Annotated in this window: 443 protein-coding genes, 4 tRNA genes and 2 pseudogenes (2 of these 449 running past the window's edge); 237 read left to right on the top strand and 212 right to left on the bottom strand. The window is 57.1% G+C overall.

From position 1 onward, the window contains the following. On the bottom strand, window positions 1-167 hold the 5' end (the start) of the coding sequence (locus GRI35_RS02640) for a DUF6607 family protein (protein WP_160612629.1). It extends 865 nt beyond the left edge of the window; only the first 167 of its 1,032 coding nucleotides appear in the window; it begins with the start codon at window positions 165-167; the stop codon falls past the left edge of the window. A gap of 43 nt (window positions 168-210) precedes the next feature. After that, window positions 211-2,472 (bottom strand): TonB-dependent hemoglobin/transferrin/lactoferrin family receptor, encoded by a 2,262-nt coding sequence (locus GRI35_RS02635; protein ID WP_235900110.1) that lies wholly within the window; start codon window positions 2,470-2,472, stop codon window positions 211-213. 328 nt (window positions 2,473-2,800) lie between these two features. Between GRI35_RS02635 and GRI35_RS02630 the strand changes: the two genes are divergently transcribed. Next, window positions 2,801-3,073 carry a ribbon-helix-helix domain-containing protein gene (locus tag GRI35_RS02630; protein ID WP_202390582.1) on the top strand — a complete coding sequence of 91 codons (273 nt, stop codon included), beginning with the start codon at window positions 2,801-2,803 and terminating at the stop codon, window positions 3,071-3,073. 120 nt (window positions 3,074-3,193) lie between these two features. Beyond that, entirely contained in the window at window positions 3,194-4,672 is a 1,479-nt protein-coding gene (locus GRI35_RS02625) for a hypothetical protein (protein ID WP_160612627.1), read from the top strand. A 35-nt stretch (window positions 4,673-4,707) separates the two neighbouring features. On the opposite strand, the gene murA is transcribed toward GRI35_RS02625, so the two are convergent. Further along, window positions 4,708-5,991 (bottom strand): UDP-N-acetylglucosamine 1-carboxyvinyltransferase, encoded by a 1,284-nt coding sequence (gene murA, locus GRI35_RS02620; RefSeq protein ID WP_160612625.1) that lies wholly within the window; start codon window positions 5,989-5,991, stop codon window positions 4,708-4,710. A gap of 103 nt (window positions 5,992-6,094) precedes the next feature. On the opposite strand from murA, the gene galU reads away from it, so the two are divergent. Further along, the gene (galU, locus tag GRI35_RS02615) at window positions 6,095-6,991 is read left to right on the top strand and encodes a UTP--glucose-1-phosphate uridylyltransferase GalU (protein ID WP_160612623.1); all 897 of its coding nucleotides are present in this window, start codon (window positions 6,095-6,097) and stop codon (window positions 6,989-6,991) included. A gap of 244 nt (window positions 6,992-7,235) precedes the next feature. On the opposite strand, the gene GRI35_RS02610 is transcribed toward galU, so the two are convergent. From GRI35_RS02610 to GRI35_RS02565, 10 genes are all read right to left on the bottom strand, one after another. Continuing rightward, the gene (locus GRI35_RS02610) at window positions 7,236-8,141 is read right to left on the bottom strand and encodes a class I SAM-dependent methyltransferase (RefSeq protein ID WP_160612622.1); all 906 of its coding nucleotides are present in this window, start codon (window positions 8,139-8,141) and stop codon (window positions 7,236-7,238) included. 178 nt (window positions 8,142-8,319) lie between these two features. Continuing rightward, window positions 8,320-10,083 (bottom strand): flotillin family protein, encoded by a 1,764-nt coding sequence (locus GRI35_RS02605; protein WP_160612620.1) that lies wholly within the window; start codon window positions 10,081-10,083, stop codon window positions 8,320-8,322. 39 nt (window positions 10,084-10,122) lie between these two features. Next, complete coding sequence (locus tag GRI35_RS02600) at window positions 10,123-10,776, bottom strand: YqiJ family protein (RefSeq protein ID WP_160612618.1); 654 nt, start codon at window positions 10,774-10,776, stop codon at window positions 10,123-10,125. A 167-nt stretch (window positions 10,777-10,943) separates the two neighbouring features. Continuing rightward, complete coding sequence (locus tag GRI35_RS02595) at window positions 10,944-11,681, bottom strand: SDR family NAD(P)-dependent oxidoreductase (RefSeq protein WP_160612616.1); 738 nt, start codon at window positions 11,679-11,681, stop codon at window positions 10,944-10,946. A gap of 11 nt (window positions 11,682-11,692) precedes the next feature. Then, a complete protein-coding gene (locus GRI35_RS02590; protein ID WP_160612614.1) occupies window positions 11,693-12,988 on the bottom strand; it encodes a cytochrome P450 in 1,296 nt (431 codons plus the stop codon). A 1-nt stretch (window position 12,989) separates the two neighbouring features. Continuing rightward, window positions 12,990-14,513, bottom strand: a complete 1,524-nt coding sequence (locus GRI35_RS02585) for an acyl-CoA synthetase (RefSeq protein WP_160612612.1) — start codon at window positions 14,511-14,513, stop codon at window positions 12,990-12,992. Between the two features lie 156 nt (window positions 14,514-14,669). Next, window positions 14,670-15,365: a M23 family metallopeptidase gene (locus GRI35_RS02580; RefSeq protein ID WP_407985039.1), complete on the bottom strand. Its 696-nt coding sequence runs from the start codon at window positions 15,363-15,365 to the stop codon at window positions 14,670-14,672. A 148-nt stretch (window positions 15,366-15,513) separates the two neighbouring features. Further along, window positions 15,514-16,290, bottom strand: coding sequence for a ferritin-like domain-containing protein (locus GRI35_RS02575; protein WP_160612610.1), 777 nt, complete (start codon window positions 16,288-16,290; stop codon window positions 15,514-15,516). 23 nt (window positions 16,291-16,313) lie between these two features. Further along, complete coding sequence (locus GRI35_RS02570; RefSeq protein WP_160612608.1) at window positions 16,314-16,778, bottom strand: peroxiredoxin; 465 nt, start codon at window positions 16,776-16,778, stop codon at window positions 16,314-16,316. Continuing rightward, the gene (locus GRI35_RS02565) at window positions 16,775-19,486 is read right to left on the bottom strand and encodes a bifunctional [glutamine synthetase] adenylyltransferase/[glutamine synthetase]-adenylyl-L-tyrosine phosphorylase (RefSeq protein ID WP_202390488.1); all 2,712 of its coding nucleotides are present in this window, start codon (window positions 19,484-19,486) and stop codon (window positions 16,775-16,777) included. Before GRI35_RS02565 ends, GRI35_RS02570 begins: the two co-directional genes overlap by 4 nt. A gap of 101 nt (window positions 19,487-19,587) precedes the next feature. Here GRI35_RS02565 and GRI35_RS02560 point away from each other — a divergent pair, with 101 nt between their 5' ends. The 4 genes from GRI35_RS02560 (at window position 19,588) to GRI35_RS02550 (ending at window position 23,271) form a co-directional block, all read left to right on the top strand. Beyond that, a complete protein-coding gene (locus tag GRI35_RS02560) occupies window positions 19,588-21,264 on the top strand; it encodes a M28 family metallopeptidase (RefSeq protein WP_160612604.1) in 1,677 nt (558 codons plus the stop codon). A 35-nt stretch (window positions 21,265-21,299) separates the two neighbouring features. Then, the gene (locus GRI35_RS02555) at window positions 21,300-22,283 is read left to right on the top strand and encodes an agmatine deiminase family protein (RefSeq protein ID WP_160612603.1); all 984 of its coding nucleotides are present in this window, start codon (window positions 21,300-21,302) and stop codon (window positions 22,281-22,283) included. A gap of 34 nt (window positions 22,284-22,317) precedes the next feature. Beyond that, the gene (locus GRI35_RS13910; protein WP_268894017.1) at window positions 22,318-22,440 is read left to right on the top strand and encodes a hypothetical protein; all 123 of its coding nucleotides are present in this window, start codon (window positions 22,318-22,320) and stop codon (window positions 22,438-22,440) included. A gap of 72 nt (window positions 22,441-22,512) precedes the next feature. After that, the gene (locus tag GRI35_RS02550) at window positions 22,513-23,271 is read left to right on the top strand and encodes a DUF1223 domain-containing protein (RefSeq protein WP_160612601.1); all 759 of its coding nucleotides are present in this window, start codon (window positions 22,513-22,515) and stop codon (window positions 23,269-23,271) included. A gap of 2 nt (window positions 23,272-23,273) precedes the next feature. On the opposite strand, the gene GRI35_RS02545 is transcribed toward GRI35_RS02550, so the two are convergent. The 3 genes from GRI35_RS02545 to GRI35_RS02535 all read right to left on the bottom strand — a co-directional run bounded on the left by GRI35_RS02545 (window position 23,274) and on the right by GRI35_RS02535 (window position 28,005). Continuing rightward, window positions 23,274-24,023 (bottom strand): sulfite exporter TauE/SafE family protein, encoded by a 750-nt coding sequence (locus tag GRI35_RS02545; RefSeq protein ID WP_160612599.1) that lies wholly within the window; start codon window positions 24,021-24,023, stop codon window positions 23,274-23,276. A 14-nt stretch (window positions 24,024-24,037) separates the two neighbouring features. After that, the gene (gene thrS / locus GRI35_RS02540; protein WP_160612597.1) at window positions 24,038-26,053 is read right to left on the bottom strand and encodes a threonine--tRNA ligase; all 2,016 of its coding nucleotides are present in this window, start codon (window positions 26,051-26,053) and stop codon (window positions 24,038-24,040) included. 245 nt (window positions 26,054-26,298) lie between these two features. Continuing rightward, complete coding sequence (locus GRI35_RS02535) at window positions 26,299-28,005, bottom strand: alkaline phosphatase D family protein (protein ID WP_235900109.1); 1,707 nt, start codon at window positions 28,003-28,005, stop codon at window positions 26,299-26,301. Window positions 28,006-28,201: 196 nt separating this feature from the next. On the opposite strand from GRI35_RS02535, the gene GRI35_RS02530 reads away from it, so the two are divergent. The 8 genes from GRI35_RS02530 (at window position 28,202) to GRI35_RS02495 (ending at window position 39,202) form a co-directional block, all read left to right on the top strand. Then, complete coding sequence (locus tag GRI35_RS02530; RefSeq protein WP_235900108.1) at window positions 28,202-28,888, top strand: hypothetical protein; 687 nt, start codon at window positions 28,202-28,204, stop codon at window positions 28,886-28,888. Beyond that, window positions 28,885-29,076, top strand: a complete 192-nt coding sequence (locus tag GRI35_RS02525; protein ID WP_160612595.1) for a helix-turn-helix transcriptional regulator — start codon at window positions 28,885-28,887, stop codon at window positions 29,074-29,076. The genes GRI35_RS02530 and GRI35_RS02525 overlap by 4 nt, the downstream gene beginning before the upstream one ends. A gap of 159 nt (window positions 29,077-29,235) precedes the next feature. Then, complete coding sequence (locus GRI35_RS02520; RefSeq protein ID WP_160612593.1) at window positions 29,236-29,976, top strand: alpha/beta fold hydrolase; 741 nt, start codon at window positions 29,236-29,238, stop codon at window positions 29,974-29,976. An 18-nt stretch (window positions 29,977-29,994) separates the two neighbouring features. Continuing rightward, window positions 29,995-30,852, top strand: a complete 858-nt coding sequence (locus GRI35_RS02515) for a tetratricopeptide repeat protein (RefSeq protein ID WP_160612591.1) — start codon at window positions 29,995-29,997, stop codon at window positions 30,850-30,852. Further along, window positions 30,849-31,832 (top strand): LLM class flavin-dependent oxidoreductase, encoded by a 984-nt coding sequence (locus GRI35_RS02510; protein ID WP_160612589.1) that lies wholly within the window; start codon window positions 30,849-30,851, stop codon window positions 31,830-31,832. The genes GRI35_RS02515 and GRI35_RS02510 overlap by 4 nt, the downstream gene beginning before the upstream one ends. A gap of 168 nt (window positions 31,833-32,000) precedes the next feature. After that, window positions 32,001-36,785, top strand: coding sequence for an NAD-glutamate dehydrogenase (locus tag GRI35_RS02505; RefSeq protein ID WP_160612587.1), 4,785 nt, complete (start codon window positions 32,001-32,003; stop codon window positions 36,783-36,785). 38 nt (window positions 36,786-36,823) lie between these two features. Beyond that, window positions 36,824-38,050 (top strand): NAD(P)/FAD-dependent oxidoreductase, encoded by a 1,227-nt coding sequence (locus GRI35_RS02500; RefSeq protein WP_160612585.1) that lies wholly within the window; start codon window positions 36,824-36,826, stop codon window positions 38,048-38,050. A gap of 3 nt (window positions 38,051-38,053) precedes the next feature. Next, window positions 38,054-39,202, top strand: coding sequence for a CaiB/BaiF CoA transferase family protein (locus GRI35_RS02495; protein WP_160612583.1), 1,149 nt, complete (start codon window positions 38,054-38,056; stop codon window positions 39,200-39,202). On the opposite strand, the gene queG is transcribed toward GRI35_RS02495, so the two are convergent. Beyond that, the gene (queG, locus tag GRI35_RS02490) at window positions 39,199-40,266 is read right to left on the bottom strand and encodes a tRNA epoxyqueuosine(34) reductase QueG (protein ID WP_290258959.1); all 1,068 of its coding nucleotides are present in this window, start codon (window positions 40,264-40,266) and stop codon (window positions 39,199-39,201) included. The genes GRI35_RS02495 and queG overlap by 4 nt on opposite strands. Before the next feature lie 113 nt (window positions 40,267-40,379). Here queG and GRI35_RS02485 point away from each other — a divergent pair, with 113 nt between their 5' ends. From GRI35_RS02485 to msrB, 4 genes are all read left to right on the top strand, one after another. Then, window positions 40,380-41,348 (top strand): ABC transporter ATP-binding protein, encoded by a 969-nt coding sequence (locus GRI35_RS02485; RefSeq protein ID WP_160614706.1) that lies wholly within the window; start codon window positions 40,380-40,382, stop codon window positions 41,346-41,348. Next, complete coding sequence (locus GRI35_RS02480) at window positions 41,345-42,568, top strand: ABC transporter permease (RefSeq protein ID WP_160612581.1); 1,224 nt, start codon at window positions 41,345-41,347, stop codon at window positions 42,566-42,568. Before GRI35_RS02485 ends, GRI35_RS02480 begins: the two co-directional genes overlap by 4 nt. 146 nt (window positions 42,569-42,714) lie before the next feature. Continuing rightward, window positions 42,715-44,025, top strand: coding sequence for a cytochrome P450 (locus tag GRI35_RS02475; protein WP_160612579.1), 1,311 nt, complete (start codon window positions 42,715-42,717; stop codon window positions 44,023-44,025). A gap of 85 nt (window positions 44,026-44,110) precedes the next feature. Beyond that, window positions 44,111-44,608 carry a peptide-methionine (R)-S-oxide reductase MsrB gene (gene msrB, locus GRI35_RS02470; protein ID WP_160612578.1) on the top strand — a complete coding sequence of 166 codons (498 nt, stop codon included), beginning with the start codon at window positions 44,111-44,113 and terminating at the stop codon, window positions 44,606-44,608. Window positions 44,609-44,611: 3 nt separating this feature from the next. Here the strand turns inward: msrB and GRI35_RS02465 are convergent, their stop codons facing one another. From GRI35_RS02465 to GRI35_RS02435, 7 genes are all read right to left on the bottom strand, one after another. Beyond that, window positions 44,612-46,393, bottom strand: coding sequence for a hypothetical protein (locus GRI35_RS02465; protein ID WP_235900107.1), 1,782 nt, complete (start codon window positions 46,391-46,393; stop codon window positions 44,612-44,614). A gap of 12 nt (window positions 46,394-46,405) precedes the next feature. Then, window positions 46,406-46,816 (bottom strand): GtrA family protein, encoded by a 411-nt coding sequence (locus GRI35_RS02460; protein WP_290258960.1) that lies wholly within the window; start codon window positions 46,814-46,816, stop codon window positions 46,406-46,408. A 93-nt stretch (window positions 46,817-46,909) separates the two neighbouring features. Next, complete coding sequence (locus GRI35_RS02455) at window positions 46,910-48,529, bottom strand: NAD(P)/FAD-dependent oxidoreductase (RefSeq protein ID WP_160612576.1); 1,620 nt, start codon at window positions 48,527-48,529, stop codon at window positions 46,910-46,912. A 91-nt stretch (window positions 48,530-48,620) separates the two neighbouring features. Beyond that, window positions 48,621-49,292 carry a PilZ domain-containing protein gene (locus GRI35_RS02450; protein ID WP_160612574.1) on the bottom strand — a complete coding sequence of 224 codons (672 nt, stop codon included), beginning with the start codon at window positions 49,290-49,292 and terminating at the stop codon, window positions 48,621-48,623. 130 nt (window positions 49,293-49,422) lie between these two features. After that, window positions 49,423-49,507 (bottom strand) — tRNA-Leu (locus GRI35_RS02445). Window positions 49,508-49,618: 111 nt separating this feature from the next. Beyond that, window positions 49,619-49,903, bottom strand: a complete 285-nt coding sequence (locus GRI35_RS02440) for an integration host factor subunit beta (protein ID WP_160612572.1) — start codon at window positions 49,901-49,903, stop codon at window positions 49,619-49,621. 189 nt (window positions 49,904-50,092) lie between these two features. After that, on the bottom strand, window positions 50,093-50,434 hold the full coding sequence (locus GRI35_RS02435) for a GntR family transcriptional regulator (RefSeq protein ID WP_160612570.1): 342 nt from the start codon (window positions 50,432-50,434) through the stop codon (window positions 50,093-50,095). A gap of 205 nt (window positions 50,435-50,639) precedes the next feature. Here GRI35_RS02435 and GRI35_RS02430 point away from each other — a divergent pair, with 205 nt between their 5' ends. From GRI35_RS02430 to GRI35_RS02415, 4 genes are all read left to right on the top strand, one after another. Further along, window positions 50,640-52,283, top strand: a complete 1,644-nt coding sequence (locus GRI35_RS02430) for a peptide MFS transporter (protein ID WP_160612568.1) — start codon at window positions 50,640-50,642, stop codon at window positions 52,281-52,283. 108 nt (window positions 52,284-52,391) lie between these two features. Continuing rightward, on the top strand, window positions 52,392-53,690 hold the full coding sequence (locus GRI35_RS02425; protein WP_407985038.1) for an amidohydrolase: 1,299 nt from the start codon (window positions 52,392-52,394) through the stop codon (window positions 53,688-53,690). Then, window positions 53,687-55,042 carry an amidohydrolase family protein gene (locus tag GRI35_RS02420; RefSeq protein ID WP_160612564.1) on the top strand — a complete coding sequence of 452 codons (1,356 nt, stop codon included), beginning with the start codon at window positions 53,687-53,689 and terminating at the stop codon, window positions 55,040-55,042. The genes GRI35_RS02425 and GRI35_RS02420 overlap by 4 nt, the downstream gene beginning before the upstream one ends. A gap of 22 nt (window positions 55,043-55,064) precedes the next feature. Further along, entirely contained in the window at window positions 55,065-55,565 is a 501-nt protein-coding gene (locus GRI35_RS02415; RefSeq protein ID WP_160612562.1) for an FKBP-type peptidyl-prolyl cis-trans isomerase, read from the top strand. Between the two features lie 5 nt (window positions 55,566-55,570). Here the strand turns inward: GRI35_RS02415 and GRI35_RS02410 are convergent, their stop codons facing one another. Further along, window positions 55,571-55,921, bottom strand: a complete 351-nt coding sequence (locus GRI35_RS02410) for a winged helix-turn-helix transcriptional regulator (protein WP_160612560.1) — start codon at window positions 55,919-55,921, stop codon at window positions 55,571-55,573. A 76-nt stretch (window positions 55,922-55,997) separates the two neighbouring features. On the opposite strand from GRI35_RS02410, the gene GRI35_RS02405 reads away from it, so the two are divergent. Further along, on the top strand, window positions 55,998-56,450 hold the full coding sequence (locus GRI35_RS02405) for a PaaI family thioesterase (RefSeq protein WP_160612558.1): 453 nt from the start codon (window positions 55,998-56,000) through the stop codon (window positions 56,448-56,450). Window positions 56,451-56,498: 48 nt separating this feature from the next. On the opposite strand, the gene GRI35_RS02400 is transcribed toward GRI35_RS02405, so the two are convergent. The 11 genes from GRI35_RS02400 to rpe form a co-directional block, all read right to left on the bottom strand. Beyond that, on the bottom strand, window positions 56,499-57,341 hold the full coding sequence (locus GRI35_RS02400) for a hypothetical protein (protein WP_160612557.1): 843 nt from the start codon (window positions 57,339-57,341) through the stop codon (window positions 56,499-56,501). A gap of 135 nt (window positions 57,342-57,476) precedes the next feature. After that, the gene (locus GRI35_RS02395; RefSeq protein WP_160612555.1) at window positions 57,477-58,274 is read right to left on the bottom strand and encodes a crotonase/enoyl-CoA hydratase family protein; all 798 of its coding nucleotides are present in this window, start codon (window positions 58,272-58,274) and stop codon (window positions 57,477-57,479) included. 9 nt (window positions 58,275-58,283) lie between these two features. Beyond that, on the bottom strand, window positions 58,284-59,105 hold the full coding sequence (locus GRI35_RS02390; protein WP_160612553.1) for an alpha/beta hydrolase: 822 nt from the start codon (window positions 59,103-59,105) through the stop codon (window positions 58,284-58,286). Continuing rightward, the gene (locus GRI35_RS02385) at window positions 59,105-59,266 is read right to left on the bottom strand and encodes a hypothetical protein (RefSeq protein WP_160612551.1); all 162 of its coding nucleotides are present in this window, start codon (window positions 59,264-59,266) and stop codon (window positions 59,105-59,107) included. Before GRI35_RS02385 ends, GRI35_RS02390 begins: the two co-directional genes overlap by 1 nt. Window positions 59,267-59,275: 9 nt before the next feature. Continuing rightward, window positions 59,276-61,201, bottom strand: a complete 1,926-nt coding sequence (gene dxs / locus GRI35_RS02380) for a 1-deoxy-D-xylulose-5-phosphate synthase (protein ID WP_160612549.1) — start codon at window positions 61,199-61,201, stop codon at window positions 59,276-59,278. A 71-nt stretch (window positions 61,202-61,272) separates the two neighbouring features. Next, window positions 61,273-61,737, bottom strand: a complete 465-nt coding sequence (locus GRI35_RS02375) for a Fur family transcriptional regulator (RefSeq protein WP_160612547.1) — start codon at window positions 61,735-61,737, stop codon at window positions 61,273-61,275. Between the two features lie 54 nt (window positions 61,738-61,791). Then, window positions 61,792-62,469: a peptide-methionine (S)-S-oxide reductase MsrA gene (gene msrA / locus GRI35_RS02370; protein WP_160612545.1), complete on the bottom strand. Its 678-nt coding sequence runs from the start codon at window positions 62,467-62,469 to the stop codon at window positions 61,792-61,794. Beyond that, window positions 62,466-62,603: a hypothetical protein gene (locus tag GRI35_RS02365; protein ID WP_160612543.1), complete on the bottom strand. Its 138-nt coding sequence runs from the start codon at window positions 62,601-62,603 to the stop codon at window positions 62,466-62,468. Before GRI35_RS02365 ends, msrA begins: the two co-directional genes overlap by 4 nt. Before the next feature lie 213 nt (window positions 62,604-62,816). Continuing rightward, entirely contained in the window at window positions 62,817-64,406 is a 1,590-nt protein-coding gene (purH, locus tag GRI35_RS02360; RefSeq protein WP_160612542.1) for a bifunctional phosphoribosylaminoimidazolecarboxamide formyltransferase/IMP cyclohydrolase, read from the bottom strand. Window positions 64,407-64,415: 9 nt separating this feature from the next. Then, a complete protein-coding gene (locus GRI35_RS02355) occupies window positions 64,416-66,308 on the bottom strand; it encodes a heparinase II/III family protein (RefSeq protein ID WP_235900106.1) in 1,893 nt (630 codons plus the stop codon). Continuing rightward, window positions 66,308-66,970 carry a ribulose-phosphate 3-epimerase gene (rpe, locus tag GRI35_RS02350; RefSeq protein WP_160612540.1) on the bottom strand — a complete coding sequence of 221 codons (663 nt, stop codon included), beginning with the start codon at window positions 66,968-66,970 and terminating at the stop codon, window positions 66,308-66,310. The genes GRI35_RS02355 and rpe overlap by 1 nt, the downstream gene beginning before the upstream one ends. A gap of 265 nt (window positions 66,971-67,235) precedes the next feature. Here rpe and GRI35_RS02345 point away from each other — a divergent pair, with 265 nt between their 5' ends. Then, window positions 67,236-67,730, top strand: a complete 495-nt coding sequence (locus GRI35_RS02345; protein ID WP_235900105.1) for a DUF2141 domain-containing protein — start codon at window positions 67,236-67,238, stop codon at window positions 67,728-67,730. A 22-nt stretch (window positions 67,731-67,752) separates the two neighbouring features. On the opposite strand, the gene GRI35_RS02340 is transcribed toward GRI35_RS02345, so the two are convergent. Then, window positions 67,753-68,646 carry a hypothetical protein gene (locus GRI35_RS02340; protein WP_160612538.1) on the bottom strand — a complete coding sequence of 298 codons (894 nt, stop codon included), beginning with the start codon at window positions 68,644-68,646 and terminating at the stop codon, window positions 67,753-67,755. Further along, entirely contained in the window at window positions 68,643-69,635 is a 993-nt protein-coding gene (locus tag GRI35_RS02335; RefSeq protein ID WP_160612536.1) for a diacylglycerol/lipid kinase family protein, read from the bottom strand. Before GRI35_RS02335 ends, GRI35_RS02340 begins: the two co-directional genes overlap by 4 nt. A 135-nt stretch (window positions 69,636-69,770) precedes the next feature. Between GRI35_RS02335 and GRI35_RS02330 the strand changes: the two genes are divergently transcribed. The 3 genes from GRI35_RS02330 (at window position 69,771) to GRI35_RS02320 (ending at window position 72,964) form a co-directional block, all read left to right on the top strand. Further along, window positions 69,771-70,979 carry a M20 metallopeptidase family protein gene (locus GRI35_RS02330; RefSeq protein ID WP_160612534.1) on the top strand — a complete coding sequence of 403 codons (1,209 nt, stop codon included), beginning with the start codon at window positions 69,771-69,773 and terminating at the stop codon, window positions 70,977-70,979. A gap of 112 nt (window positions 70,980-71,091) precedes the next feature. Beyond that, window positions 71,092-72,648, top strand: a complete 1,557-nt coding sequence (locus tag GRI35_RS02325) for a long-chain-fatty-acid--CoA ligase (RefSeq protein ID WP_160612532.1) — start codon at window positions 71,092-71,094, stop codon at window positions 72,646-72,648. A gap of 10 nt (window positions 72,649-72,658) precedes the next feature. Next, window positions 72,659-72,964, top strand: coding sequence for a hypothetical protein (locus tag GRI35_RS02320; RefSeq protein WP_160612530.1), 306 nt, complete (start codon window positions 72,659-72,661; stop codon window positions 72,962-72,964). A gap of 431 nt (window positions 72,965-73,395) precedes the next feature. On the opposite strand, the gene GRI35_RS02315 is transcribed toward GRI35_RS02320, so the two are convergent. After that, a complete protein-coding gene (locus tag GRI35_RS02315) occupies window positions 73,396-74,769 on the bottom strand; it encodes a GmrSD restriction endonuclease domain-containing protein (protein ID WP_160612528.1) in 1,374 nt (457 codons plus the stop codon). Then, complete coding sequence (locus GRI35_RS02310) at window positions 74,766-78,626, bottom strand: Eco57I restriction-modification methylase domain-containing protein (RefSeq protein ID WP_160612527.1); 3,861 nt, start codon at window positions 78,624-78,626, stop codon at window positions 74,766-74,768. The genes GRI35_RS02315 and GRI35_RS02310 overlap by 4 nt, the downstream gene beginning before the upstream one ends. 275 nt (window positions 78,627-78,901) lie before the next feature. Between GRI35_RS02310 and GRI35_RS02305 the strand changes: the two genes are divergently transcribed. After that, the gene (locus GRI35_RS02305) at window positions 78,902-79,501 is read left to right on the top strand and encodes a hypothetical protein (RefSeq protein WP_160612526.1); all 600 of its coding nucleotides are present in this window, start codon (window positions 78,902-78,904) and stop codon (window positions 79,499-79,501) included. A 136-nt stretch (window positions 79,502-79,637) separates the two neighbouring features. Here GRI35_RS02305 and GRI35_RS02300 read toward each other — a convergent pair whose 3' ends face one another. The 3 genes from GRI35_RS02300 to GRI35_RS02290 all read right to left on the bottom strand — a co-directional run bounded on the left by GRI35_RS02300 (window position 79,638) and on the right by GRI35_RS02290 (window position 83,087). After that, window positions 79,638-81,698 (bottom strand): bifunctional DNA primase/polymerase, encoded by a 2,061-nt coding sequence (locus GRI35_RS02300; RefSeq protein ID WP_160612525.1) that lies wholly within the window; start codon window positions 81,696-81,698, stop codon window positions 79,638-79,640. A 195-nt stretch (window positions 81,699-81,893) separates the two neighbouring features. After that, on the bottom strand, window positions 81,894-82,889 hold the full coding sequence (locus GRI35_RS02295; RefSeq protein ID WP_160612524.1) for an integrase: 996 nt from the start codon (window positions 82,887-82,889) through the stop codon (window positions 81,894-81,896). Between the two features lie 121 nt (window positions 82,890-83,010). Beyond that, a tRNA-Arg gene (locus tag GRI35_RS02290) sits at window positions 83,011-83,087 on the bottom strand. Between the two features lie 147 nt (window positions 83,088-83,234). Between GRI35_RS02290 and GRI35_RS02285 the strand changes: the two genes are divergently transcribed. The 10 genes from GRI35_RS02285 to GRI35_RS02240 all read left to right on the top strand — a co-directional run bounded on the left by GRI35_RS02285 (window position 83,235) and on the right by GRI35_RS02240 (window position 92,410). Further along, window positions 83,235-83,633, top strand: coding sequence for a hypothetical protein (locus GRI35_RS02285; protein WP_160612523.1), 399 nt, complete (start codon window positions 83,235-83,237; stop codon window positions 83,631-83,633). A 30-nt stretch (window positions 83,634-83,663) separates the two neighbouring features. Continuing rightward, window positions 83,664-84,170: an MmcB family DNA repair protein gene (locus GRI35_RS02280; RefSeq protein WP_160612522.1), complete on the top strand. Its 507-nt coding sequence runs from the start codon at window positions 83,664-83,666 to the stop codon at window positions 84,168-84,170. 51 nt (window positions 84,171-84,221) lie between these two features. Then, a complete protein-coding gene (locus GRI35_RS02275; protein WP_160612521.1) occupies window positions 84,222-84,944 on the top strand; it encodes a sterol desaturase family protein in 723 nt (240 codons plus the stop codon). A 53-nt stretch (window positions 84,945-84,997) separates the two neighbouring features. Further along, window positions 84,998-85,411 (top strand): DUF2141 domain-containing protein, encoded by a 414-nt coding sequence (locus tag GRI35_RS02270; RefSeq protein WP_235900103.1) that lies wholly within the window; start codon window positions 84,998-85,000, stop codon window positions 85,409-85,411. A gap of 104 nt (window positions 85,412-85,515) precedes the next feature. Next, window positions 85,516-87,186 (top strand): PAS domain-containing protein, encoded by a 1,671-nt coding sequence (locus tag GRI35_RS02265; protein WP_160612519.1) that lies wholly within the window; start codon window positions 85,516-85,518, stop codon window positions 87,184-87,186. A 49-nt stretch (window positions 87,187-87,235) separates the two neighbouring features. After that, entirely contained in the window at window positions 87,236-88,348 is a 1,113-nt protein-coding gene (locus GRI35_RS02260; RefSeq protein ID WP_160612518.1) for an App1 family protein, read from the top strand. Between the two features lie 25 nt (window positions 88,349-88,373). Beyond that, on the top strand, window positions 88,374-89,327 hold the full coding sequence (locus GRI35_RS02255) for an alpha/beta hydrolase (protein ID WP_160612517.1): 954 nt from the start codon (window positions 88,374-88,376) through the stop codon (window positions 89,325-89,327). A gap of 9 nt (window positions 89,328-89,336) precedes the next feature. Further along, window positions 89,337-90,713 (top strand): M48 family metalloprotease, encoded by a 1,377-nt coding sequence (locus GRI35_RS02250; RefSeq protein WP_160612516.1) that lies wholly within the window; start codon window positions 89,337-89,339, stop codon window positions 90,711-90,713. Between the two features lie 9 nt (window positions 90,714-90,722). Next, a complete protein-coding gene (locus GRI35_RS02245; RefSeq protein ID WP_160612515.1) occupies window positions 90,723-91,442 on the top strand; it encodes a DsbA family protein in 720 nt (239 codons plus the stop codon). Then, entirely contained in the window at window positions 91,442-92,410 is a 969-nt protein-coding gene (locus GRI35_RS02240; protein WP_160612514.1) for a hypothetical protein, read from the top strand. The genes GRI35_RS02245 and GRI35_RS02240 overlap by 1 nt, the downstream gene beginning before the upstream one ends. On the opposite strand, the gene GRI35_RS02235 is transcribed toward GRI35_RS02240, so the two are convergent. Continuing rightward, complete coding sequence (locus tag GRI35_RS02235) at window positions 92,407-93,015, bottom strand: HD domain-containing protein (RefSeq protein WP_235900102.1); 609 nt, start codon at window positions 93,013-93,015, stop codon at window positions 92,407-92,409. The genes GRI35_RS02240 and GRI35_RS02235 overlap by 4 nt on opposite strands. 124 nt (window positions 93,016-93,139) lie before the next feature. On the opposite strand from GRI35_RS02235, the gene GRI35_RS02230 reads away from it, so the two are divergent. From GRI35_RS02230 to GRI35_RS02215, 4 genes are all read left to right on the top strand, one after another. After that, on the top strand, window positions 93,140-94,393 hold the full coding sequence (locus GRI35_RS02230; protein WP_160612513.1) for a sensor histidine kinase: 1,254 nt from the start codon (window positions 93,140-93,142) through the stop codon (window positions 94,391-94,393). Further along, window positions 94,390-95,187 carry a LytR/AlgR family response regulator transcription factor gene (locus tag GRI35_RS02225; protein WP_160612512.1) on the top strand — a complete coding sequence of 266 codons (798 nt, stop codon included), beginning with the start codon at window positions 94,390-94,392 and terminating at the stop codon, window positions 95,185-95,187. The genes GRI35_RS02230 and GRI35_RS02225 overlap by 4 nt, the downstream gene beginning before the upstream one ends. Then, on the top strand, window positions 95,177-96,046 hold the full coding sequence (gene nadC, locus GRI35_RS02220) for a carboxylating nicotinate-nucleotide diphosphorylase (RefSeq protein WP_160612511.1): 870 nt from the start codon (window positions 95,177-95,179) through the stop codon (window positions 96,044-96,046). The genes GRI35_RS02225 and nadC overlap by 11 nt, the downstream gene beginning before the upstream one ends. A gap of 80 nt (window positions 96,047-96,126) precedes the next feature. Next, entirely contained in the window at window positions 96,127-96,750 is a 624-nt protein-coding gene (locus GRI35_RS02215) for a ribonuclease T2 family protein (protein ID WP_160614700.1), read from the top strand. Here GRI35_RS02215 and GRI35_RS02210 read toward each other — a convergent pair. Beyond that, entirely contained in the window at window positions 96,747-97,202 is a 456-nt protein-coding gene (locus GRI35_RS02210; protein WP_160612510.1) for a nucleoside deaminase, read from the bottom strand. The two genes, GRI35_RS02215 and GRI35_RS02210, sit on opposite strands and share 4 nt — an antisense overlap. Window positions 97,203-97,388: 186 nt before the next feature. Here GRI35_RS02210 and rpmB point away from each other — a divergent pair, with 186 nt between their 5' ends. After that, window positions 97,389-97,688, top strand: coding sequence for a 50S ribosomal protein L28 (gene rpmB / locus GRI35_RS02205; RefSeq protein ID WP_160612509.1), 300 nt, complete (start codon window positions 97,389-97,391; stop codon window positions 97,686-97,688). A gap of 76 nt (window positions 97,689-97,764) precedes the next feature. On the opposite strand, the gene GRI35_RS02200 is transcribed toward rpmB, so the two are convergent. The 4 genes from GRI35_RS02200 to xseA form a co-directional block, all read right to left on the bottom strand. Then, on the bottom strand, window positions 97,765-98,643 hold the full coding sequence (locus tag GRI35_RS02200; protein ID WP_160612508.1) for an esterase-like activity of phytase family protein: 879 nt from the start codon (window positions 98,641-98,643) through the stop codon (window positions 97,765-97,767). A gap of 127 nt (window positions 98,644-98,770) precedes the next feature. Next, complete coding sequence (locus GRI35_RS02195) at window positions 98,771-99,709, bottom strand: M23 family metallopeptidase (RefSeq protein ID WP_160612507.1); 939 nt, start codon at window positions 99,707-99,709, stop codon at window positions 98,771-98,773. Between the two features lie 8 nt (window positions 99,710-99,717). Continuing rightward, a complete protein-coding gene (locus tag GRI35_RS02190; RefSeq protein WP_160612506.1) occupies window positions 99,718-99,921 on the bottom strand; it encodes a DUF2093 domain-containing protein in 204 nt (67 codons plus the stop codon). A 24-nt stretch (window positions 99,922-99,945) separates the two neighbouring features. After that, a complete protein-coding gene (gene xseA, locus GRI35_RS02185; protein WP_160612505.1) occupies window positions 99,946-101,406 on the bottom strand; it encodes an exodeoxyribonuclease VII large subunit in 1,461 nt (486 codons plus the stop codon). Between xseA and purD the strand changes: the two genes are divergently transcribed. Together purD and GRI35_RS02175 are read left to right on the top strand one after the other, a co-directional pair. Beyond that, window positions 101,405-102,697, top strand: coding sequence for a phosphoribosylamine--glycine ligase (gene purD, locus GRI35_RS02180; protein ID WP_160612504.1), 1,293 nt, complete (start codon window positions 101,405-101,407; stop codon window positions 102,695-102,697). The genes xseA and purD overlap by 2 nt on opposite strands. A gap of 9 nt (window positions 102,698-102,706) precedes the next feature. Beyond that, window positions 102,707-103,852 (top strand): cupin domain-containing protein, encoded by a 1,146-nt coding sequence (locus GRI35_RS02175; protein ID WP_160612503.1) that lies wholly within the window; start codon window positions 102,707-102,709, stop codon window positions 103,850-103,852. Here GRI35_RS02175 and GRI35_RS02170 read toward each other — a convergent pair. Further along, window positions 103,849-104,379, bottom strand: coding sequence for a pseudouridine synthase (locus GRI35_RS02170; protein WP_160614699.1), 531 nt, complete (start codon window positions 104,377-104,379; stop codon window positions 103,849-103,851). The two genes, GRI35_RS02175 and GRI35_RS02170, sit on opposite strands and share 4 nt — an antisense overlap. A 12-nt stretch (window positions 104,380-104,391) precedes the next feature. Continuing rightward, window positions 104,392-105,387, bottom strand: a complete 996-nt coding sequence (locus GRI35_RS02165; protein ID WP_160612502.1) for an adenosine kinase — start codon at window positions 105,385-105,387, stop codon at window positions 104,392-104,394. A 99-nt stretch (window positions 105,388-105,486) separates the two neighbouring features. Here GRI35_RS02165 and GRI35_RS02160 point away from each other — a divergent pair, with 99 nt between their 5' ends. Together GRI35_RS02160 and GRI35_RS14015 are read left to right on the top strand one after the other, a co-directional pair. Then, a complete protein-coding gene (locus tag GRI35_RS02160) occupies window positions 105,487-106,248 on the top strand; it encodes an EI24 domain-containing protein (protein ID WP_235900101.1) in 762 nt (253 codons plus the stop codon). 193 nt (window positions 106,249-106,441) lie between these two features. Further along, window positions 106,442-106,699 carry a hypothetical protein gene (locus GRI35_RS14015; RefSeq protein ID WP_407985037.1) on the top strand — a complete coding sequence of 86 codons (258 nt, stop codon included), beginning with the start codon at window positions 106,442-106,444 and terminating at the stop codon, window positions 106,697-106,699. Between the two features lie 183 nt (window positions 106,700-106,882). Here the strand turns inward: GRI35_RS14015 and GRI35_RS02150 are convergent, their stop codons facing one another. The 11 genes from GRI35_RS02150 to GRI35_RS02100 form a co-directional block, all read right to left on the bottom strand. Continuing rightward, window positions 106,883-107,239 (bottom strand): HesB/IscA family protein, encoded by a 357-nt coding sequence (locus GRI35_RS02150; protein ID WP_202390486.1) that lies wholly within the window; start codon window positions 107,237-107,239, stop codon window positions 106,883-106,885. After that, the gene (locus GRI35_RS02145) at window positions 107,236-107,727 is read right to left on the bottom strand and encodes a GNAT family N-acetyltransferase (RefSeq protein ID WP_160612500.1); all 492 of its coding nucleotides are present in this window, start codon (window positions 107,725-107,727) and stop codon (window positions 107,236-107,238) included. Before GRI35_RS02145 ends, GRI35_RS02150 begins: the two co-directional genes overlap by 4 nt. Further along, window positions 107,727-108,218, bottom strand: a complete 492-nt coding sequence (locus tag GRI35_RS02140; RefSeq protein WP_160612499.1) for an SUF system Fe-S cluster assembly protein — start codon at window positions 108,216-108,218, stop codon at window positions 107,727-107,729. The genes GRI35_RS02145 and GRI35_RS02140 overlap by 1 nt, the downstream gene beginning before the upstream one ends. Continuing rightward, a complete protein-coding gene (locus GRI35_RS02135; protein WP_160612498.1) occupies window positions 108,215-109,438 on the bottom strand; it encodes an aminotransferase class V-fold PLP-dependent enzyme in 1,224 nt (407 codons plus the stop codon). Before GRI35_RS02135 ends, GRI35_RS02140 begins: the two co-directional genes overlap by 4 nt. Continuing rightward, window positions 109,435-110,214 (bottom strand): SufD family Fe-S cluster assembly protein, encoded by a 780-nt coding sequence (locus tag GRI35_RS02130; protein ID WP_160612497.1) that lies wholly within the window; start codon window positions 110,212-110,214, stop codon window positions 109,435-109,437. Before GRI35_RS02130 ends, GRI35_RS02135 begins: the two co-directional genes overlap by 4 nt. Next, window positions 110,214-110,972: a Fe-S cluster assembly ATPase SufC gene (gene sufC, locus GRI35_RS02125; RefSeq protein ID WP_160612496.1), complete on the bottom strand. Its 759-nt coding sequence runs from the start codon at window positions 110,970-110,972 to the stop codon at window positions 110,214-110,216. The genes GRI35_RS02130 and sufC overlap by 1 nt, the downstream gene beginning before the upstream one ends. A 20-nt stretch (window positions 110,973-110,992) precedes the next feature. Next, window positions 110,993-111,493, bottom strand: coding sequence for an endonuclease domain-containing protein (locus GRI35_RS02120; RefSeq protein ID WP_160612495.1), 501 nt, complete (start codon window positions 111,491-111,493; stop codon window positions 110,993-110,995). Then, the gene (locus GRI35_RS02115; RefSeq protein WP_160612494.1) at window positions 111,490-111,963 is read right to left on the bottom strand and encodes a hypothetical protein; all 474 of its coding nucleotides are present in this window, start codon (window positions 111,961-111,963) and stop codon (window positions 111,490-111,492) included. The genes GRI35_RS02120 and GRI35_RS02115 overlap by 4 nt, the downstream gene beginning before the upstream one ends. A 76-nt stretch (window positions 111,964-112,039) precedes the next feature. Continuing rightward, complete coding sequence (gene sufB / locus GRI35_RS02110; protein ID WP_160612493.1) at window positions 112,040-113,548, bottom strand: Fe-S cluster assembly protein SufB; 1,509 nt, start codon at window positions 113,546-113,548, stop codon at window positions 112,040-112,042. Continuing rightward, a complete protein-coding gene (locus tag GRI35_RS02105) occupies window positions 113,545-113,985 on the bottom strand; it encodes an SUF system Fe-S cluster assembly regulator (protein WP_160612492.1) in 441 nt (146 codons plus the stop codon). The genes sufB and GRI35_RS02105 overlap by 4 nt, the downstream gene beginning before the upstream one ends. Window positions 113,986-114,097: 112 nt before the next feature. Further along, complete coding sequence (locus GRI35_RS02100) at window positions 114,098-115,900, bottom strand: DUF885 domain-containing protein (RefSeq protein WP_160612491.1); 1,803 nt, start codon at window positions 115,898-115,900, stop codon at window positions 114,098-114,100. A gap of 310 nt (window positions 115,901-116,210) precedes the next feature. Here GRI35_RS02100 and GRI35_RS02095 point away from each other — a divergent pair, with 310 nt between their 5' ends. From GRI35_RS02095 to GRI35_RS02085, 3 genes are all read left to right on the top strand, one after another. Next, the gene (locus tag GRI35_RS02095; RefSeq protein WP_160612490.1) at window positions 116,211-117,242 is read left to right on the top strand and encodes a quinone-dependent dihydroorotate dehydrogenase; all 1,032 of its coding nucleotides are present in this window, start codon (window positions 116,211-116,213) and stop codon (window positions 117,240-117,242) included. A 10-nt stretch (window positions 117,243-117,252) separates the two neighbouring features. Beyond that, window positions 117,253-118,989, top strand: coding sequence for a gamma-glutamyltransferase (gene ggt, locus GRI35_RS02090; protein ID WP_160612489.1), 1,737 nt, complete (start codon window positions 117,253-117,255; stop codon window positions 118,987-118,989). Window positions 118,990-119,092: 103 nt separating this feature from the next. Then, window positions 119,093-120,898: an AMP-dependent synthetase/ligase gene (locus tag GRI35_RS02085; RefSeq protein WP_160612488.1), complete on the top strand. Its 1,806-nt coding sequence runs from the start codon at window positions 119,093-119,095 to the stop codon at window positions 120,896-120,898. On the opposite strand, the gene GRI35_RS02080 is transcribed toward GRI35_RS02085, so the two are convergent. From GRI35_RS02080 to GRI35_RS02070, 3 genes are all read right to left on the bottom strand, one after another. Further along, window positions 120,895-121,422: a hypothetical protein gene (locus GRI35_RS02080; RefSeq protein WP_160612487.1), complete on the bottom strand. Its 528-nt coding sequence runs from the start codon at window positions 121,420-121,422 to the stop codon at window positions 120,895-120,897. The two genes, GRI35_RS02085 and GRI35_RS02080, sit on opposite strands and share 4 nt — an antisense overlap. Before the next feature lie 356 nt (window positions 121,423-121,778). Further along, window positions 121,779-122,762, bottom strand: coding sequence for a sulfur carrier protein ThiS (gene thiS / locus GRI35_RS02075; RefSeq protein WP_160612486.1), 984 nt, complete (start codon window positions 122,760-122,762; stop codon window positions 121,779-121,781). A 16-nt stretch (window positions 122,763-122,778) separates the two neighbouring features. Further along, window positions 122,779-123,162 carry a MerC domain-containing protein gene (locus GRI35_RS02070; protein ID WP_160612485.1) on the bottom strand — a complete coding sequence of 128 codons (384 nt, stop codon included), beginning with the start codon at window positions 123,160-123,162 and terminating at the stop codon, window positions 122,779-122,781. Window positions 123,163-123,256: 94 nt separating this feature from the next. Between GRI35_RS02070 and GRI35_RS02065 the strand changes: the two genes are divergently transcribed. The 5 genes from GRI35_RS02065 (at window position 123,257) to rpsI (ending at window position 126,581) form a co-directional block, all read left to right on the top strand. After that, window positions 123,257-124,333, top strand: coding sequence for a COX15/CtaA family protein (locus GRI35_RS02065; protein WP_160612484.1), 1,077 nt, complete (start codon window positions 123,257-123,259; stop codon window positions 124,331-124,333). After that, on the top strand, window positions 124,330-124,659 hold the full coding sequence (gene cutA, locus GRI35_RS02060; protein WP_160612483.1) for a divalent-cation tolerance protein CutA: 330 nt from the start codon (window positions 124,330-124,332) through the stop codon (window positions 124,657-124,659). The genes GRI35_RS02065 and cutA overlap by 4 nt, the downstream gene beginning before the upstream one ends. A gap of 5 nt (window positions 124,660-124,664) precedes the next feature. Beyond that, window positions 124,665-125,399 carry a hypothetical protein gene (locus tag GRI35_RS02055; protein WP_160612482.1) on the top strand — a complete coding sequence of 245 codons (735 nt, stop codon included), beginning with the start codon at window positions 124,665-124,667 and terminating at the stop codon, window positions 125,397-125,399. 178 nt (window positions 125,400-125,577) lie between these two features. Further along, a complete protein-coding gene (gene rplM, locus GRI35_RS02050) occupies window positions 125,578-126,057 on the top strand; it encodes a 50S ribosomal protein L13 (RefSeq protein WP_160612481.1) in 480 nt (159 codons plus the stop codon). Then, a complete protein-coding gene (gene rpsI, locus GRI35_RS02045) occupies window positions 126,057-126,581 on the top strand; it encodes a 30S ribosomal protein S9 (RefSeq protein ID WP_160612480.1) in 525 nt (174 codons plus the stop codon). Before rplM ends, rpsI begins: the two co-directional genes overlap by 1 nt. A 79-nt stretch (window positions 126,582-126,660) precedes the next feature. On the opposite strand, the gene GRI35_RS02040 is transcribed toward rpsI, so the two are convergent. Next, window positions 126,661-127,413 carry a metallophosphoesterase family protein gene (locus GRI35_RS02040; protein ID WP_160612479.1) on the bottom strand — a complete coding sequence of 251 codons (753 nt, stop codon included), beginning with the start codon at window positions 127,411-127,413 and terminating at the stop codon, window positions 126,661-126,663. Then, window positions 127,410-127,676, bottom strand: a complete 267-nt coding sequence (locus tag GRI35_RS02035) for a hypothetical protein (RefSeq protein WP_160612478.1) — start codon at window positions 127,674-127,676, stop codon at window positions 127,410-127,412. The genes GRI35_RS02040 and GRI35_RS02035 overlap by 4 nt, the downstream gene beginning before the upstream one ends. Window positions 127,677-127,884: 208 nt before the next feature. Between GRI35_RS02035 and GRI35_RS02030 the strand changes: the two genes are divergently transcribed. Continuing rightward, window positions 127,885-128,178 carry a UrcA family protein gene (locus GRI35_RS02030; protein ID WP_160612477.1) on the top strand — a complete coding sequence of 98 codons (294 nt, stop codon included), beginning with the start codon at window positions 127,885-127,887 and terminating at the stop codon, window positions 128,176-128,178. Window positions 128,179-128,524: 346 nt separating this feature from the next. Here the strand turns inward: GRI35_RS02030 and GRI35_RS02025 are convergent, their stop codons facing one another. The 3 genes from GRI35_RS02025 to GRI35_RS02015 all read right to left on the bottom strand — a co-directional run bounded on the left by GRI35_RS02025 (window position 128,525) and on the right by GRI35_RS02015 (window position 132,142). Further along, on the bottom strand, window positions 128,525-129,280 hold the full coding sequence (locus tag GRI35_RS02025) for a LytR/AlgR family response regulator transcription factor (RefSeq protein WP_160612476.1): 756 nt from the start codon (window positions 129,278-129,280) through the stop codon (window positions 128,525-128,527). 5 nt (window positions 129,281-129,285) lie between these two features. Further along, a complete protein-coding gene (locus tag GRI35_RS02020; RefSeq protein ID WP_328598421.1) occupies window positions 129,286-130,518 on the bottom strand; it encodes a sensor histidine kinase in 1,233 nt (410 codons plus the stop codon). A 103-nt stretch (window positions 130,519-130,621) separates the two neighbouring features. Continuing rightward, window positions 130,622-132,142: a fumarate hydratase gene (locus GRI35_RS02015; protein ID WP_160612475.1), complete on the bottom strand. Its 1,521-nt coding sequence runs from the start codon at window positions 132,140-132,142 to the stop codon at window positions 130,622-130,624. Window positions 132,143-132,334: 192 nt separating this feature from the next. Here GRI35_RS02015 and GRI35_RS02010 point away from each other — a divergent pair, with 192 nt between their 5' ends. The 5 genes from GRI35_RS02010 (at window position 132,335) to GRI35_RS01990 (ending at window position 137,607) form a co-directional block, all read left to right on the top strand. Beyond that, a complete protein-coding gene (locus tag GRI35_RS02010) occupies window positions 132,335-132,943 on the top strand; it encodes a protein-L-isoaspartate O-methyltransferase family protein (protein ID WP_160612474.1) in 609 nt (202 codons plus the stop codon). A gap of 4 nt (window positions 132,944-132,947) precedes the next feature. Continuing rightward, on the top strand, window positions 132,948-134,414 hold the full coding sequence (locus GRI35_RS02005) for a TolC family outer membrane protein (protein ID WP_160612473.1): 1,467 nt from the start codon (window positions 132,948-132,950) through the stop codon (window positions 134,412-134,414). Window positions 134,415-134,456: 42 nt separating this feature from the next. Further along, window positions 134,457-134,924 (top strand): DUF2497 domain-containing protein, encoded by a 468-nt coding sequence (locus GRI35_RS02000; protein WP_160612472.1) that lies wholly within the window; start codon window positions 134,457-134,459, stop codon window positions 134,922-134,924. A 75-nt stretch (window positions 134,925-134,999) separates the two neighbouring features. Beyond that, entirely contained in the window at window positions 135,000-137,195 is a 2,196-nt protein-coding gene (locus GRI35_RS01995) for a S9 family peptidase (protein WP_160612471.1), read from the top strand. 7 nt (window positions 137,196-137,202) lie between these two features. Beyond that, window positions 137,203-137,607 carry a (2Fe-2S) ferredoxin domain-containing protein gene (locus tag GRI35_RS01990; protein ID WP_160612470.1) on the top strand — a complete coding sequence of 135 codons (405 nt, stop codon included), beginning with the start codon at window positions 137,203-137,205 and terminating at the stop codon, window positions 137,605-137,607. Here the strand turns inward: GRI35_RS01990 and GRI35_RS01985 are convergent. Further along, the gene (locus tag GRI35_RS01985) at window positions 137,592-137,906 is read right to left on the bottom strand and encodes a hypothetical protein (RefSeq protein WP_160612469.1); all 315 of its coding nucleotides are present in this window, start codon (window positions 137,904-137,906) and stop codon (window positions 137,592-137,594) included. The two genes, GRI35_RS01990 and GRI35_RS01985, sit on opposite strands and share 16 nt — an antisense overlap. 107 nt (window positions 137,907-138,013) lie before the next feature. Between GRI35_RS01985 and GRI35_RS01980 the strand changes: the two genes are divergently transcribed. Genes GRI35_RS01980 through xth form a run of 3 tightly spaced genes read left to right on the top strand, consistent with a single transcriptional unit; the run spans window position 138,014 to window position 139,608 of the window. After that, entirely contained in the window at window positions 138,014-138,445 is a 432-nt protein-coding gene (locus GRI35_RS01980) for a CBS domain-containing protein (protein WP_160612468.1), read from the top strand. A gap of 45 nt (window positions 138,446-138,490) precedes the next feature. Continuing rightward, window positions 138,491-138,820, top strand: coding sequence for an iron-sulfur cluster insertion protein ErpA (gene erpA, locus GRI35_RS01975; protein WP_202390484.1), 330 nt, complete (start codon window positions 138,491-138,493; stop codon window positions 138,818-138,820). Continuing rightward, a complete protein-coding gene (gene xth / locus GRI35_RS01970) occupies window positions 138,820-139,608 on the top strand; it encodes an exodeoxyribonuclease III (RefSeq protein ID WP_160612467.1) in 789 nt (262 codons plus the stop codon). Before erpA ends, xth begins: the two co-directional genes overlap by 1 nt. A gap of 57 nt (window positions 139,609-139,665) precedes the next feature. Here the strand turns inward: xth and GRI35_RS01965 are convergent, their stop codons facing one another. The 10 genes from GRI35_RS01965 to GRI35_RS01920 all read right to left on the bottom strand — a co-directional run bounded on the left by GRI35_RS01965 (window position 139,666) and on the right by GRI35_RS01920 (window position 146,237). Next, on the bottom strand, window positions 139,666-140,325 hold the full coding sequence (locus GRI35_RS01965) for a cell wall hydrolase (RefSeq protein WP_160612466.1): 660 nt from the start codon (window positions 140,323-140,325) through the stop codon (window positions 139,666-139,668). A gap of 192 nt (window positions 140,326-140,517) precedes the next feature. After that, the gene (locus GRI35_RS01960) at window positions 140,518-140,859 is read right to left on the bottom strand and encodes a DUF1491 family protein (RefSeq protein ID WP_160614694.1); all 342 of its coding nucleotides are present in this window, start codon (window positions 140,857-140,859) and stop codon (window positions 140,518-140,520) included. 9 nt (window positions 140,860-140,868) lie between these two features. Beyond that, complete coding sequence (locus tag GRI35_RS01955; RefSeq protein WP_235900245.1) at window positions 140,869-141,333, bottom strand: PaaI family thioesterase; 465 nt, start codon at window positions 141,331-141,333, stop codon at window positions 140,869-140,871. Window positions 141,334-141,337: 4 nt separating this feature from the next. Then, window positions 141,338-141,799 (bottom strand): PTS sugar transporter subunit IIA, encoded by a 462-nt coding sequence (locus GRI35_RS01950; RefSeq protein ID WP_160612464.1) that lies wholly within the window; start codon window positions 141,797-141,799, stop codon window positions 141,338-141,340. Window positions 141,800-141,953: 154 nt separating this feature from the next. Then, on the bottom strand, window positions 141,954-142,529 hold the full coding sequence (gene hpf, locus GRI35_RS01945; RefSeq protein WP_160612463.1) for a ribosome hibernation-promoting factor, HPF/YfiA family: 576 nt from the start codon (window positions 142,527-142,529) through the stop codon (window positions 141,954-141,956). Between the two features lie 71 nt (window positions 142,530-142,600). Continuing rightward, complete coding sequence (gene dnaQ, locus GRI35_RS01940) at window positions 142,601-143,287, bottom strand: DNA polymerase III subunit epsilon (protein WP_160612462.1); 687 nt, start codon at window positions 143,285-143,287, stop codon at window positions 142,601-142,603. Between the two features lie 53 nt (window positions 143,288-143,340). Then, entirely contained in the window at window positions 143,341-143,940 is a 600-nt protein-coding gene (gene coaE / locus GRI35_RS01935) for a dephospho-CoA kinase (RefSeq protein WP_160612461.1), read from the bottom strand. Next, window positions 143,937-144,800, bottom strand: coding sequence for a shikimate dehydrogenase (gene aroE / locus GRI35_RS01930; RefSeq protein ID WP_160612460.1), 864 nt, complete (start codon window positions 144,798-144,800; stop codon window positions 143,937-143,939). Before aroE ends, coaE begins: the two co-directional genes overlap by 4 nt. Next, window positions 144,797-145,381: a Maf family protein gene (locus GRI35_RS01925; RefSeq protein ID WP_160612459.1), complete on the bottom strand. Its 585-nt coding sequence runs from the start codon at window positions 145,379-145,381 to the stop codon at window positions 144,797-144,799. Before GRI35_RS01925 ends, aroE begins: the two co-directional genes overlap by 4 nt. Before the next feature lie 10 nt (window positions 145,382-145,391). Beyond that, a complete protein-coding gene (locus GRI35_RS01920; protein WP_160612458.1) occupies window positions 145,392-146,237 on the bottom strand; it encodes a pyruvate, water dikinase regulatory protein in 846 nt (281 codons plus the stop codon). A gap of 319 nt (window positions 146,238-146,556) precedes the next feature. Here GRI35_RS01920 and hemE point away from each other — a divergent pair, with 319 nt between their 5' ends. The 4 genes from hemE to GRI35_RS01900 all read left to right on the top strand — a co-directional run bounded on the left by hemE (window position 146,557) and on the right by GRI35_RS01900 (window position 150,118). Further along, complete coding sequence (gene hemE / locus GRI35_RS01915) at window positions 146,557-147,582, top strand: uroporphyrinogen decarboxylase (protein WP_160612457.1); 1,026 nt, start codon at window positions 146,557-146,559, stop codon at window positions 147,580-147,582. 44 nt (window positions 147,583-147,626) lie between these two features. Further along, complete coding sequence (locus GRI35_RS01910; RefSeq protein ID WP_160614693.1) at window positions 147,627-148,082, top strand: CopD family protein; 456 nt, start codon at window positions 147,627-147,629, stop codon at window positions 148,080-148,082. 200 nt (window positions 148,083-148,282) lie between these two features. Continuing rightward, window positions 148,283-149,548, top strand: a complete 1,266-nt coding sequence (gene rho, locus GRI35_RS01905; RefSeq protein WP_160612456.1) for a transcription termination factor Rho — start codon at window positions 148,283-148,285, stop codon at window positions 149,546-149,548. 177 nt (window positions 149,549-149,725) lie between these two features. After that, on the top strand, window positions 149,726-150,118 hold the full coding sequence (locus GRI35_RS01900) for a BLUF domain-containing protein (protein ID WP_160612455.1): 393 nt from the start codon (window positions 149,726-149,728) through the stop codon (window positions 150,116-150,118). Window positions 150,119-150,216: 98 nt separating this feature from the next. Here GRI35_RS01900 and GRI35_RS01895 read toward each other — a convergent pair whose 3' ends face one another. Further along, window positions 150,217-151,806: an FMN-binding glutamate synthase family protein gene (locus tag GRI35_RS01895; RefSeq protein ID WP_160612454.1), complete on the bottom strand. Its 1,590-nt coding sequence runs from the start codon at window positions 151,804-151,806 to the stop codon at window positions 150,217-150,219. A 131-nt stretch (window positions 151,807-151,937) separates the two neighbouring features. Between GRI35_RS01895 and GRI35_RS01890 the strand changes: the two genes are divergently transcribed. From GRI35_RS01890 to GRI35_RS01840, 11 genes are all read left to right on the top strand, one after another. Then, entirely contained in the window at window positions 151,938-152,198 is a 261-nt protein-coding gene (locus GRI35_RS01890) for a DUF6489 family protein (protein WP_160612453.1), read from the top strand. Between the two features lie 22 nt (window positions 152,199-152,220). Further along, the gene (gene mnmE, locus GRI35_RS01885) at window positions 152,221-153,495 is read left to right on the top strand and encodes a tRNA uridine-5-carboxymethylaminomethyl(34) synthesis GTPase MnmE (protein WP_160612452.1); all 1,275 of its coding nucleotides are present in this window, start codon (window positions 152,221-152,223) and stop codon (window positions 153,493-153,495) included. 85 nt (window positions 153,496-153,580) lie between these two features. Further along, window positions 153,581-155,437, top strand: coding sequence for a tRNA uridine-5-carboxymethylaminomethyl(34) synthesis enzyme MnmG (mnmG, locus tag GRI35_RS01880; protein WP_160612451.1), 1,857 nt, complete (start codon window positions 153,581-153,583; stop codon window positions 155,435-155,437). Continuing rightward, the gene (rsmG, locus tag GRI35_RS01875; protein ID WP_160612450.1) at window positions 155,434-156,090 is read left to right on the top strand and encodes a 16S rRNA (guanine(527)-N(7))-methyltransferase RsmG; all 657 of its coding nucleotides are present in this window, start codon (window positions 155,434-155,436) and stop codon (window positions 156,088-156,090) included. Before mnmG ends, rsmG begins: the two co-directional genes overlap by 4 nt. Beyond that, entirely contained in the window at window positions 156,087-156,863 is a 777-nt protein-coding gene (locus GRI35_RS01870; RefSeq protein WP_160612449.1) for a ParA family protein, read from the top strand. Before rsmG ends, GRI35_RS01870 begins: the two co-directional genes overlap by 4 nt. After that, entirely contained in the window at window positions 156,860-157,873 is a 1,014-nt protein-coding gene (locus GRI35_RS01865) for a ParB/RepB/Spo0J family partition protein (RefSeq protein WP_160612448.1), read from the top strand. The genes GRI35_RS01870 and GRI35_RS01865 overlap by 4 nt, the downstream gene beginning before the upstream one ends. A gap of 345 nt (window positions 157,874-158,218) precedes the next feature. Beyond that, complete coding sequence (locus tag GRI35_RS01860; protein ID WP_160612447.1) at window positions 158,219-158,584, top strand: hypothetical protein; 366 nt, start codon at window positions 158,219-158,221, stop codon at window positions 158,582-158,584. A 78-nt stretch (window positions 158,585-158,662) separates the two neighbouring features. After that, window positions 158,663-159,169 (top strand): Csu type fimbrial protein, encoded by a 507-nt coding sequence (locus GRI35_RS01855; protein ID WP_160612446.1) that lies wholly within the window; start codon window positions 158,663-158,665, stop codon window positions 159,167-159,169. Between the two features lie 218 nt (window positions 159,170-159,387). Beyond that, entirely contained in the window at window positions 159,388-159,876 is a 489-nt protein-coding gene (locus tag GRI35_RS01850; RefSeq protein WP_160612445.1) for a Csu type fimbrial protein, read from the top strand. A 28-nt stretch (window positions 159,877-159,904) separates the two neighbouring features. Further along, window positions 159,905-160,645: a fimbrial biogenesis chaperone gene (locus GRI35_RS01845; protein ID WP_160612444.1), complete on the top strand. Its 741-nt coding sequence runs from the start codon at window positions 159,905-159,907 to the stop codon at window positions 160,643-160,645. Continuing rightward, window positions 160,617-163,046, top strand: a complete 2,430-nt coding sequence (locus tag GRI35_RS01840) for a fimbria/pilus outer membrane usher protein (RefSeq protein ID WP_160612443.1) — start codon at window positions 160,617-160,619, stop codon at window positions 163,044-163,046. Before GRI35_RS01845 ends, GRI35_RS01840 begins: the two co-directional genes overlap by 29 nt. A 50-nt stretch (window positions 163,047-163,096) precedes the next feature. Here GRI35_RS01840 and GRI35_RS01835 read toward each other — a convergent pair whose 3' ends face one another. Together GRI35_RS01835 and GRI35_RS01830 are read right to left on the bottom strand one after the other, a co-directional pair. Further along, window positions 163,097-164,065, bottom strand: a complete 969-nt coding sequence (locus tag GRI35_RS01835) for a glycine zipper 2TM domain-containing protein (protein WP_160612442.1) — start codon at window positions 164,063-164,065, stop codon at window positions 163,097-163,099. 131 nt (window positions 164,066-164,196) lie between these two features. Beyond that, the gene (locus GRI35_RS01830; RefSeq protein WP_160612441.1) at window positions 164,197-164,679 is read right to left on the bottom strand and encodes a GAF domain-containing protein; all 483 of its coding nucleotides are present in this window, start codon (window positions 164,677-164,679) and stop codon (window positions 164,197-164,199) included. A 61-nt stretch (window positions 164,680-164,740) separates the two neighbouring features. Between GRI35_RS01830 and GRI35_RS01825 the strand changes: the two genes are divergently transcribed. Then, entirely contained in the window at window positions 164,741-166,201 is a 1,461-nt protein-coding gene (locus GRI35_RS01825) for a PQQ-dependent sugar dehydrogenase (protein ID WP_160612440.1), read from the top strand. Here the strand turns inward: GRI35_RS01825 and GRI35_RS01820 are convergent, their stop codons facing one another. Continuing rightward, on the bottom strand, window positions 166,202-167,944 hold the full coding sequence (locus GRI35_RS01820; protein WP_235900099.1) for an acyl-CoA dehydrogenase: 1,743 nt from the start codon (window positions 167,942-167,944) through the stop codon (window positions 166,202-166,204). A 74-nt stretch (window positions 167,945-168,018) separates the two neighbouring features. Between GRI35_RS01820 and GRI35_RS01815 the strand changes: the two genes are divergently transcribed. Continuing rightward, window positions 168,019-168,972 carry an L-threonylcarbamoyladenylate synthase gene (locus GRI35_RS01815; RefSeq protein ID WP_160612439.1) on the top strand — a complete coding sequence of 318 codons (954 nt, stop codon included), beginning with the start codon at window positions 168,019-168,021 and terminating at the stop codon, window positions 168,970-168,972. Here the strand turns inward: GRI35_RS01815 and GRI35_RS01810 are convergent, their stop codons facing one another. The 6 genes from GRI35_RS01810 to GRI35_RS01785 all read right to left on the bottom strand — a co-directional run bounded on the left by GRI35_RS01810 (window position 168,973) and on the right by GRI35_RS01785 (window position 174,260). Then, window positions 168,973-169,329 carry a hypothetical protein gene (locus GRI35_RS01810; RefSeq protein ID WP_160612438.1) on the bottom strand — a complete coding sequence of 119 codons (357 nt, stop codon included), beginning with the start codon at window positions 169,327-169,329 and terminating at the stop codon, window positions 168,973-168,975. A 57-nt stretch (window positions 169,330-169,386) separates the two neighbouring features. Further along, on the bottom strand, window positions 169,387-170,181 hold the full coding sequence (locus tag GRI35_RS01805) for a head GIN domain-containing protein (RefSeq protein WP_235900098.1): 795 nt from the start codon (window positions 170,179-170,181) through the stop codon (window positions 169,387-169,389). A 119-nt stretch (window positions 170,182-170,300) separates the two neighbouring features. Continuing rightward, window positions 170,301-170,837, bottom strand: a complete 537-nt coding sequence (locus GRI35_RS01800; protein ID WP_160612437.1) for a CarD family transcriptional regulator — start codon at window positions 170,835-170,837, stop codon at window positions 170,301-170,303. A 266-nt stretch (window positions 170,838-171,103) separates the two neighbouring features. Beyond that, window positions 171,104-171,442, bottom strand: coding sequence for a ferredoxin FdxA (fdxA, locus tag GRI35_RS01795; protein ID WP_160612436.1), 339 nt, complete (start codon window positions 171,440-171,442; stop codon window positions 171,104-171,106). A gap of 49 nt (window positions 171,443-171,491) precedes the next feature. Beyond that, window positions 171,492-171,749 (bottom strand): RNA-binding S4 domain-containing protein, encoded by a 258-nt coding sequence (locus GRI35_RS01790; RefSeq protein WP_160612435.1) that lies wholly within the window; start codon window positions 171,747-171,749, stop codon window positions 171,492-171,494. A 12-nt stretch (window positions 171,750-171,761) separates the two neighbouring features. Continuing rightward, window positions 171,762-174,260, bottom strand: a complete 2,499-nt coding sequence (locus tag GRI35_RS01785; protein ID WP_160612434.1) for a helicase-related protein — start codon at window positions 174,258-174,260, stop codon at window positions 171,762-171,764. 201 nt (window positions 174,261-174,461) lie between these two features. Between GRI35_RS01785 and GRI35_RS01780 the strand changes: the two genes are divergently transcribed. The 6 genes from GRI35_RS01780 (at window position 174,462) to GRI35_RS01755 (ending at window position 181,055) form a co-directional block, all read left to right on the top strand. Then, on the top strand, window positions 174,462-176,090 hold the full coding sequence (locus tag GRI35_RS01780; protein WP_290258965.1) for a M23 family metallopeptidase: 1,629 nt from the start codon (window positions 174,462-174,464) through the stop codon (window positions 176,088-176,090). Window positions 176,091-176,160: 70 nt separating this feature from the next. Then, window positions 176,161-177,156: a porphobilinogen synthase gene (gene hemB, locus GRI35_RS01775; RefSeq protein ID WP_160612433.1), complete on the top strand. Its 996-nt coding sequence runs from the start codon at window positions 176,161-176,163 to the stop codon at window positions 177,154-177,156. After that, window positions 177,149-177,706 (top strand): GNAT family N-acetyltransferase, encoded by a 558-nt coding sequence (locus tag GRI35_RS01770; RefSeq protein ID WP_160612432.1) that lies wholly within the window; start codon window positions 177,149-177,151, stop codon window positions 177,704-177,706. The genes hemB and GRI35_RS01770 overlap by 8 nt, the downstream gene beginning before the upstream one ends. Further along, complete coding sequence (locus GRI35_RS01765) at window positions 177,688-178,275, top strand: GNAT family N-acetyltransferase (RefSeq protein WP_235900097.1); 588 nt, start codon at window positions 177,688-177,690, stop codon at window positions 178,273-178,275. The genes GRI35_RS01770 and GRI35_RS01765 overlap by 19 nt, the downstream gene beginning before the upstream one ends. Next, window positions 178,276-180,480: a fused MFS/spermidine synthase gene (locus tag GRI35_RS01760; RefSeq protein WP_160612431.1), complete on the top strand. Its 2,205-nt coding sequence runs from the start codon at window positions 178,276-178,278 to the stop codon at window positions 180,478-180,480. It begins immediately after the preceding gene. Window positions 180,481-180,482: 2 nt separating this feature from the next. Next, entirely contained in the window at window positions 180,483-181,055 is a 573-nt protein-coding gene (locus GRI35_RS01755; protein WP_160612430.1) for a gamma carbonic anhydrase family protein, read from the top strand. A gap of 60 nt (window positions 181,056-181,115) precedes the next feature. Here the strand turns inward: GRI35_RS01755 and GRI35_RS01750 are convergent, their stop codons facing one another. The 3 genes from GRI35_RS01750 to GRI35_RS01740 form a co-directional block, all read right to left on the bottom strand. Next, entirely contained in the window at window positions 181,116-181,631 is a 516-nt protein-coding gene (locus tag GRI35_RS01750) for a DUF1993 domain-containing protein (protein ID WP_160612429.1), read from the bottom strand. 111 nt (window positions 181,632-181,742) lie between these two features. After that, window positions 181,743-184,139 (bottom strand): ATP-dependent Clp protease ATP-binding subunit ClpA, encoded by a 2,397-nt coding sequence (clpA, locus tag GRI35_RS01745; protein ID WP_160612428.1) that lies wholly within the window; start codon window positions 184,137-184,139, stop codon window positions 181,743-181,745. Between the two features lie 113 nt (window positions 184,140-184,252). After that, complete coding sequence (locus GRI35_RS01740) at window positions 184,253-184,453, bottom strand: DUF1192 domain-containing protein (RefSeq protein WP_160612427.1); 201 nt, start codon at window positions 184,451-184,453, stop codon at window positions 184,253-184,255. Window positions 184,454-184,615: 162 nt separating this feature from the next. On the opposite strand from GRI35_RS01740, the gene GRI35_RS01735 reads away from it, so the two are divergent. The 6 genes from GRI35_RS01735 (at window position 184,616) to GRI35_RS01710 (ending at window position 191,047) form a co-directional block, all read left to right on the top strand. Next, window positions 184,616-185,626 (top strand): NAD(P)H-quinone oxidoreductase, encoded by a 1,011-nt coding sequence (locus GRI35_RS01735; protein WP_160612426.1) that lies wholly within the window; start codon window positions 184,616-184,618, stop codon window positions 185,624-185,626. Then, entirely contained in the window at window positions 185,619-186,236 is a 618-nt protein-coding gene (locus tag GRI35_RS01730; RefSeq protein WP_160612425.1) for a glutathione S-transferase family protein, read from the top strand. Before GRI35_RS01735 ends, GRI35_RS01730 begins: the two co-directional genes overlap by 8 nt. A gap of 105 nt (window positions 186,237-186,341) precedes the next feature. Further along, window positions 186,342-187,271 (top strand): UDP-2,3-diacylglucosamine diphosphatase, encoded by a 930-nt coding sequence (locus GRI35_RS01725; protein ID WP_160612424.1) that lies wholly within the window; start codon window positions 186,342-186,344, stop codon window positions 187,269-187,271. After that, on the top strand, window positions 187,268-188,347 hold the full coding sequence (locus GRI35_RS01720; protein WP_160612423.1) for a glycosyltransferase family 4 protein: 1,080 nt from the start codon (window positions 187,268-187,270) through the stop codon (window positions 188,345-188,347). The genes GRI35_RS01725 and GRI35_RS01720 overlap by 4 nt, the downstream gene beginning before the upstream one ends. A 134-nt stretch (window positions 188,348-188,481) precedes the next feature. After that, window positions 188,482-189,252 carry a DUF1013 domain-containing protein gene (locus GRI35_RS01715; protein ID WP_160612422.1) on the top strand — a complete coding sequence of 257 codons (771 nt, stop codon included), beginning with the start codon at window positions 188,482-188,484 and terminating at the stop codon, window positions 189,250-189,252. A gap of 82 nt (window positions 189,253-189,334) precedes the next feature. Further along, window positions 189,335-191,047, top strand: coding sequence for a long-chain-fatty-acid--CoA ligase (locus GRI35_RS01710; protein WP_160612421.1), 1,713 nt, complete (start codon window positions 189,335-189,337; stop codon window positions 191,045-191,047). A 30-nt stretch (window positions 191,048-191,077) separates the two neighbouring features. Here GRI35_RS01710 and GRI35_RS01705 read toward each other — a convergent pair whose 3' ends face one another. After that, the gene (locus GRI35_RS01705; RefSeq protein WP_202390482.1) at window positions 191,078-191,476 is read right to left on the bottom strand and encodes a bactofilin family protein; all 399 of its coding nucleotides are present in this window, start codon (window positions 191,474-191,476) and stop codon (window positions 191,078-191,080) included. A gap of 4 nt (window positions 191,477-191,480) precedes the next feature. Continuing rightward, window positions 191,481-192,650, bottom strand: a complete 1,170-nt coding sequence (locus tag GRI35_RS01700) for a M23 family metallopeptidase (RefSeq protein WP_268894016.1) — start codon at window positions 192,648-192,650, stop codon at window positions 191,481-191,483. Window positions 192,651-192,904: 254 nt separating this feature from the next. Between GRI35_RS01700 and GRI35_RS01695 the strand changes: the two genes are divergently transcribed. From GRI35_RS01695 to wecC, 10 genes are all read left to right on the top strand, one after another. Beyond that, a complete protein-coding gene (locus GRI35_RS01695) occupies window positions 192,905-193,552 on the top strand; it encodes a nicotinate-nucleotide adenylyltransferase (protein WP_160612419.1) in 648 nt (215 codons plus the stop codon). Window positions 193,553-193,669: 117 nt separating this feature from the next. Further along, entirely contained in the window at window positions 193,670-194,038 is a 369-nt protein-coding gene (rsfS, locus tag GRI35_RS01690) for a ribosome silencing factor (RefSeq protein WP_235900096.1), read from the top strand. Window positions 194,039-194,062: 24 nt separating this feature from the next. Then, the gene (locus GRI35_RS01685; protein WP_160612417.1) at window positions 194,063-194,485 is read left to right on the top strand and encodes a 23S rRNA (pseudouridine(1915)-N(3))-methyltransferase RlmH; all 423 of its coding nucleotides are present in this window, start codon (window positions 194,063-194,065) and stop codon (window positions 194,483-194,485) included. A 4-nt stretch (window positions 194,486-194,489) separates the two neighbouring features. Then, window positions 194,490-195,704, top strand: coding sequence for a murein hydrolase activator EnvC family protein (locus GRI35_RS01680; RefSeq protein WP_160612416.1), 1,215 nt, complete (start codon window positions 194,490-194,492; stop codon window positions 195,702-195,704). 181 nt (window positions 195,705-195,885) lie between these two features. Then, complete coding sequence (locus GRI35_RS01675; RefSeq protein WP_160614687.1) at window positions 195,886-197,223, top strand: S41 family peptidase; 1,338 nt, start codon at window positions 195,886-195,888, stop codon at window positions 197,221-197,223. A 3-nt stretch (window positions 197,224-197,226) separates the two neighbouring features. After that, on the top strand, window positions 197,227-197,700 hold the full coding sequence (locus GRI35_RS01670) for a disulfide bond formation protein B (protein ID WP_160612415.1): 474 nt from the start codon (window positions 197,227-197,229) through the stop codon (window positions 197,698-197,700). Then, window positions 197,697-198,233 carry a demethoxyubiquinone hydroxylase family protein gene (locus GRI35_RS01665; protein ID WP_160612414.1) on the top strand — a complete coding sequence of 179 codons (537 nt, stop codon included), beginning with the start codon at window positions 197,697-197,699 and terminating at the stop codon, window positions 198,231-198,233. The genes GRI35_RS01670 and GRI35_RS01665 overlap by 4 nt, the downstream gene beginning before the upstream one ends. A gap of 106 nt (window positions 198,234-198,339) precedes the next feature. Further along, window positions 198,340-198,924, top strand: coding sequence for a hypothetical protein (locus GRI35_RS01660; RefSeq protein WP_235900095.1), 585 nt, complete (start codon window positions 198,340-198,342; stop codon window positions 198,922-198,924). 58 nt (window positions 198,925-198,982) lie between these two features. Continuing rightward, window positions 198,983-200,107 carry a non-hydrolyzing UDP-N-acetylglucosamine 2-epimerase gene (wecB, locus tag GRI35_RS01655; RefSeq protein ID WP_160612413.1) on the top strand — a complete coding sequence of 375 codons (1,125 nt, stop codon included), beginning with the start codon at window positions 198,983-198,985 and terminating at the stop codon, window positions 200,105-200,107. A 175-nt stretch (window positions 200,108-200,282) separates the two neighbouring features. After that, on the top strand, window positions 200,283-201,584 hold the full coding sequence (gene wecC / locus GRI35_RS01650) for a UDP-N-acetyl-D-mannosamine dehydrogenase (RefSeq protein WP_160612412.1): 1,302 nt from the start codon (window positions 200,283-200,285) through the stop codon (window positions 201,582-201,584). Here wecC and GRI35_RS01645 read toward each other — a convergent pair whose 3' ends face one another. The 6 genes from GRI35_RS01645 to GRI35_RS01620 all read right to left on the bottom strand — a co-directional run bounded on the left by GRI35_RS01645 (window position 201,585) and on the right by GRI35_RS01620 (window position 208,058). After that, on the bottom strand, window positions 201,585-202,598 hold the full coding sequence (locus tag GRI35_RS01645; protein WP_160612411.1) for a GDP-mannose 4,6-dehydratase: 1,014 nt from the start codon (window positions 202,596-202,598) through the stop codon (window positions 201,585-201,587). A 31-nt stretch (window positions 202,599-202,629) separates the two neighbouring features. After that, on the bottom strand, window positions 202,630-203,931 hold the full coding sequence (locus GRI35_RS01640) for a sugar transferase (RefSeq protein ID WP_160612410.1): 1,302 nt from the start codon (window positions 203,929-203,931) through the stop codon (window positions 202,630-202,632). Window positions 203,932-204,051: 120 nt separating this feature from the next. Next, window positions 204,052-204,918, bottom strand: coding sequence for a 3-deoxy-8-phosphooctulonate synthase (gene kdsA / locus GRI35_RS01635; protein ID WP_160612409.1), 867 nt, complete (start codon window positions 204,916-204,918; stop codon window positions 204,052-204,054). 175 nt (window positions 204,919-205,093) lie between these two features. Further along, the gene (locus tag GRI35_RS01630; RefSeq protein WP_160612408.1) at window positions 205,094-205,900 is read right to left on the bottom strand and encodes a 3-deoxy-manno-octulosonate cytidylyltransferase; all 807 of its coding nucleotides are present in this window, start codon (window positions 205,898-205,900) and stop codon (window positions 205,094-205,096) included. 35 nt (window positions 205,901-205,935) lie between these two features. Beyond that, window positions 205,936-207,051: a glycosyltransferase family 4 protein gene (locus GRI35_RS01625; protein ID WP_160612407.1), complete on the bottom strand. Its 1,116-nt coding sequence runs from the start codon at window positions 207,049-207,051 to the stop codon at window positions 205,936-205,938. Window positions 207,052-207,077: 26 nt separating this feature from the next. Continuing rightward, on the bottom strand, window positions 207,078-208,058 hold the full coding sequence (locus GRI35_RS01620; RefSeq protein ID WP_160612406.1) for a KpsF/GutQ family sugar-phosphate isomerase: 981 nt from the start codon (window positions 208,056-208,058) through the stop codon (window positions 207,078-207,080). A 202-nt stretch (window positions 208,059-208,260) separates the two neighbouring features. On the opposite strand from GRI35_RS01620, the gene GRI35_RS01615 reads away from it, so the two are divergent. Next, window positions 208,261-209,097: an FkbM family methyltransferase gene (locus GRI35_RS01615; protein WP_160612405.1), complete on the top strand. Its 837-nt coding sequence runs from the start codon at window positions 208,261-208,263 to the stop codon at window positions 209,095-209,097. 31 nt (window positions 209,098-209,128) lie between these two features. Here the strand turns inward: GRI35_RS01615 and GRI35_RS01610 are convergent, their stop codons facing one another. The 4 genes from GRI35_RS01610 to GRI35_RS01595 form a co-directional block, all read right to left on the bottom strand. Beyond that, a complete protein-coding gene (locus GRI35_RS01610; protein ID WP_160612404.1) occupies window positions 209,129-210,448 on the bottom strand; it encodes a lipopolysaccharide biosynthesis protein in 1,320 nt (439 codons plus the stop codon). Further along, window positions 210,448-212,418, bottom strand: a complete 1,971-nt coding sequence (asnB, locus tag GRI35_RS01605) for an asparagine synthase (glutamine-hydrolyzing) (RefSeq protein WP_160612403.1) — start codon at window positions 212,416-212,418, stop codon at window positions 210,448-210,450. The genes GRI35_RS01610 and asnB overlap by 1 nt, the downstream gene beginning before the upstream one ends. 79 nt (window positions 212,419-212,497) lie before the next feature. Next, window positions 212,498-213,631: a glycosyltransferase gene (locus GRI35_RS01600; protein WP_160612402.1), complete on the bottom strand. Its 1,134-nt coding sequence runs from the start codon at window positions 213,629-213,631 to the stop codon at window positions 212,498-212,500. Window positions 213,632-213,637: 6 nt separating this feature from the next. Continuing rightward, complete coding sequence (locus tag GRI35_RS01595) at window positions 213,638-214,387, bottom strand: acyltransferase (RefSeq protein WP_160612401.1); 750 nt, start codon at window positions 214,385-214,387, stop codon at window positions 213,638-213,640. Between the two features lie 152 nt (window positions 214,388-214,539). Here GRI35_RS01595 and GRI35_RS01590 point away from each other — a divergent pair, with 152 nt between their 5' ends. Next, entirely contained in the window at window positions 214,540-215,616 is a 1,077-nt protein-coding gene (locus GRI35_RS01590; protein WP_268894015.1) for an EpsG family protein, read from the top strand. Continuing rightward, window positions 215,616-216,674: an acyltransferase family protein gene (locus tag GRI35_RS01585; protein WP_160612399.1), complete on the top strand. Its 1,059-nt coding sequence runs from the start codon at window positions 215,616-215,618 to the stop codon at window positions 216,672-216,674. The genes GRI35_RS01590 and GRI35_RS01585 overlap by 1 nt, the downstream gene beginning before the upstream one ends. Here the strand turns inward: GRI35_RS01585 and GRI35_RS01580 are convergent. Genes GRI35_RS01580 through GRI35_RS01570 form a run of 3 tightly spaced genes read right to left on the bottom strand, consistent with a single transcriptional unit; the run spans window position 216,671 to window position 220,435 of the window. Next, window positions 216,671-218,086, bottom strand: coding sequence for a hypothetical protein (locus GRI35_RS01580; protein ID WP_160612398.1), 1,416 nt, complete (start codon window positions 218,084-218,086; stop codon window positions 216,671-216,673). The genes GRI35_RS01585 and GRI35_RS01580 overlap by 4 nt on opposite strands. Before the next feature lie 7 nt (window positions 218,087-218,093). Further along, window positions 218,094-219,161, bottom strand: a complete 1,068-nt coding sequence (locus GRI35_RS01575) for a polysaccharide pyruvyl transferase family protein (RefSeq protein ID WP_160612397.1) — start codon at window positions 219,159-219,161, stop codon at window positions 218,094-218,096. Then, a complete protein-coding gene (locus GRI35_RS01570) occupies window positions 219,158-220,435 on the bottom strand; it encodes a nucleotide sugar dehydrogenase (RefSeq protein WP_160612396.1) in 1,278 nt (425 codons plus the stop codon). The genes GRI35_RS01575 and GRI35_RS01570 overlap by 4 nt, the downstream gene beginning before the upstream one ends. A gap of 235 nt (window positions 220,436-220,670) precedes the next feature. Here GRI35_RS01570 and GRI35_RS01565 point away from each other — a divergent pair, with 235 nt between their 5' ends. The 4 genes from GRI35_RS01565 (at window position 220,671) to GRI35_RS01550 (ending at window position 226,261) form a co-directional block, all read left to right on the top strand. Further along, window positions 220,671-222,059, top strand: a complete 1,389-nt coding sequence (locus GRI35_RS01565) for an O-antigen ligase family protein (protein ID WP_160612395.1) — start codon at window positions 220,671-220,673, stop codon at window positions 222,057-222,059. 130 nt (window positions 222,060-222,189) lie between these two features. Further along, window positions 222,190-222,915: a polysaccharide biosynthesis/export family protein gene (locus tag GRI35_RS01560; RefSeq protein WP_160612394.1), complete on the top strand. Its 726-nt coding sequence runs from the start codon at window positions 222,190-222,192 to the stop codon at window positions 222,913-222,915. 12 nt (window positions 222,916-222,927) lie between these two features. Next, window positions 222,928-225,087: a GumC family protein gene (locus GRI35_RS01555; RefSeq protein WP_160612393.1), complete on the top strand. Its 2,160-nt coding sequence runs from the start codon at window positions 222,928-222,930 to the stop codon at window positions 225,085-225,087. A 1-nt stretch (window position 225,088) separates the two neighbouring features. Continuing rightward, window positions 225,089-226,261 carry a hypothetical protein gene (locus GRI35_RS01550; protein ID WP_160612392.1) on the top strand — a complete coding sequence of 391 codons (1,173 nt, stop codon included), beginning with the start codon at window positions 225,089-225,091 and terminating at the stop codon, window positions 226,259-226,261. On the opposite strand, the gene fabI is transcribed toward GRI35_RS01550, so the two are convergent. Genes fabI through GRI35_RS01535 form a run of 3 tightly spaced genes read right to left on the bottom strand, consistent with a single transcriptional unit; the run spans window position 226,262 to window position 229,043 of the window. Continuing rightward, window positions 226,262-227,065: an enoyl-ACP reductase FabI gene (gene fabI, locus GRI35_RS01545; protein ID WP_160612391.1), complete on the bottom strand. Its 804-nt coding sequence runs from the start codon at window positions 227,063-227,065 to the stop codon at window positions 226,262-226,264. Next, window positions 227,062-228,078, bottom strand: a complete 1,017-nt coding sequence (locus GRI35_RS01540; protein WP_202390480.1) for a YihY/virulence factor BrkB family protein — start codon at window positions 228,076-228,078, stop codon at window positions 227,062-227,064. The genes fabI and GRI35_RS01540 overlap by 4 nt, the downstream gene beginning before the upstream one ends. Then, on the bottom strand, window positions 228,075-229,043 hold the full coding sequence (locus tag GRI35_RS01535) for a DnaJ C-terminal domain-containing protein (protein ID WP_160612390.1): 969 nt from the start codon (window positions 229,041-229,043) through the stop codon (window positions 228,075-228,077). The genes GRI35_RS01540 and GRI35_RS01535 overlap by 4 nt, the downstream gene beginning before the upstream one ends. A gap of 200 nt (window positions 229,044-229,243) precedes the next feature. Between GRI35_RS01535 and pdxH the strand changes: the two genes are divergently transcribed. Genes pdxH through GRI35_RS01520 form a run of 3 tightly spaced genes read left to right on the top strand, consistent with a single transcriptional unit; the run spans window position 229,244 to window position 231,596 of the window. Next, entirely contained in the window at window positions 229,244-229,846 is a 603-nt protein-coding gene (pdxH, locus tag GRI35_RS01530; RefSeq protein WP_160612389.1) for a pyridoxamine 5'-phosphate oxidase, read from the top strand. Then, window positions 229,843-230,784 (top strand): cation diffusion facilitator family transporter, encoded by a 942-nt coding sequence (locus GRI35_RS01525; protein ID WP_160612388.1) that lies wholly within the window; start codon window positions 229,843-229,845, stop codon window positions 230,782-230,784. The genes pdxH and GRI35_RS01525 overlap by 4 nt, the downstream gene beginning before the upstream one ends. Next, entirely contained in the window at window positions 230,784-231,596 is an 813-nt protein-coding gene (locus GRI35_RS01520; protein ID WP_160612387.1) for a PhzF family phenazine biosynthesis protein, read from the top strand. The genes GRI35_RS01525 and GRI35_RS01520 overlap by 1 nt, the downstream gene beginning before the upstream one ends. On the opposite strand, the gene GRI35_RS01515 is transcribed toward GRI35_RS01520, so the two are convergent. After that, complete coding sequence (locus GRI35_RS01515; protein ID WP_235900093.1) at window positions 231,581-232,717, bottom strand: serine hydrolase domain-containing protein; 1,137 nt, start codon at window positions 232,715-232,717, stop codon at window positions 231,581-231,583. The genes GRI35_RS01520 and GRI35_RS01515 overlap by 16 nt on opposite strands. Window positions 232,718-232,752: 35 nt before the next feature. Between GRI35_RS01515 and GRI35_RS01510 the strand changes: the two genes are divergently transcribed. After that, complete coding sequence (locus GRI35_RS01510; RefSeq protein WP_160612386.1) at window positions 232,753-233,100, top strand: hypothetical protein; 348 nt, start codon at window positions 232,753-232,755, stop codon at window positions 233,098-233,100. A gap of 6 nt (window positions 233,101-233,106) precedes the next feature. Here the strand turns inward: GRI35_RS01510 and mnmA are convergent, their stop codons facing one another. Continuing rightward, the gene (gene mnmA, locus GRI35_RS01505) at window positions 233,107-234,252 is read right to left on the bottom strand and encodes a tRNA 2-thiouridine(34) synthase MnmA (protein ID WP_160612385.1); all 1,146 of its coding nucleotides are present in this window, start codon (window positions 234,250-234,252) and stop codon (window positions 233,107-233,109) included. 148 nt (window positions 234,253-234,400) lie between these two features. Here mnmA and GRI35_RS01500 point away from each other — a divergent pair, with 148 nt between their 5' ends. The 6 genes from GRI35_RS01500 (at window position 234,401) to GRI35_RS01475 (ending at window position 241,878) form a co-directional block, all read left to right on the top strand. Then, entirely contained in the window at window positions 234,401-234,703 is a 303-nt protein-coding gene (locus tag GRI35_RS01500) for a hypothetical protein (RefSeq protein ID WP_160612384.1), read from the top strand. Continuing rightward, complete coding sequence (sciP, locus tag GRI35_RS01495; RefSeq protein ID WP_160605021.1) at window positions 234,703-235,002, top strand: CtrA inhibitor SciP; 300 nt, start codon at window positions 234,703-234,705, stop codon at window positions 235,000-235,002. Before GRI35_RS01500 ends, sciP begins: the two co-directional genes overlap by 1 nt. A gap of 170 nt (window positions 235,003-235,172) precedes the next feature. Then, window positions 235,173-235,436 (top strand): GlsB/YeaQ/YmgE family stress response membrane protein, encoded by a 264-nt coding sequence (locus GRI35_RS01490; protein ID WP_160614684.1) that lies wholly within the window; start codon window positions 235,173-235,175, stop codon window positions 235,434-235,436. Between the two features lie 253 nt (window positions 235,437-235,689). Next, window positions 235,690-236,886 carry an efflux RND transporter periplasmic adaptor subunit gene (locus GRI35_RS01485; protein WP_160612383.1) on the top strand — a complete coding sequence of 399 codons (1,197 nt, stop codon included), beginning with the start codon at window positions 235,690-235,692 and terminating at the stop codon, window positions 236,884-236,886. A 5-nt stretch (window positions 236,887-236,891) separates the two neighbouring features. Continuing rightward, on the top strand, window positions 236,892-240,545 hold the full coding sequence (locus GRI35_RS01480; protein ID WP_160612382.1) for an efflux RND transporter permease subunit: 3,654 nt from the start codon (window positions 236,892-236,894) through the stop codon (window positions 240,543-240,545). Window positions 240,546-240,603: 58 nt separating this feature from the next. Then, on the top strand, window positions 240,604-241,878 hold the full coding sequence (locus tag GRI35_RS01475) for a DUF445 domain-containing protein (RefSeq protein WP_235900092.1): 1,275 nt from the start codon (window positions 240,604-240,606) through the stop codon (window positions 241,876-241,878). Between the two features lie 300 nt (window positions 241,879-242,178). Here GRI35_RS01475 and GRI35_RS01470 read toward each other — a convergent pair whose 3' ends face one another. From GRI35_RS01470 to GRI35_RS01455, 4 genes are all read right to left on the bottom strand, one after another. Beyond that, window positions 242,179-242,982, bottom strand: a complete 804-nt coding sequence (locus GRI35_RS01470; RefSeq protein WP_160612381.1) for an energy transducer TonB — start codon at window positions 242,980-242,982, stop codon at window positions 242,179-242,181. A gap of 132 nt (window positions 242,983-243,114) precedes the next feature. Next, the gene (locus tag GRI35_RS01465) at window positions 243,115-243,990 is read right to left on the bottom strand and encodes an energy transducer TonB (RefSeq protein ID WP_160612380.1); all 876 of its coding nucleotides are present in this window, start codon (window positions 243,988-243,990) and stop codon (window positions 243,115-243,117) included. A gap of 39 nt (window positions 243,991-244,029) precedes the next feature. Beyond that, window positions 244,030-244,959 carry an electron transfer flavoprotein subunit alpha/FixB family protein gene (locus tag GRI35_RS01460; RefSeq protein WP_160612379.1) on the bottom strand — a complete coding sequence of 310 codons (930 nt, stop codon included), beginning with the start codon at window positions 244,957-244,959 and terminating at the stop codon, window positions 244,030-244,032. Beyond that, window positions 244,959-245,705, bottom strand: a complete 747-nt coding sequence (locus tag GRI35_RS01455) for an electron transfer flavoprotein subunit beta/FixA family protein (protein WP_160612378.1) — start codon at window positions 245,703-245,705, stop codon at window positions 244,959-244,961. Before GRI35_RS01455 ends, GRI35_RS01460 begins: the two co-directional genes overlap by 1 nt. Window positions 245,706-245,952: 247 nt before the next feature. Between GRI35_RS01455 and GRI35_RS01450 the strand changes: the two genes are divergently transcribed. Next, window positions 245,953-246,831 carry a DUF6265 family protein gene (locus GRI35_RS01450; RefSeq protein ID WP_160612377.1) on the top strand — a complete coding sequence of 293 codons (879 nt, stop codon included), beginning with the start codon at window positions 245,953-245,955 and terminating at the stop codon, window positions 246,829-246,831. Window positions 246,832-246,893: 62 nt separating this feature from the next. Here GRI35_RS01450 and sucC read toward each other — a convergent pair whose 3' ends face one another. Beyond that, window positions 246,894-248,093 (bottom strand): ADP-forming succinate--CoA ligase subunit beta, encoded by a 1,200-nt coding sequence (sucC, locus tag GRI35_RS01445; protein ID WP_160612376.1) that lies wholly within the window; start codon window positions 248,091-248,093, stop codon window positions 246,894-246,896. A 114-nt stretch (window positions 248,094-248,207) separates the two neighbouring features. Between sucC and GRI35_RS01440 the strand changes: the two genes are divergently transcribed. After that, a complete protein-coding gene (locus GRI35_RS01440; RefSeq protein ID WP_160612375.1) occupies window positions 248,208-248,990 on the top strand; it encodes a 3'(2'),5'-bisphosphate nucleotidase CysQ in 783 nt (260 codons plus the stop codon). A 56-nt stretch (window positions 248,991-249,046) separates the two neighbouring features. On the opposite strand, the gene GRI35_RS01435 is transcribed toward GRI35_RS01440, so the two are convergent. Next, window positions 249,047-249,739, bottom strand: a complete 693-nt coding sequence (locus GRI35_RS01435; protein WP_160612374.1) for an OmpA family protein — start codon at window positions 249,737-249,739, stop codon at window positions 249,047-249,049. A 196-nt stretch (window positions 249,740-249,935) separates the two neighbouring features. Between GRI35_RS01435 and GRI35_RS01430 the strand changes: the two genes are divergently transcribed. Then, entirely contained in the window at window positions 249,936-251,249 is a 1,314-nt protein-coding gene (locus GRI35_RS01430) for a hemolysin family protein (RefSeq protein ID WP_160612373.1), read from the top strand. A 236-nt stretch (window positions 251,250-251,485) separates the two neighbouring features. Here the strand turns inward: GRI35_RS01430 and GRI35_RS01425 are convergent, their stop codons facing one another. From GRI35_RS01425 to GRI35_RS13665, 11 genes are all read right to left on the bottom strand, one after another. Continuing rightward, window positions 251,486-251,899, bottom strand: a complete 414-nt coding sequence (locus tag GRI35_RS01425; RefSeq protein WP_407985036.1) for a DUF3035 domain-containing protein — start codon at window positions 251,897-251,899, stop codon at window positions 251,486-251,488. Window positions 251,900-251,923: 24 nt separating this feature from the next. Next, complete coding sequence (lspA, locus tag GRI35_RS01420) at window positions 251,924-252,445, bottom strand: signal peptidase II (RefSeq protein ID WP_160612372.1); 522 nt, start codon at window positions 252,443-252,445, stop codon at window positions 251,924-251,926. Then, window positions 252,442-255,432, bottom strand: coding sequence for an isoleucine--tRNA ligase (gene ileS / locus GRI35_RS01415; protein ID WP_160612371.1), 2,991 nt, complete (start codon window positions 255,430-255,432; stop codon window positions 252,442-252,444). The genes lspA and ileS overlap by 4 nt, the downstream gene beginning before the upstream one ends. A 74-nt stretch (window positions 255,433-255,506) precedes the next feature. Continuing rightward, entirely contained in the window at window positions 255,507-256,559 is a 1,053-nt protein-coding gene (locus GRI35_RS01410) for a glycerophosphodiester phosphodiesterase family protein (RefSeq protein ID WP_160612370.1), read from the bottom strand. Further along, window positions 256,556-257,482: a bifunctional riboflavin kinase/FAD synthetase gene (locus GRI35_RS01405; protein WP_160612369.1), complete on the bottom strand. Its 927-nt coding sequence runs from the start codon at window positions 257,480-257,482 to the stop codon at window positions 256,556-256,558. Before GRI35_RS01405 ends, GRI35_RS01410 begins: the two co-directional genes overlap by 4 nt. Then, window positions 257,482-258,693: a dipeptidase gene (locus GRI35_RS01400; RefSeq protein WP_160612368.1), complete on the bottom strand. Its 1,212-nt coding sequence runs from the start codon at window positions 258,691-258,693 to the stop codon at window positions 257,482-257,484. Before GRI35_RS01400 ends, GRI35_RS01405 begins: the two co-directional genes overlap by 1 nt. Then, window positions 258,690-259,160, bottom strand: a complete 471-nt coding sequence (locus tag GRI35_RS01395; RefSeq protein WP_160614681.1) for a dihydrofolate reductase — start codon at window positions 259,158-259,160, stop codon at window positions 258,690-258,692. Before GRI35_RS01395 ends, GRI35_RS01400 begins: the two co-directional genes overlap by 4 nt. Window positions 259,161-259,180: 20 nt before the next feature. Then, window positions 259,181-260,242, bottom strand: a complete 1,062-nt coding sequence (locus GRI35_RS01390; protein ID WP_160612367.1) for a 5-(carboxyamino)imidazole ribonucleotide synthase — start codon at window positions 260,240-260,242, stop codon at window positions 259,181-259,183. Continuing rightward, window positions 260,242-260,724 carry a 5-(carboxyamino)imidazole ribonucleotide mutase gene (gene purE / locus GRI35_RS01385; RefSeq protein WP_160612366.1) on the bottom strand — a complete coding sequence of 161 codons (483 nt, stop codon included), beginning with the start codon at window positions 260,722-260,724 and terminating at the stop codon, window positions 260,242-260,244. Before purE ends, GRI35_RS01390 begins: the two co-directional genes overlap by 1 nt. Before the next feature lie 5 nt (window positions 260,725-260,729). Then, window positions 260,730-261,416, bottom strand: a complete 687-nt coding sequence (gene gpmA, locus GRI35_RS01380; RefSeq protein WP_160612365.1) for a 2,3-diphosphoglycerate-dependent phosphoglycerate mutase — start codon at window positions 261,414-261,416, stop codon at window positions 260,730-260,732. A 47-nt stretch (window positions 261,417-261,463) separates the two neighbouring features. Then, a complete protein-coding gene (locus GRI35_RS13665) occupies window positions 261,464-261,607 on the bottom strand; it encodes a hypothetical protein (RefSeq protein ID WP_202390477.1) in 144 nt (47 codons plus the stop codon). A gap of 103 nt (window positions 261,608-261,710) precedes the next feature. On the opposite strand from GRI35_RS13665, the gene GRI35_RS01375 reads away from it, so the two are divergent. The 5 genes from GRI35_RS01375 (at window position 261,711) to GRI35_RS01360 (ending at window position 267,116) form a co-directional block, all read left to right on the top strand. Next, window positions 261,711-261,785: transfer RNA gene (locus GRI35_RS01375), tRNA-Thr, on the top strand. A 445-nt stretch (window positions 261,786-262,230) separates the two neighbouring features. Beyond that, window positions 262,231-262,356, top strand: coding sequence for a hypothetical protein (locus GRI35_RS13905; RefSeq protein ID WP_268894014.1), 126 nt, complete (start codon window positions 262,231-262,233; stop codon window positions 262,354-262,356). Window positions 262,357-262,715: 359 nt separating this feature from the next. Beyond that, window positions 262,716-265,049: a phytanoyl-CoA dioxygenase family protein gene (locus GRI35_RS01370; protein WP_160612364.1), complete on the top strand. Its 2,334-nt coding sequence runs from the start codon at window positions 262,716-262,718 to the stop codon at window positions 265,047-265,049. A 145-nt stretch (window positions 265,050-265,194) separates the two neighbouring features. Then, the gene (locus GRI35_RS01365) at window positions 265,195-265,974 is read left to right on the top strand and encodes a hypothetical protein (RefSeq protein WP_160612363.1); all 780 of its coding nucleotides are present in this window, start codon (window positions 265,195-265,197) and stop codon (window positions 265,972-265,974) included. A 113-nt stretch (window positions 265,975-266,087) separates the two neighbouring features. Further along, a complete protein-coding gene (locus GRI35_RS01360) occupies window positions 266,088-267,116 on the top strand; it encodes a tetratricopeptide repeat protein (RefSeq protein WP_160612362.1) in 1,029 nt (342 codons plus the stop codon). 395 nt (window positions 267,117-267,511) lie between these two features. Here the strand turns inward: GRI35_RS01360 and GRI35_RS01355 are convergent, their stop codons facing one another. The 5 genes from GRI35_RS01355 to GRI35_RS01340 form a co-directional block, all read right to left on the bottom strand. Then, window positions 267,512-268,786 (bottom strand): SGNH/GDSL hydrolase family protein, encoded by a 1,275-nt coding sequence (locus GRI35_RS01355; RefSeq protein WP_160612361.1) that lies wholly within the window; start codon window positions 268,784-268,786, stop codon window positions 267,512-267,514. A 37-nt stretch (window positions 268,787-268,823) separates the two neighbouring features. Beyond that, window positions 268,824-269,723: an SPASM domain-containing protein gene (locus tag GRI35_RS01350; protein WP_160612360.1), complete on the bottom strand. Its 900-nt coding sequence runs from the start codon at window positions 269,721-269,723 to the stop codon at window positions 268,824-268,826. A 65-nt stretch (window positions 269,724-269,788) separates the two neighbouring features. Next, complete coding sequence (locus GRI35_RS13980) at window positions 269,789-271,579, bottom strand: carbamoyltransferase family protein (RefSeq protein ID WP_160612359.1); 1,791 nt, start codon at window positions 271,577-271,579, stop codon at window positions 269,789-269,791. A gap of 9 nt (window positions 271,580-271,588) precedes the next feature. Next, window positions 271,589-271,738 carry a DUF5989 family protein gene (locus GRI35_RS13660; protein ID WP_202390476.1) on the bottom strand — a complete coding sequence of 50 codons (150 nt, stop codon included), beginning with the start codon at window positions 271,736-271,738 and terminating at the stop codon, window positions 271,589-271,591. A 10-nt stretch (window positions 271,739-271,748) separates the two neighbouring features. After that, the gene (locus GRI35_RS01340) at window positions 271,749-272,165 is read right to left on the bottom strand and encodes an SxtJ family membrane protein (RefSeq protein WP_160612358.1); all 417 of its coding nucleotides are present in this window, start codon (window positions 272,163-272,165) and stop codon (window positions 271,749-271,751) included. A 161-nt stretch (window positions 272,166-272,326) separates the two neighbouring features. Between GRI35_RS01340 and GRI35_RS01335 the strand changes: the two genes are divergently transcribed. From GRI35_RS01335 to GRI35_RS01325, 3 genes are read left to right on the top strand one after another with little or no spacing between them, the layout of a single operon-like run. Next, window positions 272,327-273,502: an acyl-CoA dehydrogenase family protein gene (locus GRI35_RS01335; RefSeq protein WP_160612357.1), complete on the top strand. Its 1,176-nt coding sequence runs from the start codon at window positions 272,327-272,329 to the stop codon at window positions 273,500-273,502. A 49-nt stretch (window positions 273,503-273,551) separates the two neighbouring features. Next, window positions 273,552-274,022, top strand: coding sequence for a PH domain-containing protein (locus GRI35_RS01330; RefSeq protein ID WP_160612356.1), 471 nt, complete (start codon window positions 273,552-273,554; stop codon window positions 274,020-274,022). Continuing rightward, complete coding sequence (locus tag GRI35_RS01325) at window positions 274,019-275,566, top strand: PH domain-containing protein (RefSeq protein WP_235900091.1); 1,548 nt, start codon at window positions 274,019-274,021, stop codon at window positions 275,564-275,566. The genes GRI35_RS01330 and GRI35_RS01325 overlap by 4 nt, the downstream gene beginning before the upstream one ends. On the opposite strand, the gene GRI35_RS01320 is transcribed toward GRI35_RS01325, so the two are convergent. Beyond that, a complete protein-coding gene (locus tag GRI35_RS01320) occupies window positions 275,563-275,871 on the bottom strand; it encodes a GNAT family N-acetyltransferase (protein ID WP_202390475.1) in 309 nt (102 codons plus the stop codon). The two genes, GRI35_RS01325 and GRI35_RS01320, sit on opposite strands and share 4 nt — an antisense overlap. A gap of 90 nt (window positions 275,872-275,961) precedes the next feature. Here GRI35_RS01320 and GRI35_RS01315 point away from each other — a divergent pair, with 90 nt between their 5' ends. Together GRI35_RS01315 and GRI35_RS01310 are read left to right on the top strand one after the other, a co-directional pair. After that, window positions 275,962-276,957: a threonine aldolase family protein gene (locus GRI35_RS01315; RefSeq protein WP_160614678.1), complete on the top strand. Its 996-nt coding sequence runs from the start codon at window positions 275,962-275,964 to the stop codon at window positions 276,955-276,957. Next, window positions 276,954-277,874, top strand: a complete 921-nt coding sequence (locus tag GRI35_RS01310; RefSeq protein ID WP_160612355.1) for a DMT family transporter — start codon at window positions 276,954-276,956, stop codon at window positions 277,872-277,874. The genes GRI35_RS01315 and GRI35_RS01310 overlap by 4 nt, the downstream gene beginning before the upstream one ends. On the opposite strand, the gene GRI35_RS01305 is transcribed toward GRI35_RS01310, so the two are convergent. Next, entirely contained in the window at window positions 277,871-278,641 is a 771-nt protein-coding gene (locus GRI35_RS01305) for a Rossmann-fold NAD(P)-binding domain-containing protein (RefSeq protein WP_160612354.1), read from the bottom strand. The genes GRI35_RS01310 and GRI35_RS01305 overlap by 4 nt on opposite strands. Before the next feature lie 52 nt (window positions 278,642-278,693). Here GRI35_RS01305 and pepN point away from each other — a divergent pair, with 52 nt between their 5' ends. The 9 genes from pepN (at window position 278,694) to GRI35_RS01260 (ending at window position 288,289) form a co-directional block, all read left to right on the top strand. After that, complete coding sequence (pepN, locus tag GRI35_RS01300; protein WP_160612353.1) at window positions 278,694-281,360, top strand: aminopeptidase N; 2,667 nt, start codon at window positions 278,694-278,696, stop codon at window positions 281,358-281,360. Beyond that, window positions 281,353-282,111 carry a peptidoglycan editing factor PgeF gene (gene pgeF / locus GRI35_RS01295; protein ID WP_160612352.1) on the top strand — a complete coding sequence of 253 codons (759 nt, stop codon included), beginning with the start codon at window positions 281,353-281,355 and terminating at the stop codon, window positions 282,109-282,111. Before pepN ends, pgeF begins: the two co-directional genes overlap by 8 nt. Window positions 282,112-282,142: 31 nt before the next feature. Then, a complete protein-coding gene (locus tag GRI35_RS01290) occupies window positions 282,143-282,280 on the top strand; it encodes a hypothetical protein (RefSeq protein ID WP_160612351.1) in 138 nt (45 codons plus the stop codon). A 53-nt stretch (window positions 282,281-282,333) separates the two neighbouring features. Beyond that, complete coding sequence (petA, locus tag GRI35_RS01285) at window positions 282,334-282,909, top strand: ubiquinol-cytochrome c reductase iron-sulfur subunit (protein ID WP_202390474.1); 576 nt, start codon at window positions 282,334-282,336, stop codon at window positions 282,907-282,909. A 17-nt stretch (window positions 282,910-282,926) separates the two neighbouring features. Continuing rightward, window positions 282,927-284,219, top strand: a complete 1,293-nt coding sequence (locus GRI35_RS01280; protein ID WP_160612350.1) for a cytochrome b — start codon at window positions 282,927-282,929, stop codon at window positions 284,217-284,219. A gap of 21 nt (window positions 284,220-284,240) precedes the next feature. Then, complete coding sequence (locus GRI35_RS01275; RefSeq protein WP_160612349.1) at window positions 284,241-285,089, top strand: cytochrome c1; 849 nt, start codon at window positions 284,241-284,243, stop codon at window positions 285,087-285,089. A gap of 81 nt (window positions 285,090-285,170) precedes the next feature. After that, window positions 285,171-285,707, top strand: a complete 537-nt coding sequence (locus GRI35_RS01270) for an adenine phosphoribosyltransferase (RefSeq protein WP_160612348.1) — start codon at window positions 285,171-285,173, stop codon at window positions 285,705-285,707. A 90-nt stretch (window positions 285,708-285,797) separates the two neighbouring features. Beyond that, entirely contained in the window at window positions 285,798-287,663 is a 1,866-nt protein-coding gene (locus tag GRI35_RS01265; RefSeq protein WP_160612347.1) for a cation:proton antiporter, read from the top strand. After that, window positions 287,660-288,289, top strand: a complete 630-nt coding sequence (locus GRI35_RS01260) for an OmpA family protein (protein ID WP_160612346.1) — start codon at window positions 287,660-287,662, stop codon at window positions 288,287-288,289. The genes GRI35_RS01265 and GRI35_RS01260 overlap by 4 nt, the downstream gene beginning before the upstream one ends. Here GRI35_RS01260 and GRI35_RS01255 read toward each other — a convergent pair. From GRI35_RS01255 to cysD, 3 genes are read right to left on the bottom strand one after another with little or no spacing between them, the layout of a single operon-like run. Further along, window positions 288,286-289,038, bottom strand: coding sequence for a 3'(2'),5'-bisphosphate nucleotidase CysQ (locus tag GRI35_RS01255; RefSeq protein ID WP_160614676.1), 753 nt, complete (start codon window positions 289,036-289,038; stop codon window positions 288,286-288,288). The two genes, GRI35_RS01260 and GRI35_RS01255, sit on opposite strands and share 4 nt — an antisense overlap. 29 nt (window positions 289,039-289,067) lie before the next feature. Next, on the bottom strand, window positions 289,068-290,990 hold the full coding sequence (cysN, locus tag GRI35_RS01250) for a sulfate adenylyltransferase subunit CysN (protein WP_160612345.1): 1,923 nt from the start codon (window positions 290,988-290,990) through the stop codon (window positions 289,068-289,070). Beyond that, window positions 290,990-291,967 (bottom strand): sulfate adenylyltransferase subunit CysD, encoded by a 978-nt coding sequence (gene cysD, locus GRI35_RS01245; protein WP_160612344.1) that lies wholly within the window; start codon window positions 291,965-291,967, stop codon window positions 290,990-290,992. The genes cysN and cysD overlap by 1 nt, the downstream gene beginning before the upstream one ends. Before the next feature lie 82 nt (window positions 291,968-292,049). Here cysD and GRI35_RS01240 point away from each other — a divergent pair. Further along, window positions 292,050-292,123, top strand: a tRNA-Gly gene (locus GRI35_RS01240). Between the two features lie 559 nt (window positions 292,124-292,682). Beyond that, window positions 292,683-294,617: a DEAD/DEAH box helicase gene (locus GRI35_RS01235; RefSeq protein WP_160612343.1), complete on the top strand. Its 1,935-nt coding sequence runs from the start codon at window positions 292,683-292,685 to the stop codon at window positions 294,615-294,617. A 15-nt stretch (window positions 294,618-294,632) separates the two neighbouring features. On the opposite strand, the gene panC is transcribed toward GRI35_RS01235, so the two are convergent. Next, entirely contained in the window at window positions 294,633-295,496 is an 864-nt protein-coding gene (gene panC, locus GRI35_RS01230) for a pantoate--beta-alanine ligase (RefSeq protein WP_160612342.1), read from the bottom strand. A 108-nt stretch (window positions 295,497-295,604) separates the two neighbouring features. Here panC and GRI35_RS01225 point away from each other — a divergent pair, with 108 nt between their 5' ends. The 7 genes from GRI35_RS01225 to GRI35_RS01195 all read left to right on the top strand — a co-directional run bounded on the left by GRI35_RS01225 (window position 295,605) and on the right by GRI35_RS01195 (window position 304,975). After that, entirely contained in the window at window positions 295,605-296,414 is an 810-nt protein-coding gene (locus GRI35_RS01225; RefSeq protein WP_160612341.1) for a division plane positioning ATPase MipZ, read from the top strand. 3 nt (window positions 296,415-296,417) lie between these two features. Further along, the gene (locus tag GRI35_RS01220) at window positions 296,418-296,717 is read left to right on the top strand and encodes a J domain-containing protein (protein ID WP_160612340.1); all 300 of its coding nucleotides are present in this window, start codon (window positions 296,418-296,420) and stop codon (window positions 296,715-296,717) included. A 9-nt stretch (window positions 296,718-296,726) separates the two neighbouring features. Continuing rightward, window positions 296,727-298,130: a phosphoglucomutase/phosphomannomutase PgmG gene (gene pgmG, locus GRI35_RS01215; protein WP_160612339.1), complete on the top strand. Its 1,404-nt coding sequence runs from the start codon at window positions 296,727-296,729 to the stop codon at window positions 298,128-298,130. Window positions 298,131-298,163: 33 nt separating this feature from the next. Beyond that, on the top strand, window positions 298,164-299,036 hold the full coding sequence (locus tag GRI35_RS01210) for a DUF2059 domain-containing protein (protein ID WP_160612338.1): 873 nt from the start codon (window positions 298,164-298,166) through the stop codon (window positions 299,034-299,036). 76 nt (window positions 299,037-299,112) lie between these two features. After that, the gene (locus GRI35_RS01205; protein ID WP_160612337.1) at window positions 299,113-300,819 is read left to right on the top strand and encodes an Hsp70 family protein; all 1,707 of its coding nucleotides are present in this window, start codon (window positions 299,113-299,115) and stop codon (window positions 300,817-300,819) included. Continuing rightward, a complete protein-coding gene (locus GRI35_RS01200; RefSeq protein WP_160612336.1) occupies window positions 300,816-302,477 on the top strand; it encodes a hypothetical protein in 1,662 nt (553 codons plus the stop codon). Before GRI35_RS01205 ends, GRI35_RS01200 begins: the two co-directional genes overlap by 4 nt. A gap of 50 nt (window positions 302,478-302,527) precedes the next feature. Next, window positions 302,528-304,975 (top strand): ligase-associated DNA damage response DEXH box helicase, encoded by a 2,448-nt coding sequence (locus GRI35_RS01195; RefSeq protein WP_160612335.1) that lies wholly within the window; start codon window positions 302,528-302,530, stop codon window positions 304,973-304,975. A gap of 41 nt (window positions 304,976-305,016) precedes the next feature. Here the strand turns inward: GRI35_RS01195 and GRI35_RS01190 are convergent, their stop codons facing one another. The 5 genes from GRI35_RS01190 to GRI35_RS01170 form a co-directional block, all read right to left on the bottom strand. Further along, window positions 305,017-305,469, bottom strand: a complete 453-nt coding sequence (locus tag GRI35_RS01190) for an ExbD/TolR family protein (protein ID WP_160612334.1) — start codon at window positions 305,467-305,469, stop codon at window positions 305,017-305,019. A 171-nt stretch (window positions 305,470-305,640) separates the two neighbouring features. After that, window positions 305,641-306,075: an ExbD/TolR family protein gene (locus GRI35_RS01185; protein WP_160612333.1), complete on the bottom strand. Its 435-nt coding sequence runs from the start codon at window positions 306,073-306,075 to the stop codon at window positions 305,641-305,643. Window positions 306,076-306,124: 49 nt separating this feature from the next. Then, window positions 306,125-306,655, bottom strand: coding sequence for an ExbD/TolR family protein (locus GRI35_RS01180; RefSeq protein WP_202390473.1), 531 nt, complete (start codon window positions 306,653-306,655; stop codon window positions 306,125-306,127). Window positions 306,656-306,741: 86 nt separating this feature from the next. Continuing rightward, entirely contained in the window at window positions 306,742-307,527 is a 786-nt protein-coding gene (locus GRI35_RS01175; RefSeq protein ID WP_160612332.1) for a MotA/TolQ/ExbB proton channel family protein, read from the bottom strand. Between the two features lie 78 nt (window positions 307,528-307,605). After that, complete coding sequence (locus GRI35_RS01170; RefSeq protein WP_160612331.1) at window positions 307,606-308,334, bottom strand: energy transducer TonB; 729 nt, start codon at window positions 308,332-308,334, stop codon at window positions 307,606-307,608. Between the two features lie 350 nt (window positions 308,335-308,684). Between GRI35_RS01170 and GRI35_RS01165 the strand changes: the two genes are divergently transcribed. From GRI35_RS01165 to GRI35_RS01155, 3 genes are all read left to right on the top strand, one after another. Next, the gene (locus GRI35_RS01165; RefSeq protein WP_160612330.1) at window positions 308,685-309,533 is read left to right on the top strand and encodes a hypothetical protein; all 849 of its coding nucleotides are present in this window, start codon (window positions 308,685-308,687) and stop codon (window positions 309,531-309,533) included. 68 nt (window positions 309,534-309,601) lie between these two features. After that, window positions 309,602-310,012 carry an acyl-CoA thioesterase gene (locus tag GRI35_RS01160; protein WP_160612329.1) on the top strand — a complete coding sequence of 137 codons (411 nt, stop codon included), beginning with the start codon at window positions 309,602-309,604 and terminating at the stop codon, window positions 310,010-310,012. Between the two features lie 11 nt (window positions 310,013-310,023). Next, a complete protein-coding gene (locus GRI35_RS01155; RefSeq protein WP_160612328.1) occupies window positions 310,024-311,334 on the top strand; it encodes a homoserine dehydrogenase in 1,311 nt (436 codons plus the stop codon). Here the strand turns inward: GRI35_RS01155 and GRI35_RS01150 are convergent. Continuing rightward, window positions 311,276-311,893: a hypothetical protein gene (locus GRI35_RS01150; protein WP_160612327.1), complete on the bottom strand. Its 618-nt coding sequence runs from the start codon at window positions 311,891-311,893 to the stop codon at window positions 311,276-311,278. The two genes, GRI35_RS01155 and GRI35_RS01150, sit on opposite strands and share 59 nt — an antisense overlap. A 78-nt stretch (window positions 311,894-311,971) precedes the next feature. On the opposite strand from GRI35_RS01150, the gene glpX reads away from it, so the two are divergent. After that, a complete protein-coding gene (gene glpX / locus GRI35_RS01145) occupies window positions 311,972-312,979 on the top strand; it encodes a class II fructose-bisphosphatase (protein ID WP_160612326.1) in 1,008 nt (335 codons plus the stop codon). A 242-nt stretch (window positions 312,980-313,221) separates the two neighbouring features. Beyond that, window positions 313,222-314,157 carry a ribose-phosphate pyrophosphokinase gene (locus tag GRI35_RS01140; RefSeq protein ID WP_160612325.1) on the top strand — a complete coding sequence of 312 codons (936 nt, stop codon included), beginning with the start codon at window positions 313,222-313,224 and terminating at the stop codon, window positions 314,155-314,157. A 4-nt stretch (window positions 314,158-314,161) separates the two neighbouring features. On the opposite strand, the gene GRI35_RS01135 is transcribed toward GRI35_RS01140, so the two are convergent. Next, window positions 314,162-315,157, bottom strand: coding sequence for a helix-turn-helix domain-containing protein (locus GRI35_RS01135; RefSeq protein ID WP_160612324.1), 996 nt, complete (start codon window positions 315,155-315,157; stop codon window positions 314,162-314,164). Between the two features lie 161 nt (window positions 315,158-315,318). Between GRI35_RS01135 and GRI35_RS01130 the strand changes: the two genes are divergently transcribed. From GRI35_RS01130 to GRI35_RS01070, 13 genes are all read left to right on the top strand, one after another. Further along, window positions 315,319-316,116: an inositol monophosphatase family protein gene (locus tag GRI35_RS01130; RefSeq protein WP_160612323.1), complete on the top strand. Its 798-nt coding sequence runs from the start codon at window positions 315,319-315,321 to the stop codon at window positions 316,114-316,116. Continuing rightward, entirely contained in the window at window positions 316,049-316,390 is a 342-nt protein-coding gene (locus GRI35_RS14010) for an outer membrane beta-barrel protein (protein ID WP_407985035.1), read from the top strand. Before GRI35_RS01130 ends, GRI35_RS14010 begins: the two co-directional genes overlap by 68 nt. A gap of 195 nt (window positions 316,391-316,585) precedes the next feature. Then, window positions 316,586-316,789, top strand: coding sequence for a 50S ribosomal protein L35 (gene rpmI / locus GRI35_RS01120; RefSeq protein WP_160612321.1), 204 nt, complete (start codon window positions 316,586-316,588; stop codon window positions 316,787-316,789). Window positions 316,790-316,825: 36 nt separating this feature from the next. Continuing rightward, complete coding sequence (gene rplT / locus GRI35_RS01115; protein WP_160612320.1) at window positions 316,826-317,185, top strand: 50S ribosomal protein L20; 360 nt, start codon at window positions 316,826-316,828, stop codon at window positions 317,183-317,185. A gap of 202 nt (window positions 317,186-317,387) precedes the next feature. Beyond that, entirely contained in the window at window positions 317,388-318,284 is an 897-nt protein-coding gene (locus GRI35_RS01110) for a helix-turn-helix domain-containing protein (RefSeq protein WP_160612319.1), read from the top strand. A 68-nt stretch (window positions 318,285-318,352) separates the two neighbouring features. After that, the gene (locus tag GRI35_RS13975; protein WP_160612318.1) at window positions 318,353-319,228 is read left to right on the top strand and encodes an AraC family transcriptional regulator; all 876 of its coding nucleotides are present in this window, start codon (window positions 318,353-318,355) and stop codon (window positions 319,226-319,228) included. 65 nt (window positions 319,229-319,293) lie between these two features. Beyond that, complete coding sequence (gene pheS, locus GRI35_RS01100; protein WP_160612317.1) at window positions 319,294-320,394, top strand: phenylalanine--tRNA ligase subunit alpha; 1,101 nt, start codon at window positions 319,294-319,296, stop codon at window positions 320,392-320,394. Then, on the top strand, window positions 320,391-322,775 hold the full coding sequence (gene pheT / locus GRI35_RS01095) for a phenylalanine--tRNA ligase subunit beta (RefSeq protein WP_160612316.1): 2,385 nt from the start codon (window positions 320,391-320,393) through the stop codon (window positions 322,773-322,775). The genes pheS and pheT overlap by 4 nt, the downstream gene beginning before the upstream one ends. Before the next feature lie 4 nt (window positions 322,776-322,779). Beyond that, a complete protein-coding gene (locus GRI35_RS01090; RefSeq protein ID WP_160612315.1) occupies window positions 322,780-324,321 on the top strand; it encodes a peptide chain release factor 3 in 1,542 nt (513 codons plus the stop codon). 31 nt (window positions 324,322-324,352) lie between these two features. After that, window positions 324,353-324,919 carry a pyridoxamine 5'-phosphate oxidase family protein gene (locus GRI35_RS01085; RefSeq protein ID WP_160612314.1) on the top strand — a complete coding sequence of 189 codons (567 nt, stop codon included), beginning with the start codon at window positions 324,353-324,355 and terminating at the stop codon, window positions 324,917-324,919. Between the two features lie 6 nt (window positions 324,920-324,925). After that, window positions 324,926-325,645 (top strand): endonuclease/exonuclease/phosphatase family protein, encoded by a 720-nt coding sequence (locus tag GRI35_RS01080; protein ID WP_160612313.1) that lies wholly within the window; start codon window positions 324,926-324,928, stop codon window positions 325,643-325,645. A 135-nt stretch (window positions 325,646-325,780) separates the two neighbouring features. Further along, entirely contained in the window at window positions 325,781-326,119 is a 339-nt protein-coding gene (locus GRI35_RS01075) for a P-II family nitrogen regulator (RefSeq protein WP_160612312.1), read from the top strand. 29 nt (window positions 326,120-326,148) lie between these two features. Then, window positions 326,149-327,486 carry an ammonium transporter gene (locus GRI35_RS01070; protein WP_160612311.1) on the top strand — a complete coding sequence of 446 codons (1,338 nt, stop codon included), beginning with the start codon at window positions 326,149-326,151 and terminating at the stop codon, window positions 327,484-327,486. 404 nt (window positions 327,487-327,890) lie between these two features. On the opposite strand, the gene GRI35_RS01065 is transcribed toward GRI35_RS01070, so the two are convergent. Genes GRI35_RS01065 through GRI35_RS01055 form a run of 3 tightly spaced genes read right to left on the bottom strand, consistent with a single transcriptional unit; the run spans window position 327,891 to window position 330,851 of the window. Further along, window positions 327,891-329,477 (bottom strand): GMC family oxidoreductase, encoded by a 1,587-nt coding sequence (locus tag GRI35_RS01065; RefSeq protein WP_160612310.1) that lies wholly within the window; start codon window positions 329,475-329,477, stop codon window positions 327,891-327,893. A 20-nt stretch (window positions 329,478-329,497) separates the two neighbouring features. Beyond that, a complete protein-coding gene (locus tag GRI35_RS01060) occupies window positions 329,498-330,430 on the bottom strand; it encodes a sterol desaturase family protein (RefSeq protein ID WP_160612309.1) in 933 nt (310 codons plus the stop codon). Next, complete coding sequence (locus tag GRI35_RS01055; RefSeq protein WP_160612308.1) at window positions 330,423-330,851, bottom strand: hypothetical protein; 429 nt, start codon at window positions 330,849-330,851, stop codon at window positions 330,423-330,425. Before GRI35_RS01055 ends, GRI35_RS01060 begins: the two co-directional genes overlap by 8 nt. A 72-nt stretch (window positions 330,852-330,923) precedes the next feature. On the opposite strand from GRI35_RS01055, the gene GRI35_RS01050 reads away from it, so the two are divergent. Beyond that, window positions 330,924-332,348 (top strand): amidohydrolase, encoded by a 1,425-nt coding sequence (locus GRI35_RS01050; protein WP_160612307.1) that lies wholly within the window; start codon window positions 330,924-330,926, stop codon window positions 332,346-332,348. A gap of 20 nt (window positions 332,349-332,368) precedes the next feature. On the opposite strand, the gene GRI35_RS01045 is transcribed toward GRI35_RS01050, so the two are convergent. Next, window positions 332,369-333,406: a hypothetical protein gene (locus GRI35_RS01045; RefSeq protein WP_160612306.1), complete on the bottom strand. Its 1,038-nt coding sequence runs from the start codon at window positions 333,404-333,406 to the stop codon at window positions 332,369-332,371. Between the two features lie 25 nt (window positions 333,407-333,431). Further along, window positions 333,432-333,869 (bottom strand): TIGR01244 family sulfur transferase, encoded by a 438-nt coding sequence (locus GRI35_RS01040; RefSeq protein WP_160612305.1) that lies wholly within the window; start codon window positions 333,867-333,869, stop codon window positions 333,432-333,434. Window positions 333,870-334,129: 260 nt separating this feature from the next. Here GRI35_RS01040 and GRI35_RS13970 point away from each other — a divergent pair, with 260 nt between their 5' ends. The 7 genes from GRI35_RS13970 to GRI35_RS01005 all read left to right on the top strand — a co-directional run bounded on the left by GRI35_RS13970 (window position 334,130) and on the right by GRI35_RS01005 (window position 341,209). Beyond that, entirely contained in the window at window positions 334,130-334,897 is a 768-nt protein-coding gene (locus tag GRI35_RS13970; protein ID WP_160612304.1) for a cold-shock protein, read from the top strand. A gap of 187 nt (window positions 334,898-335,084) precedes the next feature. After that, window positions 335,085-336,275: an aspartate aminotransferase family protein gene (locus GRI35_RS01030; RefSeq protein WP_160612303.1), complete on the top strand. Its 1,191-nt coding sequence runs from the start codon at window positions 335,085-335,087 to the stop codon at window positions 336,273-336,275. Then, entirely contained in the window at window positions 336,275-337,216 is a 942-nt protein-coding gene (gene argF, locus GRI35_RS01025; RefSeq protein WP_160612302.1) for an ornithine carbamoyltransferase, read from the top strand. Before GRI35_RS01030 ends, argF begins: the two co-directional genes overlap by 1 nt. 70 nt (window positions 337,217-337,286) lie before the next feature. Next, complete coding sequence (gene hslO / locus GRI35_RS01020) at window positions 337,287-338,180, top strand: Hsp33 family molecular chaperone HslO (RefSeq protein WP_160612301.1); 894 nt, start codon at window positions 337,287-337,289, stop codon at window positions 338,178-338,180. 74 nt (window positions 338,181-338,254) lie between these two features. Continuing rightward, entirely contained in the window at window positions 338,255-338,698 is a 444-nt protein-coding gene (locus GRI35_RS01015; RefSeq protein ID WP_160612300.1) for a DUF3617 domain-containing protein, read from the top strand. Between the two features lie 59 nt (window positions 338,699-338,757). Continuing rightward, window positions 338,758-339,453: a 7-cyano-7-deazaguanine synthase QueC gene (queC, locus tag GRI35_RS01010; RefSeq protein WP_160612299.1), complete on the top strand. Its 696-nt coding sequence runs from the start codon at window positions 338,758-338,760 to the stop codon at window positions 339,451-339,453. Then, on the top strand, window positions 339,440-341,209 hold the full coding sequence (locus tag GRI35_RS01005) for an MFS transporter (protein WP_160612298.1): 1,770 nt from the start codon (window positions 339,440-339,442) through the stop codon (window positions 341,207-341,209). Before queC ends, GRI35_RS01005 begins: the two co-directional genes overlap by 14 nt. A gap of 26 nt (window positions 341,210-341,235) precedes the next feature. Here the strand turns inward: GRI35_RS01005 and GRI35_RS01000 are convergent, their stop codons facing one another. From GRI35_RS01000 to GRI35_RS13655, 6 genes and pseudogenes are all read right to left on the bottom strand, one after another. Further along, window positions 341,236-341,805, bottom strand: a complete 570-nt coding sequence (locus tag GRI35_RS01000; protein ID WP_160612297.1) for a superoxide dismutase family protein — start codon at window positions 341,803-341,805, stop codon at window positions 341,236-341,238. Between the two features lie 93 nt (window positions 341,806-341,898). Next, window positions 341,899-343,032 carry an OmpA family protein gene (locus GRI35_RS00995; protein ID WP_160612296.1) on the bottom strand — a complete coding sequence of 378 codons (1,134 nt, stop codon included), beginning with the start codon at window positions 343,030-343,032 and terminating at the stop codon, window positions 341,899-341,901. A 189-nt stretch (window positions 343,033-343,221) separates the two neighbouring features. Then, the gene (locus GRI35_RS00990; protein WP_160612295.1) at window positions 343,222-343,683 is read right to left on the bottom strand and encodes a DUF2793 domain-containing protein; all 462 of its coding nucleotides are present in this window, start codon (window positions 343,681-343,683) and stop codon (window positions 343,222-343,224) included. A 70-nt stretch (window positions 343,684-343,753) separates the two neighbouring features. Further along, window positions 343,754-344,485, bottom strand: a complete 732-nt coding sequence (locus tag GRI35_RS00985; RefSeq protein ID WP_456238407.1) for a GTA baseplate fiber-binding domain-containing protein — start codon at window positions 344,483-344,485, stop codon at window positions 343,754-343,756. A 154-nt stretch (window positions 344,486-344,639) separates the two neighbouring features. After that, a pseudogene (locus GRI35_RS00980) lies at window positions 344,640-345,750 on the bottom strand (DUF2460 domain-containing protein); the annotation flags it as partial. Window positions 345,751-345,942: 192 nt separating this feature from the next. Continuing rightward, complete coding sequence (locus GRI35_RS13655) at window positions 345,943-346,083, bottom strand: hypothetical protein (RefSeq protein ID WP_202390677.1); 141 nt, start codon at window positions 346,081-346,083, stop codon at window positions 345,943-345,945. Between the two features lie 74 nt (window positions 346,084-346,157). Between GRI35_RS13655 and GRI35_RS00975 the strand changes: the two genes are divergently transcribed. After that, on the top strand, window positions 346,158-347,432 hold the full coding sequence (locus tag GRI35_RS00975; RefSeq protein WP_160612293.1) for a hypothetical protein: 1,275 nt from the start codon (window positions 346,158-346,160) through the stop codon (window positions 347,430-347,432). A 40-nt stretch (window positions 347,433-347,472) separates the two neighbouring features. Continuing rightward, window positions 347,473-348,354, top strand: a complete 882-nt coding sequence (locus GRI35_RS00970) for a DNA adenine methylase (protein WP_160612292.1) — start codon at window positions 347,473-347,475, stop codon at window positions 348,352-348,354. 30 nt (window positions 348,355-348,384) lie between these two features. On the opposite strand, the pseudogene GRI35_RS00965 reads toward GRI35_RS00970, so the two are convergent. After that, a pseudogene (locus GRI35_RS00965) lies at window positions 348,385-349,364 on the bottom strand (IS1595 family transposase). Between the two features lie 160 nt (window positions 349,365-349,524). Between GRI35_RS00965 and GRI35_RS00960 the strand changes: the two are divergent. Continuing rightward, window positions 349,525-350,175, top strand: coding sequence for a YqaA family protein (locus tag GRI35_RS00960; RefSeq protein ID WP_160612291.1), 651 nt, complete (start codon window positions 349,525-349,527; stop codon window positions 350,173-350,175). An 8-nt stretch (window positions 350,176-350,183) separates the two neighbouring features. On the opposite strand, the gene GRI35_RS00955 is transcribed toward GRI35_RS00960, so the two are convergent. Further along, window positions 350,184-350,870, bottom strand: a complete 687-nt coding sequence (locus tag GRI35_RS00955) for a Crp/Fnr family transcriptional regulator (protein WP_160612290.1) — start codon at window positions 350,868-350,870, stop codon at window positions 350,184-350,186. 52 nt (window positions 350,871-350,922) lie between these two features. On the opposite strand from GRI35_RS00955, the gene GRI35_RS00950 reads away from it, so the two are divergent. Beyond that, the gene (locus GRI35_RS00950; RefSeq protein ID WP_160612289.1) at window positions 350,923-351,771 is read left to right on the top strand and encodes a sterol desaturase family protein; all 849 of its coding nucleotides are present in this window, start codon (window positions 350,923-350,925) and stop codon (window positions 351,769-351,771) included. On the opposite strand, the gene GRI35_RS00945 is transcribed toward GRI35_RS00950, so the two are convergent. From GRI35_RS00945 to GRI35_RS00935, 3 genes are read right to left on the bottom strand one after another with little or no spacing between them, the layout of a single operon-like run. Next, window positions 351,764-353,230, bottom strand: a complete 1,467-nt coding sequence (locus GRI35_RS00945; RefSeq protein WP_160612288.1) for a cadherin repeat domain-containing protein — start codon at window positions 353,228-353,230, stop codon at window positions 351,764-351,766. The two genes, GRI35_RS00950 and GRI35_RS00945, sit on opposite strands and share 8 nt — an antisense overlap. A gap of 52 nt (window positions 353,231-353,282) precedes the next feature. Continuing rightward, window positions 353,283-354,536, bottom strand: a complete 1,254-nt coding sequence (spt, locus tag GRI35_RS00940) for a serine palmitoyltransferase (RefSeq protein WP_160612287.1) — start codon at window positions 354,534-354,536, stop codon at window positions 353,283-353,285. 4 nt (window positions 354,537-354,540) lie between these two features. Beyond that, window positions 354,541-354,780 carry an acyl carrier protein gene (locus GRI35_RS00935; protein ID WP_160612286.1) on the bottom strand — a complete coding sequence of 80 codons (240 nt, stop codon included), beginning with the start codon at window positions 354,778-354,780 and terminating at the stop codon, window positions 354,541-354,543. A gap of 148 nt (window positions 354,781-354,928) precedes the next feature. Here GRI35_RS00935 and GRI35_RS00930 point away from each other — a divergent pair, with 148 nt between their 5' ends. Next, complete coding sequence (locus GRI35_RS00930) at window positions 354,929-355,498, top strand: Pycsar system effector family protein (RefSeq protein WP_235900087.1); 570 nt, start codon at window positions 354,929-354,931, stop codon at window positions 355,496-355,498. Here GRI35_RS00930 and GRI35_RS00925 read toward each other — a convergent pair. Continuing rightward, window positions 355,495-355,863, bottom strand: coding sequence for a response regulator (locus tag GRI35_RS00925; protein ID WP_160612285.1), 369 nt, complete (start codon window positions 355,861-355,863; stop codon window positions 355,495-355,497). The two genes, GRI35_RS00930 and GRI35_RS00925, sit on opposite strands and share 4 nt — an antisense overlap. Before the next feature lie 136 nt (window positions 355,864-355,999). Between GRI35_RS00925 and GRI35_RS00920 the strand changes: the two genes are divergently transcribed. From GRI35_RS00920 to GRI35_RS00900, 5 genes are read left to right on the top strand one after another with little or no spacing between them, the layout of a single operon-like run. Beyond that, window positions 356,000-356,251 carry a DUF3572 domain-containing protein gene (locus GRI35_RS00920; protein ID WP_235900239.1) on the top strand — a complete coding sequence of 84 codons (252 nt, stop codon included), beginning with the start codon at window positions 356,000-356,002 and terminating at the stop codon, window positions 356,249-356,251. After that, window positions 356,248-356,877, top strand: a complete 630-nt coding sequence (locus GRI35_RS00915) for an HAD family hydrolase (protein WP_160612284.1) — start codon at window positions 356,248-356,250, stop codon at window positions 356,875-356,877. The genes GRI35_RS00920 and GRI35_RS00915 overlap by 4 nt, the downstream gene beginning before the upstream one ends. Beyond that, entirely contained in the window at window positions 356,874-357,335 is a 462-nt protein-coding gene (locus tag GRI35_RS00910) for a RidA family protein (RefSeq protein WP_160612283.1), read from the top strand. The genes GRI35_RS00915 and GRI35_RS00910 overlap by 4 nt, the downstream gene beginning before the upstream one ends. Next, entirely contained in the window at window positions 357,307-358,080 is a 774-nt protein-coding gene (locus tag GRI35_RS00905; protein WP_160612282.1) for a glycerophosphodiester phosphodiesterase family protein, read from the top strand. Before GRI35_RS00910 ends, GRI35_RS00905 begins: the two co-directional genes overlap by 29 nt. A 14-nt stretch (window positions 358,081-358,094) precedes the next feature. Next, window positions 358,095-359,228: a GNAT family N-acetyltransferase gene (locus GRI35_RS00900; RefSeq protein WP_328598420.1), complete on the top strand. Its 1,134-nt coding sequence runs from the start codon at window positions 358,095-358,097 to the stop codon at window positions 359,226-359,228. Here GRI35_RS00900 and GRI35_RS00895 read toward each other — a convergent pair. Then, window positions 359,225-359,554, bottom strand: coding sequence for a sel1 repeat family protein (locus GRI35_RS00895; RefSeq protein WP_160612280.1), 330 nt, complete (start codon window positions 359,552-359,554; stop codon window positions 359,225-359,227). The genes GRI35_RS00900 and GRI35_RS00895 overlap by 4 nt on opposite strands. A gap of 322 nt (window positions 359,555-359,876) precedes the next feature. On the opposite strand from GRI35_RS00895, the gene dksA reads away from it, so the two are divergent. The 7 genes from dksA (at window position 359,877) to kynU (ending at window position 365,605) form a co-directional block, all read left to right on the top strand. Further along, a complete protein-coding gene (gene dksA / locus GRI35_RS00890; protein ID WP_160612279.1) occupies window positions 359,877-360,335 on the top strand; it encodes an RNA polymerase-binding protein DksA in 459 nt (152 codons plus the stop codon). Window positions 360,336-360,469: 134 nt separating this feature from the next. Then, the gene (locus GRI35_RS00885; protein WP_160612278.1) at window positions 360,470-360,847 is read left to right on the top strand and encodes a PilZ domain-containing protein; all 378 of its coding nucleotides are present in this window, start codon (window positions 360,470-360,472) and stop codon (window positions 360,845-360,847) included. A 58-nt stretch (window positions 360,848-360,905) separates the two neighbouring features. Further along, window positions 360,906-362,381 (top strand): ABC transporter substrate-binding protein, encoded by a 1,476-nt coding sequence (locus tag GRI35_RS00880; protein WP_235900086.1) that lies wholly within the window; start codon window positions 360,906-360,908, stop codon window positions 362,379-362,381. A 138-nt stretch (window positions 362,382-362,519) separates the two neighbouring features. After that, on the top strand, window positions 362,520-362,909 hold the full coding sequence (locus GRI35_RS00875) for a DUF4112 domain-containing protein (protein WP_160614670.1): 390 nt from the start codon (window positions 362,520-362,522) through the stop codon (window positions 362,907-362,909). A gap of 61 nt (window positions 362,910-362,970) precedes the next feature. Further along, entirely contained in the window at window positions 362,971-363,762 is a 792-nt protein-coding gene (locus GRI35_RS00870; RefSeq protein WP_160612277.1) for a tryptophan 2,3-dioxygenase, read from the top strand. Then, window positions 363,759-364,385, top strand: coding sequence for an arylformamidase (gene kynB, locus GRI35_RS00865; RefSeq protein WP_160612276.1), 627 nt, complete (start codon window positions 363,759-363,761; stop codon window positions 364,383-364,385). Before GRI35_RS00870 ends, kynB begins: the two co-directional genes overlap by 4 nt. Then, the gene (gene kynU, locus GRI35_RS00860) at window positions 364,382-365,605 is read left to right on the top strand and encodes a kynureninase (RefSeq protein WP_160612275.1); all 1,224 of its coding nucleotides are present in this window, start codon (window positions 364,382-364,384) and stop codon (window positions 365,603-365,605) included. Before kynB ends, kynU begins: the two co-directional genes overlap by 4 nt. Before the next feature lie 4 nt (window positions 365,606-365,609). Here kynU and GRI35_RS00855 read toward each other — a convergent pair whose 3' ends face one another. Further along, window positions 365,610-365,969, bottom strand: coding sequence for a hypothetical protein (locus GRI35_RS00855; protein ID WP_160612274.1), 360 nt, complete (start codon window positions 365,967-365,969; stop codon window positions 365,610-365,612). A gap of 45 nt (window positions 365,970-366,014) precedes the next feature. Next, the gene (locus GRI35_RS00850; protein ID WP_160612273.1) at window positions 366,015-366,620 is read right to left on the bottom strand and encodes an HNH endonuclease; all 606 of its coding nucleotides are present in this window, start codon (window positions 366,618-366,620) and stop codon (window positions 366,015-366,017) included. Window positions 366,621-366,741: 121 nt separating this feature from the next. Between GRI35_RS00850 and gluQRS the strand changes: the two genes are divergently transcribed. The 5 genes from gluQRS (at window position 366,742) to GRI35_RS00825 (ending at window position 369,751) form a co-directional block, all read left to right on the top strand. Continuing rightward, window positions 366,742-367,572: a tRNA glutamyl-Q(34) synthetase GluQRS gene (gene gluQRS, locus GRI35_RS00845; RefSeq protein ID WP_160612272.1), complete on the top strand. Its 831-nt coding sequence runs from the start codon at window positions 366,742-366,744 to the stop codon at window positions 367,570-367,572. Between the two features lie 9 nt (window positions 367,573-367,581). Further along, window positions 367,582-367,812, top strand: a complete 231-nt coding sequence (locus tag GRI35_RS00840) for an HIG1 domain-containing protein (protein WP_160612271.1) — start codon at window positions 367,582-367,584, stop codon at window positions 367,810-367,812. 17 nt (window positions 367,813-367,829) lie between these two features. Continuing rightward, on the top strand, window positions 367,830-368,414 hold the full coding sequence (locus GRI35_RS00835) for a cob(I)yrinic acid a,c-diamide adenosyltransferase (RefSeq protein WP_160612270.1): 585 nt from the start codon (window positions 367,830-367,832) through the stop codon (window positions 368,412-368,414). 70 nt (window positions 368,415-368,484) lie between these two features. Further along, window positions 368,485-369,354 carry a 3-hydroxyacyl-CoA dehydrogenase NAD-binding domain-containing protein gene (locus GRI35_RS00830; protein WP_160612269.1) on the top strand — a complete coding sequence of 290 codons (870 nt, stop codon included), beginning with the start codon at window positions 368,485-368,487 and terminating at the stop codon, window positions 369,352-369,354. A gap of 52 nt (window positions 369,355-369,406) precedes the next feature. After that, on the top strand, window positions 369,407-369,751 hold the full coding sequence (locus GRI35_RS00825; RefSeq protein WP_160612268.1) for a hypothetical protein: 345 nt from the start codon (window positions 369,407-369,409) through the stop codon (window positions 369,749-369,751). A 6-nt stretch (window positions 369,752-369,757) separates the two neighbouring features. Here GRI35_RS00825 and GRI35_RS00820 read toward each other — a convergent pair whose 3' ends face one another. From GRI35_RS00820 to mutS, 3 genes are read right to left on the bottom strand one after another with little or no spacing between them, the layout of a single operon-like run. Beyond that, on the bottom strand, window positions 369,758-370,168 hold the full coding sequence (locus GRI35_RS00820) for a YidH family protein (RefSeq protein ID WP_160612267.1): 411 nt from the start codon (window positions 370,166-370,168) through the stop codon (window positions 369,758-369,760). Next, window positions 370,152-370,634: a hypothetical protein gene (locus tag GRI35_RS00815; protein ID WP_160612266.1), complete on the bottom strand. Its 483-nt coding sequence runs from the start codon at window positions 370,632-370,634 to the stop codon at window positions 370,152-370,154. The genes GRI35_RS00820 and GRI35_RS00815 overlap by 17 nt, the downstream gene beginning before the upstream one ends. 24 nt (window positions 370,635-370,658) lie before the next feature. Further along, a complete protein-coding gene (gene mutS / locus GRI35_RS00810) occupies window positions 370,659-373,286 on the bottom strand; it encodes a DNA mismatch repair protein MutS (RefSeq protein ID WP_202390471.1) in 2,628 nt (875 codons plus the stop codon). A gap of 121 nt (window positions 373,287-373,407) precedes the next feature. Here mutS and GRI35_RS00805 point away from each other — a divergent pair, with 121 nt between their 5' ends. Then, window positions 373,408-375,669 carry an NADP-dependent malic enzyme gene (locus GRI35_RS00805; RefSeq protein ID WP_160612265.1) on the top strand — a complete coding sequence of 754 codons (2,262 nt, stop codon included), beginning with the start codon at window positions 373,408-373,410 and terminating at the stop codon, window positions 375,667-375,669. A gap of 2 nt (window positions 375,670-375,671) precedes the next feature. On the opposite strand, the gene GRI35_RS00800 is transcribed toward GRI35_RS00805, so the two are convergent. The 6 genes from GRI35_RS00800 to lptB form a co-directional block, all read right to left on the bottom strand. Continuing rightward, window positions 375,672-376,721 carry an alpha/beta hydrolase family protein gene (locus GRI35_RS00800; protein ID WP_160612264.1) on the bottom strand — a complete coding sequence of 350 codons (1,050 nt, stop codon included), beginning with the start codon at window positions 376,719-376,721 and terminating at the stop codon, window positions 375,672-375,674. Between the two features lie 30 nt (window positions 376,722-376,751). After that, complete coding sequence (locus GRI35_RS00795) at window positions 376,752-377,390, bottom strand: LytTR family DNA-binding domain-containing protein (protein ID WP_160612263.1); 639 nt, start codon at window positions 377,388-377,390, stop codon at window positions 376,752-376,754. Window positions 377,391-377,458: 68 nt separating this feature from the next. Continuing rightward, on the bottom strand, window positions 377,459-378,160 hold the full coding sequence (trmB, locus tag GRI35_RS00790) for a tRNA (guanosine(46)-N7)-methyltransferase TrmB (protein WP_160612262.1): 702 nt from the start codon (window positions 378,158-378,160) through the stop codon (window positions 377,459-377,461). 191 nt (window positions 378,161-378,351) lie between these two features. Next, on the bottom strand, window positions 378,352-379,047 hold the full coding sequence (gene ctrA, locus GRI35_RS00785) for a response regulator transcription factor CtrA (RefSeq protein ID WP_160604897.1): 696 nt from the start codon (window positions 379,045-379,047) through the stop codon (window positions 378,352-378,354). A 143-nt stretch (window positions 379,048-379,190) separates the two neighbouring features. Next, window positions 379,191-380,645: an RNA polymerase factor sigma-54 gene (gene rpoN, locus GRI35_RS00780; RefSeq protein WP_160612261.1), complete on the bottom strand. Its 1,455-nt coding sequence runs from the start codon at window positions 380,643-380,645 to the stop codon at window positions 379,191-379,193. Between the two features lie 26 nt (window positions 380,646-380,671). Beyond that, complete coding sequence (lptB, locus tag GRI35_RS00775) at window positions 380,672-381,460, bottom strand: LPS export ABC transporter ATP-binding protein (protein ID WP_160614668.1); 789 nt, start codon at window positions 381,458-381,460, stop codon at window positions 380,672-380,674. 193 nt (window positions 381,461-381,653) lie between these two features. Here lptB and GRI35_RS00770 point away from each other — a divergent pair, with 193 nt between their 5' ends. The 3 genes from GRI35_RS00770 (at window position 381,654) to GRI35_RS00760 (ending at window position 384,844) form a co-directional block, all read left to right on the top strand. Continuing rightward, entirely contained in the window at window positions 381,654-382,007 is a 354-nt protein-coding gene (locus GRI35_RS00770) for a hypothetical protein (RefSeq protein WP_160612260.1), read from the top strand. A gap of 87 nt (window positions 382,008-382,094) precedes the next feature. After that, a complete protein-coding gene (locus GRI35_RS00765) occupies window positions 382,095-383,441 on the top strand; it encodes a TldD/PmbA family protein (RefSeq protein ID WP_160612259.1) in 1,347 nt (448 codons plus the stop codon). 2 nt (window positions 383,442-383,443) lie between these two features. Next, window positions 383,444-384,844 carry a mechanosensitive ion channel family protein gene (locus GRI35_RS00760; protein WP_235900085.1) on the top strand — a complete coding sequence of 467 codons (1,401 nt, stop codon included), beginning with the start codon at window positions 383,444-383,446 and terminating at the stop codon, window positions 384,842-384,844. 2 nt (window positions 384,845-384,846) lie between these two features. Here GRI35_RS00760 and ppa read toward each other — a convergent pair whose 3' ends face one another. Next, window positions 384,847-385,374 carry an inorganic diphosphatase gene (gene ppa / locus GRI35_RS00755; protein WP_160612257.1) on the bottom strand — a complete coding sequence of 176 codons (528 nt, stop codon included), beginning with the start codon at window positions 385,372-385,374 and terminating at the stop codon, window positions 384,847-384,849. 117 nt (window positions 385,375-385,491) lie between these two features. Here ppa and hisS point away from each other — a divergent pair, with 117 nt between their 5' ends. From hisS to metK, 6 genes are all read left to right on the top strand, one after another. Continuing rightward, window positions 385,492-386,772: a histidine--tRNA ligase gene (gene hisS / locus GRI35_RS00750; RefSeq protein WP_160612256.1), complete on the top strand. Its 1,281-nt coding sequence runs from the start codon at window positions 385,492-385,494 to the stop codon at window positions 386,770-386,772. Between the two features lie 278 nt (window positions 386,773-387,050). Continuing rightward, a complete protein-coding gene (gene prfA / locus GRI35_RS00745) occupies window positions 387,051-388,118 on the top strand; it encodes a peptide chain release factor 1 (RefSeq protein WP_160612255.1) in 1,068 nt (355 codons plus the stop codon). A 7-nt stretch (window positions 388,119-388,125) separates the two neighbouring features. Next, entirely contained in the window at window positions 388,126-388,947 is an 822-nt protein-coding gene (prmC, locus tag GRI35_RS00740) for a peptide chain release factor N(5)-glutamine methyltransferase (RefSeq protein WP_160612254.1), read from the top strand. Window positions 388,948-389,193: 246 nt separating this feature from the next. Beyond that, complete coding sequence (locus GRI35_RS00735) at window positions 389,194-389,883, top strand: DUF4167 domain-containing protein (protein ID WP_160612253.1); 690 nt, start codon at window positions 389,194-389,196, stop codon at window positions 389,881-389,883. 33 nt (window positions 389,884-389,916) lie between these two features. After that, complete coding sequence (lnt, locus tag GRI35_RS00730; protein WP_160612252.1) at window positions 389,917-391,491, top strand: apolipoprotein N-acyltransferase; 1,575 nt, start codon at window positions 389,917-389,919, stop codon at window positions 391,489-391,491. Between the two features lie 40 nt (window positions 391,492-391,531). Further along, complete coding sequence (metK, locus tag GRI35_RS00725; protein WP_160612251.1) at window positions 391,532-392,743, top strand: methionine adenosyltransferase; 1,212 nt, start codon at window positions 391,532-391,534, stop codon at window positions 392,741-392,743. Window positions 392,744-392,819: 76 nt separating this feature from the next. On the opposite strand, the gene GRI35_RS00720 is transcribed toward metK, so the two are convergent. Genes GRI35_RS00720 through GRI35_RS00710 form a run of 3 tightly spaced genes read right to left on the bottom strand, consistent with a single transcriptional unit; the run spans window position 392,820 to window position 395,320 of the window. Further along, window positions 392,820-393,470: a CoA transferase subunit B gene (locus GRI35_RS00720; RefSeq protein WP_160612250.1), complete on the bottom strand. Its 651-nt coding sequence runs from the start codon at window positions 393,468-393,470 to the stop codon at window positions 392,820-392,822. A gap of 3 nt (window positions 393,471-393,473) precedes the next feature. Continuing rightward, window positions 393,474-394,613: a ribonuclease E domain-containing protein gene (locus GRI35_RS00715; protein WP_160612249.1), complete on the bottom strand. Its 1,140-nt coding sequence runs from the start codon at window positions 394,611-394,613 to the stop codon at window positions 393,474-393,476. Then, window positions 394,613-395,320, bottom strand: coding sequence for a CoA transferase subunit A (locus GRI35_RS00710; protein WP_160612248.1), 708 nt, complete (start codon window positions 395,318-395,320; stop codon window positions 394,613-394,615). The genes GRI35_RS00715 and GRI35_RS00710 overlap by 1 nt, the downstream gene beginning before the upstream one ends. Before the next feature lie 489 nt (window positions 395,321-395,809). Here GRI35_RS00710 and GRI35_RS00705 point away from each other — a divergent pair, with 489 nt between their 5' ends. Next, a complete protein-coding gene (locus GRI35_RS00705) occupies window positions 395,810-398,131 on the top strand; it encodes a CDC48 family AAA ATPase (RefSeq protein WP_160612247.1) in 2,322 nt (773 codons plus the stop codon). 35 nt (window positions 398,132-398,166) lie between these two features. Here the strand turns inward: GRI35_RS00705 and GRI35_RS00700 are convergent, their stop codons facing one another. The 3 genes from GRI35_RS00700 to polA all read right to left on the bottom strand — a co-directional run bounded on the left by GRI35_RS00700 (window position 398,167) and on the right by polA (window position 403,088). Then, window positions 398,167-399,246, bottom strand: coding sequence for a mechanosensitive ion channel family protein (locus GRI35_RS00700; RefSeq protein WP_160612246.1), 1,080 nt, complete (start codon window positions 399,244-399,246; stop codon window positions 398,167-398,169). A 381-nt stretch (window positions 399,247-399,627) separates the two neighbouring features. Further along, window positions 399,628-400,149: an RES family NAD+ phosphorylase gene (locus GRI35_RS00695; RefSeq protein WP_235900084.1), complete on the bottom strand. Its 522-nt coding sequence runs from the start codon at window positions 400,147-400,149 to the stop codon at window positions 399,628-399,630. Window positions 400,150-400,211: 62 nt separating this feature from the next. Next, the gene (gene polA, locus GRI35_RS00690) at window positions 400,212-403,088 is read right to left on the bottom strand and encodes a DNA polymerase I (RefSeq protein WP_160612244.1); all 2,877 of its coding nucleotides are present in this window, start codon (window positions 403,086-403,088) and stop codon (window positions 400,212-400,214) included. Window positions 403,089-403,351: 263 nt separating this feature from the next. Between polA and GRI35_RS00685 the strand changes: the two genes are divergently transcribed. Then, window positions 403,352-403,600, top strand: a complete 249-nt coding sequence (locus GRI35_RS00685; RefSeq protein WP_160612243.1) for a hypothetical protein — start codon at window positions 403,352-403,354, stop codon at window positions 403,598-403,600. 121 nt (window positions 403,601-403,721) lie between these two features. On the opposite strand, the gene GRI35_RS00680 is transcribed toward GRI35_RS00685, so the two are convergent. Both GRI35_RS00680 and GRI35_RS00675 read right to left on the bottom strand, forming a co-directional pair. After that, window positions 403,722-404,792, bottom strand: a complete 1,071-nt coding sequence (locus GRI35_RS00680; protein ID WP_160612242.1) for a serine hydrolase — start codon at window positions 404,790-404,792, stop codon at window positions 403,722-403,724. Between the two features lie 108 nt (window positions 404,793-404,900). Further along, window positions 404,901-405,308 carry a baeRF12 domain-containing protein gene (locus GRI35_RS00675; RefSeq protein ID WP_160612241.1) on the bottom strand — a complete coding sequence of 136 codons (408 nt, stop codon included), beginning with the start codon at window positions 405,306-405,308 and terminating at the stop codon, window positions 404,901-404,903. A gap of 99 nt (window positions 405,309-405,407) precedes the next feature. On the opposite strand from GRI35_RS00675, the gene mtnP reads away from it, so the two are divergent. Further along, window positions 405,408-406,274, top strand: coding sequence for an S-methyl-5'-thioadenosine phosphorylase (gene mtnP / locus GRI35_RS00670; RefSeq protein WP_160612240.1), 867 nt, complete (start codon window positions 405,408-405,410; stop codon window positions 406,272-406,274). Here mtnP and GRI35_RS00665 read toward each other — a convergent pair. The 3 genes from GRI35_RS00665 to GRI35_RS00655 all read right to left on the bottom strand — a co-directional run bounded on the left by GRI35_RS00665 (window position 406,271) and on the right by GRI35_RS00655 (window position 409,332). Then, window positions 406,271-406,792: a hypothetical protein gene (locus GRI35_RS00665; RefSeq protein ID WP_160612239.1), complete on the bottom strand. Its 522-nt coding sequence runs from the start codon at window positions 406,790-406,792 to the stop codon at window positions 406,271-406,273. The two genes, mtnP and GRI35_RS00665, sit on opposite strands and share 4 nt — an antisense overlap. Before the next feature lie 114 nt (window positions 406,793-406,906). Beyond that, entirely contained in the window at window positions 406,907-407,914 is a 1,008-nt protein-coding gene (locus tag GRI35_RS00660; RefSeq protein WP_202390469.1) for a radical SAM protein, read from the bottom strand. Beyond that, the gene (locus GRI35_RS00655) at window positions 407,911-409,332 is read right to left on the bottom strand and encodes a dihydrolipoyl dehydrogenase family protein (protein WP_160612238.1); all 1,422 of its coding nucleotides are present in this window, start codon (window positions 409,330-409,332) and stop codon (window positions 407,911-407,913) included. Before GRI35_RS00655 ends, GRI35_RS00660 begins: the two co-directional genes overlap by 4 nt. A gap of 115 nt (window positions 409,333-409,447) precedes the next feature. Here GRI35_RS00655 and GRI35_RS00650 point away from each other — a divergent pair, with 115 nt between their 5' ends. Both GRI35_RS00650 and GRI35_RS00645 read left to right on the top strand, forming a co-directional pair. Continuing rightward, window positions 409,448-410,503, top strand: coding sequence for a methyltransferase domain-containing protein (locus GRI35_RS00650; RefSeq protein WP_160612237.1), 1,056 nt, complete (start codon window positions 409,448-409,450; stop codon window positions 410,501-410,503). Next, a complete protein-coding gene (locus GRI35_RS00645; protein ID WP_235900083.1) occupies window positions 410,500-411,531 on the top strand; it encodes an SDR family oxidoreductase in 1,032 nt (343 codons plus the stop codon). The genes GRI35_RS00650 and GRI35_RS00645 overlap by 4 nt, the downstream gene beginning before the upstream one ends. A 133-nt stretch (window positions 411,532-411,664) precedes the next feature. On the opposite strand, the gene GRI35_RS00640 is transcribed toward GRI35_RS00645, so the two are convergent. Beyond that, window positions 411,665-412,393, bottom strand: a complete 729-nt coding sequence (locus tag GRI35_RS00640) for a glycosyltransferase (RefSeq protein WP_290258983.1) — start codon at window positions 412,391-412,393, stop codon at window positions 411,665-411,667. Next, complete coding sequence (locus GRI35_RS00635; RefSeq protein WP_160612235.1) at window positions 412,390-412,968, bottom strand: TIGR04282 family arsenosugar biosynthesis glycosyltransferase; 579 nt, start codon at window positions 412,966-412,968, stop codon at window positions 412,390-412,392. The genes GRI35_RS00640 and GRI35_RS00635 overlap by 4 nt, the downstream gene beginning before the upstream one ends. Before the next feature lie 53 nt (window positions 412,969-413,021). On the opposite strand from GRI35_RS00635, the gene GRI35_RS00630 reads away from it, so the two are divergent. Then, the gene (locus GRI35_RS00630) at window positions 413,022-413,813 is read left to right on the top strand and encodes a sterol desaturase family protein (protein WP_160612234.1); all 792 of its coding nucleotides are present in this window, start codon (window positions 413,022-413,024) and stop codon (window positions 413,811-413,813) included. Here GRI35_RS00630 and GRI35_RS00625 read toward each other — a convergent pair. The 6 genes from GRI35_RS00625 to GRI35_RS00600 all read right to left on the bottom strand — a co-directional run bounded on the left by GRI35_RS00625 (window position 413,810) and on the right by GRI35_RS00600 (window position 421,435). Next, window positions 413,810-415,669, bottom strand: a complete 1,860-nt coding sequence (locus GRI35_RS00625; RefSeq protein ID WP_160612233.1) for a DUF885 domain-containing protein — start codon at window positions 415,667-415,669, stop codon at window positions 413,810-413,812. The genes GRI35_RS00630 and GRI35_RS00625 overlap by 4 nt on opposite strands. 73 nt (window positions 415,670-415,742) lie before the next feature. Then, window positions 415,743-416,516: an aspartyl/asparaginyl beta-hydroxylase domain-containing protein gene (locus tag GRI35_RS00620; RefSeq protein WP_160612232.1), complete on the bottom strand. Its 774-nt coding sequence runs from the start codon at window positions 416,514-416,516 to the stop codon at window positions 415,743-415,745. Window positions 416,517-416,612: 96 nt separating this feature from the next. Beyond that, on the bottom strand, window positions 416,613-417,755 hold the full coding sequence (locus tag GRI35_RS00615; RefSeq protein WP_160612231.1) for a hypothetical protein: 1,143 nt from the start codon (window positions 417,753-417,755) through the stop codon (window positions 416,613-416,615). 113 nt (window positions 417,756-417,868) lie between these two features. After that, complete coding sequence (gene groL, locus GRI35_RS00610; protein ID WP_160612230.1) at window positions 417,869-419,521, bottom strand: chaperonin GroEL; 1,653 nt, start codon at window positions 419,519-419,521, stop codon at window positions 417,869-417,871. A gap of 56 nt (window positions 419,522-419,577) precedes the next feature. Then, window positions 419,578-419,865, bottom strand: a complete 288-nt coding sequence (gene groES, locus GRI35_RS00605) for a co-chaperone GroES (RefSeq protein WP_160612229.1) — start codon at window positions 419,863-419,865, stop codon at window positions 419,578-419,580. Between the two features lie 145 nt (window positions 419,866-420,010). Continuing rightward, entirely contained in the window at window positions 420,011-421,435 is a 1,425-nt protein-coding gene (locus GRI35_RS00600) for an MATE family efflux transporter (protein WP_160612228.1), read from the bottom strand. A gap of 155 nt (window positions 421,436-421,590) precedes the next feature. Between GRI35_RS00600 and GRI35_RS00595 the strand changes: the two genes are divergently transcribed. Both GRI35_RS00595 and GRI35_RS00590 read left to right on the top strand, forming a co-directional pair. After that, window positions 421,591-422,022: a c-type cytochrome gene (locus tag GRI35_RS00595; protein WP_160612227.1), complete on the top strand. Its 432-nt coding sequence runs from the start codon at window positions 421,591-421,593 to the stop codon at window positions 422,020-422,022. A gap of 47 nt (window positions 422,023-422,069) precedes the next feature. After that, window positions 422,070-422,489, top strand: a complete 420-nt coding sequence (locus GRI35_RS00590; RefSeq protein ID WP_160612226.1) for a hypothetical protein — start codon at window positions 422,070-422,072, stop codon at window positions 422,487-422,489. Window positions 422,490-422,509: 20 nt separating this feature from the next. Here GRI35_RS00590 and GRI35_RS00585 read toward each other — a convergent pair whose 3' ends face one another. The 9 genes from GRI35_RS00585 to GRI35_RS00550 all read right to left on the bottom strand — a co-directional run bounded on the left by GRI35_RS00585 (window position 422,510) and on the right by GRI35_RS00550 (window position 429,054). Further along, complete coding sequence (locus GRI35_RS00585; RefSeq protein WP_160612225.1) at window positions 422,510-424,771, bottom strand: DUF305 domain-containing protein; 2,262 nt, start codon at window positions 424,769-424,771, stop codon at window positions 422,510-422,512. A gap of 182 nt (window positions 424,772-424,953) precedes the next feature. Further along, complete coding sequence (rplL, locus tag GRI35_RS00580; RefSeq protein ID WP_160612224.1) at window positions 424,954-425,328, bottom strand: 50S ribosomal protein L7/L12; 375 nt, start codon at window positions 425,326-425,328, stop codon at window positions 424,954-424,956. A gap of 83 nt (window positions 425,329-425,411) precedes the next feature. Beyond that, complete coding sequence (rplJ, locus tag GRI35_RS00575) at window positions 425,412-425,927, bottom strand: 50S ribosomal protein L10 (protein WP_160612223.1); 516 nt, start codon at window positions 425,925-425,927, stop codon at window positions 425,412-425,414. 378 nt (window positions 425,928-426,305) lie between these two features. Next, window positions 426,306-426,581: a hypothetical protein gene (locus GRI35_RS00570; RefSeq protein WP_160612222.1), complete on the bottom strand. Its 276-nt coding sequence runs from the start codon at window positions 426,579-426,581 to the stop codon at window positions 426,306-426,308. A gap of 114 nt (window positions 426,582-426,695) precedes the next feature. Continuing rightward, window positions 426,696-426,917 carry a hypothetical protein gene (locus GRI35_RS00565; protein ID WP_160612221.1) on the bottom strand — a complete coding sequence of 74 codons (222 nt, stop codon included), beginning with the start codon at window positions 426,915-426,917 and terminating at the stop codon, window positions 426,696-426,698. A gap of 59 nt (window positions 426,918-426,976) precedes the next feature. After that, window positions 426,977-427,210 (bottom strand): helix-turn-helix domain-containing protein, encoded by a 234-nt coding sequence (locus GRI35_RS00560; protein ID WP_160612220.1) that lies wholly within the window; start codon window positions 427,208-427,210, stop codon window positions 426,977-426,979. Beyond that, entirely contained in the window at window positions 427,210-427,746 is a 537-nt protein-coding gene (locus tag GRI35_RS00555) for a DUF2975 domain-containing protein (protein ID WP_160612219.1), read from the bottom strand. The genes GRI35_RS00560 and GRI35_RS00555 overlap by 1 nt, the downstream gene beginning before the upstream one ends. 25 nt (window positions 427,747-427,771) lie before the next feature. Continuing rightward, window positions 427,772-427,900 carry a hypothetical protein gene (locus tag GRI35_RS13890; RefSeq protein WP_268894013.1) on the bottom strand — a complete coding sequence of 43 codons (129 nt, stop codon included), beginning with the start codon at window positions 427,898-427,900 and terminating at the stop codon, window positions 427,772-427,774. A gap of 122 nt (window positions 427,901-428,022) precedes the next feature. Further along, the gene (locus tag GRI35_RS00550) at window positions 428,023-429,054 is read right to left on the bottom strand and encodes a 50S ribosomal protein L11 methyltransferase (protein WP_235900082.1); all 1,032 of its coding nucleotides are present in this window, start codon (window positions 429,052-429,054) and stop codon (window positions 428,023-428,025) included. Between the two features lie 390 nt (window positions 429,055-429,444). On the opposite strand from GRI35_RS00550, the gene rpoB reads away from it, so the two are divergent. The 6 genes from rpoB (at window position 429,445) to GRI35_RS00520 (ending at window position 439,753) form a co-directional block, all read left to right on the top strand. Then, the gene (gene rpoB, locus GRI35_RS00545; protein WP_160612217.1) at window positions 429,445-433,647 is read left to right on the top strand and encodes a DNA-directed RNA polymerase subunit beta; all 4,203 of its coding nucleotides are present in this window, start codon (window positions 429,445-429,447) and stop codon (window positions 433,645-433,647) included. 3 nt (window positions 433,648-433,650) lie between these two features. Beyond that, window positions 433,651-433,899, top strand: coding sequence for a hypothetical protein (locus GRI35_RS00540; protein ID WP_160612216.1), 249 nt, complete (start codon window positions 433,651-433,653; stop codon window positions 433,897-433,899). 3 nt (window positions 433,900-433,902) lie between these two features. Further along, window positions 433,903-438,243, top strand: coding sequence for a DNA-directed RNA polymerase subunit beta' (gene rpoC, locus GRI35_RS00535; RefSeq protein WP_160612215.1), 4,341 nt, complete (start codon window positions 433,903-433,905; stop codon window positions 438,241-438,243). 118 nt (window positions 438,244-438,361) lie between these two features. Next, complete coding sequence (locus GRI35_RS00530; protein WP_160612214.1) at window positions 438,362-438,592, top strand: hypothetical protein; 231 nt, start codon at window positions 438,362-438,364, stop codon at window positions 438,590-438,592. A 108-nt stretch (window positions 438,593-438,700) separates the two neighbouring features. Then, a complete protein-coding gene (locus tag GRI35_RS00525; RefSeq protein WP_160612213.1) occupies window positions 438,701-439,159 on the top strand; it encodes a hypothetical protein in 459 nt (152 codons plus the stop codon). Between the two features lie 135 nt (window positions 439,160-439,294). Beyond that, complete coding sequence (locus tag GRI35_RS00520; protein ID WP_160612212.1) at window positions 439,295-439,753, top strand: hypothetical protein; 459 nt, start codon at window positions 439,295-439,297, stop codon at window positions 439,751-439,753. A 27-nt stretch (window positions 439,754-439,780) separates the two neighbouring features. Here the strand turns inward: GRI35_RS00520 and GRI35_RS00515 are convergent, their stop codons facing one another. Beyond that, window positions 439,781-440,953: a serine hydrolase domain-containing protein gene (locus tag GRI35_RS00515; RefSeq protein ID WP_160612211.1), complete on the bottom strand. Its 1,173-nt coding sequence runs from the start codon at window positions 440,951-440,953 to the stop codon at window positions 439,781-439,783. An 81-nt stretch (window positions 440,954-441,034) separates the two neighbouring features. Here GRI35_RS00515 and gltX point away from each other — a divergent pair, with 81 nt between their 5' ends. Both gltX and GRI35_RS00505 read left to right on the top strand, forming a co-directional pair. Next, the gene (gene gltX / locus GRI35_RS00510; protein WP_160612210.1) at window positions 441,035-442,420 is read left to right on the top strand and encodes a glutamate--tRNA ligase; all 1,386 of its coding nucleotides are present in this window, start codon (window positions 441,035-441,037) and stop codon (window positions 442,418-442,420) included. A 121-nt stretch (window positions 442,421-442,541) separates the two neighbouring features. After that, window positions 442,542-443,222: a hypothetical protein gene (locus tag GRI35_RS00505; RefSeq protein WP_160612209.1), complete on the top strand. Its 681-nt coding sequence runs from the start codon at window positions 442,542-442,544 to the stop codon at window positions 443,220-443,222. Between the two features lie 18 nt (window positions 443,223-443,240). Here GRI35_RS00505 and pyk read toward each other — a convergent pair whose 3' ends face one another. Further along, a complete protein-coding gene (gene pyk, locus GRI35_RS00500) occupies window positions 443,241-444,710 on the bottom strand; it encodes a pyruvate kinase (protein WP_160612208.1) in 1,470 nt (489 codons plus the stop codon). A gap of 59 nt (window positions 444,711-444,769) precedes the next feature. On the opposite strand from pyk, the gene GRI35_RS00495 reads away from it, so the two are divergent. After that, window positions 444,770-445,108, top strand: a complete 339-nt coding sequence (locus tag GRI35_RS00495) for a DUF1244 domain-containing protein (protein ID WP_160614665.1) — start codon at window positions 444,770-444,772, stop codon at window positions 445,106-445,108. A gap of 21 nt (window positions 445,109-445,129) precedes the next feature. Here the strand turns inward: GRI35_RS00495 and GRI35_RS00490 are convergent, their stop codons facing one another. Then, complete coding sequence (locus tag GRI35_RS00490; RefSeq protein ID WP_160612207.1) at window positions 445,130-446,707, bottom strand: FAD-binding protein; 1,578 nt, start codon at window positions 446,705-446,707, stop codon at window positions 445,130-445,132. Window positions 446,708-446,712: 5 nt separating this feature from the next. Then, on the bottom strand, window positions 446,713-447,258 hold the full coding sequence (locus GRI35_RS00485; protein ID WP_160612206.1) for a hypothetical protein: 546 nt from the start codon (window positions 447,256-447,258) through the stop codon (window positions 446,713-446,715). Between the two features lie 212 nt (window positions 447,259-447,470). Between GRI35_RS00485 and GRI35_RS00480 the strand changes: the two genes are divergently transcribed. The 8 genes from GRI35_RS00480 to GRI35_RS00445 all read left to right on the top strand — a co-directional run bounded on the left by GRI35_RS00480 (window position 447,471) and on the right by GRI35_RS00445 (window position 453,784). Further along, window positions 447,471-447,707 (top strand): DUF2312 domain-containing protein, encoded by a 237-nt coding sequence (locus GRI35_RS00480; protein WP_160612205.1) that lies wholly within the window; start codon window positions 447,471-447,473, stop codon window positions 447,705-447,707. 73 nt (window positions 447,708-447,780) lie between these two features. Further along, entirely contained in the window at window positions 447,781-450,096 is a 2,316-nt protein-coding gene (locus GRI35_RS00475; protein WP_160612204.1) for a S41 family peptidase, read from the top strand. Between the two features lie 76 nt (window positions 450,097-450,172). Further along, window positions 450,173-450,520, top strand: coding sequence for a heavy metal-binding domain-containing protein (locus GRI35_RS00470; RefSeq protein ID WP_202390468.1), 348 nt, complete (start codon window positions 450,173-450,175; stop codon window positions 450,518-450,520). Window positions 450,521-450,604: 84 nt separating this feature from the next. Then, window positions 450,605-451,357: a YebC/PmpR family DNA-binding transcriptional regulator gene (locus tag GRI35_RS00465; protein WP_160612203.1), complete on the top strand. Its 753-nt coding sequence runs from the start codon at window positions 450,605-450,607 to the stop codon at window positions 451,355-451,357. A 26-nt stretch (window positions 451,358-451,383) separates the two neighbouring features. Beyond that, window positions 451,384-451,857, top strand: coding sequence for a crossover junction endodeoxyribonuclease RuvC (gene ruvC / locus GRI35_RS00460; RefSeq protein WP_160612202.1), 474 nt, complete (start codon window positions 451,384-451,386; stop codon window positions 451,855-451,857). Between the two features lie 99 nt (window positions 451,858-451,956). Continuing rightward, complete coding sequence (locus GRI35_RS00455; RefSeq protein WP_160612201.1) at window positions 451,957-452,316, top strand: ArsC family reductase; 360 nt, start codon at window positions 451,957-451,959, stop codon at window positions 452,314-452,316. Between the two features lie 26 nt (window positions 452,317-452,342). Next, complete coding sequence (locus GRI35_RS00450; protein WP_235900081.1) at window positions 452,343-453,362, top strand: glycerophosphodiester phosphodiesterase family protein; 1,020 nt, start codon at window positions 452,343-452,345, stop codon at window positions 453,360-453,362. Between the two features lie 11 nt (window positions 453,363-453,373). After that, a complete protein-coding gene (locus GRI35_RS00445) occupies window positions 453,374-453,784 on the top strand; it encodes a thiol-disulfide oxidoreductase DCC family protein (protein ID WP_160612199.1) in 411 nt (136 codons plus the stop codon). Window positions 453,785-453,791: 7 nt separating this feature from the next. Here the strand turns inward: GRI35_RS00445 and ubiG are convergent, their stop codons facing one another. Then, window positions 453,792-454,562: a bifunctional 2-polyprenyl-6-hydroxyphenol methylase/3-demethylubiquinol 3-O-methyltransferase UbiG gene (ubiG, locus tag GRI35_RS00440; protein ID WP_160612198.1), complete on the bottom strand. Its 771-nt coding sequence runs from the start codon at window positions 454,560-454,562 to the stop codon at window positions 453,792-453,794. Between the two features lie 67 nt (window positions 454,563-454,629). Here ubiG and GRI35_RS00435 point away from each other — a divergent pair, with 67 nt between their 5' ends. Continuing rightward, window positions 454,630-455,913, top strand: coding sequence for an aspartate kinase (locus tag GRI35_RS00435; RefSeq protein ID WP_160614663.1), 1,284 nt, complete (start codon window positions 454,630-454,632; stop codon window positions 455,911-455,913). Window positions 455,914-456,157: 244 nt separating this feature from the next. Next, window positions 456,158-456,168, top strand: the start of a protein-coding gene (locus tag GRI35_RS00430) for a cation:proton antiporter (protein WP_202390466.1). The gene runs 1,225 nt beyond the window's last position; only the first 11 of its 1,236 coding nucleotides appear in the window; its start codon is at window positions 456,158-456,160; the stop codon falls past the right edge of the window.

The following is a 456,168-nucleotide window of genomic DNA, read 5'->3' as shown; positions in this document are numbered from 1 at the left end:
TAGTCGCCGGCCATGGCGAGAATGGCGGCGCGGTCCTGTTCGAATTTCTGCTGTTCGGCGCTGTGTACGGTTTCTGGGCTGTGCGTCACCGCCTGGGCGTAAACCGGGGGCCCAGCCAGACTGGTTGCGCAAAGCGCGGCGGCAAATGTTGCTGTGAGATATTTCATTTGATGTTCCTCCTGGTCAGGGATGCGGGTCAGAGATGTGGAGTCAAAATTGCAGGCTGAGCGAAACGCTGGCGTTACGGCCCGGCTGGGTGAAAGCATCTGTGATGGTCGATGTCGTGGTCAGCCCGCGCACATCGCTCCAATATGCGTATTTCCTGTCGGTGATATTGAAGATGCCGGCGCGAACCGTCAGATGGTCGCCGATGCGGTAGAATGCTGTGGCATCGAAAATGGCGAATTCGCTTGGGCGGAAGCAGGTGCCATTGCAGACACCCACCGCATCATTCGCGGGCTTACGGGCATTATACGTGGTGATCAGCTCTCCGCCGAATGCACTGTCAGGATCACGATATCCGACACCAAACACGACATTGAGCGGATCGATGGTGGACAAAGCCGATGCCGGCGCACCGGGCGAGCGAACTTCGCCATCAGCAAGAGCCAAAGCGAAACGTGCGCGGAAGCCATTGTCGGCTTGGTAAGAGGCCTTCGCCTCGACCCCTTCGACTTTTACGCTGTCGAGATTGACGAACTGGAATACGCTTGGGTCGAACGGCGTACCGGTTCCGCTAACCACTTCCTGACTAATGAAATTGTCATAGTCGGCGGCAAAGCCCGTTAGCGTGATATTGACCGTATCGGTTGTGTAGCGGACACCAAGCTCGAAGGTCTCACTCGTTTCCGGCTCAAGATCCGGGTTCGGCGCAGAGGTGTAGCCGAATGCCAGGTTTTCGAAGAAATTATTGACCTGGCTGGGCGTGGGCGCGCGGAAGCCCTGCGCATAATTACCGAACAAACGGATATTGTCGCCCAGCTTGGCAACAGCACCGACTTTGGGCGACCAGCGCGAGCCGCTTTGTCCCGTTTCATTGAAATTCGGCAGCAGCGGATCGTCGGTGGGGTCGAGATCGTAAAAATCATAGCGGATCGCCGGATAGAGCGTGAATGCACCATCACTGATCTCGATAGCGTCGCCGATAAACACACCGCCCAGAGTGAAATCGGTGACCGGAAAGGCACGCGCAGGAAACACTTCGCCAAATGGCGGTTCCACACCGTCACGAAGACCTTCCTGTGTGGTCCAGCTTACATCACCTCCAAGCGATAGCGTATGCGAGATGCCACCAGTATCGAAGCTGGAGCGGAAGTCAGCTGTTGCGCCATAAACTTCATTGTTGAACGTATTGAGGCGTTCGCGATCCGGACGAGGCCGCGTACCCGTTGGTGAACGGTCTTCATCGGCAAATTGGACATCATTCCCGTCTTGCCAATAGCCCGCAACATGCGCGTAATCGAGGAAGCCTGCTCCCGCCATATCCGCTTGCCATGTCCAGTCGATGGAGGCGCGTTTCCGTTCGGTAGTGTCGGTTGCAGTCAAGCTGTCGACGATCCAGCTCGGGGTCGGGCCGAACAGGAACACGGGACCACGGCCTGACAGCACATCGGAAAAGACCTCGCGCTCCAAATATTCGCCAGTCAGACGGAGGCGGTGATTGCCGCTTGTCCACAGCAGCTTACCGAGAAAGGCATTGGAAAATCCGTCCTGCGGGTTGGGCGCAGTTCGCGTAGGCCCTTCGACATCGACAGTCCCCTGATTGTCCAATTCCTGGAAATCGCGCCGTGAATAGGCCAGCATTCCGGAGAGGTTGCCGGTCATACCCGCAACGGCGATAGTTTCAGCGAACTCGCTGTCGGCAGAACTGTATTGGGCGCGGGCAAAACCGCCTAAGTTTGCCCCCGGTTCGATCAGATCTTCGGGATCGGATGTGGTGAAACTGATGGCGCCTGACAGGCCGTCGCTGCCATAGAAGGCAGATGCCGGGCCGCGCAGGATTTCGACCGATTTGATCAAACCGACATCGGTGGCATTGCCGCGGCCCACGTCTTGCGCGCCGAAGCTGAAGCCTTGTGGCGAGCGGATTCCATCCACTTGAATCAGCACGCGGTTACCGCCGATGCCGCGAATGTTGAAATCCTCATTTCCCGCGCGGCCAGTTGTGCCGAGCGCGGCACCAAACCGAGCCGGGGCACGGCGAACCGTTACCCCCGGCTCGAAACGGACCAGATCACGAATATCGGTGGCAAGCTCATCCGCGATCTGTTCGGAATCGATAACGGTGACCGTAGCCGGGGCATCGGCAATGGTTACCGGTGCGCGTGTCGCCGTGACCGTTATCGTATCTTGGTCATTCGGCTGCTCTTCAGCATCTTCCGCTTTGTCGGCAGCGAAAGCTGCCTGCGATGCCAATAGGGCGAGAGTGCTGACGGCAAGAGCGGCGGGCCGCAGACTACATGGATTTATCAAAGCTCATTCCTCCTCCGACTCGGTGCTATTGCGAGTCAGTTGCATTATCAATTAGTCTTATGCCTAAACTTGTCAACTCGCATCATGCGCGGCTCAGGGAATAGGCTGGGCCGGGGCGGGTGAGGCGAAACGCGGCCGACCCCGAGCTCAAATTATGCGGGTGCTTTCCTACATATGCGCGCCGCGCTATTCTCGGCGAAGCTCTTTCAAATCGTGAAACCAGATGCACCAGAACCCCGCCACCGACGCGGGGTTTTGCCGTTTTGGGCGGCTCCTATGGAGTTAGTTGAAGACGCCGCGCCGAATGTACTTTATCAACTTGCGTGAAATGCAACCCGCTCGCTACCATCCACCCGTCAAACGCTCGGTACAGATCGCGGGCCACAAGACTTCGATCAGTCTGGAGCCGCTGTTCTGGGATATGCTGAAAGAGGCCGCCGCCACGGACGGCCTGCCGATCAATGCTGTGGTCGCACGGATCGATGCCGAACGAATCAAATCCGAGACGCCGCCGGGTCTTGCCAGTGCAGTTCGCATATGGCTGGTCGCTCGTAGATTCGGTGCCAATTCCATTATGAATGGTGATAATACAAAAATTTAGCCGGTTCATTTTCTCTGTCCGTTTTGTACTATCTGCCAGACCGTATTCCTCGCATTATTATTACGAAGCTTGATAATTACTTTTTGTTTTTATCGATGCTCAGTATTGGGGGTATAGGACATGCAGTTTCCAAAGTTTCTCAAGAATGTGAAGGGTTGGGCTTTGGCCATGGCTCTCAGCAGCTTCGTCGCGGTATCGGCCTGCACGCCCGGTGCGAGTGACGATACCGAAACATTGGCGGCGAGTGCGGTAGATTGCCCCAACCGGCTTGGTTGGTCCGAAAATCTTCCGACTTACTTCGCGCCCGATGCGAAATTGCCGACCAGCTTTAGCGATACGGCTGTCGATTGCGATTTTCATGAATGGTCGTGGGAAGCCTTCGCGTGGGCAACGGCGGAGATCGACGGAACCCCGCGCTTTATGACAATGGCAACATTGGATGCACTGACGTCGGACGCCAACCCTTCGGGCGATATGCTGCGCTTGGGCGCACATTCCAACAAGCCGCATGCGATGCCCACGGGCGAGAATGCCGGCGCTATTACCGAAGCTGATGGCAATATGTTGGTCGGCGGCAATGGCTACCCGGTTTACGCCTCGGTCCATATGAACGATTCCTATTTGAAGACCGCCAAAGCCAATATGGTCGAAGGCGGTGCCTATGCCGCCAATGCTGGCAAGGATATTGGCGCTGGCGAAGAGTGCGGCGGCACCGGCAATGCATATTATTTCAATTGCGGTTCGGCAGTGTTCAAAGCGACGTGGTATCGCCTTGCCGATGGCGAGGCTGCACCGGCAGGCGCATACACCACGCAGGCCCAAGTCCCTGTTCTTGCGAATGATTGCACCGGCAGCACGTGCATCGCCAAATCGAGCGGCACGTTCACAACCGTTACCGTCGCGCTCGTTGGCCTGCATGTTGTCGCGTATATTGAGAACCACCCCGAGATGGTCTGGGCCACATTCGAGCATGTGCGCAACTCACCGTCGGTACCCGATGGCACCTTTGCCTATGGCGATCAAAGCGTGGATGAAGACTATACTTTCTACGATGCAGGTACGCCGTTCACTAAGGGCAAGATTTTGGTCAAGAATGACAGCGCTGCAGTGCTGATATTCGACGAAGCATCGCAAACCTTCTCGCCGGTGACGCAAGTGGTCCAGATGAACCGCACCGGCGGCGAGAACCAGGAGAATGGCCCCGCCAATATCGCGGCTGTGAATACGGCATCAATGACGGAATTTGCGAACCAGAATTCGCCTTTCAAGGACTATTTCTTGGTCGGGACTGTGTGGTTTAAACCAAACGTCTACACCGCTGACAATGCCAACATCCAGAACAAGAACTTCAACTGGAAAGGGATTGCACAGGGTAGCGAGGCGTTAGCGAACATGACCGCAGAAACCTTTATGCAAGTGCCAGGCAAAGGCGATCAGCTCAATTGCTTCACTTGCCACAACCCGACATCGTACAGCTTTGAGACCGGATCAACCGAACCGATGCGCAGAGTTGCTATCAGTCACGCGCTCGGCGTTGGATCTGAGTTTGAAGCGAAGAACACGATCCCAGTCGAAGACGGGAGCAGCGCGGCGGAATAACATAACGGGCGGGAGCGTGTGTGCTTCCGCCCTGCTTATTCGTCGCCCACACGCTCGATATCGGCACCGACCAAAGCGAGCTTTTCTTCCAACCGCTCATAGCCGCGATCAAGGTGATAGAGACGGCGGACCTGCGTTTCGCCCTCTGCAGCAAGGCCGGCAATCACCAGACTCATCGAAGCGCGCAAATCGGTTGCCATGACTTCTGCACCGGTCAGCGTTTTGACACCCGTCACCACCGCTTTGCGGCCATCGGTTTCGATATCCGCGCTCATACGGTTGAGTTCCGGGACATGCATAAATCGGTTTTCGAAAATCGTCTCGGTCAGCACGCTGGTTCCCTCCGCCTTGCACAGCAGCGCCATCAATTGCGCCTGCATATCGGTGGCGAGACCCGGATAGGGTGCGGTGGTAAGATTCGTTGCCTTCAGCGGACCATTGGCAGCAATCTTCACGCCATCCTTCACCGCTTCATACTCAACACCGATGGCTTCGAGCGCTTTCAGCGTCGCCATCATCTCGTCCGCGTTCGCGCCTTCGAGGGTAACTTCACCGCCGGTAATTGCCGCCGCGCAAGCATAGGAGCCCGCTTCGATCCGGTCAGCCATCACTTTATACGTTGCGCCGTTGAGCTTCTTGACGCCATGGACTGTTAGATCGGATGTTCCGACCCCTTCGATTTCTGCTCCCATCGCCACCAGAAGATTGCACAAATCGACAATTTCCGGTTCGCGCGCGGCATTGCTGAAGCGGCTGGTGCCATTTGCCAACGCCGCGGTCATCAGAGCGTTTTCCGTCGCACCGACCGACACTACAGGGAAGTCAAAATCACCACCTGGCAACCCGCCATCAGGAGCATGTGCCCGGACATAACCCGCAGCCAATTCGATCTCGCCGCCTATCGCTTCGATCGCTTTGAGATGCAGATCGATAGGACGGTTACCGATGGCACAGCCACCGGGCATCGACACAGTTGCTTCACCAGCCCGCGCCAGCATCGGACCAAGCACCAGGATTGACGCGCGCATTTTGCGAACCAGATCATACGGAGCGACGGTCGAAGTCAGACGCGCCGCTTCATACGTCACCATCCGGCCAAAGTCCTCGGGCCGGTTGCCGCGAATACTGGTCGAGACTCCGAACTGGGTCATCAGATGCTGGAACCCATCAATGTCAGCAAGGCGCGGCAAATTGCGCAGCGTAAGCGGCTCTTCAGTCAGCAAAGCACAGGGTATCAAAGTCAGCGCCGCGTTTTTCGCGCCGGAAATCGGAATAGTGCCGGAGAGGCGTTTGCCGCCTTGTATAATTATCTTGTCCATTCTCGCGGTTTACCGAGAATGGTGGCGGGAGCAAGGCCATGATTGCCCGCAGCATAGCTATCCCGGTTGACGGCACGAAGACCGGCCCCCTATCCCGATCCCCATGACCCAACACAAACCACTTCACCGGCCCATCAAAAAAGCCGTTTTCCCCGTGGCGGGACTCGGCACCCGTTTCCTGCCCGCGACGAAGGCGATCCCGAAGGAATTGCTCCCCATCGTTGATCGCCCGTTGATCCAATATGCGGTGGATGAAGCACGTGAGGCGGGGATCGAACAGATCATCTTCGTCACTGGACGCGGTAAAACCGCCATCGTCGAGCATTTCGATATCGCCTACGAACTCGAATCCACCATGGGCGAACGCGGCAAGGACATGACGGTGCTTGACGCAACCCGCGCGACACCCGGCGATATCATTACGGTCCGCCAGCAAGTCCCGCTTGGTCTGGGTCATGCGATCTGGTGCGCGCGGGCTATCGTAGGCGATGAGCCATTCGCGATCCTGCTGCCGGACGAACTGATGGTCGCCCAGCAAGGTGGCGGGACAGGCTGCATGAAGCAGATGGTCGAGGCCTATAATGAAGTCGGCGGCAATCTGATCAGCGTGCTCGAAGTCCCCCATGAAGAAGTGAGCAGCTACGGCGTAATCGACCCGGGCGCGGCGAATGGCGCGCTGACCGAAGTGAAAGGATTGGTCGAAAAGCCGCCCGTTGATCAGGCGCCATCGAACAAAATCGTTTCAGGCCGCTACATCCTCCAGCCCGAAGTTATGCGTACTCTTGAAAATCAGGAGAAAGGCGCGGGCGGAGAAATCCAATTGACCGACGCCATGGCCAAGATGATCGGCACCCAGCCGTTCAACGCGGTGACGTTCGCGGGCCGCCGCTTCGATTGTGGCAGCAAGCTCGGCTTTGTCGAAGCGACCTTGGCACTGGCCCTCGAGCGTGAGGACATGGGCGAGCAAGTCCGTACGATGGCGCAAAGACTGCTTTGCTAGAGTGACAAAGGTGACACCGTGTCACTTTCGGATCACGAGACTTATATGCTGAATCAAAACGATAATCAGCTTGGCCTGCCCCCCGGACGGACAGGGGATCGCGGGGCTTTTCGGCAAACTATGCTGTGATGAAGAGATCTACTATGGGAAAGAGCGAACCATGAGATAGCAAGCGATAGGCGTGTAGGAAAATGTCACGTGTTAGGGCAGGATGCGGACATTGGAGCGCCACGCTCCGCGGCAACTATTTTAGTCGGAGAATGAGCTCCGTTGGCGCAATCCGTCGACTCGAAATATTGCTGACCATGTTCGCGAGTTTCTTTGGGAAGTCAGCTCCCATGAGAATATGCAATCCGATTACTGGCAAGCCATTGGCTTTACTGCGTCGCTCTTGCGCGGCGAAAAATTCAAGAGCTGTCGTCGTCTTATCTCGGCTTGAAACTTCGGCAAACCCCGCTCGAGTCGCCGCTTCTCGATATGTTTGAAGATCGACGAGAAAGGAGCTTTTTCTGACGCTTGCCCATGGAACCGGAAATGAAATGGGTTCATCTCCAACTTTCATGATGTCGTAAATTGCAAATAGGCCGTTGGGACGCAGAACGCGTGCGGCCTCCCGCATAAGTGCCGGCTTATCGCGTATGTTCATGCCAACATGAAACATCAAGGCAGCATCGAAACTGTCATTATCGAAAGGTAGATTAAGTGCGCTTGCAGTTTGGAAGTCAGTCGCGTCACCCATGCCGACCAACTTGCTTAAGGCTATCGCTGTAGAGGTATATTCTGGCGTTAAGTCTACGCCAGTAACGTGCGCCTCTGTTTCTCCTGCAACGAAACGGGCGGTGCCACCGATACCGGAACCAATATCAAGAACCTTCATATCTGCTTTTAGCGCAAGCTGATCGATTAATGCGGTCGTTGCTGAAATTCCGCCAACGTGAAATTCGTCAACTAACTTCAAATCATTTGCCGTGGCGGAAGTGGGCGAAATCCCAATGTCATCGAGCGCTTCGAGAATTTTCTGATACAGGCCACTCTTACTGTAATGTGCAGATACTTCAGCTTCGAGTTTCATCTGGATCGCTGTACGGTCGGCGCTACGGTAACACAAGCTTGGCAACGGCCTGACAACCTCGTTGATCGAACCGCTCACACATGTCCGCAATTGGGCCGCTTGCGGACATACGGCAACCCTGTCGCGCGAAGACGCCCACCAGTGCAACTCCGCTTTCGCACGAATAATGGAACGAGGCATGGCAACGATGTAAGAAGCCAAAAAGCGGGCGCCACGCCGATTGACGTAGCGCCCAGGTTATTATTTGCTCTTGCGATTAGGCTCCAGCGCCGCCTTTATCGCCTGACGGTTTCGGCTTTTGCGCTACCTTTTTCGGGGCAGCTCTCTCCTCAGCCTCAACCACCTGCTTCTGCACATCCTCGATCACATCGGCGATCGATGACGCGCTTTCAGCGACTGCCGGGCCTTTCACCAGTCCGTTGAGCGACGAACCGTCGAGGCCCAGCTCCTGCATCAGCCCGTCCAGGACCGGTGCCTGCGCACGGTAGGACAGAGCCGCCGACACTGCGTCGGTGGCGAGATTGCCCGATCCGCCGCCGGTTCCAGCTGTACCGGCAGAACCGCCGCCGCCATTGTTGGTAAGCCCGTCGACCTGAACGATCTTGATCGAGTCGATGGCTTCCATCGGTTTTGCGCTTTCCCTGATGACATCCGGCAGCACTTTGAGAAGCGCGAGTTTGGTCTGCAGGCTGATCTGGTCCATCGACAGGATGTTGGCCGCTTCGTTGATCGCTTGCTGACCGGCCGCCTCGACTTCGAACCGGATGCGCGAAGCTTCTGCGCGGAGTTTTTCCGCTTCAGCTTCACCGCTAGCCTCCAGACGGATCGCTTCCGCCCGGTTGGAGGCAGCATCCTTCTCGGCTTCGGCCTCGACCTTGATCTTGATCGCATCGCGCTCGGCAATTTTCGCCGCTTCGATCAGCTCGATCCGCTTGTCACGGTCGGCAATCTCGGTTTCACGAGCGGTCAGAACCCCTTCTTCTGCTGCAACTGCGGTAGCACGGGCCGCGTCGGCTTCGGCTTTGGCCTGGCTTTCCTCACGCGATTTGTTCTGAACGGCGATCTGCTGTTCCTGACGCGCGATTTCGAGCGCGCGAACCTGATCGATCCGGGCTTCTTCAACGGTCCGGTCGGCCTCGATCTGCTGGGCATCGACTTCTTTCTTCGCGGTAATCCGGGCAGCTTCCGCTTCGCGGTTGCGCTCGGCCTGTTCGCGGGCGACTTCGGAAGCCTGCTTGGCGCGGCGCATTTCAACCTCGCGCTCCTGTTCAAGCCGGGCAAATTCATTATCACGCCCGATTTCGAAACTTGCCTTGTCCGCTTCGAGGTTCTTGGTTTCCATCTGGACACGCGTGTCCTGCTCGATATCGTTACGCGCTTTCTTGCGCAGCTCGATCTGCTCGGTCAGCTTGGTCAAACCTTCGGCGTCAAACGCGTTATTGGCGTTGAAATGCTCAATGCTGGTTTGGTCGAGACCGGTCAGCGAAACCGATTCCAGTTCCAACCCGTTCATCGCCAGATCGTTCTGCGAGACTTGCTGCACCTTTTGGACGAAGTCGGCGCGCTGTTCGTGCAATTCGTTCATGGACATACCTGCCGCGACCGAACGCAGCGCATCGACAAACTTACCTTCGACCAGATCTTTCAGCGCTTCCGGGTTCATTGTCCGCAGGCCCAATGTCTGCGCAGCCATCGCGATGGCCTCCGCATCAGGGCGCACGCGAACGTAGAACTCGGCCTTCACGTCGATCCGCAACCGGTCGAGCGTGATCAGCGCGTCGGCATTGTTGCGTTCAACCGCGAGCCGCACCGTGTTCATATTAACCGGCATCGTTTCGTGCAGGACCGGCAGCACCAATGCGCCGCCATTCATGACCACCTTCTCTCCGCCGAAACCCGTCCGGACGAAGCCGATTTCCTTGGTTGCGCGGCGGTACAAACGTGTAACCGTGAAACCGATCACCAATAAGAAGGCAAAGCCTGCTCCAACCCAAATTCCGATGCTCGCCAAATTCTCCATATACTTCCCTCTTTCAAATGGAGCCCCAGATTGGGCTCCCTATTGTGGTGCCAGACGCGGCTCGTCGAGCCGGCTCGCGTAAAAAGTCTCGCCTTCGCGGCGGACCAGCAAGACGGTTTCACCCGCCTGCAATTCTTCTTGTGTGTCATGCGGTTCGACCATCACATTATGCGCCTGGCCATGATAGTCGCGCACACGCGCTCTTGCGGGCGAAGCCGCGCGGGCCGTGCCGTCGAGTATCTGTGCCCGCCGTCCAACCAGGCTCTTGATCGACACTGCTGTAGTTTCGTCCTGCGGCAGGATAGCGCCAAGCGGTCGCGCCACAATGCCATTCACGGGCAATGCAGCGACGCCCGCAATCAGCGCAGCGAGCCAGACATAGAGCGGCGAGCCCGTCAGGCTTTCCGCAAACATCTGGGTGCTCACCCCGATTCCGGCGAAAATAAACAGGAAGCTCGCGAGCCAGATGGTGAAAGGCACACGGCCCAACCCGATCATGCTCATCAGCCCGTCAACTGCACCAACAGTCGACACATCCGCGTCGGCATCGAGGTCAAAATCGACATCGACGTCGATCTCTGCATCGGTCCCGTCGAGCATGTCACTCACGCCCAATATTTGCGCCACTGCAAGTAAAAGCATGATGCCGAGCGCTACTGCAAATGGCAGATTATGGTCGGCAAATAGGCTCACGAAATCATACCCAAGAACTCGCTTCCGAGTTCGGGCCTCCCCTGTTCAATCATTTTCATCATGCGACATTATATATCACAATCCGGACCAAATTGGTAGGAAAATCGGAATTGTGACTGCCGATTTATGACTCTATGTCAAACGCTTATGGGAATTTTCTGACAGTTCTAAGTCAACGTCAGTCCGCCATCGACGCTAATCGTCTGCCCGACAATATAGGTCGCCATCGGCGAGGCAAGGAACAGAGCCGCATCGGCGATTTCCTGCGTTTCTCCGGTGCGGCGCAGCGGAATGGCGCGGAGCGTTCCCTGCTCGCGTTTCTCGTCAGCGAATTGCGCATCGGTCATCTTGGTGCGGACGAAACCGGGCGCGATCCCGTTCACACGAATGCCGTCGCGTGCCCATGCCAGAGCCAGCGCGCGGGTCAGCGCAACGGCGCCCGATTTGGACGCCCCATAGGCCGGATTGGAGAAGGCCGCAGCATAGGCGGCGATCGAACTGATCGTAATGAGCGAACCCTTGCTGGCCTTCAGCGCAGGCTGCACCAGCCGGGCGACGTCCATCAGCGATGTGATGTTTACATCCATCACCGCGTCCCAGCCCTCGCGGGTGTATTCCTCTAGTCCGTACCGCACGATGCCCTGGCTCAGCACGGCTATGTCGAGAGTGCCGGGAATGCCGGCCGCGTCCAGCGACGCACGGTCCGCAACATCCACTTGCGCGTATGTCAGCCCCTCCAGATCGCTGCCATCTACATCGGCATAGTCAGCGGCGCTCGCGCGGGTGCCCCATACGGTGACGTCTGCACCGCGCGCTCGATAAGCCTGCGCGATGGCATTGCCGATACCGCTGGATCCTCCAACAACGAGAGCAGTTTTTCCGGAGAAATCGAGGGGGTCGATCATGCGGTGTTCCTTCAGGAGGGAGTGATACGGAGCGGCAGGGTCTTGAGCCCGCCGACGAAAGTGGATTTGGAACGCTGCGGATCGCCCGCCAGCGCGATACTATCCAGCCGGTCGAGCAGCGCCTCGAACAGGATACGCATTTCCAGCCGCGCCAGATGCAGACCGAGACATTGATGCGCGCCCGCCCCGAAAGCCAAGTGCCGGCTGGGACTGCGCGCGGCGTCGAACCGGCGCGGATCGTCGAATTGCGCGGGGTCGTGATTGGCGGCGACATAATTGATCATCAGCCAATCGCCTTTCCTGATCTGCCGACCGCCGATCTCGGTATCTTGCGCTGCTGTGCGCATGAAATGCTGGACCGGGCTGGTCCAGCGGATCGCTTCCTCGACAATGCCCGGCAGAAGCGACCTGTCAGCTTTGACCCTTGCAAACTGCTCCGGATCCTTCGCCAGAGCGAGCATCGCGCCCGCGGTCGAGGCGGATGTCGTATCATGCCCCGCAGCGGCGAGAATAATGTAATAGCCCATCATATCGCGATCATTGAGCGGTTCGCCGTCGACCGTCGCATTGGCAATCGTGCTGGCAACATCACCCGTGGGATTTGCGCGTTTCTCGGCCGTGATTCCGGCAAAGTACTTTTCGAAGTCTGCAACAGCGCCAGCAACCAATTGCGTGATCTGCTCGGGCGTCATATCTTTCATGCCCGACTGGTTGAGGTCATCATCCTGCCCGCCGAACATTTGCTGCGTCAGCATCAGCATGCGCGGCTCGTCTTCTTCAGGCACACCCATGATCTGCATTACCACATGGAGCGGATAGGGCGCCGAGACCAGCGGAACGAAGTCCACTTCAGGGCCAGAATCCACCAGCTTCTGAACGGTTTTCTCCGCCAATGCACGAATCTCGTCTTCAACCGACCGCAGGTTCTTGGGCATGAACCATTCCTGCGTCAGCTTGCGATATTTCATATGGACCGGCGCATCGAAGGTGACGAGGCTTGCGACCATATGCGGGCTGCCGCCGGTCATCGCTTTGGCGAATTCGATGCCTTCGTTGAGCGAGAATACGACAGTGCGCGGATGATTGAGGAAAGTCTGGTTGTCCTTCGATATGCGCATCACATCATCATAGGATGTGACCAGCCAGAACGGATCGAACACACCCTTGTCTTCGGGCAACACTTTGACCACTCCGTGCTCGGAGCGAATATGGTCAAATGTATCGAGCAAAGTGTCCCATTCGGCATAGGAAGCAGGATCAATGACCGCGCGCGCCAGATCACCCTGGATCACTGCATCGCCTGCCATATCAGCTCGTCCCTGCAGCCTGCAGGTACTCGTCTTTCAGCTTGCGCTTATAGAGCTTGCCATTGGCCTCACGCGGCAGTTCTGCGCGGAAATCAAAGATGCGCGGCATTTTGAGGCGCGCCAATTCGCCGGACAGGAAGTCGGTTAGTTCTGCCTCCAGTGTCTCACCAGCGCCATCCATTGACACCGGCTGCACCACCGCGACGACTTTCTCGCCCATTTCGGGGCAGGGCGCACCAATGACAGCGGCATCCATGACCTTGTCATGCGTGATAAGGAGGTTTTCGATCTCCTGCGGATAGATGTTAACCCCGCCCGAGATGATCATGTTGGAGCGGCGATCGGTCAGATAGAGGAACCCTTCCTCGTCCAGCTTTCCGATATCGCCCAAAGTGGTCCAGCCCTTGGGATGAGTCGCCTCTTTGGTTTTGGCGTCATCCTTGTGATACTCGAACGGATAGGGGCTTTCAAAAAAGACCACACCCTCGTCGCCCACCGGCACTTCATCGCCATTATCATCGCAAATATGGATCGTGCCCAGAATAGCGCGTCCAACGGTGCCTTGGTGAGTCATCCAGTCAGCGCTGCCGACCATCGTCATGCCATTGCCTTCGCTGCCGGCGTAATATTCGAAAATGATCGGTCCCCACCATTCGATCATCTCTTTCTTTATATCGACCGGACACGGCGCGGCCGCATGGAGCGCGCCTTTATGAGTCGAGAGGTCATATTTGGTGCGGATGGCCTCAGGCAATTTGAGCATCCGGACGAAATGTGTCGGCACCCATTGGCTGTCGGTAATGCCGTATTTCTCGATAGTCGCGAGCGCGCCCTCGGGATCGAATTTTTCCATCACCACCACCGTTCCGCCGAGCCGGTGAATGGTGCTCGACCAACCAAGCGGTGCAGCGTGGTAGAGCGGTGCGGGTGACAGATAGACACAGCTTCCATCGCCCTTGATCTGGAAGCCCATAGTGGCGAGGCCCATCAACGGCGTTGGCGCTTCGACCGCCGGATCTTCGGGAGGTGCAGGAAGGATGCCTTTGGGCCTGCCGGTCGTGCCCGAACTGTACAGCATGACCCGCCCAACGCTTTGATCGGCAATCGGTTCGGACGGTTGCGCCGCCAATGTCTGTTCAGCATCCACGCCAAAAATCAGCAGCCCAAGATCACTGCGCTCGGCGCGCACCACATCGGTCACAGCATCAAATTTTCGCGTGGAAACCAGAAGCTTCGCATCACTATCGTCGAGGATGTAGAGAATTTCGGATGCAGTGAGATGGGTGGAGATCGGAACCAGTACCGTACCCGCACGCTGCGATGCCCAATACATCTCGTGATAGCGCGCATTATTTTCCATCAGCACGCCAAACGCGTCACCATCTTGCAGCCCCTGCGAACGCAGCCAATGCGCGATGCGGTTCGCAGCCTCATCCATTTCGCGATAGGTGACGATCTCTCCGCTGCCCGCCATGATGATAGCTGGATGGTCGGGCCTGCTTTGCGCAAATTGAATGGGATGCATGATGTTTCAGTTCCTCTCTGAAACGCATCCTATTCAGGCATACGGCGCGAGCAAGAGGAATCGGCAAAGAAAAGGGGCCGCGGATCGCTCCGCAGCCCCTTTAGACACCCTCTCCCGATGTCTAATTAGATAATCTTTGGATGACTTCGCATTGGACTATTGACCGCCGCGGCCACCCTCTTCGGTTGCTTCGGCATAGGCCAACTGCGCCTTTGATTCGCTCATATATGGAATTGGATTGACTGCTTTGCCTGCGATGCGAACTTCGTAATGGAGATGGGGGCCAGTCGAACGACCGGTCGAACCAACATAGCCGATGATATCACCCTTTTTGACGTTCTGGCCATCAGCAACAGCAATCCGCGACATGTGCGCGAAACGGGTTTGGACGCCTGCGCCATGTTCCATCGAAACATACAGGCCGTAGCTACTGAAGCGCTCTGCCTTGCTCACAATGCCATCCGCAGTTGCGTAAATAGGTGTTCCAGTTGGTGCCGCCAGATCGATACCCTTATGTGCGCGGCGCTGGCGCAAAACCGGATGGGTGCGCATCCCGTAGCCGCTGGTTAGCCGCGCATGATCAAGCGGCATCCGCGAAGGGATCGATACTTTGGCAATAGGTGCCGGGGCTGTAGTGTCATCACCATCAAGCGATTCCCACTGAGCGAAAAGCTGTTTGAAATTCTCGTCACTGCCAGTGATCGAGGAATTGTCTGCATTGCGAACAGGTGCCGGTAATTCAGCTGTTGCAGCAGAAGTATTGGCCAGGGCCGGACTGGCCCCCATTACCGCAAAGCCTGCAACACAAAGTGCCGCTTTTGCGAAACCACGCTTGAATATTGATACGACCACAAACCGTCCTTTTTATCTGGCGCTTTCGCGCCAGGAGGATCCCTGTTGAAGCAATCCGACCCCCCAAGGAAAGACTGCCCGAAACTTTCTGAAACACTGGATGGAACCATTCTTTGCTTCAGTGATTATGGGTTATGGATAGAAAATTTTACGTGGCAAGCTCCGCGTAGAAGTCCCGCGACAAACCGGCTGCAAGACGCGCTGAGTCGTTAAATGGCGCCTTCAGGCCCCCTTTGAAATATTCACGAACCAAGGATTTCCAACGTTTTTCGGGTGATTCTGCTTTTTTTGCGCAGAGTGCGACGAAATGCTTGGTGCCAATCGCAACGTGCCGGATTTCATCGTCAAGGATTCGGTTCAGTATCTTGGCCCCATTCTCGTCTCCTTGGGCACGCACACGTTCGAGTGTGGCCGGGGTGACGTCAAGACCGCGCGCCTCAAGCACCATTGGTACAATCGCCAGTCGCGCTGCCACGTCATGCGATGTCCGCTCAGCCGTTTCCCAAAGGCCGGCATGGGCCGGGAGCGCGCCGTAATGGCTGCCCAAGCGGCGCAGCTTGCGACCCAGAATAGCGAAATGCATCGCCTCATCCGCAGCAACCGACATAAAGTCGGAGACGAATTCCTCGCCCATCTCGCCGCCAAAACGTCCGGCCATGTCGAGCGCCAGATCGATAGCGACAAATTCAATATGCGCCAGCGCATGCCACAGTGCGAGCCGTCCCTTTTCCGAACCGCCTTTGCCCCTGCGCGGCATAAGGCGCGGATCGAGTAGTTCAGGCTCGTCAGGCCAAGATGGGCGGTCAGGCATTGGAGTTTCGAACGCGAAATCGAGCCGCCCCAACCGCCAATTGCGCGCGGCATCACGCGCGGCCATCACCTTTTTATTGGGATCAGATGTAAGCAGCGCGGCACGGATCGCCATGCTCAGGGATAGGTTGGTATCGGTCAAAGGGCTTGTACGGCTGCCAGCACTTCGTCGGCGTGGCCTTTGACTTTCACTTTCGGCCAGACCTGCGCAATTTTACCGCTTTCATCGACCAGATAGGTTGTCCGGACCATGCCCATATAGGTCTTCCCGTACATTGTCTTCTCGGTCCAGATGCCAAGCTCGTCGGACAGGCCGCCTTCTTCAGCGTCGGTCGCTAGAGCAACGGTCAGCTCATGCTTGGCAATAAAGTTCTGGTGTTTCTTGGGCGAACATTTGCTGATCCCGAGAATGGTCGCGCCCGCCTTCTCGAAATCAGCTTTGAGCGCGGAGAAGTCCTTCGCCTCATTGGTACAGCCAGGCGTGTTATCCTTGGGATAGAAAAACAGGACCAGTTTCTGCCCCTCGAAGTCTGACGGCTTCACGCTCCCGCCATCGGGGGTTTCCATCGTAATGTCGGGCATCATCGAACCAGCGTCGGTCATTCGGGTGTCTCCAGTCTAACATCAAAAATCTCGTTCCAGCTTGCCGCAACCACACGTCGGGCTTCGCGGAACCTGCTCAATAGATCGGTGTAATCCGCACAACTGCAAGCCTTGGCAAGTGCTGCCGCAGCGCCCGAAGCGGGCTTCTGGCCATCTGGGGCGAGCAATCGCGCGGAAACCAGCAGGCGAGTCATCAAATCATGCGTATCAATCAAAGCATCGGGCACCAGATTTTGTTCGGCCAATGCCGCAATGGCTCCGCGTAGATCGGGCGTGAATGCAACCCGGTCACGTAATTGCAGATAGTGCACCAGGAATTCGAGGTCGACCAAACCCCCGCGTGAAAGCTTAGCATCCAGTGGCCCTTTGGCTGGTTTATGCGCTGCCATTTCATCGCGCATTGTCAGCACATCGCTACGGAGTTTTTCCGGGCACCGCGGCTGGTCGAGCACAGAGGCAATGATTGTGTCTAAGGCCTCCTTCACAGACGGCGGGCCTGTCAGGACTCGCGCTCGGGTCAGCGCCATATGCTCCCACGTCCACGCATCTTCCCGTTGATAGCGGGCGAAGCTCTCAACGCTGACCGCAAGTGGCCCCTGCGCGCCCTGCGGCCTGAGCCGCGTATCCACTTCATAGAGCGCGCCCTGTGCCGTTGGTACGCTGAGCGCCGCGCTGACCCTCTGGGCCAGGCGGTTATAATAGAGCGTCGCGCCAAGCGGGCGTTCGCCACCGGATTCCTGCGCGTGCGAGCCGCTGAACAGATAGATGATGTCCAGATCGGATGCGTGAGTCAGTGCGCCGCCGCCAAGCCGGCCCAACCCGATAATCGCCAGCTCACTATCCGGAATAAGACCATGCGTTCTGGCAAACGCGTCGCGCGCAGCCTGCGCTGCGACCGATAGCGAGGCTTCCGCGAGCCGCGACAGCGCAGCCGCAATGTCGAGCGGGTCGTGTACCGCTTCTATAAGCTGCACACCCAAGGCAAAGCGCTTTTCCCCGGTTACGACGCGGATGCGGTCAAGGATATGCTCATAATCATCGCTAGCTTCGCGGGCTGCCATTTCGGCAACCAGCTCGGGCACATCGCCGGGCAGATCGAGTGCGCTTCGGTCGATCAGGCTGTCGAGCAATTCCGGGCGGCGGCCCAACTCGTCGGCCAGCGGTTCGGCCAGCATAAGCACGCTGACAAGCTGATCGAACAACCCCGGGCGCGCTTCGAGCAAGCGGAACAGGTTAATCGCGCTCGGGGCTTTGGCCAGAAAGCTCTCCCACCGAAGCAAGGCACGATCAGGATCAGGCGCGGTGGAAAGTGCTTCAAGCAACGCGGGCAATATCGCTTCGAATGCAGAGATTGCAGCGCCACTGCGTAAAGCGCGAATCGTACCGTCAGACCAGGAACGGATGCGTCTGGCAGAAGCGGCTGGATCGGTGAAGCCAAGCTGGTCCAGATCGTCTTTCAGAGTATCACCACGCGGCACCGCGACTGAGCGTGTATTGTCTACGTCGATCAAACTGTCGAAACGGCTGGCCACGCAGCCGGTCAGGATCCTTAAGTCCTCTACCAACGCTGCTCCATCATCATAACCGCCAAGCCGGGCGACATTTTCCAGCGCTTCGCCCCTTGGCAATATGTGGGTCTGGTGATCGTTCACCATCTGCAAGCGGTGTTCAATCACGCGGAGCCGGTCATAGGCCTCGCCCAATTCCTGCGCATCTTCGCCCGGAATAATCTCGGCAGCCGCCAACGCATCGAGCGCTGGCCGCGTGCCGCGCTGACGCAGGGAAAGATCGCGGCCACCATGGATAAGCTGATGCGTTTGCGCGTAGAATTCAACTTCGCGAATGCCGCCGCGCCCTTGCTTCACATTGAAGCCAGGCTGCGGGGTCGCGGGGCCGGAATGGGTGTTGCGGATTTGCGCGGTAAGGCGGCTGATCTCTTCAATCGCCCCGAAATCGAGACTGCGCCGCCATACGAACGGCCGGATCGATTCAAGAAACTCTGCGCCTGCTTCAATATCACCCGATGCCGCGCGCGACCTGATGAAGGCGGCTCTCTCCCACGCCAAAGCGGACGATTCATAGTGCGTCAGCGCCGCACCCAGCGGTATTGCCAGCGGGCTCACTTCAGATGCTGGCCTAAGGCGCAGGTCAACGCGGAAGACAAACCCTTCCGCAGTGCTGTTCGACAATAACTGGACAATTTCCCGTGCATAGCGCTGCGCCGCCTCTCCCGGTTCGTCGCGCTCCCGTCTCGGCAAAGTCTCCGGGTCGAACAGCAGGATCGGATCGATATCCGAACTGTAATTCAGTTCGCACGCGCCGTGCTTGCCCAGCGCGATACCGATCATTCCGGCAGGCTCTGCATCGGGCACACGGCGTTGGATCGCCGCTGAAATCGCCGTATCGAGCGCGCGATCGGCCAGCGATGACAATTCGACCATCACGCGTCCGACGGGAAACTCTCCCGCCAAATCACCGATCGCCAGCGCTGTGGAGTATGCCAGTCGCTCACGCCTGAGAGCAACGCCGATATCGGAATTACCTTCGCTGGCCTGTTTCGCCCATTCCAGAGCCAGCTCGCCGCGCCCATCGGCGAGAAGCTCTGCCAATTCCGGCTGGCGTTCCAAAGCGTTACACAGGAAAGGTGAATGCGCGCGCGCCCGGTCCATCGCTGATTGCCAATCAGGGGAAGATCGCGTGCGGTTCATCCGCATTGCCCTTGCCCCAAATCGCCAGCTTTGCAATGGAGGTGCATCACAAATCCATTGCTGGCTCAACAGAGCCACGCGAGGAGCGAAGAGGAATTCACATGATCCGCAAATGTCTTGCCCTGTCGGCCGCGCTTACGCTGGCTGCCTGCAATACCGCCTCCGCACCCGAACTGGACATTCCCGAGGTTGAACCGGGCGAAATCTCGCAAGAGACTATGGTCGATATCACCCGCACTTTGTCGCTTGACGAGTTCGAGGGCCGGATGCCGGGTACAATCGGTGAAGAGAAGACGGTCGCCCTATTGATCGAGCGCTATAAGGCCGCAGGATTGCAGCCGGGCAATGGTGATAGCTGGGTCCAGAATGTTCCGCTGGTTGAGATCACCGGCAAGGACTTCTCGCCGCTAACGATCAAGGGAGAGGGCACCGAAATCAATCTGGAATCGCGCAAGGACTGGGTTGGCGTGACTTACCGCGAAGACGCGACCACCTCGCTTGAGGATAGCGAACTGGTGTTTGTCGGATACGGTATCAACGCGCCGGAACGCGGCTGGAACGATTATGAAGGTCTCGACATGGCGGGCAAAACTGCCGTTATTCTGGTCAATGATCCCGATTACGGCACCGGCACGCTTGAAGGGGACTTCGGCGGCGACGCAATGACCTATTACGGGCGTTGGACATACAAATACGAAGCAGCTGCGAAGGCCGGCGCAGCAGGCGCGCTCATCATTCATGACACTGAGCCGGCTTCGTATGGCTGGAATGTCGTCGAAAGCAGCTGGTCCGGCCCGCAAGCCTATGCCCAGCGCGGCGAGGACGCGCCCGAGCTAACGCAAGTGAATGGCTGGGTGCAGAAAGACGCCGCCGCCAAAATCATGGAAGCTGCGGGTCAGAATCTGGCAAAGCTGTCCGAAGCCGCCAAAGTGAAAGGCTTCAAAGCGGTTCCGCTTGGCCTGACCGCCAGCGCCAGCTTTTCCAACGATATCAAGAAATATGAAACGCAGAACGTCATCGGCATTCTGCCCGGCGCTGAGCGTCCTGACGAATATGTCATTCACACCGCGCATTGGGATCACCTCGGCCGGTGTACGCCAGCGGATGATGGCGACGACATCTGCAACGGTGCGGTCGACAATGCGACGGGTACTGCGGCCCTGGTCGCTCTTGCTGAAGCGCATGCAAAAGCCGGTGCACCGGCGCGGAGCTTGGTCTTCCTGGCCGTCACAGCGGAAGAGCAAGGTCTGCTCGGCGCGGATTACTATGCGGCGAACCCGATCTTCCCGCTAGCGCAAACAGTTGGCGGGATTAATATGGACGCTTTCCTGGTTGCAGGCGAATCCAAAGATGTGACCGTGGTCGGCCCGGGTAAATCACGCCTGGACGATTTCCTCAGCGCAGCGCTCGAACTGGATGGCCGCACGGCCACACCAAACCCGAACCCGGAAGCAGGATATTACTATCGTTCGGATCACTTTGCTTTCGCAAAACGAGGCGTTCCGATGCTGTATGTCGATGGCGGCGAAGATCTGGTCGATGGTGGCCGCGAAGCGGGTGCTGCAATTGCCAAGGATTATCGCGACAACCGCTATCACGGACCAAAAGACGAGTTCGATGAGAGCTGGGACTGGAGCGGCGTGATGCAGGATCTCCAGCTTTTCTATCGTCTCGGCCGGATGCTCGGCAACAGTACCAGCTGGCCCAATTGGGTCGAAGGTGACGAATTCAAAGGCATTCGTGATGAAAGCTGCGCAGCTGCCGAAACCGGTTGCTGACCGGCTGACAAACACATGCTGACGAGAGCCGGTCCATGACCATAGCTATGCCGCCCGAATGGGCCCCGCAGGATTGGTTGTGGATCGGATTTCCACATGATGCACAGGAATGGCTCGGCTTTCTTGAGCATGCTCAGGAACAGATCGCTGCGTTCGCCAATGCTGTCGCCGATAGCGGGCAAGAGGTGCGCTTGCTTGTCCGCGGTGCAGCCAATGAAGAGCGCGCGCGCGAATTGGTCGGCAGCGCGGTGAAGCTGGAGCGTCGACGCTATGGCGACATTTGGCTGCGCGACACAGGCCCGCTGGTCGTTTCGGATGGCTCGCGGCGCATTGCCAAACGCTTTGGTTTTAATGGCTGGGGCGGCAAATATCTGATGGATGGCGACCAGATGATCGGCGCGGAGATTGCCGCCGATGCCGACCTTCCCGTCGAGACAGCAGACTGGATTCTCGAAGGGGGAGCTATTGATTGTGATGGCACCGGGCTGGTCGTGACGACCGAACAATGCCTGCTCAACCCCAATCGCAACCCCGATCTATCAAGTGAAGAGATCGAGCAGCGACTAAAAGAGGATCTGGGGTTCGAACGCGTATTGTGGTTCGGTGACGGCTTGATCAACGACCACACTGACGGCCATGTCGATAATCTTGCGCGGTTTGTAGCCGCCAACACTCTGCTGATACCCACGCCATCCGGTGCAGGCGATCCCAATGCCGCCATCTATGCCGATGCGCGTGCTCGCGCGGAAGCGGCCGGAGTAAGCATTGTCGATGTGCCGTCGCCCGGGCGGATCGAACGCGGCGGGCAGATCGAGCCAGCCAGCTACGTCAACTTCGCCATCACGACCCATCTGGTTGTAGTGCCCACTTTCGGTTCTGAGCATGATGAGGCGGGCGTCGATGCCATAGCCGCCCTGTTCCCTGATCGGGCAACGATTGGGCTGCCCGCTGATGCCGTTCTGGCAGGCGGCGGCGGCTTCCACTGTGCCAGCCAGCAAATGCCCTCGCTCGAAAGTTAACCAGCGGTTAGGATTTGCCCGCGATAACGGGAGCATGGCGAATGCAATCACAGCCCTGAACATTTCCTCCGATGACATAATCGCGCCTTTGCGTGCGATGCTGGTCAGTGGCTGCGGACTGGCTCTGATTTTCGCAGGGACTTTCCATCCTTTCTGACATTCCGGCGTAACCGAACGGCGTCGATGATCGAATGACCGTGAAACAGCACAGTTTCATGAAGCTCGCCGCATGCAAAAATCGGGTCTTATTGTAGCCAGCGGGATCACCGCCCTTGTTGCCATCGGCGCAGCAACCTTGTCATCCGGACAGGTCGATGCACGCCAGGGAGCAAAGTCCTCCGGCCCGATTGCATCGACCGGTGCCCCCGTGGTGCTGGAGCTGTTCACCAGTCAGGGTTGTTCCTCCTGTCCCCCGGCAGACAAACTCGCCACACGCCTTGCCAAAGACCCGTCGCTGCTCGTGATCTCCCGCCCGGTGACCTATTGGGACCCGCTTGGCTGGAAAGACACGCTCGGCAAGCAAGTGAACACCGATCTTCAGCGCGCTTATGCCCGCAAAGGCAATGAAGGCGCAGGGGTTTATACGCCGCAAATCGTGGTCGATGGCCGCCATGGCGCCGTCGGATCGAACGAGCGTAATGTCACCGCCTTGGCACGCGATGCAGCCATGAAACCGAAGCCCACTCTTATCGCGAAGAAAGGCAGTGATGGTTCAGTGAGGGTGTCGATTGTCGGCAAGTATCCCGCCAACTCGCAGCTTAGCCTTGTAGCCCTGTCTTCACACGAAACCGTAAAAATCGGGCGCGGCGAGAATGGCGGGAGGACGATTAGTTACACCAATGTCTTGATCGACGAGACCCGCCTTGGTGCGGACAAGCGCGCAATCATAATCGCGCCCGGGCAAATGCAGAACCGCGAAGCAGATCGCTATGCAATTATACTGCGTCAAACAAGTGCCGGGCCGATTTTGGCCGGACGGATGCTTTAGGCCTAGCTGCCGAGCAAGCGCGCAAGCGATGCCAGCGCGGTTGCTGCCAAGACGGCCATCACGAAGATACGCCACACCGTATCGCTGACCTTGCCGAAGGCAAGCGCCCCGAGATAGTTTCCGAGAAGAACTGCAGGAAACAGCAGAACGCCCAGAACAATCAGACCCCAATCGAGCACACCAATCACTGCACCCGAAGCAAGGCCGGCCGCAGCGGCAATCGTAAAGATAAGCAGCATCGAAGGCTTGGCGATTTCTTTGGGGATGTCGCGGCCCAGATAATAGGGCACGACCGGCGGGCCAGGCATCCCCGCAAATCCGGTCAACAGCCCGCTGATGAGCCCAACAATGCCGGTTTGCGCCGCGCCCGGTTGCTGTGCGGGACGCTTGGGCAGGAACATCGCGAAGAACGCCGAGAGCGCGATCAATGCGATCAATACGCGTGCCAGCGGCGGAGCAGTGATGCTGAGCAGATAGAGTCCCGGGAACGTGGCGATCACCACCAACATGCTGATGGTCCATGCGGATTTCTCGGCTTCGCGCGTGATGCGTTTGATCTCGCTCAGCCCGATCAGCACGGCCACAACATTGGTCGCAAGCACCGCCTCGACCGGAGACATCGCCAGCGCCAGAACCGGAACCAGCAGAATGGCCAAGCCGAAGCCTGCAAGCCCGCGAATAAAGGCCGCACCGAAAGCGGCGGTCAGCGCAGCTGCAAGTTGCAGAGTCGTATAGCCCGCCAAGAACTCCATCTCAGGTTAGCGGATCAAGCAGGCCGCAGATCAGGCGGCGTGGCGTTTTCTGTCAGCATTGCAATCGCTTCATCAAGCGGGAGAACTTGCTGGTCTTTCTCACCCAACGTCCGGATCGCAACCGTGCTGTCCTCCTGCTCGCGCTTGCCGACAACCAGCAGATGCGGGACTTTCTTCAGCGAGTGCTCGCGAACCTTGTAGTTGATCTTCTCGTTGCGCAGGTCAGCCTCGGCGCGGATGCCAGCGGCCTTCAGTTTCTCTAAAACCTCTCCGGCATAGTCATCGATATCCGAAACAATCGGTGCGACGACCGCCTGTGTCGGAGCAAGCCATAGCGGAACCTTGCCGGCAAAATGTTCGATCAGAATACCGATAAAGCGCTCGTACGAACCGAAGATCGCGCGGTGCAGCATCACGGGGCGGTGACGACCGCCATCCTCGCCAACATAGGTGGCGTCCAGACGGTCGGGTAGTACACGGTCACCCTGGATCGTGCCGACTTGCCACGTCCGCCCGATCGCATCAGTCAGGTGCCATTCGAGCTTGGGTGCATAGAACGCCCCTTCGCCGGGCAATTCTTCCCAGCCATACTCTTCGTTGTCCATGCCTGCTTCGGCTACAGCATCGCGCAGTTCCTGCTCGGCCTTGTCCCAATCGGCATCACTGCCGAAACGTTTCTCTGGACGCAGAGCCAGCTTGACGTGGTATTTGAAGCCGAAATCTGAATAGACCTCGTCCGCCAGCTTACAGAATTTGCGCACTTCCTCGACCACTTGGCCTTCGGTGCAGAAGATATGCGCATCATCCTGCGTAAACTGGCGCACGCGCATCAAACCATGCAGCGCGCCATGCGGCTCATTGCGGTGGCAGCAGCCCATTTCACCAAGCCGGATCGGTAGATCGCGATAGGACGTAATGCCCTGCTTGAAGACCAGCACATGCGCCGGACAGTTCATCGGCTTGATCGCCATCCAGTCGGCATCTTTCGCAACCGTTGGCGCGGCAACGCCTGCGTCTTCTGCAACATCGGGCACCATATCGGGCACGGCGAACATGTTCTCCGCATATTTGCCCCAGTGACCGGATTGCTCCCACTGGCGGATGTCCATTAATTGCGGTGTTTTGATCTCGCGGTAACCACCGCCATCCATCTTGCGCCGCATATAGGCTTCCAGCTCGCGCCAGATCATATAGCCCTTGGGATGCCAGAAGACGCTGCCGTGCGCCTCTTCCTGCAAGTGGAACAAATCCATCTCGCGGCCCAGCTTGCGGTGATCGCGCTTGCCCGCTTCCTCCAGCCGGTGGAGGTGTGCATTGAGCTGTTTCTTGTTCAGCCAGCCCGTGCCGTAAATCCGCGTGAGCTGCGCATTCGCCTGATCGCCGCGCCAGTATGCACCGGCAACGCGCATCAGTTTGAACGCCTGCGGGTCGAGCTTACCCGTGCTGGGCAAATGCGGCCCGCGGCACATATCCATCCAGTCATCGCCAGACCAATAGACCGTCAGCTCCTCGCCTTCGGGAAGCTCCGCAGCCCATTCGGCTTTGAAGCGCTCACCATCGGCATTCCATTTGTCGATCAGATCCTGACGGCTCCATGCTTCGCGGCGCAGCGGTTTGTCCGCCTTGATAATCTCGCGCATTTTCTCTTCGATAGCGGGCAGATCGTCCATCCCAAACGGATCACGGCCTTCGGGTGCCATCACATCATAATAGAAGCCATCATCCGTGGCCGGACCGAACGTGATCTGCGTACCCGGCCATAACGCCTGCACCGCCTCTGCCAGCACGTGCGCAAAATCGTGACGAGCCAGTTCGAGCGCCTCGTCCTCATCGCGATTGGTGACCAGAGCAAGCTCCGCATCGCCTTCAAACGGGCGGCAGATATCGCGCAGTTCACCATCGACCTTGGCCGCAATCGCCGCCTTAGCGAGACCGGGGCCAATCGCCGCCGCGACATCCGCAGGCGTCGAGCCTTCGGGCATTTCGCGCACCGATCCGTCGGGCAGGCTAATTTTGAAAAGTTCGCTCATCGAATTCGTCCGTTCTTATTTCGGAGCGCCATGGCAGATGTGCGCGCGCACCGGAAGAGTCGGTGCCCGATAAAGTGACGATTTCGAGAGGTGGCACCGTACCGCCCGAAACCGGGCGGCAGTGGCTTGCTTAACGCCCGAGGGCGAACAACACCAACAGCCCCCGGACAAAGCCGGTGGTAGTGGTTGTGGTCAAGAAGCATGCTTGTGACATGCCGACCAAATAGCCGCGTAACTCTTAATATTCAACCAATGTCGAGTGCGTGGCTACCGGCATCGCTCGAAATCCGCTGCGTCCCAGCGAGGCCCGTCGACTTCGCTCGGACAGTTTCGAGGAAACGATATTCCGATGTAGCCTTGGTGGGTGTTAGCTCTACAGACATATAGCCGCGGTGCTTGGTGTTCGCCCATTTGAGCTGCTCGTTGGTCTGCACAGATTGTGCAGCCATATCCTCCGGCTTTATCCAGGTGAGGAAGGCTTCCATACCGGGCGATGACACCGAATGGCCAGCAAACTCGATTGCGGCAGGCGCGCCCATATTGGCAAGCTCTGATGCCCAGCCATTATGGCTGTCACCCGCAAGCACAATCAGATTGGCGTCAGCCTCCTGCGCCGATTTGAGCAGCCGTTCGCGCGCAGCCGGATAACCATCCCATGCATCCATATTGAACGGCAGACCCGCCATGCTGGTCAGTACGCCGCCCAAAATCCGGTTGCGGATAAATTCCGGCAGCGCGTCGGTCATGCCGTTTGCAATGTCGGGCGAGGACTTCAAACTCGTCATCACGGTTTGCTGGAGCAATATTTGCCAGACTTTCCCGTCTTCGCGGGAGGCCTTCAGCCCATCGGCCAGCCAGCTCTCCTGAACGTCGCCCATCAGTGTGCGCGATGCCTCGCGCCATTCATCATTCTCAAACGCCTGGAGCGCGGCGAGAATCTTGCCCGGGTCTTTGCCGCCGCGCCCGATGATTTCGCGCAAGTCGAAGGGTTTGGTGCGGCCTTCCAGTCGGGTTTCCAGCCGGAAAAGCGTCGCCAAATCGCCAATCTCGTAAGCCGCCCACGGTTCGTCGGAGACAGGCATCCATTCACGATTGGCACGAACGGAAGCGCGTTTACGCGCATCCCATGGCCCTTCTGTGTCGGGCTGATGGTTCTGTGCACCATCGCGGTACGAATCATTCGCGCTTTCATGGTCGTCGGGCACATGCAGCATTGGGAACAATTGATGCAGTCGCTGCAAATCGGGATCGCTGCGATATTGCGCATAACGCGCGCGATAATCGGCCAGCGCAATAATCTCGCTATCTATACCGCGCATCCGACCCGGCAGTTTCTGCTCTTTGGTCGGATAGACGCCGCGGCCATATTCATAAATGTAGTCGCCAGTGTGCAGCACGAGGTCGGTATCATCCGCTTCCGCAATATGCGCATAGGCGTTGAACCAGCCGAACCCGATATTGGAGCAGCCGACGACCGCCAGCCGGAAACGCGATGTCGGCCCCTGCGGCAGAGTTCGTGTGCGGCCGATCTGGGATGTCTGGCCGTCTGGCGCGACGAAGCGGAAGTAATACCAGCTATCAGGCTGCAAGCCCCTCGCCACCGGTTTCACGCACCAGTCATTTTCGGCGCGCGCCGTAATCGTCCCGCCTGCAACGACATTCGCAAAATTCGCATTGAGCGACGCTTCCCATTCGAGGACACTGTCCTGCGCCGCCTGAAACCGGGTCCAAAGCAACACAGTATCAGCGCTTGGTTCGCCGCTTGCGACACCATAGCCGAAGCCGGACAGCGTCTTTGCGCCCGTCACGCCCGGCATTGCGGTGAGGCCCGCGCCGAGCAATCCATTGCGGAACAACGTCCTGCGATCAAGTTGAGGAATGCGGGCGGCGACGGGCAGTTCGGTTTTCATTCCGAACGCATAGGCCCGCCATATGACAGCGCCAAGACCCATAAGCACCACAAGACAAGCAAGCCAAACTTTATGTCAATGCTGCTTGACTTTGCACGAATCGTATGTAAATGACCCTTTACACAACGCAAAGGGCCATTGACATGACTCAGATATACAAATCCCTTCTTCTCGCTTCCGCGATGCTTGCAATTGCTATCCTTGCAGTGTTGGACATCGTTCCCGAAGGATTCGCCCAATGGGCACCACTTGCTCTACTCGCGCTCTTCCCGACCGCTTGGATGGGACGCCGCAGAAAATGTGGAGCGGCACAATGAACGGCACCGCACAAACACCGCAGCGCAGAGGCCCCATGCTTTATGTGGGACTGATGTTCGCGGCGATTGGTACAGTAATCGCGCTCGCCGCAACCGGGGCTATCAACGGCCCAACCGCGCTCATCGTGATGATCGCGCCTTTGTGGCTGATCATTCCGGCCATCAAAGCAGCCAATCGCAGGGCTGAAGCATCCTGTGGCGGCAAGAACGAAGTGAACCGGCGCTATACCAAGCGCGTTGCGACGTTCACTTCGTTCTATCTCGCCACGCTGGCGCTGATGACATTTGTGTCGAAGGACTATGATCCGTCGCTCGAACTGCGAACATTTCTCGCTATTCTTCCAGGCCTTGCTATCGCGGGTGTTTTCTGGGCGATTGGACGTTTGATAGTCGAGCAAACTGACGAATTCATTCGCATGCTCACCATCCGCCAATCTCTTTGGGCAACCGGCTTCGCGCTAAGCGCAGCATCGGTTTGGGGCTTTCTCGAAAACGCCGAAATCGTGATCCATGTGGACGCCTATTGGTGGGCAGTGGTTTGGTTCCTGGGGCTGGGCCTCGGCGCGATTGCCAACCGCATACAATATGGAACATGGGGTGCCGTGTGAAGAACCGCCTCAAAGTGCTGCGCGCGGAACGCAACTGGAGTCAGCAGGAACTGGCCGACCGGCTCGGAGTATCGCGCCAGAGCGTGAACGCGATCGAAACCGGCAAATATGATCCGTCGCTGCCGTTGGCCTTCACCATCGCCGAAACCTTCGCTATGACTATCGAAGAAATATTCGAGCGGGGCTGATCGGAGGGATCACAGATGCGATATGCTATCCTCTTATGTGTAGCCTTTTTGGGCGGCTGCCATGACGGCCCCACTGGACAATGCGACGAGCCTATGGAGCTTCCGATATTGTATTGATCGCTGCTTGCGTCATGCTGTGTGATCGGGAATGAGCGCCAAATGACCTGCGTTCAATTCTTCCAAATGCCTGATGGTGAGCAGATTGCCTTCCGTCACCATGGGCAAATCAACGACAAACCCACGCTCGTTTTCTTGCCCGGCTACATGTCCGATATGGATGGCGGCAAAGCAACAGCGCTGCTCGAATGGGCAGAGCAACAGTCGGCCGGCTGCCTGCTGCTCGATTATTCGGGCTGCGGCCAAAGCGGCGGCGACTTTGCCGATGGCACATTGTCCAAATGGCGCGATGAAGTGCTCGCCTTGATCGAGGCACGCGGTATTGATCAAGTCGTTTTGATCGGCTCCTCAATGGGCGGTTGGCTGATGTTGATGATTGCGCTCGCTTTGGGTCCGCGTCTCGTCGGGATGGCCGGGATCGCCCCGGCACCCGATTTTACCGAATGGGGCCGCTCCGAAGCTGATAGGACTAAACTGGAGGCGGGCGAAACGGTGTTCGACGAGAACCCCTATGGTCCTGAACCGACCCCAATGCATGCCGAATTCTGGAAAGACGGACAGACAAACCGATTACTAGGTAACGAAATCGCAATCGATTGTCCGGTTCGCTTGCTCCACGGAGAGCGTGACACGGACGTGCCTCACCGCATTAGTCTAGAGCTCGCGAAACAGCTTCGTTCGGACGATGTACAGGTAACCCTGATCAAAGATGGCGATCACCGCCTGTCGCGCGGCAGTGACATAACGCTGTTGCTGAGTCAGGTGCAGAACCTGCTCGTCTGATTCTACGGAGATATTCTGGTGCTATCCGCTACTCTTGCTCTCTTGCTGCAAGTCGGCCCCAATCCGGGCGCTGCGCCTGCTACCGCTGTGCCGCCCGAACTCGATGAGCTTCGCCGCAGACAGAGAGCGGAGCAGAGTACTGGAGACAATAATGGTATCGCGCCTGCTACCGGCCGTCTGCAATCCTGCCTGGCCCGCGCCGAACAAGACAGCACCGCCGCGCGGATCGAATCACAATCGTGGTTCGACAGCGCCATTGGACTGACCCGCGCGCAGGCCTTGCAATGCCGCGGCTATGCCGAGGCCAATCTAGGCCAATGGGCTGACGCGGCGCGCAGCTTTATCGCCGCCAGGGATGACAATGACGCCGTCGATGCCAAATACCGCGCGCGGCTCGGCGCAATGGCGGCAAATGCATTGCTGACTGCGGGGAATTTTGACAGCGCAATATCAGTGCTAGACCAGGCAAAAGCGAATGCGGCTGAAGCAGAATTTACCCAATTGAGCGCAGAGATTGAGATCGACCGCGCACGCGCCTTGGTCAGCCAAAACAATCCTGTCGCAGCAGCAGAAGCGCTGTCAGAAGCACGGACACTCGCACCGCGGAGCGCCCGTGCATGGCTGCTCTCAGCAACATTGTCGCGCAGGACAGAGGATCTGATCGCAGCGCAAAGCCAGATCGAGCAGGCTGCAGCGCTGGACCCGTCCAATCCGGAGATTGGTCTGGAGGCGGGCGTGATCGCGGTGCTCTCAGGCAATGACGAGGCGGCGCGCCTGAGTTGGCAATCGATAGTTGCCCTCGCTCCCGAAAGCTCGCAAGCGGTAACTGCAAAGACCTATCTAAGGCAACTTGAAGAGCCAGCCGAAAAACCATGATTCCGCTCTCCATCCTCGATCTTGTGCCGGTGCGCGAAGGCGGAACACTGTCCGAAGCATATGCGACAGCGGCAAGCCTTGCACAGGCCGCCGAACGCTGCGGCTATGCCCGTTATTGGGTGGCCGAGCATCACGCCATGGAAGGTATCGCAGGTGCCGCTGCATCGGTCGTGCTCGCCTATATCGGCAATGCGACATCGACAATCCGGATCGGATCGGGCGGGATCATGCTGCCCAATCACAATCCGTTTGTGATCGCCGAGCAGTTCGGCACACTCGCCGCATTGTTCCCCGGACGGGTCGACCTAGGGCTGGGCAGAGCTCCGGGAGCAGGCCCTGAATTGCAACGTGCCTTGCGCAAAAACCTGAACCAAGCCGCCGAATATTTCCCGCAGGATGTGACTGAATTGCGGGCGCTGTTCACGGGCGATATGGACTTGCCTGTGACCGCTACGCCGGGGCGCGGTGCCGATGTTGAAATGTGGATGCTGGGATCAAGCCTGTTCGGCGCGCAGCTCGCGGCGAAGCTGGGTATGCCTTATGCGTTCGCTTCGCATTTCGCGCCCGATCATCTCGATGCGGCGCTGGAAATCTACCGGCGCGATTTTCAACCATCGGAGGCTTTCGGCAAGCCTCACGCAATGGCCGCGATGACGGTTATTGCCGCCGATACTGACGAACAGGCAGAGTTGATCGCAACGTCTCAGTTGCAGGCCTTCGTGCGCTTGAGAACCGGTAGTCCGGGCAAGCTCCCGCCGCCAATCGAAGGCTATCGCGCTTCACTACCCGCACAAGCACAAGCAATGCTGGCGCATATCGGACAGGCCAGTGCGATCGGCTCACCGGCGGCCGTGAAAACCAGTGTCGAGGCATTTGTCGAGCGAACCCGGGCGGACGAGATCATCATTGCGGGGTCCACATTTGACCCGGAAGACCGCATCCGTTCGCTCGAACTGACCATGGACGCGCTTGGCTGTTGAAGGCGTGCAGCCGACCCTACGGCTTGGCGGGTCACAGCTTTTCTGCAAACCTATGCAAGAGCCGCTTGCAGGTCTCGCTCGATCGGCCTATCCGCCGCGCATCACTGCCCGCAAACATGCGGCGCGAAGCAATACCAACCGGGCTGCGCGCCCAACGGAGCTTGACGGATGGGTTCGAAAACCACCGGGCCGACCCCCAAAGGCCAAAGTCCCAAAGACAAATCTCGCAATTCTGCCCCCAAACCTGTTCGCCGGAAGGCTGAAAACACAAAGCTGATTGACGCTCTGACCAAGCGGATGCGCGAGTCGCTGTTACCGGGGGACACGCCATTTAAAGCGGACAAACTGCGCGAGGCGGCAGCATTTCTGCTCGATACTGCTGCGCGGCGCGAGACGAAGATTTCCTCCATCTCTCTGGCCTCGGCCAGCGACGGGCACCGCTTCATGCGGATCGCTATCGTCAATGATGATATGCCGTTTCTGGTCGACTCGATCGCAGCGACAATTGCTGCGCAAGGTCTTGCGATTGACCGCCTTGTTCATCCGGTTGTCGCGGTAACGCGCAACGATGCTGGCGAACTCCAGACAATCGCCAAAACATCTTCCAAAGACGAAGCGCATGAATCGATGATCTACATCGAGACGACGCGGATCGATGCCAAGAAGCGCCGCGATCTGGAGAAAGTCCTGCGCGTCACTCTGGGTGATGTACGCGCTGCCGTGAGCGATTGGCCCAAGCTGCGCGAATTTATGATTGCCGATTCTGCCCATGTTCTGGGGCTTGGTGCCGACCAAGAAGGCGCAGCTCTGCTCAAATGGCTCGACAAGGGGATGTTGACCCAGCTCGGTCATGTCACGCGCAAACGCGATGGCAGCGAGGCAGACCGGGTCGGCATTTGTCGCAAAAGCGCCAAGGAACTTTTGTCCGACCAGTCATACGACCGCGCCTTTAAATGGTTCGATGATCCGGCAAACCGTACCAAGCGTGTGCCACTGATAATAAAGGCAAACCAGCTTGCCAATGTGCACCGGCGGGTGCCGCTCGATCTGTTTCTCGTGCCGATGGTCGAGAAGGACAAAGTCGTCGCTTTATCTGTCCATGCGGGCGTTTGGACCAGCGCCGCCCTTGCTGCCAAGCCCGATGAAGTTCCCAGCCTGCGCTCGCATATGCGCCGTCTGATGGACAAGTTCGGCTTCGATGCGAGCGGCCATGCCGGTAAGGCTCTGGTTCACGCGCTAACCGCTTTGCCTCATGATCTGATTATCGGCTTTTCCGATACCGATATTGCGCGGGTCGCGACAGCCATGATGGGCCTTGTCGACCGCCCGCGTCCGCGTCTTGCGATTGTCGAGGCACCGCTATCCCGCCACCTATTCGCATTCGTCTGGCTCCCTCGCGATATGCTGTCCACGCAGGTTCGCGAGCAAATCCAGACATTGCTGAAAAACAGTTCCAATGCCCAATTGCTCGACTGGAGTCTTCAAGTTGAAGGCGGCAATCTCGCGATGCTGCGCTTCGTGCTTGATATCCGCGACGGCGATGCATCTTTTGACGAAGCCGCGATCGAAAACCGCATGCAGAACATGCTGCGCGGCTGGTCCGAAGCGGTTGAGCATGAACTCTCCCAACTGGAAGATTCTGGCCGTGCCGCAGCGATTGCGGCGCGCTATGCCGATATTTTCCCGGCGTCCTATCGTACAACATATGGCGCAGCCGAAGCCGCACGCGATATCCGCCGGATGCGGCATTTACTGACGGTAGACAGTGCGACATCGGCAAGTGAAACACCGCAGCGCGATGCCCGTCTCTATCATCTCGACGGCGATCCAAGCGACTGCCTGCGCCTTAAAATCTACGAGCACGAAGGCGTCTTGCCGCTATCCGACGCGGTGCCTGCGCTGGAGAATTTTGGTTTTGAAGTTCTTTCGGAAATTCCCACCACGCTGGATGACGGCAAATTGGGAACAATACACGATTTCACTCTGGCTCTTCCCACCGGAGTTGCCGTCGAACCAATCCTCGAACGCGCCGATGCAATCGAAGCGGCCATAGCATCTGTTCTGAATGAAAATGCCGAGGATGATCCATTCAACCGTTTGGTTGTCGGCACAGGTCTGGCCGAGCGTGAGGCCAATTGGCTCCGCGCATTTTACCGGTATCTGCGGCAGGCGGGAATGGGCTTCACCATCTATACCGTAGTCGATGCTCTACGCGGCGCACCAGCGGTTACACGCGCGCTGATCGAACGCTTCACTGCTGCACATGATCCGGAATTTTCCGGAAAGCGCGATGATGCCATTGCCAGCGCCGAAGCGGCGATCAAGCAAGGGCTATCCAAAGTCGCAGCGATCAATGATGACCGGCTACTTCGCCTCTATCATGCACTGATCAAGGCGATTTTGCGGACCAATTGCTTCGCACCGGCAGCAGAGGAAGCGCTCGCGTTCAAAATCCAGTCCGATCTCGTGCCTAATCTGCCAAAGCCCGTGCCGTGGCGCGAAATCTTTGTCTACTCGACCCGCGTTGAAGGCATTCACTTGCGGGCAGGTCCAGTCGCGCGCGGCGGATTGCGCTGGTCGGACCGGCGCGACGATTTCCGCACCGAAGTACTCGGCCTGATGAAGGCACAGCGCGTCAAGAACGCAGTGATCGTGCCGACCGGGGCCAAAGGCGGGTTCTATCCCAAACAGCTTCCTTCGCCCACGATCGACCGTGACGGTTGGGCCGCCGAAGGCCGGGCCAGCTATAAAGTGTTTATCCGCACGTTGCTAACCATCACTGACAATATCGTCGATGACAAAGTGGTGCATCCCGAAGCGGTCATCCCGCTCGACGGCGAAGATCCGTATTTCGTGGTTGCCGCAGACAAAGGCACTGCAACCTTTTCCGACATCGCCAATGGCATCGCGGAATCGCGCGATTTCTGGCTCGACGATGCATTCGCGAGCGGCGGTTCGAACGGCTACGACCACAAGGCGATGGGCATCACCGCCAAAGGCGCCTGGGTCTCGGTCCAGCGGCACTTCCTTGAGATGGGCGTCGATGTCCAGAGTGATCCGGTGCGTGTGGTCGGTTGCGGCGATATGTCGGGCGACGTGTTCGGCAATGGCATGCTTCTGTCGAAGAGCATCAAGATCATTGCCGCCTTCGATCACCGGCACATTTTCATCGACCCCGATCCGGACGCGGCAGCAAGCTGGAAAGAGCGAAAACGGCTGTTCGATCTGCCCCGTTCAAGCTGGGAAGATTACAATAGCAAACTGATTTCCAAAGGCGGCGGTGTCTATCCGCGCGCTTCCAAAATCATCAAACTGTCTGCGGCGGCTGCCAAAGCGCTCGGTTTGGAAATGCGCGAGATTGAGCCAGAAGTCTTGATATCCGCGATCATGAAAGCGCCGGTTGATCTGATCTGGTTCGGCGGTATCGGCACCTACATCAAAGGCTCTTCCGAGAACAATGTCCAGGTCGGCGACCCGGCGAATGATGCGCTTCGTGTGGATGCCAACGAAGTGCGCGCCAAAGTGATCGGCGAAGGCGCAAATCTGGGCGTGACGCAAGCCGCAAGGATCGAATTTTCCCTGAATGGCGGCAGGCTTAATGCCGACTTTATCGACAATTCCGCCGGCGTTGATTGCTCGGATAATGAGGTCAACATCAAGATCGCGTTGGCAGCGGCGCGGCGCTCGGGCAAATTGTCCGAGAAGAAGCGCAATACACTGCTGGCCTCGATGACCGATGAAGTCTCCGACCTTGTGCTCGAAGACAATCGGTTGCAGGCGCTGGCCCTGTCGATTGCCGAAGCGGGCGGTGCGGGCGCTATGGCATCACAGCTGCGCCTGATCGAAGCATTGGAAGATCGCGGCGCGCTGGATCGCCGCACCGAAGGCATTGCCGATGGCGAGGCGCTAACACGGCGTGCAAGCGACGGCGTTGGCCTGACCCGCCCCGAACTGGCGGTATTGCTGTCCTCCACCAAGCTGGTGCTTCAAGACGCGATCGAGAAAACAACTCTGCCCGATGATGCAAGCTTGCTTCATTCATTGATTGAATATTTCCCGACCCCGATGCGCAAGAAATATCGCGCAGAGATCGAAGGACACCGTTTGCGCCGCGAAATCATCGCGACTGCACTCGCCAATAAGGTCGTCAACCGGTTGGGGATTATCCATCCGTTCGAATTGGCGGAGGAAGAGGGCGTTGGACTGGGCGATGTATGCGCATCGTTCATCTCGGCCATCGAACTGTTCAATGTCGAAGCGCTGTGGACAAAACTCGAAAACACAAAAATGCCGGAAACCGCGCGGATTTTGCTGTTCCGCCACATTGCAGGCGTTATGCGCAGCCAGATGGCCGATTTGATACGCGCTGGTGCAAGCGTCAAAATGCCGTCGGAAATGATTGCAACCCTGAACAAAGGGGTTGTGGAATTATCGAGCGGAACCGAAGGACTGCTATCGGCAGAGACCCGGCATCAGACCGACAAGCTACGCGAGCAGTTCATGGCTGCGGGTGCGCCCGACTCGATCGCGGCCGAAGTCGCGCATCTCTATGATCTCGATGGCTCGGTCGGGCTGGCTTCTCTGGCACGCACCGCTGAAATCAAGACACGCCCGCTTACCGCCGCGTTCACCGATCTGGGCGAGCGTCTTGGGCTCGATTGGGCACAGGGCACCGCAGCAATGAGCAATCCGTCGGATGTGTGGGAACGGCTGTTGGTGGCCGGGCTTGCGCGCGATTTCCAGCAAATGCGGCTCGACTTCCTGCGCCGCCTCTCGCGCCGCAAAGGGGCGAAAAAAGACCCGCTGGGTGCAGTGGCCAATTGGGCTGGCGAGCATGAGGCTGCCATACGGCAATTCCGCAATATGATCCGCCGCGCACAGGTCCAGAGCATCGTCGCTCCGGCAATGCTCGCTCAGATTGCAAGCCAAGCCAGGAATCTGTTGGGTAGATAGGGTTGACCATGGCGTAATTTGCGCCAATTCACTCTGCCATGGATCATGCAGATGTATTGATTGTCGGCACCGGGCATGGCGGGGCGCAAGCTGCGATTGCCCTTCGCCAGAACGGTCACGAAGGTTCGATCACCATGATCGGACGCGAACGGACTCATCCCTATGAGCGGCCGCCTTTGTCGAAGGAATATCTGGCGGGCGATAAGCCGTTCGACCGGATTTATATCCGCCCGCCGCAATTCTGGGACGACAAGAATGTCGATGTACGGCTTGGCAAGGCGGTGATTGAAGTCGATCCAGTCGGCAAAACCGTGCTGATGAGCGACGACAGCACAATGTCCTATCGCAAAATGATCTGGGCAACCGGCGGAGACGCGCGCCGCCTATCGTGTGGCGGCTGCGACTTGGACGGCATCCACACCGTTCGCAATCACACCGATGTAGAGCGGATGATGGCTGAGCTGGAAGGCGGCGTTGAGCGCACGGTTGTGGTCGGCGGCGGATATATCGGGCTGGAGGCGGCCGCCGTCCTGCGCAAGATGGGCCGCGATGTTGTGCTGCTGGAAGCATTACCGCGCGTATTGGCGCGGGTTGCGGGTGAAGAGCTTTCCGAATTCTACCAGAACGAGCACCGTGCGCAGGGCGTCGATATCCGGCTGGAGGCGATGATCGATTCTATCGTCGGCGAAGGCGGGAAAGTAACTGCTGTGAAGCTCGCAACCGGCGAGGAAATTCCTGCCGATATGGTCGTTGTGGGTATCGGTATTGTACCTTCGGTTGGCCCGTTAATCGCGGCAGGTGCAGCGGGATCAAATGGTGTCGATGTCGACGAGTTTTGCCGCACAACGCTCGATGACATTCACGCGATCGGTGACTGTGCGGCGCATGCCAATGCTTATGCAGACGGCGCAGTTATCCGCGTGGAGTCAGTCCAGAACGCCAATGATATGGCGACCACCACCGCAAAATCGATCATGGGCGACAAGCAGCCTTATCACGCGTTCCCGTGGTTCTGGTCGAACCAATATGATCTGCGCCTGCAAACAGCTGGATTGTCACTCGGCTATGATCAAACAATACTGCGCGGGGATCCGGTAGATCGCAAGTTCTCTGTTCTGTATCTGAAAGAGGGGCGGTTGATAGCGTTGGACTGCGTCAACAATGTTAAGGACTATGCGCAAGGACGTAAACTGGTGGATGCGCGGCTGACAGCCGATCCGGATGTGCTGGCCGATGTGGAAATTCCTCTAAAAAGCCTGCTCTAACCTATGTTCGCACCAAATGACGGAATGCCCATGCTGACGGGGCTGAAAGTGGTCGATATGACCAGCATCGTCTTCGGCCCTTATTGCACACAAATTCTCGCCGATTTCGGCGCAGAGGTAACCAAAATCGAGGCACCGGGCGGGGACTTCTTCCGCTATGCCGGCAAGCCTGCGCAGACGAAGGGCATGGGCCCGGGATTTATCGCGCTTAATCGTGGCAAGAAATCGGTTCTGCTCGACCTGAAAGATGCAGCGGATGCCGAACGGTTGCAAACCATGATCGCCGAAGCGGATATTTTCATTCACAATGTCCGCAGCGAAGCGATTGATCGTCTGGGCTTTGGCGCGGAAGCGATGCGTGCACTTAATCCGGCGCTGATCTATGTCCATTGCGTCGGCTTCGGATCGGACGGCCCCTATGACGGACTGCAAGCCTATGATGATGTGATTCAGGCTGCGAGCGGTGCCACCAGCCTGCTGCCGCGTGTCGATGGCAATCCGGCGCCGCGCTACCTTCCCTCGCTGATCGCGGATAAAGTCGCGGGGTTGCATGCAGCCTATGCGGCAATGGCAGCGGTGATCCACCGGATGCGAACCGATGAAGGGCAAGTGGTCGAAGTGCCGATGTTCGAGGCATTCACCAGCTTTATAATGAAAGAGCATTTGGCCGGCCTGACATTCGATCCACCCAATGCAGGGGCTGGTTACGCACGGCAGATCGATCCGGACCGCCAACCCTTCCCGACCAAGGATGGCTATATCTCTATCGTGCCTTACCGGCCCGGCCATTTCCAGCTTGTGATAGGCCTCATGGGTGACGCGGAATTCGCCGCACAAGAACGGTTTTCTACGCCCCAAGGGCTCACCGCCGCCCTGCCAGAACTCTATGCTAAAATCGCTGAACTTGCTCCATCTCGCACCACCGCTGAATGGCTGGACGTCTTCCGCGAAGCCGAAATCCCGGCAATGGCAGTGCGCGATCTAGATGACATGCTCGATGACCCACATCTGGACGCGACCGGCTTCTTCACGGCGTCACAGCATCCGACCGAAGGGAAAATCCGGCAAACGCGCGAGCCGTCACGGTTCTCCGGATGGAAGGCAGATCGTCTGGGTCATGCTCCCAATTTGGGCGAGCATAGCGAAGACTAGCTTAGTTGAGCTAGCGCCCATCCAGCCGCCTCAGCAACTACTGGATCGGGGTCTATTGCGAGCCCTTCAACCAACGGCACTAGCGCCTGATCATTGCTATTGCCCGCAGCGATCAGACAGTTCCTTACAAACCGGTCACGCCCAATGCGTTTAATCGGCGAGCCAGAAAACAGCGTTCGAAACGCCGCATCATCCAGCACGAGAAAATCCGCCAGGTTGGGCGCAATTAACTCCTCACGCGCAACGAACGCTTTGTGCCGCGCCGCTGTATCTGCAAATTTATTCCAGGGGCACACGGCCAGACAATCATCGCAGCCGTAGATGCGGTTCCCGATCGGTTTGCGGAACTCCTCAGGGATTGGGCCTTTATGCTCGATCGTCAGGTAAGAAATGCAGCGCCGCGCATCGACCACATAGGGCTGCGGAAAAGCATCTGTCGGACAGGCATCATGGCACGCAGTGCATGACCCGCATTGATCGTCATGCGGTTCATCCGGCGCAAACGGAACTGTCGTGTAGATCGCACCAAGGAACAGCCAGCTACCATGCTCGCCGCTGACCAGATTGCTATGCTTGCCCTGCCAGCCGATCCCGGATGCCTCACCCAGCGGCTTTTCCATTACCGGCGCGGTATCGACGAACACCTTGAGCTGCGGCTCTTCGACGCCAAGCGTATTCGCCTCCGCCACCAGCCACCTTGCCAAGGTCTTCAGCGCCTTTTTGACCGTATCGTGATAATCACGGCCGCGAGCATAAACCGATATCCGTGCTTTCTCGGGATACTCCTCCAGTGCCAGCGGATCGCCATCGGGCGCATAGCTCATACCCAGCGCAATCACGCTCTGCGCCTCGGGCCACATGCTTTGCGGGCCCTTTCGCACATCAGCACGGTCCGCCATCCACTCCATCGAACCGTGATGGCCCGCATCCAGCCATTCGCGCAGCCGCTCTGCGCGAATGGGATCATCTTCAGCCGAGGTGAAACCCACGCTGGCGAAGCCCAAGCGCCGCGCCTCTTCTATCAGACGATCCTTAAGCCCAACAATTACTGGCGCGTTAACCACGATTGGGGTTACTCCCGTTCATAGGCAGCGCGTAACCGGCGCGCATGCACATGCCGCTAAGCGATACGCACCCCGAACACAACGGGCGTGGATATGAAGAGACAGACGCCTTTATGGATCAAACCAGCCCGCCAAACGATACGCGCCCGCTAGCCATCGAGGCACGCGGCTTGGTTAAAAACTTCGACGGGACACTGGCAGTTGATGGTGTCGATATTTTGGTGCCCGAGGGCGCGATCTACGGCATCCTTGGCCCGAATGGCGCTGGCAAGACCACAACTTTACGGATGCTGCTGGGCATTATCGATCCTGATGCCGGTGTGCGGAAAATATTCGGCAATGATCGTCCGCACGAGATTGCAAAGCTGGTCGGATATCTGCCCGAAGAGCGCGGCCTATATCCGGCGATGAAAGCAATTGAGGCAATCGCCTTTATGGGCGCGCTGAGAGGATTGCCGCTCGACCAGGGCCGTGCGCGCGGACTGGAATTGCTCAGGAAACACGACCTCGACCATGCTGCTAACAAGCAGATCAGGCAGCTGTCGAAAGGGATGGCGCAGACGGTTCAATTGCTCGGAACGCTGGTCCATCACCCTAAGCTGGTGATACTCGATGAGCCTTTTTCCGGACTCGATGCAATCAACCAAGGCAAGCTCGAACGGATGATCCGCGAACTTGCCGATGACGGCACAACAGTAATCTTCTCGACTCACGTCATTCACCATGCAGAACGGCTTTGTGAAGGCGTAGCGATCATCGCGGGCGGCAAAGTCCCCTATGCCGGATCGGTCGAAGCGGCACGAGACCGTATCCCTGCACAAGTCCGGCTCGAAACGCGCGAACGCGACGGGAAATGGCGTGAGGCATTGCCAGCCGATACCAGGCGGGAAGGAGATTTCTTCTCCTTCCCGCTCCCTGACAGCGGCATTGAAGACCTGCTCCGTTCGCTGATTGAAGGCAATGCGGGAATACAGTCGCTGTCCATCGAACGGGCAGGATTGCACGACGCTTTCGTCCATATCGCCGGTGAGGCGGCCGCGCGTGCGATCGAACAAGACAATGCGAACGAGAACTCCCTATGAGCAATATTGCCCCGAAAAAATCGCGCCTGTCGATCTGGCGCGCAGCGATGGTAATCGCGCGCCGGGACGTCCGGGCCGTTCTGTTCAGCAAGGCGTTCCTGCTGTTCTTGCTGGGGCCGCTGTTTTTTATCGGCATCAGCGTCGGAGCAGGATTGCTCGGCGCATCAGCGTCCGATAGCCAGGCCAGCCCCAAACTCGCAATCTCTCTGGCAGCAAATGAGAGCGATGCATTTGTCGAGGCGCATGGCGCTTTGGCAAAACTCGTACGCTTACCGGATATTGAAGTGGTTCCAGAAGGCGAGGACTTGCTTCCCGATGCGTTGTTGACAGATGGCAGCAAGAATTTCGGAGCCGTTTTAACCGGTAGTCTGGCCCTACCCGAACTGACCGGTACCGAAGGCCGTATAAACAGCTGGGAAGGCGAAGTTGCGCTGGTCGCAGCGCGGGCATTGGGGGAGCCTGAAAACTATCCCGAAGTTGCGCTGGCGCCGACATCGACAAGTATGGCGGTGAAACGCAGTGCAAATTCGGCAACGGCGACTGCTGCAATCACTCTGCTGTTTCTCCTGACAATGCTGCTCGCGGGTATGGTTCTGTCCAATCTTGTCGAAGAGAAGGCCAACAAGATTATCGAAATTCTCGCTGCGGCAATCCCCATGGATGCGGTGTTCCTCGGCAAATTATTTGCCATGCTGGCCGTGAGCTTTGTCGGCATCGGGGTGTGGGGCAGCTTGGGCGGAGCGGTGATGTGGATAGGATCAGACGGACTGCCCGATATCCCCGCGCCAGCGGTCGGCTGGCCGGTCTTTGTCGCGCTGTTCCTGATCTATTTCGCCATGGCCTATCTCCTGATCGGATCGGTCTTTCTCGCCATCGGATCGATGGCTCCCACCGTCCGCGATGTGCAAACGCTGTCCATGCCTGCGACAATGTTGCAGCTCGGCGTATTCTTCCTCGCGACCTATGCGATGAAATTTCCCGGTGAACCGATCGAACTTTTCGCTGTAATTTTTCCGGTTAGTTCGCCCTATGCGATGCTTGCCCGGGCGGCACAGGATGCAGCACTGTGGCCGCACCTTGTTGCACTCGCATGGCAAGGATTTGCTGTAGCGCTGTTCGTCCGTGCCGGCTCAACCTTGTTCAAGCGCAAAGTCATGCAGTCAGGTCCGCGAGGCGCGAAGAAAAGCCGAAAGGGCTTCTGGCGGCGACGCGCGACATGACTCGCCGATGGGCGCAGCATCCTGTCGTCAGGAAGCAAGAATCAGTCGCAAATCGAAACGCACTATTGACAATGGGGTAAGTAAGCGCAGGATGCGGCTGTAACGTTGACGCCTGACAACAGGGTGCGGCGAAGGAGAGAATGTACATGGCCACCATTGCGCCGGAAAAGCCCGAATACCGCACGTCACCGACCGCCTATGAAGTGCTGGTCGAACATCTGAAGCAGCATCCTGAAGACACGCCGCAGCATACGCATCCCTATGATGTCAGCCGCAGTGATATCTATTTCGAAGATCGCTGGCAGCCGATCTTTGCCGAAATGCGCGCAAAAGGGCCACTGCATTACGTCCCTGAAAGCCCCTATGGCCCGTATTGGAATGTGGTTTCCAACAAGGCGATCCAGCATGTCGAGGCGCTCCCCGAGCTGTTCTCTTCCAGTTGGGAGCATGGCGGCATCACTATTCTCGAGCGCGAGGAAGAGGAAGGGTTGGAGCTTCCGATGTTTATCGCGATGGACCGGCCCAAACATACCGGCCAGCGCCGCACGGTCGCCCCCGCTTTTACACCCAAAGAAATGAAGCGGATGGATGAAGAAATTCGCCAGCGCACCGGCGAATTGCTCGACTCGCTGCCGAGGGGCGAAGTCTTCGATTGGGTCGATACAGTCTCGATCGAACTCACCACCGGTATGCTCGCAATCCTGTTCGGCTTCCCTTGGGAAGACCGCCGCTTGCTAACGTATTGGTCCGACTGGGCAGGCGATACAGAGATCGCAACGGTCAAGGATTTGACTGCCGAGCGCGAAAAAGTCCTCCACGAAATGGGCGCTTATTTCCAGCAATTATGGATGCAGCGCGCGCAGGAGGAGCCGGGTCCCGATCTGATTTCCATGATGATCAATTCGCCCGCGATGAACCAGATGGATCCGCGCGAATTTATGGGCAATCTGGTTCTCCTAATTGTCGGCGGTAACGACACCACTCGCAACACGATGTCGGGTATCATCCACGCATTCGACAAGTTCCCCGACCAGCGGAAATTGTTCGAAGAGCAGCCCGATCTGATCCCCAACGCGGTGCAGGAATGCATCCGTTATCAAACGCCGCTCGCGCATATGCGCCGCACAGCGTCAGAAGATACGGAACTGTTCGGAGAGCAGATCAAGAAGGGCGACAAGCTGATCCTGTGGTATCTCTCCGCCAATCGCGATGAAGCTCTATTCGAAGAGGCCGACAAGCTCGACATCACCCGCGAGAATGCGCGGCGGCAATTGGCATTCGGCTATGGTATTCACCGCTGTGTTGGCGCTCGCCTTGCCGAATTGCAGCTCCGCATTCTGCTGGAAGAAATGCACAAACGCCGGATGCGGGTGCATGTAGCAGGCGATGTCGAACGGGTGCGCGCGAATTTCGTGCACGGGTTCCGCAAACTGGAAGTCGAAGTCACCGAATTCTAAGGGCCCGCAAACTTCCCCCGCGTGAAACCTTTCCGGCTGTCTCATCGTATATATGAATGAGACTTCACGCCAAAGGAGGGTTCTGATGTCCGACCTGAAAACGCCGAGCCGCCGATCGTTTATTGCATGGCTGTCTGCGGGCGCGGCAGTGCCAGTGTTGACCGCTTGCGGCAGTGCCCCGGCTGAAGCGAGGAACTTCCCGGTCAAGCTGACCAATGCGCAGTGGCGCGGCAAGCTGACCAAAGCCGAATATTACGTGCTGCGCGAAGCGGGCACAGAACGCCCATTCTCTTCGCCGCTCGACAAGGAGAAGCGCAAAGGCACATTTGTATGTGCGGGCTGCAAAAACCGGCTGTATTCGTCCTCCACCAAATATGACAGCAAGACCGGCTGGCCCAGTTTCTGGAAGCCATTACCCGGCGCCATCGTCACGCAGACCGACTACAAAATCGGTTATCCACGCACCGAAGTGCTATGCGCTGATTGCGGGGGCCATTTGGGGCATGTGTTCAGCGATGGGCCAAAACCAACCGGAAAACGCTATTGCATGAACGGCGTCGCGATGGATTTCATCGCCGCTTAAGCGCTATTTCTCGACCTGCCAGACCTGAAATTCTTCAGGGCCGCCGAAAGTTACAGGCGACAACCAATCGGGCGGATTGCCCGCGATAAGCTGCGCGGCCAATCCGTCCGGATTGGCTTCAGCATAGACTGACGGCTCGACAATATCGGTACACATCACAAGATAATCAGCGCCGTGCTTCGCGGCAATCGCCTGAGCGTTCGCAGGGTCACCGCTGAACGCCAAAATGACATCGCGCATTCCCGCCTCCGCCCGGTGGTGACCCGTCGCGACGACCGCGTGATTGGAGTTGAGCAAGATTGATGGGCCGATATCCAGCGGCGCAAAAATCACGCCCCGCGGCAACGCGCCCAGCTTGGCGGTCTGATCGCGTAGCACGCAGCGCGATTCACCCACTTTGTCTGCCTGCGCGTTGCCCTCTGCAGCAGGCATCACTGATGGAGCAAGCAGCTTGTATAAAGTGACAGGCGTAGCTGGCAGCAGGATCAGAACTATCGCCGCAGCGGACAAAGCCTTGGCGCCCGCGCCTTCCGCCAAACGCAGCCGGCGCAGCAAACGCGTTGCGAGCCAGGCCAGCGGTATCGCGGCAATGACCCCGGCGAGGGCTGTCGAACGCCAGACGAGCAGTGCCAGCACAGTGCCCGCAAGCAGCAGGAGTGTATATTCGGTCCACCAGATGCGGAGCCAGTCACGATTGCGCAAGGCCAAGGTGACGGATGCAGCCAGCGCGATGACCAACTGAGCGAAGCCCGGGATTGCAGGCAGCAGGTCCTGCTCCCACAATGGACGGCCTTCGAGAATGTTGACGTACCAGAAATCGCGCACGACCGGATCAAGTGTCGTAAAAGGCGTTGCCAGACAGTTGGGCGATGACAGTCCGAAGAAGGTCAACCCCGCCGCACCTGCCAGCGCGAACAATCCTGCCAAAGAGAGCAATGGAACCCGGGGAGCTGCGGCAATCGCACCGGTCCCAAGCGCCGTGATCACAAAAAATCCCAGATGCGCTGGCGAAACGGCATCACAATGCTGCGCCAAGTCGCTCACCCCGCGCGCCACCAAAAACAGCACCGCAAGCCCCAGAGCCAGCGCCTGCATATAGGCGGTCAGCCACCAGCGTTCGCTCCGGTCACGAAACCAGCGGAGTGCAAGCACCCCACCAAACGCCGCAACCATGGGCAATATCTCGATCGAGATCGACAGACCCAGTGCCATGGCAAGGCCCGCCGCAGCGCCCCCCTTCCACGGTGCGCGGATGGAAATGCTCCACAAAGCCAGCGCAACAGTGAAAATTTGCCATCCGTGATGGTCCAGCCGCATCGGTTGCAACTGGAACACGACCGGCGCGAGCAATCCAATGCACAGACACGCCAGCCCGGCGACTTGAACGTCGAATTTGCGCCACGCCAAGCGGCCCACAACAAACAAAATCGCACCAAGTGTCAGCAAGGGTACAATTACCAGCGCGGCGGTTTCCGCGGCTGACACACCAAGCAATGGAGTAAGCGCCACAATAACCAGCGCAATCGGAATATCGACTATTCGCGACCAGTGCATCAACGTACCATTCGGCGGATCAATTCGGTATTGATGCAAGTCGAACCAACTCTGGCCAGCGAGCAAGTCGCGAACCTGTACCAATCGCAGCACATCATCGGGGTCAGGGAATTGATTCTGGCTTAGCGATTTGAACCCGACCATCACGAAAATTGTCGATAGCACCAGCCAGGTCAGCGCTATCCGGCGATCGGGACGTTCATTCCCGCGCTGCCTGCGATCAGTTTGCATGGCAGACCGGTTTCACGATGCTGCGCGGAACACTACGCGGCTTCTAAGAAGCCACGTCAGAGTGAAGCTTGCGGCAATAGCAACCAGCTTGGCCGGGCGCGGGTCGATTGCATAGAGATCGGCGGCACCAACAATTGTCGTGGTGAGCGCCAGACCGGCCAGCGCAGAAATCACAAAAAGTACCTTTTGTTTGGTCCGCTGGTGACCTTTTTCCGCAACGGTATCTGTGAAGACCGTGCGGCTTGAGAGGACCCAATGGGCCAATATGCCCAAACTGTACCCGATGGCAGCTGCGGGCGCGGCGGCTATTGAAGCGGACAGCAGCAGCAAGAAGCAGCCGACATCCACTGCCAACGCGCCAACGCTTGCCAGCAAATAGCGTAGCAAACGGATATCGCGCATTTTCAGCAATAGAGCAGTCACTGGCTTGTCACTCCCGTTTCATCACATGGGAGGCATGCTATCCTGCACCGGCTTTCCCCAGAAGCGGCGCAGGATAGCGTCCCCCCAAAGCCCTCAAGCGACTTTTCGACCCTGGTCCCCGGCCGCATTGTCGGGCTTGATCCGTTCGGGCACACCGCGCAGCGAATTCAGCGCGGCGGCCTGATCCTCGGTTATTCCCTTGCTGTCAGTATCGTCCGATGTTTCGCGCGCTGGGATCGCCTTCTCGGCTCCCTCGTCACCCGCCTCGTGATATTCAGCATCTTCGTTGACGCACCATGTGTCATACAGGCGCTTGCCCGCGACGATGTTCTCAGTCGTCAGCATAGCGGTCATCATCGCGTGATCCTGATTGTTGTAGCGGTGCATGCCGTTGCGGCCGACCAGGTGCAGCGTCGGGAATTTCTCTTCCAATTCGGCGCGCATCGCTTCGACATTTGCCGCATAATCTTCGTCATAGACCGGGTAGGCTTTTTCCTGACGCACGACCGCGCCACCAACCACGTCTTTCGGATCACACAGACCGAGTATTTCCATCTCTTGTTTGGCGAGTTCGATCAGATCATCATCATCCGATGCCCACAAACCGTCGCCTTCAAAGCAGAAATATTCGAGCCCAACACAGGCCACGTCCTCGTCAGGGACCATCTCGGGCGACCAGCTGCGGAAGTTCTGCACGCGGCCAACCTGCACCTTGTCATCATGGATATAGATCCAGTTGTCGGGGAAAAGGTCCTCCGATTTGATTTTCAGAGCTACCGTCAGGAAGTCGCGATATTTGAGGTTCGATGCATTGAGCGTCGTGTCAGGTAGAGGGTGCAACCGAGCCGCCAGTTCGCGCATCGGCGCGGAACTGATTGCGTCTTTGGCTTTGATCACAATCTTGCCGCCATCCTTGCTGGTCGCGCTCATGCGCCACCCGCCATTGCCATCACTGGCGAGCTGCTCAAGCCCGTGCCCCATCACGATCGTACCGCCAGCCGCGATAATCTTGTCGCGCGCAGCGTCCCACATCATACCGGGACCGAGGCGCGGGTAACGAAAGGTCTCAAGCAATGTCTTGGCCGCCTGGCCATCATTGGGTTTCTTGTTCAATCCCATCGAGCGCTTCAAGCCATCGACAACCGCACTCCATAGCGACAGGCCTTTGATCCGCTGGGCGGCCCAATCGGCGCTCATTTCGTCGCATGGCATGCCCCAAACCTTCTCGGTGTAGGTCTTGAAAAAGATCGAATAAAGTTTCTTGCCGAACTGGTTGGTAGTCCAGTCTTCAAAGCTCTTCACTTCGGCGATCGGGAACAGCTTGTAACGCAGATAGCTGACCATACAGGCCGTCGAGCGAAGGATACCCAGATTGTGTAGCGCTTCGAATGCACGCAGCGGATAGCTGTAGAATTTGCCTTCATAATAGATGCGGCTCATCCGCGGGCGCTGGATGAAGTCGTCAGGAAGGATTTCATTCCACAGATCGACAACCTGCTGGCTCTTTGAAAAGAAGCGGTGCCCGCCAATGTCGAAGCGGTAGCCTTCATGCTCGACCGTTCGGCTGATGCCGCCAACATAGGTTTCGTCTTTTTCGATAATTGCGACCGTCTTGCCCTGCTTGGTCAGCAAATATCCTGCGGTCAGACCTGCTGGACCTGCCCCGATGATGGCGACATCGACGTTAAGATCCTTGGCTGCAGTGTCAGTCATAAATACCCCCGAGTGAATGTATGATCCGGAGGTGAAGGAAAATGGTTAGGAGATGGTTAACGCGCCCGCTGAAACTTGGCCCGCAACGCGCCTATTGGCCGATTGCTCCAGCTGTCGGCGGCGGACATGCTCGGGCTATTTTACTGCCCAATTTGCTCCGTAGATTCAGATCGCGGATCAACAATGCGAGATTGGCGAGTGAGAATGTGGTGTCGAATACGAGGCCATAAACACCGTCTTTTCTCCACCTTACGCGTGCTTCAATCTCCGGCATTCCAGGCGCTTCGATACGGATCAACTGGTCGATCGAAAGCTTACTGCTGCAGTGAACATTTCCGCCTTGGCGCGAGAGATTGGCGAGATTAGCCTTCAGCCGCATCCCATGGGCCTGAAGGGTCACAGGAAGTTTGAGATCAAAGCGCAAATCACGTTTGGGATAGTCGCTCAGCCCCATCACAATCGCGTCAACCTCGATTGGGGTATGAAACTCGAACCCTGCTTCACCGTCACGCTGCCAGACCATGCTGGCCGGATAGCAATCGCCCGATTGCAGTTCGATCGCGATCCGGTCGCACTTGTTTATCGGATGGAAGCTGCGGATACTGAAGCCAGTGGCAGAGATATCGCGCACCACGCACAGGAATTGCTGGTCATCAATGATCAGCTTTGCGGTACGGATAAGCAAAGTGAAGCGCGGCGCCGCGCGCGGCTCCACGTCTATCGACATTTCCGGACCTTGCGGCATTTCCGGGCTGCTTTTCATCACTTCTCCCAGTTCAACCCCCGCCTGATAGCAAGAGGCGGTGTGCAAAGGGTTAAGGCGGATTGGCTGCCATCCGCCTAGCTGCGGAATAGGGAGAGCTACGTAGGGAGCGGCTTTGCGTGTCGGTCGGTGGTACGGGTGACTGGACTCGAACCAGCACGATCAATGATCAGGGGATTTTAAGTCCCCGGCGTCTACCATTCCGCCACACCCGCATCATCCGATCCGCATAGGACGACAAGCGCCCTAACCGCAATTGCGGAAAAGGCAAATGTCTGATTGTCGAAGGGTTCCCTGCGTTAGGGAAAGGATGTCTTGGCTGGGATTTAGGACGCCGGATTTAAGCGTTCACGCATTTCTTTGCCCGGCTTGAAATAGGGCACACGTTTCGCAGGAACTTGGACGGTTTCACCCGTGCGCGGATTACGTCCGGTGCGCGCTTCGCGTTCACGGGTCGAGAACGCGCCGAAGCCGCGTAGTTCCACACGGCCGCCCTCAGCCAGGCGTTTGGTAATTTCGTCAAAGAAAATGTCGACGACCTGCTCGACCTCCTCCGCGCGAAGATCGGGATTGTCCTTAGCCAAGGCCTGCAAAAGTTCTGACCGTATCATCGTATCTCCCTTGCTTCCCCTGTCCGTCTCGATGGACGAAGCGTGCAGCAAGCTCTGTTAGTCCCCGTACGGGGGTCGGCGCGACCCTGCCGTTCATGTGGCAGAAATATCGCAATCACGCAATCCGCGGATTGCTTAGCAGATCAAAATTCTCGACGAACTGCTTCCCGTGGGCGGGGTATGACACCTCTAGGCAGTTTCCAACAATTCCGCTGGCTTGATGCCCAATCGCTCCATCCTCGCGCGGATTTCAGGCCATTCTTCGGAAACAAACTGATCGCGTTCGGTCGTACGCAGCCTCTCTGCTGCGCCGCTGACCACATACATACCAACCCCGCGCTGCACCTCGACTAACCCGTCGGTCTGGAACTGCTGATACGCCTTTGCGACTGTCAGCGGATTTGCGCCCTGCTCGGCCGCGAAGGCGCGGACCGATGGCAGCATTGCACCCTCTGCATAATCACCCTCGATAATCGCCGCTGCGATTTGATCGCGCAGCTTCAAATAGACGGGGCGGGATTGTTGGGTCATGCCGAATTCCTAGGGGGTTTCCTCAAAGCAGGTGCATCAGTGCCATAATACACTGCGCCGCGTCAAGTTCCCGAAAACTCGGAGAAGGCGCAGGAAATTCCAGTTTCGCGAGAAACTAACGCTTCACATGCCCGATTTGGACGCTAGTGTGCCCGCCATTCGGCCCAACGGGAGTGGGCAACAAATTTGAGGGGGGCTTACGCCCATGCATGAGTTTATTTTCACGTTCGATTCGCTGTTCGAGCTGTGGGCTTTCTGGATCGCAGTTGTCGCGCTGGCAGCCTTTCTCTTAGGCGGCACGTATATCGTGACCCGGCCTCAATCCGAATTTGCGGGTCATCCAAAGGGGCTGTTCTTGCTGTTCCTTGCCGAGATGTGGGAGCGCTTCTCCTATTACGGCATGCGGGCACTGCTGATTTTCTATCTCGTGCAGCATTGGGCCTTCTCGGACGGCGATGCCTCGATCATTTACGGCGCCTACACTGCGCTGGTATACATTACTCCCGTTGTCGGCGGATATCTGGCTGATCGTTATCTGGGGCAGCGCAAAGCCGTTCTGTTTGGTGCCGTCCTACTTACCTTTGGCCACTTCTTCATGGCGTTTGAAGGTACCGGTGGCCAGGATGATCCGACCATCAACGTATTCTGGGCGGCGCTCGCACTTATTATCGTAGGTTCGGGCTTCCTAAAAGCCAATATCTCGGTCATTGTTGGTCAGCTTTATTCGCGCACCGATATCCGCCGCGACCCCGCTTACACCATCTTCTACATGGGCATTAACGTCGGTGCGGCAACAGCATCGATCATCTGCGGTTTCTTGGGTCAGACTTATGGCTGGGAATACGGCTTTGGCCTCGCCGGCGTCGGCATGCTGATCGGTCTGGTCTTCTTTGTCTTGGGCAAACCATTGCTTCTCGGCAAAGGTGAGCCCAAGGATCCTGCAAAGCTCACAGGCGGCAAGGAATGGGGCATCTACGGTGCTGGCCTTGCTATGGTTGCGCTGTGCTGGGCCGCAATCCAGTATCAGGAACTTGTCGGATATGTTTTGGGCGCCTTCGGTGGCGGTCTCGTCTTGTATGTCTTGTTCACCGCAGTCACCAAGCTCGTCCCAGAGGAACGCGACCGAATCTTTGCAGCGATGTTCCTGATCCTGACTTCGATCGTATTCTGGGCCTTGTTTGAACAGGCAGGCTCATCCCTTAACCTATTCACAGATCGCTATGTCGATACTGCAGGCGTGAACGCATCAATGTTCCAGTCCATCAACGCGATCTACATCGTGCTGCTTGCACCGGTGTTCGCGATGATGTGGCAGAGCCTTGCGCGCAGTGGCAAAGAGCCATCTACGCCGATGAAATTCGGTTTAGCGATTGTGCAGGTGGGCCTAGGCTTCTTGGTCCTCGTCTGGGGTTCCGAAGGTGCAGGCGCAGGTGTTCCAACGCCGGTGATTTTCATTTTCTTGATCTATCTGCTGCACACGACCGGCGAATTGTGCCTAAGCCCAGTTGGCCTGAGCGCTATGAACCGCTTGGCGCCTGCTCATATGGCGTCGCTCATAATGGGTACATGGTTCTTCGCATCCGCGCTGGGTAACTTTGCCGCAGGATTGATTGCTCGGGCGACCGGCGGCGAAGGTGTCGGCGAAGAAGCCGGCAAACAGGTCGTCCTAGATGTGTATTGGACGGTTGGCCTTTACGCGGTCGGCATCGGTGTTGCAGCGATGGTGGTCAGCCCACTGATCAAGAAGCTTATGCACCTTGATACGCTGAAGGATGATACGCTTGAGGGTGCAGCCGAAGCTGGACTTGAAGCGCAAGGCGGCGGCGTTCACCCTGCGACAAAGAGCTGATTTGATAAGTGGAGACTAAAGCTGATGCGCTACCGTGCCTTAACCGTTTTGGGGGGCGCGGTAGCGCTCGCTGCATGTTCCGCCTCCGGTCAATCGAAACCGGCTAGCGTGTCCAATACGCCCGCGTCGGCGGAAGCAGCCGAGACACCCTACGCCTCGACGTACACTCCCTATCCGGGCGCGCCGACAGCATTGGTCGGCGCAACGATTTACGATGGCGCTGGCGGCCGGATTGATGGCGGCACCGTGCTGTTCGCGGACGGCAAGATTGTCGGGGTTGGTGGTAGCGAGCTGGCCATCCCATCGGGCTACACGCGGATCGATGGCACCGGAAAATTCGTGACGCCCGGCATTATCGATATTCATAGCCATCTGGGCAATTATCCCAGCCCGTCAGTCCAAGCGCATTCGGACGGTAATGAGGCAACCAGCCCGACCACCCCTGATGTCTGGGCCGAACATTCGGTCTGGCCGCAAGACCCTGGCTTCAGCCGCGCGATGGCAAATGGCGGAATCACAGCGCTACAAATCCTGCCGGGTTCGGCCAACCTGATGGGTGGGCGCACAGCGACCCTGAAAAACGTGCCCAGCAGGACCGTGCAAGGCATGAAGTTTCCTGGTGCGCCCTACGGAATGAAAATGGCCTGCGGGGAGAACCCCAAGCGCGTATATGGCGGCCGAGGCCGGATGCCATCGACCCGAATGGGCAACTTCGCGGTCAACCGCCAGACATGGCTTGATGCCAAAGAATATGCCGAAGGCGATCGGGACAAGCGTAACCTCGCCAAGGAAACTCTCGCGGGCGTGCTTGATGGAGATATCCTGATTCACAACCACTGTTACCGCGCCGACGAAATGGCTCTCGTGCTCGATATGGGCAAAGAGTTCGGCTATAAAGTCAGCGCGTTCCACCATGCGGTTGAGGCTTACAAAATTGGCGATCTGCTGAAAGAGGCAGGGACTTGCTCTGCCATCTGGGCTGACTGGTACGGCTTCAAAATGGAAAGCTATGACGGCATCCCGGAAAACGCCGCATTGCTGCAGAATGCCGATGCCTGTGTCGTCATCCATTCGGACGACGAGAACGGCATCCAGCGGCTCAACCAAGAAGCCTCCAAGGCGCAAGCTGCGGGCAAGCGCATGGGGATCGATATTCCCGATGCGACGGTTATTTCTTGGCTCACTCTGAACGCTGCGAAAGCGATGGGCATCGACGATATGACGGGTAGTTTGGAAAGCGGTAAAATGGCAGACGTCGTACTGTGGAACGGCGATCCGTTGAGTGTGTATTCGCGGCCGGAGAAAGTCTGGATCGATGGCGCGATGCTTTATGATGCGAATGATCCCAAGCGCAGGCCAGTGAGCGATTTCGAGCTCGGCCAGCCCGGTGAAGGAGATGTGAAATGAAGCGTCTTTTCACACTCGCAGCCGCATGTTCAGCGCTCGCCTTCACTGCGTCCGTCGCAGCCCAGGATGTGACAATCATCAACGCCAAATTGGCCATCGGTGACGGAAGCGAGCCGATCAATGGCGGCGTGATACGCATTCGCGGCGGCACCATCGTTTTAGTAGATTCCGGGGACGGTGAGACGCTTGGCAGCAGTGATGATTATCTAGACGTCTCCAGACGCGACGCTTCGGGCCAGCCTTTGGTAATTAGCGTGCCTGTTATTGACGCGAAAGGTGCTTGGGTCACCCCTGGCATCTTCGCAGCCGTGACCGATATCGGCGTGTTCGATGTCAGCGGGGTCAGGAACAGCAATGATGGAGGCGCGAGCGATTCGCGCTTCAGCGCCGCATTGGATATCAGCCAAGCCATTAATCCCGCCTCAGAGCATATCGCGGTCAGCCGCGCTGGCGGCGTAACCCGAGCGACAGTGGCGCATGCTCCCGGCGATTCGATCTTTGCCGGACAAGGCGCAACGATTGATCTGGGCGTCGATCCCGAGCCGATCACGCAGGCCCGCTCGTTCCAAATGGTAGTGCTGGGCGAACGCGGTGCGCGTATCGCAGGCGGTGGTCGGACTGCGTCCAACCTGGAGCTTCGCAACGCCATGGCTGAGGCACAAGCCTATGTTGCAGGTGCTTGGGAGGGCGAAGATGCATTGCTGACACGCCCTGACGTCCAATCACTGGTACCCGTCATTTCGGGTAAGCAGAAACTATATATCCATGCCGAGCGGGCATCGGATATCCGCAAGGTCATTGCACTGAAGCAGGAATTTCCAAAGCTCGACATCGTCCTTTTGGGCGCGAGCGAGGGCTGGCTGGCGGCGAATGCGCTCGCCGCATCGGGTATCCCGGTGATTGCCGATCCGCTCGACGATCTGCCTTCCAGCTTTGAGCAACTTGCAGCGACGCAAAGCAATGTCGGGCGTATGAGACAGGCAGGCGTGAAAGTGGCAATCGGCGGCATCGGCGCATTCGAACAGCCGCGCAATCTGACGCAATATGCAGGCAATCTGGTGGCGCTCAGCAAAGTGCCGCGCGCCAGCGGTCTGACGTGGGGGCAAGCCTTCGCCTCGATCACGTCCATCCCAGCGGAAATTAGCGGGTTGGGCGGCAAAGCAGGCATATTGCAAGCCGGTGCGATGGGCGATGTCGTGATGTGGGATGGCGATCCTCTGGAACTGTCATCAAATCCTACACGGGTCTTCATCGATGGGATCGAGCAGCCGCTGAGCAACCACCAGACACGCCTCCGTGACCGGTATCGTGATCTGGACGAAAGCGATCTGCCCAAGGCCTATGATTGGTAAGCAACGATACTCGGGGTTCGTGATGCACACGATATACGCCGTAGCGTTGAGCGCTGCGATACTCTGCGCTGTGCCAACACAGGCGCAGAATACCGAGACCGAGGCGGAAGAAATTGTCGATCCGGAACGCGGTGCTGCTTGGCATAATGCGCAGCAGGCTGCATTGGCCGAGCGTACCTACAAGGATGGCTGGCGCTGGGTCGAGGGCGGCCTGTTATGGCGCAACGTCAAAGGCAACCGGACCGGCGCACGTGCAACGGTGAGGGACACGGTCACGCTGCATTATGCGGGCACTTTCGTCGACGGGACGACGTTCGACAGTTCCTATGATCGGGGCCAGCCCGCCACATTCCCGCTGAGACGCCTCATTAAGGCCTGGCAGTTGGCCGTTCCACAAATGACTGTCGGCGATACAATCGAAATCGCAGCGCCTGCCTCGATTGCCTATGGCGCACGCGGCGGTAACGGAATCCCCGGCGGCGCGACACTGCTTTTTACAATCGAATTGCTGGCGATACAGTAGCCCTCCTATCCAGGAGACCTCCAATTGCGCGGCGGGTCATCTGGATCGAACAGATGCTGTGCACTCCATGTACCGATGGCAGCCAGAACCGGGCTCAGAGCCTTACCGGATTCAGTGAGAATATAGGCAGCCCGCTTGGCGTCAGGCGGATCGCGAAACAACAGGCCAGCGTCTATCATCAACGCCAACCGGGAAGACAATGCTGCACGGCTGATCGGCAAACGGTTTTTCAAGTCTTCGAACTGCGATACACCCAAAAAAGTCTCACGCAAGATTAGCAAAACCCAGCGATCGCCCACGACGCGGGAGGCGCGACCAATCGGGCACGGAGAACGGGAGGCTTCGTAACGCTTCATCAGTCTGCTTATCAGACTTGTGCCACGGGAGGGCAAGTGCCATATAGTCTGCATTGCAGACTTAAAGGAATAAGCCATGGCTGCCTCGCGTTTTGATTCTCCCGAAGCCTCCATCGCCTATATGAAAGAGGTTGCGGTTAAGCGCTCCGGCTTCTCCAACTGGCTTGATGTCGAGCCCATTAAAGTGTGGGAAGGCGAATCCGAGCTGCTCCTGGCGCTTAGACCGGACATGACCCAGCATCACGGCTTCGCCCATGGTGCCATTGTCGGTTTGATGGCGGACAATGCCTGCGCATGGGCGGCGGCCAGCGCGGTTGGAGATGTAGTCACCGGATCGTACACGATCAGTTTTCTGGCACCCGCGATTGGAACAAGACTGCGCTCTAAAGGCACGGTGATAAAGGCGGGCAAGCGCCAGGTCGTCGTAAGGGCAGAGGTTTGGGCCGAGGATGATGGCGGTGCATCGAAACTCGTGGCCTGCGCACAAGGAACGATCGTACCGAAAGGGCAGATTGAGCAAAAGCGCTAGCGCCCTTTGGTTATGACCAACTCTTATTGAGCTGTATGACGAGCCGTCTCACGGTGTAGCTGTGTTTTGGCAAACGCCCAGCTCTTCGGGATCGATGCCGGTATCCGATGACGGAGCTGCGATGCTGCCACTGCCACATCGTGCGTCTGAGTAACACAACTCAGCGTCGCGACTGGATCGTTTAGCTAGTGCATTGAACTTTTGCCATTGCGGCCCGTTAAGCCGTTTGATTTCCGCACACAGATATTCCCGGCGATTCTGGTCGATCTCCGTCTGTGGACTGCTCAGCGATGGTGCAATCTCATCAATTTTTCGATCATACGGGTCTTTAAACTCGTAGACTTTGGAAATTGTGGGGCGGCGAAACTCTGTGATCTTTCGCGCACACTCGGCAGCTTCACTTCCAACTGTCGCTCCTTCGCCTCGGCTTTGTATATCAGCGACACAGCCAGGATACTTTGCCTCCAATGCGCACGCAAAATTGGGACGAGGCCCAAGATTTGTCTCTGCCCAGGCCGCGAACTCTGGAGGCGGCGCCATCGTGCATGCTGGCATTTCATCCTCTGCCGCTACTGCTGGCGTTGAGGGTGATGGTGTAGGTGTAGGTGCCAGATCAGGCACAGGCGAAGAAGGCGTATCGGAATCGGCTTCTCCTGTATCCCGGTTGCCAGCGCCCGTTGGATCCGTGGCTCGGGCTTCGCCAAAGTCTTCATCGGACGATTCTTTGCCCGATTGCTCTTCTTCAGAGGCTCCACCGCCATTGCTTTTCCCGCCATTGGGAAAGAACTCTACTGCCGCAAAACTTGCCATGCTCCCAATCAGAGTGGTCCCCAATGCAGCAGTCAGCAGCTTGCGTTGACCGGCCTCTCGAATAGTAATCAGCTGAGCCATGTCGAGCAGCCAAATAAGCCCTGCCAACCCAAATATAGCCAAACAAATCCATCTGAAGGCTTCGAGAAATTCCACTGCCCCTCCTCTGCATTTAGTTGGGGCGGTCTATCACAAGAATTTAAAAAGGCGAATGGACTATTTCCCCTTGAAATCGGCCTCGCGCTTTTCGAGCAATGCGTCGATACCCTCCATATGATCCTCGGTATGATGCATTAGCGCCTGCGTATTGGCGGCAAGCTCCAGCGCGGTGTCATATGTAATCGAACGCCCTTGTCGCAGCAGGTTCTTGGTCTGACGCAACGCGTGTGGCGGCATCTTGGCGATTTTCGCTGCAAGCGCTTCAGCTTCCGCTATCAGAGTATCGCCCTGAACCACGCGGCTCACCAATCCCCACTCGCAGGCCTTGGCCGCATCGATCACATCGCCGGTATAGAACAGCTCCGCCGCGCGTGCTTCACCAATAACACGCGGCAAAATCCATGTGCCGCCGTCTCCGGGAATAATGCCGAGCTTGAGGAACGTGACGCCGAACTTGGCCCGGTCCGATGCAATCCGCATATCTGCGAGACACGCCAAATCGCAGCCAAGTCCTATGGCCGCGCCATTGACGGCAGCAATCAATGGGACTTTCAAACCATAGAGCGCGCGCAGGATCAGATGGATATTGGTGCGATAGCCATCGGCGATGTCGACCGGATTCCCGCCGAAATTGCCGGTCCGCTCACGCATCGCTTTCACATCACCGCCAGCGGAAAATGCCTTCCCCGCACCCGTGACAATAACACAGCGCACATCCGGATCGGCATTGATAGCATCGCAGGCGGCAACGAAGTCGCGTCCGTCTCCGTCAGCACCAAGGGCGTTCATTGCCTCGGGTCGATTGAGCGTGAGCGTTGTAACGTGGTCGGTTTTTGAGACAGTCAGAAGAGACATGCTGGTGTCCTATTCTCTCGCAGATTGTGGCAGGGATAGGTCGGCATCGATTTCGGTTAGCCACACATATTGTGCCGATTGCGGTGCGGGATCGAAGATCAAATCATGTCCTGCACCATCGAATGACTGGAACAAACCATTGGGTGCCATATCCGCCAGAGTCTCGCCATGAACAGAGGGGATCATCGTATCCGCCGAGCCGTGCTGGACCAGTACGGGCGCGTCTATCTTTGCCATCTTCGCTGTGTTGTCGAACTGGTCGCGGACCAGCAAATGCACGGGAACCCACGGCAAAGCCGCACTCGCCACATCCGGCACGCTGGTGAAAGGCGCGACTAGAATAAGTGCTTTAGGCTGTATCTCGGTCGCCATCTGCGTGGCGGTCCCGCCACCAATCGAATTGCCGATCAGGATGGTTTGATCTTGTTGAACGCCACGCGCCTCCAGGAACGCTAGAGCTGCACGGCCATCTTGATAAAAGCCTGCTTCTGAAGGCTCGCCCGCATTGCCGCCATAACCACGGTACTCGACCAGCAGCAAGCCATATCCTTTCTGGCCAAGACGCGATGTTGCTGCGGCGCTACCCAGCAAAGTCCCACCATTCCCGTGAAAATAGACTGCCGTCGGCCGGCCTTCGTCGGCAGGTTTGTAAAATGACCTGAGCGTCAAACCATCAGCCGTTTCCAGAGCGACTTCTTCAAACCCCGCAGGCAGCGGAACCACATCTTGGGGCGCGGGATAGATCATCCGGCCTTGCTGGAAATATAGCAGCGCCGCCACCGCCAAATAGGCAATGACCGCAACCGAAACCGCACCAATCAACCAGCGCATTATACCGGCGCCATATCAAGCCAACGGCCGTAATTGCGGATGGTTACTAGCCAATTCTCAGGCCAATCTGGAAAGTGGCTTTCGTGGAAGCCTTGCCCTTCAGAATAGATGCGCGGCCAATCGACACCCCAATCATCTTCGTCAATCGGTAGGTCATCCATGGCCCAAGTCTACGCCCGCGCTTCTTCGATCCCGGCGCTGTTGTGGCGCAACGCCTTGAGGACGGTTTCGACAATGTCCGGCGCATTCAGCCCAGCTTGGTCATATTGCTTGTGCGGCGCGTCCTGATCCTGGAACATGTCGGGCAGACGCATCGTACGGATTTTCAGGCCCGCGTCGGTCAAACCATTGTCGCTGGCAAAAGTCAGAACGTGCGCGCCCAGGCCGCCAATCGCGGCTTCCTCGATCGTGATCACCGCTTCATGCGTACGCATCAATCGTTCGATCAGAACGGTATCGAGCGGCTTGGCAAAGCGCAGGTCGGCAACGGTAGTGGAAAGTCCCTTGGCCTCCAGCTCATCGGCCGCCTTCAGGCTTTCAGCAAGACGCGTGCCCAAAGATAAGAGCGCAACCTTGTTGCCTTCACGAAGGACGCGGCCTTTGCCGATTTCCAGCTTCTCGAGCTCCTCCGGAATCGGGACGCCGGTGCCAACACCGCGCGGATAGCGGAAGGCTATCGGGCCATCATCATACTCCGCTGCGGTATAAGTCATGTGCGCGAGCTCGGCTTCGTCAGCCGCGGCCATCACCACGAAATTGGGAAGCGTGGCGAGATAGGTCACATCGAAGGAACCGGCATGGGTTGCGCCATCGGCACCGACCAAGCCTGCGCGGTCGATTGCGAAGCGCACCGGCAGATTCTGGATCGCGACATCATGCACAATCTGGTCGTAAGCGCGCTGGAGGAAAGTCGAATAGATCGCCGCGAATGGCCGCATACCCTGCGCTGCCAGACCGGCGGCGAAGGTGACGCCGTGTTGTTCGGCAATGCCGACGTCGAATGCCCTGTCCGGATGCGCCTGCGCAAATTTATCGACTCCAGTTCCGGAAGGCATCGCGGCGGTAATTGCACAAATTTTCGGGTCGGTTTCTGCCAGTTTCGCCAGCGTCTCGCCGAATACATTCTGATAGTTTGGTGGTCCGCCGCCTGGGCCCTTGTCCTGTTTCCCGCTGACCACATCGAATTTGGCGACGCCGTGATATTTGTCCGCGCTATTCTCGGCGGGAGCGTAGCCTTTGCCCTTCACTGTGCGGACATGGATCAGGATTGGGCCCTCTTCGGCATCACGGACATTTTCCAGAACCGGAATCAAATGCTCGAGATTGTGCCCGTCAATCGGGCCGACATAGTAGAAGCCAAGCTCTTCAAACAGTGTTCCGCCAGTCACCATCCCGCGGGTGTGGCTTTCGACTGTACCCAGCGATTTGTGAACCCGGCGGCTAAGCTTTGCGGTCATTTTCGATGCCAGACTACGCAGACCGAGATATTCGCTGGAGGAGATCAGCCGCGCAAGATAGCCGGACAGACCGCCAACGGGAGGCGCAATCGACATGTCATTATCATTGAGGATGACCACGAGCCGATTGCCAGCCTGCTCGGCATTATTCATCGCTTCATAGGCCATGCCCGCGCTCATCGCGCCGTCGCCGATGACGGCAATGCCGCGCCCGGGCTTGTCATTCAGCTTATTGGCAACTGCGAAACCCAAGCCGGCCGAAATCGATGTCGAACTATGCGCTGCCCCGAACGGATCAAATTCGCTCTCGCTACGCTTGGTGAAACCCGAAAGACCACCGCCTTGCCGCAAAGTACGGATGCGGTCGCGCCGCCCGGTCAGAATCTTGTGCGGGTAGCATTGGTGGCCAACATCCCAAATCAGCCGGTCTTCGGGCGTGTTGAAGACATAGTGGATCGCCACTGTCAGCTCGACCACTCCGAGGCCCGAGCCTAAATGCCCGCCAGTAGAGCCAACCGCAGATATCATCTCATTGCGAAGCTCGTCAGAAAGCTGCCGAAGCTGCTCCGGTTTCAGTTTTCTGAGGTCTGTGGGAGTATCGACGGTATCGAGTAGCGGTGTGTCAGGTCGTGAAGTCATGCACTAAGCTCTACACCGACAAATCGAAACTGTCGATGAACGCTTTATCTATAAAAAAGCACGGCTGGGCGTCAGCTGCAGCTGGCGCAAATCCCCCGAATTTCGATAATCGGACGCCGGGTGCTAAAGTTTGCACTCTTTGCCACGCCGCGCACTTTGCTCGAGATATCGTCATTGTCGATATGCGTCGCTTCGCCGCATTCGTCGCAGACCAAGAAAATACAGTCATGTGTGCATCCCGGGTGGCTGTTCGCCAGATAGGCATTGGAGCTTTCCACCCGCAACGCGAGATTGTTGCTCACAAACAGGTCGAGGATCCGGTACACGCTGTTGGGCGCAACCCGTTTGCCGCGCTTGGCGGAAAGGTTGTCGGCGATGTCATAGGCAGAAGCAGGGCGGTCGTGCCGCGCCAACTCTTCGAAAACATCGGACCGCATGCTCGTCCATTGCTCGCCTGAAGCGACTAGCGATTCGCGGGCAGCATCAATCAGGCTCTCGCCAGAATGCTCGTGATGGGTATGTGCGTGCGTTGCCATACTGCCAACATAGCGATCAACCGCCGGAGTTTCCACTCTGCGACGAGCCAGCGATCAGTTGCGAACGAATTTTGCCCGGTAATGCGACGGATAAAGCCGTTTCAGCGCCGCCACTTTGGGCTTGTCCCACCGGCGGATATATCCGTGATTAGGGTTCCGGATCATGAAGTCCTGATGATAATCTTCCGCGTCGTAGAACGTTTTATACCGCTCGACCTTGGTCACAATGGGACTGGACCATTTACCGGAGGCTTCCATCTGCCGGAGATAGGCTGAGGCGACTTTGCGCTGCTCCGCATTCACAGGAACCAGCGCCGCGCGGTATTGGCTGCCGCGATCCGGGCCTTGCCGATTATAAAGCGTTGGATCGGCCACCACAGAGAAGAAAATCCGGAGCAATTCGTCATAGCGAACCACTTTCGGATCGTAGACAACACGTACGACTTCGGCATGGCCGGTGACGCCGGTGTTAGTCTGTTCATACGTTGCGGTCGCTGCATTGCCCCCATGATAACCGGACACCGCGCTCTTCACGCCTTTGACATGACTGAACACGCCTTCGACACCCCAAAAGCACCCACCTGCAAAGATTGCAGTCTTCAGGCCAACACCTTCATTGGCGAAACGCTTCGCTGCTGGTGCGGAAACGACATTCTCCGCTGCTAATGCAGGATAGCCGCAGCCAGAGAGTGCCAGTGCGGCAGCCGCCAGTGGGAGGAATGCGCGCTTCACGAGAATGTCGTCGCAACCGCTTCAGGAAGCACTTGGCTGCCGAGCTCGGGACTGATCTGGAATGCGACAATCAACACGCCAACAAAAAAACCGATGGCGAAATTGCGCGGCATGTCTGTGTTAAAAATGCTCATGGCGAATATCTTTCTCGAATCTCGAGAGCGCCTATTACTCACCGGCTCTTTCAGTCCGGTGAACGCTCCGTTGTTGTAAGGAGGTTCGTTCGAAACGCCGAAAAGGTTTCAGAATGTTTGTTTTGGCCTCAAAAGCCAGCGTTCGCCCAAGCTTACGCGAGGCAGCCAAGGCAAGCGGATGCATTCGGTCCGGCGGTTGAGGGGCGAAACAAACTAATGCCTAAAGTGGCGCATTCCGGTGAAAACCATCGCCAGGCCCGCTTCATTCGCGGCGTCAATTACTTCATCATCGCGCATGGAACCGCCCGGTTGGATAATCGCAGTTGCACCCGCCTCTGCGGCAGCAAGCAATCCGTCGGCGAATGGGAAGAAGGCGTCTGATGCCACAGCGCTACCGACAGCACGACTTTGATCCCAGGCGTATTTCTCCGCAGCCTCAGCAGCTTTCATCGCGGCAATACGCGAACTGTCGCGTCGGTTCATCTGGCCTGCGCCGATGCCAGCCGTTGCACCATCCTTGGCATAAACAATCGCGTTCGATTTGACGTGACGCGCGACCGTCCACGCGAATAGGCAGTCTTTCAGCTCCTGCTCGGTTGGTTGTCGTTCGGTCACAACTTTCAGATCATCATCGCTGATCGCGCCATTGTCTCGCGATTGGACGAGCAAGCCGCCGGTGATCGGCTTGACCGAAAGCCCGCTACGACGAGGGTCCGGCAGGTCGCCGGTCACGAGCAGGCGCAAATTCTTCTTCTTGGCAAAGGCGGCGCGTGCTTCGTCGCTGACTGATGGAGCAATTACGACTTCTGTGAAAATTTTGCAGATCGCTTCTGCAGTTGGTCCGTCGAGCGGTACATTGACCGCTACGATGCCGCCGAACGCTGACACGCTGTCGCACGCCAGTGCTTCTTCCCATGCCTCAAGCAAGCTGCCGCGCTGCGCCACCCCGCACGGGTTGGCGTGCTTCACGATCACGACCGCAGGATCTCCCCCTGCGAATTCGGCGCAAAGCTCCAACGCTGCGTCCGCATCATTGTAATTGTTATAACTCAGCTCTTTGCCTTGGAGCTGTTCAGCCTGCGCGATGCCTTTCGCGGCAGGGCCGACAGGCGTATAGAGCGCCGCCTTTTGGTGCGGATTCTCCCCATAACGGAGTGCAACCGGTTCTTTTCCGTTTACCGCCAGCATATCCGGGAAAAACTGGCCTTGGTCGGCAAAGGCAAACCACTGACTAATCATCGAATCATAGGCAGCTGTGGCGCCGAATGCTTTCGCAGCCATCTTCTTGCGAAATGCCAGCGAGGTCGCGCCGTCGCTGGCTTCGAGCTCATTGGTCAAAGTGCCGTAATCGGCCGGATCAGTAACAATCGTTACAAACGCATGGTTCTTCGCCGCCGAGCGGACCATGCTGGGCCCGCCAATATCGATATTCTCGATGATCTCGGGCCGATCTGCACCGCGCATCACGGTTGCTTCAAACGGGTAGAGATTCACCACAACCAGATCGATTGCACCGATTGCGTGCTGTTCCATCGCCGCGAAATGCTCGGGATTATCGCGCACCGCAAGCAAGCCGCCATGCACCATCGGATGAAGGGTTTTGACCCGGCCATCCATCATCTCGGGGAAGCCGGTGAGGTCGGACACGTCTTTGACGTCCAGCCCGGCGTCGCGAAGTGCCTTTGCAGTACCGCCAGTCGACACGAGTTCCACGCCCCTTGCAGCCAGACTGTGGCCCAGTTCTACCAAACCGCTTTTGTCGGACACTGACAGCAGGGCCCGTTTGATGGTCACATCAGTCATTGTGCGAGTTTATCCCATTTTCTTGAGCAGCCACGAGAAACGTCCCCCGCCGCGCGATGTCATGCCTTGAATTACCAATTGCTGGATCGGTTGCGGACGCCCGCCCCCATCGACCCACATGCTTTCCTCAATCGAAAGGTCGCCGCCATCGTCTCCCGACGCGAGGCGGAACTGCCAGTACGTGCCATCGGGCAAAGCCAGTCCGGCGCCTTTTTTATCTTCCGATAGACCCAGCTCAATGCCAGGCCCAATATGAAAGCGAATGGCAAAGCCGATCTTGCCGCGTTTACCCTTTTTGCCAACCGGAACCAGCAGATCTTCGCCGCGCAGCTCGCTACCGTCTTCGCGCATGATCAGCATCCGCCGATGAGTCAGGCCGAAGCGGGCCGCATAGCCATCATGGCTGGCCTCGATCCGGGTGGCGAGCCCTTGATCCACCTTCATTGTCTTGCGGTCGACTTCGACCTCGCTAACACCTGCGCCCAACTTTCCGTTGATATGAACAGCGGTGGAATTCGCATCATCAAGTGTCAGAGTGGAATGTGCCGCAGTGGCGCGCAGACCTTGCTCGATCCGCGCGGGAACTTGCCCGCCCGCGAACGCTGCACCGCCACAATTGACGACAATACGCTGGCCTTGCGAGCATAGTTCAAATGCCAGTGTGGACGCACAGCCCGAACGGGCATTGCGCGCCAAAGGCGGTGGGGCCGCATCGAAAATCAGCGTTGTCTTGTTCTTCGCAATCCGTTGATAGCCCCACTGCCGGACATTCTTGAGCGGACGCGCGCGAACAGTGCTCGCATCAATCAACGCGGCAATCCGGTCTGCCCGGATCGCCCCCGCACCCTGCCAGCTCGACAGGCTGCCGTCCGAATGCACCAATGTGAGCAATGGCGGAACGAGCAGGTTCAGCATTGTATCGAGCGCTTCAGGAGGATCGCGGTCAATCGCACGGTAGCAGGAAGACAGGTCGATCAGCAGCGCGATAGCATCCATCTGCGCGAGCGGACTCCGCGACAGAGTGCCACCATCATCGGCGACCAATTCGCCCAAACTGCGGATCAGGCCAGCTTCACCAAACAGGCGGCGCGGGCGACCTTCGGGCATCAGCAGACCGGCGGCAACAATCGCGCACCAGCCCGCCACTTCGCCCATTCGATCGGGCGCTTTGGTAACATTGCGATCAAGCCAGCGAGCCGTACCTGCCATGGCTTCTATAATACGGAGCCGGTTATCGGAATCGCTGCCCGACAAAATCAATGGTGCATGTACCAGCCAGTTCATCAGACGATGCCCGACATTCTCGACATGCCATGGAGCATTCTTGCCCGGCTTTTCATTGGCATCGAGCCAAGCATCCATAACCCGCTCTGCCGTCGCGGTGCATTGTTCACGCGGTGCAGACACAGCGAGATCGCGCATCCACGAAAACCCGTGCACAACGCGCTCGAATGGCGGCGTCAGGCGCGCAGTCGGCGCAAAGTCCATCTGCGCGATTGGCGCCTTGACGCCATGAACCAAGAAATGCCCGGCGCGCAATGCGACACCTGCCGCGCGTTCACCGACGAGCGGTGTGGGAACTGTGGCAAGCAGCCGCGGTTTGGCCGGTTTGGAAAATGGCGAACTCAATGTGGAAGCCGGCACACCAAGCCGGTAAGCCAGACGGATCAAACGCTCGCCCGCACCAATAGACGGTGGTGCGAAATCGGTGACCACGAGTGCGCGGCCCGGCTCCAAAGTTTCACGCTTGGCCGAGTGGACCGCGCTTTCGCCTGCAATCAGAGCATCACCAGAATCGCCCGTGCTGAGAGGGATCGCCATGCCCTCTTCACCCGGATCCAGTTCCAATTGCTCAGCCGAAACGTCGCTGGCGGCTCCTGTGTGGGTCGCCGCATCGACCATCAAACAGCGCCCTTCAGTGCAGCGATGTTCTTGGCATATTGCCCCGGGCCGCCTTTGAATGTCGCAGAGCCTGCCACCAAAACATCCGCCCCAGCAGCAACGCAATCCTTCGCGGTTTCTGGATTAACTCCGCCATCGACCTCTAGGTGAATATCGCGGCCAGTCGCGTCGATCATTTTTCGGATCGCCTTGATCTTGCGCAACTGGCTGGCAATAAAGCTCTGCCCGCCAAAACCCGGGTTTACGCTCATGACCAAAACCAAATCGATATCATCGATCAAATATTCAAGCGCACTTTCGGGTGTTGCCGGATTGAGCGAAACGCCAGCCTTCTTGCCCAAGGCCTTAATTGCCTGAACGGTGCGATGCGTATGCGCGCCCGCCTCAGGGTGGATGGTAATAATGTCGGCTCCGGCATTGGCGAAGTCTTCAAGATACTGATCGACCGGGCTGATCATCAAATGAACATCAAAGACCTTGTCAGTATGCGGACGAAGCGCCTTCACCACATCGGGGCCAATCGTAATGTTCGGAACATAGTGACCATCCATCACATCGACATGAACCCAATCGCAGCCAGCCTCGTCAATCGCACGAACCTCTTCACCCAGCCGGGCAAAATCGGCAGAAAGAATGGAGGGAGAAATCAGTGGTTGGGCCATGAATGCTAAGCCTGTGTGAACACGAAAGTCCGGATACACACCGCCTAGATGCCGCGAGTCGCTGCCACAAGCGGAGCGACTGCGCTTTTCCACACACGGTGACAGTGAACACCCGCCGGAAAAGGCCCGGGAATGTGGCAGTTCAGCAAGAATTCAGGGCGAATACCGTATCTACCGAGCTATATTGAGGCAGGCTCAACGCGATGCAGCCTGTTTTTCGAGAAAGACATTGCGCTTACGGGCGCACCTGCAACGGGTTGAATCGATGATGACACATACTCTGAAGTTAGGCGCAGCCGCTTTTGCGGTAAGCGGATTGCTCGCCGCGGCGCCCGCTACTGCGCAATATCGCAACACTATCTCCAATGATCTTTCGAAATGTTCCTCCGGATCCGATTCGGCGGTCAAAGTCACTGTGTCGGGCATTGAGACCTCGACAGGCAAAATTCGGGTGCAGAGTTACAAGGGCACCAAAGCGGAATGGCTCAAGAGTGGCAAATGGCTCAGCCGTATCGAAACGGGCGCGCGAAAAGGCACAATGACATTTTGCGTGCCGGTATCGGGTCCAGGCACTTATGCGATCGCGGTCCGCCACGACAAAAATGGTAATGGCAAAACGGACATCACTTCGGATGGCGGAGCAATGTCCAACAATCCAAGCATCAACATCTTCAATCTTGGTAAACCAAGCTATAAAAAGACGCGCTTCACAGTTGGCGAGGGTGTGAAATCGATCACCATCAACATGCGCTATATGTGACTCTACATCGCGCGGTTAGAACCTATTTGGCGTATCGTGAGCGCCAGACTTTAAAAAGAACACCCGGTGCCGCAAGGATCGGGTGTTTTTCTTTCCAAGGCGTCACGTCCACTTCAACCCCGGTGTGCCGCTGGACTTTCCATGCTGCATAGCGCGCCGCGCCCTCGAAAGTGGTGCTAGCCTTAAGCAACCGCACGACATTGAGCGGCTTCCCCCAGCGCCGGCGGCTACGCCATTTCTTGCGAATATCCGCGCGCCAGCCTTCAGGCATAGCCAGTGCGATCTGGCTATCCACCATAGTGAAGCGAATATCCGCGGCAGTCAGCGCAGCGGGCAAGAGCCCATCAAAATGCGCGCGGTTGAGCGACAGGATCGAGTCCTCGCGCCCCGCTTTCTCGACGCGGAACTCAGCCTTGTAAGTCTCTTGAAACAGTGCCCGCCAGTAATCGCCTTCGGTTCCGCGATCCGGGCCGAGCGCGGCAGCAAATCGTGTTGCTGTCATAGCAGCGGCCTCGATAGCCTCGGCAACAGCTTTCTCTGCCGCGGTATCGCCGCTCCAAACCAACGCGCTTGGCTGCACAAACCGCGCCCAGATCGTCGTATCACGCAGCTTGCCGCCGGCGGCCAATCGAAATGTTTCCATAGGCATCGTCGCGGCTTTGGCGCGCAGCCGTGTGCTCTCAAAGTCCCATTCGTGGTAGCTGACGCGCGGCCAAATCTTTTCGACCTGCGGGCCGGGCATAAGAAGATAGAAGTCGAGCACGCCTTCGAGCTCACCGGTGCGCAGATTGGAACCATAGAACAAAGCCGCGTGCGCGCCTGCCGCTTCGGCCAGATGCTTCGCAAAGGCCGAAATAGCGGGATGTATGTCAGCGCAAAGGCTTCGCTGAATACGCTGATCAAGCGTCTCCGTCACGGAACAACGAAGCTGAGTTCAGGCCCGGTCGACACGCGGTAGTGCCCCGCCGGAAACACTTCGCCATCGAGAATAAAATCGTCGCCGACATCCATCTCATAGTGATCCGTCTGCGCGTGGTGCACGCCCTTTTCCGGCAACCATTTCGGCAACCAGCCGGCCAGAATAGCGGGCATCAGCGCCAAAGTGCGGCGGCGGGGGTGGTCCAGAACGACCAACTTTAGCCCTTCGCGAAATTTGCCGAACAGTTTCAGCCCAACCGGGAATTTCTCCAGAGTGGAAGACAGCATGAAGACTCGCCGCGCGGAGTCTCCATATTCGCTGCGCGGTACCTCTCGTTTGTCGTCACCGAGTAGCAACCGCAAAGCCACGCCGCGCCGCCAGAGATTATCATCGCTACCCAGCAAACCTTGCAGAATGCCCCACGCCGATGTCACACCAACTGCAAGACTGTTGAACGCGCCCATTTTATGCGCGTCCTGCCCCGCGCGAACGCCAAGCGTGAACCCGCCCGCGCCCAGAATAAAGCCCTGATGCACCATGCCGTCGCCTCCGGCTGGAGAGACAACCAAAGGGCGTCGGACATGGCGTTTCCCGGCTTGGTATGCTGCAATCACGTCCGGTAGAGTCCAGCCATTGGGTGCCCCCAGATCCACATTTAGCGCGTTGGTCTTACCTTTCGGGAGGACGGCTAAAGCAGGCCACTCATCGCCAAAAACATCACGCCCGCATGTCAGCACATCGCGGACAGTTCCATCACCGCCGTTAATAACCAGCAGATCGATCCCCAGATCGACGAACTGCCGTAGTGCAGCCGATATCTCGCTATGATCGGCCGGTTCTTCCAGATGAACATGCGGCATCGAAGCCGCGTCCAGATACCGGCCTTGATTACGGTGGCTACGCGCGTTGTAGATGACGCCGACGACTGGCTCCGGCACACTATCGCCATCGGACGAAGGTCTCATATTGGCAGTCGATCCGGTCATAGCCTTGTTGCCTTAGACTCTGTCGCCCCGTTTTTCACTAGAGTTTTGGTGAATATACCAGCAATTTCACTTTCGAGCCCCCATTCGCGGCAAGACTGGGGAGACGAGATGCGAAAAATGCGATAATCTGCGACGATGTATACGTCACATCTACTCGACTCCGCCCGCGATCTATCCGGCCGGCTCATTGCGCTCAGACGGGCGATTCATGCTGAACCGGAACTTGGTCTGCAAACTCCGAAAACCAGCGCCAAAGTGCGCACGGCGTTGGCCGATCTGCCACTAACTTGGCGTGAGGGCGGCGCGACGACGGGCATGGTCGCCACACTCACAGGCACACAGGATGCAAACGGACCAACACGGCGCGTTCTGTTGCGCGGCGATATGGATGCACTGCCGATGGCCGAGGACACGGGCCTCGACTTCGCCTCGACCATTGAAGACCGGATGCACGCCTGCGGGCATGATACCCATACTGCCATGCTTGCTGCGGCAGCAGAACTTCTATGCGGTAAGCGAGACGAGTTTTCGGGCGAAATCCAATTCATGTTCCAGCCCGGCGAGGAGGGCTATCACGGCGCGCGATTTATGCTGGATGACGGGTTGATTGATCCGCTGCCAGATGCCGCTTTCGCCCTGCACATCATGCCCAACGCGGCGCATGGCATTATCGCGGGTAAGCCCGGGCCGTTGATGGCAGCTGCTGATCAATTCGATATTCGTGTCACCGGTCAAGGCGGCCACGCCTCCATGCCGCATGACACGCGCGACCCAGTTCCCGTCGCAGCAGAAATCGTCACCGCGTTGCAGAGTATGGTCACCCGCCGGTTTAATGCTGCCGATGCGGTGGTTGTGACCGTGACCCAGCTAGCTGCAGGAACTGCACATAACGTGATCCCCGACTTTGCAACGCTCAGCGGGACGATGCGAACCTTGTCGCGTAAGCACCGCTCGAAAGTGCATTCCCTTATGCGCGAAATAGTCACTGGGATAGCAAAGGCACATGGCATTGAAGCAGAAGTGACAATCACTGAGGGTTTCCCGGTCACTCTCTGCGATCCGAAAGCAGTCGCGCTCGGCCAGTCAGTCACACTCGAAACTCTTGGCGAAGACACCTGGCGCGACCTTCCCGCGCCGATCATGGGGGCCGAAGACTTCTCCTACGTTCTAGACAAAGTACCCGGCGCAATGTTCTTTTTAGGAGTAGCCCCTGAGGGCGATGACTGGTCATCGTGCTGCGGCATCCACTCCCCACGAATGCATGTCGATGAAAGCGCATTGCCACACGGGACGGCGGTTCTTGCGGGTTGCGCCCTGCGCTTCCTTGACCGCGGCTTCGACTGAGCGTCACCTACGTCCGCATTTACCTGGCCATTTACGCAGGGCCGCGAACACGACATGGTCACCAGCATAAGAGCCGAGCGATTCGGCCAAGAGGATGCTGGAGAGAGACTACATGTCCGAAGACTATCCCTATTTCCCGACTTATGGTGGAGCCTTGGCCCATTATGCCAAACATACACCTGACCAGATAGCGCTTCGCTTTGGCGACCGCGTGACAGATTACAAAACCTATGATCGCCACGCGACACAGATCGCCAATGGGTTGATGGAAATGGGCCTCTCCAAAGGGGATCGCGTTGCCTATTTCGGCAAGAACAGCGACCGTTCGGTCGAGCTTGCACTTGGCGCCGCGCGTGCCGGCATGGTGTTCATCCCTATCATCTGGCGGCTCGCTCCCAAAGAGGTCGAGTTCATTCTGAACGATTCCGGCGCAGGCGTGTTGTTTGTCGAACCTGAATTTGCCGATCAATTGCCTTTCGATGGCAAAAAAGTTTTGACCGATGACAGTTTCGACGTCTGGCGCGACGCGCAATCGGATGCTGTAGTAACGGTCGAAGTCGGCGCGCAGGACGCGCTGCTACAACTCTATACATCGGGCACGACCGGCCTACCCAAAGGCGTGGTGCTGAGCCATCACAACGGCACTCACCTGCGTCCGCTGACCAAAGAACACAACATCTATTGGTATTGCCCCGAACCGGGCGACTCGCTGATCTTCGCGATGCCATACGGGCATATTGCAGGAGTTGGCACTGCCATCAGCGGGGTTCTTGGCGGCTTGGAAGTGATCGTTCACCGCGAATTTGATCCTGCCCTGACCATTGCCGATGTCCAAAAATACAAGGTCAAATGGCTGTTCATCGTGCCGGCGGCATTGGGCATCATGCTGGCGCACCCGGACGCGGAGACCGCAGACTTCTCCTCGGTCAAAGGTTTGACGTACGGCGCCAGCCCTATCCCGCTCGATATGCTGAAAGAGGGTGTTGCGCGCCTCAAATGCGATTTCGCGCAGCTTTACGGCCTGACAGAGACGTTCGGCACCGTCATCAGCTTGCCGCCTGATGATCACAAGCCGGAGAACATCGTGGGCCGCGAACATGTGATGAAGTCTGCCGGAAAGCCCATGCCGGGTGTCGAAGTCCGGATTATGGACGAAGACTTGAATCCGCTACCTGCAGGCCAAACCGGTGAAGTAGCGATCCGGAGCGATTGCGTAATGCTGGGCTATTGGAACCGGCCGGAAGAAAACGAGAAGGCGCTAATCGGCGACGGCTGGTTCCGCACCGGCGACGCCGGAATGGTCGATGAAGAAGGCTATCTCTACATCCAGGACCGGATCAAAGATATGATCATCACCGGCGGCGAGAATGTCTACCCTGCACAAGTCGAGAGCGCGCTTTACGGCCATCCGGATATCGCCGACATTGCCGTGATCGGCATCCCCGACGAGAAATGGGGCGAAGCAGTGAAGGCGGTGATCGTCGCTAAACCAGGATCGAGCCTCACCGAAGCCGATGTGATCGCTTACGCCAAGGACCAGATCGCAGGCTTCAAATGCCCCAAATCTGTCGATTTCATCGAAGCGCTGCCGCGCAACCCATCCGGCAAAATCCTGCGCCGCGAGCTACGCGCACCTTATTGGGACGGCAAAGAGCGTGCGGTGAATTAGGGATTACACTATGTTTTCTCGAGATCTCGTGATCGAGCACCATGGCCAGAAAATACGAGCGACCAATGAGATGAATCTCCCACTGGCTGATTTTAATTCGTTTGGCTTGAGTTCGAACGCCAAGCTGTACATCGACGGAGACCTTCGCGATTCGAGCAGCGCAAACCTTGGCGATGGATCACGCCCGTTGCTTAGCGGCTCTGTGCAGCATGGCGATCAGCGATCAGTAATCGAGGTCTACTACCAATCGACATTGTCTGCCGTGAAGATAAAGGTATGCGCTGATGGCTGTCGGATCGCAGGCGATAATTTCTAACAGTTCAAGCTACAAACAACCTCAAAGTATTGGGCCGAGACCGTGCGTTGCTTGCCTTCGGTACGCTTACTCCGAAATTCCAATCAGCTCATAACGCGTCAAGGGCCGGACCTTTTTAAGGATTCTGCCCTTGGCGCACCCGAGAGGATTCGAACCTCTGGCCTCTGCCTTCGGAGGGCAGCGGGCTCAGCAGTACAGCTTGGGGCTGAACTAGAACCACACTCTCTCGCAGGCTTCGATTGCTTGCGAGACAATGCTTAGCACAAGAACCTGCTTTAGGTCTCTAAAAATGTGTCACGGGTGTGTCAGTGTGGCGGCTGGCCTCATACAAGAATGGGGCGCAGAGGAAGGGTAGGATGCACCTATTATTAGCACCTTTTGGTTCCCTCTGACAGGGGCCTCGAACTATGCGAGATAATTTTTGAATTATCTCATTCTGACTTTGGTGCCGCTAACTTCTTCGCGAGTATCTGGGTCTGCGCCTTGCTTTTTGGGTGACATTTGCTGTGCACCATCGCTCCATTCTCCAGGGTTGTTTGGCCACCTTTGGAGTGTTCAGTTACGTGGTGAATTTCGGCTTCGCTCCAACTGACTGGAGCATCGCAAACGGCGCAAAGCTTGCTCTGTCGATAAAAGAGGACCGTGCGTTCAACTTCTCCATAAAGCCGCTTGGGGTCTTTTCCGTTCAATGGAGCCAAGTAGGACCGCATTTTTTCGAGGTAGAAGCGATTCCTCTTTGCGATATTATCCCCTCGATCCGAGTTCACTCGGGTCCAAGTTGAGTACTGCGTCCAGAATTCGCTTGGTGATGCGTCATCCTTCGTAAGTTTGGCTTCCGCGATCTGGCTCAAGAACTCATCGAGCGCAGATGGTAACTTCGGCTCCCATCCTCTGGTGTAGTCATCCCAAAGAGTGTCTACGAGCAAAACTAAGTGCATCGCATCGTGTCCGCGTAGCTTTGCGTGCTTCTCAGGTTGGATAAGTGACACGATCTTATCAAGGATCGTTGTGAGTCGCTTAGCTGCATCCATTTCAGGATCAAAGTCGAGGTGCTCGTAGTAGAAATCGTCAATCGCTTTGGCGTTAATGTCGCAATAGCCATCACCTCCAAGTGCGCGACGGTTGAGAAAGAGAATCGCAATTTGCGCAGCCAATTGGCGTGTTTTGCCACGATCTCGCCCCGGCTTCATGCCCAATGTCTTGGTGAAAAACTCATGGCCGGGATACCTTGCTAACTCAGGCTTCCCACCGAGCTTCAGAATGTAGTCCGTGAATTGACCCGGAAGAGCGTCTCTACGCTCCTGCGCACTCAGTGGCATACCGCCTTGGAGGCGGACAAAGAGATCTCTGACCTCATTGGTATTGTCAGTTTCGATTCTGGCTATGGAGATTTTCGTCTCCCAGAATTTGGTTTTCAGTTCTTCTGATAGACCGTCAAAATTCTTGTGCCCCCAGTCGCATGGTTCGTCTCTGATGAACGCAGGAAACTTTGCTACTGCGTCGTCTTCTTTGGGATCAAATAGCTTAAAGGCTCCTTGGGCGAATTCGCTAAGCGCAGTGATCCGCTGTTGGCCGTCAATGATCTCGAGACGATCGTTCTGAAAACCAGCATAGCTTTCGCTGACATGATGCAGATAGATGCGAGGCAGAGGGTATCCCCGCAGCACAGAATCGATGAGCTTTTTCTTTTGGTCGCCCTTCCAAACAACACCCCTCTGGTATTCAGGGTTTGCACGAAGCATCTGTTTCTTGTGGAGTTCAACGAGCTCCCTGACTGTCATGCTATCGGGATTCTCAGCCGTCATCCTGCTCTCACCATTCGTATTTCCTCAGGTGTCAATTCATAGGCCGCGAAGAGAAGCTGGTCGGTAGCCTCTTCTAGCTCCACTATCTCGCGTTGCAGGCGCTCAATGTCGGCTTGGTAGTTCAATATCTGGTCAATCAAGGCTTGATTGGTCGTAGCGATTAAACGCCTGAGGTCGGTCACAAGCTTTTTAGCTGGGTCTTTACCGGAAGGTTTGAATGATGAGCACTTCGCGTTCCATTGTGCTGCTATCAATTCCCCCTCAGCGTTGTCCAAGAAGATGCCTGAGATCGCGTCGGCCCCATCGATCTGGAGCTTCAACTCGCCGTCCCGACAAATCGCTAAGAACTCAGCTTCAGAATGAAGTCGTTTGTTCAATTCGACATACTGGGCTGTTTCGAGCTCTCTGGCATCGTCGCGGTCGGCAATCATTGGGAATACCCAGTTCAACACCCTTAAGCTTGCTGGGGTGCTTTGAAGTCGGTGGGACAGTGCGGCCTGCGCGGTTCGCATTTCTGTGTGTAGCCGTTGCAGCCTGACTGCATTCCGGGAGATTGGCTCTTGTGCCGCTATATCCAGAGTCGGGATGGGGAGTGGCGCGATGAATTGCTTGTTGGCGGATAAAAAGTCGCCCCGAAAAGGTTTAGAAATCCTTCTGAATACATAGTTGGCGACACTACCGTTCAAAACTGCCGCCAAAAAGAAGGGTTCAACTCCTTCAGCTGGAGACACACCTCCGGCATCGACGTTGTCTAGATAGAACAAGCCAGCGTCATCAACCGATGCCTTCAATCTGGTCACCAATCTTGGAACAATAACTTTCGCACTGGACTGCTTCTCAAGATTTTTAGGATAGTTGTAAGCCCACCATGAATCGTCTCGGTCCATCTTATTGGACTCACGCTTTCTCAAGTCAGCTTCGTGCGATTTCAAATAGTTCCATATCAAAGGATATTCATTCTCCATTGTATCCTCTGGAATCAAAGCGCATCCATTTTCACCGCTTCGATAAGGGAAGAGGAGGAATGTATCGGTCGTAGGATCTTCGTAACGCTTGGCTTCGTCGCCAGATATCAGTGGCTTCAAAAGGTCGTCTTCCAACGCTACTTCAGCATTGTCGGACGCCCTGCTTATGTATCGGCCCGGTGCGACACGCTTCAATTGATAAATTTTGTCGGCACTAGTTTGAATTCCAACAAATATCGCGTCCGAGACACGTTCATCGCTTAGCTTTGAGTAAGTCTCGTAAAGGCGATCAATGAATGCCCGTTCCCTGCCGCTCAGCATCAGCCAGCGATCAGCATACGGTAGGTTCAGGTAGGTCAGTTCCGTGGTATCATCAAGCCAAGGGTCATCAACTACAATCCCATCCGGGGCGTTGGCAACTCGCAGTGATTCCACACGGGCTCCTTTACGAAAGAATTGCAGCGCCGTGTAGACGGTAGCTTCTTCGAAGATCTGGTGCGACTTAAAATCTAGCCAAGAGACGAGGCTGCGCTGGTCATAAATCACGTCGCGAAGTGCTGCGCCATATTCATTCAGTACCCAAACGCTAGGAGCAATGTAGCCCATCCTGCCTTCTGGCTTCAGTAGTTCGAGGCCCTTCTCAATGAACGGTATGTAAAGGTCAAAGTTGCCGGTTGCTGCTGAAGCATAGCCAGTCCACTCTGTGCCTTCACGCCCTTTACGAAGATACTCAGCCATGTCTGGGTGAGCTTTGCGGAAATTTTGAAGCTTAACATAAGGAGGGTTGCCCAAAACAACGTCGAACCCGCCTTGACCCTCTTCGCCGAAAACCTCTGGAAAACTCTCTTCCCAGTTGAACGTATTAATCCGCTCAAGTTCTTCTGCATCATCTAAATCAAGGTCCACCTGACCAAGCCAAAATCGATCATCAATCAAGCTGTTCCCATCTCGAATGTGATGGCTCAGCGTCGACAATGGGCGATCACCTCTTGCTGTGTGAAGCCAGAGTGCGAGTTGGGTGATCTCGACAGAGGTGGGGTTAATATCCACTCCGTAGAGGTTGTTTTGGAGGACGTCACGGATGAGTTCGTCCTCGTCTCTCACCATACGGTCGCCAGTAATGCGGCGTCTCAATTCCCTTACAGTTGACCACTCATTTAAGAGAAATTTGAGCGTTGAGATCAAAAACGCGCCTGAGCCACAAGCCGGATCTAGAATTTTGATCTGCTCGAGCCGCCGCTGGTAGACATCAAGTGCTTCTTCGCTGTCAGTGGAAGCCCTGCCGTTGGCATCAAAATCCCAACCAGCTTCTTCCTTGAAATCGGCCAAACGGCGTCCGACTGTTTCGCGAACAATCCGCTCCACTACCCATTCAGGAGTGTAGTAGACACCATCACGCTTCCGCTTGCTTTCCTTGTTAACCGAGACCCGACCATCGGCCTCGGCTTCAAGAATTTCGAGTTCTGTAATCGACTGCTCAAAGATGCGCCCAAGAGTGTAAAGGCCCAAAGCAGTACTTGGATCAGCCTTCTTTGCATTGGCAGCTGGAATGGCAGTCTGTTGCTCGTCCCCATCCTGATCGTCTGCAACAACCGCAGAGCCAATGTCAGAGGCATAATTGTAAGAAGCGGATAGATAGAGCAGCGTTAGCTCGTTTTGGTAAAGGCTCGCCTCATTGTGGCCTTGCCCCGCAATGCAGAAAAGGCGGTTGGGAATGTTGAGCTCATCAAGCTCTGGGTCTGGAGCAAACAGGCCGCCATTAAACTGATTAAGCGCATGGCCGCCAAAGGCTCTGCCTTCGTTCATGGCAGCAAACAAATCGCACAACTCACGCCAAATTGTGAAACCATCTGGGTTGAAGTACTGATCGATGCTCCGGTGAATGAGTAAGTCTCGAAGCAGCTGTGGAGGATACCCTAGTGCCCTTCCCATATCCTCACAGAAGAAAACAAATATCGAGCGATCAAGCACCTTCTGTGCAAGTCGGACCAATCGCCCTCTAGTGCCTGCAAAATTGGGGTTTGCCTCGATAAGAGCTTGAAAGAGATGCTCACGGTAAGCTCTGTATTCCTGGTAGAATGCGTTCTCTAGCTCTCTCGCCCTAATCCAAGCACGGGAAATAAGCTGTTCAAGCTCTGGCTTTTGCCCCTTGGATAGGAGTGTCTCTGCGTGAAAAAGCCTCTTGAATAGGTAACGCTCAAAACGACTTTCCTCGTCATCTCCCAGCATACCCGTGCCTTGGAGCAAGGAGCGCTGTTCAATATTGAATTCAAGATACTCAGATGGAGCACGGTCGTACCAATACAGCCGGAACACGTTCATGTCAGTGACGATGCCCCAACGAGGGGTGATAGCCTCGTTGCCTGTCATCCCCCTCCGAGCACAAACCAGATAATTTAGACACTGCTCAGCTGGTGATCTCTTGTCAGCTCTACCCTGCTGGGGAGCGTCAAGGTCTGTGTCGAGGCCCTTGAACTCACAAGCAATTTGCAGAGTGTCAGGAATTCCCTCGTGGCCGAAGAATCCCAATCCTGCGTCTGCAGCACCAGCGCCGCCATTTGGTCCAGCGCCTTGCACTCGAAATTGCGGATCAATTGAGAATTCGCCTGCTTGATTGGCACCTACCTCAATGTAGCCCCACAAAGCGCCAAAGATGTTGGACATGAGGCCATTCTCGTCCCTAACTTCTCCTGCTGCATTTCTTGCCGCCCAGTTCTCAAGCGTTGTCAGTAAAGTGCGCTCCTCGTCAGTGTCTTTAAATCGCTCGAAGTCTTCCGCCCAGATTGAGCGCAAGAACGGCCTAGTGATGAATTCTGAAGGATCGCCGACTGCCAATTTATCGCCTTTACTAAAGCACTCTTCATATCGACTTTGCCAGCAATGCAATGTCATTGAAAATTACTGAGTTTTACGAAGCAACCATACAAGGCGCATTGGGTTGCGCAATCATTGAATGCTCTGCCTACGCTTGCTAGAGATGTTCTTGCAGGCGGTAAATCCCGTCTGTGAGGCTTAGTAACCTCAGTGCACATAGGCCGGACAGAGTATTCTGGCCGGGTGGCTGTCGCCATGTCCAAGGTTCTGCCCAAAAGCGGCAGCGCCTTGTGCTATGTGCTTGGTTACTAACACCCGGCTCGACGGGCTGCCTCGATCTAAACGAGGCCAGAATGAAAACAAAACCTAAACGAAATCTAGTCCTAGCCACAAGCCTAAGTCTGGTTCTTGCAGGCTGTGACCAAACGCCGCCGCAAAAGGATGCGGAGCCTGAGTGGGAGGAGCTTTCTGACGGCAGCCACCTCCTGCTCTCATCCTATGATGAGGTAGAGATGGAGGATCTCGAAAGATGCTATGAGAGCATCGCTGGATTGGAGTGCTTGAGGGCGGTCAGTATGGTTGGTGGGCAATCGATTAGCTTTCAGAGGCAAGTGAAGCCTTCACTTAACCGTGTGGCATCGGGCGAGGATACCGTGCACAGCATGAGCGGGTATCATTGCCAGCTCTATGTCGATGGCGCGGCTGGTGATTTCATTAGGGAGAGCATTTGGTCCAAGCGCGGCGAACTAAAAGTCAATACAGTTCGTTTTCCAAGAAGCTTCAACGAGGCGCCATTGTCGAAGGAGGGGGTTGAAGGCTATTTTGATGCTAACTCAATTGACCCGAAGAGGCCTTGGTTGAACTGCTACCAAGTTGCCCATTTGGTGGTGGATGGAAGCCTCGCTTCGCTTACTAGCAGTGATCTGACGCTTGAAGCGTTCACAACGGACTGAATGGCATTCGATGTCATAATCGTTGTCTATTTGTCTGTCTGTCTAAGCTCTTTTGAAAAGTCTGAGAAAGACAATTGATCAATAATTAGTACAATGAATTGTTTAATCTGAGGGCCTAGACAGACAGACAATGGGCTTAAGCAACCTCCTCCAGCACTTGGAGAGGAGAGCCAATCTCGTACGCCTCTCGGCGTTTTTCGTGGGAAGCCGTCAGCCAATAAACACAATTTTTGAGTGCCCACAGAGAAGGTCGTGTTCCATTTGAAACACGTTGTTGGCCCAAGTGCCTGCAGCCAATTGCCTTGAGTGCATTCTTCAGCTTGCTAGGTTTGTCGAAGTTTATGCCGCTTTGCCTCAAAGCTCTTTGCACGTCTGAAAGAGTACAAACCTCTCTGAGCGGGTGCTTCATTTCTTGAATTAACTCGCGCAGGTGCTGCTCCAAAGGCGGCTCGCTCTGTTCGATCAATCGCTCTTTACCAACAGTCATTGGTGGCCTCGCTTTTGGCTCGAAGTCACTGAGGTCAATGCTTTCGAAGTAAGACTTCAAGATTCCCAGATTGCCCTTCCACCATTCGTAGAAGCTGCTCCAATATTCTGGTGAACGGGACGGAGCGTGAGTTTGGATCACAAAGAAACGTCGATCCTGTTGTTCAACTAGAATCGGTGCATCGAGGTTTGAGACGAAAACCCAATTCGTAAAATTGCGCATCTCTCTGGCTTTTTCATACTTCTCATCAACAGCAACCGTGCTGCTCGTGAGGATAGTTTTCAGCCTGTTGTATGCGTTCCGACCGCTCCCAAGATTTAGCTCGTCTAAAACCACAAAGACTTTGTTTTTGAGATAGGACTGAAACTGGCTGTCCATCTCACCTGATGTAGTCTCGCGCGTATTCTCCCATCCAAGCATATGCCGCCAGATTTGGGTCAATGTGGTCTTTCCGTTGCCTTGGATTGGGGATTGAAGAAGCAAGGCATGGCTTAACTTCTTACCGGGGTTGCGAATGGTCCATGCCATCATTTTGATTAGATGATCTCGCTCCAGCCCGTTGGGAACAAGATGTTCTAGGAATTCCGTAAATGGCTTCCAATCACCTTTGATTGCTTCGATATTGGGGGCTCGATAACAATTGTAGAATCTCTCTCCAGCTCGCTCAAAAGCACCTTCCGGCTGGGACGGCTCGTACTCAAGGCTTAGAACCTTTTCTACAAGGCCCTCGTCCGTGAGATATTTGGCCAAAGTTCCCTTCTCGAAAACGAACTTGTCTCCAAAGTTCATCGAAAAGGCGCTTGGGTCGAGTGCCTGCTGAGTAGCAGGCGACCAAAAATGGTTTGAACCGGCTACGTAAATCCAGCCATTTGCTATTCTAAGCCATGCAGTTGGCCGTTCTCTGCCGCTCTTCCAAGCACTAGCAAGAGTGCTGTCGATCTCTGCTACGTCGAGGCCAATAACCAATGCTTCCGTGCGAAGTTCGTCCGCAACAAGTTCCCATTCGATGCCGATTGCGGCCACATGATTAGCTAGCTTCACTGCGACCTTGAACAGTTCGTCGTTTCGCTGGCCCTCTTCTAGTTTTCGAATTTGGGTGAAGCCATCTTGGAGCTCCCTATCGAACCAAGCGCTATAACGCCCCGCTTCAATGAAGCGAGAATTTCTCTTTGTACCGGATCGGGGTGATTGGCGATTTGGCTTTGCTAGAAGTTTGAGCAGGCTTTCCGGAAGTTCCGCAAATGGGCAGTCCATTGGTGAGATATCCCACTCGTACATCGCACCAGTCGGATGCTGTGAACCAGCTCCAATCACTAGGCCTCCATCACCACGGAAGTTTAATTCTACATCTTTGATTTTTGTGCGATTGCCTATCCGATAGGAAGGATGACGAAAATAGAGGTGCCGGCCTTTCGCTGTCCGCACTGAAGGCGTCTTAGGGAGATCAAGATCGTCTACTAGTTTCTGAGCCGCAGGACTATCAACGTCGAGAACGATGACTCCGCTGGCTTGTCCAGTGATTATGGCCACGTTGGCGATCCTACCCTGCCACGCTTGGATGGTTTCATCCGAAGCAGAATGTTCTTGGTATTTCTTCCAGCCTTGGGCTGGCTTCTTCTCTCCTCTAGGCACTATGCAAACACTGAAACCAAGCGATGCAAGGTATTTGAAGTCGGGACGATCTTGGTAAGTTACTTTATTCTGGGGCATAAACGCGCTCCTTGGTTAGAATTGGAGCAACTGAGAGCTTTGTAAGAAACAGATTCAGAATCGGAGCGCGTTTAAAAATCAGATTCAGAAACAGTTTGAAGATCAATACAGCTCTCAGCTGCAAGAGTTGTAATACAACAAGCGAGAATCAATGTCTCGCTTGGTGAAGTGATACCAACCTGAACCGACGATAAATCAATGGTTTGAGAGTTTGTCGATGCGATCTCTGACGGCGTTCGGGGCTAGGTGAGTATAGCGAAAGAGCATCCGCGCATCTCTGTGGCCAGAAATTAGAGCCACCTCTGGCACACTCAGACCTATTTCGAAAAAACGGGAAATTGCTTCGTGCCGCAAGTCATGAAACCTTAGGTCTTGAATCTCAGCCCTGTGGCAAGCTCGCCTCCAACTTTGCCGAAGAGCATTTGGTGTCAGCGGAAAGGCAAAGCCTGCATCCTCACCCAATCCTTCCAAGAGAGTGGCGGCTGGCTTTGTGAGCGGAATTGTTCGGTCTGAGCCATTCTTTGTGTCACGGATTAGAGCCGTCCGGCAATCAAGGTCGATGTCTTTCCATGTTAACCTGAGAAGCTCGCCTCGCCGTAAAGCCGTTTCAAGAGCCAGCAATACCAAAGGACGGACTAGCGGATTTCTGCCCTTATCAATGGCTGCCAGCAATGCCTCTAGCTCTCCCGGCTTAAGCCTACGCTCCCTCGCATCTTTTGCGGCTGGAATAGATATTTGAGCAACGGGGTTTTCTCTTAGTGGCACGCCCCATTCTTTTCGGGCGATTTCTAGGACGCTCCGAATGATGCCAAGCTCTCGCCTGACAGTAGTTGGTTTCACCTGATTCAGCCTGTGATCGCGATAATCTGCCAAGGCAGAACCAGTTAGATTTGAAATGGAAAGCTGCGCGAAAGGAGCGTCTTGCATTTTGGCGAGCCGTAGTAACTCGGTCACAGCGCCCTTTTTCTTTGGCGCTACCTCTTTGCTATAGCGATTGAGAAGCAGCGAGACGGTGGTTTCACGACCTCTTTTGGTTTCCACCCTTCCGTGGCCGTTATCGATAGCCGCCTCTTCCTCTCTAGCCCACTGTTGGGCAGCGGAGTGGCTCTCGAATGATTTGAATCGAGGGCGAAAACCTTTTCTTCGTATCTGTACGAACCAGCTGCTTCCTCGCTTATTGATTGACGCCATTCTCGTTTCCTTGTGTCACCAGTGTGTCACAAGCATTCGAAGTCCGAAGAACTGGCCAGAGATGTGATCCGATTAACGGATGAAACACCAAATTTTACAACACCTTATGGTTGCAGTGTGATGGCGCACCCGAGAGGATTCGAACCTCTGGCCTCTGCCTTCGGAGGGCAGCGCTCTATCCAGCTGAGCTACGGGTGCGGGTCAGGCGGTTACCTGCGCCTTGATTTCCAAAGCGAAACGGCGCTTAGCAAAGGGGTGGCGGGCTTGCCAGCCCAAAACTATATGCACTCACACCGCTCTCCCATTAGCGTTTTGGCAAGTGCTCGGTGCTAGTGCCCTCATACTATGGACATACCCACGCCCAGATTCACCAAACCTGCAGGACAGGAGCCGCGCGATACCAGCAGCAAGCTGAGCCGTCAGTGGACTGCTGTGCAAGACGCCGGACAGGCAGTGGCGATGATGGCCGGACTCGCCCCTGAAAAGCCCAACAGCAAGATCCGCAATTTTCCAGCATTGATCAAGGACGTGGAGGGTTGGCGGTTGGAACTGGCCAAGAGCCACATTACCGACATGGCCGCCATGATGCAGCCAGGCGTAGCCGCTTTGCTCGCGGTCAATGCGCGAGGGCAGGATGCCACGGCGGCGGCTCTGACTTTGTGGCGCGAATATCATGCAACGCGCGAGGCAGTGTTGGCATTGCTCCCCGAATCCGGGAAGATGGGTCCACCACGATCAGCATGAACGCTTGACCAAGTTCTTGCTATGTTCCACATGCGGGATATGGTGAGTCAATCAGCTACGCGAACTTTATCGGCGCTATCGCATTTCAAAGCGCAAGATGTCGCGCGCGGTATTCAGCGGCTGTTCGCGCGCAACGATATCTGGTGCATTCCGGAGATGCCGCTGCGCAACAATCGCCGCGCCGATTTGATGGGAATTGACCCCAAAGGGCGGGTTGTGATTGTTGAGATCAAGGTCAGCAGGGCAGATTTACAGGGCGACCATAAATGGCCCGATTATCTGGATTTTTGCGACAAGTTCTATTGGGGTTTGCCGCCTGATCTGGATCGCTCGCCATTAAGAAGCGAAGGTTTTCAGCCAGAAAACTGCGGAGTAATTGTAGGCGACGACTATGATGCGGAAATTGTCCGTCCAGCACCATCACACCCTCTGGCGGCCGCACGGCGCAAAACGGAAGTTGAGCGACTTGCCCGGGCGGCGCTGCGCAGACACACGGTTTACAGTGATCCGGAGTGCCCGAACCCGGCCCGCCTTTGATCCGTACCATTAGTTCTGTCGTTAAAGGCCAGTCTCCGCCATAGAGGCGCAATGCTTACCGCAATCATTATTTCGGCACTGGCAATGACGGCAATTGTCGCGGTCCGCTACCTGATCACCAGTGGCGCATTCGCCTGGGCTACAAAGCGCGTGCGCCCTGGCCTTTATGATCCGCTGGATGGACAGATCCGCAAAGAGATCGGCTGGTCGCTACTTTCTGCAGCGATCTATGGGGTACCGGCGGGGATCATTGCTTGGGGGTGGCAGAACCGGGGTTGGACGCAGATTTACACTGATTTTGCCGATTATCCGCTGTGGTATTTGCCGCTGTCTTTGCTCATCTATCTGTTCCTCCACGATACGTGGTTTTACTGGACGCATCGTTGGATGCATCAGCCCAAGCTGTTCAAAATGGCGCATGCCGTTCATCATGCCAGCCGACCACCAACCGCATGGGCGGCAATGAGCTTTCACCCGCTGGAGGCGATTACCGGCGCGGTTGTTATTCCTGCACTGGTACTGCTGATTCCGATTCATGTTGCCATGCTCGGTCTGGTTCTCACGGTGATGACCATTATGGGGGTTACCAATCATATGGGTTGGGAGATGTTCCCTCGCTTTCTTGTTCATTCCAAGTTGGGGAAAGGGCTGATAACAGCCAGCCACCACCAGCGTCATCACGAGGCATATACATGCAATTACGGACTATATTTCCGGTTCTGGGACAAACTTTGCGGCACCGACGCTGGAATTTCAGACGCGCTGGTGCGCTGAGGGGGACTGTCGGACGCGTTTGTGCGGTAGCCTTGTTGCCCGCTTCGACTCTCTTGCTGAGCGGCAATACACTTGCGCAGGATGGCGCCAAGACCAGCACGGTAAAAGTCACCGTGACCAATCTGCGCAACACGAAAGGCGTAGTGCGCGCTTGCATGACCACCAATCCCAAGCTGTTCCCTAAATGCCGCGGCGAGGCTAACGCCTATTCGGTGACGGTTCCGGCGGCGAAAACGGTCGCGCTGCGCTTTAAGGATGTAAAACCGGGTCGCTATGCGATTGCCCTGCTGCATGACGAGAATAATAACGGCAAAGCCGACCGCGCATTGATGATGATGCCCAAAGAGGGGTTTGGCTTCTCACGCGATGCCAAGGTTCGCATGGGCCCGCCCAAATTCAAATCAGCTGCATTTGACGTCACGGCAGAAGATCAATCGCAATCGATCACAATGCGCTACATGCTGTAATGTGACGTCACACCGCCGCGTAGCGCGAAATCGATCTTAACGCATTGTTTACCACGCGGCTTCATAAGAACCCCTGAACTAATACCAAGGGGGCTGTTGAAGCCATGGATACGTTGCGCGGAAATTTCGGATCGACGGATTACCAGTCCGATCAAGATGATTACGACAATTCGGACGACGAAACCGGTGGCGAACTGCCGCCAACCGCCATTGGTACGGACGAACGCCGCATGCAAGTGCGCGCCTACAATCATTGGGCCGGTCAGCTCGACGATCGCAACTTCCCCTCCATCGAAGATCTGGAGCCCGATGAGCTAAACGATTTTGGGCCCTACAGTGTCTTGCTCGATTTCACTGCAGGCATTGAAGATCCTTCAATCCAGTATCTTGGAAAAGAACTTGCTGGCGAATGCGGCACCGAAGCGGAGATTTCCCAACTTTCCGACGTTCCCAGCCGCTCGCTGCTGAGCCGGATCACCGATCACTACATGCAGATCCTCGCCAATCAGGCACCGATTGGTTTCGAGGCGGAATTCGTGAATCAACGCAACGCAACAATCATGTATCGCGGCATCCTGCTTCCCTATTCCAGCGATGGCGAGACGATCGATTTCATTTACGGCGTGATCAATTGGAAAGAGATGGCCGATCAAGCCACGACTGACGAATTGTTGCTCGAAATTGATCAGGCTCTGGAGTTGGATGATTCTGCCCGCGAGCCGGATCCAGTTACTGATTGGGCTGATGGCCCCGGGACCGAAGGGCTGGAACTTGGCATAGAAGACGAAGCGTCCGATATTCCGGTCAGCGTAGATAACAGCGACGACAATAGCCCATTCCCGGCTCCTGCCTTTGGCGGCGATACGTATGAAGACGAGGGCGAAAACGAAGACGAATACGAAGATGATGCAGTCGTCGCGCGCCTATCGTCGTTGATACAACCGCGCACTGGCATCTCTAGTTATTTCGGCTCGAATGAAGACGGTGATGATTGGGACGAGGACGGCTCCGGCATAATCGAGAACCCTGTATCGCCTCTGGCACAAAAGCCGTCTGCACTTCTGCGCAAAAGCACTGTCGATCTTGCTGCCGCTGAGGCAAATGAAGAAACCGGCATGACCGACGAATCTGTCGGTGAGCCGGCTCCGATTGTCGTGAGCAAAAGCGAAGACGGTGGTCTTTATGACTGCCTCGCCGAGGCACGCGAACTTGCGCAGACTGCGCGGACCAGCGAAGATCGCACTCGCTCTGCGCTCTATGCTGCGGTCGGCCGCGCCTATGATGTGAGCCTTGCTGCTCAAGACGCACCGGAAGAATTCGAAGAACTGGTCGCCGAGAACGGCTTGGCCATTCAAGAGCGCGCACCGATGACGCCGATTGTGAAATTGGTCTTTGGTGCGGACTACGACAAAACCCGCTTGACCGAATATGCTTCTGTCCTGTCACACGCACAGCGTGTCGGCATCGGACGCGGCGGACTGGCCGAATTCCTGACGTCTGCAGATGGCGGCCTCAAAGGTGTCGTTCAGGCCGAACGCCGGATCCGTAAAGAAGAAAGCGGTCAGGATGTCGCTCCGCTTGATGCGCCGAAACCATCCATTGCGAAGAAATTGCGCCAGATTGAAGGGCAGCCGCTCGAATCGCTCGATCCGCAAGGTGCAGAGTTTGGCGTGGTGATGATCCGCCGCCTGACAACAGGGGAAATCGTCGTGCTCGGCGAAGTCTCTGAAGACATACCACTGGTCGAGAAAGTTGCGCGCAAGCTGCTAAAGTAAAGCCCGTTTGCCGCTAGGCACGGGAAGCTTGGGCGGCTAGCGTCGCGTCATGCCTGTGTTCAACGAAGCGCCCGTGCGCGTTCAGCCCTATTTTGGATATCGCAATCAGGAACGGCTGGTTATGTCTGCGCGCGCCTTGCGTTCAGGCAAAGCCAACTTCAGCCGTGGCGGGCGCTGGCAAGCGATGCGCACTATGCTATCGCAATTTGCCTCGCGCGAAGTTGGAGGGCTGCAAGTCACGCTTGAAGTTCAGGACTCTGACGGCGAAAAAACGCATCACTTTGGCCAAACCGACAATGAAGGTTTTGTCCATTTTGACGTCGCGATGGCCGACTGCGCCTTGCCCAGCGACCCTATGTGGGATGTTGTTGCGCTCCACTGGACAGACGAAGACGGTGAACAATGCGTAGAGGGGCATGTATTGGCTCCCGGGAAGCGAACAAAGCTCGCTGTTATCTCCGATATCGACGACACCATTATCGAGACCGGCATAACCGGTAGCTTTCGCGCTATCATTCGTAACTGGCGACGTGTCCTCGCCGAAATGCCGGAGGAGCGGTTGCATGTCCCTGGAGTGGATGCTTTCTATAGCTCGCTAGGTGGCGGTACGGTTCTGCAAGACAGCGATGGAATGGGAAAAGCAGTTCCGACGCTTAGCGAACGCCCGTTTTTCTATGTGTCATCAAGCCCATGGAATCTATTTTCCTACCTTGTCGCATTCAAGAAAACACGCGGCCTGCCGCTCGGTCCGATCATGCTGCGCGATTGGGGCTTTGACCGTGAAACGCTCGGCTCAAGCAGCCATGGAGCACATAAACGCAAAGCGATCGACGCCATCCTGAACACCTACCCGGATATGCGTTTTACCTTGATCGGGGATGACAGTCAGGGCGATCTCACTGCTTATGGTGATGTCGTCGCCGATCACCCAGGCCGGATCGCTGCTGTCTTTATCCGCACGGTTGGAACAGACTTCTCGCCAGAGGAAATCGCGGCCAAGGCTTTGATCGGGGCGAACGGCGTGCCGCTGTGGTTGGGTGACGATTACAAAACCGGCGAAGCCTTTCTGAAAGCGACAGGGCTTGCGTCCGATAAAGAAGCCAAGCAAATCGTCACAACAATCGACAAAGCACACCCGAACGATCAGGAAGCGGTCTCCTAATATGGCGAGAAAAGGATTGCGGCGTATGGGATGGGTTCTTCTCATATTGGTGTTGGTGGTCGCCGCGGCAGCGTTGGCCCTGCAATACTCCATCGGACGCAATGGCCCAAAAGTGCTCGACACCGTCGATCGACTGATCGGCGGTGATCGCAACGTCACGCTCGTGCATACCGAGAGTTTAGGCGAGCACGCCAAGCAAAAACTGACGGTCTACCGCGCCGAAGATGACAGTGCAGCCGCTGCCGATTCGAAACCAGTTCTCCTTTTTGTCCATGGTGGCGGCTGGCGCAGCGGCGATATCGACGATTACGGCTTCTTTGCGCGCGGATTCGCGCCCGAGGGTTACGTTGTGGTGCTGGTCGGATACCGGCTTGGTCCCGATGGAATGTTCCCGAACATGCTGGAAGATACCGCCAAGGGCATTGCGTGGACCAGAAACAACATTGCCCAATATGGTGGTGATCCCGATGCAATCTTTATCTCAGGTCATTCTGCAGGGGCCTACAATGTCGCAATGCTAGGGCTGGACCGCCAATGGATAGGACGTGAGGGTCTGGACACCGACGATATCGCCGGTGTGATCGGTATATCCGGACCGTATGATTTCTATCCGTTCGATAGCGAATCGACCAAGCTGGCATTTGGCGGCGCCGAAGATCCTCAGGCTACCCAGCCGGTAAACTTTGCCCGGACCGATGCGCCGCCTTTACTACTGATCCAAGGCGGGAAAGACACTGTTGTGTCCCCCTGCCACGCCCCCGCGCTGGAAGGCGTCGTCACCCAAGCAGGCGGTGAAGCGAAGACGGCTATGTTCTCCGATATGGGTCACAATACGCCCATATTGGCGATGGCCAGTCCTTGGCGCCGGGACAGGACGCTGATCGAGACGATCAACGCGTTCACTGCGAATGTGGTGCGAGCTCGTCAGGCAAAAGCTCCGGACGATACTTCAGTTCCTGTTCAGGCCGAAACCGGCTAGCATCGTCTAATGCGCTTCCTCGCTCCATTCCCTGTGTATTTGGGCCGTCTTCTTGCGGCCATAGCAGCCATCACTCTGGTAGCGCAGCCCGTGGCGGCGCAATCGATCCTGCGGGATGCCGAAACCGAAGCTTTGCTCAACGACATGGCCGCTCCGCTGATCGAAGCGGCGGGTCTGGAGCCCAACAATGTCGATATGGTTTTGATCAACAACCGCTCGATCAACGCATTCGTAGCTGGCGGACAGGCAATCTATATCCATTCGGGTCTGATCGAGGCAGCCGATACCGCCAATGAAGTGCAAGGTGTGATCGCGCACGAATTGGGCCACATCACCGGCGGCCATATCAACCGCATGCGCGACGGGATCGGGACGGCGACCAATATATCGCTTTTGTCGATGCTGGTTGGCGTGGCTGCAGCTTTGGCCGGTGCCGGTGAGGCCGGCATGGGAATTATAGCCGCTGGCCAACAGGCCGCAGTCGGCAAGTTCCTCGCTTTCACCCGCGTTCAGGAAGCCAGCGCAGACGCTGCGGGCGCGGAATATCTCTCGGCAGCGGGCATATCCGGGCGCGGGTCACTGGAGTTTTTCAAAAAACTGCAAAATCTTGAATTCCGCTACGGGCGCAGCCAGGCGGACGAAGCGGAGTTTAGCCGCACCCACCCCTTGTCCGGGGACCGGATCGCCCGCTTGCGCGAGACCTATATTGTCGACCCGGCATGGGATAATCCGGATGATCCGGAGCTGCAGACGCGTTTTGTGCGAGTAAAAGCCAAGCTCTATGGCTATCAGGCCGAGCCAGCGCGCACATTGCAGAAATTTCCCGAGACGCGGCAGGATGTTCCAGCGCGCTACGCCCGTGCCTATGCCTATCACAAAAACGCGCTAATCGAAGAAGCATTGGAGGAGGCCGATGGGTTGCTTGCGGTAGATTCGGAGGACCCGTATTTTCTAGAGCTAAAAGGCCAGGTCCTGCTTGAGTCAGGGCGGCCGGACGAAGCTATTGAACCCCTACGAAAAGCTGCACGCTTGACACGCAACGAACCGCTCATCGCATCGATGTTCGGGCATGCGCTCATCGCCACCGAGGACAAAGAGAATTTTGCCGAAGCCGAGCAGGTTCTGCGCGCCGCGGTGTCGCGCGACCGCTACAATCCGTTTGCGTGGTATCAGTTGGGCGTAGTCTATGCCGCCAATGGTGATATGCCGCGCGCCCGGCTCGCGAGCGCAGAACAGCAAGTGATGAGCCGCCAATATGGTCTGGCGATCCGTAGCGCGCAGTTTGCCGAGGCTGAATTGCCTGTCGGATCGCCTGACTGGATCCGCGCGCAAGATATCGGTTTGCAGGCGCGCGCCGAGCTTGAACGGTTGCAAGACCGCCGCTAGCGCAACAGCATGGCAAAACGGATAGAAAACACCTCTTTGCGTTCGCGGCTTGTCACAGCCCTGATCGCGCTGGCCTTCGGATTTGGCGGTGCTGCTTTGTGGTCGGCAACGGGCATGGGTCATGCGCAAACACGCAGCTACCTGCTTGAAAATCCTGATATTCTCCCAGAAATGGCGGAGAATTTCCAGAAGCAGCAAGCGCGAGAACGTTTGGCCGATATTGCCGATGAAGTCGTCGCACCGTTCCCGGGCGCTGTGATGGGCAATCCAGAAGGCAGCGTTACTCTGGTCGAATTTACCGATTACGGCTGCTCATTCTGCCGCGTGAGCGCCGATCATATTGCCAGCCTGATCGCTAAAAACCCCGAACTCCGCGTCGTTATTCGCGAATGGCCAATTTTCGAAGGCAGCGATAAGGCGGCGCAAATGGCGCTGGCTGCAGCCGAGCAAGGCAAGTTCACCGACTTCCATCTGGAAATGTTCGCCACAGGCCCACCGAGCGAAAGTACGATCATGGATGCAGCGGCATCGGCAGGACTCGATCTGGCTAGGGCAGAGCAATTTATCGCCGGACGAGGCGCGGATTACGAGCTTTCCAAAAACGCGGCGCTAGCAAAACAGCTCGGCTTTGGCGGCACACCAAGCTGGGTCGTCGGCGATCAGGTATTTGAAGGAGCGGTCGGCGAGGCCAAGTTGCAAGAAGCTATCGACGCCGCACGCGAATCGTGATGATTGGCCGCCTGGCGGGTGCGCTCATGGTCGCGGTTATAGCGGTCCCCCTCTCCTCTGCCATCGCACAGAGCGACGATGGTTATGCCGAGTCGCTGCTCGCGCTTCAGAGAATCGATGGGCGGGTCCAAAGCATCGGATGGAAGCTGGTGAAGGGCAATGCGCGTTTTTGCAGCACCACCCGGCTTTCGGTCGGCCTGCTGTTGCAGGACATTCCCGGATACAACCGGCCCGATGACGCGCGCAACGCGGTGGGTGTACAAACCGATTTCGCGATCCAGGCAGTGGCCGAGGGCAGCCCCGCTGCCCGCGCTGGACTACTGCCCAATCAACCCATATCGGCGATTGACGGGCAAAATCTGGCCGAACTGGTGCGCGACGCCAAGGCGACGTTCTTGCGGCTTCAATGGGCGGAAGGCGCACTCCAACACGGTTTAAACACGAATGGCTCTGTCTCGCTGTCGGTCCCCGGAACAGCAGAGCAAGTGATCCTGTCAGGTGAGGCCGTGTGCGCAGCGAATTTGGTGGTGCGTCCATCGGATGACGGCGCGGCAGCGGATGCCAGGTCGCTTTACATTGGCGGGAAGTTCCCCGGCCTGACCTATCCCGATGACGAACTGGCCGCAGCGATGGCCCACGAGTTGGCACACGTCCTTCTCCGCCACCCGCAATGGCTTTCAGAAAACGGCCGAAAGCGGCGCGATATCCGCGCGACAGAGCGCGAGGCGGACCGCATGATGCCATGGCTGCTCGCGAACGCCGGATTTGAGCCACAAGCGGCTACGAGATTCATGCAGCGATGGGGCACCGAAGAGGACAACCGATTTCTTGCAATCCGCCGAACGCATGATGGCTGGGACGAGCGCGTTGAACTTATCGAGGCCGAACTGCCATCAGTGCGCGCGGCGATGGCACGTGATGGAGTTGCCGACTGGTCCAAACAATTCGCGCGAAAGCAGGTGAACTAGGCGGCATCCTCGTTCACATACATCGAGCTGAGCGGCTTCGCCATGACCCGGCGTACCATTGGCTCGAAAAATTCGAGCGGTTCGCTATCATAATTCGGGTCGAACGCAGCCTGATCATATTTTTCGCAAAATTCGGCGCATGCATCGAAATGTGGTTCGTTTCGGAAGCTGTCGCGCACATTACGATCCATGCCGAGGTGATGGAAGAAATAGTACCCTTGGAATGCGCCATGGTGCTGGCAAATCCAATGTTCTTCCTCGGTCACAAACGGCTTGATGATGGCTGCAGCAACGTCAGGATGGTTGTAGGTGCCGAGCGTGTCGCCGATGTCATGCAGCAGCGCCATCACAACATAGCGTTCACCCCGGCCATCACGGTGCGCGCGAGTCGCGGTTTGCAGAGAGTGCTCCAAGCGGCAAACCGGGAATCCGCCGAAATCGCCTTCGAGCAGCTTCAGATGGGTGAGCACACGATCAGAGAGATCCGACGCAAACTCCATGTAATGCTTGCTGATAATCGCCCAGTCTTCGGCGGTGCCCTCTTTCATCTCATGGAATTTCGCACTCTCGCGGGCACTTTCCATCTGACCGGTCTTGATATCCATCGCTGCATCTCCCTGCGGCACCGACCTTACCGCCGATGCACCTTGCCCATCAGCAATACCGCAAGCCGCAACCCGAGTAAAACATATGTGACGTGAGCCGCGGTTTTGGGCTAAAGACTGCATCATGGCCGTTCTGCCTTTTCAACCTACGCCGTTCTTTGCGAATAAGAACCGGGCTTTCTGGGTACTGCAACTTGCAGGCTGGGGCGGTGCGTTCTTGCTCAGGGCCATGGCGGCGATTGCAAACCAGCAGCCTCCATCGCTCCTGCTGCAATTGTTGATCAGCGCGATCACTGGCTTTTCGATCACACTGGTTTTGTCGGTAATATTCCGCGAACTTATCAACCGCAAACCGCTGGTGACATGGGGCGTAACGGTCATTGTGCTGATGCTCTCGGTCGGGCTGTACACTTTCATCGATGCGTGGGTGCTGCAACTGATCCGCGGCGGCACCGAAACCTCTTTCACGCAGCTGGTCATCGGCCTGTTCTACCTGCCGATGACTTTACTCGGCGCATGGTCGGCACTGTATTATGCGATCAATTTTTTCCTGCAGGTGGAACAACAGGCGGATCAGTTGGAGCGGCTTGAGGCGCAGGCGACCAGCGCGCAATTGGCGATGCTGCGCTATCAACTGAACCCACATTTCCTGTTCAACACGCTCAATTCGATCAGCACGCTGGTTCTGCTCAAGCAAACCGAGCCAGCCAATGCGATGCTCATCCGGCTGTCATCCTTCCTGCGCCATACGCTGATGATCGAGGCGAGCGGCAAGGTGACCCTCGCGCAAGAGGTCGAAACGTTGAATCTTTATCTCGGCATCGAACGGATGCGGTTTGAGGAGCGTTTGCGCACCGAATTTGCAATCGATCCTGACGCAGCGAAGGCCTGCCTGCCCGCCATGCTGCTGCAACCGCTAGTCGAGAACGCAATCAAATATGCGGTCTCCCCGCAAGAAGAAGGCGCGAAAATCAGCATTGCCGCACAACTCGTCGGACAGCGGCTACGCATCACCGTTTCCGATACCGGCCCGGGCTTGCAGGCCAGTGAAGGCAGGCGCAGATTGCCTGACGCCCTGACAGGAGACAGACAGGCCGTGTCGACCGGAGTTGGATTGCCGAATATTCGTGACCGCTTGGCGCAAGCCTATGGCGAAGAGCACGCTTTCGAAATCCGTACTCCGCCGACGGGCGGATTTACTGTCATCATTGAATTACCACATGAGGAAGCGAACGAGGATGGGGAAGAACCTACTCCTGTCGCGCTGGCTAACTCAAACAAGAAACTAATTGCAGCTGATCAGGAAGCCCCCTCACCTGCTGCAACCCCGGCTGCTGTGTCCGCAACGACGCAGCGCCAGATTGGAACACAAACATGACCATCCGTGCAATCATCGTCGATGATGAAAAACTCGCCATCCAAGGGCTGCAAGTACGGCTCGAAGCCTTCGACGATGTCGAAATAATCGACACCTGCGCCAATGGCCGTGAAGCGATTCGTAAGATCAAAACCAAAAAGCCCGATCTGGTGTTTCTCGACATCCAGATGCCGGGGTTTGATGGTTTCAGCGTTGTCAAAGGCGTGATGGAGATCGAACCGCCGCTGATCGTGTTCGTCACAGCCTATCAGGAGCACGCAATCCGTGCGTTTGAGGCGAACGCGGTCAATTATCTTATGAAGCCGGTGGATGAAGATAAGCTCGCCGATACTATCGAACGAGTCCGGGTGCGGTTGGCCGAAAAGAAATCAACCGAAGATGCCGAGAAACTACTCAATGTCCTCGCCGAAGTGGCTCCCGATGCCGCCGAGGAATTCGCGGACGAGGATGGCGAAAGCACCGAGCGCTTCGAAAAGCTGATCAATGTGAAGGATCGCGGCCAGATTTTTCGCGTCGAAGTCGGCTCGATCGAACATATCGAGGCAGCTGGCGATTATATGTGCATCTACACCGGCGATAATTCATTGATATTGCGTGAGACAATGAAGGATCTCGAACGAAGGCTCGACCCGCGCAAGTTCCAACGTGTGCACCGCTCGACGATCGTCAATCTCGATCAGGTCCGTCAGGTGAAGCCGCACACCAATGGCGAATGCTTCCTGGTGCTCGATTCGGGCGCCGAAGTGAAAGTTTCGCGCAGCTATCGCGACGTGGTGGCCCGCTTTGTCCACTGAGCCTTTCAGCCTGACCGGTTTCGATCTCGAGAAATTTATCCGCGAAACCTTTGCCGAGGATCTTGGCGCAGGACTTCCCGGCGGTGGTCATGATGTAACCTCCGAAAGCGTCATTCCAGCCGATGCGCGTTTCGCAGGTGTGATGGACAGCCGCGATCCGATCACCGTTGCCGGCCTTCCCATCGCAGAAGCATTCTTCCGCGCGCTCGAGGCCGACATGGAGATTGAGATACTTGTCGAGGAAGGGCAGCAGGTTCCTGCAGGCTCCGACCTGATGTGTCTGTCTGGTAATGCGCGAGCCTTGCTGACTGCGGAGCGATCAGCGCTCAACACAGTCCAACACTTATCGGGCATTGCGACGATGGTTCGCGAATATGTCGACACTATGGACAATCCGGATTGCACATTGCTCGATACCCGCAAAACCATTCCCGGCTTGCGGCATCTCGAGAAATACGCGGTCCGCATGGGCGGCGCGAGCAATCACAGGATGGGTCTGTGGGATGCCGCGATGATTAAGGACAATCATGTGCTGGTCGCTGGCAATGTCGGTGAGGCGGTCCGCCGTGCACGCGATGCCGGCGTCGAAACAATCATCTGCGAAGTCGACCGATTGGACCAGATCGAACCAGCATTGGAAGCAGGCGCAACCCGTCTGTTGCTCGACAATATGGAACCCGACACCTTGCGCGAAGCCGTAGCAATAGTTGCGGGCAGAGTGCCGACAGAAGCGAGCGGCGGGATCAATCTACAGACCATAAAAGCCAAGGCGGCAACCGGCGTGGACTATGTATCCGTTGGCCGCTTGACTCAAAGCGCGGCTGCCGCTGACATTGGACTAGACTTTACTCCCCTGTGAGGTTGCTGGGAGGCCTTATCGCGGTGGCCGGACTGCTTGGCGCAAGTAGCGCGGCGCATGCCCAAGCCTATCAGTGCCGGATGCCTAACGCGATCTCGGTTCCCAAGGTTACACCGCAGTCCAAACCGCGCCGCTTGCCCGTGACCAGCTATACCTTCGCTCTCAGTTGGTCGCCCGAGTTCTGCAAAGGGCGCGAGATGCAGGCGCGGCATCGGACACAATGCTCTCGCCGGAATGGGCGATTTGGGTTTGTAGCCCACGGCTTGTGGCCGGAAAGCCGGGGCTCTTGGCCACAATGGTGCTCAGCGGCGCGCACCGTTCCGCCCGCTGAAGCGCGTCGCAACATGTGTATGATGCCCTCCGCCCGTCTGATCGCCAGCCAATGGGCCAAACATGGCAGCTGCATGACGCGCAAGCCGGAGACCTATTTCAAAGTCACCCGCATTTTGTGGAAATCGCTCAGCTTTCCGGGAATGGATGCGCTTTCCCGTGATGAGGAGCTAACCGCAGGCAAGCTACGCGATGCGTTTGTTAAGGCCAATCCAGCATGGCCGCGTTCAGCGGTTGGCATCGACTTGAACCGGCGCGGATGGCTTGAGGAATTACGCCTCTGCTACGGTAAGAACTTCATGCCGAAGGCTTGTGACAGAAGGCGCTTCGGGCCAGGCGATTCAACCAAAGTGAAGATCTGGCGCGGGCTTTAGCGCTTGGAACGGAAGAAAGCGCGCAGCATCTCGGCAGCCTCCGCCTGACCCATCCCCGAATAGACCTCTGGCTTGTGCAGACATTGCGGCTGCTCAAATACTTTGGCGCCATGCTCCACAGCACCGCCTTTGGGATCGGAAGCGGCGTAGTAAAGCTTAGCAATTCGCGCATGGGAAATCGCACCTGCGCACATAGTGCAAGGTTCCAAAGTCACCCAAAGCTCACAGCCCTCCAGCCGTTCCTGCCCTAGCGCCTTCGCAGCACCGCGAATCGCCATGATTTCTGCATGTGCGGTCGGATCATGATCGGTTCGCGGGGTATTGTGGCCGGTCGCTACCACTTCCCCGGCTCGGACAATAACAGCACCGATTGGCACCTCGCCTGCTGTTCCCGCCTCTTGCGCCAGCGCCAGAGCTTTGCGCATGGGGTCGGGAAGGGGCCAGCGAGTCATGCCGAAGGCGCTAGCCAAGCCGCACGCACCCTGCAATACGCACCTCACGATATTAAGGCGTAGCGGCGACGATTTGCTTGACGATTCGGCAATGGGGAGCTATCCGCGCGCCTTTCCGGGATAATCCCACAGATTTAACTGGCCTTCGGCATGTGCTGGCGGCCCCGAATTCGAACGAGAGACAGCATGTCGCGCATTTGCGAACTGACCGGCAAGGGCCGCCTGACCGGCAACAATGTAAGCCACGCCAATAACAAGACCAAGCGTGTCTTCCTGCCCAACCTGCAGCACGTCACCCTGCTGAGCGAAAAGCTCGACCGAGGTTTCAAATTTCGCGTCTCCGCACACGGCCTGCGTTCGGTTGAACATAATGGCGGTCTCGACAATTGGCTGCTGAAGACCAAGGACGAGAAGCTTTCCAAGAACGCGCAGAAAGTGAAGCGCGAATTGAAGAAAGCGACCAAGGAAACTGACAAGGCTGCTTGATTGCGTCTGGCCCTGCGAAGGGCGGTTGGTCAGAACCTGGTTTGAAAGGGCGTGCGGTTATTTCCGCGCGCTTTTTCTATTGCGCGCTTGGCTCTTCCGGATTCCATTTCAGTTTGAGTAGCATCGTGCGTTGGAATGACGTGCCATTATCGTCGGAAATCAGCCATATATCGAGAGCGCCATCATCGCGCGGTACCACCGCAACGCCCTCGTAATTATCTTCGAGTTTCGCATCACTTATCGTCGCGATCTCCGCTCCGCGCCAAACTCCGCCAGCTTCGATCTCTGCCGGATCGGCGACGACAAGCTTCGCATTAAAGGTGGGCGGCACGCCAAATACAAAGTCGCGGACCAGTACCAAAACACGGCCATCGGGCAGCTCGGTCGCATCAACCGGGCGGTAACCCGCAGGCGCTTCAAAGCGGAATTTACTTGGGTTCGGATTTTCGATCGGGTCGCCATTAAACAGCAGTGCGGAAAAGTCGTCATCCCAATAGCCTTCGCTGCCCTCCGCGATGACAATGAAGCGCCCGTCGGACAAGCGCGCCATCGCTTCCGGCCCAGAGTTTGAAGGCCACGCGCGCAGTTCGTCAGGCCGCACGCTCTCCGCACCGGTCAGATCACTTTCGAGGCGCTCAATCGTGTTGGTACCTTCATATCCTACCCAAATGCGGCCCGTTTCAGGATCGTGGGTTAGCGATTCGATGTCGATCAGCTTTTTTTTGAGTGCCGTCCGGCCTGCAAAACGCTCGATCACCACGTCACCGTCACAGCCGGGCATCGGGAAGCGCAGCAATCTTCCGGTGTCGCTGGCTGAGAGGAACTGACATCCCGGCAAAGCAAGCAGCGCCGAATAACTGCCGAACTGGCTATTTGGGCTATGCAGATGCCACGCACCGGTGAGCTCTACTTCGCCCAGATCAAAACCCCCTGGCGCGAGCGCGGTCAAACTCATGCTCTGCGAATCATCCGAATCTGCAGGTGGCGAACGCAACCAAGTGCCAGGCGCAATCAATGCAGCCAGCAGCACAATCGCGATCAATCGCAAAAAGCTTCGCCGCCTGCTTTTCATGCCAAACTGATCAGTTCATTGGGCCGACAAACAGCAACGGATCAAGCCGCGAATTGCGCCATTTCAAACCCCAATGGAGATGTGGGCCAGTGGCACTTCCAGTTGAACCGATATTGCCGATATACTGGCCCTGCTTGACCACATCGCCTTCGCTAACAGCGATCTTCGAATTGTGCAAAAATGCGCTGTTGAGCCCGTTCCCGTGGTCAATAATCAGCAGATACCCCTCAAGCGAGAACGGTTTCTTCGTCGCCAGGGTGACGACACCATCAGCTGGTGCAACATAGGGCACACCATTCCCGGGCGCGATATCGATGCCTGAATGATAGCTGCCCGGGACACCGGCATAGATACGCTGGCTGCCGAAACGCCCCGAAATGCGCCCCTTCACTGGCCAAATGAAATCCTGCCGCCATCCCTCGCTATCGGCATTCACTTTACGAGCGGCGTTGATCTGCGCCAGCTCGGGGCGGCGGCGGACCATAAAGGCCTCGCTCGCCTTACCGCGCGGGCGAGCAAGATTGATTCGTTCGATATTCCATTTGCGCGGGCTGATGGTCAGCGGGCTTTCTATCGTGCGGCCATCCTTCAGTCGCGCGACCAAAGTCGCCGATGGTCCCGCATCACGATCAAACGCAGCGAAGAAAAAGCCATCGTCATCCAATACCAGTGCCTGCCCGCCCAATGTCGCCGAAACCGCGCCGCCGGGCGCCTGCCCGCGAATCCATCCGCCTTGAGTTAACTGCCCGTCATAAAGAAACGTCGTCGGGCCGACTGGCTCCGGGGGCGGTACGAAAGCCGGTTCCGGGGCGGGCGCAGCCCTTGCCGCTTCCGTGGCGATTGGCTGGACCAGTTCGGCCTGTCCAACCTCTGCCGGAGGAGGGTTATCGATTGCCGCGCCGCTGCACCCGGCCAGCGCAAACAATGAGGCACCAAGACCGATGCGCATTATTCCGCTCACGAATTGTCTATCATCTGCCGCGTTGCGATCTCCGCGCTGGCATAGGGTTCCTGCAAATCCACGCTCCAATAGCGCAGCTCGTCGAGCGGAATCTGCTCGCCCGAAACTGCACACAGGACATATTGCCCCGATTTGATCACGCGGAAACCATTGGGACCGTAAGCCAGTTTCGCGGCGTTGTTTCCTGAAGACATCAACATAGCTTTGTCCTTAGCAAGCACGGCCTAACCGAACAAATCATCTTGTCGGTCCTGTGCCGCATCGGTGCGAGGCTTACGTGTCTTTGGCTTAGCCGGAGCTGAAGGCGCTGTTCCGGTGGCGACATCCAGCACACCATCGGCGAATTTCACGCCAAGCTGCGCGTGTTTCTCAGCCGCGGCTTTGGTCCGCACCAGATTGCCCTCCACATCTTTCACCAGCACGAACCCGCGCCGAAGTGGCGCCTCAGGATTGAGCGATTGGAATAGTCGTTCCAGCGCTGTGAAGCGTTCGCTGTCGCGCGCCACCCGATTTTCGACGAGCGCGTGGGTTAGCCTGTTCGCCGACAGCTTCTGCCCCGCGTCTCGTAGATTGCGGGTCATAGTCGCAGTGGAAAGCCGAAGAATGCCCAATTTTTCACGGCCTTTTGCCGTCCGGTCTTTGAGCCCACGCCGTAGCCTCTCGGAAATGTCGTCAAGCCGCTGCACTTGTGGTTGTAGCAATGCTTCAGGGCGCGGCAGGCGCTTGATCCGCGCATCCAAACGTTCGCGTCCCAAAGTGACAGGGCGAGCGATTGCCCGCTTCTTCCGGTGGGCAAGGTCTTCGATAGTTGCGGCCAGTTCCGCACGGACGGGCACTGCCATTTCGGCAGCAGCCGTCGGCGTGGGGGCGCGGCGATCAGCAGCAAAGTCAGCCAGCGTTGTATCGGTTTCATGCCCAACAGCCGAGATCACCGGTATCGGGCAGTCGGCGATCGCGCGCACGACCACTTCTTCATTGAAGCCCCACAAATCTTCGATCGAACCGCCGCCGCGTGCGACAATGAGCAGATCGGGCTTGGGAACACTTTCCGGCAGGTCCGAGAAACCGCGAATAGCGTCCGCGACCTGTTCGGCAGAGCCTTGCCCCTGCACGAGCACAGGCCAGACCAGCACTTGACTGGGAAAGCGATCAGCCAAGCGGTGGAGAATATCGCGGATCACTGCACCGGTTGGCGACGTCACGACAGCAATGGTGCGCGGCAGGAAAGGCAAAGCCGTCTTCCGCTCGGGCGCGAACAGGCCTTCTTTTTCCAGCCGCAGGCGCGTCTTCTCCAGCAGCGCCAGAAGCGCGCCCTCGCCAGCGATCTCCATGCTATCCATTACGATCTGGTATTTTGACCGCCCCGCATAGGTCGTCAGCTTACCCGTTGCGACGACTTCGATGCCGTCCTCTGGCAGGAAGCCCAACCGCCCGGCATTGCCGCGCCACATCACACCATCGATCACCGCCTTTTCATCTTTGAGGCTGCAATAAAGGTGGCCCGACGCCGCACGCTTCACACCTGACAACTCGCCGCGCAGACGCACATGGCCAAACCGGTCTTCCACCGTCCGCTTCAGGATCGTCGATATTTCGGTGATCGACAGCGGCGCGGCGTTGTCGCCCTCGCCGCTGCGCGCTACCAAACCGTTCTCCACACTGTCTTGGGATGAAGAACTGGGCATGAATATCCTTTTGTTAGGCTCCGGCGGACGCGAACATGCATTGGCATGGAAGCTGGCGCAATCACGCTTGCTCGCTGGCGAGGACGATACTCTCTATGCCGCACCGGGCAACCCCGGCATTGCCGATCATGCACGATGCATTTCGCTGGATGCCAGCGATCACCAGGCGGTTATTGCGTTCTGCGCCGATCACAATATCGGGCTGGTTGTAGTGGGGCCAGAAGCACCTTTGGTCGATGGCCTGGGTGATAGTCTACGCGCAGTCGGAATTCCCGTCTTCGGACCTTCCAAAGCCGCCGCGCAATTGGAAGGCAGCAAAGGCTTCACCAAAGATCTGTGCGAGCGCGCGAATATTCCAACCGCAGGTTATGAACGGACAATGTCGCTCGGCGATGCAACTGCTGCGCTTGGCAAATTCGAAGCACCTTATGTGCTCAAAGCGGACGGCCTCGCCGCAGGCAAAGGTGTAGTGATCGCCGAGACCCGCGCGCTCGCCACAGAAGCACTGACCGATATGTTCAGCGGGAAATTCGGGGATGCTGGCGCGGAAGTCGTACTCGAAGAATTCATGCAGGGGGAGGAAGCGAGCTTCTTTGCACTGACCGACGGCGAAACAATCATCCCCTTCGGCAGCGCGCAGGATCACAAGCGCGTTGGCGAGGGTGACACTGGCCCCAACACTGGCGGGATGGGCGCCTACAGCCCAGCGCCAGTGCTTACCCCGGAATTAGAAGAGCAAGTGATGGAGCGGATCATCGGCCCGACAGTCGACACGCTGCGTGCAGAGGGAACGCCATATTCCGGCGTGTTGTTCGCCGGGCTGATGCTGACCGATGAAGGACCCAAACTGATCGAGTATAATTGCCGGTTTGGTGACCCTGAATGTCAGGTGCTGATGAGCCGTTTGCAAAGCGACCTCGGTGAAATAATGTTGACCTGCGCGATGGGCACGCTTGAGAAGCAGGGGCCAGCCGAGTTCGACAATGCCACCGCGCTCACAGTGGTGATGGCGGCTAATGGCTATCCTTCAACGCCAGAAAAAGGTGGGGCAATCGACCTCGGCAACGCCGAAGCGCACGGCACCAAAATCTTCCACGCGGGAACCAAAGTCTCAAATAGTGGTCAGCTCGTCGCGAATGGTGGACGTGTGCTGAATGTCACGCATTCGGGCCCCAATGTGACCGCGGCGCAGGCAGGAGCATATGCTGCGGTCGATGCGATCAGCTTTCCGAGCGGATTTTGCCGCCGCGACATTGGTTGGCGTGAGGTTGAGCGTGAAGCCAATAGCTAGAACTCAGTTATGGAATTAACGGGCTTGGACCACACCGCGTTTCTGCGCGACTATTGGCAAAAGAAACCGCTGCTGATCCGCAATCCATGGTCGGCCTGGCAAAACCCGATGACACCCGAAGAACTCGCAGGTTTGGCCTGCGAAGACACGATTGAATCGCGCCTGATTATTGGTGGAGAGCATGTTCCAAGGGTTGAACACGGACCAATAGTTTCCGACCGCTACGATACGCTCGAAAAGCGGAACTGGACATTGTTGGTGCAGGCTGTCGATCACCATGTGCCCGAAGTCGCCGCACTGATTGAGCCTTTCCGCTTTGTTCCCGATTGGCGGATTGACGATGTGATGGTGAGCTTTGCTGCCGATGGCGGCGGCGTGGGCGCGCATTTCGACCAGTATGACGTATTCTTGATCCAAGGCGCGGGTAAACGGCGATGGCAAGTTGGCGGAATGTGCGGTGGAGCTAGTAAATTGCTGCCACATGGTGACCTGCGTTTGCTCGCCGACTTCACGCCGACCCAAGAATGGGTGCTGGAGCCTGGCGATATGCTCTACGTTCCGCCAGGTATTGCGCATAATGGTATCGCCGAGGGCGAGGATTGCATGACATATTCCGTCGGCTTCCGTGCACCATCTCGCGGCGATCTGATCGGCGGATGGATGGATGATCTCCTCGGGGAAATGGTGGAGGATGATCGCTACAGCGACCAGGATCTGGTGCCGCAGGGCAACCCCGGTGAGATAGCGCCAGAAGCAATCGAACAGCTCCATGCGATGGTCACCGAGCGACTAAGCGACAGAAGCGCATTCGCAAACTGGTTCGGCAGATATAGCAGCACCGCCAAATATCCGGAGGTCGATTGGCAGCTTGAAACACCAATCACAGAGACAGAGTTTGCCGCCGAATTTGTCGCTGGCATCACGCTTTTGCGCAATCCCGCAAGCCGTTTTGCTTTTATTGAGCAAGACAGTGGCAAAGTGCAGCTATTCGTCCAAGGCGAATTCTATACCTGCGATGGCGAAGTGGCTGAGTTTGCACGATTGCTGTGTAGCGCCTCTACCATCAGTCCGACGTTCAACATGATCGCTAGCGCTGCGGTTTCGGAGCTAACCTTGCAACTCATCAAAGCCGGAAGTTTGGCAATCGAGGCCTAGCCTGCACGCCATTCACCAGGGGGAATCCCGTCAAGACTCCAATCGCCAATCGACCATCTAACCAGCCGCAAAGTCGGATGGCCAACCGCCGCGGTCATCCGCCGGACCTGGCGATTCTTGCCTTCGCGTATCGTCAGTTTGATCCAGCAATCGGGCAGCGTTTTTCGGTACCTCACAGGCGGATCGCGCGGCCACAAATCGGGTTCTTCAATCCGCTCCACCTCGGCGGGGAGAGTCATACCATCCTTCAACTTTACCCCTTGTCGTAGCTTCTCGAGACCGGCCTCGTCCGGTTCGCGTTCAACTTGAGCGAGGTAGGTTTTTGGCGTTTTGAACTTGGGGTCGGAAATACGCGCTTGCTGCCGCCCGTCATCGGTAAGCAGCAGCAAGCCCTCGCTGTCGCGATCAAGCCGCCCCGCCGGATAGACATTCGGGACGTCGATAAAGTCCGACAGTGTCGCACGCGGGCTCTGCCCGTCGGTAAATTGCGACAGCACCCCATGCGGTTTATTGAATAGGATCAGCAGTGGATGTTCACCTTAACCCAAACGCTCAGCAACCAGCGCCCGCAAATCGGCTTCGGGGCGCGCGCCGTAATGCGATATTATCTCTGCCGCACAAACCGCACCGCGCGTCAGGCAGTTTTTAAGGTTTTCGCCCTTCACATGGCCTGAGAGGAAGCCAGCCGCGAACAGATCGCCTGCGCCGGTAGTGTCCACCACCGCCTCTACCGGTTCAGCAGCGACTTCGCCGCGCTCGCCTCCGGCAATTGCCACGGCGCCATTGGCACCCTTGGTCGCGACCAGCACCGGCAGCTTTGGCGCGATTGCAGCTAAGCCAGCCTCGAAATCGTCCTCGCCGGTTAGTGTCGCAAGTTCGCTCTCGTTAACGAACAGAATGTCGATCAGGCCTTCATCGATTAACGCGCGGAAGTCATTGCCATGGCGGTCAATTACAAAGCTCTCCGATGCGGTGAAAGCGACTTTGCGACCAGCGCTGCGGGCCACTTCGATAGCGCGGCGCATCGCGCTGCGCGGCTCTTCGGGGTCCCAAAGATAGCCTTCGAGATAGAGCACGGCCGCGTCACGGATAGCATCTTCGCTCAAGGCGGCAGGTGGCAAGAACTGGCTTGCTCCGAGGAATGTATTCATTGTCCGCTCGCCATCAGGCGTCACAAAAATCAGGCAGCGGGCGGTTGGCGGTTCGCCTTCGCGCGCCGGCGTATCGAAATCGATGCCCGCAGCGCGAATGTCGTGGCTGAATACGTCGCCGAGCTGATCGCTAGCAACTTGTCCGATAAATGAACATTGCGCGCCGAGCGCAGCCAGACCGGCCAGCGTGTTGGCCGCCGAACCGCCTGAAATTTCTTTCGCGGGGCCCATAGCCGAATACAGATCGCGTGCGCCGTCTGCATCGATTAGCGACATTCCGCCTTTGGCAAGCTGCAGCTCTTCGATCAATGCGTCATCACAAGGGGCCATCACATCCACAATGGCATTGCCGATTGCGATCACATCATAGCGGGGTTCGGTCATACATATCCTTGGGAATTACTTGTGCGCTTGAGCGCCTTTCGTTTGCTGAAGCGCGCCTAGCCGCTTGCCGAGGGCACGCCAAGGCTTTCCGCATATTGCATGATTGACGTGCGCCCCCGCCTGTGGGCAAAGCAGCGCCGTATGACTCGCGTCCCGGCCGCCATTTCCAAAGCAATCGCGCAATTGGGCGATCCGAAGATCGTGCGCCTTCTTACAAAGACTATTTTCATCACGCTGGTAATTTTTGCGCTGCTCGGTGCTGGGATGTGGGCCGCATTGAGCCGCCTCTTGATCAATCACGAGGTCACATTTGGCGCGGAACTCGGCGCTTTGGTTGCCATCGTTCTGACTATTCTGGGCGCTTGGTTACTATTTCGGATTGTCGCGCTCGCCGTATTGCAATTCTTTGCCGATGAAGTGGTGATCGCCGTGGAGGCCAAGCATTACCCGGCAAGCCTTGGCCATGCGCGCAGCCTGTCGTGGCAAGAGGAATTGCATCACGGCGCCCGCTCTATTGGCCGCGCTATCGGCGTTAACCTGCTCGCGCTTATCCTCGCCATTCCCATGCTGGTGATTGCAATTGGGCCCCCAATCATCTTCTGGGCCGCCAATGGCTGGCTGTTGGGCCGTGAATTGCAGGATATGATCTGGCTACGCCACCGCCGCTCCATTGGCGAAGCTGCGCCTCTCAGCGGCCCGGAGCGATTTGCGATCGGCGGAGCAGTAGCAGCAATGATGGCGATACCATTCGTGAATTTCTTGGCCCCGGTGATAGGGGCTGCCAGCGCAGCGCATCTCGTGCATGGCCGTTTGGAAGAAAAGCACTCCTCCGACACACTTGGACCAATCAATGTCACGTAGACTCTCACAGACACTGTTTCTCGGCATTGTGCCCTTTTTAGGTGCCTGTGCCGCCACAGCCGTGCCGCCCCCATCACCAGGCACCAGTCCCAATGCGCCAATTGGACGAACCGCGCGCGTTCCAGTGCCTTCGACACCGCCGCGCCAAGCGCCCGGGCCCTCGACAACGCCCGGTTTTCAAGCGCCGCGGATAATGGATATTCCTGGCCTAGAGCGTGTGATCGGGTCCGATAGCGCAGCGTTGCAGCGTCAGTTCGGCCAAGCGCGGCTTGATGTACGCGAAGGCGATGCCCAGAAGTTGCAGTTTAGCGGCGAAGCCTGCGTGCTCGATATCTATCTCTATCCGCTTGCGCCAGGCGCTACGCCCACCGCGACCTATGTCGATGCACGGCGCTCCAGCGACGGCCTGGATGTAGATCGCGCCTCCTGCGTGGCAGCTCTAAAGCGCTAGAGTGCGCCAGCAGAAACTGAAGCATATAGAAGAGCAGAGATCACCTCGATATTCAGGGGGTTCCATCATGCGCGTACAATTCGGAAACTGGGCGGCGAATGGCCGAAACTGACGGCGAAGTAGGTGCGCTTGAACAAGCCATGCTCGGGCGGCTTGCGAATGACCTGAACTTGGTCCTGCAATTCAGACCATGAAGGACTCGCCGCAGCCGCAGGCGCCTTTGGCGTTCGGATTCTCGAAAGTGAAGCCAGCGGTGAAGTCGTCCTCGACCCAATCCATGATGGAACCGATCAGATAGAGCACGCTGGCCCCATCAATGTAGAAGGTCCCGCCGGGGGTCTCGATTTTCTCATCGAACTTCACTTCCTCGGTCACATAATCAACCGAGTACGCTAGGCCGGAACAACCGCGGCGCGGAGTCGATAGTTTCACCCCAATCGCATCATCAGGTGCTTGAGACATCAGATGCGCAATCCGCGCTTCTGCGCCCTTGGTCAGCGTGACAGCGGCAGGGATTTGCCGGATTTTTGTATCGCTCATGATGCCAATGCCTTTTGCCAGAACAACGCGTGCCCCTTACTCGGATCAAGCTCGTAATCACCGTAGCCCAGCGCAGCATAGAGGCCTTTGGCGGTTTCGTTCCCACTGAGCACTTCAAGCGTCACCTTGCATGCGTGCTTCTCTACAGCGACCATTTCAATTTTCTTGAACAAGCGCTTGCCAATACCTTGGCCGCGCATCCGTGCGTCGACAACCACGTCATGGATATTCACCAGCGGTTTTGCAGCAAAGGTCGAAAAGCTGGTGAAGCAATTGGCCAGCCCAGCGGGCGCCTCACCGTGGAAAGCCAAGACCGAAAAGGCGCCTGGGGTTTGCACAAGACCAGACACCAGGTTTTTTCGTGTGTAATCACTCAGCGGGGCGCCTCCGCCCATTGGATCTCGCGCGTAAACATCCAGCATCGAAATGATTGCATCTGCATGCACCGGGTTGCTGTAATCGGCCAAAAAAACCGTGATATCGGCCATCACAGCATTCCCAATTCTAGGCGCGCTTCATCGCTCATTTTGCCGGGATCCCATGGTGGGTCCCACACCAGAACCACTTCCGCATCGCGCACACCGGGCACGGACGCAGCGCGAAGTTCAACCTCGGCCGGCATGGATTCTGCCACCGGGCAATTTGGCGTGGTCAATGTCATGCTGACAGTAACATCCGAATCGGAGTCGACCTCGACACCGTAGATCAGGCCAAGATCGTAAATATTGACCGGGATTTCCGGGTCGTAGATTTCTTGCAGCGCAGCAATAACTGCGTCGTGGAGCTCACCACCCGGATCACCGGGTGCGACTTTTTCAGGTTTCTTCTGAAGAAAGCCTTCAAGATAATCGCGCTTACGTTCCAGCTTTTCGCCCATGGTTTCAGAAGCAGAATCTTCCGCCGCATCTTCAACGCGCGCGCGCGCTGGTGCCGCGACTTCGGTCACTTCTTCAGTTGTTATCTTTCGCTCTTCGTTCATTGGCCGAAGATCCTCTTAGTTCTTTCAATACCGCGCAGCAGTGCATCGATATCGCTTTCATCGCTGTATAGCCCGAAGCTGGCCCGTGCCGTCGCGGGAACGCCCAGATGTGTCATCAGCGGCTGCGCGCAGTGATGTCCGGCACGGATCGCAACGTTCTCTTCGTCCAATATGGTGCCGAGATCGTGCGGATGAACCCCTTCCATCTCGAACGAGACAATTCCAGCCGACTTCTCGGGGCCGAACAGGCGGATCGAATTGATTGTTCGAAGTTCGTTGCGAAGTGTTGTTGCGAGCCCGCTTTCATGCGCAAAAAGGCTCTCCAAATTGAGCGCATCAACATAATCAATCGCCGCATGCATCGCGACTGCTTCGGTAATCATCGGCGTGCCAGCCTCGAATCGCTGTGGCGGCGGCGCATACGTTGTCTTTTCGAAAGTAACGCTGTCGATCATCGCGCCTCCCCCTTGATAGGGTGGCATCGTATCGAGCAGCTCTTCGCGCGCCCACAGCACGCCGATACCGGTCGGGCCGTACAGCTTGTGCGCCGACAACACGTAGAAATCGCAATCGAGCTCTTGCATATTAAGCCGCATCCGCGGGGCGGCCTGGCAGCCATCGAGAAGCAGCTTTGCGCCGACATTATGCGCCAGTTTTGCAGCCCGCTTCACACCGAGAATTGACCCAAGCACATTGGAAACATGCGCAAGCGCGACAATCTTGTGCTGCGGTGTGAGCATTTGCTCCAGTGCGCCCAGATCGATCAGATGGTCCTCGGTCAGCGGGCACACATCGATTTCTGCTCCGGTCTGCTGCGCAATCATCTGCCAAGGAACGATATTCGAATGATGCTCCAGCTGGCTGAGCATAATCCGGTCGCCGGCTTTGAGGTTCAATCCACCCCAGCTTTGCGCAACGAGATTGATGCCTTCGGTCGCTCCGCGCACAAACACGATTTCGTTCTCGGACCGAGCACCGATGAATTCGGCGACACGGCGGCGGGCGGCCTCATAGGCCTGTGTCATTTCTGCCGAGCGCGAATAGACGCCGCGATGCACTGTCGCATAATCGCGGCCAAGCGCATTCGACATCGCATCGATCACTGCCTGCGGCTTCTGCGCCGTCGCGGCGGTATCGAGATAGTGCCACGGTTGTCCCTCAGCCGCCACAAGGCCGGGAAAGTCCGCTTTGCGAGTGAGGAGGGATGCAGGTGCGTTCACACTGCCTCCACATTCAGATTGGCAAGCGTATCTTCGAGCATCCGCTCCCGCTCCGCATCGTCCGCAATCGCTTCGAATGCGTCGCCAATAAAAGCCTGAATCAGCAGTTTGCGCGCAATTTCCGGCGGAATGCCGCGCGCGGCCATATAATAACTGGCCTGCTCATCCAACTGACCAATCGCCGCGCCATGCGCGCAGAGCACATCGTCGGCGAAGATTTCCAGCTCCGGTTTTGTGTTTGCTGATGCGCCCTTCTCCAGCAGGATCGCGCGGAAGTTCTGCGCGGCATCGGTCTTTTGCGCATCGCGGGCAACTTCGATCCGGCCCAGGAAATTACCCGTCGATTGGCCCCATTGAACCGCGCGAACGACTTGGTTCGATGTAGCATTCGGGTGAGCATGAATCGTCCGCGTGACAAATTCCTGCACTTTGTCTTCTCCGCCCAGCGTCACACCGCCAAATTCGAAATGCGCACCCTCTTCCAGCGTGACTTCGATCTCAACGCGGGCATACTTTCCGCCGGCAATGGTCTTGAACGCCTCGAAACGGCCGCCTTTGCCGACATGAACACGCAGACGATCCACCATACCATCGACCTCTTCGCCTGAAGCGTGCCCAGAAGCATGAAACGTATGTTCGCTCCGCGTTTCGCCAGCAGGCACTTCAAGCGTACGCCAGTGATTGACTACGTCCGGACTGGCCGCAGCGAGATATTCGCCATCGGAATAGCGCCAATCCTCATCGCGAGTGGTTGGAAGGGTTGCGATGCCTGTCATCAGGCGACCCCAGCACTCTCGAGCGCACCCTCATAGCCTTCGCTCTCAAGCTGAAGCGCCAATTCCGGCCCGCCGCTGGTAACGATCCGGCCTTTGGCCAGAACGTGGACTTTGTCCGGCTTCACATAGTCAAGCAAGCGTTGGTAGTGAGTGATCAGCAGCACACCCTTCGCAGGGTCGCGCATGATCGCATTGATCCCGTCACCGACCACGCGCAGCGCATCGATGTCCAAACCACTATCGGTCTCGTCCAACACGGCAAATTTGGGGTCAAGAATACCCATCTGGACCATCTCAGATCGCTTCTTTTCGCCACCCGAGAAGCCGACATTTACCTGCCGTTTGAGCATTTCCATATCGAGTTTGAGCAGCGCGGCTTTCTCGCGCGCCAGCTTCAGGAATTCACCGCCGGACAGTGCTTCTTCGCCGCGCGAGGCGCGCTGCGCATTGAGCGCCTCGCGCAGAAACTGCACGTTCGACACACCGGGAATCTCTACCGGGTATTGGAAGCCGAGGAACAGGCCGGTCGCGGCGCGCTCATGCGGTTCCAGATCAAGCAAATCTTGCCCCATAAATTCGACCGAACCCTCGGTCACTTCATATCCCGGACGCCCGCCCAGGACATAGGACAGGGTCGATTTGCCCGCACCATTGGGACCCATGATCGCATGGATTTCGCCCGCATTCACTTCGAGCGACAGTCCTTTGAGGATCTGTGTATCGCCGACATTGGCGTGGAGATTGGTAATTTTCAACATTGCTTGGTCAGTCTCTTAAATTATCGGGTAGAGCCGCGCCGATTAAACTCGCGGTCTTCAAAATTGGTTTGCTCGGGCTTTGCCCTGCGCGGCTTATCGAAAGGCTTCATCAGCTCTTCGTGGATCGCGTCTTTGATCGGCTCCAGATCACCCATGACTTGTTCCTTGGTGAAGCGCATCACGCGCACACCGACATCGGTCAGCTTGCGATCGGACAATTCTTCGATCTTCGCATCAGCGTCGGTATCGCCGCTGATTTCAACCACTAGCCAACGTGTCTTGCAGGCAAAATCAACAACCGAGGAGCCCATCACAACTTCACGGTTGAACGAAAAATTGCCGACGCCTTTATCCTTCAGCAAATCCCACAGCCGCTTATGCGCCTCGGACGGATGCCTCCGGTTGAAGCGTGCACGCTCATGCAGCTTGTCCTTGCGGGCTTCGGATATGTTCCAGCCAGCGGTCTTGTCCGCATTCGCCGTCTCGCCCGAGCCGAGGGAAAGGGTCTTACGGTCGGTCATGGCGTGGTGGTATCCGCAGCTGTGCCTGCCATATCCACATCCGTCGCAGGTGATTGCCCCACTTGCGGTGCGTATGGGTCACGATCAAGGCCGCGATCCATATAACCATCCATCACACGGCCGCGATCGATATGAGTCATTTTAATGCTGTCAAACAAATCACCAAGCTGCTCCATAGTCATGGCATATTTAGGACGCGATGTGAGCCTTTCGAAGGCGTCTTCCTTCAGCTTCTTTTCCTGTTTCACGCACAACGGTACAGCTTTACGGTGCTCAACTTCAAAGGATACGGTTTCGCCAATCACTACTTCGCGCGAGCGGAGGCAATTTGTGTATTGAGCGACCATAGGAGAAATGTAGATCGGATATTCGATAACGAAAACTCGCGCCGCGAACGGTTGCCTTGGTTCCGGCGCGGCTTCTACGCTGACAGGTTGAGCAGCCGCGGGTGTCGCCTGCTGCGCGAGCAAGACAGATGCGAATGCTAAGGTTAGCATTGGCCGTTCTCGAAATCGCAAAAGTGTTGCTCAGACTGTAGCCGATTTATCATCCTACACTTCCCTCCAAGCTGATGCCGAGGAGTTTCTGCGCTTCGACAGCGAACTCCATCGGCAATTGCTTCAAAACTTCTTTTGCAAATCCGTTGACGATCAGGGCGACCGCCTCCTCTTCGCCCAGTCCCCGCTGCATCGCATAGAATAGCTGGTCATCACTGATCTTGCTGGTCGTTGCCTCGTGTTCGATCTGCGCAGTCGGGTTTTTCACCTCGATATAGGGCACAGTGTGCGCGCCGCAGGTGTCGCCTAACAGCAGCGAGTCGCATTGCGTAAAGTTGCGTACATTGTCCGCATTCGCGCCAACACGCACCAATCCTCGATAGGTGTTATCAGATTTTCCGGCGCTGATGCCTTTGGAAATAATCGTTGACCGGCTGCCCTTGCCGTTATGGATCATCTTCGTACCAGTGTCGGCCTGCTGATAATTGTTGGTCACCGCTACCGAGTAGAACTCGCCCACGCTATTTTCGCCGTTGAGCACGCAGGACGGATATTTCCATGTCACCGCGCTGCCCGTCTCAACCTGGGTCCAGCTTATTTTCGACCGCGCTCCCTGGCACAGGCCGCGCTTGGTCACGAAATTGTAGATCCCGCCTTTGCCTTCTGCATCACCGGGATACCAGTTCTGGACAGTCGAATATTTGATCTCGGCATCTTCCATCGCGACCAGTTCAACCACCGCGGCGTGGAGCTGGTTCTCGTCGCGCATTGGCGCAGTGCAGCCTTCGAGATAGGACACGTAGCTGCCCTTCTCCGCCACAATCAGCGTACGTTCGAACTGGCCGGTATTTTCGGCATTGATCCGGAAATACGTACTGAGTTCCATCGGGCAACGCACGCCCTCTGGAATGTAAACAAAGGTTCCATCGGAGAAGACTGCGCAATTGAGTGTGGCGAAGTAATTGTCATGCTGCGGCACAACTTTGCCGAGCCACTTTTTGACCATGTCCGGATATTCTTTGATCGCTTCCGAAATGCTGCGGAAGATCACACCGGCCTTTTCAAGCTCATCGCGGAAGGTGGTGGCCACCGAGACGCTGTCAAACACTGCGTCCACCGCGACTTTGCGCGCCCCTTCGACACCTGCGAGCACTTCCTGCTCTGCAATCGGGATGCCCAGCTTGTCATAGACTCGCTTGATTTCGGGATCGAGCTCATCAAGCGACCCCAGAGTCGGCTTCTTGGTCGGTTCAGCGTAATAATAGGCGTCTTGGTAATCGATTTTCGGATAACCGAGTTTCGCCCAATCGGGCTCTTCCATGGTCTGCCACAGACGAAACGCCTTGAGCCGCCAGTCGAGCATCCATTGCGGCTCGCCTTTCTTCTCGCTGATGAAGCGAACAGTGTCTTCATTCAGACCCTTCGGCGCGAAGGTCTGCTCGATATCCGACGAGAAGCCATGCTCGTAAGTTTCCAGCTTCTTCGCTGCATCACGTGCAGCCCGATCTTGGACTTCGGCCTGGATTGCCTCTTCGGGAAGTGTTGTTTGCTCGTTCATGCCAATTCTCGCGAAATACGCTCTAAAGAAGGAATGTTTTGGGTCAGCTGCGTGAGCGGAATATCCGCCAGTGCACCGCGCAGTGCTTTGTTGACGATCGGCCAATGAGGCCGGACCGCGCAATTCTGTTCGATACCGCAATCGGGCGTGCTGCCATCCGCGCAGGCTGTCAGCGCGATAGGGCCTTCAATGGCCTCGACAATGTCGGCAACCGTAATCGCTGCCGCAGGGCGAGCCAATTGCAATCCGCCTTTCGCCCCGCGAACGGAGCGCAGCAGGCCTGCCGCTGTCAGTTTACTCACCATCTTCTGAACCGTCGGCGCCGGCAGGCCGGTTTCGGCTGCAAGCTCGCTCGCCGACACACGCCCGCCACCACAATGACGCGCGGCAGCGGTCATTGTGACAACAGCATAATCGGCAAGATTCGAAAGGCGCATAAACCCTAAACTCTAATTCGGACTAATTCGTTCCGAATTGCAGCTAGAGACGCATCGCCGCCGGTTCAAGCACAAAGACGTTGTTGCGAGTCGTTAGCATTTTTGTCGGCGGTTACTCCTGCTCAGCAGCAATCCAAGCGTCGACATTCTCTTCCAAGATCGACAGGGGCACCGGTCCGCTGAGCAGGACTGTGTCGTGGAAGCCGCGAATATCGAATGCATCACCAAGCCCCGTCTTGGCGCGCTCGCGCAGCTCCATAATCTTGAGCTTGCCGATCATATAGGCGGTCGCTTGCCCTGGATAGACCGCATAGCGTTCAATGGCCTTGCGGATATCGCCATCAGGGTTCGGTGTATTGTCGGTCAGATATTGGATCGCTTCTTCACGGCTCCAGCGTTTGTGGTGGAGGCCGGTATCAACCACCAACCGGCACGCGCGCCACAGCTCCATGCCTAAGCGGCCAAAGTCCGAATAGGGATCTTGGTAAAAGCCCATCTCTTTGGGCAGCTCTTCGGTGTAGAGGCCCCAGCCCTCAGTGTAAGCAGTTACGCCTCCGAAGCGCCGGAAGGGCGGAAGATCGCCCATCTCGGTCTGTAGAGCGCGCTGCAAATGGTGCCCCGGGAAGCCCTCGTGATAGGCGAGCGCTTCCAGCTCGTTCTTCGACATATCGCGCAGATTATAGAGGTTCACGTAATAGGTGCCAGGCCGCGACCCGTCGGGGGCAGGGCTTTGGTAGAAGGCTTTACCTGCGCTCTTTTCGCGAAATGCCTCAACCGGCTTGATGACCATGGGCGCTTTGGGGAGCCGCCCGAAATATTCGGGCAGTTTGGCCTCCATCGCATCAAGCTTCGCCTGCGCATCGCGCAGATAGTCTTCTCTCGTGGTGTAGAAAAACTGGTCATCGTTGCGGGTAAACTTGAAGAAATCCTGCAATGTGCCTTTGAAGCCAACCTTCGCCATTATTGCGCGCATTTCGCCATGGATCCGCTCGACTTCGCGCAGGCCGATATTGTGAACCTCGTTCGCGGTCAGATCGGTTGTTGTGTAATTGGCGAGTAGCGCTTTGTAATATGCTTCACCCTCGGGGAAACGCCATACACCGTCATCGGTTGGCGCAATCGCTTGTTGTCGCTTAATTTCATCGAGCAGCCGTGCAAAGGCGGGGCGTGCATGGCTATTCCACGCACTGGCTGCATCCAGTTTCAGCGCATTCTTGGCTGGCCCTTCGATCGATAGGCTTTCGATCTTCTTATCGAAGTCTTCAAGCACCGGATTGCTGCTTTGATCGAGAATATTTTCGATATCGGAAACGACATAGGGAAAGACCCAATCAGGCGGCATAACCCCGTCATCAGCTTGATTGCGCGTCGCAACGATCAACTGATCGATGGCAGGACCAAGCTTTTCCAGCCGGCTGACATAGGCTGCGGCATCGTCCACAGTCGATACGCGGTGGATGTTAATTAGAAATGCAGGTAGCTGGCTTTGCGCACCCCGCATCTGGTCGAAGATATAATCGTAGTTGCGAAATTTGAATCGCTCGGCGCTACGCTCCGCCATTGCGTCGAACAGCCGGTAAGACAGTGCGTCGCTATCGCTTAACTGATCAACATCGAAAGCAGCGCGCATCTTTTCGGCAGTCGCCTGAAGCAATTCTTCGCTTGCCACAGCAGCGGCATCACTGAAGTCGCCCCATTCGCCGTAATCGTCATCGCGAATCCCGCGATATGATTTTGACAGGGGCGATAGTTCGAGCTGAGCCGCGTCATACTCCTCGAACAGCACATTGATATCCACCGCTTCAACATCGACAACGGCCGCGTCTACCGTTTCGGACTGGGCGTAGACAGAAGTGCCTCCGGCCATCATCAAACCAAAGGCTGCACAGGAAATCATCAGGGATTTGCGCGACATCGTCTTCTCCTAAAACCTATACTGCCCTCCTAATCGGGCAAATAGCGGTTTGGCCAGAACGCTTGTCGAAAATACGCGCAAAAAAGGGGCAGCTCCGTTTCCGAAACTGCCCCTGAAGTCGAGGAACTCTTTGCGTATTGCTAGAGCCCTTCGGGTCGCACCAAGGGGATAGGCAAAACCACTCCGAACCGATTGTATGGAAACGACAGGTCGACAAAAATCGGCGTCTAGTATTGTAATTACTAGATAATTTTATGGCAGACAAACTCGGCATCGACAGCGCTCTTGGCCGTTGGCATAGCGAATCGCGATGATATTCAAACTTCTCAAGCCAGCGATTTTCACGCTTGATCCCGAACGGGCCCACCAGCTGAGTATTGCAGGGCTGCGAATGGCTCCTGCCGGAACGCCGCCGAAGGCTGGAAAGCTGGCCACACATGTCGCGGGCATTCGCTTTCCCAACCCTGTGGGGGTTGCCGCCGGGTATGACAAAGACGCGGAGGTGCCGGATGCTATGTTGGGTCTCGGCTTCGGATTTACCGAAGTCGGATCGATCACACCGCGTCCGCAAGAGGGCAACCCCAAACCCCGGCTCTTCCGATTGGTGGAGGACAAAGCGGTTATAAACCGGATGGGCTTCAACAATGGCGGCGCAGCGGTCGCGAAAAGGCGGTTAACCGCCCGGAAAGGCAAAAGCGGAATCGTCGGGATCAATATCGGCGCCAACAAAGACTCGATCGACCGGATTGCAGACTATGCCGAAATGACACGGATTATGGCGCCGCTGGCGACCTATCTTGCGGTCAATATCTCCAGCCCCAACACGCCTGGTCTGAGGGCGCTGCAAGATGAAGGGGCGCTGATCGAGCTTCTCGATGCGGTATTCGAAGCGCGCGAGCCCAAAGGCCCTCCAGTCTTTTTGAAAGTCGCGCCCGATCTGACTGCGGCCGATATCGATTCAATAGCGCGTATTGCGAAAGACAAAGGTTTGGGCGCGCTGATCGTTTCCAACACCACCATCAGCCGTCCGGCGTCGCTACAATCACGCCATATCGGGGAGACGGGCGGCTTATCGGGTGCACCGCTCAAATCACTGGCGCTGGAGCGGCTGCGCGACTTCCGCAAGGCGACGGGCGCGGGCGTCCCACTGATAGGTGTCGGCGGCATTGGCAATGCGGAAGACGCTTGGGAGCGGATCCGCGCGGGCGCCAGTCTCGTCCAGCTTTACAGCGCGATGGTCTATGAAGGCCCCGGCCTGCCCAAGACAATAACGCGCGGTCTGGAGCGATTGATGAAGCGCGACGGCTTCTCCACCATTGCAGAGGCGGTCGGGAGCGAATAGCACGCCACCTATGACATATCGTTTGATCGCCGCCCTGTCCGCACCGCTTCTGATCGCGGGTTGCGCCGCACCCATGGCCGAGGATCTGTCGGTCAATTCCATTCCCGAGGCCACATTGGCAGTTGCCGGTTCGGTAAGCGCAGCGGACCCGAGAGCGCAGGCGGCTGGCGAAGAAATGCTCGCAGCAGGCGGATCGGCGACCGATGCAGCTATCGCTGTAATGCTGGCGCTTACTGTCGTCGAACCGCAAAGCTCCGGCATTGGCGGAGGTGGGTTCTATGTGCGCGGTACAGCCGACGGGCGGGTGGAAACGTTGGACGGACGCGAAACCGCGCCGGCGGGCGCTGATCCGCAATGGTTTATGGGCGAAGATGGCAAGCTGCTTCCCTACCGTGAAGCCTTACTCAGCGGGCTTAGCGTCGGCGTACCGGGCAATGTCGCGATGGTGGCCAAAGCTCATGAGCGACACGGCAAGCTGCCATGGGCCAAGCTGTTCGAACCGGCCATCAAGCTCGCCAAAGACGGATTTGCAGTCAATCGCAGGCTCCACCAATCGCTTGACGGGCAAATTGGCCGCGCGGGACTAACCGAATATGGCCGCACAACCTATTACACTGCCGAAGGCGAGCCTAAGCCTGTCGGCACGACCATTACCAACCCCGACCTTGTTTTCACTCTCGAAACACTGGCGGAGCAAGGAACCGCTGCCTTCTATGAATCAGGCTACGCGATCGAGCTTGCCAATATTGTCCGGTTAAAGACCCCGCGAGCGGGCGGAATGACAGCAGAAGATGTAATGGGCTACGTCTCCAAAGAACGCGAGCCGGTGTGCGGCCAATATCGCGGTTACAGAGTGTGCGGCATGGGGCCGCCATCGTCGGGCGCAGTCGCAGTGGTACAAATTCTCGGGCAATTGGAACGATTCGATCTGGCTGCGCTCGGTGCAGATAATCCCGTAACCTGGCATCTGTTTCTCGAATCGCAGCGACTGGCTTATGCCGACCGGGAAATCTATCTGGCAGATAGCGATTTTGTAGACGTCCCAGTCAAAGGTTTGATCGACCCCGTCTATATCGCGCGGCGCAGTGCGCTGATTGATCCAGATAAAGCGATAGAGAAAGTGACACCCGGTACGCCCGCAGGCGCGCCGACTATAGCATGGGCCGATGGTGACGAACCGCCTGAAAACGGTACATCGCATTTCGCCGTAGTGGACAAAGATGGCACGATGGTCAGCTATACCTCGACTATCGAAGGGCCATTCGGGTCAGGCCTAATTTTCGGCGGTTTCTATCTCAACAATGAACTTACCGATTTCAGCCGTTCACCTGAAGTGGATGGACGGTTGGTCGCCAATCGCGTCGAAGGCGGCAAGCGTCCACGCAGCTCAATGTCGCCCACAATCATCTATAGCCCAAATGGGAAACCTTTTGCCGCAATCGGCGCGGCGGGCGGCACAACGATTCCCGTGCAAACCGCGCGTGGAATTATCGGACTGATCGATTTCGGCCTGACGGTCGATGAAGCTCTGGGACTGCCGCTGTTGATGGCATTCGGTGAGCGTGTGCTGGTGGAAGAGGGCACATGGTTTGAAGAGCAGATGGACACCTTTAAATCCCTTGGCCATGACCAGATAATTGCCCGCAAACCGCCGCTGAAAGCCGGCGCGGTGCATTGGAATGGCACCGAATGGATATCGGCCCGCGATCCGCGTCTTGACGGAATGCTGGAATATACGCCCGAGTAAGCGGAATCCGGCTTGCCGCTCACGTCCGGGGAGCCTAAATCGCACTCAATCGTTATCCGGAACAAAGAATTCCGCGAAACAATTTTGGGAGCAGGAGCGCCTTTTGCAGCTAGCTGACGTCGATACGGCCAATAATTTGGTCGAACTATTCCTCAAACGCGCCGATCAAAAGGGCGATGCGCCTTTCCTTGGCGCCAAGATTGATGGCGAGTGGCAAACTATCTCGTGGCAGGAAACCGCCAATAGAGTGTGCCTGCTCGCCGAGAATCTGCGCAAGATCGGCTTGGTCGATGGTGACCGTGTGATGCTGGTATCCGAAAACCGCCCCGAATGGTGCATTGCAGATCTGGCTATCATGGCCGCAGGCTGCATCTCCGTCCCGACCTACATCACCAATACCGAGCGCGATCACGTCCATATTCTCGACAATTCGGGTGCCAAGGCGGTCATCGTATCGAACGAGAAGCTGCTCAAGCCGCTTCATCCGGCTCTGCTGGCAACGGGAATTGCCGAGCATGTTATCGGCATCGAGGACCTGCACCGGCAGCAATCGGGCAGCTTCGATTATGATTCGTGGGATGCATTGCTAGAAGGCGATTCCGCTGTAGCCCGCAGAGCTGTCGAGGAACGGGTCGCCAAGATTGGCCGGGATGAAACCGCCTGCCTCATTTACACCAGCGGAACCGGCGGCGCGCCGCGCGGGGTGATGCAGCACCATGGCTCCATTCTATGCAATGTTGCCGGTGCAGCCGAAATTCTCGCTAATGATTTCGGTCTGGACGATGACGAGCGCTTCCTCAGCTTCCTGCCTCTGAGCCATGCCTATGAGCATTCCGGCGGGCAATATCTGCCTATCGGCGCGGGTGCTGAGATCTATTACGCACAAGGGCTGGATAAGCTGGCGAGCAATATCGAAGAAACGCGCCCGACTATCATGGTCGTGGTCCCGCGCCTGTTCGAAGTCCTCCGCACCCGCATCATGAAGCAGATCGGGCAGCAGGGTAAGGCCGCCAATTACATGATGGAGCGTGCGCTTGCGATTGGTGAGCATAAAGCCAACGGCAGAATGCGTCTGCGTGATCGCCCGATGAATCTGGTTTTGGAAAAGGCGCTACGCCCCAAAATCCGCCAGAAATTCGGTGGCCGGATCAAAGCGATGGTTTCGGGCGGCGCGCCGCTCAATCCCGAAGTCGGCATTTTCTTCGAAGCAATGGGTCTTACTATGTTGCAAGGCTACGGCCAGACAGAAGCCGGGCCTGTTATCAGCTGCAATCGCCCTGCCGCCGGTATCGCAATGGACACGGTCGGCCCGCCAATGAAAGGCGTTGAAGTCAAGATTGCTGATGATGGTGAAATCCTCGTGCGGGGCGAATTGGTCATGCACGGATATTGGCAGAACGAGTCCGAGACCAAAAAGACGGTTCAGGATGGCTGGCTTCACACCGGCGATATTGGCCATCTCGACGATAAAGGCCGGATCAAGATCACCGACCGCAAGAAAGACATGATCGTCAACGACAAAGGCGACAATGTCGCGCCGCAAAAGGTTGAGGGCATGCTCACGTTACAGCCCGAAATTGCCCAGGCGATGGTGGCGGGAGAGCAGCGCCCTTACATCGTGGGCTTGATCGTACCCGATGCGGAATGGGCCGTGGATTGGGCGCGGGCCAATGACGAGAAGTTTGACATAGCGCAATTGCAAGACCTTCCCGTCTTCCGAAGCGCAATAAGCGATGCAGTAGCGCGCGTGAACAAAGACTTGTCAGTGGTGGAAAAAGTCCGCCAATTCGCCTTCGCCGATGAAGCATTCACCATCGAGAACGAAGAGATGACGCCCAGCATGAAAATCCGGCGTCACAAGATCCGTGAGCGCTATCAAGAGCGGCTCGACGGACTGTACAGACGTTAGGCCGCTTCTTTTTCGATGAACTCCGGGAAGAAGCTCGGCCGTGCATCGGACCAACCAGGCGCTGTGGCCGCCGCTTCGCTCAGGCTTTGCAGAAGCATCTTGCGGCGTTCGGGCCGGATTTGCGGCAATGCCGCAGCAGCACAGAAGGCGCTTGGCAGCCATGGGCGTGCTTCGGCACCGAGCAATCGCTCATAAAGAAAACGGAATGATGAAAAGCAACCGAGGCGTTCTTGTGCCAAATCGAAGGCTGCCACGCGGGTCAGCTTCCCGATAAAGCTTTCGATGGAATCGAAGCCGGTTGCAGTCGGAATGCTATCACGCAGGGTTTTGAGTTCCTGATAGGCAACATACTGGCTACGGATCGCAGCATTCTCGGCCGCATCGCGCGCCCACAGTTTGAACGCATCCTGGCGGCCGAGGCCGATATCGAGGCTGCGTTTGATATAGCGTTGCTCCGCCGCTTCGAAATTCGCAAACTCGCGCATTTCGGCGATGGTCAGCGATGCAGTACTGGTAGTCGCCATGGCGATAATTCCCTCTGTTGTGAGGAGACACTCGCGCAACATGGTTAATTTTGGGTTAGCTTGTTTGATTTAGTCCCTCAGTCGCCGGGCGCGAGCTATCCGGCTCGCTTGGCTGCCTCGCATGAGCTCGGACGCGCAGTCGCGCCTGCGGGACCTAAAGGTCCCGAGCCAGTCCAAGCCATCAGTGTTGGCCCTGAACCTTGGTCGCGGCAGCCATAGGGCCAAGCGGCCCGCCCGCAACGGAATCGTAGCGAAGCGAAGATGGTCGAAGGCCAACCGACCGTCAGGGAGCGAAAGCGAGGGAAGTCAGGGGTGCGGATGCATCCCGCCCGGCGACTGAGAGCTTAAACAAGAACTCAAATAAGCCCAGCCAGCGGACTGCTCGGATCAGCATATTTGCGCGTTCCCATCCGGCCCGACAGATAGGCATGCCGCCCGGCCTCAACCGCCAGCTTCATGGCGCGGGCCATCCGGAGCGGGTCTTTTGCTTCGGCAATCGCAGTGTTCATCAGGATACCGTCGCAGCCCAGTTCCATGCCCACAGCGGCGTCAGACGCCGTTCCAACGCCTGCATCGACGAGCACGGGCACATTCGCGCCTTCGACAATCAGACGAATGGTGACACGGTTCTGAATGCCAAGGCCCGAACCGATCGGTGCACCGAGCGGCATCACCGCTACTGCACCTGCTTGTTCCAACTGTTTCGCCGCAATCGGATCATCGACGCAATAGACCATCGGCTTGAAGCCTTCATTGGCGAGCGTTTCGGTCGCCTTGAGAGTCTCGCGCATATCGGGATAAAGCGTACGCGCCTCCCCCAGCACTTCCAGTTTCACCAGATCCCAGCCTCCAGCTTCACGCGCCAAACGCAAGGTACGGATTGCGTCTTCTGCGGTGAAGCAACCGGCCGTATTGGGGAGGTAGGTTATCTTCTTGGGATCGATATAGTCTGTCAGCATTGGCGCTTTGGGATCGGATACATTTACGCGGCGCACCGCCACGGTAACGATCTCTGCGCCAGATGCCTCAACAGCCGCTGCGTTCTGCGCAAAGTCTTTGTACTTGCCCGTCCCGACAATCAGACGCGAGCTGAAGCGCTTACCGGCAACTTCCCAACTGTCATCCGAATGGTCACCGCCACCAACGAAGTGCACAATCTCCAGCGTATCGCCGTCGGCCAGTGCGACTTCGGCCAAGGTAGAACGCGGAACGATCTCTCCATTGCGCTCCACTGCGACTTTAGCGGGATCCAGGCCGAGTTCTGCTACCAAAGCGGCAATAGTCGCGGCGTGTGATTTTCGGCTTTCGCCGTTGACGGTCAGGGAAAGGGACTGGCTCATGCCAGCCAAATAGCGGTCAACGCTTCTCAGGCAAGTGCGAACGTAAGTTCAATATGTGGCCAACCGAAACCAGCGTTACGCCGATCACCGTCAAAACCACTTCATGGACGCCGTGCGGAACCGCTAAGGCGCCGCCCATAAAGGTCAGGCCCATCATGGCGATAACAAAAGGAGCAGCCCGCCGGTGCTGGATTGCCCCCCAGCCGATAGCAACAGCGGCAATCACCAAAGCAATCGCCAAACCCACCCGGTGAAGCTCGGGCGCGAAGAACAATTCTCCGCCGATGCCAAGCGAGGACACGATGAGAATACTGAGCAGACAATGCGCGGCACACAGGCCCGAAAGGACCACACCGGCGCGATCCAGGCTCGCACGAATCGAGGGAAAAACGCTACGCATTGCGCCTGCTATGTATGTTATAGTGTAACATTCTGCAAGTGACGTTGCGCAAATTGGTCTTGCTTAGCGCCCTGCTCACCAGCATTGGGAGGCCATGGATTCACTAGAACATTCTCAGAGCGCAGATGAAGTTGCTACACAGCGCCATCACGGTAGGCCGGCTGCACTCGCGCGGTGGCTGATGGCGGTTGCGGGGGTCATTGTGATCATGGTGGTCGTTGGCGGGATTACTCGTCTAACCGAATCCGGCCTGTCGATTACGGAATGGAAGCCTGTGACCGGCACATTGCCGCCAATGAACGAGACGCAATGGCAGGCGGAGTTCGAGGCTTACAAGCAAATTGGCGAATATCAGCAAATCAATGGTCCTGCGGGCATGACGCTGGCCGATTACAAGTTTATTTATTTTTGGGAGTGGTTTCACCGATTGCTCGGCCGGTTTATCGGGCTGATTTATGCGCTGCCGCTAGCGTGGTTCTGGATCAAGCGTGCAATCCCCACCGGATACAAGCCACGTCTCCTCGCTTTGCTCGCTCTCGGCGGACTGCAAGGCACATTTGGCTGGTACATGGTGCGGTCGGGCCTTTCGACCGAAGTTACCGATGTCAGCCACTTCTGGCTATCGATCCACTTGCTCACTGCGCTTTTCACGCTGGCAGGCCTGATCTGGACCGCTTTGGACCTCAGGCGGCTTGGGCAGATTCCAAATGCCCGGCCCGCGCGAATCACGGGCTTGGGTTGGATAGTGAGCATAGCGTTATTCATCCAGCTTCTGCTCGGAGCGTGGGTCGCCGGTCTCAACGCTGGCCTGGCATCCGATAGCTGGCCATTGATGCAAGGCCGCTTGGTGCCCGAGTTTGATGCTACCAAGGGCCTGTGGTGGGCGCTGACACATGATCCGTACTTGCTCCACTTCCTCCACCGCTGGTGGGCATGGGTTGCGGTTATCGCTTTGGTAGTTCTCGCGAGACGCACACGCGCATTTGATCGCCAGGCATCCATCGCCATCCATTCGGCTTTTGGTCTGCAGATTATTTTGGGCATCGTGACCGTTTGGACCGGAGTGAACATCTGGGTCGCCACGGCGCACCAAGCGGTCGGCGCCCTGCTGGTAGCCGCAACCGCTTGGGGCATTCACCTTATTGGCCGGACCAAGTCCTCAACCCAATGAGCGCGCTGATCTGGACAGTTTTCCGAGATGAGGGACAGGCAAGGCCAGTCGTCGCGATACTCTTGCATGAAAAGCTGGTCGCATGCGCTAATCTTTCAGTGGAAATCCAGTCAATTTTTCTATGGCGGGACAATATTGATGAACAGCACGAATGCGGAGTACTGTTAAAAACACATCAATCTCTTCTAAAAGATGCGATTGAACGTCTCGAAAGCTTGCACCCTTACGAAACACCCGCCATTCTCGGCTGGCAATGCAGCGAAGTCGGGGTCGCAACCGATGCATGGCTCAGCGAATTGGTTGAGCCCGGTGGCAATGGGGGGTGACGGGCATGAAGGCGATTCCGCGACGTGATGTGCTGGCGGCGCTTGGCGCCATTTGGGCACTGAATGTGTTTGCGGCAACTAGCGGTGTGAACGCGCAGTCCTTTACTGTGAAGTTCACCCCTCCATCAACACCTATGCGCTTCACGCGCAAACTTGTGCGGAATCTCAGCGACGGCAAGCAGATCGTCGTTGAGCGCGCATGGAAGGTTCTGTTCGCGCCTGTCGGGCAGGGGTTTTCGCTGGATGGCGAACAAATATCTGTCGAAGTTTCAGTGCCCCCGGGCCTGGAGGCTCTGGCAGATCTGGAGCGGCGCAAGCGTGAATCCGGCCTGTTCCCGCTTATGCTGGCGAGCGATGGTATGATCGTGCGCAAAGTTTCTGCCCGGCCCAAGGCCGTTATTGATCAGGCAATTGAGCTGGCGAGCCAAGAGTTGGCCGCGCGCGGAGTATCAGAGGCGGATCAAAGTTCGAGCCGAGAATTTCTCAGAACGCTGCAATCCTCGGCTGAGAAAGCCGCAAGCCACCTCCCTCGCGATTTGTTCCAGCCTCGGCGGATGGCTGCAAATGCAAAACGCACATTGTCCTTGCCAGACGGGGCGGTGGGCAGTGTTGCAATCGAGTTCACTGCGAAGACAGACGCAGAGACCGGGCTGATGCGCACAGCCACACGCACGGTCACTACCAAAATCGCACTGTCCGAGCGTACATCCGCAGAGCACTGGTCTTTGGTTGTAATTTGACGTTGAGTGTCCTCAATGAGGGCGGCGGTATTATTTTACCTCCTTTGTGAGGCGCGGATTTACTTGACTTCTGCACCCTAAACCATCATTTCGCGCGCTCTTCACGGACCTAGATACTAGATTCGCGAACCCCGCGGCATTCATTTGCTGCATCAGATTTTAGGAATGGACACAGCCCATGAAGGCTCTCAGCAAGATGACTCAGTCGGTTAAGCCGGCTGATGTCGAAAAGAAATGGCACCTTATCGACGCGGACGGCCTAGTCCCCGGACGTCTGGCTGCTATCGTCGCAAACCTGCTGCGCGGCAAACACAAGCCAAGCTACACCCCGCATGTCGATTGCGGCGACCACGTGATTATCATCAATGCCGACAAGGTGAAATTCACCGGCAACAAGGCTGCCAACAAGATCTACTACAAGCACACCGGCCACCCTGGCGGCATCAAGGAAACCACGCCAGAGAAGATCCTCGAAGGCAAATTCCCTGAGCGTGTGCTTGAAAAAGCCATCCAGCGGATGATCCCGCGCGGCCCGCTTGGCCGTGACCAGATGCGCGCGCTGCACCTTTATAATGGCACCGAGCATCCGCATGCCGGCAACAACCCCGAAGTGATGGATGTTGCCTCCATGAACCGTAAGAATAAGGCGTCTGCATAATGGCCGATACAAAAGATACCGTCTCTGATCTCGCCGATCTGAAAGACATTGCCGCTGACGCACCTGCTGCGGATGCCGAAACTGCCGAAAACGTGGTGGTCGAAACCATGCCTTTGCGTGAGCAAGAGATCGACGATCTTGGCCGCGCTTATGCGACCGGCCGCCGTAAAGATGCGAAAGCCCGTGTTTGGCTGAAACCCGGCACCGGCAAGATCACCGTTAATGGCCGCGACCAGGAAGTGTATTTCGCACGTCCGACCCTGCGTCTGGTCCTGAATCAGCCTTTCACCATCACCGAGCGTGAAGGCCAGTATGACATCATCGCCACCGTCCGCGGCGGCGGACTTTCGGGCCAAGCCGGTGCGGTCAAGCACGGCATCAGCCAGGCTCTCACAAAATACGAGCCCGCACTTCGCAGCACGGTCAAAGCCGCTGGCTTCCTGACCCGCGACAGCCGTGTGGTCGAGCGGAAGAAATACGGTAAAGCGAAAGCCCGCCGTAGCTTCCAGTTCAGCAAGCGTTGATCTTGGGGCGTTAAGTTTCGCCATCTTGGAATGCAAAAAGGGGCGGTCCGGAAACGGGCCGCCTTTTTTGTTTGGATGGTCAGGTGTCTATACCGAAAACCCGCTGCTCTACGCTGAGGCCGGCGTCGGGCTCATAGCTCACAACATTGTACCCCGGTTCTGCACCGCGCAGCCTGGTCGATAGCGTCCCCGCCCCCACCATGCGCACCGATCGATTGCCCGACGCCCTGGTAAGATCGAATGGCACATGGACATGGCCGGTCAAAATCGCGTCGACACCAGCGTCCGCGAGCGCCTCGAACGCCTTATCGCCGCCAATGGTGGGATTCTTCTCATCGGGTTTTGCTGGAAGCAGAGGGTGATGGCAGCTTATAATCAGATAGCGCCCATCATCAGGCAGTTCCGCGATCTCCTGTAGAGTTTTGGCCAGCGCATCTTTGTACACATAGCCATCTGACCACGGAAAACGCGGCTGGATCCGCACTGTCGTTTTGAGCGACACGATCACGCAGTGCTCAAATGACAGCGATGCGCCGACTGAGTCAGCCAATGCACCATAGCGCTTATAGGGCTGCGTAAAGCGCTCCCACAAATTGTAATATGGCATATCGTGATTGCCGGGCTCTAAAGTGACCGGCGTGTCGAGGCTCGCAAAAAACCTGCGCGCGGTATCAAACTGAGCGTGTGTCGCACGCTGCGTCAAATCACCGGTGCAAATGACTGCATCCGGCCGCTCGTCGCGCACGGCATCCGCGAACCATTGCAGCGCTTCGCAGTGCTCGACCCCGAAATGCACATCACTGACATGGAACAGGTGTATAGGCTGTGTCACACTTTGCCCGATAAGATGAGCCAGCCGGAGATCGCGTTCAGGCCGGTGTAGATCAAATAGCCCCAGCCAAGCTGAGGCCAACCATTCGCGGCAAGCAGCATAGCGGCTGACAAAACCGCAAACTCCAGCCCGAATGCGATCCGCCTACCTCTGCCATTGGCGAACCAAGGGATTTGCCCAAGTAGCGGGTGACCGCTCTCCATCACCGCCTTGTGCAACGCGAAATTGCCGATTCCGAGCATGAAGATGAGCGCAACTGCCATATTACAGTTGTGCATAATCGCTCGTCGCTTAGCAAGCGCGGTTCGTCGGGCGTTTCGTGCCATCGGTCTGTACACTGGTGTTTTTGTCGAGCGTTGGCCGACCGCCATCGACACTGTAATGCAACCCTAACACGGCTCGCCTATTCCAATACTTGCGATTTGCCTTTCACACCCCCCTTCACCGGAAAGGCTCGCAGGAGGAAGCATTATGAAAAAGTCCCTTATCGCCCTCGCTACAATCGGCACATTGTTCACTGCCGCGCCGGCCTTCGCCGGAGGCGTTGCGATTGATTATAGCGATCTCAACCTAACGACCGAAAAGGGTCAGCAAGCGCTGGAACGCCGCATCGACAAGGCTGCGAAGGATCTGTGCCAATACAATCGTCTCCGTACAGGTTCGCGTCTGGCAAGCCGCCAGATCGAAAAGTGTTACAAGACCGCGAAGAAGCAGGCCGCGCAACAGATGGCAGCGATCGTGGATAGTGAGCGTCTCGGCGGCTGATCAATCCCCAGCACCAGCACACTCACATAACCACTCTCTGCGTACCCCTTAATTACGCAGAGACCCCTAGCCCGAACCGGTCCAGTCCCCCGGTTCGGGCTACTTTTGATTGCTGTTTTTGGCGCTCAGTCGCCGGGCCGGACGCATCCGCGTCCCTTGGCTGTCCTCGCATAAGCTCGGGCGGCCAGTCGGCCTCGCGGGACCAAAGTCCCGAGCCATTCCAAGCCACCAATATTGAGACTGAACCTTGGTCGCGGCAGCCAGAGGGCGACCGCCCGACGCGCGGTTAGCGCCCAAGCCTAAGGGAGCAGACGCGACCACCGGCGCTTGAGGCCAAAACAAAGAATCATCTTCCCGCCATAGCTTTCACTTTGGGCAGATACGTGCGGCCAATCCGCAACGCGTCGCCGTCTTCGAGCTCGACCGACCATACGCCCAACCCATCATGCCTTAGGCCGCGGATGTTTTCGCGGCGCAGGATGGTGGAGCGGTGAATGCGGATGAATTCCTCCGGATTCAGACGCTTTTCCAAGCCAGCGATTGTTTGCAATAGCAGATAGGTCCGTTCGGCTTCGCCCGGCATACCAACATACAGGCGCACATAGTCGCGCTCCGCATCGATCCGGCTAACTTGCGAGACTTCAATTCGGAGGAGCTCGCTGCGGTGCGGGACCCATAGTTCAGCAAGCCATTCGCTGGCCTTGGCTTCGCTCGCCCCGCGCCGCGCCATCGCGCGTTCGATGGCGCGCTCCAAACGGTCGGTTGCGACTGGCTTCAAAACATAATCGACCGCATCGAGATCGAATGCCTCGACTGCAAAATTGTCATGCGCGGTCACAAAAATAATCGCCGGACGATGATCGGCGTCGGTTAGAGCCCGCGCTACCGACAAGCCATCAACCTCTGGCATGGTCATATCCAGCAGCACCAGATCGGGCTTCAGCGCGTCGATCAATCGCAAAGCCGCCGAACCATCGCTGGCCGTGCCGACAACCGCCAAATCTTTCAACTTGGCGCAGATGACCTGCATCCGCTCCACGGCGAGCGGCTCGTCATCGACAATCAAAGTGCGCAGCGCACCATCTTTTTCGGTTTCAGCCATAAGTATCAGTCATGCTTTCTCAGCGGAATGCGAATTTCGGTCGCGTAACCGGTGTCGGTCGGGCCAGCGGCAATCGTCGCGTCCTTGCCGAAACGAGCCTTCAGCCGGTCGCGCACATTCGCAAGGCCAATGCCGAAGCCCGGTTCGGCGATATCTTTCGACCCTGGGCCATCATCGCTGACAGTTATGACGAGCCTTCCATAATCCTCAGCTGCCGCAACCCGGATAGTTACCGGGCGTTTCATCGGCGCAACTGCATATTTGACTGAGTTTTCGATCAGCGGCTGCAAAATCATGCCGGGAATGCGTGCATCCTTGAGACTTTCCGGCAGATCAACTTCAGAAACCAGCCGGTCGGGGAAGCGAATCGCTTCAATCTCAAGATAGTGCTGCTGCAAGGCAAACTCGTCAGCCAGATCGACGTCCGAGGTGGTGTCATCGGCCAGACTGTGTCGGTAAAAGCTCGACAAGGTCTGGATCATTTCCTCTGCCCGGTCAGCCTTGCCGGTCATCACCAGCGCGCTTAGCGAATTAAGCGAATTAAACAAGAAATGCGGGTTCACCTGATATCGAAGCGAGCGAAGCTCAGCCTCCTTAGCCTGCCGTCGGAACAGGCTTTCGCGGCGCTCGGCCAGTTTGACCTGCGCCACAGCAAGCAAGGCAAAATAGAGCGAAGCCCATGCAAGCAGCAGGAAGTAACGACCAATCGCAATGTCGACAATCATCCGCCAGCTATCGAGACCGTCGGGGGCGGATTTGTAGATCAGTACTTCACGCGTAGGCAGATCTTCGTCCATCGGGTCGGCAGAAGTATTTTGCTCTGGGGGAAGCTCGATGAAGATATTACCGGCGGCATCGCGCCGGATTGGCACACCGCGTTCGCTCGCCATCTTCTCGGCGACTTTGCCCTGCACCGGCGCAAACACGACCTGATTTACTTGCGCGACCAGAATCGCAGCGGGCAGCGCAAGAAGCAGCGCTGCGAGCACTTTCATCCACAAAGCACGTGTATCGAACAGACGAAGCAGTGACCACAGCACCAGCGTGGTCGCGAGACCCGCAAGCGTAACGACGCCGCGCCGCCAGAGCAGCTCATACTGCAGTTCCAGACCGACAATCGAACCGCGCAGCGTTGTCAGCAGAAAATAGCACAGCCACAGTGCCACCATCGAAATGATGACAGTCTTGAAAGAGACCCGCGCCGGGCCGCTGTTAGTAATCTCACTATCTATAATCACTATGCGGCCCTAGCGTGCCAGGCGGTGAACTGACCAGCACAGTCGTCGAAATGACTCTGTCCTTCGTCGAGGTGTATGGGCGTTCTGGCGGCTAGATGAGTGATCAGGCGAGCAACCCTTCCTTAGCAATTTTCTCTCTCCAGCGGGCCGGCGCGAGCGTGTGCACATTGTTGCCTGCGCTATCAACTGCAACAGTCACCGGCATATTCTCGACGGTGAACTCGTAAATCGCTTCCATGCCCAGATCCTCGAAACCGACGACTTTGGCCTCCTTGATAGCGCGCGAAACGAGATAGGCTGCCCCGCCCGTCGCCATCAGATAGGCGACTTTGAAACGGCTGATCACATCGACAGCGTCTGCACCACGTTCTGCTTTGCCGATCATCGCCAGCAGGCCCAGATCGAGCATCATCTCGGTAAACTTATCCATTCGCGTGGCGGTTGTCGGGCCAGCCGGGCCCACTGCTTCGCCCATGACCGGATCGACAGGGCCGACGTAATAAATCGCGCGGCCCTTGAAGTTGACGGGGAGCTCGTCACCCTTGGCGATCATATCCTGAATGCGCTTATGCGCGGCGTCGCGCCCCGTGAGCATTTTGCCGGAGAGCAGCAGCCGGTCACCATGCTCCCAGCTCTCAACCTCGTCTTGTGTGAGCGCATCGAGATTGACGCGCTTCGCTTCGCTGTCGGGCTGCCAGTTCACATCGGGCCAATCATCAAGATTGGGCTGCTCGAGATAAGTCGGGCCGGTTCCGTCCAGAGTGAAATGCGCGTGGCGGGTTGCCGCACAATTAGGAATCATTGCAACGGGCTTGCCCGCAGCATGGCACGGCGCATCGTAAATCTTCACATCGAGCACCGTCGACAAACCGCCCAGCCCCTGCGCACCGACACCCTGCGCATTCACCGCATCAAAGATGTCGATCCGCAGCTGCTCGATATCGGTTTTCGCACCGCGCGCTTTAAGTTGGCCCATATCAATCGGATCCATCAGGCTTTGTTTGGCGAGCTTCATACAATGCTCCGCCGTCCCGCCAATACCGATGCCGAGCATGCCAGGCGGACACCAACCCGCGCCCATCGACGGAATCTGTTCAATCACCCAATCAACGATATTGTCGCTCGGGTTCATCATTTTGAACTTGGACTTATTCTCGCTGCCACCGCCCTTGGCCGCCACATCAATTTCAACTGTGTTGCCCGGAACCATCTCTACCGACAGCACACACGGCGTATTGTCTCGGGTGTTGCGGCGAGTGAACGCGGGATCAGCCAGAATCGACGCGCGCAGCTTATTCTCCGAATGCAGATACGCTTTGCGCACCCCTTCGTCGACGACGTCCTGCAGGCTACGGCTAGAATCCAGGTGACAGTTCTGCCCCCATTTTACGAACACATTGACGATACCAGTGTCTTGGCAGATCGGCCGGTGTCCCTCGGCACACATCCGGCTGTTGGTCAGAATTTGCGCGATCGCGTCTTTGGCTGCGGGACCCTGCTCGGCTTTATATGCCTCACCCAAGGCGCGGATATAGTCCATCGGGTGATAGTAAGAGATATATTGCAAGGCGTCGGCGACGCTCTCGATCAGGTCTTCTTCTGCAATTGCAACAATGTCGCTCATCGATTCCATACTCCTGCCGGTCGATTGCGCCTCCCATAGGCGCGGGCACCCGCTAGCGTCAAAGCACTTGGCCCGTGCTGCGCTTGTCCCTAATGGCGGTCTGTGCCTTTTGAACCGGCCGGTTGAAGGGTGATTGACGAGCTGTGTTATTGATGTAATACAGTTATAGCCAAGTGCGCAGAGTAGAGAATTATGACACTGACCAAGACCAAACCAGATTCTGATATTTACGCGGCAGCCCGCCGTGCCATGGTGGACAGCCAATTGCGCACCAGCGGCGTGAACGACGAATTTGTGCTGGCGCGGATGCTGGCTGTGCCCCGTGAAGACCATGTGCCAGAAAGCGCGCGCGGTACTGCCTATATCGACCGCGCGATTACGCTCGATAATGGCCGCCGGATCGGTGCGCCGCTGTTTTACGGAATGGTGCTGGCTGAGGCCCAACCACGCAGCGACGACACTGTATTGGTGGTCGATGCGGGGAGCGGATATTTGCCCGCGCTCCTCAAGCCGCTCGTAAGCGCCATCGATGTGATTACCCCGGAAGAAGCGGTCGCTACGACAAGCAAACGCAAAACATACTCACTGATCGTCATCGACGGTGCCGTCGAATCAGTCCCTGCGACGCTTGCGAAACGGATGGCTGATGGTGGGCGAATCGTTACCGGACTCGCAGCGAAAAGCGTCACCAAGCTCGCGGTTGGCCGCAAATCCACCAGCGACGTCGCTTTGTTGCCTTTGGCAGAGCTGGGCATTCCGCGCCTTGCTGAATTTGATACACCCGAGGGTTGGAGCTTCTAACACTATGTCACACCGCATCGGTAAATTGGCACTTTTGGCCGGTGCAGCGGTAGTCGCCGTGCCCGCGCATGCAGATACGCTGCGCGAGGCGCTGGTCGAGGCTTACCAAACCAATCCGACCTTGCAAGCCGCGCGGGCAGACCAGCGCGCCACCGATGAGAATGTGCCTATCCAGAAATCAAGCGGCCTCCCCAGCGTCAACACCACTGTAACCCACACCGAATTTGTAGACCCATCCAACAACGCGTTCCTTGCCCCGAAGCGCAATCTGGGCGTGAACCTCGCTTTAGGCGTGCCGATCTATTCGGGCGGATCAGTCAAGAACGGCATCAAGGCCGCGAAAGAGCGCGTCGCTGCTGGCCAAGCCAATTTACGCGCAACCGAATCGTCAATATTCAGCCAAGTGGTTGCCGCCTATATGGATGTGATCCGCAATGAGGCAATTGTTGGGCTGTCTACCAATCAAGTCGAAGTGCTCTCGGTCAACCTTCAGGCAACCGAGGACCGGTTCGAGATTGGCGACCTTACTCGTACCGATATTGCGCAATCGCAGTCACGGCTCGCGGTAGCGCAGAGCGATCTGCGCACCGCTCAGGCCAATCTGATCAATGCGCGCGAGACCTACATCCAGCTGGTGGGTTCCGGTCCCGATGATCTGCAACCGCCGCCGCCGCTGCCGGGCTTGCCTGAGACAGTCGAGGACGCCGTCTATACTGCGCTGGAGAACAATCCCGATCTGATCGCAGCCAAAGAGAACGCAGAAGCAACAGGGTACGATGTCGAAGTTGCCGGCGCCGGCCGATTGCCGACAGTATCACTCTTCGCGAATCGCGACTATTCGGACTTTTACGGCTCGCCAGCAGTGCGGATCGCGAGCGAATTTACCGCCAATGCCGGGGTGCGAGTGTCGATCCCGATTTTTCAGGGTGGTCGCACGGCCGCACTTCAACGTCAGGCCGGTGCGCGCGCTTCCGCTGCTTTTGAACAGGTGATCGCCGCTGAGCGCAATGCCATCGCTCAGGTCCGTGCGGCCTATTCGAGCTGGCAAGCCTCCAACGCAATTATCGAGAGTTCAATAACCGCAGTTTCCGCTGCCGAGCTCAGTCTCGAGGGCACACGCGCGGAGAACTCTATCGGTAACCGCACTATTCTCGACGTTCTCAACGCGGAACAGGAATTGCTCTCTGCCCGCGTTCAATTGGTGACCGCACGCCGCAATGCCTATGTCGCCGGTTTCAGCTTGCTTGCGGCGATGGGCCGTGCAGAAGCGCGCGACCTTGGCCTTGGTGACGAAGGTTTACTGTATGACCCGACACTCAATTACGACCGTGTGAAAGGTAGGGTTTGGGACTGGGACCGCGATCCAGAACCGGCGGCCACCGCCACACGAACCGTTGACATTCCCGCTCCAGACGCTGACATTCCCCCAGTTGAATCGGCACCTGCCGAATCAACTGGCAGCGGCCAGTAGGCCAGCATAAACAAGGCCCGTTTGGGCGGGGGTTAGGGTATAATGCGCCAAGAGGGCGAAGCGTCTGTTGAAGAGATTCTTGAATCGATCAAGAAAGTCATCGCACGCGATAATCGGGCCAGTGCAGTCATTGACCGGCGCAAGCGGGAAGAAGAGGGCATGTCGGAAGAAGCGCTCGAAGCAGCGAACGAGCCTGATGAAGAGGATATTCTCGATCTCGGAACGGCAGAGCTGATCGAGCAGGATGAAGCAGATCGACCCGACGATGAGGCTTCGCTGATTACCGAACGCACGCGCGAAACAATGCGCGACAATCTCGCGGCCTTGGCCATGCTGTCCGAGCCCGGCGTACCGCCCCAGATCGTCCGTACGGGCGAGACTTCGCTCGAAGGAATGGTACGCGAAATGCTTCGACCGATGCTGGCCGAGTGGCTCGATAAAAATCTGCCTGGCATGGTCGAAAAGATGGTCAAGGCAGAGATTTCGCGGATCGCTGGCAAACGCGGCTGATTTTCCTGAAAGTTTGCTTTGCGCTTGCGCGCTTAGCACTTGCATAGGGCGGATGAACGGTTAGTTCTCCACTTCATGAAAAACACAATCAGGCTCACCGCCTCATTCGCTGCACTCGCGACCCTGGCTTTCGCTGCACCGGCATTCGCCGACGATCACACCGACACATCCACCGAAGCCCCGCCAATGAGCGCGAAGGATCTGGTCACTATGGCAGGTCTCGGTTCGCCTACCGTCAGTCCTGATGGCAATTACGCGCTGTATTATGTGCGCACCACCGATCAGGACACGTTCGAGCGCGCTACCACATTTTACCTTCAGGACCTGCGCAACACCGACGCCGATCCAGTCGAGGTGAATCTAGGGGGCTCTGCCTCCAGCCCGGCATTCGCCTCTGATAGCTGGCTCTATTTCCTGTCAGACCGTCCCGGTGTTGACGCCGAAGAAAACAAAGAAAACTCTACTCAAGTTTGGCGCGCAGCGCTCGAAGGTAGCGGCAACGTCACCGGCCCGATGCAGGTCACCGATCTACCAACCGATGTACATGGATTCCACGTCTCACCCGACGCGAAACGCATTGCTGTGTTCGGCGATGTCGGCCGCGATTGCCCGACCTTCGGCTGTGAGAATGACGGAACCACCCATCTTCCCGGCCCCGGAACAGGCCGCCTCTATGATGGTGCAGATGGCTTCTACCGCCACTGGGACACATGGGAGACCCCCGGCACATTCAGCCGTCTTTTCGCTTTCGATCTGGAAAACGGGAAAGCAGTTGGCGACGGTGTTGCGGCTGATGGGCCCAACGGAAAAGGCGCGCTCGTTGGCGACACACCAACCAAACCGTTTGGCGGCGGCGAGGAAATTGCCTGGGCCGCCGATAGCTCCGGCCTCTACTTCTCCGCGCGACAGGCGGACGGGCAAGAACCAATGTCGACCAATGTCGATATTTACTGGTCCGCGCTCAATGGAACAGCGCCCATCAATCTGACCGCGGCCAACGCCGCGTATGACAATCAGCCGGTGCCGTCTCCTGACGGGAAATGGCTTGCCTACACGGCAATGGAGCGCCCCAATTACGAGTCAGACCGGCTCGTCATCCATCTGCGCAATGTCGCAAGCGGTGAAACGCGCGCGCTGACTGAGAATTTTGACCGCTCATTTGGCGCGATTGCATGGACACCCGATTCCAAGTGGATCATCGGCGGCGCGCAGGATGTCCTCGACACACCCGCTTTCAAGATCAATCCGCAGAGCGGGGAAGTCGAACGGCTGGATTTGGTCAAGGGTAATGAAGCACGGATCAGCGGCATCACTCCAATTGCCGGGAACCGCCTCCTATTTACGCGCAACTCGATTGCCGGGCCCTCTGAAATGTATCTGTCCGAGGACTGGAAGCAGGCCGAGCAACTTACTGATGTGGGCACTTCGCTGATGGCCGCCCGCGCGCCAGTTACTACGACCCGCTTCAGTTTTGCGGGCGCGAATGGCGAAACGGTGTGGGGCCAGATTACGAAGCTGAAGGATCACGAGGGCACGATGCCTGCGATCCTCTATGTCCATGGCGGCCCTCAGGGGTCATTCAACGATAGTTGGTCCAGCCGTTGGAATCCCAAAGTCGTCGCAAGCCAGGGCTATGCCGTGATCTCGGTCGATTTTCACGGCAGCACCGGATACGGTCAGGATTTCACCGATGCGATCAACAAGGGTTGGGGCGGAAAGCCGCTCGAAGACTTGCAGAAAGGCCTGGCCGCTGCGCTAGAGCGCGACTCGCAGATCGATGGCACCAAGGCCTGCGCGATGGGCGCTTCCTATGGCGGCTATATGCTCAACTGGATCGCCGGCAAATGGCCGGACCGGTTCGATTGCCTGGTCCAGCATGACGGTTTGTTCGACATGCGCAGCTTCTATTATTCGACCGAGGAATTGTGGTTCCCACGCTGGGATTTCGGTGGTTCCTACGCCGAAGCAACTGAGGAATACGAGAAATGGAACCCGGTCAACTATGTCGATAATTGGAAAACGCCGATGCTCGTGATTACGGGTGAGAAGGATTACCGCGTACCCTATTCGCAGGGCTTGCAGAGCTTCACAGCCTTGCAAGAGCGCGGCATCCCTTCACAATTGTTGGTCTTCCCCGATGAGAATCACTGGGTCTTGGGCCGCAAAAACTCGCTACAGTGGCACAATACCGTGTTCGATTGGCTGGATCGCTGGCTCAATGATGATTCTGTCGAACCGTCGCCCGATGCCGAGCCGATCGCGCCCCAGTAACTCGTCCATGAGCAGCGATACCGACCTCCTCAAAGCGCAGCTCGCGCTCGGCAAGATCGGCGGTGAAACGCTTGATCGTGAAATATTCCTTTGCGCGGTGTCCGAGAAGCAGAAATGTTGCCGCGCGGAGGAGGGAAAGCGGTCGTGGAATTATCTGAAGAAGAGGTTGAAGCAACTTGGCCTCGTCGGCCCGAAGCAGGCCGATGGATCGGGGGGCATTCAGCGCGCGAAGGCCGATTGTTTGCAAATATGCGCAGCGGGACCGATTGCCGTCGTTTGGCCGGACCGCGTCTGGTATCATTCCTGCACTGAGGAGGTGCTCGAGCGGATTATCCAGCAGCACTTGATTGGCGGCGAGCCGGTCGAGGAATTCCGCTTACGTGACGCCGATCGTCGTCAGGATTTACCCTGATCCCCCCAAATATCATCCTCGTCCTTAGCCATGTCGGTCACTGATTCATCATGGCCGGTCCCGCTTGATAGAAATACCAGCCCCATCAGCGCCGATGTCAGCAGCATCATAAATCCGATACCCAAGGCTGTCGCGATGTAGAAATGCACTGAGGCCGGGCTTTCTCCGTCATACAGCAGTGCCAGCGCGATAAGCACAACGCCGATTGTGACGAACAGCATGAAGCGCATCAGCCGTTTGTACCGTGCCCATGCAAAAGCTGCAGTTTCAGGATCATCAAGGGGAGACTTGGGAATCATGAGTGCCTCATGCGCCTGTGGTCACGCGCTTGCAACGCTCGTTAACATACGGATTCGCATTTTGCCGAGCTTCATGGCACACTCGGTACGCAAGGAGAGTGGTTTATATGGATATTTCCCAGCTGATTGCCGACCGCGCGGCAGCCGACGTGTATACTTGCGATGTGAATGATCGCGTTCGGCAAGTGGTGGCGATGTTGGCGGAAAAGCGGATCGGCGCGTTGCCGGTAATGCAAGGCGATCAGCTCGCCGGAATATTTTCCGAGCGGGATTTGATCTACCGAATGGCAGAAGAGGGCGCTGCCTGTCTTGAGAAACCCGTCGGCGAAGTTATGACTGCACCTGCAATCACTGTCGAATCTACTTCTACAGTGATTGAGGCGCTCGGTATGATGACGCGCAGGCGTATTCGGCACCTTCCTGTGATCGAAAGTGGCACGATGTGCGGGTTCATTTCCATTGGCGATTTGGTGAAATCGCGGATGGACGAAATCGCCAATGAAGCCGAAGCAATGCGGAACTATATTCAAACCGCTTAGGCCGGAGTGCTTGAGCCGCGCGGCGACACTGCCTACATAGCAATCATGGCTGAAACGCTCACCCTTACCGAATCTGCAGCCAAGCGCGTTGCATGGATTGCACAGAAACAGGCAAAACCGGCCATTTTGCGACTGTCGGTCGAGGGTGGCGGTTGCTCGGGCTTCCAGTACAAGTTTGATCTTGCTGAAAGCGCGGATGGCGATGATTCTGTCAGCGAGACCGATGGTGTGAAGCTGGTGGTTGATCCGATCAGCCTGGACCTTGTGAGCGGTAGCGTCGTAGACTTCGTCGAGTCACTTGGCGGCGCCGCGTTCAAAGTCGAAAATCCGCAAGCGGCGGCAGGCTGCGGCTGCGGGTCGAGCTTCGGCATCTAGTGCGAATAGCCACCTACAACATCAACGGGATCAAGGCGCGCCTGCCACGCTTGCTCGAATGGCTCGACGAAACACGCCCGAAAGTTGCGTGTTTGCAGGAGATCAAGTCACAGGATGACGGCTTTCCGGCCGAAGAATTCGAGAAAATTGGCTACAAGGCGATCTGGCATGGCCAGAAGAGCTTCAACGGGGTCGCAATACTCGCTGAAGGAGTTGAACCGGTCGAAACCAAGCGTGGTCTTGGTATCGATGGACCCAAGGAAGGCGAGGGCGAGCAAGCCCGCTATCTAGAAGCCGATATAGAGGGCGTGCGTGTCGCCTGCATCTATCTGCCCAATGGCAACCCGCATCCGGGACCGAAATTCGACTATAAAATCGAGTGGATGAAGCGGCTTCGCGCGCGCATGCAGGAATTGTGGGGCCAAGAGATCCCCACGGCCATCGTCGGCGATTACAATGTCATTCCCGAAGATAATGATGTATTCTCGGTAAAAGCCATGGCGTCGGACGCGCTCATGCAGCCAGAGTCCCGCAATGCGTATAATCGCTTGCTTGCCGATGGATGGACCGACGCGGTGCGCACACTCAACCCGCGTGGCGGCGTATGGACCTATTGGGATTATCAACGCGGTGCCTGGCAGCGCGATCACGGTTTCCGCATTGATCATCTGCTCCTGACACCCGAACTGGCTGACAGAATGACGGCTGTCGGGGTTGATAAGGAGTATCGCGGACGGGAGAAGGCAAGCGACCATACTCCGGTCTGGGTGGAGATTGCTACGCCATAGAAAAACCCCCTCCGCACTTTGCGAAGGGGGTTTTCCTAACTCAGTTTTCTAGACGCTTTAACGATAGAATATGTGTGTGCTGATCGCCGCACGCTTGGCTTTGCGATAGCTCCAGCTTGGGCGCACATAAGTGGCGTGGAAATAGAGCGAATCGCGTGCTTCGCTGTCCCAGTGGCCCTCATGCGCGATCCGGGCGATAGCTTTGGCGCGCTTCCAGGCGGTTGAACTTCGCGTGATGCGCGGCATCTTGCCGCCCTTCACGAAACTGAATTGCGAGCGCTGATACACAACACCGCAATAGCTTGACGGAAAGCGAGAAGATTCGGCGCGGTTGATTACAACCTGTGCAACCGCAAGCTGACCAGCAAGCGGCTCGCCGCGTGATTCAAAATATACTGTGCCAGCGAGACATTCCATTTCGCGCGAAAGATCAGCGCTCGTATCTGTGATACGCACGAGCTCACGCAGTGAAGATGCTTGCGGTGCGTCAGTGGCGGTTTCTTCAGCTTCTTCAGCTTCGGGCAGTGGTTGGACCACTGGCTCCGAAACGAACACGGGAACAGTCTCGTCGGTGAGAGCTGGTACCGGTGTGGAAGCTGTTACCTCTGTTTCGACGCCCTGCTGAGCGTTCGCGCCCGAGAGTTCAGCGCTTGCAAAAGTGAAGCCAAGTGCGGTTACAAAAGTCACGGCACCTGCAAAGTGGGTCTTACGAGCCATTAATCTACTACATTGAGCGGTGGACGAGCACTGGCGCAGGCTGGGACCTTGAGGGAGGTATTCAAATTGTTAGGGTCCAGAAAAAGGCCTGCCGGCCGTCCCCCGTCTGCGTGCTAACCGAATGACCGAATGCCATTCCGCCGCCTGCGCATCGGAAGTTCGATAGTGCATTTAGTTTCAAATGAAATTAGGTCAACCCGATTTATGCTGCAGTGCGGCAAAGCGTTCTGGATCTGCGATATCCAGCTCTAACACCCATAAATCAGGGTCCTGAGCGCCGCGCTTTCTTAAAAATTCATTAAATTCCATCGGGTTATCGGCATCCTGCTCTCTCGACAGAACAAACGGCCGCGATCCATCTATTTGCGGCATCCGCTCATAAAGGCGCGCTGGACCGCCGCGATCCAGCGTCACGATCATGATTGTGCCAGCATCACGCTCGCCTTTGGAAAGCACCGTTGCAAAGCCGCCTTCAGCCTGAACCGCACGGATGATGCCGGATATTTCGAGGTGTGCGGGGAGGCGCGCGTCCATCATGTGTGCCTATTCAGCGCTGTATCCATCCAGGCCGGAAAGCGCGATGTGAGAGCGCATGAAAGTACCGGTTCCCCGGCCGATCTCGTCACCCTCTTCATCGATCAAGCGCGACTCTGCCACAAAGACACGCCGTTTGCCGCTCACCCAGTGACCCTCGGCAATGACGCGTCCTTCGCGCACGGGCTTGGTAAAGTGCAGGTTGAACGATGTCGTCAGCAAAAACCGGTCGGTCACCAGAGTGTTCGCTGCGTAAAATGCCGCATCGTCCAGCATCTTGAAATAGATAGTCCCATGCGCTGCGCCTGCCGCATGATACGATGCCTCGGTCACATCGAACACAAGCCGCGAGCGGCCATGTTCGGTAATTTCCAGAATGGAATCGAACAGGTGATTGACCGGAGCCGACCGGTATAGCCGCTCGAGCGCACGAAAATGCAGCTCCGCGCCCGGTGTCGCACCGCCATCGCTCATAGGATCAGGCGACGTCACGATCCGACACATTGGTCAGCATGGAGTAGAGTGCTTCGGGTGTTTGCGCTTCGCTCATCGCCTGCCGGATAGCATCGTCGCGAACAGTACGCGAAATTGCCGCGAGTGCATGCAAATGTCCGACACCGGCATTGGTCGGCGATAGCATTCCGAACACCAGATCGACCGGCATTCCGTCAGCAGCACCGAAATCCACCGGGGCATCCAGCCGGAACAGCACCGCAACAGGCATCGAAATAGTATCCACACGGGCGTGCGGGATTGCGACCCCGCGGCCAAACCCCGTGCTGCCAAGCGCTTCACGCTCTTCCAAGGACTCGAGCACACTATCGCTGTTCACGCCATAAACTTCAGCGAATTGCTGTGCTAGCGCCGTCAAAATAGCCTCTTTGCTATCGGCACTGATAATGCCGACCGCTTCGGGCACAATTTTTACATTCACATTCATGTGTTACGTACTTTGAAAATTTGAATCCGGTATCAAGTCGATACGCCACAGAAAACCAAAGCGTTCTCGCCGGTAACCCGGTGTCGCAGTTGCAGCCTATGTCGAGAGGCCCAATACGGCGTGAGGGGCGCCGGTCGTGCCTTGTTTTTGGGCCCTAGCTTGGTTCTACCCAACCGATCGAGCCATCTCGTCGGCGATAAACCATATTATGCCGTCCAGTTCCAGCATTTTTGAAGAACATTGCGTTTGTGTCGCGCAGATCGAGCATCATAACAGCATCGGCAACGCTGGCCTCTGGAATATCCACTTTCGTTTCCGCAACGATCATCGGAGCGTCATCGCCGACTTCTTCCACTTCCGGTTCATCAGACTCTTTGGCCGCGAAAATCGTGTAGGCCGCTTCCTCTTCGCGCGCGGCATGATCGGCTTGTTCGTGCCGGTCTTTGAGGCGGCGCTTATAGCGGCGGCACTGCGTTTCGATCTTGGTAGCCGCCTGATCGAAGGCCTGATGTGCATCATGCGCCTCCGCATGACTTTTTAGTACAGTGCCCTGCATGACATGTGTCACGATATCACAGCTAAACGCGCCCGCAGGCGCTTTGCCGAGTGTGACATTAGAGGAGATCGCTCGGCTGAAATATTTATCAACTATCCCGTTCAGGCGGTCAGACACATGCTCCTGCAGCGCTGCACCGGTTTCCACTTGATGGCCTGAAACACGAATATCCATAGTCGACCTTCTCCTTCTTATCGGGACAGGAAGCGTCCCGGATTATTCACCCCAAGGCTACTTGTTTCACGCTACTTGTTCCACAGGGGTGCCTCGATTGTCTTTATAAACGCTTGATGGCGGGCGAGTTCTTTTGCTGATGGAGTGTGCGCACGCGGCGCACGAAATTCGCGGGATGCTGTTCGTGCGGCTGCAGCTCCCGTAACAGTTACAGCCTTTGATTCAGCCGCAAGTTCCAAACCGATCTGCCGGCCGCCGAGCAATTCGACATACACTTGCGCGAGCAACTCGGCATCAAGCAGCGCGCCGTGCTTAACCCGGTGACTGCGATCGACGCCGTAACGCGAACAGAGCGCATCGAGCGAATTCTTTGCGCCAGGGTGCTTTTTGCGCGCAATTGCCACGGTGTCGACCATCCGGTCGAGATTGATCGGCTCACGGTCGATCAAGGCAAGCTCATTATTGAGAAAGCCGAAATCGAACCCTGCGTTATGCGCGACGAGCGGCGAATCGCCCATAAAATCGAGCAATTCCTGCGCGATATCGCGAAACAGAGGTTTGTCTGAGAGGAAGGCGCTGGACAAGCCATGCACCGCTTCCGCGCCTGCAGGCATATCGCGCTCGGGGTTGTAATAGGCATGATAGGTGTTGCCCGTAGCAACCCGGTTGACCATTTCGACACAGCCCATTTCAACCATGCGGTCCCCGCTTTTGGGGTCCAGTCCGGTTGTCTCGGTGTCAAAGACGATCTCACGCATTGGTCATGATATCGGCCTGCAAATCGCGTTAGGCAAGGGTAGCAGCTGACTTTTTACGCGGTCCGGCCCATTAACTGTTCGATCAGACGCGCGACCTGCGCTTCGGTTTCCGCGAGCGAGCATCCCGTATCAATAATGTGATCGGCACGCTCGCGCTTTTCTGCATCGGGCACTTGCAAAGACAAGATATGCTCAAACTTTTCCTGCGTCATTTCGGGCCGCGCCAACACGCGTTCGCGCTGAATTTCCGCAGGGGCCGAGACGACAACCACTGTATCGACGGCTTCGTGGCCGCCTTTTTCAAACAAAAGCGGGATATCGAACAGAAGCATGGGAGCCTCGGCATTCTCGGTCAGAAACGCCTGACGTTTCGCGCCTACCGCAGGGTGAATGATTGCCTCGAGGCGCGCCAACCCTTCCGGATCCGCGAAAACATGTTTGCCCAGAGCGTCACGGTTCACACCATTGGGGCCGGTGCTTCCAGGAAATTCTGCTTCGATGGCAGGTAGAAGCTGGCCCTCGGGGCCCTGCATGGACCGCACAGCCGCATCGGCATCGAACACCGGTACGCCAGCCGCTTCGAACATTGCTGCCACGGTGGATTTGCCCATCCCGATCGAGCCGGTAAGACCAATGATGTGAGGTTTGCTCATGCGGTAAGTCTTTCGCGCAACTCGTCATCGTGCTCGCGCGGCGGGGCTTGCCCGAAGAACAGCTCGAATGCTGTAGCCGCCTGCCCGATGAGCATGGAATATCCGTCGATCGTGCGAAACCCGGCATCTTTGGCGTTGCGTAGAAAGTCGGTCTCAAGCGGATCCATGACAATATCATAGACAATGCTGCCCGGTGGCGCGTGGCTGAAATCAAATGCCAAAGGCGGTTGGCCGCGCATGCCCAGCGGACTGGCATTGACGACGATGTCGAAACACCCCTCGCGGTCATCGAATTCAAAATCGGTCGGTTCGGCAAAATGATCGAGCGTTGCAACGTGGTGATCGCCCTGTTTGGCCAGTTCATTGATTAACGACCGCGCTTTATCAGGGTTGCGGCCCGCAAGCACCAGAACCATCCCGTGATCGGACAGTCCCGCAACAATCGCCCGCGCCGCGCCGCCCGTTCCCAACACGCGGGCCATGCGGAAGAGATGTTTCTCTGCCAACACTTCCGACAGAGGCTCCAAAAAACCGGCCACATCAGTATTGAATCCGCGCAATGAGCCGTCATCCTGCTTAACCACCGTATTCACTGCACCAATGCGTTCGGCCAACAGATCCAGACTATCGAGATGCGGCAGGATCGCCTGCTTATGGGGCATGGTGACATTGCAGCCGCGCCAATTTTGTGCAGTTCGCGACGTGGTGAGATAATCGGCCAAGTCCTGTGTCTGAACATGGGCTTTGCCATACTCCGCAGCGAGGCCGAGTTTCTCAAGCCAGAACCCGTGAATGACGGGCGATTTCGATTGTTTGATCGGATCGCCAATGACCTGCGCAAACGGAAGCTTGCCGCTCATGATGGCAATTCGCCCAGAGCACGGAGTGCGCCAAGTACAGGGAGAAGCGGCATTCCCAGAACGGTGAATTGATCGCCTTCAATCCTCTCGAACAACTGCACACCCATCGCCTCGATGCGGAAAACGCCGACACATCCAGCAACAGCCGGCCATTCGGTGGAGAGATAGGAATCGATAAATTTGTCGGACAGCTGGCGGACATGGAGTTTCGCCAAATCGCCACCCTGCCATAGCACTTCGTCATCACGCACCAGTGCCGCACCGCTATGCAGATGCATTTCCTTGCCCGAAAAGAACCGCAGATGCTCAGCGGCAGCATCACGGTCGGCGGGTTTGTCAAACCTCTTTCCATCCACAACAACAAGGGAATCACTGCCAAGAATAATCTGGTCAGAGTCCAGCGAAGCAACAGCCTGCGCCTTTGCAACCGCCAAGCCTTGAGCAATTCCCGATGGCGCGGCATCAGCCATGCCAGCCTCGACAGCTCGTTCGTCCAGCGAGGCGGGAACGCTCTCATAAGCCACACCAGCCGCATCAAGCATCGCACGCCGTGATGCACTTTTGGAGGCCAGGATAATCATATCGCACGCCTCATATCGGCTTGGGCCCGACGCGCGGCGGAATTTCGCGGCGGTCGCGTTCGCCAACCAGATTGATCACAGCCGCTGCTGTTTCTTCGATTGAGCGGCGCGTCACATCGATTACCGGCCAGCCATTATCGGCAAACATGCGCCGCGCAAACTTCACTTCCTCACGCACACGCTCGTCATCAATATAGGATGTTTCGGAATTCTCGTTAAGGCTGAGCAGGCGGTTACGGCGGATCTGGACCAACCGCTCCGGCGCAGTGGTCAAACCGACAACCAGCGGATTCTTCAGCCGGTATAAAATCTCAGGTGGCGGACTCTCGATCACCAACGGAATATTCGCCGTCTTATACCCGCGATTAGCAAGATAGATGCTCGTCGGTGTTTTGGAGGAACGCGATACGCCTGCAAGCACAATATCGGCTTCCTCCCAATTATCCGATCCGATACCGTCGTCATGCGCGATCGTATAATGGATCGCATCGACTCGCTTGAAATAAGCATCATCCATCAAATGCTGGCGCCCGGGACGGCCATGTGCCTCTTGCCCAAGCTGATCCTCCAGCGCCTCGGTCACCGCATCAATCGCCGGGACAGCAGGCAAGCTCAATTGTCGGCAGTGATCCTCCAACCGTTCTCGCGTATCGGGATTGACCAGAGTAAACAGCACTAACCCGGGGTTCGCGGCGAGTTCGGGCACGATCCGGTCGAGATGTTGTTTGGAGCGAACCATCGGCCAGAAGTGCCGGACAATGTCAGCATCCTCGAATTGCGCCAGCGCTGCCTTGGCGATCATTTCCAAGGTCTCGCCAGTGGAATCCGATACGAGATGAAGGTGCAAGCGGCTCATGAAAGGAGGTCGTGTCCGGGCTGTGGATAGAGACCGGCATAAACCACGGGATAAAGCTGGCGACAAGTCGGAGGCGCGATTCCATGCCCACTGCGAGTCCTAACCGAGTCACTTTGTGGACAGAAAAGTTAGCTTTTCGACAGGCACTGGATAGTGTGGACAACAAGCACTGGACTCGCATTTCTGCGGAGTCGCGATACGCAAAACACTGTTCAATACGGGAGAAGTCAGGCAGAACCGGCTTGTCCCCGAAATCCACAGGACCAACAGACTCCATCATCCTATTTATAATATATATTATTTAGTAAGAAGGCCTTCGATGCCAGGAATTCTCTTAGAAACGTTGCGCGGAAATCGTGCTGAACAAACCCCGATGTGGTTGATGCGCCAGGCGGGCCGCTATCTCCCGGAATATCGCGAATTACGCGCTGACAAGGGCGGGTTTCTCGAACTGGTGTATGATACCGATGGCGCCGCCGAGGTTACGCTGCAACCGATCCGCCGGTTCGGTTTCGATGGCGCGATCCTGTTTTCCGATATTCTGATCATTCCCTATGCGATGGGTCAGAAGCTGGAATTTCTGGCAGGTGAAGGTCCCAAGCTCTCTCCCAAGCTCGTAGATCATACCCTGAGTAGCCTTGAAGCGGTGCCTGAGCGCCTTTCTCCGATCTATGACACCGTGGCTAAGGTGGTCGCTGGATTGGGCCCTGAGACCACCATGCTGGGCTTTGCAGGCTCGCCATGGACTGTAGCGACCTATATGACCGCAGGCGAAGGCAGCCGCGACCAGCACGAAACACGCGCAATGGCCTATCGTGATCCCGCGGCTTTTGGCGCAATCATTGATGCAATCGGTGAAATGACGGTCGGATATTTGAGCGGTCAGATCAAAGCGGGCGCGGAAGCCGTGCAACTTTTCGATAGTTGGTCTGGAACGCTGGCGCCGTCAGAGTTCGAGCGCTGGGTCATTGCACCCAATGCAAAGATTGTCTCCGAGTTGCGCAAAATTCACCCGGACACACCCATAATCGGCTTTCCGAAGGGCGCAGGTGAAAAACTGCCCGCTTACATCCGTGAAACGGGCGTTGATGCAGCCGGGATTGACGAGACGGTCGACCCCGCATGGGTAGCGAGCGTTCTGCCAGATGATCTCCCGGTTCAAGGCAATCTTGATCCATTGCTGTTGCTCGCGGGCGGCGAGGCGCTTGATGTTGCAGCAAAGAGGATTCTCGAGGCGTTTGCAGATCGCCCGCATGTGTTCAATCTCGGTCACGGTATCGGGCAATTCACCCCGATTGCGCATGTTGAGCAATTGGTTGCGACTGTGCGTAATTGGCGCGCCTGATTTGCGGGGATGACGCGGAGCGGTTCAGCCTCTAGGTGAGCATGATGCAGGAAATACTGATCCCTATTTACGAATGGCTGAAAGCGGGCCATATTATTTTTGTCATCTTCTGGATGGCGGGTCTGTTTATGCTGCCGCGGTTCTTCGTCTATCATCAGGAAGACGGTCCGCCGGGATCGGAAATGGATTCTGTCTGGATCGACCGCGAGCGCAAGTTGCTCAAGATCATACTTGCCCCGTCGCTGATCGTAGTCTGGGTTTTAGGCCTGGCCCTGATGTCTGCCACTGCTGCGCACACGCAAACATGGTTCCATATCAAATTTCTGGTCGTTCTGCTCCTGTCCGGATATCATGGCTACATGGCTGGCTATGCCAAAAAACTGGCACGGGGTGTGCGGCCACTCGAAGGCAAAAAACTGCGTTTGCTGAATGAGGTGCCGGGTATATCCGCTGCGCTCATTGTGGTCTTGGTAATCGTCGGCAAACTTTATTTGCCGTGAATCGGCACCGTTCCGCAATAATCGGAATTGACGCTGCACTGCTGTGCGCCTAATTCAATCGCCACACACCGGCTAAGGTTTCGCTGCTGCGAACCGGGTCTGCTTTCTCCAAGCCCCATGACTTGCCTCAATGACTTACCGGCCATTCCATATCCGCCTTTTTCCAAGGCGTCTGAATATTACTGCGAAAGACACCACACATGCATCTTAAAGATTTGAAACTCAAAGCACCGGCCGAGCTTGTCAGCATGGCTGAAGAGTTGGGCGTTGAAGGCGCGTCGACCATGCGCCGCCAGGATCTAATGTTCTGCATTCTGCGCGAGCTGGCCGAGGATGACGAATACACCGAAAACATTATGGGTATCGGCACGATTGAAGTGATGCAGGATGGTTTCGGATTTCTCCGCAGTCCCGAAGCTAACTATCTCGCCGGGCCTGACGATATTTATCTCTCACCGAACCAGATCCGCAAGTGGGGTCTGCGTACGGGCGATACGGTTGAGGGTGAAATCCGTGCACCGCAGGAAGGCGAGCGCTATTTCGCGCTGACCAAGCTTACCAGCGTCAATTTTGAGGATCCTGAACAGGTCCGGATGCGGACCAATTTTGACAATCTCACGCCGCTCTATCCCGAAGAAAAACTGTCGCTCGATACGCTTGATCCGACTGTTAAGGACAAATCGGCGCGGGTTATCGACATTATCTCGCCGCAGGGTAAGGGGCAGCGCGCTCTGATTGTTGCGCCGCCACGGACGGGTAAGACCGTTCTGCTGCAGAACATCGCCAAGGCGATTACCGACAATCATCCGGAAGTGTTCCTGCTGGTTCTGCTGGTCGACGAACGTCCGGAAGAAGTTACTGATATGCAGCGCAGCGTGAAAGGCGAAGTCATCTCCTCCACCTTTGACGAACCTGCAACGCGCCATGTGCAAGTTGCCGAAATGGTGATCGAGAAGGCAAAGCGTCTGGTCGAACACAAGCGCGATGTTGTGATCCTGCTCGACTCGATCACGCGTCTGGGCCGTGCTTACAACACTGTCGTCCCGAGCTCGGGTAAAGTCCTGACCGGCGGCGTAGATGCCAATGCACTCCAGCGCCCGAAGCGCTTCTTCGGTGCTGCACGTAATATCGAGGAGGGCGGTTCACTGTCGATCATCGCAACCGCGCTGATCGATACCGGCAGCCGGATGGACGAAGTGATCTTCGAGGAATTCAAAGGCACGGGTAACTCCGAAATAGTGCTCGATCGCAAGGTTTCTGACAAACGTATCTTCCCTGCGCTTGATGTCGGTAAATCGGGCACACGTAAGGAAGAGCTGCTGGTCGAGAAGGACAAGCTTTCGAAAATGTGGGTCCTGCGCCGTATCCTTATGCAGATGGGCACCATCGACGCGATGGAATTCTTGCTCGACAAGATGAAGGATTCGAAAACCAACGAGGACTTCTTCGACAATATGAACCAGTAACCTGGTTTCAGCCGATCAAAGGGACCAACAAGTCCGTCTCCTTTGCCTGACAGCAAATAGATCGAGGCGACCGATGTCACCTATGGGAAGCTGAATAACGCTCACTGTTGTTGACAAATCGCGCGCATTGTGGCGAGCCTTTTTGACGCGGCAAGTGATTGAAATGAGGGTAATAATATGCGGCAATTCGTTTATATTAGTACGGCTGCGCATGAAGTGTCGAACGATGATGTCGTCAATATTCTCGAATCCTCGCGGCGCAACAATCCCGATCGCGGAATTACCGGTTTTCTGATTTTCAACGGTCGTAATTTCCTCCAACTGGTCGAGGGCCCGGAAGATGCTCTGTTCTCGCTCATGAACCAGTTGGCGCGCGATAGCCGCCATAGCGGCATTGTACGCTTGGAAGATATTCCGATTGAAACGCGTACCTGCGAGGAATGGGCAATGACGCGGCTACGCCTGATCGATCCTGTTCAAGAACGCAGAACGAACCTTGATGCCATTCTGCCGGCAAGCCTGGCACCTAACGTTCGGCGAACGGTGCTGAACTTTGCCGCTTTGAACTGAATCTTCCGGTGAAAGAGCCGCCAAGCGATATCTTGGTGACCGTTGCTATATCGGTTTACGAGTGCCGCGATGTTAAGGTTTAATCGCTGTCGCTGTGTTCACGGTACTCTCCTGAAACTGTCTGCGCGGGCTGCTTTCCAATGGTCAGCGAGCTGACCGGATACACTGCCATCAACGAACTGGTTTGGTTCGACAAAATTATAGATCGCGCTGATCGCGTTCGACCGCGCGCCGTTGAGCCTTTCGCGCATATCCTCCGGCTTGATTTCCCATGGAGAATCCAGCCCCATCGCGACGACAATCTCGCGCAGGCTGTGCAGCGTCTGTTTCTGGAACCGGGCTACGCGCGGTCCTTTATCCTCGACGATCAATCCGCTTTGGCGCCACGCTTCTTGTGTCGCCACGCCGCTAGGGCAGTGGCCGGTATGACATTGCATCGATTGCACGCAGCCGAGCGAGAACATGAAGGGCCGCGCTGCGTTGCACCAATCTGCTCCGAGCGCAAAAGCTTTGGCCATCTGCGCACCCGAATGGATTTTACCCGATGCTGCGATTTTGACACGGTCTTTCAACCCCGTCCCGACCAATGCGTTGCGGACAAAGATCAAACCTTCGCGCAGCGGCATTCCAACGCTGTTGGATAGCTCGAGAGGCGCTGCCCCAGTGCCCCCCTCCGCACCATCTACCGTAATAAAATCCGGTGCGATTCCCGTTTCCAGCATCGCTTTGGTCATCGCGAAGACCTCGTGCGGCTGACCAACGCAGAGCTTGATCCCGACCGGTCGTCCTCCGCCCAGCTCACGCAATTGTGCGACCCATTCGAGCATCTCAATAGGTGTTGAAAAAGTTGAATGCGCGGCTGGCGACATACAATCCTCGCCCACAGGAATTCCGCGCGCTTCGGCGATTTCCTCCGTCACCTTGCGGCCGGGAAGCACACCGCCATGGCCCGGTTTTGCCCCTTGACTGAACTTGATCTCGATCATCTTCACATGCTCGTTGTCTGCCGTCTCTGCGAACAAACCTGAATCGAACCCGCCATCCTTTCCGCGGCACCCGAAATAGCCGCTGCCGATCTCCCAGATCAGATCACCGCCATGCATCCGGTGGTAGCGGCTAATGCTGCCTTCGCCGGTATTATGCGCGAAATCACCCAGTTTCGCGCCGAGATTCAGCGCTTCGATGGCGCGGGCGGATAATGATCCAAAGCTCATCGCCGAGATATTGAGTAGCGCGGAGGAATAGGGCCTCGCACTGCTGCATTCGCCGATATCGACGCGCCATGTTTGAGGGGCTGCGTCATTGGGTACAACCGAATGGCTGAGCCACTCATATTCATCCGAATAGACATCCAGTTCCGTGCCCATCGGATGCGAATCGAGGTCGCCTTTGGCACGCGCATAAACAAGTGCACGCGCTTGATGGCTGAATGGCCGCCCCTCCAAGTCACTTTCGACCAGATAGGACTGCGCAAAGGGGCGCAGATCCTCCATCACCCAGCGTGTGCGGGCAATGAGCGGGTAGTTTCTGCGCAAAGTGTGCTGGGTCTGGAAAAAGTCCCACAGAGCAATCAGCAGCAAGGGGATCGCCACCGCCAACCCAATGCGCAAGAAGGAAAATGCAGCAAACGAAGTGGTAATCGCGATCAATGCGAGCGGGATCGCATAGCGCGGCGCGAATGCAGTCATCGGCGTGTCCTTGGGGTTAATCCTTGGGATTTCATCGAAAAGGGCTTAGCTGTTGCATAGCGGCTTTGCCAAACCCAGATTGTTAAAAGACAAATCACAAAAGAACTTTGGGGCATAAGAGAGGAACAACCATGAAGGCTAACATCGAAATCGAATGCACTCCTGAAGAAGCGCGCAGCTTCCTGGGTCTTCCTGATGTTTCAAAGGCAAACGACATCTATGTTGATACGGTGTCGAAAGCGATGAAGGGTGTCAGCAACCCAGAGCAGCTGCAGCAATTCGCCAAGCAGCTCGCGCCCATGGGCCAGATTGGCTTCAAACTGTTCCAGAATTTTGTCGAAGGCGCGAGCTCCGCAGCTACCGGCGGCTCTAAGTCTTCCAAAAAGGACTGACCCGATAGATTAGCGGGGCGCTATGGATACGATTTACGCCCTTTCCAGCGGCAATCCGCCCGCGGGTATCGCTGTGGTCCGTGTGAGCGGACCAGCAGCTGGTTATGCGCTGGCAGCGCTGGCAGGGTCTTTGCCCGACGCACGGCGCGCAAGTGCGCGTAAACTCAAAGACAATGCGGGTAATATCCTCGACGATGCGCTGGTGTTGTGGCTCCCGGGTCCGGGCACGGCAACGGGCGAAGATATCGCCGAGCTTCATTTGCATGGGGGACGTGCGGTAGTGGCGGCCGTGGAATCGGCACTGGGTGAGCAGGATGGTCTACGCCGGGCCAACCCGGGAGAGTTTACCCGCCGCGCCTTTGCCAATGGCCGGATCGATCTGGCCGAGGCGGAGGGGCTCGGCGATCTGCTGACGGCAGAGACCGAGCTACAACGCCGCTCTGCGATGGCGCTGGCAGGCGGAGCGTTGTCGCGCAAGGCAGAGGAGTGGCGCGAAACGGTCTTGCAACTGTCTGCTCAGGTAGAGGCGTCGCTCGATTTTTCCGATGAGGATGATGTAGCCGCGCTGCCCGAGGCCTTCACCACCCGCGCGGAAGCGTTGGCGGAAGAGCTGAGTGAATGGTTGCAGCGCCCGAGAGCCGAAAAGCTACATGAGGGGTACCGAGTTGTGCTGGCTGGGCCGCCAAATGCCGGTAAATCTATGCTTTTCAATGCATTACTGGACGACGAAGCTGCGATTGTGGCGCCAACCGCAGGAACGACCCGCGACGTTCTCGAGCGTTCGGTATCGATTGGCGGCGTGCCGTTCTCATTCGTTGATACAGCCGGCCTGCGTAATGAAAGCAGCGATGCGATCGAGAACATCGGCATTGAGCGGGCAAGGAAACAAGCCGATCTCGCCGATCTGGTCCTGTGGCTTGGTGAAGAAGGTCACGGACCTGATGGCGCATGGGAAGTGGATGCAAAAAGCGACACTCCCGATCTTGCGAGGAAGAAAGCACCAACCCTCAGAGTGTCGGCACTGACGGGTGAAGGCATCAATTTATTGCGTGACAAACTGATACAGCAGGCGAGGGGGGCAATGCCTGCGCCGGGGGCAGTTGCGCTCAATGCCCGCCAATACACCATTATCGCAGAGGCTCGTGATGCCCTGTCCGGAATCGGTGGGGAATTCGACTCTCTATTGATTGGAGAACGCCTCCGCCTGTGCAGGCTGGCATTCGACCGCTTGCTCGGACGAACATCGACCGAGAATATGCTTGATGCATTGTTTGGACGGTTCTGTATCGGGAAGTAGATGTTTCACGTGGAACATTCGGTGCTAGCCACTAGCAAGAGAATACTCCTTTGACGCCCCAACGCTGCTCGACTATCGGGCGGCTATGCATGCATTCGACATCCTGGTTGTTGGCGGCGGCCATGCCGGCGTAGAAGCGGCAGCGGTGGCTGCGCGGATGGGCGCGCGTGTTGGGTTGGTGAATTTCGAGCTCGATGCAATCGGGGCGATGAGCTGCAATCCTGCTATTGGCGGGCTGGGCAAGGGTCATCTTGTTCGGGAAGTGGACGCGTTTGACGGGATTATTGGCCGCGCGGCGGATGCCGCCGCGATTCATTACCGCATGCTCAACCGCTCCAAGGGGAGTGCAGTCTGGGGGCCGCGCATCCAAGCCGATCGGACGTTGTTCAAAGCCTATGTCCAGCGGTCCATTCGCGAGCAGGGCGATCTTGCGCTGATCGAGGGTGAGGCGGCGGGACTGCTGTTCGATGGTCAGCGCGTATCCGGTCTGACGCTAGGTGACGGGACCGAACTCGCAGCGCAGGCTATCATCCTGTGCACCGGTACTTTCCTCGGCGGGACATTGTTTCGCGGTGAAGAGCGCCTGACCGGCGGACGGATAGGTGAAGGCTCTGCGCAGAAGCTGGCAGCGCAGATGCGCGAAGCGGACCTGCCGATGGCGCGCCTAAAGACCGGTACACCGCCCCGCCTTGATGGGCGCACGATTGATTGGGCGAGTCTGGCGGAGCAGCCGTCTGACGCGGATCACTGGACAATGTCACCCATGACGGGCGCGCGGATCAACCAGCAGATTTTCTGCGGGATCACGCGCACCAATGCCCAGAGCCACGATATTATTCGGGCCAATCTGGATCGCTCGCCGCTATTCTCCGGCGCGATTGATGCGGAGGGACCGCGCTATTGCCCGTCTATCGAGGACAAGATTCACCGTTTCGGTGATCGCGACGGGCACCAGATTTTCCTTGAGCCGGAAGGTCTCGACACGCATCTGATCTATCCCAACGGGATCAGCACATCGCTACCAGTCGATGTGCAGCGCGATATGCTGCGCGCGATGGATGGATTGTCACGTGTGGAAATGGTCGTACCAGGATATGCCGTGGAGTATGATCATATCGATCCGCGCGCACTCAATAGCGGGTTGGAGCTGCGTGATATGCCGGGTCTGTATTGTGCCGGGCAAATTAACGGCACGACCGGCTATGAAGAGGCGGCAGCGCAAGGCTTGGTCGCGGGGATGTGCGCTGCAGCAAAGATCATGGAGCGGCAGGCACCGGCTCTTGATCGGGCAAACTCCTATATTGCAGTAATGGTCGACGATCTTACGCTGCACGGTGTGACCGAGCCATATCGGATGCTTACGTCCCGTGCAGAGTACCGCCTGCGCCTTCGCGCCAACAATGCGACAACACGGCTTACGTCTATCGCTGTGGAGATGGGCTGTGTGGGAGCGGAGCGTGCGACCTGGTTTGAGGCGCGCGAAGAGAAACGGACCGATTGGGCGCAAAGGCTGGACACAGAAGTCGTTGCGACTGAATTGAACGATGCCGATCTTCCGGTGCGCCGAGATGGCGGACGCAAGCCGCTTAGCGAGTGGCTGCGGTTCGGCGGGATCGATCTTCAAGCGCTTTCACCGTGGCTCGGAGACGATTTCGAGCCTGATAGCGAGTTAGCCAGCGAACTAGCCGAAGATGCCGCCTACGCTCCCTATTTGGCGCGTCAGGAGTCCGAACTTCGTGATCTGCGCGCCAGTGAAGCGGTTGCTCTCCCGGCAGATTTCCCCTTTGCGAGCGTGCCAGGACTTTCCAATGAGATGATCGAGCGTTTGACCAAGGCAAAGCCAACATCTCTGGCGGCGGCTGGGCGTATCCCCGGCATTACCCCAGCGGCGCTCGCAGCGCTTCTTGTACAGGCGCGGCGCCTTGAGCAGGTTGCGGCATGATTCGCGACGAGACTGAAGCCCGAGAATACGTCGATAAGCTCTGCGATAAAGAGGCAATGGAGCGGCTTGATACATTTGTGGCAGCCCTGCGCGAGGAGAACTCGCGCCAGAATCTCGTTGCCAAGCCCACCCTCGACATCGCGTGGCAGCGCCATATTGCCGACAGCGCCCAGCTTCTGGAATGTGTTTCACGTGGAACATCAGCGCGTGCAGCAGAGACGGGTCTATGGCTTGATTTGGGGACTGGAGCAGGGCTTCCGGGCCTGATTATCGCGATCATGCGCCCGCAGCGCCCCGTCATGCTGGTTGAATCACGGCGCAAGCGAATCGACTGGCTGGAGCGGATGCGGATGGAGTTGGCGATTCCGAAATGCGAAGTTGCTGGATCACGGCTGGAACTTGTGGAAACTGTCCCAGCTTCGGTCATCTCGGCGAGAGCCTTTGCGCCGCTGCCATCTATCCTCGACTTGTCCGCAAGATTCTCCACAGGGCAAACTATGTTCGTGTTGCCCAAAGGGCGTTCGGCGGCGCAAGAATTGGACGGGATGCCGCGAAAAGTGCGGAAAATGTTCCACGTGGAACGGTCTGTGACCGATGATGACGCCGGAATATTGGTCGGTAAGTTGGCGAAAGGGATGCGGGGAAAAACATGATCACGATCGCGATTGCCAATCAGAAGGGTGGGGTGGGGAAAACCACGACTGCCATTAATATCGCGACAGCGATGGCTGCAACCGGCTGGAAAACGCTTCTGATTGACCTGGATCCTCAGGGAAACGCCTCGACGGGCATGGGCATCAGTAGCGATAATCGCGAATATTCCAGTTATGATCTGTTGATCGACCAGACCCCGCTCGCTGGATGTGTTTCGTCAACTAACATTCCCGGTTTGGATATTGTCCCCGCCACTGTCGATTTGAGTGGTGCTGAAGTCGAGCTGGTGTCGGTGGAAGATCGCACTGGACGTTTGAGTTCCGCGCTGGCCGCGCATTCCGGCCATGATATCTGTTTCATCGACTGCCCACCCTCGCTGGGGCTGCTGACCCTAAATGCTCTTGGCGCGGCCGATACGCTGATGGTGCCGCTACAATGCGAATTCTTTGCATTGGAGGGGCTAAGTCAGCTGCTCAAGACCGTCGAGCAGGTCCAGCAGCGCTTTAATCCCGATCTTGGTATTGTTGGCGTTGTTCTGACCATGTTTGACAGACGTAACCGCCTGACCGACCAGGTTGCCGATGACGTGCGCGAAGTTCTGGGCGGTTTGGTGTTTGAATCCGTCATTCCGCGCAATGTCCGTCTGTCGGAGGCACCCAGCCACGGCCTGCCTGCGCTCGTTTATGATCATTCCTGCGCTGGGAGTCGGGCCTATATCGCTCTGGCGCGCGAATTAATCAGCCGTCTGCCCGAGAAAAGGAAAGCCGCATGAGCAAAACACGTGACCCCAGCGATCCTATCCGCCTGACCGTTCCTCCCCGTGCTGCGGACAAAAAGAAAAAACTTGGGCGCGGCTTGGGCGCTTTGATGGGCGAAACCCGCAAGGAAGAGCCGCTGGTGCGCCGCAATAGCGAGGTTGGCTCGTCATCCTCAACTTTAACGCCGACTGCCGACCCAGCATCCGCATTCGCCTCCACTTCTGGCCTGGCTTCGCTGGCAATTTCTTCGATTGAGCCGCTACCTGGGCAGCCGCGAACGAAGTTCGACGAATCAGCGCTGGATGAGCTGGCCGCATCGATTGCCGCACGCGGGGTGATCCAGCCGATCATTGTTCGCCCTGGTGGGAAGGGCAAATACCAACTCGTTGCCGGCGAACGCCGCTGGCGTGCAGCGCAAAAGGCCCAATTGCACCAGATTCCGGCAATTGTTCGCGAATTGGATGAGCGCGAAGTTATGGCGCTCGCGCTGATCGAGAATCTTCAGCGCGAAGATTTAAACCCTGTTGAGGAAGCGCGGGCATACCAGCGCCTATCCCAGCAGGAAGATATGACCCAGGCGGAGATTGCTCGCTTGGTCGATAAGTCTCGGAGTCACGTGGCGAATATCCAGCGTCTTTTGGGGCTTCCAGACGATGTTCTGGACTTTGTCGAGGCTGGCGATCTGTCAATGGGCCATGCGCGGGCTTTGATCGGTTATGATGATGCGGCACAACTTGCGAAGAAGGCGGTCTCCGCGCAATTGTCGGTTCGCGAAGTCGAAAAGCTGGTCAAAAGCGCAAATGCGCCAGAGGGCGAACAAACCCGCCGCCAGGCCCGGCCATCGCGTGATCCAGCCAAGGATGCGGACATTGCTGCGGTGCAGGGACATCTTGAAGAGTTCTTGGGATTGCCGGTCACAATCAAGACTGACAGCGATCCGCGTTCCGGGGCCGTGACGATTAAATATCGTACGCTCGATCAACTTGATCTTATTTGCCAGAGACTGACAGGCGGCGACATTTAGTACGGCGAAACAATTGCCGATGTTGGAGAAAATACCCTTCGCTTGACGAGGGAAAATTCGCTCTATGGTTAATTTCGCGTAAAAAATCTATTGATTTAAGTGACTTAGTTTGGAACCGTTCCGACAGTTGGTCATTATCCTCCTATCTTACCCTGTAAATCAACGTTGCGGAAAGCGTAGCGTAAGGAGACTACAATCACCGACCGTCATAACAATATCCACAACGACACCGAATATGATAAGGCGACGGCAACGCATCTTCTTTCGTATTTAACCTCTGCGGCAATAGCTCTATTTGGCGTTCTTGCATCTACGCCAGCCAAAGCCAAAGAGGCGCGGGGCATCATGCTCGCATCCGCCACGGTTTCGGAGGGCTGCCGCGTGTCGGCTACCCCATTCATTAAGACGGCCGCTAACAAGCTGCGTGGTCGAACAAAGGTGAAGATGCAGTGCGGAAAGCCAACTGTATTTGCGATTTCGCTTCGCGGTGCAATCGTAGGGGCTAAGTCCAAAATTACCCGGACTGGCCAGCGCGCTCAGAATGGGCAGCAATCGATTCGCGTCGATCCCAAAGTTGCCTTTGGTAAACGTGTGTATCGGGCAACGGCAGGGAAAGTGGCAAAATTTGTCGCTTCGAGCCGTATGAAAAAACTTACGCCGCAACATATGCGCGGCGGAAATCGCGAGCTTATCGTCGCCATCGACTTTTGAGTGACAGGCTGAACAGCTGTATCCTAAGCAAACTTTATTAACGAATATGGGCGTAATGAGCAGAGTGACTGTATTACTATGCACGCACGATTCGCCTCTATCCGGTTAATAACAATCGGCTTTGCCAGCTTATCAGCTGTGACGCCCGCATGGGCGCAATCTGCTACCGAGCCGATGGATATCGAGGCGACGGTCGTGGCCGGCTGTCAGATTTCGGCGACTACCATGAATTTTGGCAGTCTGTTCGGGCTGACAGGTCGTCCGACAACCACGTCAACAATCTCGCTGTTATGCTCTCCGAATACCGATTATGCGATTTCTATTGACGCGGGATTGTACCCCAGTGGCGCACGCAATCGGCGCATGTATAATCCGAGCACGAACCGCTACATGCGGTATAACATCTATCGGAACGCCAACTTCACCGGTATATGGGACACGCGAAATAACCGAAAAGTGTCGGGCAATTCCGGCGCTACGGGTGTTGCGAACCATACCGCTTATGGTCAAATCCGTAATCTCGCTCCGGCCGACGCGGGCGCCGGTGTGTTCGCGGATACTGTGACGGTTACCATCGAGTTCTAGCCCGAAATGTATCGGCTATGGGCTATGTCTTTGCTGACGCACGAATAGTTCCGCCTCGCGCATCATTCAAAATTAACCCCAAAAGTGACGCACCTTTGCGGTTTTCAGTGCACCGGCAGTTTGCATTAACCCGTAAATCTTACCGGCATTAACCGTTTCTATACGGCTCCTGCGTATTGCTCCTGATGCCTAATTAACCAGGGCTAGGAGACTATATAATGCGTAAACTAATCATGCTGGCGGCCGGTGCCGCGGCACTTTCGGCGTCACCAGCTTTCGCTCAAGATACCGATGACATGCTGGTCACTGCAACTGTCGTTGACAGCTGCACCGTAACTGCTTCGCCGATGGCGTTCGGTACTCTGACCACACTAGGCACTGCAAACATCGATTCTTCGGCTTCTATCGCTCTCGCTTGTACGCCAGATGCTGCCTATGACGTGTCGCTCGACCTTGGCCTGAATGCCGGTGCAGGCACACAGCGCGAACTCGTGAACGGCGCTGATACTACACAGCGCATCCCATATGATGTGTACCAAGATGCTGCACGCACCGCTTCATGGGGCACTGGAACAGGTAACACTGTTGCCGGCACAGCAACTGGCGGCGTCGCTACGCTGACCGCTTACGGCCGTATCCCGGCATCCGCTTCAGCTGTAACCGCTGGCAGCTACTCGGACAGCGTGACGGTCACCGTTACTTTCTAATCGAGTAGAAAAGATGACGAACGGTGCCATGAAACTTTTTGCAGGCGTAGCTCTGCCGCTGACAATGCTGCTCTCGAGCGGTGTGGCCATAGCGCAAGACGAAGCCCCTGTTCCAGACGACGTTCTGGCGCGTGGAGCAAATGTTTCATTGGCACCGCTTCGCATCGAATTGGATGGAAATCAGCGTGCGGAAACGCTGCGGGTTTATAATCCATCGGGCCGCGCCATAGGTGTGCAGGTCCGGGCATTCGGATGGAAGCAAGAGGCGGGTAAAGACGTCTATTTCGCATCCAACGATGTTATGATTTCACCGTCGATCATCACGATTGAACCGGGCGATACACAGATCTTCCGGGTACTTCGCAGAGATACGCCGGCCCAGGGTGAACGCCGTTACCGCGTTGCCGTTGACCAGCTGCCGGATCCCGAATTGCTCCGCGGCGGGGAGGCGCAAGCCCGTATCCGCTTCACAATTCCGATGTTTATTGACCGCGCAACTGCGAAACCAGCCAATGTGGCATGGTCTATCGGGGGTGACGGTTTGACCGCGACAAATTCCGGCGAGCAAACGGCTCGTATGGTTAATTTGAGCCTAAGAAATGCTCAAGGAGAGCCGATCGAAGTCGAAACCGGCGGTCTCAATTATGTTCAAGGTGGCAGCACGCTCAAATGGGCAATGCCCGGAGGCTGTCCGACGGGCCCGATCCGCGTCAGCGCATCGATCGACGGCGAAAATGTCGATGTCCAGGCGCAAAACACCTGCGGGTAAAACCTTACTCGCTCTGCCATTTGCGTTTGCAGCGCTGATATCAGGGCAGAACCCTGCCTTAGCGCAGGCGTCGGACCCGTTCGCGCTTCCGACAGATGTTTCCATCGATGATGCCCGCGAAAGCGAAGCTGACGGCCCGGGCCTGAGCGCGATTCGGGTCGATGGGCGCTCGCTGGTCCGGATGGTTGACCTCGCATGGATCGACGGCGAGCTAGCGATTGATGCCGAATCTGCCAAAATGGCGAGCCTGCCTTTCGATCCGGGTATGACTGGCTATATCAAGATCAAAGACCTCAATATTGCGGATTGGTCATTCGACAAGCTTAGCCAGCGGCTGAGTATTACGAAACTTCGCGACAGGGATGGCGCAAATGATGTCAATTTCGCGCGCTATACCGGCGGAACCGGCGAGCGCGCCCCGCTGCCTGCGTTGTTGGTCGATTATAACCTTACCGCCACCGCATCAAGCTCCGGCGCGAATGGCGCAGGCGTCGTTTCGCCCCGCTTTGTTTACGGTAATTTTCAGGCCGAAGGCGCGGTACAGTTTCTCACCAATCCCGCCCCTGGCCGCTCTGCGATACGGCGGCTCGATACACGCGTAACTTTCGCTATGCCCGAAAAGGGGCTGATCGTGCGCGCAGGCGATACAATTACGGCTGGCTCGCAAAGCCAGCGCCCGCTCAGAATTGGCGGTTTGCAAGTTGGCACCGATTTTGCTCTCAGACCGGATCTGGTCACCAGCCCGTTGCCCGCCTTTGAGGGCAATGTCGCGGTTCCAACCGGATTGGACCTGATCGTGAATGATCGCCGCTTTACGGGTGCCGACATTGAGGCCGGTAAGTTTCAGGTTCGGAACATCCCGATCAGTCCTGGTAGGGGCGAGGTTTCGGTTATTGTCAGAGACGAATTAGGGCGGGAGGTCATACAGACAGCGCGCATATATGTCTCGAGAGAGCTCTTGGCCCCCGGATTATGGGAGGGGGCTGCCAACATAGGCTATGTCCGACGAAGGTTCGGACAAGTCAGTAATGATTATCGTGACCTGACCAGCACGTTCTTCCTGAGGAGAGGCTTTTCAAAAAGTCTCTCCTTCGGCGTTTCTGGGGAAGTAGGAATTGGAATCCGAAACTTTGGTGCGCAAGCTGAAATGACTTTATTTGACCGCGCTTTGGCCTTTTCTGAAGTGCGTTTTTCCAAGACCACTGAAAATAGCGGGTTTTTGATACGCGGCGGGGTGGAATCCGCCGGATCTGGGTTCTCCGTCAGGGCGGAAGCGATCGTTCCGTCCTCGGGTTATCGCGATTTGGCGTCCCAGGCGGGCGATCCCTTGCCCGCGAAGCAGTTTAACGCCTCAATCAACTTCGATTTACGCGATCATTTGCGACTGCAACTGACTGCCAGCCGACAACGGCGCCAATTTGACCCGCGATTCCCGCGCCAAGTGCAAAAACTTGACATTTTCAGGGCAAGTGGTCGCGCCAAGCTGACCGAACGCATCGATCTCTATGCAGACGTGTCCTATCGCACTGGCGATCAGTCCAATTTGTCGGCAATGCTTGGGGTGAACATCCAATTAGGGCGGAAACGGACTGCACAGGCCTCGATAAGCCGCAGTGGAGGTTTCAACAGCGCTCAAGCTACCTATTTCCGTCCGGATGTAGTCGCGGGCGATGTAGGCTACATGATCGAAGGGCTGGCTGCTGAGCGGCCCCGTGTGGCGGGCCGTCTGGCATGGCGCAGTCGTTATACGCGCCTTGAAGGCCAGGCAGAGTATAATGCAGGCACTTTCGCGGCGCGGGCTAATGCGCGCGGGACGCTGATCTTCGCGGGAAGCACACTCTACGCGCGCAACCAGACAGGCGGGTCCTATGCGCTGGTCCAGACGGGCAAAGTTGGCGGCATCACTGTAACGCGGGAGAATCGCGAGGCGGGTGTGACCGACTCCAAAGGCCGGTTGCTGGTAGAAGACCTTACCCCGCTGGTGCCCGTGCAGTTCGATCTCGACCCCGATAAGCTGCCGTTCGACGCTGTCGCACGGTCGACATACCGCCGTGTCGTCGTGTCGCGCGGTGCTGTCGCCTCGGTAAAGCTCGATGTGGATGCCTATCGCTCGCAGCTCATCAAGCTGGTCGATCCTGGCGGGCGGCCACTGCGGGTCGGCTCACAGCTAATGGCCGAGCCTTCGGGCACGCCATACAGCGTTGCCTTCGATGGGTTGATCGACTTCAATGCTCTGTCCGGCGACGAGAGTCTTACACTTCAACAGCGTGGCGGAGGTTCGTGCACGATACGTCTGCCTGAAATGGGTGATGACAATTTCGACATTCCCGAAGCACGAGCGGACTGTATGGAACTCGACATTGCCACTGCCACCCCGCAACCAGCAGGAGACAGCCCCTAAAAAGTCGCGCGGCGCAACTTTTTAGAAACTATCTAAACCATTGAAATATATCAATTTCCCTTGGAGTACTTAACCGGCTGGGCCTGCTTCACATAGGTGCGCTTTACGGGCTTGGTTGCTGGAGCCGGATGCGATTCAATCATGCGGCGCTTTGCTGGCACTTCCTCATATGTCACGACTTCTTCTTCGTAATGCTCGTAAGTGACATATTCCTTGGTGACGGCGCGCTGGGGGACCTGAACCCAGACAGGGACCAGCATCATCGGCTGTGCATGATAGGCGTAGCTGTACTGCTGATAGCCATACCCGTGGTGACCACCAGAATAACGGGCAAGCCAATCTTCACAATAAGCATAGGCGTCATCATTCTTACGGCTGTTCTTGCCGTCGATCGCGCTACCCACCGCAAGGCCAGCTAGACCGCCTACACCAGCGCCGATCAGCGTACCTGCGAGGCGATCACCGCGCCCTGCGACACGATTTCCGATCAGCCCGCCTGCTGCTGCGCCGACAAGGCCGCCGATGATATTACCGTTGCTGTCTCTGCGACCTTGACGCCCACTAATCCGGCCCACGCATTCATCCATCCACGCAGCGCGGTCGAACTGCGGTTGCTGCGGTTGGTAATGCTGAGGATAAGCGGGTGCCTGAGTTGGCAGGTAAGCTGGTGCGGCATGCTTTGGCGCATGATATTGTGGCGCAGGTACTGAGCGCTTGGCCGTGTCGTATTCATATTCCACGTCGTAATCGGCACCTGCATGATCTTTCACATAGCGCGGCTTCTTCACGTAGCGGACAGGCGGCGCGTACGTTGCACGCTCGGGCAGAGGCTGGACGACAGCTTCCTGGCGATATGTGATTGGGGCCGGTTGCGGCACCAGAGATGGGGCAGGCTGAGCATATTCATACTGGCGATCTTCATAGGTCATCTCCGGACCGTTGCCTTGGGCGAGGGACGGTGCAGCGATAACAAGCGCGCCAAGAGCGGATCCTGTCGAAATGAAAAGGCGGATGGTCATGCTATTCCCCTTGAATATTCATGCAAATGGAAGCCGGACGAATCTCGGCGTTAAGATAAAACTTACCATTCCATTCGCCTGACCCAAGCGGCTTGCGGCGCGTTGTCCCGTTTCGGGGCGGTTGGGGATCGCTAGATCCTGCCTTCGAGGATTTTCGCGAGCGCTTCCACGCCTGCAGCATCTTCCGCATTAAAACGCGACAGGTTGGGGCTGTCGAGATCAATCACCGCGCAGACGGCGCCATCGCGCATGACAGGGACGACCAACTCTGACTGACTGGCCGAATCGCAGGCGATATGTCCGGGGAAAGCGTGAACATCCTCTACGAGCAGGGTCGCGCCTTCGGATGCCGCAGCGCCGCAAACACCCGCGCCCATAGAAATACGAATGCATGCCGGCCGCCCAACGAATGGACCCAGAACCAACTCGCCATCAATGACGCGATAAAAGCCAGCCCAGTTCAGATCAGGAATAAATTCCCACATCAGCGCCGCGACATTAGCCATATTGGCCACCCGATCCGGTTCGTCGGCAATCAGAGCCTGCGCTGCATTGGCCAATTGGCGATAACGCTCTTTCTTGGGCAAATCCGGATCGGGTGCAAAATCGAACATCCCCTCCATCTAGTGCGATGCGCCATTGCCGCAAGCCTCGACTGTGCCTATTCAAAGGCACATGAGCACCAAACGCAAAGTCCTCCTCTGGATTCTCGCAATCATCGTTGTTTTGGCAGCGGTACTTTTCTGGCTTAGCCGCGGCGATACCGCAGGCCTCTCTGTAGAGGAGGTCACCGGCGGTGATCCGGTTCTGGAAGAACCCAACTCGGAAGCTTTTCCGACAATCAACATTGCCGAGCCCATCGGATGGAAAGACGGTGAGCTTCCTGTTGCTGCGGACGGCCTGACAGTCACGCGCTTTGCCGAAGGGCTGGATCATCCGCGTGTCGTCTATGCGCTGCCCAATGGCGATATTCTGGTCACTCTGACACGCTCTCCGAAATCAGAAGGCGGCGGTATTACCGGTTGGATCGCGGATATGCTCATGAGCCGTGCCGGTGCGAAAGGCGAATCGGCCAATGAGCTGGTGCTGCTGCGCGATACTGACGGCGACGGTACCTCCGACGAGAAGTTGGTGCTGACCGATGCGCTCGACTCGCCGTCAGGCATCGCATGGGGTGATGATACGCTCTACATTGCCAATCATGATGCGCTGCTGGCGTTTCCATATACGCTGGGTGCCACCAGCGTTCCCGGCGAAGGCAAGAAACTGATGGATCTGCCACCAGGCGGGGGCCACTGGATGCGCAACATTATTCTCAGCCCGGACGGGAATAAGATCTATGTCGCTGTCGGCTCGGCCTCCAATATTGGCGAGCAGGGTATGGAGATCGAGAAGGGGCGCGCGGCGATCCACGAATATGATCTTGTAGAAGAAAAATCGCGCCTGTTCGCTTCTGGATTGCGCAATCCCAATGGCCTCGACTGGAGCCCGTGGAGCGATGAGCTGTGGACGACCGTGAACGAGCGCGACATGCTTGGTTCGGATCTGGTGCCCGATTATCTTACAAATGTGCCGCTTGGTGCGCGCTATGGATGGCCGTGGCTGTATTTCAAAGACAATGTCGACCGCCGCGTTGATGCGCCGATGCCGGCTTATCTGCAGGAATATGCCCGTCGTCCGGAATATGCGCTGGGGCCGCATGTTGCGGCGCTTGGACTAGTGTTCACCAAAGAAGGTCACCGGATGGGTGAAACCTTCGGACAGGGTGCGTTCATCGCTCGCCACGGCTCGTGGAATCGCAAACCGGCTTCGGGCTATGATGTTGTGTATGTTCCATTCGACGAGCGCGGCAATCCGCTGGGCAAACCCGTTCCGGTGCTGACCGAATTCCTAACCGGCGAAGGCACGACGCGCGGCCGCCCGACATGGGTCGAATGGGCACAGGACGGTTCGCTGCTGGTCAGTGACGATACGGCAGGCATTATCTGGCGGGTACTGAACCCGAGTGCAGAGCCCGGCGCGCCGATCAAGCGTTTGACAACGGACTCACTGCCGCCACAACGCGAATTGATCGGTGATCCGAGAGCTGTCTTCACAGACGACTTCGCCCGCGAAATCCAGATGCCGGTTGATTGATCAGCCGGTTAGCTGCTCGGCGGTCAGCGAGTAGAACAGCTCTGCGCCGCTGGTCGCGGCGGCCTTGAGGCCAGCTGCCTCAGGCACGACGTGGTCGAGGAAATAGCGCGTTGTGACCGGCTTGGTCGCGGCGAGAGCAGGCGCTTGACCGTTTTCAATCGCTCGCTTCTGCAGCAGCATCTGCCAGCCCGCGACTGCGATCGCTGACATTGTGCAGAACGGTACGCTGCCAGCCAGTTTATCATCGAGTGTTGCGTCGTCGCGCATCCATAGGGCGATTTCTGCGCACTCTTCTGCAAGGGCCTTCAGTGCCTGTTCGTCCGCCGCATCGCGGATGATATCTGCCATCAGTGCAGCATAGACCTCGCCATTTTCAAAGCCGAGCTTGCGGGTCACAAGGTCGGCAGCCTGAATGCCATTGGTGCCTTCGTAAATCGGCGCGATCCGCGCATCGCGGTAATGCTGCGCGGCTCCTGTCTCTTCGACGAAGCCCATGCCGCCATGGATTTGCACGCCGATGCTCGCCACATCGATACCCGTATCCGTACCCCATGCCTTGATCATCGGCACCAGTACTTCGCCGCGCTGGCTTGCGGCTTCATCGCCCAATGTCCCCCGGTCGGTCTGGCCAGTTGTGTAGTAGAGCAGCGCGCGCATCGCTTCGGTCAACGATTTCATTCGCAGCAGCATCCGCCGAACATCGGGATGCTCGGCAATCGCCACGGGTGTGCGATCTGGCGATCCGGCTCGAGAAGACTGCACACGTTCTTTAGCGTAATGCGCCGCTTGCTGGGTCGCGCGCTCGGCAATTTGTACGCCTTGGCTGCCGACATTGATCCGCGCATTGTTCATCATCGTGAACATCGCTGCTAGCCCGCGATTTTCCGCACCGATCAGTTCGCCAATACATTCGTCATTATCGCCATAGCTCATCACACAAGTGGGTGACGCATTGATGCCAAGCTTATGCTCAATGCTAACGCAGCGCAGGTCGTTGCGATTGCCAAGCGATCCATCATCTTTCAGGTGATATTTTGGTACGAGGAATAGGGAAATACCGCGGCTTCCCTCCGGCGCGCCGGGAAGACGCGCCAGCACCAGATGCACGATATTCTTCGCCAATTCATGTTCACCCCAGGTAATGTAGATCTTCTGACCCTTGATCAGATATTGGCCCGCATGTTCGCCATCGTCGATGGGCGTGGCGGTCGACCGCAAGGCACCGACATCGCTGCCCGCTTGCGGTTCGGTCAGGTTCATCGTGCCGGACCATTCGCCGCTGACCAGCTTGGGCATGTAGGCAGCCTTTTGCGCATCGCTGCCGTGATGTTCGATCGCCTCGATCGCGCCAACCGACAACATAGGCAGCAGCGTAAAAGCCATATTTGCCGCGCCGAGATTCTCAATCACATTGCAGGCGAGCGTGAACGGCAAGCCTTGGCCGCCAAACTCTTCGGGCGATGCAATCGCGTTCCACCCTTGCTCGACATAGTTGTGATAGGCTGCCTCATAGCCGTCCGGGAGGCGCACCACGCCGTTTTCCAGCTTAGCCCCTTCCAGATCGCCAATCCGGTTGAGCGGAGCGAATTCGCCTGCAGCAAAATCGCCGACTCCTTGGACGATAGCCTCGATCATATCCTCTTCAGCAGCGGCAAAGCGTTCGCTTTGAGCGAGCTCACCGATCCCGGCATTGACTTTGATGGCGAGCAATTGGTCTTGGGTTGGCGGTGTATACGAGGTCAATTGTGTTTCCTTTGCCGCCCTTCGAATAGGCGTTTCCCTTGGCTTTTTCTGCCCCTCACCTATAGCGCCACGCCATGAGCGACAAGGACGCTACGGAAACGACAGGTGCAGACGCTGCCGGGATAGCCCGCGCGGCCGAAATCCTTCGTTCCGGAGGGTTGGTGGCCGTGCCGACGGAGACGGTTTACGGCCTCGCCGCGCGCGCAGACAGCGAGGAGGCTGTGGCGAAGATTTACGCCGCTAAAGGACGGCCTTCGATCAATCCGCTGATTGTTCATATCGCGTCCTTGGAACAGGCTAGGTCTCTCGCGGAGTTCGTTGGCCATGCTGAAGAGGTCGCGGCTGCTGCTTGGCCGGGAGCACTCACTCTAGTGCTGCCGAGAAAGGCTGATGCGGGTTTGGCCAGCGCTGTATCGGCAGGTCTGCCAACGATTGCGATCCGGATGCCTGCACACCCCACTATGCGCGCATTGATCGAAGCGAGCGGCTTTCCATTGGCAGCTCCGTCAGCAAACCGGAGCAATGCAATCAGTCCTACCAGCGCAGAACATGTGCTGGCCACGCTCGAAGGGCGGGTTGATCTGGTTCTCGACGGCGGGACTGCGGAAAAAGGCTTGGAATCCACCATCTTGGCCATCCGTCATGACGGCTCTTGGGAGGAGCTGCGACCGGGGCCGGTGGATGTATCTCTTCTGCATCAGCATTTCTTTGATCGTCCGCTCCGCCCCACAAAAGCGAAAAACGGCATAGAGGCACCGGGTCAGATGCAGCGGCATTATTCTCCCGGCAAGCCTGTTCGACTCAATGCGCGAGAAGCTGCCTCAGGAGAGTTCCTTATCGGCTTTGGGGCAATTGCGGGACAGTGCAGCTTGTCGGAATCGGGCGATCTGGGAGAGGCCGCGGCTAGACTTTATGCCTGCCTTCATCAGGCAGCAGAAGCCGAGCAGCCCAACATCGCAATTGCTCCGATCCCAGATGAGGGAGTCGGTAAGGCCGTCAATGACAGACTCCGCAGGGCTGCGGCCTGATTAGCGCTCTTCTGGCTCGACCGGAATGCTTGGTATCAAAACCTGCATTTCGGCGTAGATCTTCTGCGCCTTCTCGCAGCCGCGCCGGTCACCGTTTGCGCAATCTTGTTGCTGCTTTTCGTAATCGCGCTTGAGCTTGCCGAGCTCTTCCTCGCGCTTGCGGATTTCACGCCCGCGCTTTTCGTCAGCTTCGGACTGACTGGTTGTTGCTAGATCTACCGCCTTGCCCGCCACACGAACCGGGGCCGTCACTACGTCAACCGCAGCTTTCGCAAGGCAGCCTTGCAAAATGAACGCGAAGGCAACGACAACAAAAGGGGCTATGCGGCGTTTGGCGCAACCAATGGGAAGGGACATTCGAATTCCTTTCCCAGGATGCATAACCCCTTTGGAGCAAATCGTCGATTATTGGCGTCATTCGGTGGCGTCGTCACTTGTTACCGATTCCGATTCTTCCGTCGTCGCAAGCGCATTTGCGGCTGGCGCACAGTTGAGACTCCCCGAACCGAACGAATTCAATTCACATTTTGCATCGCCCACGACTGTGATGTCACCTGACCCGCCGATTGTAGCTTCAACAGTGCCATCCGAAGCAAAGGCGACATCGCCTGAACCGGCAATGGTAATATCAGCATCGCCGACTTGAACGTCGGCGAATTTAATGTCGCCATTTCCGCCAATAGTGACATCAAGCTTTTTGACTGTGCCACTAGCGGTGACTTCACCTGATCCGCCGACATTGATGTCGAGATCGTCCACATCGAGAGCGGCGATCACGACGTTACCGCTACCACCGATATTCACATCAGCCTCTTTGGCTAGCGACGGCGCTTCGACCGTGCCTGATCCGCCGATCGAAAGGGATTTCGGCGTTGGCATGGTGACGTTCACAGTAACCGAGCCGCTATCGCCCCAATTACCGCTTTCGCGCCCGATTTCCAAAGTGTCGCCGTCAATATCGAAGCGAAGTTCGGCTGCGGCGTCGGCGTCACCATCGACGGTGATGCTCAGCGTATCGCCTTCTGTTATGATGACTCTGTCCGGGCCGGCAATGGCCAGCGCGGTGGGCGCGTCGCCCGACATGTCCAACTCCGCGAGCGGAACGCCGTCGCTGCCGCCCATCTGAATGTCCATTTCGCACCCGCCCAAAGCCAGGCCTAAAGCGACTATTGCAGCCAGAGCTGCGCATTTGAATTTCTGGCTAACCATTCGATCCTCCAATTACTGTATTGCTCACATAATACAGCTTGGGCCGAGATACAACCGCGCAACGAAAAAGGGCCGCCCACACGGACGGCCCTATTCGGTTCATATGGACGATTGATAGATCAGCTATCGTCGTCGTCATTGTCGTAATATTGCGGCGCGTGCTCGCGCAATATTTCGAGGACTTTCTCGAGAGCGGTGGGCTCGTCGGTCTTGTCCATCGCTGCCAATTCACGCGCGAGGCGGCTGGAGGCGGCTTCGAAGATCTGGCGCTCAGAATAGCTTTGCTCGGGCTGATCGTCCGGGCGGAACAGGTCACGTGTCACCTCGGCAATGAGAACAATCTCACCCGAATTGATCTTCGCTTCATATTCCTGCGCACGGCGGCTCCACATGGTCCGCTTGACCTTGGGTTTGCCTTTGAGCGTTTCCATCGCCTCTTTCAAAGTCTTGTCGCTCGACAGCTTGCGCATACCGATCGCTTCAACCTTGTTCGTGGGCACGCGGAGCGTCATCCGTTCTTTTTCGAAGCGGAGAACATAGAGCTCGAGGTCCATGCCCGCGATTTCTTCATTCTGAATCTCTGTGACACGGCCGACACCGTGTTTGGGGTAGACGACATAGTCGCCGACATCGAAGGCAAGGCCTTTGGCTGCCATAAAAAGTCCTTTCGTGCGGGCCGATCACGTCAAAACAGTCAAATCGACTGGCGGCCGCATCAGGCGATGCGGTCGTAGCGCGTTTTGTGTGTATTGAGTGGTCTGCACCTTTCCAATATTCACCTGCCGCCGGGACCAACCGGCGCGGCAGTGGCTCTATATAGCACGATTGTCACAAAATTGCGAGTCAGTACCGATTCGCAATGGAGCTAGCCCCCGATCGCCATAGATCGAGAGCCTGAAGCACCGCTGGATAGGTGGGTAACTTAGTCGCCTTCGCCTGGTTCCGGGGAGAAGAACTTCTCCATTTTACCTTCCATGCCCTTATAGTCGTCTGCATCGGCGGGCGGCTCTTTCTGGCTGGTGATGTTCGGCCATTCTGCGGAGTATTTGGTGTTCATCTCGAGGATTTTCTCAAGGCCGTCTTCGGTATCTGGCAGAATCGCTTCGGCGGGGCATTCGGGCTCACAGACGCCGCAATCGATGCATTCGCTGGGGTTGATGACCAGCATGTTCTCGCCTTCGTAGAAGCAGTCCACCGGGCAGACTTCGACGCAGTCGGTATATTTGCATTTGATGCACGCATCGGTGACGACATATGTCATTGCGGCGTATTCCCTTTATTCTGAAACGCTAAATCGCCTGCTATGGTCGTTAGCCTTGCGGGTCAAGAACGCGATAGCATGACTGTGCCAAGGCCGGCGGTCCACGGCGCTCTGGAATGGAGAGAATTTCTATTATTCGCACACCGTTTCCTATTGGTAGAACCAATATATCACCCACCGAAACGGCATAGCTGTCGCGCTCTATCCGGTTCCAGTTGCAGCGAATATGCCCCTCATCTACCAGCTGATGAGCCTGACTGCGGGTTTTGACGAATCGCAGATAGCAGAGCAGCCGGTCAATTCTCATGCGTGCCTCAAGCTACCGGACAAGATCAGCCAATGCGGCGAAAGCGTTGCCCTCGCGCGGTCTGGCTGGCTTGGTCCGCTGCTGTTTGCGCCGCGAAGGGCGCCACTCGCACGAATCGGGTGTTTGCGGGCCAAACGCACCCTCGGGAAGCGACTTGGCAGGATGGATGCGGAAACCAGCAGCGCCGAGCAGTCTCTTGTAACTGTCAGGGGTAAGGCCGGTCGAAATCGCCAGTGCCGGATCGACATAGAATCGCTTCTTGCCCGATTTGGCGCGCGCATCGTGGGTGGCGCGCAGGATCTTCTCGGCAATATCTATTCGGACAGCCTGTTTTCCGGCAGGTCGATAGCCGGACGGATGCTTGCCCGCGCCATCGATGACCGGAATCATCGCATCATTGAGCGGCCTGCGATCAACGCCCATCGCGCTGAGCACTTTGCGCGGTGCTGGCTTGAGCAGCGCAGGCGCAAAGATATCAAGCGCGCCAAATGTGACACCAAGACGGCGTAAGAAGGGCCTCATTTCCTTGGGTAAGTGCTGCAGACCAGCTTTCTCGCGAGTGACAAAGCCGTGACCGGCAATCAGGGTAAGCAGTAAGGCGCGCGCTTCAGATCCGGCATCGGAGTCATGTGTCGCGTCCTCCATTTTGCCGAGCGGAGCGATGGATTCGATTTGTTTTGCCAGCCATCCTTCAAGCGCTTTGGTCAATATTGCCTGATCAGCATCCTGGAGAACATCCAGATCACGTTCTAGTGCCAGCTTCGCACGCGCAGGATTGGTGCTGAGATCGAGCTTGGCAATCCGCTGGGCTTCCCACCAGACCGCGCCCTTTCTGAGTTCGAGAGCATCTAAATCCTCGCCAGCCAGTTTACGCGCCTTCTCGCCCAGAATACGCGGCAAAGCCTTCTCGCCTGCCGATAACAGCATTTTGCGGTCTGTATGGTTGGCGCTGGGATCGACGATGAAGCGGAAGCCTTTAACGTCGCCAATCGGCTCATCCTCCACCGATAATACACCATCATCAGACAGCTTCACAGCCAGCAGTGAAGCATCCTGGCCTAAAGATTTCATCAGGATTGCGGTCCTTCTATTCACAAAACGTTCGGTTAACCGCCCGTGTAGCGCATCGGACAGCTTGGCCTCCACGCCCCTTGCGCGGCTGGCCATTTCATCGCGCGCTAGAACCCAATCGGGCCGCTGGCAAATATAGGCCCAGCTGCGGATCGCAGCGATCCGGCCCTGCAGAGCATGAATGTCCCCCTGCATATTGTCGAGTTCGGAGATCCGAGCGGCGACGTAATCCGCGCCGATATAGTCGTGCCGCAAGTCCTGCCAAAGCCGTGCAACGAAGCGCGAATGCGTCTCTGCGCCCTGCTGACGAAAGTCCGGCAGCGAGCAAACTTCCCAGAATCTACGCACTTGCGACGCCGCCTTGACGTCCTCACCTATTGGGTCATCTGCCAGACGTTTCAGCACGGCTAGATCAATCGTTTCCGGCATGATCTGCAATTCGGGCTCGTGCGGAACGCGCTCGAGATCGCCGATCAAAGTAGCAAGCGTATCGAAGCGCGGCTCTGAATCGCGCCAGAACAGCTTGGTCATCGGCGCGAAGCGGTGTTCCTCAATCGCGTAGATTTCTTCTTCGGTGAACTCGGCGGGTTCTGCGTGCTTATCACCAGCCCCGGAGAGGGTCCCGAAAGTTCCATCACGTTGGTGACGGCCCGCTCGCCCGGCGATTTGCGCCATTTCGGCGGGGAACAATCGGCGCATGCGAACACCGTCAAATTTCTTGAGCGCAGCAAAGGCAACATGATTGATATCGAGATTGAGCCCCATCCCGATTGCGTCGGTGGCGACGATGTAATCGACTTCGCCTGATTGGAAGAGTTCGACCTGGCGATTGCGCGTTTCAGGGCTGAGCGCACCCATCACAACCGCCGATCCCCCTCTGAACCGGCGCAGCATTTCGGCGACCGCGTAAACCTGCTCTGCCGAGAATGCGACAATCGCGCTTCGCGGCGGCAAACGTGAGAGCTTGCGCGGCCCGATATGGGTGAGGGTGGAAAAGCGTGGGCGGTCCGAAATCTCTGCACGGGGAATAAGCGAACGCACGAGTGGCGCCAGCGTCGCAGCGCCGAGCAAAAGGGTTTCCTCGCGCCCTCGCGCATGGAGCAGATGGTCGGTGAAAATATGCCCGCGCTCGCGATTTCCGCCGAGCTGCGCTTCATCAAGCGCGACAAAGGCATGATCGCCGCCATCCTTGGGCATCGCCTCGGCCGTACACAGGAAATAGCGGGCGTTGGGAGGTTCGATCCGCTCCTCACCGGTGATCAGCGCCACCTGGGCTTCGCCTTTAATCCCTACTACCCGGTCATAGACCTCGCGGGCGAGCAAACGCAGCGGAAAGCCCATTACACCGCTTGAATGGGCGCACATCCGCTCAATGGCGAGATGGGTCTTACCAGTGTTGGTCGGTCCCAGGACCGCTCTGATGATGGATTGGTCGCGCATAAGTGCTTCAAAAAGCAATGTGCCACTTCGCTGGCCACCCGACAACCGCCGGTCGCGCGCGATCAACAGCCCGTCTCAAAGCCGAGTCTGCCCGCCGCAGATTAGGGCGGAATTAACTTTAATTCTGCAAGAAACCCCGCATAGACGGATTTACGGGTCAGGTCGCACATTGATCACGCGCGACTTCAATTGGAGAGCGGGGTGTATACACCGCCTAATAGCAATGCCGCAGGGGATGCGGCCATAGACGAGGTCAGCGGCGGGACGTCATGGCGTTCCGTCGCGCTTACGCATGACCAGATTGTGGATGATGATCGCCCGCAAGTGCTCCAACGAGCAAGTGGACTGACCGAAAAATTCGATGAATGGCGTTTTTCTGCCTCCGAGAAGCTAGAGAGGGTGGATCTGACACCCGACCTCGCAGAATCGATCGGCAGCAAGCGATGGTTTCGCGGTCTTGGCACGCTGTTGGGTCTATCTGCGATTGCTCTTGCGATGTGGCCCGACTTTTCGCCGCTCGAAGCTGCGCCCGTAATGGAAGTGGATGACAGCGTTCGCGACGAGTTTCGCAGTCAGATGATTATGCCGCTGGCGCTGGGCGCGGATAGTGGCCGGCATATGGGCGCTACGCCTACGGTGGTGGAGCTCGAAAGCGCGCCAGAACGTCCGCAACTGGATATGCTCGCCACTTTGGCCCGCGGCGACAGTTTCGGGCGGATGCTCCAGCGTGCCGGTGTCGGATCGCGCGATGCCGACCGGGTCAGCGAGTTGATTGGCCGGACCATGCCGCTCGGCGAGATCGAGCCGGGCACACAGGTCGATATCACCCTTGGCCGCCGTCCGGCGCCTGGTGAAACACGGCCACTCGACAATTTGAGTTTCCGTGCACGCTTTGATCTCGCGTTGCAGATCGAACGCGTTGACGGCAATCTGGCGCTGAAACGCATTCCGATCCGCGTTGACGACACACCGCTGAGGATTCGCGGTACTGTAGGCGGCAGCCTGTACCGTTCTGCGCGCGCTGCGGGCGCACCGGCCAGCGCGGTGCAGCAATATCTTTCGGCATTGGGCGATCAGATCGATCTCGACCGTGCAGTCCGCTCGACCGACACATTCGACATCATCGTCTCGCACCGCCGCGCGGCCACCGGCGAACGTCAGGCGGGCAAATTGCTCTATGCGGGCATTGATCGCAGCGGCAAGCCGAAAACCCAGTTGATGCGCTGGGGTGACGATGGCCGTTTTTATGAAGCGTCTGGTGTCGGCGAGCAACGCAGCGGGCTTGTTGCGCCTGTGCCCGGCCCGATCAGTTCGCGTTATGGCATGCGCCGCCACCCGATCCTCGGATATCGCCGGATGCATGCGGGCCTCGATTTTCGCGCGCGAAGCGGCACGCCAATTGTTGCGGTGACCGATGGGCGCGTAGTCGGTGCCGGCCGGATGGGCGGCTGCGGCAAAGCGGTCCGCCTCAATCACGCAGGCAATCTTGCGACACGGTATTGCCATATGAGCCGGATTGCAGTGCGCAACGGGCAATCGGTCCGCCGCGGGCAGATTATCGGCTATGTTGGCTCGACCGGTCTTTCGACCGGGCCACATCTTCATTATGAAATGTATCGTGGTGGTCGGTCGGTGAATCCTGCTTCCGTTAGGTTTGTGACGCGCGCGCAACTTTCAGGCGACGATTTGCGCAAATTCCGCGCGGCGCTCGCGAAGCTGAAAACGGTAGAGGAAGGTGCAGCGCTTGCAGATCTGGAGCAGAAGCCGTCTGAAATGGGCGAACCCGAGCGAGAGATTGACAAGCTGGAAGCATCCAAGAAAGTCAGCTGATGTCGCTTTCCGCCCCTGATAATCGAAGCGCCGATTGAACCGAGCGGGCAATTGCGGCACATATGCGGCAATGACTGGATTATTTCCCCATACTCGCCTGCGCCGCACGCGCGCATCCGGCTGGAGCCGCGCGCTCCACCGCGAAACCGTCTTGACGCCAGCCGATCTGATCTGGCCTCTCTTCGTGACCAAGGGGAACGGTGTCGAAGAACCCATTGCCTCACTGCCAGGCGTGTCGCGCTGGTCGGTTGATGGAATTGCAGCGCGCGCGAAAGAAGCGGTTCGGCTTGGCATTCCTTGCATTGCTCTGTTTCCGAACACGCAGCCTGACCGTCGCTCCGACGATGGTGGAGAGGCGCTCAACCCGGACAATTTGATGTGCCGTGCGATCAAAACAGTGCGCGATGCCTGTGGGTCGGATATCGGCATTCTGACCGATGTGGCGCTCGATCCATACACGGCGCACGGACAAGACGGCCTGCTCGATGATGCGGGTTATGTGGTCAACGACTCGACCGTCGAGGTTCTCGTTGGTCAGGCACTTAATCAGGCGGCGACAGGTGCGGATATCATAGCGCCCTCAGACATGATGGATGGCCGGATCGGCGCGATCCGCTCGGCGCTGGAGGGTGAAGGCCACGTCAATGTGCAGATCATGGCTTACGCGGCGAAATATGCCTCTGCCTTCTACGGCCCGTTCCGCGATGCTGTGGGGTCTGGCGGCCTGCTGAAAGGCGATAAGAAAAGCTACCAGATGGATCCGGCCAATGGCGAAGAGGCGCTGCGCGAAGTCGCGCTGGATATTTCCGAAGGCGCGGACAGCGTGATGGTCAAACCGGGCCTGCCTTACCTCGATATCGTGCGCCGGGTGAAAGAACGTTTCGAGGTGCCGACGTTCGCTTATCAGGTGAGCGGCGAATATGCGATGATCGAAGCCGCGGCGGCGGCGGGTGCAGGCGACCGCGACGCATTGGTTCTCGAAACGCTGATGAGCTTTAAACGCGCAGGCTGTTCCGGTGTGCTGACTTATCATTCGGACCATGCGGCCAAACTGCTGAATGGGTGATCTGGTTTTGGAGACTGCCCAGCTGGTTCTCCGCCGGGTGGATGAGGGTGACGCTGAATTGCAGCACCGCATACTCAACACAGCTGCCGTCATGAAGCATCTTGGCGGAGTGAAGGAACTCCACGAAATCGAGACGAAGCACGCCAAGACTATGGCAAGCTTTGCACGCGAAGGCTTCGGTTTTATGATGATGATCGAGAAGGCGACCGGCGACATGGTTGGCCATGCCGGGCTGAAGCGGGTCGATCACACGCTTGCGCTCAATCAAGGTGATATGGAGATCGGTTGGCTGGTGCGCGAAGATCGCTGGCGGCGCGGCTATGCGATGGAAGCTGCCAGGGCAGTGCGTGATCTGGCTTTTGTTGGTCACGATACTCCTCTTCTCGTTGCGCTCACATCGGCGGCAAACGTGGGCAGTTGGCGGATTATGGAGAAACTTGGGATGCGCCGGCGCAAGGACCTGGATTTTAATGACCCGAACTTCCCGGCAGGCGAGAACCCCACGATCCAGTACAGCATAGACCGTGAGGAATGGCAGGCGTCACGATGATGGATGGTTTTCGCTATGAAACCGAGCGTCTTATTCTACGCGATTGGCGCGAAGAGGACTGGCCGCCATTTCTGGAGCATACCAATACACCGGCTGTGATGCGCTGGCTCGGCGGGGTGCTTGGTGCGGACAAGCAGGCCTGGATGCGTAGACGGCTCGAAGGCTATCGACGGGATCATGCCTTCACGTTCTGGGTACTCGAACGCAAACAGGATGGCGGGCATTTAGCAGGCGAGATCATCGGTTTTTGCGGGTTAAAAATGTCCAACCAAGACGGCGGCCCAATGGGCGAGCACGAAATCGGTTGGCGCTTGCGCGAAGATGCCTGGGGCAAAGGCTATGCTCTCGAAGCTGCGCAAGCGAGCCTGAAAGTCGGCTTCGAGCGCTTTCAAGCGCCGCATATCATTGCGCTGACGGTTGATGGCAACGCCGGTAGTTGGGGCCTGATGGAGCGCCTTGGCATGAAGCGCCGCAACGATCTTGATTTCGAAAGCAACGATTTCAGTGACGAAGATTCGACAATTATTGTTTACCGGATCGACCGTCATGATTGGCGGAAAGTACACTAGATGACACAAACCCGCCGCTGGCTATTCGTCGCCACGATACTGACGGGCAGCTTTCTGCTGTTTCTGGTGCAGCCACTGGTTGCGCGCATGGCGCTACCACGTCTGGGCGGAGCATCAGCAGTGTGGAACAGCGCAATGCTGGTCTATCAAGCGTTGTTGCTGGGCGGATACGCTTATGCCCACGCTCTCTCGCGTTTCACTATCGCACGGCAAGCAAGCATCCATATCGCGCTTCTGGTTCTCGCCGGCCTGACTCTGCCGATTGCGCTGGCAGATCTGCCGCCACCATCGGCAGGTATGGAAATAGTGTGGGTGCCGCTGCTATTTCTCGTGACGATTGGCCCGGTGTTTTTTGTCGTCTCGGCCCAGGCTCCGCTAATTCAGCGGTGGTATGCTGCGAATGAAGGTGCTGGTGATCCATACTGGCTCTATGCAGCGTCCAATATCGGCAGCTTTTCAGGGTTGCTCGCTTATCCGTTGCTACTTGAGCCAAATTACGCGGTGGCCGACCAAAGCACCGTGTGGACTATTGGCTATTGTCTGTTGCTGGCACTTGTCGTGTTTGCAGCTGCCTCTCGCTGGAACGTGGCGGATATATCGGTAAATGACGGCGATAGCGACTTGGCAGAGCCCATCGGTGCGGCGCGAATGTGTTTGTGGCTGGCATTAGCCGCCGTGCCGTCAGGTCTGATGTTGTCGACTACCACCCATTTGACCACGGACATCGTGGCAATGCCCTTGCTGTGGGTCATTCCACTGGGCCTGTATTTGCTCAGCTTCGTGTTCGCATTCAATGAAAACAGCACAATTGGTTGGGTGTTGGCCAAAGTGGCACCTGTTACCGTGATATTGCTCGGCAGCTTGGCGATGGTCAGTGGCAGCTCGGGCGGCCTAAACGCGGCTCTGGCGTCGGTCGGCTTGCTATTTGTCGCTGCGGTTGCGCTGCACCGCCGCCTTTATCAGGATCGACCCGGCGTTGAGCGGCTGACGTTTTTCTATCTTGTGATGAGCGCGGGCGGCGTTCTGGGTGGCGCGTTTACCGCTCTACTGGCTCCCGCCCTGTTCGACTGGGTGTGGGAACACCCGCTTCTGGTCCTTGCAGCAGCTGCTCTGCTGCCGAACACACCGCTGATCGATTGGATGAAGTGGCTTGATTTCAGTGAAAGCAGCAAGCGAATTGCCACGCTCGCGATTGTGCTTGGTGCGGTTCTGCTGGCCAGCCTGCTTGACTATTTTGTTGCGAACGAGAGCACGCTGGGCCTCTATGCAATGGTCCTGGCGGTTACATTGTGCGGCGTGCTTGTGCTCGGCAATCGCTGGGCGATGGTTGCTATTTTGCTGGTGTTGATGGTTGCGCGTGGCGGATATGAAACGCTGGCAACCTCCCTCAAAGGCGATCGGGATCGCAGCTATTTTGGAATCTACACGGTAACAGATGATCCGGTAACGGAGCGACGCCATTTGATACACGGCACGACTGTGCACGGTGCGCAGAATACCAATCCGGCACAGCAGTTCGATCCTACAACCTATTACGGCAAAACATCTGGTGTCGGCCTGGCTCTGGCCGCCGCACCGGGCCTGATAGGTTCGGAAGCCAGCATTGGCGTTGTCGGTCTCGGTGTTGGTACGCTTGCTTGCTACCAACAGCCGGGACAAAGCTGGGAATTCTTCGAGATTGATCCGAAAGTGGTGGAATATTCCCGGGATGGGTCGTTCAGCTTCATCAGCGAATGCACGCCGGACTCGAAAATGCACATTGGTGATGCCAGAGTCATGTTGGAGCGCATGGAAAACGGCCGCTTTGATATTTTGGTCGTCGACGCTTTCAGTTCCGATTCAATTCCGGTCCACCTCATGACATCGGAAGCATTTGGCCTTTATCGCCGGATGGTTGGCCCGGACGGTGTGGTCATGGTCCATATTTCCAACCGGTTTATGGATCTGCAACAGGTGATTGCGGCACTGGCCGACGAGCAGGGTCTCACAACCAGAGTGCGGATCGACGGCGCGGACAAGGATTCAGGGATTACATCGTCGATGTGGGTTGCGCTGTCGGCCAATCCAACAAAGGTTGAAGAACTGGCGCGATCCGGAAAAGATGCCGGTTGGCAAGAGCTGCCGCAACGAGTGGATACGGTCTGGACTGACGATTTCGCATCCATCCTCCCTTTCATCCAGTGGGAAAATGTGCTCGGTAACTGAGTATGAAGAATTCCCGCCCCGGCGTCACCATCATTCCCATTCACGGCAAGAGTCCGCAGATCCACGAAAGCGCGTTTGTCGCGCCAGGCAGCGTGCTCGTCGGCGATGTCGAGATCGGCGCCGAAGCCTCGATCTGGTATAATTGCGTGCTGCGTGCTGATGTCAGCAGAATCGTGATCGGAGAACGATCCAATATTCAGGATGGCACTGTGGTGCACTGTGATCCGGAGCGTCCTGGTTCGCCCGATGGCTCTCCCTGCATCATCGGCGATGACGTATTGATCGGTCATATGGCGATGGTCCACGGATGCATTATAGAAGATCGCGGCTTTGTCGGCCTCGGCGCGATTGCAATGAACAATTCACGGATTGGCAGCGACGCAATGCTGGCGGCGGGTGCGATGTTAACCGAGAACAAGATTATGGAACCGGGCCAGCTATGGGCGGGGCGCCCAGCCAAGTTCCTGCGCGATTTGCCTGAACCGGCGATTGCCGGGATGCGACTGGGCGTTGCGCATTATGTAGAAAACGCCAGACATCACAGCGTTGCAGTCGACGCAGCCGATATTTCTTAAGGCGTCACGACACCAGATGTTGCGCCGCGCAACTGGCCGGCCGCGTCGTTATTCGCGCACTTAGCTTTCAGGCATCTTGGTCGCATATTTGAACATATGCGGGACGAAATCCGCCTTGCCGATCTCGAGCCCCTCTGCGCGGAGAATCGCGTAGGCTGTTGTCAGGTGGAAGTAGAAATTCGGCATTGCCCAATCGCGAATGTATTCAGACAGTGTCATAGTGAACTGCATGCCATTGGGCAGATCCAATACGGTCTGACTGTCGCCGTCTTTCATGTCGCCTTTCTGGATCGAACCAAGATACTCGTCCATTTTAGCAAGCGCTGCCTTGGCATCGGCAAAGGATGCATCATTCTCATCGCGCGAGGTAAACGCGCGTCCGGTCAATCGCTCTGCCGCTTCACCGGGCTGGTTCGAGAGAAAGCGAATTTGCACCGCCAGCGGATGCATGTCGTCTGCAAGCTTGGCCTGAAGTAGCGTATCGCCTTTTGCATGCGCTTCAGCTTTGTTCAGCAAACCCGAAAGCATAGTCAGGCCTTGGCGATATACTGGAATAGATTGTTCATAGAGGGTCATGTGGATGTCTCCTTCCCCGACGATCTACGGCACTAAGTTGCAAGCTACAACTGAAGAGGGGCGCAAGTCTGTTAAGACCGGCGCCCCGTAACCTCATCTAGCGAAAATGAATCAGCTCTTATCTTCGCCTTTGGCGCTATCCTCTGGCCCTTCGCCAGCATCCGCATCAGGCTTCTTGGGGGGTGTCTTTTTAGCCGCCGATTTCTTCTTGGGCTTTTTCTTGGTTGCTGCTTTTGGCGGTGCCGGGGTCACTTCGAATGTTGGCTTGCCGTCCTTCACGCTCACATGCACTTCACCCCCGCCGGTGAGCTTGCCGAACAGCAGTTCCTCCGCGAGCGGCTGCTTGATTTTGTCCTGGATCAGGCGGCCCATCGGCCGTGCACCGTAGAGCTTGTCATAGCCATTCGCTGCGAGCCAATCCCGTGCATCCGAATCGAACTGGATATGCACATTCTGGTCGGCCAGTTGCAGCTCCAGTTGCAGGATGAACTTGTCGACCACGCGGCTGACAGTGCTCTTGCCGAGATAGGCGAACGGCACGATTGCATCCAAGCGGTTGCGGAATTCGGGTGTGAACATCTTCTTCACCGCTTCGGTGCCCGCATCTTCCTTGGACACATCGCCAAATCCGATCCCGCTGCGGGCCATGTCGGATGCACCGGCATTGGTGGTCATGATCAGCACGACATTGCGGAAATCGACCGTCTTGCCGTGATGGTCGGTCAGACGGCCATTATCCATCACCTGCAGCAGGATGTTGAAGAGGTCCGGATGCGCCTTTTCGATTTCGTCGAGCAGCAGCACGCAATGCGGGTTTTGGTCGATCGCATCGGTCAGCAAACCGCCCTGATCATAGCCGACATAGCCCGGAGGAGCACCGATCAGGCGGCTGACGCTGTGACGTTCCATATATTCGGACATATCGAAGCGTTTGAGCTCGATGCCCATGATGCTCGCAAGCTGGCGCGCGACTTCGGTCTTGCCGACGCCGGTGGGGCCGGAGAACAGGAACGAGCCGATCGGCTTGTCTGGATCGCGCAGGCCTGCACGGCTCAGCTTCATAGCGGTGGAAAGCCGAGTAATCGCTTCATCCTGTCCGAACACCACATGCTTCAGATCACGGCCGAGATTTTCGAGCGCCTTCTTATCGTCCTTTGATACCGATTTGGGCGGGATACGCGCCATGGTTGCAATGACCTGCTCGATCTCGCGCGCGGTGATCTTCTTCTTGCGGCGGCTTGGCGGCAGCAGCATTTGCATGGCGCCGACCTCGTCAATCACATCGATCGCCTTATCAGGAAGCTTGCGGTCGTTGATATAGCGGGCGGAGAGTTCGACGGCAGTTTTTAGCGCATCGGGCGTGTATTTTACTTTGTGGTGATCCTCGAACGCGCTGCGCAGACCTTTGAGGATTTTCACTGTATCTTCCACTGTCGGCTCGTTCACATCGATTTTCTGGAAACGGCGCAGCAGCGCGCGATCCTTCTCGAAGTGATTGCGGAACTCTTTGTAAGTGGTCGAGCCGACGCAACGGATTGTGCCGCCGCTCAGCGCAGGCTTGAGCAGGTTGGAGGCATCCATTGCCCCGCCGCTGGTTGCACCTGCGCCAATCACCGTATGAATCTCGTCAATGAACAGAACCGCTTCGGGCATCTGTTCCAATTCGTTCACAACCTGCTTCAGCCGCTCTTCGAAATCGCCGCGGTAGCGTGTACCTGCCAGGAGAGCGCCCATATCGAGCGAGTAGATCACTGCATCGGAAAGTACTTCGGGCACATCGCCTTCAACGATTTTACGCGCCAAGCCTTCGGCAATCGCGGTTTTACCCACGCCAGGATCACCAACATAGAGAGGGTTGTTCTTGCTGCGGCGGCACAGGATCTGGATTGTCCGGTCGACTTCTGGACCGCGGCCGATCAACGGATCGATTTTGCCATTCTCAGCCTTCTTATTGAGATTGACCGTGAACTGGTCGAGCGCGGTTTCTTTCTTGCTGCCGCCTTCGGCTGCCTTCTCGTCGCCAGCGGTTTCTTCGGAGCCTTGCGGGGTGCCGACATCTAGCTGTTTGCCGCCCTTGCCGATGCCGTGACTGATAAAGCTCACTGCATCGAGCCGGCTCATATCCTGCTGCTGCAGGAAGTAAACTGCATAAGAATCACGCTCGGAAAACAGTGCGACCAGCACATTTGCGCCGGTCACAGTGTCTTTGCCAGAGGACTGGACGTGCAGGATAGCGCGCTGGATCACGCGCTGGAAACCGGCGGTGGGCTGTGGGTCCGATTCCTCTTCGGTCTTGAGAGACCGATATTCCTGATCGAGATAGGTTTTCACCACCTCGCCCAATTCGCCCAGATCAACACCGCAGCTTTTCATCACTGCCGCTGCATCTTCATCGTCGATTAGCGCGAGAAGAAGATGCTCCAGCGTGGCATATTCGTGCCGCCGGTCGGAGGCATTCGCAAGCGCGTTATGGAGCGTCTTTTCGAGGTTCTGGGCGAAACTGGGCATTCAGCTATCTTTCTGCGCTAGATGATTAAGTCCTCTTGCGAGGGAGTATGAGCAGGCATGGTTAACCAAACCTAAATAGGTGTCGAGGGCGGAGTTGCGAGCGTTTGCCGCCATCAACTCTTTTTCCCGAATAAGGCGTCTGCAGCGGCCATATGTGCCGATACTTTGTCGCGGTGCGCCTTCACCCGGACGATTTCCGCTTCCAGCAGAATGATGCGTTCCGCCAGCTCCTCTTGCGAATAGGGACCGAGATCCTCGGTTGCCAGCCTGCTCGCGGCGTCGCCGGTGCGGCGGGGGAGGTCGTCGTTTTCCATAATTTACAAACTCGCAAGGGGGAGTGCTTGCTGTCAATGTCAGGTGGGGGTAGTTCGGCGACAAACAAGTGATCTGTTACGACTTAGCCACAGATCGGTGTCGTTCGGACGTGGTATGACACAATAAACGACGTAATCGGGCGGAGACCCGAGGGGGTTTGAATGGGTACTGAAATACCAGCGACTATGCAGGCGATGGGTTTTGACGAGCCCGGCGGACCGGATGTGTTGCGTGCGGAAACTTTGCCTGTTCCGCACCCTGCGCAAGGCGAGGTGCTGATTCGCGTTGCCTATGCAGGCGTCAATCGGCCCGATGTGATCCAGCGGATGGGGCACTATCCTGCACCGCCAAATGCATCGCCGATCCCCGGGCTGGAAGTTGCGGGCGAGATTGTTGCCCAGGGCGAGAGCGTGACGCCGGATTGGGTCGGGCAGAATGTTTGTGCTCTTGTCACCGGTGGTGGTTACGCGGAATATTGCATCGCTAAGATCGCGCATTGCCTGCCGGTTCCCGAAGGAATGCCGCTTGCCGAAGCCGCCGCGTTGCCCGAAACACTGTTCACCGTGTGGCATAATGTGTTCGAGCGCGGTTGGGCGTGTGAGGGTGAGACTTTACTCGTTCATGGAGGCACCAGCGGGATTGGTACTATGGCAATCAAGCTGGGCAAGCTGTTCGGACTGACCGTGATCGTGACGTGCGGAAGCGACGCAAAATGTTCCGCTGCGACCAAAATCGGCGCGGATCATGCGATCAATTACAAGTCAGCCGACTTTGTAGAGGAAGTGAAGCGCGTCACCCATGGCAATGGAGCGCAATTGGTGCTCGACATGGTCTCGGGCGACTATGTGCCGCGAAACCTCGCCTGCCTTGCGGAGGATGGTCGGCACGTGACTATCGCTGTGCTCGGCGGGATGAAAACCGAACTCAATATGGCGCAGATCATGGCGAAACGGCTGACTTTAACGGGATCGACATTGCGGGCCCGTCCGGACGCATTCAAAGCTCTGCTCTGCGACGAGATATTCCAGACTGTCTGGCCGCATGTCGAGGATGGTTCGCTTAGGCCTGAAATGGACCAGACTTTCCCGCTGGAAGAGGCCGCTGCGGCGCATGCGCATATGGAGGCGGGCGGCCATATCGGCAAAATCGTGCTGGGAACCGGAAATGACTGAGAACTACACGCTTCACGAAGACCCGCGCAGCGGCAATTGTTATAAGATCAAGCTGACCGCTGCGCTGCTCGGTCTCCCGCTTGAAACCAAGCAGTATAATATTCTCAAGGGTGAAACACGAACGCCCGACTTTATGGCCAATGTAAATCCGAGCGGCCGCATTCCCGTGTTGCAGATCGACGATAAGTTCCTTCCGGAAAGTAATGCAGCGTGTTGGTACCTGGCCGAAAAATCGGCGCTTATTCCCGATGATCGCTTCGCCCGCGCGGAAATGCTCCGCTGGATGTTCTTCGAACAATATAGTCACGAACCGAATGTCGCGACCTTGCGGTTCTGGATGCAATTTGTCGGTGAGGCCAATCTGTCAGATCAGCAACGCTTGCAGATTATGGCCAAACGCACGGCGGGTGCGGAAGCGCTGTCGCTGATGGATAGCCATTTGGCCGCACATAAATGGATGACAGGTGATGCTGTGAGCCTCGCTGATATTGTACTCTATCCCTATACTCACGTTGCCGATGCAGGAGGCTTCCAGCTCGCTGACTACAGGCACATATGCTCATGGATCGAGCGCGTAGAGGCGCTACCGGACTTTATCGCAATGGATTGACGCGGAAGTGTAATTGTTACGCCAATCCGTCACTGAACTGAGATTCTGCTGTCATAGAACGCTGCCAATACAGCCCTTGCACCAACAGACGGGAGCAAGGGACGAATGGCTGTTCTACCGGATATCGAGAGCTCTGCAGATTCCGCGGTGCACTATAACGCTTTGGGCAATATTGCCGATTTCCCGGTTAAACCGCCAGCCATTCCTGAACCCGACGGCGGCGAACGGCAAAAATACCGCACGATCTGGATCAGTGATATCCATCTCGGAACAAAGGGCTGTAATGCAGAATTGCTGATCGACTTCCTCGACCATACCGACAGCGAAACGATGTATCTGGTAGGCGATATTATCGATGGCTGGCGTCTGAAAAAGAAGTTTTACTGGCCTGCCGAGCATAATGACATCGTCTGGCGGGTCCTCAAACGGGCCAAGCGCGGCACCCGGATCGTTTATATTCCTGGAAACCACGACGAGATGATTCGGCCATTCTCCGGGATGAGTTTCGGCGGTGTCGAGATCAAGCGAGCCGCATTTCATACTACTGCCGATGGGCGCGAACTGATGGTCATACATGGTGATGAGTTCGACACAATTATGTTGGCTCACCGCTGGCTCTCTTTCGTAGGTGACGCGCTTTATCATTTGGCGATGGGCCTCAACATATGGGTCAACCGCGCACGAAGAGCGTTTGGCTTGCCCTATTGGTCGCTCTCTAAGACCGCCAAACACCGCGTGAAGAACGCAGTTGAGTTCATTTCCCGTTACGAAGAAGTTGTCGCGCGCGCGGCCAAGGAGCGCGGGGTCGATGGCGTGGTGTGTGGCCATATCCACACAGCAGAGATCCGCGATTTCGAAGGCGTCCAATATTACAATGACGGTGATTGGGTCGAGGGTTGCAACGCTCTGGTTGAGCACTTCGATGGGCGCATGGAATTGCTCCACTGGCCCGAGGAGATCGCAAACCGCGCTGGTGCCAAACACGCAACTGGAACCGAGGGGGTTGAGCGATCAACGGGAAAAGTCGCGGCATGAACCAGTTTGTCGACTGCACGCGCAACGCAGATGCAGCTTGGAAATTGCCACAGCGCATCGTGATCATCACCGACGCGTGGTTGCCACAAATGAACGGTGTAGTGCGCACGCTCACTACCACGTGCGAAATTCTGCGCAAATGGGGCTGTGACGTTACGATCATCTCTCCCGATCAGTTTCGTTCTGTCCCATGTCCGACTTATCCTGAAATTCGCCTGGCATTGGCCCGACCGGGCGCGGTAGCAGCACGTATTGCAGGGCTCGCTCCCGAGGTTGTGCATATTGCGACTGAAGGGCCACTAGGCTTCGCGGCGCGGCGATATTGTGTTACGCGTAATGTGCCGTTTACCACTGCTTATCACACGCAATTCCCAGACTATTTGGCAAGCCGGACGCCAGTGTCGGCGGATACATTCTGGCGCTATATCGAGTGGTTCCATCGCCCTGCGCAACGCATAATGGTTGCGACCGAGAGCATTCGCACTGAACTGCGTGCCCGCGGCCTTAACAATCTGCATCAATGGAGCCGGGGCGTTGATCTCGATTGCTTTACGCCCGAAGCTCCTGCCCCGGCTGAATTTGCTGATTTGCCGCGTCCAATCCAGCTTTATGTCGGGCGTGTGTCGGTCGAAAAGAATATCGAAGCGTTTCTGTCAAACCCTTACCCCGGCAGCAAAGTTGTTGTCGGAGACGGCCCAGCAAGAGCCGCGCTCGAGCGGAAGTTCCCGCATGTGCATTTCCTCGGAAAACGGTTCGGGCGCGATCTGGCCGGATGTTACGCTGGCGCCGACGTGTTCGTTTTCCCCAGCAAGACCGATACCTTTGGCCTAGTGATGATCGAGGCGCTGGCTTGCGGCACACCAGTCGCGGCGTTTCCTGTCCCGGGTCCGGTCGATATTGTCACAGATGCAACTGGCGCGCTGTCCGATGCTTTGGAGCGTGCAGTTGCGGCGGCAATGTTCAGCAACCGGGCGGACTGCGCGCTTTATGGTGCAACATTCGGCTGGGAAGCTGCCACCCGCCAATTTCTCGACGGGTTGGTACCGGCCGGGCATGATGATGTGATCGCTGCGTAAATGCTTGCCCAAAGGCGGTGCATGCCCTAGATCATCTTCATAACGGCCGCTCCGCAAGGGGCGGCCCTATTATTTCTGCCCGTATTTTCCGGAGATTTCCCGTGGCGCAATCTAAGCCCCAAGCCAAACCTCTCATGCCGCACGCAACGGCCACATGGCTAATCGATAATAGCGGTCTTGCGTTCGAGCAGATTGCCGAGTTCTGCGGCCTGCACATTCTCGAAGTGCAAGCGATGGCGGATGATCTGGCGGGCAGCAAATATACCGGCCGCGATCCGCTGCATTCTGGCGAATTGACGCAGGAAGAGATTGCTAAAGGCGAGGCAGACGCGAGCTACAGCCTGGTTATGCAGAAAGCTCCGGTGGAAGTTACGCGCACTAAGGGGCCGCGTTATACCCCCGTGTCGAAACGCCAGGACAAGCCCGATGGGATTGCTTGGCTGCTGCGCAACCATCCCGAAATTTCCGACGCACAGGTGTCCAAGCTGATTGGTACAACGCGCAATACGATCAATGCGATCCGCGACCGGACGCACTGGAACATCCAGAACATCCAACCGAAAGACCCGGTAACGCTGGGTCTGTGTTCGCAGCGCGAGCTCGACGCAGTGGTCGCCAAAGCGGCGAAAAATATTCCGGTTCCCGAGGTGGATGAAGAGGCTGAAGTTGCAGCGCCCACGGTCGAGAAGGTCAGCGACAAAGACAAGCTGATTGCTGAACTCCACGCAGAACGTGCCGCAGAAGAGAAGGCTGCTGCGGAAGCAGCACAGGAAGCCGAAGCTGCTGCATGGCTTGAAGCCAAACGTGCGGGCGAAGCCGATGGCAGCGCTGCGGCGGCAGAGCAGAATCCGCATGAGGAAGCTGTCGAAGACAGCGCCGTGGAAAGCACCAGCGACAGCGCGTAAATTTGCCGCATTTGGCAAAAAGGCGCTGAGTTGGCTGGAATGGGACTTGCCCTGATCGCGGGGCGCTGCCATTCCCGCTTACATGAGTGTCAGTAGCGCCAGTAACCCGTTCGCCGAAGTCGTCTATCACCACGCATCGCCGTGGGACACTGCATTTGAGCCGATGGCGTTGCCCGATATGTTCGCGGCCACCACGCGGTGCTTCCCCGATGCGCCGCTTGCGTATTTCATGGGGCGGCGCTTCACTTACAAAGAGCTGTTCAGCGATGCGCAGCGTTTCGCACTTGCGCTGAAAGAACGAGGCGTAGAGCCCGGCGACAGGATCGGTCTGTTTCTGCCCAATGTCCCGCTCTACATCTCGGCCTATTATGGGGCGATGATGGCGGGCGCGGTCGTCGTGAACTTCTCGCCCCTATACACTGTCGAGGAGCTTGCACAGCAGGTTGCCGATTCGGGCACCAAGACCTTGGTGACGATCGACGTACCCGAGCTCTTCGATACGGCTGAGAAGGTGCTGGATTGCTCTGAGCTAGAAACGCTCGTGGTCGGCAAATTAGCTGCAATGCTGCCGGGCCTCAAAGGTCTTGCAATGAAGCTCTTCGCACGCAGTAAGATTGCCAGGATTAGCTATTCTGATGCGATCTTGGCGTGGGACCAGCTGTTGCAGAGTGCGAATTCGGCGCTGTACTTGTTTCAAAAGCACCCCGATTTACCCGAAGTCGCAACCGATGCATTGGCTTTGCTGCAATATACCGGTGGCACAACCGGTGCGCCCAAAGGGGCGATGTTGAGTCACTCCAATCTGTCGATAAACGCGCAGCAAGTCGCATCAATCAATCCGTTCGACAATGCGCAGGACGAGGTATTCATGGGCGCATTGCCCATGTTCCATGTATTTGCGAACACCGCGCTTCTCAATCATGCGGTTGTTACCGGCGCATCGATAGCGATGGTGCCGCGCTTCGAAGTTGCGCAGGTGCTGGATACGATTGCCAAGCATGGTGCGACCGGTTTCCCCGGCGTGCCGACCATGTTTCAGGCCCTGCTCGATAATCCCAAGCTTGCGAAGACCGATTTTTCATCGCTCAAGGTCTGTATCTCTGGCGGCGCGCCAATCTCAGCCCCAACACGCGAGAATTTCGAAAACGCAACCGGCGTACGTGTTGTAGAAGGCTACGGCCTGACTGAGAGTTCGGGCGTAGTGTCGGTCAATCCCTATGATGGTGTGCGCAAATCGGGGACCATCGGGCAGGTTGTCCCAGGCACTCTGGTGCGTTTCGTCGATAAGGAAGACGCTACCAAACCTGCTGCCGAAGGTGAGCCTGGCGAGTTAGTCATTCGCGGGCCACAGATCATGCAAGGGTATTGGAACCGGCCGGATGCTGCGGCCACTGCTTTTGTAATTATCGAAGGTGAGCCTTGGCTGCGCACCGGCGATGTTGCCGTGATCGATGATGACGGGTTCATCCAGATTGTCGACCGCACCAAAGATATGATCGCTGTGGGCGGCTTCAAAGTCTTCCCAAGCCAAGTCGAAGCGGTGCTGGTTGAGCATGAGGCAGTTAAGGAAGCGCTGGTGATCGGGATGCCGGATGATTATCTCGGCGAAACACCATACGCGTATATCACTCTCAACGAAGGGATTGCTGCCAGCGGTGAGGAACTGGCTACATGGCTTAATGAGCGGGTGGGCAAACACGAACGCGTGTCGAAAGTTGTGGTCCGTGACGAGTTACCGAAAACAATGATCGGCAAGCTCGACCGCAAAGCGTTGCGAGCCGAAGTTCAAAAATAATTTGATATGAGCCCGCTCGAACGGGCGCGCTTAGTTCGCGACGATGAGCTTGGGCTCCTCGTCGCTACCGGCCGCTGATTTACCCTTGGTAGAACCGGTGTTTTGCGATCCCTGAAGTGCAAAACGTCCTTCAACTTGTGCGCCTTGCTCAATTGTCAATGCGTCATACTGCACATCGCCGTGGATCTTGGCGGATTTTAGAATGACCAACTCGCGTGCGGTAATAGAGCCGGTAAGCGTACCAGCCATGCGGGCGGATTCCGCTTTGATCGCGCCGTTGATGTTACTCGCTTCACCCTGAACGAGTGAGGCGCAGGTGATGTCACCTTCAATGGCACCGTCAACATGCAGTTCGGTTGATGCCGACACATCCCCTTTGATGGTCACATCCGAACCTATCACCGAAAAGGTCGAGTTCTTGCTGGACATGAAATTACTCGCCTGGCTGACGCGGGGCGTCTGCTGCTCGGGCTTTTTTGAGAACATGGGGGGCTTTCTCCAAGAAAGGGCGCGGGTTTACCGCGCGGCCGTTAATACGCACTTCGAAATGCAAGTGCGGGCCGGTTGAGCGGCCTGTATTGCCAATCGCGCCAATGACGTCACCGGCGGCGACATCCTGCCCCACAGCGGCTGCGAATCTGGACATGTGAGCGTAGCGTGTCATCAATCCGTTACCATGGCTGACTTCGACCGTTTTTCCGTAGCCAGATTTCCAACCGACATATGACACAGTGCCTTGGGCCGCAGAATAGATTGGCGCGCCGCGAGGGCCTTTGAAATCCAGGCCAGAATGCATTGCGCCCCGGCGAGTGAAAGGATCGCGGCGATAACCGAAGCCTGACGAAATGGACTCGGGATTAGCGGGGGCGACTTGCGGTATACCTTGTAAGCCGCGTTCCAGCGCAGCCATGCGGGCCATGCTGAGGCCAAGCCGTTCGAAGCGCGGATCGATATTGCCGTCCGCGCTGGTCGACAGGGTGTTGAGAGGGCCGCCCATGGCTTCCTGACTCGCAGACTGTTCTATTGCGCGCGGATCAAGGCCGAGTTGACGAATAGCGCTGGCAGCGCGTGCTGCGCGGCGGTCAGCGAAACGTGTCAATCGCTCCACAAATGCCAGCTGCCGCGCTTCCAATTCGGCGAGCGCTGCGGCTTCGGGAATCAACGCACTGATCTTGGAAACAGTTTCAGTCGCTTCACTTGCCGAATCGCTAACCGTGTCTGCCTCAGATTGGTCAGTAATGTCTTCCGGAAGCGCTGCTGCTGCCGCTTCGACAAAATCCTGTCGTGCAGCCAGATCAGCTGCAACTTTGTCAATGTCGCCTGAATATGCGTCAATACGTTCTTGTGTCGTCGCGACGCGCGCCTCGCGCTCAAGAAGAGATGAGCGCTCCGCTTGGGCTTGATATTGAGCCCAAGCCATAACCGCCATGGAGATACCCCAAGCGAGCAGGGCCGCAAGCACCACAAGCGCTGCGATTTTCTGCACTTTGGACGATACCTTGATGAAGCGAACTTGACCCTGCGACCGCATGAAAAATTCGCGGTCCGGGAACCAGTCAGCCAAACGGTTACGCCAACCGTCTGCTGTTATGTTTTTAACCAATGGAAAGTCCCCACGACCCGTTATCTTTATTGAGCGGCGCAGCTAGCACGGGAATCGTCGAGGGTCGAATCGGTTTACCCTGGCGTAAGGACATTCGAAGCCGAATCGACGGAATCCCGCGATGAAACGTTTGAACGTTCCCAAGTTTGTAGAGATTCAGTTTGCGAATCGCTCAATCTTTGCGGTTTAAAGATCCGATTCGCAACACGATCTGACCGCCTGACAGAACTTGCGGCTGGTGCTAGGTGATCCGCATGACGATCCGGACAGGGCTTCTTGGCGGCAGTTTCAACCCTGCGCATGGCGGACATCGCCGGGTTTCGCTGTTCGCGATGGAGGCGCTAGGGCTGGATGAGATTTGGTGGCTGGTTTCGCCTGGCAATCCGTTGAAACCGAAACAGGGCATGGCACCCCTTACCGCGCGGATGCAGTCCGCGATCGAGCAAGCCAGACGAGTGCCGATTAAGGTCACCGCGATTGAGCGGGAAATGCAGACTCGCTATACCGTCGATACGCTCAAGAAGATCACCGTGCGCTATCCCAAACGCGATTTCACATGGCTGATGGGCTCGGACAATCTCGCGCAATTTCACCGCTGGCGGCGCTGGCGCGATATCGCGAGAACAATGCCGATTGCGGTCATCGCGAGGCCCGGCTATGAGGCGGATGCTGTTGCCAGTCCCGCAATGGCGTGGCTCAGGCGTTACCGGATGTCTGCAGCGCAGTTTAGACAAGGGACCATAAGGAGCGCACCGGCACTGGTGACATTACGATTTGACCCCGATTCCCGCTCGGCTACCGCTATCCGGCAGGCCGACCCGAACTGGGCATCCCGATTGTCGACCTATTCGCTGCGTGACCAAGTGACTCACCGCATAGTTTCAACAGATGAAGCGATTTGAGCAGCATGATAGGCTGCTCACCATCCTCATTTCACAATTATACAAAGTTCATTCATGATAACCGAGGTATCCAGAACGCCTATGACTGAGGCGCCACCAACTAATGCCGATTCCGCTATGACTGAGGTCAAGGCTGAACCGGGCTCGCCGCTCGCCACTGTGCTGTCACAGCTCGACGATGATCAGGCGCAAGATATCGTGACGATCCCGCTAGAAGGTAAATCGAGCATCGCCGATCATATGGTGATCGCGTCGGGCCGCTCGACACGCCAGGTCGCGTCGATGGCGCAGAAGCTGGCCGAGCGGATTAAGAAAGACGGGCATGGCCCGGTCCGCTTGGAAGGTCTGCCTGCCGCCGATTGGGTGCTGGTCGATGGCGGCGATGTGGTCGTTCATCTGTTCCGTCCGGAAGTCAGGAGCTTCTACAATCTCGAGCGGATGTGGGCTTTCGGTGATGCGCCTCCGGTGGCATCGGGCAACGCCTAAGAACTAGCTGCGCGGAACTGATCCATGCAGCTTCATGTCATTGCGCGCGGAAAGATCGCCCGCTCTCCAGAGGCCGAACTGGTTGCGCGTTACGAGAAGCGGCTGACGTGGCCGGTGAAACTCACTGAACTGCCTGAAACTGGCGGCAAGATTCCCGAACCTCAGACGCCTTGCAAAACCGTGTTGCTTGATGAGCGAGGGCAGCAATTCGATTCCGAACGTTTCGCCAAGTTGTTAGGCGGCTGGCGCGACGACGGCATGCGCGAAGCGCGCTTTGTGATCGGGGCGGCGGATGGTCACACGCGCGCAGAGCGGGACAGCGCAGACGTGCTGATCGCATTTGGTAAGGCCACTTGGCCGCATTTGATGGCCCGGGCAATGTTGATGGAGCAACTCTACCGCGCCACGACAATCCTTGCGGGCCATCCCTATCATCGTGCAGGGTAGGTGAATGCGGTTAACGCCCAAATTTCTCGGCATTGGATTTGTCCTTTCAGCGGCGGTGGCAACAGTCGCGTTTGCGCAGCGCGACGCAGTATTTGACGATCCGGCGACCACGCGTGAGGCGCTAAACAGGGCGCTTAGTGAAGCAGATGAGGCAGAAAAGCGCGGCAAGCGGTTAGAGGCGGAAGCCCGCGCCGCCACTGAAGCGGCGCAGAAGACCGCCACCGAAGCCGCCGCATTGGCCGCGCGGATACAGCAGGCGGAAGCGGGCATAGCAGCTGCAGAAGCGCGCATCGCACTGATTGGTGATCAGCAAAACACATTAAACCGGCGGCTGGCCGCGCGGCGTGGCCCGCTTGTGCGGCTGACGGGCGCACTACAAAAGCTTGCGCGCCGGCCATTGGCGCTATCGGTCTTAAAACCGGGCAGTTTGCGCGAAACCGTGTATTTGCGCGCCATGCTCGAAAGCACGATCCCTGAGGTCCGCAAACGCACTGCGGCTCTCCGCGGCGAAATCGAAAAGGGCCTGGCTCTGGAAAATGAGGCGCAACAGGCGCTTGCGGCATTGCGCGATAGCGAAGAACAGCTCGGCGAACGGCGCACTAGCCTTGCGGCGCTTGAAACGCGCCAGCGCTTGGCATCGCGCCAAGCGAGCGGAGATGCCGATCGTGAAGTGGAACGTGCACTCGCCCTAGCGGAAGAGGCGCGCGATCTGGACTCGCTCGTCGACCAACTCGACGCTGCGGGGAGCCTGCGCAAGGAATTGGCAGCTTTGCCGGGGCCAACGATGCGTCCCAGCAGCCCGCAAACATCGCTCGCCAGCGGTACGCCGTCACCGATACCAACGACAACCGCTCCCTCCTCGGGGTTTCGCCTACCCGTATCAGGCCGGACAATTGCTGGCTTCGGAGAAGCAAGCGACGGCGGAGTGCGCAACTCAGGCATCTCGCTCTCACCGCGCGCAGGCGCCCAGATTGTCGCGCCTGCCGAAGGACGGGTTGCTTTCGCTGGACCCTATCGGGGCTATGACCGGATTGTTATTATCGAACATGAAGGTGGCTGGACCAGCTTGGTCACGGGTCTGGCGCGCACCGACATCAGCGTCGGCCAGGAACTTGTATCCGGATCACCGCTCGGGGTTGCCGGTGGCGAACGGCCAGTGGTCACATTCGAACTGCGCCGCGACGGGACGCCGGTAAACCCGCTCCGATATCTGCAATAGCCCTGGCTATTTATCGGCCTTGCATCGGCCGATTCATTGGAGCTTACCAGTTAATGCTTCAAAACCGTTCGCCCCAGCGTGGGACGCTGCGCGAGGATCAACATTCCTCATCTGGTATTCAGCAAGCTTGCGCGATAGGGTCTGCTGGAATCGAAAGGCTTGATCTATGAAACTGGCTCGCATCAAATTTGCCTCACTTGCTCGCTCCGCTGCGCTTGTTACCGCTGTCGCGCTTATTCCGGCGACCACTGCCGGGTTTGCACAGGTTGACGGGCGCGTTGGCCCGGAGTTTGCCAAGCTGTTTGCGACCTATCAGCAGATTAAAGCCAATTACGTTGAGGAAGTCGATGACGAGAAGCTGATCCGCGGTGCGATTGATGGAATGCTCTCATCGCTCGACCCTCATTCGGGCTATCTCGATGGGTCGGACCTCCAACGCCTCGAAACGATGATCGATGGCAATTATTCAGGTTTGGGCCTTTCGGTCATAATGGACGACGGCGCGGTAAAGATCATTTCACCGTTCCGTGGCAGTCCCGCTGACAAAGCGGGTATCAAGGCCGGCGATTACATTACCCACCTCGATGGAGAGTTGATTTACGGCGGCGATCTTGATGAAGCCGTCAGCCGCATGCGCGGGCCCGCAGGTACTTCCATTCGCCTGACTGTATTCCGCTCTGGCCGCGACGAGCCATTTGACGTGACGGTTACGCGCGGCGTGATCGAGCTTGAGCCGGTCACGCACTCGCTGGCTGATGGCAATATCGGTGTTATTGCGGTCAACGAATTCTCCCGCGATGTTGGTTCCGATGTCTTCAAAGCGTGGCAAGCGATTCGCAAGGAAGCTACGGGTCGCGTGAGCGGCTTGGTCCTCGATCTGCGCTCGAACCCGGGTGGTTCGCTCGATGAGGCGGTGGCTTTGTCCGACCTGTTTCTTGAAGAGGGCCGGATCGTCTCGCAGCGGGGGCGCGCTCGTGGTGAAACTATCTACTATGATTCCGAATCGGTATTTCGCGGTGCGATCGCATCCGATCTGCCAGTTGTGGTTCTGATCGATGCGGGCTCAGCCTCCGCTTCGGAGATCGTCGCAGGCGCGCTGCAGGATCACCGCCGCGCGGTGATTATGGGCCAGCAAAGCTTCGGCAAAGGCAGTGTGCAAACATTGTTAGCACTGGGCCGTGATAGCGCTCTGAAACTGACGACCGCGCGCTACTACACGCCGGCAGGGAAGTCGGTGCAGGAAGGCGGGATCACGCCCGATATTAAAGTTCCGCAACTATCCGACCCGGATTACGCGAAGCGCGCCAAGTTCCAGATGCGCGAATCCGATCTGCGCGGACATTTGGTCAATGAATTGGCGCTGGAAGACAAGGATATGGAAACGGACAAGCTCGATGATCCGCGCTTCCAGCTGACGGCGGATGAACTGAAAGAGCAGGGTGTCGACGACTTCCAGCTCCATTATGCTCTGGAAACGCTGCGCCGGACCAAGACCACCACCGTAGCCCGCCGGGACTAGGCAATGATCGAATCGCCCCACGGCAGAATGGCGCAGAGGCTTGCGTTAGCGATTCCGGCATTGCTGCTCGGCGGCGCTTATATATCTGAGTACGTTTTCGGCCTGTTCCCGTGCGAAATGTGCTGGTGGCAGCGTTGGCCGCATTTCGCTGCGCTGGGTTTCGCTGCGCTCTCTATTGTTGCGCCGCCCAAGCGTGTACTCGTTACGCTCTCCGCACTTGCAATGGTCGTTTCGGGGCTGATTGGCGGCTTTCACGCGGGCGTCGAATATGGTTGGTGGGAAGGGATCACCGACTGCGCGGTCACTGCGGCCGTGGCGGGGGTCAGCGCTGTTGATGCCATAATGACCGCTCCAATAGTCCGTTGTGACAAATCGCCATGGGACTTGTTCGGCATAAGCCTTGCCGGGTGGAATTTTCTGATCTCTTGCGGCGCGGGTTGCGCGAATATGGCTTTACTGTTCAAAGGTCGCGCATGAGTACGATCAATAAGAGCAAAGTGAAAATTGACCGGATGATCCGGGTAGATCAGGCGGGCGAATTTGGTGCGACGCGTATCTACGCCGGCCAGCTAGCCGTAATGGGAGATCGCCATCCGATGTCTGCGGAGATTTCCGCGATGGCAGCCGAAGAAGATCGCCACCACGAGAAATTCAATGAGCTGATGGCACGGCGCGGCGTGCGCCCGACTGTGCTGCACCCATTCTGGTCGGCAGCGGGCTATGCGCTGGGTGCGGGAACGGCTCTGCTGGGTCCCGAAGCGGCCATGGCGTGTACTGCGGCGGTCGAGACCGAGATCGATAAGCATTACTCGGACCAGCTTGATGCGCTGGGAGAAGACGATGCAGATCCAGAGCTGGCGCAGATGATCGAGGAATTTCGCGAGGATGAGCGCGAGCATCGCGACGCCGCTTTGGCTGCCGGCGCCGAGAAAGCGCCCGCCTATCCGCTGTTATCGGGCGCGATTCGCCTTGGCTGCAAAGTTGCCATCAAACTGGCAGAGCGTATCTAGAGCAGAGTCGCGCGGGAACCACTTCACCCTTTTGTGCGCTTCATATAGTGTTCAGCGCATCGCGCGCTTAGTGCCGCTTATGATTATTTGTCACGGGATTTGACCGATGAAAAACCTACTCGCTGCCACATTAATAACTGCATCCGTGATTCTGGCCACGCCTGCTGCCGCGCAGGACGACGCGGGCGATAAGGTCAATATGGTCATTATCTACGGCGATGACGAGTGTCCCGAATCGACAGAGGACGTCATTAATGTTTGCGCGCGAAAAGCAGAAGGCGAACGGTATCGTATCCCGGAGAATCTGCGTGAGAGTGACAGCGGCGAGAATGTAGCGTGGGCGGAGCGTGTCGAGAGTTTCGAAACTGTCGGATCGTTTGGCACCATGTCTTGCTCACCGACTGGCGCTGGCGGCATTACTGGCTGCACGGACCAGATGATCAAAGCTGCCTATGGCGAGAAAGGTGAAAGCAAAAATATCCGCTTTGGCCAGCTCATCGAGGAAGCCCGCGCCGAACGCTTGGCGACGATCGACGAAGATGCGGCCGAGGAACAAGAGCGGGTCGAGGCGATCGAACGCGAATATCTCGAGCGTCTGGAGAAAGAGCGCGATGCGCCGCTCCCGGGTGATGAAGGCAACGCAGCCGAGGCAGAGCCTCTGCCCGATCCGAACGCTACGCCAGAAGGCTGAGCCATGAAGTTAACCCACAGATAGGCAGAATTAACCTTCCTGTCGTAAGCCGCTGCGCATGAGCCCGCCAATCAAGATCCTCAGCGTATTCGGCACACGTCCCGAAGCCATCAAGTTCTTCCCGCTCGTCCATGCGTTGGAGCGAGATGAGCGGTTCGACCAGCGGGTCTGTGTGTCCGGCCAGCATCGCGGGATGCTCGATCAAGTTCTTGAGATAGCTGACATTTCCCCCGATCATGACCTTGATCTGATGCAGCCCGACCAGACGCTTGATGCGCTGACCGCCAATCTTTTGACAGGGATCGGTAAGGTTCTCGACGAAGAAAAGCCCGATTGGGTCATCGTACAGGGCGATACAGCGACCGCAATGAGCGGTGCGCTTGCAGCGTATTACCGCAAGATCCCTGTGGCGCATGTCGAAGCGGGCCTGCGCAGCGGCAATATTCATCATCCATGGCCGGAAGAGGTCAATCGCAAGATTGTCGGCAGCTTTGCCGCTCTACATTTCGCGCCGACCCAGACGGCGGCCGGGGCCTTGAAGCGTGAAGCGGTCGATCCGGCCAGCATTTACGTCACGGGCAATACGGTCATCGATGCGCTCCATTGGATCACGGAGCAGATCAAGCAGAAGCCGGAACTCGCTACTAATCTGGCCGAGCTGGAGCAGCGCTTCGCGGGAAAACGCATCATTGGTGTGACCAGCCATCGGCGCGAGAATTTTGGTGGGGGGATGGAAGCCATTGCTGATGCGATCCGGCGAATTGCGGCGCGCGATGATGTGGCGATGATCTTCCCCGTCCATCTCAATCCCAATGTCCGCAAAGTGATGACCGAGGAGCTCGAAGGATTAGACAATGTCGCTTTGATCGAACCGCTCGACTACCCGCATTTCGCTCGGTTGCTCGACATTTGCACGCTGATGCTGACCGATAGTGGCGGTGTGCAGGAGGAAGCGCCCGCGTTGGGCAAGCCGGTGCTGGTGATGCGCGAAACGACCGAGCGCCCAGAGGGCGTCGAAGCAGGAACAGCCAAGCTGGTCGGTACTGACGCCGACATGATTGTCTCAGAGTGCAATCGCTTGCTCGACGACCAAGCGGCCTATGATGCCATGGCGCAATCCCATAATCCGTTTGGTGATGGCCAGGCGGTGGGCCGCATTGTTGAGGCCCTGGCTAAGAACTGATCCGGTTCGCGGAAGCGAATCGCAAGGCCGACCAGCCGCCCGAGCTTATGCGAGGCAGCCAAGCTGACGGATGTCAGCGCCCGGCGCTTGAGGGCCTGAACAAGCTGCTATCGTTACCGCTATGTTTACCCTTTGCTCGTAACGGTCAGGCTGAAACAAATTCAGCGGGACAATCATGCGCGGCGAAGAAAAACCCCAAGTCTGTGTTATCGGCCTCGGCTATATCGGCCTGCCGACGGCAGCAATAATCGCTCGGGCAAACTGCCCTGTCACCGGTGTCGACGTAACAGAGAGTGTGGTCGAAACGATAAACCGCGGCGAAATCCATATTGAAGAGGTTGATCTTGACGGGCTTGTGCGCGGCGTGGTCCAGCGCGGTATGCTGAAGGCCTCGACAATGATTGTGCCGGCCGACGTATTTGTGATCGCTGTCCCAACACCGTTCGAGAAAGACGGCCATCATACGCCGGACACATCCTATGTGATGTCAGCCGCGACTGAAGTGGCCGGAGTGCTCAAAAAGGGCGATATTATCATTCTTGAATCGACATCGCCTGTCGGTACGACCGAAGCGATGCGCGATCTGATTTCTGGACTGCGCCCGGATCTCAAGCTCCCCGGCAAAACCGACGAGACGCCCGATGTGGCCATTGCCTATTGTCCCGAGCGCGTGCTGCCCGGCAAAATTCTTGAAGAGCTCACGCATAATGACCGCTCCATTGGCGGAATCACCCCGCGCTGTGCCCGTAAGGCGCTGGCTTTCTACAAACGGTTTGTGCGCGGAACGTGTGTGACCACTGACGCGCGGTCGGCGGAGATGACCAAGCTGGTCGAAAACGCCTATCGCGATGTGAACATTGCCTTTGCCAACGAGCTCTCGATGATCTCGGACGAGATGGACTTGGATGTTTGGGAAGTGATCAAGCTCGCCAATCGCCATCCGCGTGTAAACATCCTGCAGCCCGGCCCGGGAGTCGGCGGGCACTGTATTGCGGTTGATCCCTATTTCATCATCCATGGCGCGCCTGCGCAATCTCCCCTGATCAGGACCGGGCGCGAGGTGAATGATGCGAAAATGCACCATGTGGTCGAGCAAGCGATCCAGCTTATCGAAGCCAATCCTGGGGCGCCGGTCGCGTGTCTCGGGCTTGCTTTCAAAGCCAATATCGATGATTTCCGCGAGAGCCCTGCACGCTTTGTTGCGGCGAAAATTGCCCGCCAATTTGGTGAGCGTGTAAAGATTGTTGAGCCTTATGCGGCTGAACTTCCGCGCGAATTCGAATCGACCGGTGCTGAGCTCGTCGATCTCGATTTTGCGCTCGAAAATTGCGGCATTCTGATTGTTCTGGTGGATCATGACATCTTCAAAGTCGTTCCAGCAGAGGAACGCCAGCATTCTGTCGTCTATGACACCCGCGGAATCTGGCCCGATGCGCAGATTAAGCCAAACAAGCCGGGCTTGCGGCTCGCTAGCTAATCACACGCTGTAATAAGACCGATACCATTCGACGAATTGCCGGATTCCCTCGCGGAAATCGGTTTGCGGCTGGTATCCGGTCAGTGACTTGAGCAAATCGGCATTGGCCCATGTCGCTGGGACGTCACCCTTCTGCATTTCCATGTAATTGCGCTCGGCCTTCACCCCGCATTCTTGCTCGATCGCGTCGATAAAGTCGGTCAATTTGACCTTGTCGCTATTGCCGATATTGACCACGCGGAATGGAGCGGCTGGCGAAAGGCTGTCCCCTTCTGCGATGTCATCTTTGGTTCCGGGTCGTTCGGGCACCGCATCGATGAGTAGCCGTATGCCGCGCACCAGATCCGTAACGAACGTGAAATCACGATACATCTCGCCGTGATTGTAAATGTCGATGGGTGTTCCATCGAGAATACCTTTGGTAAATTTGAATAGCGCCATATCGGGCCGACCCCAGGGACCGTAGACGGTGAAGAAGCGGAACATGGTCGTTGGTAGGTTCCACAGATGAGCATAGGAATGTGCCATCGACTCATTGGCTTTCTTGGTCGCGGCGTAGAAAGTCAGCGGCGTTTCGACCCGCTCCAGCTCGTCAAACGGCATGTCTTCATTCGCGCCATAGACGCTGCTGGTGCTGGCCATCAGCAAATGATCAACACCCAATTCGCGCGCGCACTCCATAATATTGAATGTGCCGGTAATGTTGGAATCGAGATAAGCACGCGGATTTTCGAGGCTGTAACGAACGCCAGCCTGAGCCGCCAAATGGACGATCACATCGGGTTTTTCTTCCAGCATCAGATCGCGCAGCGCATCGAAATCTTCGAGCATGCCGATATGCGCTTTGAAATGCTCGTTCTGGAGTAGCATTTGATGACGGCGCTCTTTGATCCGCACGTCGTAATAGTCGGTCATCCCGTCAAAGCCGACGACCGCAAAACCCTCTTTCAATAGCAATTGGGCGAGGTGGAAGCCGATAAAACCGGCTGTTCCGGTAACGAGAACCTTGCGCATTGTGTCTGTACCTTCGGAAATTGGTGGAGCGTTACTTCGCGCCGAGCCCGCCCAGCACAACGCGGATTGTTTTGAGAGCGATCAGCATGTCGAGCCAGTGGGAAATATTCTTCACATAATAAAAATCATAGCGGAGTTTGGCATTCGCATCACCAAGATCGGTAACGTGGCCCTGATTGACCTGCGCCCATCCGGTCAATCCGGGCCGGACGATATGGCGATAGGAATAGAATGGGATTTCCTTCTCATACCATTCCGAAAGGCTGATCGCTTCGGGCCGCGGGCCAATCCAGCTCATCTCACCTTTCAGGATGTTCCAAGCCTGCGGAAGTTCGTCGAGTCGTACTTTGCGCAGAAAGCGACCGACGCGAGTGATGCGGTCATCGTCGCTCTTGGTCATGGCATCTTCGCGCTTGGCGAGGGCATCGCCGCCCACTTCGCGTGTGCGCATGGTACGGAATTTGACCATTCGGAAGATTTCACCGCGAAAACCTGTCCGCTCTTGGATGAAAAGGACCGAGCCTTTGGAATCGAGTTTGATGACTAGCGTGATGACAGCCATCAGAGTCAGTAACGCTGGGCTTAAAACAATCACCGCGAGCACGTCGATTGTGCGCTTGAGCGCCATATAGGGCAGGTTCGGGATGAGCGAACCAAGGACATTTTCGCTAAGCCGGTCGATTCGCACCTGGCCTGTTTCGAGTTCCAGAATTTGCCGGTAGTGATAGACTGGGATGCCGCGTAGCGCGGCCTTGGCGAACAGTCTTTCCCAGTCGTCGTCGTGATCGAAGTGTAGATCACCAACCAGCGAGGCTTGTAGAGTACCATTGTCGATCATCGCCTCTATCTCGGCTGGCGAATTGACTCGATGCTGCCCTGGCCGGCTAGGTAGCTCTGAAACGCGCCCGCCATCGACAATAAATTGCGGCTTGCTGCCCAATCGGGTCAATGCGGTCAGCGTATAGCTCGTCGCTAGCGTCGCGACGAAACATGAGCCGATAAGCGAGATGCTGTAAGGCGCCCGAATAACGAAAATACCCGATGCCGCTGCAGCGAATGTAAGAAAATTGACTGGCAGAACGTATGATAGCCTGCGGGCCTTCGCGTACAGCCGAAGCCTGGCCAGAATATACCAACTCGCGATACATGCGATGACGACCGCCGGAACTGTACTTTCGACAATTGGTGAAGTCAGGCTGGGATCGCGCGCGGCAAACCAGATCAGCAGCGGAGCAACCACGCCAAGCAGCAGATAGCAGGTAAACTGCACGCCCTGTCTGGTCAGCGGATGGCTGTCTTGGACAGCCTTCGGTTCCGCCTGTTGCGTCAGCATCGAAAGTCCTTTCGGATCGTGGTGATGGCGATCAACCCCGTTAGCCAGCTATCGCAAGCTGCCTGTCACCTAAGCAATTTCAAACATTCGCACAAGAAACAGCCTTGCGTGGTAACTTCGTCAACCGTCGAAATCGGCGAGCGTTTCCTCCAGAAACGTGCTGCCTTTCACGGTCTGGTCGATAGCCATCAGACTTCGCAGCAGGTCGGCAAGGTGGCCAAGCGGCATTGCGTTGGGGCCGTCAGATTTGGCCTCTTTCGGATTGGGGTGGGTTTCCATGAACAGACCGGAAACGCCAACCGCTACCGCTGCACGTGCCAGAACCGGTACGAATTCACGCTGCCCGCCTGAGCTCTTGCCTTGGCCGCCGGGCAGTTGGACCGAGTGCGTAGCGTCGAACACGACTGGACGCCCGGTTTCGCGCATTATCGCAAGGCTGCGCATGTCTGACACGAGGTTCTGGTAGCCGAAGGATGCACCGCGCTCGCACACCATGATGTTATCACCATCATGCCCTGCGGCTTTGGCAGCAGCTACGGCCTTGTCGACGACATTAACCATATCGCCCGGCGCCATGAATTGCGCTTTCTTGATATTTACCGGAACGCCGGCTGCCGCGACCGTGGTGATGAAGTCCGTTTGCCGCGCGAGGAATGCAGGGGTCTGCATGATGTCAACCACTTCCGAAACAGGCGCGACCTGCTCCTTTTCATGAACATCGGTCAGAACCGGCACGCCGATTTCGCGCTTAACTTTGGCAAGAATTTCAAGACCTTCATGAAGACCCGGGCCGCGGAAGCTGGTGCCCGATGTGCGGTTCGCTTTGTCGAAAGAGCTTTTGTAAATGAAGTGGATTCCCAGATCGTCAGTGATTTTTTTAATCGCTTCTGATGTGCGCATTGCCATATCTTCGGACTCGATGACGCAGGGGCCAGCAATCAGAAAAAATGGTTGATCGAGGCCAATATTTTTACCGCAGAGTTTCATGTCAGTCTTTCTACTATAAATCGGGGGTGCATCCGGTGCGCCGCCATGCCCTAAAGGATGCAGGTGGCAATCCGATGACTACCGTGAATGTCGTTGTGGCGCCGCTTTTAGGTGAAACATCCGAAAAAGAAAATGAGTTCGATCAGCCCGGGAAGGCAGTCTGGCTGGAATGAGGCTAGTCAAGGCCCATAATTTTCAGGGATTGCTCGATATGCGGGATATCGCTGGGGTTGTTGAGCTCCCAAATCTCCCATTCGGGCGATTGCACCTCGATCGTGCGGATACCGACGCCCAAATCGAGGAAGCGCAGCTGCTCCAACCCTTCGAGTTGCTCCAAGGCGCTAGGCTGGCTCGCGACATATTTGCGCAGCGCAGCCGGCCGGTACGCGTAGAGCCCGATATGCAACAGGACTGGCAGATTGTTGTCGTCCGCTTTGTCAGCGTCAAAATGGGGAATGATCCGCTTGGAGAAATAATGCGCGTTTCCGCCAGTGGAGATCGCGCCGAAGGTCCCTCCGACGATGTTCTTCTTCTCGTCAGCGACCAGCTTGTCAAAAAGCGTGCGTGTACAGCGCACGACGGGCGTTGTCACTTCGACAGACGCATCGGCTTGCATCGCGGCAATTAGGCTTTCAACAAAATAGTCCGGAATTAGGGGGGCGTCGCCCTGCAAGTTCACCACGATATCGGGTTCACTGTCGAGTCTTCCCAGCAGTTCGGCGCATCGCTCGGTACCATTGCGGCAGGCAGACGACGTAAAAATTGCCTCTGCGCCAAAACCGCGCGCTGCGTCCAAGATCTCATCGCTATCCGACGCCACGACTACGCGCGTTCCCGAAGCCACACGTTTGGCGGCGTCCCAGCTTCGCTCAATCAGCGTTTTCGCCGCGCCACCGGCTCCGCGGAGTGTGGCGAGCGGCTTGCCGGGATAGCGCTGCGAGGCATGGCGGGCAGGAATGACGATCAGAATTTCGCCGGACATGGGGGACTTTCGTTGGGTAAGATTGGGCTGCGTCTTTAGGCGGACACTGTCAGTTCGGCAATCGCAGTGCGATATCGGTCGATCACGATGCCGACATCATATTCGCGCGCCATCAGATCGCGTCCCGCGTCGCCCATGGCTTGTTGCGTGCATGGATCAAGCTCTGCAAAGTCAAGGCAGGCCTGAGCGAGGCTTTGGGCATCACGGACTTGGCACAGCAGGCCTGATTTGCCGTTTTCGACCACTGCGCGGCAGCCTGGCGCATCAGTTGTCACAAGCGGGCGGCCCATCGCCGCGGCTTCGATCAGTGAACGCGGGGCACCTTCGCGATAGGAGGGCAAAACAACGCAATGCGCTGCTTCTACGAAGGGCCGCACATCATTAGTCGCGCCCAGATAGTCGACCGAGCCATCCTCAAAATACGGTTTGAGTGCGCTTTCGGGAATCGCCGTGCGGTTCGCCGACCCCATTGGTCCGAGGAGCTGGAAAGTGCATTTCGGGTTGGCTGTACGAGCGATACGTGCTGCCTCGAGGTATTCCATCGTCCCCTTGTCGCGAATTAAGCGCGAGATCATCAGGAATGTGATAGTTTCATTTGAGGCGGGAAGCGTGCTGACCGGGAAACTCTCCAGATCAATCCCCGACCCCGGCAGAATGCGTAATTGCCCGGCCTTCAGGAGCTTCTTGCTGACCAAGAAATCGTGATCATCATCATTCTGTACAAAGATGATCGGCAGCGCTCCCATACCCAACCGGTACAGCAGCTTTCCAATGACAAAGAGCGGCTTCGAGCCGAGGAACAGCGTACCAAGGCCGGTGACATTAGGAAGGAAGGGAATGCCAAGGGTCCGTGCTGCCATGGCGCCGAAGATGTTGTTCTTGACCGTATAGCTGAGCACAATGTCTGGACGCAGCGCATGAAAATGATTGCGGAACGTATCGATCAGCTCGATGCTTGATGCCGGGCTCAGCCCATCTACATCCATTTCCAGATGTACGAAGTGCGCTCCCAGAGTTTCTAGCTGCGCGGCAGTATCATCGTTAGGCGCGAGGATTGTAACCTGGTGGCCGTCAGCCAGCAGCGCTTCCACCACCGGCTTTCGGAAATTCCAGATATTCCAGCCTGCATTGACGGTCAGCACGATATGCATGGGCTACCGGCCTCGCTTCGAGAGATTCAGGCTGCGCCTGCGCGCAGGCAGTCGTGAATATGGATCAGCCCGACAAAAGCACCGGCATCATCGAGTACGGGCAGCGCGCTGATGTTGCGCGCATCCATCAGCGCCATTGCTTCGGTCAGGAGCATATCTGGGTCTACAGTTTGTGGTGATGTGGTGGCCGTCTCGCCAGCGTTTCGCTCCATCAGACCATCGAGATTGCGGCGCAAATCGCCATCGGTAATGACGCCTTGAAGAGTGCCATCCGCCACTACGCCGGCGACACCGAAACCCTTCGCGCTCATTTCGACAAGTACGTCACCCATTGCCATATCGGCGGGAACGCTCGGCAATTCATCTCCGGTGTGCATCACATCGCGCACGCGCATGAATTGTGCGCCCAGTTTCCCGCCAGGGTGGAAGGTGTGGAAATCTTCCTTGGCAAAACCCTTCATCCGCATCACTGCGACGGCCAACGCATCACCCATGGCGAGAGTGCATGTGGTCGAAGTGGTCGGGGCCATACCCACGCTGCAAGCCTCAGGTGCATTGGGCAGCAGCAGCGCTACAGTGCTTTGCCGCGCTAACGTGCTGTCCGAATTTTTGGTCATAGCAATGAACGGGATTGCAAAGCGGGTCAGATAGGCCAGCAGGCCATGCAGTTCGGCTGTTTCACCCGAGTTTGAAATGACAATGCACACATCATCCTTGGTGATCATGCCCAAATCGCCGTGGCTGGCTTCGCTCGGATGCACGAAAAAGGATGGCGTGCCGGTCGAGGCGAGCGTCGCAGCGATCTTGTTGCCGATATGGCCCGACTTACCCATGCCGGAGATGATGACACGGCCATTGGTGCCAACCATTAGGTCGCACGCTTTGCCGAAATCATCGCCGAGGCTGTCGGCCATCTGCGTAAGCGCGTCGGTCTCGGTCCGGATGACCTGTGCGCCATGTTCGGCGGCAGTCGGGCGAGTGATTTCTTGATGATTATTGGCAGTCATTGGCTGTGCAACATATGGCTTGGGGGCTAATGGCGGCTCTGATAGTCTTTTGCACGATCTTGGCAAGCATAGCGGATGCCGGTTTGCCGCAGCGGGCCAGCGAAAAGCGCCTTGCGATACGAGGATAAGTAGCTATTGGGCATGGGCGTTCCGGCGCATTGCCCCAGCGTATTTACCGCGCAGCACCTGACGGAATAGAGATATGATCAAGAGCACCCTCCGCGCCTTAGTCGACACAGTGGATGGCCGCGGCGGTCGCTCAGTGCTGGCAGGTTTGGCCAATGGCATTGTCAAGGTGGCTGGCCGCGATCAGAAATTTTCCGTCGATAGCGAGGGCGATTGGGTCAATGCACAAGATGGCGCGAGTTTCGTGAGTCCTGATATCTTGTTCACCAAGTTGTCTGATAAGCAAGCCGAGATTCGCGATCTGTGGTGTTATCAACATGATGTGCAGGCGGGCGATGTCATCGTCGATGTTGGTGCAGGCATTGGTGACGAAGCTGTAGTTTTTTCGAAAATGGTCGGCCCAACTGGCCGGGTCATCGCGATTGAAGCGCATCCGCATACTTTCAGATGCTTGAAAAAGACGATTGCTCAATCGGGCTTGAAAAACGTCACCGCCATACATTGTGCCGTCGCTGATGCAGAGGGTACGCTGACTATCGAGGACAGTGCCGACCAAAACCACATTAGCCACTCGATAATGAAGTCTTCTGCGTCTGGCGTAGAAGTCCCTGCCCACCGCCTCGATACAATCCTGAAGCGCGAGAAGATTACTGATCTTGCGATGCTAAAGATGAACATAGAAGGCGCAGAGCGGCTCGCTATTAAGGGCATGAGGAAAGACGATTACTCGATTCGTCACTATGCTATCTCCTGCCACGACTTTGTGGCTGACCGCGATGGAACCGATGAACTGCGCACTCGAGAAGAAGTGTTAAAGCATTTCGGCGATATGGGATTGAAGATAGAGCAGCGACTTGGTGATCCGCGCCCGTGGGTCCGTGACTATGTCTATGCGAAGGAAGTGCGCGGCTGACTCGCACAGTCACCCGGCAGTCAGCGGGCGCTTAGCTAACGGCTCTCGGTGACAGTCCGATTATGCTGGTATCGAACCCTGTTTTTAAGCGAGCGAAGTACCACAATAATCCATTCCAGCAGATGGCAGCTGCCGCATTTGCAAGTGCTGCGCCGATCAAACCGAAACTTGGTATCAAGAGCAGGCAAAGCGCCACATTGATCGCCAGCGCAATGCCGGTCAGCAGCAGGGCCAGCTTCTCCTGATGGCTCATCACGAGCATAGAATGCGCCATCCCGATTGAGGCGCTGAAACATAATCCAAGCGAGATGATCAGCGCTGGCAAAACGGATGCGGTGAAGCCGTCCCCGAAAAGCCAAACCAGCAACGGCTCGCCAAACATCCAGATTGCTAGAGGGAGAGGTATGGCCGTCAGTAACGCCAGTCGGGAAAGGGTTGTGGCGGTTTTTGCCATCCCGGCAATATCATTCTCGGCCCGGATCCGCGCGAAACGTTGGCCGGCAAGCATATTGAGCGCGATATATCCGAAATTCGCGAGCATCGCGATTTGAAGCGCTGCGCGGTAGTATCCGACATCGGCAGCTGACGTGAAGCTACCGAGAAGCAGCAAGTCGATATAGCCATTTAGCTGGACCAGTCCTGCGCTGCCGGCCAGCGCCGCGGCGCTCCACACCCACGCTTTGCGGTCAGGTGCAACCAATTGGGTTGGCTTCTCCCGCGCGGTGATTGCCCCCAGGATAAATTGCCCGATGCATGCCGACACAAAAGCAGCGACAGCAAGTGCCGCGAAGATCGCGGGAAGATCAGTAACCGGGTCGGCTGAACCGTAACGAGCCCAAACGAACACCAAGCCTGCCAATAGCATGAGTGGTCTGATGAGCGTCTCAGGCAATTGAGCCAGAGCGGGCCTGTCGATTCCGCGGATCGCTGCCATGCGCATTGCTGATATTTGGTCGCAGAGCAGTGCGAGTGCCAAAAATCCGACCGTCAAATAGGCAAATGGCTTTAGCAGCTGTGCAATATCAGTGCTAGCAAAACCAATAGCGACCCATGCTAGAAATCCGGCAGTAGCAGCAAAGATCACGGCCGCGCGCGCACCCATTGCGGCCATCGCTTTCGATGTGCCGCTTAGTGCACCGTCATGGGCAACGGTGCGCAGCAATAAAGTCGACTGGCCATTCGATATTGGCACGGCGGCAATCGCCATCAGCGCGACGCAGTAACCATACACACCGAGCGACTCTGCACCGAAAAATTGTGCGATCACGATCGAAACCAGGATCGACAACCCGGTTCCGGCCACCCTGATACCAGCCACGGATGCTGCCTGCGTGATCAGTTTGCGGAGCATTATGAAGTTTGGTTCCGGTACCAACTTTGGAACATCAACACATTCCAGAGCATTGTCTCGTGGTCGCGTTTGCCAGACACATGCTCGTCCCACCGCTGGCGGACGGTTGCGATATGGAGCAAGCCGCTTTGACCAAGTGCGCTGTCGGACAGTTCGCTCTCCGCCCAATCGCGCAATCCTGTGCGTAGCCAGCGCCCGACAGGTATCGCAAAACCTGCTTTCGGGCGATCAACCAGTTCCTGCGGGACGTGACGATAGAGCAGCTCTCTCAGAATGGTTTTGCCCTCTCCGCTGCCATACCGCATTGCAGTGGGCAGGCTCCATGCGAAACGGAAGAGATCCCTATCGAGATAGGGAGTGCGGGTCTCGAGCGCGACTGCCATTGCCGCGCGGTCAACCTTAACCAGCACATCGTCAGCCATATATGTCGCTGTATCGACTAGCATTGCTCTCTCGGCAAAAGACAAAGTGCGCGCGCGCTGGTCCAGGCGGTTGGGCAGGGATGTGAATGCAACATCTCGTGACAGAATCGCTAGCGGATCGTCGGACGTGGCAAGTAACCGGTCATGAAAAGCGTCTTCATCGGGCATAGCCATGACGCGCGCGAGCTTTTGCAGTTTTTCGGCCGGCCGTCCTGCCGTCAGTTCCTTGGGTGCGAGCGGGCCGGCGAGGCGAACAGCGGAATTGACCATCCCCGCCGGGATGCTGGCCAGCGCGCCACCCGCCAGACGCCGCAACGGGCCCGGTAGCCGCGATGCGGAATTCCAAACGCGTGACCCTTGGAAGTAGCGATTATAGCCGCCAAAAATCTCGTCACCGCCATCACCCGATAAAGCAACCGTTACCTCGCGCCGAGCCATCTGCGCGACGAGATATGTCGGCACCTGGCTCGAGTCTGCGAACGGTTCGTCGTGAATGCCCGAAATAGTCGGGACGGCAGCTTGAACTTGCTCGGGTGTCAGGACTAATTCGGTGTGATCGGTGCCCAGATGGTCGGCGACAGCTTTGGCTGCGGGGGATTCATCAAAGCCTTCCTCTGCCATTCCGATTGAGAATGTCCGGACCGGTTGACTCGCATTCGCCTGCATCATGGCAACAGTCAGTGAGGAATCGATGCCGCCTGACAGAAATGCGCCCAAAGGAACGTCGGAGATTGTCCGCCGCGCGGTTCCTTCGCGCATAAGCGTCTCTGCGTGGTCAACTGCCTGATCGAGCGTGCCATCAAATTCTGCCGCGCGTGCGATCAGTGCATCGCCGGTCATGTCCCACCAGGCTTGCGGATCGGGCAGCACACCTGACTGGATGTCTTTCTTGCCGATGGTTACTCGGTGGGCAGGCGGGAGCTTGGAGACCCCTTCCCAAATCGAGGCCACTCCAGGAACATAGGAATATTTGAAAAAGTCACCGAGAGCATCGAGATCCAGTTCAGGGGCGAAGCCGGGGACAGCCTCTAGCGCTTTCAATTCGGATCCGAAGAGCAAGCAGCCTTTCCAAAGACCGTAATATAGCGGCTTCTCGCCAAATGCATCGCGGATCAGCGTAAGCTCACGCGTTTGCTTGTCGAACACTGCCATACCGAACATGCCGTCGATCAGATCGAGTGTTGGCTGAATTCCGTCGCGAGCAAAGCACTCGAGCAGGATCTCCGTATCGGAATGACCGCGCCACGCAATCGCGCCGTGGCGTGCCTCCAATTGAGAGCGGAGCTCGGCAAAATTATAAATCTCGCCATTGAAAGCGAGCGCCAGCCGGTCATCCTTGGAATGCATCGGCTGCGCACCTGCGGGCGACAGATCAAGGATCGATAAACGCCGATGCCCCAAGGCGACTTGTGCGTCGTTATCGGCCCACAGACCTTCAGCGTCGGGGCCGCGATGCGTGATTGCATCCGACATCGCTTTGGTCAGCGAAGCATAGCTACCACCGCCGAGCTGTTCGATTGCGCCGAAAATACCAGTCAGGCCGCACATAGGTTGCTTTCCACGACATCTCTTCGGGGGTTGCCAGCCGACCAAGGTCGCCAGTCAGTGGGCTGAATTGCACGAACAGTCATGATGTAACGAGTGCCCGCAATGACGCGCTGTCTGCCGTTTTCGCCGCCTCCAGCAATGCTTCCCAACGAGAGACCACCGCATCAAGTGAATATTGCTGGATTGTCGCGGGTGCAGAGGCGGCTAGCTCAAGGCGCTCTGCATCATTTGCCACTAATCTGCGCAGAGCACCTGCCAGATTTTTGACCCGGTCTGGTTCGGGCGAAATCAATAGGCCGTTAACTCCGTTTTCGATTAGCGCTGCAGCCCCCGCACAATCCGAGAAGCCTATGACCGGGCGACCGCTCGCCATTCCTTCGATGGCGACCATCGGCAACGCTTCATAGCGAGACGGCATGGCGACTATCGCTGCTTGGGCATATTCGCGTGCCACATCTCTGACGATTCCGGGCAATTCGATGCGTTTGGCTACTGGTGAACGCGCGATCTGGGCCTCCAGACCGGGCCGAGTAACACCTTCACCAGCGAGGCGTAATGTCCACTCGGGAAACTCGTCAGCGATCTGCTCGAAGGCGGCAATAAGCGTGGCTTGATCCTTCTCCACGCGCAACCCACCAACGCACAGAACTTGCTTCTTCGGGGTCAAGTGCTGCGCGCGTCCGAACGTCTCAAGGTCAACCGGGTTAGGCATCACGACAAGGTTGTTGCGGAATGACTCGCCATGCTCTGCGCGGATGATCGGCGAGACGACAGTCTTGGCGAATGAAAATTTTTGCACCAGTCTGGTCAGCGCCTTCTCAAATCCGCGCCCGACAAAATGCGCTCCGGCAGTATGCTCGCTGAGGATGACCGGCACACCGGTACCGAACAAGCCGAACGCCACCGGAACATAGGTGGAATGCATAAAGGCAACTGCTGCATCTGGCTTCAATGTGCGGGCTAGACTGCGCACACCGCGCATGATTTTTGGCATATTGCTGCGCGGTGTGGATATGCCCGGCTCGCCTGCACCCAGCAGATGCACTGTGATATTGGGAGCGATATCGTAAAACAATTCTTGTCCGGGTTGATCGAATGTCACCACATCAATTGAGTGTCCGCGCTGCGACAGCTCGTTGATGAGTTCGACAAACACACGCTCAGCTCCGCCGCCGGCAATGACTAGCCCTTTAATGGCAAAGAGAAGGCGCATGGCTGATTAGCCTCCGGGGGAGAGGGGTGAGCCGTTTTCGGCTGACTCTTCATCGATCAGATCAGGCCGCGTTGGGTAGGTCACCAACACTTTCGAGTCTTCGTCCAAATCTTTCAGCACCTTGGCTGGCATTCCGCCGATTACTTTCCACGTGCCTTCGATATTCTTGCTGACCACCGATCCAAGGGCAAGCACACAATATTCACCAATTGAAGATCCGGCAACGAACTGCACATTTGACCCAACGTAACAATTGCGGCCGATCGATACTGGCGCGCTTTTCTGCCGGTTGTGTGTCCAGATATTCGAGTTGCGCCCTGCAAAAACCACTGACTCACCAAATGTGACTTTGTCGGTAAAGTCGATCTTGTGGTTCACAGTAATGACAGCCCCCTCACCGAGTTCCAGCCTTGGATCAAATTCACCTAGGACCAAGGGGTCGAGTATCGAGTTGATCTCGTTGAAACGGAAGATGTGGCATTTGTCGCCAATCTTGATTTCCGAACCCCCGAAAATACGGTTCGCAAAACCGATAATGACATCGGCACCGATCAACAGATTCTGGTTTCGGTAGAAGAGGTTGAAATGACCGATCCGGGTACGATCACCGATTACGCAGTTCTCGGCGACAATGGCGCTGAGCCCGATTTTAACGCGCTTGCCAATTTTATAGCCAAAGCCCAGCCGGTAAATCCAAACTTTCAAAAAACTGGGAAACGGAACGATCAGCAACGCAATAATCAAGCGCAGTTTCATGATACTGGTTGTCCCCGTTAAGTGCCAAATATTGCGGTATTCAAACCACTGATAAGGTCCAAGGTACATTCGCCCTTGCTGGAAGAGGGCTGATACGGCATCTGACATCGCGACACAACCACGCAGCAAACGAACACCGGAGCAAACGCAGCATGTGGCCATTTTTGGCATTCGGCGGACTCTACGCCATTGGCGGCACGTTGGGCCGCCCGGGCAATCCGTCACGGGTTTTGTGGGTCGGCCTGTTTCTGATCACCGTGTTCTTTGTCGGTTTGCGCCACCATGTGGGTATGGATTGGAACAATTATCTGCGGATGATCTATGCGGTTAATACTGCGCCAACATTCTTCGATATCTTCAGATATGCCGAGCCATTCTATGCAATCCTGCTGTGGATCGGTGCGGAAAGCGGCTGGGGTATTTATCTCACCAACCTGATCGCTGCCTTCATAACTATGGCGGGCATCTTTGCCTTTGCAAAACGAACACATGAGCCATGGTTGGCTCTGGTAGCTGCGTTGCCATTTCTGATTACCGTGATTTCAATGACAGCAAACCGACAATCGACGGCTGTTGGTGTACTGATGCTTTTCTTGGCTTACTGGCATAGACTGAACGTTCCGATGCGCGTTCTGGCCGTATTTATTTGCGCCGGATTTCATGCCAGTGCGCTGATTTTTCTGGCTTTTATTGTCGTTGATCTCCGGCTTCCAAAAGCCCTGAAGGTAGCAGGCATGGCAATATTTGCGCTGGCCGCAATCTATGTCCTGCAGACCTCCGGTTTTGCGGCCTATTACGATCAGGCATACGGGCGCGGACAATCCGAAGAAGTACAATCAAGCGGCGCGATTTTTCATGTGGCAATGACAGCCCTTCCCGCGTTGCTTTATCTCATTTTTGGTAAATTCGCACCGACTGCTTTTCCTCCAAGCTTGCTACGCAATATGTCGATTGCCGCGGCATTAACACTGCTCATAATACCATTTGCTTCTGCGGCGGCTGGCCGCATCTCTTTCTATTGGTTTCCGGTCGCAATGTGGGTGATTGCAGCAATACCTTCTGCGGTTGACCCCAAACTCCGCAAACTGGTTCGGTTTCTTATATCCGGCGCTATGGTGTCGCTTATGTTCGGTTGGCTTATGTTTGCCAACTCTGCCGTAGGGCATATTCCCTATTTGAACGCGCTGTTCGTGGACGCATGGCTGTTAGAGATTTTGGTTCTGCCTTGATGACTGCCAATCGCCTTGCACGGCTCGATTCTATCCGCGCGCTGGGCGTGCTGCTGGTCGTGGCTTATCACACTTCATATCGCTTCGAGCCACCACAGTTGGACCTGATCGGGCGCGTATTGCGCGTGATTGGCTGGATGGGTGTCGATCTGTTCTTTGCGCTGAGCGGATTTTTGATCGGAATGATCCTGGCAATGGAAAAGAATCGGCGCGATATTGCGCTGTTTTTCCGCAAGCGGTTCTTCCGGATTGTGCCGATCTTTGTGGTCGCGGTGATAACTTTCGGCGTAGGTGATTGGCTGCTTGTCGATGGCCAGAATCTGGCGAATATCTGGAAACCCTTTCTGTTTCTGACGGGCTATATGACGCCGTTCCAAGGCGAAGCCTTGGTGCCTTACACGATCACATGGTCGCTTTCTGTCGAAGTATCAGCCTACATCCTGCTTGGCCTTTTGGCGTGGAAATCATGGGACCGCTTCAAGCAAGTTCTGATCTTGGTCGTGCTATTGTCACTACCGCTGCGGATATGGCTTTCCCTTGGTCTTGGATGGGAAGATCATATGATCGGGCTGTTTCCGCCGGCCCGGTTTGACGCGATAGCGCTTGGGGCATTGGCGGCGCTGGGAACATTCGACCGACTTCTGAAAATCAAGCGTGCGGCATTGATCTATGGCGCTGCGACTATCGCGATCATAATCCTGTTTCGCTTTGCCACCTGGTACCCGCCTTTCATCGGCACTGTCGGGTATTTAATCTTCGGATTGGCGGCAGCTTTGTGGGTTGGGGCGCTGGCGAGAGTAGACGGACCAAGCGGATGGTTCGTGGCAGCGACGGCGAGTGTCGGGCTAGTTTCGTACTTTATGTACCTGTTCCACTTGTTCTTTATCCAAGCCTTGATGATCGTCGACGCACAATTTGCGTTAGAGCTTGGTTTTTGGTCGGCATTCCTGATCGCTTCGGCGCTGACATATGTCGCGGGCCTGATTTCATGGCATTGGTTTGAAAAACCGCTTAACGCCTATGCGAGCAAGCCGCGGGAACCTTCGCTGGTTCCCTAATCGTCAAGCGCGGCTATCAACCCTTCAATCGTATAGGCCGCGCCCGGTTGGATAGCCTGCCAAGCGTCTTTGAATGCAGCGCTGCGTTTGGCAGGGTCGAGTACGCGGCCGAGTGCGTGCTGAAGTTCCTCTGAATTCTGAACCAGAAGCGGATGGCGTGAATAAAGCAAATCACTTTGCATTGGGGCCGTCTGGGCGACAATTGCTGGCTGTCCGAGCCGCAAAGCGTCGGTAAGCACGGTCGACGGTGTGGTGACCACGGCAGAAAAATTGCCAAGCGCCTCATAGGGAAGATCATCGGGCCAACGGGCAAAGCCTGCTTCGGCAATGGCACTCTCCAGCCGGGCCTTCTCGTTCGGGTCGACCAAGTTTATCTGCGGGTGCGGCCTCCACAACATGTCCGCCGGTTTTTGCCCCTTTTGCAGTGCCGCCTCGGCAACCAATTGCACCATGGCAATGTCCGCGCCTGCTCCGCTCGTTCGGTACGCTGCATGTTGCAGATGGGTATAGGACGTCAGCACAGCCCATGTTCCGTTACCCTGCGAAACGACGGGTGGCTCAAGTGGCACATGCGTGCATTTCCCGTATGCAGGCAATGATCGACCGAGTTTGGCGTCGGCCCCGCTGGGGAAGATCGCGACATCGGATAAGCCGGTAAACGGCCAGCCAATATTGGTGCCATGCACGGCATGAACGGTCGTTACGCCCTGCAACTGCATGCGCTGTTCAAGCTGCGAGGTATCCGCATTGCCGGTGTGTCCGAACAATGCGGTACTGATCGCAGCACCGTCGGAAGCGCGCTCCCACCATCTGACATAGGCTGCGCCTTGGGCCATTCGGTAAGCGATTGCGATGCGGATTTTGAACGGGATATGGCGGCGATATCGTGTAGTCTGCTCGATACTTGCGAACATCTGGCGAATGATCAGCGGAACGGCACGCAAATAGCTGCCTAGGTAAAGCGGCCGTATGACCGAGTGATCGCTCAGCTCGGCATTTGGATCAAGCGCGGCGAACGCTTCCGACACCGATGACAATGGGCGGCCCATCAATAATATTGCACTACGCTCGTCGGGGTTTTCTCTATGATAGGCTACCAGTGCCCGTCGTAAGGGGCGGGTACGTGTGGTGTCTTCACCATTGAGTGCCAACACTGTTGAGGTGCTGGCGAGAGTGGCGCGTGCTCTGCGTGTTGCCGTACCGCCATATCGCAGAATCAATAGGCCGAGCATCGCAATGGCAATTTTGAACGCGATGATTTGAGCAATCGCATTGATGGCAAAATTGGCTGGCTTCGATGGCGCTAGCCCCGATGCCTCGGTCAGAGCTGCCAATTCGAATTGCCAAATAGGGTCATCGATGTCGCTTACGGCTTCACTGATCAGGGATGTTGTATCCTCGATCCTTTGCATGGCTGGCTTAACCCCGCGCTAGCGCGGCTAGATCTGTGAACAACATCTCCATCGCGCTGCGGCCCGCTTGGAGGAAGCTGTCTAGATTTGCAGCCTCATTGCCATGCCACTGTGCTGCTTTTTCAAGCATGGCCGTGTCGAGAGTGTCCAGATTTTCGAGCAGACGCCACGGCTCCAGACCTGCATCTGCGAGCGTCGCTTCGTTCTTATGCGTGTTTGACGACAGCGCGAGCATCGGCGTTCGTGCAGCGAGGCAGAAGATCAGCATGTGAAAGCGCCCGGTCAGGACCAGGTTTTTCGCCGCCACCTGCGCGGTTGTGACATCGCGGTTAGGTTCCTGCTCGCGGTAGTCCTGCAATGTTGCGCGCAATGCCGGAACTGCATGAAACGGGTTGAAGATGGCGCTCTTGCTTGCACCAAAGCGCAGCAACCAACGCAGCGTAGTCATCGGTTCGAACGGCAATTGCACAATCGGCAGAGGCTCCCCGCCCAGCGCCCACATCCGATTATAAAGCTCTAGGGCCTTCTGCCCTTGCACGTTATCGCAATAGCCGACCCCGCTCCGCTGAGCAGATGCGGCAGGCTTGTGATACAAAGCAAGATCGGGAATTCGCCGTGCGTCGATGCCGTGTCCGGTGAGCTCCGCGTGACTGGCTCTTTCCCGGACAGTGATAATGTCGAAATTCTCGAGCGCGTGCAGGCTTTCCGCGTCGTTTGCTTGCCAGGTTGAATTGATCAGTGCCGCTTTGGTATTTTTGCTTTTGGCATAGGCACCCACCTCGAGCAGTTTTTTGCCCGCAGGCCGGTCATGATGGATTGTACCCTCACCATTGACGATAACCAGATCGGCGCGCTCAATCGCCGACGTGATCTCCGCATTCGCACGCCAGTCGGTATGGGCAGGGCTCTTGGCAATGATGCGCATATTGTTGGCTTCAGACAGCGTGCCGATTGTTTCAATAACAGTCGTGCATCCGTGATGCAGGTCTATGCGTGTATCATTCAGCAAAACAGTATCGACTGTTTTGCCACCGTCATCGGCAGTTGAAATTGCTGGAGCGGTTACGTTTGTCACAGACGGCCGTCGCTCTGATCTTTCGGGAACAGCCCCTTGGCATCGAAGAATACCGCTTTGTCATTCCCCAGTGCGCGGATTTCGTCGGCGCCCATATCGGCAAATTGGTGATGGCCGACGGCGAGAATAACAGCATCATACGTGTCTTTTTCCGGCGACTCTTTCAGGGGCCGGATGCCAAACTCATGCTCTGCCTCGTCATGATTGATCCACGGATCATAGACATCAACATCGGCGTTGAACTCCTGCATCCGCTCGATCACGCCCGCGACTTTCGAATTGCGCAAATCAGGGCAGTTTTCCTTGAATGTCAGGCCCAGCACCAAAACCTTGGCGTCGGCAACCGGCACACGGTTTTTGAGCATAAGATGCACAACGCGGTCGGCGACGTAAGCGCTCATCCCGTCATTCACCCGCCGTCCGGCCAAGATCATCTCAGGGTGATAGCCGACCTGCGCCGCGCGGTGCGTCAGATAATAGGGGTCGACCCCGATGCAATGCCCGCCAACCAGACCGGGCGTGAAGGGCAGGAAGTTCCATTTTGTCCCTGCCGCGGCGAGGACTTCGCGGGTATCAAGACCAAGCTTTTCGAAAAGGATCGCCAGCTCGTTGATCAGCGCGATATTGACGTCGCGCTGGGTGTTTTCGATGACTTTGGCCGCTTCGGCGACTTCGATGGAAGCGGCTTTGTGCGTTCCGGCGGTGATGATTTCGCTATAAAGCGCATCGATCGCGTCGGCGACCTCCGGGGTCGAGCCGCTGGTGATTTTGGTGATAAGTGATAGACGCCGCTCTTTGTCGCCAGGATTGATCCGCTCCGGGCTGTAACCCGTGAAGAAATCGACGTTGTGTGTGAGGCCTGACACCCTCTCCAGCACTGGCACGCAATAGCCTTGTGTACAGCCGGGGTAGACCGTCGATTCGTAGATCACGACAGAGCCTTTCTTAAGCGCTTTACCGACTGTTTCTGAGGATTTCAGCAGTGGGGTCAGATCAGGCCTGTTTGCATCATCGATCGGAGTCGGCACCGTGACGATAAAGACACCGCAATCATCCAGATCAGCGGGATCGGCGCTGAACTTTATATATCGCGCTTCCGCCAGTTCGTCGGAGTCCACCTCGAGCGTTTCGTCATGTCCTTCGCGCAGCTCGGCCACGCGGCCTTCGCGAATATCGAAGCCCAAAACCGGGCGCGTTTTTCCGAACTCTACCGCGACAGGCAAGCCGACATAGCCGAGTCCGATAACGGCAATTTTTGCGTCTGAGAGATACATTGCGACAGTTCCTAAAGAAGCCTCGCTATAAACCGTGTTGGGTGGCGGTGAGCGTGCTCGTAATTGCGGGAGCTGCGTTACGGATACGTGACGGACAGTCAAGGTCGCAGTGGCTATTGCAGGATATTGCAAGATGGCCTTGTGCTCGGTTGGCTTGACAGTCACAGCGTCTGCTAAGAGGGAGGACGCGTCAACAAAGACCAGCCATCTGGGTAGCGCGAGAAACATTAGTTCCATGAAAATCACCCGCGACAGGCATGAATCCTCCCGCTCCTACGGATGGATCGCGCTCGCCCTTTTTGCCATCATGGTGGCCTTGCTTGGGGGGAGTTCGCGCGCCGATGCGGTGCAGATCACGGTGCTCCGGCCTATGGCTGCGCTGTTTCTGATCCCTGCGCTCTATTTCCTTACCAAGGACAGGCTGGCACCCGTCAGAACTCCCGCTATGCTGCTTGGCGCACTCGCGATTTGCATGGCGATCCAACTGATCCCGTTTCCTGCCGGGATATGGCAGGCATTGCCGGGACGCGGCCCCGTAGAAGCAGCGGGCGCTCAGCTCGGGATGGGCGACCTCTGGCGGCCGATATCGATGGTGCCCACTCGTGGATATAATGCGCTGTTGAGCCTGCTCGTGCCGATCGGAGCCTTGCTCCTGTTTGCGGCGATGGGCGTGCGCCGAATGGTTCCGTTCCTGATTCTGATCGGGCTGGGTGCGGCCAACGCGCTGCTTGGCATCTTGCAGGTGGTGGCAGGCAGAGGAAGCCCGCTATTCTTCTATGAGATCACCAATTATGGCTCTGCAGTCGGCTTCTTCGCCAATCACAATCACAGTGCTGTCTTCGCCGCTATGACTTTGCTGATGATCGCTTATGTAATGACCAGCGCGGCACTTGCGATTACCCGGCCGTGGCAACGTTTGTTGCTGGGCTCGCTATATCTGCTGGTATTACTGGCAGCATTGATCGGCGGCTCGCGTGCTGGCTTGCTAACGACCATCCTCGCCATAGGCGCGAGCGCTTTCCTGTTCTGGAATGCGTGGCGAAGCCGGTGGTCTGAACCCAAGTGGGAGCGCGCCGCACTAGCGATCAGTCCCATTTGGCTGATTGGCATTGCGGCCGCAGGGCTGGTCGCAATTGTTGCAATATTCGCTGCTTTCGATCGGATACCCGCATTGGCACGCGTGACCGAGGCAGGGACGTTTGAAGATTTGCGCTGGAGTCTACTCCCGACATTGCGCGAAATGGTGATAACATATGGCCTGTTGGGCGCAGGCTTCGGCTCTTTTGAAGAGGTTTATCATATTCATGAACCCGCGAGCCTGATGGTTCCGTCTTACGTAAACCAGGCGCATAATGATCTGGCGCAACTCATTATCGAGGGCGGGTTGCCCGCGCTCGTAATTCTCTGTGCTTTTCTCGTATGGCTGGTGCGTTCACTGCGCGACATCATGCGGATGGGTTCAGACCGTTTGGCAAAGCTGGCCTTTTGGCTGACCACTTTCACGATAATAATGTTTGCCAGCCTGTTCGATTACCCGCTGCGCACACCCCTATTTCAAGCGATTGCGGTTTGGCTGGTGGCGATACTGGCGGTAGAGCGCGCCAGGTTGATATCTCCGGATTGAACTTTTGCCTGCAGAATTATTCAGAGTATCAAAGAAATGCGCGTGACAAGGCATTTGTAAACAGGGTGATTGCCGGGAAAAATCTCTTTGCTTATGATGGTCCTAGGGTTAAGGCGGCGGCGCTCGGGACATGAAGGACACCATGGCAGGTTTTACCAAGACTATACTGGTATCGATAATAATGGCGGCCACCCTTGCGGGTTGTGCATCCAGAGATCGCTCGGTTGGCCTCGCGCCCAATATCGAGGTCGCGGCGCTATCGCAGCTGCCGGCACCGTCTGGCGTAACGCCGTACACGGTCGGCAAGCAGGAACAGCTCGAGATCACCGTCGCCGATGCGGAATCGATGAGCGGTACATATCTGACAGATTCCGAAGGATATATTTCCTTTCCGCTGGTCGGTGACCTGTTCGTTGCAGGCAAAACGCCCAATCAAACTGCCAAAATGATCGCAGACCGTTTGCGCGGCGAATATATCGTCAATCCGCAGGTGCGCGTGCGCCCGACCAGTATGATTGCACCGTCGATTTCGATTGGTGGAGAGGTGACAAATCCTGGCACCTATCCGGCTGCAACCTCGCAGACCCTGCTTCGCGCGGTCAATAATGCAGGCGGACTGGCCGAATATGCCAAGGTTGATGATGTGCTTCTAATCCGAACTGTCGATAATAAGCGCTATATTGGCGTGTACAACATTGAAGCGATTCAGCGCGGGAACTATGAAGACCCGATTATTTTTCCCGGCGATGTTGTGACCGTGGGTGACTCGGTAGGGCGTCGTAATCTGGAAAACATCCTGCAGTTTATTCCGCTGCTATCGACGAGCGCGATCTTGATTGATCGCACCTTTAACTGATCGCGAGTTCAGATGACCAATAGCAATTCCGTCGATAATGGATATCCAACCGGGCCGGTAGATGAAGCCGGTGCATCCGATTCCTTTCGGATCGACCTCGAGCGGTTCTGGATTCAAGCGCTCAATCTGAAATTTTGGCTTTTGGGTATAATCGCGCTGGGCTTGCTTGCCGGGCTTGCTGCAACATTGCTGGCGACACCTCAATATCGCGCTACCGCGCGGATCGAAATTGCGCTCGCCCAACAGAATGTCACCGATGCCGAGCCGATCGAGATTGAAAGCCGCGGAGGAACATTACAGTATCTCGCGACGCAGTATGAGCTGCTAGAATCACGTTTTCTTGCAGAACGCGTGGTCGAAGCCGGCAACCTGACCCGCGACGAGCAATTCATCGAAGCATTCGATTTAAAAGAGAGCGGCAACCTGTCTCCAAGGCGGCTGCAATCGATTTTGCGGAGCAATGTCAGCGTCACTCCGGTTCAAGGCTCAAGCCTAGTTGATATCAGCTTTTCGAGCCCGGACCGTGAAGTTTCTGCGCGGATCGCCAATCTGTGGGCCAAGGAGTTTCTTGACGCCAATTACGAGAAGCTCTTCGGCAAAAATATCGAAGCGCGAGAGTTTCTGGAAGAACAGATCGAAGAATTGCGCGAACGCTTGGCTTTGTCCGAGCGCGAATTGATTGATTATGCCAATGCCAATGGCATCGTTATTCTGGCACCTCGCGGCGACAGCGAAGGCTCCGAAACCGCAACGCAAACGCTGGTGGGGGCGGAGCTGAGCGCCTTGAACGAAGCGCTGGCCCAAGCCACCACCGAACGCATTCAGGCACAGAGTGCTTTGCGGGCTGGCGCGCGGAACGAGACCGGTGCAGCCGCCGCCGCCACATTGCGCAATCGCTTGGCGGAAGCGCAGTCGCAGCTTGCCGAACTGCGTTCCAAGTTTGGCCCAGGCTATCCCGAGATTAAGGCCAAAGAGGCCGAAGTCGCATCGCTCAGGCAAGCGCTTGAAGGCGAAAGCGTAGTCGACAATCGTGATCTGCAAGCGGCATTCCGCAAGGCGCAGCTCCAAGAAGATTCGCTGCGCGCGAAATTGCAGGAATCGAAGAACTCGTTCCTTGGCCAGCAAGGTCAGGGCATTCAATACGGCATTTTGAAGCGCGAGGTTGATACCAACCGCGAACTCTATGACGGGCTGCTGCAGCGCTATAAAGAGCTCGAAGCCGCTGGCGCCGGTAAAAACAACATGAATCTGATCGACTCGGCGACACCGCCGGGCGGCCCTTTCTCGCCGTCGCTTTTGCGCAATCTGCTGATCGGTCTTGTGGCCGCACTGATCGTAGCTGCGGCGCTCGTCTATCTTCGCGAGACAATGGACCAGACAGTCCGCGATCCATCCGATGTCAGTCGCCGCCTTGGACTGTCTCCGCTTGGGCTTATTCCGCGTGTTGTCGCTGCGGACATTGTCGACGAACTTGAACGGCGCAGCTCGGAAATCAGTGAAGCCTATGCCGCCGCGCGCACCAATATGGCATTCCTGACTAGCGACGGCGCGCCGCGTTCTATGATGTTGACCAGCACGCGCCCCAACGAAGGTAAGAGTATCTCGTCGGTTGCGCTGGCGCGTAGCTTCGTGCAGCTCGGCAAAAAAGTGCTGCTGATCGACGCCGATTTGCGGCATTCAGGCCTCAGCGATTTTATTGGCGGCGATGCCAATCAGGACGCCGGCTTGAGCTCGATGCTCAGCGGCAACGGACAGCTTTCTGCAGCGATTGTACCGGTCGGCGCGCATGGCTTCGATATTCTGCCTACGGGCCACCGCCCGCCGAACCCGGTTGAACTTCTGGCAGGTCCTGGCCTCAAAAATGTGGTCGAGACTGCCTTGCAAACCTATGATCAGGTGATTGTCGACGGCGCACCTGTTCTCGGTCTCGCCGATGCGCTCGAAGTATCGAAATCGGTTGAAGGCGTCGTCTATGTGATCGAATCGAACGGCGTGAATATCCGCGCTGTCGAAAGCGCGCTCAGCCGCTTGAAATCGGCCAATGCCCGGATCTTCGGTGCGCTCGTTACAAAGCTGGATGAGCGCAACTCGGCTTATGGTTATGGCTACGGTTATGGCTACGGCTACGGTTATGGCGACGGCGCGGAAGAGCGCGACCGTCTAACCAGCTAAGATGGTACTGCGGCCGGGTCGCTTGATCCTAGTGTCCGTGATTGCGTTGGTGCTCGCTGCACTCGCGTTTTTGCAGGCAAGCAGCAGCGTTCTGACGCGCAAGCAGCCAGCACTTGCCACGCAACTTTTTCCGCTCAACGGGTTGGCGTGGGAGCAGATGGCCTCGCGCGAATTTATGAGTGGCGTCACTGAAGAGGCGGACATCGTGCCATCGGCCCAGAGCGCGGCCGATACAGCGCGCAGAGCCTTCGCCCTTGATCCGCTGGCTCCCAAAGCCTTCGCGGTCTTGGCTTTTGCCGAAGGTGCGGGAGAAACACGGCAGGAAGTACTGGGCGCGGCGCTGGAAATCAACCGCCGCGATCTACTCTTGCAGGGCTTGGTTCTCGAAGGCGAAGTCGCGCGCAAGGACTACGAAGGCACGCTGGCAACGCTCAGCAGCATTCTACGAGTCCATCCCGAACAGAAAACGAATTTCTTTCCTGTGCTCATGCAAGCTCTGGCTGATGATGCCGCATTGCCGGCTCTCGCGGGTATCTTGGACCGTAGCGAAGAATGGCATGACGACTTTCTCGGATCGGCCGCGCGCAATCCTGCGGTCACGGCCAATCTTGCCACATTGCGTCTTTCGCGCGGGGCTGTGGATCCTGATATCGACCGGCGCCTGATAGAGGGGCTATTGGCTGCGGGGGACGTCGGGAAAGCGCGCAATATTTATGTTGCTGCAAGCAACACTGCCGAAACAAATGCGCGAACACCCTCACCGATAGATTGGCGGAAGGATTTTCCGCCATTTGACTGGAAACTGGCCGACGAAGCCGGTTTCCGCGCGCAATTGGCGAAAAACCAAACCGATCTGGAATTATTTGTGCGTGGTGGACAGGGCGGCCCTATTGCGGAGCGTCTTATCGCGGTGCCATTGAGCGGTTTCACGGTGACGGTTGAGCACCAATTGGGCCCGCCAGAACAGGTAAAGGATGTCCGCTTGCAAGTGCGCTGTTTTGGAGATGAAGAGCCGTTCTATGATGAGCCGTTCCGGATTCGCCGTCACAGTTTTCGGATTTCCAATGTCCCTGCCCGGTGTGATTTCGTGACGCTGACTATCCACGCGCGGGCTTGGACGGGGCGCTCGGCAATCCGCGGAACGCTCAGTCGACTTGCGATCGGGCCGAACTAATTAGTCCAACGCTATATCCGGAGCGTCTTCCTGTTTCATCCCGACGATATGATAGCCGGCATCTACGTGATGGGTTTCGCCGGTTACGCCGGATGAGAGGTCCGACAGGAAATACAGTCCGGACCCACCGACATCGTCAATTGTCACATTGCGGCGCAGCGGTGAATTGAGCTCGTTCCATTTTAGAATATAGCGGAAATCGCCAATTCCGCTGGCTGCAAGCGTCTTGATCGGTCCGGCTGAAATCGCATTCACGCGGATATTCTGCGGTCCGAGATCATTGGCGAGATATTGCACGCTGGTTTCAAGCGCAGCTTTCGCCACGCCCATAACATTGTAATGCGGGATCACTTTCTCTGCGCCGTAATAGGTGAGCGTCACGATCGAGCCGCCATTGGGCATCATTTCCGCTGCACGCTTGGCCACGGCCACCAGGCTGTAGGCAGAAATATTCATTGTCATCAGGAAATTGTCGAGGCTGGTGTCGACATACTTGCCGCGCAGTTCATTTTTGTCGGAAAAGCCGATGGCGTGGACCACGAAGTCGATCGTGTCCCAGCGGCTCTTGAGCGTGTCGAACGCTGCATCCAGTGCGTCCATTTCCGATACATCGCATTCGAAGGTGAAGTCCGAATCCAGCTTCTCTGCGAGCGGCTTCACACGCTTGGCAAGGGCGTCGCCTTGATAGGTAAAGGCCAGTTCCGCACCTTGTTCGCGGAGCTGTTTGGCGATTCCCCAAGCGAGCGATTTGTCATTGGCAAGCCCCATAATCAGGCCGCGCTTTCCCGCCATCAATCCGCTCATTCCGTATCACCTTCTTTTGTTTCCGTAACGGCATCGACCGCTGTATCGTCTTCAGAAGGTTCCGCCAATGCCGCATTGAGCTCTGCGCCCACGACCATCCCGAGACCGACAAGCCAAAAGAAGAAAAGCGCGATCATGATCCCGGCCAAGCTGCCATAGGTCAGATCATACGCAAAAAACTGCTTCAGCACTGGTGGCAGCGCGATCGTAACCCCGACCCACCATAGTGTGACCACTACCGCTCCGGGCCATTTGGGATAACGCCGTCCGCGATACGCTTCGGGCGTCAATGTGATGAACAACAGGAAGATCGAGCCGTACAAACCCAGTGCGGGGATAATGCGCGATATCGACAATTGATCAACGGCGTCGTTGAGCAAAGGCAAATAGGCAGAAATGACCTGCTGCGCAGTACCAATCAGAAACTGCGCAATCAGTGACAGCATCAGCAAAACTACGGCAGCCATGATGATGCCGAAGGACAACAGCCGGTAGCGCCAGAAGGCCAAAGTTGCCTCCGTACCGTAGGCGCGCCGCAATATATCGCGAATTGTTTCGACCAGGCTGGAAACCGTCCACAAGCCAACCGCACCGCCAATCCACAACAGCCAGCCGCTGCGCGCATTCACTACATCGCGCGCTACGGGTTCGATCACATTGCCTACCACTGGCGGGAGCGCAAACAGGATCGCTTCGACAGTGGCGGCTCGCTCGCTTTCCTCCCCAATGGCGGAGAAAATTGCCGCGCCCAGAATGAAGAAGGGGAAGAGTGCAAGCATGGCCATATACGCAAGATTGCCGGCGTGGATGAACCCGTCATTCCACGCGCCCGAAGCGGTGCGCTTGACGACTTCAAATGCTCGCGTGCCCGGGCCAACGGTTTGCTGAAGCCCATCGCGCAACACATCACGCTTTCGCCGCCGCGCCTCGGGCGTCAGAGACGATTTAATACGTTCGTCAGCATGCGGAAATTCGCTGATGCCAAGACCCCTCGAAAGCCACGGCTGGGTCAAATGCCCATTTTGCCGCGCGGATTACTGTCATCTTGCCAACCATCGAGGCGCTTGGCCAGTGCCGGCAAATCTTTCGGCAAAATGATCGCCAGCGTAACAAGTTGATCGCCGCGCTGGCCGTTCTTTTTAGAGAAGCCTTTGCCTTTCAGCCGCAGTACGGAGCCGCCATTGGTGCCTGGCTTCAATGTCATCATGACCGGGCCGTCGACGGTCGGAACCTTCACTTTCGCGCCATCGACCGCCTCGTTAAGCGTGATGGGCAGATCCATCCGCACATCATCGCCATCGCGCCGGAAATAAGCATGCTTGTCGATAGAGATCGTGACGAGACCATCACCAGGGCCCCCTGGGCCTTTCTCGCCCTTGCCTTTGAGCCGCATCTGCGTGCCATCTTCGACACCGGCAGGCAATTTCAAGTCGATGGTCTTGCCATCGGCTAGCGTAATGCGCTGATCGGCGCGACTGGCAGCTTCGGCGAACGGCACGCGCAAGCGGTAAGGGATGTCTGCACCTTTACGTGGCGGTGGAGACGGGCCGCGTCCGAAGCCGGAGGGTCCGCGCCCGGCACTTGTCGGGCCGCCGCGCGATCCGCCCATGCCGCCGCCGAACAGCCCTTCGAATATATCACCCAGATCAACACCTTCGGGTTGCATGTTTTCGAAATCTCGCGCGCTGAAACCTCCTTGGTGAGACCTACCGCCCCCACCGAACCCGCCGCCCATACCTCCGAAGGGATTCGTCGGATTGCCATCGGCATCAATCTCGCCCCGGTCGAACTGCGCGCGCTTGTCTTTGTCGGACAGCAGATCATAGGCCTGTGTCGCGGCCGAAAAGCGCTCGGTCGCTTTGGGATTATCTTTGTTCTTGTCCGGGTGCAGCTCTTTGGCGAGCTTGCGATAGGCGCTCTTGATATCCTTCTCGGACGCACTGCGCGAAATACCCAGAGTTGTATATGGATCGGCCATGCGTGTTAGCTAGGTGCTACAGTCACTTGGTGCAAGCGGATTGGCTTTCCTACTTTTGCCAAGCGGCGTAAAGCGCGGACGTGACCAATCGCCGCGCACCACTTCCATACCGCTCCAATCTGCGGGCCGATCCTCTCGTCGGGCCGGAAACTATTGATTAGGACCCTGTTCCATGTGTTCCATATCCTCAGGAAAACACCATGAAAGCTGAACAAAGTGCGATCCCGCAATCCGATCCGTTTGCTCTTTTTGACATATGGTTCAGTGAGGCACGTACAAGCGAACCCAATGATTCGAACGCCATGGCGCTGGCCACGGCGACATCCGATGCTGCACCGTCAGTGCGGATGGTGCTTCTCAAAGGGCACGGCCCTGGAGGCTTCACATTTTACACAAATGCCCACAGCCGCAAGGGCGGTGAGATTCGCGCCAATGCGCAGGCGGCGTTGCTATTCCATTGGAAATCGCTCCGGCGCCAAATCCGCATCGAAGGGCCGTTGGAAGAAGTGAGCGCAGAGGTCGCCGACGCTTATTTCCACAGCCGGTCACGCGATTCGCAATTGGGTGCGGTCGCATCCGATCAATCACGCCCGCTGCCCGGGCGCGCAACCTTTGTCGAGCGCTTCAAAGAAGCTGAGGAACGCTTCGCTGGCGGTCAGGTCGAACGGCCACCGCACTGGACGGGCTTTACTGTGAAGCCGGTGGCCTTCGAGTTCTGGCTTGATCGCCCAAATCGCCTGCATGATCGCCGCCGGTTCGAGCGCGACGGAGACGGCTGGCGCGATACATTGCTTTACCCATGAGTGAAACGGCCGCCCGACGCACTTATCTGACCAAGAGTGCGGCTTTCGCTTCCATAGCCGTCGCGATTTTTCTGGTCGGATTGAAGCTATGGGCCAGTATCGAGACGGGTTCGACCGCGATGCTGGGCAGCCTTGCTGATAGTGCGCTCGATATGGTGGCCAGCTTGGCGACGCTGATCGGCGTCTGGATTGCGGCCCAACCTGCCGATGAGAATCACCGCTTCGGGCACGGCAAAGCCGAGTCGTTGTCCGCCATGTTTCAAGTGATGCTGATCGCTCTGTCTGCAGCCGCGATTGCGTTTCGCGCGGCCGTGCGCCTTGCTGAGGGCGGGCGAACCAGTGCGGCTGCCGAAGGTATCGGCGTCTCGGTGATCGCAATAATTGCGACACTCGCCCTGCTTGCGTGGCAGCGCTATGTTATCGAACGCACTGGTTCGGTCGCGATCGGCGCCGATCATATGCACTACCAATCGGATTTGTTGCTCAATCTGGCGGTCATCGCGGCACTGGTGCTGGATCAATTCGCGGGTTTTGCGGAGGCGGATCCGGTGTTCGGCCTAGCCATCGCCGCCTGGCTTTTATGGGGGGCATGGCGCGCGGCGAGCGAAGCGGTCGACAATCTGATGGACCGTGAATGGCCGGAGGAAAAGCGATTGCGCTTTGTGGAGCTCGCGGCGAAACATCCCGAGCTCAGCAATCTCCACGATTTGCGCACACGAGCCAGTGGGACGCGAGATTTCGTGCAGTTCCATGTCGATCTCCCTGGCTCGATGACCGTCGAAGAAGCGCATGACATTATTGAACGCGTGGAAGAGGATCTTGGCAGCCATTTCCCGAATATGGAGCTATTGATCCATATCGATCCCGAGGGTCATGTCGATGAGCCGGGCAATTCGCTTGTCGAAAAGGACGAGTTCGAGAAACTGGAGAAAGACTGATGGTCTCCCCACCAGCAACAGCCGTACCTTATTACCATGTCGATGCTTTCGCTGATCGCCCGTTTGTCGGAAATCAGGCGGCGGTGATGATTCTCGACGAGTGGCTGCCCGATGATGTGCTTGTTGAAATCGGCGGCGAGAATATGTTCGCCGAGACAGCCTTCGTGGTGAAAGACGAAACCGGAGAGGCAGACTGGGAATTGCGCTGGTGCACGCCGACATATGAGATAGCCCTTTGCGGCCACGCCACGCTTGCCAGCGGCCATGTGTTGCTCAGTCGGGATGGCGGAGACCACATTACTTTCCGTACCAGAAAAGCAGGCATTCTTGAGGTTCGAAGAGAGGGCGAGGATTACGAAGTCGGGCTGCCCGCAATCGAGACCGCGCCGGAACCCTATCCCGAAGCGGTCGCATTGCTTGGTGCAGAGCCAGTCTTGGTCCACCGCAATGATACGCTTTACAATATCTTCCTGTTCGAAAATGCAGAGCAGGTCCGGGCGCTCGATCCCGATCTTCGCGCACTCGGCGAATTCGGTGTCGAACAGTTCGCCTGCACCGCACCGGGCGGGGATACCGATGTCATCAGCCGTGTATTCGTGCCGGGCGCTGGCGTCGATGAAGATAGCGTAACCGGCTCTGCGCATGCCGCGCTGACGCCATTCTGGGCGGAGCGGTTGGGGCGCAATAGCTTTTCCGCCTATCAAGCCTCCCGGCGCGGCGGCTATCTCAATTGCCGACTCGATGGAGACCGGGTCTGGCTGGGCGGCAAATGCACCACGGTGGTCGAAGGGACGTTTTATGTTTCGGGATAAAGTTCGACCACATCGAGCAGGTCTTGCAGCATCCGCTTGCGGTCCTCGGCGCTTGAATGGCCGAGCCTGACCACCGTCAGCTTCTGCTCCGGGGAGACCAGGACATACTGCCCCATATGGCCGATCGCAGCAAACATCGTATCTGGGCCGCGATCCTGCAATTTCTCGTCACGATCCAGACCCGATTCCTTATTGAGCCATGTTTGCGCGCCATAGAAGCCCGAGCGCGGACTGGGCGTCGTCATGAAAGTGATCCATTTGCGCGGGATCAGTTGTGATCCACGGTAAGATCCTTTGTTGCGCAGAAACTCCCCGAACTTTCCCCAATCGCGGGCTGTCGCATGCATCAGACTGCCACCGATCAATGTCCCGTTCGCATCATATTCGGGAACCATCGAATCCATATCAAGCGGACCGAACAGGCGTGTGCGCAGAAACGTATCGACCGCTTCGCGGCGTGTGTCCGGGTCGGTACTTTTGGTGAGCACGCGCGCGGCGATGTCTGCCAAGATCACGGTTGTATTGCTTGAATATTCGAACTTCGCGCCCGGCTCTGCCTCGAGCGGCTGCGAGGTGGCCCAATCAGCCATATCATCGCGCCCCTCGCGGAATAGCATCTGCACTTCGGCCGAATCATATGGCGGATCGCCTGCTTCGGTATGGCGCAGGCCAGAGCGCATCTGGAGCAATTGTCGCAAAGTGATCTCTCCGCGTGGATCACCGGTCTGGCTCCAGCGTGGTTCGGGAACCGATTCGTCGAGCCGGAGGCGGCCATCGGCAACCAGCATTCCGATCATCACAGCGGTGACGGTCTTGGCCATCGACCAGCTGACGAAGCGGGTATCCGCATTATAGCCATCGGCATAACGCTCTGCCACGATCATGCCGCCATGCATGACAAGCAACGCGCGGGTATCGCCCAATTCTTCTTTGACAAACAGGTCATCGATCGCGCGCACGAGTTGATCCTTCGGCGCACCAGCGTTGTCTGCGACGGCGTTTAAGGCGTCTTCCGATAGCGGCCGTTCAACAGGTGGTGCATCCGAACATGCGGTAAGGCTTGGCATCAGGCCAATGCTCGCGATAAGGGCTATGGTTCGAAACATTGTGCGTTCAGTCATGGGCGCATCACTCGCGCACGGGAAATCACTTGGCAATGGCAAAATCAACGGCACGATCGACGAGGAAATCGCGCCGTTGGCCGTGGATGCTGGTGTTTCTCGCAATCCTATTGGCGGGAGTTGCCTGGTTCTACCGCACACCGATTACAGGTTATGCCGGGGCGGGTGCCGCCTATTCAGCGCGGGTGGCGTGTTCTTGCCGCTTCGTCGCGGGCCGCAGTCTGGATGATTGCAAGAAAGACCAATTGCCGGGCATGGAATTCGTTACGCTCAAAGAAGATGTCGATGCCAAGAGCGTCACCGCGCGGTTTCCGCTTATCGTTTCAGAGACCGCAACCTACCGTGAGGGTTATGGCTGCGTGATGGAGAAATGGCGCGACTGATCGGACTCAGCCGGTTCCATCAATCCAGCCGCCGCCGACAACTCGTTCGCCGGCGTAAATTACTGCGGCCTGCCCCGGAGCCACACCAAATTCAGGCTGCTCGAAGCGGATTGTGGTCGCGGCTCCGCCGCCTAGTGGTCCCTCCAAAGTGATCGGTACCGGCTTTGAGAGAGACCGCACCTTTGCGGTAAGCGGCGTGTCAGGGAGCGGACCAATGCGATTCGTTTCGATAATCTGTGCGGCATGGACCGCGAGCATGATTTTGGGCCCGACATGGACTTCAGCCTTTTCGGCGTCGAGGCCCACCACATAAAGCGGCTCAGGCAACCCGCCGATTTCCAGACCGCGTCGCTGACCGACCGTGTAGTGGATGACACCCTTGTGGCGGCCCAGCTCCTCACCCGTCTGCGCGTGAACAATCGCGCCCGGTTTGCCGCCTTCGGGGCGCAAAGAGCGAACGATTTTGGCGTAGTCGCCATCGGGGACGAAGCAGATATCCTGACTGTCGGGTTTCGCTGCGTTACGTAATCCCGCTTGCTCGGCCAGTTCGCGCACGACAGTCTTGGGCAGTCCGCCCAATGGATAGCGGATATAGTCGAGCTGCTCTTCAGTAGTGGCATATAGGAAGTAGGATTGGTCGCGTGCAGGATCGATAGCGCGATGCAGCTCTGGACCAGCCGGACCCGTAATCCGCCGGACATAATGACCGGTCGCAAGGCAGTCTGCGCCCAGCTCTTTCGCCATGCGCAGCAGGTCGGTGAATTTCGGCCCCATATTGCAGCGTATGCACGGGACAGGGGTGCGACCTGCCAGATAGTCATCGGCAAACTGCTCGACTACATCTTCCCGAAACGCGCTTTCGTGATCGAACACATAATGCGCAATCCCGAGCCGGTCGGAAACCGCGCGTGCATCGCTGATATCGTCGCCCGCGCAGCAAGCGCCTTTGCGGCCTGTCGCAGCGCCATAATCATAAAGCTGCAACGTGATGCCGATCACTTCCGCGCCGGTCGAGGCGGCGAGCGCGGCGACGACGGACGAATCGACGCCGCCCGACATCGCGACAACGATCCGGCTGTCCTTTGCCGGGCGAGTCAGATCGAATAATCCTGCGGTATCCAAGGCGGGGTCAAAGAGGGTAGTCGCATCCATGTGCGGCCCCATACACTGGAGATGCGCTGCCTACTAGAGCCAGTTGCGAGCGCCTGGAAGCGGCGCATTTACTTTGTCTTCGGTAATCCTAACCAGCGGTAAAGCCGGACTTTACCTGTTCTTGACTATAGCGCCCTAGAGGGGAGTGATGTTCGAAGGAAACTTAACCGATACCGGCTTTACCAAGGCTGCAGAAAGCCCAGTATTACAGCCGCTTGAGTGGCCGGTGCTGGTCGCTCGTTTGGCGGCAGCGCGCGACCTGCGCGGCGTCTTTGCGCGGCGCAAGATGTCCGGCGGAGGAAACTTCGCGAGCTTTTCGACCGAGCAATCGGCAAACCTTAATGAAATCGGCTTTGGCATTAACCCTGATACTTTAGCCGATTGCAAAACCCACGAGGCAAAGATGTCTCCAGCCGCACAGGATGCGGAAACAGGCGACAGAGAGTTGTAATGATCGAGAACCAGAAAATCCGTCCAGACAAGGTTATCGGCCCCCTCGGGGAGCCGCTCTCGATCGACGATCTGCCTCCTCCGGAGACGAAACGCTGGGTCGTGCGCCGCAAGGCGGAAGTGGTTGCGGCCGTTAATGGCGGCCTACTTACGATCGACGAAGTGCTCGAGCGCTATACTCTCACGCTCGAAGAATTCGCTTCTTGGCAGCGTGCAGTGGATCGTTCGGGTATGCAGGGCCTGCGCGTTACGCGTATCCAGCACTACCGCGATCTTTACGAGCGCCAGTTGAAATATTGATCCGTATTCCGCGGGCCAGAATTTGGCCAATCACATCCGACCGATTGGCTAAACCAGACAAAATCCCTATCAAGATCTCCGTTCCCCGCAAAAATGCTAGGGAACCGCTTTGCCATGTCATCCGTTAGCGGTTGTAAGCAAAGCAGAATAAACAGGAGGAATTCGTTATGATAGGTTGGATTATTGCACTGATCGTTGGTGGTGTGGCCGGCTGGCTCGCAAGCATGGTTATGAACCGTGACGCATCGATGGGCATTTTTTGGAACATCGTCGTTGGTTGCGTAGGTTCGGTGATTGGTAATCTGATCGCGAACCAATTCGGCATCGTCGGAAGCGTGAAAGAATTCTCACTTACAGGCTTGGTCGTAGCTGTGGTCGGCGCAATCGTGTTGCTAGGCATTGTAAATCTCGTCCAGCGTGGACGCGTTCGCTAAGGTCTGGCGTCAAACGAGTTTGAAAGGGCGGGGAGCTTCGGTTTCCCCGCCCTTTTTGCATCTGGGGAAAGTGCTATACCCCGAATCCGACAGTTCGTCGGCCCGAGACGTCACCCGTCGAGCGTTTCATTGCCCTGCGTTGCACGGCAGGTCTAAGGTTTTAACACGCAAGATCACGCAAGATATTGCATGTGGTGATATATGCGTGTAACACACCTGCAATTCAAAGCGGTATGGGCGATCGGGATAGATAATGAATTACGAAACTACCGTGCAGGCCGATGGTGGCGAATACTCCAGCAATAAGCTTGATGTTGATGTTCCGACTACGCAGGGGCGTCGCAAGCTCTGGACCGTGATTGGCATTCTGATCGCTGCGGTCGCTGCGGCTGCGCTGGCCTATTTTCTGGTGACCGGCGGCACAACAGAAGTTGCCGATGACCGTGAGGAGCAAGGGGCCTCGATCACCGTTGTGTCTCCGGGACAGGCCACTATCGCTGGTGAGATTGTCGCGACCGGCACTCTGGCTGCGCGGCGGGAGCTGCCCGTCGGTGTCGATGGTGCGGGCGGTAAGGTTGTCGCGGTTTATGTCGATGCAGGTTCGTGGGTGCGGCAGGGACAGCCTCTCGCAGCGATCGACCGTTCGGTTCAAAATCAGCAGGCAGCGAGTGCGGCCGCTTCGGTCGAAGTGGCTGACTCTGATGCTCGGCTGGCGCAGGCCAATTTGGACCGCGCTCTCCAGCTCGTCGAGCGCGGCTTTATCAGCAAGGCGGATGTAGACCGCTTGACTGCAACCCGCGACCGCGCTGTTGCGCAAGTCAAAGTAGCTCAGGCGCAGCTTAATCAAATTCGCGCAAGCAATAGCAGATTGACGATAACCGCTCCTGCGTCAGGCCTCGTCCTCGAACGCAATACCGAGCCGGGGCAAGTGGTTAGCGCCGGATCGGGCGCGTTGTTCCGGATCGCCAAAGGCGGCGAAATGGAATTGATGGCACGGGTTAGCGAAACCGATCTAGCCAAGCTTTCGGTCGGCGTGGAGGCGCGAATTGTCCCAGTCGGCAGCGAGAAAACCTTCGCGGGGCAAGTGTGGCAAGTCTCTCCTACGATCAATCCGCAAGATCGGCAGGGGATCGCCCGCATCGCTTTGCCTTACGCGCCCGAACTTCGCCCCGGCGGCTTCGCCAGCGCGACGATTTCCAGTGGTACCGTCGTCGCCACTGTGCTCCCCGAATCCGCGATCCTTTCTGATAGCGATGGCTCGTACGTTTACGTCATCGATTCGGATAACAAGGCGCGCAGGCAGCCCGTTAAAACCGGCCTTGTTACGAACAATGGTATTGCGGTGACCGAAGGCCTCGATGGAACCGAAGCTATCGTCGAAAGAGCTGGCGGCTTCCTGACGCCTGGCGAAACAGTCAGGCCTAAAAGAGCCGACCAAGGCGAAGGCTGAGCTTTATGAACTTCCAGAACATATCCGCATGGTCGATCAGAAACCCGGTTATTCCGCTGGTCTTCTTCGTTGCGATCACTTTTGCTGGCATCCTCAGCTTCTACAATATGGATGTGGTCAACAATCCGGATATCGAATTTCCTGCGGTTAATGTTTCGATTTCGCAGCCCGGCGCTGCACCTACCGAGATCGAGAACCAGATTACCCAGCGCGTCGAATCAGCAGTGCGGTCGATCAACGGGGTGAAAAATCTCAACTCCAGCGCGCGTGAAGGCAGTTCCAACACATTCATCGAGTTCGAGATCGGCACTGATCCCAATGATGCAGTGGCCGAAGTCAAAAACGCTGTCGATACGATCCGCGGCAGTCTGCCAGACGGGATTCTCGAGCCGCGCGTGAGCAAGGAAGAAATTGCTGGCGGCTTTCTTGGCATTTATGCGGTTGAAGCCGATGATATGACAATCGAGCAGCTAAGCTGGTTCATCGACGATTCGATCGCCAAGCGTTTGCTGTCGATTGAAGGAATGGCCGAGGCCGGCCGCTTCGGCGGTGTGAACCGCGAGATCGAGGTCATCCTCGACCCCGCAAAAATGCAGGCACTCGGTGTAACTGCCAGCCAGATCAACCAATTGCTGCGGGTAGATAATCTCGATGCGGCGGGCGGCATGACCGAAGTAGGCGGCACTCGCCAATCGGTACGCGTGCTTGGTAATACGGATAGCGCGTTCGACCTGTCGCAAAAGCAAATCCGCCTTGGTGCAGGGCGCACGGTAAAGTTGAGCGATGTTGCGACAGTGCGCGATGGCTACAGCGAACGCACATCGATCAGCAAAGTGCGCGACAAGGAAGTTGTAAACTTCTTCATGTCCCGCGCAAAAGGCGCATCGGACGTGACAACGTTCGATCAAGCGAAAGAAATCATTGCCGAGATCGAGGCGGAAAATGAAGGTGTGACTTTCATCCCGCTGTTCAACACGGTCAAATATACTGAAGAACAATATTCCAGTTCGATGGCGGCCATGGTCGAGGGTGCGCTCCTTGCCGTGGTGGTGGTCTTCTTCTTCCTGCGCGATTGGCGCGCGACGATCATTTCGGCGGTTGCGATCCCGCTATCCGCGATACCTACCTTCTGGTTCATGGACTTGCTCGGGTTCAATCTGAACCAGCTATCCTTGCTGGCGCTGGGTCTTGTGGCCGGGGTGCTGGTGGACGATGCGATTGTGGAAATCGAGAACATCGTCCGGCATATGCGAATGGGAAAATCCGCTTATCAAGCCTCTATCGATGCTGCTGACGAGATCGGTCTGCCGGTTGTGGCGACATCGTTCTGTATTGTCGCGGTATTCCTGCCCGTTGGTTTGATGCCGGGAATTTCCGGCCAGTTCTTCAAGAACTTCGGGATTACCGTGGTGATAGCCGTGCTGATGAGCCTTGCGGTCGCGCGGATGATCACGCCGATGCTCGCTGCCTATTTCCTGAAAGCGAAAGGTCATGCCAATCACGGTGAAGGCCCGTGGATGGACCGCTATATGCGTGTGCTGCGCTGGTCGCTGGATCGTTCAGGAATGCACCGCATTCGTGACGGCCTAAACCTGGAAGAGCGGACCGGCTTTTTCTTGATTACGTTGATCATATTGGGAGTCTGCGCTGTCCTCGCTCTTCTTGTGGGCGGAGTTTTGGCTGTGCTCGGCGGCGGCGTTGAGGTGCTGATCCCGTTTGTGGCGGTAGCCGCCGGGATACTGGTACTAAGCTTGCTGTTCTTATTGCTGCGAATCGTTGCAAGCGACCGGTTTTTCTACATTGTTTCAGCCTTTTTGACTTTGCTCATTCTGATGATCGTGCCCGGGGCCTTGGTGTTTATCACGCATGGCGCTCTGTCGGAAATTGGTGTGCCCGACGTGCTTGCGACTGCGGTTACCGACGATAAAGCCAGTACGCTATGGCTACTGATTGATCGGCCGCTTGAAATTCTCCAATTCGCACTCGTATTCGGGTTGGGTTTCCTATCGGTCCTCGCGGTTCTCGGCTTTTTCGGGCTGCTGACGCGGATGTTTGGCCGCGTCGCCGGTCAATCGTGGCAGTATTTGAGAGCGCGTTTCCACGACCACCGCGTGTGGATGGTCGGCATCGGCTACTTCTCGCTCTTGTTCACTGTATTGCTGTTTGGTCTGGTCCCGGCGCAGTTCCAGCCAACGACCGATAGCGATAACAGCCAGATCACCATCGAGATGGTTCCGGGCACTACGTTGGCCGCGACCGAGCGTGTCTCGCGTCAGGTTGCTGATATCCTGTATGAGCAGCCCGAAGTCGAGCGTGCGCTTGAACGCGTGAGAGAAGGTGACGTTAGAATTTACATCACTCTCAGCGATGACCGCGAAAAGACGTCGGTCGAGTTCGAGCGTGACCTTGCGCCGCAGCTCGCGACCATTCCGGACGCCCGTATTCGCTTCCAGTCGCAATCTGGCGGTTTCGGCAGCGGCCGCGATCTGACAGTAATGCTCGCCGGCTCCGATCCCGAACTGCTGGAAAGCACGGCCGCGACGCTGGTCGAGCAGATGAAGGGCATTGATGATCTCGTCGCGCCGCGGATCAATGCGGATATGAACCGGCCCGAACTGATCATTACTCCGCGTCCCGATCTGGCGGCAGAGCTGGGTGTGACAACTGCCGCGCTCAGCCAGACTATCCGGATCGCGACTATGGGTGAGATCGAGCAGAACGCGGCGCGCTTCTCGCTGTCTGACCGGCAGATTCCGATCCGCGTAAAGCTGCCCACCGACTCGCGCAGCGATCTGAACACGATTGCCAATTTGCCAGTTCAGACGGCCAATGGTGGTTCGGTGCCGCTTGAGCGTGTGGCTGAAATCAGTTTCGGCTCCGGCCCGACAGTGATCCAGCGCTATAATCAGAACCGCCGCATTCTGGTCGGTGCCGACTTTGCCCAAGGGGTCGTCGCAGGCACTGCGCAGGCACAAGTCGATGAATTGCCGGTTCTGCAAGATCTACCGCAGGGCGTAATCCGTGATGCGGTTGGCGACCAGGCTTGGCAGCAGGAGTTGCAGGACAGCCTGTTCGTGGCGATCATAGCAGGCTTTCTGTTGGTGTTTGCGGTACTTGTGCTGCTCTATAAGCGTTTGATGTCGCCTTTGGTGAACATGACGTCGCTGCTGCTGGCTCCGCTGGGCGGGATATTCCTGATCTGGATAGTCGGGCAAGCGCAATCGATGCCGGTCTATATCGGTATTCTGCTACTGCTTGGTATTGTCTCGAAGAACTCGATTCTGCTGATCGATTTCGCAATTGAAGCGATGGCAGCGGGTGAAGAGAAGCTCAGCGCCATTATCGATGCTGGTCATAAACGTGCGCAACCGATTGTCATGACAACCGTGGCGATGACCGCAGGCATGGTGCCGATTGCGTTCTCCGGCCTGCTTGGTTCTGGCGATGGCGCATGGCGCGCGCCAATGGGAACGATGGTGATAGGCGGACTGATCATGTCGACCGTGCTCACGCTGCTTATCGTGCCCGCGGGCTTCAGCCTTGCCGATGGCATCGAAAAGCGGATGGGTCCTTGGATGCGCCAGCGTTTCCTGACTTACCGGCCCGGTGACGAAGGCAAAGGTGCCGACCCTGCGCCAGAGACTGTTCCTGCCGAATAAGGATCCCACCGCTGCAGAGACTGTGAAGGACGGCCGTGCTGCGCTAAGGCGGCCTGCTATGAGCAACCTCGCGCCCTCTTCCTCATTGGCACCACTGCCGCCGGATACAGCAAAACGCATGCGGATTACCGCAACGCTGATGCTGGTGCTGATGGCGGGATTGTTCATCCTTTCGCGGCAATATCTCGATCTGCATCCGGCTTGGGGTTATCTCCATGCCTTTGCGGAGGCAGCGATGGTTGGCGGACTGGCAGACTGGTTCGCGGTGACGGCCCTGTTCCGCCATCCGATGGGCATCCCGATACCGCACACGGCGATTATTCCGGAGAATAAGGACCGTATCGCCGACACAATGGCGCAATTTCTGCGGACGAACTTCCTGATACCCTCGGTCGTTGCGCGGCGGATGCAGAATATGAATATGGCACGCGCGGTCGGCGGCTTTCTGGCGGAGCCGACCCAAGGCTCGCAATCGCGGATCGGGTCGGGGGCGGCGGAGCTGCTCGCAGGCGTGCTGGAGTCGCTCGATCCCGACAAGCTGGGCGGGCAAGTCAAAGCTGGCCTGAAGTCGCAAGCCAAGAAGATCGAGATTTCGCCGCTGCTGGGGCAGATGCTCTCCACTGCGATCGCCGATAAACGGCATCTTCCCTTGATCGATGCGATCATCCGCTGGTCGGGTCTGACGCTCGAAGACAATGAGGAGATGGTTCGCCAGATGATCAGCGAGCGGGCTAACGGTATCATCCGCTGGACCGGTCTCGACGGACGGTTGTCGGCATCGGTTCTCGACGGTCTCTACAAACTTTTGGCTGAGGTGCTGGTCGATCCAGAGCACCCTCTGCGTGACAAGATCCAAGAGGGTCTCGACCAATTGGCGCACGATCTGGTGCATGATCCGAAGATGCGTGCTCGTGTCGAGCGTATGAAAGATGATGTGCTGGAGAATGAGGCCGTTGCGCGTTGGTGGGAAGGCGTGTGGGAACGGATGCGCGCGGGGATGATCCGAATGGCGCGCAACCCCGATACCGTCCTCGGCGGCCAACTCGGTAGTAGCCTTGGTGAGTTGGGCGATGCTCTGCGGGAAGACACCCAGCTGCAAACGCAAGTGAACCGCTTTGCTCGCCGTACAGCTGTGGGCGTTGCGACGCGTTACGGCGATCAGATCGTCCAGCTGGTGTCAGAAACAGTGCGCCGCTGGGATGCTCGCACGCTGACTGACCGGATCGAGAATGCCGTGGGGCGCGACCTGCAATTCATCCGTATCAACGGTACCTTCGTAGGCGGGCTAGTTGGAATGACCATCCATTTTCTGGATGGACTGTTTTACGGCTAGCGCTGCAGCAAGAGCCTCTAGCCGAGGGTGCTGAAAACTCAGGGCTGCTATCTGCCACTATTGAAGGACTATCTTTGTGTGTCGTGCGCTCGATATAGAAGCTACGCTCGGCTCGCCTGTAACCCATCACCTGCATGATACGGCAACAATCATCGGCACAACCCTTGTTCCAACGCGAAGAGGGCTCAGAACGAGAGGTTTATTACTCTTGTCTGGTTGACGCTGCGGCAGGCAGGAGAGCGATGCTACCTTGAGCGGTAGCCGGGCACAATGTTGGCAATCTTTTGAACGGGATCGTTTCTAATCCGGTATCTGGAAAAGTATCCTACTCGACCAAGGGTCGGGAACCGGCTGGCCATCCTTGTTACGCGCTGGTGTGAAACGCGCCGTTCTCAGCAATTTCAAACAGACCGACTCGTCGAATTTCTGGGGGCGCGTTGAATTGGTAATCTCGCAGAAATTCGGCGTGCCCGTGTCGTCGACAATCAACGAAAATTCGACCAGTGCGTTCTCGCCCTTGAAAAACAATTCCCCGGGGAAATCCCCCTTTTTGAACCATTTACCTGGGCTTATCGTCGGTTCGGCGTGGACCGAATATTCATTATGCGCCGGAGTAAATTTCGCGAACTTATCTTTGATGCACTTGTTTAGTGATACCACAGCTTTATCCATCGGGCCGACCACCAGTGCAAATGGTGTTGCGGGCACCAGTTTGATGGTCATGTATCGTATTGCACCCAAGCGGCTTGGATCGAGGGGGTCGGGGATGAATGTGCCGTTCCCTTCATTGATATGCGGAGCAAGGGTTGTCCCGTAAACTTTGACTTCGGGCTGCCCGCTTGCCGATTTGCCCAGCGTAAATTCGCGGTAGTTGTTTGCCTCACTCGGACCGAAAGCAAACCTGATCCATCTGCCCATGGGCTGGTCAACCAGCGCACCGGATATTGTCAGATTGAAATTGGTGTGGCCTAGGCCTTGCTCCAAAGAGAGCGCGGTAACGTCTTCCCCTGTGCCGAATGTGCGCTGGATACGGCATCGGTCGGGCTCTGCTTCGAGCTGCCAATCAGTCGATGGCTCCAATGTTTTTAGTTGAAGCTGCGCCACCGCAGGTGAAGCCGAGAGCGCAGCTAGAACACATGCTGCCCACAAAGGGAATACTCTAAAATACACAATATTAATCTATCACTCAGGATTGGTACAAACAAGTTCAATTTATTCGAGCTTGATATGCATGACCTATCGCATCTCGAAACGGACTATACTGGTATAATAGGATCGCGTGGGCTTACCATCCCAGTCCAATGCTGGCTTAAAGCGGGCATTTTTGCGCATAGCAAGACACACCGAATCGTCGAACATTTGCGGCACGGATGCCTGTTCGATCACACAGAAGCTTGGCTTGCCGTTTTCACCGACGGTTAGTCTGAACTGGATTAGGCCGCCCTGTTGCCTATTGAGCATTAAAGCGGGGTAATCTTTAGGTGTAAGCCAAGCCTTTCCCTCGGATATGACTTCCGGAGGCCTCGATAGCCTAAGCCGTGACGGTACTAATTCTTCAGTTAGTTTTGCGCCGCACTCAGAAAGTAGCTTCATCGGCTCAAGCATGCTTCCAAGCGCAACGCGAAATCGCTTCAGCCCGGCGCGTTCGACTTCTAGGTACTCCATTGACGAAAGGCGTGCCTCGCCGACGTTATCTTTGGCGTATTTTCCTTCATCTACGGTAACCGCCGGGGCAAAATCAGCGCCATACATGACCACGACCGGCCGCCCTGTGTTGGTCTTCGCGGTGATGTAGCTTCGGCCAATCGGCTTTTCATCCGGCCCGAAACGCAGGCTGATCAGATCACCTATCGGACTTGCGACGGCCTGCCCCGATATAGTCAGATTGAAAGTCGGTTCGTTGCCGCCCTTTTCGAAAGTGATCCGAGTAAGGTCTTCCCCGCTGCCGAACGCCCTTGTCAGGCGGCAGCGATCCGGCTTCTTGCTGACTTTCCAATCAGTCGTTGGCGCGAATGTAGTGGGTCCGTCTTGGGCAATCGCGGGCGCAGAAATGGAAAGTCCGGCACCCGCCAGAAGGCAGAGGCCGGACTTGAGAATAGTGTGAACTTTCATACCGCTAGCCTAAGCAAGCGGATGCAATCCCGCAAGGTGTCAGAGCTTGCTGGTCAGTTCCGGCACCGCATTAAACAGGTCCGCAACCAGGCCGATGTCTGCAACTTGGAAGATCGGAGCGTCTTCATCCTTATTAATCGCTATGATCACTTTGGAATCTTTCATACCGGCCAAGTGCTGGATTGCGCCTGAAATACCGATCGCGATATAGACTTCCGGAGCGACGATCTTGCCAGTTTGACCGACCTGATAATCATTCGGGACATAGCCCGCATCAACTGCCGCACGCGAAGCACCGATACCGGCGCCCAGCTTGTCGGCGAGGGGTGTGATGTACTCCTCGAATGTCGCCGAGTCTTTCAGTGCGCGGCCACCAGAGACGATGATCTTTGCGCTGGTCAGCTCCGGGCGCTCGCTCTTAGCGATTTCTGCGCTGACGAAGCTTGAAATACCCGCATCGCCGGGGCCGGAAACGGCTTCGACGGTGCCTGAACCGCCTTCGGGCGAAGCCTTGTCGAAGGCGGTGCCCCGTACAGTAATAACCAGCTTGGCATCGCTGCTTTCAACAGTGGCGATTGCGTTGCCGGCATATATCGGACGGGTGAAAGCCTTGCCGCCTTCGACCGAAATAATGTCCGAAATCTGCATGACGTCGAGCAGTGCAGCAACCCGTGGCGCAATGTTCTTGCCGGTGGTTGTGGCAGGCGCGAGGAATGCGTCATGGTCGGCCATCAGGCCAGCGGCCAGCGGTGCCACGTTCTCGGCAAGCTGATGTTCGTAAGCGGCATCGTCCGCGAGGTGGACTTTGCCCACACCAGCGATTTTCGCAGCGTCATCAGCAACCGAGGCGCAGCCCGAGCCGGCAACCAGCAAATGCACTTCGCCCAGTTTGGAAGCTGCGGTTACGACGGCGAGCGTGGCGTCTTTGACCGACGCATTATCATGTTCAACGAGGACTAGAGTTTTCATTATGCAACTCCCAGTGCTTTAAGCTTGGCGACCAGCGCATCAACATCTTCAACCTTTTCACCGGCTTGGCGAACCGGCGGCTCACTGACATTAGTGGTGGTGAGGCGCGGCGCGATGTCGACACCGAAATCTGCAGGCGTCTTGGTGTCGAGCGGTTTCTTCTTGGCCTTCATAATGTTCGGTAGCGACGCATAGCGCGGCTCGTTCAAACGAAGGTCGGTTGTGACGATGGCGGGCATAGTCAGCTTGACAGTTTCTAGGCCGCCGTCGATCTCACGCTTAACAGTGACGCTGTCACCATCGACTTCGACGGTGTTGGCGAAAGTACCTTGCGGGCGCTCCATCAATGCAGCGAGCATCTGGCCCGTCTGGTTGCTGTCGTCAGAAATGGATTGTTTGCCGAGCATCACGAGGCCGGGATTTTCCTCTGCCGCGATGGCTTTGAGGATCTTCGCAACAGCTAGCGGCTCAACTTCTTCGTCCGTCTCGACGAGGATCGCACGGTCTGCGCCCATAGCGAGCGCGGTGCGGAGCGTTTCCTGTGCTTTCGCTGGACCGACTGATACGGCTATGATCTCTTCGGCTTTGCCCGCTTCTTTCAGGCGGATCGCTTCTTCAACAGCGATTTCGTCGAACGGATTCATGCTCATTTTGACGTTCGCCAGATCAACGCCGCTACCATCGGCTTTGACCCGCGGTTTGACGTTGTAATCAATCACCCTTTTGACGGGTACGAGGATTTTCATGAGATACCTTTCCTCTCGTGGAATTTCTGCGCGACGCCTACCTTGCGTTTACGTAAACGTCAAGCCAGGCACGTCCTTATCGGGCGGCATCGCGCGTTCGAAGATATAACGCGCGGCAACCAAACTGTTTCCATATTCGGATGCCTTGTGCCGCTCGCTTCGCGCCGGAATGGCGCAAGGTCAAGCCCATTCACGCGCTTTACCGAAGGGTGAGCGCGCTGTAGTCTTTTGCGCAGGAGGGTAGGATATGATGGGCCGGTTCTGGAAAATTATCTTGGCTAGCGCGGCGTTGTGCTGCGGCAACGCGATCGCGGCGCAGGAAACGCGTGTGGGTAAAGAGGGGCGCGAAGCTCCGGACGCCAGCATGTATGAGCTGCAATGGCTCATCGGTCAGTGGCAGGGCGAGGGTATTGGCGGCGCACGCGCGATGGAAAGCTGGCTCCCGCCAAGTGGCACGACGATGGTTGGAACCTTTGTGCAGGAAACAGCGGATGGAGCGATCCATTTTACCGAGCATCTGTATCTGATGGAGGAAAACGGGTCGTTGGTGCTAAAGCTGAAGCACTTCAACGCCGATCTAACGGGGTGGGAAGAGAAGGATGGGATGTTGTCTTTCCAGTTGGTCGATATCGAACCCTGCGCTGTTTTTTTTAATGGGCTCACTCTGCGCTGCGACGGCGACAACGGTCTGGTTGCAGCGGTTAGAATGCAAAGCGACAAGCCAGAACCGCAGGAATTGATCTTTCGCTTTACCCGGATGCAGCCTGAAACGGTTAGCTATGACTGCGACGGAACGACGATCGAAATGAACCAGTGCATGGCGGCGATTTTAGCAAAAGCAAAAGCGCGGCAGACGGAGTATCTCGATGCAGCGTTGGAACGCTATGCCGACAGGCCCGACATTGCCGGCATGATCCGCGCAAGCGATGCGGCCTTTGACGCCTATAGCAGTGCAGAGTGCGGTGCGGTGTGGGAAGATTGGAAAGAAGGCACGATCCGTACAATGATGTCACTGAAGTGCTCTATCGGCCTCGCGGACAAGCGCGCGCATGATATATGGGAAAACTGGCTTACCTATATGGATAGCACTCCGCCTGTTTTGCCTGAACCGGCCCCCACACAATAGCCAAAAGAAGAGCCGCGCCCGTTCACACCGGCGCGGCTCAATCTTTTGTCAGGCGTAGCCGATCAGGCGGCGTTCTTCACCTCGGCCACGATCTTCTTGGCGGCATCGCCGAGGTCGTCGGCGCTCACGATAGGCAGGCCGGAATTCTCGAGAATTTCCTTACCCTTCGCCACGTTGGTGCCTTCAAGGCGAACCACCAGTGGGACAGAGAGGTTCACTTCTTTTGCGGCTGTTACAATACCGTCGGCGATAATGTCGCATTTCATGATGCCGCCGAAGATGTTGACCAGAATGCCCTCGACCGCCGGATCTTTCAGAATGATCTTGAACGCAGCAGTGACTTTCTCGGTCGTCGCGCCGCCGCCTACGTCGAGGAAGTTTGCAGGAAATGCGCCATTTAGCTTGATGATATCCATTGTCGCCATGGCGAGGCCCGCGCCGTTGACCATGCAACCGATATTGCCGTCCAGCTTGATGTAAGCCAGGTCATATTCGCTTGCTTCGACTTCCGCCGGATCTTCTTCGGTCTCGTCGCGCATCTCTTCAACATCTTTGTGCCGATACAGGGCGTTGCCGTCAAAGCTCATTTTGGTGTCGAGCACCAGCAATTGGCCGTCCTTGGTCTCAACCAGCGGGTTGATCTCGAGCATTTCGGTGTCGAGGTCCATGAACGCTGTGTAGAGCTTCGCCGCCAGTTTCTGACATTGCTTGTTCAGGTCGCCGGACAGGTTCAGCGCAAAGGCCACTGCACGGCCGTGATGCGGCATAAAGCCTTGCGCCGGGTCAATTGTGATCGTGGTGATTTTCTCGGGTGTCTCATGCGCAACATCTTCAATGTCCATGCCGCCCTCGGTCGAGGCAACCATCGCAACTTGGCCAGTTGCGCGGTCAACGAGCATTGCGAGATAGTATTCCTGCTCGATATCAACACCATCGGTAACGTAGAGCCGGTTGACCTGCTTGCCTTCGTCGCCCGTCTGGATAGTCACCAGCGTGTTGCCGAGCATATCTTCCGCGTCTGCTTTAACGTCGTCGATGCTTTTGGCGAGGCGTACCCCACCTTTCGCATCGGGGCCGAGCTCTTTGAATTTACCTTTGCCGCGCCCGCCTGCGTGGATTTGCGCCTTCACAACATAAAGTGGTCCAGGAAGTTTCTTCGCGCCTTCGACGGCTTCTTCCACCGTCAATGCAGCGTGGCCGGCTGGGATGCCGATGCCATATTTCGCGAGGAGTTCCTTGGCCTGATATTCGTGAATATTCATTGGGTATCCGTCTTTTTTAAAAGAGATGGGAATCTGAAAATGTGTTGTGCGCGCATAAGCATGGATCAGCGCGCTTGAAAAGTGCTGCGTTGCAGCGCAACAGCATATCTCCAAATGATTGATCGCGCGCGCCTCGAAGAAATTGTCGATGAAGCAGGGCGCATTGCGCTCGGGCTATGGCCCGGTGACGGGCATGAGGTAGAAAGCTGGGAGAAAGAACCCGGTAGCCCGGTATGTGCCGCCGATATCGAAGTCGACGGCTATCTGCGCCGCCATCTGGGACAGCTATTACCTTCCGCCGGATGGCTATCGGAGGAAACCGTCGATGATCCCGCTCGGCTCAGTAAGGGCCTGATCTGGTTGGTCGATCCGATCGATGGCACCCGCGACTTTCTGCGTGGGCGCATGGGTTGGTGTGTGTCTGTAGCGTTGATTAGCGAAGGTAGGCCGCTGATCGGGGTTCTGGATGCTCCCGCTCGGGGCCAAAAGTGGGTCGGGGTTGCGGGACAGGGCGCATGGCGGAATGGCCAAAAGCTTGCGGCATCAACACGGCAGGAGTTTGTGGGTGCGCGGGTTCCGGCTGCTTCTCTACAGAAAGTCGATCAAATTTTGACGACAGTAGATCAACCCAATTCGATTGCGCTTAGGGTCGCAATGGTTGGCGCTGACGAAGCTGACCTGGTCGCCACGCTAAGGTGGGGGTTCGAGTGGGACATCGGCGCAGCGACGCTGATTGCGCGAGAGGCCGGCGCTACGGTCACCGACGCGTTCGGCAAACCATTTGCGTATAACAAGCCCGATCCGCGCGCCTTTGGCATGATGGTGAGCGCGCCTGCGATCCATAAAGACGCCGTCACTCATCTGGCAGAGCGTGCAGCGGCCTTAACCAGCTCATAGAAAAAGGGGGCAGACCAATGTCCACCCCCTCAATCATCAACAGTGTGCCGAGAGGTTTACTGCGTTTGTCGCGCCGCTTCGACATCTTCTTGTGTGATCGGAATGATCTTGATTTCGACCCGGCGGTTACGCGCCCGACCTTCTGCTGTGGTGTTGTCCGCGATCGGTGCGGTTTCGCCAAAGCCCTGCCAGCGGATACGGGCCGAACTAACGCCGCGTGATGACATATAATTCGCCACGGCTTCGGCGCGCTGCTCCGACAATCGCTGGTTATAGGAATCCGAACCGCTTGAATCGGTATGGCCGTAAACGTCAACAAGGCTATCGGGATATTGTTGAAGACTGGCTGAAACCGTGTCCAGCGTGTTTCGGAAAGTCGGCTTGATGGTGTAACTGTTCACGTCGAACGTCACGCCATCTGGCAGGTTGACCAAAATTGCGTCTCCGCCATCGACTTCGGTGACATCTACGCCCGATCCTGCAGTCTGCTCTTTCAGCTCCTTGATCTGCTGGTCCATCTTGTATCCGACCACGCCGCCGGCGACGCCGCCAACACCTGCACCGATAATGCGTCCGGTTTTGCCGCCGATGACGCCGCCAAGCAGTCCGCCGAGCACAGCACCGCCTACACCGCCGATCGCGGTGCGCGAGACTTTACGCTCGCCTGTATTCGGGTCAGTGACACAGCCTGATACCGTAACCAGTGACAGGGCAGCGAGGCTCGAGATAAAAGCTTTTGATTTTTGCATGGGGAATTCCCCTCCTCAGTTCGTGGTTCTTGCCCGTAGACGGGCTAAGCAGACGCATAAGCGTCCCTCACACCTTAACCGTTCACGAACAAAGCTGTTCCCGCAACGGCACGAGACAAAAAATACATGTCATTGCGCTGGTTCGGGCGCGGATAGCTATATGGCGCACAGCGTCTTTTGTGCTAGCAAGTCCGGTGTGACTCCATTTCCTTGGCCCGACCTGATCATCATTGGCTGCTTGATTGTGATCAACGGCGTGTTCGCGATGTCAGAACTCGCAATCGTTTCCGCGCGCACTACGCAGTTACAAGGCGCAGCAGACAAAGGCAGTAAGTCCGCAGAGCTGGCGATGTCGCTGGCGGCTGACCCTGGCAAGTTTCTCTCCACAGTGCAGATAGGGATTACCCTGATCGGGATTATCAACGGTGCATATTCGGGCGCTAGCCTAGGTGGTCCGATTGGTGAACGGTTGCCTAGTCTGGGTGTGCCGGAAGAATTTGCCGATACGATCGGGTTTGCACTGGTGATTGCGCTGACTACCTATTTGAGTCTGGTCATTGGCGAATTGGTGCCCAAGCAGTTGGCGCTCCGAGCGGCAGTACCGATTTCAATTGTCATGGCAGGCCCGATGGCGTTGCTCGCCAAGATTGCCGCGCCGCTGGTGTGGATCCTCGATACGTCATCGGGACTGCTAATCCGTCTATTCGGTGTGCGGCCAGGCGGCCAGTCCAGCGTGACCGCCGAAGAACTTCACATGATTTTCGCCGATGCGACGCAAGCAGGAGCGATTGAGGCGGACCAGCACCAGATTCTCTCCGGTGCTGTCCGGCTAGCGGAGCGCCCCGTTCGCGAAGTGATGACCCCGCGGACAGAAATAGACTGGGTTGATGTGTCTTCAAGTGAGGATGAAATCAAACAGGCCATCGAAGACAGTCCGCATTCTCTGCTTCCTGTTGCCGAGGGGTCGCCTGATTCCATGCTGGGGGTCGTGAAAGTGCGCGAGGTTCTGGCGCTTATGGTGGCGGGTAAGCCGGTCAATCTAAAGCGCCTGATGAAAAAGGCCGAAATCGTGCCTGACCAACTCGACGCGATGGACGCGTTGCGTGCATTGCAGCAGGCCGAGATCGCGATGGCGATGGTTCACGACGAATATGGCCATCTGGACGGGATTGTAACGCCGGTTGACCTGCTGACAGCTTTGGTCGGCCAGTTTGTGAGCGATCAGGATGAGGGCGATGCACCCGCCATTACCGAGCGGGCCGATGGTTCGCTGCTCATATCTGGCGGGATGTCTGCTGACGATCTCGCCGACCGGCTGGGGCTGGATTATGGTGATAGTCGCGAGTTCGCGACAGTCGCGGGCTTCGTGCTGTCCGTGATCAAGAAGCTGCCGCTAGAAGGCGAGAGCTTTGTCGAACAAGGTTGGAGCTTCGAGGTCATCGATATGGATGGGCGCAAGATCGACAAGCTGTTGGTGACGAAGGTCGCTGAGGAAACGGACGAGGGATAAGGGCGGAGTTTTTGTTTTCGTCCCTCGGTCGCCGAGCGGAATGCATCCGCATTCTTAGGCTACGCCTAACGCCAGCGCGCGGTCGCGCTTGCGATCAGCTAGTCTCGGACCGGGCCATTCCAAGCCATCTATCTCGCGCCTGTTCTTGGTCGCGGCAGCCAGAGGGCGACCGGCCGACGTGCGGTTAGCGCGGAAGCATAAGCGAACGGATGTGAGCGCCGGCGCTTGAGGCTAAATCAAGAGGGTATAATCGCCTGGCTATTTTGACCGTCACCTTCTGGTGCGGCGATTATGTCGCGCGTCACGCGGCCCTTTGCAACCGTGTTGGTTTCCGGATCGCCGACTGACGAACGGATACCTGGTGCTGCTGCACCTGCCCGGTCCAGCGCGCTGGTTTCGACCGAGCTGCGCGGGGCGGGGCCGCCGAACAATACTTCAAGCGCCTGCTCTGCCGCGGTGCCTTCGGCGGGACGCGGAGCGCCCGGAGCTGGCGGGACCAGGTTGAAATCAGGTGGAACAACCAGTGGGGCCTGACGCTGCACAGCGAATTCATCGGGACGCTCACGGCCCAAGATGCCGCCACCGCTTCCGCAGGCTGCGAGCATCGCGCTGGTAGCGCCGAGGAAAATGATTTTGGTCGTCATACGCATAGTATTCTCTCCACGGGCCCGACCTTAGGTCTGGGCCGGTTCGATATCGTGATCCTCTTCCTTATCGCGGACGAAAAAGGATCGGGCAAGGATGATTACAACGCCGATGGTGATAGCCGCATCGGCAACGTTGAAAATGAGGAAGGGTCGAAAGTCGCCGAAATGCAGATCGGCATAGTCGACGACATAGCCCAGCGTATACCGGTCAACGATATTGCCGAGCGCGCCGCCCAGGATCATCGACAGGCCCAGAATGTCACCGAACGCCTTCTCGCGCAGCATCCAGATGAACACCACGAAGGCGATCAAGGCGGTTACCAAGACAAGCGCCCAGCGCATCTCCGGCGAGGTTGCTTCAAACAGGCCCAGCGAGATGCCGAAATTCTGGGTGAAACGCAGATCAAAAAAAGGCAGGATTTCCATGAAATCGCCACGTTGATTAATTTCCAAAGGACCAGTCACATAGTCCTTGATCCATTGGTCAGCGGCAAAGATTATCGCCGCAATCGCAAGGCCGATCAGGCGCGGTTTGGTGAGAATGCTCATTGTGCCGCATCCCATTCTGCAACCACAGAATCGCAGCGCCCGCAAAGCGCACCGTCTTCGGTGACTTCGGGCAGCAAACGCCAGCAGCGGCCGCATTTGTGATCGGATGTGCGCGTAACTGTCACGCCATCCCCTTGGCCGCGTGAGACTGACGCGGTGATGAACAGATCGGCCAGATCGGCGTCGGTGAAGCCTTCTGGTACTGCACCTTCGGGCACGGTTACATCGGCCTCGAGGCCTGAACGAATCGTTTTCTCGCGGCGGAGTGGCTCGATCGCCTCCATCACTGCTTCGCGGAGTTTACGCAGTTTGCTCCAGCGCTCTGCATTTGCATCTGCGGCGGGAATTTCCGGCCATTCGAGCAGATGCACCGAATCGCTGTCGGGATAGCGGGTCTGCCACACTTCCTCAGCGGTATAGACCAGCACTGGCGCAGAGTAGCGGATTAACGCCTGAAACAGCGTGTCGAGCACAGTCCGGTAGGCGCGGCGCTCCAACCCTTCCGGGGCATCGCAATAGAGCCGGTCCTTGCGGATATCGAAGAAGAATGCCGAGAGGTCTTCGTTCGAGAAATCGGTCAGCGCGCGGGTGTAAGCGTTGAAATCGAAATCATTCACCGCCTGCTTCAGTCTGCCATCCAATTCGCCGAGCAGGCTGAGCATATAGCGCTCAAGTTCGGGCATATCGGCAACATCAACGCGTTCAGCCTGATCGAAGTCGGCAAGCGCGCCCAGAAGATAGCGGAAAGTATTGCGCAGCTTGCGATAGGTATCGCCCACACCTTTGAGGATTTCATCGCCGATTCGGTGATCCTCGGTGAAGTCGACGCTCAGCGCCCATAGCCGGATGATATCCGCACCATATTGCTCCATCACCTTGTTCGGGTCGGTGGTGTTGCCCAGTGATTTGGACTGTTTGAAGCCTTTGGCATCCATAGTGAAGCCGTGGGTTAGCACTGCCTTGTACGGCGCGCGGCCTCTGGTACCGCAGCTTTCGAGCAGGCTCGATTGGAACCAGCCGCGATGCTGGTCGCTGCCTTCCAGATAGAGATCGGCGGGCGATTGCAGCTCGGGCCATTCATCCGATTCAAGCACGAAGGCGTGTGTGGAGCCGCTGTCGAACCACACGTCGAGAATGTCGGTGACCATCTCGTAATCGTCAGGATTGCGCTCCGGGCCGAGGAACTCAGCCGCGCGGCTTTCCTCCCACGCATCGACGGTTTCCGCCGCGATAGCTTGCTGGATACGGAGGTTTACTTCCGGATCGACCAGCAATTCGCCCGACTCGCGGTGAACGAACAGCGCCAGCGGAACGCCCCAAGCACGTTGCCGGCTGATCAGCCAGTCTGGACGACCCTCGACCATCGAGCGCAAGCGGTTGCGGCCTTTTTCGGGAATGAAGCGCGTTGCCTCGATTTCTTCCATCGCGCGTTCGCGCAAGGTCGGCGCGGCGCAGATGGTTTCGTCGGATGGATCGATTGCGCCGCCTTCGCCTTCCCAGCCCTTTTCTTGCGGAGTCTTGGGCGAGATATGCTCGAGGTCTTCATCAATCGCGATGAACCATTGCGGGGTGCAGCGATACACGACCTTGGCTTTGGAGCGCCATGAATGCGGGTAACTGTGCGCGTAGTTGGCACTGGCCGAAAGCAGCGCACCCGCTGCGCGCAGATCGGAACAGATCGGGCCTTCGGGCGAATTGAACGGCTTGTTGATCACACTGCGGCGGCGGGGTTTGCCGTCATTGTCGAGATCATCCGCGCCGAGCCACAGCAAGTCATCGCGATAGCGCCCGTCGCCCATAACCGCGAAGACAGGATCGATGCCGTTGGCTTTGCACAGGTCGAAATCGTCCTCGCCATGATCGGGCGCCATATGGACGATGCCGGTACCGCTATCGGTGGTGACGAAGTCGCCCGCAAGCATCGGGCGCGGCTTGGCGTAGAACCCACCAAGCTTGTGCATCGGGTGGCGGGCGATGGTTCCGGCTAGGCCGGAGCCTTGAAATGCGCGAGCTTCAACGAGTCGCGCTTCAGTTTCTGGTCCACCAAGTCGTTCAGCGAATGCATCGACCAGCGATTTGGCAACTACGAAGCGCAGCTTCTTGGCAGTGCTTCGATCCAAAAGTTTCTGCAGATTCTGTAGAGGTTTTTCGTTATGTTCTGCGGGCGAATTCCAACCCGTCAGATCCAGCAGAACATACTCAACATCCGGCCCATAGGCGAGCGCCTGGTTCACCGGTATCGTCCAAGGCGTTGTGGTCCAGATAACCGCATGCGCACCGACCAGTTCCTCAATCGGCGACTCAACAATCTCGAACGCCACATCAATCTGTGGGCTGTCGGTTAGGTCTTGGTACTCAACCTCGGCATCGGCCAAAGCGGTCTCTTCAACGGGCGACCACATCACCGGCTTTGCGCCGCGATAGAGTTGGCCGGTTTCGGCAAATTTGTGCAGTTCTTTGACAATCGCGCCTTCGGCTTCGGGGCGCATGGTCAGATAGGGCTTGTCCCAGCGTCCATTGATGCCGAGCCGCTTAAGCTGCTCGCGCTGAACATCGACCCATTTCTGGGCGTATTCGCGGCATTCGGCGCGGAATTCCTTGGGTTCGACCTCGTTCTTGTTCTTCTTCTTCTTGCGGTAGAGCTCCTCGATCTTCCACTCGATCGGCAGGCCGTGGCAATCCCAGCCGGGCACATAGGGCGCGTCTTTGCCGAGCAGGCTTTGCGTGCGCACCACTGTGTCTTTCAGGACGTGGTTGAGCGCATGGCCGATATGCATATCGCCATTGGCATAGGGCGGACCGTCATGCAGAATGAACTTCTCGCGTCCCGCACGCGCCTCACGCAGCTTTTCATACAGGCCAATCTCTTCCCAACGCGCTTGAATGCCCGGTTCCTTCTGCGGAAGGCCGGCTTTCATCGGGAAGTCGGTTTTCGGCAGGAAAACCGTTGGTCTATAATCGCGCTCAGGGCTCTTGGCTTCAGTCATGATGGAGCGCCGTTAAAGGAAACCGCCGCGCGGGGGAAGCGGGTTTGCATCTGCATCTGTGATTGCAGGGCGTTTTACTGCCGTTCGCGCCGCGCTTCGAGGCCGGCATAGGCGGCTTCGCGCTGCGCATCATTGCGATTGTCCCGGTCGGGATAGAGCGCCGGACCGACCGTCCAGATATCATCGACCCAGACATAGCCGTTGAAGCTGCGCGGCACATCGCCGAGCTGTTCGGGCAGCGACAGGCCGGTATTGGGTTCATCCAAATTGTGCGGGCCAGTTACGATAATTCTTGCGCCAACTTCCTCCATCCGGCTGGCAAGGCGGTTGGGCCAGCCCCAGAACATCCATTGGCGGTTAAGCGGAATAATCAGCGTGCCATCATTGCAGCTTTCGGGAATGATGCTGGTCCAGCCATAAAGCAAATAGTCGGTGGTGCACTGCTTCGCCGCCGCGGGGCTCCATGCCCAGACATCAGGGTAGAGCTTCTTGATCCGCGCGACCGGCTTGGGATCGCCATAAAATGCATATTTCAGCCTCACCGGATCGCGGTTCGTCTCTTTCAGAACCGCGGCGAGCATATCGGCTTCTTTGGGATCGGCCGATTTGAAATTGAACATGATCTGCTTCGATTCGCGGACATAAAGAATCCATGTCGATAGAGGCTGGATCCCTTTCACAGCAGTGCCGCGGAGCGGGAAAGTTTTACCGCCATCCGCGGTGTAGCCATAGCCCGCGTCAAGCTGCATGATCTCTTCCAGCGAAGCCTCTCGCACCGGGCCAGTGCCGTCGGTGCGGCAATCAAGCGTCCAGTCGTGGAAAGCGATCAGCTTGCCATCGGATGTTGGTGCAATATCGACCTCTATCATCGCCGCGCCGATCTCCGTCGCGCGCTGCGCCCCCCGGCCGGTGTTTTCGAGATAGTCATGCACGGGTTCTTCGATCAGTTCGGCAGTGCAGGTGTCGCGCTCGACTCCCGCACGGTCAAAATGCTGTGCGACCCCGCGATGGGCAATCAGTTTCGCCTTGCCGCGCGGAGCGTCTGCGAGCCAGCTGGCATTGACCACGGTCAGCACAACGAATGCGAGCGCAGCGACGAACCCCAATCGTGTTAGCCAGATTTTCATGTGAGTAATTCCCGGGCTTTGTCGCAGTCCCGCTGCATCTGTTCCATCAAATCGTCAAGCGAGTCGAATTTGGCCTCTGGCCGCAGGAAATGGTGAAAGCTGACTTCAATTTCCTGTCCGTAAAGATCGCCGGAGAAATCAAAGAAATAGGGCTCGAGCAGCTCTTTGGGAGGCTCGAATTGCGGGCGGATGCCGATATTCGCCGCACCTTTCAGTTCTTGACCCGTGGCCAATACACGGCCGGTGACGGCATATATCCCGAATTTAGGCCGCAGATAGCTCTCGACGGAAAGGTTCGCAGTCGGATAGCCGATCTCACGCCCGCGCTTATCGCCGTGCTCGACAATTCCCCGGATCGCAAAGGGGCGGGTCAGCAAGCGTGCGGCTTCCTGCGGGTCGCCGTCGCGCAATGCCGTGCGAATGCGGCTGGAGGAGATCACTTCGGTCGAGTCGCCTACGGGACCGATGGTGCGGGTGCGAATGTCATGCTGCGCACCCACCTTCGTCAACACTTGGGCATTGCCGCCGCGGCCTTTGCCAAAGGTGAAATCTTCGCCGGTCACAACGCCAGCCACGCCAAGATGTTTCGCCAGCAGATCGCCGACAAAATCCTCGGCAGTGGTTGATGCCAATACGCCATCGAAATGGAGCACCAACATCGCGGTGGCGCCCGCTTCCAGATAGAGCTCCTGACGTTGCTCCAGCGTGGTCAGGCGGAACGGCTCCGCCTCGGGTTTAAAGAATCGCACCGGATGCGGATCGAACGTAGCGACAATCGATGGCCGACCTTCATCACGCGCCCACTTGATGGCTTCGCCCGCAACGGCTTGATGCCCCTTATGGAAGCCATCAAAATTGCCCAGCGCGACAATTGCGCCGCGCAAGCTGTCTGGCACTGTTTCGCGGTGGTCAAGCCAGCGCATTATTCAGCAATATCCTCTATAGATTGCGCGTTGGCGAGTTCCGAAGCTGGCTTCAGACCTTCGCTTATCACGCGGATGGCATTCTCGCCCATGATCGCGCGGATTTCTTCCTCGGTGAAACCCTCTTCCAGCAGCGCGTTGGTTATGTGGACCAACCCGGATGTGTCGAACCGCGCGGTGATCGTTCCATCATAGTCGCTGCCCAGCGCGACATGCTCGATGCCGACCAGATCGCGAATATGCTTCATGGCGGCAACGATCGCCTTGGGTGAGGTGTCGCATATCGCGCCTTCCCAATAGCCGACGCCGATCACCCCGCCGGTTTTGGCCAAGCCGGCAATTTCATCATCGGTCAGATTGCGGTTCACATCGCAGGTCGCCTGCACCCCGCCATGGCTGGATACCAGTGGGCGCGTCGCCATTGCCAGGACTTCGGCGGTGGCTTTCTTGCTGAGATGCGCGATGTCGACGATCATGCCCTTCTCTTCCATCCGCCGAACAATGTCGCGCCCGAACGGTGTCAGCCCGCCTTTTTCTTCGCCATGCATCGAGCCTGCGAGCTCATTGTCAAAGAAGTGTGTGAGGCCCGCCATCCGGAAACCCGCATCGTAGAGAACGTCGAGGCTTTCGGTTTTGCCCTCAAGATTATGGAGGCCCTCAATGCTGAGCAATGCGCCTGTGCGATCAGTGGACCCCGCGCTGCGGTCCGCTAATAGCGATGTCACATCAGTGCCGTTGTTCACCGCTGCAAACACACCGCCCGATTCTTCCACAGTCCGGTCGCGCTTTGTGGCATGCCAAAGCGACCGCTCGAGCAGAGATGTCCAAGTGCGGACAGGCTGCAATTGCCCGATCACGAGCAGCGTCACATTGTCGCCATCAGAGTTGTTGTTATCGTAATTCTGGCCGGTCGGCGTCTTGGTGACGCTGGAGAACACTTGCAGAGCAACATTGCCCTGCTGCAAGCGCGGCAGGTCCATGTGGCCATAGTTGTTGTCGCCCAGCACATCGCGCTGCCACAGCAGGCTATCTGAATGCAGATCGACAATAGTCAGCGTTTTGTGGAGTGCTGTTGCCTCCTCGCTCACTGGCTCCAGCAGCTTGCCATCCAGTATGTTGTTGGTGCTGTCGAAATAGCGCGGGGCAAATGCGAAAAATGCGATCGCCGCGATGACGGTCAACATTAAGATTATGAGCAGGATCTTCCTCATGCGGGTTCTCGCAGAAAAGTCAGAAACGAGAATGCGGGACAGCCATTCTGAGCCGGATGATCCTCGCGTTCGGCTGCGAACCACGGCGCCTCAGGTGCATCCATAACGGTATCGCCTGCATATTCGACATGGATTTGGGTCATTTCAATTCGCTCGGCATCCTTAGCGAACAGGCGGTAAATCTCTGCGCCGCCGACAATGGCGACAGGTTCGCTGCCTGCGAGCATTCTGGCTTCGGCCTGCGAATGCGCTGGCTCGGCACCTTCTGCCTTCCATTCTGTGTCGCGAGTAAGAACGATATGGCGGCGTCCGGGCAAAGGCGACGGAAAGCTCTCGAATGTCTTGCGGCCCATAATCATCGCGTGACCCATGGTCAGTCTTTTGAACCGCTTGAGGTCAGCGGGAATATGCCAAGGCATGGTGCCATCTTTACCGATCACGCCATTGCTGGCGCGTGCATAGATCATAAACGGACTACGTTGCGTGCTCACTCGGCATCCCAAACGAGCTTCGTCGCATGGCCCATCTTGCGGCCATCGCGGGCATGCCTCTTGCCATAAAGATGCAGGTGCATGTTCGGCTCGGCGAGCATGTCCTGCGCCGTCTTTGCTTCTTTGCCGATGATGTTGCGCATCGCAACATGTGGCGCAATGGTAGCTGTGTCGCCAAGCGGCAGGCCGCAAATTGCGCGGATGTGATTTTCGAATTGGCTCGTTGCTGCACCTTCGATGCTCCAATGGCCCGAATTATGCACGCGCGGTGCCATCTCGTTGAAGATCGGGCCTTCGTGCGTAGCGAAGAACTCGCAGGTCAGTACTCCAACGTAATTGAGCGCCTGCGCAACGGATGCGGCGAGTTTGCGGGCTGGCTCGACCTGCTCCTGGATGCGGGTGCTGGCGGGCAGGGTTGAGGCCGCAAGAACGCCATCCTCATGGAGATTCTCCGCACTATCCCAAAACCGCACTTCGCCGTCTTGTCCGCGTACCAAGATGACGGAGAACTCGGCGAAGAATTCGACGAAGCCTTCGTAGATTGTCGCGGTATCGGGCAGGCGCAGCCCCTCGGCATCGCGGCTGGAATCAACTCGCCACTGGCCTTTGCCATCATATCCGTCGCGCCGCGTCTTGAGGATACCCGGTGCGCCGATCCGGTCGACTGCGGTGATTAAATCGGCATGAGAGTCGATAGTGGCAAAGGCTGCGGGTGTGCCGCCAAGTTTCTCGACAAAGCGTTTCTCGGCCAGCCTGTCCTGCGCCGTTTCAAGCGCGCGCGGGTGTGGGAATATCTGGTCTTTTATGGGCTGAAGCGGCGCGACCGGAACATTCTCGAATTCCCAAGTGATCACATCGCATTTCTGGGCAAACGCGGCGAGCGCGGCACGGTCATCCCATTTGTTGCAGAAGAAATCGCTGCACACTTCGGCAGCAACGCTGTCCCGCTCGGGCGAATAGGTGATGCAATGATAGCCGAGCTGCGCGGCAGACATCGCCATCATCCGGCCAAGCTGGCCGCCGCCCAAAATCCCGATTGTCCCTCCAGGCTTGATCATCAGTCGACCGGCCGCTCCGCTACCGCCTCGCTCCGTGCCGCGCGCCATGCCTTGAGGCGATCGGTTAAAGCCTCGTCATTCGTGGCCAAGATTGAAGCGGCAAGCAATCCTGCATTGGTTGCACCAGCCTCACCGATGGCGAGCGTTCCGGTCGGCACACCTGCCGGCATTTGCACGATCGACAGCAGGCTATCCATGCCGGACAGTGCTTTCGACTGAACGGGCACACCGAGCACCGGTAAATGCGTCATCGCAGCGATCATGCCGGGCAAATGCGCTGCACCGCCGGCACCCGCGATAATAACCGTAATGCCTTCATCAGCCGCGCCTTTCGCAAAGGCATTCATCCGGTCAGGCGTGCGGTGCGCGGATACGATCCGGACATCCACTTCGACGCCCAATTCTTCCAACACGCCCGATGCGCATTGCATGGTCGGCCAGTCGGACTGGCTACCCATTACGATAGCAACTTTTGCCCCCATACCGCTTACATATCCTTCAGATAGCGCCGCTCGCCCGGCTGCATAGTGTCGTCAAATTCGTAAATGATCGGCGCACCGGTTGGAATTTCGAGTCCGGTGATGTCATCGTCGGAAATGCCTGAAAGATGTTTGACCAAAGCGCGCAGCGAATTGCCATGCGCCGAAATGATCACTGTCTCACCGCTCGCCAGCACCGGCAGAATATCGCTTTCCCAATAGGGCAGCACGCGCTCGATAGTCAGCTTCAGACTCTCGGTATTGGGAATATCGATCCCGGCATAGCGCGGGTCGGCGCTGAGATCATATTCGCCGCCGCTTTCCATCGGCGGGGGCGGCACGTCAAAGCTCCGGCGCCAGATATGCACCTGCTCGTCGCCATGTTTGGCGCGCGTTTCCTGCTTGTTGAGGCCAGTCAACCCGCCATAGTGACGCTCATTCAGCCGCCAGTCTTTGGTCACGGGCAACCATAGGCGGTTCATTTCCTCAAGAGCGAGATTGAGCGTCTTAATCGCGCGGGTCTGGAACGAAGTGAAGCATGTGGTCGGCAGGACATTTTTCTCAGCCATCAACCGCCCAGCTGCTTTCGCTTCGGCCACGCCTTTGTCGGTCAGGCCGACATCCCACCATCCGGTGAAACGGTTTTCGAGATTCCACTGGCTTTGGCCGTGTCGTACAAGAATGAGTGTAGGCAAGGAAGTTGCTCCTGAGCGGATAAAAGTGCGTTTGGGAGCAGTTGGTGTTAGCTTTTGCCGTCCATTTTGGGAAGCGATTCTTCGCCCTGCGTGCCTATTTCACGCGCTTGCGTCTTCCGTCGGCGCAAATTTTCGCGGAGCTTGGCTGCAAGGCGCTCTTCACGGGTCAGTTTCTGTTCGCTGTTTGACATTACCAAAACCTATTGCCGCTATTGGCCCAATGCTCAAGCCTGACTATACATCCGGCTTGACTTTGGAGGGCGCGGCGACAATAGGGCGCGCCTTGATTGGAGCGCTGCTGTAGCTCAGTGGTAGAGCGCGTCATTGGTAATGACGAGGCCGGGAGTTCAATTCTCCCTAGCAGCACCATCACTTCCAGTAATAATTTGCGAGCTTCTAAGCGCAAAGGCCGTTCGGCTGGCTGCGAGAGGGGCGTTTTGGCGACTAAATAGCTACTCAGCCCATTTAAACCCACTTCAGGCCTAGGGTTTGAAAGGCGCTATGCTGAAGGACCGTTATTGGAACTTCGTCAGCGGAGGCTTTATCTACCACCCATTAGCGGACGTTTGCTAACTGCAAAACCGACTAAGCTCAGTCCGCGCTTCTATTCTGCTCACGGGCAGTACAAGTAATGCATGCGCTAGCGCTTCTGCCACGGCCACCATTGCGGCTTTGCAGGCACAAACGGCCCAGCGTAAGCCGCCTGTAATCCGCTACTGGCCAACAACGTTCCAACATCTATTGCATCGAAACTCGGAACGCCGAGGCGCGTGCGGATTATGCGGACAACTTCGCCTTTCAGAGCAACGCCTCGATGTCGAACATGTATGTGGTCGCCGGCCTGCGGTTTCACTTGAGCCTTTACCATGAAGCCGGTCTAAGAGATGTTCCCGATGGTAACATCCATCCAGTCGGTCCCGACGGCCAGCTTGGCGCGTGATGAGCTGAATTGCCGTGGCGCTCTTTCTCGCAATCGACCGCCCGACATAATCACCTCAAGGAATATTCTTACATTCTGAGTGTGCTAGTGGGCAAGAATTTACAACTTGTTGACGGGTCTCAACTCGTGATTTTGTGGCAGCCAGTCGAACATAGTCAGCGATTTGCAACTGCCGAATCTGCTCCGGCGCCCGGATGGAAAAATCAAAAAAGAGATGCGTCACTGTTTTTTTACCCCTCGGTCCTATTTCCGAATGTTCCGGTAACCAATTCCGTTGACATCGATTGTCCGGCGGATGCGGCAACTGACGCAGAAGAGGTAATTGGGCAGTGGTTAGCAAACCCGCAAATGTTGAGAAAATGACTCCGGTCAAGGATTCTTTGGCGTGGACGTTATTGCATCGGTTCTATGAAGATCAGGGGCCGGATGCGTGGAAGCAAAAGATTGTTCCGCAGGGCAGTACAGCCAATTGCTACACAGCCGACACTTACGCCGGGATTGTGGCAGCGTTCTTCCGGGATTTGATCGATGAAGGAAACAGCGAACCCCCGATTGTCATCGAGCTTGGCGGCGGCAGCGGTCGTTTTGCGTGGCAGTTCCTCAACCGCTTGTTCAATTATCACTTCATCGACGGCGAAGAGTGCCCCGAATTCACATATCTGCTAACCGATGCGGCACAGCGCAACATCGAAAACTGGTCGCAGAAAGAGCGCTTCCAACCGCTTATCGAAAGCGGCGTCCTAGAGTTTGCGGAATTGTGGGTCGAACCTGATCCGGTGATCAAAACAACGGAAGGTGACAAAAAGCCAGGCGACCTCAAGGAGCGTCCGGTGATCATTATCGCCAATTATCTGTTTGACTCGATCCCTTCCAATCTCGTCCGGATTAGAGATCACAAAATCGAGCAGGTCTCGATGTCTCTGACATCGTCCAATCCAAACTTTCTCAATGAACCGATTACATCATTTGCGACCGTTACCGAGCAGTTTGAGTCGCATCCTCTTGAAGGTCCGCCTACCGGGCACCCTGTCTTGGACGAGATATTGCAAAGCTACACCGTACATGAGGAAGATTTTCATGTCGTGGTGCCAGAGATCGGCTTTCGCTTTCTAGAGAGTTTTCTTGATCGCGACACGCCGCTGATGCTTTTGTGCGGGGGACTGGGATTCTCGCATCCTGACGAGTTCGAGTTGGAGAGCCCGTTCATTTTCGACAGCTATTTCGCGCATTATTCAAACTTCCATGTGTTTGCAGAATTGTTCCGTTTGAATGGCGGCCAGACCCAATTCCAACGGCACGGCGATACCAATTTCAGTTGCGGCGCCTTTACCCTGCCGGGTAAAGGAAAATGGTCCGAAATCGGATTGAAGGAAACACGGCGCGACGCAGCGCGAATGCTCAAGGAATTTTGCCCGTACGACGCGCATGAACTGAGCGAGATGATCGAAGAGTCGATTGACGAAGCGTCCATTCGGCAGGTTCAGGCGTGGATGCGGTTTTCGAAATTCGATCCTGCCGTGGCAGAGGCCTGCTTGAAATTTGTATTCTATCAAATCGAGCAGGGCGAAGACTATATTGACGAGATTCAACTCTATGAAATGTTCATGGAGTCCTACCGGTCATTCTTCCCTGACGGATCACCAGTATCTTTTGATTGCGGTGTCGCGGAACTCTGTCTTGCGATCGGTTACAACGCTCACGCGCTGCAACTGATCAAGCAGTCCACCCAAGAGTTCGGCCCAAGTGCGCAGCGTCTATTCGTCCACGCGCTCGTAATGCTGCGGCTCGGCAAAAGTGATGAGGCACATGAGCTGGCAAAACAATCGCTGGCACTCGACCCAAATTACGGGCCTGCACTCAGACTGATCGCTGAAAAGTTCACACCCAAACCGAAGGCGACAGATGCGATTTCAGTTCCGTATCAGCATTTGCAGGTGGATTTCACCGATCCGAAAGTGACCGAAAAAGCAGGCAAGGTTTTCGACCAAGCAGGCGCTGTTTTGATCGACCAAATCATCAGCAAGCCGTTGGTTCAGGATTTGCGTCGGGCTTTTGATCAACGGGTCAAAGATTGGCAAAGCACTGGACTGGGCAAGCCAAATAACGTCGGCGACAAGCGTTTCACAGTGCCAATTCGTATTCAGGCTCCCTTCGACGATCCAGCAGTCTACGCCAACCCGGTCTTAATGGACTTGCTGACCGAAGCGATGGGCGAACGCCCCGTCTTGCATGCTTTCGGGGGGGTCGTGACTCACGCTGGTGCGCGAATGCAGCACGTACACCGCGAGCACCCGTTGCTATTCAATGACGATAAGTCGAACGATAATATGCTCACCTACGCCGTGACCATACTGGTTCCGTTAATCGATCTCGACGAAGAAACGGGAGGCACCCAGTTTTGGGAAGGTACACATCGACTATCGAAAGACGCTTCTTACGAAGGTGATCCGCTGGTGGCATATACCAAAGCTGGCAGTTCTCTTGTGCTCGACTACCGGACTTACCACGGGGGCATGCCCTGCACCTCCGATAACGGGCGACCGATGCTCTACTACACCTACGCCTTGCCGTGGTTTACTGACACACTTGCGTTTGAATCGCACGCTGCGCTGGGTCTGACTGACTATGAGCGGATGAACATACCCGAGCAGCATCGAGATCTCTTCAAATTCGCCAAGCGGATCGCAGCCTAGCGCGTGCGATTTACCATTTGGCGCCGCGCTGTGCCGCTTTGAGACACCGTTGAAGCCAGCGTTGAGAGACTGCGGTTCAATCGGCATCGACGTTTGTGGAGACCGGACCCGAAAGGGCGACCACAGACGAATTGGGGGCAAACTAATGAAACGCCAGAAATTAAACCAGAATGCATTTTTGCAAGCGGCTGTCGCCGTGAGCTTCATCGGCTCGGGGACCTCGGTCTCTGCCATCGAGGTGGAACCACAGTCGACACTTGGTTTTGGTGCGTTGGAGAAGCTCGAGGGCTATTCGGCTCTGAGTGAATATAGTGGCCTGAAAGATCAGGTTGCGCAGAAAAAGAAGTCGAAGAAAGGCTCCAAGAAGGGCTCCAAGAAGGGCTCGGTGGGCACCAGTACGAGCGGTGGTTATTACGGCACCACCACTGGCGGAACCGCTAAGAAAGGTTCCAAAAAGGGCTCTAAGAAGGGTTCTAAGAAGGGCGCGACGACCACCAGTACAAGCGGTGGCTACGGAACCACAACAACCAGTGGCGGTGCCAAGAAGGGCTCGAAAAAAGGATCGAAGAAAGGTTCTTCCAAGAAGGGCTCAACGACGACGAGCACCAGCGGGGGTTACACATCGACGGGCGGTTCGACCACATCAACCTCTACGGGTGGTTCAACGAGTTCGACCTCGACCGGTGGCTCGACCACTACAGGCGGTTCAACTTCATCGACCAGTGGCGGTTCGACAACAGGTGGCTCCACGACCGGCGGAACTTCTACGGGTGGCTCGACGTCTACATCGTCAGGCGGCACGCCGGTACCGGCACCGGGCGGACTTCTTCTGTTCGGACTTGGTGCAGCAGGCGCAGTTGGTGGACGCAAACTCGCCAAGAAGCTCAAAAATAGAAAGGGTGAGGGTGACGACGGAGAAAAGTAATCTCGTGAGCGCGTCTCATTGATCTTAGACGACCGGAACCTTGGGCGACCACGGTTTCGGTCGTTCTTGATTCTGGTAACGGATACTCAAGCTCCGCTGGCTATGATATGCGCATGAGACCATCGTCGCACTTTCTCGTAACTGCAGCGATTGCGTTGGTGCTGGTGGGCTGTGGCAAAGCACCGCCGCCGCCCTTTGGCGATGCGCAATCGGCGTTCGATGAACACGCATATTACGACGCGCGCATCATACTTATGAACCGCATTGATGCTGGTGACGAAAGCGGTGCGGCAAAGCTCTTGCTCGCGCGCACTATGCTACAGTTGGGTGATGGCTATGCCGCAGAGCGGTATATCGATCAGCTAACCGAAACCGATTTGAGCGATGCAGACCGTGCCGAACTCAAAGCGCACAGTTTGATAGTGAAAGGAAAGCCAAGGCTGGCGCTCAAGTTTTTGGAGAGCGAAGTCAGTCCCGCACTTACATCAGCGGGTCTCTACCAGATGAGGATATGGGCGCTTCGCGAAACCGGGGACTTGGCAAAAGATACAGCGGTGTTGGTGGAGGCGCTGCAAGCCTATCCCGGCAGCCCAGACCTGCACGCGCTAGCTGGACGTTATTACCAATCGACTGGAGAATGGGAGTTTGCAGAAGAAGGTGTCCGGCGCGCATTGAGCAACGATCCAGATCACTATGAAGCGCAATTGCTCGATGCGGAACTCGCTATCCGGCGGGGTGATCTTGAGGCAGCGTTGACGCGGTATCAATCAATTGCTGAAAAATATCCCGGCCACGCAATCCCGGTTGTAAACGTCGCCGGACTCCAGCTCGATCTGGGCAGGACGAGGGAAGCCGAGGCAACCCTGAAAAGCGGTCTAACTGTGCATCCGGGATTCGATCTTTTAAACTATCAAAAAGCCCGTTTGGAATTCAAGAAAGGCGAGTATGAAGAAGCTGCTCGGACACTCGACCGGATGGTGATGCGCGTAGAGGACTACACGCCTGCGCTGATCCTATCGAGCAAGGTCGCCTTGAAATTGGGCAACAGGGAGCTAGCGACTGTTCAACTGCTCAGAGCATCTCGCAAAGAAAAATTTGCTGAAGAGGCGAACTTGATCATGGCTGATTATGGTCTGGATTAGTGGTCCGTCGTGACGAAGGTCAGCTTTCTACCCTAATTGCGGATTTTTGAATTGGCATGAATTTGACGGTTTGCTCGCGTTGACTGATGTGAGCGTCCAGTTGCTACTCCAAGTAAAGCGCAGGTCGAGGTTTGAATTTTCCTTAAAAGACATTCGCTGGGAAAAGTCAGAAGCCGGAACTCAGCACAGTTTGGGAGCCGGGCGGATTGTTGGCTAATCTAGGGCTTACAGCTAGCCAATCCTCATCATAAAATTCGTCTGTCCATGGACCATCCCTTGCTTTGGTTATGACGAGGCCGAGAGTTCAATTCTCCCTAGCAGGACCACCACTTCCCTTAGCTTTGGCGCTAAGCGTTAGAATGCTTCCCTCAGGCCCGGATGCTTCAAGCGGTTTTTCACAACTTGGGAATGCCGGTTGGGATGCTTTCTTCGCGGGTTACATCGCCGATATCTGTCAGATCGATATTGTTCGCGATATTTTCAGCGACAAATTGCGAAAAATTGGGCGAGAAATGCGCTGAGTCCACGACCGCTTTTCGGTTTCCCCAATCGCTGAACAGTTCCGTTAGGTCAATAAAACCGCCATCCTTCCTAATCTGGGCGTAGAAACGCTCTTTGAATGCGCGGCGTGGCGGATTGATTAGCAATTCACCGCGGCCATATAATTCAACCGGATAGTTATAATGCGCATCGGGTTGAAGAAAGAAGACAGGCTTTACACCATAGAGGTCGGACACTGCCTGCACATTTGTGCGGAACTGGGTGAACCTCTCCAGAGTGTGCGCCAGCCGCTCGTCTTTTGAAGGCGAATGCGTCTTAGTGCGTGCATTGGGGTTCAACCGTGCGTTCACAGCATTGGCCGCGCGGATCATCGGAATCCAGTCCCACCGCGCGCCGGTTGGACGCTGGGTCTCGTTGACTGCTTTCGAAAAATGCTTGGTTAAGCCAGAGGTGTCGTTGTCCTCGCCCAGATTCAGACCATCGAGGAAGATGGCCATGTCGGGCCGTTCCCCACTTCGCAGCACTTCCATCAGAAGGTGCAATTCCTGCGTGGGATAGAAGCCTACACGGCCGTAATTGGTCACTTCGACATGGACATCCAATCCATCCGCCTTTGCTCGGGCATTGAGGATTTCGCTCAAACGCGTGGGCCATGTGTGCTGGTCGGCCACCCCTTGCCCAAATGTGGTGCTACCGCCGAAAGTGAAAATCCGGATAGTTCGTTTAGCGGCTGCATCAGCTGGCGGATTGATCGTTCGCCGGACTGTGAGCCCATTGGCCTCTCGTGTGACATTTAGATATTCACCCGCAAACACACGCGGCGCATATTGGGTGAATGCCTGATATTTGAGGCCATCGTGGAAGTGGTCGTAATACTCATCGAGCATCGCGCCAATTTCACGCTCGGACATAATATTTTCAAAGGCTTTGTAATCAAAAATCGTCAGATTGGTGGGCATCCGTTTGCCATTGTCGATGGCAGTGCCGTTTTCGCGAAAATACCCTTCAGGTGAAGGCGGGGAGCTTTCGTCGATCATGCTGGGTTCGTGGTCATGGACGGCAAATGCAGCCCACAGAGCCAAATTGATGAGGACCAGAAAAACCAGCGTGTTGAACACGACAAAGGCAATGGACCGGTAAGCGCCGGTAAGCTTCCCGACCAAAGACATCAGACTTGGGACACCCGCTTAACAACACCAGCCGGCTTCATGACGTCTGCGCGCTGCCAGCAGTTGCCATATCGGCGTTCTGTGCTTCCAGATTTGCGTAAAATTCCTGCGTGCGGACGTCCTTTTTCGTCCGCGCAACTTCGCAAGTGCGGCACAATATATCGATGTTGTCGTCCACTTGCGCACGCAGCACTTTTTGAAATTCTGCGCCGGAGAGCAGCGCATCGTAATCGGTTTCCAGCAGGTTCCCGATCACGTGCTTCAAATCCCAATCCATGCAGCACAGGGCGACATCGCCGCTGGGCAGCAGCACATTCTGATACACGCGCGGGCATAGTGCCAATTCGCCTGTCAATCGCTCGGGTGGGGCCACGCCGGCAATGTCGATATTGCCGGCTCGCGTCAGGATCCACCGGTTCTCCGGCTCGACGCCATGGGCCGACAGCAGTGCGTCCACCCGCTCGTGCACGGCCTCTGGCCCTTCTGTTCCTTCATGGACATGGAAGCCGATGTTTGAGATGTCGCTTTCGATCAGCCGGGTCAGCGCGGCCATATAGGTATCATCTACAATTATTCGCGTCAGACCTTTGGTGTCGGGTAGATGGACCGCGAACTTGACGAAATCGACATGTTTGAAGCGGTCAACCTGTTCTGCGGTCAAACCCATCACTGTGGTTGATAGCCGAACCTCGTGGCCAGCTTCGACCGCATATAGGATCATATCAGTGCAGGCCTGATTGAGAAATGGCTCGTAAAATCCGGTGAAATTGACCGTTACGTCTTTGGGTAATTTGTCGACGCAGGCCTTGTATGTTTCAAAGCTCAGGCTCGATGGACCGGTGAATTGCTTATAGGCTCTGCCGATAGTGACTTGCGGACAGTATGAGCACAGAACGCCGCACCCGATGCCGGTCGATATCAACAGCGCTCTATCCATATTTCCTCCGATACAACCGGCGCCATTATCCCATCCGACCGCGCATAGTCCATCACAAACGATGCCTATGTGTCTTTGCGGACAATACAATTGCCACACACCAGCAAATCCAATCCCGACTGCGAGAAGCATCGATATGCATCTTCGGGGGTACACACGATCGGCTCGTCGCGTCCGTTGAAGCTCGTGTTCAGCAGCATCGGACAGCCCGTTTCGTCAAAAAAAGCACTGATTAATGCGTGAAAGCGCGGGTGCATGTTGGCGGTGACGGTTTGAATGCGTGCAGAGCAATCTACATGAGTGACGGCGGGAATCACTGACCGGCGAAGTTTCAATTTGTCAAAACCCGTAACTGGTTGGGCCTCCGCCGCAACTGGCTCAAGCTTGCTCTGGGCAACTGGTGCGACCATCGCCATATAGGGGCTGTCTTGCCCCAGCGCGAACCAGTCGCCGGAATGCTCGGCCAAGACTGCGGGGGCAAAGGGACGGAAGCTCTCGCGCCCTTTGACTTGCAGATTTATCTTGGACTGCATTGTTTCCGACCGCGGATCACCCAGTATGGAGCGGCTACCCAAAGCGCGCGCGCCAAACTCCATCCGGCCATCAAACCATCCCGCCACTTTGCCCGTAGATATGTCTTTGGCCACGGTCTGGAACAGGTCTTCATCGGGCAGGGCTTCGAAATCTGCGCCCAGCACAGAAAGTGCAGCTTCGATTTCCGATTGCGTGTAAGCCGGGCCGAGGCAGGCGCCTTGCATATCATCGCTTTTGTCAGGCTGGGTGCGCGGCTGACCGAGCGCGAGATGCCAATATGCCAGCGCCGCCCCCAGCGATCCGCCAGAGTCTCCGGCTGCAGGCTGTATCCAAACATGGTCGAAATTGCCGCTGCGCGCGAGCATGCCGTTGATGACGCTGTTCTGCGCAACACCGCCAGCAAGACACAAGTTCCGTCGCCCGAATTCTTTGCTCAAACTTGCCGCCATCCGCAACACGATGTCTTCAGTCACCGCCTGTACGGAGCGGGCGATGTCCATATGGAACTGGGTTATCGGTTCGTGCGCGGCACGGCGCGGCTCACCGAAAAGGTCGCCGAATTTGCCATTGATCGAGGTGAAACCGGTCGCATAATTGAAATAGCTCTGGTCCATCCAGAAACTGCCATCGTCTTTAACATCGATCAGATAATCCAGGATTGTGTCACGGAAAATTGGCGATCCATAGGGGGCCAATCCCATGACTTTATATTCGTCATAATTGACCCGGAAGCCGATATATTCGGTGAAAGCCGAATAGAGCAGCCCGAGTGAATGGGGGAATTGGATTTCCTTTTTGATTTCCAGCGAGTTGCCGCGCCCAATCGCAACGGATGTTGTTGTCCGCTCGCCCACGCCATCGATGCTCAGCACAATTGCCTCTTCATAGGGAGACGGGAAGAAGGCGCTCGCACAGTGGCTCATGTGATGTTCGCTGAACTTCAACTGGCCTTTATCTTGCCAGTCGGGATCATGCTGGACGAACTGCTTCAACAATACGCTTTTCTGGAAAAGCTTTTCCTTGATCCACACCGGTATAGCGCGCCCGAAAGATCGGACTCCGCTCGGGGCAAATGCCAGATAGGTGTCGAGCAGCCGTTCAAATTTCAGAAACGGCTTTTCGTAGAAGACAATGTGATCGATTTCGGACAGCTTTAAACCTGCCGCAGACAGGCAATAATTGATCGATTGGACCGGGTAACCGGCATCGTTCTTGAGGCGAGAAAACCGTTCTTCCTGAACGGCCGCAACAATCTGTCCGTCGACCAGCAATGCGGCGCTGGAATCGTGATAGAATGCCGATATTCCGAGGATTGCGGTCACGCCGCTATCTTACCACAGTGTGTAAACGAATGGCGAAATGGCGGTGCCTTGTGTCATCACAATCAGCGCCCCGAATAGCGCCAGCACCAGAAACACGGGCAGCAGCCAATATTTCTTGCGCAGCAGCAGGAACCGCCAAAATTCCACCAATGTCTTCATAACAACACCATCAATATTGCCGCGCCATTGTGTCCGATGCGTTTTCCTCGGGCAGGCGCTCTAGCCAATAGGTTTCGCCTTCTTTCACGGATTGCTTCATCCGCAATGGGTCGCTGCCAAACAGTCGTGCCAAAAACGCAATTGGCGTCACAACCACATAGAAAACCAGCCCTAGGATAATTGGAGACATGGCTCGCCCGACCACCATCCCCAATTTGATCCAGTATCGATTGGGGTAGTGGAAAATCTTCGGGATCACGAGGCCTGTAATGCCCAGCACTCCGGCAATGGCTAAGGACCATAGTCGAACACCGCCGGTGGATACCGCCCATGGGTAAAGCGCAATTGCCAGGAAAATCAGAGCAAACAGAATCGCAAATGCACGGTCAGAGCCAGGCTTCACAGGTATATAAGCTGTATCGTCCAAATAGGGTCCCCCGTGCCGCCCGCCTCAGACAATTCGCATAATGTGTTGGCGTGTCAACGCAAACCTATCGTCAGACGCGTCAAGAAACCGTCGTGCTGCGCATTCCCTTGGCATGCAAATCGGACTAGCTCAGAAATGAAAGATGATCAGGGATTAATACTATGCATTTCGGATTGAATGATCAGCAACGCGGATTGCAGGAAGCGGCGCGCAAATTTGTGCGTGCCGAGCTGCCCGATCTAGCGCGGGAACTGGAGCGGGATGATAAGCCGGTGCCGGACGATATGCTGCGCCGCTATGGTGAGCTGGGCTTTCTCGGTATCAATCTGCCAGAGCAATATGGCGGGATGGGACTGAGCCATTTCGATGCCTTGCTGGTGCTGGAAGAATTTGCGCAAGTTTCGGTAGCGGTGGCGTTCCCGGTTTTCGAAGCACTAACCGGGCCGGTCCGGACGATTGCGCAATTCGGGTCGGATGCTCTGAAAGCCAAGATCCTGCCTGAAGTGATACGTGGCGAAAAAATCGTCGCGGTTGCTATGTCGGAACCCAATGCCGGTACAGCGCTGACCGATTTGACGACCACCGCGACAATCGACGGTGATACCATCGTCCTCAACGGCCAGAAGCGCTGGAGTTCAGGGGCAGGGCACTCGCATTACTACATAACTTATTGCCGCTTCGATGGAATCGAAGGTGCCAAGGGCATTGGCGCAGTGGTGGTCGAGAAGGGCGCTGATGGCCTTTCTTTCGGCAAACCCGAAGAATTGATGGGCTTTCGCGGCGTTCCTTCGGCCGATATTTTCCTCGACGATGTGCGTGTGCCGGCACGCAATCTGATTATTGGCGCAGGCGGTTTCGGGAAGCTCATGACTGCCTTCGGTTTGGAGCGCTGCGGCAACGCGACTATGGGGTTAGGCGTTGCAGCGGGAGCGCTCGAAGATGCGCTCGCCTACACGCAAGAACGCGAGGCCTTTGGCAAACCGATTGTCGATTTTCAGGCCGTCCAAATGAAGCTCGCTGAAATGGCGATGCAGGTCGATGCCGCGCGGTTGCTGATCTGGCGCGCAGCGGCGAATGCGGGTGCCCAAGACAATGGCGGCTTGCCGACGGTCTATGAAAGCTCGCTTGCGAAATGTTTCTCCAATGAAATGGTCCGCGATGTGACTCAGCTGGGTGTGCAAGTGATGGGCGGGTATGGATATTCCAAGGAATATCCGATGGAGCAGCGCCTGCGCGACGGTTTTGCCTGGGGGATCGCTGGCGGCACAACCGATGTCCAGAAGAGCAACATCACCGCCGCGATGATCGGTAGGCGATTTAATCAGCGTGCCAAATAGAGCGCCTTTGACCTTGCCAAGCTCGGCCGTGTTAGCCATCTAAAGCACCATGGACGAAACCGACGACACGCTTACTCCTCTGCACCCCAATCACGTGAAGGTCACGCGCATCGTCGCGTGTCTGTTCGCAGTGCCTTTTGTAATCGGCTCGATTGTGCTGGAAGTGCTGCAAATCCTCCCGCTCGGGGTGTTTGTGGTCCCGGTATTTCTGGTCGCTGTGTTTCTGGTCCTGCGCGTGCCGCTGCGCCGTTATCATGCACGCGGCTACGATATGGGCGAGGACCGGCTTCGCGTGGTGAAAGGCATTCTCTTTCGCTCGGACACGGTCGTTCCGTTCGGGCGCGTCCAACATATCGATGTCGATCAAGGGCCGCTTCAGCGCACCTACGGTATTGCCACGCTGACGCTGCACACAGCCGGGTCGCACAATGCCTCGGTGCATTTGCCAGGTCTGGCCAATGAAGACGCGCTGGCTATGCGAGAAGACATCCGCAGTCATATCAAGCGCGAGCTGGATTGAACGATATCGTGGAGATTTTGCCAGAATCCGAACCACCTGAAGCCAAGCGAACCCATCCGCTTAGCTTTGTGGTCAAGGCCGTCGACGGGCTGCAAAATGCGATCTTCCCGATGGTCGCGGGGTTTTTTGCCTTGCGCGATCAGTCATGGGCCATTTTTGGCGCGATCGGCATTGGCTTGGCGATTGCCGCGATCACAGCTGGCCTGTCTTATTTTTCATGGCGGCGCTTCACCTACACCGTCGATGCGACCGATATCCGTGTCGAAAGCGGGATCCTATCGCGGGCAGCCCGGTCGGTACCGTTCGAGCGGATCCAGGATGTCAGCCTTGAGCAAGCGCTGATTCCCCGCCTGCTCGGCCTCGTGCAGGTCCGGTTCGAAACTGGGGCTGGTGGGAAGGACGAACTCGCTCTCAACTACCTCGCCGAAGCAGAAGGCGAACGGCTGCGGGAAGTGGTCAAGGCGCGTAAAGATGGTGTTAGCGAAAGTTCTTTCGAGGGCGGTGCGGACACACCGCTTGAGGCGCCTGCCGAAACGCTGTTTGTGATGGATGAGAAGCGGCTATTCACATTCGGCGTATTTGAATTCTCGCTGGCGGTATTCGCGGTCCTTGCGGGTCTTTTCCAATATGTAGAGACATTCGCGTCCATCGAGTTGTGGAATGCGGATTTCTGGTCAGATTCGTTAGCCGGTCCGGGCAGCTGGGTGTCGGGTCTGGGGTTGGTGGGACAGATCATCGGTGCGATTGCAGGGCTCATTACATTTGTAATTCTGGGATCGGTTACAGGCCTTGTGCGGACATTCCTGCGCGATTGGGGCTTCCGGCTGGAGCGGACCGAGAAGGGTTTTCGTCGTCGCCGCGGCCTGCTGACCAAGACCGATGTGGTGATGCCGGTCCACCGCGTGCAAGCGCTCAAGATGACCACAGGGTTTATCCGCCGCCGTTTCGGATGGCATGGGCTGAAAGTGGTCAGTCTGGCGCAGGATAGCGGCGCCGCCAGCCATGATGTCGCACCGTTCGCCAAAGTAGACGAGCTGCGCCCGATTGCCAAAGCAGCGGGTTTCGCGCTTGATCCATCCGCGGGTAGCCAATGGCATCGCGGCAGCAAGAAGTACCGCTTCGATAGTGCAATTATCGAGTTTGCGGTGTTTGTGCTGATCGCGTCAGGCGTTGCCACTGGCTTGACCATCAGCGGTGCGGCATCGCCTGCATTTGCTTTGATTGCTCTTGCCGCCGGGTGCCTGTTTGCTGTGCGCCAGATGTTCCTGTGGCGGTTCGACTTTAACGCGCTCGGCGCGCGGTATTTCTTCGTGAAGCAGGGGTGGCTCGCCCCCAAGCTGGATGTCGCCTCGCGGGTTAAACTGCAATCAGTGGAGATCGCGCAAGGCCCGATATCGAGTAGGCGCGGCTATGCCACGTTGAAGCTGGGCTTGGCTGGCGGGACGCTTGAAGTCGAAGGGTTGCCGGTCGCAAGGGCGCACGAACTTAGGTCTGCGATCCTGAGCAGTATCGCCAAGACCGACTTTTCCGAGCTTGCGGGTTAGACGCGAAGGTCTGCCCATGTGGGATTTTGCCCGAACTTCTTCGCAACATAGGAGCATTGCGGGACGATTTTGAAACCGTGTTCGCGCGCGTCAGCAACCAGCGCGTCGACTAGAGCAGAAGCAACGCCTCGGCCGCCAATTTCGCGTGGGACCAGCGTATGCTCTGCCACGCGCGCGGTGTGTCCGTTTTGGGAGCGCGTCACCCACGTCAGGCGGCCAATTGCCTCGGTCCCTTCGATGTGCGCGTGATACTCGCCTTCATCGCCATCTTTGTGGCGGGTAATTGTCAGTCCTTCGATTGCCATGCTTTTGCCTCTGGATAGATTGGTGAACAGTTTGGATAGTCTTGCACTCAACGCCCGGTGGCGTAAGGGCGTTCCACTATGAGCGCCACGATGCAATTTCTGTCTGACAATGCCGCTTCGGTCCATCCCGTGATTTGGGCCGCAATGAAAGCAGCAGATGCGCCGGATTCGCCCTATGATGGCGACGCCGTTTCGCAGCGACTGGACGAAGCTTTCAGCGCGGTTTTTGGAAGAGAGTGCGCAGTGCTATGGGTGGCGACAGGGACTGCTGCTAACTGCCTTGCGCTCTCGGCGATGGTACAACCGCATGGCGGAGTCGTCTGCCACCGCGAAGCGCATATCGAAATGGATGAAGGCGGCGCGCCCGGATTCTATCTGCATGGCGCGAAGTTGCTGCTCGCGGGGGGTGCGAGTGCCAAGTTGGCGCCCAGTGATATCCGCGCCGTGATTGATCCGATCCGCGACGATGTGCACCAAGTGCAGCCGCATGCGATCTCGATCACGCAGGCGAGCGAATATGGCTGTTCTTACCGTCCCGACGAAGTCGCTGCGATTGCGGAGCTGGCGAAAGAACGCGGGCTTGGCCTGCATATGGACGGCGCGCGTTTTGCGAATGCATGCGCGTTTCTTGGGGGCTCGGCGGCGGATGCGGCTGGTCCGGTTGATGCGTTAAGCTTCGGATTTGTGAAAAATGGCGGAATGAGCGCCGAGGCAATTGTGTTTTTCGACACTGAGCTGGCAGATGTCGCGCGCTATCGCCGCAAAAGAGCGGGACATTTGCAATCGAAAGGCCGCTATCTGGCAGCCCAATTGCTGGCGATGCTGGATGGCGATGTGTGGCTGCATAATGCCCGGACGGCGAACAGCGCGGCGCTGGAGATTGCCAGCGTCGCCGGAGAGCGCCTGATGCATCCCGTGGAGGCGAACGAGATATTCCTTCGTTGCACTCCAGCAGAGCGGGAAACACTCCGCAGCCAGAATTTCGATTTCTACGATTGGGGCGATGATGCAGCGCGGCTGGTAGCAGCGTGGAACACCCCGCAGGAACACGCAATGAAACTTGCGCAAGCCATCGCGGCATTATGACACAAGCTGAAGCTGGAGATACCCCGCACACTCTGCTGCGGCCGCAGATCGCGCTGCCATTTATTCTGGTCGCGCTGATCTGGGGATCGACCTGGTATGTCATTACCGGCCAGATCGGCGACGTTCCTGCGAGCTGGTCGATTGCGTGGCGCTTTGCTTTGGCGACCCCCGCGATGTTTATTATCGCGCTGGCGATGGGCAAAAGCCTGAAGATCGGAAAAGCGGGGCATATGCTTGCGCTGATGATCGGCCTGTTCCAGTTCTGCCTCAATTTCAATTTCGTCTATCGCGCCGAATTGCATCTGACCTCGGGTGTGGTCGCTGTGATGTTCGGCTTGCTGATGGTCCCGAATGTGTTCTTTGGCCGCATCTTTCTGGGGCAGCGCGTGACCGGACGCTTCATTGCGGGAAGCTTGGTTGCGCTTATTGGGATCAGTATGCTGCTCTTGCACGAGGCGCGCCTATCGCCGCTTGGCGGAGATGTCGGGCTGGGCGTGTTGCTGGCCATTGGCGGGATTCTGGCGGCATCGGTGGCCAATGTGATTCAGGCCAACGAAACGGGCGCGAAGCTACCGATGGTTAGTTTGCTTTCGTGGTCGCTGCTCTACGGAACCATCATCGACTTCGCGCTGGCGTGGTTTACTGCGGGACCGCCGGTTTTCCCGGACCGCTGGCAATATTGGGCGGGGATAGCGTGGCTCGGCCTCGCTGGTTCTGTCGTAACTTTTCCGCTTTATTACACCATCGTTCGGCAGATCGGTCCGGGCCGCGCCGCCTATAACAGTATCCTGGTGATTACTGTGGCGATGCTGATCTCGACTTTCATCGAAGGCTATGAGTGGTCATGGCTGGCGGGCGGTGGCGCAGCGTTGGCGCTTGCGGGTATGGTACTGGCACTGCGTGCGCGCAAGACCTAGAGCAAGCTGCGCAGCCCCGAGCGATAGTCGGGATATTGCGGTTCCCAGCCAAGCACGCGCTTGGCTTTGCCGTTCGCCACGCGGCGGTTCTCCGAATAAAATCCCAGCGCCATTTCGGAGAGATTGGCTTCCTCCAATGTTTGCAGCGGCGGCGGCTCGACACCCATCAACTGGCATGCCTCTTCAATCACAGCATTTTGCGGAGCAGGCAGATTGTCAGAAAGGTTGTAGGCGCCGGCCGGTCCATTAAGCCCCGCCAGCACTCCCGACACGATATCATCGACATGGACGCGGCTGAATATTTGTCCGGGCAGGTCGATGCGGTTGGCTTTGCCTTCGCGTACCCGGTCAAATGCGCTGCGACTGGGACCATAGATTCCGGGCAAGCGGAACACGCGGGCGCCTGTATCCAGCCAACGCTGATCGCATTCTGCCCGTGCGGTGCGGCGCCCTCCGCCCGTTGGAGAGCCTTCATCGACCCATGCGCCTTGTGCGTCGCCATAGACCCCGGTCGATGACAGATAGCCGACCCATTCCTGCGTAATGTCAGTGCCATACCGGCCAAGCACCGGATCGCCGCCTTCCGATGGCGGCACCGATGATAAAACATGGCTTGCCCGCGTCAAAGCATCGCGGACCGCGGCCCCATCGGCAAAGTCGACATCGCCCGCGCTGCCCGTTGCTTCAACGACCCAGCCTTTAAACCGCAGCGCCTCGGCAATGCGCGCAGCCGTATAGCCCAGACCAAAGATGAACATATGTGCCATGAGTGCGTTCTAGGCACTGGACGCGCAAAGGAAAGGCCCTAGATCACTCAACATGGATATTGCACGCACCCCCACCACGCCGGATGGCAATCCGGAAATGGCCGACGCAGCGTTTGAGCCCGCGCAGCCGCCAGTAATTCACCGTAAGGATTATGCTCCTTTCCCTTGGTTGCTTCCTGCGACACATTTGGAGTTTGCATTAGGGGTCGAACACACCCGCGTGGTTTCGACTTTGCAGATAGAGCGCAATCCGGCAGCGGCCGCCTCTGCGCACATCTTGCTCAACGGCGACGGATTGACGGCGGTTTCTGTCCGCGTGGATGGCCAAGAAACCAGCGATTGGGAAATGGAAGGCGACAATCTGCGGTTGAATTTGTCCGGCGATGCACATGAAATTTCCATCACCACCGAAATCGAACCGTCGGCGAATACCCAGCTAATGGGTCTTTATGCCTCCAACGGGATGCTCTGTACCCAATGCGAGGCCGAGGGGTTCCGCCGGATCACTTTCTTCCCTGACCGGCCTGATGTTCTGTCGACGTATACTGTCAAGATGACTGGCCCTAAGGCTGATTTTCCCGTGCTTCTGTCGAACGGGAACAAAGCTGCCGAGGGCGATAATGGTGACGGCACACATTGGGCTGAGTGGCATGATCCATGGCCCAAGCCATCCTATTTGTTTGCCTTGGTTGCAGGTGATCTGGTCGCCAATACAGACAGCTTCACCACCGTGTCGGGCCGTGAAGTCGATCTCGCGATTTATGTTCGAGCCCAAAATGACGGGGGCGATCTGGACCGGACTGGCCACGCCATGCGCTCTCTCGTTAAATCTATGAAATGGGACGAAGAGGTGTTCGGCCGCGAATATGATCTCGATGTGTTCAACATCGTAGCGGTCAGCGATTTCAATATGGGCGCGATGGAGAATAAAGGCCTCAACGTCTTCAATACCAAATATGTGCTGGCTGATCCGGAAACAGCGACCGACGGGGATTTCGACGGTGTCGAGGGGGTGATCGCGCATGAATATTTTCACAATTGGTCGGGCAACCGGATCACCTGTCAGGACTGGTTCCAACTGAGCCTGAAAGAAGGCTTCACCGTTCTGCGAGATCAACTGTTCAGTCAGGATATGCAGGGCGAGGCGGTGAAGCGGATCGAGGACGTGCGGATTTTGCGATCGGTTCAATTCCCTGAAGATAGTGGCCCGCTGGCCCACCCGATCCGGCCCGACAGCTTCCGCGAAATCTCCAATTTTTACACCGCGACCGTGTATAATAAGGGCGCGGAAGTCATCCGGATGATGCGCACAATGTGCGGACCCGAAGCGTTCCGCAAAGGTACGGATCTTTATTTCGATCGGCATGATGGCGAAGCCGCGACGTGCGAAGATTTCATCACCGCGATGGAGGATGGTGCCGGGCTCGACCTGACGCAATTCCGCCTATGGTACTCGCAGGCAGGTACCCCCAAGGTCGCGGTCGATCTGACGCATGCGGGCGATACGGCGACGCTGACTCTGCGCCAAACTGTTCCTGCGACAGCGGACCAGCCGGGCAAGAAACCGATGCCGATCCCGCTCAAGATCGCGATGTTTGATCGGGTAAGTGGCCAGCATTCCGGCGAGCAATTGATCGTCCTGAAAACTGATGAGCAAAGTTTCAACTTTGAGGGTTTTGCAGAGAAACCGATCTTGTCGATCAATCGTGGTTTCTCTGCGCCGGTGACAATCGAGCGCGACATTGCTGACGAGGATCTGGTGTTCTTGGCGGCCAGGGATGACGATCCGTTCGCACGCTACGAAGCGATGCAGGATCTTGTTGTCGGGCATTTAACTGCTGCATCGGGCAATGGTCTGGATGACTCGGCGCGCGGCACGGGTCGCTTGGCTATCGCGCAGGCGTTTGAGGCGGTCTTGAGCGATGATATGCTCGACGATTCGATGCGCGGCGAGCTGATGATGCTTCCCGGACTGACCTTTCTGATGGAGCAGCAATTGGTTGCCGACCCGTCGCGCATTCACGAAGAGCGCGAAGGCCTCAAAGCGTGGCTTGGGGCGCGGTTCGAGGATACACTTGTCACCTTGCACCAGCGCGTTTCTGCCGTGCCTTATGATCAAGAGGCTACCTCACGCGGTGCGCGCAAAGTAAAAACCCAGGCGCTGGTGTATCTTGCAGCTGGTAACTCGGAGCGAGCTTCGCAAATCGCTGCGGCACAATATCATGCGGCGGATAATATGACCGACCGCCAAGGCGCGCTGATGGTCCTGACCGGTCTTGGCACCGCCGCGCGGACGGACACATTGATCGACTTCCACCGGCGTTATGCCGGCAATGAGTTGGTGGTCGATAAATGGTTTGCGCTGCAGGCATCCTCGCTTCATCCGAACGCGATCGAGCATGTTAAGGCGCTCGCGCAGCATAAGGACTTTACCATCCGCAACCCGAACCGGGTGCGGTCGCTCTATATGGCGTTTGCGGGCAACCCGCATGCTTTCCACGCCGTTGATGGTGAGGGTTATCGCCTGATTGCAGACCTGATTCTCGAACTCGATCCGATCAATCCACAAACGGCGGCGCGCTTCGTATCACCGCTCGGCCGCTGGCGCAGAATCGAACCCGGACGCGCAGATTTGATGCGCGCAGAGCTCGAAAGGATTAAAGCTGCGGAGAATCTTTCCCGCGATACGTTCGAGCAGGTAACCCGGTCCCTTGGCTAATATTGCACTCGTTCGTGCGGCCTGCCTCGATGGCATCGCACATGGCTTTCTCGGGCGCCAAGGCGGCGTCTCAACGGGGGTGATTGCAGGCTTGAATGTGGGGTTCGGTGCGGAGGATGACGATGCAGCGGTAGCTGAAAACCGAATGCGCGCTGCGGATGCGGTTCTTGCTGACGCCCAATTGGTATCACTTTACCAGGTCCACTCCCCAAGAGCCGTCATTGTCGAGGAGCCTTGGGCTTTGGACGATCGTCCGAAAGCCGATGCACTGGTTACCAAGACTCCGGGATTGCTACTCGGTATCGTTACCGCGGATTGTGCGCCGGTTCTCTTCGCTGATCGCGAAGCGGGAATTGTCGGCGCAGCGCATGCCGGTTGGCGCGGTGCGCATAGAGGTGTAATCGAAGCAACGGTCGAGGCTATGACCCGTCTGGGTGCCGTGGCCGGTCGGATTTGCGCGGCAATCGGCCCGTGCATTGCGCAGGCGAGCTATGAAGTCGATGACGGGTTTCGTTCACAATTCGCCACAGAAGATGAACAATTTTTCGAAGCGGGCAAAGCCGGACATCACCAATTCGATCTGGAAGCGTATGTAGCCGCCCGCCTCGCCGAAGCGGGCTTGGGAACTATTGAACCGCTCGGGTTGGACACATATTCGAATGCGGCGAGCTATTATTCCTACCGCCGCGCCACGCATCATGGTGAGCCAAACTATGGCCGCCAGTTCAGCCTGATTGGCTTGCCTGCGTAACGCGCGTGTCACATCCATTGCACGAAACTGAATGGATAGTGCCAAAAAGGCAGTTGGCAGCACGGCCAATCACCGCTATCAGCGCGCCCAAACCGGCATTGGCGGATTCCTTTGGTGCATCCGCTATCTGACCGTTAAGCGGGGCTATTTTCGTGGAACGGGCTGGTAAAACAGTATTTGCGCAGCATTGTAAGCGGCGCAGTTGCAGGGCAAGGTAAGCGAATGGCTGATACGACTGGCACAGCAACTCCCGATACCGCCATGGATCATGGCGAAGACGGTGTTCGGCGGCGTGACTTTATCAATATTGCGGCGGTCAGCGCCGCTGGCGTTGGTGGTGCTTCGATCTTGATTCCCTTGATCAGCCAGATGGCTCCGTCGGAAGATGTGCTCGCTGAAAGCAGCACCGAAGTGGACGTGAGCGCCATCGAGCCCGGCCAAGCGATCAAGGCAATCTTCCGGAAACAGCCATTGTTCGTGAAGCGCTTGACCGATGCGGAAATTGAAGCTGCTAACGCGGTTGATGTTGGCAGTCTCCGCGATGCAGAATCTCTCAACGATCGCACGCTCGAGGGTAACCGCGATATTTTGGTGACCATGGGCGTCTGTACTCACCTTGGCTGTGTGCCTCTTGGCGCTGCTGAAGGTGAAGTTAAGGGTGAATATGGCGGCTATTTCTGTCCATGCCATGGTTCGCATTACGACACGGCTGGACGGATCCGCAAAGGACCTGCACCGACTAATCTTGTAGTGCCGGAATATGCATTCACCTCTGAAACCGTCATTCAAGTCGGGTAAGTGAGAAGAGAAACGATATGAGTTTTCCCTGGGCCCGCGAATATCAACCGGCAAACGGTTTGACCAAATTCCTGGACGAGAAGCTGCCGCTTCCGCGTCTGGTCTATAACGCAGTTGGCGCCGGTTATCCGGTTCCGCGCAATCTCAGCTATTTCTGGAATTTCGGTGTTCTCGCCGGTTTCTTCCTGATGGTGCAGATCGTCACCGGCGTTGTGCTGGCGATGCATTATGCGGCCAATGCGCAAGTCGCATTCTTCCAGGTCGAGCATATCATGCGCGATGTAAACTGGGGCTGGTTGATGCGCTATGCGCATATGAACGGCGCGCACTTCTTCTTCATCGTGGTCTATTTCCATATCTTCCGCGGATTGTTCTACAGTTCGTACAAGGCGCCGCGCGAGATGATCTGGCTTCTCGGCGTGGTTATCTTCCTGCTGATGATGGCGACGGCGTTTCTGGGTTACGTGCTTCCTTGGGGGCAAATGAGCTTCTGGGGTGCGAAGGTTATTACCGGACTATTCGGAGCTATCCCGCTGGTCGGTGAGCCGCTGCAGGTGTGGCTGGTCGGTGGTTATGCGCCTGATAATGCCGCTCTCAACCGCTTCTTCAGCCTGCACTTCTTGCTGCCATTCGTGATCTTGGGTGTTGTGATCCTGCACGTTTGGGCGCTGCACATCCCAGGCTCTTCAAACCCGACCGGTGTGGAGGTAAAGAAGGAAAGCGATACGCTTCCGTTCCACCCATATTACACCGCGAAAGATGGCTTCGGACTGGGCGTTGCGCTGATCCTGTATCTCAGTCTGGTATTCTTCGTGCCGAATATTCTTGGACATGCGGATAATTATATCGAGGCGAACCCACTTGCGACGCCGGCGCATATTCTGCCTGAATGGTACTTCTTCCCGTTCTACGCGATCTTGCGGGCGTTCACTGTGGACTTCATTCTGTCGGCCAAGCTGTGGGGCGTCCTCGCGATGTTCTCATCGATTCTGGTATGGTTCTTCCTGCCATGGCTCGACAAGTCGCCGGTGCGCTCGGGCCATTACCGCCCGCTGTTCCGCAAGTTCTTCTGGTTCGGTCTGATCCCGTGCATGGTTGTGCTGTTCATATGTGGCGGTGCGCCAGCTGAAGAACCCTATGTGATGCTCAGCCAGATCGCGACCGCATATTACTTCCTGCACTTCCTGGTGTTCCTGCCGCTGATTTCTTCGATCGAGAAGCCTGAACCGCTTCCGTATTCGATCACAGAAGCAGTGCTTGGCACCGATGATGATGCCAAGCTGCCCGCATCTGATGCGGTCAAGGCCTGAGGACGAGAGAGAGAACAGATCATGATCCGTATTGGTGGTTTCCTAATCGGCATCGGCTTCACTGTCGTCGTCCTCTGGTCCTTCGCTGTTGGCGCGTATAATTTCGCGACTGAAGAGAAGGTTGGCGCAGCCGAGTATGAATTTCATAAAGAGCCGAAAGACGTTTCTTTCGCGCATGACGGTGCTTTTGGTAAATGGGATAAGGCGCAATTGCAGCGCGGTTATCAGGTGTACAAAGAGGTTTGCGCCGCTTGTCACTCGCTGAAATTCGTCGCGTTCCGCGATCTTGCCGATCTCGGTTACAATGAAGACGAAGTAAAAGCGCTGGCAGCAGAATGGACTGTGCCGGGTATCGATCAGGATACTGGTGAGGCAATTACGCGTCCGGGTACTCCGATCGATTACTTCCCATCGCCATATCCGAATGACATCGCCGCAGCGGCTGGCAACAACAATGCGATTCCGCCGGACCTCTCTTTGATGACCAAGGCACGTCCGAACGGTACTGCTTATCTCTATTCGCTGCTGACAGGCTATGGCGAGCCATCAGAGGAGTTGAAAGCGAAATACCCTGATTTCTCGACGCCACCAGGCCTGAGCTTCAACGAGTATTTCCCCAACCTCAATCTCGCGATGGCGCAGCCAATCGTGATCGATGATCAGGTATCATATGCCGATGGTACTTCGGCAACGGTAGATCAGATGGCGAAAGACGTCACCGCATTCCTGACCTGGACGGCTGAACCATCGTTGGTCGATCGCAAACAAACCGGCTGGCCGGTTCTCGGGTTCCTGCTGTTTGCGACGATTTTGGCTTACTTCTCCAAGAAGCAAATCTGGTCTGCGGTTAAACCAAAGAAAGCCAAATAATTATTCATATCGTTCGATAACGGACACCATCCGCCCCGCGCATCCATCCGATGCGCGGGGCGTTTTGTTTGAGGCGCACGCATGACACCCGATACATTGAAAGATCTGGTCCGCACCGTGCCGGACTTCCCGGAGCCCGGAATCCAGTTCCGCGATATCACCACGCTCGTCGGCAATGGACCCGGGCTGGCCGCAACGGTCAATCATTTGGCGCGTATGGCGCGAGATGCCGGAGCGGAAGCGATTGCCGGAATGGAAGCGCGGGGCTTCATCTTTGGTGCAGCGGCGGCGGTTGAGCTCGAACTACCGTTTATTCCGGTGCGTAAGCCTGGCAAGCTGCCGGTGGCGACGATCGGCGTCGATTATGCGCTCGAATATGGTACAGACAGGCTGGAAATTGATCCTACTTCCATCACGGATGATCAGAGGGTCGTGATTGTTGATGACCTGATTGCTACAGGTGGGACAGCGCAAGCGGCGGTGCAATTGCTCCGCATGGCGGGCGGCACAGTCGATGATGCATTGTTCGTGATCGACCTTCCCGATCTGGGCGGTGCGAGAGCACTGCATGACGCTGGGGTCACGGTGTCGGCATTGATGCAATTTGAAGGTGATTGATTTCTATAAAGAATTGACTCGCTTTCAAGGCAGAAATGGCCGCATAGGCATTAATCGAGTGGATGAGACTTTGGCGGGGACCAGCATGTAATGGAAGAACAGGCGTTAGTCATTGCGCTGGTAGGCGTCTTGGGAATTGGTGCGCAATGGCTTGCGTGGCGGACAGGGTGGCCTGCGATTGTGCTGATGCTGGCGGCAGGTTTTCTTGCCGGACCCGTTTTTGGCATCTTCAATCCGGAGCGCGCATTTGGCGATTTGCTTGAACCGATGGTGGCCATTGGTGTGGCGATCATTCTGTTTGAGGGCGGATTGAGTCTCGACTTTCGCGAGCTCCGCCATGCCGGTGATGGTGTCTGGCGGTTGGTTATCTTCGGAGTACCCATCGGTTGGGTGCTGGGCAGTGTGGCTGGGTGGCTTGCCGGTCTGGTCTGGCCCGTCGCGATTCTGTTCGGCGGCATTCTGGTGGTGACCGGCCCGACCGTGGTGATGCCATTGCTCAGACAATCCTCGGTCCAGACGCGCCCCTCGGCGATCCTGAAATGGGAAGCCATTGTTAATGATCCGATCGGAGCCCTGTGCGCGGTAATCGCGTTTGAATATTTCCGCATGATCAGCGAGCGCCCAGGCGCCACCTTGTTCGAAGTCGTTCCGCCAATGATCTTTGCGGCCATTATCGCCGGCCTGCTCGGCTATGCGGCGGCCAAGGCTATTGCGTGGGCGTTCCCGCGCGGCGCGATCCCCGAATATCTTAAAGTGCCAGTCCTGCTGACTACGGTGGTTGCCGTGTTTGTTGTTTCAAACAAGATCGAGCACGAGGCCGGCCTGGTTGCTGTGACCGTCATGGGCATAGCACTCGCGAATATGCACGTATCGAGCCTGCGCAGCATTCACCCGTTCAAGCAGAACATCGCGGTATTGCTGGTGTCCGGCATCTTCATCCTGCTGTCGTCATCGCTCTCGATTGACGATCTCGCTTATATCGATCCGCGGATCAATCCGGGCTTTATTCTGTTCCTGCTTGGTCTGCTGTTCGTCGTCAGGCCCGCCACGATCTTGCTTAGCCTCGCGTTTAGCTCAGTGCCATGGAACGAGCGCCTGTTTCTCGCATGGATCGCGCCCCGGGGGATCGTTCTGGTCGCGATCTGCGGCCTGTTTGCCCTGCGCCTTACCGAGCTGGGTTACGCCGATGGCAACATTCTGATTGGCCTAAGCTTCGCAGTGGTAGTTACGACAATCATCGCACATGGTTTCACCATTAACATTGTTGCGCGTTGGCTGAACGTAAAAGGCAATACGCGGCCTGGCCTGCTCATTGTCGGCAGCACGCCGTGGACAATCACGCTGGCCGAAGAGATGCGCGCTCTGAAGACGCCGGTGATGATCGTTGACCCCAGTTGGCAGCGGCTGGGTGCAGCTCGTAAAGCCGGACTGCCATTCTATCACGGTGAAATTTTGAACGAAGCGACCGAGCATAATCTGGATCTCGCGCCGTATCAGGTGCTTGTCGCGGCGACCGATAATGAAGCGTACAACACCTTAGTCTGCAACGAATTCGCGCACGAGATCGGGCGGGATTCGGTTTATCAGTTAGGTGCTTCGACGGCCGAGGATGACAAGCATGCTATTCCGCCGTCGCTTCGCGGCCGCGCTTTGTTTGAAGCCGGTTTCGGCATGTCCGACGTGATCGAGCGCAGCCAGCAAGGTTGGATTTTCCGCAAGACCACACTGTCCGACGAGTTCGACTTTGAAGACGCGCAAGCCAAGCTGCCGGAGGCGGCACATATGCTGCTCCTGCTGCGCGATAATGGCCGGATGCGGTTCTTCACTCACGCGGTGAAGCCGGAACCGCGTGCAGGCGATACGATTATTACTTTCTCGCCTCCCAAGGCGAAATCACCTGAGGAAGTGGCCGCTCGCAAGGCAGAGCGTGCCACCGGCAAGGTGCAAACGACATGAGGACTATCACTATGACTTACCGCGCACCGCTGGCGATTATGCTTGCGCTTGCAATGGCGGCCTGCACCAGTGAGCGCGCCGAGCCCGAACCTGAACCGTCACCAACCGCAACGCTTGGCGAAGCGCCTGACCCGGAGCAATCGGAAGGGGTATCGATCATCCGCGAGGATTCGGATGTGGCTCAGGAAGTTATCAAATTGCAGCCTTTGAACGCCCGCATATCTTTCGACGAAGGCGGGTCCGATCTGAGCGATACAGCCATTGCCGAACTTGAGGCGGTGCTCGAAACCCGCCAGTTTGAGGCAGGCGGCCCGATTGTCCTGAGCGGGCATACCGATTCCAAAGGCACAGACGCTGCCAATATGCGTGCGGCGCGGAACCGCGCTGAAGCCGTGCGTGATTGGCTGGTTGAAAGGAACGTGCCGCAAAGCCGCATTACTGTCATCGCTATCGGTGAACAGAACCCGGCGCGCCCCAATGCCAAACCCGATGGCTCACCCGATGAGGAAGGCCGCGCGTTCAACCGCCGTGTCGATGTGGCCATTGCAGTGCCTGCCGAATTGGCTCTGCCTGATCCTGAGGATGAAACACCTACGCTGGTCGAGCAGGTCTCTGCCGAAGACTAATCGGTGCCCGCACCCGCGCCTTCGCGCACCAGTTTGAGAACCCTGTCCGCCCATTCCGGTTGGCAAATCAGTAGATCGGGCAAATAGGTATCGCGCTGGTTGTACAGCATCGGCGATCCGTCAATCCGCGAGCAATGCAAGCCATTGGCCAGCGCAACCGCCACCGGAGCGCAGCTATCCCACTCATACTGCCCGCCTGAATGCAGGTAGATTTCCGCTTCACCGCGCACCACGGCCATGGCTTTGGCGCCGGCAGACCCCATGGGCACAAGTTCACCGCCGATGGATTTGGCAACCGCGACAGCTTCCTGGGCCGGACGCGTGCGGCTAACGACCAAGCGCGGTGTGTCGGAGAATTCCATGTTCTGTAAGGGCAAGTCGCTGCGCAGCACGATCCCATCATCCAGACCCGGCAAAGCGACTGCGCCAGTTACGGCTACGCCGTCAATAGCAAGTCCCACATGGACCGCCCAATCGCTGCGGCCTTCGCCATATTCGCGCGTACCGTCGACCGGATCGACGATCCAGACGCGCGACTTGGACAGACGTTCGTCGGTATCTTTGCTTTCTTCCGACAATAGCCCGTCATCGGGCCGCAATGTACGCAGAGCATCCACAAGGTAACGATTGGCGGTTTCGTCACCTGCGTCACCCAGAGCCTTGCCCTCGAACTGGCCGCTCGCACGGACATCGAGCAGAACCGTGCCAGCTTCAACAGCCAGATGCGCTGCCAGTTCGGCGTCATTCATGGTTGATGGATCAGCGCTCACAGCCTGACTCATTTGAGAGGCATGATCTGGCTGATGATATGATCCGCAGCTTCTTCGACGGTCATCTCCACAGTGTTTACACGGATCTCGGGTTCATCGGGTGCCTCATAGGGGCTGTCGATACCGGTGAAGTTCTTGAGCTCGCCGCTACGCGCCTTCTTGTAGAGACCTTTCACATCGCGTTGCTCGGCCACGTCCAGCGGCGTATCGACGAAGATTTCGATAAACTCGCACTCTTCCATCATCCCGCGCACCAGATCACGTTCGGCACGAAACGGGCTGATAAAGGCGGTTAGCACGATCAGACCGGCATCGGTCATCAGCTTGGCGACTTCGCCCACGCGGCGGATATTCTCGATCCGGTCGGCCTCGGTAAAGCCCAAGTCCTTGTTCAGCCCGTGGCGAACATTGTCGCCATCGAGCAGAAAGGTATGGCGGTTCATCACATTGAGGCGCTGTTCGACCGCATTGGCAATTGTCGATTTACCCGAGCCGGAGAGACCGGTGAACCACAATACGCGCGGTTTCTGGTTCTTCAGATCGGCATGATGATCGCGCGTGATCGTTGTTGCCTGCCAATGGACATTCGATGCCCGGCGCAAGCTAAAATGCAGCATGCCCGCGCCAACGGTGGCGTTGGTGATCTTGTCGACCAGAATAAAGCCGCCGAGCGCGCGATTATTGTCATAAGGCTCGAAGGTAATCGGGCGTTCGGTGTGAACTTCGGCAACACCGATGGAGTTGAGCTCAAGCGTTTTTGTTGCGAGCTTCTCCCCAGAACCTCCAACATTATTGACGTTGATCTCGTATTTCGGTTCCTGGATTGTCGCGGTGACCAATTGGCTCGCCAGCTTCAGCCAATAGCCGCGCCCTGGCTTGAGCGCTTCCTCGTCCATCCACACCAATGTTGCTTCGAACTGGTCGGATGCCTCAGGCGGATTGTCGGCGGCGGCGATCACATCGCCGCGGCTGCAATCAACCTCGTCGGCAAGCGTGATAGTCACCGATTGCCCGGCAACCGCTTCATCCAGCTCGCCATCGAAGGTAACGATTGATTTGACGGTGCTGGTTGTGCCTGACGGGACCACACGAACCGTATCGCCGGGCTTGATCGAGCCGCTGCCAATCAGGCCGGAAAAACCGCGAAAGTCGAGATTGGGCCGGTTAACCCACTGTACCGGCATCCGGAACGATTTTTCCTGCGCTGCGACATTGGCAATCTCGATATTCTCGAGATGGCTGATGAGCGATGGCCCGTCATACCAACTCGTGTTGTCCGAAGGCGCGGCGGTGATGTTGTCGCCTTTGAAGCCGGAGATCGGAATGGCCGTGAAGCTTTCGATCCCGATCTCTTTGGCAAAGGCCGAATAATCGGCGACGATCTGGTCGAATGTGGCCTGATCGTAGCCGACCAGATCCATCTTGTTCACCGCCAGCACCAGATGCTTGATGCCGAGCAAATGCGCGAGATAGCTATGCCGCCGCGTCTGGACGAGCATACCTTTGCGGGCATCGACTAGGATCACCGCGCAATCGGCGGTCGATGCGCCGGTGACCATATTGCGCGTATATTGTTCGTGGCCCGGCGTATCGGCGACGATGAACTTGCGTTTCTCGGTTGCAAAAAAGCGGTACGCGACATCGATGGTAATGCCCTGCTCACGTTCCGCCGCGAGACCATCCACCAGCAAGGCAAAGTCGATCTCTTGCCCCTGTGTACCGACCTTTTTGCTGTCGCTTTCGAGCGCGGCGAGCTGGTCCTCAAAGATCATTTTGGAATCGTAGAGCAATCGGCCGATCAGCGTGCTCTTGCCATCATCCACACTGCCGCAGGTGATGAAACGCAGCAGCGATTTGTTCTGATGCTGATCGAGATAGGCATCGATATCGTCCGCGATCAGCGCGTCGGTTTCGTAAACGGGGGTAGTCATCAGAAGTACCCCTCCTGCTTCTTCTTCTCCATCCCGGCACCGCCTTCATCCTGGTCGATGACCCGGCCCTGACGTTCGCTGGTGGTCGTGAGAAGCATTTCCTGCACGACTTCGGCGAGGGTGGATGCTTCGCTCTCTACCGCACCGGTCAGTGGAAAACAGCCGAGCGTGCGGAAGCGAACAGAGCGTTCGGTGATTGCGGGCCGGTGCCCCATCACTGCTTCAAGCCGGTCCAGATCATCCGCCATAAACAGACCGCCTTCATATTCGAAAGTCGGTCGCGGTGCGGCGAAATAGAGCGGCACGATCTCGATATTTTCGGCCATAATATATTGCCAGATGTCGAGTTCGGTCCAATTGCTCAGCGGGAAAACGCGGATGCTCTCGCCTTTGGCTTTCTTGGCGTTGTAGAGATTCCACAATTCGGGGCGCTGCTGCTTCGGGTCCCACCCATGATTGGTGGTGCGGAAGCTGAAAATCCGCTCTTTGGCACGGCTCTTTTCCTCGTCGCGCCGCGCGCCGCCGAACGCAGCATCGAAACCATAATGGTCAAGCGCCTGCTTCAGCCCCTGCGTCTTCCACATATCGGTATGCAGCGCGCCGTGATCGAACGGGTTGATCCCGCGCTCTTTGGCTTCGGGGTTTTGCCAGACCAGCAGGTCCATCCCGGCATCAGCTGCGGATTTTTCGCGCAGCGCATACATGTCCTTGAATTTCCACGTTGTATCGACATGCAGCAGCGGGAAGGGCGGCGGCGAGGGATAGAAGGCTTTCTTCGCCAGATGGAGCATGACTGCGCTGTCTTTGCCGACTGAATAGAGCATTACCGGCTTGGCCGCCTCTGCGGCAACTTCGCGCATAATGTGGATGCTTTCGGCTTCGAGCCGTTCGAGATGAGTCAGGCGGCGCATGTGGTGGCGAGCTTTCTTGTTCGGGTACGTGTTCCGGGACAAGTGGCAGCTAGTCAATATCGCCATACGAACAAGTTAGATTTGCTTGCGAACGGGAAAGGGCGTTGACGAATCCGCATTTGTGGTCGAAAGCGCCTCCCCACAGCGGGCGGGTATAGCATAGTGGTAATGCTCTAGCCTTCCAAGCTAGCTAGAGGGGTTCGATTCCCCTTACCCGCTCCAGACCTCCAGCAACTTCTTTTTTGGCATGGGAACCTGCGCGCCCGCCGGTATTCCCATAATGCCCATCGTCGCACGTCAGAAGCGGCGCCAGACCTTGTAGGGTGACCACTGTGCAGCGACCGCATTGTGGGGGCGTGTCTGAGAGTGCCAAAGCGACAGATGGGCGACAAAGGCGACAGTGTGTCGCTTTTGGTCTCGTACTTATTCGGCATTCAATTCAACTGTTTACGGCTCTATTTCGGAAAGCGACACCAAGGGCAGCCCCCGCCACTCTGGCGAGTTCGCGCGAATGAAGCCGCGAACGCGCTATGGGTTTTGGGATCGACGATGGGAAAGAGCTGGCGAGGGGCTACCAGAGTGATGCCTTGTAGGAAAATATCGGTTTTTCGAGGGTGCTAATACAATGACATCCCCCTCCATTTCGCACTTGCACAAAAATGAGGAGCCAAACCGGGATAAAGCGTGTAGGGGCGCTTTTTTGACCGTTTGATGCGCGCTGGTTTAGTGCGCCCGGCGGCCCTCCGCCGCCATCTGGCGTGCCATCAATATTGCGAGTCCCATGAGTTTTACCGACCTTCCGCCAATCCTTGGCGATGCATTGACCGAACGCGGTTATGAGAAGCCTACCGCCGTACAGGCCGCCGTTATCGAACAGGAAGCGGCTGGCCGCGATCTGATCGTTTCGGCGCAAACCGGATCAGGCAAGACCGTGGCCTTCGGTCTCGCCATGGCTGAGCAGATGCTCGGCGATAGCGGGGCTGTGCCATACGGCATTCAGCCGCTCGCAATGGTGATTGCGCCAACGCGCGAATTGGCGTTGCAGGTGAGCCGCGAGCTCGGTTGGCTCTATTCCAAAGCAGGCGCGCGGATTGCGACCTGTGTCGGCGGGATGGATGCCTCGAAAGAACGCCGTTCCTTGCGCGGCGGCGCACAGATTGTGGTCGGCACGCCGGGCCGTCTGCGCGACCATCTGGAACGCGGCGCGCTTGATCTTTCTGCCCTCAAAACTGTCGTCCTCGATGAAGCCGACGAGATGCTCGATATGGGCTTCCGTGAGGAGCTTGAGGCGATACTCGATGGCACGCCCGAAGGCCGCCGCACGCTGTTATTCTCGGCGACAATGCCCAAATCTATCGTGTCGCTGGCCAAGCGCTATCAGAACAATGCGCTGCGGATATCGACCGTTGGCGATGATCGCGGGCACGGCGATATTTCCTATCAAGCGGTGACGATCCCGCCGTCCGAAATCGAAAGCACCGTCGTCAATCTGCTGCGCTTCCATGAGGCGGAAACAGCAATCCTGTTCTGCGCCACGCGTGACGCTGTCCGGCGTTTGCATGCGACCTTGCAGGAGCGCGGCTTTGGTGTCGTCGCTCTGTCAGGCGAGCACTCGCAGCAGGAGCGCAACCAGGCGATGCAGGCTCTGCGCGATCGCCGTGCGCGCGTCTGCGTGGCGACCGACGTTGCTGCGCGCGGCATTGACTTGCCGAGTGTCACGCTGGTGATTCACGTTGAAGTGCCCCGCGATGCCGAGGCGTTGCAGCACCGTTCGGGGCGTACCGGCCGTGCGGGCAAAAAGGGTACGGCGGTTATCCTCGTGCCGTATCCGCGCCGCCGCCGCGTCGAATCGATGCTGCGCAATGCCAAGATCAAGGCCGATTGGGTAGGCGCACCGACGCCCGAAGCCATTCGCGCGCAGGACCGCGAGCGTCTGATGGAAGTGCTGCTGGCTCCGGTTGAAGCGGATGAGGAAGATCTCGCACTCGGCCGCAAGCTGCTGGAAACGCGTTCGGCGGAAGATATCGCAGCGGCTCTGGTGCAATCGCACCGCGCCAAGATGCCGCAGCCCGAAGAGCTGATCGCGAATACCCCCGAAGCGCGGCAGGAAGCGCAACAAGAGCGCCATCGTCCCGGTTTCGAAAACACGGTCTGGTTCCGCATGGATATCGGCCGCCGTCACAATGCCGATCCGCGCTGGGTGCTGCCGCTGCTCTGCCGCCGGGGCCATATCACGCGCAACGAAGTCGGCGCGATCCGCATTGGCGGTGACGAGACCTTCTTCCAGGTCCCGGCCAATATTGCCGACAAGTTCGAAGATGCTGTGAAGCGCACGGCGGAGAATGACGACAAGGACCGTCCGGTGCATATCGAACGCTCCGAAGGCGGCCCGCGCGAGCAGGCCCGCCATAATGCCCGTCCCAAAAAAGGGGGCCCCAGAACGGGACCCAATAACCGTCAGGGCAAAAAACCCTATCGCAAGGGCAAGCATGAGAGTGACGGACAGAAGCGCTATGACGGACCACAGAGCGATCGCGGCCCCAAACGTGATGGTGATGACGGTAAGGTTCGCGCGGGCAAATGGGACCGTGACAAGTCCGGCAAGCCTGGCGGGAAGGAGCCCGTCAAACAGCGCGGTCCCCGCGTTGAGCGGAGCAAGGTAAAGTTCAAAGGCAAATCGGGTTATCCCAAAGGCAAACCCAAGCAAGCTGATTAAAAACGCAGCAGAGCTCTAGCCGCCGCTGAGAACCCCCATATTGTCGATCAGGCGTGTGCCCCCGATCCGTGCGGCGACCAGAAGGCGGGCGGGGCCGTTCCCCAGTTCATCCAGTTTGGCGAGGCTCGCCGCGTCGGCTAGATCTGCATAATCGACGGAGCTGAAGCCTGCGCCGAGCAGCGCGTCTTCCAGCGCAGCCAAAGTCCGCCCGACATGTTGGCCATCTTCGATCCGGGCGATGGCTTCGCGCATTTCGCGCGGGAGCGTAGCGGCGGCGGCGCGATCCTCGGCATTCAAATAGCGGTTGCGGCTGCTCATCGCGAGGCCGTCCGGCTCGCGCACGGTCGGAATGCCGATGATATCGCTGGCCAAGGGCCTGGTCAGATCGAGATCGCGCGCCATTTGCCGGATGACGGCCAGCTGCTGCCAATCCTTCTCTCCAAAGCAAGCAATATCGGGCAAGACCTGATGGAACAGCTTGCACACGACCGTGGCAACCCCGTCGAAATGCCCCGGCCTGTCCGCACCGCAAAAATTCGCGCTGACACCTTCGACCGAGATGTTGCTGGCGAAGCCTTCGGGATACATTTCATCGACGGTTGGTGCCCACAGCAGCGCCACGCCTTCGCCCTCGAGCATCGCCGAATCCTCGGCCAATTGACGCGGATAGGCGTCCAAATCCTCATTCGGGCCGAATTGCGTGGGGTTTACGAAAATCGACGCGACCACATGATCGGCCAGCTTCGCCGCCTCGCGCATCAATGTGAGATGCCCGTCATGCAGCGCCCCCATCGTTGGCACCAGCGCAACTGTCGCGCCGTCTTCGCGCAATTCGGCAACGCTTTTTCTCAACATGTCGCGCCGTGTGATCGTTTGCACGGGGTGAAACCCTCCGGTAGTAAAATGCCGATACCCTCTAGCCGTGCTAGGGATGCCAAAACAACCCGGCTAACACCCAGTTTCGGGCAGTTCCGGGCCTAAAACAGGATGAGCGCTTTGTCAGATACCACGCCGCACCGGATCACTTTCGCGAATGAAAAGGGCGGAACGGGTAAATCGACCACAGCGGTGCATGTCGCGGTAGCGCTGGCCTATCAGGGCGCGCGCGTGGCAGCGATCGATCTCGATCCGCGGCAACGGACCATGGACCGCTATTTCGAGAACCGCGCTGAGACAACCGCCAAACGCGGGATCGACCTGCCGACCGCCCGCTGCGCTGTATTTCACGGCGAGACGATTGAAGAATTTGACGCCATGGCGGCGGAAATGGGCGAGGGCATGGATTTCCTGATCGTCGACACGCCTGGACGCGACGATCTGTTTGCGCGCCACGCTGCAACTGAAGCGGATACGCTGGTCACGCCGATGAATGACAGCTTCGTCGATTTCGATCTGATCGGGCAGGTGGATTCGGAGACGTTCAAAGTCCGCCGCCTGTCATTCTATGCCGAGCTGATCTGGGAAACGCGCAAGATGCGGGCGATCCAACAGCGCAAGGAAATAGACTGGGTCGTGGTGCGCAATCGCAGCGGCCATACCGAAGCGCGCAATATGCAGCGCATCGAACGCGCGCTGGGTGAACTGTCAAAACGCGCCGGTTTTCGCGTGGCGAAGGGCCTTTCCGAACGGGTGATCTATCGGGAGCTGTTTCCATCAGGCTTTACACTGCTCGACAAGGGGCATCTCGGCGAACTTGGCACAAGCCATTTGGTCGCGCGGCAGGAAATGCGTTCGCTGCTGGCCAGCTTGAACCTGCCGGATCATGCCAAGTCAGAGCCTAAGCTGGAGCTGGCCTAACCTATGTGGAAATTTGCCCTCATCGCGCTGCTCGCGAGCCTCGCTTGCAAGCTCGTCTTCGGCAAATGGCCGTGGCAATTCGCGCAGGGTAAAAGTACCCGGGCGCAGGCATTGTTCAAAGCGCGCAAGCTGCTCGGCGTGCGCGAGAATGCGACACGGCAGGAAGTGCTGCACGCGCATAAGCAGCTCATCGCCATGGTCCATCCGGATAAAGGCGGCACAAGCGAGCAGGTTCATGAAGCCAATGCCGCGCGCGATTTGCTCATCAATGAACTTCCCTATCCATCACACGACAAGCCTTAGGATACCCCTATGAACCATAATTTCGACCCGACCGTCCTGCGCGAATATGATATTCGCGGCATTATTGGGGAGACGCTGGGGCCGGATGATGCGCGCGCCATCGGGCGCAGTTTCGCGACACTGCTAAAGCGGGCCGGTGGGTCGAAAGTGGCTGTCTGCTATGATGGGCGGGTCAGTTCGCCCATTCTGGAAAGCGCTCTGGTCGAGGGACTCAATGGCAGCGGCTGTGACGTTGTGCGGGTGGGTATGGGGCCAACCCCGATGCTGTATTACGCGGCTGCGTCAGCCAATGATGTGGATGGCGGCATTCAGATAACCGGCAGCCATAATCCCGCCAATTATAACGGCTTCAAGATGGTATTTCAGGGACGTCCGTTCTTCGGCGAGGACATCCTGACTATCGGGCGCATGGCCGAAGCGGGCGATTGGATCGACGGTGTCGGCGGCGTGGAAGACCGTGACATTCTGGACGAATATATCGACCGGCTGGTCGCCGGTTTTGGCGATATCGACCAGTCGGCGCTTGCCGGCCTGAAAGTCGGCTGGGACAATGGCAATGGCGCCGCTGGCCCCGCGCTGGAGAAGCTTGCCGCGCGTTTGCCGGGCGAACACCACCTTCTCTACACCGATGTCGACGGGAATTTTCCGAACCATCATCCTGACCCCACTGTTGAAGCGAATCTGGAGGATTTGCGCGCGCTGGTCGCGGAGAAGAACCTCGATTTCGGAGTGGCATTCGACGGTGATGGTGACCGGATCGGTGCGATAGACGGTGAAGGGCGGGTGATCTGGGGCGATCAATTGCTGATGATCTATGCCGAAGAACTGCTCCAGCGGATGCCCGGCTCCACCATTATCGCCGATGTGAAGGCATCGCGCGCGCTGTTCGATCATGTATCGGCGCATGGCGGCAAGCCGGTAATGTGGAAGACCGGGCACAGCCTGATTAAGTCCAAAATGAAGGAAACAGGTTCGCCTCTGGCAGGTGAAATGAGCGGCCATGTGTTCTTTGCCGATGAATATTACGGCTATGACGATGCGCTTTATGCCGGTGTGCGGCTGATTACAGCGGCTGCGCGGCTGGGTAAATCCGTCACTGAATTGCGCGGCGCGATGCCCAATATGATCAATACGCCCGAAATGCGTTTTCAAGTCGATGAGAGCCGCAAATTTGCAGCGATCGATGAAGTGAAAGAACGGCTCGCCAACAGTCCGGCACAAGTTGACGGGACCGACGGAGTTCGCGTGACCACCGATGATGGCTGGTGGCTGCTGCGCGCTTCGAACACGCAGGATGTGCTGGTTGCACGCGCAGAAAGCGAAAGCGAAGCGGGTCTCGAACGTCTGATGGCGCAGATCGACGAGCAGCTTGCGCTATCTGGCCTTGAACGCGGCGAAAGCGTCGGGCACTAATACGCCACGGAGAATTCATAGGAAGGTTTGAAAATGTTGAAGAAACTCACCACTGGCATCGCACTAGGTGCATTGGCGTTATCGACTCCTTTGGCAGCGCAGGAAGCTGGCGCAGCATCGGAAGAAGTGGGCGATGAGAGCATGGACGCGATCGCTGCGATGTTGGGCGGCTTGTTTCAATCGGAGCCGCTTACTGAAGAACAGGAAGCGCGCCTTCCCGCAGCTACGGCGGTTGTGAGCACTATGATGCCCGAAGGTTTCTACGGCGAAATGATGGGCGGCATGATGGACAAGATGATGCGCCCGATGATGGCGATGTTCTCTGAGCCAAGCTTCATTCTATCGACGCGTCTGGCGGTTGACGAGGAAACGGTCGGTGCGTTGGGCGAAGACGAGCAAGCTGAAGTTCTGTCGATGCTCGATCCCGCTTGGGACCGCCGTACTGATGCAATACTTGGCGTAGTGCTGGGCAATATGGGCGATCTGTTTGTCGCGATGGAGCCTCCCATGCGCGAGGGACTCTCCAAAGCCTACGCAGTGCGTTTCGACGAGAGCCAATTGGCAGACATATCGACTTTTTTCCAAACACCGACGGGGGAAGTCTATGCGCGGGAATCGATGGTGCTGATGGCCGATCCGCAGGTCATGTCAGCGACTATGCAGGCGCTACCGCAGATGATGGGTAGTTTCACAAATATGGAAGGCGCCATCGAACAGGCAATGGCTGAGCTACCAGCGGAACGAGGGTATGAAGATTTGTCGAGTACTGAGCGCCGCCGGTTGGCAGAGTTGCTCGGTATTTCCGCAGAGGAAGTAGAAGGGGCTGTAATTTCTCCAAAAGCCGGCGATGCGTTTGGAACTGAGGAAGAAGCATTCGATGGCGATGCTGGCTTGATCGAGGAATAAAGTGCCGCCTCGACTATGCTGGCATAGCTGCCTTTGTCCCTCCGGCACGAGACCGGACTATTAGACAGGACATTTGATGCTCGTTGGAATTGATTTGGGCACCACCAACAGTGCCGTTGCGATTTGGCGCGATAGCGAGGCTGAACTGGTGCCCAATGCGCTGGGTGACGTGCTGACGCCATCGGCCGTGTCCGTTGATAAAAGCGGACAGACGTGGATCGGCGCATCCGCGCTGGATCGCTTTGCAACGCATCCGGGCGAAACCGTGACCAGTTTCAAGCGGATGATGGGCACCGAGGCGCGGGCAACGCTGGGCAAGCGTGATTTCAGCGCCGAAGAACTGTCGGCGATGGTGCTTGTGTCATTGATGGATGATGTCGAGGCGGCGCTGGGCGAGCGTCCGACCGAGGCGGTGATTACCGTTCCGGCCTATTTCAACGAGCGGCAGCGGCGCGCAACACGGCGGGCTGGCGAGATCGCCGGGCTGGATGTCAAACGCCTGATCAATGAACCGACCGCCGCCGCGCTGGCGTTCGGCTTGACCGATCGCGGCGACCAGGAGCCGTTTCTGGTGTTCGATCTGGGCGGGGGGACATTCGATGTCTCCATCGTCGAGATGTTCGAAGGCATTGTGGAGGTGCGCGCCTCTGCTGGTGACAATCGTTTGGGCGGCGATGATTTCAATGCTGCACTGGTGGCTTTGGCGCAGCCGCGCTTGGACGCGGACGATCAGCTTGCGGTCATGCCTGCCGACAGAAAGAACGCGCTGCTGACTCAGGCGGCTGAACAATGCCGCCGCGCGCTGACTACCGCGCATGAGGCAGATTTCTCGATCACGATCAATGACCAAGCCTACACCACCCGGATCACTACCGAAGAATTTGAAGAAACTGTCGAGCCGCTGATCCGCCGCTTGCGCGATCCGGTGCTACGCTCTCTGCGCGATACCGGGATCGATGTGAAAAGCCTCAGCGAAGTTGTTCTGGTCGGCGGCTCCACCCGCATGCCGGTGGTGCGCAAAGCGCTGACGCGGATGTTTGGCCGTTTCCCCAATCACACGGTCCATCCCGATCATGCGGTAGCGCTGGGCGCGGCGGTTCAGGCGGGCTTGCTCTCCAACGACGAGGGGCTGGAAGAAATCCGCATCACCGATGTTGCGCCCTTCACGCTGGGCATCGATAGCAGCGATGAAGATGCGCACGGACAGATTCATAGCGGGATATTCTCTCCGATTATCGAGCGGAATACTCCCGTCCCGGTCAGCCGGATGCAAGTATACAGCACCATGCAGGCGAACCAGACCCGGATTGAAATGGGTGTCTATCAAGGCGAAGCCCGCGACGTGAAGAACAACGTCAAATTGGGCGGAATGTCGGTTCGTGTTCCCGCCAAACCGCGCGGCGAGGAAATTGTCGAGGTGCGCTTTACCTATGACACCAGCGGATTGCTGGAAGTCGATGTGCATGTCCCGTCGACTGGTCTGACCAAAAATCTCGTCATCGTCGACGAGGAAGACAAACGCAGCAAGAGCGAGATCGCTTCGAGCCGCAAAGCGCTAGAGAAACTCAAAACCCACCCGCGCGACGAGGCGGAAAATATCGCTGCGATGGCGCGCGCCGAGCGGTGCTACGAAGGGTTCACCGGCGACGTACGCGATGCGATTGGCAGGTGGATTACTGCTTTCAAAGGCGCTCTCGACAAGCAGGATCCGCGCATCATTGCCGATGCGCGCAAACAGTTGCTCGCTGCGCTGGACGAGATCGAGGCCAATCCGCCACTATGACCGGCTGGCCGTGGAATGTGTTGGGCATCGAGGCGACCGACGACAAGGGCGCTATCCGCAAGGCCTATGCCGAAAAGCTGAAATCGCTCGATATCGACAAAGAAATCGCCGCTTTTTCCGACCTGCGCGCCGCGCGCGACTATGCGTTGTCGAATGCCGGCTTCAATGTCCGTGATGACACGGCGGAAGACGATGAGAGCTACGGCGAAGACACTTACGACGATGACGGTTCATTCGATTTCGATGTCGAGTTCAGCGCGGCAGACTTAATCGGTTTTGGCGTCGATCCGTTCGGTCCGCCTGGCCTGGACAGTTTCGGGCAAGGCCATGTTCCTGAGGCAAGCCCGGAACTTAATGTCGTCGCAGGCTCGCCCCGGCACGACCCCGTTGGTCTCGCATATAAGGAACTATCCGGATTGCTGTTCCCTGATGGTGAGCGGTCTGATGATGCCATGGAGTGGGAGGAATTCGAGCAAGCGCAGGCTGCGCTCGATAATGTCCTGGATTATGCTGGCAAGGCCGACTTGCAGACCGAGCAAGGGATTGATTACTGGCTGTCGGATATGTTGGCCGAAGCGTGGCCTCGCTCGGCTCCGCTGGTTGAGCAGGCGAGCAACGCCTTCAACTGGACAGTCGAAGAAGGAAAGCTGACCGAACGTCCTGCTTTGTCGTGGCTGAATGCGCGCCTGCGCGGGATGCGGTACCATGAGGCTGTTACCCAGCAAGACCATCCGAACCACAAAGCATGGATGTATTTGAGCGAACCCGGTGAGTATCGCTGGTGGCATGCGGCCAAGGTCAACGGGACCGCAATGCACAAGCTTATTGCGGGGGTGCGCGAGTATTATCCGGAGCTTGAGTCCTATCTGGAACCGCGCAAGGTCGCGGCGCTGGAAGAAGGCGTAACGGGCTTTGTGCCAGGGGCCATTCGATTGCTGTTCGTCTTGTTCCTGATCTCGATCCCGCTGCGCTATTGTGGAGATTCGGAGAGCCCCGAGATAAGTCAGATCCCAATCTTTGAGACGGCTTTCGACGGTTCTCCTGAGATGCAGCAGCAGGCAGACATCTTTGCGATAGAGCTTTTTGGTCCCGATGCTACATATGAGAACGTTGAGAAACTCAACAGCGAAATAGGGTCTTTGATACGTAGCGCCGCGCGTCTCGACAGCAGCGACATGGTGTTCTCACGGGATAGTTCTTTGAGCGCAGAAAGCGCCGTTCGGGCGCTGACGATGCAGGCAGTCGTCAAAGCCGGGTTCGAGGATCTGCTCAAGATAAAACAACTCCAGCTCGACCTGTTGCGCGAGTCGAGAAGCGCGGGCGATGCGGCCTGTGCGGCATTCCTGACTAGCGGCAAAGTGGACGATGCGGTTGAACTGAGCACAGAGCTGCGTGACCGTGAACGGAGCCTTGCGTGGAACCTGCTTCAGCAGGGACTGCTTGATCGCGATGCGAATGCAGGGGGGGCGGCACAGGCATCGGTGCCCGGCTGGGTCGTGGGTGAGATCATCGACAGCACCAGCCTGTCACGCGATGCGGTTGACGAGGCGCTGGGCGATGCCGAGGCAAATGGTGCCTGCAACGTCCATATTGCCTTGCTGCAATCGGCCCTGCGGCAACCCGGCAGAGTGCCTGCCGAATTGCTGCGTTTACAGTAAAGCGATGAGCACGCTTTCATCGCGGTGCTAAAGCTGCTCATATCGGCGTAATGAGCAAGGCCGTTATCCCGCACGAAATCGAAGACTGGTTTGCCGGTCGCGGCTGGACGATCCGTCGGCATCAGCGCGATATGTTTGCGGCGGCAAAAGCGGGCAAGCACGGGATGTTGGTAGCGGATACAGGCGCAGGTAAAACGCTTGCCGGATTTCTGCCGACGTTGGCTGATTTCTGCCCGTCTGAATTTGGCGCTGATGGCGCGCCAGACGGATTGCATACGCTGTATGTCTCGCCGCTCAAGGCGCTGGCGCATGATGTGCAGCGCAATCTGGTCACGCCGGTCGAGGAGATGGGGCTACCGCTCAGGATCGAAACGCGCAGCGGTGATACGCCGTCGGACCGGAAGAAACGCCAGCGCAGTAAGCCGCCTAATATTTTGCTGACCACGCCTGAATCGCTGTCGCTGCTGCTGTCCTATCCCGACAGTTTTGACCTGTTCCGCGGCCTTAAGCGCATCGTGATCGACGAGGTGCACGCTTTTGCGACCGGCAAGCGCGGCGACCTGCTGGCACTGTGCCTGTCCCGCCTGCAATCCATTGCGCCCGATATGCAGCGCGCCGCCTTGTCGGCCACGGTTGCTGATCCGGAAGCTTTTCAGGCCTGGCTCGCGCCATGGGGAGATGTCGATCAGGTCGCGCTGGTGATCGGGGAGGAAGGGGCTGAACCCGATCTCGAGATACTTTTGCCGCAAGAGGAACGGGTGCCCTGGGGCGGCCATGCGGCGACATGGGCGATCCCCCAGCTTTACGAACAGATCCGCACTAACAAGACCACGCTGATTTTCACCAATACGCGCTTCCTTGCCGAATTTATCTTCCAGAACCTGTGGGAGGCGAATGACGAGCAATTGCCGATCGGTATCCATCATGGCTCGCTCTCGCGCGAGGCGCGGCGCAAAGTGGAAGGAGCGATGGCGCGAGGCGAACTGCGTGCCCTCGTGGCCACCGCGAGTCTCGATCTGGGGGTCGATTGGGGGGATATTGACTGCGTGGTGCAAATGGGCGCGCCCAAAGGATCGTCGCGCCTGCTGCAGCGTATTGGCCGCGCCAATCATACGCTCGACCAGCGCAGCCGCGCGCTATTGGTGCCTGGCAACCGGTTCGAGTTTCTCGAGGCGATTGCGGCCAAGGATGCGGTGGAGGAAGGGCAGCGCGACGGAGAAGACTTCCGCGATGGCGGCCTTGATGTTCTTGCGCAGCATGTGATGGCCTGCGCCTGTGCTGCACCATTTGATGAGGCAGCCTTGCTCGCTGAAATTCGGTCTTCGCTTCCCTATGCCGGAATTGACCAGCCCTTGTGGGAGCGGGTGCTGGGGTTTGTTGAAACGGGTGGATATTCGCTCAAGGCCTATGACCGGTTCAAGCGGATTACGCGCGACAAGAATGGCACTTGGCGCCTGACGCACCCCGAACATGCGGCACGGCACCGGCTCAACGCCGGGATTATCATCGATAGCGAGATGCTGAATGTGCGCTTCAAGAATGGCCGCTCACTCGGCAGGGTTGAGGAGCGCTTTGCGGCGAGCCTATCACCCGGCGATACGTTTGCTTTCGCAGGCACCAGTCTGGAGGTTGAGCAGATCAAGGACATGGATGTGTTCGTGCGCGCTTCCAAGAAATCGGCGATGATCCCGTCCTATGGCGGCGCAAGAATGCCGCTTAGTACGCATCTGGCGGACAGGGTTCGTGCCTTGCTGGATGACCGTGCGGGATGGGGGCGTTTTCCTGATGATGTTCGCGAGTGGCTGGAAGTGCAGGACTGGCGCAGCCAGATGCCCGCGCCGGGGCAATTGCTGGTCGAGAGCTTTCCGCATTCGAAGCGGCATTACACGGTCTATTACACGTTCGAGGGGTGGAATGCGAACCAGTCGCTGGGGATGCTGATTACACGGCGGATGGAGGATCGCGGGCTTCAGCCGGGCGGCTTTGTCGCCAATGATTACTCGCTTGGGGTGTGGGGTTTGCAGCCGGTGACCGATCCGCGGCCATTGCTTTCGCCCGATATTCTGGCGGATGAATTTGTCGATTGGGTGCAGGATTCGCATCTGCTGCGCCGGGCCTTCCGCGAGGTTGCAGTGATCTCCGGCCTCATCGAACGGCAACATCCGGGAAAGCGCAAGAGCGGTAAGCAGGTCACTTTCTCGACCGATCTTATCTATGATGTGCTGCGCAAACACGAGCCGGACCATGTCCTGCTCGAGGCTGCGTGGGCCGATGCACGCGCGCGCTTGACCGATATCGGGCGGCTAGCCGATTTGCTCGAACGCTCGGCCGAGCAGGTCAATCATGTCGAGCTGGACCGGGTCAGCCCGCTGGCCGTACCGGTGATGGTGATGATCGGCCGAGAGAGCGTGCCGCAAGGCGCGATCGACGACGAACTATTGCTTGAGGCTGAGAGCTTGGCAGGCGCGGCGATGCGGGTGGATACACCGCTGGAATAGTCAGCCGTGTCTATGGCGAGATTGGGAAGCTTGGCGGCGCGTCAGCTGTCTTCTTCTGCCGAAGCAAACTGGCGGTAGCGCTCATTGCCCACGAAGCCGAACTTGCTGACGCCGACCGATTTGATCGTGTCCAGTGTCCGCGCGGCAAGGGCATAGCTAGCATTGGCGGTTGGTTCGAATTGCAGCTCAGGCTCGACATCCATCTGAGTCGTCTGGATCAGCAGCGCGGCCATTTGCTGTTCTGTGACGGCAGTACCATTCCACAGGATTTGGTTCTGGTCGTCGAGAACGATCTTGTTCTTGACCGCGTCAGGCGTGGGAAGGTCGGGGCAATCAGTACCGCATGGTAGTGGCAGATCGACTTCGATGGAGTGGGTCGCGACCGGGATAGTGATGATGAACATCACCAGCAGGACCAGCATCACATCAATTAGCGGCGTCGTATTGAGATCGCCCATTGGCTGGCCGGCAGCGGGTGCAGTTGCTTGTCCCATAGTCGTATCTCCCGTTATGGTATGTCATAACATACCGAGATGTCTAGGGATTGCAAATCTATGGTGAGAGGAGGACCTCCGATGCCGCGGTCGCATGCTCTGAAATGACAGCGCGCACAAAAAAGGGGGCGAATTGCTTCGCCCCCTTTTGGGTATCGCATAAAGCTCGATTTACTTGCCGAATTCGCGGTATTTTTCGTTACCGACGAAGCCGAATTTGGTCACTTCTGTCGACTTGATCAGCTGCAACGTGCGGGCTGACAGTTCGTAGCTCGCATAAGGCTCTGGCTCGAACTGGAGCTCTGGAATCGGGGTGATACCCTTCGTGATTTCCAGATTGCGAACCAGTTCTGCTTCGCTAATGACTGTGCCATTCCAAATGATGTCGCCCGTTTGCGAAAGAACAATCTTGTTCTTGATCGGATCAATCTGATCTGGTGGTGGCGGACTGTTGTCCGGAACCGGCAGATCGATATCGACCGAGTGGGTCGCGACCGGGATTGTGATAATGAACATGATGAGAAGCACGAGCATGACGTCGATAAGCGGCGTCGTGTTCATGTCCATCATCGGTTCGCCATCATCACTTCCAGCTGAAATACCCATGGTGTCTTACTCCTGAATTCGTTTCGTTCCGTCCGGTGGTCCGACAGCCTTAGCCGTTCGGATCAACCGGATTGGAAATGAAGCCAACGGTGGGATAACCCGCCACTTGGACGTTGTAGATTGTTCCAGCAACACAGCGCCATGGTGCATTGATATCGCCGCGAATGTGAACCTGCGGGATCAATTCAGGATCCTGCATGATCATTTCGGGGCCACCAGCACGTTCGACGATCGTATCGAGACGCTCAAATGCTTGGTCGAACAACTCTTTCGAATCTACCGGAGTCGTGTTGTTGAAATAGACGCGGCATTCACCTTCGCGTGAAGCACCTTCGAAGCCCGGATCACCGGCACTGCGGCCTGATGCGTCTGTAGTACTCACAGTCAGCAGAAGGTTTTCAACCTTGTCTTTCGACTCCACAGTTTCCATGATTGGAATCTCGAGCTTGTCGATCGTCTGGATCGCCACGGGAACTGCGATAAGAAAGATGATCAGAAGAACCAACATCACGTCGACGAGCGGCGTGGTGTTAATGTCTGACATCGGCTTCTCTTCATCGCCGCCCATCGAAATAGCCATTGCTAATTCCTATCCTGATTTAGTTTCAATTCGGGTTCGGGATGAGCGGGCCGCCATGACAGCGGACCCGCCCAAGATACGCCCGATCAGGCTTTTGGCTTGACGCCGCCAGCGGTAGTTGCCGGCTTTGGAGCTGCTGGCTTAGCAGGAGCTTTAGCCGGAACGACTGTTGGCTTAACTGCGCCATTCGAGTTGATATTGGCGAGGATGTCGGTCGAGAAACCGCTGAGCATACCCGCGATCCGCTTGTTACGAGCCGAAAGCCAGTTGTAGGCCAGAACAGCAGGAACAGCCACGAGAAGACCAATCGCGGTCATAATCAGAGCCTCACCAACCGGGCCGGCCACTTTGTCGATCGATGCCGAACCAGCGAGACCGATGTTGATCAGCGCGCGGTAAATACCGATAACCGTACCGAGCAGACCGACGAAGGGCGATGTCGCGCCAACCGAAGCCAGGAACGGCAGCCCGCCCGCGAGCTTCGCATTGATAGCTGATTCCGAACGGGCCAGAGTGCCGTGCAGCCAATCATGGGCTTCGAGGCTGTCCGTCATCTTGCCGTGCTGGTCTTCTGCCATAAGGGCATCGTCAACCAGCTGACGCCATGCGCTGTTCTTTTCCAGCTTGGTAGCGCCTTCTTTCAGCGAACCCGCGCGCCAGAAATTGGCCCGGACATCGTTATATTGCTTCATGACCTTTTGCTGCTCGAGGAGCTTGGTGATCAGGATGTAGAATGAACCGACTGACATGATGACGAGAACGCCAAAGATCGACCACGCGATTGCGCCGCCTTGGTTCATGGCTTCCCAGAAGCCGAACTGGTTCTTAGGTGCGGCCCCTTCGGCTGCAGCTGCAAGTAGTTGAGTAATCATTGCGAGTTTCCTCTCAGAAGAAGCATAATTTAAATCAAGTTCAGAATTGGCCACCCGCGATCCGGGCGGCCGATCCTGTTATTCGGGAATCTGCCATCGTACGGTGCTGGTGTAGCTGCCTGCTACTTCTTTACCATCACCATTGGTTGCCGGGTTAAACCGAGCCCGCCGCTCGACAAGACGACATGTCGCATCTTTCAGAGCCTGGGGCGCGGTACCGCCGGTCACCGAGCAAGAGCTGGCGCGACCATTAGTCCCCACAGTAAGACGGAACGAGACTGTCCCTGAATAGTCACGGTTAATCCAGCTGTTCCGGTAGTCGTCGTTCGTAACCCAGCTTCCACGATTATTCCGGGGAGCCGGATCTTTCGGTGTGAAGCGCTCCTTCGGTTCGGGGCAGCCCGCATTCACCGGTACGACCGTGCCATCAGGACAGCGCTTGGTTGCTGGTCCGCAGGTTGCGGTCTCAGCGACAACGCTTCCATCGGGGCATGTTTTGTTTGCCTGCCGCGACACACCGGTGTCAGGTGGAATCTCTTTTGGAGTTTCCTGCTTGGGCGCGTCCTGGTTCAACGGAACCAGTGGCTCCGGAACAAACGGTGGAGGAACGGTTTCCGGCACCTCTTCGGGTGGCGGTGGTGGCTCTTCCTCAGGTTCTGGTTCTTCAGGCTCCTCAACATCGACGGTCGTTACGCGCTCAACCGCTTTCTGGATTGCCTCATAGGCGAGTCCAGTCACGAGCACATATCCGACACCGATATGAATCAACGCCACGATGATCAGGGCAATAATTCTATTACTGCTCATCTGTTGGTCAGCGTAGGCCATTCAGTAGCATCACTCCATCATCTAACGCCGGACGCTAATCCGGCAGTTCATCCCTTTGACAGCGCACTTATCTGCCAGAGTGTTATCCTGCTTGTCCACCCTTCCCGGATTTCGGGAGAGATGGCTATTGACCACCGGATCCCCGAAGACCCGGTCCGGGTCCGCTGCGGCTGTTTTTGTTATCGTTACCACAACTAGTTTCGACCCTTAGCTATGATGCGGAGACCAAGCAAACGCTTTATAGGTTAACCGCAGATTCACAGCTTGTGATACTAACTGTCCGATCACGCATTGGTTCAGATTCAGATGTTTTGCAGAGTAAGCAATTGATGAAAAGCGATAAAATCTTAAGCCTGCTCTCCGTCTTTGGTTTGGCAATATCAGTTGCACTGCCTGTTTCCGCGCTGGCGGCGCAGGATAATATTGTTTCTGATCAAATCACATATGCCGATCTTGTTGACCTTGCGGATGCCTCCGAAATCGTTTTGCGGGCACAGATTCGCAAGCAGGCAGAGCTCAAGCCGGAGCGTGCCCCGGGCCTGCGCCCTGGGTACGCCAGACTCTATATAGAGGCGCAGACCGACAGCTTGCTGACCGGCCGTGCAGCGGTCGGCGAATCGCTACGCTATCTGGTCGACGTACCGCGCGATTCGAAAGGTAAAGCGCCGAAGTTGAAGAAGCAGACGGTGTTGCTATTTGCGCGCCCTGCAGCTGGCCGACCGGGAGAAATCCAGCTTATCACCGAAACATCGCAGCTGCTGTGGAGCGCGCCTCTCGAGACCCGACTGCGCAGCGTTTTGGCGGAACTGGTAGCGCAGGATGCCGCACCTGAGATCACCGGGATCCGCGATGTTCTGTCGATACCGGGCAATTTGGCCGGCGAATCGGAAACGCAGCTTTTCCTGTCGACTGACAATGATGGTCCGGTGTCAGTGACGGTGATTCGCCGCCCGGATCAGGAGTCCGTTTGGGGTGTCTCATGGTCCGACATTGTCGATCAGGCAGCGCGTCCCCCGCAAATGAACACGCTGGATTGGTACCGTCTTGCGTGCTTCTTGCCCGGCCGGTTGCCTTCGGCATCCTATTTGTCGGCCGATCCTGCCTCGCGCCGTCAGGCCGATATGGATTATCGATTCGTTTTGCAGCAATTGGGGCCTTGCCCGCGCAATCTTGACTAAGGCGCAGCTAAGGCGCGGCCTAGAATAAGTGGTTCCATGTTGCCGCCCGCCCGGTCTATTGGGCGGCCATGAGCGAACCCTTCCGCCACCGTTTCCGCGTCCGCTATGCCGAACTCGACCCGCAAGGCGTCGTTTTCAACGCACGCTATCTCGAATATGCCGATCTGGTTGTTACCGAATATTGGCGCGCCCGGCAGCTGCGGATGTTTGGCGAAGACGCGCTTGAATTTCACGTCGCCCATGCAGACGTCAATTTCCGCAAGCCGATCCGCGCCGACGAAGAGATCGAAGGCCGTGCCTGGACGACCAGAATCGGCAATTCCAGCATGACTACCCGCATTGAGCTGCACGGTGTGCAGCCTGATGGCAGCGATGATTTGCGGGCCGAGATAGAGCTCGTCAATGTGCATGTTGCGCTTGAAACCGGCCAATCTTTACCCATTCCTGACAGCGCGCGCGCTGCTCTTCTAAACGCCTAAGGACGATAATTTTGTCAGCACCACTGAGAATCGCACTGGCCGGATTGGGCACTGTCGGTATCGGCGTAATCCGCTTGCTCCAGGCCAATCGGGATCTTGTCACCACCAGAGCGGGGCGCCCGCTGGAAATCGTTTCGGTCAGCGCGCGCGACCGGACTTTGGATCGCGGCGTCGATCTGTCTCCCTATGCGTGGGAAGAGGATATGACCGCGATGGCCGCGCGCGATGATGTGGATGTGGTGGTAGAACTGGTGGGCGGGTCGGATGGTCCGGCATTGACGCTGGCGCGCAATGCCATTGCTGCCAACAAGCATTTTGTGACGGCAAACAAGGCGATGATCGCGCATCATGGCCTGGCATTGGCCCACGCATCCGAAGCACATGGCACTGCGCTGAAATTCGAGGCCGCCGTCGCTGGCGGTATTCCGGTGGTGAAGGGCCTTCGCGAGGGTGCAGCAGCCAATGCGATCGAGCAGATCTATGGTATTTTGAACGGCACTGCGAATTACATCCTCTCGACTATGGAAGCGAGCGGCGCGGATTTCGCGACTACGCTCAAGGACGCGCAGGCCCTTGGTTATGCCGAGGCTGACCCGACCTTCGACATTGAAGGCGTCGACGCCGCGCACAAGCTGTCGATCCTTGCCGCAATCAGCTTTGGCGCGAAGGTCGATTTTGACGCGGTGGCTTGCGAAGGGATCTCCCGCGTTCGTGCTGCCGATATCGCGCAGGCCGATGTGCTGGGTTATGTCATCCGCTTGATCGGGTGGGCCGATGTGGCGGAAATCGAGTCGGGTGCGCCTGCCTTGTTGCAGCAGGTCAAGCCGTGTCTTGTACCCAAGGGCCATCCCTTGGCGCATGTGACCGGGGCCACCAATGCGGTTGTTGCAGAAGGAAATTTCTCCGGTCGTCTGCTGTTCCAGGGTGCTGGCGCAGGCGATGGTCCGACTGCCAGCGCGGTTGTTGCGGACCTTATCGATATTGCACGCGGAGAGGCGGGGAACCCGTTCTCGGTCCCGACCAGCGAGCTCATCGCAATGGAACCCGCCGAATCGGGCGAACGCACCGGCCAAACCTATTTACGCTTTACCGTGACCGACCGCCCTGGCGTGCTGGCTGAAATCACCGCTGCAATGCGCGATGCTAATGTCTCGATCGAGAGCTTGATCCAACAGGGTCGGGCCAATGATGGCGGCGAAGTACTGGTTGCTATGGTGACTCACGACGGGCCGGAGCGCTGCGTTGACGCCGCGGTTGCGCTGCTCAGCGGTTCGGCAAGTCTGACGGCTCCACCGCTGGTGATGAAGATTCTGGAAGAGTAAGCCGCAGCTGGCCATCTGTTGGCTCGAGGGCTTTTTCAGGCTTGTCGGGACTCTCCGTAACCGGATTGGCCAGGCTACCCTCGGGCGCTTCGTTTTGTCCGAGCGGCGGCAGCCCGCGCGATATTCGATCCGCATCCGATCCCGGAGGTGCTTCGGGCAGAGCCGTGACATCGATGATCAGCGCTGCTTCTTTCGGGCAGGGAGGGATTAAGCACAGGCCGCCGACCGTTGCAGGCCCTTTGAAGATCCCCGGCCCGCCGACATCGGGCGCACGCGGCAGCCCGTCCTTGATGGCTTCTTCGGATGTCGGATCGAGTTCGCTGCTCGACTTTACCCGAAACTGCGACTGGTCCTGCTCTTCGGCACAGACCACGATCTCATCGCCTTCCTGCGGGTCGCATTTCGGCTTTGGCGGCGGGGGACCATAGGCTGCTTTTGCATTCTCGGCCGCTTCTTCAGCAGTTAGCGAAGGTGCATTTTGCGCCGTTGCGGGAAAAGAACTCGCCAGCCACAGCATAGCCAATCCCATCGCTCCCATTCGCAGCGCGCTTCTCGACAATGCAACACTCCCTGTCTAAGCGCTCAATCGTAAGCCAAGCACGCATTTCACAACCACGCCAAATGGACTGAATTCATCATGAACAAGCCTGAAGTACCGCCCAAAGTTTCGGCCAAAGTGTCGGCAAGCAGGACCCTCGATCGGGTTCTTGTGCTCGAAATGGTTCGGGTGACCGAAGCTGCTGCAATTGCTGCTTCGAAGTTGATAGGTCGCGGTGACGAAAAAGCAGCCGATGCTGCGGCAGTGGAAGCCATGCGCCGCGCATTCGACGAGCTCTATATGGATGGTACCGTCGTTATCGGTGAAGGTGAGCGTGACGAAGCGCCGATGCTCTATATCGGCGAGAAAGTCGGCGGCGCGCCCGGTAAGGGGCCAAAGATCGACATTGCGCTCGATCCGCTGGAAGGCACGACCATTACCGCCAAGGCCGGGCCGAACTCGCTCGCGGTTCTTGCGGCTGCCGAATCAGGCTGCCTGCTCAACGCGCCCGACACGTATATGGACAAGCTCGCGGTTGGCCCGGGCTATCCCGAAGGCATTATAAGTCTGGAAAAAAGCGTGACCGAAAATGTCACGGCCGTGGCCGAAGCCAAAGGCGTGGCCCCGGGCGACATTATCGTCTGCGTGCTCGACCGCCCGCGCCACAGCGCCATCATTGAGGAACTGCGCGGACTGGGCTGCGGCATCCATTTGATTCCCGATGGCGATGTCGCCGGCGTGATCGCAGTGACTGATGAGGACACCACTATCGACTTGTATATGGGCCAGGGCGGCGCGCCGGAAGGTGTGCTGGCCGCAGCGGCGCTGCGCTGCGTTGGCGGTCAGTTCAACGGCCGCTTGGTGTTCCGCAACGATGACGAAAAGGCCCGTGCACGCAAATGGGGCATCGAGGATTTGGACCGCATCTATACGCTCGATGATCTTGCCAGCGGAGACTGCATTTTCGCCGCAACCGGCGTGACCAGCGGCTCGCTGCTCGACGGCGTTAAGCGCCGCCGCAATGGCACCATGACCACCGAAAGCGTAGTCATGCGCGCCAGCTCCGGCACAGTGCGCTGGATCAGGGGCGAGCACCGTATTGGCTAACTTCTAATAAGTGCCTACGTATTCGCCCGTACAAGGTTTAGCGCACGGCAAATCAGAGCGTGCGCTGGATCAGGCGCGAGCACCGTATTGGCTAGTTAGCCGGCCGCGTTACTCAGGATTGGGAAAAGGCCGCATGGCCTCTGTTGCAAGACCAATGGTCTGGCTAAGTCTGCACTGCGCGAATCGCCGCGCGCCAAACAGCTAGTCTAATCGCTATTGCTCTCGCATCGGGGACTCTTCGCATGAAAATCATGGCCGCCAATTCCAACCTCCCTCTGGCCCGGGCTGTTGCTGCCTATCTCGAAATGCCGCTTTGCGATGTCAGTGTGCGGCGGTTTGCCGATGAAGAGATTTTCGTCGAGATTCACGAGAATGTCCGCGGCGAGGATGTATTCGTTCTGCAATCGACCAGCTTTCCGGCGAATGACAATTTGATGGAACTGCTGATCTGCATCGACGCATTGCGCCGAGCTTCAGCGCGCCGGATCACGGCGGTTGTACCGTATTTCGGATATGCGCGTCAGGACCGGAAGCCGGGGCCTCGTACTCCGATCTCAGCTAAACTGGTTGCCAATCTGATTACCGAAGCGGGCGCAGACCGCGTGCTGTCGGTTGATCTGCATGCCGGCCAGATTCAGGGCTTCTTCGATATCCCGACCGACAATCTCTACGCCGCGCCGGTAATGGCTGCGGATATTCAGGCGCGCTATGGCGATCAAGATTTGATGGTTGTATCGCCCGATGTTGGCGGTGTTGTCCGCGCGCGGGCGCTCGCCAAACGGCTCGACAATGCGCCGCTGGCCATCGTCGATAAACGCCGCGATCGCCCGGGCGAGTCCGAAGTGATGAACATTATCGGTGAAGTCAAAGGGCGGCACTGCATCCTGATCGACGACATAGTCGATTCGGGCGGCACCCTATGCAACGCAGCACAGGCTCTGCTCGACATGGGCGCGAGCAGCGTGGCCGCCTATATCACACATGGTGTTTTATCCGGCGGGGCAGTCGCCCGCGTCGAGGAATCCGCGCTTACCGAACTGGTGATCTCCGACACGATTCTGCCATCCGACGCGGCCAAAGACGCCAAGCGCATCCGTATCCTCGCGATGGCACCACTGATCGGCGAAGCGGTGAGCCGGATTGCCGATGAAAGTTCGGTCAGTTCTTTGTTCGACTGACGCTTTATCTGTGGCTGACCGGCATTTCGCCCGCTGCCGGAAGTAGCGGATCGTGCATCCATGGGCGGACGGCGTCTGGATCGACGCGGTTGAGCAGTTCGAGCCGGCGCGCCTGACGGATTTCAAGGCTCAGCGTCAGCAAACCTTGGCGGTCTTTCATAAACTGCTTCGGCGTCATCCCGAAGAACGCAATAAATTCGCGGATCTGATGCGATTGATCGAAGAAACGGAGGTAGATATCTTCCTCCTCGTTCTCATCGGCCACACCACACAGACGCGCCGCCAGATCCAGCGTCCGTGCCCGGCGCATCACCTGTTTGGGGGTGAGGCCAAAATCACGCTTGATAACGCGCTGCAAAGTGCGTGCGGTCACATTGTTCTCATCAGCGAAATCGGTGATCGATTGATTGGGGTCAGCAAAGCTGGCAACTTCGAACCGCTGCGAAAGGTCCTCAGGTGGGGCCAGGCCCTTGCGGGCGATTGTCAGGCGCAGCCAATCCTCGATAGCGAGCAGCCAGTCCTCGGGAGAAATTCCGGGTATGTGGAGGCTGGTAATCTCTTCGTCAGCCAGGCCGACGAATTCCATCGGTTTGATGCGGTCGATCAGTTTGCCGTCATCTGCGCCCCACAATGCCCGCATCGCGCCCGGACGGAGCATAAAGCCTGCGACCTTGATGCCGCCTTTGAAACGCAGCGGCATAGCTTTGGAATGCTGTCCGCACACAAAGGTTTCATCACGAATTTCAAGCGTTCCGTCCGCCGTCTCGACGGTCCAGTCAACGCCGATAGCGGTCCGCACATACCCGGCATCGTTGCATAGCAAACCATCGCCGACACTGTCATCGGGGGCAGCCGCAACCGCAACCATGATCCGGCCCAGCCACGGTTCCAGATCAGGGGCGGGCGCGCGATTGAACGATAGCGGGACACCATCCTTGGTCGCGCCGGTCTCTGGAATAAGTTGGGATTTCGATTTCTCATCCGGGCCTTTGTCGCCCATTATTTCGCCCCTGAATGATCAGCGACATACTCGCTTTCACAATGATGTCGCATTTATACAACTGCCGCCGCGTTGCTTTATGATTCCTGACGGGTTTGGCAACCCCTTCCCCTGAATTCGATACACTTGACCGGCACAGTTCGCGCCGCGAAGAGACTGCGATGGATATCAAACAAGACCTTATGTTGGCAGGCCGGTTGGCCGATGCGGCTGGTGCGGTCATTCGCCCCGCGTTTCGCAGCGAATTTGCGCAGGAACGCAAGGCAGACCGCAGCCCCGTAACCGAAGTGGATCGCGCTGCGGAGGCAGCCATGCGTGCGATCCTTGAAAGAGAGCGTAGCGATGACGGGATCATCGGCGAGGAATATGGTACACGCAATGAACATGCCGGACGGCAATGGGTGCTCGACCCGATCGACGGCACAATCAGTTTTATGGCCGGACGCCCGATTTTCGGAACGCTGATTGCGCTGATGCAGGATGGCTGGCCAGTGCTCGGCGTGATCGATCAGCCAATTTCGGGCGAGCGCTGGGTGGGCCAGATCGGTGGCGGCACCACGCTCAACGGCCTACCCGTTCGCACCACCTCGTGCCGCGCGCTCGACGAGGCCAAATTGGCAACCAGCAGCCCGCATTATTTCGGTGCGGAGCAAGCCGATGCCTATATGAAAGTGGCCGGAGCCGTGGGCGGCAATGAGCGCCAAGGCATGATTGTCTATGGCGGCGACTGCTACAATTACGGCCTGCTCGCTTCGGGCCATCTCGACATAATTTGCGAATCCGGCCTGCAAATTTACGACTATGCTGCGCTTGTCCCGGTGGTGGAGGGCGCTGGCGGCACAATGTCCGACTGGCAAGGCAATCCGCTGGACATCGAAAGCGCGGGTAAAGATGGCGCTGACGTGCTGGCGCTCGGCGATCCCGCGCGGCTGGACGATGTGTTGGAGGCGATGGGGTAGCTGGACAGTTGGTCTGCATATTGGCTACGCGCTGAATGACAGTGGCCAGCTTTACGGGAAAATCGGGTATTCACGCCTAAAACTCGAAGCAGATGTGTTGGGCCTTCAAGCATCGGAATCCGGTTCAGGTGTAGGGTTCGCTGTCGGCTACGAGAATGGCCTCGGCGAAAATGCTTATGCCCGTGTTGAATTCGGCTATGCCGATAATGGCGAGATTTTTGGTCTCAACTTTCAACGCCGCCATGCAGGCGTCGGCCTCGGGGTCCGTTTCTAACGCCTGATGTGCTTCTTTTGTGAGTGGGGCCGCATTACCTGCGGTCCCGCTCACAGTCCTTTTTTCTTGCAATTCCATCCGTATCGACTAATTGCGCGTCCTTCACCGACACGTGATTCATCTGCCGGTCTGGCCGTTAGGGCTGCCAGGGCTGGTTGAACGTGTCTCAGAACCGATTCCTTTTAGGAGATGAAAATGCCCAAGCTGAAGACCAAAAGTGGTGTGAAGAAACGCTTCAAAATCACCGCAAACGGCAAAGTGAAGCACGGTGTGGCTGGCAAACGTCACCGCCTGACGCATCACAATGCGAAGTATATCCGCCAGAACCGTGGCACCTCTGTGATCTCTGACGCTGATGCGAAGACGATCAAGAAATGGGCTCCTTACGGGCTTAGTTAAGCCCCGCAGCTCATCACACAATTCAGGAGTTAAGATATGCCTCGCATTAAACGCGGCGTGACCACACGCCAGAAGCACAAGCGACTACTTGATCAAGCCAAGGGCTATCGCGGTCGTCGTAAAAACACCATCCGCGTCGCGCGCCAAGCCGTTGAAAAGGCCGGCCAATACGCATACCGCGACCGTAAAGTTAAGAAGCGCAATTTCCGCGCATTATGGATTCAGCGCATTAACGCCGCAGTTCGCGCCGAAGGCCTTACATATTCGCAGTTCATGCATGGCGTTAAGCTCGCCGGTATCGAGCTCGACCGTAAAGTTATGGCCGATCTGGCGATGAATGAAGGCGCTGCTTTCAAGAGCATCATCGAACAGGCGAAGAAAGCTCTCCCCGCATAAGCGGGACGGCACTTCCAGCCAACGAAAAAGGGCGCAGCTGGCTTGGCCATCTGCGCCCTTGTCATATCTGCCGGAGGGTCGCGGTTCCGACAGACACAGATTGAATTTTGCGCGAACACTCTTGCGGTGCGAAAAATGTAGCGTAAACAAATCGCTGTCGATCATGTTGTAAAAACGCGACGTGGAGGGGAGCGCATTATCTATGGGCACGGAAAGCGAAGGAGAACCGGGTGTTCGCCTGCGGTTTTTCCTACCTTCCGCAGAGCTATGCCAATACATCACCACCTATTATCTGATGGAGGTGACGCCTGCTGGTGGCCAGCGTCTGGTCGATTACCTGCATCCCGAATGGGGCAATTTACGTTTCGGTTCGAACGATGATTTGCACGCCGCTATCGGTGCCGCGCCGCTCCGCCCGATGCCGCATTGCATTGCCGTCGGCCCGACCAGTGTAGCCACACAATTTTCGCTCAGCCGGGGACGTATCTGGGGCATCGGCCTGCTGCCCCTCGGCTGGCTGAAATTCATTGATGCACCGGCAAAACAATTTGCCGATACCATTACAGAGACCTTCTCCGATCCAGCCTTTGGGAATTTTGTGCCACTGGCGGAAACCTTGTTTGCCGCAACGCCGGACATTGATGCAGAAGTAGCACGGATAAATGCCCATATGCTGCAATTGGCCGACAAGCCATTGGACGACGAGGACGAAGTTACCAGAGTGCACTCGGCACTGGTCGATGCGTCCGTATCGACTGTTGCGAAGCTGGCCGAGCTGTCGGGTATGTCTGCGCGAACGTTGGAGCGGTTCTCTCACAAAGCGTTTGGCTTCACGCCCAAATTGCTTCTGCGCAGACAGCGGTTCCTGCGGAGCCTTTCGCGATTCATGCTGGACCCTTCGCTGAGCTGGCTCAGTACGCTCGATTACCAATATCATGACCAGGCGCATTTTGTGCGCGACTTCAAACGCTTCATGTCGATGACGCCCAACCAGTATCGCGAGTTGCCACATCCTATTTTGATGGCCGCAGTGCGGGCGCGCGCCGAGGCGGCTGGTCAGACCATGCAGGGCCTACATGATCCAGGCGAGAGTGGATAATTGGCTTTCCTTTTGTGAGTGCGCCCTTAGAAACCACTTGGACAGAATCGACACTTTGAGGGGCGAAGGTGCCAGAAGATGGCTTGGTCAACGTTAGGTTTCACGAACCATCCATTGATCTGGGGCGGTTTTTTACCACGTTCTATTGTGTAGATTTCAAAACCGAAAATGACGAAATTGTCGAAGACGCATTGCACCCTGAATGGGCCGGTTTGCGGATAATGGCAGGCGCGCGCCCGCATTGCCGGATTGGTGATAGTGAGCCGGTGTCCAACGCAGATGTGATGGTCACTGGCCCCAGCAGCCTTCCGCTGTATTTTTCGAACCGTTCCACCCGCATGTGGGGTGTCGGCTTCCTGCCTCTGGGTTGGGCAACATTCTTTGGCCAGCCAGCAGACAAGTATGCAAATACAGTTTTCGATGCGCGCAAGGAACCGGCGTTTCATCATTTTGTGGCGCTGGCAGACAAATTGTTGGAGCCCGGTCAAACGGAAGAGCAAGAGCTAGCCCATATCGAGGAGTTTTTTCGCGAAGGATGTGCGCGGTTTGGCAAGGAAGACCCCCGGATACAAATCATTCATCAAGCTCTGATGGAGCCTGAATTGCCGCATGTGTCGGTGATGGCAGAGCGCTGCGATTTGAACCAGCGCACGCTGGAGCGGCTGTGCCGAAAGCATTTCGGTTTCTCGCCCAAAATATTGCTGCGCAGGCAGCGCTTTATGCGCAGCTTGGCCGAATTTATGCTCGACCCCTCAATGGGGTGGATCGGGGCGATTGATTCGCTTTATTTCGACCAGTCGCATTTTGTGCGCGATTGTCAGGATTTCCTCGGCATGTCCCCGTCCGAATATTCGGCGATGGACCACCCGGTGATCGCGGGCTTCATGCGCGAGAGGATGCGCGCGCATGGTTCTGCGGTGCAAACTCTGGATGAGCCTGAATAATATCGGCGTCCGGCTTACACTGTGGCTTTGCCTTATGCGTAAATAGCCGCTAGCGCGCCTGCGCTATGGACGATTTGCAAACACGTAAAAATGATACTCTGACGGCAATTGCTTCGGCGGACAATGCCGATGCGGTTGAGGCGCTGCGCGTAGAGGCTTTGGGCAAGCAGGGCTGGGTTAGCCAGCTACTCAAAACGCTTGGCAAAATGACGCCCGAAGAGCGAACCGAAAAAGCACCTGCCATTCAGCAGACACGTGCAGAAATTGCCGATGCGATTGCCGCCCGGAAACAAGCGCTTGATGATGCGGAGCTGGATAAGCGGCTCGCAACCGAAACGCTCGACTTGTCGCTGCCTGCGCCGGAAATGCCGCGCGGCACCGTTCACCCTGTCAGTCAGGTGATGGACGAGCTGGCAGAAATTTTCGCCGATCTCGGTTTCGCAGTGAAAACCGGGCCAGAGATCGAGAACGATTGGCATAATTTCACGGCGCTCAATATGCCCGAAAGCCATCCGGCTCGGGCAATGCACGACACATTCTACTTCCCCGATCACGATGATGACGGGCGGCGAATGCTGCTGCGCACGCATACGTCGCCGGTACAAATCCGCACGATGGTCAACGAAGGCGCGCCGGTGCGGATTATCGCCCCGGGCCGTGTCTATCGCAGCGATAGCGACGCGACGCATACGCCGATGTTCCATCAGGTCGAAGGTCTGGTGATCGATAAGGATATTCACCTCGGCCATCTGAAATGGACGCTGGAAACCTTCCTCAAAGCTTTCTTCGAGCGCGACGATATCGTGCTGCGCCTGCGTCCTTCCTACTTCCCTTTCACCGAGCCGTCGGTTGAAGTTGATGTCGGCTTCGAAGTCGTAAAGGGCCGCCGTGTTTTGGGCGGGTCGGGCGATGCGCCGGGCCATGCGTGGATGGAACTGCTTGGCAGCGGCATGGTCAATCGCCGTGTTATCGAATTCGCCGGGCTTGACCCTGACGAATGGCAAGGTTTTGCCTTCGGCGTGGGCGTCGACCGGCTCGCCATGCTAAAATACGGGATGGATGATCTCCGCGCGTTTTTCGACGGCGATATCCGCTGGTTGCAGCATTACGGATTCAGCCCGTTCGATCAGCCGACCCTGTCAGCCGGTGTAGGAGCGAGCGCATGAAGTTCTCCCTGACATGGCTCAAAGACCACCTCGAAACAGAGGCGAGCGTTGCCGATCTTGCGGCGGCGATGAATCGCATCGGGCTTGAAGTTGAAGGCATCGAAGACCCGGCCGAACGGTTGGAAGGCTTCACTGTCGCCAAGGTTCTGACCGCAGACAAGCACCCGGATGCTGACAAACTGCAGGTCCTGACCGTCGACACGGGTAAAGGCGATCCTCTGCAAGTCGTGTGCGGCGCGCCCAACGCGCGAGCGGGCATGATGGGCGTGCTCGGCCAGCCAGGCGCGGTTGTGCCGTCCAACGGTATGGAGCTGCGCAAATCGGCCATTCGCGGAGTGGAAAGCAACGGCATGATGTGCTCTGTCCGCGAGCTTGAGCTGGGCGACGAGCATGACGGCATTATCGAATTGCCGGACGATGCGCCGGTCGGGCACAGTTTTGCCGACTATCACGGTTCTTCACCAATATTCGACGTAGCGATTACGCCAAACCGCCCTGATTGCATGGGCGTGTACGGCATAGCGCGCGATCTGGTGGCAGCCGGGATGGGCACTCTGAAGCCGATCGCAATGCCTGCTTTCACAGCGTCGGGTGCGTGTCCCGTTGAAATCCGCACGGACGATCCAGAGGGGTGCCCCGCATTCTATGGCCGTGTGATCAAAGGCGTGACCAATGGCGCTTCGCCGGACTGGTTGCAGCAACGCTTGCAAAGCGCCGGTCAGCGTCCGATCTCGCTGCTGGTCGATCTGACCAACTATCTGATGCTGGCGTTTGGCCGTCCGGCGCACGCTTACGATCTGTCCAAATTGACCGGCGCGGTTGTCGCTCGCCGCGCCAAGGATGGCGAACAAGTTCTGGCGCTCAATGAAAACACATATACGCTCGACAGCAGTATGACGGTTATCGCCGATGATGACGGCGTGCATGACATTGCGGGCATCATGGGTGGCGAGGATTCCGGTTGTTCCGAAAGCACGACGGACGTGCTGCTTGAAATCGCCTATTTCGATCCGGATCGCATTGGGGCAACTGGCCGGAAATTGGGCCTTGCTTCCGACGCGCGCACTCGCTTCGAGCGCGGTGTCGATCCGGAATTTCTGGATGACGGTCTCGACCTGCTCACAGGCTTGATCGTCGAGCTGGCTGGAGGCGAAGCCAGCGAACCGGTGCGCGCTGGCGCTGCACCTTCGAATGCCAAAGTTGTGCCATTCGACCCGGCATTGACCGAGCGCCTCGGCGGTGTGTCGGTCGATCCAGCCGAACAGCAACGCATTCTTGAATCACTCGACTTTGGTTTGGATGCGGCATCGACGCCGTGGAGTGTGACTGCTCCGCTGCGCCGTCACGATGTCGAAGGACCAGCCGACCTCGTTGAAGAGATCGTCCGGATCTACGGGATCGACGATATTGAAAGCGTAGCCTTGCCGCGCGCCGAAGGCGTTGCGGTGCCAACCGCTTCACCCGAGCAAAAGCTGGAACGCCGCGTCCGCCGGGCGGCTGCCGCGTGCGGGCTCAATGAAGCGATCACATGGTCGTTTGTTTCGCAAGCCGAGGCTGACGCGGTTGGCGGTGGGCGTTGGATACTCGACAATCCGATCAGTGAAGACATGAAAGTCATGCGGCCATCATTGTTGCCCGGTTTGCTATCAGCGGTTCGCCGCAACGCTGACCGCGGAGCAACTTCGCTACGGCTATTCGAAATCGGGCGGCGCTATCTCGCAGATGGCGAGCATCCGTCGCTCGCCTTTGTTCTGGCGGGCGAACGGTCTGAGCGTTCATGGCAAAAGGGCAAGGCAGAAGCGTTCGATGCGTTTGATGCCAAGGCAGTGTGTCTGTCGCTTCTCGAAGCGGCTGGCGCGCCAGTCGACAAATTGATGGTGATGGGCGTGGATGATGGAGCAAGCACCATCTATCACCCCGGCCAATCGGCCACTCTGCGGCTTGGCCCCAAAAACCAGATTGCGAGTTTCGGTACAGTTCATCCTTCGCTGCTCAAGGCGTTCGATGTGGATATGCCGGTTGTGGTGGGCGGAATTCATCTCGATGCCATTCCAGCCAAGAAGAATGCCGGGTTCGCGCGGACCCACTACGCGCCGCCAGTGTTGCAGTCGGTGCTGCGAGACTTCGCGTTTCTCATATCAGACGATGTGCCGGCGGGTGATCTGCTGCGCGTGATCAAAGGCGCGGACAAGGCGAATATTGTCGCAGCGCGGATCTTTGATGATTTCCGCGGCCAGGGCGTCCCGGAAGGCAAGAAATCGCTTGCCGTCGAAGTGACACTTCAGCCCGGCGAGAAAAGCTACAAAGATGACGATCTGAAAGCGATTTCGGACAAGGTCGTGGCGGCGGCCGGCAAGTTGGGCGCGGAGCTTCGGGGCTAAGCCGATGTCCACCAATTCCCGCCGTACCTTTGCGATTATTTCGCACCCCGATGCTGGTAAGACCACGCTAACCGAGAAGCTGTTGCTGCAAGGCGGGGCGATCCATCTTGCGGGTGAAGTGAAGGCGCGCGGAGCGGCGCGGCGGGCGCGATCCGACTGGATGAAGATCGAGCAGCAGCGCGGCATTTCAGTGACGTCTTCGGTGATGACGTTCGAACGTGCCTTTGACGATTTGGGGGACGTAACTTTCAATCTGCTCGACACGCCGGGGCACGAGGATTTCTCGGAAGATACTTACCGCACGCTGACCGCTGTCGATTCCGCGATCATGGTGATCGATGCCGCGAAAGGTATCGAGCCGCAAACGCGCAAACTGTTCGAGGTGTGCCGGTTGCGCTCGGTGCCGATCATCACTTTTGTGAATAAAGTCGACCGTGAAGGCCGCCCGGTATTCGAGCTGCTTGATGAGATCGCCGATATGCTGGCGCTCGATGTCAGCCCGCAAATGTTTCCTGTAGGTATGGGCGGCGAGTTCGAGGGTATTCTGGATTACGCAACAGGCTCGATTGCGCGGCCTGAAGGACCGTCGAAGGAATTCCTCGGCAAGCGCGATGCGAATGCGGTGCTGCCAGAGCAGTTTGCCGAGAATGCCGAGCTCGCCCAGATCGGCTATCCCGAATTTGACCTTGAGGCTTATCGCAGCGGCGATCTGACACCGGTCTATTTCGGATCGGCGCTCAAGAACTTCGGCGTGACCGAACTGATCGAGGCGATTGCCAAATATGCCCCGCCGCCTCGGCCTCAACCTGCGGGCGATGAACATATCAGTCCCGAGCGCGACGAAGTCACCGGCTTCATCTTTAAAGTGCAGGCCAATATGGACCCGAACCACCGTGACCGGATCGCCTTTATGCGGCAGGTTTCGGGGACTTTTAAGCGCGGGATGAAACTGACGCCTTCGGGCCTTGGCAAGCCCATCGCAATCCATTCGCCGATTCTGTTCTTTGCGCAGGACCGCGAGATTGCCGACACTGCCGAAGCGGGCGATATTATCGGCATTCCCAACCATGGGACTTTGCGCGTCGGCGATACGCTGAGCGAGACCAACACGCTGCGTTTCACCGGCTTGCCGAATTTTGCGCCGGAGATTTTACGGCGGGTGCGACTCAAGGACCCGACCAAGACGAAACAGCTTCGTAAAGCGCTCGACGATCTGTCCGAAGAGGGTGTGATCCAGGTCTTCTATCCCGAGCTCGGTGCGCAGCATATTGTCGGTGTGGTTGGCCAGCTTCAGTTGGAAGTGCTGATCTCGCGCCTTTCAGCGGAATATAAGGTCGAGGCCGCGCTGGAAGCGGCTCCCTTTGCAACCGCGCGCTGGGTGAAGGGACCGCAGGAGTTGCTCGACCAATTCGAGAGCTTCAACCGCGCGAATCTTGCGAAAGACCGCGATGGCGATTTGGTTTTTATGGCCAAATCGCCGTGGGATGTCGGCTATCAGGAAGAAAAGAATCCCGATCTGACTTTCTCCGCCACCAAGGAACGGTGACATTCTGTGCTTCGCGGCGTAGCATTGCTGCATGGCAGAATTTTTTGATACGCTGAACGATAAGCACATCGCGATGATCGATGCGCAGCCGATGTTTTTCGTTGCGACCGCTGCTGCGGACGCGCGGATCAACCTCAGCCCCAAGGGGTACGACGCGTTTCGTGTTCTGGCGCCGGATCGGGTCGGATATCTCGATCTTGGCGGATCGGGCAATGAGACCAGCGCGCATCTCGATGCTGATGGGCGCATCACGATCATGTTCTGCAATTTCCAGCAGCCTGCCTTGATTTTGCGCATCTATGGGACCGGTCGGGCAGTCTTGCCGAAAGATCCTGAATGGGATGCGCTGGCAGAGAACTTCACGCTTATTTCCGGCACGCGCCAGATCTTCGATATCGCAGTTGAAAGTGTCCAGACGAGCTGCGGCTGGGGTGTGCCCTTTATGAAGATGGAGGCCGAGCGGCCGACGTTGAAGAAGGCGCATTCTCAGGCCAACCCTTCCGAATGGGCGGCAAAGATGTCCACGCGATTGGCGAGCATCGATGGCCTGCCAGCCCGACCAACGGATCGTTACATTGCCGGTGAGAGCGAAGACTAGGGCCGCGTGCGTCTCAAATTCGCCAGCTACAACATCCATAAAGCGGTCGGCACCGATCGCCGGCGTGATCCCGATCGGATTATCACCGTCCTACGCGAGATGGATGCGGATATCATTGCGCTGCAGGAAGCGGACCGCCGGGTCGGCGAACGTGCCAGCGTTCTGGAACGCGCGGCGCTGGATGACAGCCCCTGGAAGGTACTCGATGTAGCCAAGCGGCCGCGAAGCATCGGCTGGCACGGCAATGCCATTTTGGTGCGCAGAACTTTCACAGTGCTTGATGCCGAGCCAATTGACTTACCCACTTTGGAGCCACGAGGCGCAGCGCGCGGTGACCTTGAGATTGACGGAGCGCGTATCCGGGTGGTCGGAATGCATCTCGATCTGTCCGGATTGAGGCGGCGCGACCAGATCAAGGCGGTCATCGGTCATGTGGATGCCTGCGAACCTCGATGTCCAACCGTGCTGATGGGCGATTTCAATCAATGGGGCAACCAGACCGGCGCAATGCAGGAATTCCGCCGTCACTGGCATGTGCTGGATACGGGGCGCAGCTTTCCCTCGCGCCAGCCGATTGCGCGATTGGACCGGATTGTTACCTCGGATGAATGGGGCTGCCTCGAGCAGCACGTCCACCACAGCGCGACCGCATCGCAGGCATCGGACCATTTGCCCATCGTCGCCGAACTTGAACTGCCCGATTTACAGGCATCGCCTAATTATTAAGCGCCTTCCAATGGGCTAACGCAGCTTTATTACGCGCGTTTCCCCTCTGCAGACTGGATATTTCGATTCTGGCACGGCTTTTGCTGCATGTGCGAAGTCGGGATCATCCGGCAGGATTTTTAGCAGGGGGCGTCGATGAAATTCATCATAGCCATAATCAAACCATTCAAGCTTGACGAAGTGCGCGAAGCGCTCGGCGCCATTGGCGTCGCGGGAATGACCGTTTCCGAAGTCAAAGGGTTCGGCCGCCAAAAGGGCCAGACAGAAATCTATCGCGGTGCAGAATACTCGACGAATATGCTGCCCAAAGTGAAGCTCGAGATTGCCGCCGGGGACGATATTGCCGAGCAAGTCGTCGAAACCATCAAAAATGTCGCCAGCACGGAAGCCATCGGTGATGGCAAAATCTTCGTGCTCGACCTCGCCGATGCCACGCGCATCCGTACCGGTGAAACGGGGGATACGGCACTATGATGACCCTCTCCAAATCAAAGGACAGTTCCATGATCCGCAAATTTACTGGTGGAGCAGTGGCGTTTGGTGCGTCTCTCGCCGCCGCCACTCCCGTTTGGGCGCAAGAGGCTGTCGAAGCGGCCAAGCCCGTCGCCAACCCCGGCAATAACGCTTGGATGATGACAGCAACGGTTCTGGTGTTGCTTATGATCATCCCGGGTCTGACGCTATTCTATGGCGGCCTGACTCGTTCGAAAAACATGCTCTCCACCATGACACAGATCGGCGCGACTGCATGTCTGGCGATGCTGGTCTGGGTAATGTGGGGTTTCTCTCTCGCATTCGGTGCCACCAGCTATGAAGGGATGTTGGGCAACTTCATTAGCGGCGGAAGCTACTTCCTTTCCGGTATGACTGCGGAAACGACGGCTGCAACGTTCACCGATGAAGTGATCAGCGAATATGTCTTCGTCAGCTTCCAAATGACCTTTGCAGCCATTACCGCTGCACTGATCCTGGGCGCTACGGCTGAGCGGATGAAGTTCAGCGCCGTGATGATGTTCGTACCGATCTGGCTGACCATCGTGTATTTCCCGATTGCCCATATGGTTTGGGCCGGTGACGGGCTGCTGTTCAAAGCGGGCGCGCTTGACTTTGCCGGTGGCACTGTTGTGCACATCAACGCTGGTGTCTCGGGTCTGGTGCTCGCCTATCTGCTCGGCAAACGCCGCGGATATCCGTCAGAGCCAATGCCACCGCACTCGATGACACTGACTATGGTTGGTACCGGTCTGCTGTGGGTTGGCTGGTTCGGTTTCAACGCCGGTTCGGCGCTCGAAGCCGATGGCTTTGCTGGCCTTGCCATGATCAACACTTTCGTTGCTACTGCAGCTGGCGCGCTCACCTGGATGGTGATCGAGAAGCTGGCCGGTCACAAAGGCTCGGCGCTGGGCTTCTGCTCGGGCGTTATTGCTGGCCTCGTTGCAGTCACACCGGCTGCCGGTAACTCCGGACCATTCGGCGCGATCCTGCTCGGCATCCTGTCGTCGATTGTCTGCTACTTCGCAGTTGCCAAGCTCAAAGCGAAATTCGGCTACGACGACTCGCTTGACGCTTTCGGCATCCACGGCGTTGGCGGTATCGTCGGCGCGATCGGCACCGGCATAGTTTACCAGCCGTTTCTGGGCGGCCCTGGAGACGGTTCGACCGCTCTGGGCGCCCAACTTTGGGTCCAGACGGAAGGCGTTCTCGTCACAATAGCATGGGCCGGTATCGGCACCCTGATCGCTGGCTTGATCGTCAAGACAATCATTGGCCTGCGTGTCTCCGAAGAAGTTGAAGTCGATGGTCTCGACATCAGCGAACACGGCGAACGCGCTTACAACTGATGGCCCACAACTAACACCCAGGTACGGCGGGATCGGGAGATTTTCTCTCCCCTCCCGTTCCCGCCGCACAACGTTCCTCCTGCGAACAACACTTTACGGGCCGGGGCTGCAAAGCTCCGGCCCTTTTTTTGGGGAGTTATTTGTTTAGACCCTGCGGGCGCGAGGCATCCGCCTCGCTTGCTTCCTCGCATAAGCTCGGGCGCGCGGTCGCGCTTGCGGTCAGCTAGTCGCTGACCGAACCATTCCAAGCCATAGGCATAAGCGCCCATTCTTGGTCGCGGCAGCCAGAGGGCGACTGCCCGACGCGCGGTTAGCGCGGTAGCCTAAGCGAGCGAATGCGAGTGCCGGCGCTTGAGGCTAAACAAACAAAAAATGCCGTCAACTGAGGGCCAAAACAAACGCCTCTACCCCAGCGCAGCTTTCACGAAATCCGCGCAGCGCTCACCGATCATGATGCTCGGAGCATTGGTGTTTCCGCTGACGATTTTGGGCATGATGCTGGCATCGGCAATCCACAGGCCTTCGATACCGCGCGCTTTCAGCGTTGGATCGACGACACTGTCCTCGTCACCGCCCATGCGGCATGTGCCGACGGGGTGATAGACAGTGTCGGAGCGATTGCGGATCAGCGCGTCGAGCGCCACATCGTCGTTCAGATCAACCGGATGGCGATCCACTGGGTTGTAGTCCGCCAAAGGCGAAGTCTCTGCGATCCGGTGCGACAATCTGATTCCTGCCCGCAAGGCCGCTATGTCGCGGTCATCATCGAGGAAGTTGGGATCAAGGCGCGGCGGGGCAGCTGCATCATTCGCATTCAGGCGAACAGTGCCCCGACTTTCCGGGCGCAGGACACATGCGTGGAGCGAGAAGCCGTGGCCTTTCACTTTCTCGCGCCCATGATCTTCCAGCATTGCCGGTACAAAGTGCCATTGGATATCGGGTGCGGGCGCATCGGGCATCACTGTCCAGAAACCGCCTGCCTCGGCATAGGGCGTGGTCATAATGCCGGTACGGTGACGGCGGTGCTCGACCATGGCTTTCACCATGCGCCAAGTGCCGGCCAAACTGTCACCGATGGGGTCTTTGGACTCGGTTTCCCAGCTTGACACATAATCGATATGGTCCTGCAGATTGCTGCCAACCGATGGTTTGTCGAGCACGAGATCGATACCAAGCTCACGCAGATGGTCGGCAGGCCCGATGCCTGACAGCATCAGGATCTGCGGCGAGTTGAATGCGCCTGCCGACAAGATCACGCCGCCGGTCGCAGTAATTGTCTCACGCTTGCGTCCGCGTTTGATCGCGACGCCAGTTACACGGCCATTCTCCACCACCAGTTTCTCGACCAAAGTGCCGGTCAGGATCGTCAGATTGTCGCGCTCGCGTAGCGGTTCGACATAGGCACGCGCAGCAGACCAGCGTTCGCCGTCCTTTTGGGTCACCTGGTAGATGCCAAAGCCTGACTGCTCGGCATCATTAAAATCTTCATTGCGCCGCAATTGCAAGGATTCTGCACTGCTTACGAATGCCTTGCTGGTCGGGTTGACTGCAGTTTGGTCGGAAACGCTAAGCGGGCCGTCGCCGCCGTGGAACTCGTCTGCGCCGCGCACATTGCCTTCCGAGCGTTTGAAATAGGGCAGGACATCATCATAGGCCCAACCGTCACAGCCCATCGCGGCCCAATTGTCGTAATCCCATTTGTTGCCGCGAATATAGACCATCGCGTTGATTGCGGATGATCCACCAAGCCCTTTCCCGCGCGGTTGATAGCCGATCCGGCCATTCAATCCCTTTTGCGGAACGGTGTCGTAGCGGTAGTTCGTATTCTTCAGCAGGAACGGCATAAAGCCCGGTGTTTTAACCAGGACATTGTCATTCTTACCGCCCGCTTCGAGCAGACAGACGCGCTTGGTTCCATCCTCGGCCAAACGCCCCGCCGCCGCGCTGCCTGCGCTGCCGCCGCCAATGACAATAATATCGAATTGCTGCATGAAATTACCTTCTTTGCCTCTCAGGCGGTCTGTTTTTGTTGTAGTGTTTCGCCTTCATCGGGTTCCTGCCGCGCGCGCCAGCGGTCGCGGATCATATCGGATGTCTCGCGGCTGCCATCATGCGTCCAGCCGGGTTCGCGCAGCAGATAGGACAGCTTGTGCTTCCAAGGTGCACGCCAGATGTCGCTGAGCATCCCGATCCACTCATGGAACACGGACCACAGCAGATTGAAGCTGCCGAGCTGTTTGACGATTCCGTAGCGAATATTCTCGCTTTCGACTTCGGGCTGGAAAGTACCGAACATCTTGTCCCAGACGATAAACACACCTGCATAGTTCCGGTCGAGATAGAGCGGGTTGGTGGCGTGATGCACGCGGTGATGGCTCGGTGTGTTCATCACCGCTTCGAACCAGCGCGGCATCTTCCCAATCGCTTCGGTGTGGATCCAGAACTGGTAGATCAGATTGAAACCCCCGACGGTCGCCAGCATCACCGGGTGGAATCCAAGCAATACCAACGGTAGCGCGAATAGCAGGCCGAAAGTGAAAGTTCCGGTCCATGTCTGGCGCAGCGCGGTCGAAAGATTATAGTGCTGGCTGGAATGGTGGTTCACATGTGCCGCCCACATCCAGCGGATGCGGTGTCCCGCGCGGTGCACCCAGTAATATTTGAGATCGTCGATGACAAAGGCAAGCGGCCACGCCCACCACACCGTCCACCATTGTTCGCCAAAGTCGAAAATGCGGTACTCGTATGTCTGGAAGAAAACCCATATCGCAAAGCCGCCGAAAAGCGCGCCCGCAACAGTGCTGCCCAAACCGAATGCTAGCGAAGTCAGCGTGTCGCGGGGCTCGTAGGCATCTGGACGCTTCTTCCAGGCCCACAGCATTTCCAGCACGACCAGGATAACAAACCCCGGCACGGCATATTCGGTTGGCGAGAAATCAGGCATCGGCGCGCTTCTCCAACCGCCGCAGGCTCGCGGCCCAAACCTGCGCTTGTTCGCCAAGGTTAAGTGTAACGGCGCCAAACGGGCGATCGTCTGGCTGGATGGTCAGCAATCCCTGATCCAGCCGCGCTTCGGGCCGGACTGTCATGAGCCGTCCGGCAAAATGTGTTCCATGGCGTTTCAGGACGAGCACACGTCCCGCATCGTCGCGCATCAGGGCACCATAGCCAGCTTTATCGATCACGATATCAACGGGTTCAAAACCGCTCACGGACTGGTCGGCCAGATGGCGCGCATGATCCTCGTCGCGAATCCGTTCGTCACCGCCCAGACCCATTTTGTGTGCCAGCCATGCGAGCACAAGAATGGCCAATAGCGACCCACCGATTTGTACCAACTGATCCATCGGAAACGCTACTGACATAAATGTCAGTTGGGGTCGAGACTTGCGTGATGCAGCGTGCGGGGTAGAGTGACGGAAAGGGGACTCGGGACTATGAAATCAGCCTTTAGCCTTATCGCTGGCACCGTGTTGCTCGCAGCATCGCCCGTTATTGCCCAAGAAGCGGACCCGATTGCAGCCGTCGACGCACAAGAGGAGCGCACCGAGCGAGTCGCCAAACAGATTTGGGACTGGGCCGAGCTGGGATATCTCGAACTCAAATCGAGCGGTTTGCTGAAAACCGAATTGAAAGGCGAAGGCTTCGCTATTCAGGAAGGCGTCGCCGATATTCCCACAGCCTTCATGGCCGAATGGGGTGAAGGCGGCCCGGTCATTGGCCTGCTTGCCGAATTCGATGCGTTGCCCGGTATCAATCAGTCTTCCTCACCGACCCGTGATCCGGTGGATGGGAAACATGCCGGCCATGCCTGCGGACACAATCTGTTCGGTGCCGGCTCACTGACTGCAGCGATTGCCATCAAGAACTGGCTGGAGGCTACTGGTACGCCCGGCCGCGTCCGTCTCTATGGCACTCCGGCAGAAGAAGGCGGATCGGGCAAAGTCTATATGGCCCGCGCAGGGCTGTTTGACGATGCCGATTTCGTGATCGACTGGCATCCGGCGGATCGCAATTCGGCTGCTTCGCGCAAGAGCCTCGCCAACCGTTCGGCCAAGTTCCGCTTCCGCGGAATCTCTGCCCATGCGGCAGGCGCGCCGGAGCGCGGTCGCAGCGCGCTCGACGGGGTCGAAGCGATGAACATGATGGTCAATATGATGCGCGAGCATACCAGCATGGATACGCGTATCCACTATGTCATTACAGAGGGCGGGTCGGCCCCCAATGTGATCCCTGATTTTGCCGAAGTGTTCTATTATCTGCGCCATTCCGACGCGGATGAGGTACGCGCCATGTGGCCGCGACTGGAGGCGGCAGCCAAAGGCGGGGCAATGGGCACCGGAACCAAGGTCGATTGGGAAATTATTCACGGCAACAACCCGACTCTGCCGGTAGAATCGCTGCAATTGATGATGACGGACAAACTGCGCCAGCTCGATCCGATCGAATATTCTGCGGAAGAACTGGCATGGGCCAAGACGATTCAGGAAAGCTTTGGCGAGGGCGCTCCGGCCCTCTCTCAAGCTCAAGAGGTCCAGCCGCATGAAGTGATTACCGGTTACGGATCGACCGATGTCGGCGATGTGTCGCGCGCCGTGCCGACGGTGAGCTTGGCTGCTGCGGCTTGGGTGCCGGGGACAGCAGCGCATAGCTGGCAAGCGGTTGCCGCGAGCGGGCACAGCTATGGAACAAAGGGAACGCAATTCGCCGCCAAGGCGATGACGTTGGCGGCAATCGAGCTTTATACTAATCCCGAATTGCGCACGAAGGCGAAAGCAGAATTCGTCGAAGCACGCGGGGAAGATTACGTCTACGAATCGCTTCTAGGCGACCGCGACCCGCCGCTTGATTATCGCAAATAGGATACGGAGGGTGTAAAACCCTAACCGTAAGGGTATTGCGCCATGCAATTGGACATTTCATTCCACATGGCCGGATCGTCGATCCGCACGCGGTGAGTTTCTTCGCCAAGCACTTTCACAACCACCTCTTTGCCGGTGGGTATCATGTTGTAATAATTGGCCTGGGTGTAGGCGCCGAAGTAATATTTCCGGCCGTCGCTCATTCCTTCGCCGAAGGGGCGTGCGATGAGCTTGTCGTCGACGAACAGGGCCGTGCCGGGATAGGTCGCGAAGGTGAAGCCTTCGGCAATGACCGGGCCGAAATCATTATCCGAAGCGTATCCGGCCATGTGCCGCCGCATCATGGCTTCGTACTCTTCTTCGCCTTCTTCAGATTGTCCGTCCAATTCGGGCAGTCCGTCCCACTCAAATTTCAATGACCCGTCGAAGAAATTGGTGAACCCCAATGTCAGCACCGCGCCATCGCGCATTGTTCGAGTGGCGCTGCACGAATTGCCTTTCGCTTCAAATAGCCAATCGCCGAACTTGATTGATTTGGTTGGCGGCTCGGGAAACTCTTCGAGCCCGGATTGGTTCGCTTTGGCGGCGAAATCGGCGAAGATTTCGGGGTTCTGTTCCTCGATCACGAATGTCGCGCCATTATACGATAGGCTGTTCACCGTCGCAGTGACTTCGCAAATCCGTGAGCGCTCGGCCAGTAGCATGAGCGGATCGTCATGTTTGTCGAGTTCCGCCGTCAGTTTCGGGTCGCGTGCAGTTGCTTTGGCGATCAATGCCGTATCATCGGGTGCAAGCTCGCGTACCAATTGCTGCCAGGTCAGCGACATAGCCGTATGACGGCGCGACCATTCCGGATTGGCCTCCCGCTGACGAGCGGAGAATTCGTTTTGCAGCACCGCACAGCGAGCGGCTGTTTCGGACGTTACTGCATAAAGGTAGCGGCTGTCATCGCGCCCATGTCCGGGCCCATATCCAGGCCCGTCCTTGGCGACCACGGTAAGCGGGAAAATCGGCAGAACACCAATGACGCAAGCAAGGCTGACGCTGGGGTTTTTCATCAAAACTTTCCTTGACCAATAAAATCTAACTAGCCTCTCCAGCAAGCGCCTCCAGCATAGGGCGGATCGGAGAAAGATCATAACCCGCTTGCGCCGCGGCTGCTGTCAGCTCATCCGGATCGCCCCCTTGGCTGGCCTCCGCGAGCGACCATAAGAAGGTCGAGCGTGTGCCAGACCGGCAATACGCCAAGACCTGACCGCCTGCTTGCATGAATGCGCCAGACATCGCTTCAATATCTGCCTTGCCAAATCCGGCCTGACCAATCGGGATCGCGAAATAGTCCAAACCCGCCTCGCGCGCAGCCTGTTCGATTCGCGCACCTTCCGTCTGGTCAGGCGACTCGCCTTCAGGGCGATTGTTGATGATCAGCGTAACGCCAAGTTTTTTGGCCTCAGCAATGTCGTCGGTTCCGATCTGCGGACTGGCCAATACCGAGTCGCTTAAGCGGCGAAAATCACTCATCAACGGTCTCCAAATGGGGGCTGAATGTAGACGTTATGTAGAGCACGGAAACCATTTCGCTATGCGAAAATGTCACATTTGAAGCGTAGATAGGGCGCGAAAGTGAAAAAAGTCGCGCAGAGGAGCGTTCTGCGCTATGATTGTTGCTTGCGAGTCTGTGCAGATCGTTTTCTGGCAGCCTCATTGCCCGGTGGACCTGCCGTTCGTGTCACCAGCAGAATACTAAATTGGGCGGCGAATACGAAGGTACGTTTTAGATTATGGGTTATGATAAAGGGCGTCGTGGACGGGGCCGTGATAAGCGCGACAATATCGGTGAAGATAGCTTCGATCCGTTCGGCGGCGGCGGAGGCGGTTTTGGCGGCGGCGACAGCTATGGCGGCGGTGGCGGTGATCGCTTCGGCGGCGGCAATCGTGGCGGCGGCGGCGGCGGATATCGCGGCGGCGGCGGTGGCGATCGCTTCGGTGGCGGCGGTGGCGGCGGCGGTGGTTTCCGCGGCGGCGGCGGAGACCGCATGCCCGCGCAGGTCGTTGGCACCGGCAAAGGCGTCGTAAAGTTCTTTAACGGCGACAAAGGCTTTGGCTTCATCCAGCAAGAAGGTGGAGGCGAAGATGTCTTTGTGCACATCTCTGCTGTTGAACGCGCTGGCCTTGAGGGTCTCGCCGAGGGGCAAGGCCTCGAATATAACCTCGTTGACCGCGGCGGTAAGACATCAGCCCAGGATCTACAGGTCGTTGGCGATGTTATCGAAGTGAAAAAAGGTGGCGGCGGTGATCGTGACAGCGGCGGTCCTCCGCAGCGTGAACTGACGGGCGAAAAAGCCACTGGTACGGTCAAGTTCTTTAACGCGATGAAGGGTTTTGGCTTCCTCGTTCGTGACGATGGCCAGCCCGATGCGTTCGTGCATATCAGTGCAGTCGAACGCTCCGGCCTGACAGCAATCAATGAAGGCGAGCGTTACCAGTTCGACCTTGAAGTTGACCGACGAGGCAAACATTCGGCGGTCAATCTTACTGCGGCCGAGTAAGTCACAGCGATTGATCCCGCACTTGTAACGGCCAGAGTGCCAACCGCTAATTGCCAACCGTTTATTGGGCACGGCAATTGACCAAACCGGTTACAAGTGAATAGATATTTTGAATGGCGGCTCCTATGGGGTCGCCATTCGTTTTTGACGTTACGTCTTACTGCTATCGAACAATAGGAATATCCAAATGGCTATCACTCCGCTCATGCCCGTCTATCCCCGCTGCGGTGTCCGCCCGGTGCGCGGAGAACATTGCCATTTGATCGATGAAGACGGCACAAAATATCTCGATTTCGCGAGCGGTATCGCGGTCAATCTGTTGGGGCATTCGCATCCTGGCCTGATCGGTGCGATCCAGCAGCAGGCCGAGACATTGATGCATGTCTCCAACCTTTACGGCAGCCCGCAGGGCGAGAAGCTCGCGCAGATGCTGGTCGACAACACTTTCGCAGACACAGTGTTCTTCACCAATTCCGGTGCTGAGGCAGTCGAGACCGCCATCAAAACCGCACGTGCTTACCACCAATCGGCAGGTAACGAGCACCGGCATGAGCTGATCACATTCACCAACGCCTTCCATGGCCGGACCATGGCAACGATCAGCGCCTCGAACCAAAGCAAGATGCATCACGGTTTCAAGCCACTGCTCGAAGGTTTCAAATATTGCGAGTTTGATGATCTCGAGATGGCGAAGTCTCTGATCGGGCCCAACACCGCCGGCTTCCTGGTCGAACCGATTCAGGGCGAGGGCGGGATTCGCCCGGCTTCGGATGAGTTTATGCAGGGTCTGCGCGCTTTGGCGGACGAGCATGATCTGATGCTCGCACTCGATGAAGTACAATGCGGTGTTGCGCGGACCGGCACGCTCTATGCCTATGAGCAATACGGCATTGTCCCGGACATTGTCGCGACGGCCAAAGGGATCGGCGGCGGCTTCCCGCTTGGCGCCTGTCTCGCAACTGAGAAAGCGGCGCGCGGCATGACTTTCGGCACCCACGGTTCGACTTACGGCGGTAATCCACTGGCCATGGCTGCGGGTATGGCGGTAATGGAAGCGGTCGCTAATGAGGAATTTCTTGGCGAAGTGCGTGAGAAGGGCGAACGGATCCGTGCGCGCCTCGAACAATTTATCGGCAACTATCCCGATCTGTTCGAACTGGTGCGCGGCAAAGGCCTGATGCTCGGTCTCAAAATGAAGGTCGAGAGTCGTCCCTTCTTCGTCCATCTGCGCGACAATCACGAATTGCTAATGGTTGCTGCGGGTGACAATACGCTGCGCTTGCTTCCGCCGCTGGTGATCGGTGATGCGGAGATCGAAGAGTTCTTCGAAAAATTGTCGGCTGGCGCTGCCGATTATGAAATCCCGCAGGCGAGCTGATGGACCGGAATAAAGAGCTGCGGCATTTTCTCGATCTGTCAGACGCGGGGGCAGATGCCATCGCAGCGATGATGAATGACGCGCATGACCGCAAGGCAGCGCGTGCAGGCTGGCCCAAGGGCAAACCCGACTCTGACAAACCGCTCGACGGCTTTGTGCTGGCGATGATTTTTGAGAAGAACTCGACGCGTACACGCGTGAGCTTTGATATCGCCATGCGTCAGCTTGGCGGCAGTGTTGTTATTCTGGAATCCGGCACCAGCCAGCTCGGGCGTGGTGAAACTATAGCCGATACCGCCCGCGTGCTCAGCCGCATGGCCGATGCAATCATGATCCGGACTGACGATCACGCCAAGATCGAGGAAATGGCGCGGCATGCATCGGTGCCAGTGATCAACGGGCTGACCGACCGGTCACACCCGTGCCAGATCATAGCCGATCTTCTGACAATCCTGGAGAATGAGAAACCACTGCCAGGTCTCGAAGTCGCTTGGTTTGGCGATGGCAACAACGTCCTCCATTCGATCCTCGAAGCGGCCGGGCTACTGAAATTCAATGTCCGGATCGCGACGCCAGCAGGCTTTGAACCAGCGCAGGAATTTGTCGATATGGCCCGCGCGGGCGGTGCGGCTGTTACCCTGACGCAGGATGCTGCAGCGGCTGCGAATGGCGCAGATGTCATCATCACCGATACTTGGGTGTCGATGGGGCAGGACAATGTCGAGAATAAGCTCGGCGCGATGGCACCTTATCAAGTCAATGAGGCGCTGATGGCGCAGGCGAAGCCTGACGCGCGGTTCCTGCATTGCCTGCCCGCGCATGTCGGCGATGAGGTGAACGAGGCGGTGTTTGAAGGCCCGCAATCGAGCGTGTTCGACGAGGCAGAGAACCGCATTCACGCACAGAAATCTATTCTGCTTTGGGCGCTTGGCAAGCTGTGATACGCGCGCGAGTGGGCACTGGTTTAGGAGCTGGGGTGGCTTTACGCCATTGCACTCCCATATTTGACCGATGACTGAAACATCCGAAATATTTAGCGATCAGCTACTGGGCTTTACCCTGCCCGGCCGCGATGCGCGCGGGCGCGTGGTGCGGCTGGACGGCGTGCTCGACACTGTTCTGAGCGCGCATGATTATCCCCCTGCGATCACACATCTTTTGGCAGAGGCCTTGGTGCTGACCGCGCTGATCGGCGGCTTGCTGAAAGAAGAAGGTGGCCAGATGACCATGCAGGCGCAGACCGAAGAAGGCGTTGTGCGCCTGCTGGCCTGCGATTTTCGCGAAGGCGAGCTGCGCGGCTATGTCGATTTCAGCGAGAGCCGCTTGACGGAGCTGGGCGCAAACCCGTCGCTCTTCGCCCTGTTTGGCAAAGGCTATCTGGCGATCACTTTTGACAGACCCGGTAAGGACGGGCGCTATCAAGGGATTGTACCGCTCGAAGGCGAATCGCTTTCCGCCGCATGCGAAGCCTATTTCGTGCAATCCGAACAGCTCCCGTCGCTGATCCGTCTTGGAGTGAAATCCGGTCCGGATGGCTGCGTTGCGGCCGGCCTGCTAGTCCAACATTTGCCTGATGGTGAGGAAGGACGCGAACGCCTTCATGCACGGCTCGACCACCCCGAGTGGGAACATGTCTCGATCCTCGCCGGTAGCATCCGGCATGAGGAATTGCTGGATGAAAGCCTGTCGATGGAATCCATTGTCTGGCGTCTGTTCCATGAGGAAGAGGAAATACGCATACAGCCCGGCCACAGCCTGTCGCGCGGATGTCGCTGCACGATTGAGCACTATCAGGAGGTTATTTCGCGTTTCGCTGAGCCCGAACGGGCGGAAATGCGCGATGATGACGGAATAATCCAAGTTGACTGTAAATTCTGCTCGAGAAAGTTCCCTATTGAGGCGTGAACTGGCTGATGCATTGTACCCGATGCAGTGTTTGTTCATTTCCCGGCACTAAAGCATGTGGTATGGCATTGTTGATGGCTGATCTTTCTCCTTTCAAAGCGCGAGCTGCCGGCCTTCTAAGACGGATTGGCACCTTTGCGGCGCTGTGCGCGGCGGCTTGGGGGATCGGCATACCCGCTACCGCTCAAGCGCCATCACTGGCCATGCTGGATGGTCTGGATCGCGGATTGTGGGAAGTGCGCTATCGGACTGTCGATGAGACAAAGAAGATTTGCGTCCGGACGGGCCACGAATTGATCCAGCTTCGCCATCCGGGGCCGCGATGTGCGTGGACGACTGTGAGTGATGGACCCGCTGCGGTCACTGTCCACTATACGTGCCGAGGTAAAGGCTATGGTCAAACGACCATCCGGAAAGAAACCTCGGCCCTCGTGCAGATAGCTGGTAACGCCACGGTTGGCAGGGAAGTTTACAACGTTGCGGCGGAAGCCAGACGCGTAGGTCGCTGTACCGGCTGATAGGTCGCGAGCGCTTGCGGCATTGCAGCCTCGTGAGAGATTGCTACTAGCCAGAAGCAATGGCTATCAATTCCAAGAATGTGAAGTCCGCTGTCGTACTGCTTTCGGGTGGTCTCGATTCGATGGTTTCGGCCGCAATTGCGCGCGAACAAGGCTTCACACTATCTGCGCTGACCATCGACTATGGTCAAAGACACAAGATCGAAATCGAATCAGCCAAGCAGATTGCCGAGCATCTTCGATGCGAACGGCATGTTGTTCTACCGCTTGATTTGCGCGCTTTTGGCGGGTCCGCGCTAACCGATGATATCGATGTGCCGAAAGAGGGTGTCGGCGATGAAATTCCCGTCACTTACGTCCCCGCGCGCAATCTGGTGTTTCTGGCGCTGACTTCGGCTTGGGCTGAAGCAACCGGATCGCACGATATTTTCATCGGGGTCAATGCGCTCGATTATTCCGGCTATCCTGATTGCCGGCCTGAATTCATTGCAAGTTTCACCGAAACCGCGCGGTTAGGCACCAAGGCCGGGGTCGAAGGTACACCCTTCTCGATCCACACGCCGCTGCAAGATATGACCAAAGCCGACATCGCTTCGGAGGCCGCCAGGCTAGGCCTCGACACCGGAATGAGCTGGTCCTGTTACGACCCGTCATCAGATGGTTTGGCGTGCGGGGTTTGCGATAGCTGCCGATTAAGGCACAAGGGCTTTGCCGAAGCTGGCTTAGAGGACGGGATCAAATATGCAGAACAATGATGAGAGTTCCTCAGCCGAGAATGTGACGGCCCAAGATCAGGCCCAAGAACTGGTCGAGGATCAAAAGGTACCAGGGTATAGTTGGTATGCTCTAGGTGTTCTTGTCCTTGTTTATGTTCTGAATTTTATCGACCGCAACATTCTGTCGATTCTGGCAAATGACATCAAAGCCGATTTGGGTCTGACCGACGCGGATCTCGGCTTTTTGTATGGCACAGCTTTCGGCGTATTTTATGCATTGTTCGGGATTCCGCTGGGGCGGCTTGCCGATAGCTGGCACCGGGTGAAGCTGATGACAGCAGGTCTGGCGCTGTGGTCGGCGATGACGGCATTGTCCGGCTTTGCGAAAAGCGGTCTCGCTCTCGGTGCGGCACGAATCGGTGTCGGCGTAGGCGAGGCGACCGCCAGTCCATCGGCCTACTCACTGATTTCGGACTGGTTCCCCAAGAAAATGCGCGGCACTGCGCTCGCGATCTATTCGGCGGGATTGTATATCGGCGGCGGTGTATCGCTACTTATCGGCGGTTTGATAGTCGAAAAATGGAATGCGGCCTATCCGGGTGGTGGTCCGCTGGATCTGGTTGGCTGGCAGGCCGCATTCCTCGCAGTTGGTGTACCCGGGCTGTTGCTTGCGATCTGGGTATTCACTTTGCGCGAGCCCGTGCGCGGTCAAATGGACCGCCTGCCGGAAGTGAAGAATGAAAAGCCATTCCGCGGCTTTGCGACCGAATTATTCGCCGTGATTCCGCCATTTACATTCATGTCATCAGCTCAACGTGGCGGTGCATCGGCGCGCATCGCTTGGTTGGCTATGGGGCTGGTCGTGTTTGGGCTGGCGATTTCTCAAACAAGCCAGCTGCTCGAAAGTGGCGTAAGTGCTCCGCTAGCCATAGCGGGCTATGCTGCAGCTCTGGCAGGTATAGGATTGCTACTGTATTTCGGCCGAGTACCGTTCGCGTTGAACTTTGTCGCTGCAGTCGTGACGGCAGGGCTGGCATGGCTGATTGGCAGCCTGACCGGCAATTTCCAGCAATGGATCGCGCTGGGTATCGGCTACTACGCTGTGTTCTCATGGGCAGTTTCACTGCGGCACCGAGATCTGCCAACATTCAAGCTGATCTGGGGGAGTCCGGCATTCCTCTATACGATCCTCGGCTACGGAATGGTGGCTTTTGCATCCTATTCCGTGTCTTTCTGGGCCGCGCCTTATGCTGAACGTGTGCTCGGTGCTTCGAAATCCGTGTTAGGCTTCTGGATTGGCGGCGGCGGGGCGCTTGGCGGCTTCTTGGGCGTCATTATCGGGGGCCGGGTTTCCGACTGGTTGCGTGAGCGCAATCCGGGCGGCCGTTTGATGGTCGTGGCATTCGGCGTGTTGGCCCCGGTCATCCCACTGATCTTCGCTTTTACAACAGAGAACGTCGCCCTGTTCTACTTCCTGAACTTCGTGCTTTCGCTCTTTGGCAGCTCGGCGCTTGGCGCTGCTGCGGCGACGACGCAGGATCTGGTTTTACCCCGAATGCGAGGTACGGCGACCGCGACATTTTTTCTTTCGACGACCTTGGTTGGTTTGGCGCTCGGCCCTTATATGGCGGGCCAAGTGTCCACTATGACGGGGAGCCTATCGACCGGTGTTCTGTCGATGTTGGTCGTCGCGCCAATCGGGACAGTGCTGCTGTATCTGGCGTATCGGACCGTCCCTGAAGCAGAGCGAACTGTTCTGGAGCGCGCTCGTGCTGCAGGTGAACAAGGCGTTTGATTAGGGCGTTTGATTAGGGCGTTTCACTAGGGCGTAGCATCAGGGTCGAGTACGGCACAGGCAATGCGTGCGCCCGCTGCTCCGGATGGGTCGGTTTTGTAATCGTCCGGCTCGGCGTGGATCACAACGGCCGTGCCGTCCTCATCGAAAATCCATTCGCTGACTTGTTCTAAAGAACCGTCGATAGTGAATGTCTGCGGCTCGTTCGCACTTTCGTTCAGCACCAGATTAGGCAGGTCACCAACATGGCTACCGCCTTCGGACTCGGTTCCATGCGCCTTGCCGAGCGGGTTGAGGTGTCCCCCAGCCGATTTGAAATCAGGGCCTTCGCAACTGCCAGTTTCATGGAGGTGAAAACCGCGCGTGCCTGCAGGCAGATCGCTAGCGGCCACGATAAGTTTGGCTACGGTTCCTTCGGCAACAAGTTTTACACCACTGACTGTCTCGCCATTCGCCAATATGAAATCACCATATGCCAACCGCGTCCGCTCTTCGCCAGCGAGAGATGCCGCATCGTCGGACGGCGTGTCATTCGCTGAGCAGGCTAATGTTAGTGACGTGGCCGCGATGGCCAGTGCGCGCTTCGTATAATTCATACTGCCCTCCAATTACGTGCTGTTTCGTAAGCACAATAAAAAAGGGGCCGGATTTCTCCAGCCCCTTCTTCAAATATGCATCGCTGTAGCGAATTACATGCCCGCATTTGGACCGTAATTTACTTCAACACGGCGGTTTTGCGGTTCACGCACACCGTCATCTGTCGGAACGCGAAGCTGGGTTTCACCAAATCCTTCGCTGGAAATACGTCCAGCTGGGATACCGCGACCTGCCAGATAATCGGTGACCGAAGCGTTGCGACGTTCGGCCAGACCGTTGTTGTAAGTCATCGAACCGGACGTGTCAGTGTGACCTGCCAGCATTACCGATGCCGAACCACAATTTGCGTAGGCTGCTACAGCATTGTTCAGAATGTTCGCAGCTTCAGGCGTAATGTCTGACTGATCCCACTCGAAGAACACGATGTAAGGGCCTTTGTTGCAAGCCGGTGGTGGCGGAGGCGTGACCACTACAGGTGGCGGAGGTGCCACTACAGGTGGTGGAGGCGCCACCACTACAGGTGGCGGTGGTGGAGCTTCCGGCTCGCCACCGAAATTGTAAGTCAGCGTACCCATGAGCGAGTGCGAGCGGAACTTACCGTCCAGACCGCGGCCGAAGCGGTCCACAATGTTCAAGTTTTCAGCGGTGAACAAGCGATAGCGAAGACCCACATCCCAGCTGTCGCTGAGAGGTGCGCGAACGCCTGCAAGTGCTTGCCAAGCAAGCCCAGTGTCTGAATCGTTGAATGCATCACAAGCACGCGGATTAGCACATGCCTGAGCGTCAGTGCGTGCCACACCGATACCGCCGCCGAAGTAGCCTTGGAGACCATCATCAGGACCGAAATCAAACAAGCCGTTCATCATGAAGCTCAGCACATTAATGTCGCCGCGCGCCGGGAATGTGCCCGAAGGTGTAACATCAGGTGCAGTAGTGCGCGGAATACCCACCGCGTCTGCAACTAGATTATCGATATCACCTTCCCGATAGCTGGCTTCCGCTTCGAGGCGGAACGCACCGAAGTCGTAACCGACTACGCCACCGAAGTCGTAACCTTCTTTGGTGTCAGCGGTAACTTCACCGGCACCGTCGTTAACGTTAAAATCGACGTCTTCAATCAACATCGGGCCGCCACCGACCTCGACATACCATTGACCGTCGCGGGCGAGGGCAGGCGAAGCAAGGGCTGTTGAAGCCATCGCCAGACCTATGACGAGTTTCCGCATTATGTAGTTCCCCTTATATTAGCGAAATTGAGCCACCGAGTGGCAGTTTTGTAACTTTTCCTATCCGTAGAGGCAAGCGATCAATGACGCAAACTGTTGCAAGAATGTCTCTCTTTAGCAGTTTGCCGTCAAAATTTGTCCGATTTCCCTACTTCTAGACCTGTGAACGTGAGTGACAGCAAATAGTTCCTATTCTGTTACAGGAAAAATTCCTGCATTCCTAAGGGCTTCAATCAATTGATCGAATGCATCTCTCAATTCACTATCGACGGTCTGACCTGTGGCCGGGATGGTCGGAGGCGCAGCCCGGACCCAGCCGCCTGAGTGCAAGGCAAATTGCCCGATCGAGCTGTCGAAAATGCGCATGCCATCTCTCGGCGTGATGAACTTCCACAGCCCGGCTTGTCGCCCTGCCAGATCGCCATCATGGCAGGCCCATTCTCCGATCGCTCCGCTCGCGACCAGCCAGATGTCGCCATCCACCGATTCGCTGGGGGGCCCGGCAAGCTCGCCCAGTATGGTGGTGTGCAGCAGCATATCGGTGAGCGCATGCGCTTCGTTGACGAAAAACTCCTTCTGCGCTTGCCCGGCAAAAAGGAACGGCAATTGGAATCGTCCGGACGTATCGGTAAATGCAATTGGCTGGGCCATGTTTGAGCTCCTCTGTTTGGTGTTGCTATGTGAGTTGGAGTGAGTTGGAGCCAGCTTGTAGCGCCGGCTTCTACTGAGGCAGCCTGGCGAGGAGCAGCGGCAGCGATTGAGATTCGCTACCGATCTGCACCACCCATAGCTGGGCCCCCGAATACTGGGCTATCTGTGCAGGAGGCAGTGTGATCGCCGGTTCGCCCACTTGCCATTGCAGGTCGGGCGCATCGATTGCGCCAATACCTACGCGATAGGATTCGGCAGCTTCAACGAGCGGTGTCTCGACACCGTCGAGCCAGCGCCACGCCCCGCGGGCGCGGCGGGTCCAGCTGATATTCAGGCCGGAAACTGGATCGAACGCGACTCTCGGATGTACAGGGGGCAGCGGGCGAAGCGCCGCGCCCCGATTCGTAACATACGCGGTAGCAGGCTCTTCGTCGCCCTTCCCGATGGCGGCAATCAACTGTTCTTGGCTCGGCGGGAGCTGGTTTGGATTGATCGCAATAAGCCGGTCGTCAAGTAGAGTGACTGGCGTGCCGCCCGCGTGTCCCGCCATGGCGGCGGTCTCGCTACCACCCCGGCCGCGCAGAAGGCCTGTGAGTTTCCATCGGCCTGAACCTTGCGGCGTCGCAATGGCAAATTGCACGATCTCATCACCAATCAGTAGACGGTTCTGCCCGACGGCGAGAGTGGTAAGATCCACAGACGCGAAGATCATCGAGTCAGATATCGTATCGACTTCGATTTCGGCATCGGGCTCAAAAAGAAGAGCTGACGAACTCTCTAACGGGGATGCCAGCGACCCCATCGTTGCTTGTTGTCGTCCGCTGGGGCCTATGGGATCGAGCGCTCCGTTGTTCCCGGTGAACAATGCCGCGCCTGCCCATGTGGAGGCGTCTGCACTCGCGGCCGCAAAGATTCGCGGTTCGTAGGGCGATCCCAATCCGTCCCAAGGCAATTCAAAAGCGGACCGGAACATCGAACAGGAATCCCGCCGTGACAATGGCGCCCTCGGGCAGGGCGGCGGTGAAGGTGATGCTGCCATCCCCGTTCCATGACCAATCGCTTGCAACCTCGCCGTCGATACTAATCGTCAGCGTTTCAAGCCGCGGCCGGGTGATAGGGCGGATTTGCGGTTCGTCGCCATCGCCATAGGATTTTATGAGGGCAAAATTGGCTGTGATGCCATCACCTGTACCGAGGTTCTGATCAGTCGGATTGGGCGCACCTGTCATTGCGTTGGAGCTGAAATCAAACGGATCGGTCAACCGAAAGCCGCGCGCTGCACCGCGCCGAGCACGGAAGAATGCGATGAGCGTACCGAGCTCATTTTCGGAGCGGATACCCGGACCGACATCGAAGCGCAGCCGGGCGTCCGACCATAGCGAGTTGCGACGCTCATGGCCGGACGCTGTGACTGCCACCGTCGTCGAAAATCCGGGACTGACGCCTGCGTCACGGCCCAACGCGAGCGGATAGAGAACATCGTCGAATGCTTGCACGTCATCTTCCTCTGACAATGCGAGGCGGGTGTAGCCGTCGCGGGAAATTTGCGGGAGCGCCCAGACATACCGTTTGGTGATGCCGCGGCGGGCGGCTTCATCCAGACCGGCATCGATACGCCGCCAATATTCGTCGGCATCGTCCGGCGTCAGCACAAAGCCCGAAAGATAATCCTGCCGTTCGGTGGGATAGCCAAGCCGCTGGTCGAACTCTGCATAGGCTGCGCGCCGGTTGGCATCCGCGCCAGCGGTCAACCAGTCATAGTCTTCGAGCTGCAACCGGTCGAAAGCAGGCCACGCCCAGCCAAGCGGCACATTGGCACGCTTTGCTTCGGGCATTTCGGGGTCGAGGATCGTCGGCGTGAACGCGAGCAGCAGAATTTCGGCCGGTCCGTTCGTCGCATTTCGGACTGCCTGCGCCAGATCGAGCGTCGATTGTGCCAAGATCGCTCCGGCCTGATCCAGCAGATCGGTTTGATCCTGATCCAGTGGTTCGCGCAAATCGGTGATGGCCGGGGGCACTGCCAAATGCACTCACTGCCGCATCATCGTAAAGGCAGGGCTTACCTTCTAGTGTTATTATACGAAGCGTACCCAAGTGCGATTGGAGGTGCTAAGTGAGCAATATTGATCACTTGCCTCGCGCACTTTTTGGCGGACCGCTGTTTGGCGGCCGTGCTTTGCGTTTTATCTTTGGCGATTGTGTATTTAACAAACCCAAGCCCTAAAGCGGCGGGGTTAGCGAACGGCGCGCTGGTTTCGACTAGTCCTTTGCGGCGTTGTCCGCAGGCACTTGTTTAACTAGTTTTCCGAGCCGGTCGGCGAAGCGCTTTTCATCGTCTTCGCATTCCAATTCGCGCGCAGCTTCCTTAAACTTGTCGATTTGTGGTTTCTTCTCAGCCAATACATTGACTCCGCTCAAAAAATGATGCCGTTCTATATACTCGATTTAGTTGGGTATGGAAAGTTAGGCATTCAATGGCGCAGACACCGTTTAGTAAACCGGTTGCAGTCGATCAGATTTTCTTGGATCTGAGCAATCCACGTCACGAGCCTTGCGATACGGAAGGCGAGGTGATCGAATATCTGTGCCGCAATGAGGATATTCTGCCACTGGCCAAGGATATTGTCGATAACGGACTCAACCCGATTGAGCCGTTCGCACTGCTTGCTGATGGCCAGACCTTCATTGTTGCAGAAGGAAACCGCCGAGTATGCGCCCTCAAACCACTTAGCGATCCAGACAGAGCGCCCGCTAAGCTCAGCAATTCGTTTGAAGCGCTTGCTGATGGTTGGGCCGGAATTCCAACGGTACCGGCGGTCATTTTTCCGGATCGTCCCTCGGTGAAACCTTGGCTTACGCGTATTCATGACGGCCAGCAGGGAGGCATTGGACGCAAGAAGTGGAGCGCAGACCAATCGCAGCGACATAGCGGGAGTGACAAGAACAAGATTGCACTAGCGGTCCTTGATTATGCGGAGGAGGCGGGGCTGATTTCGGCCGATGACCGGAAGGGAAAACTCACGACCGTGCAGCGCTATGTGAGCAAAAAACCCGTTCAAGAGGCAATGGGTCTAGACGTAACGGACCTCGACAACATCCGTAAGACGAAGCCGAAACCGGACTTTGACAAGGTGCTCGTTAAGTTCATTGGCGATCTGGGTAGCGGCCATGTGAATAGTCGCTCCAAGGGCAAAGAGATGTTCGAGGCATACGGGCGGGAGCTGTCGGCTATCGAGCAATTGGGAAAGCCTTCCATCAAAGCGGAGCCGCTTAGTAAGCCCGCGCCCGAAAAGCCCGCCAAACCAGTTAGACGCCGCGTCAAGCCAAAGCCACGTACAACGTTGCCATTCGAGCATGAAATTATGGATGCTTTGAAGGAGTTGGATAGTCAGAAGCTGATTAACTTATACGATTCAATTACCTCTGTTCCACTCACACCACACGCTCCTCTCGTTTCAATCGGGGCGTGGGCATTCATCGAGTCTTTATCCGGCTTAGCTGGGCGGAACGCAAACACCCCATTCACGAGTTTTTTCAGCACACATCGCCTTCAACGTTATGGTCTCGATACCGGCAAAGGCAACAAAGCGCTCTTTGGCGCTCTGGAGAGTATTGCGCGCTCAGGTGATGTTACGAAACACCACGGAACCGGCGCGAACTTCAACGGAGAGCAAACCGTTAACGATATGGATACGCTGAAAAAATTGATCCTTAAGACAATCGAGGATGCTGCTAACCAAGCCTCTTAAAAAAGTTGTGGCCGTTCGGCCGTAAATGCTTTAACTGGCTATGGCTCGTTCACATTCACCCCTTCGATATCCAGGCGGAAAGTCCTGCCTGTACGACCTCACTGCGCACATTTTGCGGCTCAATAAGCTACAGCGGGGCCACTATGCCGAACCCTATGCGGGTGGGGCAGGATTGGCGCTTACGTTGCTATTTGAAGGCCATGTAATCGACATCCACTTGAATGACTATGATAGGTCAATTTGGGCGTTTTGGGATAGCACTCTCAATGCGACTGATGACTTGGTTAGTCTCATTGAGACCACGCCGATTGATATGGAGAGCTGGTTCCGCCAGCGCGATATCTACCAGAACGCCGACGATTACGATGACCTCACAGTCGGCTTCGCCACGTTCTTTCTAAACCGGACAAACCGTTCGGGCATCGTGAAAGGTGCTGGTGTGATCGGTGGTTTGGAACAGCAGGGCAATTACAAAATGGACTGCCGGTTCAATCGACTTGGTTTGGCCAAACGGATCAAGCGGATCGCGAAGTATCGCTCTCGCATTCACCTGCACCAGTTGGATGCACTGGAGTTTATGGATCGGATGGACGAAACCCTGCCTGAACGGGCATTTTATTGCATCGATCCACCGTACTACAACAAGGGTCGAAGCCTATATACCAGCTTCTACAATCCTGAGGACCACTTAGCGGTTAGCCAAGCGGTCCTCCGATTAGGGCGACCTTGGATACTGACTTACGACAACGCACCTGAAATTTCTCACCTCTACAAAGCGAGGCGGCAGTTCGGTTTTGACGTCAACTATTCTGTGCAGACCAAAAGGGTCGGCACTGAACTGCTAGTCGCTTCCAAGGGGCTAAAGATGCCAAGCGAAGTGCGCGACAGGCAGATACATCGCCCACAATATCGGGCCGCTTAGCGCTTGGTTCGCCACCGCTGATTCCGCCTTTTATGCCTGCCCTCGGGCGGCGTGTTGGCGGTCAGGTTGTTGGTACGTAATCCGCTTACCGACAATGCCCTTCACCGCCGCGACGGAACGAGCACGATCATCGAAGCCGTTCGCAACGCGGTTGTTATAGCGAAACTCGAACTCCGCCAGATAGCGGTGCAAATGCTGCTCACCACAATGCTGATAAACGCCCTTCATACCGCGCTTGAAGATGCTAAAATAGCCCTCGACAGTGTTGCTATGGATTTCGCGGTTTTCGAGGTCCACGTACTGCCCCTTGTTGTGGACCGTGCGACCGTGGCCGGAAAGTGCTCTAGCGCCGAATTGTATGCCCAGTGTTTATCGGTCATTAGCGTAGCTTCACGCGCGACGTTTTTGACAACCAGCGGCATAATAGTTTCAGGGCGAACGTTCTTAATCACCATAGTGCGGGCCTGACGGCTATCACGGTCGATAAGCGCCAGAACCTTCATTTTGTGATGGAAAGCACGCTTGGTCGGTTTGCCCTTCAGGTTGCCGATGAAAGTCTCGTCCACTTCGACAGCGCCACCGTTACCGACCATTGGAGGTAAATTGTCGGAGCGCATAGCTTCACGAATACGGTGCGCGAGGAACCACGCACTCTTATACTGGACTTCGAGGACGCGACTAAGCTGATGCGCGCTAATGCCCTTTTTGCTCGACACTATCAGGTGAACGGCCTGCAACATCTTGGTAAGCGGTAGGCGCGCGTGCTCAAAAACAGTCCCGATTTTGACGGTAAACTGCTTGCGACATTCGCCACATTTTTTCAGACCATGCCGAACTTTGCCCTCTGGATGCTTCTTAGAAGGTTTGGACCGAACGCCTGATAGATCATACACGCGACCATCAACTACACCACAATGCGGACAGGTGACGCCATTCGCCCACACTATGCGTTCAAGGTACTCAAACGCCTTGGCTTCATCGTGAAAATGGGGGCTGGAAAGTACCGACATTGCTTATTGCTTCTTACCCCTATTTTATAGCTGATAAGGCTGGGTTTGTAAAGTACAAAATCGCCGAACAAAAAGACTCGAACTCGGCGACTGAGGGTCAGAAACAAACCACTATTCTCTCATTGCCGCGCCTACCACCGTTCCCTAAAGCGCGGGCACGATGATGAAATTACTGCGCGCGCTTTACGATTGGACGATGGACAAAGCGGCCCATCCGCATGCCGTGTGGTGGCTGGCGTTTTTCTGTTTCATCGAATCCTCGTTTTTCCCGATCCCGCCGCATCCGCTGCTCGGTCTGATGTGCTTGGCCGAACCGAAGAAGGCTATTCGCTTCGCGCTAGTGGCTACGCTGTCATCGGTGGCGGGCGCATTGCTGGGCTATGCAATCGGCTGGGGGCTCTACGATACTGTCGGGGCGCAGCTGATTTCGCTGCTCGGGCTTAGCGAGAGTTTCCCTGTCGCCGCATGTTATTTGCGCGAGTATGATGTCGAGGCGATCTTGATCGCCGGCGCCACTCCCGTTCCGTTCAAACTGCTGACTATCACCGCAGGCTTCGTTGAAATGGCGCTGGTGCCCTTCATTCTCGCCAGCCTCGCCGCGCGCGCGATGATCTTTATGACGGTGGGCATCCTGTTCCGCCTGTTCGGTGCGCCGATCAAGCGGATCATCGACAAATATCTTGGCACTGTAACGGCGGTGTTCGTCATTCTGGTGGTCGGCGGCTTCCTCGCACTGACATCATTCAGCGGGGGAAGCGAAGAAGTGCAGGATAAATGCGAGGCAGCAACCGAGGTGGTTCCGGGCGACTAGTTTCAGTTTCAGCCCATTGCAGCCAGTCTCAGCTGTTTCCTGTCGAGAACCTCGATCCGCCCATAGTGCCGTTTGAGTGCGCCGCGCGCCTCCAGGATCGAAAGACATTTGTTGACCGTGGCGCGCGTCAGGCCGGTCAGCTCGCCCAGCTCCTGCTGGCCCAGGGCGATTGTCGCGGAACCGCCTGACTTGGGCGCCAGATTAGCGAGCACCGAGGCCACTCGCGAAAGACTGGAATTCTTCCCCAAGCCCGCAACAAGGTCGAGCACTTCCTGCAGCTGCGCCGCCAAATTCCCGACCAAACGCCGCATCGTATCGGGATCGGATTTGATCTCCCGCTCGAACGATTGCGCCTCGATCCAGCGCAGTTCCACCGGCCCCTCCGCGACCGCATCAACCACGCGCCGGTTGGCGGCAAACAGCGCCAGCTCTCCATAGGAATCGCCATCGGACAGCAGGGCAATCGCGCGAAACTCGCCATCCAGCCGGAATTGACCGATCTTGACCTGGCCCGTCTCGATAACCCAGAACCCAATCGCGTCATCGCCGCGTTGCTGGATGATCTTGCCATCGGCAAACGACCGCCGCGGCGCACCGGCAAGCAGACGCTTGCGGACATCTTCGTCGAGCTCCCGAAACAGCGTCGGAACAACCAGTGATCTCAGCTGCGAGGAAGATTGTAAACTATTTGACATTCATCGCCAGAACTAGCGCCTAAAACTTCTCGTCACAAGAGGAGAACAGGCAATGCCCACTTCGACAATCGTGATTCTCGCAATCTATTTCGGCTTCGCTTTGCTGGAACTGTGGCGCTCGAATCTGCTGCGCAAGGAAGAGCAAACCCGCGATGACGGGATTGTCGAAGTGGTGAGCACGGGTGTGCTGCTTGCGCTCACACAACCTGCCATTTTGTTTTCTGCGGCTGCGCTGATGGGGGTCATCGCGCCGCAATGGGAGGGCGCGCTCGCAGGCATAAATATAATAGCTGCGATCGCGCTCTTCCTGATATTCGACGATCTGACGCAATATTTCTGGCACCGCGCGTCGCATTCTTATGCGTGGCTGTACAATCTCCACCGCGCCCATCACAATGCCCGGTATATGAGCATCCGGCTCGTTTATAGAAATAATCTCTTTTATTACATGATGATGCCCGGCCTGTGGTTCTCCGGCGTGCTGATTTATCTTGGCCTCGGCTGGGTCTATGCGGGGTATATCGTAGTCAAATTGCTGGTCATCACCGGCGCCCATTCGGATGTCGCCTGGGATAAGCCGCTCTACAAAATATCCTGGCTCTCACCCGTCATGTGGGTGGTCGAACGTACGATCTCCACGCCCGCGACGCATCACGCCCATCACGGCCGCCACGCCAGCGATCCGGCAGTCCAATACAAAGGCAATTTCGGCAATCTTCTGTTCTTCTGGGACGTGCTGTTCGGCACCGCGAAAATCACCCGGACTTACCCAGAAAGCTACGGCGTAGAGAACCTGCCCAGAGCGACGCTGGGCCAGCAATTGGCGTGGCCACTGTTCAAAGAGGGAACCGAGGTTGACGCCCTAACCATGTCGAAACCGCCTACCAGTCCAGCTAGCTAGCCGGTTCGACTCTGAAAATCTCACCGTCACTGTCAAGTATATAAAAGTGGTCGCCTGCAGACCCTCTAGCGAAAGCAACCGGCGAATCGATACTGCCGACATCTGGCTCAAAATCCTCGGTCCTTACTTCAAACTCGTTTGCACGATGCAAAAAGCCGTCAATCAGCGTACTGTAGGGTATTGACCAAATGATGCCATTGGTATCGGCAAAAACATATGTAGATCCCAGAGCCTCAAAGAAATTTGCGTTATTTAGTAGACCGGCGACGATTCCTGTTCCCTGCTTGTTTGCTTGTCCAAAATCGTAAGCAAGTGTTGGCCCGTTTATCATGGCTGGTGGATTTGTGCTGCTCGCTTGTGTGCCCTCATAAAAGGGCCAGCCAAAGTCGAGCGGTCGCCAGTCACGTCGAAAGATCGTGAGCTCATGCTCAACTGTCGACCCTTGGTCCGCCAAATAAAGAAAATCCGCCGCGGGTGTGAAACCACTCGGATTCTGAATTCCGTCACCGATTATCTGTGCCCCAACGATCAGGCGACCGGGAGGGGGTATGCTGGCACCACCGAAAACATTGAATATCCCCGCGCGCAGCAATTTACCGTATGCTGAAGACGTGTTCTGCGCGGCGTCGCCCCCCGGATTTCCGATAGCCCCATAAAGCTCGTTCTGTGCAATGAGCGACGCGGATCCCGGTTGCGCCGACGGATCGCCTAAACGGCTGAAACCCTTTCTGCCGTTTTCACCGTTAAATCCCTGCAAATACAGCCCTGCCTGATCGCTATGGGTAACAATATAGGTACCTTCCTGAAATTGCCGGCCGGGAAACGCGTAGGCAATCGCAAGTATTTCGCCTGATATTTTGTTGTCGCGAATGAAAGTGTCTTCGGTCACGGAACCGTCGGAGGGATCAAAGCGAAGGACACGACCAGAACGCTCTGCTACCAACAGTTCTGGTGTGTCGTGAACAAACGAAAAATCTACCGGATCAACAAAGCCGGTCGCGATTCTTCTGACCGCAATACCTTCACGATCATTTGTTATAGTAACGCTTAGCGACAGATTTGCAGTCTCTCCGCCAGCCGTTGCGCGTAAACCTACCACGTAAATGTTGTTTAGATCGGAGTCCGTTGGCAGGTCGAAATTAGGTGGCGTATTGAAGCGCAGCGCGCCGCTCCCATCGATCACAAATTTATCGGCATCGGGTCCAGAAATCACCGCAAAGCTAATTGGATCGCCCTGCGGGTCAGTCGCGGTTGCGGTATAGAATGTATCGGCCGTATTCTCAGCGACGGATGCCGCCCCCACCGACGTAAAACGGGGAGCCGTTACTACAGGACTTGGGCTCGGCGTCGATGGGGCCCCTCCTTCTCCTCCACCACCACCACAAGAACCCAGCAAAAGCGCTGCCAACGCGGCGGGAATTGGTGCCACACGACACGGAATGAGCGTTTTTTTTAACATTAAGACCCCTGCGTAATGTGGTTTACTTTCTGGGCCTAAGTATTTGGGTTGTCTAGGAGATAATTCCCGTCGCCTTACCAGCCCGCTCGAACATCCCGAGAATTGTGCCGACTTCTTCATCGCTATGCTCCGCGCAGAGCGAGCAGCGGAGCAGAGTCATATTCGCTGGCGTTGCTGGCGGACGGGCCAGATTGACATAGAGGCCCTCTTTCAAAAGCGCTTCCCACATGGCGGCACCGCGCTCCAGATCGGGCATGATCACAGCCACGATGGCGCTTTGACATTCGTCTGTTCCCAGCTGGAAGCCGAGATCGGTGAGGCCCTTGTGCAAGTGCCGTGAATTCTCCCACAGATGCCCGCGTTTGTTGCCCGCATGCTGCAATTTGCGAATGCTGGTGGCCGCAGTTGCCACAACGCTCGGCGGGAGCGAGGCGGTAAACACATAGGGCCGGCAGACCAGCCGCATAATCTCGAATTTCGGGTGGTTCGAAACACAGAAACCGCCGACGGTGCCGACGCTCTTGGAGAATGTGCCGATGATGAAATCGACATCATCGATCACGCCGACATCTTCGACCACGCCCCGGCCGTTCTCGCCAATAAAGCCCATCGAGTGGGCTTCGTCGACCAGCACCATCGCACCGTATTTCTTGGCAATCGCGACCATCTCTTTGAGCGGTGCGACATCGCCCATCATCGAATAGACGCCTTCGAGGATAACGAGCTTGCCTGCCCCTTCGGGCACACGCTTCAGCCGTTTCTCCATCGCTTCGATGTCGTTATGTTTGAAGGGCACCACCTCGGCATTGCCCATGGCGCAGCCGTCCCAGATACTGGCGTGAGAATCGATGTCGAGAATGATGTAATCGCCCTTGCCAGCAATGGTCGAAATGATCCCGAGATTGGCGAGATACCCGGTCGAGAAGACCATCGCGTGGTCCATGTCGTAGAACTCGCGCAACGCATCTTCGCATTCCTTGTGACCTTGGTAGGTACCGTTGAGAACGCGGCTTCCGGTGGTGCCCGTGCCGAAATCAGCCAGGGCCTGCTTGCCTGCATCGACCACATCGGGGTCGAACGTCATGCCCATATAATTGTACGTGCCGAGCAGGATCGTGTCGCGGCCATTGCAGATAGCGCGCGTCGGGGAGAGCACTTTCTCCATCACCAGATTGAACGGATCCTCGACGCCGGTCGCGAGCAGTCCTTCGCGCATTGCGATGATGTCATCGAATTTGCTGAACAGATCGGCTGTGCCGCCGTCATGCGCTTCCGGCTTGTCCGGCTGGGATATACCTTCGCTCATCGGTTCAGTCCTGCAGCTTGGTTACGGCGTCGACGAGCTGGCCGAAGTTCTCGATCTCGGCCTGTTGGTTCATGCTGATGATGATGTCGAATTCATCTTCGATCTCGGCGACGAAATCCATCACCGTCAGGCTGTCGAACTCGAAGTCGCCGACGAAAGTTGTGCTGTCCTGAATATCGACGCCCTTTTTGTTGAAGGGGCCAATCAGTTCACGGATTTTGCTGTCGACTTCGGCACGGTCCATTTGGGTATTTCCAATCACATTTGTTGTTCAGCGAGGCGCTTGCCACCTGAATGGGGCGGAAAAGCGGCTGAAACCCCTGCTTGTCAAGCGTTAGGTGCGCTGGCAAGTCTGCATCTGCTTCTGAAATCGTCGTCGGGGATACGAATTTATGTCTGCGAATGCCAACAAAGCCAAACCTCCGGCGGAGGCCACCAAGATAAACACGACGCCTGCCAAGCCGGCATATTCAGCGCATGCCGTGCATATGATGCGGACTGCGCAGCTCAACACGCTGACCTTGTCGCAGATGGCGGATCAGAAAGCGTCGATTTTGATGGGGGCGACCTTTCTGGTATTTTCGCTGTCGGTCAGCCGGTCATTTGTGGGCGATATTCCCCCGTCGCTGATAATACTGGCGGCGTTCTCGTTTCTCAGCTCGCTCTGCGCGGTGATGGCGGTTTTGCCGTCAGTCAAAAAGCCTGACCCGGGCGTGACCACACCCAACAAGCTGTTCTTCGGCCACTTTGCCGGAATGGATGAAGAAAGTTGGGCGGAAGACGTTCTGGAGGATCTCAAATCCGATGAAACCGTGTTCCGCGCGATGATGCATGACATCTATCAGAATGGTCAGGTGCTCGCGCGCCGCAAATACAAGTTTCTCGCTTTGGCGTACCGGATATTCGTGGTGGGCCTGTTCGCAACGGTGATCTCCTTCGCGATAGAAGCCATGGCTGCCTAGTCTTCGAGTAGATTCTTCACAGCAGCCATGAACGGGCTGATCGACACCGGCTTGGAGAGATAGTCTTTTGCGCCCGCATCGCGAATCCGGTCTTCATCGCCTTTCCCGGCATAGGCAGTAACCGCGAGAATGGGCGTATCTGTCAGCGAGGCATCCTGTTTGAACGCGACGATCAGATCGAGCCCTGATATGTTGGGCAATTGAATGTCCATAATCACCAGATCGGGTGCAAAGGCGCGCGCGGCATTCAGCGCCAATTCGCCATCGGCAACCGGCTCCACTTCAAACCCGTTCGCTTTCAGAACATCGCAGAACAATTTGCGGTTTAGATCGTTGTCCTCGACAACCAGTATTCTCTTTGCCATTGCCTCTGCCATACGGCCCCATATCTACCGGGCCTGTTGCTTGCCCTTTACGCCCCAATGACTCCAGCCTTATGACTCCAGCAGGAATCTTACAATTCTAGACCGCCGCAATTCCCCGCCTGATCGCAATGATGATCTGAGTAGCGCCAGCACTCTGGCGCTGTCCGCGCTCGGCTGGGTGCTGGGCGATCAGCCGCGTGCCGACCGGTTGTTGTCGCTCACCGGCCTGACACCGGATGTGCTGCGTGACGGATTGGGCGAAACGGGCGTACAGGCAGCCGTACTCGAATTTCTAATCAACCACGAACCCGATCTGATCGCGGCGTCGGAGGATTTGCACGTGCAACCCCGAGACATCATCGCCGCCCATGAAAGACTGACCCAATGAACCGACCTCTCCTGATCTCCGATTGCGACGAGGTTCTCCTCCACATGGTTGCGCCATTCCGTGACTGGCTGGCCGAAAATGAAGGCGTCGAATTCCGCATGGCTGGCAATAATTTTGCCAATTCGATGCGGTGGCAGGACAGCGGCAAATTTGTTGGAGAGAAAGACATCTGGCGCCTGCTCGGTTCGTTTTTTGACACCGAAATGTATCGGCAGAAACCCATCGAAGGTGCGATCAGCGGGATCAACATCATTGCTGAAAACGCTGATGTCGTGATTCTGACCAATCTCAACGATGCACGCCAGCAAATGCGCGCGGAGCAACTGGCCGAACATGGCGTGCATGCGCGCGTGTTCACCAATCAGGGCCCGAAAGGGCCTGCGCTCGCCAATATCATTGCCGAATATCAGCCGGAGCGAGCGATCTTTATCGACGATCTGCCGCAGCATCATGAATCGGTTTCCGAAGTCATGCCCGATGTGAAGCGGCTTCATTTGTGCGGCGAACCGATGCTGGCACCGCTGATCGATTGTGCGCATGAAGCGGGGCATGCACACGCCCGGATCGACAATTGGTTTGAAGCCTTGCCCTGGCTCCAGAAAGAACTGCATGGAGAAACCGTATGAGCATTGACGCACGTTTGAGCGAATTGGGTATCACACTGCCCAATGCAGCTGCCCCGGTAGCGAGCTATGTACCGGTCGTGGTGCATAATGATGTGGCCTATATCTCCGGCCAACTGCCGTTCATTGATGGCACTCTGGTTACCGGAACATTGGGCGAAGATGTCAGTCTGGAACGCGGCACAGCAGCGGCGCGGGCGTGCGGTCTGATGATTCTCGCGCAATTGGTAAACGCCCAAATCCCGCTCGACCGGGTGGCGCGGATTGTAAAACTCGGCGCATTTGTCAGTTCGGCCTCCAGTTTTTCCGATCAGCCCAAAGTGGCCAATGGCGCGTCAGAGCTGATGTTCGATGTGTTTGGCGAGTCCGGACGCCATGCCCGCAGCGCAGTCGGTGTGCCGGTTCTACCGCTCCACGCCGCAGTAGAGGTGGATGCAATCATTGCTCTTCACCCTGCTTGATACATGGCGCGCACCTGCGCCTGGTCCGGAAAGGGTCGGCTGGCTGAGCGAGTGGGACTATGCCCATCGCGGCCTGCACGGGGATAGCACGCCCGAAAACTCGCCATCGGCTTTTGCAGAAGCTATCGGGCGCGGGCTAGGGATTGAATGCGATGTCCAGCGCACGCGCGATGGTCAGGCGGTGGTGTTTCACGATTGGGAGCTGGACCGGCTGACCGATGAAACCGGGCGGGTTGACCGGCGCAACGCAGCGGAGATCGAGAAAATTCTTCTGTCGGGATCGAATGACGCGATTCCGCAGCTTGGCCGATTGCTCGAGCAGGTTGGCGGCGAAGTTCCGATCCTGATCGAGCTAAAATCCGCCTTCGACAGGCGAATTACTCCGCTCTGTCTGGCTGTGAAGCACGCTCTTGAAGGGTATCGCGGAAAATATGCAGTGATGAGCTACGACCCGCGCGTGTCGAGCTGGTTCCACAAGAACTCGCCCAAAACGATTTGCGGACTGGTCGTGAAAGAGGCGGGCCGGCAATCGCTCAAGGCCAAATGGGAACGGCGCGCCGCGCTATGGCACGCAAAGCCTGATTTTCTCGCCTATGATGTGCGCGATTTGCCAAGTCCGTTTGCAGCAGCACAGCGCAAGCGCGGTATTCCTGTGCTGACATGGACGGTGAATACGCAAGAGCTGCGCGAAACCGGATTGCGTCACGCCGATGCGTTGATCGCCGAACTCGAAAGCGCGGCGTGAGCGAGGAGCCGTTGGTGGCCAAAGTCGCCGGATCGGTCGGCGCTCTCGACGGGGGCCAGTGGGATGCTCTGGCAGGCAGCGATAATCCCTTCATGTCGTACGACTTCCTCACAATCATGGAGGAATCGGGCAGCGTCGGCCCCGGCACCGGTTGGCAGAGCGCGCCGATAGTGATTGAAAGCGGAGATGGTGAATTGCTGGCTGCAATGCCGTCTTACCTCAAAGGCAATAGCCGCGGCGAGTTTGTGTTCGATAACGCTTGGGCCGACGCCTATCAGCGCGCTGGAGGCCAATATTACCCCAAAGTGCAGATCGCGGCGCCACACACACCCGCAACGGGCCCGCGACTGCTGTATTCGGACGAAAAATACGCTGTTGCGCTGCTGAGAGCTGCCGAACAACTCTGCGCCGGGAATGGCTTCTCCTCGGCCCATGCGACTTTCATCGAGCCGGACCAATTGCCGCTATTCGAGCACGCCGGATGGATGCTTCGCAGCGATATCCAGTTCCATTGGTATAATCGCGATTACCAGTCTTTCGATGGCTTTCTGGCGGCGCTGGCCTCGCGCAAGCGCAAGGCAGTTCGCAAGGAACGGGCCGCCGCGCAAGACGGCGTGGATATTGTCCATCTATCGGGCGCCCAGATCACGGAGGCCCATTGGGATGCGTTCTGGGAATTTTATCAGGACACCGGTGCGCGCAAATGGGGCCAGCCCTATCTGACGCGCGAAGCGTTCACACTGTTCGGCGAGCGAATGGGTGATCGCGTCTTGTTGATATTGGCGCTGGAAGAGGGCGAGCCGATTGCCGGGGCGCTCAATTTCGTCGGTGGGACCGCGCTCTATGGCCGCTATTGGGGGTGCAGCCGCGAGAAGCGTTTCCTGCATTTCGAGCTGTGTTATTACCAAGCTATCGACGCGGCGATTGAACGCGGATTGGAGCGGGTTGAGGCAGGAGCTCAAGGCGGTCACAAACTGACTCGCGGATATGAGCCATGCAAAACGTGGTCGGCCCACTGGATCGCTGATCCCGGTTTCCGGGATGCAGTATCCGATTTTCTCGAGCGTGAGCGCGAGGGCATTGATGTCGACCAGATGTATCTGGGTGAAAGAACGCCGTTCAAAAAGGACGGATCTGGTAAGCCTTAGGCGGCTTTGCGCTGTCCGGAACGGAGCCATTCGCGTGCGCGGCGCTGGGCCTCGGCGATTTCGCGAGCGGTCATTTCTTCCGAAATGTCGGCGCGGCACCAGGCGGCTTCTTCATGCCCTTTGGTGGCAGCCAGATTGAACCATTTATGCGCTTCGATCAGATCGCACGGTGCACCGTGGCTGCCGGTGGAAAAGGCTACGCCCAGATCAAAATAGGCAATGTCCTCGCCTTGCGATGCAGCGGCCAGGCACTCTGCGACCAACAGGTCGGCGGCTTTGCTATCTACCGGAGTGGCGTTTCCGCCGTCGATTGCAGTGAATTGCATTTTTATTCCCCCATTCGTCTGGCTGATCTTTTTGCCAATGACCCTTGGTTCACCCGAACATGGTCAACAAATGGTTAACGCCCGCGTAAATAAATCACCGGCCCGCTGGCATTTCCCGGTAATTCGGCGCGGGCCGGGTCGCTGATGGCGTGACCGGAGGCGCCTTCTGCGCGGCTTTCTTGGATTGCATCTTGTGCCGTGAAAACGTGCCGCCTATAGGCCCGCCACATGGTCGAATGAAGAGACCGGAAAAATCCGGCTTTTGCGGGGCATTCGCCTTGGAATTGCGTTGTACTGGCTTAATCCGGGAGTTTTGGACCCAATGACCTCTGCGTCGACTGACGATATTAAAGTCCTTGAACGAGTGAAGAAATCACTCGAGCCGGATTATGTCCCGGCGGAGGGTGACCCCTATATGGACAAAAAGCAGCTGGACTATTTCCGGATGCTTTTGCTGGAATGGAAAAAGTCGATTCATTCGGCTTCGTCGGTTACTCTACAGTCGTTGCAAGATGGTCCGATCCGCGAGCCCGATCTGAATGACCGCGCTTCAAGCGAAACCGATTGGAGTATCGAACTTCGCACCCGTGACCGCCAACGCAAGTTAATATCCAAAATCGACTCTGCTCTGCGCAGGATTGACGAAGGCGAATATGGCTATTGCGAAGTCACCGGCGATCCGATTGGCCTCAAACGCCTGATGGCTCGCCCGGTCGCGACTATGACTGTCGAGGCACAAGAAGCACACGAACGGCGTGAAAAGATTTCCCGCGACGATTGAGTTTGCTGGCCGCAAGCGCGGCGAAATTCTCGGGATCGAGATTAAAGCTTCGTTAGCCACTCTTCCGCTATGAAAATGGCAATTCCTCTTACGAGGATTGTGTATCGACTGACGAAGAGGGTCTGACTGCAATTATGTCTGGAGTAGACACCCGTAACATCTCGCGAGACAGCCTGTTCCTGATGGCAGAAATCCGCCTGGACGGCGAAGATGGCGAACACCGTGTGAAAGTGCGCAATCTGTCATCGGGCGGTATGATGGCCGAAGGCGGACCATCTGTTGTGCGCGGCAGTAATGTATCGATCCAACTGCGCAATATCGGCTGGGTCGAAGGCGTAATCGCGTGGGTGCAGGAAGAACGTTTCGGCATCGCGTTTTCCGAAGAAATTGATCCCGGCTTGGCAAGGGGCAAAACAATCGCAACCGACCATGTGGCGCCGCGCTTTACACGCCCGATTGGAATGCTTGCGCCCGACAAGCTCGCCGACCGGGAAAGACTGCGTAACATCTAACGTCCTGCAGGCGCATTCCCCGCTGACGTTCCATGGATTAGCTGCTATCCGCGCATGAATGACGTCACTCGCCCGGACCCTTGTCGCATTTGCGATTGCTGCTTCTCTACCGGGATGCAGTGATGGTTTCGACGATGATGTGACGCGGATCGCATTCATCGGTTCTCCCGACGACATTCCAGGTGCAGGGATCCGGCTCGCGCCTGCCGGGCAACATATACGATCAGCGACTGCAGAAGGGCTGGTGGCGCTGAACGAAATAGGTGAAGTCGTGCCCGCCATGGCGGAACGATGGATCGTTACCGATGATGGCTTGAGCTATATTTTTCGCCTGCGAAACTCGGAATGGAGCGATGGCACGACGATCACCAGCCAGAATGCGGTGCAGTCAATCGTGCGGAACATCGACCAGTTGCAGGGCACGTCACTCGGTGTCGATCTGGACATTATTTCGGATATTCGCGCGATGACCGGGCGAGTCATTGAGTTTCGCCTGAAGAGCCCGATGCCGCAATTTTTGCAGTTGATAGCGCAGCCTGAACTCGGCTTGCGCAAGGACGGTGTCGGGAATGGTCCGATGACCATCGAGCAAGGCGAAGACTCGATCACGCTTTCGGTTCTTCCTCCGGAACGGCGCGGCTTGCCAAGACGCGAAGAATGGCAGGAGGATTTTCGCCAGATCGAAGTGGTGAGCGTGTCTGCCGGTTCGGCAGCTGCCCTGTTCGAAGCCGGTGAAGCTGACGCCGTGTTCAATGGAAGCCTACTGAATTTAGCGCTCGTGGAAACCGGGCCCTTGTCCAGCGGAACCTTACGGCTGGATGGTGTCTTCGGGTTGTTTGGTCTTCGGATCACAAATTCCAGCGGATTTCTGGACGATGCCCCGCTGCGGGAGGCGGTGGCGATGGGCATTGATCGTGACACCCTGCTGCAGCCGTTCAATCTGGGCGGCTGGGTACCAACAACCCGGATAGTCCCCGCTGAACTGCCCAACACGGCTTCGGCAGTGACAGAACGCTGGGCGGACATGTCCTTTGAAGAGCGTCGCGCAGAAGCGAAGCGCAGGGTGATTGCCTGGCGTGCGCAAAACCTATCGGTTGAAGCTACACTTTCCCTGTCTCTGCCTGACAGCCCCGGATCGGATATCCTGTTCACCGAACTCGAAAGCGATTTTGACGCAATCGGGATTGTTCTAACACGCGTTGGCGCAAGTGAACGGGCTGATCTGGTATTGATAGACACGCTTGCGCGCTATGCCGACAAACGATGGTTTTTGAACCAGTTTAACTGTACTCTCGACGCTGGGCTTTGCTCGCCAGAGGCAGATGCGCTTGTTCTCGATTCCATGTCCGAGACCAACCCTCAGCTAAGTGCGCAACTCCTCGCCGAGGCGGAACAGGAATTGCTGGCCTCGCAAGCCTATATTCCGATTGGTGCACCCGTCCGGTGGTCACTGATCCGCGGCGGCGTCGATGGTTTTGTAGAGAACAGTTGGGGGCTTCATCCCTTGTTCCCGATGGCGTCACGCCCCAATTAAAGGGGGAAGGAGAGCATTATGGTCGATAGTGACCGCAAGCAGCCCGAGCTATTACGCCCCGAAAGAATGGGATCGGGAGCAGAGACGGGGCCAGCAACGGGGCCAGCAACGGGGCGAACAACGGGCCGGGCGCAGCCAATGGGTTTCGAGCTGCCTACAGGAACCGATCCCGTTGCTGTCCGCAAGCGTATCGAAGCAATGGAACAATTGCTGGAGCGCAGCTTTCGTATTCCCGGGGTCAATTACCCTATCGGGCTCGATTCGATTATCGGTCTGGTGCCGGTCCTGGGTGATATCGTCACGACCGCGATGGGTGCATATATTGTTTGGGAAGCCAAGAATCTCGGTCTGCCCAAATGGAAGATCTGGCGCATGATGGGCAATGTTGGTTTCGATGCGGTGCTGGGCGCTGTGCCGGTGGTCGGTGATGCGGCCGACTTCCTGTTCCGCTCCAACACGCGCAACTTACGGATTGTGAAGAAGCACTTGGACAAACATCATCCTGCCGCGCGCACGATCGATGGTTGAACAGCGTAGATAGTTTCAAATACAACCACTTTGTGCTTATAGCGCGCCTATGACCAAAGGCATGAGCAAGAGCGTTACCTATTCGAGCTATCTGGATCTTCAGAAGATCCTCTCTGCACAGCATCCAGCGTCTGATGCGCATGACGAGATGCTTTTTATCGTCGTTCATCAGGCAAGCGAGCTATGGCTGAAGCTGTGTCTGCACGAACTGGTCGAAGCGCGCGAGCATATTGCCGCCGATACGCTGAGCCCCGCTTTCAAAATGTTGGCCCGAGTGGCACGGGCGCAGAACCAGCTGATTTCAAGCTGGGATGTGCTCTCGACCATGACCCCGCATGATTATTCGCTGGTTCGCCCGCATTTGGGCAGCTCCTCCGGTTTCCAGTCGGCGCAATACCGGCTGATGGAATTCCTGCTGGGTGGCCGCAATCCCGACATGGTGACGATGCATGAGGCAACGCCCGATGTGGCGGCGGAGCTGAATGCGGAATTGGAGCGCGCCAGCCTGTATGACGAAGCGGTCCGCCTGCTCGCGCGGCGCGGGTTCGACATTCCGGGCGAAGTACTTGCGCGCGAAATGCATCTGCCCTGGACCGCGTCCGAGGCTGTCGAAGCGGCTTGGGCCGAAGTTTACCGCCACCCCAACAAGCATTGGGATCTGTACGAACTGGCCGAAAAGCTGGTCGATCTGGAATATCACTTCCAACGCTGGCGGTTCGGCCATTTGAAAACGGTCGAACGGATTATCGGCTTCAAGAAAGGCACCGGCGGCACGGCGGGCGTGCCCTATCTGGAAGCGGTTCTGAAACAGACCTTCTTCCCCGAATTGCTGTCAGTCCGGACGGCTATATGAATAGAAAAATCTGGGACATTTCGCAGAAATTGCGGCCTGGCCTACCTGTCTGGCCCGGCGATACCGAGTTCGCACATGAGGGCACCTGGGCGATGGGCGATGGCTCACCGGTCAATGTCTCCAAGCTCACAATGTCCACGCATAGCGGCACGCATGCCGACGCTCCGCTGCATTATGACGAAGCAGGACTCGACAGCGCGGCGAGCGATTTGACGCCGTATATTGGCGAATGCCTGGTGGTGGATGCGCGCGGTGTTGGCTCGGAAATTGATGTCGGCGATTTGCCGCATATCGATTCCGCAGATCGCGTGCTGTTCCGGACTTACGAGACTTTCCCGCATAATAAATGGGAAGAGGATTTCACCGCGATTGCCGCTGAAACGATCAAATGGCTTTCGGTGCAGGGTGTGACGCTGGTGGGCATCGACACGCCATCCATCGACCCCCAGAACTCCAAGACAATGGATGCGCACAAGGCGGTACTCGCGGCCGATATGCGGATTTTGGAGGGGTTGGTTCTCGATGATGTGCCCGAGGGGCGATATGAGCTGATTGCACTGCCGCTGCCAATTGTCGGTGCCGATGCCTCGCCGATCCGTGCGATTTTGAGGGAACTGCCGTGAGCCTCCTAGACCAAGCCAAACAACTCGACGCTGGTGATGCGCTGCGCGCATATCGGGATCGCTTCGATCTGCCCGAGGGCGTGATCTACCTCGATGGTAATTCGCTCGGCGCGCTGCCGAAAGCCACGAAAGCGCGCATTGCTGAGGTTGTTGAGCAAGAATGGGGCGAGGGCCTGATCCGTAGTTGGAACAGCGCTGACTGGATCAACCTGCCGCAGCGGGTTGGCGGCAAAATTGCCCCGCTAATCGGCGCGCAGCCGCATGAAGTGATTGCCTGCGATTCCACCAGCGTGAATCTGTCAAAACTGATTGCGGCGGCGCTGCATATGCGTCCTGGCCGGAAAGCCATCCTGTCCGAACCCGGCAATTTCCCGACCGACATCTACATGGTAGAGGGGCTCGAAGCGCAGGGTCTCGCGACGCGCAAATTGGCCGAGCGCGATGCTTTGATTGATGCTTTGGACGACGACGTGGCCCTGCTGATGCTGACCCATGTGCATTACAAGACCGGCGCAATGTTCGACATGGCGGCACTGACCAAGGCTGCGCATGACGCGGGCGCGCTGGTGCTGTGGGACCTGTCGCATAGCGGCGGTGCGCTACCGGTCGAATTGAACAAGTGTAACGCCGATTTCGCGGTGGGCTGCGGGTACAAATATTTCAATGGCGGACCGGGCGCGCCCGCCTATGCCTATGTCGCCGAGCAGCACCATGGCGATCTGCAACAACCGCTGACCGGCTGGATGGGCCATGCACAGCCATTCGCTTTCGATGATGATTACGCGCCCGCGCCGGGTGTCGACCGCTTGCTCGCCGGAACCCCGCCGATCTTGGGACTGTCCGCGCTGGAAGTCGGCGTTGATATGATCGCCGAAATCGGTATCGACCGGCTGATTGCGAAGTCCCGCGCGCTGAGCGAGTTCTTCCGGCAAGAGCTGTCGGACCGTCTGCCCGATCTGGAGCTGGTCAGCCCGACTGATCCGGAGCAGCGCGGCAGCCAGATATCCTTCCGCCATCCAGAGGCTTACGCAATCTGCCAAGCCCTGATCGCGCGCGGCATTATCGGCGACTTCCGTGATCCCGATATACTGCGGTTCGGCTTTGCGCCTGCTTATGTGGCGTTTGAAGATGTAGCGATGGCGGTTGAGGCTTTGGTCGAGATCATCAAGGCGGGTGAATGGGATCAGGCGGAATTCAAAGAGCGCGCGGCGGTAACCTAGAGGTTTAACCGTAGTGCGGCCCGTCAATCTCTATACCACTGAAATCGGAACCGTTAACGGTCATAACGAGATCAAACCGCTTAAAATACTTAAACCACTCTGCGTTTGATAGTTGAAGCTCGACAGCCCGAATTCTACTGGGATTTTCTTCGGCTGGCGCGAGATAAACAACCAACCCGGGGTGAGAGATTTCTTGTCCGGAGTTCTCGCTGAAGATAAGCCGCCATCCGACAACGCGCTCGTTTTCGCCGCTCAAGCCTTTCGAGTTCAAGTAGTCAGAAATCAATTCTCCGTCAGAGCGGTCTGCTGCTACTGTCCCCTTGAAGTCGTTATATTGAGTACTGGCTGTAAAAATGTCGCGCATTACTTATCTCCTTTGAAATGGAGATGAGAACAAAAAGGGCATATTTCAACCCTCCAACTCGATGTCCCAATAGAGCCAATCGCGCCATGTTTCGTGGAGGTAGTTTGGCGGGAAGCCTTTGCCGATATGTTGCAATTGCCAGCTGGTCGGGCGGATCGGATTGACCATCGTCATGCCTGCTTGCTTGGGTGTGCGGCCGCCTTTCTTCATATTGCACGGTGCGCAGGCGCTGGCGATGTTCTCCCACGTCGTCTTCCCGCCCAGACGGCGCGGGATCACATGGTCGAATGTCAAATTCTCCTCGCTGCCGCAATATTGGCAGGTGAAGCGGTCACGCAGGAACAGGTTGAAGCGGGTGAAGGCCGGGAATTCGCTCTGCTTCACATATTGGCGCAGCGCGATCACCGAGGGAATCTTCATATCGAGCGAAGGCGAATGCACTTCGCGGTCGTAACACTCGATAATATCAACCCGGTCGAGGAACACCGCCTTGATCGCGGTCTGCCACGGCCACAGGCTGAGCGGATAGTAAGACAGCGGCGTGTAATCGGCATTCAGGACGAGCGCCGGACAACCCGCGAGATTGCGGTCTCCGTCCCCACTGGCGCTTTTGAATTGCGCCGCTTGCTCGATCAGTTCAGCCTTAAACATGTGGCCGCTCCTTCCTGATGGACATGAGAGGAGCATTTGCGCCAAAAAGCGTCAACCCTGTTACAGGGTGTGAATCCACAGCCATTTTTAATTGATGCGGCCAAGCGGAAGGAGAACGGACGTGATAGTGACGCGCTTTGCCCCGAGCCCCAATGGTCCGTTGCATCTCGGCCACGCTTTGTCGGCAATCACCGCGCATGATCTGGCCAAAGACGCTGGCGGCCAGTTTTTGCTGCGGATCGAGGATATTGACGGCGCGCGCAGCCGGCCTGAACTGGCCGAGAGCTTCCGCGCTGATCTGGAATGGCTGGGGCTGGAGTGGGAGGAGGTCTCCGCGCAATCCACCCGCTTGGCCGGTTATGAAGCGGCTGCGGAGCGATTGAAGTCAGCGGGCTTGCTGTACCCCTGCCAATGCACCCGCGCCGACATCAAAGCCGCTGCGACAAAGTTTGGACCCGAAGGTCCGATCTATCCCGGCACATGCAAAGGCAAGGATGTCGATCTCTCGCAGCCTGTCGCATGGCGGCTCGACATCGGGCGCGCTCAAGCGGCGGTCGGTCCGCTAGATTGGTTTGACGCCTTAGCGGGCCCGCAAGTAGCCGTTCCGGAGCGGCTTGGTGATGTCTTGATAATGCGCAAGGATGCGCCTGCCAGCTATCACCTCGCGGTGACGATCGATGATGCAGCGGACGGAGTAACGCTGGTTACGCGCGGTCAGGACCTGTTTGCCGCAACCCATATTCACCGGCTGCTTCAGGCCTTGCTCGATCTGCCCGTGCCGCGTTGGCATCATCACCCCTTGTTGCTTGATGAAATAGGAAAGAAACTCGCGAAACGGCGCGGCTCCGCATCGCTTGCCGACCTGCGTGAAGCAGCCGTGGATGGTGCAAAGATTGCAAGCGATATTCGATTGGGCCGCTTTCCCATTGGAATGTCGCTAAGGAAGGGCTAGATACTTTCCATGAACTATATCCTTATACTCGCTCTCGTTATTCTGATGGTTTTGGTGCTTGTGTCACTCATCCGCGGGATCGTCGCTTTTATGAAAAGCACCAAGATCGATCTTGAAACCGGCGAAAGCCAGGACGCCTCCGATATGCAGTTGATGCAGAACAAGATGATGTTCGCGCGGATCAAATATCAGGCGCTGGCCATTGTGGTGGTCGGCGTGTTGCTGGCACTCGCTAATTAAGGCGGGGATTTATAGCCATGGTAAAGCTCAACAAAATTTACACCCGCACCGGTGACGATGGCACAACCGGTCTGGTTGACGGTTCGCGCGCGAAAAAACACTCGGCGCGGATCACCGCTATTGGTGATGTGGACGAGGCGAACAGCGTGATCGGGCTTGCTTCCGGTTCGCTCCATGGCAGCGGCCATGACCGATCGATTTCGCGCATTCAAAACGATCTGTTCGATCTCGGCGCCGATCTCGCGACCCCGCTGGGCGAATTTGGCAGCGAGGATTTCGAGCCGACCGAGATGGTGTTGCGCGTAGTCGCATCGCAAGTCGATTGGCTCGAAAATGCGATCGACGACATGAATGCCAAGCTGAAGCCGCTTACCAGCTTCATTCTGCCTGGCGGGACAGAAGCTGCTGCGCGCGCTCACATTGCCCGGTCTGTCGTCCGCCGCGCGGAGCGTTCGGTAACGGCGCTCGCGGATGTTGACCCGGTCAATCCCCAAGCCATCGCCTATATCAACCGTCTATCGGACTACTTTTTCGTCCTCGCCCGCGTGCTGAACGACAATGGCGCAGTGGACGTCCAGTGGGTCCCCGGGGCAAACAGATAGCAAACCGCTAGTCAGCGCCGGATCAAGCCGTTAACAGGCGCCTTTGCTGCAGTTGCGAAGGGATATGTTGATGCGGAAAGTCGCGGTAATCGGTGCAGGTCAGATGGGGTCGGGCATTGCCCAGACCGTGGCGCAGCATGGCATTCAAGTCATGCTATCGGATATCGATCTGGCAGTGGCTGAAAAAGCCAAAGACGGTATCGAGACAGCGCTTGGCAAGCTGGTCGGGCGCGGCAAAATCGAAATTTCCGATGTTGAAGCAGCTCTTTCGCGGATTACCCCGATTGGCGAGAATGCGCCGATGGTTGAGGCCGATCTGATTATCGAGGCTGCGACCGAGCAGGAGCATATCAAGAAAGCGATTTTCGAAGCGGCCGGCAAAGTCCTGCGCGATGATGCGATCATGGCGAGCAATACCAGCTCGATCCCGATTACCCGAATGGCCAATTTCGCGCCCGATCCAGCGCGGTTTATCGGACTGCACTTCTTTAATCCGGTACCGGTGATGGGCCTGATCGAGGTGATTCCCGGCTTGGCCACGGCTCAGGACACGACCGACCAGATCATCGCTTTCGCCGAAAGCCTCGGCAAGGAAGTCGTGCTTTCGCAGGATGAGCCCGGCTTTGTCGTCAACCGGATTCTGCTTCCGATGATCAATGAAGCGATCTTCGTATTGGGGCAAAGCACAGCCAATATCGAAGATATCGACAAAGGCTGCCGCCTTGGTCTGAACCACCCGATGGGCCCGCTGCAGCTGGCCGATTTCGTCGGTCTCGATACCTGCTTCGAGATTATCAAAGTGCTCTACGACACCACGGGCGACAGCAAATATCGCCCCGCGCCTTTGCTTGTGAAATATGTCGAAGCCGGATGGCTGGGCCGCAAAACAGGGCGCGGCTTCTACGATTATTCGGGCGAAACTCCTGTTCCTACACGGTAGTTCGGAACACTCTGCCATGCCCGGCCGTTGGTGAGGCAAAGGAGTATTTCAAATGACCGATCCAAAACCGCTCAGCCAAGAACAGCGCCAGGCCGATCTTGCGCCCGAAACGCATAATGACGAGCAGGATGACCACCGCTCGCAAGCCCAGGAAGTCGCCGAGCAAGCACGTGCAATTACGGGCGAGACATCAAGTCCGACCGAAAGCGCGAAGGTCAATCGCGATGGCGAGCCTTTAGGCAGTTCGGCGCAGGATACGGTCGATCACATGCGCGACATGGAAAGCTCGGGCCGGATTGATATGGATGCCTATGCCGGTGAACCCAATCACGATGACAATGTCGACAAATACGGCAAGAGCGTCAAACCCGATGGTCTGCGCGGCGACGGCAGCTGATACGCGCTAAAGCGCTTCCGGCTGGTGAAGAAGCCATAGCGCGATCGCCAAAATGAACGCAGCCGCACTGATGATATAGCTCAGCCACCGCATTTGCAGCGGTTTGGGCACATCGACTTCGTGCGGGTCCATTCTCGACAGCGATTTGCAGGCGTTTTTCTGGGCTTGCCAGGAGATAATCCCGCCCAGAATGATAAAAACGGTTGCGATTGCCTGGGCCAGCCATGGCGGCTCGAATTCTCCAAACACCGCGCGGAAGCCGAGGCCAATACCGATGGCGGCGAATGCCGTACGCAACCACCCCGCGTAGGTTCGCTCGGTCGCTTGGATGGTGCGATCTTCAGCGAGATCGGTCCGGTCTTCGGCCCAATCGGTGCGCTGTTCGGCTAAATCGTTAGAATCACTCTTCTTCGTCATCCCCACCTGGTACGATATTTATACCGTCGCCGACAACCATGCCTGCGGTTGGCGGGCCGGATGGTCCAGCGGTGAGGGGAGCATTGGACAGCCGTCTTGGCGCAGGTCCGACCGGTTGAGGTAGTGCTTCCGGAGGCAAGAGTATGGATTCGTCGGTGGCATTGTTGCCGGAACCGGGATCAAGAGTGGGCGCAGGATTGAAGCCCTCTGCCCTGTCGATGAGGTCGCTGTCTTCAAAAAATCCCGCGTCTGGTTCGGCGACATCCGGTGCTGTTTGTACTGGAGCCGCAACGGGTGCCGGATTGGCTTTTGCCGGCGTTTTTTCTGCTTCGCCCGTGAAATCCTTCGTTATCCTCATCAGCAAGCCGTCTTCGCCTTCCGAACCGACAAGCTGGGATATCCCGAACATGATCAGCCCGAGGAAAAACAGCGATGCGAGGCTGTTGCGAGAGATAAAGGAACCCATGCGGCGATATTTGCCCCAGAATCCTTAAATTTCGGTAGACCGTGCTGCTTGCTTCAACTCGTACAGCAAATCAAGCGCGTCTCTGGGTGATAGAGAATCAAGATCAAGTTCGGTGAGCTTCTCGCGGAGCTTGGCATCCGCGCTCTCTTCTGCTGGCTCGGCGGCGGCTGCGAAGAGCGGTAGATCGCCCAGGCCGGCAGCCAGGCCGCCAGTCTCCGCACGGCCTTTCTCCAGCTTGTCGAGAACCGATTTGGCCCGCGAAACGACCGGCTTGGGAATGCCTGCCAGGCGCGCCACTGCAAGGCCGTAGCTACGATCTGCGGGCCCTTCCGCCAGCTCGTGCAGCAGCACTAGGTCACCTTTCCATTCGCGCGCCCGAACATGGTGGAGCGAGAGCGCGTCGCAGCTGTCTGCGAGGCGCGCCAGTTCGTGATAATGCGTGGCGAACAGGCAGCGACAACGATTGGTTTCGTGAACCGCCTCGACCACAGCCCAAGCGAGCGCCAGCCCGTCATAGGTCGACGTGCCGCGCCCGACTTCGTCCAAAATCACAAAGCTGCGCTCGGTCGCTTGTGAGAGGATGGCCGCGGTTTCGACCATCTCGACCATGAATGTGGAGCGCCCGCGTGCAAGATTGTCCGATGCGCCGACGCGGCTGAAAAGCCGGTCCACCAGACCAATTGTTGCGCTGGTTGCAGGAACATAACCGCCTGCCTGAGCGAGCAACACGATCAGCGCATTCTGCCGCAGAAATGTCGATTTACCGCCCATGTTCGGGCCGCCAATGAGCCACAGCCGATCGTCGATATCGAGCGCGCAATCATTGGCGACAAAGCGATCACCACTTGCCGCCAGGGCTGCCTCAACCACCGGATGCCGCCCGGCATGTATATCCAGACAAGTGTCGTCTCGAATATTCGGTTTGCACCAATCGCCTTCGGCGGCGCGCTCTGCTTGTCCTGCGGAAACATCCAGTCTTGCAAGCGCTGATGCGGTTGCGGCAATGGCTTGGCGGGCTCGCACCATTTGCGCGGTCAAGTCTTCGAAATGGGCTTCTTCTGCGGCCAAGGCGTGGCCACCTGCCTCTGCGATGCGCCCGGCCTCCTCATGCAGCGATAGCGAGTTGAAACGCACGGCATTGGCCATCGTCTGGCGGTGCGTGAAGCCGCTATCGGGTGCCATCAATGCATCGGCATGTTTGGGCGGGACCTCGATGAAATATCCGAGCACGCCATTATGTTTGATCTTGAGCGAGGCGATGCCGGTGTCTTCGCGGTAGCGCGCTTCGAGCGCGGCAATGGCGCGCCGCGCATTGCCCGACACCTGCCGCAGCTCATCCAGCGCGGCGTCATAGCCTTCCGCGATAAAGCCGCCATTTTGCCGCTCGGTCGGTGGCGCTGCGACCAGCGCGCGCTGCATCAAATCCACCAAAGCCCCGTGCCCGCCCATAATTGGCAGCAGCTTTTCGAGCAGGGGCGGGCGGTCACTCTTCTGGCTCAAGAAGTCGCGAATCCGCCGCGCTTCTGCCAGGCCGTCACGAATTTGCCCGAGGTCGCGCGGGCTGCCTCTGCCAGCCACCACCCGGCCCAAGGCTCGCCCGATGTCCGGCAGAGCGCGCAGAACTTCGCGCAAATCGGCCCTTAGGAGCGGGTCCTGATGCAGATAATGAACGAGAGCAAGCCGCTGCGAAATGGCATCTAGATCGCAAAGAGGGGCGGCCAGATCATCGGCCAATTGCCGGGCTCCCGCTCCGGTCACACAGCGGTCGACGGCGGCGACCAGACTACCGGCGCGCCCTCCCTGCTGGGAGGTGAGAATTTCCAGACTTGCCCGGGTTGCTTCATCCATCGCCATCTGCGCGTCGCTTGCGCGGAGCTGAGGAGGAAGCAGCAGCGGCAGATTCCCGCGCCCGACATGGTCGAGATAGGTGATCAGCCCGCCCGCTGCCGCCAGCATCTCGCGCGTGAAGTCACCGAACGCATCAAGGGTTTTGACCTCGTGGATATGCGTGAGCTGCCGCTCTCCATCATCGCTGCCGAAATCACCGCGTGGGCGCTCTATCACATCATCGACTGCATGCTCGAAACCGTCAGGCGCGACGATTTCGCTGGCCCCGATTTGCGCCAGCGACGCGCCAACATCCAATGGGTCGCAGCGCTGCAAGATCATCTGTCCGGTTGAAATATCGCAGCTTGCAATCCCGATAGAGCCGCGCACATCGCAGATCGCGGCCAGCATATTGGCTCGGCGCGGTTCAAGCAAAGCCTCCTCTGTAAGCGTACCGGCGGTCACGAAGCGCACGATGTCGCGCTTCACCAGTGCTTTGGAGGCCGGCGTGCCTTCCTTCTTGGCGCGGATTTTGGCTTCTTCGGGCGTTTCGACCTGTTCGGCAATTGCGACGCGGCAGCCGGCCTTGATCAGCCGCGCCAGATAGCCTTCTGCCGAATGTACCGGCACGCCGCACATCGGCACGGGGTCTCCGCTGTCTTTCCCGCGCGCGGTCAGCGCAATATCGAGAATGCCCGAGGCGATCTTGGCATCTTCGAAGAACAGCTCGAAAAAATCGCCCATCCGGTAGAACAACAGGCACCCTTCGGCCTGCTGTTTGAGAGCATGATACTGCTCCATCATCGGTGTGGACTTGCCCGCCATGCACGGGGGTTACTCGGGGCTGATCCGATTCGGGAAGGGCGGCGTGATGCCTTTCCCCTATCGCATTGGGCAAAGCTGGTTTAAATGGCCACCAAGAGTTCGAAACAGAGGGATTAGCTACGTGGCCGACGACAAAAATGCAGGGTTCACCAAACGCGAAGCATTGTTTTACCACGAGACAATCCGGCCCGGCAAAATCGAGATTGTCGCGTCCAAGCCTATGGCAACGCAGCGCGATCTGGCATTGGCCTACTCGCCCGGTGTCGCGGTTCCCGTCCAAGCCATTGCCGACGATCCCGCCAACGCCGCGAAATACACAGCACGCAGCAATCTGGTCGCGGTGATTTCGAACGGTACCGCTATCCTTGGCATGGGCAATTTGGGCGCATTGGCATCCAAGCCTGTGATGGAGGGCAAAGCGGTTTTGTTCAAACGCTTCGCCGATGTCGATTCGATCGATATCGAGCTGGATACCGAAGACCCGGACAAGTTTATCGAAGCGGTTGCGCTGATGGAACCGAGCTTTGGCGGGATCAATCTGGAAGACATCGCCGCGCCCGAATGCTTCATCATCGAGCAGGCTCTGCGCGAGCGGATGAATATTCCGATCATGCATGATGACCAGCATGGCACGGCAATTATCGCGGCGGCGGGTCTGATCAATGCGTGTCATTTGACCGGACGAGATTTCAAAAATGTGAAGATGGTGGTCAATGGTGCGGGCGCGTCTGCGCTGGCCTGTACGGCGCTGATCAAGAGCATCGGTGTCCCGCATGACAATGTGACCGTTTGCGACCGTAGCGGCCCCATCTATCCGGGCCGTGAAAATGTTGACCAGTGGAAAAGCGCACATGCGGTCGAGACCGAGGCACGCACGCTGGAAGAAGCGCTCGATGGCGCGGACATCTTCCTTGGCCTGTCGGCAGCAGGCGCGCTCAAGCCGGAATGGGTCAAGAAGATGGCGGACAGGCCGATCATTTTCGCCATGGCCAATCCCGACCCTGAAATCACCCCGGATGATGCCAAGGCCGTCCGCCCCGATGCGATTATCGCGACGGGCCGCTCGGACTTCCCGAACCAGGTGAACAATGTCCTTGGTTTCCCGTTTATTTTCCGCGGGGCGCTGGATGTGCAAGCCACCGCAATCAATGAAGAGATGAAGGTTGCGGCAGCGCATTCGATCGCGGAACTCGCACGGCGGCAAGTGCCCGAAGAAGTCGCGGCGGCTTACGGCAAGAACCACAAATTCGGCACCGATTATATCATCCCCGCTCCATTCGACCCGCGCCTGATGGAAGTTGTTTCGTCCGCCGTGGCGAAAGCTGCGATGGATTCGGGTGTGGCGCTCGCACCGATCGAGGATTTCGAGGCCTATCGTCTATCGCTCAAAGCGCGGCTCAATCCGACCACATCGGTTCTGACCAACACCTATGAGATCGCCAAAGCCAATCCCAAACGCGTTGTCTTTGCCGAAGCAGAGGAAGAAGTTGTGCTGCGCGCCGCGATTCAGTTCCGTGATTTTGGTTATGGCACACCGGTACTGGTTGGCCGGACAAAGGCCATCGCCGACAAAATGCATATGCTGGGGGTGGAGGATCATCGCGATTTCGAAATCCAGAACTCGAAAGACAGCGAGCATGTCCCCGCGATGGTCGACTATCTCTATAAACGGCTCCAGCGGAAAGGATATACCCAGCGCGACGTCGGTCGGATGGTCAATCAGGAACGGAATGTTTTTGCCGCGCTGCTGGTCGCGCTTGGCCATGGCGATGCGATGATATCCGGTGTCACGCGAACATTTGCGCAGACTGCGCGCGAAGTGAATCTGGTGCTCGATTCCAAAGCAGACGCGCTGCCGTTCGGCATCCATATGATGATCGGCAAAAACCACACCACATTCCTTGCCGACACTACGATCAACGAACGTCCGAGCGCGGAGGAGCTGGCGCATATCGCCCGCGAAACCGCCGCTGTTGCGCGCCGTATGGGCCACGAACCGCGCGTTGCGTTTCTGTCCTATTCGACCTTCGGCAACCCCAGCGGTAAATGGCTCGACAATATTCGCGGAGCGGTGGCCATTCTCGATAAGGAAGATCCAGGCTTCGAATATGAAGGCGAAATGGCCCCCGATGCTGCGCTGAACCCGAAAGTGATGGAGCTTTACCCCTTCAACCGCCTGTCCGGTCCGGCCAATGTGCTGGTCATGCCAGGCCTGCAATCGGCGAACCTGTCTGCGAAAATCCTGCGCGAGCTTGGGGGCGATGACACGATTGGCCCAATGCTGATCGGCATGGAAAAGCCGGTGCAGATCGTCCCGATGACCGCGATTGCCCCCGATGTGTTGACCCTGGCCGTTCTGGCGGCGGCGGGGGTTGTCGGGTGAGTTTACTCTGCTTGGACGACGGAACGTAGCCATTTGCTGACGGGGTCGACAAACAATTCGGGGCGGTTTTTCCCGCCTGTCCATGCATAAGCAGAAACCGGGTCCGGGTAGATACGCAGCCCGTGACCAGCACGCGGAATTTCGAGCCATGTCGCAGTGCCGGGGCGCAGCCGGTTGAGTGTATCGACGATGATGCGATGGCTTTGGCGGGGTTCGAACTGATCATATTGTCCATACACCACCATCACGGGCGCATTGATCCGCGTCCAAGCCGATAGCCAGTCTTTCTCAGCTGCCTGCCAGTGCCATGAGTGGGGGCGGCCATAATGCGGTTTGGTATCGGTTCCCAGCAGCGAGTCCCAGACCCCTGCCAAATGGGGGTGGGCATCTTCAATCGCTTCCGGGGTCATCTTGTCGAGCAGATAATAACGCTGAAATTCCATCCGGCGCAGCATCTCTGCGTGAATGGTTTGTGGGTGGAAATCGGCTTGCCGTTCGAGTTGCTGGCGGTCGAAATGCAGCATCCGTTCGAGATAAGTCAGCGCCCCGCCGCCTTGGACGACAACTCCGGCCACGTTCATTCCGTCGGCGACAAGCGGCGCAGTCGTGGAGCCCAAGCTGCTGCCGTAAATGACAATTCGGTGTGGATCGACCCAATGGTCTATCGACAATTGGTCCAATGCTTCGCGGTAGTGACGCACCTCGGTATTGTAATCGAGTGCATCGCAGCCCGGGCCCTCGCTCGATCCCTCTCCGGCTCGATCAACGCGGATAAGGGCGTAGCCGGCGGCGAGCGCCAGCTTCTCCTCCAAACTCACACGATCCTCGCGCGGGGCGATAGAGCCGCAGGATACCCACTGGGTCAGGAACAATGCAGGTAATGGCCCCCGCGAATTTTTCGGCCTGCTGATATAGGCTGACAGAGCGAGGCCATCGGTCGTTGAAACGGAAACTGTCCGGTGCTCGAGCGCATTGTCTTTTGGTGTCGACGCATAGGTCGGGACAGCGAAACCGAACAGGAGCAGGGCCGCGGATAGGATGCGATAAATCATGCGGCAAAGGTGCCGCGAATTCGCTTCGTATCAAGATCGCTGGGATGAAGGGACGAAATTGAGCGCATCCCGAAAAGCATTGCCAACCGGTAACCGCTTGCCATTCGCGAGTAGAACGCCCTGACGATCCAGCCGTGTCACCAATTGACGCCGGACAATGTACGATCTGTGTATCTGACAAAGCCCGTCCGTATCTCGGTCGAGCAATGCCGACAGCGTCGATCGGATAAGCACGGGCGATTCATTGTGGCGGTGCAGTTCAACATAATTGCCTGCGGCGCGCGCCCAATCAAAGTGCTCCAGCCGCATATCGATCGCCGCATCTTTTGCCCGGTGGGGACGCGGCCTGAGCGCCAGTATGCCGAGTACCGCTACCGACACTGCTACTCCCGGTAGTCGGCGCACGATCTCAAAACTCAAATCACTACGGTACTCCCCGTAAATCGGTAGTTCGATGGCGAGCGACAGGACCATCGCCGCGGTTAGCGCGCAGCATACCGCCCGCAGCGTGCGGAAGTGACGCGCTATTTCTACGGCTGCGATCCACGGGACGATGTTTATAACACCCCACGCAGCGGCGTTGAACAGGGTCTCCGGATTACCGGCGAAATAATTGTAGAGCAGACAATAGGCTGCGCTCACGGCGACTGCGCCAGTGCACGTGAACATCAGCCTCAGCCCTATCGGATAGTTTTGATATGATGCCAGCACCCGCTTTCTCCCACTAATCCGTGATCTTATTTCCGCCGATACCTGAAATACCAGACCTCGTGACCAAACACTTCACGGGCCTTTCTTTCGTACCGCGTCTCGCTCCATCCCGCGGGGCGGTTCTGCCAGTCGGCAGGGCTTTCGGCGAGCCATTCGAACTCGTCGGTATGGCGGCGCATCACCATTAGCGCGTGGCGCAGATAGATGTCATGATCGGTGCCGAAGCGGAACTCGCCGCCTTTTTTGAGCTTCGCTGCGATCATTTGCACCGGGCCGTCATTCATCATCCGGCGCTTCGCATGGCGCGCTTTGGGCCATGGATCGGGATGCAGCAGATAGACAAAGCTGAGCGCCCCATCGGGAATACGGGCGAGCACTTGCAGCGCATCGCCGTGATGGATCCGGATATTGGCAAGCCCGCGCTCTTTGGCGTGAGTGAGCGCGCCTGCGACACCGTTCAAGAAGGGTTCGGCGCCGATAAAGCCGTGATCGGGCAGCATGTCGGCGCGGTCGGCCATATGTTCGCCCGAACCGAAGCCGATTTCGAAATGCATTGGCCGATCGTCGCCGAACAGGCCTTGCGATGTGATGTCGCCTTCCAGCGGCACCGCAATCTTCGGTAAGAAATTCTCGACCAGGTCCTGTTGGCTCGCACGCAAAGGTTTGCCTTGGCTGCGGCCATAGAGTCGGTTGAGTGTTGTGGGGTCGCCGGGCTTATGAGCAGTCATGGAGCTGCGCATACATGTTTTTTGTTTTGCCTCAAGCGGGGGAGTCTCTTGTTTTTGTCCCTCAGTCGCCGGGCGGGACGCATCCGCGTCCCATCCGGCGACTGAGGGGCTAATACAAACAGCTCACACAAAAACGCGCCCTGAGTTCTTCAACACAGGGCGCGTTCTCGCTGTATCAGGAGACTGAAGAATTAGGCAGCTTCTGCGGCGGCTTCCGGATCGCGCAGAACGTAACCACGGCCCCACACTGTTTCGATGTAATTCTCGCCGTCACATGCATGGCTGAGCTTCTTGCGCAGCTTGCAAATGAAGACGTCGATAATCTTGAGTTCGGGCTCATCCATGCCGCCATAAAGGTGGTTGAGGAACATTTCCTTGGTGAGCGTCGTGCCTTTGCGGAGCGAAAGAAGCTCCAGCATGGCGTATTCTTTGCCGGTCAGGTGAACGCGGGCGCTGTCGACTTCGACAGTTTTCGCATCGAGGTTCACCGCCAGTTTGCCGGTGCGGATGATCGATTGGCTGTGGCCTTTCGAACGGCGCACAACGGCGTGAATGCGGGCAACCAGCTCTTCGCGGTGGAACGGCTTGGTCACATAGTCGTCAGCGCCGAAGCCGAAGCTGCGGATTTTGCTGTCCATTTCGGCGATGCCCGAGAGGATAAGAACCGGCGTTTGCACTTTGGCTACACGCAGTTTCTTGAGCACGTCATAGCCGTGCATGTCTGGCAGGTTCAGGTCGAGCAGGATGATATCGTAATCATACAGCTTGCCCAGATCGAGCCCTTCTTCGCCCAGATCGGTTGCGTAGACGTTAAAGCCTTCAGTCGTCAGCATCAGCTCGATGGCCTTCGCTGTTGTTGGCTCGTCTTCGATCAACAATACACGCATGGGTGGTTCCCCTTCATCGCCCAAATTCGTTTGGTAACACTTCGCTAAGAGGTGTTGCCGCGGATTAACCACACAACATCTGAACAAAAAAGGTTAACGCGCGGTAAAGACCGTTAACACTTTTTTGGTGTTGCCTTCGGGACTCACCCCAAAGCCTGCAGTTTTTTCGCCCGTCTGCGCTGCACACTGCTGCCAATTCCCATCGCCTCGCGATATTTGGCGACGGTGCGGCGGGCGATGTCGAAGCCCTCGCCTTTGAGCATTTCGACGAGCTTGTCGTCCGACAGGATTTTCTTCGGGTCCTCTGCATCGGTGAGCGCTTTGATCCGCGCTTTGACGCTTTCGGACGATGCGCCGCCTTCGCCATCGGCGCCGCCGCCCACTCCGCTCATGAAGAAATATTTGAGTTCGAAAGTGCCGCGGTCACAGTGGAGATATTTGTTGGAAGTTACCCGGCTGACCGTGCTTTCGTGCATTTCGATCTCTTCGGCAACCTCGCGCAGCGTTAGCGGGCGCAGCTGCGAAACACCATTTCGAAAGAAGCCGTCCTGCTTCTTCACAATTTCGGCGGCGGTTTTGAGGATTGTCTTCTGTCTCTGGTCGAGCGCCTTGATCAGCCAGTTCGCATCATTGAGCTTCTCATTAAGCCATCCGCGTGACTCTTTATCGGTACATCCTTGCTTGAGTTCGATGAAATAACCGCGATTGACCACAAGGCGTGGCAGTGTCGCTTCGTTGAGCTTTATGTCCCAGCCATTCGCTTCGTTCTGCGCAATCAGAATGTCAGGAACGACCGCGCTTTCGGGCGCACCACCATAGGCAAGGCCGGGTTTCGGATCGAATGCGCGCAGTTCGCCGAGCATGTCGGCAAAATCCTCGTCATCGACATCGCACATCCGTTTGAGGCGGGCGAATTCACCCTTGGCGACCAGATCGAGATTTTCGATCAGGCGCTCCATACAGGGATCGTAGCGATCGATTTCCTTGGCTTGCAGAGCGAGGCATTCGCTTAAGTTACGCGCACCCACGCCGGTCGGGTCAAGCGTCTGGACGGCCTTTAGCGCTTGTTCGGTTTCTGCAAGCGAAACACCAAGTTCCGCTGCTATCTCGCGTAGCTGGCCGCGCAAATACCCTGCTTCATCGAGTTGTCCGATGAGGTTGCGAGCGATGAACTCCTCACGGACACCGCAGCACGCTGCACCTATCTGATCGTGCAAATGGTCGGCCAGCGATATGGAATCCGCGCTGTTTTCTTCGATCCCCGGCAGATCACCGGCTGGCGCGCCCGAGCCCGCAGCGCCCCATTCACCGTCTCCGGTATCGCGGTCCACATCAATCGCGGTTTTGTCGATGTCGAGCGCGGCCTCCTGGCCTGCGGGTGCATCGGCGGTGGGTTCGCTGACAGCCTCATCAATGACCGGGGTGTCCTCGCTGCGAAGATCGCCAGCTTCGAGCAGCGGGTTGGCTTCCAGAGCATCACCGATGAAAGTTTCGATTTCCAGATTGGACAATGCGAGCAGCTTGATCGCCTGCTGCAATTGCGGCGTCATCACCAGCGATTGTGACTGTCTAAGGTCTAGGCGCGGACCTAAGGCCATGGATCAATGTCCCGCCGGAATTCTCATCACAGGGTGAAACCTTCGCCCAGATAGAGGCGTTTCACATTCTCGTCGGCAACAAGATCTTGCGGCGCACCTGCGAACAGCACCTGCCCGCCATAGATGATGCAGGCGCGATCGACGATTTCGAGCGTTTCACGAACATTGTGATCGGTGATGAGCACGCCGATACCGCGCGTCTTCAAATCCTTTACAAGATCGCGAATATCGCTGATCGACAGCGGGTCGATACCGGCGAACGGTTCGTCCAGCAGCATAATCGATGGTTTTGCCGCCAGCGCGCGCGCGATTTCACACCGCCGGCGCTCACCGCCCGACAGTGCCATGGCGGGAGAAGTCCTGAGACGCTCCAGACCGAATTCGCCGAGTAGCCGCTCCAACTCCGCCGAACGCGTATCGGCATCGGGCTCAACCATTTCGAGCACGCAGTTGATATTCTGCTCGACCGTCATTCCGCGAAAAATGCTCGTTTCCTGCGGCAAATATCCCAAGCCCAGAATCGCGCGGCGATACATCGGCAGCTTGGTCACGTCGTCACCATCCATCAGAATGCGGCCCGAATCCGGCTTCACCAATCCCATGATCGAATAGAAGCAAGTCGTTTTGCCGGCACCGTTGGGCCCGAGTAGGCCAAGCACTTCACCCTTGCCGACGGTCAGCGAGATATCGGTCAGGACCGCGCGCTTGTCATAACTTTTGGCGATGGAAATCACTTCCAAGCCACCATTGGGAAGTGGGGCCGTCGCGGCGATGGTTGGCCCCTCGGCCGCCGGGCGTTCTGCGGTTTCCTGCATACTCATAGGCGTCCCATGTAGCATTCAGAGGCACGTTGAGAAGCCGTTTTCTACAAACTGGCAAGATTCGTGCATGGTATTCATGCAATGGGGCTGAAAATGTCGAGGAGGCATCATTGTGGTTACCGGCCTTGATTGTACGGCCAGACTTTGAAATACTCCTGGGAGGGACGAGGACATTGGGAGAGTGCGCGTGAACAAGGCGCTAAACAAAACTGCAGCTCAGACGAAAGACTGGCGCAAGAGCATCAGCGACCACGTAGCCTATGCTCTGCTGGTATATACTGCGATCCATATTTTCGCGACTGTCGGCGCGATGAAAGCGACGGGTCTCAAAACAGGTGCTCTATTCGCTCTGTGTATATTGGTCGCCGCAGTCATTCCGGCTTTGCGCAAGTTTGAGAAGCGCTGGAAGAATCTTAGCGATGAACAAGCGGTCGATCCTTCTTTTGCTCCTGCTTATAAGCGTGATTTGACGCTTTTGTGGGTCGCGGCGATTGGCTTGCCGGTGGCGCTGACCTTCATTTTCCGGGCCGCTGCCGGTTAATTTAGCCGCTTACAGCACGGCAGGGCGTTGCCTCTGCCCATCAGCCACCCTAGGTCCGCAGAATGATGTTACGGGCCAGCTACTGACATGATTACCTCTTCAGAGGCGCAGGATCGCTGCGCGCGATTGATCGAGCTTGCGGTCAAGGCAGGTGCTGATGCGGCTGATGCCGTAACGGCAGCGAGTGCATCGGAAAGCGTCACTGTCCGGCTCGGTGCGCTGGAAGATGTTGAGCGGTCGGAAGGCGAAGAGATCGGCCTGCGCGTATTCGCGGGGAAACGTTTCGCAACCACCAGCACGAGCGATTTTTCTGCAAGCGGGCTGGGCGATTTGGCCGAACGCGCTGTGGCCATGGCCAGACTGGCACCAGAAGATCCCTATGCGGGATTGGCTCCCGAACATTTGCTTGCCACCGGTGCGCCGCGCGATCTCGATGTGTGTGATCCGGCGGAGCCTACGCCAAGTGAAATCAAAGCGCGTGCTTTGGAAGCTGAGGACGCTGCGCGCGCGGTAGAAGGTGTGACCAACAGCAATGGCGCCAGTGCCGGTTTCTCCCGGTCGATCTCGGCATTGGTCACCAGCCATGGCTTTTCGGCTGGCTACGAAGCCACCAGCCACAGTCTGAGCGTGAGCATGATCGCGGGGGAAGGCGAGGCTATGCAGCGCGACTATGATTACCGCGTCGCACGGCATTTGTCCGATCTTCCAGCGGCGCAATTCATCGGCGCAAATGCGGGTGAGCGATCGGTTGCGCGGCTCAATCCCGGCTTTTTGCCCAGCGGGCCAATGCTGGTCGTGTTCGATCCGCGGGTAGGGGGAACGCTTGTCTCGCATTTGCTCGGTGCAATGAGCGGAATGGCAATTGCCCGCCGATCGAGTTTCCTGCTTGACCGTTTGGAGGATGATCTGTTCGCAAAACCGATCCGGATCATGGACGACCCGCACAGATTGCGCGGGCCGCGCTCACGCCCCTTTGATGGTGAAGGGCTGCCGACCGCTCCGCGCGCATTGGTGGAGAATGGCCGGCTCACCGGTTGGCTGCTCAATGCCGCTTCGGCCAAGCAGTTGGAACTGACGCCAACCGGCCACGCATCGCGCGGTTCAGGCGGCTCGCCGGGTGTTGCGGCCAGCAATGTCCATCTCGAGGCGGGCGCAGTGACGCGTGATGAACTCATCGCCGACATTCAGGATGGCGTATTGGTGAACGAACTGATCGGCCAGGGCGTCAACGGCATTACCGGCGATTACAGCCGCGGTGCGTCAGGCTTCAGGATTAAAGACGGCAAGATTTCTGGCCCGGTTTCCGACTTTACAATTGCCGGTAATCTGATTGATATGTTTGCGAGCCTGACAGCGGCGAATGACCTGGAAATGTACCGCGCCATCAACGTCCCGACATTACGGGTCGATGGCATGACGATAGCGGGGGAATGAATATGCGCGCGTTTTGGCTGAGCTTAATCCTGACAATTGGCCTCTTGGCCGCACCAGCATTTGCTCTTGTGCCGCCAGCCAGCGATGCGGCTGCAGAGGATGCGAGCGTAGACCAGACAATCAATGCGGAGGTGGAACCTGGCGCCGATCAGCAGATTGCGGACCGCATTCGCGGCTTTTTCGGAGCGCTCGACGGGCTTTCAGAGATCTCGGTAGAGGTCGAGCAAGGCGTCGTTACGCTGTCCGGAATTCTCGCGACGCAAGAGGATATCGACGAAGCCGAACGGCTGGCCGGACAAGTCGAAGGCGTTGTTGCCGTCCAGAACAGAATCGAACGCGATCTCTCTGTCGGGCAGAATCTCGGTGCATTGAGCAGTATCTCCGACAAATTCGCTGAGTTTGTAAAGTTTCTGCCGCTACTGGCTGCCGCGCTGCTGGTTGCGTTGGTTATCGGCGTGCTCGGCTATATTATAGCGGGCTTCGCCGCGTTCTGGCGCAAAGTCACCCCCAATGTGTTTCTTGCCGAGCTGGTTGCCAGCGCGATTCGCTTTGTCTTTGTCGTCGGCGGCATCGTGATTGCTCTGGAAATGATAGGCGCAGGCGCGCTGCTGGGTGCAGTGCTGGGCGGTGCGGGTGTGATCGGTATCGCGCTGGGTTTTGCCATGCGCGATACAATCGAGAATTACGTCGCTTCGCTGATGCTCAGCCTGCGCCAGCCATTCCGCGCGAACGACCATGTGCTGATCGGCGATCTGGAAGGGCGGGTGATCCGCCTGACCAGCCGCGCCACGGTATTGATGACATTGGATGGCAATCATTTGCGTGTCCCCAATTCGACTGTATTCAAAGCGGTCATTGTCAATTACACCCGCAACCCCCAGCGCCGCTTCGATTTCGAGCTCGGTGTCGATGCAGAAGATGATCCGACAGCCGCGCGGCGATTGGGCGTCAAAATACTGAAAGGTCTCGATTTTGTTCTCGGCGATCCCGAGCCGACCGCGCGGGTCGAGCAGGTCGGCGATTCCAACATCGTGATCCGCTATCTCGGCTGGATCGATCAACGCGAGGCCGATTGGCACAAGGCGCGCAGCCGCGCTATTCATGCGGTGAAGGATGCGCTGGAAGCGGAAGGCTTTGCGCTGCCCGAGCCAATTTACCGCCTGCGTTTCGATTCTTCCGCGCCGCTCAATCTGCAGGGCGATGCGTCGATTTCGGCTGCATCGGGAGACACCGGGAAAACCGACCCCGGGCCGGTAAAGGATAAGCCTGCGAAGAAAGCGTCAACCTTAGCGCAGAGCGAGGATGTTTCGCCCGACAATCAGGTTGGACACATGGTTGAAGCCGAGCGCGCAGCCGAACCCGACGAGAACGATCTGCTCGATTCAAGCCGCCCGGTCGAGTAAGCCTATTTCTTCGCCAGTTCGATAGCTTCCAGCACAACCCGTCTGGCTTCTTCGGCATCGCCCCAATTGCCGACGCGGACCCATTTTTCAGGCTCAAGATCTTTGTAGTGGGTGAAAAAATGCTCGATCTGCTGGAAAATGATCGAGGGTAAATCCTTGGTCTCACCGACATCCGAATAATACGGGAAAGTCGTGTCGACCGGCACGCAGATCAGCTTTTCATCCCCGCCATGCTCGTCTTCCAGATTGAGAACGCCAATCGGGCGCGCGCGAACCACGCAGCCGGCGATGAACGGGCTGCGCGATATTACCAGCGCATCCAGCGGGTCGCCATCGGGCGAGAGCGTGTGCGGAACGAATCCGTAATTGGCCGGATAGCGCATCGGCGTGTGCAGAATGCGGTCGACGAACAGAGCGCCTGAATCCTTGTCGAATTCGTACTTCACCGGTTCGCCGCCGGTGGGCACTTCGATGATGACGTTGAGGCTTTCGGGCGGGTTGTCGCCGATGGTGAGTTTGCTGATATCCATAAGGCTCCACTAGCTGCCACCGCCATGCAGGCCAAGCAAGAAAATGCTGCACTGCGGTAAAGGGACTATATCGCGGGCCATATTGCGAGCGGCGCGGCAACCGCCTAAGCGGCATCCATGAGCAAGAACACGCCCAAAGCGATACGCGGAACGCAGGATATTTTCGGCCCCGATGCGGAAGGTTTTGCCTTCGTCGTCGAGACTTTCGAGCGCGTCCGCAAACTCTACCGCTTCCGCCGCGCGGAAATGCCGGTGTTTGAAAAGACCGAAGTGTTCGCGCGCTCGCTCGGCGAAACAACCGATGTCGTATCGAAAGAAATGTATTCGTTCGAGGATCGCGGCGGGGACTCGCTGACGCTGCGGCCCGAATTTACCGCCGGCATTGCGCGGGCATACCTGACCAATGGCTGGCAGCAGCACGCGCCGCTCAAACTCGCGACGCATGGCCCGCTATTCCGCTACGAACGCCCGCAAAAGGGCCGCTACCGCCAGTTCCACCAGATCGATGCAGAGATTATCGGTGCGGGCGAACCGCAGGCCGATGTCGAATTGCTGGCGATGGCCGATCAGCTTTTGAAAGAGCTGGGAATCGAGGACGTGACGCTGCACCTCAATACACTGGGTGATGGCGCAAGCCGCGAGGCATGGCGCGCGGCGCTGGTCGAATATTTCCGTGCGGTCAAAGACCAGTTGAGCGACGATTCGCAGGAGCGGTTGGAGAAGAACCCGTTGCGGATTCTCGACAGCAAGGATCGCAAGGACAAACCTTTCCTCGCCGATGCGCCCAAGATCGATGACTTCCTGTCAGATGAAGCGCGTTCGTTCTTTGAAGCGGTGACCAGCGGGCTGGATGCAGCCGGTGTTAAATGGAAGCGGGCTGAGGCGCTGGTGCGCGGGCTGGATTATTACCGGCACACGGCGTTTGAATTTATTCCGGATGAGGGGAGTGCGTCGGCGGATGCGCTGGGCAGCCAGAGCACGGTGCTCGGCGGCGGGCGTTATGATGGGCTGATCGAGAATCTTGGTGGACCAGCTACGCCAGCGGTGGGCTGGGCTGCGGGTATCGAGCGGTTGGCGATGCTGGTTGGTCAACAGCAATATGATTCGGCGAACCTACTCAACATTATCTTAGCGGTCGAAGATGATGAACTAATCCAAATCGGGCACTCTGCCATGAGAGCGTTCAGAGAAGCAGGCCTGAGTGCAGACTGGATTGTGGCGGGATCACCGAGGAAGCGCTATGATAAGGCCGTCAAGATCAATGCCCATGTCTTGATCCCACTGCGCAAGGTAGGCGGTAAAGTCGACTTTCGCCTTCAGTCCCCGCCAGACTCTGAGATACACAGACAAGCGCGGCAAGTTCTCGAAGAGTTAGGATATTCGTCATCTCGGACTTGATCCGGGGTCAAGCTTTTTCTTAGGTGGGGCTGCAGTGAAGCTGGATCCCGGCTCGGTGGCCGGGATGACGGAATGAGAGCATTCTTCTTTCCTACAGGCACCATCCTTCGCTATTGCCTCTGGGAAACAACTCATTCAACCGCAGACCCCCGGGGCCAACCCTGAAGACTCCAATTTTCGCGTTCCAAATATTACATCGCAAATTCATATAGATAGAAAGAAATCGGTCAGTTGACACCCTGTCGCCTTTGTCGCCCAAGTGTCGCCTTCCAACGCTCATGAACATCCCTGAAACCCGCCTTGTCCAGATCGTCAACCGTTTCGCCGAGCTCGAAGCGCGGATGGCGTCGGGTACGTTGGAGGGCGAGGAGTTCGTCAAGGCGAGCCGCGACTATGCGGAATTGGAGCCGGTCGCGCGCAGTGCGCAGGACGTGCAGGCGATCCGCGAGGAGATTGCCGGGCTGGAAGACATGCTTTCCGATCCAGAAATGAAAGCGATGGCCGAGGAAGAGCTGGCCGAGCTTCGCGAAAGTCTGCCCGATAAAGAACGCGCTCTGGCCATTGCGATGTTGCCGCGCGATTCCGCCGATGCGCGTCCAGCAATGCTCGAAATCCGCGCGGGCACGGGCGGCGATGAAGCAGCTTTGTTCGCGGGCGATCTCTACCGGATGTACGAGAAATTCGCGTCCGAACAGGGCTGGAAAGTCGAGCCGGTCAGTATGAGCGCGTCCGAAGTTGGCGGTTTTAAGGAAATTGTCGCCAACGTCACCGGCACCGGTGTGTTCGCCAAGATGAAATTCGAAAGCGGGGTTCACCGCGTCCAGCGTGTGCCTGTGACCGAAAGCGGCGGACGCATCCATACGTCGGCAGCCACCGTGGCGGTATTGCCCGAGCCGGACGAGGTCGATGTCCATGTCGATCCCAATGATCTGAAAGTCGATATTTACCGCGCCTCGGGCGCGGGTGGTCAGCATGTCAATACGACCGATTCGGCCGTGCGCCTTACCCACTTGCCGACGGGTCTGGTGGTGATCCAGCAGGACCAGCGCAGCCAGCACAAGAACCGCGACAAAGCGATGCAGGTGCTGCGCACACGGCTCTACGATCTGAAACGCGCAGAGGCGCATGGTGCAGAAGCCGAGGCCCGCAAGGCAATGGTGGGATCGGGCGACCGCTCCGAGCGCATCCGTACCTATAATTTCCCGCAAGGCCGGGTGACCGATCACCGGATTGGCCTGACGCTGCATAAGCTGCCCGAAGTGCTTGAGGGGGCAGGCCTGACCGAACTGGTCGATGCGCTGATCGCCGAGGACGAGGCGAAGCGTTTGGCCTCTCTCGATTCGTGAGCACGGCATGACTGTCGCCGTAGCCTTGCGCGATGCCGCGAAGCTGCTCGCCGAAACTTCCGGTACCGCGCGGCTCGATGCCGAATTGCTCATGGCGGAGGCGTTGGACATGTCCCGCTCGGACATGCTGCTGCGTGCCGGGGATCTCGAAGTGCCGCCGCACTTCGAACGGCTGGTTGAACGCAGGCAGCGGCACGAACCCATTGCCCATATTCTCGGCCATCAGGAGTTTTACGGGCGCGAATTTCTGGTGACGCCAGACGTGCTGATCCCGCGCGGTGATAGTGAGACGATTGTTGATGCGGCGCTGTCGCATTGCCCGGATGATGCCCGCATTCTTGATCTTGGTACCGGATCGGGTGCGCTTCTGCTGACATTGCTCGCTGAAAAGCCGAATGCCAGCGGCACGGGAATCGATGCATCCTTGGGGGCGATGGCCGTTGCAGCGTCGAATGCGGCGCGGCTTGGCGTATCAGATCGCGTACATATTCTGCATCGCAACTGGAGCGAAGCGGGCTGGCGTGATGGTTTGGGGCAGTTCGATCTGATTGTCGCGAACCCGCCTTATGTGGAAGAGGATGCCGATCTGGAACCCGATGTGCGCGATTATGAACCGGCTCGGGCTCTTTTTGCGGGAAAAGACGGTCTTGATGACTACCGCATCATCATTCCGCAATTGCGCGCTTTGCTTGCCAAGACGGGTATTGCTGTGCTGGAAGTCGGGCATACTCAGGCAGCTGCCGTCACCGAAATTGCTTCCAAAGAGGGTTTCTCTGTCGAGCTTCATCACGATCTTGCCCACAGGCCGCGTGCTCTCTTGCTGCGATAAAGGCTTGGCAAAGGGCAAAACAGGGGTTACGCCTATAAACAGATCAGCGGTTTTCGGCGGTTTCGCCCTCAATCCGGTCTAGCTCCACCATTTGCGAACGGCTTGCGCCTCGGCGTCAATGCGACCGGAAAACAGGCAAAATGCAAACGGGGCATCCACGATTCGCGATAATGTGGGCGTGGTTAGGTCATTTGGCCGGGCGGCATGAACAACGCCGCTATGGGTCGTTACCGGGAAGAGAATTCCTTGAATAATAATCGCAATAACAATCGTCGCCGAGGTGGTGGTCGCAACAATAACCGGAATCAGGGCGGCAATCCGAACGCTCAGAACCGGATTGACAACCGTGCACGCGGAAATGCCCCTCAGCTGCTCGACAAATACAAGAAGCTGGCGCAGGACGCCTATCATAATGGTGACCGCGTCCAGCAGGAATATTACCTGCAATTCGCGGATCACTATTTCCGCGTAATCGCCGATAATAAGGCCCGTCAGGACGAGGCACGCGCCAAACGTCAGGATGAACGCGGCGACAATTCCGATGATTCGGACGGCGGTGACGATGATGACGGCAGGCAAAACAACCGCCGTTCACGCGGTCGCCGTGATGACCAGAATGACGATGGTGGCAAGCCCAACGGTCGCGGACGTAGCCGTGCTAGGCGCGATCAGGATGATGGCGACGAAGATCCATCGGGCAAGGGCAACGAAGGTGAAGAGGGAGAGAACCCGTTCACGCGTGAGACAAAGCGCCCACGCAAACCACGCGCCAAAAAGCCTTCGGCCGATAATGGCGAGCTCGACGTAAGCGCATTGCCGCCAGCGATCGGTGCCTCCGAGGGCGAAGAGGCTCCAAAACCGAAACGCGCGCCGCGCCGCCGCAAAGTTGTAGACAAAGACAGCGACGGCGCAGCCGAAGCTTCGGTAGACGCGTAATCGTACAATAGCGGGGTAAGAGAGGGTTTTTCGATGACTGCTCTCGCCCGTTTTGCGCAATTTTCGTTGGCTAGACCGCGCTGGCTTGCGCTGCTTTTGGGCGCGCTGGCCGCAACAGGTTTTCCGCCATTGGCCCTCTGGCCGCTGACCTTGCTTGCAATAGCCGGGCTGATCTGGCTGATCTTCACGGCGACTGGTTGGCGCGATGCGGCGATGCGCGGCTGGTTGTTCGGCGTTGGCCATTTCACGCTGGCCAACAACTGGATCGCGACAGCGTTCACTTACCAATCGGAAATGCCGGCGGCCCTCGGCTGGGTCGCGGTGCCGCTCTTGGCGCTCTATCTCGCGGTTTATCCCGCGCTTGCGGCTATGGCTGCCAAACTACTCTCTCGCCATCAAAGCATAGGCTGGTTCGGCCTGCTTTTCGCCGGGACTTGGGCGATCGCCGAATGGCTGCGTAGTTGGGTATTTACCGGTTTTGCATGGGATCCGCTTGGCTTGGTGTTGCTGGGGCCTTTCAACAGTCCTGGCCTGGCTGCCGCCCTGCCGTGGGTTGGTACATATGCGCTATCAGGCTTGGTAATTGTGATTACCGCAATGCTCCTTGCGTTGGCCTTCAGGCGCAAGCTTCTGACTGCGCTTTTGGTCGCAGTGCCGTTGATAGCGGGGATGTATCTTATCGTCCCGGAGCAACGCGAGGGCACGCTAGCATTCACGCTGATCCAGCCCGATATCCGGCAGGAGGAGCTCAACGATGCCTCCAAATTCGAGGGGCATTTTATCCGCTCGGCTTTGCTGTCGAGGAAGCAGCGAGACGTGGAAAAACGTCTGGTGCTGTGGCCGGAATCTGGCGTTCCCGATTACATCCGCGACGGTTATCCGCAGCGCTACTATAAGCAGATGACAGTCAATGCCGATCCGGCATTGGCGCGCTTCCGGCTGGGCCGTGTCGCTGGCGAGGGTGGGATGCTGCTGACCGGTAATGTCGATCTGGAGATTGAGAATGGCCGAGCGGCCGGTGCCCGCAATGCGGTCACGGCAATCAATGAACAGGGCGAGCTTGTTGCTGGCTACGACAAGGCGCACCTCGTCCCCTATGGCGAATATCTGGCGCTGCGTTGGTTGCTCGAACCGCTGGGCGCAACGCGTCTCGTTGCTGGCAGCATCGACTTTTGGCCCGGTCCCGGCCCGCAAACGCTGAAGCTTGGTGATTGGGGCAATGCCGGTATCCAGATATGCTACGAGATTGTGTTTTCCGGTGATGTGGTCGATCCGGACAATCGCCCCGACTACATTTTCAATCCCTCAAATGATGGGTGGTTCGGTTCTTGGGGCCCCCCGCAGCATCTGGCACAGGCGCGGATGCGTGCGATCGAGGAAGGGCTGCCGGTCCTGCGGTCGACCACCACCGGCATCAGCGCGGTGATCGATGCCGATGGTATTGTGCGCGATCATATCGGTATGCGCCGCGATGCGCGGATTGACGGGTTCGTTCCGCCAGCGAAAGCACCGACATTGTTCTCTAAACTCGGCAACTGGCTGCCCATGGGCTGGGCATTTCTCGCGATTGCGCTTTCGCTGGTTGCCACTCGGTTGCGACGCGGCTAGTACTCGCGTCAGACATAAAGATTTCTTTATATGAGGCATCATGCGTAGCGATTATCTGTTCACTTCGGAAAGCGTTTCCGAAGGCCACCCTGACAAAGTGTCGGATCAAATCTCCGACGCAATAGTCGATTTGTTTCTCTCGAAAGACCCTGAAGCGCGGGTTGCTTGCGAGACGTTGACGACAACGCAGCGCGTTGTTCTGGCGGGCGAAATTCGCGGTCAGGGCATTATGGATAGCGATGGCAATTGGGCAGCGGGTGTCGAACAGGAAATCGAAGATACTGTTCGCAAGACTGTCCGCGAAATCGGCTATGAGCAGGACGGTTTTCACTGGGAAACGCTGACTTTCGAAAACCATCTCCACGGCCAATCTGCGCATATTGCGCAAGGTGTCGACGCGAGCGGGAACAAGGATGAAGGTGCCGGTGACCAAGGCATTATGTTCGGATATGCGTGCGATGAGACGCCCGATTTGATGCCCGCGCCGATCGACTACAGCCACAAAATTCTCGAGCAGATGGCGGCGGACCGGAAAGACGGCACCGCCCCATTTCTGGAGCCCGACGCAAAAAGCCAAGTCACATTGCGTTATGAGAACGGCAAGCCGGTTGCCTGCACCGCTGTGGTTGTTTCAACCCAGCACGCTGAAGGCTATGATTCCGGCGCTGAAGAAGCCGAACTGAAGAGCTATGTGAAGAAAGTCGTGGGCGGCGTTCTTCCAAGGGGCTTCATTTCCGACGATACCGTGTGGCACATCAACCCAACCGGCTCCTTCGTTATTGGCGGTCCCGATGGAGATGCTGGTCTCACTGGCCGCAAGATTATCGTCGATACGTATGGCGGCGCGGCGCCGCATGGCGGCGGTGCATTCAGCGGCAAAGACCCGACCAAAGTGGACCGTTCGGCTGCATATATCACGCGCTATCTGGCGAAGAATATCGTTGCAGGTGGTTTTGCGACCAAATGCACCATTCAGCTCGCCTATGCGATTGGCGTATCTTCGCCTCTCTCACTCTATGTCGATACGCATGGAACGGGTTCGGTCGACGACGCGGCGATGGAGAAAGCCATTCAGAGCATTGAAAAGCTCGGCGGCCTGACCCCGCGTGCGATCCGCACACATCTTGGACTCAACAAGCCGATCTACCGCAATAGCGCCGCTTACGGCCACTTCGGGCGTACGGCTGACGGCGATCGCTTCCCATGGGAAAAGACCGATCTGGTCGATGATCTGAGAGTTGCTCTCGCCTAGCAATCCTTTCACATGACAATAAAAACGGGCGGCCCGGAAACGAGCCGCCCGTTTTTATTGTATCAGCTTATGAGCTCTAGCTCTCGTAATGCGCCGTCGTTTTTCCGGCGACTTCCTCGGCCGTCACGCCGGGAGCGAGTTCGATAAGCTTGAACGGGCTGTCGTGATCGGGCCGGTGGAACACGCACAGATTGGTGATGATCATATCGACCACGTTTTGCCCGGTAAGCGGTAGCGAGCATTCCGGAATGAACTTTGGGTCGCCCGCTTTGCTATTGTGGTCCATTACCACGATGATCTTCTTGACGCCCGCGACCAGATCCATTGCGCCGCCCATACCTTTGATCATCTTGCCCGGGATCATCCAGTTCGCAATGTCGCCATTCTCGGCGACTTCCATCGCACCAAGTACAGTCAAGTCGATATGTCCGCCGCGGATCATCGCGAAGCTCGAAGCACTGTCGAAATAGGCCGAGTGCGGAAGTTCGCTGATGGTCTGTTTACCGGCATTGATCAGATCGGCATCGACATCCTCGTCGTAAGGGAAAGGCCCGATACCCAGCATCCCGTTCTCGGATTGTAACGTGACTTGCATTCCCTCCGGGATGTGGTTTGCAACCAGCGTGGGAATACCGATCCCAAGATTGACGTAATAGCCATCCTGCAATTCCTGCGCGGCACGAGCGGCCATTTGGTCGCGGGTCCAGCCTGTGGCGGTGTCTGCCATGTCTTACTGTCTTCCTGTCTGAGGTGTTTGTGCGTTCAGCGGTAATGGGGTGAGGAACCAGCCCGCACCGATCAGCTCTTCGAGTGGCTGGGCAGCGGTTTTGTCCTTTAAGTAGAGATAAAGCTCGTCAAAATCGGCGCGGGTATCACCGCCGATAGCAAGCAAGCAATGCGTTTCCGCGAGCTCCTTGCGGCGCGCCTGCTTGCGGTCATCGGCGCGGCGCATCAGCAGCAACGCGTCATTACCGCGCGGGTCCAATCCGCTAGCGACAAGCGATTTACGGACGGCGCCGGCAGCAATCGCGGGCTGTTTGGAAATCCAGAAAATGTCGATCGCTTGTAACCTGAGCGACGCAAGGATTTGTCCCAACGCCGGATTGGCCTGGGGCGTGATCGATGGGTCGAATGTCTGATCACCGGGGTCAAGATCGATCAGTACTGCTGGCGGGCGAATGCTACAATCTGTGCGGGTAGGGCTGAGCGAGCCGGGTGCCGCCAATACCGCCGACTGACGCGGGCTTTGCACCGGATCGCGCCGTGCCTGCGAATCTACATAGCTATAAAGCGCATCATAGGCACGGAAATCGGTTGGGCCTGCGGGTTGTGTTGGCTGCAGTGTTACGGCTGGCCGCGTTGGCTCTGGAATAGTCGGCGGCCCTTCGGCTCGTGCCAAGGGGAGGGTGGCTGTTTCAAGGGGTGCCGCTGCGGCAAACTCGGTTTCCTCAGCCGATACGGTCACGCCGCTTGGGGCTTCGCCCTGCTCGACCTCGACCGGGCCAATGAAGTTGGCAGAAGGGCGCTCAACGACAGCAAGCTCTTCCTCCGGGATAGCAATTTGTGATGCCGGAAGTTCTTCCACCGGCACTTCTGCCATTTGCACTTCCACGATTGGCTCATCAGTCATGGCAAGAGGTGGCGGCGCTTGGGCGGGAGTGTCGGAAACCGGCGTTTCGGAAACAGGCCCCGCTGGAGCCGTATCCTCAACCGCTACGACCCCATCGCGGTCTTCGCTTTGATCCGTGCCAATCGCTTCCCGACCCAGCAGCGCGCCACTGGCGACCACAGGAATGGCCGCGACCACGCACCCGCTCAGGAGTAGCGCTGAACCGAGTGCGAGTATCGCATTGGCCGGCTTGCGTGACATCAGGCGTCCTCGCGCTCCGTGGTGGTGCGAAACTCGATCTTCTTGTCGTAGGGTGCGCCGACGACCATCCGCTGGACATACACGCCGGGTAAGTGGATGCAGTCCGGGTCCAGGGAGCCTGCTGGTACGATTTCTTCGACTTCGACGACACAAACCTTGCCGCAGGTCGCGGCGGGGAGATTAAAATTGCGCGCAGTCTTGCGGAACACCAGATTGCCGGTCTCATCGGCTTTCCATGCTTTCACTATAGCGAGGTCAGCGAAGATTCCACGCTCGAGGATATACTCCTCTCCGTCGAAGACCTTGATCTCCTTGCCCTCGGCTACCTGTGTGCCGGCACCGGTCTTGGTGTAGAAGCCCGGGATGCCGGCGCCGCCTGCACGCATCCGCTCGGCCAAAGTGCCTTGGGGGCAGAACTCGACTTCGAGTTCGCCCGACAGGAATTGCCGTTCGAATTCCTTGTTTTCGCCGACATAGGAAGAGATCATCTTCTTTACCTGCTTGGTGCGCAGCAGCTTGCCGATGCCCTCATTGTCGATGCCGGCATTGTTGCTGGCAAAAGTCAGTCCAGTGACACCGCTATCGCGGATTGCATCAAGGAACCGTTCGGGAATTCCGCATAGCCCGAAACCGCCCGAAGCGATCAGCATATCGTCGCGTAGCACTCCCTCAAGAGCGGAGGCGGCATCGGGGAACAGTTTCTGCATAATTTACCTCGAAGAACGGTTGGCTTCTGCCGAACAGATTGGTGTGGCTTTGGCATAGCGATTGCCTGTGCGCCTGTCATCCTGAGAGCTGCGTATTCCCGGATGCTCACCCCGACAAACCTGTTCGTTTGTGCTGCAGATGCGCTGTTGCAGCGCAGCATTTTTGTTGCCTTGCCATCTTGCAGAACCACGCATTGTTACTTGGCGCGTGCCGCTCAGTGCACCACCTAAGCGTAAACAAGCAATTGATTGCATGAATTGCAACAAACAATGATCTTTTCGCACTTGCACAATAGGTGGATCTCACGCATTTAGACGGTGCCTTTTAGGCATCCTCTCCCAAACTTTTTAGGCCCGGTCGGCGACGACTGGGCCTTTTTTCTTGCCCGCTCTCAGCACCTTGATCGTGCCTTCGCATTTGCATCCTGTCCGCGCGCTTCCTAGCTAGGACCGAACGCAAATGAATTTGATTAGGGAAGCAGGTGCTTGATGGCAAAAACCGACGCGGCGACGCAGGAAAAGACAACTCGTTTACAAGTCGCAGCGGCACGGCAGGAGGAAAGCGGGCAAGGCATAGCCCGCATGCCCCGTTCGGCGTTTCAGGCTTTGGGAATTACCGAAGGTGACGTTGTGGAGGTCACCGGCAAGCGCAGCACCGTTGCCGTAGCAATGGCGGCGTATGATGAAGACGAGTCATTGGCGGTGATTCGTCTGGACGGCTTGCAGCGCGGCAATGCCGAGGCCGCATCGGGCGAACATGTCCAGATAACCAAGGCGGAGTCGCAGGTTGCCACCCGCGTCGTGTTCGCGCCGGCACAGCGCGAAATGCGGCTGCAGGGACCGACCCAGGCGCTCAAACGCAACTTCTTCCGCAAACCCGTTGTGGCAGGCGATCTTGTGGCGACGACCGGGCAGCAGCCGGTCCAGAACATGCCAGCCGAAGTCCAGCGCATGTTTAACGCGCCGGCCTATGCGCTGACGCAGATCCGTCTCAGCGTCGTATCGACAGTGCCCAAGGGCATCGTTCACATCGACGAGAATACCGAGGTCGAACTCCGCGCAGAATATGAAGAACCACGTGATCCGCGCGCCGGCGTGAATTATGACGATGTCGGCGGAATCGGCGATACCATCAAGCAATTGCGCGAGATGGTCGAACTGCCGCTGCGCTATCCCGAATTGTTCACCCGGCTTGGCGTTGATCCGCCAAAGGGCGTCTTGCTGCATGGCCCTCCGGGGACCGGTAAGACCCGCCTTGCTCAGGCCGTAGCCAGCGAGAGCGACGCGGAATTCTTCACCATCAACGGTCCCGAGATCATGGGTTCGGGTTACGGTGAGAGCGAGAAGAAACTGCGCGAAGTGTTCGAGGAGGCGACCCGCGTTTCGCCTTCGATCATCTTTATTGACGAGATTGATTCGATCGCGCCCAAGCGGACCCAAACCCCGGGCGAAGCCGAGAAGCGGTTGGTCGCGCAATTGCTGACCCTGATGGACGGGCTGGAGGCGCGGTCCAATCTGGTGGTAATCGCCGCGACCAATCGTCCCGATGCGATGGATGAAGCGCTGCGCCGCCCAGGCCGATTCGACCGTGAAATCGTGATAGGCGTTCCCGACGAGAAGGGGCGCCGTGAAATCCTGTCGATCCATACCCGCGGCATGCCGCTGGGCGATAAGGTCAATCTGACCGAGCTGGCCAAGACTACGCACGGTTTTGTCGGTGCTGACATTGCCGCGCTCGCGCGCGAGGCGGCTATCGAAGCGGTTCGCCGGATCATGCCGAAACTCAATCTCGATGAGCGAACAGTTCCGCAGGACGTGCTTGATGAGCTTTGCGTCACGCGGGAGGATTTCTTCGAAGCGCTGAAAAGGGTCCAGCCGTCGGCCATGCGCGAGGTTATGGTGCAGATGCCCGATGTGGGTTGGGATGCGATTGGCGGCGTCGACGATGCTATCGAGAAGCTGCGGGAAGGGATCGAACTCCCGCTCAAAAACCCCGAAGCCTTCGAGCGGCTGGGCATTCGCGCGGCCAAGGGCTTCCTGCTCTACGGCCCTCCCGGTACTGGCAAGACGCTGCTTGCAAAAGCTGTCGCCAAAGAAGCCGAGGCCAATTTTATCTCGATGAAAAGCAGCGATCTGCTCAGCAAATGGTACGGCGAAAGCGAGCAACAGATCGCCCGCATGTTTGCGCGTGCCCGTTCGGTTGCTCCGTGTGTCGTGTTCATCGACGAGATCGACAGCCTAGTCCCGGCGCGCGGAAGCGGGCAAGGCGAACCGCAAGTTACAGGCCGCGTCGTCAACACGATCCTGGCCGAGATGGATGGCCTTGAGGAGCTGCAATCGGTCATTGTGATCGGTGCAACCAATCGCCCGACATTGGTCGACCCCGCATTATTGCGGCCAGGACGGTTCGACGAGCTGGTCTATGTCGGTACGCCGGACACGAGAGGCCGCGAACATATCCTGAAGATACATACCGCCAAAATGCCTCTGGCAAAGGATGTTGATTTGACGAAAATCGCGGAGCAGCACACCGAACGCTTTACCGGCGCCGATCTGGAGGATGTGGTACGCCGCGCCGGTCTGAACGCACTGCGCCGTGCCGGTAGCGAGGTCAAAGAGGTAGGCCAACGGGACTTTATGGAAGCCATCAAAGACTCGCGCGCAACCGTCACGTCGAAAATGGAAGCCGAATATAAGAAAATGCGCGGCGAGTTGAAGAAGCGCGCGGCAGAGGTGAAACCGTCAATCGGCTTCCTGACCGACGGGATGGTCGAGCCGGTCCGCGATAAGAAGCACGGCGATGACGGTTAGGTTTGCCCCTCCCTTTTCAAAGGGGGGTGCGGTACCTAGGGTTCGCCCGCTTTCGGATGGCCGTTCGGCACTTCCAACCGGTGCCGGATAAGCGCGTCGGGCATTTCGTCCTGTAACCACTGGATCATGTGCTCCCGCACATCGCACCGTAATTGCCAAAGTTCGCCGATTGTCTTTGCACTTACCGCCAAGCGCAGCTCGATACTCTCCGGATAGGCTTCGGTCATCAGACACTGAACTGTACGGCCATCCCACAGCGAATGTCCGTCGACGTAACGGACAAGTTCCTCCCGGATAGGCTGGATCTTCGTTGCAGGATCAAGGTGCAGCATCACCGGCCCGGTTAATTTCTCACTCTTGCGTGACCAGTCTTCAAACGGCTGTTCGAGCACTACCGACGTTGGCACCACGATGGCCCGCTCGTCCCATGTCCGCACAGTGATAAAGCTCATCCGAATCTCTTCGACCCGGCCGGTATGTCCGTCGATGACCACCAGATCGCCCAGTCGCAGCGGTTCGGTGAAGGCGATTTGCAATCCGCCGATCAGCGATTTTAGCGCAGGCTGCGCAGCAGCGCCCACCGCCAATGCCGCGAGACCGGCAGAGGCGAGCAACGTTGTACCGATCGATTTTACTGCGGGAATGCTGAACAGCATCAATCCGACAGTAACGAACACGATCGCGAAAATCGCTGTGCGCGAAAAAATCGAAATGCGCGTGCGGCGGCTGCGAATGGCGACCGGGTCTTCCGACGCCTCCATCTTGATTTCCATCGCGGCGGTGAAGGCTTTGATGATTGTGTAAGCAATCCAGCCGAGCAGTGCAGGGCGAACAAAGCGCGCAATCGGCTCCCATATAAAGGCGAGCGTATCGTTGCCTTGCGCGACGACTGTAATACCGATCGCGATCAGCGACCATTTGATCGGCCGCCGGATGCTCTGGATTATCAAATCGTCGGCCACTGTTTCGGATTTGCCGGTAACCCGCTGCAGAATTGCAAAAATGGCGCGGTAAATCGCGTAAGCGATCACAATAGCGACAGTCAGCGCGATCGCAGCGGCTGTCGCCTCGCTCCAGTCGATATTCCAGTTTGCGGGATTGTATTGGTCTAACATGAGCAGGTCCTGACGATAAGCCAACTAACGGGAAGCAGGATAGTTTCAAGCACAGCGTGGGCTAAAGCGACACATGGGCGACAAAGGCGACAGGGTGTCGCTTTCGTTGAATATTTCTAAGTATCTATAAAGTGAAGGAAAATTGAACTCTCGGTCGGACATAACAGCTATGGGTGCCCCCGCCCCTGCTGCGGCGAACCGGACCGTATAGACCGTGAGAGCCTGATGGACACGAGTGCGAAGCATTGTCGGGTAAGACATGTTGCCACCATGGCACGCGTTCGGGCGTGTAGGACAGCGGAAAATGGCGCGTGTTTTCGACCCAATTGCGGACATCGCCTCCATTTCAGAGAAAGGCCAGAAGCGGGCGGCCCACAGATTTTAGTCGGAGCCTTTTCGTCCTTTGCGGAATGCGTCAAGCATTGGGGGCCGATGGAGGCACTCGTCAAAATTGAACGGTCGGGTTCGCAAGGGCGAAACGTTTCCAGCATCCTCGTGCGCCGGATTCAGGAGAATGACATCTGCTTCGGGGAGAACTTTCGATCGAACCGCCAAGAGCAGTGATTTACGATCGATGATCCAATCATCGACGAGCTTCTTGATCTCATCTTCGGCTAATCCATCCGGTACGCGCTCCGGAGTTGAATCGATAATGGTCCAACCTAGAGTGAGATCGTCCGGGGCCTCGTCGAGGCGATCAAGCCAATATCGAAGAGCGATCAAGACCGCAGCCCCGGCTTCACTGGCAAGACTCACTACTGGCAGACCCGGAGAAGAGTACCGCCCGCCCGACTGCTCGGCACCTTTTCCATCCAATGTCTGATGACCCAATCGGGTTAGCCGCCACAATTTCATGCCCGCTAATATGACCTTTTTATCGAAAGTTGCCAGTCCGCTTTCCACCCCAATCCCTGTGGTTCTTTCTTGAACGCTAACCTTAGCGCGTTTGCGAAAAGCCCGGATTTCTAATGCGCCTCACCCCAGCTTTTGCCATGGCCGATATCGACACCCAGCGGTATCGATAGCTTCACCGCTGGCTCGGCCGCCTCGGCCATCACTTTCTCGATCACTGTGCTTGCGGCTTCGACGTCGCCTTCGGGCAGTTCGAACACCAGTTCATCGTGGACTTGCAGCAGCATCCGGACGCCTTTGCCATTTCTTGGGCCGAGCCCGGCCTCTTCGAGCGCAGGCATCATCCGGGCCATCGCGCGTTTGATGATGTCGGCGCTGGTGCCCTGGATCGGGGCGTTGATCGCGGCGCGTTCGCTGCCCTGGCGTTCGGTCTGGTTCTTCGAATTGATCCGCGGAAACCATGTCTTGCGGCCAAACAGCGTCTCGGAATAGCCGCGCTCTTTCACTTGAATCAGCGTTTCGGAGATATAGTTTTGAATGCCCGGGAAGCGGTCGAAATAAGTGTTTATGACCTCTTGCGCTTCATCGGAGTCGACGCCCAGCCGGCCCGCCAGCCCCCAGCGCGAGATGCCGTAAAGGATCGCAAAGTTGATCGTCTTGGCTGCCGCACGCGTGTCGCGGGTGACTTCGCCATACATCTCTTTCGCGGTGCGCGCGTGGATGTCCTCGCCCTGTTCGAAGGCTTCCTTGAGCGAGGGGACATCGGCCATATGCGCGGCAAGCCGTAGTTCGATTTGAGAATAGTCAGCGGCAAGCAGGACATTGCCGTCATCCGCCACAAATGCCTCGCGGATCTGGCGGCCGATGGCGGTGCGGATCGGAATATTCTGCAAATTGGGATCGGTCGAGGACAGGCGCCCGGTCTGTGCGCCGACCAGCGAATAGCTGGTATGCACGCGGCCGGTATCGGGATTGATCGCGGCTTGCAGCGCATCGGTATAGGTCGATTTCAGCTTGCTGAGCTGCCGCCATTCAAGAACGCGGGTGGCGATTTCTGCGCCGTCTCCCGCGAGCTTTTCGAGGATCGCCTGATCGGTCGAGAACTGCCCGCTCTTGCCTTTGCGCCCGCCTTTGTAGCCGAGCTTTTCGAACAGGATGGTGCCGAGCTGTTTCGGGCTACCGATCGTGAATTCCTCGCCCGCTTCCTCGTGGATCAGCGTTTCCAGCTTGCCCATTTCGGTCGCGAATTCTTCCGACAATTTGGCGAGCCGTGCGCGGTCTACCTTGATGCCGTTGCGCTCCATCATCGCGACTACCGGGATCAGCGGGCGGTCGACCCGCTCGTAGACTTTGGTGCCGCCTTCGACCGGCAGGCGCGGTTTAAGATGTTTGTGCAGCCGCCATGTGACGTCGGCATCCTCGGCGGCATATTCGGTTGCGCGGTCGAGCGGGACTTCGCCGAACGGGATTTGTTTCTTGCCGGTGCCGCATATCTCTTTGAACGACAACGGCGTGTGGCCGAGGTGGCGCTGCGACAATTCGTCCATCCCGTGCCCGCCGCCAATACCGGCTTCGCCGCGCCCCGCGTCGAGCGCGAAGCTGATGATCATTGTGTCATCAATCGGGCTGACATCGACCCCATAGCGTGCCAGCACGTTGAGATCATATTTGATATTCTGCCCGATCTTCAGCACCGCATCGCTCGCCAGCATCGGTTTGAGCGCTTCCAACGCATCCTCGCGGGCAATCTGCTCGGGCCGTTCGGCAAACATATCGCTGCCGCCGCCGCCTTCATTGTGATGATCGAGCGGGATGTAGCAGGCGTCGTTCGGCCCCACGGCGAGGCTGATCCCGACCAGATCGGCCTGCATCGCGTCGAGCGCGCTGGTCTCGGTATCGACCGCTACGACGCGCGCGTTCATGCATTTGGCGATCCAGGCGTCGAGCGCGTCGCGTGTCTGAACGCATTCATAGGCACTGCGGTCCACAGCGGGCATATCGGGCAGGGGCTGGCGGTTGCCTTCGGGTGTCCCCTCGTCGCCTGCCTTTTGTGCCTTTGCCGGATTGAGATCATTGCTGCGCTCCGGACTGCCGCTTCCCGCATCAAGCCGCCGCAGCAGGCTGGTGAAACCGTGTGCCTGCAAAAATTCGGTCAGAGGTCCGGGCGGAATGCTCTTGAGCGCCATATCCTCCAGCGGGACGGGCAGTTCGCAATCCTCTTTCAGTGTCACCAGTATCCGGCTGAGTTCAGCATCGGCGCGGTGTTCGAGCAGCCGCTCTTTCAGCTTGGACTTTTTCATGTCCTCTGCCGAATCGAGAGCCGCTGTGAGATTGCCGTGCTCGGCGATCAGCTTGCTCGCGGTTTTTGGGCCGACGCCGTAAATGCCCGGAATATTGTCAGCGGTATCGCCCATCAGCGCGAGGACATCGCCAACCTTGTCCGGCGTTACACCGAATTTCTCTTCGACCTCCTCCGGCCCTATGCGCGCGCTTTTCATCGTATCGAGCATGTCGATCTTGGCTGGTCCGTTTGGGCCGGCTTCTTCGCCGACGAGCTGCATCAGATCCTTATCCGAAGATACGATCGTCACGTCCCAGCCCTGCGCCTGCGCCGCGCGGGCATAGGATGCGATCACATCATCCGCTTCGACATCGGGTTCTTCGATGCAGGGGAGCGAGAAAGCGCGCGTTGCATCGCGAATTAGCGGGAATTGCGGGACCAGATCTTCGGGAGGGTCGGGCCGATTCGCTTTGTACTGGTCGTAGATCTCGTTGCGGAATGAATGGCTGGATTTGTCGAGAATGACCGCAAGGTGAGTCGGCCCGTCCGCCGCGTCCAGATCATCTGCCAGCTTCCAAAGCATTGTTGTATAACCGTAAACCGCCCCAACCGGGGTGCCTTCGGGATTGGTCAGCGGCGGCAGCCGGTGATAGGCGCGGAAAATATAGGCAGAGCCATCGACGAGATAGAGGTGCTTTTTGTCAGCCATGACGCAGACATCTAGCACCGCCGGAGCAGTTGGTCAGCCAAATGCAGCGCTTCCATCCACCGATCTGGCATAATTAAAATATGGCGGAATTGTGCGGTTTTTGGGCAAATAAGGCAGAAATAAGGCAGAAATTTCGCGAATCCTCTTGCGCTGCCACATTTCCGCCATTATTTAGCAACCACGAAGTCTGTCCTAGGGGGGAGATTTCGCGCGGGGCCATATTGGTCTCGCGATATCCACTCGCTGTTTTAAGGAATTTATACATGCGTAAGATCGTACTTGCTGCCGCAGCTGCCGGCGCCGCTCTGACTCTGGCTGCTTGCTCGGAAACTGCCGACAAAGCTGGCGAAACTGCTGACGCGATGGCTGCTGACACAGAAGCAAACGTTGAAGCTATGGCTGAAGGCGCTGAAGAAGCTGGCGCTGCTGTTGAAGGCGCTGCTGAAGAAGCTGCTGTTGAAGCAGAAGCTGCTGTCGAAGGCGAAACAGAAGCAGAAGCTGCTGCTGAATAAGCCTTTCGCTTAGCGAATAAAGAGAAGGGCGGTACCGTAAGGTGCCGCCCTTTTTGTTTGTGCCGAATGCTCACAAGAGCGCCTCATACGAATGTGAAAGCGCTCGTCTTACCCGCCCAATCTATCCGCCAGTGCGATAGTCGGCGTCCGCCCACTGACGCTCGTTTGATCCGGCGTATCCATTGTACAAAGCCCTTGCGATCTGTGCGATCCGTTCATCGCGCATGCGCCGTGCCTCGCGCTTGTTGCGGGCTTCGTCAGCCGACGAAGCGCTCTGACCGGTAACATAGATTGCCGCTGCAATTGTTCGGCCATCCGGGGTTTGGAAAATGCCGATGTCACTGGCCGTACGGTTCAGCGTGCCGGTTTTGTGCGCCACATTGGCGCTGAGCGGCAAACCGGACCGCATCCGCTTTTTGCCCGTCGTAGTGCGCTCCATCGCGCCGATGATAATGTCGCGGCTATACTTGCTGTGCCACTCGCCCTGGTAAATGCCTGCGAGCAGCCGCGCCATGGCCAACGGCGTGGCGCTATCACGGGTGTCGATCACCGTTGCGGGATCATACTCTCCGTCGTCGCGGACCAAAGTGGCAATATCACGCGACAGTTCGAACCCTTCAATGCCGACGCTACGCATCCATGCATTCACAGCCGCCGGTCCCCCGACGACGCGTAGCAGCGTATCGGTGCACGCATTGCAGCTTTTGCTAATCATCAGGTCCAGATGTTCGCGTGCGGAAATATATTCGCCTTTGCGAACGGGCGCACGCTTGCTTGAATATTTCGCGGAACGCACCGGGCGTAGCAGCGCATATTCGCTGGTCAGGCTCCAACGCCCCTGATCGACCCCAGCCATAAAAACGGCTGCAATGGCAACTTTACTGGTGCTGGCCATAGGAAATCGCTGATCACCAAGGACAGAGACTTGTTTACCGGTCGCCAGATCGATCGCAGCAACACCAATGCGGCCTTTACCGCCATCGGCAATCTGCGCGATCCGCTTTTCAAAATCGCTTCCATAGACTGCATCGAAACGCTCCGGCGCGCGGGTTTTCGTGCCAAACGTACTGTCGAAAGCGGCTTCGAAGCTGGTTGACTGTGCCTGTACTGGCGAGGCCACAGCAAGGCCAAGAGCCAAGGCCGGCACTATCGTCGCACCAAGCCGCGCTAACGTATTGAGTCCAAATCGCATAAGCCTGATCGTACCCCTGTCATGGTTTGGAAAACCTTAACGGGCGAAGATTCGCAGGCGCAAGCAATATAGCGACGAAAAGTGTCGCTCGGGCGACAAAACCTTGCGTCAGGCTTGGCTAATCGCTTTCTCGATGCGTTCGGTTGTTTCACCGGTGAGTGTTTTTGCGATTTCACCAACCAGTCGTTTCTCCAGTTCGGTATGGTAATGACGCCGCATTTCACCCAGAGTCTTTGGATCCGCAATCACCACCAGATCGTCCATTTCTCCGGCAACCGCCTTCGCGTTGAGCCATTCGGCGGCCGCAGTCGCATGGGCAAGCTCGTCAAGATCGGTTGCGCCCTTGCGCTGCCCGATATCGTCCTGATGTTTCACGCCTGCGCTGAAATTGGTGGCCGTCAGTTTGGGCTTGTCCACCTGGCTGAGCTTTGGCTCGAATAGCTGCCCGTCATTACGCATAAGGACGAAATTCTCTCCGTCGACAATCGCGACGTGAGCTTTGTGCGGCAATTTCATATGTCTCTCCTGTTTCTTCCTCTCTCAACGGTCGACTGCCGAAATCGTTGCCACATCAAACCGATTTTCACGCCGCGTGCTTACTGTTAGAGCCGCGCAATGAGTGACACATGGACAATCGGAATTATCGGCGGCTCGGGCCTCTACCAAATCGATGCGTTGGAAGATGCGCAGTGGATTCGCGTGAACTCACCCTTTGGTGAGGTGTCCGACGAAATTCTGTGCGGCCGGATCGGCGATGTGCAGGTTCGGTTCCTGCCCCGCCATGGCCGGGGACACAATATTCCGCCCAGCGAAGTTAATGCGCGCGCCAATGTGGATGCGCTGAAACGGGCCGGATGTACTGACCTTTTGGCAATCTCCTCGGTAGGGAGTCTGCAGGAAGAACTCCCGCCGGGACAATTCGTGGTGGTCGATCAATTTATCGACCGGACCAAAACGCGCGCCTCCAGTTTCTTCGGAACCGGAATGGTGGCGCATGTCAGCATGGCAGAGCCGGTGTGCGAGCGACTGTCCCGAATGGCTGCGAAGGCAGTTAAAAAGGCGGGCGGGAATATCAGCGCAGATGCGACCTATCTCGCGATGGAAGGCCCGCAATTCTCCACGCGCGCGGAAAGCCATCTCTATCGCCAATGGGGGGCGGACGTGATCGGCATGACCGCTATGCCGGAGGCAAAATTGGCGCGCGAGGCGGAGCTACCCTATGCGTTGGTCGGTATGGTCACTGATTATGATTGCTGGCGCGAAGATGCCGCTTTTGTCGAGGTCAGCGAAGTCATCGCGCAGATGAATGCCAATGGTGATATTGCCCGCAAAACGGTTGAGCAATTCATTGCGGCACTGCCAAAAGAACGCGCAGCCTCGCCGTTGGACACGGTGCTCGACTTTGCAATGATCACCGCTCCCGATGCGCGTGATCCGGCAATGCTCGCGAAGTTGGACGCAGTCGCCGGGCGCGTTCTCTAGTCCGAGAAACGCAGATCGCTGAATTCAAATTGGCCGGTAGAACAATACGTCATTTCCTCACCGCCGGATAAGGTGGTGAACGCAGCGCGCCACGACTGATTGTTAAGAAACAGGTTTGCGACGCCTTCGCCGTCGATGAATAAGCGAAAGGAGATTGGGGCTGCAATCGCCATCTTGCCGAGATTGAAATCCTCACGAATGCCTTCGACATTTGTGTTGAACATGATGTCGAATTCTGTCGCATCGGCTGTTGCAGCAATTAGCCGGAACGTGGCAAAACTGCTGCCATCACGAGCAGCAATACTGGCCCCGACAGCCGGTGTCAGATTGCCGCGCCGGAACTGTTTGGCAGTTATTGTGCCGCTAACGGCTGGCGTCGCCTGAGCCAGATTTTGCACAGAAGAGGATGCATCGGTGCGCGCATCGCAATCAAAAGTAAGCGGTGCAGCCTGAACGGAATTCGCAGTCGTCAAAGCGGCAACTGCAATCAGTGCCTTTGCCGGAGTGGTGATGTGCATTGTGATTACCTTCTTAACCTGCGTTAGCTGCACGTTGGCAAAATGCTGCGAACAATCAAGTGAAGAAGGCGTGGTGCGCCAGAACCGTACGCTTCCTTACATTGCGTGCTGCCTCTAAGCCGAACAGCTGGCGCCGCCCAAAACGCAGAAACGTGCGCAATGCGGATGGTTGAGTGAAACGTCTTGTGACGCTTCCTCCAGAGTTGACCCCATATCGAATCCGCCATCATACGGGATCAGCGTACATGCCGCGACGCGGGGTTCTGCTTCGCCTTTGCGGTGGACGACCATGCGGCTGGTGGCACACATGATGTCAGCAGGGTTCTGGTTCAGGATGCCCCAGCATTCAGTGGTAATCTCCGCGATGTCCTTCGCTTCATCCATTTCAGGGAAGAGCACGAGCCGCATCGGATCGCTTGCATCAATCCCGATGCCGAGTTCCGCAAACAACGTCGCATAGCCGTCTCGCGCTTGATCCATCGTTTCGTTCGGCAGCATCCGGCCCGCGACTGCGATGGAGAAACCATTGTTTGAAAGCCATTTCAAACCTTCGGTTCCGGGCTCCCAACTCCGCGCACCACGCTCCGCCTCATGCGCAGCTTTGGTATAGTGATCGAGGCTAACGCGAATGGTCAGCTTGTCACCAAACCGTTCGCGCAGGTCGAGCAGCGCCGCTTCACGCCGCCGCATCGGCTTCATCGCGTTGGATAGGACCAAAGCCTCGAACCCGCGTTCCAGCGTGTCGGTTAGAATCGCGACGAATTCGGGATTCATAAATGGCTCGCCGCCGGTATAGCCAATTTCTTTGGTAGCGATGGCTTTCTCGGCGATTTCATCGAGATAGCGCGTCACGTGATCGCGGCTGATATAGACCAGCGCATCATTGGTCGGGCTGCTTTCGATATAGCAATTGATGCAGGCGAGATTGCACAGCGTACCGGTATTGAACCACAGCGTTTCGAGCGCAGTCAGCGGCACCGAAGCGCGGCGTTCGCCCTTAGCGGTCCAAACCGGATCGGAAAATTTTTCTTCCGGCAGCGCATCTGCTTCCACCCGAAACGGCGAGGCTGCAGTAGGGGCATTGCGGGAAGTGTTGCGGCTGCTCGTCGCGGTGGTGGTCAATTGAACGTCCTGCGCATCTTTGCCACGAACGCCGCATATTTCTTGGGAAGCGCTCCAAAAACCGTTGGCTCCCACGCGGAGAAAGCCGCAGCTTTCAGGATTTCGCTGCGTGTTGGGTAGGAAATCACCGCCGAACCGAGAGCAAACGTGTTGCTCTTGCCAGTGATGGATTGGGTAAAGGGCAGCAGCAACTCGCCGGCATTCTTGCCGCAAATGCTCGCGCCCAAGACTTTCTTCCCTTTCAGAATGACTTTGAGGTGGCCTTTGGTCGAATCCTCGGCAATCGCGCGTTCATTGTGGTCGAAGCCCTCTTTGATCACGGTAATTTTGTCATTGCCGAATTTCTCGCGCGCTTCCTCGTCGGTCATGCCGATCTGCGCGACTTCCGGCTCAGTGTAGGTGCACCAGGGCAGGGCTTTCCAGTCGACTTTGGTCGGTAGGCCGGTAGTGATTTCAAGCGCGACGTTGGAGCCTTCATAGCCCGAGACATGCGTCAGGCGCGGGCCTTCGCGGCAATCGCCGATAGCGTAGATGTTCTTGACCGATGTACGGCGGCGCGCATCGACTTTAATGCCATTGCGGCCAAGTTCGATCCCAAGCTCTTCCAAGCCATAACCCGAAACGCGTGCCGAACGGCCCACTGCGATCAGCAAATGCGATCCGGTGACGGTGTCGCCGCCATCGGTGTGTACGGTGATCTTGCCTTTGGACACTTCAACCTTCTGGCCTTTGCCCGCAATGAAGCGGACGCCTTCGTCCTTCATTACATCGACGACGACTTGCACGGATTCGCGATCATCGCGGCCCATGGGGCTGCCTGGCTCGATCACGGTCACTTCACTGCCCAAGCGGCGGAAGCTTTGTGCCATTTCCATTCCGATCACACCGCCGCCGATGATGACCAGGTGGTCCGGTTGTTCGGTCAGATCGAACAGGTTTTCGTTGGTGAGATAGGGGACGCTGTCCAAGCCTTCGATGGGCGGGACAAATGGTTCGGATCCGGTGGCGATCACAATGCGCGGGGCGCTCAAAGTGCGGCCGCCGACTTCAACCGTGTGTTTGCCGGTGACCTTCGCGTAATCCATGATCACTTCGCAGCCCATTTCTTCGAAAGTCTCTTTCGAATCGTGGGGCTCGATATGCGCGATCGCATCGTGGATGTGCTTATGAACGCCAGCCCATTCGACTTTCGGTGCGGCAAGCTGAACCCCGTAACGCTTTTCCTCGCGCGCCTCCTGAGCCCGTTTTGCCGCAGTGATGATCGCTTTGGAGGGGACGCAACCATTATTGAGGCATTCGCCGCCCATTTTATTGCCTTCGATCAGCGCGACTTGGAGGCCGAACAAAGCACAGCCTCCGGCCGCCGTCAGGCCTGCTGCGCCGCCGCCGATTACGATGGCATCATGTGTGAATTTCATGGGGTCCCCCGGTTTTTTCCAACTGTAACGAATTGATGCTGCAAGGCGAACCTATTTGTGCCACGCAACACGCGACGCTTGGTCGGTCATTCGGCCAGAGGGGACTGGAAGTTACATGAATATCGAAAACAGCCGTGACTATTACGGCAAGGTTTTGGGCGGATCGGGTGATCTGAAAACCGATGCTTGCTGCACAAGTGAAGCACCGCCGCCCGCCATACTGGACGCGCTGCGTAATGTGCATGAGGAAGTCCGCGCCCGCTATTATGGCTGCGGTTTGGTGTCCCCCCAAGCTATCGACGGCGCACATATTCTCGATCTTGGTTCGGGCAGCGGGCAGGACGCTTATATTCTCGCGCAGATTGTGGGCGAGCACGGCACGGTCACTGGTGTCGACACGACCCCCGAACAGCTTGCCGTCGCTAACGAGCATCGCGAATGGCACCGCGAAAAGTTTGGATATGCCAAATCCAACGTGATGTTTGTAGAAGGCGATATTGAGAAGCTGGGCGCGCTCGATTTGCCCGAAAACCACTATGACGTGATTGTCTCCAACTGCGTCATCAATCTGGTCGCGGACAAGCAGGCAGTGTTCTCGAGCGCCTACCGCCTGCTCAAACCGGGCGGGGAGTTATACTTCTCCGACGTCTATTCAGACCGGCGTGTTCCGGTACCGCTGCAAAGCGATCCGGTTCTGCACGGCGAATGCCTGTCGGGCGCGCTTTATTGGGGTGACTTTATCGACCATGCTAAGAAAGCCGGCTTCCTTGATCCGCGTCTGGTCTCAAGCCGCCCGCTTGGCATCGGCGATCCGGAAGTGGCAGCGAAGCTCGACGGGATCAACTTCTTCTCCGCGACATTCCGATTGTTCAAACTGCCCGGACTTGAGATGCAGTGCGAAGATTACGGGCAGGCCGTCCGCTACAAGGGAACAGTGCGCGGGCAGGAGCGGGTGTTCGAACTCGACGACCATCATCATATCGAAGCAGGCCGGATGTTCCTGATCTGCGGGAATAGCTGGAAAATGCTCGCCGACACACGCTTTGCCGAGCATTTCGATTTCTTCGGTGATTTCAGCACACATTACGGCGTGTTTCCTGATTGCGGGGTCGCGATTCCGTTCGCTGACAATGTTTCCAGTACTCCCGAAGCCCCGGCAGCCTGCTGTTGAGAATATTTCTGACTGGTGCGGCCGGCCTGATCGGCGGCGAAGTGGCTGCGCGCCTGCTTACGGCGGGTCACAGCGTAACCGCGCTCGTCCATAACAACCGCAACATACGCGCAAATGACAATAGCGAAGTACATCCTACCGAAGTCGTTTCGGGCGATGTCTCGCAGCCATTATTCGGCTGGAAGAAGTCAGAGTGGGACCGCCTGACAGCCAGTCACGACCTGCTAATCCATTGCGCTGCAACGGTCCGTTTTGACCTTGACGACGAGACCTATCGCACGGTCAACACCGGCGGCGCGGCCAATGCAGTCGAATTTGCCCGCTCGGGTGATATGCCGATCCTGCATGTCAGCACCGCCTATGTGTGCGGCACGCGCAATGGCCCAATTCTGGAAAGCGACCCCGTGCCAAGCCAGGGCTTTGCCAATGGCTATGAAGCGAGCAAGGCCTCGGCAGAGAAGCTAGTGCGAGCGAGCGGAGTTCCCTTTGCCATCGCCCGGCCCAGCATTGTCGTTGGCGAGAGCGATAGCGGGATGATCCGGCAATTCGACACGACTTACGCCGCGTTCAAGCTGATCGCCGAGGGGCGCGTACGCCATATGCCTGCGCGCAGTGATGCGACGCTTGATTTTGTGCCGCTCGATCATGTGGCGGCTGGAATTGTGGCGTTGGCGCAGAATATGCGGCGCGCTCAGGGCGGGGCATATCATCTGGTTTCGGGGCGCCCGATTCCGGTCGGATTTTTCACTGACGCGATTGCCAGCTTCCCGCAATTCCACCGGCCTAGTCTGGTCGAGCCCGATGGTTTCGATCCTTCGGAATTACCCGCACTCGAGCGCCGCCTCTACAAGCGGGTGGCGGGGCTTTATGCCAGCTATTTCCAGCGCAATCCTGAATTCGATGATCGCACCGCACAGGAAATGACCGGATTGGTCTGTTCGCCAACGGGGGCGGAATTCCTGCATCGGCTGATTTCGTATTGTATTAAGGTTGGGTTTTTGAGCGGCGAACAGGTTCCCCAAGAGTAGAATGCCCCTCCATGCGAGAGGGGCGGGGGGTGGGTGTTCGACTGATTGCTGGCGGCGTGCACCCCCACCGGGCGTCCCTTTCGAAGGGGAGGAGAAATCGTCCCGCTCCGCTCGCAATGACGAACAGAAGTAATCACCGCACGTCCGGATAATCCTTTGCCATCCGGCCGCGCGCGCCCACCGCCCACAAAATGCCGACTTTGAAGTAGATCCAGTTTGCCTTCAGCGGCCCCCAGGCGGCGATCCGCCGGTCGGATGTTTCGATCCAGCGCCGGACCAGCTTGATTTTGCCAAGCCGTGCGAATTTCACGCATAGATCAGCCTCCTCCATCACCGCATCGCTGGGTGTGCAGCCGCCTATTTCTAGAAACTGCGCGCGGCGAAAGAACATCGCATGGTCGCCGAACAATAGCCGGACGCCGCGCACAAACAGATGCGGGCGCGTGATCATCGGCGCATACCAAGTCTTGATCCAGTTGTGGAACGTAGTGAACCAGCGGGTCTTATCCGGCCCTTTGATCAGAGGGGTAAAGCTGGCCAGCGCGATCTTCGGATCGGCGAGAGTATCGGCGATTACCGACACCATATCGGCGGGCGGGATTGTGTCTGCATGGAGCACACACACAAGTTCTGCCGCGATAGCTTCGACGCCTGCGTTGATCTGGATTGCGCGGCCTGCTTCGGTTTCGAGTAGGCGATAGCCAGCCTGCCGGATCAATTCCCGCGTATGGTCGCTGCTTCCGCCATCCGCAAACAGGATATCGGCAGGCTGTGGATCAAGCTTCGTCAATATATCCAACAATCCGGGCAGGGCGCGCTCTTCGTTGAGCACGGGCAGTACGATGCCGACAGGGGCGCTCACGGCAAGAATTCCGGCCATTGCTCAAGATCGGCAGCGGTATCGACATCGCCAAGTTCAGGCAGAACAGCTGGGCGAATGCCGCGCGCAACGAACCGCTTCAGAGTTTCGGCAAAAACGGTTTCGGTGCTCCATTCCATGTCGGTGAAAGCGAAATCCGCTGGCTTGTTATAACCAAGCAAATAATACCCGCCATCGCTGGCTGGGCCGATCACCATCGGATCGGTCACCAGCGTATCGCGGGCGGCGCGGAGTATCTCCGGCGTCAAACCCGGGCAATCGCTGCCAATCACAATCGCAGGTGCCGGGACGCGGGAGAGTTTGGCAGTCAGGTCTCCATCGCCTTGCTCGACCACCTGCATATCCTCGCCGAGGCCTGCGTGGAACTGCTCAACCGGCGCGCCGGTCACACGCAGTTCGAATGGGATACCGCTTGCCCGCGCCACTTCGACTGTATGCGCAAGCAGCTTGGTATAAATCGCCGCCGCGCCTTCCGGTCCGAACCCAGGAATCAACCGGGTCTTGGCTTCACCCGGAGTAGGCCAGCGGCAGAATATCGAAATCAGCGGAGCGGTCATGCACCGTTCTGTAACCGCTCGACTGCGGCAGCGCTATGGGGCATTGAGGCAGCATGAAGCTCGGCAAGATCGCAATGATGGCAGCGGCTGGCGCGGTGGTTGGCGGCATATTACTGATGGAGCGTAAGAAACCGCTGCGTGAAGCTAAGACGCCCACAATACCGCGCAATATCAGCAATGCTGTCTTGGGTGCTGGATGCGCCGTGATTGTTGCTGCGGTGGAAGAGCCGTTGACGCAGGCGATTGCTGTGAAGAATTTGGAGAAGGGGCGGGGACTGGCGCAAAGATTGCCGCGTCCCCTGCGCCTAATCGGCGGTATTGCTGCGATGGATTACGGTTTTTACTGTTGGCATGTCGCCACGCATAGGGTCCCGTTCCTGTGGCGTTTCCACCGTGTGCACCACATCGATCCGGATATGGATGCGAGCACGGCGGTGCGGTTCCACCCTCTCGATATGTTTGTCTCGTTGCCGTGGCGGCTTGTGCAGGTGCGGTTATCGGGTGCGAGCCCGAAATCTTTGCGCTGGTGGCGCAATTTCTTCAATTTCTCGATCCTGTTTCACCATTCGAATATGCGGTTGCCGGGCCTCACCGATAATTTGCTCGCGCGCGCCTTCACCACGCCGAAGATGCACGGCATCCATCATTCGAGCATCAAGTCGGAGCGCGACAGCAACTACACCAGCGGTCTTAGCTTCTGGGACCGATTGCACGGCACGTTCCGCGACGATATTCCGCAGGACGAGATCGATATCGGCGTCTACGATCGCTTGGCGAGCGAAGATTTGCCGCTAGACCGCACGCTTGGCGCACCGTTCCGAGACACCCCTAATCAGCAGGTCTAATTGTTCGCTTTCTGGCTCGCGATCCACTGATCCACCCGCGTTTCAAGCAGGTTCAACGGCACCGAACCGCCGCCCAGAACGGTGTCGTGGAACCCGCGAATATCGAAATCGTCGCCAAGCTCTTCTTTCGCTTTGGCGCGGAGCTCAAGAATCCGGATCATACCGATTTTGTAGGAAGTCGCTTGACCGGGCCAGACAATATAGCGCTGCACTTCGTTCCGCACCGTTGTTTCCGGCATCGGTGAATTGGCCATGAAATAATCGACCGCCTGTTGCTCGCTCCAGCCTTTGGCATGGATACCGCTATCGACGACCAAGCGGATTGCGCGCCACATTTCCGTCGTCAGGCGGCCAAAGTCGGAATAGGGGTCTTTGTACGCGCCCATCTCTTTCGCCAGCAATTCGGAATACAGCGCCCAGCCTTCGCCATAGGCCGACAAATAATAGCCTTGCGACCGGAATTTCGGGATGCCGGTTAGTTCCTGCGCGATCGATAATTGCATATGATGGCCGGGGTTGCCCTCGTGATAGGCAATCACTTCCAGCGGCGGAATGGGCATCGCGCGCATATCGGATAGATGCGCGTAATAGATTCCCGGCCGTGACCCATCGGGCGTGCCTGGGCGGTAATGCTGCGCTGCACCGTCCTGTTCGCGAAACGGTTCGACCCGGCGGACTTCCAGCGGTGCTTTAGGCAATATGCCGAAATACTCAGGCAGTTTGGTATCGATAAATGCCAGATGCTTCTTTGCGGCATCGATATAATCCTGCGCGCCTTTATCATCATCGGAGAAATAGAACTGATCATCCTCGCGCATGAATGTGAAGAAGGCTGGCAGATCGCCGTCAAATCCAACCTTGTCCTTGATCGCTTCCATTTCGGTCCGAATGCGCGCGACTTCCGACAAGCCGATTTCGTGCACTTCGTCCGCAGTCAGATCGGTGGTGGTCATCATGCGGAGCTGATGATTGTAGTATTCCTCACCGTTGGTAAGCGCACTCGCTCCGCGTGCTTCGGCATCGGCATTGGCGCGGTCCTTTATAAACCACTCGATAATGCGGGCGTATGCGGGTGCCAGCTGCTCGGTCAGCGCGGTACGGGCTTCTGCGCGCAATTCCTCGCCGCGCTCCGCAGTGACCGTGCCATCATCGACCAACTTGGCAATATGGTCCTCGCTTGCAGTCCATAGGGCGGAGGGCTCACCGCTTTTGTCAAACGGTTCGCCGGTGGTGATATTCTGCGATTCCTCAATCACTGCGTCATAGGCGAATTGCGGGGGCCGGGTCCCTGCCTCGGCATTGGCCTGGGCCCGGGTAAGCAATTGATCCATCGCCGTCCCGATCCCGCCCAGCCGAGCAATGAAAGCGGTCATATCGCTTTCGCTTTCGACCTTGTGCTGGCTGATCAGGAAGCTGGGCAACGCCGATTGCGTTCCGTTCATCTGGTGGAGAATATAAGTCTGATTGCGAAACTTGGCTGCCGCTTCGGCCTGTTCCTTGCGGAATTGCCACATGTCCCAGGACAGTTTGGCATCGTCCGACAATTCGTCATAGTCGAAATTGGCTTCCATCTCGGCGGCGGTATTCTGCCACCATTCCAGCTGTTTTTGCTCAGCCTCGGCGCTCAAATCGTCGATCTTGTCGTAATCGGACTTCATTCCGAGCGATGTCTGCAACATCGGACTGAACGCAACCAGCTCGTCAAATTTGGCATCGAACCACGTGTTGATGCATTCAGTCTGTGTGGTCGTGCATTCGATTTTGGCAACCACCGGCTCGGATAACCCGCCGCAATTCGCAACTGCGGCCGAAGCGAGCAACACAGCGATCAATTTTGTCTTGGGCAGTCGGGTCATGGCAGGCGGTCCTCTTCGAAAATCTGTCGTTGCAGTGTTACATGCGGCAGGATCAGCGGAAAGGGAAGTGCGCCTAACGTTTGCTCGCGCCGATCGCCGCTTTCACGTCGTTCACGAAGCTGGAATTTCGCACGCCGTGATAGATGCCGCGCGTCACCATCCTGCCCAGCCAGCGCATTTGCCGCTGGACCTGTAAAAGCAACATGACGCGCGGCTGGTCGGACTCGTTCCAGACTTCATGCGGATAGGTCTCGTCAAACACCAGCCATTCGCCATAGCGCCATTGGTATATTTCGCCATTCACAGCAATTTCGCAGCGCTTCCCGTCGTCCGGCAGCATCAGCGGCAGATGGCAATTGAGCCACGATTTCGTCAACCCGCGATGCAAGGGGACATGGGTGCCAGGCTCCATGATCGACAGAAACGCCACCACTACACCGGGTATGGAATCGATGGCTTGGGTGAGTTTGGGGCAGCGCGCCTGATTGGCCTTTGCTTCATACCCGTAACCACGGAAGAAAAAGCTCTTCCATGCAGGTGTCGAGGCAATCCGGCGGTGGTCCGGAGATATCTCACCGAGTGGTGGAATGCCCTCCCGCTCGCGCATCAACGGCTCGATTTCGTCGCGAAATTCCGGCCATTGCGGGGCCACTTCGTCAAGTCCGGGGACCAGCGCTGAATCGATCACCGGTGCATCGCCGACGAGGGATTGCTTCGCCAAAAAACCGTTTACCGGATCGCGAAGCTTTTTGCCGACGCGTATAAGAGTGTTTTGCTTAGGCTGTGTGTAGCGCTCCGCCGGGCGCGGATCGTGGGCGTCTCCGTCTTGGCGAGGCACCTGCTGCATGACGCATAAATAGCACGATGAAGGCACTGCAACTTGTATAAATTCGACCAACAGCCTTCGATGGTCGGCTAACTAAACGACACCGCCGCTGTGTTCCTAATTAACCTCGTTCGGCTTCAATGGCTTATACAAAATCTCTGGAGGAGGGACAAATTTGCTTTTCGCCCATTTGGTCAGGCGTGGCTTGTCGAACTCGCCGTCTTTGTGGCGCACAAACGCCTCATATGCCGCAGCGCGGGCGCTGTCGCCATGCGGCGCAGTTGCCGTGTCGAGCGCTTTCACAAATGCGTGCAGTTTCTGAATTCGCTCGCGGATTTCTTCCGTACGTGCCTCCCCGCTCTGTTCAAGATCGACCCAGATCTCGCCAATTCGCCGGCCAACCACCAGTGTGCGAAAAGCGTTAAGCTCGTCTCGCCCTTCCCAAAAAGCCGCTTCCGTTGGGTCCGGCAGCCCGCCTAAGTCCTGCATCTCACGCGCTATCGCTTTGAGCGTCGATTGTGCGAGAGACTCGGTTGTAGGTGCGGTCTCGCCAGCAAGATAGTTTCCGATCACAGCAACACTTGTGTTGAGCAGCGCCGTTTTTTCTTCCGGTGTTTTCGTAGATTTGGTGCGGTCCTTGATATGGCTGCCATACCACACAATCGGCGCGCGGCGACTGGCCGGGACGTTATTACAGGCGGTGGCCAGCGCTTTGAGAAAGCCGGATTGGTGACCGCCGCCGCGCTCTGTGTAATTCTCCGCAAGCCTTATCGCGATAGTAGTTTCGGATGGCGGGCAATTTTGCGGAGCAGCAGAAGGTTGGCTGAAGAACGTACTGGTTGACCCGTTATGTGCCTCGGAAAAGGATAGGAACTTTGTCATCGTCGCCTGTGCGAGTTCGGATAACACGGCTTGCCGCTCGACCTGGTCGTCCAATGTGCCGATACGCAAAACTTCGTTCCAAATCAGATGCAGGGTTTCCAGCAGCTCGGCATCGGTCAACTGAGCCGCGTTAGTCCGGTGGAAAAGCGCAACGCCGAAGCCCAAAGCTATATCGGGATTTTCCATGCACTGGTCCCGGACATTTGCGATGGCACCAAGTTGTTCATCGTTCCAATTTCGAGAGAGCGAATCGGCGGTTGCTGTGATGCGGTTGACCATGGCGTCATCGCAAGTCACCTGTTCGGCAGGCTCCTGCGCATGGGCCGACAGTGGAAACACTGCGCCCAATGCAGCCAGACATATCCAAACGCTTTTCATTGACAAACCCCCTAGCGACGATGCGGCGATTATACTCATGAGTGCACACAAAAAAAGACCCGGCGGATTGCTCCACCGGGCCCTTCTTTTGGCTTTTCTGAGAAGCGGTGGGCTTAGAAGCCCATGCCGCCGCCCATTCCGCCCATGCCGCCCATATCGGGCATTGCCGGGCCGGAGTCCTTGTCTTCCGGAGCGTCGGTGATCGCCGCTTCGGTTGTAATCAGCAGGCCGGCAACCGATGCTGCGTCCTGCAGCGCGATGCGAACAACTTTGGTCGGGTCGATAACACCGGCCTTGACCAGATTCTCATAAGTATCGGTGGCCGCGTTGAAGCCCTGGGTCTCGTCATCTTCGCGCAGAAGATTGCCCGAGATTACAGCGCCATCGTGGCCTGCGTTCGATGCGATCTGGCGAACAGGAGAAAGAATTGCCTTGCGCACGATGTCGATACCGCGTGTCTGGTCGTCATTGTCACCTTTGAGGCCTTCGAGAGCCTTGGTGGCATAGAGCAGAGCGGTACCGCCGCCGGGCACGATGCCTTCTTCAACCGCAGCGCGGGTTGCGTGGAGCGCGTCATCGACACGGTCCTTGCGTTCCTTGACTTCGACTTCCGAAGCGCCGCCGACTTTGATCACTGCAACACCGCCAGCGAGTTTCGCCAGACGTTCCTGCAACTTTTCCTTGTCATAATCGCTGGTGGTGGTTTCGATCTGCGCGTGAATTTCACTCACGCGGGCTTTGATATCGTCCTGCGAACCGGCACCGTCGACAATCGTGGTGTTGTCTTTGTCGATGGTGACACGCTTGGCTTCACCGAGCATACCCAGAGTGACGCTGTCGAGCTTGATGCCCAGCTCGTCGCTGACCATTTCGCCTTTGGTCAGGATCGAAATGTCCTGCAGCATCGCTTTACGGCGATCACCGAAGCCCGGTGCCTTGACCGCAGCAACTTTCAGGCCGCCGCGCAGCTTGTTGACTACCAGAGTAGCCAGCGCTTCGCCTTCGATGTCTTCTGCGATAATCAGCAGAGGACGGCCCGACTGCATGGCTGCTTCGAGGATGGGCAGCATGTCTTTCAGGTTCGACAGCTTGCCTTCGTTGATCAGGATGTATGGATTTTCGAGTTCCACAGTCATCTTGTCGGGGTTGGTGATGAAGTAAGGCGACAGATAACCGCGGTCGAACTGCATACCTTCGACAACGTCGAGCTCGAATTCGAGGCCCTTGGCTTCTTCAACGGTGATGACGCCTTCTTTGCCGACTTTTTCCATCGCTTCTGCGATTTTTTCGCCGACTTCGCGATCACCATTGGCCGAAATCACGCCGACCTGTGCAATCTCTTCACTGCCCGAAACATCCTTCGAACGGCTGACGAGATTCTCGACGACTTTCGACACGGCAGTATCAATACCGCGCTTCAGGTCCATCGGGTTCATGCCGGCTGCGACCGACTTCATGCCTTCGCGAACAATCGCTTGGCCCAGAACGGTTGCAGTGGTGGTGCCGTCACCGGCGAGGTCGTTGGTCTTCGACGCAACTTCCTTGAGCATCTGCGCGCCCATGTTTTCGAACTTGTCTTTCAGTTCGATTTCCTTGGCGACTGTAACGCCGTCCTTGGTGATGCGCGGTGCGCCAAAGCTTTTGTCGATAACAACGTTACGGCCTTTGGGGCCGAGCGTCACTTTGACTGCATTTGCGAGCGTATCGACGCCCTTGAGGATGCCTTCGCGGGCATCGCGGCCGAACTTTACGTCCTTGGCTGCCATGGTGAAATTCCTTTAATTGTGTTCGTTGAATGAAAAGCGTTGAAGCAGGCGGGTGATCAGCCGATCACTCCCATGATATCGCTTTCTTTCATGATCAGCAGGTCTTCGCCGTCGATCTTGACTTCGGTGCCGCCCCATTTGGCGAACAGCACGCGGTCGCCAGCTTTGACGTCGAGCGGAGTTACAGTGCCGTCTTCGGCTTTGGAGCCGCTGCCTACGGAGACGATTTCGCCTTCGCTTGGCTTTTCCTGCGCGCTATCCGGGATGATGATCCCGCCAGCGGTTTTTTGATCGGCTTCGATGCGACGGACCAGAACGCGGTCGTGTAGCGGACGAAATGCCATAATGATGACCTCTTCGTTAGAGTGGTTGAAAGTATATTGGCACTCTCACAGCGAGAGTGCCAGCGCTACGCATATGTGTATGCGTGTCTGGGGAGTCAACAGGTGGCGATGCGAAAAAGTTTCGCGCTGTTCGCTAAGGCGTGTGTCAGTTCGGCTCGCTTGCAGCTGGCCTGTTGGTAAGGCCAAGCTTCTCGCGCATCACCCAGCGCCAAGTCAGCAGCACTGCGGCGACTGCCAGGCCTGTTGCAAGGCCGATCCATACGCCGATCCCTTCGAGCGGCGTCCAGAAGCCGAGCCACATGGCTACACCAAATCCGGGCACCCAATAGGCAAAGATCGCGATCCACATGGGCACGCGTGTGTCTTGCAGGCCGCGCAAGGCTCCGGCTGCCACGGCTTGCAGCCCATCAACCAATTGGAACGCCGCTGCGATCACCAGATATTGCAGCGCGAAGCCGACCAGTACGGCGTTTTTCGCAGCGTCAGGATCGACATAGATATGCAGTAAAGTGCGCGGCATCAGCACCATCGCCGAACAGGAAATTGCCATAAAGCCCGTGCCGACCAGCATTGCAGACCACCCGGCGCGCTTTATGCCGTCCTTGTCGCGTGCACCGTAGAAATAACCAACGCGAATAGTGGCGGCCTGGCTCACGCCGAACGGAACCTGGAAGGCGAGCGCAGCGATTTGGAGTGCTACGGTATGGGCGGCGAGTTGGGGCGTTCCAATATTGCCCATCAGGAATGCGGCCGCGCCGAAGATGCCGGCCTCTGCCGAAACGGTCAGTGCAATGGGTGTTCCGATTTTTACAATCGACCACAAGCGCGCCCAGTCGGGCGACCACCATCTGCCAAAGATGTGATAGCGATGCATAGTCCGGTCGAGCCGGATCGCGATGACATAACAGGCAAGTGTGAACAGTGCCGTGATGATCGTTGCAATTGCCGCGCCTTGCAGGCCCAGTTCGGGCGCGCCGAAATTGCCGAAAATAAAGGCATAGTTTGCCAGCGCATTCACACCGATACCGAGTGCGGAGATTGCAGTGGCAAAAATTGGCCGCCCTAACGTCGATACGAAATTGCGCAGTACCGCGGCGAGCAGCATCGGGATCATCGACCAGATAATAACGACCATATATTCGCGGGCGAGCGCGATGATTTCAGGTTGCTGGCCCGTCGCACGGGCAATCGGGACAATCGCCATACAGGCGGCCATTGCGGCTATGCCGACCAGCACCGCAAGCCACAGCGCCATGCGTGTTGCCCGGCGGATCGGGCGCAGGGCAGGGGCGCGTTCTCCCAGCTCTGCTGCAATGATGGGTGCGACTGCTCCGACGAGCGAGGATAGAGCCCACAGCAGCATTCCGAACCATGAAACCGCCAACGCAGCGGCAGCCAGCGGTGCTTCGCCCAGTCGCGCGATGAAGATCACATCGACCGCGTAAGTCAGCATCTGCAGAATATTGGCGAGCGCGAGCGGCCAGGACAGCTTGAGAGTAGCTGCTAGCTCGGTGCGCCAAGGAGTCTCATCTTTTTCGGCTCTGGCGGAAATGGTGCGCGTTTGCGACATACAGCCGATCCGGTTAGTCGCGGTGACCACCTGCCGAAAGGGGAAACTGGCTTCATACGAGATTTGCCCGCTGCTCCGCGGCTATCGCGCCACAGGCATATCTTGCGATTGCCATGCCATCACGCCACAAGGCTCGCGATATCGAGGAGTGACGAATGCGGATTCAGTTTGTGACGATTTGCACGGGTGCGGCACTACTCTCCGCCTGCGGAGAGCAGACGGATACTTCGCCTGACAGCATTACTCGCGCTCCTGGTGAATCACAGTCCGTGGTAGCAGAGCAAACCAGTGTCACCGGCGCTCGTCCTGCCAGTTTCGCGCAATGCGTGGCGTGCCACCGCGTGGAGCCGGGCAAAAACGGAATAGGTCCTTCGCTCGCGGGCGTGTATGGAGCCAAAGCCGGGCATGTTGGCGACTATGCCTATAGCTCTGCGCTGCGTGAGTCCGGCCTGATATGGGATGCGGCAACATTGGATCGCTATCTCGAGAACCCGCGCAAGGTGGTCCCCAACACCAAAATGACCTATAGCGGAATGCGCAGCGCGGAAGATCGCGCGCGGATTGTCGCGTATCTACAAACACTTTAGCGACTTCGTGCGTTAGATGACGGCCTATCGACAAGGACCTGCCGACCATGCTCAACACTTTTAAATATTTGCCGCTCGTTGTTGCGGCGGCTTTCGCTGTTCCTGCGGCCGCACAGAGCGATGAAGAAATCTATGAAGGCGGCGTCAATTGCGGCGCGCTGCATTCGTATATCAGCGGCGCGCTGCAAGATGCGGATGAACAGGCGGCCGGGCAGGCTTTCGAAAGCGCAACACGGTTCTTCATGCTTGCGCTCGTCCGGAACGAGGAGACTGCCGAGAACGACATGCAAAAGATCGTCGATAGTTTGATCGAACGGATCGAAGGCATGGAAAGCGACACCGAGATCGAAGAATTCATCGCGGCCGGTATCAAGCGCTGCGAGGCATTTCGCGAAAGCGTTGCTGAAGAATATGATGCTATCGAATTCGAGGATGAAGCTCAAGAAGAGCCTCAAGCAGAGGAATAATCCGCGTCGGGCAGCGAGGATCAGCCGCCTTTGCGGCTGTCCTCTGCCATCGCTGCAGCGCCCTCGGGCCACGTGACCGGAAACTGCGTCTGCGGGTTGAAGGTTTCGCCCATATTCGCCGCTTCTGCAGCAGCGATTTCTTCAGCGGTCAGAAACTCGCTCGGTTCCAGCGCAAACACATCAAGCCCGCGGGTGATTTCTGTGCCGTAGATGCGGCCATTATACCAATAGGCTGACCAGTAGCCGCCAGTGACGAGCTGATCCTTGTCCACCGGACCGCGGTCGAAATAGGCGATTTCGAACGGGTTTGCTGCATCGGTGAAATCGATCACGCTGATCCCGCCCTGGTACCATGCCTGCACGAAGATATCGCGGCCCGGGACGGGGATGATCGAGCCATTATGCGCGACGCAGTTTTCCTTGTCGCTTTGCGGGGCGGGCAATTTGTAGAGGCTGCGGAATTTCAGTTGCCCATCGACGATTTCATAGATCGCGTTAGCGCCCCAATTACGCGGATCGGCGGCTTGGCAACGCGGCCTGCTGCCGCCGCCCCATTCGTCGGTGAACAGTACCTTGGTTCCGTCATTGTTGAATGTCGCGGAGTGCCAATAGGCAAAGCCCTTATCGACCACTTCATCGATCCGCTTGGGCGCGCGCGGGTCTGAAATATCGAAAATGATACCGTTGCCCGAGCAGGCTCCTGCCGCGAGATTGAGACTTGGGAACACAGTAATATCGTGGCAATGGTTGGTCGAATTGGTGTCCTGCGTCCCCTCACCGTGATCGCCGCCCTGCCAAAGCCCAGCGAGACGTCCGGTCTCGGGATCGGCAAACACAGCGGGACTATCCACGATCCGTGATTTGGAGGGATCAGCGACGGGAATTTCGATTACATCGATCCGGAACAGGGCGGTGCGGTCATCGCCGGGTACATCACCGATACAACCGGCCAATTCTTCCTCATCACGGATGCGCGACGTGCCCGAATTATAGACAATCAACATCTCATCGCTTTGCGAGACGACCGAGTGGGTGTGCGATCCGCGGCAGGTTTGAACCTGCCCAACCTGCACGGGATTGGTGATGTCGGAGATGTCGAAAATGCGCAGGCCGCGGAAGCGCTCCTCGCTGACTCGCTCTTGCACACCTTGCAATCCGCAATCGACCCGCGCGCGGGTGTCTTGGACGCTCATCAGCAACAGATCGCCGACGATCGACACATCGCCTTGCCCGCCGGGACAAACGGTCGAGCTGACCAGAGTCGGCATACCGTCCTCGCCAAGTCTGTAAGCGTTGAAACCGTGATAATTGCCGGCCACCAGAATATCGCCGCTGAATGCCATGTCGGTATTGGCGAAGCTCAGCAGCGGGCTGCGCTCGGCAAATTTTGGTTCGCTGTCTTCGCCAACCTCTTCTGCATCACGAGGGTCTTTGTTGCGGTCTCCCTCGATCATCGCTGCGAGCATGTCAGTCACAGCTTTGACATCGCTCTTTGGGTCGTCTTTTTTCTTGATTTCAGGCCGCAACCCCGCCGGGTTGGCCGGGTCGAAAAAGCCTGCAGGCTTTGGCAGAGCGGTGACGAGCCGCAGGTTGCTGATCGCTTGGCCTGCATCACGCAGGCCGGCGGTTAGCGTAGCGCGCGGATCGTCCGACAGGCTGGCGAGAATGGCGTTCATCCGTTCGATTTCAGTGTTTTGGTCGTTCACGATCTCGTCGGTGAATTCCAGAAACACGGGATCGGCAGCGGTGCCCGGCTGATCTTTCAGATCCTCGACCATGTCGATCGCGCCTTCATGGTGGCGGATCATCAGTTGCAGGAACAGGCGGTCAAAATTGGTCCCCCGCGCGGCGGCCAGTTGCTGCATCTGGTCGGGCGTCGCCATACCCATCATACCCATGTGATGCGCGTGTCCCATGCCTTCCATCTCCAGCGACTCACCGCGTTCGGCTAACCAATTGCGCATGAAAGTGATCTCGTCTTTCTGGGAACCGCTGATCTTGCCGCCAATAGAGACGATCTCTTCCTTATTGGTCCGGTCAGCAATCAGCGCCGACATCTCGACCGCTTGCTGATGGTGCACGATCATACTCTGCATGAACATCACATCCGCATGGGCGTAGGAGTTGTCGGCGAGAGCGACTGCCTGCTGCGGGCTCAGTTCCTTGGTTGGCTGCCCCGGCGCACCCGGTTGCACAATCCGCGTATCTTGGGCGGCGGCCGATACGCTGCTCAAGAGTGCGGCCGTGGCAACCGTGGCGAATAGGGAAGTCTTAGTCAGCATGTCGAAGCGATCCTTTAAAATCTTGGTGACGCTGTGCTGACCCAGATTTAACCGGATGCCAAGAGTAAACAGAAAAGGGCGGCACCTTGCGGCACCGCCCTTCCATCTACAGGCGCTTCAAGACACCTGTAAAACTTGTAACAGAATCGCTTGAGCGTGCTCAAGCAGCCTGTCTTACCCAATTACTTGAGTTCGACAGTACCGCCGGCTGCTTCGATCTTGCCTTTGATTTCTTCGGCTTCAGCTTTGTTGACGCCTTCTTTGATCGGCTTAGGAGCGCTCTCGACGAGGCCCTTCGCTTCAGTCAGACCCAGGCCAGTGATGGCGCGGACTTCTTTGATCACTTGGATTTTCTTGCCACCGTCACCGGTCAGAACGACGTCGAATTCGTCTTTCTCTTCAACGGCTTCAGCAGCGCCGCCAGCGGCAGGACCAGCAACAGCAACTGCAGCAGCGGCGCTAACGCCCCACTCTTCTTCCAGTGCCTTGGCGAGTTCAGCTGCCTCGAGGACAGTCAGTTTTGATAGTTCTTCAACAAGCTTGGCGATATCGGCCATGACTTAATACTCCAAAAATATGACCCCGACTTTGCAATCGGGCGGGGCAAATTCGCCCCAGAATGTTCAATTCAAAAAACCGCTTACGCCGCTTCTTTGGCGCCATAGGCACCGAAGACGCGAGCAAGCTTGTTGGCGGGTGCGTTGACGACCTGGGCGATTTTCGTCGCTGGTGCGTTAACAAGGCCAACAATCGTGCCGCGAAGCTCGTCAAGGCTTGGCATGGAGGCAAGTGCCTTTACGCCAGCTTCATCAAGCATCTGACCGCCCATCGATCCGCCAACGATTTCGAGCTTGTCGTTCGTCTTGGCGAATTCCACGGCAGCTTTGGCAGCAGCGACAGGGTCGCTTGATGTTGCCAGAGCAGTCGGGCCGGTGAGCAATTCGCTCAGGCCTTCGTAATCCGTGTCTTTCAGGGCGAGATTGGCAAGACGGTTTTTCGCAACCTTGTACGATGCACCGGCTTCACGCATTTTTCCGCGCAGTTCAGTGGACTGAGCCACCGTCAGGCCGAGATTGCGGGTCACAACGACCACGCCGCTCTCGTTGAAAGTTGCGTTAAGACCAGCGACCGCGTCGGATTTTTGCGAACGATCCATGTCTTACTCCTTCACTATGGTCACCAAGCAATATGCCCGGTAACCGGCTACATTGACCATGACACCAGAGGCATCACGGGCGAGTCCATTGATGGGGAAGGAGGATGCGGTGCTGTAAAAGCGATCCGCGATACGAAGGCCAATTGGCTTTCGTGAAAATCTCTAATCCCCGTCTAGGCTGGAAATTAAGACCGGCATATTCCGGTCACCAACTGTCTTGGACGGATGTTCACTGGACCCGTCAGCCCAGCGAACGAATGGGCCAATAGCGCAAGCGCATCAGGAGTCAACCTTTGAGGCGCCGCCATGTGCCGCCAGAAAACGAAAAGGCCCGCCGCTCTCGCGGCAGGCCTCTCGCTGTAATCAAGCGGTGCGCGATTACATTCCGTCAGCTTTTTCTTCCAACGCGTCCGCTTTTTGTTCGAGCTCTTGCGCGTGCTGTTCCAGTTCTGCTTTCTCGACACTGTCAGTCGCAGCCTCGGCTTTTTCTTCAGCAAGTTCCGAATGTGCCTCTGCGACGTCAGCTTGTTCGTCGATCATATCACCCGCTGCTTCGGTAATATCGTCCTGTTGCTCCCCTGCTTCTTCGGCTGGGCCGTCACATGCGGTCAGGGCAAATGCTGCGGGAAGTGCGATAAGTGCTAGCTTTTTCATAAAAATTCCTCCTGTTATTTGATGATACAACAAACTGGTGACCCGATCGTTCCCGGCACCAAAAGAAAAGGCCTGCCGCAAGCGACAGGCCCAATCTCTAATGAACCACGTGAGTTACATTTCGTCGGCTTTGTCTTCCAGCACTTCAGCTTGTTCTTCCGTGGCTTCCGCTTGCGCTTCCATGCCAGCGTCTTCGAGTTCGTCAGCTTTTTCTTCCATGGCTTCGGCTTGTTCGTCCATGCGATCGCCTGCCTCTTCGACTGCAGGGGCGTCTGTGCCACCGCATGCGCTCAGTGCGAGAGCGGCTGGCAAGGCGATAAATGCGTATTTATTCATAGTAGTTTCTCCTGTTGACTCGATGACCCAATCGCTCAGGAGCGCATCGGTTCCGAAATTCAATCATAGGCCAGCAAATCTCCCGGCTGGCAGTCAAGCTCGCGGCAAAGGGCTTCGAGCGTGCTGAACCGGATTGCTTTGGCTTTGCCGGTTTTGAGGATCGACAGATTGGCGAGGGTCAGTCCGACCCGCTCGGCCAGTTCGGTCAGGGTCATGCGGCGGTCGTGGAGAAGGTCATCGAGTTTCACGGTAATGCTCCCGTTTGTGGAGTCGTTGCTGTTGGAAGGAGGCATCAGACGGTTCCTTCCAAATCTTCGCGCATCGCGGTTCCGTGGCGGAACACACGAGCGAGGATGAAGAGGACGACGACCATGATAACGCCGTTCAAATCAATCCCGGCGTCTATAGTTGCGTTCGCATCTTCGAGCACTTTGGTGATGTAGAGAGCGAGGCCTGCTGCGGGAATTGCGAGAATTTGGATCGCCAGCATCAGCCACGCCATTGCTGTCAAGCGCTCGGAATTATCCGGCACAAACGGGTCACCGTCAGCAACGGTGTCGATTATCAGGCGCATCTTGTTGAGGAAGAAAAATGCCATAATCACGACGATGAGCGCAAGCAGCATCAGGCCGAGGATCGCTGATGTCGGAAACACCAGTTCCGGATTGCCGATTTCGGCTTGTAATTCCTCGGTGAATTGACCCTGCATGAAAAGGACGATCGGGAAGCCTATGGTCAGCGCGGCGGCGCCAAGTGCAAACAGCCCTTGTGCGAGCAGGATAATGATACGCCCTGCGGCCAATAACGGATCGCGTGTTTGTGTGGTCATGAATGTTCTCCTGTCCCGCGTCTGATCAAACCAAGGCTGGTACGATCAGAGTTGCAGCTTCGGCTGTCGGCACGTTGATGACCGGCACCCATGTGATAGCGACAATTGCGATAGCGGCGACGGCCGCGGCGGAATTTTGATAGAAACGTGTCATTTGTTGATCTCCAATATGCTTGATATCGAAAATCAATAAGGCCGAGTCGGTTTATTGTCAATCAATAATATCGAAAAACAATATGTGACACATCGTTTTTCGTGATGTGACCGGGGTGGCGGTCAACTGTTGCCCCATATTACCAACTCGCCATTGGCGTGCATGCAGCCGACTTTGATCCGCTCGCCCTTTTTGGTTTCGAGTGGTTTGGCGAAGGGTTCGAATCGGATGCCCCAATGGCACAGCGGATCGCCGCCTGGCATGTTTTCGTAGATAATATCGTCGGCAAACTCGATCCGCAGCCATTGCATCACGCCATTCACCGTTCCGCCATCGGAAGTCAGCGTAGTGAACTTCTTATCTGAATCGGGCGCGGGTTTGTCGGGTTCGAATACACAATCATAGAGTGACACGCCGGGGCCGCGCTGAAACTTGTCGCCCCGCGGGACACTGACCATCGTGTCTTTCTTGAGGCGTTCATTGAGCAGCGACAGGTCGAAACCTTCGACATCGGTCACATCGGGGCGTGCCTTGCATTCGGCAAGCGCGCCCATGATTGCGCAGCGTTCGGGGAGGAACGTCGCGCCGGGATTGGTCAGCTCTTCTGCTGCATGGGCGAGCGCCTGCATCAGCGTCTCGCCGACAACATTGGCGGAGAACAATTCCGAGATTACCATATCGACACCGCCACCCAGATCCGCGTCGCGGTCCAGATCGAGCGACATCTTGTTTATGACCGTAATCTTGTCCGACATGCCGTTGGCCGCGATAATGTCGCGCGCGAGGTCGGCTTTGGTCGCATTGCGATCGCACGCATAGACATGCTTCGCGCCTGCGCGGACCGCCATCATCGCGAGCAGACCGGTTCCGGTTCCGATATCGAGGATAGTCTTGCCTTCGGAGAAGCGGTCGATCGCTTCGCGATAAGCAACATTGCGCGGAATATCGGCCAGCATCACCTGATGATAGGTGTGGACCCCGTCCGACAGAATAGTGCGGGCGACAGCGTTCAATTCAGCGTCATCCGGTCGCTCCGCCAGAGCGGCCTTCGCCATTTTGACCGCCTGATCTGCTGATCCACTTTCTTTTAGGGACATAGCCATGCCGAGAAACACCGCCGGATCGTCGAATATAGACTTACCTGATTGCATCATCTCTTTGCCAATCCCTCTGTTAAGCAAGCGGGCGCTATCGCGATTGAGGGAAAGGGTCAATTAGTGGTGGAAGCGAGCTACAACCGTTGTGGCCCGTTCTCGTTTGACACGCGAGGGCCGCATTCCTATATGGCCGTCAACCGCTACTTCGAGCGAGACAGGCCATTGCGCGGTGGTCAGTCCAAGAACGGAAGTGGCTTTCCATAGCCCGCGACGCTTGTGAAGCTGCAGCAGCACCTAAAAACGGGTGCGATTCGCTGCGGCCTTTTTGCGTTTGGCCGTAAGGCCATGACCTAAGGGTCAAGGGTTGTGGCGTGTTTCCGCGCAGACACATTTGAATGCACCGACAACGCGTAACGTCGGTCTTATTATAAGAGGCAAATACCCTCCATGGCGACCAAGGCAAAACCCATCCGCAAGTCGGGTGCAAACACCGGTACTGCGAAAAAGCGTATCCGTAAGATCTTCGGTGACATTCACGAAGTCACCAAGATGCCGAACCTGATCGAGGTTCAGCGCGAGAGCTACGAACAGTTCCTCCGCTCTGACCCATCAATCGATTATGTTTCGGGCCTCGAAAAGACGCTGCGCAGCGTATTCCCGATTCGCGATTTCGCCGGCACTGCCGAGCTGGATTTCGTGAATTACGAACTTGAGCCGCCAAAATACGACACCACCGAATGCCGCCAGCGCGGCATCACATACGCCGCGCCGATGAAAGTGACGCTGCGTCTGATCGTGTTTGAAGTCGATCAGGAAACCGAAACCCGCTCCGTGCTCGATATTAAAGAGCAGGACGTTTATATGGGCGACATGCCGCTGATGACCGGGAACGGTACGTTCATCATCAATGGCACAGAGCGCGTTATTGTCTCTCAGATGCACCGTTCGCCGGGTGTATTGTTTGACCATGACCGCGGCAAAACCCACTCTTCGGGCAAGCTGCTGTTCGCTGCGCGCGTTATTCCTTACCGCGGTTCGTGGCTCGATTTCGAATTCGACGCCAAAGACATCGTCAATGTCCGGATCGACCGTAAGCGTAAGCTGCCGGTCACCAGCCTGCTATTCGCGCTAGGCCTCGATCACGAAGGCATTCTCGACCACTTCTACGACACTGTCACGTGGGAGCGCGTATCGGGCAAAAAGGGAGACGGCTGGAAAATGCCGTTCGACCCTGAAGCATGGCGCAATGCCAAGCCTGCCTTCGCACTGGTCGATGCCAAAACCGGCGAAGAAATCTTCCCTGCCAACCAGAAAATCAGCCCGCGTGCTGCCAATAAAGCCGCCAAGGACGGCCTCAAGGATCTGCTGATCCCGACCGAGGAAGTCTTTGCCCGCTACGCCGCGCGCGACCTGATCGACGAGAAAACCGGCCGCATCTACATCGAAGCCGGTGACGAAGTTTCTGCCGAAAATCTTGAAGTGCTCGACGCCGCTGGCATCGACCGCCTTGAGCTGCTCGACATCGATGAAATCAACACCGGTCCGTGGATCCGCAACACTCTGGCAGTCGACAAGGCTGAAAATCGCGACGAAGGGCTCGAAGCGATTTACAAAGTCATGCGCCCGGGTGAGCCGCCAACCAAGGAGACAGCGGAAGCGCTGTTCGAAGGCCTGTTCTTCGACGGCGACCGTTATGACCTGTCGGCTGTTGGCCGCGTGAAACTTAACATGCGTCTCGAACTGGACGCTGAAGACACTGTGACGACGCTGCGCAAGGAAGACATCCTCGCGGTTGTGAAGGAAATGGTCGATCTGAAAGACGGCAAGGGCGAGGTCGATGATATCGATAACCTCGGTAACCGCCGTGTTCGTTCGGTTGGTGAGCTGCTGGAGAACCAGTACCGCGTCGGTCTGCTTCGTATGGAGCGTGCCGTTAAAGAACGCATGAGCTCGGTCGATGTGTCGACTGTGATGCCGAACGATCTGATCAACGCGAAACCAGCTGTCGCTGCTGTTCGTGAATTCTTCGGTTCGTCACAGCTGTCGCAGTTTATGGACCAAACGAACCCGCTTTCCGAAGTGACGCATAAGCGCCGAGTTTCGGCTCTCGGCCCCGGCGGTCTGACGCGTGAGCGCGCCGGCTTTGAAGTCCGCGACGTTCACCCGACCCATTATGGCCGTATCTGCCCGATTGAAACGCCGGAAGGCCCGAACATTGGTCTGATTAACAGCCTCGCATCGTTCAGCCGCGTCAACAAATATGGCTTCATCGAAACACCATACCGCGCTGTTAAAGACGGCAAGGTAACCGGCGAAGTGAATTATCTGTCGGCGATGGAAGAGCAAAAGCATGCGGTAGCGCAGGCATCCGCTGCGCTGAATGACGACGGTACGTTCGTCGAAGACCTCGTTTCGGCCCGTCAGGCTGGCGAGTTCGTGATGCTGCCTAACGATCAAATCACGCTGATGGACGTCTCGCCCAAACAGCTGGTTTCGGTTGCTGCCTCGCTCATTCCGTTCCTGGAAAACGATGACGCAAACCGCGCATTGATGGGATCGAACATGCAGCGACAAGCTGTGCCTTTGGTGAAAGCCGAAGCACCGTTTGTCGGTACCGGGATGGAAGAAACCGTGGCCCGCGATTCCGGCGCTGCGATTTCGGCAACTCGCGGCGGTATCGTCGACCAAGTCGACGCGACCCGTATCGTGATCCGTGCCATCGGTGATGTCGAACCCGGCCAGTCGGGCGTCGATATTTACACGCTGCAGAAATTCCAGCGCTCCAACCAGAACACCTGCATCAACCAGCGTCCGCTGGTGAAAGTGGGTGAGACGATCGAGCAAGGCGATATTATCGCTGACGGTCCGTCGACCGATCTGGGCGAACTGGCGCTGGGCAAGAACAGCCTCGTCGCCTTTATGCCTTGGAATGGCTACAATTACGAAGATTCCATTCTGATCTCCGAGCGTATCGTGAAGGATGACGTCTTCACCTCGATCCATATCGAGGAATTCGAAGTCATGGCCCGCGATACAAAACTTGGCCCTGAAGATATCACACGCGACATCCCGAATGTCGGCGAGGAAGCTCTGCGCAATCTCGACGAAGCGGGCATCGTCTATATCGGTGCAGAAGTGCATCCGGGCGATATCCTGGCGGGTAAGATCACACCGAAGGGCGAAAGCCCGATGACGCCGGAAGAAAAACTCCTCCGCGCCATCTTCGGTGAGAAAGCCTCCGACGTTCGCGATACCTCGCTCCGTCTGCCACCCGGTGTTGCCGGTACGGTCGTAGAAGTGCGTGTGTTCAACCGTCACGGCATCGAAGTCGATGACCGTACGCGGGCGATCCAGCAGGAAGAGATCGAGCGTCTGCGCAAGGATAGCGCCGACGAACGCAGCATTCTCAACCGGGCGACCTATAACCGTCTGCGGGACATGTTGACCGGTCAAACCGCGTCTGCCGCGCCGAAAGGTATCAAGAAAGGCAGCAAGATCGACGAAGCCGTTCTGGATGGGGTCGAGAAGCACGAATGGTTCAAATTCGCAGTTGCCGATGACACGCGCCAGCAGCAGCTCGAAGCGATCAAGAGCCAGTATGATGCTTCCATCAAGGGCATCGAAGACAAGTTCGAAGATCGTAAGGAAAAGCTCGAGCGCGGCGACGAATTGATGCCGGGCGTTCTGAAGATGGTCAAAGTCTTCGTTGCGGTGAAACGCAAGCTGCAGCCGGGCGACAAGATGGCCGGCCGTCACGGGAACAAGGGTGTTATCTCGCGGATTCTTCCGCAAGAAGACATGCCATTCCTCGAAGACGGTTCGCCGGTCGATATCGTTCTGAACCCGCTGGGTGTGCCTTCGCGGATGAATGTCGGGCAGATTTTCGAAACCCACCTCGGCATGGCCGCACGTGGTCTTGGACATCAGGTCACTGAAGCTCTGGAAGAGTGGAAGCGCGCCAACCCGAATGCGGCGGAAGATTATGCCAAGGCACAACCGCCGGAAGCAGTCATCGACCGTCTAAAGAATGCTTATGGCGATGATTACCACGGCGAGATCGATGCCCGTTCTACCGCAGAGATCGTCGAGCTGGCGGGCAATCTGACCAATGGCGTTCCGATGGGTACGCCAGTGTTCGATGGCGCGGTTGAAGGCGATGTGACCACGATGCTGGAGCGGGCTAATCTGCCCGGTTCGGGTCAGGTGACATTGTATGATGGCCGCACCGGCGACGCGTTCGACCGTAAGGTGACTGTGGGCTATATCTACATGCTCAAACTGCATCACTTGGTCGATGACAAGATCCACGCCCGTTCGATTGGCCCCTACAGCCTCGTCACTCAGCAGCCGCTGGGTGGTAAGGCGCAGTTCGGCGGTCAGCGCTTCGGTGAGATGGAGGTCTGGGCACTCCAGGCCTACGGCGCAGCGTATACACTGCAGGAAATGCTCACCGTGAAATCGGATGACGTGATCGGACGGACCAAGGTCTACGAAGCAATCGTCAAAGGTGACGACACCTTCGAAGCGGGCATTCCGGAGAGCTTTAACGTTCTCGTCAAGGAAATGCGCAGCCTGGGTCTCAATGTCGAACTCTCCTCGCTCACTGATGGTGACGAAGATGACAACGGCATGCAGATCGCAGCGGAGTAAACGATGAAGCTTTTCGGCAGAGATTTGAATGAGCAGGTGACCACCACTTACGGTCGCCAAGTGCTCTTTGCCGGCATGCTTCTTCAGATTTGTGGCGTGTTGCTCACTCACTCAAAATTCGAGAGCCTCGAATTGGTTGGGTTGTTAGTCGCTGCAATTGGATTGTTCTTTCTCGCGATTGGCCTTTATTCCATGACAAATGGCAAAGGTGACGTCGCGAAGGGTGAAAATAAAACCCCGAATGGGAATTAAGTTATGAATGACCTAACCAAATTCACCAACCAGCTGGCTAAGCCGGAAACCTTCGACCAGATCCAGATCGGTCTGGCATCACCAGAGCGTATTCGCAGCTGGTCTTTCGGCGAAATCAAGAAGCCGGAAACGATCAACTACCGGACGTTCAAGCCAGAGCGTGACGGCCTATTCTGCGCGCGCATCTTCGGCCCTGTGAAGGATTACGAATGCCTGTGCGGCAAGTATAAGCGGATGAAGTATAAAGGCGTCGTGTGCGAGAAATGCGGCGTTGAAGTGACCGTGACCAAAGTCCGCCGCGAGCGGATGGGCCACATTGAACTGGCTGCTCCGGTCGCGCATATCTGGTTCCTCAAATCGCTGCCTTCGCGCATCGGTTTGCTGCTCGATATGCAGCTCAAGCAGCTTGAGCGTGTGCTGTATTTCGAAAGCTACATCGTCACCGAGCCGGGTCTTACTCCGATGGAGAAGTTCCAGCTGTTGACCGAAGACGAGCTGGTCGAAGCGCAGGACGAGTATGGCGAAGACGCTTTCTCCGCCGGTATCGGCGCGGAAGCGGTCAAGTTCATGCTGATGGATCTCGATCTCGAACAGGAACGCGACGATCTGATGGAAGAGCTGCGGACCACCAAGTCCAAGCTCAAGCCAGCCAAGATCATCAAGCGTCTGAAAGTCGTCGAAAGCTTTATCGGTTCGGGCAACCGCCCAGAGTGGATGATTCTCGAAGTCGTGCCGGTTATTCCGCCCGAGTTGCGCCCGCTGGTGCCGCTGGATGGTGGCCGTTTCGCGACCTCCGATCTCAACGATCTCTATCGCCGCGTCATCAACCGTAACAACCGCCTGAAGCGTCTGATCGAACTGCGCGCGCCCGACATCATCGTCCGGAACGAGAAGCGCATGCTTCAGGAAGCCGTCGATGCACTATTCGACAATGGCCGCCGCGGCCGTGTCATTACTGGCGCCAACAAGCGTCCGCTGAAATCCTTGAGCGACATGCTCAAAGGTAAGCAGGGCCGTTTCCGTCAGAACCTCCTCGGTAAGCGTGTCGATTATTCGGGCCGTTCGGTCATTGTGACGGGTCCGGAATTGAAATTGCACCAGTGCGGTCTCCCAAAGAAGATGGCGCTCGAGCTGTTCAAGCCGTTCATCTATGCCCGTCTGGATGCGAAGGGTCTCTCGATGACTCTGAAGCAAGCCAAGAAATGGGTCGAGAAAGAGCGCAAGGAAGTGTGGGATATCCTCGATGAGGTTATCCGTGAGCACCCTGTCATGCTCAACCGCGCGCCAACGCTTCACCGTCTTGGCATTCAGGCATTCGAGCCCGTTCTGATCGAAGGTAAAGCAATCCAGCTTCACCCGCTGGTCTGCAGCGCGTTCAACGCCGATTTCGATGGTGACCAAATGGCCGTCCACGTGCCGCTTTCGCTGGAAGCCCAGCTCGAAGCACGCGTGCTGATGATGTCGACCAACAATATCCTCTCGCCAGCCAATGGTAAGCCGATCATCGTTCCTTCGCAGGATATGGTGCTGGGTATCTATTATCTTTCGATGGACCGTCAGGAGAAAACTCCTGAATATGTCGAAGAAAATGGCGAGAAGATCGAGAAACTACCGCGCTTCACCGATATGGCCGAAGTGCACCAGGCTCTCGAAGTCGGCGCGGTTACGTACCACTCCAAAGTCATCACCCGCGTCCCGCAAGCTGACGAAGACGGCAAGATCGTCCTCAAACGCTTCATCACGACGCCGGGCCGTTTGCTGATCGGTGAATGTCTGCCGAAGAACCACAAGGTTCCCTTCGACATCATCAACCGCCTTCTGACGAAGAAGGAAATCGGTGACGTGATCGACCAAGTCTACCGTCACACCGGCCAGAAAGACACGGTGCTGTTCGCCGATGCGATCATGTCGCTTGGCTTCAAGCACGCGTTCAAGGCCGGTATTTCCTTCGGTAAGGACGACATGATTATCCCTGATTCTAAGGATGGCATGATCGAAGAAGCCAAGGCATTGGTTGCTGACTATGAGCAGCAGTACCAGGACGGTCTGATCACACAGCAAGAGAAATATAATAAAGTCATCGACGCTTGGTCGCGTTGCGGTGACACTGTTGCTGATGCGATGATGGACGAGATTAAGGCTCAGCCGATCGACAAGGATGGCCGCCAGGCAGACATCAACGCGATTTACATGATGGCTCACTCGGGTGCGCGTGGTTCGCCAGCGCAGATGAAGCAGCTTGCCGGTATGCGCGGTCTGATGGCCAAGCCTTCGGGCGAGATTATCGAAACACCGATTATCTCGAACTTTAAAGAAGGTCTGACCGTTCTCGAATACTTCAACTCCACCCACGGTGCCCGTAAGGGTCTCGCGGATACGGCGCTGAAGACCGCGAACTCGGGGTATCTCACACGCCGTCTGGTCGATGTGTCGCAGGATTGCGTCATCGTTCAGGAAGATTGTAAAACGTCGAATGCGCTGGAAATGCGCGCCATCGTCCAGGGCGGTAGCGTTATCGCCTCGCTCGGTGAGCGTATTCTGGGCCGGACCACAGCAGAAGACCTGATCAACGCGAAGACCGAAGAAGTCATCGTGAAGGCGGGCACTCTGGTCGATGAAGCCATGGTCAAGGAAATCGAAGCGGCTGAAGTCCAGTCTGCCAAGATCCGCTCGCCACTGGTGTGCGAAGCCGAACAAGGCGTGTGCGGCAAGTGTTACGGGCGTGACCTTGCCCGCGGTACTCCTGTCAATATCGGTGAGGCTGTGGGCGTTATCGCGGCACAGTCGATCGGTGAGCCAGGTACGCAGCTGACGATGCGGACATTCCACATCGGCGGTGCGGCGCAGGTTAACGAAACATCGCACCTCGAAGCGATTTCCGACGGTAAAGTCGAATATCGCGACATGCCGACCATTACCGACAAGCAGGGCCGTTTGCTCTCGCTTGCCCGTTCTGGTGAAATCGTGGTGATCGATGCCGAAGGCCGCGAGCGCGAGATGCACAAGGTTCCTTACGGTACCGTCCTGCTCAATAAGAGCGGCGCGAAGATCAAGGAAGGTGACCGCCTGGCGGAATGGGATCCGTTCACTCTGCCGATCATCACCGAAACTTCGGGTAAGGTGACGTTCCAAGATCTGATCGATGGTACGACCATGGAAGAGCGCGTCGATGATGCAACGGGTATCGCCCAGCGTGTTGTTACCGAAAACCGTGCAACCGGCCGGAAGAAGAAAGAAGATCTTCGTCCGCGTCTGACACTGCTCGGCGAAGGCGAAACCATCGGCGAAGACGGCGAAACCGATGCGCAGCGTTATATGCTGGCACCGGGTACCTCGCTGTCGGTTGACGATGGTCAGGAAGTGCAGGCCGGTGATATTCTTGCCCGTGCATCGCGCGAAGCTTCGAAAACCCGCGACATTACGGGTGGTTTGCCACGCGTTGCCGAGCTGTTCGAAGCCCGCATTCCGAAAGACAATGCGATCATCGCCAAGATTTCGGGTAAGATCGAATTCGTCCGCGAATATAAAGCCAAGCGCAAGATTGCGATTGTTCCGGAAGAGGGTGATCGCGTCGAGTATCTGATTGCGAAGACGAAAGTCCTCGACGTTCAGGAAGGCGACTTCGTGAAGAAGGGTGATACGCTGATTTCGGGCAGCCCGAACCCGCATGACATTCTTGATGTTCTGGGTGTCGAGCCACTGGCCGAATATCTCGTTGACGAGATTCAGGAAGTGTACCGACTGCAAGGCGTGAAAATCAACGATAAGCACATCGAAACGATCGTTCGCCAGATGCTGCAGAAAGTTGAAATCACCAATGGCGGCGACACCACGCTGCTCGCTGGTGAGCAAGTCGACCGTGCAGAAATGGACGAGATCAATGCGAAGCTGACCAAGAAGCAGGAAAAAGCTGAAGGTAAGCCGATCCTGCTCGGGATCACCAAGGCTTCGCTGCAGACCCGTTCGTTCATCTCGGCTGCTTCGTTCCAGGAAACCACCCGCGTGCTGACGCAGGCGGCGGTTGAAGGGAAGAAGGACACGCTGATCGGTCTGAAGGAAAACGTGATCGTTGGCCGTCTGATCCCTGCCGGTACCGGCGCGGGTATGAACCGGATGCGTGTTACTGCCTCCAGCCGCGATGCGGCGCTCCGTGCGCAGTGGAAGAAGCAGCAAGACGCTCTTGCCGCTGCCGAAGCTGCCGGTGAAGCGACCGAAGAGCCGGAAACGGATGCTCCAGTCGATGCACCCATGGACGAAGCCGCAATGGCTGCAGCCATGGGCGGTTCTGGCGGCGGTGAAACAGCACCCGCGGCTGATACGCCGGAGACGCCTGAAGCCGAATAAGCTTCGGGATTAACCGAACAGAAGACCCCGCTGAAGCTCAGGCTTCGGCGGGGTTTTTCTTGCCAGTCGTTAAAGACAGCGACAGCCTTATCCAACCTGCAAAATAGAGGGGGGTAGCATGGCTTTTCGCGCAGCAATTCTCGGTTTAACGGCATTCTCGTTGATCATACCTGTTACAGCGAGTGCGCAGGACGGTGCGCTGATTGTGGTCACGGGTTCGCGCATCGATCGTGACGATTATGACGAATATTATGACGATGACCAGTCGGCCATTGGTTTGACTCGGACTGCCGATTTCTTCGTTCGGCTGAGTATTTATCCGGCCGGGGCTTTCCATACCAATCCGTAGAAATTGAACCTGCGTGACCCCCGTCACAGCGGAGAGTGCCTGAGCGTCCCACAACGCGTGTGGATCTAGAGGGGATCCCAAGCAACACTCGTTTCAGGGAACGATGACATGAAAAAACTACTGACAATTGCCGCTGCTGTTGGAGTAATGACGCTATCGACGCAGGCGCAGGCCGGGGCCGCCGCTGTGTGTATCGAGAAAGATACCAACAGCGCAGGTAACAGTTATGACATGGAATATTTCATGCGCTGGGGCAAAAGCCCGAATGTCGATGGCTTTACGGCGCTACGCGCAGCAAAGCGTGATCATAAGCGCAATTACCCCAGCTCCACACCCTATTGCCGCCACACCGGTACTGAGAAATTCAAGGACGGTGGCTATTATGTCCTGATCAAATCTGGGCGCGAGAAGGATAGTGCCGGCGCGCATATGAACAAATGGGCGCTGGGCTTCGGCATCGACCGCACACAGGCGATTATTGACGCGAAGAAGGAAATGCGTCGTCGCGACTCGCTGTGGGTCGAGCGGACGCATGGCTACGAGATTGATGATGAAGACGAGATCTAGGCGGCCCTGACTGCCTGGATGCCCGCCGAGCCTGCGACCCGGCTCGGCGGGTTCACCGTCCACAGTTCGAGACCGCGCTTCTTGCACTTCCGAAAGTGTGCAATATAACAAACTCTTGTGAGAGGGGACGTTCATATGAAGACGCTACTAATTGCCTTGGGAACCGTTGGGGCCCTAACATTTCCGGCACAAGCTCATGCGGGCGCGGCTGCTGTTTGCATCGAGCGAGAGAAGAACAGTGGCGGGAATGGCTATGACAGCGAGTATTTCGTCCGTTGGGGCAAAAGCCCTAATGTCGATGGCGCCACTGCGTTGCGTGCGGCAAAGCGCGATCACAAAAAATCCTACCCGAATTCTATACCGTATTGCTACGATTCGGGCTCGAGCAAATATCCGGGCGGCGGACATATGGTTCTAATAAAGAGTGGCCGAATTAAGGATGGTGCAGGTGATCACTATAATCGTTGGACGCTGGGTGTCGGTACAACTCGGCAAGAAGCGATCAGCGATGCAGTTTTTCAAATGCAACAACGTGACGGCGTATGGTCTCACGGGACACATGGCTACACCATTGAAGAAGAGCACGAAATTTAGCGGCAACGGGACGATCGCGCAAAAGACCTAGGTTGGTGCCGCTTCCCTATCCGATCTTGCATCGAGCGAGGCGTAAGCCATCCGTTCCAGCGTAGCGAAGGCTTCCAACGCGCCGGGATCACCAAAGGGTGACAGCTGCGTGATGAACACGCCTGCGATACCGGCGGTTGGGTCGATCCAATAGTAGGAATTAAAGATTCCGGCCCATGCCAGGCTTCCTGTGGAGCGGCGGCCTTCGACCGGTTCCGGATTGATTAAAAAGCCAAGCCCCCAGCCGGTATGTTGATCAGGGAACGTGTCATAAGGCGGGGCCAATTCCGGCATGGATGAGGCCATATATCCGGCGCGCTTATCGCCAATTTGATTGCGCGACATGTCCGTAATTGCCCGCTCAGAAATAATGCGTTGCCCGTCCAATTCCCCGCCGCGCAGCACCATCCGCAGGAAGCGCGCATAATCGGGTGCGGTGGAGGATAATCCGCCGCCACCGCTTTGCACTTCTCCAGCGCCGAGACTGACGGGTACGATTGCAAATTCTCCGCCGGGAACCCGCATATGCACTTTCGCGGCATCGTCGGGTAGCACCGCGCGAAAAGCGGTGTCCATCATGCCCAGCGGGGCAAAGATATTGGTCTGCAGATAATCACCGAGCCGCATTCCCGTTACCGCTTCAATAGCCATCCCGACCCAATCGGTCGCGACACCATATTCCCATTTCTCCCCTGGATCGAACAGCAGCGGCATCTGGAAATTCGCTTTGGAGCCCGGCGCAGGCATTCCAACATTCCGGAAATATTCCAAAATTTCACTTTGCACGAAGTGATACCCGAAGCCCGCGGTGTGAGTCAGCAACTGGCGCAAAGTGATCACGCCTTTGGCGGGTCGTAATTGCGGCGTGCCGCCCTCAGCAAAGCCGGTCAGCACTAGGGGGTCGGCGAGATCGGGCAAAATCCCGCCAACCGGATCATCCAAGGTCAATTTGCCTTGCTCGACCAATTGCATGGCGGCGAGCGAAACGATGGCCTTGGTCATCGAGGCTATCTGGCAAATCGTATCGAGCGCCATCGGCTTACCTGCGACCGCATCACGCATGCCCCATGCACCGCTGAAGCGGATGCCATCCTTGTCGACTACCATGGCGGAGGCACCGGGCAGTCCGGCTGTTTCGATCGCCTTGGCGAGTGCTGTCTCTGTGCTCATCGGGCCGACGCTAGCCCCACAGCGTTGGATTGGGAAGTATGTTGCTTGTCGCCGCTTCGCGCACAGGCTAACCGCGTCCGCATGACAACAATTACACGTTTTGCCCCTTCGCCTACGGGCCGCCTGCATGTCGGCAATATCCGCACTGCGCTGCATAATTGGATGCTTGCGGAGAAAGCCAAGCAAGATGGCGGTTCCGGGAAGTTCATGCTGCGCATCGACGACACCGATCCCGAGCGCAGCAAAGAGAAATATGTCGAGGCAATCCGTGCCGATCTGGCGTGGTTGGGCATCCATCCCGATGGCGAGGAACGGCAGTCCGAGCGACTTGAGCATTATGAAAAAGCTTTCGATGCGCTGGTGGAGGCTGGCCGTCTCTATCGCTGTTACGAAACCGCGCAGGAACTCGATCTGAAACGCAAGGTCCAGCTCGGACGCGGAAAGCCGCCGATTTATGATCGCGCTGGCCTGACGCTGACCGATGAAGACCATGCGGCGAAAGAAGCCGAAGGCATTAGCCCGCATTGGCGCTTCAAGCTGGATCACGAAGAGGTGATTGATTGGGCCGACGGCGTTCGCGGCCCGCAGAAATTCGATCCCGCAATGCTATCCGATCCTGTGGTTCGGCGCGAAGATGGGTCATGGCTCTACATGCTCCCCAGCGCGGTCGATGATATCGAGATGGGAATTACCGATGTTCTGCGCGGCGAGGATCATGTGTCCAACACTGCCGTTCAAATCCAGATGTTCCGTGCTCTGAAAGCGGCCGATATCGGCGATAGCGACTGTCCGGTCGAAAGCGCATCGCCGCATTTCGCGCATGAGGCATTGCTGGTTGGCAAAGAAGGCAAGCTGTCCAAGCGTCTTGGCTCGCTGGGCTGCGACGCGTTTCGTGAGCGCGACATTGAGCCTCAGGCGATCATTGCACTGCTCGCTCGCTTGGGTACCTCGCAGCCGGTCGAGCCGATTGCCGATATCAATGTGCTGCTCGAAACATTCGCGCTCGAAACATTCAGCCGGGCACCCGCAAAATTCGATGATGCCGACCTTGATCGGATCAATACCGCGCTGGTCCATCAGATGGAGTATGCAGATGTGAAGGACCGCCTGCCCGAAGGTATGGGCGAGGAAGCATGGCATGCCGTGCGTCCCAATCTGGAAACCGTCAGCGGCGCGCATGATTATTGGAAAATCGTCACCGGCCCGATCGAGCTGCCAGAATTCTCCGACGAGGATCGCGAGTACCTGAAGCAAGCAGCAGCAAATTTGACTTGGGGCGACAATCCATGGGGCGCTTTGACCGGAGCATTGAAAAACGCAACGGGCCGCAAGGGTAAGGCTTTGTTCCTGCCGCTGCGTCAGGCGCTGACGGGCCAAAACTTTGGTCCCGATATGGGCGATCTGCTGCCAGTGCTGGGTGAAGACGTTGCGCGCCGCCGTTTGGAACGGGCTTCGGGGATGGAGTAAGTACTAATACCACCAGCTGCGCCGTTCAGCCCACATATGGCGGGCTGAAGATGTTTGTCGCTTGCGCCTGTCTCTATTTATTATAATATTTGGAACGCAAATTTTCTTGGCGAGATACTTCATGAGTAAAATACTAGGTGCGGCACTAGCGTTTGGGCTTCTGGTATCAATCGATCCCGCGCAAGCGCAGGATATATCCAATGAAGCCAGAGGTTCGCTTGCGACGGCAAACCTCGCTTCGAAGAGTAGCTCAACATGGCAATATTGGCGCCCGGCGTTTCGCGGTACTACAACTGTTCTGGCTGCCTTCGATACCAAATACGACATTGCTTTGCGCCCAACCTATGTGAGCGGGACTCATGCGAAAGGTGCGAAGATCTATCTAGGAATGGATCGCAATGGCGCTCTTGTCGGAGGTATGACCCCTTTTGGAGCAGATGGCTGTTCGGCTGAGGCCATAGACCGGAAAATAACTCTCTCGGTCTATTTCGGACAGACGCAGAAGCCGGTCAGGCTAGGTTCGTTAGAACGGCTGCGATATACGCCTGCGGGCGGTGCGGCGCAGACCCTGTGCTACTATCCGTTTCGCTTCGAATCAGCAGATATGGATCGCAGTTTTAAGGGCCTGAGTGATAAAGACACTATGCGGTTTGTCGTGAGAGTCGATGACAAGGTCAATCACACGGTTTGGACTGGTGCGCCTTATTCGCCGCAAGAAACCGGCCGCGGAAAAGTTATCCAATCGTTGACCTACAGACAATATAAGGCGCTACGCGGAACGCTGAGCCTGTTGCCCAGCTAGCCCCGCCTTAGCCCCGCTTCACTGGCTATATTTCTCGAGCTCATCACCCGCCAACGTCACAATATGCAGCAAATTCGTGCTGCCTGGTGTGCCGAAGGGAACGCCTGCGAGCGCGATCAGCTTGCTGCCAGCCACACCGAAGCGGTGGCGCAGCGCCATGCGCTTGCCCTTTGCGATCATCTCTTCGAAGCTGCCTATGTCCCGCGTCATCACCGCGTGGGCACCCCACAAAAGGGCTAGGCGGCGGGCGGTTTGCAAGCGCGGTGTCAGTACCAGCATCGGCACCGAGGGGCGTTCGCGGGCCACGCGGCGCGCGGTGCTACCCGACCCGGTGAAGACGGTAATCGCAGCGATAGGCACCGTGTCGGCGATGGTCATACAGCTATGTGCCAAGGCGTCGGCGGTGGTCCGGTCAGGCGGCGTATCCAGGAAACGAACCCGGTCGAGATAGGCTTCGTCCCGCTCCACCTGTGCACTGATCCGGTCCATGATCGTAACGGCTTCCTCGGGCCATTCGCCCGCCGCAGTTTCTGCGCTAAGCATTACGGCATCGGCGCCGTCATACACTGCGTTCGCCACGTCAGAGACTTCTGCGCGGGTCGGGGCGGGGCTTTCAATCATGCTTTCGAGCATTTGCGTTGCTACGATCACCGGCTTGCCCGCGATACGCGTTTTGTTGACGATCTTCTTCTGCAGCGGCGGCACTTCTTCGGGATTTAGCTCGACTCCCAAATCACCGCGCGCGACCATGATTCCGTCGGACATCTCGATTATCTCGTCGAGACGGCGCACCGCCATCGGCTTTTCGATCTTGGCACACAGCGCGCCATGACCACCCATCAGCTTGCGCGCCTCGGCCAGATCTTCGGGCCGCTGAACAAAACTGAGGCCGATCCAGTCGGCATTCTGTTCGACAGCGAATGCGAGGTCTTTGCGGTCTTTGGCAGTCAGCGCTGGAATGGGAATTTCCGCATCCGGGACATTCACCCCCTTGCGATCCGAAATTACTCCACCAACAACAGCAGAGCACAGGATCTCGTTTTCATCTGCGCGGATGACTTTGAGTTGGATCTTTCCGTCATTGATCAGCAGCCGCTGACCTTTCTCCATCAGGCCGAATAGCTCGGGGTGCGGCAGTTCAACACGCGTTTCGTCGCCCGGTTCAGGATTACGGTCGAGTGTGAAATGGCCCGAGTGGCGGATAACGGCCTTGCCATCCTTGAACTTGCCGACGCGCAGTTTCGGGCCCTGCAAATCACAGAAGATCGCGATCGGGCGGTTCAAATCTTTCTCAATCGCGCGGATGGCCGCGATGGTTTCCGCATGGGTCGCATGTTCGCCATGGCTCATATTGACGCGAAACGCATCGGCCCCGGCGCGGATCAGTTTGAGCAACATTTCGGGATCGCGGCTGGCGGGGCCCACCGTTGCGAGAATTTTGACCTTACGTCCGCGAGGGTCGAGATAGGGTATTTGGCGCTTTTCCATGCGCAAAGCCTATGGCAGAGCCGCGTTGCAACGCAATGACGAAACGAAAAGGATCGGTGATGGATACGAATGCGCTCAAGTCTTCTGGCGGCGAGAACGATGCGGCCTTGGACGAATTGCCCGATGCCGTGGCGGCGCAGGCATTCCGGCGGCTGGTGCGCCATTTGCAACACCGTCATGATGCGCAGAACATCGACCTAATGGGCCTGTCCGGCTTTTGCCGGAACTGCCTGGCCGACTGGATCCGCGACGCGGGTTTCGAGGGCGACAAGGCTGCCGCGCGCGAGTTGATCCACGGGATGCCGCAGGATGAGTGGAAGGCAACCCGTCAAACGCCCGCGACCGATGAACAGCTTAAGCGGATGCAGGAAAGCGTAGCTAAGAACGGGGCCGATTAAGTAAGGTGGCGGGGTAGTGTGTCACTCAGCCAGGCCGCATTCGCGCAGATAGTCATTGTCGAACATTTTCCGGTCGGCCGAATTGGGGAGCAGCTCTCGCCGTGCCGCCAGCCATTTATCGACCGCATTGTCTCCATAGGCCGCTCGCACGCGTTCCGGCGTGTAGCCGTGCGTCTTGCCCCAGTGCTGGGTGAACGGGATGTTCGCGGCTTCCATTGCAGCCGGGATGGCATCGAAGAAATCGGTGGAATCGTCATTGTGAACGCCGTCGATACTGACCACGAATGTGGCATCCCAGCGGTTGAACGCCAGCAGTGCCGATGATTTTTTGACGTAGCGGCACCCGAAAACCAGCGGGACCGGCCCGATATCGCGGTTAAGTTGCAGTAGTATTTCGATGGTGTCGTCCGCGCGATCTAGCGGGACAGCTACAGTCCCACTCGCGACTTTTGTGCGGAGCGATTTATAGCCAAAGGTCTCGCCCCAACTGCGCTTCTGACGGCCCAGATTGAACATCTGGCTAGCGACTAGGTTGGAGAACATGGGGACCAGCGGCTGAAACAGATCAAGCGCTCGGCCCGCGACGGTGATGAAGTCATATCCCGGCCCGAAGCTGTTTTCCTCGATCGTGTAGTCAGGGACGTGGTCGTCTTTCCAGGGCTCTTCATACATTTGTGTCACCAATATCTCTGGTGGCGAGGTGTTGGGATTGATGATCGGCTGGAAGAAATAGGGTTTGCCCGAGCGCCCGGCCGGATCGAGCGAGGTGTCCGACGCGAAATCGAGCTGGCTCACACGATCACGCATGGTTCCCTGATACGTGAGCGGATTGCCATTGCGGTCTTTGTCATAATTATGCGCATCGACCAGAAAGCGCGGTCGCGCCTCGATCACGACATTGTGGATCACGCCAAACGCACCAAGCCCGACCACCACTGCGTTGAACAAATCATTATCGCGGATCAGCGTTGCGCCGAACGCGGTGGCTACCGACTCTTTAACTACTGGGTAACTGGCGCGTTCCAGCCAGAACTGTGCGGTATCGCCCGCCAGCAGATGAATGCTCACGATCTGGTCGTGCATCGCCCCGAAATCGAGCACCGAGCCATGCGTGCCTGCGGACGTCGCTCCGACAATGGTCTGACCATTCGCCGCGCCGGTTGTTTTGAACGAAAGACGCTGCGTAGAATTCTCCAGCCAGCGGTTCAGCTCTGAAACATAGTTCCCGCATTGGACCAAGCACAGTCCGCGCTTGTCGGTCAGGTCCCCGCGATATTCGGGAACGACTTGCGTGTGATGAATGCGCTTCTTGCCGGTTAGCGCCGCGGTGTTGAGCATGATCCCGTCGGTCAGCGGCGCTTCGGACAATGACCAACCACGGCCAATTGCTTTATACGGAATCTGACGGACCTTGGCGCTGGCGATAGAGCGCTGAATCTGGCGCGTGCAGCGGTTGATCATCTCGGCGCCGTAGTCTTGACCGTCGGGAGGCGGGAGCACGGCATCCATGCCGGCGATCTGGCCGGAAACGGTTTCGTGCCAGTTTTCCCAAGTCGTGTTGACCGCGCCGGGTTTCAGCATTGTCTCGTCATCTGACATCGCGCTTATCCTCTGGCTGATGCAGGTTCGGTCAAGAACCAACTGGTGGTAACATCGCTGCAGGTAAAGCTGACCAGCATGGTAGGGTCCTCCGGAGTGCCTGTTGCGGTACAATCATATTCAACCGTCTCATCGCCACCTGTGCCTGGCTTGGTGCAAGTGATCTGGACCGGCGTATTCGTATCGCCGGTCCCATCGATAGTGGTGCACGACACAAGCGGCTGTGAAGTGTCAGGCTTGGCGCATTCGAACTTGATTGTCGCCTGATTGACGATGCCAAGAGTGAGCACGCTGACCAAGCCTTGCCCCAGGCTGCGGTCTACCTCGACGCGGGTCATTGGTTCGGTTCCGCATTTGTCTTTGACGACCCGCCCGCTGGCGGCATTGGTATTGAAGCCGGAGCGGCCCGCGACAGATGTTTGCTTGGAGGTGCAGTTGCCATCCGGACACCAACCATCCTGATAGCCAGAAACGGCCAAATGATTTGAGCAAGAGGACAATGCCGGTAGTGATGTCACGGCCAGAATAGCCAGTATCGCCCTGAAATTCATTTCTTCCTCCTGAGTCGCGATATTAAAACTATTCGACCGGACCGATGTATACTTATTTTACGGCGTAAATGAGACTGGCAGAAGTTGGTCGGGCGAAGGCGCCAAAAGGTTCAATCGTATTCTGATGAAATTTGCGCTGCGTGGCTTCACCGCTGCTCATCCGAAGGCTATCAGCAGCGCCAACTGATTCTCATTCCATTGGAGCTTTGATTATGGCTGATGCCACCGACGACCGTCTGCGCCTTCTGATCGAGCGTATCGAACGCCTCGAAGAAGAGAAGAAAGGCATCGCTGACGATATTCGTGATGTCTATGCCGAGGCAAAAGCCGTCGGTTACGATCCCAAAATCATGCGCCAGGTTGTTCGCTTGCGCAAAATGGACGCCAATGACCGCAACGAGATGGAAATGGTTCTCGACACTTATAAGAACGCGCTCGGTCTCGACTAGGATGCAGTCTTAGCGCGTTCATCTTCCATCCAGCTACTATGCCGATACATGGCATGCGGACGAGAGGGGATGTATGCGTAAGTCACTGATTTTTGTAACGCTGTTGTTTGCGCCCGCTACTGGCGTAGCGCAGGATGAGGCAGCTTCTATCGAACTGGACAACCCTGGTTTCGAACAAGCCGAGCCAGGTTCTGCACTGACCGGCTGGGGCGGCAATATGCTACCCGCTGACGGGGACGTAGCGGGCTACAAAGCCGTTATCGATACGGCTGATCCGGCGGCTGGCTCGGCCAGCGTGCGGATCGAATCGCAAGGCGTGATTGATGCGGGTAAGTTTGGGACGATTACCCGGGCGCTGGATGTAACAGCACTGCGCGGACGAAAGATCAGACTGACCGGCATGGCTCGGGTTGATTCGCCCGCCCCAAAACATGCCGGCTTCTGGCTGCGCGTTGACCGCCCTGGAGGCCAGAGTGGTTTCTTCGACAATATGGGCGATCGGCCGATCACTTCGGGGGCATGGCAAAGCTATAGCATTGAAGGCGATGTGGCCGCCGATGCGAACCAGATAGTGTTTGGCTTCTTGGTGCAGGGCCAGGGAAAAGCTTGGGTCGATGACTTTGCCGTCGAGGATATAGGCCCGATGGATCTGCCCCACTTCGAAGGCGTCGGGACGCCGGTCGGGCCTACACGCGATGGGTCTGTTGAAGGGGATGTCGCTGCTGCGCCTGTAACCGATCGCGGTGTTACCAATTTGCAGGCTTTGGCCAGAGTCTATGGATTGGTGCGTTGGTTCCATCCTAGTGATCAAGCTGCGGAAGCCGATTGGGGTCGTTTTCTGATTGGGGCAATCCCGAGAGTCGAAGGCGCAGAAACCTCAACCGAGCTTGCTACGACTCTCGCTGAACTGTTCCAACCCGTTGCCCCTGCGGTGCGTATCAATGAAATAGGCGACGCGTTTACGGTCCCTTTATATGCAAGCACCCGCCATCTGCAGTGGACGTATCACGGCTTCCCTTCCCCGCTGAGCAGAGCCTACAGTTCTGAACGTATGGAAGTTCCTGCTGCCAAGACGCCTTCTGAAATTGCAGAAAATATTACTGAGAAAATCGCAATTTTCCTGCCGCTTAGTGTGCCCATCGACGATTCCGGAAGTACTATACCTAAACGCGACACACCGGCTGTCGAAAGCGGTAAGCCCGAGGGATGGTTACCCGCAGGCCATGACCGCACTACCCGCATCGCAGGAATTGTATCGGCATGGGCGATGTTCGATCACTTCTATCCTTATTGGGATGTCGTCGATACTGATTGGGATGCGATCTTTGCGCCGATGCTGCAAGATGCAGCTTTGGCATCCGATGACATTGCGTACCGTGATGTTCTGCTGCGGTTGGTAGAAGGTCTTCATGATGGTCATGGCGGCGTCAATTATCGCGATGAAGGCCGTGCGCTGCTCCCGCTTGATTGGGAATGGATCGAGAATGAGCTGGTCATTACCGCACCCCCGGCCGGTGCCCCCGATGCATCCGGCTATCGGCCTGGAATGGTGGTAAAGGCAATCGACGGCGTGCCGGTTCAGGATGCAATTGCCGCCAAGAAGGCGCGTATTTCCGGCAGTGACCAATGGAAGACCGAGCTGGCACTGTCTCGGCTGCGATATTCGCATGAAGTTGGTCAGCGCCTGCTACTGATCGAAGATGCGGATGGTGCGCAAAGCGAGATTACCCTTCCGTTGAGTCCCATGAGCCGCGACGAGCGGGTTCGGGAACCGAAACCCGACGTTGTGAGCGAGTTGGAACCGGGCATTGTCTATGTCGATATTGATCGCCTCACTGATACCCGTTTTTCGGATGGGAAGGCTCAGATTGAATCTGCGAAGGGCCTGGTGTTCGATCTTCGCGGATATCCGAAGGGGCGATACGCATATCTTTCGCATATGACCGATTCTCCAATCCGTTCGGCTGAAATGAATATCCCGTCACAGACATTGCCCCATGCGCAGTTTGACAGCTGGCAGGAAGGTGGCTGGCGGATCACGCCGGCCTTGCCCCGCTATACCGACAAAGTCGTCTTCATCACCGATGGCGGCGCCATCAGTTGGTCTGAATCCATCCTTGGCACGGTGAAGGCCAATGGGCTTGGCACGATAATCGGCGTGCCGACAGCCGGAGCCAATGGCAATGTCACAACCTTCCGCATACCGGGCGGATACCAACTCCGCTGGACCGGGATGCAGGTTAAAAATCGCGACGGGACCCAGCATCATATTCTGGGGGTCCAACCTGATATCCGGGTTGAGCGGACGCTTGCAGGCGTGCGCGAGCGGCGTGATGAGCTGCTTGATGCTGCGCTTGCCGAAGTGAAGCGGCAGATGGCGGAAGACTGAAGTCCGGTAACAATTGAACGGCTTGGTGCATTATGATAGCAATACACCAACGCTCAATCATAATTGGAGAAACACCATGGCAGGCCCTTGGAAGGACGCGCGCGGCATCACCGTTTCGACCACACCGACGCTGGAAGGGCAACCGATCCAGCAATATCTCGGCATCGTGACCGGCGAAGTAATCGTCGGTGCTAATGTTGTGCGCGATATGTTTGCCAATATTCGAGACATCGTGGGTGGCCGCTCCGGTTCGTACGAACGTATCCTGAGCGATGCACGCAAGCAGGCGATCGAAGAATTGCAGGCCGAATGCGGTTCGATCGGGGGCAACGCCGTGGTTGGTGTGGATCTGGATTACGAAGTGATCGGCGGCACAGGATCGATGCTGATGGTCAGCGCCAGCGGAACGGCAGTGAAGGTCTGAATTGCGGCTAAGGTGAGGGGTGACGGGCGGCAATCGCTCGGCTAAGTCACCCGTCGATTCACAGCACATAACCGACGGATTACCATGGCAGGCCATTCCAAATTCAAGAACATCATGCACCGCAAGGGTGCGCAGGATAAGAAGCGGTCCAACCTCTTCTCCAAGCTCAGCCGCGAGATCACCGTTGCGGCGAAAATGGGTACGCCCGATCCGGATATGAACCCGCGTCTGCGGCTGGCGGTCAACACCGCCAAGGGCCAGTCGATGCCCAAGGACAATATCCAGCGCGCGATTGATAAGGCTAGCGCGGGTGATGACGAGAATTACGAAGAAGTCCGCTATGAAGGCTACGGCCCCGGCGGCAGTGCGATTATCGTTGAAACGCTGACCGACAACCGCAATCGCACCGCGACCGCTGTGCGTACAGCCTTTGCCAAAAATGGCGGCAATCTGGGCACGGCTGGCTCGGTTGCGCACGGCTTCGAGCGGCTGGGTTATATCGAATATTCGTCCGAAGTGGGCGGCGAAGACAAAGTCCTCGAAGCGGCGATGGAGGCGGGTGCAGAAGATATTTCTTCCAGCGATGACGGCCATGAAATCTGGACTGGCGCAGAAGATCTGCACGAAGTCGCCGGAAGCCTGGAGAAAGCGCTAGGCGAACCCAAAGAGGTCAAGCTGGCATGGAAGCCTAACCTGACCGTCGATTTGGACGAAAAAGACGCGGGCGTTCTGCTCAAGCTGATCGACACGCTGGATGATGACGATGACGTCCAGACAGTCTGGGGGAACTATGAAATCTCAGACGAGGTCATGGAGAAGTTGGACTCAGACGCCTGATATCGGGCTGTGAACCAACTTTCTAGATGATTATCCTCGGCCTTGATCCTTCGCTCAGCTGTACCGGTTGGGGCGTGATCCGGTCGGAGGGTTCGCGCATTACGCATGTGGCCAATGGCCAGATCAAAACAGATGCCAAAGCGCCAATGGCCGAGCGGTTGGCGGCCTTGCAATCGGGCCTGGCCGGAGTGATTGCGAAGTACCAGCCCGAACGCGCGGCGGCGGAGGAAGTCTTCGTCAATAAGAACCCGCAATCTACCTTGAAACTGGCGCAAGCACGAGGTGCTGTGTTGGCGGCGTGCGGTGCAGTTGGGCTCGCAGTACACGAGCATGCTGCGCGTAAGGTCAAAAAGGCGGTAGTCGGAACCGGAGCGGCGGATAAGAACCAGGTTCAGGCGATGCTGAAGGTGTTGCTACCCGGAGCTAACGTCGCCGGGGCCGATGCGGCAGATGCTTTGGCAGTGGCGATTGCCGATGTGCATTTGGCACCGCGTACCTAGCTCGTCATTGCGAGCGGAGCGAAGCAATCCAGAGTATTTCGCGCTAGCTCTGGATTGCCGCGGCGACTATGTCGCCTCGCAATGACGAAGGAGAGACCAGTGACTATCGAAATGTACGGCATTCCCAATTGCGACACGGTCAAGAAGGCGCGCAAATGGCTGGATGCGAACGGTGTCGAATTCACTTTCCATAACTACAAGAAAGAGGGTGCGGATTCGGACAAGCTGACAGAATGGGTCGAAGCTAAGGGCTGGGAAGCGCTGCTTAACAAGCGCGGCACAACATTCCGCAAGCTGGACGATTCAGACAAGGCCAACATCGACGCTGCAAAGGCTGTCACACTGATGACGCAGAACCCGAGCATGATTAAACGGCCGGTGGTCGAACATGCCAAAGATGGTGAACCCGGCCTTCTGGTTGGCTTTGAGGAAGACGAATGGTCCGCAGCTTTTTCCTAGGTGCTTTGACGCTGATAGGTGCCGCAATGACAACGCCCGCTTTTGCTCAAGACGTAGACAATGATTTGCTGATCATTGCGCATCGCGGTGCGAGCGGTGAGCGCCCCGAACATACTCTGGCCGCTTACGAGCGCGCAATTGATCAGGGTGCGGATTATGTCGAACCCGATCTGGTGGTGTCTAAGGACGGCGTGCTGATCTCTCGCCATGAGAACGAGATTTCGGGCACTACCGATGTTGAAAGCCGCGATGAATTCGCCGACCGCCGCCGGAGCAAGACTATTGACGGGCAGCTGATCGCGGGATGGTTCGCCGAAGACTTCACTCTGGCAGAATTGCGGACACTGCGCGCCAAAGAGCGCCTGCCCCATATCCGCCCGGAGAACTCCCGGTTTGACGGGCTGTATCAAGTGCCGACATTTGAAGAGATCGTCGCGCTGGTGAAAGCCAAAGAGGCGGAGCTGGGCAAACGCATCGGTCTCTATCCCGAGCTCAAGCATCCCAATTTCCTGCTGCAGGATGAAGGGATCGACAGCGTCGATCTGCTGGTGCGGGCGCTCAAGAAAGCAGGTTACACCAAGGCCAGCGATCCCATCTTTATCCAGTGTTTTGAAGTTGGTCCGCTCCAGCGTCTCGACCAACTCACCGATGTCCGCCTGGTGCAATTGATCCACCCTGAGCATGAAAGCCCGGCGGATGAGCCAAGTATGCGCTATGTGGAGATGGCAACGCCGACTGGCCTCGCCGAGATCGCCAGATATGCTGACGGCGTTGGCCCGCATTTCAGCTTTGTTCTGAACGATGATGGCAGCGCAAAGCCGTTTGTGGCGGATGCGCATGCGTTGGACTTGAAAGTACATCCCTGGACCTTGCGGCGGGAGAATACCTTCATGCCATCGGCGCTTCGTACCAATGATAATCCGCGCGGTGTCGGTGCTTTGCCGATCCTGATGGGTTTGCTGGTTGCCGCCGATGTCGACGGTATTTTTACCGATCACCCGGGCGCTGCGGTGATACTCCGCGAAAGCGGTAGTTACGAGCCATAGGCCGCGGTACTATGCACCCATCTGCTAATGATCATCCGATCATCGTATTCGATGGAATGTGTGTGCTGTGCTCTGCCAATGCCCAGTTCGTTCTGAAATTTGATCGTAAGGGCGTGTTCAGGCTCGCCGCGATGCAAAGCGAAATTGGCGCCGATCTGATGCGGCAAGCGGGGGTTGATCCCGCAGATCCAGACAGTTTCATCATCGTCGAACAGGACCGCGTGCTCCGCGACAGTGATGCTGTTATTTCGATGTGGAGGCGTCTCGGCTGGCCGTGGAAGATTATGGGCGTTGCCGGTGTAGTCCCTCGCGCAATTCGCGACCCGCTATACCGGCTGATCGCGCGCAATCGCTATAGGATTTTCGGCAAGCGCGACACGTGCTGGATGCCAACGCCCGAACAAGCCGAACGCATTCTCTGACCAGTTCTCAGGCAGCAGTCGCAGTCACGATGTAATTGAGACCCAGTTCGCCCGACAAATGCAGGCCCTTGCTAGGGCCGAATGCGATGCCGGTCGGTTCACCCATCTTCAGGCCAACGTTTTCGAGCAAATCGGACAATTCTTCAGGGGTGATGAAATCATCCCAATGATGCGTGCCTTTGGGGATCATACCCAAAGCCTCGGCGCCTTCGACCAACAATATCCGCGATGCGGCGGTGCGATTGGGAGTGGACAGGATCATCAATCCACCCGGCGCGAGTTTCGCCGTAAGGTTGCCCAGAAATGCCTGTTTGTCGGCGACATGCTCGATCACCTCAAGGCATGTGACCAGATCGAACTGCCCAATATTCTGCTGTCCGATCTCCCCTGCGATATAGCGGATATCGAGACCTGATCCTTCAGCGTGAAGTGCCGCCGCTTGCGCATTTTCCGGCGCGGCATCGACGCCGGTGACCGCTGCGCCCATTCGCGCGAGCGGTTCGCACAGCAATCCCGCGCCGCAACCGACATCCAGTGCGGTCTTACCCGCCAGCGGTTTCACACTCTGCACATCGCCGCCCCAATGCATATCGATCGCTTCACGCACATAGCGCAGGCGCACCGGATTGAGCCTGTGCAGCATCGCGGAGGAGCCCTTCGGGTCCCACCAATCCTTAGCCAAAATGCCGAAATGCGCCGCTTCCTCTGGCCGGATAGTTGCGCCAAAATTTGAGCTGGCCGAAGAAGATGTTTCGCTGCTTGGTGTTGCATCACTCATGCAGCCTTCGTAACAGCGCCGGAAAGCGCGCACCAGTGTGCGTATGGAATTTTGGGAGGCATCGCGCTTGGCACGCATTGTGATGAAATTCGGCGGCACATCGATGGCCGGGACCGAGCGCATTCGCCGCGTCGCAAATATCGTGCGCCGTCAACAAGCTGCTGGACATGAGGTTGCGGTGGTCGTCTCGGCGATGGCGGGCGAGACCGACCGTCTGATCAATTTCTGCCGCGAAGCCAATGCGATTTACGATCCCGCCGAATATGATGTTGTGGTGGCGAGCGGGGAGCAGGTCACATCGGGACTGCTCGCTCTGACATTGCAATCATTGGGGTGCAAAGCGCGCAGCTGGCTTGGCTGGCAAATGCCGATGAAAACGGTCGAGGGTCATTCCAAAGCGCGCGTCGAAACGATTGATGCGCCGGAGATGATTGCTTCGCTTGAACGCGGCGAAATCGCGGTCATTCCGGGATTCCAGGGTGTGTCGGGCGAAGGCCGCATCGCGACGCTGGGGCGCGGCGGTTCGGATACGTCAGCCGTAGCAGTGGCTGCCGCCATCGGCGCGGACCGCTGCGATATCTACACCGATGTCGACGGAGTCTACACCACTGACCCGCGCATTGTCGCGAAGGCTCGCAAACAGAAAGCCGTCACGTATGAGGAAATGCTGGAGTTGGCCTCGGTCGGAGCGAAAGTGCTCCAGACGCGCTCCGTCGGGCTCGCGATGAAAGAGGGCGTGCGCGTACAAGTGCTCTCCAGCTTTATCGATGATGACTCTACCCCAGCCGATGAGTTTCCTGGCACATTGATCGTCTCTGAAGAGGAGATGGAACAGATTTTGAAGGACAGTGATATGGAACGCCAACACGTCACCGGCATCGCGCATGACAAGAATGAAGCGAAAATCATTCTGACCCGCGTGCCCGATAAGCCCGGGGCAGTGGCGCATATTTTTGCGCCGCTGGCTGCCGCGTCGATCAATGTCGATATGATCATTCAGAACGTCGGCCGCGATAAGGGTGAGACGGATGTGACTTTCACCGTGCCGCAAGCCGATCTGGCGCGCGCGCAGGCTTTGCTGGAGGACAAACGCAGCGAAATCGGCTTCAACCGGATCATTACGGACGACCATATCGCCAAGATTAGCGTCGTCGGTGTCGGTATGAAAAGTCACGCTGGTGTCGCCAGCACTATGTTCAGCGCACTGGCGGATCGCGGGATCAACATCCAGGCAATCACGACGTCCGAAATCAAAGTCAGCGTGATTATCGACGAGGATGAGACCGAGCTGGCGGTTCGGGTGCTGCACACGGCTTACGGATTGGACGCGAGCGACGAGCCGGTCGCATGAGGCCGAAGCCAGGATCGTTCAAGTTTGATTGCGACATCTGTGGTTCGAAATACTCAATGGGCCCGTCGGTTTACGAAGGCCACAAGATCACAGGTTTTGACATTTTCGTCTGTCATCCCTGCAATTCAATGAATCACGATGGTTGGAATTCCATCTACGAACCAAAATTGTTTCAGATATTGCAGGCCAGTGGAAAGGCTGAACCGAAACGTCTCGCGAACGGCTTGCTTCCCCGTGAATTTTAGTGATTAGCGA

This window comes from Pontixanthobacter aestiaquae (assembly GCF_009827455.1).
In the GTDB taxonomy this organism is placed as follows: domain Bacteria; phylum Pseudomonadota; class Alphaproteobacteria; order Sphingomonadales; family Sphingomonadaceae; genus Pontixanthobacter; species Pontixanthobacter aestiaquae.
The sequence above is the reverse complement of the archived record's forward strand: the minus strand, read 5'-3'. Positions and strand labels throughout refer to the sequence as shown.

Bases quoted from the DNA above. Each gene is read 5' to 3' on its own strand.
- GRI35_RS00970 (WP_160612292.1), top strand. From the start codon at position 347,473: ATGGCTCGTTCACATTCACCCCTTCGATATCCAGGCGGAAAGTCCTGC.
- GRI35_RS01750 (WP_160612429.1), bottom strand. From the start codon at position 181,631: ATGACCCTCTATGAACAATCTATTCCAGTATATCGCCAAGGCCTGACT.
- GRI35_RS02245 (WP_160612515.1), top strand. From the start codon at position 90,723: ATGGCAAAACGGATAGAAAACACCTCTTTGCGTTCGCGGCTTGTCACA.
- lspA (WP_160612372.1), bottom strand. From the start codon at position 252,445: ATGAGCATTCTCACCAAACCGCGCCTGATCGGCCTTGCGATTGCGGCG.
- GRI35_RS01995 (WP_160612471.1), top strand. From the start codon at position 135,000: ATGAAAAACACAATCAGGCTCACCGCCTCATTCGCTGCACTCGCGACC.
- GRI35_RS02265 (WP_160612519.1), top strand. From the start codon at position 85,516: ATGGATACGTTGCGCGGAAATTTCGGATCGACGGATTACCAGTCCGAT.
- rpsI (WP_160612480.1), top strand. From the start codon at position 126,057: ATGGCCGATACAAAAGATACCGTCTCTGATCTCGCCGATCTGAAAGAC.
- GRI35_RS00680 (WP_160612242.1), bottom strand. From the start codon at position 404,792: ATGCGATTTGGACTCAATACGTTAGCGCGGCTTGGTGCGACGATAGTG.
- GRI35_RS00825 (WP_160612268.1), top strand. From the start codon at position 369,407: ATGACCGATCCAAAACCGCTCAGCCAAGAACAGCGCCAGGCCGATCTT.
- GRI35_RS02080 (WP_160612487.1), bottom strand. From the start codon at position 121,422: ATGGCGACTACCAGTACTGCATCGCTGACCATCGCCGAAATGCGCGAG.
- GRI35_RS02095 (WP_160612490.1), top strand. From the start codon at position 116,211: ATGATATTCAAACTTCTCAAGCCAGCGATTTTCACGCTTGATCCCGAA.
- hslO (WP_160612301.1), top strand. From the start codon at position 337,287: ATGACTGAAACATCCGAAATATTTAGCGATCAGCTACTGGGCTTTACC.
- GRI35_RS01320 (WP_202390475.1), bottom strand. From the start codon at position 275,871: ATGGCAATCGAAGGACTGACAATTACCCGCCACAAAGATGGCGATGAA.
- GRI35_RS02100 (WP_160612491.1), bottom strand. From the start codon at position 115,900: ATGTCGCGCAAATCCCTGATGATTTCCTGTGCAGCCTTTGGTTTGATG.
- GRI35_RS01950 (WP_160612464.1), bottom strand. From the start codon at position 141,799: ATGAATGTGAATGTAAAAATTGTGCCCGAAGCGGTCGGCATTATCAGT.
- pheS (WP_160612317.1), top strand. From the start codon at position 319,294: ATGGACGATTTGCAAACACGTAAAAATGATACTCTGACGGCAATTGCT.
- pyk (WP_160612208.1), bottom strand. From the start codon at position 444,710: ATGGAAAAGCGCCAAATACCCTATCTCGACCCTCGCGGACGTAAGGTC.
- rpe (WP_160612540.1), bottom strand. From the start codon at position 66,970: ATGGCCCAACCACTGATTTCTCCCTCCATTCTTTCTGCCGATTTTGCC.
- GRI35_RS01825 (WP_160612440.1), top strand. From the start codon at position 164,741: ATGAGCACCAAACGCAAAGTCCTCCTCTGGATTCTCGCAATCATCGTT.
- GRI35_RS01800 (WP_160612437.1), bottom strand. From the start codon at position 170,837: ATGGCAGCCAAAGGCCTTGCCTTCGATGTCGGCGACTATGTCGTCTAC.
- GRI35_RS00515 (WP_160612211.1), bottom strand. From the start codon at position 440,953: ATGAGCACAGAGACAGCACTCGCCAAGGCGATCGAAACAGCCGGACTG.
- GRI35_RS01425 (WP_407985036.1), bottom strand. From the start codon at position 251,899: ATGCGTATGACGACCAAAATCATTTTCCTCGGCGCTACCAGCGCGATG.
- GRI35_RS01075 (WP_160612312.1), top strand. From the start codon at position 325,781: ATGAAATTCATCATAGCCATAATCAAACCATTCAAGCTTGACGAAGTG.
- GRI35_RS01520 (WP_160612387.1), top strand. From the start codon at position 230,784: ATGGTCTCCCCACCAGCAACAGCCGTACCTTATTACCATGTCGATGCT.
- GRI35_RS01630 (WP_160612408.1), bottom strand. From the start codon at position 205,900: ATGTCCGGCGAAATTCTGATCGTCATTCCTGCCCGCCATGCCTCGCAG.
- GRI35_RS00620 (WP_160612232.1), bottom strand. From the start codon at position 416,516: ATGCAGCAGGTGCCTCGCCAAGACGGAGACGCCCACGATCCGCGCCCG.
- rplJ (WP_160612223.1), bottom strand. From the start codon at position 425,927: ATGGATCGTTCGCAAAAATCCGACGCGGTCGCTGGTCTTAACGCAACT.
- GRI35_RS00955 (WP_160612290.1), bottom strand. From the start codon at position 350,870: ATGTCAAATAGTTTACAATCTTCCTCGCAGCTGAGATCACTGGTTGTT.
- GRI35_RS01220 (WP_160612340.1), top strand. From the start codon at position 296,418: ATGTGGAAATTTGCCCTCATCGCGCTGCTCGCGAGCCTCGCTTGCAAG.
- GRI35_RS02435 (WP_160612570.1), bottom strand. From the start codon at position 50,434: ATGACCCAACAATCCCGCCCCGTCTATTTGAAGCTGCGCGATCAAATC.
- GRI35_RS01665 (WP_160612414.1), top strand. From the start codon at position 197,697: ATGAGTACGATCAATAAGAGCAAAGTGAAAATTGACCGGATGATCCGG.
- GRI35_RS02295 (WP_160612524.1), bottom strand. From the start codon at position 82,889: ATGGCGTCAATCAATAAGCGAGGAAGCAGCTGGTTCGTACAGATACGA.
- trmB (WP_160612262.1), bottom strand. From the start codon at position 378,160: ATGACTGCTCATAAGCCCGGCGACCCCACAACACTCAACCGACTCTAT.
- GRI35_RS00550 (WP_235900082.1), bottom strand. From the start codon at position 429,054: ATGATGCAATCAGGTAAGTCTATATTCGACGATCCGGCGGTGTTTCTC.
- GRI35_RS02405 (WP_160612558.1), top strand. From the start codon at position 55,998: ATGGCTGCCTCGCGTTTTGATTCTCCCGAAGCCTCCATCGCCTATATG.
- GRI35_RS01830 (WP_160612441.1), bottom strand. From the start codon at position 164,679: ATGTTCGATTTTGCACCCGATCCGGATTTGCCCAAGAAAGAGCGTTAT.
- GRI35_RS01855 (WP_160612446.1), top strand. From the start codon at position 158,663: ATGCACGCACGATTCGCCTCTATCCGGTTAATAACAATCGGCTTTGCC.
- GRI35_RS02175 (WP_160612503.1), top strand. From the start codon at position 102,707: ATGGAATTAACGGGCTTGGACCACACCGCGTTTCTGCGCGACTATTGG.
- GRI35_RS00935 (WP_160612286.1), bottom strand. From the start codon at position 354,780: ATGGACCGTGCCGAAGTCGACAGCAAAATCCGTGAACTGATTGGCCCC.
- GRI35_RS00850 (WP_160612273.1), bottom strand. From the start codon at position 366,620: ATGTTTAAGGCTGAACTGATCGAGCAAGCGGCGCAATTCAAAAGCGCC.
- GRI35_RS01160 (WP_160612329.1), top strand. From the start codon at position 309,602: ATGAGCGAACCCTTCCGCCACCGTTTCCGCGTCCGCTATGCCGAACTC.
- ggt (WP_160612489.1), top strand. From the start codon at position 117,253: ATGACATATCGTTTGATCGCCGCCCTGTCCGCACCGCTTCTGATCGCG.
- GRI35_RS00830 (WP_160612269.1), top strand. From the start codon at position 368,485: ATGCGGAAAGTCGCGGTAATCGGTGCAGGTCAGATGGGGTCGGGCATT.
- dksA (WP_160612279.1), top strand. From the start codon at position 359,877: ATGACCTCTGCGTCGACTGACGATATTAAAGTCCTTGAACGAGTGAAG.
- GRI35_RS01440 (WP_160612375.1), top strand. From the start codon at position 248,208: ATGATTGATCGCGCGCGCCTCGAAGAAATTGTCGATGAAGCAGGGCGC.
- GRI35_RS00465 (WP_160612203.1), top strand. From the start codon at position 450,605: ATGGCAGGCCATTCCAAATTCAAGAACATCATGCACCGCAAGGGTGCG.
- petA (WP_202390474.1), top strand. From the start codon at position 282,334: ATGGCTGATACGACTGGCACAGCAACTCCCGATACCGCCATGGATCAT.
- GRI35_RS14015 (WP_407985037.1), top strand. From the start codon at position 106,442: ATGGATATTCCTGGCCTAGAGCGTGTGATCGGGTCCGATAGCGCAGCG.
- GRI35_RS01570 (WP_160612396.1), bottom strand. From the start codon at position 220,435: ATGTATCTCTCAGACGCAAAAATTGCCGTTATCGGACTCGGCTATGTC.
- GRI35_RS01090 (WP_160612315.1), top strand. From the start codon at position 322,780: ATGTCCACCAATTCCCGCCGTACCTTTGCGATTATTTCGCACCCCGAT.
- wecB (WP_160612413.1), top strand. From the start codon at position 198,983: ATGAGCCCGCCAATCAAGATCCTCAGCGTATTCGGCACACGTCCCGAA.
- GRI35_RS01070 (WP_160612311.1), top strand. From the start codon at position 326,149: ATGATCCGCAAATTTACTGGTGGAGCAGTGGCGTTTGGTGCGTCTCTC.
- GRI35_RS02605 (WP_160612620.1), bottom strand. From the start codon at position 10,083: ATGGAGAATTTGGCGAGCATCGGAATTTGGGTTGGAGCAGGCTTTGCC.
- prmC (WP_160612254.1), top strand. From the start codon at position 388,126: ATGACTGTCGCCGTAGCCTTGCGCGATGCCGCGAAGCTGCTCGCCGAA.
- GRI35_RS01595 (WP_160612401.1), bottom strand. From the start codon at position 214,387: ATGAAACTGCGCTTGATTATTGCGTTGCTGATCGTTCCGTTTCCCAGT.
- GRI35_RS02005 (WP_160612473.1), top strand. From the start codon at position 132,948: ATGTCACACCGCATCGGTAAATTGGCACTTTTGGCCGGTGCAGCGGTA.
- GRI35_RS01735 (WP_160612426.1), top strand. From the start codon at position 184,616: ATGGGTACTGAAATACCAGCGACTATGCAGGCGATGGGTTTTGACGAG.
- GRI35_RS02505 (WP_160612587.1), top strand. From the start codon at position 32,001: ATGGGTTCGAAAACCACCGGGCCGACCCCCAAAGGCCAAAGTCCCAAA.
- GRI35_RS02280 (WP_160612522.1), top strand. From the start codon at position 83,664: ATGCGGGATATGGTGAGTCAATCAGCTACGCGAACTTTATCGGCGCTA.
- GRI35_RS01535 (WP_160612390.1), bottom strand. From the start codon at position 229,043: ATGGCCGATCCATATACAACTCTGGGTATTTCGCGCAGTGCGTCCGAG.
- GRI35_RS00870 (WP_160612277.1), top strand. From the start codon at position 362,971: ATGAGCAAGAGCGTTACCTATTCGAGCTATCTGGATCTTCAGAAGATC.
- GRI35_RS02440 (WP_160612572.1), bottom strand. From the start codon at position 49,903: ATGATACGGTCAGAACTTTTGCAGGCCTTGGCTAAGGACAATCCCGAT.
- GRI35_RS02595 (WP_160612616.1), bottom strand. From the start codon at position 11,681: ATGATCGACCCCCTCGATTTCTCCGGAAAAACTGCTCTCGTTGTTGGA.
- GRI35_RS01810 (WP_160612438.1), bottom strand. From the start codon at position 169,329: ATGTCCCTTCCCATTGGTTGCGCCAAACGCCGCATAGCCCCTTTTGTT.
- xseA (WP_160612505.1), bottom strand. From the start codon at position 101,406: ATGCCCAGTTCTTCATCCCAAGACAGTGTGGAGAACGGTTTGGTAGCG.
- GRI35_RS01235 (WP_160612343.1), top strand. From the start codon at position 292,683: ATGAGTTTTACCGACCTTCCGCCAATCCTTGGCGATGCATTGACCGAA.
- GRI35_RS00925 (WP_160612285.1), bottom strand. From the start codon at position 355,863: ATGGCAAAGAGAATACTGGTTGTCGAGGACAACGATCTAAACCGCAAA.
- GRI35_RS00960 (WP_160612291.1), top strand. From the start codon at position 349,525: ATGATGAAATTACTGCGCGCGCTTTACGATTGGACGATGGACAAAGCG.
- GRI35_RS01030 (WP_160612303.1), top strand. From the start codon at position 335,085: ATGGCTATCACTCCGCTCATGCCCGTCTATCCCCGCTGCGGTGTCCGC.
- GRI35_RS02140 (WP_160612499.1), bottom strand. From the start codon at position 108,218: ATGAACGAAGAGCGAAAGATAACAACTGAAGAAGTGACCGAAGTCGCG.
- GRI35_RS13970 (WP_160612304.1), top strand. From the start codon at position 334,130: ATGGGTTATGATAAAGGGCGTCGTGGACGGGGCCGTGATAAGCGCGAC.
- coaE (WP_160612461.1), bottom strand. From the start codon at position 143,940: ATGAGCAAACCTCACATCATTGGTCTTACCGGCTCGATCGGGATGGGC.
- GRI35_RS02430 (WP_160612568.1), top strand. From the start codon at position 50,640: ATGCATGAGTTTATTTTCACGTTCGATTCGCTGTTCGAGCTGTGGGCT.
- GRI35_RS01500 (WP_160612384.1), top strand. From the start codon at position 234,401: ATGTTCGAAGGAAACTTAACCGATACCGGCTTTACCAAGGCTGCAGAA.
- cysN (WP_160612345.1), bottom strand. From the start codon at position 290,990: ATGACTACCCCCGTTTACGAAACCGACGCGCTGATCGCGGACGATATC.
- GRI35_RS00820 (WP_160612267.1), bottom strand. From the start codon at position 370,168: ATGACGAAGAAGAGTGATTCTAACGATTTAGCCGAACAGCGCACCGAT.
- GRI35_RS02630 (WP_202390582.1), top strand. From the start codon at position 2,801: ATGCAACCCGCTCGCTACCATCCACCCGTCAAACGCTCGGTACAGATC.
- fabI (WP_160612391.1), bottom strand. From the start codon at position 227,065: ATGAGCGGATTGATGGCGGGAAAGCGCGGCCTGATTATGGGGCTTGCC.
- GRI35_RS02145 (WP_160612500.1), bottom strand. From the start codon at position 107,727: ATGGCCGATATCACGGTTTTTTTGGCCGATTACAGCAACCCGGTGCAT.
- GRI35_RS02200 (WP_160612508.1), bottom strand. From the start codon at position 98,643: ATGAGTTTGACCGCGCTCGCGCCAGGGGGTTTTGATCTGGGCGAAGTA.
- GRI35_RS01335 (WP_160612357.1), top strand. From the start codon at position 272,327: ATGCATTTCGGATTGAATGATCAGCAACGCGGATTGCAGGAAGCGGCG.
- msrB (WP_160612578.1), top strand. From the start codon at position 44,111: ATGTCCGACCTGAAAACGCCGAGCCGCCGATCGTTTATTGCATGGCTG.
- GRI35_RS02160 (WP_235900101.1), top strand. From the start codon at position 105,487: ATGATTGACGTGCGCCCCCGCCTGTGGGCAAAGCAGCGCCGTATGACT.
- GRI35_RS01000 (WP_160612297.1), bottom strand. From the start codon at position 341,805: ATGAATTATACGAAGCGCGCACTGGCCATCGCGGCCACGTCACTAACA.
- GRI35_RS01680 (WP_160612416.1), top strand. From the start codon at position 194,490: ATGCGGTTAACGCCCAAATTTCTCGGCATTGGATTTGTCCTTTCAGCG.
- GRI35_RS01400 (WP_160612368.1), bottom strand. From the start codon at position 258,693: ATGAGGAAGATCCTGCTCATAATCTTAATGTTGACCGTCATCGCGGCG.
- GRI35_RS13910 (WP_268894017.1), top strand. From the start codon at position 22,318: ATGGCGAATGCAATCACAGCCCTGAACATTTCCTCCGATGACATAATC.
- GRI35_RS02420 (WP_160612564.1), top strand. From the start codon at position 53,687: ATGAAGCGTCTTTTCACACTCGCAGCCGCATGTTCAGCGCTCGCCTTC.
- GRI35_RS01275 (WP_160612349.1), top strand. From the start codon at position 284,241: ATGATCCGTATTGGTGGTTTCCTAATCGGCATCGGCTTCACTGTCGTC.
- GRI35_RS02585 (WP_160612612.1), bottom strand. From the start codon at position 14,513: ATGCATCCCATTCAATTTGCGCAAAGCAGGCCCGACCATCCAGCTATC.
- GRI35_RS02415 (WP_160612562.1), top strand. From the start codon at position 55,065: ATGCACACGATATACGCCGTAGCGTTGAGCGCTGCGATACTCTGCGCT.
- GRI35_RS00665 (WP_160612239.1), bottom strand. From the start codon at position 406,792: ATGCACATCACCACTCCGGCAAAGGCACTGATTGCAGTTGCCGCTTTG.
- GRI35_RS02335 (WP_160612536.1), bottom strand. From the start codon at position 69,635: ATGACCGGATCGACTGCCAATATGAGACCTTCGTCCGATGGCGATAGT.
- GRI35_RS01740 (WP_160612427.1), bottom strand. From the start codon at position 184,453: ATGGAAAACGACGACCTCCCCCGCCGCACCGGCGACGCCGCGAGCAGG.
- GRI35_RS00815 (WP_160612266.1), bottom strand. From the start codon at position 370,634: ATGGGTTCCTTTATCTCTCGCAACAGCCTCGCATCGCTGTTTTTCCTC.
- GRI35_RS01980 (WP_160612468.1), top strand. From the start codon at position 138,014: ATGGATATTTCCCAGCTGATTGCCGACCGCGCGGCAGCCGACGTGTAT.
- GRI35_RS02455 (WP_160612576.1), bottom strand. From the start codon at position 48,529: ATGACTGACACTGCAGCCAAGGATCTTAACGTCGATGTCGCCATCATC.
- prfA (WP_160612255.1), top strand. From the start codon at position 387,051: ATGAACATCCCTGAAACCCGCCTTGTCCAGATCGTCAACCGTTTCGCC.
- GRI35_RS00565 (WP_160612221.1), bottom strand. From the start codon at position 426,917: ATGAATAAATACGCATTTATCGCCTTGCCAGCCGCTCTCGCACTGAGC.
- GRI35_RS01355 (WP_160612361.1), bottom strand. From the start codon at position 268,786: ATGTCTTTGGTCGGGAAGCTTACCGGCGCTTACCGGTCCATTGCCTTT.
- GRI35_RS01085 (WP_160612314.1), top strand. From the start codon at position 324,353: ATGGCAGAATTTTTTGATACGCTGAACGATAAGCACATCGCGATGATC.
- GRI35_RS01045 (WP_160612306.1), bottom strand. From the start codon at position 333,406: ATGAAAAACCCCAGCGTCAGCCTTGCTTGCGTCATTGGTGTTCTGCCG.
- GRI35_RS00590 (WP_160612226.1), top strand. From the start codon at position 422,070: ATGCTCAACACTTTTAAATATTTGCCGCTCGTTGTTGCGGCGGCTTTC.
- rpoN (WP_160612261.1), bottom strand. From the start codon at position 380,645: ATGGCCTTAGGTCCGCGCCTAGACCTTAGACAGTCACAATCGCTGGTG.
- hisS (WP_160612256.1), top strand. From the start codon at position 385,492: ATGAGCAAGAACACGCCCAAAGCGATACGCGGAACGCAGGATATTTTC.
- GRI35_RS01280 (WP_160612350.1), top strand. From the start codon at position 282,927: ATGAGTTTTCCCTGGGCCCGCGAATATCAACCGGCAAACGGTTTGACC.
- GRI35_RS00520 (WP_160612212.1), top strand. From the start codon at position 439,295: ATGAAGACGCTACTAATTGCCTTGGGAACCGTTGGGGCCCTAACATTT.
- GRI35_RS01565 (WP_160612395.1), top strand. From the start codon at position 220,671: ATGAAAATCACCCGCGACAGGCATGAATCCTCCCGCTCCTACGGATGG.
- GRI35_RS01305 (WP_160612354.1), bottom strand. From the start codon at position 278,641: ATGGCACATATGTTCATCTTTGGTCTGGGCTATACGGCTGCGCGCATT.
- GRI35_RS02025 (WP_160612476.1), bottom strand. From the start codon at position 129,280: ATGGCTGAAACCGAAAAAGATGGTGCGCTGCGCACTTTGATTGTCGAT.
- GRI35_RS13890 (WP_268894013.1), bottom strand. From the start codon at position 427,900: ATGACACGTTTCTATCAAAATTCCGCCGCGGCCGTCGCCGCTATCGCA.
- GRI35_RS02105 (WP_160612492.1), bottom strand. From the start codon at position 113,985: ATGCGCCTTTCGAATCTTGCCGATTATGCTGTTGTCACAATGACCGCT.
- GRI35_RS01130 (WP_160612323.1), top strand. From the start codon at position 315,319: ATGGATATCAAACAAGACCTTATGTTGGCAGGCCGGTTGGCCGATGCG.
- GRI35_RS13665 (WP_202390477.1), bottom strand. From the start codon at position 261,607: ATGTCAAACAGCGAACAGAAACTGACCCGTGAAGAGCGCCTTGCAGCC.
- GRI35_RS01555 (WP_160612393.1), top strand. From the start codon at position 222,928: ATGACCAATAGCAATTCCGTCGATAATGGATATCCAACCGGGCCGGTA.
- GRI35_RS01195 (WP_160612335.1), top strand. From the start codon at position 302,528: ATGAGCAAGGCCGTTATCCCGCACGAAATCGAAGACTGGTTTGCCGGT.
- GRI35_RS02395 (WP_160612555.1), bottom strand. From the start codon at position 58,274: ATGTCTCTTCTGACTGTCTCAAAAACCGACCACGTTACAACGCTCACG.
- GRI35_RS01265 (WP_160612347.1), top strand. From the start codon at position 285,798: ATGGAAGAACAGGCGTTAGTCATTGCGCTGGTAGGCGTCTTGGGAATT.
- GRI35_RS01310 (WP_160612355.1), top strand. From the start codon at position 276,954: ATGACACAAGCTGAAGCTGGAGATACCCCGCACACTCTGCTGCGGCCG.
- GRI35_RS00885 (WP_160612278.1), top strand. From the start codon at position 360,470: ATGTCTGGAGTAGACACCCGTAACATCTCGCGAGACAGCCTGTTCCTG.
- spt (WP_160612287.1), bottom strand. From the start codon at position 354,536: ATGAGCGAAGGTATATCCCAGCCGGACAAGCCGGAAGCGCATGACGGC.
- GRI35_RS01190 (WP_160612334.1), bottom strand. From the start codon at position 305,469: ATGGGACAAGCAACTGCACCCGCTGCCGGCCAGCCAATGGGCGATCTC.
- GRI35_RS02555 (WP_160612603.1), top strand. From the start codon at position 21,300: ATGACCATAGCTATGCCGCCCGAATGGGCCCCGCAGGATTGGTTGTGG.
- GRI35_RS01350 (WP_160612360.1), bottom strand. From the start codon at position 269,723: ATGGATAGAGCGCTGTTGATATCGACCGGCATCGGGTGCGGCGTTCTG.
- GRI35_RS02275 (WP_160612521.1), top strand. From the start codon at position 84,222: ATGCTTACCGCAATCATTATTTCGGCACTGGCAATGACGGCAATTGTC.
- GRI35_RS01165 (WP_160612330.1), top strand. From the start codon at position 308,685: ATGAAAAGCGATAAAATCTTAAGCCTGCTCTCCGTCTTTGGTTTGGCA.
- mnmA (WP_160612385.1), bottom strand. From the start codon at position 234,252: ATGGATGCGACTACCCTCTTTGACCCCGCCTTGGATACCGCAGGATTA.
- GRI35_RS01755 (WP_160612430.1), top strand. From the start codon at position 180,483: ATGAAGAATTCCCGCCCCGGCGTCACCATCATTCCCATTCACGGCAAG.
- GRI35_RS00530 (WP_160612214.1), top strand. From the start codon at position 438,362: ATGGCTTTTCGCGCAGCAATTCTCGGTTTAACGGCATTCTCGTTGATC.
- GRI35_RS14010 (WP_407985035.1), top strand. From the start codon at position 316,049: ATGGCGCTGACGTGCTGGCGCTCGGCGATCCCGCGCGGCTGGACGATG.
- groL (WP_160612230.1), bottom strand. From the start codon at position 419,521: ATGGCAGCCAAGGACGTAAAGTTCGGCCGCGATGCCCGCGAAGGCATC.
- pheT (WP_160612316.1), top strand. From the start codon at position 320,391: ATGAAGTTCTCCCTGACATGGCTCAAAGACCACCTCGAAACAGAGGCG.
- GRI35_RS01920 (WP_160612458.1), bottom strand. From the start codon at position 146,237: ATGAGCCGCTTGCACCTTCATCTCGTATCGGATTCCACTGGCGAGACC.
- GRI35_RS01360 (WP_160612362.1), top strand. From the start codon at position 266,088: ATGAGACCATCGTCGCACTTTCTCGTAACTGCAGCGATTGCGTTGGTG.
- GRI35_RS02315 (WP_160612528.1), bottom strand. From the start codon at position 74,769: ATGACGGCTGAGAATCCCGATAGCATGACAGTCAGGGAGCTCGTTGAA.
- GRI35_RS02345 (WP_235900105.1), top strand. From the start codon at position 67,236: ATGATGACACATACTCTGAAGTTAGGCGCAGCCGCTTTTGCGGTAAGC.
- GRI35_RS02500 (WP_160612585.1), top strand. From the start codon at position 36,824: ATGGATCATGCAGATGTATTGATTGTCGGCACCGGGCATGGCGGGGCG.
- GRI35_RS01175 (WP_160612332.1), bottom strand. From the start codon at position 307,527: ATGATTACTCAACTACTTGCAGCTGCAGCCGAAGGGGCCGCACCTAAG.
- GRI35_RS00915 (WP_160612284.1), top strand. From the start codon at position 356,248: ATGAACCGACCTCTCCTGATCTCCGATTGCGACGAGGTTCTCCTCCAC.
- GRI35_RS01965 (WP_160612466.1), bottom strand. From the start codon at position 140,325: ATGGCTCGTAAGACCCACTTTGCAGGTGCCGTGACTTTTGTAACCGCA.
- ruvC (WP_160612202.1), top strand. From the start codon at position 451,384: ATGATTATCCTCGGCCTTGATCCTTCGCTCAGCTGTACCGGTTGGGGC.
- GRI35_RS01460 (WP_160612379.1), bottom strand. From the start codon at position 244,959: ATGAAAACTCTAGTCCTCGTTGAACATGATAATGCGTCGGTCAAAGAC.
- rplM (WP_160612481.1), top strand. From the start codon at position 125,578: ATGAAGGCTCTCAGCAAGATGACTCAGTCGGTTAAGCCGGCTGATGTC.
- GRI35_RS01270 (WP_160612348.1), top strand. From the start codon at position 285,171: ATGACACCCGATACATTGAAAGATCTGGTCCGCACCGTGCCGGACTTC.
- GRI35_RS02230 (WP_160612513.1), top strand. From the start codon at position 93,140: ATGGCCGTTCTGCCTTTTCAACCTACGCCGTTCTTTGCGAATAAGAAC.
- GRI35_RS01925 (WP_160612459.1), bottom strand. From the start codon at position 145,381: ATGATTATCCTGGCCTCCAAAAGTGCATCACGGCGTGCGATGCTTGAT.
- GRI35_RS02320 (WP_160612530.1), top strand. From the start codon at position 72,659: ATGTTTTCTCGAGATCTCGTGATCGAGCACCATGGCCAGAAAATACGA.
- GRI35_RS01990 (WP_160612470.1), top strand. From the start codon at position 137,203: ATGAGCAGCGATACCGACCTCCTCAAAGCGCAGCTCGCGCTCGGCAAG.
- GRI35_RS02165 (WP_160612502.1), bottom strand. From the start codon at position 105,387: ATGACCGAACCCCGCTATGATGTGATCGCAATCGGCAATGCCATTGTG.
- rpoB (WP_160612217.1), top strand. From the start codon at position 429,445: ATGGCGACCAAGGCAAAACCCATCCGCAAGTCGGGTGCAAACACCGGT.
- GRI35_RS00880 (WP_235900086.1), top strand. From the start codon at position 360,906: ATGACGTCACTCGCCCGGACCCTTGTCGCATTTGCGATTGCTGCTTCT.
- GRI35_RS01895 (WP_160612454.1), bottom strand. From the start codon at position 151,806: ATGACTGCATTCGCGCCGCGCTATGCGATCCCGCTCGCATTGATCGCG.
- GRI35_RS00585 (WP_160612225.1), bottom strand. From the start codon at position 424,771: ATGCTGACTAAGACTTCCCTATTCGCCACGGTTGCCACGGCCGCACTC.
- GRI35_RS02000 (WP_160612472.1), top strand. From the start codon at position 134,457: ATGCGCCAAGAGGGCGAAGCGTCTGTTGAAGAGATTCTTGAATCGATC.
- GRI35_RS02070 (WP_160612485.1), bottom strand. From the start codon at position 123,162: ATGCGTAGCGTTTTTCCCTCGATTCGTGCGAGCCTGGATCGCGCCGGT.
- GRI35_RS01015 (WP_160612300.1), top strand. From the start codon at position 338,255: ATGGCTGATCTTTCTCCTTTCAAAGCGCGAGCTGCCGGCCTTCTAAGA.
- GRI35_RS01640 (WP_160612410.1), bottom strand. From the start codon at position 203,931: ATGCTGACGCAACAGGCGGAACCGAAGGCTGTCCAAGACAGCCATCCG.
- cutA (WP_160612483.1), top strand. From the start codon at position 124,330: ATGAGCGCGCTGATCTGGACAGTTTTCCGAGATGAGGGACAGGCAAGG.
- rsmG (WP_160612450.1), top strand. From the start codon at position 155,434: ATGATTCGCGACGAGACTGAAGCCCGAGAATACGTCGATAAGCTCTGC.
- GRI35_RS00625 (WP_160612233.1), bottom strand. From the start codon at position 415,669: ATGACCCGACTGCCCAAGACAAAATTGATCGCTGTGTTGCTCGCTTCG.
- GRI35_RS02565 (WP_202390488.1), bottom strand. From the start codon at position 19,486: ATGAACCGCACGCGATCTTCCCCTGATTGGCAATCAGCGATGGACCGG.
- GRI35_RS00720 (WP_160612250.1), bottom strand. From the start codon at position 393,470: ATGGCAGACACCGCCACAGGCTGGACCCGCGACCAAATGGCCGCTCGT.
- lptB (WP_160614668.1), bottom strand. From the start codon at position 381,460: ATGCAGGAAACCGCAGAACGCCCGGCGGCCGAGGGGCCAACCATCGCC.
- GRI35_RS00950 (WP_160612289.1), top strand. From the start codon at position 350,923: ATGCCCACTTCGACAATCGTGATTCTCGCAATCTATTTCGGCTTCGCT.
- GRI35_RS01960 (WP_160614694.1), bottom strand. From the start codon at position 140,859: ATGGACGCGCGCCTCCCCGCACACCTCGAAATATCCGGCATCATCCGT.
- GRI35_RS01370 (WP_160612364.1), top strand. From the start codon at position 262,716: ATGACTCCGGTCAAGGATTCTTTGGCGTGGACGTTATTGCATCGGTTC.
- GRI35_RS01330 (WP_160612356.1), top strand. From the start codon at position 273,552: ATGGACGAAACCGACGACACGCTTACTCCTCTGCACCCCAATCACGTG.
- GRI35_RS01645 (WP_160612411.1), bottom strand. From the start codon at position 202,598: ATGCGCAAGGTTCTCGTTACCGGAACAGCCGGTTTTATCGGCTTCCAC.
- GRI35_RS01590 (WP_268894015.1), top strand. From the start codon at position 214,540: ATGTGGCCATTTTTGGCATTCGGCGGACTCTACGCCATTGGCGGCACG.
- GRI35_RS00800 (WP_160612264.1), bottom strand. From the start codon at position 376,721: ATGATTTATCGCATCCTATCCGCGGCCCTGCTCCTGTTCGGTTTCGCT.
- GRI35_RS02560 (WP_160612604.1), top strand. From the start codon at position 19,588: ATGATCCGCAAATGTCTTGCCCTGTCGGCCGCGCTTACGCTGGCTGCC.
- GRI35_RS01785 (WP_160612434.1), bottom strand. From the start codon at position 174,260: ATGCGCGACCAATCCATCATCAGAGCGGTCCTGGGACCGACCAACACT.
- pepN (WP_160612353.1), top strand. From the start codon at position 278,694: ATGGATATTGCACGCACCCCCACCACGCCGGATGGCAATCCGGAAATG.
- dxs (WP_160612549.1), bottom strand. From the start codon at position 61,201: ATGACTTCACGACCTGACACACCGCTACTCGATACCGTCGATACTCCC.
- GRI35_RS01765 (WP_235900097.1), top strand. From the start codon at position 177,688: ATGGCAGGCGTCACGATGATGGATGGTTTTCGCTATGAAACCGAGCGT.
- queC (WP_160612299.1), top strand. From the start codon at position 338,758: ATGGCTATCAATTCCAAGAATGTGAAGTCCGCTGTCGTACTGCTTTCG.
- GRI35_RS02015 (WP_160612475.1), bottom strand. From the start codon at position 132,142: ATGAGCGACATTGTTGCAATTGCAGAAGAAGACCTGATCGAGAGCGTC.
- GRI35_RS02240 (WP_160612514.1), top strand. From the start codon at position 91,442: ATGATTGGCCGCCTGGCGGGTGCGCTCATGGTCGCGGTTATAGCGGTC.
- GRI35_RS02210 (WP_160612510.1), bottom strand. From the start codon at position 97,202: ATGACTCGCTGGCCCCTTCCCGACCCCATGCGCAAAGCTCTGGCGCTG.
- GRI35_RS01450 (WP_160612377.1), top strand. From the start codon at position 245,953: ATGATGGGCCGGTTCTGGAAAATTATCTTGGCTAGCGCGGCGTTGTGC.
- GRI35_RS02035 (WP_160612478.1), bottom strand. From the start codon at position 127,676: ATGGCAGTTGCGCTCATCTTCATGCTCGGAATCGGCAATTTCGCGTTG.
- GRI35_RS01705 (WP_202390482.1), bottom strand. From the start codon at position 191,476: ATGTCCAGCAAGAACTCGACCTTTTCGGTGATAGGTTCGGATGTGACC.
- GRI35_RS01580 (WP_160612398.1), bottom strand. From the start codon at position 218,086: ATGCAAAGGATCGAGGATACAACATCCCTGATCAGTGAAGCCGTAAGC.
- GRI35_RS01840 (WP_160612443.1), top strand. From the start codon at position 160,617: ATGTCCAGGCGCAAAACACCTGCGGGTAAAACCTTACTCGCTCTGCCA.
- GRI35_RS01485 (WP_160612383.1), top strand. From the start codon at position 235,690: ATGAATTACGAAACTACCGTGCAGGCCGATGGTGGCGAATACTCCAGC.
- fdxA (WP_160612436.1), bottom strand. From the start codon at position 171,442: ATGACATATGTCGTCACCGATGCGTGCATCAAATGCAAATATACCGAC.
- GRI35_RS01290 (WP_160612351.1), top strand. From the start codon at position 282,143: ATGGATAGTGCCAAAAAGGCAGTTGGCAGCACGGCCAATCACCGCTAT.
- GRI35_RS00895 (WP_160612280.1), bottom strand. From the start codon at position 359,554: ATGCAATTCACTGCAATCGACGGCGGAAACGCCACTCCGGTAGATAGC.
- GRI35_RS01055 (WP_160612308.1), bottom strand. From the start codon at position 330,851: ATGTCAGTAGCGTTTCCGATGGATCAGTTGGTACAAATCGGTGGGTCG.
- GRI35_RS02590 (WP_160612614.1), bottom strand. From the start codon at position 12,988: ATGGCAGGCGATGCAGTGATCCAGGGTGATCTGGCGCGCGCGGTCATT.
- cysD (WP_160612344.1), bottom strand. From the start codon at position 291,967: ATGGCGATATTGACTAGCTGCCACTTGTCCCGGAACACGTACCCGAAC.
- metK (WP_160612251.1), top strand. From the start codon at position 391,532: ATGCGTAGCGATTATCTGTTCACTTCGGAAAGCGTTTCCGAAGGCCAC.
- rpoC (WP_160612215.1), top strand. From the start codon at position 433,903: ATGAATGACCTAACCAAATTCACCAACCAGCTGGCTAAGCCGGAAACC.
- GRI35_RS00485 (WP_160612206.1), bottom strand. From the start codon at position 447,258: ATGAATTTCAGGGCGATACTGGCTATTCTGGCCGTGACATCACTACCG.
- GRI35_RS01730 (WP_160612425.1), top strand. From the start codon at position 185,619: ATGACTGAGAACTACACGCTTCACGAAGACCCGCGCAGCGGCAATTGT.
- GRI35_RS01890 (WP_160612453.1), top strand. From the start codon at position 151,938: ATGAAGGCTAACATCGAAATCGAATGCACTCCTGAAGAAGCGCGCAGC.
- GRI35_RS01005 (WP_160612298.1), top strand. From the start codon at position 339,440: ATGCAGAACAATGATGAGAGTTCCTCAGCCGAGAATGTGACGGCCCAA.
- GRI35_RS00930 (WP_235900087.1), top strand. From the start codon at position 354,929: ATGTCTGCGAATGCCAACAAAGCCAAACCTCCGGCGGAGGCCACCAAG.
- GRI35_RS01715 (WP_160612422.1), top strand. From the start codon at position 188,482: ATGCCGCACGCAACGGCCACATGGCTAATCGATAATAGCGGTCTTGCG.
- GRI35_RS02495 (WP_160612583.1), top strand. From the start codon at position 38,054: ATGTTCGCACCAAATGACGGAATGCCCATGCTGACGGGGCTGAAAGTG.
- GRI35_RS01465 (WP_160612380.1), bottom strand. From the start codon at position 243,990: ATGAAAGTTCACACTATTCTCAAGTCCGGCCTCTGCCTTCTGGCGGGT.
- GRI35_RS02550 (WP_160612601.1), top strand. From the start codon at position 22,513: ATGCAAAAATCGGGTCTTATTGTAGCCAGCGGGATCACCGCCCTTGTT.
- ppa (WP_160612257.1), bottom strand. From the start codon at position 385,374: ATGGATATCAGCAAACTCACCATCGGCGACAACCCGCCCGAAAGCCTC.
- GRI35_RS01550 (WP_160612392.1), top strand. From the start codon at position 225,089: ATGGTACTGCGGCCGGGTCGCTTGATCCTAGTGTCCGTGATTGCGTTG.
- GRI35_RS02130 (WP_160612497.1), bottom strand. From the start codon at position 110,214: ATGACAGGCATCGCAACCCTTCCAACCACTCGCGATGAGGATTGGCGC.
- ctrA (WP_160604897.1), bottom strand. From the start codon at position 379,047: ATGCGTGTATTGTTGATCGAAGACGAGCCAACAACAGCGAAGGCCATC.
- GRI35_RS02365 (WP_160612543.1), bottom strand. From the start codon at position 62,603: ATGAGCATTTTTAACACAGACATGCCGCGCAATTTCGCCATCGGTTTT.
- GRI35_RS01985 (WP_160612469.1), bottom strand. From the start codon at position 137,906: ATGATTCCCAAGTCTCCCCTTGATGATCCTGAAACTGCAGCTTTTGCA.
- GRI35_RS01695 (WP_160612419.1), top strand. From the start codon at position 192,905: ATGACGATCCGGACAGGGCTTCTTGGCGGCAGTTTCAACCCTGCGCAT.
- GRI35_RS02235 (WP_235900102.1), bottom strand. From the start codon at position 93,015: ATGGATATCAAGACCGGTCAGATGGAAAGTGCCCGCGAGAGTGCGAAA.
- rpmB (WP_160612509.1), top strand. From the start codon at position 97,389: ATGTCGCGCATTTGCGAACTGACCGGCAAGGGCCGCCTGACCGGCAAC.
- sufB (WP_160612493.1), bottom strand. From the start codon at position 113,548: ATGAACGAGCAAACAACACTTCCCGAAGAGGCAATCCAGGCCGAAGTC.
- murA (WP_160612625.1), bottom strand. From the start codon at position 5,991: ATGGACAAGATAATTATACAAGGCGGCAAACGCCTCTCCGGCACTATT.
- GRI35_RS01515 (WP_235900093.1), bottom strand. From the start codon at position 232,717: ATGACTGAACGCACAATGTTTCGAACCATAGCCCTTATCGCGAGCATT.
- GRI35_RS01685 (WP_160612417.1), top strand. From the start codon at position 194,063: ATGCAGCTTCATGTCATTGCGCGCGGAAAGATCGCCCGCTCTCCAGAG.
- GRI35_RS00945 (WP_160612288.1), bottom strand. From the start codon at position 353,230: ATGTTAAAAAAAACGCTCATTCCGTGTCGTGTGGCACCAATTCCCGCC.
- GRI35_RS01725 (WP_160612424.1), top strand. From the start codon at position 186,342: ATGGCTGTTCTACCGGATATCGAGAGCTCTGCAGATTCCGCGGTGCAC.
- GRI35_RS00875 (WP_160614670.1), top strand. From the start codon at position 362,520: ATGGGTTTCGAGCTGCCTACAGGAACCGATCCCGTTGCTGTCCGCAAG.
- wecC (WP_160612412.1), top strand. From the start codon at position 200,283: ATGCGCGGCGAAGAAAAACCCCAAGTCTGTGTTATCGGCCTCGGCTAT.
- GRI35_RS02120 (WP_160612495.1), bottom strand. From the start codon at position 111,493: ATGACCGACCGTAAGACCCTTTCCCTCGGCTCGGGCGAGACGGCGAAT.
- GRI35_RS00655 (WP_160612238.1), bottom strand. From the start codon at position 409,332: ATGAAATTCACACATGATGCCATCGTAATCGGCGGCGGCGCAGCAGGC.
- GRI35_RS01625 (WP_160612407.1), bottom strand. From the start codon at position 207,051: ATGCATATCGTGCTGACCGTCAATGCAGGCTGGAATATCTGGAATTTC.
- GRI35_RS00555 (WP_160612219.1), bottom strand. From the start codon at position 427,746: ATGACCACACAAACACGCGATCCGTTATTGGCCGCAGGGCGTATCATT.
- GRI35_RS00445 (WP_160612199.1), top strand. From the start codon at position 453,374: ATGCACCCATCTGCTAATGATCATCCGATCATCGTATTCGATGGAATG.
- GRI35_RS01860 (WP_160612447.1), top strand. From the start codon at position 158,219: ATGCTCGCATCCGCCACGGTTTCGGAGGGCTGCCGCGTGTCGGCTACC.
- sciP (WP_160605021.1), top strand. From the start codon at position 234,703: ATGATCGAGAACCAGAAAATCCGTCCAGACAAGGTTATCGGCCCCCTC.
- GRI35_RS01170 (WP_160612331.1), bottom strand. From the start codon at position 308,334: ATGAGCAGTAATAGAATTATTGCCCTGATCATCGTGGCGTTGATTCAT.
- hemE (WP_160612457.1), top strand. From the start codon at position 146,557: ATGCCAGGAATTCTCTTAGAAACGTTGCGCGGAAATCGTGCTGAACAA.
- GRI35_RS01205 (WP_160612337.1), top strand. From the start codon at position 299,113: ATGCTCGTTGGAATTGATTTGGGCACCACCAACAGTGCCGTTGCGATT.
- purE (WP_160612366.1), bottom strand. From the start codon at position 260,724: ATGGGGGCAAAAGTTGCTATCGTAATGGGTAGCCAGTCCGACTGGCCG.
- GRI35_RS02310 (WP_160612527.1), bottom strand. From the start codon at position 78,626: ATGACATTGCATTGCTGGCAAAGTCGATATGAAGAGTGCTTTAGTAAA.
- GRI35_RS01110 (WP_160612319.1), top strand. From the start codon at position 317,388: ATGGGCACGGAAAGCGAAGGAGAACCGGGTGTTCGCCTGCGGTTTTTC.
- galU (WP_160612623.1), top strand. From the start codon at position 6,095: ATGACCCAACACAAACCACTTCACCGGCCCATCAAAAAAGCCGTTTTC.
- pdxH (WP_160612389.1), top strand. From the start codon at position 229,244: ATGAAAGCTGAACAAAGTGCGATCCCGCAATCCGATCCGTTTGCTCTT.
- mtnP (WP_160612240.1), top strand. From the start codon at position 405,408: ATGAGTGACACATGGACAATCGGAATTATCGGCGGCTCGGGCCTCTAC.
- GRI35_RS00995 (WP_160612296.1), bottom strand. From the start codon at position 343,032: ATGCGGAAACTCGTCATAGGTCTGGCGATGGCTTCAACAGCCCTTGCT.
- rpmI (WP_160612321.1), top strand. From the start codon at position 316,586: ATGCCCAAGCTGAAGACCAAAAGTGGTGTGAAGAAACGCTTCAAAATC.
- rplL (WP_160612224.1), bottom strand. From the start codon at position 425,328: ATGGCCGATATCGCCAAGCTTGTTGAAGAACTATCAAAACTGACTGTC.
- ubiG (WP_160612198.1), bottom strand. From the start codon at position 454,562: ATGAGTGATGCAACACCAAGCAGCGAAACATCTTCTTCGGCCAGCTCA.
- rplT (WP_160612320.1), top strand. From the start codon at position 316,826: ATGCCTCGCATTAAACGCGGCGTGACCACACGCCAGAAGCACAAGCGA.
- mnmG (WP_160612451.1), top strand. From the start codon at position 153,581: ATGCATGCATTCGACATCCTGGTTGTTGGCGGCGGCCATGCCGGCGTA.
- GRI35_RS02300 (WP_160612525.1), bottom strand. From the start codon at position 81,698: ATGCCCCAGAATAAAGTAACTTACCAAGATCGTCCCGACTTCAAATAC.
- GRI35_RS01210 (WP_160612338.1), top strand. From the start codon at position 298,164: ATGTTGAAGAAACTCACCACTGGCATCGCACTAGGTGCATTGGCGTTA.
- GRI35_RS02465 (WP_235900107.1), bottom strand. From the start codon at position 46,393: ATGCAAACTGATCGCAGGCAGCGCGGGAATGAACGTCCCGATCGCCGG.
- GRI35_RS01585 (WP_160612399.1), top strand. From the start codon at position 215,616: ATGACTGCCAATCGCCTTGCACGGCTCGATTCTATCCGCGCGCTGGGC.
- GRI35_RS01185 (WP_160612333.1), bottom strand. From the start codon at position 306,075: ATGGGTATTTCAGCTGGAAGTGATGATGGCGAACCGATGATGGACATG.
- GRI35_RS01365 (WP_160612363.1), top strand. From the start codon at position 265,195: ATGAAACGCCAGAAATTAAACCAGAATGCATTTTTGCAAGCGGCTGTC.
- GRI35_RS01050 (WP_160612307.1), top strand. From the start codon at position 330,924: ATGAAATCAGCCTTTAGCCTTATCGCTGGCACCGTGTTGCTCGCAGCA.
- GRI35_RS00990 (WP_160612295.1), bottom strand. From the start codon at position 343,683: ATGGCCCAGCCAATTGCATTTACCGATACGTCCGGACGATTCCAATTG.
- GRI35_RS00650 (WP_160612237.1), top strand. From the start codon at position 409,448: ATGAATATCGAAAACAGCCGTGACTATTACGGCAAGGTTTTGGGCGGA.
- GRI35_RS00985 (WP_456238407.1), bottom strand. From the start codon at position 344,485: ATGGGGTCGCTGGCATCCCCGTTAGAGAGTTCGTCAGCTCTTCTTTTT.
- GRI35_RS01135 (WP_160612324.1), bottom strand. From the start codon at position 315,157: ATGGGCGACAAAGGCCCGGATGAGAAATCGAAATCCCAACTTATTCCA.
- GRI35_RS00705 (WP_160612247.1), top strand. From the start codon at position 395,810: ATGGCAAAAACCGACGCGGCGACGCAGGAAAAGACAACTCGTTTACAA.
- GRI35_RS01510 (WP_160612386.1), top strand. From the start codon at position 232,753: ATGGCAAAATCAACGGCACGATCGACGAGGAAATCGCGCCGTTGGCCG.
- dnaQ (WP_160612462.1), bottom strand. From the start codon at position 143,287: ATGCGTGAGATCGTCTTTGACACCGAGACAACCGGACTGGACCCCAAA.
- GRI35_RS02030 (WP_160612477.1), top strand. From the start codon at position 127,885: ATGAAAAAGTCCCTTATCGCCCTCGCTACAATCGGCACATTGTTCACT.
- GRI35_RS01615 (WP_160612405.1), top strand. From the start codon at position 208,261: ATGATCAAGAGCACCCTCCGCGCCTTAGTCGACACAGTGGATGGCCGC.
- GRI35_RS01065 (WP_160612310.1), bottom strand. From the start codon at position 329,477: ATGCAGCAATTCGATATTATTGTCATTGGCGGCGGCAGCGCAGGCAGC.
- GRI35_RS01410 (WP_160612370.1), bottom strand. From the start codon at position 256,559: ATGAAAATCTGGCTAACACGATTGGGGTTCGTCGCTGCGCTCGCATTC.
- GRI35_RS01955 (WP_235900245.1), bottom strand. From the start codon at position 141,333: ATGAGCGATGGCGGTGCGACACCGGGCGCGGAGCTGCATTTTCGTGCG.
- GRI35_RS00490 (WP_160612207.1), bottom strand. From the start codon at position 446,707: ATGTCAGATGACGAGACAATGCTGAAACCCGGCGCGGTCAACACGACT.
- GRI35_RS00630 (WP_160612234.1), top strand. From the start codon at position 413,022: ATGAAGCTCGGCAAGATCGCAATGATGGCAGCGGCTGGCGCGGTGGTT.
- GRI35_RS00505 (WP_160612209.1), top strand. From the start codon at position 442,542: ATGAGTAAAATACTAGGTGCGGCACTAGCGTTTGGGCTTCTGGTATCA.
- thrS (WP_160612597.1), bottom strand. From the start codon at position 26,053: ATGAGCGAACTTTTCAAAATTAGCCTGCCCGACGGATCGGTGCGCGAA.
- sufC (WP_160612496.1), bottom strand. From the start codon at position 110,972: ATGTTGAAAATTACCAATCTCCACGCCAATGTCGGCGATACACAGATC.
- GRI35_RS02330 (WP_160612534.1), top strand. From the start codon at position 69,771: ATGTATACGTCACATCTACTCGACTCCGCCCGCGATCTATCCGGCCGG.
- hpf (WP_160612463.1), bottom strand. From the start codon at position 142,529: ATGGATATTCGTGTTTCAGGCCATCAAGTGGAAACCGGTGCAGCGCTG.
- GRI35_RS01790 (WP_160612435.1), bottom strand. From the start codon at position 171,749: ATGAGAATTGACCGGCTGCTCTGCTATCTGCGATTCGTCAAAACCCGC.
- GRI35_RS00905 (WP_160612282.1), top strand. From the start codon at position 357,307: ATGCAATCATTGCTCTTCACCCTGCTTGATACATGGCGCGCACCTGCG.
- groES (WP_160612229.1), bottom strand. From the start codon at position 419,865: ATGGCATTTCGTCCGCTACACGACCGCGTTCTGGTCCGTCGCATCGAA.
- GRI35_RS13905 (WP_268894014.1), top strand. From the start codon at position 262,231: ATGTCGAACATGTATGTGGTCGCCGGCCTGCGGTTTCACTTGAGCCTT.
- GRI35_RS01900 (WP_160612455.1), top strand. From the start codon at position 149,726: ATGCGGCAATTCGTTTATATTAGTACGGCTGCGCATGAAGTGTCGAAC.
- GRI35_RS02255 (WP_160612517.1), top strand. From the start codon at position 88,374: ATGGGATGGGTTCTTCTCATATTGGTGTTGGTGGTCGCCGCGGCAGCG.
- rsfS (WP_235900096.1), top strand. From the start codon at position 193,670: ATGACTGAGGTCAAGGCTGAACCGGGCTCGCCGCTCGCCACTGTGCTG.
- GRI35_RS02450 (WP_160612574.1), bottom strand. From the start codon at position 49,292: ATGAAAAGCAGCCCGGAAATGCCGCAAGGTCCGGAAATGTCGATAGAC.
- GRI35_RS02545 (WP_160612599.1), bottom strand. From the start codon at position 24,023: ATGGAGTTCTTGGCGGGCTATACGACTCTGCAACTTGCAGCTGCGCTG.
- GRI35_RS02385 (WP_160612551.1), bottom strand. From the start codon at position 59,266: ATGGATGACCTACCGATTGACGAAGATGATTGGGGTGTCGATTGGCCG.
- GRI35_RS02195 (WP_160612507.1), bottom strand. From the start codon at position 99,709: ATGCGCATCGGTCTTGGTGCCTCATTGTTTGCGCTGGCCGGGTGCAGC.
- GRI35_RS01560 (WP_160612394.1), top strand. From the start codon at position 222,190: ATGAAGGACACCATGGCAGGTTTTACCAAGACTATACTGGTATCGATA.
- GRI35_RS02520 (WP_160612593.1), top strand. From the start codon at position 29,236: ATGACCTGCGTTCAATTCTTCCAAATGCCTGATGGTGAGCAGATTGCC.
- GRI35_RS01395 (WP_160614681.1), bottom strand. From the start codon at position 259,160: ATGATCTATGCACGCGCCAGCAATGGCGTGATCGGTAAAGATGGCACC.
- GRI35_RS02510 (WP_160612589.1), top strand. From the start codon at position 30,849: ATGATTCCGCTCTCCATCCTCGATCTTGTGCCGGTGCGCGAAGGCGGA.
- GRI35_RS02575 (WP_160612610.1), bottom strand. From the start codon at position 16,290: ATGGCGATCCGTGCCGCGCTGCTTACATCTGATCCCAATAAAAAGGTG.
- GRI35_RS00495 (WP_160614665.1), top strand. From the start codon at position 444,770: ATGGATACGAATGCGCTCAAGTCTTCTGGCGGCGAGAACGATGCGGCC.
- GRI35_RS00635 (WP_160612235.1), bottom strand. From the start codon at position 412,968: ATGACCGCTCCGCTGATTTCGATATTCTGCCGCTGGCCTACTCCGGGT.
- GRI35_RS02530 (WP_235900108.1), top strand. From the start codon at position 28,202: ATGGGCACCACTTGCTCTACTCGCGCTCTTCCCGACCGCTTGGATGGG.
- GRI35_RS00700 (WP_160612246.1), bottom strand. From the start codon at position 399,246: ATGTTAGACCAATACAATCCCGCAAACTGGAATATCGACTGGAGCGAG.
- rho (WP_160612456.1), top strand. From the start codon at position 148,283: ATGCATCTTAAAGATTTGAAACTCAAAGCACCGGCCGAGCTTGTCAGC.
- GRI35_RS01805 (WP_235900098.1), bottom strand. From the start codon at position 170,181: ATGGTTAGCCAGAAATTCAAATGCGCAGCTCTGGCTGCAATAGTCGCT.
- GRI35_RS02535 (WP_235900109.1), bottom strand. From the start codon at position 28,005: ATGGGTCTTGGCGCTGTCATATGGCGGGCCTATGCGTTCGGAATGAAA.
- GRI35_RS02480 (WP_160612581.1), top strand. From the start codon at position 41,345: ATGAGCAATATTGCCCCGAAAAAATCGCGCCTGTCGATCTGGCGCGCA.
- GRI35_RS01060 (WP_160612309.1), bottom strand. From the start codon at position 330,430: ATGCCTGATTTCTCGCCAACCGAATATGCCGTGCCGGGGTTTGTTATC.
- GRI35_RS02260 (WP_160612518.1), top strand. From the start codon at position 87,236: ATGCCTGTGTTCAACGAAGCGCCCGTGCGCGTTCAGCCCTATTTTGGA.
- GRI35_RS01660 (WP_235900095.1), top strand. From the start codon at position 198,340: ATGAAAAACCTACTCGCTGCCACATTAATAACTGCATCCGTGATTCTG.
- GRI35_RS01760 (WP_160612431.1), top strand. From the start codon at position 178,276: ATGACACAAACCCGCCGCTGGCTATTCGTCGCCACGATACTGACGGGC.
- GRI35_RS01040 (WP_160612305.1), bottom strand. From the start codon at position 333,869: ATGAGTGATTTTCGCCGCTTAAGCGACTCGGTATTGGCCAGTCCGCAG.
- pgmG (WP_160612339.1), top strand. From the start codon at position 296,727: ATGAACCATAATTTCGACCCGACCGTCCTGCGCGAATATGATATTCGC.
- GRI35_RS02065 (WP_160612484.1), top strand. From the start codon at position 123,257: ATGGATTCACTAGAACATTCTCAGAGCGCAGATGAAGTTGCTACACAG.
- GRI35_RS02625 (WP_160612627.1), top strand. From the start codon at position 3,194: ATGCAGTTTCCAAAGTTTCTCAAGAATGTGAAGGGTTGGGCTTTGGCC.
- GRI35_RS00570 (WP_160612222.1), bottom strand. From the start codon at position 426,581: ATGAAAAAGCTAGCACTTATCGCACTTCCCGCAGCATTTGCCCTGACC.
- GRI35_RS02485 (WP_160614706.1), top strand. From the start codon at position 40,380: ATGGATCAAACCAGCCCGCCAAACGATACGCGCCCGCTAGCCATCGAG.
- GRI35_RS00470 (WP_202390468.1), top strand. From the start codon at position 450,173: ATGGCAGGCCCTTGGAAGGACGCGCGCGGCATCACCGTTTCGACCACA.
- ileS (WP_160612371.1), bottom strand. From the start codon at position 255,432: ATGACTGAAGCCAAGAGCCCTGAGCGCGATTATAGACCAACGGTTTTC.
- GRI35_RS00600 (WP_160612228.1), bottom strand. From the start codon at position 421,435: ATGTCGCAAACGCGCACCATTTCCGCCAGAGCCGAAAAAGATGAGACT.
- GRI35_RS02355 (WP_235900106.1), bottom strand. From the start codon at position 66,308: ATGGTCGATGCGGCGACCCACACAGGAGCCGCCAGCGACGTTTCGGCT.
- GRI35_RS00475 (WP_160612204.1), top strand. From the start codon at position 447,781: ATGCGTAAGTCACTGATTTTTGTAACGCTGTTGTTTGCGCCCGCTACT.
- GRI35_RS00710 (WP_160612248.1), bottom strand. From the start codon at position 395,320: ATGCAGAAACTGTTCCCCGATGCCGCCTCCGCTCTTGAGGGAGTGCTA.
- GRI35_RS02190 (WP_160612506.1), bottom strand. From the start codon at position 99,921: ATGTTGATGTCTTCAGGAAACAACGCCGCGAAACTGGCTTACGGTCCC.
- GRI35_RS02150 (WP_202390486.1), bottom strand. From the start codon at position 107,239: ATGAGCGATACAAAAATCCGGCAAATCCCTGCCGCTGTCACGCTGACC.
- GRI35_RS01835 (WP_160612442.1), bottom strand. From the start codon at position 164,065: ATGACCATCCGCCTTTTCATTTCGACAGGATCCGCTCTTGGCGCGCTT.
- GRI35_RS00765 (WP_160612259.1), top strand. From the start codon at position 382,095: ATGATTACCTCTTCAGAGGCGCAGGATCGCTGCGCGCGATTGATCGAG.
- GRI35_RS01255 (WP_160614676.1), bottom strand. From the start codon at position 289,038: ATGAATGACGCCGAACTGGCAGCGCATCTGGCTGTTGAAGCTGGCACG.
- kynB (WP_160612276.1), top strand. From the start codon at position 363,759: ATGAATAGAAAAATCTGGGACATTTCGCAGAAATTGCGGCCTGGCCTA.
- GRI35_RS02410 (WP_160612560.1), bottom strand. From the start codon at position 55,921: ATGAAGCGTTACGAAGCCTCCCGTTCTCCGTGCCCGATTGGTCGCGCC.
- GRI35_RS01815 (WP_160612439.1), top strand. From the start codon at position 168,019: ATGAGCGACAAGGACGCTACGGAAACGACAGGTGCAGACGCTGCCGGG.
- GRI35_RS01850 (WP_160612445.1), top strand. From the start codon at position 159,388: ATGCGTAAACTAATCATGCTGGCGGCCGGTGCCGCGGCACTTTCGGCG.
- glpX (WP_160612326.1), top strand. From the start codon at position 311,972: ATGAACAAGCCTGAAGTACCGCCCAAAGTTTCGGCCAAAGTGTCGGCA.
- purH (WP_160612542.1), bottom strand. From the start codon at position 64,406: ATGACTGATGTGACCATCAAACGGGCCCTGCTGTCAGTGTCCGACAAA.
- mutS (WP_202390471.1), bottom strand. From the start codon at position 373,286: ATGGCGGGCAAGTCCACACCGATGATGGAGCAGTATCATGCTCTCAAA.
- GRI35_RS01435 (WP_160612374.1), bottom strand. From the start codon at position 249,739: ATGCAAAAATCAAAAGCTTTTATCTCGAGCCTCGCTGCCCTGTCACTG.
- thiS (WP_160612486.1), bottom strand. From the start codon at position 122,762: ATGAGCCAGTCCCTTTCCCTGACCGTCAACGGCGAAAGCCGAAAATCA.
- GRI35_RS02325 (WP_160612532.1), top strand. From the start codon at position 71,092: ATGTCCGAAGACTATCCCTATTTCCCGACTTATGGTGGAGCCTTGGCC.
- GRI35_RS00595 (WP_160612227.1), top strand. From the start codon at position 421,591: ATGCGGATTCAGTTTGTGACGATTTGCACGGGTGCGGCACTACTCTCC.
- GRI35_RS01770 (WP_160612432.1), top strand. From the start codon at position 177,149: ATGGGTGATCTGGTTTTGGAGACTGCCCAGCTGGTTCTCCGCCGGGTG.
- GRI35_RS00525 (WP_160612213.1), top strand. From the start codon at position 438,701: ATGAAAAAACTACTGACAATTGCCGCTGCTGTTGGAGTAATGACGCTA.
- GRI35_RS00450 (WP_235900081.1), top strand. From the start codon at position 452,343: ATGACAACGCCCGCTTTTGCTCAAGACGTAGACAATGATTTGCTGATC.
- GRI35_RS01390 (WP_160612367.1), bottom strand. From the start codon at position 260,242: ATGATCAAGCCTGGAGGGACAATCGGGATTTTGGGCGGCGGCCAGCTT.
- GRI35_RS13660 (WP_202390476.1), bottom strand. From the start codon at position 271,738: ATGAAGACATTGGTGGAATTTTGGCGGTTCCTGCTGCTGCGCAAGAAA.
- GRI35_RS01610 (WP_160612404.1), bottom strand. From the start codon at position 210,448: ATGCTCCGCAAACTGATCACGCAGGCAGCATCCGTGGCTGGTATCAGG.
- aroE (WP_160612460.1), bottom strand. From the start codon at position 144,800: ATGAGCGGCAAGCTTCCGTTTGCGCAGGTCATTGGCGATCCGATCAAA.
- lnt (WP_160612252.1), top strand. From the start codon at position 389,917: ATGACTGCTCTCGCCCGTTTTGCGCAATTTTCGTTGGCTAGACCGCGC.
- GRI35_RS01455 (WP_160612378.1), bottom strand. From the start codon at position 245,705: ATGAAAATCCTCGTACCCGTCAAAAGGGTGATTGATTACAACGTCAAA.
- asnB (WP_160612403.1), bottom strand. From the start codon at position 212,418: ATGTGCGGCCTGACTGGTATTTTCGGCGCAATCGAACAGCTCGGCGGT.
- GRI35_RS00715 (WP_160612249.1), bottom strand. From the start codon at position 394,613: ATGTCACGCAAGCCGGCCAATGCGATACTCGCACTCGGTTCAGCGCTA.
- GRI35_RS02390 (WP_160612553.1), bottom strand. From the start codon at position 59,105: ATGCGCTGGTTGATTGGTGCGGTTTCGGTTGCGGTCATTGCCTATTTG.
- gltX (WP_160612210.1), top strand. From the start codon at position 441,035: ATGACAACAATTACACGTTTTGCCCCTTCGCCTACGGGCCGCCTGCAT.
- GRI35_RS01845 (WP_160612444.1), top strand. From the start codon at position 159,905: ATGAAACTTTTTGCAGGCGTAGCTCTGCCGCTGACAATGCTGCTCTCG.
- GRI35_RS01620 (WP_160612406.1), bottom strand. From the start codon at position 208,058: ATGACTGCCAATAATCATCAAGAAATCACTCGCCCGACTGCCGCCGAA.
- GRI35_RS02055 (WP_160612482.1), top strand. From the start codon at position 124,665: ATGAAGGCGATTCCGCGACGTGATGTGCTGGCGGCGCTTGGCGCCATT.
- GRI35_RS00795 (WP_160612263.1), bottom strand. From the start codon at position 377,390: ATGTTCACGTGCACTGGCGCAGTCGCCGTGAGCGCAGCCTATTGTCTG.
- GRI35_RS00685 (WP_160612243.1), top strand. From the start codon at position 403,352: ATGCGTAAGATCGTACTTGCTGCCGCAGCTGCCGGCGCCGCTCTGACT.
- GRI35_RS02010 (WP_160612474.1), top strand. From the start codon at position 132,335: ATGACACTGACCAAGACCAAACCAGATTCTGATATTTACGCGGCAGCC.
- GRI35_RS02285 (WP_160612523.1), top strand. From the start codon at position 83,235: ATGGACATACCCACGCCCAGATTCACCAAACCTGCAGGACAGGAGCCG.
- GRI35_RS02570 (WP_160612608.1), bottom strand. From the start codon at position 16,778: ATGACCGACGCTGGTTCGATGATGCCCGACATTACGATGGAAACCCCC.
- GRI35_RS00615 (WP_160612231.1), bottom strand. From the start codon at position 417,755: ATGAAAAGCGTTTGGATATGTCTGGCTGCATTGGGCGCAGTGTTTCCA.
- GRI35_RS00675 (WP_160612241.1), bottom strand. From the start codon at position 405,308: ATGAAATTGCCGCACAAAGCTCACGTCGCGATTGTCGACGGAGAGAAT.
- GRI35_RS01475 (WP_235900092.1), top strand. From the start codon at position 240,604: ATGAGCAACCTCGCGCCCTCTTCCTCATTGGCACCACTGCCGCCGGAT.
- mnmE (WP_160612452.1), top strand. From the start codon at position 152,221: ATGGATACGATTTACGCCCTTTCCAGCGGCAATCCGCCCGCGGGTATC.
- GRI35_RS01225 (WP_160612341.1), top strand. From the start codon at position 295,605: ATGAGCGCTTTGTCAGATACCACGCCGCACCGGATCACTTTCGCGAAT.
- GRI35_RS01720 (WP_160612423.1), top strand. From the start codon at position 187,268: ATGAACCAGTTTGTCGACTGCACGCGCAACGCAGATGCAGCTTGGAAA.
- GRI35_RS01870 (WP_160612449.1), top strand. From the start codon at position 156,087: ATGATCACGATCGCGATTGCCAATCAGAAGGGTGGGGTGGGGAAAACC.
- GRI35_RS01200 (WP_160612336.1), top strand. From the start codon at position 300,816: ATGACCGGCTGGCCGTGGAATGTGTTGGGCATCGAGGCGACCGACGAC.
- GRI35_RS00760 (WP_235900085.1), top strand. From the start codon at position 383,444: ATGCGCGCGTTTTGGCTGAGCTTAATCCTGACAATTGGCCTCTTGGCC.
- GRI35_RS00855 (WP_160612274.1), bottom strand. From the start codon at position 365,969: ATGCGCGACATTTTTACAGCCAGTACTCAATATAACGACTTCAAGGGG.
- GRI35_RS00835 (WP_160612270.1), top strand. From the start codon at position 367,830: ATGGTAAAGCTCAACAAAATTTACACCCGCACCGGTGACGATGGCACA.
- GRI35_RS02215 (WP_160614700.1), top strand. From the start codon at position 96,127: ATGCCTAACGCGATCTCGGTTCCCAAGGTTACACCGCAGTCCAAACCG.
- hemB (WP_160612433.1), top strand. From the start codon at position 176,161: ATGACTGGATTATTTCCCCATACTCGCCTGCGCCGCACGCGCGCATCC.
- GRI35_RS00560 (WP_160612220.1), bottom strand. From the start codon at position 427,210: ATGCCTCCTTCCAACAGCAACGACTCCACAAACGGGAGCATTACCGTG.
- GRI35_RS01670 (WP_160612415.1), top strand. From the start codon at position 197,227: ATGATCGAATCGCCCCACGGCAGAATGGCGCAGAGGCTTGCGTTAGCG.
- GRI35_RS01405 (WP_160612369.1), bottom strand. From the start codon at position 257,482: ATGCGCTGGCTTGACCACCGCGAAACAGTGCCAGACAGCTTGCGCGGC.
- GRI35_RS00975 (WP_160612293.1), top strand. From the start codon at position 346,158: ATGGCGCAGACACCGTTTAGTAAACCGGTTGCAGTCGATCAGATTTTC.
- GRI35_RS01315 (WP_160614678.1), top strand. From the start codon at position 275,962: ATGCAATTTCTGTCTGACAATGCCGCTTCGGTCCATCCCGTGATTTGG.
- clpA (WP_160612428.1), bottom strand. From the start codon at position 184,139: ATGCCCAGTTTCGCCCAGAACCTCGAAAAGACGCTCCATAACGCGCTT.
- GRI35_RS02400 (WP_160612557.1), bottom strand. From the start codon at position 57,341: ATGGCTCAGCTGATTACTATTCGAGAGGCCGGTCAACGCAAGCTGCTG.
- GRI35_RS02225 (WP_160612512.1), top strand. From the start codon at position 94,390: ATGACCATCCGTGCAATCATCGTCGATGATGAAAAACTCGCCATCCAA.
- sucC (WP_160612376.1), bottom strand. From the start codon at position 248,093: ATGAATATTCACGAATATCAGGCCAAGGAACTCCTCGCGAAATATGGC.
- GRI35_RS01600 (WP_160612402.1), bottom strand. From the start codon at position 213,631: ATGCGCCTTCTCTTTGCCATTAAAGGGCTAGTCATTGCCGGCGGCGGA.
- polA (WP_160612244.1), bottom strand. From the start codon at position 403,088: ATGGCTGACAAAAAGCACCTCTATCTCGTCGATGGCTCTGCCTATATT.
- GRI35_RS01710 (WP_160612421.1), top strand. From the start codon at position 189,335: ATGAGTGTCAGTAGCGCCAGTAACCCGTTCGCCGAAGTCGTCTATCAC.
- GRI35_RS02305 (WP_160612526.1), top strand. From the start codon at position 78,902: ATGAAAACAAAACCTAAACGAAATCTAGTCCTAGCCACAAGCCTAAGT.
- GRI35_RS01910 (WP_160614693.1), top strand. From the start codon at position 147,627: ATGCAGGAAATACTGATCCCTATTTACGAATGGCTGAAAGCGGGCCAT.
- GRI35_RS00540 (WP_160612216.1), top strand. From the start codon at position 433,651: ATGAAGCTTTTCGGCAGAGATTTGAATGAGCAGGTGACCACCACTTAC.
- purD (WP_160612504.1), top strand. From the start codon at position 101,405: ATGAATATCCTTTTGTTAGGCTCCGGCGGACGCGAACATGCATTGGCA.
- GRI35_RS00910 (WP_160612283.1), top strand. From the start codon at position 356,874: ATGAGCATTGACGCACGTTTGAGCGAATTGGGTATCACACTGCCCAAT.
- erpA (WP_202390484.1), top strand. From the start codon at position 138,491: ATGGCTGAAACGCTCACCCTTACCGAATCTGCAGCCAAGCGCGTTGCA.
- GRI35_RS00480 (WP_160612205.1), top strand. From the start codon at position 447,471: ATGGCTGATGCCACCGACGACCGTCTGCGCCTTCTGATCGAGCGTATC.
- GRI35_RS01480 (WP_160612382.1), top strand. From the start codon at position 236,892: ATGAACTTCCAGAACATATCCGCATGGTCGATCAGAAACCCGGTTATT.
- GRI35_RS01140 (WP_160612325.1), top strand. From the start codon at position 313,222: ATGAAAATCATGGCCGCCAATTCCAACCTCCCTCTGGCCCGGGCTGTT.
- argF (WP_160612302.1), top strand. From the start codon at position 336,275: ATGGACCGGAATAAAGAGCTGCGGCATTTTCTCGATCTGTCAGACGCG.
- GRI35_RS01525 (WP_160612388.1), top strand. From the start codon at position 229,843: ATGAGTGAAACGGCCGCCCGACGCACTTATCTGACCAAGAGTGCGGCT.
- GRI35_RS01180 (WP_202390473.1), bottom strand. From the start codon at position 306,655: ATGGCTATTTCGATGGGCGGCGATGAAGAGAAGCCGATGTCAGACATT.
- GRI35_RS02375 (WP_160612547.1), bottom strand. From the start codon at position 61,737: ATGGCAACGCACGCACATACCCATCACGAGCATTCTGGCGAGAGCCTG.
- GRI35_RS01865 (WP_160612448.1), top strand. From the start codon at position 156,860: ATGAGCAAAACACGTGACCCCAGCGATCCTATCCGCCTGACCGTTCCT.
- GRI35_RS02250 (WP_160612516.1), top strand. From the start codon at position 89,337: ATGCGCTTCCTCGCTCCATTCCCTGTGTATTTGGGCCGTCTTCTTGCG.
- GRI35_RS01260 (WP_160612346.1), top strand. From the start codon at position 287,660: ATGAGGACTATCACTATGACTTACCGCGCACCGCTGGCGATTATGCTT.
- kdsA (WP_160612409.1), bottom strand. From the start codon at position 204,918: ATGAAACTCTGCGGTAAAAATATTGGCCTCGATCAACCATTTTTTCTG.
- GRI35_RS02475 (WP_160612579.1), top strand. From the start codon at position 42,715: ATGGCCACCATTGCGCCGGAAAAGCCCGAATACCGCACGTCACCGACC.
- GRI35_RS00840 (WP_160612271.1), top strand. From the start codon at position 367,582: ATGAACTATATCCTTATACTCGCTCTCGTTATTCTGATGGTTTTGGTG.